Here is a 451,385-nt window from a genome sequence, read left to right as displayed (position 1 = left end):
GCCCGAGCAACGGCGCCACACACACCCCGAGCCCCGCCGCAACCAGCCCCAACTGCGTATGCGTCTCCGCCGCCCGATGCCCGATCTGCGGCTCGACCCCCTTCGCCCGCAACGTGAGCATCAGCCACTCGTGGCAGAACTCCCCCTGCCCCCACGTGATCCACTCGTCGTCGGCGAACTCCTCGAGCCCGACCTCGTCCCGCCCCGCCAGCGGATGCCCCACCGGCATCGCGATATCGGCCGGATCGTCGAGGATGCTCGCCTTGACCAGCCCGTCGGGCATCGGCATCGGCTTGTTGTACCAGTCGAGCACGACGGCGAGGTCGAGGTCCCCACGGATCACCGCGGCCACCGCCGTCTCGGGCTCCAACTCCTGCGAGCGCACCCGCAGTTGCGGATGCTGTTCCCGCAACGCACGCAGCGCCCCCGGGAACAGCCCCCGCGCCGCCGTGGGAAACGCGGAGATCCGCAACTCCCCCACGACCTGCCCCCGCTGCGCCTCCAGATCGGACTGCGCCAGCTCGACCTGCGAGAGGATGCGCGCCGCGTGCTCGGCGAGCAGCCGCCCCGCGTCGGTGAGCCGCACCCCGCGCCCGTGCTTGGCGAGCAGCCGCTGCCCGGCCTCCCGCTCCAGCTTGGCCATCTGCTGCGAGACGGCGGACGTGGTGACGTGCAGCCCCTCGGCCGCGCCACTGACCGAACCGTGCCGGGCCAGCGCGTCCAGGACCCGTAGGCGCTCCAGGTTCAACATGTAAGCGATGCTAATCGGTATCCGGCAAAGAATCTCGCTTGTGCTACAAGGTCGAGCGGCGCCAATCTGGTCCGCATGAGCACGCCGACCGCACCCCGCACCACACCCGCCGCCACTCCCACCCGGCCCCCGGCCCCCGCCCTCGCGCCGAAGTCGGCCGCCCCGGCCCGCCGCACCTTCGACTGGCGCCTGCGCTTCGGCGTGCTCGCCCTCATCTGGGGCTTCAGCTTTCTGCTCATCAAGGTGGGCACGGAGGGCTTCGCCCCGTTCCAGGTGACGCTCGGCCGCCTGGTGTTCGGCACGGCGGTGCTGGCCGTGGCCATGATCGTGAAGCGTCAGGGGCTGCCCCGCGGGATCCGGACCTGGGGCCACCTGACGGTCGCGGCGTTCTTCCTGAACGCGCTGCCCTTCTCGCTCTTCTCGTTCGCCGAGGAGACGATCCCGTCGACGCTCGCCGGCATCTGCAACGCGACGTCGCCGCTGTGGGGCATGGCCCTGTCCCTGGTCGCGCTCTCCGAGGACCGGCCCACCCGGCGCCGGGTCGCGGGCCTCGGCCTCGGCTTCCTCGGCGTGCTGACCGTCCTCGGCGTGTGGCAGGGCTTCCACGGCCTGGACGTGGCGGGCACGGCGATGGCCCTGCTCGCCTCGGTCAGCTACCCCATCGGCTGGATCTACGTCCGCCGGACGCTGGCGAACACCGGCGAGTCGAACCTGACGATGATCGGCGCCCAACTGCTCCTGGCCACGGTCCAGCTGGCCGTCGTCACCCCGCTCTTCACGTCGTGGCCGACCCGTTTCGCGACGGGTCCGCTGCTCGCGATCGCCGCTCTGGGCGCGCTCGGCACGGGCGTGGCGTTCCTCATCCAGTACGGCCTGGTGGCGGAGGTCGGCCCGACGACCGCGCAGATGGTCACGTACTTCGTGCCGGTCATCGCGACGGCGGCCGGCGTCGCGGTCCTCGGCGAGTCGCTGAGCTGGTCGACACCGGTCGGCGCGGTGATCGTCCTGGCGGGCGCGGCCCTCACCCAGTCCAGGCCGCGAGCGCGGGCGCGGGCGCGGACCCGGACGTAACGAGACGCACCCCACCGGAACCCGGTGGACGCACCCCACCAGAGCCCGGTGCACCGCCCAGCCGCCCCGCCGCCCCGCCGCCCCGCCGCCCACCGGGCCCCACCACATCCCGCCACGAAGACCGCCCACCGCCCACCCCACCGTTCAGTCGTACCGCCGATCCAGCGCCGGCCCGGTCGCCGCCGCCACCGCGTCCGCCACCTCCGCGACCTCGTCGACCCCCAGCCGGGACACGGTGATCCGCACCCCCGGCGCCGCCTCCATCCGGAACCGCGCTCCCGGCGCCACCGCCCACCCGGCGTGCAGCAGCCGCGCCACCGCGCCGGTCTCGTCCGGCACCGGCACCCACACGTTCAGACCGCTGCGCCCGTGCGCCGCCACGCCCCGCTCGGCCAGCGCGGCGACCAGGGCGTCGCGACGCTCCCCGTACGAGGCCGCGACCGCGCGCGCGTCCACCGCGTCGGCCGCCCACAGCCCGGCCACGGCGCGCTGGGTGATGCGACTGACCCAGCCGGGCCCGAGCCGCTGACGCCCGCGCACGCCCTCGATCGTGGTGGCGTCCCCGGTGAGCACGGCGAGCCGCAGGTCCGGCCCGTAGGCCTTGGCGACCGAGCGCACGAACGCCCAGTGGTGCGTGGCCCCGGCGAGCGGGTGCACGGGGAGGTCGACGATGCCGTGGCCGTGGTCGTCCTCGATGAGCAGCACCTCCGGATGCTCGGCGAGGGCCGCCCGCAGCGCCTCGGCGCGGGCCGCGCCCACGGCCGCCCCGGTCGGGTTCTGCGCCCGGTCCGTGACCACGAGCGCCCGTGCCCCCGCCGCCAGCGCCCGCACCACGTCGTCCGGCAGCGGCCCCTCGTCGTCGACCCCGACGGGCACCGTCCGCAGCCCGAGCGCGGGTACGAGGTCGAGCATGCTGCCCCAGCCGGGATCCTCCACCGCGACCGCGTCCCCCGGTCTGAGGTGCACGGCGAGCACCCGCTCGATGGCGTCGAGCGAACCGGACGCCACGGTGACCGGCCCGTCCGGCACCCCGGCCGCGTCGAGGTCGGCCCGCGCGCGGCGCACGAGGTCCGGCTCCAGCGCCTCGTCCCCGTACAGCACGGGCTCCTTGTCGGCGGCGGTCGCGGCCGCGGTGAACGCCTCGACGAGCGAGGGCAGCAGCGCTGGATCGGGGTTGCCGTCCGACACGTTCCGCACCCCCTCCGGCACGTCCACGCGGATGGCGTCGCGCGCGGTGATGGCCGGCTTCGCCCGCACCCGGCTGCCGCGCCGCCCGGCGGTCTCGATGACCCCGCGCTCGCGCAGCGACCGGTACGCGGCCGCGACCGTGTTCGGATTCACCCCGAGCCGCTCGGCCAACTCCCGCATGGGCGGCAGCAGTTGCCCCGGTTCGAGGTCACCCGCGATGACCGCACGCTCGACGCTCGCGCGAATCTCTGCTGCGCGACGTCCACTGATCGGATACTCTCCTAGCACAAACAGCATTTTGCACTAGTGCAATGGAGTTCGCAACATGAGCGTCGCCCAGGACCAGCAGGCCGCCACCTACGCGCCCACGGAGCGCACGGTCCCGACCCGCGCCAAGGAACGCGCGGCGTACGACCACGACCTGGTGCACTCGATACTCGACGAGACCTACCTCTGCCATCTCGGCTTCGTCCGCGACGACGCCCCCGTCGTGCTGCCCACGCTGTACGCCCGGGTCGGCCAGCGGCTCTACGTCCACGGCTCCACCGGCTCGCGGCCGTTGCGCATGGCGGGACAGCGGGACCCCGGCCTCCGGGTCTGCCTGACCGTGACCCACGTCGACGGACTGGTGCTCGCCCGCTCCGCCTTCCACCACTCGATCAACTACCGCTCCGTGGTGGTGCACGGCACGGCGCACCAGGTCACCGACGCCGAGGAGAAGCGGCTCGCCCTGGACGCGATCGTCGACCACGTGGTGGCGGGCCGCGCCGCCGACTCGCGGGCGGCGAACGCCAAGGAGCTCGCGGCGACGGCCGTGCTCCGCATCGACCTCGCCGAGGTCTCGGCGAAGGTCCGCGCGGGCGGGCCGAACGACGAGCCCGAGGACATGGACCTGCCGCACTGGGCGGGCGTGGTCCCGGTCCAGCGCGGCTACGGCGAGCTGATCCCCTCGGACGACCTCGCCGACGGCATCGAGACCCCGGCGTACCTCAAGGGGCTGTGATGCTGATCCACCCCTGGGACGCGGCGCGCGACACCGCCGAGTGGCAGCGGTGGCTGGCCACGCACGACTTCGGCCAGCTCGCGGTCAACGGACTGGACGGCGAACCCCCGTGGGTCCAGCCGATGCACTTCGCCTACGACCCCCGGGGCGCGGGCGAGTACGGCGAGGCCGTCGCGCACCTCGCCCGGCCCAACCCCCTGTGGCCGGCGCTGGAAGCCAATCCTGAGGTGCTGCTGAGCGTCGTCGACGACTACGCGTTCGTGCCGGGCCCCTGGCAGGCACCGCCCGACGTACCACCGGAGCACGGCACGCCCACGAGCGTCTACGCGGCTGTCCAACTGCGCTGCACCGCGCGCGTGGTGGACGACCCGGAGGAGAAGGCGGCGCTCCTGAACCGTCAGGTGGGGCACTTCCAGGAGCCCGGCACGTCGGTTCCGGTGGCCGCGGGCGAGGCCCCGTACGGGCGGATGCTGCCGGGGATCCGGGTCCTGCTGCTCGACGTGACGGACGTCCGGGCCAAGTTCAAGTACGCGGGCCACAAGCCCGAGGAGGTGCAGGACCGGATAGCCGCGGGCCTCGCCGAGCGCGGCGACCCGCGCGACACCGCCGCCCTCGCCACACAGCGTCGACGGCGTCACCAACCCGCGTAGAAGCGCAGGCGAACAGGCACAAGGGAGAGCACTCACCGTTCACGGCACGCGCGCGCGGAAGGCCCGCCCGGTCCGCGACCCCGAACCAGCCCTAAACCGCCCCACCGGACCGCGACAGCACGCTCTCCGGCGCCGCGTCGGACGCCGAGGGCGGCGTCGCCCGCGGCTTCGACGACTGCGCGATGAGCGCCCCGACCAGGACCATCGCCCCGCCGAACAGCTGGGGCGCCGACAGATGCTCCCCGAGCAGCACCCAGGCGAGCACGGTCGCCACGACCGCTTCCAGGCAGGCCACGACACCGGCCACCTGCGGCGAGAGGCGCCGCACCGACACCACCCCGGTGACGTACGCGACGACCGTGGCGAGCAGCACGATCCAGCACAGCAGCAGCCACGCCGGCACGGACGTGCCGTTCATGGGGGCGCTGCCCGCGAGCACCGACCAGTCCATGCCCCAGGGGCGGGCGATGACCGTGAGGAGCGCGGCGCCGATCAGGAGCCCGTAGGCGATCACCCCGAGAGGGTCGGGGACCTCGGCGCCGGACTCGGCGGCGTCACCGCCGTGGTCGGAGAGCACGAAGTAGCCGACCTGACAGCAGGCCGCACCGAGCGCGAGGAGCAGACCGAGGGCGTCGAAGCCGAGCCCCGACCACACCTCGACAACGCAGGCGAGACCGGCCACGGCGATCACGACGCCGATCGCGGCGGCGCGCGTCACCGGCTTGCGCTGGACGAAGCGCACCCAGCCCAGCACGAGCGCGGGCGCCAAGTACTCGATGAGCAGGGCCACCCCGACCGGAATGCGGGAGATCGCGGCGAAATAGCAGGCCTGGACGCCTGCGACCGCGAGCAGCCCGAACCCTGCGAGCAGCGCGGGCCTGCGCAGCACGAGCGCGCGGTGCCGCCAGGCGACCGGCAGCATGACGAGGGCGCCGCCCGCGACGCGCAGCCACACCACGTGGAGCGGGTCGAGCCCCGCCTCGATCAGCGGTTTGGCCGCGACCCCGGAACCGCCGAACGCGAGCGCGGAGAGCAGGGCGAGACCCAGTCCCATGCTGCGCGCGCTGCTTCCCGTCCGACCCTGGCTTCCCGTGGACCCCTTTGTCTCCTGCACCGGCACATCATGACAGGGCGGGTCAGGAGCGTCACCCCCGTTGACCCCTGTCTCACGGGATGGACGCACGGGTCGGCCGCGGACCGAGCTCACCACAGGACCCGGCCGGTCGCGCCCAGCCGGTCAGTTGAGCCGCTGCCGCAGCTGCTCCACGTCCACCCCGGCCCGGCCGAGCACCTCGACCGCCCGGCACTCCACGTCCGAGGCGAGCGCGGCGAGTACGTCGACGCCGCGCGCCAACTCGTCCCCGCGCGAGGCGGCACGCTCCACGCCCGCCTCCATCGCGGCCGCCGCCACGGGCGACCAGCCGGGAGCCGAGGTGACGACGGGTACGGCTCCGGAGTCCTCCACCGAGCCCTGCCACCGCAGCCCGTACCCGATGCTGCGCTGCACGAGATAGCCCAGAAGCCGCGCCACCTGCTCACCCTCGGGGAACGCGGCGCGCACGTCGGGGTCCGCCTCCAGGAGGGAGTGCAACAGGTGTGCCGTGTCGACCTGCCGGTCCCCGTCCCGGACCGCACGCCGCCGCGCCCCCGCGACGACCGCCGCGAGCTCGTCGCTGAGCTGGGCGTCTACGGGCTCTTCACTGGTGGGGCCGATCGCACCGGAGTCGGACGGGGTTGAACTATGCACACCCTCCACCCCACCAGCGCGGCCTCTTCGGGGCATCCACGGCGAGGAGCATCTTCGTGTCCGACACAGGTTGGGCACTGATCATGAACATCTCCTCCTTACGGATGAGATCGAGCCACCTTCCCCCGAGGGGATCCGGACGCGGACAACCCAGAACTGACGGTTCATCAGTATTGAATGTTCGAGGTCACACGGCTACTTTGCGCGACGACGCGACATCGGGGCCCGGCAGGGCTCCCGACGCTCTCGACTCAAAGGGGTGGCCACATGGCCGAAGTCAGCGCGGAAGCACGCATGGAAGCACCCGCGGAGAAGGTCTGGGCGCAGCTCACCGACTTCTCCTCGTACGGGGAGTGGAACGCCACCCACACCGACTTCCCGAAGGGCGGCCCCGCCTCGCTCGAAGTGGGCGGCCAGTTCGAGGAGAACATGAAGCTGATGGGCTTCCCCGCCGAGGTCACGTGGACGATCGAGGAGCTGGAGACCGCCCGCACCTTCGCCATCCGCGGCAAGGGTCCGATGGGCGTGAACCTCTTCATGCACTACTCGCTGACCCCGGCCGGCGACGCGACCACGGCCCGCATCCGGGGCGAGTTCACGGGCGCCGCGGTCTCGCTGATGGCGGGCAAGCTCAAGGACTCGGCGACGGCCGCGCTGGACGAGTCGCTGCGCAAGCTGAACGGCCTCGTGGCCTGACCCTCGTACGTACACGAAGAGGCGCCCCGCACTGTGCGTACGGGGCGCCTCTTCCGCGCTCTGTGAGGGCGACCTGTTCCGGCCCGCACGGGGCTCAGTCCTCGTCGGCGAGGATCAGGTACAGCTTCTTGCGCGCGTCGTTGATGACGGAGATGGCCTTGTCGCGCTGGTCCTTGCTGCCGGTCTTCCAGACCTGGCCGAAGGCCTCCATGAGTCCGAAGCTCGCCGTCCGGATCTCGTTCATGGCCTCCCAGTCGACGCCGCGGCCGGCCTCCTCCCAAGGAGCCTCGGGCCCCTCTTCGGCGGCGGTGCGGCCGTCGTCGGTGAGCGAGAAGAGCTTCTTGCCGCCCTCGCTCGCGCTGGCGATCAGACCCTCGTCCTCGAGCAGCTGAAGCGTCGGGTAGACCGAGCCGGGGCTCGGCTTCCACGCGCCGCCGCTGCGCTCGGCGATCTCCTGGATCATCTCGTAGCCGTGCATCGGGCGGTCCTTCAGCAGGGCCAGGATCGAGGCGCGCACGTCACCGCGCCGCGCCCGCCCCCGGGGCCCGCCGCCGCGACCGCCGCGGCCACCCCAGGGTCCGGGTCCGCCGGGCCCGCCGAAGCCGGGGCCGAAGGGCCCGAACGCCGCTCGCCGGCCTTCGAATCCGCCCCGCTCGAATCCGCCCCTGCCGGGGCCGCCGAAACCGGGGCCGAAGTGTTCATGTCCGTGGTTGTTTCCGTGGTTACGCATGGGAATCAGCCCTTTCGTAACTGATCGATGGTTTCTTTGCCGCGATCTTCAACCGATCGCGATGCCTCAACGATATATCGGAACTGTTCGGCTGGCAACCCACCGAAAGAGGCCGGACGCGCCGGATTGGCCATGGGCGGGCGCGCGAGAGCTCAATTACCGTCGCTGACATGCGTATTCGTATCGTCGATGCCTTCACCGACCGGCCCTTCGCCGGCAACCCCGCCGGAGTCTTGCTCCTGGACGCCTTCCCGGACGACGCCTGGCTCCAGAACGTCGCCCTGGAGGTCAATCACGCCGAGACCGCCTTCGCGCACCCGCTGCCCGACGGCGGCGAGGCCGACTGGGCACTGCGCTGGTTCACGCCCGCCACCGAGGTCGACATGTGCGGGCACGCGACCCTGGCCACCGCCCACGTACTGCACACCACCGGGACCACGCGGGGCCCGGTCCGGTTCGCGACCCGCAGCGGTGTGCTCGTGGCGACGCCCGGCGAGGACGGCTCGCTCACCCTGGACTTCCCGACCGCCCCGCTCACCGAGGAGACCGCCCCCGCGGGGCTCGCCGCGGCCCTCGGCGCCGAGCCGCTCTCCGTGCACGACACGGGCCCCTCGGTCGGTGACCTGGTCGTGGAGCTCGCCGACGAGAAGACCGTGCGGGGCCTGTCACCCGACCACAAGGCGCTCGTCGGCCTGTCCGAGCGCGGCATCATCGCCACCGCCCGCGCCGCGGACCCCACCGGGGACTACGACTTCGTGTCGCGCTGCTTCTTCCCGAACGTCGGCGTCGACGAGGACCCGGTGACCGGCAGCGCGCACACCGCGCTCGCCCCGTTCTGGGCCGCCCGCCTGGGCCGCGACGAACTGACCGGCCTCCAGGCCTCCGCCCGCGGCGGCCTGGTCCGCGTGGCGCTGCGCGGCGAGCGCACCCTCCTGACCGGCAAGGCCGTCACCACCATCGAGGGCGAGCTGAACGTGTGACCAGGGGCGCTGCCCCGGCGCACCGCGGGCTACGCCGTGGGCAGCCAGCCCACCTTCCCCGCGAGCAGCGCGTATCCGACGAACGCCCCGATGTCCAACAGGGAATGGGCCACCACCAGTGGCCCGACCCTGCCCCACCGCCGGTACAGATAGGCGAAGACGACGCCCATCGCGAGGTTCCCGAAGAACCCGCCGATGCCCTGGTAGAGGTGGTACGAGCCGCGGAGCACCGACGACGCGACGAGCGCGCTGCCCGGCAACCACCCCAACTGGCCGAGCCTACGCAGCAGATACCCGACGACGATGACCTCCTCCACCACGGAGTTCTGCACCGCCGACAGGATCAGCACCGGGAACTTCCACCACACGTCGGGCAGCGCCTCCGGCACCACCGTCAGGTTGAAGCCGAGGGCGCGGGCGGCGAGGTAGAAGGCGATGCCCGTGCTGCCGATGACGGCGGCGAGCGCGGCCCCGCGCCCCGCGTCGAACCACGGCCGTTTCCGGTCGAAGCCGATGGTGCGCATCCCCGCGCCCTCCCTCAGCAGGAAGTGCGCGACGAGCGCCACCGGCACGAGCGCGCTCGCGATGCCGAACAGCTGCCAGGCGAGATCCAGCCACGGACGGCCGGGCGCCGCCGAGGCGTTGAGGGTGGCCGCCTGGTCCTTGAGACCGCCCGGTTTCGTGACGGAGCCGACGAAGCTGATGAGCGCGGACACACCGCTCGCACCGAGCGAAAGCCCCAGAACGAGCAGCGTCTCGTCCCGCAAAAAGCGCCGTGAAAGACGCCCTTCGGGAGAAGAACCGGGCATCGGTTCCGCCTCCACCTGCACACCTGCCTCCAGTTGGTCAATACCGCCACTTGCGTCACAACGCCCCGCTAGGGTCTCGAATGCAGGTACGAAGATCGCGTGCGACAGGCCGGGGGGACCGGGACGCCGCAATTCGGCGCACCGCTTCCCCTCTCATGCTTCACCGCTTATACCGCAACTGCCTTTGTGGCTCAGGGAGGGGCTCCACCGCCATGGGACGTCACAGCAGCATGCCCGACGAGTACGGGACGGCCGTCGCCGAACCCCGTCCCCGCTCGCGCGGCCGCACCGTGGCCATCGCGACCGCCCTGGTCCTGGTCGTCGCGGCGGGGACGGCGGCGGTGTTCCGCCCCGATCTGCTCGGCCTCGGCGACGCGTGCGGGGCCGAGGTCCACCTCGACGTGGTCGCCTCCCCCGACATGGCCCCGGCGCTGCGCGACGCGGCCGGGTACGCCCGCCGCGAGAAGCTCACCTCCGACGGCAACTGCCTGGACGTCGCCGTCACCGCCCGCGACGCGTACAAGGTCGCCGACACCCTGCACGCGGGCAAGGGCGCGGCGGACTTCCAGGTGTGGGTCCCGGACTCCGACGTCTGGGTGCAGCGGGTCTCCGCCGACTCCGCCGCCACCCGGATCACCCCGGCCGGCAACGTCGCCTCGTCACCGGTGGGCGTGGGCATGGTGCCGACCGCGGCGAAGTCGTTCGGCTAGCCGCGCAAGACGTACACCTGGGCGCAGCTGACGGGCGCGGCGATGCAGAGCGACGACCTGCGCCTCGGCGCCGCCGACCCGGCCCGCAGCGCCACCGGGCTGCTCGCGCTGTCCATGCTGACCGCCACCTCCAAGAAGGACGACGGCACCCAGGCCGCCGCGATGGCGAAGGCCCTGTCGCAGCGCACGTCCGACAGCGACGCGCAGCTGATGGAGACGGTGCCGCGCGACAACTCCGGCACGGAGCAGGGCAATCCGCGGCGCAACGAGGCGCTCATCCTGTCCGAGCAGGCCGCGTACGCGCACAACGAGGAGGCGGGCGCGGCGGGTTCGCTCGACCTCTTCTACCCGAAGGACGGCTCGCCCGCCCTCGACTATCCGTTCTCGCTGGTCGGCGAGGACACCCTGACCACCGACGAGAGCCGGGCCGCCGTCCGCTTCATGACGCTGCTGGACTCCCCCGAGGGCCGCGCGCTCCTGGAACGGCACGGCTTCCGCACGGACAGCGGCCGGTCCCCCGAGACCGTCGCGTCACGGGCGGGCGGCCGCTCCCCGCAGCCGTACGCGCGCGTGACGGCCGCGGCGCCCACGGAGGAGCAGCTCGCGGAGACCCTCGGCATGTGGACGATCACCGTGCAGAGCGCCCGTATCCATGCGGTCGTCGACGCGTCGGCCTCGATGGGCAATGTCGTGCCGAACCGCGGCGAGTCCCGCATGGAGGTGACGAAGGCGTCGATGCTGGCGGCGCTCTCCACGTTCACGCCGGAGGACGAGATCGGGCTGTGGGAGTTCGCCACGTTCCTGGACCGGAACCGCGACTACAAGAAGCTGGTGCCGACCGAACGCCTCGGCGACCGCACCGGCTCCGGCACCCAGCGCGACCGGCTGTCCGCCGCGTTCACCGCGCTGAAGCCGGTACCGGGCGGGGCGACGGGCCTGTACGACACGACGCTCGCGGCCTACGAGGCGGCCACGTCCTCGTACGAGAAAGGCATGTTCAACGCCGTCGTGGTGGTGACCGACGGCGTCAATCAGGACGAGGGGTCGATCTCCCGCTCCCGCCTCGTCGAGCAACTCGGGGAGCTGACCGACCACGAGCGTCCCGTCCCGCTGATCGTCATCGCCGTCGGGCCCGACACCGACCGGGACGAGGTCGAGCAGATCGCCGAGGCGACGGGCGGCTCGGGTCACCAGGTCACGGACCCCGCGGACATCCAGAAGGTGATCCTCACGGCCATCATCGCGGCGGGCGCCAAGGCCAACTGAGCCCGCCGCCCCGGGCCTGTCCTTCGGATCAGGCCCTAGCCGAGCGGAACCGCCGGCTCCGGCAGCCCCACCGGCCAGCTGTGCACCGGCTCGCCGATGTGCATCAGCTCGCAGTACCGCCGGGTGGTCGCCGCGAGCGCCGCGTCCCGCGCCAGCCCGCTCTCCAGCGCCCGGTGGTACGTCGCCGACTGCCACGCCGCCCCGTTGGTCCGCAGCCGGCACCGCTCCTCGATCACGCCCAGGTACAGGTCCCGGTCGGCCGGCTCCACGCCCCACGCGTCGAGCCCGGCCGCCGCGAGCGGCAGCAGCTCGTCCCGGACGAGGTTCACCGCCGGCACCCGCTCCGTGCCGCCGAACCGGCCCCGGCGCGGCCACTCCAGGCGCGCGTCGATGCCGTAGCGGCAGGCGGCGTCGAAGTTGCGGGCCGCCGCGTCGAAGGGGAGCCGCGACCACACGGGGCGGGACTCCTCGGCCAGCGCGCGTACGACGCCGTAGTAGAACGCCGAGTTGGCGACGACGTCGATGACGGTCGGCCCCGCGGGCAGCACCCGGTTCTCGACGCGCAGATGGGGAACGCCGTCCGCGACGCCGTACACGGGGCGGTTCCAGCGGTAGACCGTGCCGTTGTGCAGGACGAGTTCGGCGAGGCTCGGGGTGTCGCCCTTGGCGATGACGTCGAGCGGCTGCTCGTCGTCGAGGATCGGCAGCAGCGGCGGGAAGTACCGCAGATTCTCCTCGAAGAGGTCGCGCGCGGAATCGATCCAGCGCTCCCCGAACCAGGTGCGCGGCCGCACCCCCTGGGCCACCAGCTCCGGCGGCCGGGTGTCGGTGGACTGCTGGAACAGCGGCGGCCGCGACTCGCGCCACAGCTCGTGGCCGAACAGGAACGGCGAGTTGGCGCCGAGCGCGATCTGCGGGGCGGCCACCGCCTGCGCCGCGTTCCACACGTCGGCGAAGCGGCCCGGTGTCACCTGGAGGTGCAACTGCACGGAGGTGCACGCGGCTTCGGGCGCGATCGACGAGGACGTGCAGGTCAGACGCTCCACACCGGCGATGTCGAGCTGGAAGTCCTCGCCGCGGGCGGCCGTGATCTGGTCGTTCAGGAGGGTGTAGCGGTCGACGTCCGACAGGTTCGCGGAGACCAGGTCCTGGGCGCTGAGCGTCGGCAGAATTCCGATCATCACGATGCCCGCGTCGACCTCGTTGGCCTTCCGGTGCGCATATCCGAGCCCGGTGCGCAGCTCCTCGGCGAGCTGGTCGAGAACGCGGCCGCCGAGCCGGTGCGGGGCAATGTTCACTTCGAGATTGAACATCGCGAGTTCGGTCTGGAAATCCCGGCTCGCGATGCGCTCCAGCACTTCCGCATTCATCATTCTCGGCAGCCCGTCGGGCCCGGCGAGATTCAGTTCGATCTCGAGACCCATGAGATTCTGCGGACGGTCGAAGCGCTTCTCGTCCAGGAGTCGCCCGAGTCCCTCCAAGCACTCTTGGAGCTTCTCCCGATAGCGCCGCGGAGCGGCCAGGTCGACCGCCTCCGCAACGACCTTCTCCCCCATGGAAGCGTCCCTTCTCGCACGGGCGGCCCGGCAGGAACCCGTCCCGGCCGCGTGTCACGGTGGATGATGCCCAGGCAATGTGATCGATAACGCCCCGTGGGGTGCCACGGAGCAGTACGCTCAAGTCAGTTACCCCGGGGCACATTCCTTAGGCATGCGGCCTCCCGCAGATTCGTTCGCGGACGGCCCTGGTGAAAAACGCCGACAAGAACAGGCCGACCGCTCGACGGCAAGATACCGAGGTCACGCGCGGCCACCCCTTCGGAAATGGGAAGAATACCCGCAAACCCCTTGGGCAACCCCGCCCGAATAGCACCTTGCGTAATCCGGCGGACCTGCTAGTGGAAACAAGCCGCGAACATACGTCGTATAAACTCCGCTGGCGAGACAGAGATGTGGCGCCCGCGGGCCGGGCCAGGACCGGACCCCCGCCGCCTCTGCCCCGTCCGTGTACCCGTGTACACCCGCAGCAGACAGCGCCGTCCGCTCGTCCCGCACCGCCCTCGCATCACGTGTCACGTGCCTGTCGAATGAGAGGCGACCCACCATGCCGCTGCACGTCCCACCGGCTCCCGCGCCTGCCCTGCGCAGCGTCCTCACGGCCCTCGGTTCCCCCACCGCCGTCCGCGAGGCACGCACCCCTTCCCTGCGCGCCGCACAGGGACCCGCCACCCCCGAACTCCCTTTGCCACTCCATGTGTTGGACCACATCACCGAGACCACCGGACCGTCCAGGGCCCGCCTCACCGGCTGGCGCTTCCTGATCCGCTGCGGGGACCGCGCGGTGGCCGCGGCCGACACCATGCTCACGCCGGACGGCTGGGCCTTCTCGCACTTCTTCGAGGGCCCCTACATCCGTTCCACCGAGCGGGCCCTGCGCCACGCCGAGTCACTGCCCAAGGCCTACCAGCCGCGGCTGCTCTCGGTGCCCGAGCTCTACATGCTGACGCTGTGGCTGCACGGCGACCGTACCGCCGACCCGACGAGCGGCCATCCGGCGGCCGACGACATCCTCGTCCCGCTGGCACCCGCCCCGCCGGGCATCGCCCCGCACCGCCCGCACTCGGTGGCCGAGCTCCTCCCGGTCCTCACCCACCGCCTGACCCCGGCCCCCGCCGCCCTGCTCGCCTGAACCCGACCGGGGGCCGCCGACGGCTCCGGTCGCTCACACCTGTGCCCCGCACCGTCCGCCGTCCGGTCGCGGGGCACAGCCCTGTCCGAGTGGACTAGCCCGTACCGACCACTCCGAACCACCCGAAGGGAGAGTCCAGTTGGACTGAACCGTCCGCATGGGTGATGCGTCTCCAATCCATAAGGACCGCTGCTACGAAATCCCTGCGGAACGACGTCCACAGGGCAACACTGGGTTCCAGAACTCACGACAACGGGGGGCGGCCATGAACAAGTCTTCAAGCCGCGGCACGACGAGCAGGACCAGCACCGCCCAAGTCATCGAGATAACTTCGCAGCGAAAGATCCCATCCATGTGCCAGCACCAGCCACTCTGCCCGACAGCGGAATCCGAGGACCGGGAAGCCGCGCTTCCCGTCGCTCACCACCCCGAGCAGGGATGGAGCCTCCTCTGCAACGGCGTCCTGCTCTTCGAGGACACCGGCGAGCTGCTGCCCAACGGCACGATCATCGCCCCGCACCGGCCACTGGGCCGTGTGGTGACGGCGGCGTAGGGATCCGCTGAGCGGGGCCGCGCGACCGTCGGTCGCGCGGCCCCGAAGCGATCAGCCCTCGTAGGCGTCGAGGGGCGGGCAGGAACACACCAGGTTCCGGTCGCCGAACGCCTGGTCGATACGGCGCACCGGCGGCCAGTACTTGTCCGCCGCCACCACACCGGCCGGGAAGACGCCTTCCTCCCGGCTGTACGCGTGCTCCCACTCACCGCCGAGCATTCCGGCCGTGTGCGGAGCGTTCCGCAGCGGGTTGTCGTCCGCCGGCCACTCGCCGGAGGCGACCCGCTCGATCTCGCCGCGAATCGCGATCATCGCGTCGCAGAACCGGTCGAGCTCGTCGATGTCCTCGCTCTCGGTCGGCTCGATCATCAGCGTCCCGGCGACCGGGAACGACATGGTCGGCGCGTGGAAGCCGTAGTCGATGAGCCGCTTGGCGACGTCGTCGATGCTCACACCCGTCGCCTTGCTGATCGGGCGCAGGTCCACGATGCACTCGTGCGCGACGAGCCCGCCGGGTCCGGTGTAGAGCACCGGGAAGTGCGGCTCCAGGCGCTTGGCGATGTAGTTCGCCGACAGCACCGCCACCTGCGTGGCCCGCTTCAGCCCCTCGCCGCCCATGAGACGCACGTACGCCCACGAGATCGGCAGGATCCCGGCGGAACCCCACGGCGCGGCGGAGATCGGGCCGACGCCCGTCTCCGGACCGGCGGCCGGCTGCAACGGGTGGTTGGGCAGGTACGGCGCGAGGTGCTCGCGGACGCCGACCGGACCGACGCCCGGACCGCCGCCGCCGTGCGGGATGCAGAACGTCTTGTGCAGGTTCAGGTGCGAGACGTCGCCGCCGAAGCGGCCCGGCTTGGCGAGGCCCACCAGCGCGTTGAGGTTGGCGCCGTCGACGTAGACCTGGCCGCCCGCGTCGTGCACGGCGGCGCAGATGTCGGCGACGTGCTCCTCGAAGACACCGTGCGTCGACGGGTACGTGATCATCAGCACGGCGAGCTGCTCGGCGTACTGCTCGATCTTGGCGCGGAGGTCCTCGATGTCGACCTCGCCGTCGTCGGCGGTCTTCACGACGACGACCTTCATGCCGGCCATCACGGCGCTCGCGGCGTTGGTGCCGTGCGCGGAGGACGGGATGAGGCAGATGGTGCGCTGCTCGTCGCCGTTGGCCCGGTGGTAGCCGCGGACCGCGAGCAGACCGGCGAGCTCGCCCTGCGAACCGGCGTTGGGCTGCAACGAGACCTTGTCGTAGCCGGTGACCTCGGCGAGCCGCTCCTCCAGCTCGCGGATGAGCGTCAGATAGCCCTGCGCCTGCTCGCCCGGGACGAAGGGGTGCAGCTGGCCGAACTCGGGCCAGGTGACCGGCTCCATCTCCGTCGTCGCGTTGAGCTTCATCGTGCAGGAGCCCAGCGGGATCATGCCGCGGTCCAGCGCGTAGTCCCGGTCGGCGAGCTTGCGCAGGTAGCGCAGCATCGCGGTCTCGGAGCGGTACTGGTGGAAGACGGGGTGCGTCAGGTACTCGTCGTCGCGCAGCAGCGCGTCCGGCAGCGTGTCCGCGACCTCGGCGTCCAGCGCCTCGATGTCCGCGTCGACGCCGAACGCGCTCCACACGGAGCCGAGTTGGGCCCGCGTGGTGGTCTCGTCGCAGGCGAGGGAGACGTGGTCGGCGTCCACGAGGTGCAGGTTGACCCCGGCCTCGCGCGCGGCGGAGACGATCCCGGCGGCCTTGCCCGGCACCCGCACGGTGAGGGTGTCGAAGTAGGCGCCGTGCACGACCTCGACGCCGCCCGCCGTCAGACCGGCCGCGAGCACGGTGGCGTAGCGGTGGGTGCGCCGCGCGATGGACTTGAGGCCCTCGGGCCCGTGGTACACGGCGTACATGCCGGCCATCACGGCGAGCAGCACCTGCGCAGTACAGATGTTGCTGGTCGCCTTCTCGCGGCGGATGTGCTGCTCACGGGTCTGAAGGGCGAGGCGGTACGCCTTGTTGCCGTCGGCGTCGACGGAGACGCCGACGAGGCGGCCCGGCAGCGAACGCGCGAACTTCTCGCGCACCGCCATGTAACCGGCGTGCGGCCCACCGAAGCCCATCGGGACGCCGAAGCGCTGCGTCGTACCGACGGCGATGTCGGCGCCCAGCTCTCCGGGCGAGGTCAGCAGCGTCAGAGCAAGAAGATCAGCGGCAACGGTGACAATGGCGCCCAGCTCGTGCGCCTGGTCGATCACGGGCTTGATGTCCCGCACGGCACCCGAGGCGCCGGGGTACTGCACGAGCACGCCGACGACACCGCGCTCGGCGACCTCGGCGGGGATGCCCTCGCTCAGATCGGCGACGACGATCTCGACGCCGGTCGGCTCGGCCCGCGTCTGGATCACGGCGATGGTCTGCGGCAGGGCGTCGGCGTCGACGACGTACACACCGTTCTTGACCTTGCCGACGCGGCGCGAGAGGGCCATCGCCTCGGCGGCGGCGGTGCCCTCGTCGAGCAGCGACGAGCCCGAGGTGGGCAGGCCGGTCAGCTCGGCGACCATCGTCTGGAAGTTGAGCAGCGCCTCAAGGCGGCCCTGCGAGATCTCCGGCTGGTACGGCGTGTACGCCGTGTACCAGGACGGGTTCTCCATGACGTTGCGCAGGATGACGGGCGGCGTGAACGTCCCGTAGTAGCCGAGGCCGATCATCGAGCCGAGCACCTGGTTGCGCTCGGCGAGCGACTTCAGCTCGGCGAGCACCTCGGCCTCGCTGCGGGCGGCCGGAAGGTCGAGCGCCTCGGCGCTCTTGATCACATCGGGCACCGCGGCCGCGGTCAGCTCGTCCAGCGAGCCGTAGCCGACCTGCGCGAGCATCTTGGCCTGAGCGGCGTCGTCGGGACCGATGTGCCGCTGCTCGAAGGGGATTCCCCGCTCCAGTTGGGAGAGCGGAATACGGTTGGCGGTCATTGCGGAGGCCTCCTGGTCATTGCGACCTGCGAGGGGCACCACGGCGCGGGTACCCGGACGGCCTCCCCCTCTGTCATCTCAACCTGAGAGCTTCACCGGCCCACCCCGCGAGAACACGGAACACACCGGCTTGCACCGTCGGTGAGAGCGGAAACCGTGCACCCCGCCCTGCTTTCCAGAGTGACCTCGTCCGTGCGGTACAGGGGCCTGAGAGATTCCGGGGAGGATTTGCTCCTTCGGCGCCCCCGACTGTCGTCGGAAGACTCTCCCGCACGGGTTCAACAGCCATTCGCCAGCCTACCAGCGGCTACGCGCCCCGAGCCCTCGAGTGGCCGCCTTCCGCAATGTGCTCTTTCGTAGTGCTTACACAGCAGTTGCGATCATCGCGATCAGTTGGAGGGCCCGTGCAGACCGATGTCGATCCGCGCAATCTGATCGGCCGCAAGGCGTTCGACCGCAACGGAGCAAAGGTCGGCACCATCGACGAGGTCTACCTCGACGACGCCACCGGCGTCCCCGAGTGGGCGGCGATACGCACCGGGCTGTTCAGCCGCGACGCCTTCGTGCCGCTCGAGCCCAGCGAATTCGTGGACGGCACGCTGCGCGTCCCCTTCGAGCGCGCCCTGATCAAGGACGCCCCCGACTTCGGCGTCGGCCGCCACCTCTCCCCCGAGCAGGAACTCCAGCTCTACCACCACTACGGCCTGGACATCACGGCCCCGCAGTCCCCCGATCTCTCCTTCGGTCACGTGGCGGGCGCGGAGGACGAGCCGACCTGATCACCGGCCGCCTCCGTGGTCTCCTCCACGAGCGGCAACGGCTCGGCCGCCTCCAGCTCCGGATCGTCGACACGAAACGTCCGCACGCGCCCCGGCACCTCCGCGTAGGGCGTCTCGAACCGCACGGTCACGCGCCCGAGCCCGCTCCCCTGCACCCACCCGGGACCGAACTCGGCGTGCCGCACATCGTGCCCGGCGAGCCACTTCCGCTCCTCGGGCTCCGGCTCGGGCACGGCAGGCGCCTCGGCCGCCTCCACGGCCTGCGCCGGCGCCCCGTCCCCCTCCGGCCCGCCGCCGGCCGCGGCCTCCTCCGCGGCGGCGAACTGCGCGAACAGGTCCTCCTGCGTGAAGTCGGCGAGCCCACTGACGCCGACGCCAAGCAACCGCACGCCGCCCGTCGTGTCCACGGACTCCAGCAACCGCGCGGCGGCCTCCCGCACCACCCCGGGGTCGTCCGTCGGCCCGCGCAGCGTCTCGGACCGCGTCAGCGTCGAGAAGTCGTAGCGGCGCACCTTGAGCACCACGGTCCGCCCCGACCGCTCGGCGGCCCGCAACCGCTCCACGCACCGGTCGGCGAGTCTGCGCACCTCCATCCGGACCCGCACCCGGTCGTGGATGTCCACGTCGTAGGTGTCCTCCACCGACACCGACTTGGAATCCCGCTCGGCGACCACCGGCCGCTCGTCGCGCGCCAGCGCCATCTCGTACAGGTGACTCCCCTGCGCCTTCCCCAGCAGCCGCACCAGCTCGTCCGCGCCGGCCTCTGCGATCTCCTCCACCGTGAGGATCCCGGCCCGCCGCAGATGGTCCCCGGTCGCCGGCCCCACGCCCGGCAGGATCCGCACGGACCGCGGGCCGAGCAGCGCGCGCTCGGTGCCGGGACGTATGAGCACCAGCCCGTCGGGCTTGGCCTCCTCCGAGGCGATCTTCGCGAGCATCTTGGACGCGGCGAGCCCCACGGACCCGGTCAGCCCGGTCACGCGCCGGATGTCGGCCCGCAGCCGCCGCCCCACGGCCTCGGCGGACTCGGCGTCCCAGGCCGCCTCACCGGCCTCCAGATCCACGAACGCCTCGTCCAGGCTCAGCGGCTCCACCAGCGGCGAGAGCGCGCCCAGGAGCGCCATCACCTGCTCGCTGATCGCCCGGTACAGCCGGAAGCGCGGCACCAGGTACGCGGCATGCGGGGCGAGCCTGCGCGCCTGCCCCATCGGCATCGCCGAGTGCACCCCGAACTTCCGCGCCTCGTACGACGCCGTGGCCACCACGCCGCGCGGGCCGAGCCCGCCCACGACGACCGCTTTCCCGCGCAGGCTCGGCTTGGCCGCCTGCTCCGCCGAGGCGTAGAAGGCATCCATGTCGAGATGCAGGATCGTGGGCGCGGTTCTCACACGTCCGATGCTGCCCTACGCCACTGACAATGCTGCCCCACGGCCCTCACACGGCGCGGTTGCGCCGCCTGGCGAGCTCGTCCGTGGGGTTCGGCGGCGTGATCGTCTCGCCGGTGTCCACCCGCTCGCCGTGCAGCTGCGAGAGCGCGGCCTCGACGTCCCGCCAGACCACGCCCACGGCGATCCCGAAGACGCCCTGGCCGCCCTGGAGCAGGTCGTGCACCTCGTCCGGCGACGTGCACTCGTACACGGTCGCGCCGTCGCTCATGAGCGTCATGCGCTCCAGGTCCCGGAAGCCGCTCTCGCGCAGGTGCTGCACGGCGGTCCGGATGTTCTGCAGTGAGACGCCCGTGTCCAGGAAACGCTTGACGACCTTGAGGACGACGACGTCCCCGAAGCTGTAGAGCCGCTGCGTCCCCGACCCGTAGGCCGATCGCACGCTGGGTTCGACCAGGCCGGTCCTGGCCCAGTAGTCGAGCTGTCGGTAGGTGATACCGGCCGCCGCGCACGCGGTCGGACCCCGGTAACCCACCTGCTCGGTCGCCGCCGCACCGCTCTCCCCCGCCACCACAGGCACGGCCTGCGGGCGCTGCGGAGTGTGATCGGCCGCGCTGCCGTGAAACAAGTACGGACCGCCCGTCGCCGTACCGTCGCCGCTGCTTCTCACGCCGACCTCCTCTTTGACCTGCCTCATCGACGGTAGGCAGTCACAGGGGGTGCGTCAACGAACGCCACACTAGGCACGCCGAGTGATAATCACCCTAAGAGTGGTTTCCCGTGTCCCACCGCGGGGAAAGGCTAGCCGAATGTCCCGAGGCCACCGGCCGACCGGTCACTGGCTGTTGGTGCCGAAGTCCTCGGGAGAGATCTGGTCGAGGAACTCGCGGAACTTCTCCACCTCGTCCTCCTGCTCGTCGGGGATCGCGATCCCCGCATCATCGAGGACCCCGTCACTGCCGTAGATCGGCGTTCCGGTGCGCAGGGCCAGGGCTATGGCGTCCGACGGGCGGGCACTGACCTCGACCCCGCTCGCGAACACCAGTTCCGCGTAGAAGACGCCTTCGCGGAGGTCCGTGATGCGCACTTCCGTGAGCTCCTGGCCGACCGCTTCAAGGACGTCCTTGAAAAGGTCGTGCGTCAGCGGACGCGCGGGCGCCATGCCCTGCTGGGCAAAGGCGATCGCGGTCGCCTCCCCCGGTCCGATCCAGATGGGGAGGTACCGGTCGCCTCCCACTTCACGCAGGAGCACGATCGGCTGGTTGGAGGGCATTTCGACCCGGACACCTACGACGTCGAGCTCGTTCACACAGCAACCCTAGGACGTGCCCGGCCGGTTTGGGTAGTCGGGCATGCGCCGAGGGCCGGGCCTGCGGCGCTCACCCGCGGCTGCGATCAGGGCAGACGGACCCCGAGCGCGGACTGCACAAGTGCCGAGTGCAGCTTCACGGTAAGGCCTGCCAGCTCCTTGGCACGCGCTTCGGCGTGCGCCCGCGTCTGCGGATTGCGGTGCACCTTCAGCGGCGCGACCACCTGGTCCACCAGGCCCGCCTCGCGGTCGGCGGCCGCCCGCATGACCCGCAGGTGGCGCGGGCCGATGCCGAACCGGCCCAGTTCGCCGACGAGCTCGGCGACCAGCACGGCCGAGGCGTCGTAGCCGCCGTCGGGCAGCGGCGTGAGAAGCCCGTACGACTCCCATTCGTCGAGCTCGTGCTCCTCGACGCCGACGGCTGCCAGCAATTCGTCCCGGCCGACCCGGGCGGCCGTCGGCACCTCGATGCCGTCCTCCGCGTCCCCGGGGCGTCCCGGCGCGGGCACGGGCAGCGTCTCGCCCGGCTCCAGGGCGTCGAGCTGCTCCTTGATCACCTTCAGCGGCAGGTAGTGATCCCGCTGCATGCGCAGCACATGGGCGAGCCGCTCCATGTCGTCCGGGCTGAACTTCCGGTAGCCCGAGGGCGTACGCCGCGGCTCGACGAGGCCCTCGGACTCCAGGAACCGGATCTTCGAAATGGTGACTTCGGGAAATTCTTCTCGGAGCACGTTCAGTACGGTGCCGATGCTCATCAGCCGACTGTCCGTGGTGGCGGTGCCTCCTGAGGCACCGCCCCTCGTCGTGTGCAGCATGGACCTTCCTGAAGGATCGCGGACGGGTCAGATACCGCGCTGGCTCGCGTAGAACACCAGCCGGTACTTGCCGATCTGCACCTCGTCCCCGTTGTTCAGCGTCACCGAGTCGATGCGCTCACGGTTCACATACGTGCCGTTGAGGCTGCCGACGTCGGCGACGGTGAACGAGCCGTCCTGAAGGCGACGGAACTCCACGTGGCGGCGCGACACGGTCACGTCGTCCAGGAAGATGTCGCTCTGCGGGTGGCGCCCCGCGGTGGTCAGCTCGCCGTCCAGGAGGAAACGGCTGCCCGAGTTCGGGCCGCGCCGCACCACCAGGAGCGCCGAGCCGAGCGGCAACGCGTCCACGGCGGCCTGGGCCTCCGGGGACAGGGCAGGGAGCTGCGTCTGGCCGGTCGCCTCCGGGTCGTAGGACTCCAGACCCGAGATCGAGATCGTGGACGTCGTCTCCGACGGCCCCTCCGGCGCCGCGCCGCCGCGCAGCGGCGCACCGCAGTTGGAGCAGAACCGGCTGTTCTCCCCGTTCCGGTTTCCGCACCTCGTACACACCAGGGCCGACATGGACGGATCCTCCTGCCGCGGCTGCCCCGCGGGGGCGTGGGACGCGTACGGGTCGGGGGCAAACCCTCCACCCGTACTTGAGGTTGACGGTTCTCCGAAACCTATGCGGCCGGAACCGGCAGGGTCAACAGACGACGCGCCCTGTCCGCCCGAATTGTCTCCACCGACCTGGTCGCGGAACAGCGGGCGCTCGCCCACCTGCGTCTCCGGCATGTCTCCTTGGCGCGGCGCACGATGACGGTTGTCCTCACGTGCGCTCTTGCCGAACAACTTCGCAAACAACTTCACGGGCGATTCCCCTTGACCGAAACAGACCCGCCCGTGGGGCAGGACGAACCCTGACTGCACACATCGGCGTACATCGCGTACATCATTGACACGGACACCCTCACAACGTCCGTATCCGCCAAACAGTTTCCACCACGCACCCCACCCTTGCTGCGGCGACCCCCCGCAACCTCATGCCCTCGCACGGTATCCACCATGCACCCCCGCCTCACTCCGAGGACGACCGAGCGTAATCAGGCCGTTGCGCCGATCGCAAGGCATCTACGACGATCTTGTTCGAGCGGCTCACGGTCGTCGTGGCCTGCTCCTTCTCCAGCGTCTGCACCACACCTCCGGGAATGTTCAGGGCCGGCTCGAGGTCCTGCGGCTTGCCGATGACCTTGAAGCGGTACGGCTGGCTGATCTCGCGCCCGTCCACACTGACCCCCTTCCCGCCTTCTCCATCCGTCAGGTACGTGTTGGCCACGATGCGGACATCATTCACCTGGATCGCCTCCGCGCCGGCGGCACGGAGTTCCTGGACCGCGTCGAGCAGCATGTCCGCCTCCACGGCCCCCTTCGTGTCGGTGACGGTCATCGTGATCCCGGGGCCCTGCGCGGCGACGGTGCCCGCCAGAATGCCGAGTTGCCGCTGCTTCTCGGCCGTCTGCTTGCGGGCCTCGTTCGCCTGGTCCGAACTGTTCTCCAGCTCGGTGCGCTGATCCTCGAGACCTTGCTTCTCATCCTCAAGACGCTGAGTTCGATCGTCCAGTTCATCGAGAATGCGAACGAGATCTTCCTGACGCGCACCGCGCAGGGCGCTGTTGTCACTGGTGGACCGCACCTGGATGGCCAGACCGAGCCCCAGGACGAACAGCAGCACAGCCATGATCAGCTGGGCGCGCGACGCGCGCGGCGGCCACAGACCCTTCACGAGCCGCTGACGTCCGGTCAGCTCGGGCTCCCCTGCTTCCGGTTCGTCCCGCGCCGGCCCGGCGGCCCCGGGCTCGGCCTCCCGCACCGGTTCCACCGCCTCCGGCTCCGCGGCACCGGGGCCGGGCGGCACCTCGGCGGGCAGTTCCTTGCGCAACTGCTCGGCCCTGTCGTCCGGTTGCACGTTCCTGCGGCTCTCCGAGCTCGCGGCGTGCTCTGCGTTCTCTGCGTTCTCGTCGCGGTTCATCGGCCTCACGCCCGGAAGACGTGCCGCCGGATCGCGGCCGCGTTGGAGAAGATACGGATGCCGAGCACCACGACGACACCGGTCGACAGCTGAGCGCCGACGCCCAGCTTGTCACCGAGGAAGACGATGAGCGCGGCCACGACCACGTTCGACAGGAACGACACGACGAACACCTTGTCGTCGAAGATCCCGTCCAGCATGGCGCGCAGCCCGCCGAACACCGCGTCGAGCGCCGCGACGACGGCGATCGGAAGGTAAGGCTCGACCACCGCCGGAACCTCGGGCCGGACGAAAAGCCCGACCACGACTCCCACGACGAGTCCCAGTACGGCGATCACGATGTGCCCTTCTGCTCTTCTCTCGGCTGTGCTGTACGTACGATCACGCTGGGCGCGGCAGGAAGCTTGATGTCGTCCTGGGCCGAAATGCTGGTCCTGATCCCGAAGTTCTCCTGCAGCGCGTGCAGATACAGACCGTCGGGGCTGTTCTGGAACCGTGTGCTCAGCCGTTGCCCGTCCCCCACCGCGAGCACCGTGTACGGCGGCACCAGCGGCTTGTTGTCGACCAGTATCGCGTCACCCGCGGCCCTGATCGCGGACAGCGACGTGAGGCGCTGCCCGTTGATGCTGATGGCCTCGGCGCCGGACTGCCACAGGCCGTTCATGACCCGCTGCATGTCCCGGTCGCGGACGCGACCGGTGTCGGAGAATCCGTTGCTCTCGCGCGGACCGCTGCCGTCGCCCGTGGTGGCGGACTTGGCGTCGTCGACGACGAGCTTCACGCCGGGGCCGTGCACGGCGACGGCGCCGGACAGCACGCCCGCCAACTCCCCCTGCTCGCCCCCGTGCTTCTTCAGCGCCTCCCGCTGCATCTCCCCCACGTGGCCCCGCAGCGAGTCGACCTGCCCCTCCAGCGTGTCGGCGGACTCGGTCTCCTGGTCGATGCGGTCGATGAGCTCCTCGCGCTCCTTGGCCACGACGGGCGCCGCGATCCGCGCCTGCGCCGCGCCGACCGTCACGACCAGCGCGGCCAGCACCAGGCCGGCCGCGAGCCCCAGCTTCGCGCGCAGCGTCTTCGGCAGACCGCTCTGCCCCAACGCCTCTTTGCGCGCCGCCGCTTCCGCATACCCGTCGTCCAGGCTGTGGTCCATGACGTTGTTCAGCAGCGACATGGAGGCGTCGGGGCGCGGGGGGCGCTCTGGGGTGCTCCGTTTGGGGGGCTGCTGCGGCATGCCGCACATCGTCGCACGTCGCGGCCGCTACCTCCCAATGACCCCACGGCCTCGCCGCCCGACGCCCGAAATGGACGTCGAGCGGCGGGGATCCGGGTCAGCGACCGGCGCTGTCCACGACGGCCGACCACTCGTCGAGCAGCTGCTGGGCGGACGCGTCGTCCGGGCCCTCGGCCCACAGATGGGTGACCGCCTCGGCCGGGTCGGGCAGCACCATCACCCACCGCCCGTCGGCCTCCACGACCCGCACACCGTCGGTGGTGTCCACGGACCGCTCGCCGGCCGCCTCCACGACGCGGCGCATGACGAGGCCCTTGACGGCCCACGGCGTCGCCAGATCGCGCTTGAGGACGTGCGCCCGCGGGATCCGCGCGTCGATCTGGCTGAGGGTCAACTGCGTACGGGCGACGAGCCCGATGAGCCGCACGAAGGCCGCGGCGCCGTCGAACACGCTGCTGAACTCGGGAATGATGAACCCGGCCCGCCCGTCGCCGCCGAAGATGGTCCCGTCCTCGCGCCCGACCCGCGTCAGATCGTCGGGCGACGTCGTCGTCCACTCGACCTGCGTCCCGTGGTACGCGGCGACCTGCTCGGCGATACGCGTCGTCGTCACGGGCAGCGCGACCCGCCCGCTCCGCCGCTCCGCGGCCACCAGGTCGAGCATGACGAGCAGTGCCCGGTCGTCCTCGACGATCCGTCCCTTCTCGTCGACGAGCGACAGCCGCTCCCCGACCGGGTCGAACCGCACCCCGAACGCGGCCCGCGCCGAGGCGACGATCTCCCCGAGCCGTACGAGCCCGGACCTGCGGGTGTCCGCGGTCTCCGTGGGCCGCGACTCGTCGAGTCCGGGGTTGATGGTCAGCGAGTCGACACCGAGCCGCCCGAGAAGACTGGGCAGCACAAGGCCGGCACTGCCGTTCGACGCGTCGACGACCACCTTCAGCCCTGCCTCGGCGATCCCCGTCGTATCGACGTTCCGCAGCAGGGACCCCGTGTACGAGTCGAAGACACTCGACGGGAAGTGCAGGTCACCGATCTCCCCGGGGAACGCCCTGCGGTACTCCTGCCGCGCGTACACCCGGTCCAGCTTCCGCTGACTGCCCTGCGAAAGGTCGGCTCCGCGCTCGTCGAAGAACATGATGTCGACGGAGTCCGGAACCCCGGGCGTCGTACGGATCATGATTCCACCGGCACTGCCGCGCGCCGTCTGCTGCCGCGCCACGGGCAGCGGCACGTTCTCCAGGTCCCGTACGTCGATGGCGCTGGCCTGCAAGGCGGAGATCACGGCCCGCTTGAGCGCGCGCGCACCACGGGAGTGGTCACGCGCGGTCGTGACGGTCGACCCCTTCTTCAGCGTCGTCGCGTACGCTCCCGCGAGCCGCACCGCCAGCTCCGGCGTGATCTCGACGTTCAGGATCCCGGAGACACCCCTGGCCCCGAACAGATGCGCCTGCCCACGGGACTCCCAGATCACCGACGTATTGACGAAGGCACCGGCCTCGACGGTCTTGAACGGATAGACCCGTACGTTGCCCTGGACAATCGATTCCTCACCGACCAGGCACTCGTCGCCGATGACGGCGCCGTCCTCGATCCGCGCGGCCCGCATGATGTCGGTGTTCTTGCCTACGACACAGCCCCGCAGATTGCAGTGCTGGCCGATGTAGACGTTGTCGTGCACCACGGACTTGTGCAGGAACGCCCCGCTCTTCACGACGACGTTCGAACCGACGACCGTGTGCTCGCGGATCTCGACGTCCGCTTCGACCTTGGCGTAGTCACCGATGTAGAGCGGCCCGCGGAGCACGGCGTCCGGGTGCACCTCGGCGCCCTCGGCCACCCATACGCCGGGCGAGATCTCGAATCCGTCGAGCTCGACGTCGACCTTGCCTTCGAGCACGTCGGCCTGGGCCTTCACATAGCTCTCGTGCGTGCCGACGTCCTCCCAGTAGCCCTCGGCGACATAGCCGTAGATGGGCTTGCCTTCCTTCATCAGCTGCGGGAAGACATCACCGGACCAGTCGACCGGTACATCGGCCTCGACGTAGTCGAAGACTTCGGGCTCCATCACATAGATGCCCGTGTTCACCGTGTCCGAGAAGACCTGCCCCCAGGTCGGCTTCTCCAGGAAGCGCTCGACCTTTCCTTCCTCGTCGACGATGGTGATACCGAATTCCAGCGGATTGGGCACGCGCGTCAGACAGACGGTGACGAGCGCGCCTTTTTCCTTGTGGAATTCGATGAGCTCGGTGAGGTCGAAATCGGTGAGGGCGTCACCGGAGATCACGAGGAAAGAATCGTCCTTCAGCGCTTCCTCAGCGTTCTTCACGCTGCCGGCAGTGCCGAGTGGCTTCTCCTCATTGGCATAGGTGAGTTCCATGCCCAACTCTTCGCCGTCCCCGAAGTAGTTCTTGACGAGTGACGCCAAGAACTGCACGGTGACTACGGTCTCGCTGAGCCCATGCCGCTTGAGCAGCCTGAGCACATGCTCCATGATCGGCCGGTTGGCCACCGGCAGGAGCGGCTTGGGCATACTTGAGGTCATGGGGCGAAGGCGTGTGCCTTCGCCTCCGGCCATCACGACGGCCTTCATGTCGGAAGCGTCCTCCTTGAAGAGACGACGGTCTAGCCGACTTCGCCCGTCCGGAATGGCCCGCTGTTGTCACGGCGGGCCGCCCGGCCTCTGCCAAGACGTATTGGCGAGCTCAATCGGCCATGGAGTCCGCCTTGACAAGGCGGCGGACCTGAACCACGTACAGGATCCCTGCCCACCAATACAGAGTCGTACCCCATCCAGCGAACGCCCATCCGAAAATAGCAGCGAGTTCGTGGATCCACCCCGTTCCGTCGCTGAGCAGCAGCAAGGGGAACGCGTACATCAGGTTGAAGGTGGCAGCCTTCCCGAGGAAGTTCACCTGCGGCGGCGGATAGCCGTGTCGCCTGAGGATCCCCACCATCACCAGAAGAACCAGTTCGCGCGCCAAAAGTACGGCGGTCAACCAGATGGGCAGGATGTCGCGCCAGGTCAAACCGACCAAGGTGGACAAAATATAGAGCCGGTCAGCAGCCGGATCGAGAAGTCGACCGAGGCTGCTGATCTGATTCCAGCGCCGCGCGAGCTTGCCGTCGAGATAGTCGCTGACGCCGCTCAGAGCGAGCACGAGCAGCGCCCAGCCGTCACTCTTGGGGCCCCCGAACTCAGGGCGCAGGATGAGCCACAGGAAGAGGGGCACGCCGACGAGACGCGCCATGCTGAGGATGTTCGGGATGGTGAGGACCCTGTCCGTCTGAACACGGGTCTCCTGGACCTCCACCCGGGGGCCTCCTGTGGGGAACGAACCAACGATGCCCCCTGACTTTACCCTCCGTGTCAGCCGGCGAGAGCGAGGGGGGCGGTGTACCGCCACAACGCAGAAAAGCCCGGACCGTATCCCGGTCCGGGCTTTCCCATCTAAAAATAGTTCGGCGGCGTCCTACTCTCCCACAGGGTCCCCCCTGCAGTACCATCGGCGCTGTGAGGCTTAGCTTCCGGGTTCGGAATGTAACCGGGCGTTTCCCTCACGCTATGACCACCGAAACACTATGAAACTGACAACCGGAGTCGTGGCCCATGACTACGACGGTTGTTCGTGGTTTCAGAACCAACACAGTGGACGCGAGCAACTGAGGACAAGCCCTCGGCCTATTAGTACCAGTCACCTCCACCCGTTACCGGGCTTCCAGATCTGGCCTATCAACCCAGTCGTCTACTGGGAGCCTTACCCCATCAAGTGGGTGGGAATACTCATCTCGAAGCAGGCTTCCCGCTTAGATGCTTTCAGCGGTTATCCCTCCCGAACGTAGCCAACCAGCCATGCCCTTGGCAGAACAACTGGCACACCAGAGGTTCGTCCGTCCCGGTCCTCTCGTACTAGGGACAGCCCTTCTCAATATTCCTGCGCGCACAGAGGATAGGGACCGAACTGTCTCACGACGTTCTAAACCCAGCTCGCGTACCGCTTTAATGGGCGAACAGCCCAACCCTTGGGACCGACTCCAGCCCCAGGATGCGACGAGCCGACATCGAGGTGCCAAACCATCCCGTCGATATGGACTCTTGGGGAAGATCAGCCTGTTATCCCCGGGGTACCTTTTATCCGTTGAGCGACGGCGCTTCCACAAGCCACCGCCGGATCACTAGTCCCGACTTTCGTCCCTGCTCGACCCGTCGGTCTCACAGTCAAGCTCCCTTGTGCACTTACACTCAACACCTGATTACCAACCAGGCTGAGGGAACCTTTGGGCGCCTCCGTTACCCTTTGGGAGGCAACCGCCCCAGTTAAACTACCCATCAGACACTGTCCCTGATCCGGATCACGGACCCAGGTTAGACATCCAGCACGACCAGAGTGGTATTTCAACGACGACTCCACAACCACTGGCGTGGCCGCTTCACAGTCTCCCACCTATCCTACACAAGCCGAACCGAACACCAATATCAAACTGTAGTAAAGGTCCCGGGGTCTTTCCGTCCTTCTGCGCGAAACGAGCATCTTTACTCGTAGTGCAATTTCACCGGGCCTATGGTTGAGACAGTCGAGAAGTCGTTACGCCATTCGTGCAGGTCGGAACTTACCCGACAAGGAATTTCGCTACCTTAGGATGGTTATAGTTACCACCGCCGTTTACTGGCGCTTAAGTTCTCAGCTTCGCCACACCGAAATGTGACTAACCGGTCCCCTTAACGTTCCAGCACCGGGCAGGCGTCAGTCCGTATACATCGCCTTACGGCTTCGCACGGACCTGTGTTTTTAGTAAACAGTCGCTTCTCGCTGGTCTCTGCGGCCACCCCCAGCTCAGAGTGCAAGACTCATCACCAGACGTGGCCCCCCTTCTCCCGAAGTTACGGGGGCATTTTGCCGAGTTCCTTAACCATAGTTCACCCGAACGCCTCGGTATTCTCTACCTGACCACCTGAGTCGGTTTAGGGTACGGGCCGCCATGAAACTCGCTAGAGGCTTTTCTCGACAGCATAGGATCATCCACTTCACCACAATCGGCTCGGCATCAGGTCTCAGGCACAAGCTGTCCGGATTTACCTAGACAGCGCCCTACACCCTTACCCCGGGACAACCACCGCCCGGGCTGGACTACCTTCCTGCGTCACCCCATCGCTCACCTACTACCAGCTTGGGCCGGCGGCTCCACCACTCCGAACCACGTCAAAGACGAGGACGGCGGTTTCACGGCCTTAGCATCACTGGATTCGATGTCTTTCGCGTCACAGCGGGTACCGGAATATCAACCGGTTATCCATCGACTACGCCTGTCGGCCTCGCCTTAGGTCCCGACTTACCCTGGGCAGATCAGCTTGACCCAGGAACCCTTAGTCAATCGGCGCACACGTTTCTCACGTGTGAATCGCTACTCATGCCTGCATTCTCACTCGTGAACCGTCCACAACTACCTTCCGGTGCTGCTTCACCCGGCACACGACGCTCCCCTACCCATCACAGCCTCCGTTGGGAGTATTGCTGCAATGACACGACTTCGGCGGTACGCTTGAGCCCCGCTACATTGTCGGCGCGGAATCACTTGACCAGTGAGCTATTACGCACTCTTTCAAGGGTGGCTGCTTCTAAGCCAACCTCCTGGTTGTCTCTGCGACTCCACATCCTTTCCCACTTAGCGTACGCTTAGGGGCCTTAGTCGATGCTCTGGGCTGTTTCCCTCTCGACCATGGAGCTTATCCCCCACAGTCTCACTGCCGCGCTCTCACTTACCGGCATTCGGAGTTTGGCTAAGGTCAGTAACCCGGTAGGGCCCATCGCCTATCCAGTGCTCTACCTCCGGCAAGAAACACACGACGCTGCACCTAAATGCATTTCGGGGAGAACCAGCTATCACGGAGTTTGATTGGCCTTTCACCCCTAACCACAGGTCATCCCCCAGGTTTTCAACCCTGGTGGGTTCGGTCCTCCACGAAGTCTTACCTCCGCTTCAACCTGCCCATGGCTAGATCACTCCGCTTCGGGTCTTGAGCGCGCTACTATACCGCCCTATTCGGACTCGCTTTCGCTACGGCTTCCCCACACGGGTTAACCTCGCAACACACCGCAAACTCGCAGGCTCATTCTTCAAAAGGCACGCAGTCACGAGAACCAAGCAAGCTTGGTTCCGACGCTCCCACGGCTTGTAGGCACACGGTTTCAGGTACTATTTCACTCCGCTCCCGCGGTACTTTTCACCATTCCCTCACGGTACTATCCGCTATCGGTCACCAGGGAATATTTAGGCTTAACGGGTGGTCCCGCCAGATTCACACAGGATTTCTCGGGCCCCGTGCTACTTGGGTGTCTCTCAAACGAGCCGCTGACGTTTCAGCTACGGGGGTCTTACCCTCTACGCCGGACCTTTCGCATGTCCTTCGCCTACATCAACGGTTTCTTACTCGTCCCATCGCCGGCAGACGATGGAAGAGAGATCCCACAACCCCGCACACGCAACCCCTGCCGGGTCTCACACGTATACGGTTTGGCCTCATCCAGTTTCGCTCGCCACTACTCCCGGAATCACGGTTGTTTTCTCTTCCTGCGGGTACTGAGATGTTTCACTTCCCCGCGTTCCCTCCACACTGCCTATATATTCAGCAGCGGGTGACAGCCCATGACGACTGCCGGGTTTCCCCATTCGGAAACCCCCGGATCAAAGCCTGGTTGACGACTCCCCGGGGACTATCGTGGCCTCCCACGTCCTTCATCGGTTCCTGGTGCCAAGGCATCCACCGTGCGCCCTTAAAAACTTGGCCACAGATGCTCGCGTCCACTGTGCAGTTCTCAAACAACGACCAACCACCCATCACCCCGAACCTTCCGGTTCGAGTGCACTGGGGCCGGCATCGAGGATCGGGACAAGCCCGTGCCCTCAGACACCCAACAGCGTGCCCGACACCCTCGCCCCTCCATCTCGCTTTCCACGCCGAAGCAGTACTCGCGACCAGAGCAGGTCAAGTGTGCCGAATAATCAACGTTCCACCCATGAGCAACCACCGTCGAACATTTGCCGACGTAGTGGCCTCTGAACCAAGCAAGCTTGGCTTAGAAGTGCTCCTTAGAAAGGAGGTGATCCAGCCGCACCTTCCGGTACGGCTACCTTGTTACGACTTCGTCCCAATCGCCGGTCCCACCTTCGACAGCTCCCTCCCACAAGGGGTTGGGCCACCGGCTTCGGGTGTTACCGACTTTCGTGACGTGACGGGCGGTGTGTACAAGGCCCGGGAACGTATTCACCGCAGCAATGCTGATCTGCGATTACTAGCAACTCCAACTTCATGGGGTCGAGTTGCAGACCCCAATCCGAACTGAGACCGACTTTTTGAGATTCGCTCCACCTTGCGGTATCGCAGCTCATTGTATCGGCCATTGTAGCACGTGTGCAGCCCAAGACATAAGGGGCATGATGACTTGACGTCGTCCCCACCTTCCTCCGAGTTGACCCCGGCGGTCTCCTGTGAGTCCCCATCACCCCGAAGGGCATGCTGGCAACACAGAACAAGGGTTGCGCTCGTTGCGGGACTTAACCCAACATCTCACGACACGAGCTGACGACAGCCATGCACCACCTGTACACCGACCACAAGGGGGCGCCCATCTCTGGACGTTTCCGGTGTATGTCAAGCCTTGGTAAGGTTCTTCGCGTTGCGTCGAATTAAGCCACATGCTCCGCTGCTTGTGCGGGCCCCCGTCAATTCCTTTGAGTTTTAGCCTTGCGGCCGTACTCCCCAGGCGGGGCACTTAATGCGTTAGCTGCGGCGCGGACAACGTGGAATGTTGCCCACACCTAGTGCCCACCGTTTACGGCGTGGACTACCAGGGTATCTAATCCTGTTCGCTCCCCACGCTTTCGCTCCTCAGCGTCAGTAATGGCCCAGAGATCCGCCTTCGCCACCGGTGTTCCTCCTGATATCTGCGCATTTCACCGCTACACCAGGAATTCCGATCTCCCCTACCACACTCTAGCTAGCCCGTATCGACTGCAGACTCGGGGTTAAGCCCCGAGCTTTCACAATCGACGTGACAAGCCGCCTACGAGCTCTTTACGCCCAATAATTCCGGACAACGCTTGCGCCCTACGTATTACCGCGGCTGCTGGCACGTAGTTAGCCGGCGCTTCTTCTGCAGGTACCGTCACTTTCGCTTCTTCCCTGCTGAAAGAGGTTTACAACCCGAAGGCCGTCATCCCTCACGCGGCGTCGCTGCATCAGGCTTTCGCCCATTGTGCAATATTCCCCACTGCTGCCTCCCGTAGGAGTCTGGGCCGTGTCTCAGTCCCAGTGTGGCCGGTCGCCCTCTCAGGCCGGCTACCCGTCGTCGCCTTGGTGAGCCATTACCTCACCAACAAGCTGATAGGCCGCGGGCTCATCCTTCACCGCCGGAGCTTTTAACCCACCCCCAGGAGGAGGAGAGTGTTATCCGGTATTAGACCTCGTTTCCAAGGCTTGTCCCAGAGTGAAGGGCAGATTGCCCACGTGTTACTCACCCGTTCGCCACTAATCCACCCCGAAGGGCTTCATCGTTCGACTTGCATGTGTTAAGCACGCCGCCAGCGTTCGTCCTGAGCCAGGATCAAACTCTCCGTGAATGTTTCCCCGTAATCGGGGTGACACCACGAGAGCGGAACAGTCGGAGGAATAATCCGACCGTTCACAGCGTCCTCGCTGTGTTTTACAAAGGAACCTCGTCTCAGAGAGACGGGGTATCAACATATCTGGCGTTGATTTTTGGCACGCTGTTGAGTTCTCAAGGAACGGACGCTTCCTTTGTACTCACCCTCTCGGGCTTTCCTCCGGGCGCTTCCCTTCGGTCTTGCTGTTGTGCGTTTCCGACTCTATCAGACCGTTTAACCGGTCGATTTTCTCGGTTTCACACTGCCTCTGAATTACCGCTTTCGCGTTCCTCTTCGGCGAGATCAAACTCTATCAGTCTTTTTTCGGCCCGCTCTCCACACATCTGCAGGCATGCAGAAATACGGATCGCATTGCTTCTAGGACTTGATAGATGCCGCCGAGGTGATGGACGCTCGTTGGCGTCGCCTCACCGTCAGGCAGGGGTACGACAGTACATCCGGCCCGAGCTACGACGCAAATCGTTTGCCTGCGGCCTCTACGTCCGCCAACCGGGACCTCTCGTAGGGAACCGGGACTTTTTATGACTTACGCTTCTGAACAGTGCGCCGTCCAGGACAGGCAGTGACGGCCATCCTGAATCTCCGCCCCCTGGGAGGCTTGCCATGACCAGTGTGACGTCCCCGCTCGCCGGACGCGCCATCGGGCTCTCCGCCGTTCCTGACCCGGTGTTCTCCGGTGCGATGGTCGGCCCCGGAACTGCCATTGACCCCGCGCGCGAGGCGTCCGACGCGGTCGCCCCCGTCGACGGCATCGTGGTGTCCCTGCACCCGCACGCCTTTGTCGTCGTCGACGACCAGGGCCACGGCGTGCTGACGCACCTGGGTATCGACACCGTCCAGCTCAACGGCGAGGGCTTCGAGCTTCTCGTCAACAAGGGCGACACCGTGCAGCGCGGGCAGTCCGTGGTCCGTTGGGACCCGGCCGCCGTCGAGGCCGCCGGCAAGTCGCCGATCTGCCCGGTCGTCGCCCTCGAGGCCACGGCCGAGTCCCTCTCCGACGTCGTCGAGAGCGGGGAGCTCAAGGCCGGCGACGCGCTCTTCGGCTGGCAGTGACACGCTCCGTCACTGACGGTCTGCAGGACAACCAACGCGGCGGCTGCACCCGCCGCACTATCGGAGACGGTGAGATGGAGACAACGCTGCGAGGCGTCGGCGTGAGCCACGGTGTGGCGATCGGCGAGGTTCGGCACATGGGAACGGCGGTTCTGGAGCCGCCGGCCAAGCAGATTCCGGCGGAGGAGGCCGAGCGCGAGCAGGGGCGCGCCCGCCAGGCCGTCGAAGCTGTCGCGGCCGACCTGATGGCGCGCGGCAATCTTGCCGGTGGCGAGGCCCAGGCCGTGCTCGAGGCTCAGGCCATGATCGCTCAGGACCCTGAGCTGATCGCCGATGTCGACCGGCGTATCGCCGTCGGGAGCACGGCCGAGCGCGGGATCTACGACGCGTTCTCGCACTATCGCGAGCTGCTGGCCGGTGCCGGCGAGTACATGGCGGGACGTGTCGCGGACCTCGACGACGTGCGCAACCGCATCGTGGCCCGGCTCCTGGGCGTGCCGATGCCCGGCGTGCCGGACAGCGACAAGCCGTACGTGCTGATCGCCCGCGATCTCGCGCCCGCGGACACCGCGCTGCTCGACCCCGCGCTCGTGCTCGGCTTCATCACCGAGGAGGGCGGGCCGACCAGCCACAGCGCGATCCTGGCCCGCGCCCTGGGCGTGCCGGCTGTGGTGGCGCTTCCCGGCGCCGGTGAGCTCGCCGAAGGCACCGTGGTCGCCGTCGACGGCAGCACCGGTGAGATCTTCGTGGACCCCAGTGCGGAGAAGCGTTCCGCCATGGAGGCCGCGGCTGCCGAGCGCAAGGCGGCGCTCAACGCCGCGACCGGTCCCGGTGCCACGTCCGACGGCCACAAGGTGCCCCTGCTCGCCAACATCGGCGGCCCGGCGGACGTGCCCGCCGCTGTCGAGGCGGGTGCCGAGGGTGTCGGTCTCTTCCGCACGGAGTTCCTCTTCCTGGACGACAGCAAGAAGGCTCCGTCCGAGGAGAAGCAGGTCGAGGCCTACCGGCAGGTGCTCGAGGCCTTCCCCGAGGGCCGTGTCGTGGTGCGTGTCCTCGACGCGGGCGCCGACAAGCCCCTGGACTTCCTGACGCCCGGCGATGAGCCCAACCCGGCTCTGGGCGTGCGAGGCCTGCGGTCGCTGCTCGACCACCCGGAGGTGCTGCGGACGCAGTTGACCGCGCTGGCGAAGGCCTCGGAAGGGCTTCCCGTCTACCTCGAGGTCATGGCGCCGATGGTGGCCGACCGAGCCGACGCCAAGGCATTCGCGGACGCCTGCCGTGAGGCCGGTCTGCAGGCGAAGTTCGGCGCGATGGTGGAGATCCCCTCCGCCGCGCTGCGTGCCCGGTCGGTGTTGCAGGAGGTCGAGTTCCTGTCGCTCGGCACCAACGACCTGGCTCAGTACACGTTCGCCGCGGACCGTCAGGTGGGCGCGGTGTCGCGTCTTCAGGACCCGTGGCAGCCCGCGCTGCTCGACCTGGTCTCGCTGTCCGCCGAGGCGGCGAAGGCCGAGGGCAAGAGCTGTGGCGTCTGCGGTGAGGCCGCGTCCGACCCGCTGCTCGCGTGCGTGCTGACCGGTCTCGGTGTCACCTCCCTTTCCATGGGTGCCGCTTCGATTCCGTACGTGCGGGCGACGCTCGCCAAGTACACGCTCGCCCAGTGCGAGCGCGCTGCCGCCGCGGCGCGTGCCGCCGAGTCGGCCGAGGAGGCGCGCAACGCCGCGCAGGCCGTGCTGTCCGGCGAGTAGCCGAGCGCGATCGGTGCTTTCGGAGGGCGCTCCGCCTTTGGGCGGGGCGCCCTTCGCGCTTGCTCGCGGGAGTCAGTTGCGGGCAGGCGTCAGTGGAGATGCCTCCCTTCCGGCCTGGTGTCGTCCACTTCTGGTGCGGTGCAGTAGTCCACGCCGGGTTCCGGAGCGGAGAGCTCGCCGGAGTCGGCGTCGGTGCAGTAGGCGTCGAAGACCCGTCCGGCGGGGATCGGCCGGAGCCCTTCCTCCTTCACGTGCCAGCCGTAGACGCGGTCCTCCTGTCCTGCGACCGCGCTGCGCACGATGACCGCGCAGGCGCGCCTGGTGACGATCGCCAGAGCCAGGACGGCGCTGACCTCCATGGCCGCGGACTCGTCGACCTTCACCGTTCCGGGTTCGTCGGCGTCGATGTGGAGTACGGCGTGCAGGGACTCCTTGTCGGTGAGCACGCTGCAGACCCAGTGGTGGGCGCCTTTGCCGATCGCGTCGATCACCCGGGCGACCAGGTGCGAGGCCCTGGAGAAGGCCATACGCCCGATGTCCTGTCCGCACGTGGCGCAGGGCCCTTTTCGGGACAGGACGGATGTGGCGTACTCCCATGTCGCCTGGCGGACGGCTTCTTCGACCAGCACGGGGACGAGGTCGTCGAGGGGCTGTCCTTCGTAGGCGATCCCGGGTCCGGTCGCGGCGAGTTCCGCGGTGAAGCGGGAGCGGCTGGTCGGGTCGTCGGGGTCCATGCCCTCCGCCCGGCAGAATTCGGCGAACTCGTCCGGGTCGAAGAGGGTGACCGTGGTGTGGCTCCCGGCCGCGGCCAGGGTCTTGAGCAGGGCTTCCACCTGGCGCAGGTAGGTCGTGTGGTCGTCGAAGGTGAAGCTGCGGTAGTGCCGCATCGCCGCGAAGTCCTGCTCGTCGGCCAGCAGGCCGATGGTGCCCGCCACTTCGCGGCGCAGGGCTTGCCGCATGCTGGTCGTCCGGCCGTTGTGCGTGTGTCCCATGATTCCCCCTGAGTGCATTCGATCGATGCTCACTCAGAGTAATCGGGGGCACTGACAACGCCACGTTCGGTGATGGCGCCGGCCGGACGCTGCCGGTCGGTCAGCCTCGTTTGCGGGCGATCTCCTCGTAGAACTTGAGGAGTTCGAGGTTGTCGATGGAGCCGGGGTTGACCGCCTTCTCCAGCGGGGTTCCCTGGAGCAGGCGCTTCACGGGAACCTCGATCCGCTTGCCGGTGAGGGTGTGCGGGACGCCGGGGGCTTCGATGATCTCGTCGGGGACGTGGCGCGGGGAGAGCTGTTCGCGGATGACCTGCTTGATGCGGGAGCGGAGCGCGTCGTCGAGTGCCGCGCCCGGTGCGAGGTGCACGAAGAGGGGCATCCAGTAGCCGCCGTCGGGCTGTTCCAGGCCGATGACGAGTGACTCGCGGATCTCGGGGAGGCGCTCCACGGCTTCGTAGATGTCGGCCGAGCCCATCCGGACGCCCTGGCGGTTGAGGGTGGAGTCGGAACGGCCGTGGATGACGACGGAGCCGCGCGAGGTCAGGGTGATCCAGTCCCCGTGGCGCCAGACTCCGGGGTAGGTGTCGAAGTAGCTGTCGTGGTAGCGGCTGCCGTCGGGGTCGTTCCAGAAGCGGATCGGCATGGACGGCATGGGGTTGGTGACCACGAGTTCGCCGACCTCGTCGGTGAGCGGTTCACCCGCGGGGTCCCATGCCTGGAGGTCCGTGCCGAGTGCGGGGGCCTGGAGTTCGCCGATGTGCACGGGGAGGGTGGGCACGGCTCCGGCGAAGCAGGAGCAGACGTCGGTGCCACCGCTGACGGAGGCGATCCACAGGTCGTCGCGCACTTCGTCGTGGAGCCAGCGGAATCCGTCCGGCGGGAGCGGGGAGCCCGTGGTGGCGACGCATTTGACGCGGGAGAGGTCGTGGTCGCGGGCGGGGTGCACGTCGGCCTTGCGGCAGGCCATGACGTACGCCGCCGAGGTGCCGAAGAGGGTTGCGCCGGTGCGCTCGGCGATCGCCCACTGGGCGCCGGTCTCTGGGTATCCGGGGCTGCCGTCGTAGGTGACGATCGTCGTGCCGGTGAGCAGGCCGGAGGCGAGGAAGTTCCACATCATCCAGCCCGTGGACGTGTACCAGAAGAAGCGGTCGTCCGGGCCGAGGTCGCAGTGCAGGCCGAGCTGTTTGAGGTGTTCGACGAGGATGCCGCCCTGGGACTGCACGATGGCCTTCGGCAGTCCCGTGGTGCCCGAGGAGTACAGCACCCACAGGGGATGGTCGAAGGGCACCTCCTCGTAGACGGGCGTGACGTCGGCCGCGGTGAGCGCCGACCATTCCAGGGCGCCGTCGGGGGCCTGGGTGCCCAGGAGCGGGATGTGCACCACCGCGCGCAGGGAGGGCAGTTCGTCGCGGAGTTCCTGGACGGTGTCGCGGCGGTCGTGCTCCTTGCCGCCGTAGCGGTAGCCGTCGACGGTGAACAGGACGACGGGCTCGACCTGCTGGAAGCGGTCCAGGACGCTGCGTGCGCCGAAGTCGGGTGCGCAGGAGGTCCAGACGGCTCCGACGGCGGCCGTGGCGAGGAGGGCGGCGACGGCCTCGGGGATGTTGGGCAGGTAGCCGCTGACGCGGTCGCCGGGGCGGACGCCGAGGGCGCGCAGTTCCGCGGCCAGGGAGCCGACCTGACGGCGCAGCTCGGACCAGGTGACGGGGCGGGGTTCGTGGCTCTCGTCGACGTGGAGGATCGCGGGGGTGCCCGCGCGCGCGGGGTCCTCCGCGGCGCGCAGGGCGTGCTCGGCGTAGTTGAGTGTCGCTCCGGGGAACCATTCGGCGCCCGGCATGGCGCGGCTGCCGAGCACGCGCGCGTAGGGGTGCGTGAAGCGCACGTCGAACCACTCGGTGACGGCCTTCCAGAAGGCTTCGAGTTCGGTCACCGACCAGCGGTGCAGTGCCTCGTAGCCACCGTCGGCGGGTGCGCCGTGCCGCTCGGCCGCCCAGGCCTGGAACCGTGTGATCTGGGCGTCGGCGATCTGCTGCCGGTCGGGCTGCCAGAGCGGTGACGGGTTCGCGGTGGACATCATGCGGCTCCAGGAAGTACGCGGCGTGTGCGTCCTCGGCGCGCACGGCGGAGTGTGCGCCTGACGCGGCTCACAGGACGATGCCACGTGATCGACTTCGGCACCAGGGTGTACCCCACATAGTCGGCCTCGCGAAGATGTGCTGGCACCACGGGTGAACGGCAGTTGAACGCGGCACGCACGCGTGCGTGTCGGTGGCAGGGTGAGCAGCATGGATGGTCGTGACCTGGTGCGCTTGGCGAAGTCGGTCTCTTCGGTGGGGTCGGCCCAAGGCCTGCGTGCCGTCCGGGCTTCGTGGCGGCACCGTCGTGCGGACGCTGCGGGGCCGGCCCGGCGGGGGCCGGTGCGGGCCCGGGTCCCCGGCTCAGTGGTCGGTGCGACCCCCGAGCCGGGTGGCGGTCTGGTGCGGTTCACGCGGTCCCGGCTGCGCATCACGGTCACGGTGAGCGGTGCTCTCTTCTGGGGGTGGGACGGTGCCGAGCCGGAGCCCTCCTACGCGCTCGCGGGGGTCTGCCCGGAGGCGGACCCGCGCGCGGTGCTGGAGCCGGACAAGGACGGCGGCTGGCGGGTGGTGTCCGAGCGGGTGACCGTCGTGGTCTCCCGGTACGGCGCCCTGGAGGTGCGTACGCCGGGCGGGGTGCTGCTGCGGCGTGATCTGCCGCCCCGGTGGTGGGAGTCCGAGGGCGGCGGTGAGGCGTGCTGGGCGCAGCGCAGCGAGGTGTCCGCCGACGCGCGCTTCTTCGGCCTGGGAGGACGTGTGTCGGGCCCGCGGCTGCGTGACGCGACGTACCGGCTGTGGAACACGGATCCGGGTGGCTCGGCGGGTCCTGAGGGCGATCCGGCCTCGCTGACGATGCCGGTGCAGATGGTGGTGGCGGACGCCGGGACGCATCTTGTGTTCCACGACAACACCTGGGACGGCACGGTGCGTCTCCGGGAGGGCCACGAGGGGGCTGGTTCCGGGCACGACTGTGCCGGGGCGTCGGAGCTGCGCATGGAGGGCGGCCCGTTGCGCTGTTGGGTGGTGGTGGGCACGCCCGCGCGCGTGCTGCACGTCTGGTCCCAGTTGACCGGTGCTCCGGCCGTGCCCCCGGGGTGGGCGCTGGGGCACCAGCACGCGCGTCGGGGCTTCGGGAGCGAGCAGGAGGTGCGGGGTGTCGTGGCCGAGCACCAGGAGCGTGCGTGGCCGTTGGAGGCCGTGCATCTGGACGTCGGTCACTTCGCGGCGCGCCAGGACTTCGCCGTCGACGACGGTGCGCGGTTTGCTTCACTCCCCCGGTTGGCCGAGCGGTTGCGCGGCGAAGGTGTGCGGCTGGTGTCGCTCGTCGATCCGGCGGTCAGGGCGCGGGAGGGCGACGCCCTGTACGACGGTGGGCGGGCGATAGACGCCTTCGTGCGGGATGCGGCGGGGCGGCCCGTGCGCGGGGTCCTGCGGCCCGGTGAGGCGATGTATCCGGACTTCACCGCGGAGCGGGTGCGCAAGTGGTGGGGCGGCCTGTACGAGGAGCGCTTGGCGCAGGGTTTCTCGGGCTTCTTGCATGGCGTGCGGGAGCCGGTGTCGTGCTCCCCGTTCGTCGGGCCGCCGCTCCCCCGCTCGTCCCGGCACGCGGTGGAGGGCCGCGGCGGGGACCATCGGGAGGCGCACAACGTCTATGCGCTGTGCATGGCGCGGGCCGGTTACGAGGGGCTGCGGGAACTGCGGCCGCGGGAGCGGCCGTTCCTGTTCTCGCGGTCGGGGTGGGTGGGCCTGCAGCGGTACGGGGGTTCGTGGTCCGGTGATGTGGCCGCCGGGTGGGAGGGCCTGCGCGCCTCGCTCTCGCTGGTGGTGGGCCTCGGGCTGTGCGGGGTGCCGTACGCGGGCACTGATGTGGGCGGCTTCGACGCGCACGGGTCGGCGGAGTTGTTCGTGCGCCGGATGCAACTGGGCGCCTATGTGCCGCTGTTCCGTACGCACTCGGCCGTGCGCGCGGGGCGGCACGAGCCCTGGGGGTTCGGCGAGGAGACGCTCGGCCACGCGCGCGTGGCGTTGCAGGAGCGGCGTCGCCTTCTTCCGTACTTCATGACCCTCGCTCATCTGGCCCGGCGTACGGGGGCTCCTTATGTGCGCCCTGTGTGGTGGGGCTTTCCTGAGGACCGGGCGTTGCGGGACTGCGGGGACGCCTTCTTGTTGGGCGACTGTCTGTTGGTGGCGCCCGTCCTGGAGCAGGGTGTCGAGCGCCGCACCGTGCGACTGCCGCCGGGGCGTTGGTACGACACGGCGACCGGTGCCGCCTTCGAAGGGCCCGGACAGGTCACGGTGGCGGCGCCTTTGTCGCGCATTCCGGTCCTCGCGCGGGGCGGGTCGGTGATTCCGGTGCGCGAGCCGGACGGAGGTGTCGCGTTGGAGGCGTGGGCGCCGGCTCCCGCGCGCACGGGCGGTGGCCTGCTGGCACCGGATGCCGGGGACGGATGGGAGGAGCCGGAGTTCGAGCGGTTCCGGGTGCGCTGGAGCCAGGGGCGTCCGGTCGTGGAGGCGGACCGGGACGACGGTCCGGTGCAGCCGCCGTACCCGGTGCGCATGCGCGGCCTGTGAGCGCGCCCCGGGCATCGGGGTCATGGCGCGCTCACCGGCCCGGGGCCTACAGGTAGCGGCCCTCGAACCAGGCCTTCACCGCCAATGTGTGGAGCGGGAAGGCGAGTTCGGTCGGGCGGCGCAGGAGGTGCCAGCCGTCGGTCTCGTCGGTGGGGGCGCTGGCGGGCAGGAAGCCGGCGGGGCGTTCGGGCAGCAGGCCGAAGAGCAGGAGGTGGCCGTCCGGGGCGCTCATGGCGTCCACGAGCCGGACGTCGCGTGCCGGGGCGACGATGCCGGTCTCCTCCTGGAGTTCGCGGACCACGGCCCGCCGCCAGTCCTCCCGGTCGTCGATGAAGCCTCCGGGCAGCGCGGGCTCCCCGCGCGCGGGGGCGATGGTCCGGGTGATCGCGACGAGGGCCGTGCCCCCCGTGTCGTACACGGGTTGCAGGGCGACGGCCACGGGGAGCGGGTTGCGGTAGGCGACGGAGTCGCAGGCTCGGCAGGTGCGGGGCCAGCCGTGCACTTCTGCCCCGTAGGCGGCTCCACAGGTCGAACAGTGGGAATCCGGAACGGGGTTGAGCGTGGGGTGGGTTGATGCGGACACGGCGCGGACTGTATCCGATCACCATGTGCCGGTCTTCCCCGACCGGCCCGGATGCTGATAGACGCTGATCCATGACTCGAGCCTCCACCGCTCTGCGGAAACTCGCCGTCCTGACCGCCGCCGCGCTGCTCGGTGTCGCGGCCGCCCCGTCGGCGGCGCACGCGGCACCCGATCCGAAGGCGCCCAAGGATTTCGTGGCCCTCCACGACGTCGATCCCACGATCATCCAGGAGATGCGCTACTACACGGAGCACGACTTCGTGGGTGAGCCGATCGACGGCTACAAGAAGCCGATGTGCATCCTCACGAGACCGGCCGCGCGGGCTCTCCACGCAGCACAGGTCGGTCTTCTGAGGGAGGGCTACTCCCTGAAGGTGTACGACTGTTACCGGCCGCAGCGGGCCGTCGACCACTTCGTCCGCTGGGCGGAGGACCTCGGCGATCAGAGGATGAAAGCGGAGTTCTATCCGCGCGTCGACAAGGCCCGCCTGTTCGCGGACGGTTACATCGCGGAGAAGTCGGGTCACAGTCGCGGCTCCACGGTCGATCTGACCGTGGTGAAGCTGCCTGCCAGGCCCACGCGCCCCTATGTGCCGGGTGAGGAGCTGACGCCCTGCTACGGCCCTCAGGCGGAGCGCTTCCCGGACAACTCGCTGGACATGGGCACGGGGTTCGACTGCTTCGACACGCTCGCCCACACGGACGATCCGCGCATCAAGGGCGCACAGCGCGCCAACCGGGACCTGTTGCGCGACGCGCTCGGTGCGCAGGGCTTCGTCAATCTGCCGGAAGAGTGGTGGCACTACACGTTCAAGCCCGAGCTCTACCCGGACACCTACTTCGACTTCCCCGTGTCCAGGCGCTCCCTCACGGGTCGGTGACACGGAGGGCGTGACCGGAAGCACCCCCGTGGTTTCCGGTCACGCCCTCATCGATACACGGACGCCGGTAGGGCGCGGACGGTTCTGCGGGACCCCTGATGTCATTCGGTTTCCCGTGGCACACTTCTGACGTTCCGTCAGATCCACTGCCCGGGGAGGCGCTGTGGCGCGTACGCGTACACCTGTCGTGGCCGACTGGTTCGCCGGAGAGGGGGACGAGTTCCGCCTGCTGGGGACGCGCTGCTCCGCGTGTGCCTCGGTGTTCTTCCCCCGCGAGGACAACGCGTGCCGCAATCCCGCGTGCGCGGGCGGCGAGCTGGTCGAGCTGCCGTTGTCGCGGCGGGGGCGCGTGTGGTCGTACACGGACGCCCGGTACCGGCCACCGGAACCGTATGTGTCGGACCGGGAACTTCCGTGGGAGCCCTACGCGTTGATCGCTGTGGAGCTTGCAGCCGAGCGATTGGTGGTGCTCGGCCAGGGGGCTCCGGGGGTGTCCGTGGCCGATCTCGCGGTCGGCATGGAGGTGGAGGTCGTACCGGGCGTGCTGAACGAGGAGGGGGACGACGAGTCCGGGACGGCGTGGACGACGTGGCACTGGCGGCCGACGGGGGTGGCGGCATGACGGGGGACGTGGCGGTTCTGGGCGCGGGCATGCACCCGTGGGGCAAGTGGGGTCGCGGCTTCGTCGAGTACGGGGTGGCGGCGGCGCGGGCCGCGCTGGCCGATGCCGGGGTCGACTGGCGCGACGTGGGCTCGATCGTCGGCGCCGACACCGTGCGCGGCGGCTATCCCGGCTACGTGGCGGGGGCGACGTTCGCGAAGGCCCTCGGGTGGCAGGGTGCGCGCGTGGCCAGCGTGTACGCGGCCTGCGCGTCGGGGGCGCAGGCGATCAACACGGCGCGGGCGCAGATCCTCGCGGGGCTCGCGGATGCAGTGCTCGTGGTGGGGGCCGACGCGGCGCCCAAGGGGTTCTTCAAGCCCGCGGGCGGCGACCGCCCGGACGACCCCGACTGGCTGCGCTTCCGCGCGCTCGGGGCGACCAACCCGACGTACTTCGGTCTGTACGCGCGCCGGCGGATGGCGGTGCACGGGGACACGCTCGAGGACTTCGCCCAGGTCAAGGTGAAGAACGCGGCGTCCGGCGCGTTGAATCCGAACGCGCGCTACCGCAAGAGGGTGACGGCCGAGGAGGTCGCCGCCTCCGCCGTGGTCGCCGATCCGCTGCGCCTGCTCGACATCTGCGCCACGTCGGACGGCGGTGCGGCGCTGGTGCTGTCCAGCATGGAGTTCGCGCGGCGTCACGGCGCCGCGGACGCCGTGCGCATACGCGCCGTGTCGACGGTGACCCCGACGTATCCGAACACCGTGCTCGACCTGCCGGACATCGCCACGGACTCGGCCGCCGGAGTGGAGCCCGAAGGTCCCGCGTTCCGGGCCTCGATCGCTCACGCCGCCTACGAGGAGGCGGGGATCGGCCCCGAGGACGTGTCCTTGGCGGAGGTGTACGACCTGTCCACGGCCCTGGAGTTGCAGTGGTACGAGGACCTGGGGCTGTGCGGCGAGGGCGAGGGCGCCAAGCTGCTGCGCGAGGGCGTGACCGCGCCCGGGGGCCGCATACCGGTGAACAGCAGCGGCGGGCTCGCGTCCTTCGGGGAGGCGGTTCCGGCGCAGGCGATCGCCCAGGTCTGCGAGCTGACGTGGCAGCTGCGCGGCGCCGCGGGCGAGCGGCAGGTGTCCGGGGCCCGGGTCGGGATCACGGCCAACCAGGGGCTTTTCGGGCACGGTTCGTCGGTCGTGGCGGTGCGCTGAAGCGCCGTGAGCCGACCGCAGGGCGCAGCGCGCCCCGCGCGTACGCTGCGTGGCCGTGCGGGAATGCTGCGTGAACAGCGTGTGAATCGGGCCTGGTGGTGGTCGTGCGGCGCCATCATGCTGCCGTGCGCATCTGGTCGGACAGCCTCCGCTTCGCCTTCCAGCCCGTGGTCAACCTGGCCACGGGTTCGGCGGCGGCCCTGGAGATACTCGCCCGCCCCGAGTCGGGCGATGTCCTCGCGAGGGCCCATCGCGAGCCCGATCTCGACGGCGATCTCGCGGCTCTGGCAGTCCGGGACGCCGCGCGTCGGGAGACGCTGCTGCCGCTGCACGTGAACGTGTTCGCGGGCACGCTCGCCGACCTGGGCGGTCTGGACGCGCTGCGCCGCGCCGTGCAGGACGTGGGCCGGCTGCCGTGGGAGGTGACCGTCGACGTGGGGCCGCCGTTCACGCACGTGCCGCACCGCGCGCTCCTGGAGGGCATCGACGTGCTGCGCAAGGAGGGCTTCCGGGTCTGCGCGGACGGCGTGGGAGACGGCGACGTACCGCTGCGGCTGCTCGACGACATGGCGCCCGACCTGATCAAGCTCGACGCCTCGCTGCTGTCGCGCGGGGCGACGGTGCGGGCCATGCGGACGCTGTGCGAGGAGATCGGCGCGCTGCTCGCCGTCGAGGGCGTGGAGACCGAGGGCCAGTGCGCCGCGGCCAGGGACGCCGGGGCGCAGTTGGCGCAGGGCGACCTGTTCGCGCCCGCGGCCCGGTTGCCGATCTCCGACGTGTACGTGCCCGAACTGCCGCCGAGCAGCACCGCGTTGCGGGCGACCGGGCCGTCGGTGCGGGACTTCGTTCGGCCCGCGGCGCTGCTTCCGCAGTCGGCGTCCGCCGAGCAGGTGCGGCGGCTGCTGACCGGAGCCGCCGAAGTGTCCGGTGTGCTGCTCGTGGACGCCGCGGGGGTACCGGTGCGATCGGTGCAGCGGGACCGCTTCCTGCTGTCGCTGTCCACGCGCTACGGGCATGCGCTGTACGCCGACCGGCCCGCCGCGCGGCTCGGCGACCGGCCGCGCACGGTGGGCGTCACTGCGACCGCCTGGGAGGTCCTCGACGTGGTGGCGGACGGCGAGCACGCCCGTACCGCCGACGACGTCGCCGTGGTGGACGACGCGGGGCGCTGCGTGGGCGTCGTACGCCTCACCGATCTCGTACGGGCGCTCGCGGAGAGCCGGGTCGAGGAGGCCGCCGGGCTCAATCCGCTGACGCGGCTGCCGGGTTCGGACGCCGTGACCGGCGAGTTGGACCGCTGGGTGGCACAGGGCCGTGGCTTCGCCCTGAGCTGGCTGGACATCGACGGGTTCAAGCAGGTCAACGACGGAGCGGGGTTCGCGGCCGGTGACGAGTTGATCCGTTCGGTGGGGCGGGTCCTCGCGCGTACGGAGTCGGAGGCCGTGCGGGTGGGGCACATCGGGGGCGACGACTTCCTGGTCCTGGCCGATCCGGAGCGGCTCGGTCCGTTGGCGGCCGAGGTGCTCGACGCCCCCTGGTCGGCCGGCGGCAGGCCGGTGACGCTGTCGCTGGCCACCGTCGTGTGTCCGCCGGGCAGCGTGCCGGACCACCGGCAGGCAGCCGCACTGCTGGCACCTCTCAAGAAGGCGGCGAAGGCGCTCACCGGGGCGAGTTGGGTGTGCGGGCAGGCGGGGCGCGAGGGCTTCGACGTGCGCCGTGGGGCACGTACTGCGGCCTCCGCGCCCCCGCGCAGGGGAGCGTCCACCGCCGGTTAACCGTTGCCGTCCGCGACCTTGACGCTCCAGTACGGCCGGTGAACACTTCCGGGTGTCAGTCGGCATCGCCGCACATCGGCCCACCGCTGCTCGGGGTCGTACCTGCCCCTGGACTGCTCGCCTGCCGGGATGTGGCAGGTCGGGGTCGCTCCCCCACGCGTGGTTCCGGCTGCGCGGGCACGCTCGTCACGGACGCCGGGCGGGGCGCTGTACTCCCCTGCCTCCGGCTGCCGCAGTTCAGCACCAGCCATGGGAAACGCACCCTGCACGGAGGACCGGGGAGCACTGCCCCCGGGCGAGGGCCTAGGAGCCGCCATGAGCAACGGAGACATCTTCATCGGTGAGGTCATCGGCACCGCCATCCTGATCCTTCTCGGCGCGGGAGTCTGCGCCGCCGTCACCCTGAAACACTCCAAGGCGAAGGCCTCCGGATGGGTCGTCATCGCGTTCGGCTGGGGCTTCGGCGTGCTGGCCGGCGCGTACACGGCCGCACCGCTGTCGGGCGGCCACCTGAACCCCGCGGTCACCATCGGCATCGCCGTCGACACCGGCAAGTGGGACAAGGTCTGGGTCTACATCCTCGGCCAGATGGTCGGCGCGATGCTGGGCGCCGTCCTCGCCTACCTGGTGTATCTCGCGCAGTTCAACGCCAATGTCGGCTCGGGCGACCAGGCGGTGGAGGACGGGCCGACGCCCACGCTCGGCATCTTCTCGACGATTCCCGAGATCCGGAACGTGGTCGCGAACCTGATCACCGAGGTCATCGCGACGATGTGCCTGGTCCTGCCGATCCTCGCGTTCGGCCTCACCAAGGGGCTCGGCGAATCCGGCACCCAGGTGCTGGTCGTGGCGCTGCTCGTGGTCGGCATCGGCCTGTCCCTGGGCGGGCCGACGGGCTACGCGATCAACCCCGCGCGCGACCTGGGGCCGCGCATCGTGCACCAGTTCCTGCCGATCCCCAACAAGGGGACGTCCGACTGGGGTTACGCGCTCGTGCCGGTCGTCGGGCCGCTCGTCGGCGGACTGCTGGCGGGGCTCGTGTACAACGCAGCGTTCTGAAGCGCCAAAGCACTCCCGATCGTCTTCTCACGAAGGGGTAGCCATGCCCGACACTTCCGTGAAGTACGTCGCCGCCATCGATCAGGGCACCACCTCGAGCCGCTGCATCATCTTCAACCAGGACGGCGAGATCGTCGCCGTCGACCAGCGTGAACATCGCCAGATCTTCCCGAAGCCGGGCTGGGTCGAGCACGACGCCACCGAGATCTGGTCCAAGGTCCAGGCCGTCGTGGCGGGCGCGATCGCCAAGGCGGGGCTGCGCGCGGACCAGCTCAGCGCCCTGGGCATCACCAACCAGCGCGAGACGACGCTCCTGTGGGACAGGGCCACGGGCAAGCCCGTGCACAACGCGATCGTGTGGCAGGACACGCGGACGTCGGCGCTGTGCAACGAGTTGGGCGGCGCCGACGGGCAGGACCGTTTCCGCGAGGCGACGGGCCTGCCACTGGCCAGCTACTTCTCGGGGCCCAAGGCGGCCTGGCTGCTCGACAACGTCCCGGGCCTGCGGGCCCGTGCCGAGCGCGGCGAACTCGCCTTCGGGACCATCGACTCGTGGCTGATCTGGAACCTCACCGGCGGCACCGACGGCGGCGTGCACGTCACCGACGTCACCAACGCCGGGCGCACCATGCTGATGAACCTGGAGACCCTCCAGTGGGACCCGTCGATCCTGTCGGCGATGAACGTCCCTCAGTCGCTGCTGCCCGAGATCCGGTCGTCCGCCGAGGTGTACGGGACGGCCGTAGGGCAGCTGGCCGGGGTACCGGTGGCGTCGGCGCTCGGCGACCAGCAGGCGGCCGTGTTCGGGCAGGCCTGCTACGACACCGGCACCGCGAAGAACACCTACGGGACGGGCAGCTTCCTGCTGCTCAACACCGGCAACCGGCCGGTGCCCTCGAAGAACGGCCTGCTGACCACCATGGGGTACAAGATCGGCTCCGAGGCGCCCGTGTACTGCCTCGAAGGGTCGATCGCGATCACCGGCGCCCTGGTGCAGTGGTTCCGCGACCAGCTCGGCATCATCAAGTCCGCCGACGAGATCGAGACCCTCGCGGCGAGCGTGGACGACAACGGCGGCGCCTACATCGTGCCCGCGTTCTCCGGCCTGTTCGCGCCCTACTGGCGCTCCGACGCGCGCGGTGTCGTCACCGGTCTCACCCGGTACGTCACCAAGGGGCACCTGGCGCGCGCCGTGCTGGAGGCGACGAGCTGGCAGACCCGTGAGGTCGTGGATGCCATGTACCAGGACTCCGGGGTGCAGATCACGACCCTGAAGGTCGACGGCGGCATGACCAAGAACAACCTGCTCATGCAGCACCAGGCCGACGTCCTCGGGGTGCCCGTGATCCGGCCCAGGGTCTCCGAGACGACGTGCCTGGGCGCCGCGTACGCCGCCGGGCTCGCGACGGGCGTCTGGAACGACCTGGACGAGCTGAAGGCGCACTGGCAGCGCGACGCGGAGTGGACTCCCGCCATGGACGCGGGCGTTCGGGACCGCGAGTACCACAACTGGCGCAAGGCCGTGGAGAAGAGCTTCGGCTGGCACGAGGACGGCGCGTAGCACTCGACTACGCGCGCGTGGGCGGCGGTCCGGGTCCCGGTCGGCGGGGGTGCGGGCCGCCGCCGCACGTTCTCAGGTGGCCGCGGGCTGCCGGCTCTCGGCGGCCCGTGCGGCATGTTCGACGACGCCGACCAGGACGTCCTTCACGGACTCCTTGTCGCGCGCGTCGCACAGGATCACGGGCACGTCGGGGTCCAGGTCGAGCGCCTGACGGACCGCGTCGACCGGGTGGCGGGCCGCGCCGTCGAAGCAGTTGACGCCGACGATGAACGGTATGGAGCGCCTCTCGAAGTAGTCGACGGCGGCGAAGCAGTCCTCCAGGCGCCGGGTGTCCGCGAGGACGACGGCCCCCAGCGCCCCGGTCGCCAACTCGTCCCACAGGAACCAGAAACGGTTCTGGCCGGGTGTGCCGAAGAGGTAGAGCACGAGGTCGTCGCGGAGGGTGATCCGCCCGAAGTCCATCGCCACCGTGGTGGTGCTCTTGCGCTCGACTCCCTGGAGGTCGTCGACGGGGCGGCCCGCCTCGGTCAGGACTTCCTCCGTGCGCAGCGGCCGGATCTCGCTGACCGCGCCCACCAGGGTCGTCTTGCCCACACCGAAGCCGCCCGCCACCAGGATCTTGAGCGTCATCGGCTCCACGGGAGCCTTGCGGCGCTCAGAACGCCCGAAGATCATGGCTTGTCTCTCCTGCCTCGCTGTTGTCGCTGTCTCGGGTACTGCTGTGTCCCTCGGGCGGCCCGTAGCCGCCCCCTCCGGGCGTCTCGACGACGAGCACGTCGCCGGGGGCCACGTCGGCCGTGTCGCTGCCGTCGAGCCGGGTGACGGTGCCGTCCGCGCGCTCCACGGAGTTGGCGCCGAGGGCGCCGGGGGCGCCGCCCGCCATCCCGTAGGGCGGCACCCTGCGGTGCTGGGACAGCGTGGAGACGGTCATCGGCTCGCGGAAGCGGATCCGCCGCACAGCACCGTCCCCGCCCCGCCAGCGGCCGTCTCCGCCGCTGCCGCGCCGCACCGTGAACTCCTCGAGGAGGACGGGCAGGCGCCATTCGAGGACCTCGGGGTCGGTGAGGCGCGAGTTGGTCATGTGAGTCTGGACGACGGGCGCGCCGGGGAAGCCGTCGCCCGCGCCGGACCCGGAGGCCACCGTCTCGTAGTACTGGTGCCGCGCGTTGCCGAAGGTGACGTTGTTCATCGTGCCGGAACCCTCGGCCTGCACGCCCAGCGCTCCGTAGAGGGCTCCGGTGATGGCCTGTGACGTCTCCACGTTGCCCGCGACGACCGCGGCGGGCGGTCGCGGCGAGAGGAAGGACCCGGGCGGGACGACGATGTTCAGGGGGCGCAGGCAGCCGTCGTTGAGGGGAATGTCGTCGTCCACGAGCGTCCTGAAGACGTACAGGACCGCGGCGTTGACGACGGCGAACGGGGCGTTGAAGTTCGTGGGGAGCTGCGCGGAGGTGCCGGTGAAGTCGATGGTGGCGCCGCGCCGCGCGCGGTCGACCTCGACGCGGACGCGGATGACCGCGCCGGAGTCGGTCTCGTAGGCGTACTCGCCGTCCTCCAGCGTGTCGAGGACGCGCCGTACGGATTCCTCGGCGTTGTCCTGTACGTGCTTCATGTAGGCGAGCACGACGTCCAGGCCGAAGTTCTCGATCATGCGGGCGACTTCGTCGACGCCCTTCTGGTTCGCGGCGATCTGGGCGCGCAGGTCGGCGAGGTTCGTGCGCGGGTTGCGCGAGGGGTGGGTCGCCCCGGTGAGCAGGCGCAGCGTCTCCTCCTCGCGGAAGCGGCCGGCCTCCACGAGCAGCCAGTTGTCGAAGAGCACGCCTTCCTCGTCGATGGTGCGGCTGTTGGCGGGCATGGAGCCGGGCGCGATGCCGCCGATCTCGGCGTGGTGGCCGCGCGAGGCGACGTAGAACAGGATCCGGTCACCGTCCGTGTCGAAGACCGGGGTGATCACGGTGAGGTCGGGCAGGTGGGTGCCGCCGTGGTACGGGTCGTTGACGGCGTAGGTGTCGCCGGGCCGCATGCGCGTGCCGCGACGGCGGACGACCTCCTTGACGCTGGTGCCCATGGAGCCCAAGTGCACGGGGATGTGCGGGGCGTTGGCGACCAGGCCCCCGTCGGGGTCGAAGAGGGCGCACGAGAAGTCGAGGCGTTCCTTGATGTTGACGGACTGCGAGGTCGATTCGAGCCGCGCGCCCATCTGTTCCGCGATCGACATGAAGAGGTTGTTGAAGACCTCCAGCAGAACCGGATCGATTTCCGTGCCGAGATCGGAACTCTCCGTAATCGCCGAGCGTTCCATGATCAGGTGGCCGTCGTCCGCGAGGGCCGCCCGCCATCCGTCGTCGACGACGGTCGTCGCGCCGTCCTCGGCGATGACCGCCGGCCCCTGGACCGGTTCGCCGGGCGGGAGTTCGGCCCGGTGGTGCAGGGGTGCGTCGCGCCAGGTCCCGCCGGTGTGCAGGCGGACGGCGGCGGGGGCGGCCGGGGTGGTGGCGCGGGGTGCGAGGTGCGAGAGATCGGGGGGATCGGTCAGTCCGGTGGCTTCCACGGAGAGTGATTCGACGACGAGCGGTCGGTCCAGGGTGAAGGAATAGTGAGCGCGATGGCGTTCTTCGAAGGCGCGGGTCATGGCCCCGGGTTCGGCGAGTTCCACGGTGAGCGCGGTGTCCGTGCCGTCATAGCGGAGCTGGGCCCTGCGTACGGTCCGGATGCGCTCCTCCGGGACGTTCTCGGCCAGCAGTTCCTCGCGCGCCGCGCTCTCCAGGTCGTCGGCGGTCTTCAGGATGTGGGGCATCGAGGAGGCGTCGACCCCGGCCTCGATGGACTGCTCCCGCATGGCCGTCGTGTCGGCGAGCCCGATGCCGAGCGCCGACAGGACGCCTGCCATGGGCGGGACGAGGACCGTACGGATGCCGAGTTCGTCCGCGACCTTGCACGCGTGCTGGCCGCCCGCACCGCCGAAGGTGGTGAGGGCGTAGCGGGTGATGTCGTGGCCCTTCTGTACGGAGATGCGCTTCACGGCGTTGGCGATGTTCGCGACGGCGACCTGGAGGTAGCCCTCGGCGACCTGCTCCGGGGTGCGCTCGTCGCCGGTGCGTTCGCGGATGCCGGCGGCGAGGGCGGCGAAGCGTTCGCGGACGAGTCCGTCGTCGAGCGGCTGATCGCCCTCGGGGCCGAACACGCGCGGGAAGTGGGCCGGTTGGACGTGCCCGAGGGCGACGTTGGCATCGGTGACCGTGAGGGGGCCGCCGCCCCGGTAGCAGGCCGGGCCGGGGACGGCGCCCGCGGAGTCGGGGCCCACGCGGTAGCGGCTGCCGTCGAAGTGCAGTACGGAGCCGCCGCCCGCGGCGACCGTGTGGATGTCGAGCATGGGCGCGCGCAGCCGGACCCCGGCGATCCGCATGGTGAGGACGCGCTCGTACTCGCCCGCGAAGTGCGAGACGTCCGTGGAGGTGCCGCCCATGTCGAAGCCGATGACCCGGTCGAAGCCCGCGCGGCCCGACATCCGGGCCATGCCCACGATGCCGCCCGCGGGCCCGGACAGGACGGCGTCCTTGCCGCGGAACTGCCCGGCCTCCGCGAGCCCTCCGTTGGACTGCATGAACATCAGTCGCACGTCGGGGAGTTGGTCGGCGATCTGGCGCACGTAGCGGCGCAGTACGGGCGACAGGTAGGCGTCGACCACGGCGGTGTCGCCGCGCGGCACCACCTTCATGAGAGGGCTGACCTCGCTGGACAGCGAGACCTGCGGGAATCCGATGCGCTCGGCGAGGGCACCGATCGCGCGCTCGTGCTCCGGGTGGAGGTGGCTGTGCAGGCAGACGACGGCGACGGCGCGGATGCCGTCCGCGTAGGTCGCGCGCAGCGCCGTCCCGAGGGAGTCCAGGTCGAGCGGGGTGATCACTTCGCCCTGGGCGTCGACGCGTTCGTCCACTTCGATGATGCGCTCGTGGAGCAGTTCGGGCAGTTCGATGCGGCGGGCGAAGATACGGGGCCGGTTCTGGTAGGCGATCCGCAGGGCGTCGCGGAAGCCGCGTGTGATCACGAGCGCGGTCGGCTCTCCGCGCCGCTCCAGGAGGGCGTTGGTGGCGACGGTGGTGCCCATGCGCACGGAGTCGATGAGCGCACCCACCGCGGCCGGGGACGTCGGCCCGGCCTCCTCGTCGAGGAGTTCGCGGATCGCGGAGACGGCCGGGTCCTCGTGGCGCGCCGGGTTGTCGGAGAGCAGCTTGTGCGTGAGCAGACGGCCGTCGGGCCGCCGGGCGACGACATCCGTGAAGGTGCCGCCTCGGTCGATCCAGAACTGCCAGCCTGCCACGCGTGTCTCCCGCCGTCCGCCCCGTTCCCGTGCCCCACCGGCTCCGCTGTCGGATCAGAGCGCTCTGAGGCCGTCGATCACGTCGCGGAGAATACTCGCGTCGGGCAGTTCCGCCGGTGGGACGGGCCGGGTCACATGGACCAGGTCGTCGTCGACGAGATCGCCGATGAGGACGCGGACCACCCCGATCGGAAGGTCGAGTTCCGCGGCGAGTTCGGCCACGGACTGCGGGCAGTCCTGGCAGAGTTCGACGATGTCGACGTGTTCCGGCGACAGCGTCTGGTCCGCCACGACGTCGCCTCCCCGCTGCTCGGCGACGACGACCGCGATGAGATCGAGGCGGTGCTGGCCCGCGCTGGTCGTGCGGCCGCGCGTCATGGCGTACGGGCGCACGACGGGCCCCGCGTCGTCGTCGAACCAGTGATGCGTCTCGTGACCGTCTGGTCTCATGCCAACCCACTACCCTCCGGCGGGCAGATCCGTGCGCCGGGCCGTCCCCAGATGTGCTCCGACCCGCTTGACCAGCAGGGTCATCTCGTAGGCGACGAGCCCGACGTCGGAGTCCGCGTCGGACAGGACCGCGAGGCAGCTGCCGTCGCCCGCGGCGGTGACGAAGAGGAAGGCGTCGTCGAGTTCGACGACCGTCTGCCGGACCCCGCCCGCCTCGAAGTGCCGGCCCACGCCCTTGGCGAGGCTGTGGAATCCGGAGGCGACGGCGGCGAGGTGCTCGCTGTCCTCACGGCTGAGCCCCTCGGAGACGCCCGTCGGCAGTCCGTCACCGGAGAGCACCATCGCCTTGCGGATGCTGGCGACCCGCTCGACCAGGTCGTCCAGGAGCCAGTTCAGCTCCCCGGTCGCACCACTCGTGGTCCCCGCATTGGCCTTCGGCGCGGTCATCGACCGTCCCCCTCAGAGTTCGTTCCTTGTGCTGTACCGTCGGCGCGTTCATCGCCCGCGGCGTTCTCCTCGCGGCCGCGCCGCCAGCCGCGCTGGAGCGATGCCATACGGCTGCGCACCTCGTCGGCGTCCCGGTCGGCGGGCCGTACGGAGAGAGTCTGGTCGTCGGCCGGTGCCGCGGTGTCGCCGCGCAGGTCCGGGCCGTCCTTCAACTGCGGTGCCAGATTGGCCTGTCGGACGCGGCGGGGCAGGCCACCGGGTGTGGTGGCGGGCGCGGCGCCGGACGGCCGGGCCTCGACCGCGGGCTCCGGGGTCTCGCGCGGGGCCGGGGTCTCGGTGGCGCGGGTACGGCGCCTGGGGAGACCGGCGGGGGTGTCGCGCGGTGGGTCGCCGTCGCCCCGGTCGTGTCGCGCGCCCGGTTCGGGCGTGCCGCCGCGTTCGTTCTCGCCGGGCCGACTGTGGGTGACGGGTCGGCCGTGCGAGCTGACGAGCTTGGGCACGCGCCGACGCGGCAGCGGCAGCGGACCGTCCACGTGGTCGTCCGGCTCCTGGCCGCCGCGGCCTCCCGCGTCCCGTTCCCACCCGTCGACGTCGCCGGGGCGGCGCGGGCCGCCCGTGCGGCGGAAGGCGTCCGGGCGGTCGGCTCCGGCGCCGTCGTCCTCGGCCTGCTGGTGCTGCTCCCCCGGCGGCCCGGTGAGGGCACGGCGGGGGCGGAACAGGCCGCCGCGTTCGCTGTCCTCGTCGCCGATCGCGCCGGGGAACTCGGTCATGTCGGAGGTCGTCAGCGGGGCCTCCAGCTCGACGGGTCCGTCGAGCACGGAGGCCGGGAGCCCCGGCAGCCCGGCCCTGCCGCCCGTCTTCGGACCGGTCCCCGGCGCGGCCGCGCGGCGGGTCGCGTGGGGCCGGTCCAGACGGAAGCCGGCGCCCTCGGTGTCGGGGGCGTCCGTGAGCAGGGAGTCCGGAATGAAGACGACCGCGGTGGTGCCGCCGTAGGGCGAGGGCTGGAGGGAGACGCGGATGTTCTGCCGCTGGGCGAGGCGGCTGACGACGAACAGGCCGAGCCGGTCGGTGTCGGAGAGTTCGAACTCCGGGGTCTCGGCCAGCCGCAGGTTGGCGTCGAGGAGCGCGTCGGGGGCCATGCCGAGGCCCCGGTCGTGGATCTCCAGCGTGAACCCGTTCGCGACGCGCTCGCCGACCACCTGGACGGCGGTGTGCGGCGGTGAGAACACCGTGGCGTTCTCCAGGAGTTCGGCGACGAGGTGGGTGAGGTCCGCGACGGCGGGGCCCGTCACGGCGATCCGCGGCAGCCGCCGTACCTCGATGCGCTCGTAGTCCTCCACCTCGGCGACGGCGGCCCGCACGATGTCCATGAGCTGGACGGGTCTGCGCCACTGCCGGGACGGAGCGGCGCCGGAGAGGATCACCAGGCCCTCGGCGTGGCGGCGCATCCGGGTGGTGAGGTGGTCGAGGCGGAACAGGTCGGCGAGTTCGTCGGTGTCCTCGGTCCTGCGCTCCATGGAGTCGAGGAGGGTGAGCTGCTTGTGCAGGAGGACCTGGCTGCGCCGGGCGAGGTTGACGAAGACCTCGGAGACGCCGCGGCGCAACTCGGCCTGTTTGACGGCGGCTTCGACGGCGGAGCGCTGGAGGGTGTTGAGCGCCTGGCCGACCTGCCCGATCTCGTCCCGGTCGTAGACGAGGCGCGGCGACTCGGTCTCCACGTCGACGTGGTCGCCCGCGGCGAGGCGGCGCATCACACCGGGCAGCCGCACCCCCGAGGCCTCATGCGCCTCCAGACGGAGCCGGCGCAGGTCGCGGACGAGTCCGCGGCCGATGCGTACGGACAGGTACAGGGAGAAGAGCAGGGCCAGCAGGCCCAGTACTCCGGCGACTCCGGCGCGCAGCAGCACGTCGACGGCTGCGGGGCGGGCCCGGTCCTGGTAGCGCTCGGTCGCGGCGGTGTCCCGGTCGACGAGTTCGTCCAGCACCGGCTTGCTCGCCCGGTCCCAGCTCCGCGCGGTGACGCCCTTCGGCGTACCCGGGGAGCCGGTGACGACCGCTTCCTCCGCGGTGCGCAGCGGGTTGGTGTCGGGGCTCTTCCAGTACCGCTGGTAGCGGGAGCGTTCGGAGTCGGGCAGCAGTGCGAGGTTGCTCTCGTAGAGCAGGGAGCGCTGGGCGACGAGGTCGGAGACCTGCCGCAGTTCCTGCTGGGTGAACCGGCGGGCGACGAGGCCCGAGCCGACCAGGGCGTCCTCCTGGGAGAGGAGTTCGCGTGCCTTGAGCACGCCGACGAGGGCGCGTGCCTCGCGTTCCACCTTGGCGTCGTCGAGGGCCGAGAGGTCGAGCAGGAAGGCGTACGTCGGTGCGATCAGGCGGTTGTAGAAGTCGAGGGCCTGGGCGCGGGTCACGGTGCCCTCGTCGACGTTGCGGCGCAGCGACTCGATGCCTTCCAGTCCCTCGACGGCGGCGTCGAGGGAGCCTCGCGCGTCGGCGTCCAGGTCGTCGCGGAGGTCGCCGTCGCGCACCTTCTCCTTGATGCGGGTGATCGACTCGTCGGCCGTGGTCCGCTTGGCCCGCAGCGCCGACTCGGCGTCGGAGGCGCGGGGGTCGGCGAGATAGACGAGCGTCTGGCGGCGTTCCGCCTGGAGGGTGCGGCTGGTGGCGACCAGCGGATAGGCGACCGCGTCGATCGTTCGGCCCGCCGTGATCAGCTGGACGGCGGCGCGGCCCGTGATCACCGTGGCGAAGGCCCAGATGGCCGTCAGGGACAGCAACGGCACCAGGAGCAACGCCACGATCTTCCGGCGGATGGACTTCCCGCGAAAGCGCATGGCCTCCCCCAGATCGACCCCTCAGCCTTCAGGGGCACACATGTGCGTCAACAAACGGCGCGAGCCTACTACTGAGACAGGAGCAACTCGAAGACCTGTCCGGATGATGTCCGGACGAACTACGGTGCCGACATCACGAGTTGTCCGGCATGGCGGGAGATTCCCGCCAGTCCGGATGGGTCCTGCCCGCGGCCATTCCCGGCCTGCCGTCCGACGAGTTGGCCGGAACTCTGCGCGTGTCCCGTTCGAACCAGCTGAGTTCGGCGGAACGGGAATCCTCACGGCCCGTCGAACGTCTTCCCTACAGGGCTTCACCACAGGACGCGCATCACGTACCGCGTGGCGCAGGCAAGGGAAGATCCCGGTTGACGGCGTAAAGCACGGCAATTCGGGCAGTCACTGTGATGTGCCGGTGCGGGGGCACCGGCGTGAGGGCCGTGGAAGGCCTCGGTAGCGGTGGGGAGTGACGTGGCAATGGGCACGGCGGAGCAGAACGGACTGTGGGTCGAGGAGCCGGCGAGGCGGCGCCGGATGCCCGATCCGGTGCGGACGGCCGCGGTGCGCGCCGTCCTGATAGTCGCGCTCACCATGATCCAGGCCATGATCGCCGTCCTGTGCACGCTGGCCGACTCCTGGCTGGCGTTTCCCATGGTGCTGAGCAGCGTGGGGAGCACGGTGGTGGCGACGTGGGGCGTCCTGGACGTCTGGGTGACGCGCCAGGTGTGGAACCAGCGGGCCGGGGTCGTCTCCGTCCCGGCCAGCACCGCCCGGCAGTTGCGCAAGGAGCGCCGTCAGGCCCGTCGCGCGGCCAGGTCGCGCCGCGGCGTCGCGCGGCCCGACTCGGTCAACATACGCGGACGCGGCAGGCAGCTCACCCACTCCTGAGCCGCCCCGCCGCGCCCCGCGCGTTACGCGTCGACCGGCCGCTTGTACATCCGCGTGGCCGTGATCTCGCCGTGCACCGTCTCGCCCTCGGGATCCTGCTGCGGCAGCCCCGGACGCAGATGCTCCTCCACGCTGATGTACTTCAGGCCCGCCCTGAGGTCCGCGTCGTTGCGCATGCGGATCACGAGGGGGAACTCGGCGAGCGCCGTCGTGTCGAACAGGCCGGTGGTGTACAGGAGTTGGACGCCGAGCGCGTCGGACACCGCGCGCTGGAGTTCCAGCAGGTACGTGGCGTTGGCGCGGCCGATCGGGTTGTCGAGGAACAGCGTGCCCGCGTGGCGGTGCTTGTCGCGGCCCCGGTCGTTGGAGCGCAGCGCGGCCATCGTGCAGTACAGGGCGATGGCCGCGGTGAGCAGCTGACCGCCGGAGAACACGTCGCCCATCTGCCCCACCGGGACGCGCTCGGCGCGCAGCACCGCGTCCGGCTTGAGGATCTCGACGGCGACGCCCTTGGGCTGGAGCGCGGCGCTGACACCGCGCAGCAGCAGGGACATGCCGTCGCGGCGCAGGTCGGAGTTCTTCTTCACGGCCGCGCGGGTCGCCTCGTCGATGACCTCGCCGAGCCGCTCGGTCAGCGTCGCCTGGTCGGGCTCGTCGAAGCGGATGCGCAGGAACTCCTGCCCGGACCACTCGCCGAGTCCTTCGGGCAGCCGGGACAGCCGCTGGGCGGAGCGGAGGGTGGCCAGTGAGGACTCCACGAGGCCGCGCAGCCGGTCCACGATCGAGTCGCGGTTGCGCTCCAGCTGCGCCAACTCGTCGGTGAGGACGCGCAGCCGGGGCGCGAACGCGTCGGCCCACTTCTGCGCGTGCTCCGGCAGCGCGGACGCGGGCAGTTCCCGGATCTGCTGACGCGCGGGCGTGCGCACCTGCTCGTAGCGCGTGGAGTTGGCGTGTCGTACGAGGATGTCGCTGGCCTCGCGGACGGCGGCCTCGGCCGCGGACAGGTCGCCCGCGCAGCCGCGCAGCGAGCGCCGGGTCTCGCCCGCCGTCCGGCGGGCCTCCTCCAGGGTGCCGGGGTAGGGCTCGGGCTCGTCCTGTTCGTCGGCCGGGTCCGCGTGGTCGCGCAGCAGGTCGCGCAGGAGCGCCGCGGTCTCGTCGAAGCCGCCGGCTCCGTCCTCGGCGGCGCGGTGCGACTGCAGCAGCTCGGCGTGGGCGGCGCGGGCGGTGCTCAACGCCTCGGTGCGGGCCGCGAGTTCGGTGGTGGCGGTGCGCAGCAGGGTGCCCGCGTGCTCGGTGTCGGACGGGACGAGGTCCTCGGGCAGCTCGGTGTGCGCGTCGCCGTCCTCGGGCGCGTGCCGCTCGGCCTCGCCGCGCAGGCGGCCGAGCTGCTCGCTGGCGGTGGAGGCGCGGGTCTCCAGGAGCTGGACGAGTTCCTCGGCGCGGGCGGCCGCGGCCTGCCGGGAGGGCCCGTCGGCGCCCTCGGAGGTCTCCAGAAGGGCGGCGGCGCGGGTGCGCACCTTGTTGCTGAGCCGGTCCAGCTCGGCGAGCGCCGCGGACTCGTCGGACTCGGCGCGCGCCTGCTCGGCCCTGAGGTCGGCGCCGACGCCCACCTTCTCGTAGACCTGGGAGGCGGCGCGGTAGGCCTCGCGCAGCGCCGGGAGGGACGCCTTGGGGGCCTCCCCTTCCGGTACGTCGTCGGGGGCGCCGGCGATCTCGGCGCGCTCGGCGCGCAGCGTGCGGGCGGTGCGGCGGGCGTCGTCGGCGGAGCGCTGGGCGGCGCGGCGGTCCTCGTCGGCGGAGCGGGCGTGCTCCAGGCACGTCTGGGCGCGGGCCTCCGACTCGACGGCCTCGTCGGCCAGTTCGCGGACCTTGGCCTGCCAGCCGGCGCGCTCGCGCAGTCGGAACGCGAGGCCGGCCAGCGCGTCGGCGGCGCGGCGGGCCTTCTGCGCCGCCTCCTGCCGCTCGTCGCGCACCCGGGTCGCCTCCGCGGCGGACTCGTCGGCCTCGGCGCGCACCGTGCGGGCCTCGGCGAGCTCGGCCTCGGCCTCCTCGGCGAACGTCCGGGCTTCCTCGGCGGCCGTGGCGAGCTCGGCCAGGCGGCCCGCGGGGCAGCCGGAGCGCCAGGAGGTGAGGCGCGCGGCCAGTTCACGGTCCTTGGCGAGGCGTCCGGCGAGCGCCCGGATGTCCTCGTCGCGCCGGGCCGCGCGCTCGCGCAGCGCCTGCCGCTCCTCGTCGGCGGCGTGCTCGTCGTGCATGGCCGGGTTGGGCGGGACGAGGAAGACGTGCTCGTCGGACGCGTTCTCGGCCGGGGTCGGGGCGAGCAGCGCGGCGGCGGTGCCGACGGCGACGGCGGAGCGCGGCAGCAAGGCGGCCCCGGCGAGGGCCTCCCGGGCGCGCCCGTGGGCGGCGTCGTCGGTGATGACGACGCCGTCGACCAGCTCGGGCCGGGCGGCGAGCACGCGCGCGTGGTCGGCCGGGTCGACGGACTGGGCGAGGTAGCGCCAGCCGGGCAGGGCCGGGATGCCGTGCTCGCCGAGGAACTCGACGGTGGCCAGCACGTCCGGGCCCGGCGGGAGCAGTCCGCCGTCACCGAGAGCTCCGAGGATCCGGGAGTCGTCCGCGGCGGCCGTGCGGAGTTCGAACAGCTGGCGCTCCGCGGAGGTCACGGAGTCGTCGAGCAGCGTCTTCAGGTCGTCGGCGGCGCGGTCGAGGTCCTCGGCGGTGAGGGCGCCAAGGGAGGCGTCGAAGGCCTCGTCGTCGGCGGTCGCGTCTCCCCCGGTCGTCCCGGCGGACTGCCCGCCCACACCGAGCAGTTCGGCGAGCCGCTCCTCACCCGCGAGGGCGGCGGCCGCCCGGTCCTCGGCGCGGTGGGCCTGCTCCGCGGCGTTCGCGGCGTCGGCGGCGCGGGCCGCCGTCAGCTCGGCGCGCGCCTCGGTGGCAGCGGCCTCGCGCGCGTGCTCGGTGGCCCTGCGGGCGGCTTCGCGCGCGGTGTCCCACGCGGCGACGGTGGTCTTCTCCGCGTCGGCGGCGGCCAGCGCGGCGCGGGCCGGGTCGGCGTCGGGGGTGCTGTCGTCGATCCATCCGGCGCGGACGGCCTCGGTGGTCTCCTGCTCGACCTCGGTCAACCGCTGGCGCAGGTGCCCGAGTTCACTGCGGGCGCGCTGCGCCTCGGTGGCGGCGACGGTCGCGTCGTGGTGCGCCCGCTCGCCCGCCTCCTGGAGGACGGCGGAGCGCTCCTCCTCCTCGTTGGCGTGGTTCTCGGCCTGCTCGGCGGCGCCGTGCAGGGCCCGGACGAGTTCCGACGCGGCCTTGGCGCGGGCCGCGAGCGCGGGGGCGGCGTCGCGCTCGGCCTCGCGGATGGCGACGGCCACGCGCGCGGAGCGGTCCGCCGCGGCCCGGTGCCGCAGGACGGCCTCGGCGGCCTGCCAGGCGGAGTACAGGTTGCGGGCGTCGGCCAGTTCGCGCTTCTGCGCGGCGGCGGCCTTCTCGGCGCCGGCGAGCGCCAAGGAGGCGTGCCGGTAGGCGAGTTCAGCGGCGATCAGCGAGCTGCGCTCACGCGCCGACTCGGCTTCGGTGACGGTGTGCGCGGCCCCGGTGACCTGCTGGGCGAGGTCTCCGGCGCGGCCGCGCTCGACAGCGGCGCGGGCGGACAGGCGGCGGACGAGCGTGCGCGTGCGGCGCTCGGCGGCGGCGTGGATGTCCCGCGCGCGTGCCCGCGTGTCGGCGGCCTCGACGATACGGGTGAGCAGGTCCACGGAGCCCGCGGTGAAGTCGCGCTCGGCGATCAGCTCGTCGCGGCGCCCCAGCTTGTTGCCGAACCCGCTCACCAGGTCGGCGAGCCCGTCCGTGTCGCGTGTGTCGGTGACGGCGCGCAGCAGCAGGTCGGTGAAGTCGGAGTCCTTCTTCACGGCGAAGAGGCCGGCGGCCTCGCCCTCGTCCGCGTTCATCTCCCGCTGGTAGCGGAAGAGTTCGGGGTCGAGGCCCAGGTCACCGAGGTGCTCGTTCCACCGGTCGTGGATCTCCTCCCAGTGCACCTCCAGGTGCGGGTACGCCTTGCCCGCCTCCGTCAGGGCGTCGCGGAAGCCCTTCATGGTGCGGCGCCGTCCCTGCGCGCCCGAGGCGCCCTCGGCGGCAGGACGTACGGCGCTGGACTCGGCGACCGGCAGCGAGTCGAGGCTCATGCCGGGGCCGGGCCGGAACGAGTACCAGGCCTCGGCGAACTTGCGCGGGTCGTTGGAGACCTGCCGCCCGCGCCACTCGCTGACCTTGCCGACGATCACGCACTCGCCGGTGAGCGTGTGCTGCCACTCCAGGGCGACGTGCCCGCAGTCGTCGGCGAGGAGGAACTTGCGCAGCACACCGGAGCTGGCACCGCCCAGCGTGTTCCGGTGGCCGGGCAGCATCACCGAGAAGATCAGCTTGAGCAGGACCGACTTGCCGCCGCCGTTCTCCAGGAAGAGCACACCGGCGGGCGCGGGGCGGCGCGGCGGGCCGACGGGCTCGTCCTCGAAGAACTCCGCCTGGGTGGGCGCGGGGTCGGGTACGGGCTCGCCGACACCTCGCAGGTCGAGCACGGTGTCGGCGTAGCGCGCACCGGCGGGCCCGATGGAGTAGAGGCGAATCCGGGACAGCTCGTACATGGCGGACTCTCGTGGTAGGTACGGAAGTTCAGAAGGTCAGGAGTGGAACGGCAGGCCCGCGTCGGCGACGAGCTCGGACGCGTCCTCGTCCATCGGCGGCACCAGGCTCGCGGACCCGTCGGTGACGGGAACGACGCCCAGCTCCAGCAGTTCGGCCATCGCGGCCGTGCCGGCCATGTCGCGGACCTGGAGCTGGTAGCGGGCGGTGGTGCGGTAGGTGCCGCCGGAGTCGTCGCCGGTTCTCTGGAGGAAGCCGGAGTCGGTGAGGAAGGCGACGGCCTTGCCGACGATGCCGGTGGTCGAACTGGCGAGGCGGCGCGTGTCCTTGGTGGCTCCCGTGGAGCTGCGGCGCGCCCAGATCCGCCAGGCCGCTTCGAGGCCGGGGGCCTCGGTCGCCGGGTCGGTGTTCTCGCCGGTCTCCTCGGCCCGCTCCTCCAGCTTCCGGCAGGCCTGCCGGACGAACGCGTCCACGCCGTTGACACTCACGCGGCCGATGTAGCCGTCGTCGGCGAGGTCCTCGGGGCGCGGGAAGGCGAGCGCGGCGACCGCGAGGTGGGCGAGGCCGTGCAGGAAACGGTCGGTGGAGTCGGCGGCGGCCTTGCGCGCGTAGTCGCCCATGCGCACGGCGAACACGGAGTCCTCGGCGGCGGTCACGGCCATCCCCGCGCGCGGGGACACCTCCAGGACGACGAGGCCGAGCCCGGTGGCGACGGCGTCGGCGAGCCGCGCGAAGGGCGGGTCCTCCCGGTAGCGGCGCAGCAGTTCGCCGTACTCCTGGTCGCGTGAGGGCTGCAGCTTCGGCTGGAGACCGAAGGAGACCAGGCGTGCGGCGTCGGCGGCGTCGGCCGGGGTGACGGGCGCCTGGGCCCTGGCCGAGCCCGAAGCGTCGGGCTCGCCCCATTCGGCGTGCTCTTCGGCGTACTCGGTCACGGGTGGTGCTCCTTCATGGGTTCTGCGTGTTCTACGGGGACGTGGGTCGGCATCACGCGGCCTCCGTCCGGTCCGTGGCCATCCCGACCGCGTCGAGCAGGGCGGTGCCCACGATGAGGTCGGCGCCGCCGAACTCCGGGTCGTCGAGTTCGGTGCCGTCGTCCACGGCGAACAGCAGCTTCTCCTCGCCCTGGCGGTAGGCGGTGCCCACCGGCGGGCTCGCGGCGTGGACCGCCAGGAGGGCGACGAGGTACGGCAGTTCGGGATCGCGCCTGCGGGCGTCGGCGAGCAGGCCGGACAGCCGGCGCGGCGCGTCCGCGGGCAGGTCGAGCAGTTCCGTGGCGCTCGCGAGCTGTTCCTCGCTGAACCGGCTGTCGTCCGGCGTCGCGATGAGGTCCGGCTCGGGCATCTCGGCGCCGAGGTGCTCACGCTCCATCGGCGGCGTGAGCAGTATGTCGACCAGGTCGGCGACGCGTACGGACACGGGGGTGCGCAGTCCGGTGCCGCGCGCGAAGAACGCGTCGGTCGCCTTGGTGGCGCTCTCCACCGGCAGCGGCAGCAGCGGCGCGAGGAGCTGCCCGTACAGGTCGAGGCCCGCGCGCGCGGAGGGCGTCGCGAAGGCCTGCCGGTCCTGCTCGGCGCGGAACAGCGGGCCGGCCTCCAACAGGCGCGACTGCAACTGCGTGTGGCGGCGGATGCAGTCCTTGACGATGTCGACGAGCTCGGCGGCGCGGCGCTTCTGCTCCGGGTCCTCCGACTCGTCGCGCGCCTTGCGGATGTTCGTCAGGATCGCGTTCTCGTGCCGGTAGCGGTCCGCCACGTGGTCGAGCGCCTCGGCGATCATGTCGGGGACGGCCTGGAGCCAGTCGACGGCCCGGACGTTGCGCCGGGTCGCGTCGAGCGCCTTGCGCAGCGTCTCCGAGTACTGCACGGTCCGGTACCTGGCCTGCTCGGCGGCGAGCTGCGCGTCCGCGAGACGGCCGCGGCTGATCAGCACCTCCAGCTTGACCTCGGCGGCGATCTGCGCGCTGGTGACGTCGGTGTCGAGGGCGCCCACCAGTACGTTCACGGCCTCGTCGGTCGTGCGGAGGTAGACGCTGCCTCCGTGGCCGGGGACTTCCTCGATCAGCTTGAAGTCGTAGTCGCGCCGCACGTAGGTGCCGTCCGGCCCGAACGTGCCGTACACCGCGCGGAAGCCGCGGTCCACGCTGCCGACGTTGATCAGGTTCTCCAGGACCCAGCGCGCCACCCGCTCGTGCTCGGCGGCGGGCCGCCGCGGGGCCTGGGCGGCGATGCGGGGCACGAGCCTGGCCACTATCTGCTCGTGGTCGGCGCCCGTGTCGAAGTCCATGTTCAGTGTGACGAGATCGATGGCGGAGAGCGCCACCTCCGCCATCCCGTACGTCGAGTACTCGCCCGCGAGGTTGGCCTTGCGCACGTCCAGGTCGTGCAGCGGCGCGGTGCAGGCGAGCGCGCGGAGCCGCCGCGCGAGCCCCTCGTCGGCGGCCGGGCCCGGGGCGGGGCGCGGCCCCGCGCTGAGCTGGGGCGGAACGGATTCCGTGCTGGCAGGCGAAGTCACGGAGCACAGGTTATGCGCTGGGTCTGACAACGGTCGAAACGGCGCAGATGCGACGGCTTCCCGCGAGGGCCGCCGAGCACCCTATCCGTCCTTCGGCATCCGCTGCCGGTACGCCTCCACGAGTCCGTCGCGGGAGTCGTCGAGGTACGCGCCGAGCAGTGTCTCGGCCTCGTCCCTGCGCCCCGCCCGCAGCGCTTCCACGAGCTCCAGATTGCGCGCCAGGTACGGCTCGTGGAGGCGCTGGGGGTCGTCCACGACGTGGAAGGCCAGTCGCAGTTCGGCGAGGACGCTGCGCATCAGTTCGTCGGTGCGTTCGCTGCGCGCGAGCGCGACGAGCTCGCGGTGGAAGGCGATGTTGGCGGTCGAGACGCCCTTCCACTCGCGCCGCTCCGCCGCCCGGTGCCCGTCGGTGACGGCCTCGGCGACCCGGTCGAGGGCGTACGGCGGCTCGCCGAGGGACCGGACGACGGCGCACTCGACCATGCGCCGCGTCCGGTAGATGTCCTCGACGTCATGGACGCTGAGGACGCGCACGAACACCCCGCGGTTCAGCCGGTGTTCGAGCAACCGCTCGTGCGTGAGCAGCCGGAACGACTCCCGGAGCGTGTTGCGCGAGACCCCGAGGGCGCTGCCGATGCTGTCCTCGGACAGGCGGGTGCCGGGCGGGAAGTAGCCTCCCGCGATCCGGCTGCGCAGGATGTCCGCGACGCGCTCCGCGGTGCTGGTGCGTCCCAGCAGCGCGCGGTCGTCCGCGAGAGCGTTCAGTTCGTCCATGGCCACGGCCGCATTCAAGCGCAGTTCCGGGAACGAGACAACGTTGGTATCGACGGATCGTTCAACGACCCTGGGTGAGCGTCTCCAGGGCCGTGAGCAGCCGTTCCACGTCCTCCCTGCTGCTGTAGGGCGCGAGGCCGACGCGGACGCCGCCCGTGTCGCCGAGCCCGAGCCGCCGCGAGGCCTCCAGCGCGTAGAAGGAACCGGCGGGTGCGTCGATGCCGTGGTCGGCGAGGTGCCGGGAGACCTCCGCCGGGCTGTGGCCCTCGACGGTGAACAGGAGCGTCGGGGTGCGCAGCTCCGCGCGCGCGTACTGCGTGATGCCCCCGAGGGCGGCGAGGCCCTCCTCCATGCGCTGCCGCAGCGCGTTCTCGTGCTCCTCCAGGGCCGCGAACGAGGCGATCAGGCGCTCCCTGCGGCTGCCGCGCGCCTCGGTGTCCAGGGCGGCGAGGAAGTCGACCGCGGCGCGCGCGCCGGCCAGCAACTCGTAGGGCAGGGTGCCCATTTCGAAGCGCTCGGGGACCGCGTCGCTGGACGGCAGCAGCTTGTCGGGGCGCAGCGACTCCAGCAGCTCGGCGCGGCCGGTGAGCACACCCAGGTGCGGGCCGAGGAACTTGTACGGGGAGCAGACCAGGGTGTCCGCGCCGAGCGCCGCCAGGTCGACGGCGGCGTGCGAGGCGTAGTGCACCGCGTCCACGTGGAACAGCGCACCGGCCTCGTGGGCCAGGGCGGCGAGCGCGGGCAGGTCCGGGCGGGTGCCGACGAGGTTGGAGGCGGCGGTGACGGCGACCAGGCGGGTGCGTTCCGACAGCACCGCCTTGAGGTGCTCGGGCCGCAGCTCGCCCGTACCGGGGTCGAAGTCGGCCCACCGTACGGTCGCGCCCGCCGCCTCGGCCGCCTGGATCCACGGGCGGATGTTGGAGTCGTGGTCGAGTCGCGTCACGACCACCTCGTCGCCCGGCCCCCAGGTCTTGGCGAGCATCCGCGAGAGGTCGTAGACGAGCTGGGTGGCGCTGCGCCCGAACACGACGGTTCCGGGCGTGGTGCCGAGCAGATCGGCCAGCGCCGCGCGGGACTCGGCGACGATCCGGTCGGCGTTGCGCTCGCCCTCCGTGGTCTGCCCGCGGTTGGCCAGCGGCGCGGACAGCGCGGCGGCGACGGCGTCGACGACCGGGCCGGGCGTCTGGGTGCCGCCGGGGGCGTCGAAGCGGGCCGTGCCGGACTTCAGGGCGGGTATCTGCGCGCGGACGGCGGCGATGTCGAGGGCCATGACTCAACTCCAGGTGTGCGTGGGCGGGTGGCGGCCGGCCGTTCAGAGGCAGACCTCGCACGGCCGGCTCGTGCCCGGAGCCGCTCCCGCGGCTCCGACCCCATGATCGCAACCGCGCAGCGCCGTCTCCAGGCCCGGTACCGAGGCCAGCGCGGCCGCGATCCCCGCCGATGCCCGCAGGTCGAGCCGCGCCGCGGTGCCGCGCATCCCGTGCCGCACCTCGTCCGCGGCGAGCGCCAGGAGCTGCGGCAGCAGGTCGGCGCAGCGGCGCGCGACCCAGCCGGTGCCCGCGGTGGCGAGCCACCACAGGGCCGCGGCGCGGGTCGGCGCGGGCCGCTCCGGCTCGACGTCGGGCGCCGGGCCGAGCGCCTGGCCCGCGTCGGCGAGCACGGCGTGGAAGCGGGCGGCGAACTGGCGGTGGCCCCGCTCGGCCGGGTGCAGCCGGTCGGCGCTGCGCAGGGCCCGGTCGACGGCCCAGTCGGCCTCGGCGGCGTGCAGGTGGACCGCTCCGTGGCGTGCGGACAGGGCGTGGACCACGGAGTTGACCGCGCGCTGCCGACGCGCGAGAGGGCGCGCCAGGACGCCGGGCAGGCCCAGCAGCGCGCCCGGGTCGGGCAGGCACGCGGTGAGCAGGACGGCGTGCCGCTCCGTGAGCGCCCCGTACACGGTGTCCAGGCGGGCGGTCACGGCGTGGAGGTCGAAGGTGGCGCGCAGGGTGTCGTTGACGCCGACCAGGACGGAGACGAGGTCGGGGGCGAAGGCCAGCGCGCCCGGCAACTGCCGCGCGAGCACGTCGGAGGTCTGCGCCCCGCTGGCGGCGAAGTTGCGGAAGACCACGGGCACTTCGGCGGGGGTCAGGCCGTCGGCGAGCAGTGCGGCCCAGCCCCGCCAACCGCCGCTGACGGGGTCGCCGACGCCCTCGGTGAGCGAGTCGCCGAGTGCGGCGAACCTGAGGGGAGCCGTGGGCGGCCTCATGCCGTTGCCCGGCGCGGGTGGGCGAGAGACTCAGGCTCCCGGGACGACGGCACGAGAGACTCGGGCTCCCGGGGCGGGTGGGCGAGAGACTCCGGCTCCCGGCACAACGGCACCAGAGACTCGGGCTCCCGGGGCGGGTGCGCGAGAGACTCCGACTCCCGGCACAACGGCACCAGAGACTCCGGCTCCCGGCACAACGGCACCAGAGAGTCCGGCACCCGGGACGGCACATCGTGCGCCGCCAAGAAGGCCGCCACCGCCGTGTCCCAGCCGAAACCCTCGGCCCGCGCGCGTGCGCTCGCCCGGCGTGGCCCTTGCGGCCGTCCGAGCACCTCCCGGACGGCGGCCGCGAACGCCGCGCCGCTGTCCTCGGCGACGGCTCCGGCCGAGCCGATCACCTCCGGCAGCGCCGAGGAAGCGCTGACGACGACCGGGGTGCCGCAGGCCAGCGCTTCGAGGGCGGCGAGCCCGAACGTCTCGGCGGGCCCCGGGGCCAGGCACACGTCGGCCGTGGCCTGGAGGGCGGTGAGCGCGGTCGGGTCGGCGACGTGTCCCAGGAAGGCGACCGGCAGGCCGCGGGCACGCGCGCGTTGTTCGAGCCGCGCCCGCAGCGGCCCCTCCCCGGCGACGACGAGCCGCGCGGGCACCCCGGAGCGGCGCAGCTCCGCCACCGTGTCGAGGCCGATGCCCGGCCGTTTCTCCACGGAGAGCCGCGTGCACATGAGGAGCAGGACCTCGTCCTCGCGCGCGTGCCGCAGACGCACCTCCTGGTTGTGCGCCTCGGGCCGGCACCGCACGAGGTCGACGCCGAGCGGCGCCCGCACCACGTTGCGCGCCCCGATCCGCAGGAACTCCCGCTCGGCCCACTCGGTGGTGCACACCACGCGCGCGTAGGCGTGCGCCGTACGGATGTTGAGCACGTCGGCGGCCCGGCGCGCGGCGCGCTCGGGCAGGCCCCAGGTGCGCAGCACTCCGTGGGCGGTCTCGTGGGAGACCATCACGGCGGGCACCCGCGCGCGGCGTGCCCACTCGCCGGTCCAGCGCAGCGTCGTCCGGTCCGACACCTCCAGCCGGTCCGGGCGCAGCGCGGCCAACAGCCGCGCGAGGCGCTGCCGTTCGGTCAGCACGCGGTAGCCGCCGCTCGCCGGGAGCGGCGCCCCCGGCAACGTGATGACACGCCCTTGGGGTGTATCGGTGTCCGCGGCGCGCTCCCCCGGAACGATCAGCACCGGTTCGTGTCCGGCCGCGCGGTACCCCGCCCCCAACTCCCGCAGCGCCGTGCGCAGTCCGCCGGAGGCGGGGGCGACGAAGTTGGCGAGGCGCACGATCCGCAGTCCCCCGCTCATGCCGCCACCGCCCCCGCCGACCGCGCGTGCAGCACCTGCGCGTAGTGCTCGACCAGGAGGTCGCCGACGGCCTCCCAGCTGCGCCCGGCCACCGCGGCGCGTCCGGCGCTCCCGTAGGCGGCGCGCAGCCCTGGATCGGCGGCGAGCGACCACACCGCGTCGCGCATCGCGTCCGGGTCGCCGGGCGATACGAGCAGCCCGGTCCTGCCGTGGGCGACCAGGTCGAGGGGACCGCCGGCGGCGGGGGCGATCACCGGTACCCCGCTCGCCATGGCCTCCTGGACGGTCTGGCAGAACGTTTCGTAGGGGCCGGTGTGCGCGAACACGTCCAAGGAGGCGAAGATCCGGGCGAGTTCGTCGCCGGTGCGCCGCCCCAGGAAGACCGCGCCGGGCAGCACGCCCCGCAGGGAGCCCTCGCTGGGCCCGTCGCCCACCACGACGACCCGTACGCCGTCGAGCCCGCACACCCGCGCCAGGAGCTCCACGTGCTTCTCCGGCGCGAGCCGCCCCACGTACCCGACCAGCAGCTCGCCGCGCGGCGCCAGTTCGGCCCTGAGCAGCTCGCAGCGCCGCTCGGGGCGGAACCGCACGGCATCGACGCCGCGCGGCCACAGCCGCACCCTCGGCACCCCGTGCGCCTCCAGGTCGCGCTGGGCGGCGGTGGAGGGCGCGAGCGTCCGGTCGGCGGCGCTGTGCACGGCGCGGATCCGCCGCCAGGCCGCGCTCTCACCGGCCCCCATGTAGATGCGCGCGTAGCCCGCCAGGTCGGTCTGGTAGACGGCCACGGCGGGCACCCGCAGTCGGGCCGCGGCCGCCATGCCGCGCATGCCGAGCACGAACGGCCCGGCCAGGTGGACGAGTTCGGCCCGGTGCGCGGCCACGGTCTGCGCGAGGCGGCGCCCCGGCAGCGCGACGCGGACCTGCGGATAGCCGGGCAGCGGCAGGGACGGCACGCGGACGACCGGACAGGGCGCCGCCGCGTCCGCCTCCGGCCCCGCGGGGGTGGCGGGGGCGACGACGAGGGGGTCGTGGCCGCGGGCCACGAGGTGCCGCGCGGTCTGGAGGGCGCAGTGCGCCACGCCGTTGATGTCGGGAGGGAAGGACTCGGTCACGATGACGACACGCATACGGGAGTTGTCGCCGCGCCGGACGTGCTCACGTCAACGTGGATCTTTCCTGGCGAGGAACGGTCCGTGAGCTTCAGCCGCCCCGGGAATGCCCGGGAAACACCAGGAGGCGGCCCCGTCCCACGCGGGCCGCCTCCTGTACGTCAGCGCGTCACATGGCCGTCGCGTCCGGCCCGATGCGGCTGCGGACGGCGGTCTGCACCTCGTCCTCCTCGGCCGGATCGGCGGCGAGGCGGCGCAGCTGGTCGACGACGCGGGCGTCGCCGGTCTCGGCGTGCCGCGCGGCGACCTCGCGCGTGGATTCCTCGCAGTCCCACAGGCACTCCACGGCGAAGCCCGCGGCGAAGGACGGATCGGTGGCGGCGAGGGCGCGGGCGGCGCGGCCGCGCAGGTGCGAGGACGCGGTCTCGCGGTAGATGTGCCGCAGTACGGGGGCGGCGCAGACGATGCCGAGTCGTCCCGCCCCGTCGACGAGCGGCCAGAGGGCGGGGTCGTCGGGCCCGTCGCCGCGTACGGCCTCCCGCAGGCAGGCGAGGACGAGTTCGCTGTCCTTCGTGCCGCCCCGGCAGGCGAGCATCCGGCCCGCGGCGGCACCCAGCGCGTCGGGGCGGAGCGCCCAGCGTCGGGCCCGCTCCACGACGGCGACGCTGCGCATCCGCTCGAAGGCGTCTAGCGCGGCGTCCACGACCACGCGGGAAGGGGCCTCGACGGCGGCCTCGATGAGGTCGAGCACCGCCGGATCGTGGGCGTCGGCGAGGTAGCGCAGGGCGGTGCAGCGCGCCCCGTCACTGCCGTCCTGGGCGGCGCGCACGATCTCGGCGTGGTCCTCGGGGCCCGCCACGGCGGTCAGGCAGCGGGCGGCGGGCACGTACAGCACGGCGCCCCGCTCGAAGCCCTCCTGCGCCCAGTCGAACACGGCCTGCACGCTCCACTCGGGGCGCGGGCCCGCCGGCCGCATCTGCCGCTGCCAGCGGTCGAAGGAACCGGCTTCCTGCGCGGCACGCACGCGTGCCCCCACATGGGGCCGCGGGTCCTCGGCCCACAGCCGCCAGGGGCGCGGCTCGAAGGCGTCGCGCACGGCGGCGGCGAGCTCGGCCCCGGCGTCGGCCGGGAAGCGGGCGAGGACGGGCTCGGCGAGGGCGCGCAGCGCCGCGTCGTCGTCGCGCAGGGCCAGCTCGTCGAGCGCCCAGGCCCAGTTGCCGCCGAAGGCGGCGTACCTGCGCAGCAGCTCCAAGGCGTCCTGCCTGCCGTAGGAGGCGAGGTGGCCGAGGACCGCGAGCGCGAGTCCCGTCCGTGACTCCTCGGTGTCGAGGAGGTCCTCGGGGTCGAAGAGGTGCCGCTCGATCTCCTCGAGCTCGCCGTGGAGGTCGAGGTACAGGCGGGCGTAGTAGAGCGAGCGGTTCTCCACCTGCCAGTCGTGGCGGGGGTCGCTCAGCACACAGTGATTGAGAGCCGCGAGCGCCTCGTGCCGCGGCGCCGTCAGCGCGTGCAGCGTGCCGTCGCCGCGGCCCCGCTGCAGCAGGCCGAGCAGCGTACCGCTGGGCGCTATGACCGGTTCGAACATGGGAAACAGCCTCACATCAAGCGTCGACGCAACCGGGGGATGCTCACCTACCTGGCCACGCGACAACACGTCGGAGAGCCCGCCGTCTTCTGCTTGCTGCTGCCCATTTCTCTGCCTCTCGTCCAAGGCCCGGAACCGGGCCAATCACGGCCCGCTCTGCGCGTGGGCACCACCTGCCCCGGCATCGCGTCCGTAAATCACGCCGTCATCATGACCCAGCGGCTCCGGCCACCGCGACCACATTTCCCGCACCCCCGTTTCGCCTGGTCAGAGCCGGTGCGTCAGGAAGCACCGAAGAGCTCGACGAGCTCCGCCTTGCCGAACATGCGGGCCGTGTCGACGGCCGACGGGGTTCCGGCGGCCGGATCGGCGCCCCCGTCGAGCAGCGCCCCGATCACGTCGTCGGCGCCCTTGAAGACGGCGCCCGCGAGCGGGGTCTGGCCCTTGTCGTTGGCACGGTTGGCATCGGCGCCGCGCGCCAGGAGGGCCCGCACCGCCTCGGCGTGCCCGTGGTACGCGGCGAGCATGACGAGCGTGTCGCCGCGGTCGTTCGTGAGGTTGGCCGGCACTCCGGCGTCCACGTAGCCCACGAGTGCCTCCGTCTCGCCGCGTCGCGCGAGGTCGAAGATCTTGGTGGCCAGCTCCACGACCTCCGGGTCGGGGGCTTCGCTCATCGGCCGGACCGCCTTTCTCCTACGTGCTGGTACGACCCTGCGGCCGTACGAGTGAATCGTCAGGGTACTGCCCGGTCGGGCACATGAGCCGAACCCGCCGAGGCAAAGATCACGAGGAGTCCGGACGACCGTCCGGCGGCACGCTCGAGCGGCTCACCAGCGACGCGCGATCGGGTGAAACCAATTAATTTCCACCCATTTGCACCTTTTGTCGTATAGATACATGCTGTGAGCCTGGAAGAACTCATGGTGACTGTCCCCATCAACCAGGAGAACCCTCATGATCCTGTCCATCTCGGGCGTCGTGCTGCTCGGCATCATCGTCTTCCTGTTCTTCCGCAAGGACGGCCTGAAGGCCTCGCACGCACTGGTCTGCGCCCTCTTCGGCTTCTACTTGGCGGGCACGGCCATCGCCCCGAGCATCAAGGCGGGCGGTGCGAGCCTCGCCAGCCTGCTCGGCGGGATCAAGTTCTGACGGCACACCCACCCGCACACACCTTCAGGAGACCGAAGTGGCCAGGCGCCCTCTCCCCCGCATTCTGAGCAATGGCAGCGCCTCGATCGCCCGGAGCCGGGACATGGCACGGACGGCAGCCGACAGCGCCACCGACGTTCTTCACCCCCTCATCACGATCACTCGTGGCCTGCGTCGTCTGGCGGCCGCCGGACGACGCAAGTGGGCGGACACCCCCAAGGAGAAGCGCGGACCGCTGCTCTTCCTGGTGGCCGCCGTGGTCCTCGTCGTGGTGTTCATTCCGTACGGGCCGCTGCTGGCGTTCATCACCCTGATGGCGGCGGCCGCGTGGAAGGGGCGCGATCCGAAGCCGCCGGAGCAGACCGGCCCCGACGCATCGCAGGTCGAGCGCCTCTCGTCGCTCTACGAGGCGCTCGTTCCGTACTTCTCCGTCGCCGAGGACCCCAACCCGCTGTACGCGCACGGGGGCGACTGGGAGAAGGCCTTCAAGACGTTCGACTTCGACGGCGACGGCCGGGTCGACCGGATCGACATCCGCTACCCCGCCTACTTCACGGACGGGGAGTCGGACTCCCGGGCCCGGATCGAGCAGCTGCTGCACGCCAAGCTCGGCCGGGGCCGCGAGTACCACTTCTCGTGGGACGAGGAGGGCAACCACCTCACGGTGAACGTGCTCGACCCGCTGCCCACGGACATCGCCGCCCAGCCCTTCGTGACCTCGCCCGGTGAGACCGTGCTCGGCTTCACCGACGGGACCGGCGTCCAGCGCACGCTGCCGGTACGGGCGGGCGACGAGGAGCGGGACGCGCCGCCCGTCGTGTGGCGCACCGGCGTCCGTTCCACCGAACCGCACCTGCTGGTCGCGGGTCAGCCGGGCAGCGGCACCACCTCGCTGCTGCGCTCCGTCGCGCTCCAGGCCCTGCGCCACGGCGACGTGCTGATCATCGAGGGCAGCGGCACGGGCGACTACGCGTCCCTGGTGGGCCGGTCCGGGGTGCTCGCCGTGGAGTGCGGGCTCGCCGGGGCGCTGACCAGCCTCGAATGGGCCGCACACGAGACGGAGCGGCGGTTGATCGCCGCGAATCGGGCGCGGCAGGCCGGGCACCCCACCCCGGACGACATCAAGCGCCCGCTGTGGATCCTCCTCGACCGTCCCGGCGCCCTGGGCCACCTCGCCGCCGCGGACGGGCGCAAGGATCCGCAGACGCTGCTCCAGGTGCCGCTGCGGCACGGCCGTGCGGCCGGTGTCACGGTGGTCGTGGCCGAGCAGTTCGACAGCCTCGACGCCCTGATCGAACCGGTCAGGCAGCACACCCGCGCGCGCGTGGTGCTCGGTCCGGCCTCCCCGGAGGAGCTGGCGGACGTCCTCGGCGCACTGCCGCAGACGACGCCCACCGCCGACATCCCGGCGGGCCGCGGATACGCCCGCCTGGGCACGGGACCGATCCACCGCCTCCAGGTGCCCGCCACCCCGGACCCGTACGACGACGCGACCAGCGAGGCGCACCGGCAGGCGGTCTCGGCGCTCCTTCCGGAGCGCAACACTCCCGCGGACGCGTCCCTGGAGAAGCCGGCCGAAGCGGTGCACGACGAGGCCGAGGCGATGGCCGAGCGCTGAGACCAGCCCTCCCACGGCTGGCGAAACAGCTCTCCTATAAGAGGTCCTATAAGAAGAAGGCGGCTCCCGCGCGGGAGCCGCCTTCTTCTTATAGGAGAGCTGTTGCCTGCCGGGCGGAAAGCCGTCTACGCGATCAGCGTGCGCGGCACGTCCCCTCCCGTGCCCTGCCCCTCCCGGACCAGGCGCGCCGCCGCCGCGAGCCGCTGCGCCGCCTCGTCCGCCACGGCGCCGCCCACGGTGAAGGGCAGCCGTACGTATCCCTCGAAGGCGCCGTCGACGCCGAAGCGGGGGCCCGAGGGGACCCGCACCCCGACCCGCTCGCCCAGCTCGGCCAGGCGCGAGCCCGACAGGCCGCCGGCCTTCACCCACAGCGTGAGGCCGCCGCGCGGCACGTCAAACTCCCAGTCGGGCAGCTCCCGTCGCACCGCGGTCACCAGCGCGTCCCGGTTCTCGCGCGCCTGCCCGCGCCGCAGCGCCACCGCCTCTTCCCAACCTCCGGTGTTCAACAGCCAGTTCACCGCCAGCTGCTCCAGCACCGGGGTGCCGAGGTCCGCGTACGCGCGCGCGGCGACGAGGCTGCGGATGACGTCGGGCGCGGCGCGCACCCAGCCGATGCGCATGCCCGCCCAGAACGCCTTGCTCGCCGAACCGACCGTGACGACGGTGGAGCCCGAGGGGTCGAACGCGCAGACCCGGCGCGGCATGTCGACGTCCGGGTCGATGTACAGCTCGGTCATCGTCTCGTCGACCACGAGCACGGTGCCCGCCGCGCGCGCGGAGTCGACCAGCGAGCGGCGCTGCTCCTCGTCGGCGAGCGCCCCGGTCGGGTTGTGGAAGTCGGCGACCACGTAGGCGAGCCGGGGCGCGGCCTCGCGCAGCACCTGACGCCAGCGGTCGAGGTCCCACCCCCGCAGGCCGTCGGCCATCGAGACGGGCACCAGCCGCAGCCCCGCCTCGCGCATCAGCTGAAGGATGTTCGCGTACGAGGGCGACTCCACGGCCACCCGCTCGCCGCGACCGGCGAAGAGGTGGCAGATCGCGTCGATGGCGCCCATCGCGCCGGTGGTGACCATGATCTGCTCGGGCATGGTCGGGATGCCGTGCGCGGTGTACCGCTCGGCGATCATCGTGCGCAGCGCGGGCAGGCCCGCCGGGTAGTCGCCGTGGGTGTGGGCGTACGGCGGCAGCTCCTCCAGGGCACCCTGGACGGCGCGGGTCAGCCACGGCTCGGGGGCGGGCAGGGCCGCGGTGCCGAGGTCGATCATGGAGCCGAGGGCCTCGGGCGGGAGGGGTTCGAGGCCGCGCGCGGGCAGCGGGTTCCCGGCCGGCACGGCGGTCCAACTGCCCGCTCCCCTGCGGGACTCCAGGAATCCCTCGCCGCGCAGCGCCTCGTAGGCGGCCGCGACCGTGGTGCGGCTCACCGAGAGCGACTGGGCGAGTTCGCGCTCGGCGGGCAGGCGCGTGGCCACCGAGACGCGGCCCTCCAGGACCAGCAGCCGGATCCCGTCGGCGAGCGCGCGGTACGCGGGCGGCCGGCGGGCGCCGGTGCCCGCGGGGCGTGCCTGCTGCGAGGTGAGCAGCCGCGCGAGTTGTGTCGAGCCGATCGCCGAGGTCCACTCCGCCATCCGAACCAGTCCACCTTCCCCGAATTGGCCATGGTTGGCATCCGATCCCACGCCACAGAGTGTCACGGGTCAGGCCACTACCACCACAAGGGGTTCATCTTGTCCGCGTCACCGTCCTCGCCGCCGCCCGCCGGACGGCTCCCCCGCCGTCTCGTGCAGCTCTATGTGGGCCTCGCACTGTACGGCGCCAGTTCGGCGCTCCTCGTGGAGGCGGGACTCGGCCTGGAGCCCTGGAACGTGCTGCACCAGGGGCTTGCCGAGCTGACGGGCATCTCCATCGGCGCGGTGTCGATCGTCGTGGGCGCGATCGTGCTGCTCCTGTGGATCCCGCTGCGGCAGCGCCCGGGGCTCGGCACGGTGTCGAACGTCTTCGTGGTCGGTCTCGCGATGGACGGCACGCTCGCCCTGGTCCCGGACCCGCACTCCTACGGGGTGCGCATCCCGCTGATGCTCGCCGCCATCGTGCTCAACGGGGCCGCGACCGGTCTCTACATCGCGGCGCGGTTCGGCCCCGGGCCGCGCGACGGCCTCATGACCGGGCTGCATCAGCGCACCGGCCGCTCGATCCGCCTGATGCGCACGGTCGTGGAGGTCGCCGTCGTGGTGACCGGCTTCGCGCTGGGCGGCACGATCGGCGTGGGCACGGTGCTGTACGCCCTGGCGATCGGCCCGCTGGCCCAGGTCTTCCTGCGCGTGTTCGCCGCCTCCGCGTCGCCCGCCGGTTCCACGGTGGTCGCCGGGGCCACCGGGCGGCGGGCCATACTGCGACGGTGACCTCGCGCGTACGCCACCCCTACCTCGACCATCCGGGGCCCCTGCCGCTCGCCCACCGGGGCGGGGCGGCGGACGGCCTGGAGAACACCGTCGCCGCGTTCCGCCGCGCCGTGGACCTCGGCTACCGGTACATCGAGACCGATGTGCACGCGACGAGGGACGGCCGGCTCGTCGCCTTCCACGACACGACGCTCGACCGGGTCACGGACGGCAGCGGCCGGATCGCCGACCTGCCGTGGCAGGCCGTGAAGGACGCGCGCGTGGCGGGCACGGAACCGGTGCCGCTCTTCGAGGAGCTGCTGGAGTCGTTCCCGGACGTGCGCTGGAACGTGGACGTGAAGGCGGAGCCCGCGCTCGTCCCGCTCCTCGACCTGCTGCGCCGCACGCGCGCGTGGGACCGCGTCTGCGTCGGCTCCTTCTCCGAGGCGCGCGTCGCCCGCGCCCAGGCCCTCGCGGGCCCCCGCCTGGCGACGTCGTACGGCACCAGGGGCGTCCTCGGCCTGCGGCTGCGCTCGTACGGGATTCCGGCGACGCTGCGGCGGTCGGCGGTCTGCGCGCAGGTGCCGGTGGCGCACGGGCGGGTCCGGGTGGTCGACCACCGCTTCGTGCGGGCCGCCCACGCGCGCGGGTTGCAGGTGCACGTGTGGACCGTGAACGACGAGAAGGAGATGCGGCGTCTTCTCGACCTCGGGGTCGATGGCATAGTTTCCGATCACATCGAAACGCTGCGGGACGTCCTCAAGGACCGGGGGACCTGGGTCTGAGGCCCGGCCCCGCGACGCCGGACGACGGGGACTGCAAGGGGACACGGGTGGGCACGGAGACCGCGCCAGAAGCGGTGACGGGGGCGTCCGCGCTCGCCGAGCGCAAGCGCGAGCAACGCGGCTGGTACTTCTACGACTGGGCGTGCTCGGTCTACTCGACCAGCGTTCTGACGGTGTTCCTGGGGCCGTATCTGACCTCGGTCGCGAAGGCGGCGGCGGACGCGGACGGCTTCGTGCACCCACTGGGGATCCCGGTGCGCGCGGGCTCGTTCTTCGCGTACTCGGTGTCCCTTTCGGTGCTCCTGTCGATCTTCGTGATGCCGCTCGCGGGCGCGGCGGCGGACCGCTCGGGGCGCAAGAAGCCGCTGCTCGCGGCCGCCGCGTACACCGGCGCGGCGGCGACGGCCGGGATGTTCTTCCTGGACGGCGACCGCTATCTGCTCGGCGGCCTGCTCCTCGTCGTGGCGAACTCCTCGCTCGCCGTGTCGATGGTGCTCTACAACTCGTACCTGCCGCAGATCGCTCCCCCGGAGGAGCGCGACGCCGTCTCCTCGCGCGGCTGGGCCTTCGGATACGCCTCGGGCGCCCTGGTCCTGCTGGCGAACCTGGTGCTGTACACGGCACACGACACCTTCGGCGTCTCGGAGTCGACTGCGGTGCGCATCTGCCTGGCGTCGGCGGGCGTGTGGTGGGGCGCGTTCACCGTGGTGCCGCTACGCCGACTGCGCGACCGGCGCACCGCGGCCGCGCCGGGTGGTACGGCGCCCGGCGTGCGGCAGCTGGTGGCCACGGTGAAGGACATGCGCCGCCATCCGCTGACGCTCTCGTTCCTCCTCGCCTACCTCGTCTACAACGACGGCGTGCAGACGGTGATCTCGCAGGCGTCCGTCTACGGGTCCGAGGAGCTCGGTCTCGGCCAGTCGACGCTCATCGTGGCGGTGCTCCTGGTGCAGCTGCTCGCGGTGGCCGGGGCCCTCGCGATGGGCCGCCTCTCGCGCGCGTACGGCGCCAAGCGCACCATCCTCGGTTCTCTCGTGGCGTGGACGGTGACGATCGGGGCCGGCTACTTCCTGCCCGCCGGGGCTCCGGCGTGGTTCTTCGTGCTCGCCGCCGGGATCGGGCTCGTCCTGGGCGGCACGCAGGCGCTCTCCCGCTCGCTCTTCTCGCATCTCGTGCCCGCGGGCAAGGAGGCCGAGTACTTCTCCGCGTACGAGATGAGCGACCGCGGGATGAGCTGGGTGGGGCCCCTGGTGTTCGGGCTCGCGTACCAGCTGACCGGGAGTTATCGCGACGCGATCCTGTCCCTTGTCGCCTTCTTCGTGATCGGTTTTGCCCTGCTCGCGAGGGTTCCGGTCCGCCAGGCGGTGCGCGACGCGGGAAATTCCGTACCCGCGAGGATTTAGCACCTGAAGGCAAAGACCGGTAGTGTACGCGGTTGGCCTGCCAGGCGTACCGTTACTGCACGTCTAGATCGCAAAACGCTCGGTGATATCCGGCGTGAGATGTGACAAACCGGGCACGGGTGGGTACAACAAGGGGCGGCTACGACGGCGACGCATGACCCGGAAACCGGGAATCTTTACCGCCGACCGGACGTTGACCGGATGACGACGACAGCGACACCTGTCCTGTGGGCGACAAGCCCGGGAGGCACGATTCATGAGTGAGCGAGCTCTTCGCGGCACACGCCTCGTAGTGACCAGCTACGAGACGGACCGCGGCATCGACCTGGCTCCGCGCCAGGCCGTGGAGTACGCATGCGAGAAGGGGCACCGTTTCGAGATGCCCTTCTCGGTGGAGGCCGAGATTCCGCCGGAGTGGGAGTGCAAGGTCTGCGGGGCCCAGGCACTTCTCGTCGACGGGGACGGCCCTGAGGAAAAGAAGGGCAAGCCGGCTCGTACGCATTGGGACATGCTGATGGAGCGGCGCACCCGTGAGGAGCTCGAAGAGGTCCTCGAGGAGCGTCTGGCAGTGCTGCGTTCCGGCGCGATGAACATCGCGGTGCACCCGCGGGACAGCCGCAAGTCGGCCTGATCCACGGGCCCGCACCGGGCAACACATACGGCCGGGGGCCGGACACACACCGTGTGTCCGGCCCCCGGCCGTATCCCGTGCGGGCCCGTCAGGGCGTGAGCGGCGGCCGCGGGTCCGTGTCGTCACGGCGCGGACCGGGGCGCTCGTCGTCCCTGATCACCTCGCCCTGGATCACGGTGCCGCCGGACTGCCGCATCCGGGCCTGCTGGAACGCGTCCCCGAACGTGCTCCGGGACGTCGCCGCGCCCATCCTCCGCTCGACCGTGCGCTCCGTGTAGCGGCTCAGCGCCGTGCGCAGCGGCGGCACGAGCAGCAGCAGGCCGAGAACGTCCGAGACGAGGCCGGGGATCATCAGCAGGAGCCCGGCGAGCATCAGCAGCCCGTTGCCCTGCGAGCGCTTCTCGGTGGCCTTGGCGGGGTCCTGGGCGCCGCTCTGCTGGCGCTGGAGCGTCTCGGTGAGGTTCTGGAACGCCCGCCGGCCCGCGGACTTCATCACCACGGCGCCGAGCACGATCCCGGCCACCAGCAGGATGCCCAGTGTGAAGCCGCCGATCGCGCCCGCCACCACCGTGAGCAGCCAGATCTCCAGGACCAGCCAGGCGGCGACGCCGAGCGGCAGGAATCTGCGGACCCGGGAGCGCCGGGCCCCGGTGGACGGGTTGCGGGGCGGAGTGCCTGTGGTCATTCCCCCAGTCTGCCTGGGCCCGGGTGCGAATGGCGTAAGCGGGGGATGAAGATCGCTCTCAGCGGGTGTCCGGCTTGCGGCCGAGGACCTTGTCGACCCGCGCCCCCACGCCCCACGTGGTGACCCGCCAGAGCGCCTCGACGACGATGTCCTTGCTCATCTTGGAGTCGCCGCGCTCACGCTCGACGAACGTGATGGGGACCTCGACCACGTGGTAGCCCTCCCGCACCGCGCGCCGGGCCAGGTCGACCTGGAAGCAGTAGCCCTGCGAGGCGACCTCTTCGAGGCCGAGCCCCTCCAGGGTCTCGCGGCGGAAGGCGCGGAAGCCGCCGGTGACGTCGCGGATCGGGACGTCCAGCAGGAGCCGGGAGTACGTGGAGCCGCCGCGGGAGATGAACTGGCGGTGCTTGGGCCAGTTGACGATGCGGCCGCCGGGCACCCAGCGCGAACCCAGGACCAGGTCGGCGCCCTTGAGCGCGGTCAGCAGCCGGGGCAGTTCCTCCGGCTGGTGGGAGCCGTCGGCGTCCATCTCGACGAGAACCCCGTACCCGTTCTCCATCCCCCAGGCGAAGCCCGCGAGGTAGGCGGCGCCCAGGCCCTCCTTGCCGGTGCGGTGCAGCACGTGCACCTGCTCGTCGTCGGCGGCCAGCTCGTCGGCGAGCTTCCCGGTGCCGTCGGGGCTGTTGTCGTCGGCGATCAGGACGTGTGCCGCGGGCACGGACTCCCGCACGCGGCCCACGACGGGCTTGATGTTCTCCGCCTCGTTGTAGGTCGGGATGATCACCAAGGTCGTGCCCAGAGGGCCGAACTTCCGCCCACCGCCGTCGTTCACATCTTCCCCTTAAAACTTCCGTCCACAGGGGGACCACCATAGCGAGCACCCCAGTTCACGCCGATAAGGCGCCCTGGGTGAGCTGAGGTGAGCCGGAGACGAGGCGGGTCGTGGCGGGTCTCCGTACGCCGCGGAGACTGCGCGGGTACTGCGGATCGGGGCCGGGCGTCCTTCGGGCCGACCTGGGGCCCGCTGGCTGCGGGTCGACCTAAAGCCGTTGTCTACTGAACGCCCGGGCCCCACCCGGGTCGCACCTGGCCGACCGGCCGGAACGTTCCAGCGCCCCGTGGCGCGGGCGCTGGGCCTGGCTCCCAGTAGTGGTACGCCGGTGCGGCGCACCACCCTCTGACCCAGCTGCGTCCTACGACTGCCTGGACTTCCCCGGTCGTGCCTGGAGGTGGTGGACTCGGCCGAACCTACCCGTCGACCTCCGCGCTTTGTCAACAGCCGTTCGACCTGCGCCTCTGCGTGAACTCCCCTGGTCAGGGCGGAGGATTCGCAGGTCGCACGGGACCGTGCGGGGCCAGGATCGAGGTCGCGGCGCCCCGGTAATCACTCGTCCGGCCGTACGAAGACCGTCTGTCCGAAGACCACCGTCCGCAGGCAGACGGGGAGTTGGGCTCCCGGGGAGAGGTCCGGCAGGCCGGGCGTGCCGGAGCGGGGGTCGGTCGACCAGCGGGCCACGCGGTCGTCCGGGGCCTGCACGATCAGCTCGTCCGTGCGCCACACGGCGTAGTCGGCGGGGGCGCCGGGGACGAGGATGCCCGCGTCGTCGCGGCCGACCGCGCGCCAGCCGCCGCGGGTGTGGGCGGTGAAGGCGGCCCGTACGGAGACCCGGTGTTCGGGCGTCCGGTGGAAGGCGGCGGCGCGGATCGTGCCCCAGGGGTCGAGCGGGGTGACCGGGCTGTCCGAGCCGAACGCGAGCGGCACGCCGGCCTTCAGCAGGGCCGCGTACGGATTGAGGGTGCGGGCCCGCTCGGCGCCGAGGCGGTCGGCGTACATGCCGTCCTCGCCACCCCACAGCGCGTCGAAGGCGGGCTGCACGGAGGCGGTGAGGCCGAACTCCGCGAAGGCGGCGACGGTTTCGGGGGTGAGCATCTCGGCGTGCTCGACGCGGTGGCGTGCCGCGCGTACGCGCGCGAGGCCCAGCTTTTCGGCGGCGGCGCGCATGCCGTCGACGACGGCGGTGACGGCGGCGTCGCCGATGGCGTGGAAGCCGGCCTGGAGGCCGGACTCCGTGCAGGCGACCACGTGGGCGGCGATGTCCTCGGCCGACAGGTAGGCGGCGCCGTGGTGCGGTTCGTCCGCGTACGGCTCGTGCAGGCAGGCCGTGTGGGAGCCGAGCGAGCCGTCGACGAACAGGTCGCCCGCGGCGCCCAGTGCGCCGAGCGCGCGGGCGCGCTGGATGTCGCGGTCCGCCCAGTAGCCCGCGACGCGGGGGCCCGGCTCGGAGCGGGCGAGGTCGAGCAGGCCGGTGAAGTCGTCCTCGGAGGAGATGTCGGGACCCGCGCACTCGTGCACCGAGCCGACGCCGAGGGAGGCGGCGTGCCGGAGCGCGGCGCGCTGGGCCTCGTTACGTTGCTGGGGGCCCACGGCGGCGAACGCGGCGGCGCGCACGGCGTGGTGGGCGTCGCGGGTCAGGGGACCCTCCGGGTCGAAGCCGGGGCGGCCCGTGACGCCGGGGACCATGTCGAGGAGGGCGGTGCTGACGACGGCCGAGTGCACGTCGATACGGGTGAGGTAGACAGGGCGTCCGGCGGTGGCCTCGTCGAGTTCCGCGCGGGTGAGGGGGGCGCGGTCGGGCCAGCGGGCGGCATCCCAGCCGTGGCCGAGCAGGACGCGGTCGGTGGGGTTGGCCGCGGCGTGTTCCCGTACGAGCGTCAGGGCTTCGGTGCGGGTGCGGGCGGCCGTGAGGTCGAGGCCGGTCAGGGCGAGGCCGGTCGACGTGGTGTGGACGTGGGCGTCGGTGAACGCGGGGGTGACCAGGGCGCCGTCGAGGTGGACGACCTCGTCCACGCCGTCCGCGAACGCGTCCGCCGCGCCTTCCGAACCGACCCAGGCGACGTGGCCGGCCTCCACGACCATGGCGGTGGCGAACGGGTCGGCCGCGCTGTGGATCTCACCTTGGCGCAGGAGGACGGTGCGGGGGCTGGGGGGCGTGCTCATACCGGCATTTTCCCGCGCCCGCGGGGTGGGGGTGCGGCGGGGTCGGCTTTGTGCGCCGTGGGGCGATGAAGGAGCGGGCCCATCCAGCCCCTCCGGCGTTTGAGGAGCGGGGTCCGGGGCGGAGCCCCGTGGCGTAAGGCCGGGGCCGGGGCCGGGCGGAGGCAGCGCGCGGCGGTGCGCGTCAGATGCGCGGAGGGCGGGCCTCGTACGGGGTGGAGAGGACGACCGTCGTCCGGGTGGAGACACCCGCGAGGGAACGGACCCGGGCCAGGAGGTTCTCCAGCTCGTGCGGGGTCTCGACCCGCACCTTGAGGATGTAGTTCTCGTCGCCCGCCACGCTGTGGCACGCCTCGATCTCCGGCACCCCCGCAAGGCGCTCCGCGATGTCGTCGGGCGCACTCGGATCGAACGGTTTCACCGAGATGAACGCGGTGAGCGGCAGCCCGACGGCCTCCGGGTCGACCACCGCGGCGTATCCCCGGATCACGCCGCGCTGTTCGAGGCGGCGCACCCGCTGGTGCACCGCGGACGTGGACAGGCCCGTGGCCTTGCCCAGGTCCGTGTAGCTCATCCGCCCGTCCTTGACGAGCAGCTGCACAATCTGTCGGTCGAGCTCCTCCATGCCGCTGAACCTACCCGCCCCTTGATCCTCCCGGATACCGGAAGGATCGAGATGGGCGATACGTCTACCGCCGGACGGGCAAGCGCATTCGACATGTGACGAACGCCACAGGCCTCAGGCCGTGTCCACCGGCATGCCGCGATTACCTGGACGACCTTGCGGGAAATGCTTGCTGTGGTCGAGGCCGCCACCCATGGACATCAGCGGCCGGCCCACCCGAGGGGGAGAATCCCATGCAGAGTGTGAAGCGTTCCGGACGTGTCGGCGCGCGCGGTCGTCAGCAGGCGATCACCGAGCCCCAGCCGGAGGGCGTCGAATCCGACGTCTTCGACGGCTACGGGGAGGACGGCGAGGGGTACGAGACGTTCGAGATGTACCGGGTGGCCTGCCCGGACTGCGGCAAGGCCATCGCCCTCCTCGCGGAGGAGGACGTGCTTCCGGAGCACGCGCATGTGACGTCCGCGTGGAATCCGTTCGGGCTCACCGTCTGCGCCGGCTCCGGCCGGACCGTCTCCGAGGCGCTGCCCACCGGCGACCCGACGGGCGCTCAGGAGCAGGACGCCGCCATCCTTTTGACGCTCCCTCAGGGGCTGGACTGGCGCACTCAGCCGTTCTCGCACGTGGGCGGTCCCGGTTCGCGCCCGTTCCGGGTGCCCGAGCAGCCCCGGCGCAGCGCGGCGGCCGCCTGAACGCCTCAGGCCCCGCTCTCCCAGTACCTGCCCTGCACCATGGCCCGCAGGCTGTCGTGGTGCAGGATCAGTGTGTCCGGGTCCGCCGGCACGGTGGCCTCACCGAAGTGGATCTGCCGGTAGGCGACGCGGAGCATGACGACGGCGTGCCGCAGCGCCGCGTAGAGCGTGTAGAAGTCCATGTCGCGCGGGGTGTGGCCGGTCAGCCGCGCGTAGCGGGCCTCCACGCGGTCGCGGCGCAGGAATCCGGGCAGGCCGTCCTGGCCGAAGCTCTCGGTCAGATCCTGGAAGAAGCGGTGCAGATACACCGTCCAGCCGAGGTCGACCTCGCGCGGGGCGAGCGCCGCCATCTCCCAGTCGAGGACGGCGGCGGGCTCGAACCCGTCGGCCGTGTAGATGATGTTGCCGATGCGGGCGTCGCCCCAGTTGAGGACGGCGGGCCCCTCGTGCCGCGGCCACAGCTCCTCCAGGCGCCCGAAGGCGCTCTCGATCAGCGGTGACGAGGCGCGCCCCTCCACCACCCAGGCGTAGTACGCCCGTTGGGACTCCACGTGGCGGCGCAGCGGGCTGCCCTCGCCCGGCAGTGCCAGGAAGTCCGCCTCGGCCGCCGGCACTCCGTCGTGCAGCCGCGCCAGCACCTCGACGCTCGTCTCCTCCAGCCGCTCCCGCTCGTCGTCGCTCGCCTCGTGCAGCCAATTCCCCTCGTACGTATAGGGCATGACGTCCGGCGGTACGCGTCCCGCCACCCGTTCCATGACGAAGAAGGGGGCGCCGAGCGGGCCCGCGTCCTCCTCCAGCCACAGCACGCGCGGCACCGGAAGTCCGGTGCGTTCGGCCGCGAGGCGCATCGTCCGGTACTGGCGCGGCATGTCGTACACCGGGAAGATCGTGTACGCCGACGGGTCCGCCGCCAGTCGCAACGCGCAGGCGCGGACGGGCGGTTCGGGGTGTTCGATGTCGAAGAGCAGCGTTTCGCTCGACATGCCGTTGGACTCGGGGACGGTGACGTTCACCGCCTTCGCCCCCGGCAGCAGCCGCCCCAGCCAGGCGGTGAGACGTCGGGCCACCTCCTCCGGTTCACGCGTGGACGTGCGGGGCCTGGGCTGCCGAGGGGTTGCCGCCATCGCCGAACTCCCTTGTCCTGGAGGGTGGTTACGACCTGGGGTGCCGGGTGTTCACGGGCGCCGCGGGGCCACCGAGTCGAAGCCCGTGAAGCCGCTCGGATCGTGGCGGCCGAAGCTGCCGTGCTCGAAGATGCCGTACCCGACCTGCCCGTCGAGGGTGAAGCGGGCCGCGTGGTCGACGACCCCGAACGCGGCGCGGGGGTGGGCCGCCGGGTCCCCGAGGTCGTAGGTCCGCCGGTCGCACCAGTCGCGCCCGCGCCAGGTGCCGTGCTGCCAGTCCTCGGCCGGCGGGTAGCCCGCGCCGACGGCGAGCGGCGAGGAGGCGAGGATCTCGACGCCCACGTCGAGGGGTTTGCGGTCGGCCGGGTCCACGAGGTGGATGACGGCGCGCTCGGGGTGGCGGGTGCCGGGGCGGTAGGTGATGTCGGTGTGCGGCCAGCCCAGTTGGCGGTCGCGGTGGCCCGCGCGGACCACGGTGGCGTCGTTGAGGGTGCGGTGGCCGTCGGCGTCCTCCTGTGTGATCACCATGAGGAAGCGGTCGTCGAAGCGGATCGGCGCCCAGATCCAGTGGAAGCCCTCGGTGGGATGGTCCTGCGCGAGCCTGCCGCCCTCCTCCCCCGGCACCGGCCGTACGCCCCAGCTCCGGTCACGGGTACCGGTCCAGCCGTCCAGCCGGATCTCCCGGCCCCCGATCCGCAGCCACCCGTCGCACCGCCCGGCCTGCACGAACCGCTTGCCCTCCAGGGTGAGCCGCGCCCCCTTGCGCTGAGTGTGGTGCGGCTCCCAGAGCGCGTCGAAGTCCGCGCTCCAATTGATCTCGTACGAGAGTCCGTCGGGGTCGTCCGGGTCGGCGGCGCAGGACAGGACGAAGTCCTTGAGGGGACGCTCGACGACGATCCGCAGCGGGCCGACGCGCAGGTTCATCCGCGTGTCGTCGCCCAGGGCGTCCGAGGCGCGGACCGCGTGCAGGGTGTCGCCGACGCGCAGGGTGGCGTAGGCGTCGATCACGCCCAGGTTCGGGTAGACGCCGAGGCCGAGGATGAGCAGGTGGCGGCCCTCGGGGTCGAAGAGGTGGAAGATGCAGCGGTCGTAGGCGTTGCGGTCGCCGGTGGCGACGTGCTTCATCGACAGCGGCACCTGGTGGACGGGCCACTCGTCGAGAGCGACGGGGCGGTCGTCATCGGCCACGGCAAACCTCCCTGGGCGCACGGTGGTTGACGTCGCCCGGAAGGGGTGCGGCCTGCCCGGCGGCGGAGTTGACGGTACGTCAGCCGTGCCCGACTGGCCAGACGTTCGACGGCCGGGCGCCACGCGTACGGGCATGTCGTGAACTGACGCTCGAATTCGTCAACCAGTGACCCCGCTCATCCCTCTTTCGTTGAGCGGGCATGACCTCGACGCAGACCTCGGCACCTGCGCCCACGGGACGACGCAGGCGCATCCTCGTACCGGTTACCGCAGAATCGGTTCATCAGACGCAACAGGCACATCAGACTCATCAGTCGCACCAACCCCAGCTACCGCAGCCCTCGCAGCAGCCGCCACAGGCCCGGCCGCCGCACCCGCAGCCGCCCCAGACCCGCCCCCACAATCCACCGATCTACCAGGCGATGATCACGGCCTGGTCCGAGCGCGGGCGGACGCTGCCGGGGTGCGAGGACCCGGAGTGGGCGCGGCTCGTCGCGCCCACCGTGCGCCCCGGGCAGTTCAGCGCGATTCAGGACCGGCGAGGTGACGGGCGATGACCATGCGCTGGATCTGATTGGTGCCCTCGACGATCTGGAGCACCTTGGCCTCGCGCATCAGGCGCTCCACCGGGAAGTCCGCCGTGTAGCCGTACCCCCCGAGGACCTGCACCGCGTCCGTGGTGACCTTCATCGCGGCGTCCGTGCACAGCAGCTTCGCCATGGCGGCCTGCTTGGAGAAGGGCCGGCCGCCGTCCCGCAGCCGGGCCGCCGACAGATACAGGGCGCGGCCCGCCTCGATCTGCGTCGCCATGTCCGCCAGCATGAAGCGCAGCCCCTGGAAGTCGGCGATGGGCCGGCCGAACTGGGCGCGCCCCTTCGCATAGTCCACCGCCGCGTCGAGCGCGGCCTGCGCGACGCCGACCGCGCAGGCCGCGATGCCGAGCCGCCCCGAGTCGAGCGCCGACAGGGCGATCTGGAAGCCCTGCCCCTCGTCCCCGAGACGGCGCGCGTCGCTCACCCGCACGCCGTCGAAGTGCACCTGCGCGGTGGGTGAGCCCTTCATGCCCATCTTCTTCTCGGGCACCGCCGCGCTCAGCCCCTCCGCGTCGCCGGGGACCAGGAACGCCGTGATGCCGTGGGCGCCCTCGCCGCCGGTGCGGGCCAGCACCGTATAGAAGTCCGCGATGCCGCCGTGCGTGATCCAGGCCTTCGTCCCCGTGAGCACCCAGTCGTCGCCGTCGCGCACCGCCCGCGTACGCAGGGACGCCGCGTCGGACCCGGAAGCCGGCTCGGAGAGGCAGTACGCGCCGAGCAGGCCACCGCCGAGCATGTCGGGCAGGTGCTCGGCGCGCTGCTGCTTGGTGCCGAAATTGGCCAGCGCGTGGCAGGCCAGCGAGTGCACGCTGACGCCGAGGCCGACCGTGAGACGGGCGGCCGCGAGCTCTTCGAGGACCTGGAGGTAGACCTCGTACGGCTGCTCGCCGCCGCCGAACTCCGCGTCGTACGGCAACCCGAGCAGTCCCGCGTCCGAGAGGAGCCCGAAGGTCTCGCGCGGGAAGCGGCCCGCCTCCTCGTCCTCGGCCGCGTGCGGGGCGATCTCCCGCTGCGCGATGTCGCGGACGAGCCGCAGCAGATCCTGAGCTTCGTCCGTCGGCAGCTGACGCTCGATTCCTGGCTCCGGCATGGCGACGCTCTCCTCACTGGGCGGGCACTGCGGCGACGGACGCCGGATGAGCGGGCGCCACCGGGTGGTCACTGCCGAGCCGGCGCCGGCCTCCCGGATCACGGAAAGCGCAGACCACACGGCTGCGGCGTGTTGAGTATTCCCGATCCGGAGGCACTCGTCACTAGTTAACGACCGCTTACTCCAAGTTTTTCGCGGAGCCCAAAATTGGTTCGGACCATTGACCTCACTGGTCTAGTCCTTCTAATGTGCGGCGCGCAGGTCCACGGCACCACCCCCCACGCTCCCCTCCCCCACGAGGAGACACGATGCTCAGACCGCACCTCCCCCGCAGGGGCCTCAAGGCCCTCCTCTCCACCGCGTGTTGCGCCGTCCTCGGCGCGGGACTGCTCGCCGGAGCGGGCAGCGCCGCCGCGCAACAACCCCTGGACGCCGAGCCGAAGGCGGCCGGTTCGAAGGTCGTCGGATACTTCACGGAGTGGGGTGTCTACGACCGGAACTACCACGTGAAGAACATCGAGACCTCCGGCTCCGCGGACCGGCTCACGCACATCAACTACTCGTTCGGCAACGTCCAGGGCGGCAAGTGCGCGATGGGCGACTCCTACGCCGCGACCGACAAGGCGTACACCGCGGACCAGTCCGTGGACGGCGTCGCCGACACCTGGGACCAGCCGCTGCGCGGCAACTTCAACCAACTCCTGAAGCTGAAGAAGAAGCACCCGGACCTCAAGATCCTCTGGTCCTTCGGCGGCTGGACCTGGTCCGGCGGGTTCACCGACGCGGCCAAGGACCCGGCCGCGTTCGCCCAGTCCTGCTACGACCTGGTCGAGAACTCCAAGTGGGCCGATGTCTTCGACGGCATCGACATCGACTGGGAGTACCCGAACGCCTGCGGCCTCACCTGCGACACCAGCGGGCGCGACGCCTACAAGAACCTGATGTCGGCGCTGCGCTCGAAGTTCGGCGGCGACTACCTCATCACCTCCGCCATCCCGGCCGACGCCACCGAGGGCGGCAAACTGGACGCCGCCGACTACGCGGGCGCCGCGCAGTACGTCGACTGGTACAACCCGATGACGTACGACTTCTTCGGCGCCTGGGACGCGCAGGGGCCGACCGCGCCGCACTCGCCGCTGACCTCCTACGACGGCATCCCGAAGGCCGGCTGGGACACCTCGGCCACCATCGCGAAGCTCAAGGCGATGGGCGTGCCCGCGTCCAAGCTGCTGCTCGGGATCGGGTTCTACGGGCGCGGCTGGACGGGCGTCACGCAGGACGCGCCCGGTGGCACGGCGACCGGGCCCGCGGTCGGCAAGTACGAGCAGGGCATCGACGACTACAAGGAGCTCAAGAGCAAGTGCCCGGCCACCGGCACCGTCGGCGGGACCGCGTACGCGCACTGCGGGAACGACTGGTGGAGCTACGACACCCCGGGCACCATCGCCGGGAAGATGGACTACAAGAACCAGCAGGGCCTGGGCGGCACCTTCTTCTGGGAGCTGTCCGGCGACACGTCCGACGGTGAGCTGATCAAGGCGATCAACTAGCCGGACAAGCACGCCACTTGCGCTCCTCTGCCCGTACACGCGCGTACGGTCAGGGGAGCACCGGCGCGGGGTACGAGGGTTCGAACTCCTCGATCACCCGCAGGGTTTCGCCGAGGGTGCGGACCAACAGGGCGCGCAGGGTGTCCCGTTCGAGCTCGCGGTGGCCGATCCAGTCGAGCGTGATGCCCTCGACGCCGCACAGCCACCCGAGCAGGGCCGTCCGCGCGAGCCGCGGCACCGTCGGCGTCCCGTACACGGCACGGGCGATGGTGGCGATCAGATCGTCGCGCACCCCGTCCCGGACGGTCTGCACCTGGGCGTCGAAGCCCACGCCGCCGGTGACGATCGTGCGGAACGCCGCCTGGTTCCGCTCCGCGTAGCGCAGATAGCCGTCCACCGTGCGGTGCACCCGCTCGACGGGGGCCAGGTCACCGACGGTGCTCGCGCGGTCCACGAGGTCACCGACGGACTCCTCGATGATCGCCAGGTAGTAGCCGCGCTTGGACTGGAAGTAGTAGTAGATCAGCCCCTTCGCGACGCCCGCGTGCTGCGCGATGTCGTCCATGGACAGCGCGTCGTAGGACGTGTCGGCGAACAACTTCCGCCCGATGGCGATGAGTTCGGCGCGGCGGGCGGCGGACCGGTCGGTGCCGCGCGCCCGCTGTTGGCTGGTGTTCAATTCCCGCCCTGGTCTCGGACTCCTTGCGAAGGCCGCAGTATGGCAGCTTTCACATCCAGCCGAGCTGTGTGACGAGCATCGCGAGGACCACGACGAACGTCCATCCCAGGACGTGTTCGAGAATCTTGGGCCCGTTGTCCTCGGGGCCGCCGGTGCGGGCGCGGGCGGCTGCGGTGGAAGCGGTGGCGGAGCTTGCGGTCATGGTGTCTCGCTCGGGTCGCGGTGCTGGTCCTGGCTCCCCCGGCGGCGCCCCGTGTCCCCTCCGGCGCCCCCTCCACCTTGCCATCGGATCGCGTCCGCGCGGCCGAGAGGTTGGTCACGTACAACCGGCCCCGGGCGTGGCGCGTCCCTTAGAAAGACGCGTTCCGTCCGACCGGAAGGTTCTCGATGAGTACGTACCGGACACCACGCCGCAGAACCCGTCTCGCCCTCGCCGCGGCGATCACCGTCACCGCGGCGCTGACCGGCCCGACGGCCGTCTCCCGCGCGGCCGCCGAACCCGCGAGGCCGGGCGCCGCGGGCCTCGGCGACCCGATGTTCCCGCTCGACGGCAACGGCGGCTACACCGTGCGCCACTACACGCTCGACTTCGACTGGCAGGCGCCCAGGACCCCGTTCGCCGCCGCCACCACGATCAGGGCGACGGCCACCCACGCGCTGTCCCGCTTCGACCTCGACTTCGCGGGGAACACCCTGCGGACGGTGACCGTGAACGGGAGCGCGGCGGCCACCCGGCGCGACGGCGACGAGCTGGTCGTCACGCCCAAGTCGCCGATACCCAAGGGAAGTTCCTTCACCGTGCGGGTCGGCTACACCGCCGACCCGACGCAGCTGCGGCACCGCGACGACGCGATCGAGGACTACGGCTGGATCCCGACGCCGGACGGCACGGTGCTGTACCCGCAGCCCAACGGCGCCAAGATGATCTTCCCGTCGAACGACCACCCCAGTCAGCGCGCGCCACTCACCTTCCGCGTGACGACCCCGCCGGGCCTGACGGCCGTGGCGAACGGGCGCCTGGTCGACCGCGCCGAGCAGCGCGACGGGCGGGTCCGCTGGACGTACGACTCCGAGCAGCCGGTCGCCGCGCAGCTGGTCCAGCTGGCCATCGGCAGGTTCCGGCTGATCGAGAGCGAGGGTCCGGGCGGGCTGCCGCTGCGCGACGTCGTCCCGGACGAGCTGGTCGCGCCCACGAAGCAGTACCGCGACCTCACCGGCGAGCATCTGGCCTGGCTGCGGGAGAAGCTGGGCCCGTACCCCTTCAACCGGTACGGAGTCCTCGTCGGCGACACGGACCTCGGCGTCGCCCTGGAGACGCAGACACTGTCGCTCGTGCCGAAGGCGGATCTGCTCGGCACGCGGGTCGACGCCGAACGCGACCTCGTGCACGAGCTGGCCCACCAGTGGATCGGCGACAGCGTCGGCATCGCCTCCTGGTCCGATCTGTGGTTCAGCGAGGGGCACGCCCGCTTCTACGAGCGCTGGTACTCCGAGGAGCACGGCGGCGACAGCTTCGAGGCCGCGATGCGGACGGCGTACGAGAACCACGACCAGTGGCGCCACGACTACGGGGCCCCCGCGGAGCCCACCGAGCCGAACCTCTTCAAGAGGATGCGCTACGACGGCTCGGCGCTCGTCCTGTACGCGCTGCGCGAGCAGGTCGGCGCGGAGACCTTCGCGCGGATCGAGCGGGCGTGGGTCGCGCAGTACCGGGGGAAGACGGCGTCGACGGCCGACTTCGTGCGGCTGGCCTCGACGGTCGCGGGTCACGACCTGACGGACTTCCTGCACCCGTGGCTGTACGGGTCCCGGACGCCGCCGATGCCGGGCCACCCCGACTGGGTGGTGAACCCGGTGGTCACGGGCTGACACGCGCCCCCTCGGGCAGCCACGCGCGCGTGGACCGGTGGTCCGGCCCCACGCGCGCGTGGGTGAGGTCTCAGCGCACGCCCACCGCCGCGAGCGCCTTGCGCTGCTTCGCGGTCGGCCGGGCCGGGAAGTACAGGTAGCAGACCCCGCCGGTACCGGAGACGACCTTGTTGTCGGCGTTGTAGCGCTTGGTGCGCAGCCAGATGTTCTCCCACTCCCGCCTCTTGTAGACCCGGCGGACCGCCTGGTTGCTCGACGAGGCGGGGTCGTTGGCGATCACGTCGCCGTCGGCGGTGAAGCCGATGACCGTCATCAGGTGGCCGGAGGTGCCGTAGCCCGCGCCCGTCAGCTCCTCCTTGAGGAACGACTGGGACGTTATGGCCGGGATGCCGGCCGCGATCAGCGTCTCCAGGTCCTTCAGGGACGACAGCCGCGTGACGACGCCCTGGAGATCCTTGTACGTCGCCGCGTACGCCGCGTTGAACGGCCAGTTGCCGCAGCCCTCGTACTGGTAGTCATACGTATAACGGGCCGCATGGCAGACCTGCGGGTCGGCGTACGAGGGGTCCACCCAGGCCAGTTGCTCGGGCGTCGGCTTCCGGCCCCAGTACTCGATGATCATCTGCGAGGACGTGGGGCTGCACCACGCCTCGCCGCCGTTGTCGTACTCGGGGTACTGGCCGACGTGGATGTTCTGTGAGTACCGCGGGACCTTCAGCTCCTTGGCGAGGCCGGGCCTGGACGCGGGGACCGTGAAGCGGTCCGGGACGTCCGAGCCCATCGCGCCGAGCCGCCACACCGTGGGCGCCGCGTCGGAGCCCACCGCGCGCAGCAGCGTCAGCCGCAGCCGGTACGAGACCAGGCGCAGCCCGGACGCCGTGTCGTCGATGGAGAACGTGTCCGTCCAGATGCTCGACTTGCCGTCGGTCTGGTCGTCCACCGAGGTGCGGCGGATGTCGGCGCCGTCGTCGTCCCCGGAGGTCCAGCGGCCCATCACGTACCAGGGCGTCTCGGCGCCGTCCGTGTACGTGCCCTGGAGTTCGATCTGGATCCAGGTGCCCTTCGGGGTGCGCGCGTTCCAGGACGCGATCACCTCCGTGGCGGGTACGGAGAGCGCATGGACCGGGGAGAGCCACTCGGCGTACTCCCACTCGGCCTTCTTGTTCAGATGCGGATCGGTGTACGTCCGCGTGCCCGCGGGCGCGTCGATGGTGACGCCGGGGCGCTCGCCGTCGACCGCGCGCGTGCCGTTCGCGGTGCCGGTGAGCCAGTCGGTGTACGTCGTCCAGGTGCGGTTGTCCACGAGGCGGGGTGCGGCTCCCTTCCGTGCGGGCCGGCCGGAGGCGGCGTGGGCGGGGCCCACGGCCGCGGTCGTGGCGAGCGCGGCGCCGGCGGCCGCCGCGATCAGGGTTCTCCGGGAGAGGGGGGCGGCGCTTTCGGGTCGGGTCATCGGCTGATCCCTCGGTCGACGGGTCGTGACGGACGTGACGGAGTGCGCCAACTATGGCCGCCGGGGCGGGATTTCCACCAGCGTTTCGAGGCCGCCCACTGGCACCAATATTGGTCCTTACCACTGGCATGACCTGCGGTGGCGCGCGCGAAACCGATCCGGGCCGCGTCGTACCCTTGCGGCCGTGAACCCTCACCGTGTGCCCCTCGCCGACCTCGCCGACCGGATCCGCCGCCTGCCGCCGTCCTGCGGTCCCGTGCGGCTCGTGGGCGTCGACGGGCACGCGGGGTCCGGGAAGTCGACCTTCACCGCGCGGCTCGCGGAGGCGCTCGGCGGGGCCCCGGTGCTGCGGCTCGACGACATCGCGAGCCACGACGCCCTCTTCGCCTGGACCGACCGGCTGCGTACGCAGGTGCTCGCCCCGCTCTCCCGCGGCGAGAGCGCGCGCTACGAGACGTACGACTGGAACGCGCGCCGTCACACCGCCGGGGGCGCGCTGTCGGCCGCGGACGTCGTCCTGATCGAGGGCGTGGGGGCGGGGCGGCGCGAACTCCGTCCGGAGCTGGCGTTGTTGCTGTGGCTCGACATGCCGCGCGAGACGGCCTGGGCGCGCGGGCGGGCGCGGGACGGGGAGGCGCAGCGGGAGTTCTGGGACGGCTGGATCCCAGCGGAACGACAGCACTTCGAAGAGAACCCGTCGTTCCCCTTCGCGCATCAATTGGTGCGCGAGTGTCCGGAGGGATACGAGGTGCGCGAAGGGCCCGGTGGACCCCCGCGCACGACGGGGCCCGTCACTCACCGTGACGGACCGCCAGCGGTGCGCTGAACCTTCGGAAAGCGCCTTCCGCCACTTTTCACGAGAGCCTCAACTCTGCTTGACCGAGGGGCCGTACAGGACTTACGTTCTCAATGTGCGGCCTTTCGGGGCCGCCCGAAGTCGCGAAGCCCCCGGTTGTTCCCCCGTGATCGGGGGCTTCGTTCTGCCCTCAATGCCCTTTCCCGAGCGCCCCGAGGGGCGGTTCGCTCACCCTGGGTCACCACCCGGCACCGCGCTCACCTGCGCCGTATCCCCCGGACGCGCCTCGATCCGACCGCCCCGCGCCCTACGGCCCGGCTCGCCCCCGCAGGTACGATGCCCTCGGTGCGGTCTACGGACGGCTCGCTGTCCGCATCGTGACAACTCCCGTCCATGACAGAGCGGTTCATCGGGGGCACGGTTTGTGGGGGACGTGATGGACTTCGGCACCGGTGCACAGGCCGGCCCGGCCGACCTCGCCTGGCTGCGAGGCGTCGACGCCTACACCATGGGCGCCTATCCGCAGGCGGAGGAGGAATTCCGCGCGGCGGTACGGATGGACCCGGGGATGGCCGACGGCTGGCTCGGGCTGCACGCCCTGCGCGTCGACACGACGACGGCGCTGCTGCGCATGTTCCGGCACCGCGAGCGGTTCGGCGAGCAGCGCACCCGGCACCGCCGCACACTCAACTCCTGGTACTGGCTGGGCTGGTGGGTGCAGCCGGTCCTGGAGCACCCGCGCGACCTGCTGCTCGCGCACGCCTCGCACTGGCTCGACGGCCGCCACGTCCCGGACCTGGACCGGGCCCTGGCGACGCTGCCGCCGGTCGACGCGGACACCCAGGTGCGGTTCCTGCACGCCTGCCGCTCGTACCTCGTGAAGGATTGGGAGCAACTGGTCCGGCACACCGACCCGTTGACCGACGACCCGATGCTCGGCATCGAGGCCGGGCTGTTCGGCGGCATGGCGCGGGTACGCCTGGAGATGTACGGGCAGGCCGAACCCCTGCTGTCCTCGGCCCTGATGCGCTGTCGCAGCGAGCAGCCGCAGCGCAAGGAGCTGCGCTACTGGCTGGCCAGGGCCCACGAGGGCACCGGGCGGTCGGCCGCCGCGCTCCCCCTGTACCGGGCGGTGCACCGGGTCGACCCCGCGTTCATGGACACCTCCGCGCGGCTCGCGGCGATCGCCGAGGGGGACGGGTACGGGGACTTCGGGGACGGCTCGGACCTCACGACGCTGACGATGACGGGGTACCCGGACGGGCTCGACCAGGACGCGGGCGATCCGCTGTACGAGAGCGACGGGCGCGGCCTGAAGGTCTCCGACCCCGATCTGCCGCCTCCGCCGGGCGGTTCGGCCGCGTCCGCCGACGACACCGGCATGGTGCGGGAGAAGGCCGTGGTGCCGGTGCCCGCGCCGCCGCCGGCCGCCTCCACGGACCCGGTGCTGCTGGAGGAGGCGCTGACCGAGCTGGAGCGGATGGTGGGCCTGGAGCCCGTGAAGCGCCAGGTCAAGGCGTTGTCCGCGCAGTTGAACATGGCGCGGCTGCGGGCCGGGCAGGGGCTTCCGGTCCAGCCCCCGAAGCGGCACTTCGTGTTCTCCGGCCCGTCGGGGACGGGCAAGACGACCGTCGCGCGGATCCTCGGCCGGGTCTTCTACGCGCTCGGGCTGCTCGGCGGGGACCACCTCGTGGAGGCGCAGCGGGCGGACCTCGTGGGCGAGTACCTGGGACAGACCGCGGTCAAGGCCAACGAGCTGATCGACTCCGCGCTGGGCGGCGTACTGTTCGTCGACGAGGCGTACGCGCTGTCCAACTCCGGGTACGGCAAGGGCGACGCGTACGGGGACGAGGCGCTTCAGGTGCTGCTGAAGCGCGCCGAGGACAACCGGGACCATCTCGTGGTGATCCTCGCCGGGTACCCGGAGGGCATGGACCGGCTGCTCGCCGCCAACCCCGGTCTTTCGTCGCGGTTCACGTCGCGCGTCGACTTCCCGTCGTACCGGCCGCTCGAACTCACGTCGATCGGCGAGGTGCTGGCCGGGGAGAACGGGGACGTGTGGGACGAGGAGGCGCTCGACGAGCTGCGCTCCATCGCGGGACACGTGGTGGACCAGGGCTGGATCGACGAGCTGGGCAACGGGCGGTTCCTGCGGACGCTGTACGAGAAGTCGTGCGCGTACCGGGACCTGCGGCTGACCGGGTTCGCGGTCGAGCCCACACGGGACGATCTGGCGACGCTGCGGCTGCCCGATCTCATGCAGGCGTACGGCGAGGTGCTCTCGGGGCGGGGGCCGTCGACCGGCCAGTGAGCCTGTGCGGGGGCCGGGGTCAGGCGGGGTCGACGACCTTCCTGCGCATGTGGCCGTAGACCACGGACGTGCGGACGTCGGCGAGTTCGGGGCGCTTCGTCAGCTTGTCCAGGACCACGGCGTGCAGATGGTCGGTGTCGCGAACGGCGACGTGCACGAGGAAGTCGTCGTCGCCCGTGAGCACGAACAGCGAGACGACCTCCGGCATCGCCTCCAGGAACGCCTGGAAGGACTCGATCGCCGATCGGGTCGGCGGGCGGATCCGCACCGCGATCACCGCCTGGAGCCCTCGGTCGATCGAGGCGAGGTCGACCTCCGCGTGGAATCCGGTCAGGACCCCGCTCTTGCGCAGTGCCCTGATGCGCTCCAGGCAGGTCGACGGCGCGATGCCCAACTCCTGGGCCATGTCGCGATTGGTGCGCCGACCATCTTCCTGGAGCATCCGCACCAGCGCCGAATCTAGTTCGTCCACGGTTCCTCCTCTCCTTCCGATTCCGAAGATAATTCGGACGTTTCGCATCATCTTCGTTGATGTTGTTAGCCTCCAGCCTAATTCACTGATGTTTGTTCGGAGAGGGGCGGCTGGAGATGCGGGACCGAGGGACGACCGCGGGGGCGGTGTGCGCGGTCATGGTGGCAGCGCTGCTGTGGAGCAGCTCGTACGCCGTGACCAAACAGATTCTCGCCGATGTCGGCCCGCTCACCATCGGCGCCGTCCGGTTCACGCTCGCGGCGCTCCTGCTCGGCCTCCTGGTGCGGGTGCAGCGGCGCCGCGGCGTCGGCAGCCCGCGGCCGGACTCCCGGCAGCGGCGCCGACTCCACGTGAGCGGGCTGCTCGGCATCACCGTGTACTTCGTGCTGGAGAACGTCGGCGTCGATCTGTCCACGGCCTCCGACGCCTCGCTGATCGTGGCCACCTACCCGCTGATGACGATGCTGCTGGAGCGGGTCGCCCTCGGTGCCAGGATGCCGCCGCAGCGGGTGGCGGGGGTGGTCCTGGCCACGGTCGGCGCCTTCCTCGTCGTCCGCAACGGGGCCGCGGCGGGCGGCGCCGAACGCTGGTGGGGCGACATCCTGCTGCTGCTCGGCGGTCTGGCCTGGGCCGGCTACAACGTCCTCGGCAAGCGGGCCGCCCGGGGGCAGGACGCCGCGAGCGTCACCTACCACCAGACCCTCGCGGGCGCGGTCGGCTTCCTGCTGGCCTCGCTGCTGGAGGCCGGCGACTGGCGGCTGCCGGGGCCGTCCGCCTCGCTGCTCCTGGTGTACCTGGCCGTCGCCTGCTCGGTCGGCGCGTTCCTGCTCTACAACTACGGGCTGCACCGCATGCCGTCGAGCGTCGCGGTGAACATCCTCAACCTCGTCCCCGTCTTCGGCGTCGTCGGCGCCGTGGTGATCAACGGGGAGTCGGTGGGGCTCGTCCAGGTGGCCGGCGGAGTGATCATCGTCGCCGGAGTCGCGCTCGGCATGGTCCAGCGGCGGCCCGCGCCCCTGCCGGCGCCGCGGACGCCGCCGACCCCGACGCGGGTGCGCGAGGGGGCCGGCGAGCGGTGACGGGAGGGGCTGGCTAGGCCATGGCCTCCTGGCGGCGGGCCCCCGGCACCCGGGGGCCGTCCGGCTCCCGGTGGGCCGGGTCCTTGACCTCACCCACCAGCAGTTCCAGTACGTCCTCCAGGGCCACCAGGCCGAGTACGCGGCCGGAGGCGTCCGCCACCTGGGCCAGGTGCGTGGCCGCGCGGCGCATCACCGTCAGGGCGTCGTCCAGCGGGAGTTCGGACCGCAGCGTGGCCATGGGGCGCCAGACCTGCTGCGGCACCGCGCGGTCCGCGTCGGGGCCGTCGATCAGGTCGAGGACGTCCTTGACGTGCAGGTAGCCCATGAAGGCGCCGTCGTCCGAGCAGAGCGGGAAGCGGGAGTAGCCCGTGCGGCCCGTGAGCCCGATGATCTCCGCCGGGGTGACCGATGGGCCCACCGTCACCAGGGAGCCCCGGTCGATGAGGACGTCCGTGACCGGGCGCGAACCCAGTTCCAGCGCGTCCTCCAGGCGCTCCTGCTCCTCGGGCGCGAGCAGGCCCGCCTGCCCCGAGTCCTCCACGAGACGGCCCAGCTGGACGCTGGTGAAGACCGCCTCCACCTCGTCCTTCGGCTCGACGCGGAAGAGCTTGAGGATCAGCCGGGCGCAGGCGCCGAGTGCGACGGTGACCGGCTTGCAGAGGCGGGCGAAGGCGACGAGGCCGGGGCTGAACCACAGCGCGGTCTTCTCCGGCGCCGCCATGGCCAGGTTCTTCGGGACCATCTCGCCGATGACGAGGTGGAAGAAGACCACGGCCGCGAGCGCGATCACGTACCCGAGCGGGTGGATCATGCCGTGCGGGACGTGGGCCGCCTCGAAGACGGGTTCCAGGAGGTGGGCCACCGTCGGCTCGGCCACCGCGCCGAGCGTCAGCGAGCAGACGGTGATGCCGAACTGGGCCGCCGCCATCATCTGCGGCAGGTGTTCGAGCCCGTACAGGACCTGCTTGGCCCGTTTGCCGGGGATCGGTTCGATCTGGCTGCGGCGGACCGAGACCAGGGCGAACTCCGCGCCGACGAAGAAGCCGTTCGCCAGGACGAGCAGGGCGGCGAAGACGAGTTGCAGCGCGCTCATCGGGCCGCCTCCAGCACGGGTCGCGGGGCGTCCGCGAGCCGGACGATGCGGACGCGCTCGGCCCGGTAGTGGTCGACGGCGCGCACGGACAGACGCCAGCCGGGCAGTTCGGCGCGGTCGCCGGGGGCGGGGATGCGGCCCAGGAGGTCGGCGACGAGCCCCGCCACCGTCTCGTAGGGGCCCTCGGGGACGTCCAGGCCGATGCGGCGCAGGATGTCGACGCGGCAGCCGCCGTCGGCGTCCCAGGCGGGGCGGCCGTCCTCGGGCGGGGCGACGGCGAGTTCCGGCCGTTCGTCGAGCACGTCGTCGTGCTCGTCGCGGACCTCGCCGACGAGTTCCTCCACGATGTCCTCCAGCGTGACGACCCCGGCCGTGCCGCCGTACTCGTCGACGACGACGGCTATCGGCTGCTCGCTGCGGAGGCGAGCGAGGAGGGGTTGTACGGGGAGGGTCTCCGGGACGAGCAGCGGGGGTTGCGCGATGCGGCCGACCGGCGTGCGCAGCCGTTCGTGCGCGGGCATCGCGAGGGCGTCCTTGAGGTGGACCATGCCGATGATCTCGTCGATCCGCTCCCGGTAGACGGGGAAGCGGGACAGACCGGTGGCGCGGGTCAGGTTGACCACGTCCTCGGCGGTCGCGGACGCCTGGAGCGCGCTGACCTTCACGCGGGGCGTCATGACGTGCTGCGCGGTCAGCTCGGCGAGGGAGAGGGTGCGCACGAACAGGTCGGCCGTGTCCTGTTCCAGGGCGCCCGCCTGCGCGGAGTGCCGGGCCAGGGAGACGAGTTCGCCGGGGGTGCGGGCCGAGGCGAGTTCCTCGGCGGGCTCGACGCCGAGGGCGCGCACCAGCCGGTTCGCGACGGCGTTGAGCAGCGCGATCACCGGCCGGAACAGGCGGGAGAAGGCGTGCTGCGGGCCGGCCACGAAACGGGCCACCTGGAGCGGCTTCGACACCGCCCAGTTCTTCGGCACGAGTTCGCCGACCACCATCTGCACGGCGGAGGCGAGCAGCATGCCGACGACCACCGAGACGCCGCTGACCGCGCCGTCCGGGATGCCGATCGCGGTGAACGGCGCGTTCAGGAGTTGGGCCAGGGCCGGTTCGGCGAGCATGCCGACGACCAGGGAGGTGATGGTGATGCCGAGCTGGGTGCCGGAGAGCTGGAAGGACAGCTGCTTCAGGGCGTGTACGACGGTGCGGGCGCGCTTGTCGCCGGCGGCCGCGGCCTTCTCGGCGTCGGGGCGCTCGACGGTGACGAGGCCGAATTCGGCCGCGACGAAGAAGCCGTTGGCGAGGATCAGGAGGAAGGCGGCCGCAAGGAGCAGCAACGGGATGGTCATGCCGCCGCCTCCGGGGACGTGTGCGCCTCGGGGGCGCTGTGTCGGGAGGGGGCGGCGCAGGTACTACCGGACGATCCGTCCATCGCTGGAGGGAGTCACTCCTCGGTTAGCAGGAGCCCCGTGGCTCCGCCGGGTGGGCGGGGTCGGGGCGGGGCGGCGTCTTGGGCGCGCCCCGGAACCAGATTAATCAAGCCGGGGGCGGATGTGGCAGGGGCTACGCCCGCTGGGGTCGGTGGTGCCGGGGGCGCGGTCGCGGGGCGCTGCCCCGGACCCCGCTCCTCAATCGCCGGAGGGGCTTGATTTACCCGCCGGACCGGACCTCGACGTTCAGTCGCCGGAAGGGCTTGAGGTGCCTACCCGTGCTTCGGCCAGGGCGCGGAGGGCCTTGGCGTCGCGGATGGCGGATTCCTTGGCGATGCCAGGCTGGATGCCCATGGCGGCGAGGCTGGTGCCGTCCGTGAGGTTGAGGAAGGCCCAGGGGTCGCCGGGGCGGAGGTTGACCTGGACGATCTCCGCCCAGGACAGGCGGCGGCTGCGCGCGACGTTGACCACCGTGACGCCCTCGGCGTCGGCGACGACCTTCGGCCGGGCGAGCAGCCACAGCACGCCCCAGAACAGCGCCCCGGTGAAGACGAAGCTGGCCTGCTCCCCCGGGCTGAGGCCGTCGAGCAGCAGCGCGACGACCGTGATCACCACGAAGGAGACGGCGCCGAGCCCGTGCAGGATGGCGCGGGTGCGGCCCGGCCGGAAGGTGACGGGAAGGTCAGGGGTGTCCGACATCGCTGATTCCTCGGAGAGCTCAGAGGCGGCAGGCGTGGATGGCCGTGGTGAGGATGGCCCGCGCGCCGAGGGCGTACAGGTCGTCCATGATGCGCTGCGCGTCCTTGGCCGGGACCATGGCGCGGACCGCGACCCAGCCCTCGTTGTGCAGCGGCGAGACGGTCGGCGACTCCAGGCCGGGGGTGAGGGCGACCGCCTTCTCCAGGTGCTCGGCGCGGCAGTCGTAGTCCATCATCACGTACGTCCGGGCGACGAGGACGCCCTGGAGGCGGCGCAGGAACTGCTGCACCTTGGGCTCCTCCGTGGAGTCGCCCTTGCGGCGGATGACGCAGGCCTCGGAGCGCATGATCGGCTCGCCGAAGACTTCGAGGCCGGCGTTGCGCAGCGACGTGCCGGTCTCGACGACGTCCGCGATGGCCTCGGCGACGCCGAGCTCGATGGCGGTCTCGACGGCACCGTCGAGGTGCACGACGTTGGCGTCGACGCCGCGCTCGGCGAGGTACTTGCCGACGATGCCCTCGTAGGAGGTCGCGATCGTCTTGCCTGCCAGGTCGGCGACGTCCTGCACGGCGCCCGGACGCGACGCGAAGCGGAAGGTGGAGCGGGCGAAGCCGAGCGGCAGGATCGTCTCGGCCTGGGCGCCGGAGTCGATCAGCAGGTCCTCGCCGGTGATGCCGATGTCGAGCTTGCCCGAGGACACGTAGATCGCGATGTCCTTGGGGCGCAGGTAGAAGAACTCGACCTCGTTGTCCGGGTCGACCGTGACGAGTTCCTTGGACTCCTTGCGCTGCCGGTATCCGGCCTCATGCAGCATGTCCGACGCAGGTCCTGAGAGTGAACCCTTGTTGGGGACGGCGATGCGCAGCATGAGGTCGGATTCCTTTGCGTAAGGGGGGAGTTGTGGATGGGACAGGTACGCGGGCTTAAAGGTGCGCGTACACGTCGTCGAGGGAGATGCCGCGGGCGACCATCATCACCTGGACGTGGTAGAGGAGCTGCGAGATCTCCTCGGCGGCGGCGTCCTTGCCCTCGTACTCGGCGGCCATCCAGACTTCGGCGGCCTCCTCGACGACCTTCTTGCCGATGGCATGGACGCCCTTGCCGACCAGTTCAGCGGTGCGGGAAGTGGCGGGGTCGCCGGTGGCTGCCTTGTGCTGGAGCTCGGTGAAGAGCTCCTCGAACGTCTTATTGGACATGGTGGCGTCTACTTTACGCGTCCCGCGCCGGCCGTTAACGCCAGGGCTCGGCGATCGTACGCAGCGTGGTCGCGGTCGCCACGGCAGCGGTCACGGCCTCGTGCCCCTTGTCCTCGGTGGAGCCCTCGATTCCGGCGCGGTCCAGGGCCTGCTGCTCGGTGTCGCAGGTCAGCACGCCGAAGCCGACGGGGACGCCGGTGTCGACGGAGACCTGGGTGAGGCCGTTGGTCACGCCCTGGCACACGTAGTCGAAGTGCGGGGTGCCGCCGCGGATGACGACGCCGAGCGCGACGATCGCGTCGTAGCCGCGGCCCGCGAGGACCTTGGCGACGACCGGCAGCTCGAAGCTGCCGGGGACGCGCAGGACGGTGGGCTCGCTGATGCCCAGCTCGTTCAGGGCGCGCAGGGCGCCGTTCACGAGTCCGTCCATGACCTGCTCGTGCCACTGGGCCGCGATGACGGCCACGCGCAGGTCGCCGCAGTTCTTCACGCTCAGTTCGGGTGCACCCTTGCCGCTCACGCGCTTCTCCTCGTACGTACGTATCTGAAAACGGTTGGCTTACTGGTTGTTGCAGGCGGACGTCCTGGGGGCGTCCAGCCACGGCAGGTCGTGGCCCATGCGGTCGCGCTTGGTGCGCAGGTAGCGCAGGTTGTGCTCGCCCGCGGTGACGGGCATCGGCTCGCGCTCGGTGACCTTGAGGCCGTGCCGGGTGAGGGCGTCGGTCTTGTCGGGGTTGTTGGTCATCAGGCGCAGGCTGCGGACGCCGAGGTCGCCGAGGATCTGGGCGCCCGCCGCGTAGTCGCGGGCGTCGGCGGGCAGGCCGAGTTCCAGGTTGGCGTCGAGGGTGTCGCGGCCCTGCTCCTGAAGCTCGTACGCGCGCAGCTTGGAGACGAGGCCGATGCCGCGGCCCTCGTGTCCGCGCAGGTAGACGACGACGCCGCGGCCCTCCTCGACGATGCGGCGCATGGATTCCTCCAGCTGGGGGCCGCAGTCGCAGCGCAGCGAGTGGAACACGTCGCCGGTCAGGCACTCGGAGTGGATCCGGGCGAGGACCTCCTCGCCGTCGCCGAGCTCGCCGTGGACGAGAGCGACGTGCTCGACGCCGTCGACCGTGGAGCGGTAGCCGTAGGCCGTGAACTCGCCGAAGGCGGTGGGGAGCTGGACGGTCGCCTCGCGCTTGACCGTGGGCTCGGAGGTGCGGCGGTAGTCGATCAGGTCCGCGATGGAGATGATCGTCAGGCCGTGCCTGCGGGCGAACGGGACGAGTTCGGGCAGTCGCAGCATGACGCCGTCCTCGCCCGCGATCTCGACGATGGCGCCGGCGGGGCGCAGGCCCGCGAGCCGGGCGAGGTCGACGGCGGCCTCGGTGTGGCCGTCGCGGACCAGGACGCCGCCCGCCTTGGCGCGCAGCGGGAAGATGTGGCCGGGGCGCACGAAGTCGCCGGCCGCCGCGGTGCCGGAGGCGAGCATGCGCAGGGTCTTGGCGCGGTCGGCCGCGGAGATGCCGGTGGTCACGCCGTGCGCGCCGGAGGCGTCGACGGAGACGGTGAACGCGGTCTGCATCGACTCGGTGTTGTCGCCGACCATCTGCGGCAGTTCGAGCCGGTCGAGCTCGGCGCCCTCCATGGGGGCGCAGATCAGGCCGCGGCACTCGCTCATCATGAAGGCGACGATCTCGGGCGTGATCTTCTCGGCGGCGACGACGAGGTCGCCCTCGTTCTCCCGGTCCTCGTCGTCGACGACCACGACGGGGCGTCCGGCGGCGATGTCGCGGATCGCCATCTCGACCGGGTCGAGCGACAGGTCCTCGACCTCGTAGAGGTTCGCATCAGACGGGGTGGCGCGCAGCGCCTTCCTTGGAAGGGCGGGGGTGGGAGACGGGCGGGCGCTCATGCGCGGGCTCCTTCCATGGCCGGGGTGGCGGGGGTGGCGGCGGCGCGGGAGCGCAGCCACCAGTCGCGCATGCCCCACAGGACGAGCGCGCCGTAGATGACGTAGACGAAGCCGGAGAAGGCGAAGCCGTTGGCGAAGTTCAGGGGGACGCCGACGAGGTCGACGAGCAGCCAGGCGAACCAGAACTCGACCATGCCGCGGGCCTGCGCGTACATGGCGACGACGGTGCCGACGAAGATGTACGCGTCCGGCCACGGGTCCCAGGACAGCGTCGGGAACGCGGTGAACAGGCCGCCCACGGCGAGCGTGCCGACGGCGGCGGCGCCGATCAGCCAGCCGCGCTCGCGCCAGGTGGCGAAGCGGACGGCGATGGAGCCGTCCTGCGCCTGGCCCGTGCCGCGGTTCCACTGCCACCAGCCGTACAGGGCGACGACGATGACGACGAGCTGCTTGCCCGCGCTGCCGGAGAGGTGCGCGGTGGCGAAGGCGGTCAGGAGGATCGCGCCGGAGACCAGCTGGGCGGGCCAGGTCCATATGGAGCGGCGCCAGCCGAGCGCGAGGGCGATCAGGCCGACGGTGTTGCCGATCATGTCGGTCCACAGGATGTGCTGGCCGAAGATCGTGAAGGCCTCGGTGTTGAGCCAGTTCACTTGGTGCCCCCGTCGGAACCGATGCGGTCGCCGAGCATCCGCTCGACGTACTTCGCGATGACGTCGACCTCAAGGTTCACCGGGTCCCCGGCCTGCTTCACGCCGAGCGTGGTCAGGGCGAGGGTGGTCGGGATGAGGCTGATGGTGAAGTAGTCGTCGGCGGCCTCGACGACGGTGAGGCTGACGCCGTCGACCGTGATCGAGCCCTTCTCGACGACGTACTTGGACAGCTCGGCCGGCAGCGAGACCTTGACGATCTCCCAGTGCTCGGACGGGGTGCGCTCGACGATCGTGCCCGTGCCGTCGACGTGGCCCTGCACGACGTGTCCGCCGAAGCGGCCGTCGGCGACCATCGGTCGTTCGAGGTTGACGCGGGAGCCGGTGGCGAGCGCGCCGAGGCTGGAGCGCTTGAGGGTCTCTGCCATGACGTCGGCGGTGAACTCGTCGTTCTCGTGCTCGACGACGGTCAGGCACACACCGTTGACGGCGATGGAGTCCCCGTGCTTGGCGCCCTCGGTGACGACGGGCCCGCGGACACGGAAGCGACAGGCGTCATCGAGATTCTCGACGGCGGTGATCTCGCCCAGCTCTTCGACGATTCCGGTGAACACTTCCCGGGTCCTCCCTCTACGGGCCTGGACTCCGGGGCACTGTCGTACGACGACGACAGAACGTACGGACTGCGACACCTGGGGCGACGCCGCGTTCGACACCGGTCCCTCGGGGGACCGCTGAAACAGCCGGCGACGCGCACTCACGTGCCCGCCCGCCGCGCACTGCCTCCCATCCGGACTTTAACCGTCGGTCCAGGAATTTCACCTGGTCAACCGGTCACTGGACGTGACCGGGTCGCGGACTGTAACCGCCGGTTCGGACTTTCACCGACCCCGGAGTGCGCTGCTTCTGGTACGCGTCCAGTCTGCCACGTCCCGTCCACCTGCATGCGGGCGATTGCTGTGGGCTGACTCACAGGCCGTGTGGCTGGTTTCCGTCCGCCGCCGGGAATAGGGCGTCGCCGCGCGGGCTCCAAAGGCTGGGGCTCCGCCCCATACCCCGCTCCTCAATCGCCGGAGGGGCTTGATCGCGCCCACTCCCCGCACGCGCCTCCCCCGCTCTTGAGTGCCTCGCTCTTGAGCCCATCCGGCGACGCTTAAGCCCCTCCGGCGATTGAGGAGCGGGGGCCCGGGGGTCAGGTGGTGGTGGGGTAGAGGGTGGAGTGGGCGGCGTCGCGGGCCGTGAGGAGCGCGCCGCGCAGCACCGCCGACCCACCCAGCTCACCCGCCCGCACCTCCGTCGCCAACGGCGACATCCGAGCCAACCGCTCCCCCACCCGCCCGGCCAAGGCATCCCCGCCGGCCCTCCCGACCTCCCCCGCGAGCACCACGCACCCGGGGTCAAGGACCGCCACCACCGCGGCGGCGCCCAGCACCACGCGGTCCGCGAGCGCGTCGAGGAAGGCGGGGCTGCCATGCCGTACCACATCCGCGGCACGCTCCAGCGGCTCCCCGGGGCCCACGAGCCCGTGCTCCGCGGCCAGTTCGAGGATCGCCGAGGAACCGGCCAGCGAGTGGAACCCCCCGTCGCACCCGGACGCGGACGGCAGTCCCCCCGTGCCCGGCACCGGCAGGAAGCCGACCTCCCCGGTGCCGCCCGACGCCCCGCGCCGCAGCTTCCCGTCGAGGACGACGGCCGCGCCGATGCCGAGCCCGAGCCACAGCAGCACGAACGTGTCCCGGTCGCACGCGACGCCGTCGCGCCGCTCGGCGAGGGCGGCGAGGTTGGTCTCGTTCTCCACCAGCACCCGCGCGGGCAGGCGCTCCTGGAGGGCCGCGACCAGGAGGCGGTGCCATCGCGGCAGGCCGGAGGAGTCGCGCAGTTCGCCGGTCGCGGGGTCGATGAGCCCGGGGGCCCCGACGCCGACCGTGTGCAGCCGCTCCGCGCCCGCCTCCTTCGCCGTGCGCTCCAGCGTCGCGACGGTGCGCTCGACAGCACCAAAGGCGTCCGCCTCGACCGGCACCGACGCCTCGGCGAGCACCGTCCCGAGGAGGTCGGCGACGACGAGGCGGACACCTTCGGTGCGCACGTCGAGCGCGGCGAGGTGCGCGCGGTCGGCGACGATCCCGTAGAGCCGGGCGTTCGGGCCGCGCCGCTGGGCACCCGCCTCCCCGACGACCGTGATGAGGCCGGACGCCGTGAGCCGTTCGACGAGGTCGGCGACCGTGGGCCGGGACAGGCCCGTGCGTTCCTTCAACTGCCCTGCGGTGAGCGGGCCTTCGTCCTGGAGAAGGCGCAGCGCGAGCCGGTCGTTGATGGCTCGGGCGGTTCTCGGCGATGCGGGCATGGCGGGATCCTACGCGGATATTGCCCTAACTATCAGGCAGGGTTCCTGATAGTTTACGGCCGCACGCACGTACGGGGAGATCCGGGGAGGGCCTGCCGCATGGCAGAAGTGACGTACGGAATCAGGGAGTTGAGGCGGGCGCGGTACGCCGTGGCCGCCGTCTTCTGCATCCACGGCTCGGTGACGGGGTCGTTCGCGACACGGGTGCCGTGGATCCAGGAGCACGCGGGTGTCAGCGCCGGACAGTTGGGGCTCGCGCTCGCCTTCCCCGCGATCGGCGCCTCGCTGGCGATGCCGCTGGCGGGCAGCGTCAGCCACCGCTTCGGCGCCCGCACGGCGCTGCGCGGACTGCTCGCGCTGTGGACGCTCGCCCTGATCCTCCCCTCGCTCGCGCCGAACCTGCTCACGCTCTGCGCCGCGCTGCTCGTCTACGGGGCGACGGCCGGCATGTCGGACGTCGCCATGAACGCGCTGGGCGTCGAGATCGAGACCCGGCTCGACAAGTCGATCATGTCGGGCCTGCACGGGCTGTGGAGCGTGGGCGCCCTGATCGGCTCGCTCGGCGGCACCCTCGCCGCGCACCTGGGCGCGGACGCGCGTCTGCACCACGCGCTGGCCGCGCTCGTCCTGACCGTCGCGGGCCTCGTCGTCTGCCAGTGGGTGCTGGATCTGCGGCCGACGGAGGAAGAGGAGGCGCCGCCGCGCTTCGCGCTGCCGCCCAAGTCGGCGCTGCTGATCGGCGCGGTCGGTTTCTGCGCGGTCTTCGCGGAGGGCGCGAGCCTGGACTGGTCGGCGGTGTACCTGCGGGACGTGCTCGACACCTCGGCCGGGCTCGCGGCGGCCTGCACGACGGCGTTCACGCTGACGATGGCGGTGGCCCGGATCGCGGGCGACGCGGTGGTGGACCGGTTCGGCGCGGTGCGCACGGTGCGGCTGAGCGGCCTCGTGGCGACGCTCGGCGCGCTGCTCGTGGTGGTCGCGCCGAGCCCGGCGGTGGCGATGGCCGGATTCGGCCTGCTGGGCATCGGCATCGCGGTGGTGGTCCCGCTGTGCTTCGCGGCCGCCGGGCGCAGCGGCCCGAACCCGAGCCTGGCCATCGCGGGCGTCGCCACCATCACGTACACCTCGGGGCTGATCGCGCCGAGCCTGATCGGCGGGGTCGCGCAGGCGACGAGCCTGGTCGTGTCGTTCTGCGTGGTCACCCTGCTGGCGAGCGGCCTCGTGGTGTTCGCGCGGGTGCTGCGCGCGGGCGACCGGGCGCCGACGGGTTCGGCGGAGCCGAGCACGGCGCGGGCGGTGGACCCGGCCCCGTAGGTCCGCGCGCTCCCGCCCCGGGGTCCGGGTGGGTGGCGGCGGCTCGGTACGAACTCGCACTTACGTCGCATTAACATGAAGCGATCATTCCGAGCCACACAGGCACCACCCACCTCACGGCCCCCACAGAAGGCGGAATCACTCATGGACCTCGGCGTGCGCTGGAAACTGCACGGCGACGGGCGCACGCCGGCCCCCGGCGCCGTCGTCCGCCCCGACGAACGCCTGTCCTGGCCGCGCACGGTCGGGCTCGGCGCACAGCACGTGGTGGCGATGTTCGGCGCGTCCTTCGTGGCGCCCGTCCTGATGGGCCTCGATCCGAACCTCGCCATCATGATGTCCGGCGTCGCGACGATCATCTTCCTGCTCGCCACGCGCGGCCGGGTCCCCAGTTACCTGGGCTGTTCGCTCTCCTTCGTGGGGGTCGCGGCGGTCATCCGGGCCCAGGGCGGCTCCAGCGCCACGGTCACGGGCGCGGTCTTCGTCGTGGGCGCGGTGCTGTTCCTCGTCGGTCTCGCGGTGCGGAAGTTCGGGGCGCGGATCATCCACGCGACGATGCCGCCGGTGGTGACCGGTGCGGTCGTGATGCTGATCGGCTTCAACCTGGCCCCGGTCACGGCCTCCACGTACTGGCCGACGGACCAGTGGACGGCCCTGCTGGTGATGCTGTTCACCGGTTTGGCCGTGGTGTGCCTGCGCGGTTTCTGGTCGCGCATCGCGATCTTCCTCGGCCTGGTCTTCGGCTACGCGCTCTCCTGGGTCCTCGACCAGGTCTTCGGCAAGATCAACTCGCCGAACAGCGGCGGCAAGGCCGTCGACCACTGGCGCCTGGACCTGTCCGGCGTCGGCCAGGCCGACTGGTTCGGTCTGCCGTCCTTCCACGCCCCGTCGTTCCAGTGGTCGGCGATCCTCGTGGCGCTCCCGGTCGTGATCGCGCTCATCGCGGAGAACGCCGGGCACGTCAAGGCGGTCGGCGAGATGACCGGCGACAACCTCGACGGCAAGCTCGGCACGGCCATCTCGGCGGACGGCGTCGGCTCGATGCTCTCCACCGCCGTCGGCGGCCCGCCCAACACCACGTACTCCGAGAACATCGGCGTCATGGCCGCGACCCGCGTCTACTCGACGGCGGCGTACTGGGCGGCGGCCGGGTTCGCCCTGCTGTTCGGCCTGTGCCCGAAGTTCGGCGCGATCGTCGCGGCGATCCCGGGCGGCGTCCTCGGCGGCATCACGGTCATCCTCTACGGCATGATCGGCCTGCTCGGCGCGCAGATCTGGATCAACGCGGGTGTGGACCTGCGCAACCCGCTGAACCTGGTGCCGACGGCCGCGGGCATCATCATCGGCATCGGTGACGTCTCCCTGAAGTTCACCGACACCTTCTCCCTGAGCGGCATCGCCCTCGGCACCATCGTCGTCATCACCGGCTACCACGCGCTGCGCGCGATGGCCCCCGCCCACCTCAAGACGCAGGAGCCGCTGCTCGACGAGGGCACGTCGTCGTACGACAAGGACGCGGCGGAGAAGTAGCGGAACGGGACCGGGGCGGTCAGTCCGCCAGTTCGTACGCGTAGTCCGGGGTGAACGTCCCCGGCTCCCCCTTGCACCCGTCCGACTCCCCCGGCAGCTTCACCCACAGGTACGCGTCGATCCGGGCCTGCCCCGTGCGCAGCGTCGGGGCCCGGCCCAGCTTGCGGCCGTCGGGGTCGCACCACTCGCCGTCCGCGGGGGCGCCGTTGCCGTTGCGGCTGGTGTCGACGACGGCGCCCAGGCCGCTCGGGCCGCCCAGCGCGGCGAGCACCCGGCGGGCGTAGGCGATCTCGTCCGAGGTGCGGTGGAAGTTGGACACGTTGGTGAAGACGCCGTCGGAGGAGGCGGCCGAGGCCGCGCCCGCCGCCCGCAGCCGGGCCGCCTGGGTGCCGGGCGCGTTCCACGCCGAGTGTCCGCCGTCGTAGTAGACGCGGGCGCGGGGGTTCGCGGCCTTCAGCGTCCGGCCCGCGCGCGCCAGCGCCGCGTACCGGTCGGCCTGTTCGCCCGGGGAGAGGCACTCCGTCTGGGACAGCGCGTCGGGCTCCAGGATCACGACGACCTCGCGGGAGCCGAGCCCGGCCGCGAACCTCTCGATCCAGCCGCCGTACGCGTCCAGGTCGGGCGCCCCGCCGTCCGAGTGCCCGCCGCAGTCGCGGTCCGGGATCGTGTACGGCACGACCACCGGCACCTGCCCGGCGCGCGCCCCCGCCGAGGTGACCGCACGGACCCTTGCCGTGATGGTGGCGGGCGCGTAGTCGGCGAACCAGACGGCGGCCGGGCGGCTCGCTATCCGGGACTCGATGAGGGGGCGCCGCGGGTCGGAGCGGTTGGCCCGCACCCAGTCGAGCACCTGGGAGTCGCCGTAGCGGTACAGGCCGCTCGCGGCGACCGCCGGTCGCGTCTTCCTCGGGGTGGGCGACGGTGTCGTCCTCTTCGGCGTGGGCGCGGAACTCCGCGACGGCGAGGGCGAGTTGCTCGGGGCCCGGGAGGTGGGCACCGCGGGCCGCGGGTTCGGGCTCGGGCTCGCGCTGACCGTCGGGCGCGCCTCGTCGGCCCTGTCCCGGCCGTCGTCGAGGGCGGAGACCAGGCCGACGACGGTGCCGGTCGCCACCACGGCCGAGGCCGCCGTGGCGAGTACGGCGCGGACGGCTCCGCGCCGTCGCTCGGCTCGCCGCTCGGCTCGTCGTCGCGCGTGTAAGCCCGACACCACGCCCTCCTCCTGGTCCGCCGTTCCCTCGTTCTGGGGAAGCCCCCGGCCTGCCGACGCCCGCGTCAGCCTACGGCTGGGACGCTGCGTGCATGGCGCAGTTGGAGCGGTTCGCACAGGCCCGGGTCCCCGCTCAGGGGGTCGACACGGTGATCGCGCGGATGCGCGCGCTCGGCGCGGAGCTGCCACCGCGGGACGGGGTGGCCGTCTTCAACGGGGTCTATCTCGCCGTCACGGAGGCGGTCGACCGGGCGATCGACGCGGGGCCCGCGGGGGCGTTCCCCGACCGGGAAGCGGCGATCACGCTGGACGTGCTGTTCGCCGAGCGCTTCCTCGCGGCGGTCGACGCGGCGGCCCACGGCGGGCGGCCGCCCGCGTGCTGGCGGCCCCTGTTCCAGTTCCGCCGGCATCCCGGCGTACGCCCGTTGCAGTTCGCGCTGGCGGGCATCAATGCGCACATCGGGCACGATCTGGCGCTCGCCGTCGTGGACGCCTGTCGGACGCTCGACTGCGCACCGGACGCCTTGGAGGACGAGTTCGAGCGCGTGGGCGATGTCCTCGTCGCGCTGGAGGAGCGCATCCGTGAAGAGCTGATGCCGGGCCCCGATATGCTCCAGGTCGCCGATCCGCTGACCCATCTGCTGGGCGCGTGGAGTCTGGAGCGGGCCCGCGACGGGGCGTGGGGAGCAGCCCGCGCGCTGTGGGCGCTGCGCGAACTGCCGTCGGTGGCGGCCGGGTTCACGCACCGCCTCGACACGTCGGTGGGTCTGGTGGGGCGGATGCTGCTCACACCGCTGCCCGACTGACCCGGGCGCCGCGTCGGGAACATCCGTACCACCGCGGGACGTTGACCCATGGATCCGCGCTGTCGAGCAGAGGAGCACGACCATGGCGACGACCACCCGACTCGGACTCGGACTGCCCCAGATGAAGCAGTACGACCTCGGCAGGGACGTCCCGGACGTGGCGCGCGCGGCGGAGGCCGTCGGCTACGACAGCCTGTGGGTGTTCGAGCGCGCCCTGTTCCCCGAGCCCGCACGGCAGGGCCTGTACGGGATCCCGGGCCTGCCCTGGCCGGACCAGTACCGCTCGGTCGCCGACCCGCTCGTCGCGCTCACCCTGGCGGCGTCCGCCACGTCCCGCGCCCGGCTCGGCACCAGCGTGCTCGTGGCGCCGCTGCACATCCCCTTCCAACTCGCGCGCTCCCTGTCCTCGTTGGACGCGGCGAGCGGCGGGCGCGTCGTCGCCGGGCTCGGCACGGGCTGGTCGCACGACGAGTACGCGGCGGCCGGGGTGGCCCCCTTCGAGCGGCGCGGCAAGGTGCTCGACGAGCTGATCGACGTGTGCCGGGCGGTGTGGGGCCCGGACCCGGTGTCGTACGAGGGCGAGTGGACGACCGTCGTGCCGTCCGTGGTCGGCCCCAAGCCGGCCGGGCCGCTGCCGATCCTGCTCCCGGCGAACAGCCCGAGGTCCGCCCGCCGCCTGGTCGACAAGGGGGACGGCTGGATGCCCGCGGCGACGGGCGCGGAGGCGCTGAAGAAGCAGTGGGCCGATCTCCAGGCCCTCGCCGAGGAGCGCGGCCGCACCGCTCCGCTCCAGACGGTGCTGCGCGCCAACACCGTCCACACCCGCGAGCCGTACACGGGGGACGACCGCAAGCCGTTCCAGGGCAGCGTCGACCAGATCGTGGAGGACCTGGTGGCGCACGACGAGGTGGGCCTCGACGAGATCCTGGTCGAGCTCCAGGGGCAGGCCCGCGACGCCGAGGAGCTGAAGGACGTCGCGGCGGAGGTGTACGAGAAGGCGCGGGCGGCGGGGATCTAGAACAACAGGCCCTAGTCCTCGGGGAGTTCGACCGGGGCGATCGCGTCGAAGACGTCTCCCGGGCCGGGGTTGGAGGCGTCCGTGGCGCCGCCGAGGTGGTGCATGACGCCCCACACCGCGTTGAGCGCGGTCTGTACGGCGCCCTCGGCCCATCCGGCGGTCCACGAGATGTCGTCGCCCGCGAGGAAGATGCCGCGCCGGTCCGCGGGCAGCGTCTCCTGCATGAAGTGCGTGAACAGGCGGCGCTGGTAGCGGTAGTGGCCGGGCAGGTTCGCCTTGAACGCGCCCATGAAGTACGGCTCGTTCTCCCAGGACACGGTGACCGGGTTGCCGATGATGTGCTTGCGGATGTCGACCTTCGGATAGATCTCGCCGAGGGACTTCAGCATCACGTCGAGCCGCTCGTTCGCGGACAGCGGCAGCCACTTCAGGCTGTCGTCGCACCACGTGTACGAGAGGCAGATCGTGGCGGGCTTGTCCGGCCCGTCGTCGAGCAGGTAGGTGCCGCGGGTCATGCGGTCGGTGAGCGTCATCGACATGACGTCACGGCCCGTCTCCTCGTCCTTGTCGAGCCAGAACGGCCGGTCCACCGGCACGAACAGCTTGCTGGACTCCATGTAGTGCGTACGCTCGATCGCCGTCCAGTGGTCGATCGGGAACAGCGCGTCGTCGCAGTCCACCTTGGACAGCAGCATCCACGACTGGGCGGTGAAGATCGCCGCCTTGTACGTGCGGATGTCGCCGTCGGCGTCCGTGACGGTGATGTGGTTCCCGGCGGTGCGGGACAGCCGGGTCACGGCGGGGCGGGGCGCGCCGTCGGCGTGCAGCGTGCTCAGCGACGTACCGGGCGCCCAGTGCACGATCTTCCCCGGTTCCCGCTCCCACAGCCGCAGCGGCAGCTGCTGCGAGCCGCCGACGATGCCACGGTGGTGGTCGTCGGCCTCGGTGTAGACGACGCGCAGGATCTCCAGAATGGAGTTGGGGAAGTCGGTGTCCCAGCCGCCGGTGCCGAAGCCGACCTGGCCGAAGATCTCGCGGTGCCGGAAGGACTTGAACGCCTCGGACTCGCAGAGGAACCCGTAGAAGGTCTGGTTGTCGAGCTTCTCGACGAGCCTGCCCCAGATCTCGCGGATGCGGGGCACGTCGCGCTCGCGCATCGCCTGGTTCATGTCGGAGAAGTCGGCGCCCTCGTCGAGGCACTTGTTCCACGCCTCGGCGACGTCCCGGTAGACCTGCGGCAGGTCGTCGATCGTCTCGGCGTAGTGGGACTCGCCCTTGAGGTCGACGACGGTCGAGGGCGTGGCCTCCGACAGCGGGTTGGGGAACGCCCTGGTCTCCAGGCCCACCATGTCGATGTAGTGCTGAAGCGCCGTGGACGACGGCGGGAACCGCATCGCGCCCATCTCCGCGGTCAAGCCGGAGGCCCCCGCCGGGGTGCCCTCGAAGCCGACCGTGCGCAGTCGGCCGCCGATCCGGTCCGCCTCGTACACGACGGGCTTGAGGCCCATCTTCATCAGCTCGTACGCGGCGACGATGCCGGAGAGGCCGCCGCCGATGACCGCGACCTCGGTGCCGTGCTCGGTCGCGGGTATCTGGCCGAGGCCCGCGGGGTGGGCGAGGAAGTCGTCGTACGCGTACGGGAAGTCCGGCCCGAACATCGTGATGGGCGGCTGGCCCTCGGTGTGCTGGGCGGCGGTGGGCACCGTGGACGTCATGGGGTGCGGACTCCTTGCGGGTACTGAAGTGCTGGGCAGGAAGCGGGAGGGGAGGCGGCCGCGGCCGGGCCTCAGGAGGTGAGCGAGCCGTACAGACCCGGACGGCGGTCGTCGAGGTACGGGTTGGCCTTGCGGGAGGCGGCGAGGAGACCGGGGTCGGCGTCGGCGAGCACCAGCTCCTCGCCGCGGCCCGCGCGGGCCTTGGCCACGCCGTCGGGACCGGCGAGCGTGGAGAGCCCGACGAACTCGAACTCGCCCTCGGCGCCGACCCGGTTGACGTACGCGACGTACATCTGGTTCTCGAAGGCGCGCACCGGCACGACCGATTCGGCGACGAACTGGAAGGGGTGCATCTGCGCCGTCGGCACGAGCAGCAGGTCGGTGCCGGCGAGGGCGTGCGCCCGGACGTTCTCCGGGAACTCGACGTCGTAGCAGATCATCAGGCCGACCCGCAGACCGTTCAGCTCGGCCTGCACGACCGGCTGCTCCCCCGGTGTGAACTGCTCGCGCTCGAAGCAGCCGAACAGGTGGGTCTTGCGGTAGTTGGCGAGGCGGGTGCCGTCGGCGGAGATCAGCTGTACGGAGTTGAAGACGGCGTCGCCGTCGCGCTCCGGGTAGCCGTAGGCGACGGCGAGGCCGTGCCGGTGGGCCAGCTCGGCGATCGCGTCGGCGGCGTCCCCGTCGGCGGGCTCGGCCAGCCGGGCGACGTCGTCGCCGATCGCGTACCCGGTGAGGAACATCTCCGGCGCCACGAGGAGCCCGGCGCCCGCGGCGGCGGCCCGGCCGGCGGCCGCGTCGAGAACCTCGAGGTTCGCGGCGGTCGAGCCGGGGTGTCCTGAGCTCTGGAGCAGGGCGGTGCGCATGGGTGTCCTCAACCGTTCACGGGATGGGGTTCGGGGTCACCAAAAAGCTACGGCCGCCCGCGACGGCGGACAAGAAGCACCTGTTGCGCGTCGATGCGCTGTTTGTTGCGTCGTCGGGCCCGCGGGCGGCGTTTCGTTGCGCGGCGCCCGCGGGTTCCGCGTTACGCGGGCGAACCGGAGGTGAAGCGCCTCATCAGGGGCGACAGCACGAGCACGGACTTGGTCCGTTCGACGAACGGCTCGCCCGCGATCCGCTCCAGGACCCGCTCGAAGTGCCGCATGTCGGAGGCGAAGACCTGGACGATCGCGTCGGCCTCACCGGTGACGGTGGAGGCGGACGCGACCTCGGGGTAGCGCTCCAGGCCCCGCCGGATCGCCTCCGGCGAGGTGTTGGAGCGGCAGTAGATCTCGATGAAGCCCTCGGTCTCCCAGCCGAGCGCCGCCGGGTCGACGCGCACCGTGAATCCGGTGATCGCGCCGGTGGCCCGCAGCCGGTCCACGCGGCGCTTCACGGCGGGCGCGGACAGGCCGACGAGCTGGCCGATGTCGGCGTAGGAGCGGCGGGCGTCCTCGGCGAGGGCGTGCACGATGCGTTCGTCGAGATCGTTCAGCAAGGCGGGAGCTTCACTTCTGGGCGGCTGGGGCTGCGAGACGGGAGCGGCGCATCCCGTAGCTGAAGTAGAACACGAGACCGACGGCCATCCAGACACCGAAGACGATCCAGGTGATAGCGGACAGGCTGCCCATCATCCACACGCAGAATCCGAAACCGACGAGCGGCAGGACCGGCGCCAGCGGCACCCGGAAGCTGCGCTTCATGTCGGGGCGGGTGCGGCGCAGCACGATCACGGCGATGTTGACCAGGGCGAAGGCGAAGAGCGTGCCGATGCTGGTGGCGTCGGCGAGCTGGCCGAGCGGGATGGCCGCCGCGAGGACGCCGCAGAACAGGGACACGATGACCGTGTTGGCGCGCGGCGCCCCGGTCTTCGGGTGGACCTTCGCGAACACCTTGGGCACGAGCCCGTCGCGGGACATCGCGAACAGCACGCGGGTCTGCCCGTAGAGCACGGTCAGCACGACGGACGCGATGGCGATGACGGCTCCGGCGGCGAGCACCGTGCCCCAGAACGGCTGTCCCGTGACGTCCTTCATGATCGCGGCGAGCGTCGCCTCGGAGTCGGTGAAGCCGGTCCAGGGGCGGGCGCCGACGGCGACGGCGGCCACGAGGACGTACAGCGCGGTGACGATGATCAGCGACAGCATGATGGCGCGCGGCAGGTCACGCTGCGGGTTCTTCGCCTCCTCGCCGGCGGTGGAGGCGGCGTCGAAGCCGATGTACGAGAAGAAGAGGGTGGCGCCTGCGGCGCTCACGCCCGCCATGCCGAGCGGCATGAAGTCCTCGTAGTTGCCGGACTTGAAGCCCATGAAGCCGATGACGCAGAACAGCAGCAGGGCCGCGATCTTCACGGCGACCATGACCGTGTTGGCGCGCGCGGACTCCTTGGCGCCGCCGAGCAGGAACACCATGGCGAGCAGGACGACGATCAGCGCGGGCAGGTTGAAGATCCCGCCGTCGCCGGGCGGCGCGGACAGGGCGTCCGGGATGGTGACGCCTATCGTGCCGTCGAGCAGCTCGTTCAGGTATTCGCCCCAGCCGACGGCGACGGCGGCCACCGAGACCCCGTACTCCAGGACCAGGCACCAGCCGCAGACCCAGGCGAGAAGTTCGCCCATCGTTGCGTATGCGTACGAGTACGAGGATCCTGCGACCGGGATGGTGCCGGCCAGCTCGGCGTAGGAGAGGGCCGAGAAGAGCGCGGTGAGACCGGCGATCACGAAGGACAGCGTGACGGCGGGACCGGCCTTCGGGACGGCCTCGCCGAGCACGACGAAGATGCCCGTGCCGAGGGTGGCACCGATGCTGATCATCGTCAGCTGCCACATGCCGAGGGAGCGCCGCAGCGAGCCGCCCTCACCCTGGCCGCCCTCCACGACCAGCTGTTCCACCGGCTTGCGCCGCATGAGGCGGGCGCCGAGGCCGGGGGACGGGGGTGCGGCTTGCGGGGTGCGCGGGGGTGCGCCGTGGTCGAGCACGGGCTGGCTCCTTGATCGCTGCCGGTCGGATGGGCCGCGGCGAGGAGGCGCGGCGGAGCACACCCGAAGCCGGGGCCCGCCGAGCAGGCAGAACCCCCGCCACGCAACGTACAGCGGATGACTCTAAAGGACGCGGCTTCCCAGCTGTAATGCAGCAACCTTGCGTGGGGCCGGACGATCATTGCGCGTATCCGCGGTCCTCAGGTGTTCATTGCGGCGTCCGTTTCGTCTGTTGCGTCGGACGTGTCACAGCTCACACCCTCCGCGCGTGCATGAGGCGGCCGAACAGGGGTAACCGCAAAGGCTGCCTCTGTCGTTGATCCATGGGGGACGATCAGTCGTCAACCTGGAATACGGCGGGGGCACTTGAAGGTGTGCATGATGTGCGGGACGCACACACATGCGAATCGGCGTGAGAGGGGCTTGTGAGTACCAGCGAGACCGACATTCGAAATCTGCTGCTGGAGACGTTGCGGAACCAGGAGCAGCAGATCGCTGCCAGCTGGACCACGCTCCAGCTGGACCAGGCCGCCCTCGGCACCGACATGAGCGAGAGCGAGCTGCGCGAGGAGGCGCTGCTGCTCGTCGACGCGCTCACCGAGGCACTGGCCAGCGACACCCCGGTGGCGCGCCTGGTGACGTCGCACCACAACCTGCGCACCACGGTCACCGAGCTGTCGCTGCGCCGGGTGCGCGCGGGCGCCACGCCCACCGACACCTCGCTGGCGGTGCTCTCCCTCAAGGAGGCGCTGCTGGCGGCCGTCCAGCACACCACCCGCGACATGGGCGAGCTGTTCGCCGCGGCCAACTTCATCAACCGGATGCTCGACGCGGCGGGCGCGCTCTCCTTCGAGACGTACGTCGAGGGGCGCGAGGAGATCATCCAGCGCCAGAGCCGTCAGCTGATGGAACTCTCCACGCCCGTCGTACGGCTGTGGAAGCACGTCCTGGCCGTGCCGCTCATCGGCACCCTGGACACGGCCCGCACCCAGATCGTCATGGAGTCGCTGCTCCAGGCGATCCAGGACGACGAGGCCAAGGTCGCCATCATCGACATCACCGGGGTGCTGACCGTCGACACGGCGGTCGCCCAGCACCTCATGCACACCGTCAACGCGGTCCGGCTGATGGGCGCCGACTGTGTCATCAGCGGCATCCGTCCGCCCATCGCCCAGACCATCGCCCAGTTGGGGATCGACCTGTCCACCATCCTGACCCGCGCCACGCTGGCCGACGCGCTCGCCGCCTCGGTCAAGCTCACGGACCAGCCCGCCGTCGGTTTCGCCGTCGCAGGGTCGGCACCGCGGTGAACTCCCCTCGCCCGATGGGCGTTCCCATTCTGCGGTTCGGCGATGTCCTGGTGACGGGGCTGCTGGCCGAGCTGGACGACCGGTCCGCGCTGGCCTTCACGGACGAGCTGACCGAGCGGATCACGTCGGACCACGCCCGGGGTGTCCTCATCGACATCTCCCGGCTCGAACTGATCGACTCGTTCGTCGCCCGCACGCTCATGGAACTGACCAACATGGCACGGCTGTTGGGGGCCCGGGTGATCGTCGCCGGGATGCGGCCGGCCGTGGCGATCACCCTGGTCGAGCTGGGCATCCAGCTGACCGGAGTGGAGACCGCGCTCAACGCCGAGCAGGGCCTGACGGCGCTCGGCTGGCGGCGCACCATGGAGGCCCCGGGCCATGACCATGTCGGATGAGCGCGCCCCGAGCCCGCCGCACCTCGTCAACGCCGAGGTGACCATCCGCCGCGCCTACGACGTACGGTCGGACGACGACCTGCTGACGGTCCGGCACGCCGTGCGCGCCGCCACCGTCGAGTGCGGCTTCGGGCTCGTGGACCAGACCCGCGTGGTCACCGCGGCCAGCGAACTCGCGCGCAACGCGTTCGTCCACGGCGAGGGCGGCACCCTCGTCGTGGAACTGCTGACGAAGAGAGGAGCCAGCGGTATCCGACTGGTGATACAGGACGAAGGCCCCGGCATCCCGGACCTCGGCGCGGCCCTGACGGACGGCTGGACCACGGGCAACGGACTGGGCCACGGCCTGGGCGGCGCCCGCCGCCTGATGGACGACTTCCACGTCGACACCGCCGCCGGACGCGGCACCACGGTGACCGCCGTGCGCTGGACGAACCGATGAAACACGCCACCGACCCCGCGGTCACCGCGCACGTCGTCGTCGACCACGCCAGCGCGGTGCACCACGCCGCCGCGCTGGCCCGCGAGACGGCGGCGGCCGGCGGCCTGGACGGCACGGCGGCCGAGCGCGCCGCCGTGCTGACCAGCGAACTCGCCGGGAACCTGCTGCGGCACGCGGTCGGCGGGGCGATCTACGTACAGCGCCACCCCACGGGGCACGGCATCGACGTGGTCGCGGTCGACCGGGGCCCGGGGATGGCACAGCCCGACCGGGCGATGGTCGACGGGTTCAGCACCACCGGCTCGCTGGGCTCCGGCATGGGGGCGGCGCGGCGCCTGGCGGACGCCCTGACGCTGCGCACGCTGCCCGGTGTCGGCACGCTGATCTGCGCCCGGTTCCGCGCGCCCGGCTCGGGTCCCGTCCGGTCCGACGTGGGCCTGCTCTGCCTTCCGCTGCGGGGCGAGGAGCGGTGCGGGGACAGCGCGGCCGTCGTCGACGCGCCGGGCGGACGCACCGTGCTCGTCGTCGACGGCCTCGGTCACGGCGCGGAGGCCGCCGAGATGAGCGCCGCCGCCGTGGCCGTGTTCCACGAGGCGGCCGAACGCCCGCTGCCCGAACTGCTCTCGTCGATGGACCGGGCGCTGCGCGGCGGCCGGGGCGCCGCGGTGGGCCTGGTCCGGCTGCGGCCCGGCACGGTCGAGCACTGCGGCATCGGCAACGTCCGCCTCCTGCTCACCTCGCACGACGGGGTGCACTCCCGGGAGGTGGGCCGGCCCGGCGTGGTCGGCTGGAACATGCCGCGCCCGCAGGCCCGCTCGATACCGCTGCCGGAGGGGTGCTCGGTGGTCGTCCACACGGACGGCATCCAGGCCCGGTGGGCGGACACCGCGACCCCGTTCCTGCTGGGGCTGCCGCCCCGGCTGCTCGCCCCCGCCCTGGGGCACGGCCACCGAAGCGCCCGCGACGACGCGACCGTCCTGGTCTCCGCGGCACCAAGGAGGAACACATGACCGACCAGGAGGCGGCGGCGTCCCCTGGCACGTCCTATCGCTCCCTGCCCGAACTCCGTACGGCCGTACGGGTGTTGGCGGCCGGGTTCCGGCTGCCCGCCGAACTGCGCACCCGGCTGACCCTGTCGGTCGCCCGGGTCGCCGAACCGGAGCTGCGGGCCGGGCGTCTCGTCACCCTGGAGGCCGAGCCCGGCCCCGTCCGCGCCCGCCGGGAGCTGACGGTGCGGCTGCGGTGTCCGTTCGCCCCGTGGCCGACGCCCGTCGAAGGACTTCCGCTGCGCGCCCAGCGGGACGCGGACACGACGGTGTGGCGGGTGCCGCTGCCCGAGGTGCCGCACCAGGGCGGACCCGGCGCGCACTCCCCCGTCGAACTCCTGGAGGAGGAGCTGCAGGCCGCGCTCGCCCGAGCCGAGTCCCTGGAGGCCGACCGCCGCAGCCTCACCCACGAACTGGACGAGACCAACAGCGGGGTCCTCGCCCTGTACGTGCAGTTGGAGGAGCGCGACGAGCAACTGCGGCGCGCCCACGGGCAGATGCTGCGCGAGCTGGAGGACGCGCTGCGCCCCGGCCCCATGAAGGTGGACGGCCTCGACCTCGCCATCCACTACGCGCCCGCGGGCACGGACGCCCCCACCGGCGGCGACCTGTACGACTGGTTCCAGCTGCCCGACGGCACCGTGCACATCACCGTCGTCGACGCCCTCGGCCACGGCCTCACCAGTACCCGCAGCGCCCTCAACGTGACCCACGCCGTGCGCACCCTCACCCTGGAGGGCCACCCGCTGGAGACGGTGATCGCACGCACCGACGAGATCCTCCTCCCCTACGACCGGGAGCTGATGGCCACCGTCCAGCTCGCCCGCATCGACCCGGTCTCCGGCCGCCTCACCCTCGCCAACGGCAGCCATCCGCCGCCCCTGTTGGTGAGCGAGGACGGCAGCGCCCGTTTCCTCGAAGTACGCGGACGGGGCATCGGTTACCCGCTCGCGGGCAGTGAAGGACTGTGGCACGAGAAGATGGCACCCGGTGATCTGCTCGTGCTCTACACGGACGGCCTCACCGAGAGCCGCCGCGACCCCTACGAGGGCGAGCGTCGGCTCACGTCGGCGGCCGTCCGGCACCGACACCGCCCGACCGAAGAAATCCCCGGCGCCCTCGCGAAGGAGATGCACACCGTGATCCTGCACCCGGACGACACGCTCGCCCTGACCGTGAGGAGAAGCCGTTGACGGCCGCGGACCCCGGAGCGATACCCGAGGACCCGTCCACGTCCGAGGCCCCGCGCGCGGTGCTCTCGCTGGCCACGTCGGCGGGCCCGGACGGCCCGCTGGTCACCCTCACCGGCGACCTCGACTACGAGACGGCGCCGCTGCTCCTGGAGTGCGTGGGCGAGCTCGACGTCCCGGCGGACACCACCGTGACCCTCGACCTGTCGGGCGTGGCCTTCTTCGACTCGGGCGGCATCAACGGGCTGCTGCGGGCCCGGACCACCCTGCTCGCCCGGGACGCGCGGCTCACGGTGCGCCGCCTCTCCCCGGTCGTCGAGCGGATCTTCCGGATCACCGGCCTCGACACGGTTCTCGTCCCGGAGGGTTCCGGTGGCGGTGAAGATCCGACGGCGGGGTAGTCGATACCCCATGGAGATCGTGGTGGACGGTCCGCTGACAGGGGCCCAGGCACGGCACGCCGCCGCCGGCTTCCTGGCGGAGCACTGCCCGTGGGCCGACAAGGACGCGGTGCTGCTCGTCGTGTCGGAGCTGGTCGGCAACGCGGCCCGGCACGCCGGCGCCCTGGCCAGGCTGCGGCTGCGCGCCGATCCGGCCGGGCTCGCGGTGTCGGTGGAGGACGACGACCCGCGGGCCCCGCAGGCGCGCGCCCCCGACCTGGGCGGCGGGGGCGGCTTCGGCTGGCACGTGGTGGAGCGGCTCGCGGAGCGCATCGCGGTGCGGCCCGCGCAGGGCGGCAAGTGCGTCGAGGCGGCGTGGACCGCGCCCGCGGCCATGGCCCACGCCGTACCCGACTGAAATCGCCCGGGGGGGGCGGAAGGCCGGACGGCCTTCCGCGGTCCGGCTACTGGTTCCAGCTGGCGTGCAGCGGCTTGCCCTCGGCGTAGCCGGCCGCGGACTGGATGCCGACGGTGGCGCGCTCCTCGAACTCGGCGAGCGAGTTGGCACCCGCGTAGGTGCAGGAGGAGCGGACACCGGCGATGACGGAGTCGATCAGGTCCTCGACGCCGGGGCGCTGCGGGTCGAGGAACATCCGCGAGGTCGAGATGCCCTCCTCGAACAGCGCCTTGCGGGCGCGGTCGTAGGCGGACTCCTCGCTCGTGCGGTTCTTCACGGCACGCGCGGACGCCATGCCGAAGGACTCCTTGTAGGCACGGCCCTGGGCGTCGTGCTGGAGGTCGCCCGGCGACTCGTACGTACCGGCGAACCACGAGCCGATCATGACGTTGGACGCACCGGCGGCGAGCGCCATGGCGACGTCGCGCGGGTGCCGCACGCCACCGTCGGCCCACACGTGCTTGCCGTACTTCTTGGCCTCGGCGGCGCACTCCAGGACGGCGGAGAACTGCGGGCGGCCGACGCCGGTCATCATGCGCGTGGTGCACATGGCGCCGGGTCCGACACCGACCTTGATGATGTCGGCGCCGGCCTCGATGAGGTCCTTGACGCCCTCGGCGGCGACGATGTTGCCCGCGACGATCGGGACCTGCGGGTCGAGGGCCCGCACGGCCTTGATCGCGGAGATCATCGACTCCTGGTGGCCGTGCGCGGTGTCCACGACGAGCGTGTCGACGCCCGCGTCGAGCAGCTGCTTGGCCTTGCCCGCCACATCGCCGTTGATGCCGACGGCGGCGGCGATGCGCAGCTTGCCGTCGGCGTCGGTGGCCGGGGTGTAGAGAGTCGCGCGCAGCGCACCGGTACGGGTCAGGATGCCCGCCAGCTTCCCGTCCTTGTCCACGGCCGGGGCGTAGCGGCGGTTGGCGCCGTCCAGCTTGTTGAAGGCGTCGCGCGGGTCGATGTCCGCGTCGAGCAGCAGCAGGTCCTTGGCCATGACCTCGGACAGCTGCGTGAAGCGGTCGACGCCGGACAGGTCCTGGTCGGTGACGACACCGACGGGCCGCTGCTCGTCGTCCACGACGACACCGGCGTTGTGCGCGCGCTTGGGCAGCAGCGACAGCGCGTCGGCGACGGTCTGCGTCGGAGCGAGGACGATCGGGGTGTCGAGCACCAGGTGGCGGGTCTTGACCCAGGAGATGACCTCGGTGACGACCTCGATCGGGATGTCCTGCGGAATGACGACCAGGCCGCCCCGGCGGGCCACCGTCTCGGCCATGCGACGCCCGGCGATCGCGGTCATGTTGGCGACGACCAGCGGGATCGTGGTGCCCGTACCGTCCGGCGAGGACAGGTCGACGGCCTGCCGGGAGCCGACGGCGCTCCGGCTCGGCACCATGAAGACGTCGTCGTACGTCAGGTCGTACGCGGGCTTGATGTCATTGAGGAAACGCACGTGCGGACATCCCAGTCGGTAGAAGGGGGCCCCTGGAAGTCTGCTCCCGGGGGCACAAAGCACGTACTTCATTTTCCCATGCCGCCCGAAGTCACGTCTCCGGGCCGAACATCCCAAGGTCAGCGATGTTCCTTGGATGATCCTCCGAGCGCGAGCAGCACCTGTGCGGCGGAAGCTTGTGCGAACACCTCACAGGCGATGTCCCACTGCTCCGGCTGCCGCTCCTTGAACTCCGCCCACCCGGACACGACGACCACGACCGCCCCGCCCGGGTCCGCCTCCGGCAGCTGCCCGGGATCGCTCAGCGCATCGGCGAGCGCGTCCCAGTTCCCCCCGAACCACGCGGGCAGCTCCAGCGCGGAGGCACACCGCTCCATGAACCCGCCCTTGTCGACCACCCCACCGAGCTCCAGCTGACGCACGACCCACAGCTCGGAAGACCCAGGCACCCCACTCACCACACCCTCACCTCCAAAGCACTGCGGCGTATCAAGCCCCTCCGGGGACGTGAAGCAGACCCATTCCAAGTCTCTCCGGGGACGTAGAGCGGGCCCACTTCAAGCCCCTCCGGGGACGCGGAGCCGGCCCATTTCAAGCCCCTCCGGCGATTGAGGAGCGGGGCCCGGGGCAGAGCCCCGCAACCGCAACCCCGCTCCCGCCCTCACACCCCGTCAGGATCCGCCCGCTGCAACGCCGGCTTCGGCGCCGCCCCCGCCGCAAGCAGGAAATCGGCCGCCGCCGTATCCGTCACCAGACTGGTCACGAGCCCCGACCGCAACACCGCGTCAATGGCCCCCGCCTTCCGCTGCCCACCGGCGATCGCCACCACCTCCGGTATCCGCCGCAACCGATCCGCCTCAACGGTGATGCACCGCTCCCCGAGATCCCGCCCGACCCGACGCCCCTGCGCATCGAACAGATGCGCGGACATCTCCGCGGCGACACCCAGCGACGCGTAATGCGCCCGCTCCTCGTCGCTCAGCATGTCGTGCACGGTGGAGATCCCCGGCTCCCACGAGCCGATCGACACACACGCCACGGTGACCTTGTCGAAGTACTCGAAGGCCCGCGCGATCCCCGTCTGGTTGCGCAGCGCCGCCGCCGTGGCCGCGTCCGGCAGCAGCATGGGCGCGTAGATCGGGTGCGCGTCGCCGCCCGAGACCTGCGCGGCCCGCCGCACGGCCTCCACCGAGCCGCGCTCCGCGGTCCCCGCGTCGTACACACCGGTCAGCTGCACCACGGTGCACGGCGGCAGCCGGTCGAGGGCCGCGGCCATGTGGATCGTGGAGCGCCCCCACGCGAGACCGAGCACGTCGCCCTCGGTGACCAGCTCGCCGAGCAGATCCGCCGCGACCTCCCCCAGGTTCTCGGGGTCGGACGACTCGTCGATCTCGGCGGGCGACTCGACGACGACCGCGTGCCGCAGCCCGTAGCGGGCACGCAGCGCGTCCGACCGCTCCGCGTCCAGCTCGGCAGGGACCCGGATCTCGATCCGTACGAGATCCCGCTCGAGGGCGGTCTCGAGGACCCGCGCCACCTTGAAGCGGCTCACGCCGAACTCCTCGGCGATCTGGATCTTTGACTTGCCCTCGAGGTAGAAGCGACGGGCCATGGCCGCCGCCTGCACCAGCTCCGCGGGTCCCATCCGCAGGGCCGCCCGTCCCGCCGATGATGCGGACACGGCGTTCTCCTCACTTCTCTTCAGTCACGACATGTTGCTCAGGCCACGACTTCAATCGGTCTACGGTCACTCGGTCTACGCTCACGACGCGACTGCTGCCGCTCACAGCGGTTCACAACCTCGATACGCCGTTCATCCTTGCAGATCCGACGCGGTTGATCAGCCCCGATGAACGCCGTTCACGTGCCTGTGGCTCAGTGGTCGCACGCCCAGCCCGCGGCCGCCGTGGCGCCCTCCGCCTGCGTGCGCAATGCACGTACCGCGTCCGCCGGGTCCTTCGCCCCGTACACCGCCGAACCGGCGACGAAGACGTCGGCTCCCGCCTCCGCGCACCGCTCGATCGTCGCGGCGGAGACCCCGCCGTCGACCTGGAGCCACAGCTCCAGACCGTGCTTCCCGATCAGCTCACGGGTGCGGCGGATCTTCGGCAACATGATGTCCAGGAAGGCCTGCCCGCCGAAGCCCGGCTCAACCGTCATGATCAGCAGCATGTCCAGCTCGGGCAGCAGATCCTCGTACGGCTCGATCGGCGTCGCCGGCTTGAGGGCCATCGAGGCGCGGGCGCCCTTGGCGCGGATCTCGCGCGCGAGGCGGACGGGCGCGGCGGCGGCCTCCGCGTGGAAGGTGACGGACCCGGCACCCGCTTCGACGTACTGAGGAGCCCAGCGATCGGGGTCCTCGATCATCAGATGGCAGTCCAACGGGGTGTCCGTCGCACGCGCCAACGACTCTACGACCGGAACCCCCAGGGTCAGATTCGGTACGAAGTGGTTGTCCATGACGTCGACATGGAGCCAGTCGGCGCCTTCGACGGCCTGTGCCTCGTCGGCAAGGCGGGCGAAGTCCGCGGACAGGATGCTGGGGTTGATCTGCACGGCCATGCCCCAAGCGTGCCATGCCCGGCGCTCCCCCTCCGCCTCGGTCCAGACCAAGACGCGAGACCGATACCGAGCCGTGCCCACCCGTGCCATATTTGGCGGCTCGCAGCGGGGCCGGCGGTCGGCCCCCGGGGAGTACCGCGCACGACGCAGCGGGGGACGCCATGGCGGACGAGCAGAGCACCACGAGGACGGTGTCCGGGCGCCGGGGCGTCGCGTGGCTGGTGTGCGGGCGGCGCAGCAAGTGGCTGGTGCTGCTGCTGTGGCTGGTGGTCATCGTCGGCACGGCGCCGCTCGCCCAGAAGCTCACCGACGCGCAGGACAACGACGCGCAGTCCTGGCTGCCGGGCTCCGCCGAGTCCACCCAAGTCCTCGACATCTCCAAGGACTTCAGGCCGGAGACCATCCCGGCCGTGGTGATCTACGCGCGCGAGGGCGGGCTCACCGTCGGGGACCGGGCCCGGATCGCCAAGGACATCGCCCAGATCAAGCAGCTGAGCGCGCACGGGGTACGCGGCACCGAGACCCGCGGCCCGGTCCTCGACGAGCGGCCTGACGCGTCGGCGGCGCAGGTCTACGTCCCGATCACGATGGACGAGAAGGGCTGGGAGCGGATCAGCCCCGCCGTGGAATCCATCCGCGACCGGACCGGCACGACGACGGACGGCCTTCAGGTCCACATCACCGGGCCGGGCGGCACCTCGGCGGACTTCTCGGAGGCGTTCGAGGGCATTGACTCGACCCTGCTGTTCTCGGCGCTCGGCATCGTGATCGTGATCCTGCTGTTCACGTACCGCAGTCCGTCGCTACTGCTCGTGCCGGTCCTGAGCGTGGTGGCGGCACTGTTCACGGCGCAGGCGCTGATCTACCTCCTCGCGCAGCACGCGGGCCTCACCGTGAACGGCCAGAGCGCGGGCATCCTCACGGTGCTCGTGTTCGGCGCGGGAACGGACTACGCCCTGCTCCTGGTCGCCCGCTACCGGGAGGAGCTGCGCCGCCACGAGGACCGGCACGAGGCGATGGCGCTGGCCCTGCACCGGGCGGGCCCGGCCGTGCTCGCGTCCGGCGCCACCGTCGTCCTCAGCATGCTGGTCCTGCTGACCGCCGAGATGAACTCGACGCGGGGCCTCGGCCCGGTCGCCGCGATCGGCGTGGCGGTGGCCCTGCTCGCGATGCTGACGCTGTTCCCCGCGCTTTTGGTCATCTTCGGCCGCTGGCTGTTCTGGCCGGTGATCCCGCACCTCGGCTCCCCGGAGCCCACCGAACGCGGGCTGTGGGCGCGCATCGGCCGCCGGATCGCCGTCCGTCCGCGCCTCATCTGGATCGCGACGGCGGTGGCGCTCGCGCTGCTCTCCCTCGGCCTCATCCAGCTGAAGGCGGAGGGCATCAGCAACGCCGACTCGTTCACCGACAAACCCGACTCGATCGTGGGCCAGGAGGTTTCGGCGGAGTACTTCCCCGCCGGGACCGGCGACCCGCTCGTCGTCGTCGCGAACGAGGAGCAGCGGGCGCGGGTGGTCCGGGCGGTCGCCACGACCGACGGAGTGGTGCGGCAGAGCATCGGCGTACCGCCCAACACGAAACCCCAGGCAGAAGGCCGGATCCTCTTCGAGGCGACGACGACCGACCCTTCCGACAGCCAGGCCGCCAAGGACACGGTGGACCGGGTGCGGGCCGCGGTGCACGACGTGGAGGGCGCGGAGGCGAAGGTCGGCGGCGGCACGGCGGCCCTTCTGGACATGGACCGCGCCACAGCGCACGACAACAAACTGGTGATCCCGCTGGTCCTGGTGGTCGTCCTGCTGATCCTGGGCCTGCTCCTACGGGCCCTGGTGGCGCCGCTGCTGCTGATCGCCACGGTCGTCCTGTCGTTCGCCGCGGCCCTCGGCATCAGCGCGCTGGCCTTCCGCCACCTGTTCGACTACGCGGGCGAGTCGACGGACTTCCCGCTCTTCGTCTTCGTGTTCCTGGTGGCGCTCGGCATCGACTACAACATCTTCCTCACGACCCGCATCCGTGAGGAGGCCGCCCGCCAGGGCACCCGTCAGGGCGTCCTCACGGGCCTGGCCGCGACCGGCGCGGTGATCACCTCGGCGGGCCTGGTCCTGGCCGGCACGTTCGCCGCGCTCGGCACGCTCCCCATGGTCGCCTTCGCCGAAATCGGCTTCGCGGTGGCGGTCGGCGTCCTCCTCGACACCTTCATCGTCCGCTCGGTCCTGGTCACATCCCTGTTCCTGGACGCCGACGAAAAGGTCTGGTGGCCGATCCCCCCGACCAAGTAGTCCCTTCTGAGCCCCACCCGCCGCTCAAGGCCCCAACCCCTTGCCCCTGCGGGGCACTCGAGGCAGCAGCCCCATTCAAGCCCCTGCGGCCCTCGACGCAGCAGCCCCATTCAAGCCCCTGCGGCGATTGAGCAGCGGGGCCCGGGGCAGAGCCCCGCGACCGCAACCCCGCCCCACCGCACCCCGACCTACGCGGTACGCCGAATCAACGCCAGATACATCGCATCGGTACCGTGCAAATGCGGCCACAACTGCACATCCGGCCCCTCCCCCAGCCCCGGCACCCCGTCCATCAACGGCCGCGCGTCAACCAACTCCGCCGCACCGAACTGCTTCAGCACGTCGTCCACGACCGCCCGCGTCTCCGCGAGATGCGGCGAACACGTCGCGTACCCCACGACACCCCCCACCCGCACCGCCTCGAGCGCCTGCCGCAGCAACCCCCGCTGGAGCGGCCCGAACCCCTCCAGGTCCTCCGGCCGCCGCCGCCACCGCGCCTCCGGCCGCCGCCGCAACGCCCCGAGTCCCGTACACGGAACGTCCATCAGCACCCGGTCGAACGACCCCGGCCGCCACGGCGGCCGCGTACCGTCCGCGGCGATGACCTGATACGGCCCCGGGTTCCCCGCCAGCGCCTTCCCGACGAGCCCCGCCCGATGCGGCTGCTTCTCCGACGCGAGGAGCATCGCGCCCCGCTCACTGGCGAGCCCCGCCAGCATCGCCGCCTTGCCACCGGGCCCCGCGCACCCGTCGAGCCACCGCTCGTCCCGCCCCTCGACCGGAGCGTTCGCGAGCGCAAGGGCGACCAGCTGGCTGCCCTCGTCCTGCACCCCGGCCCGGCCGGACCGCACGACGTCGAACGACCCCGGCTCACCGCCCTCGGCGAGCCGCACGGCGTACGGCGACCAGCGCCCGGGAAGCCCGGACTCCTCGCCGACCTCGGCAAGAACCGCCTCGGCCGTGGTCCGTCCGGGCCGCGCCACGAGCGTCACCTCGGGCCGCTCGTTGTCGGCCTCCAGCAGATCCTCGATCCCGGCGCGTCCCCCGCCCAGCGAGTCCCACAACGCGGAGACGACCCATCGCGGATGCGAATGGACAACCGACAGGTGGTCCTCGGGATCCTCGTCGTACGGCGGCGCGACCCGCTCCACCCACGCGTCGAGATCGTTCTGCGAGACCTTCCGCAGCACGGCGTTGACGAACTTGGCCCGCCCGTCGCCGAGCACGACACGCGCCAGCTCCACCGACGCGGACACGGCGGCGTGCGTCGGAATCCGCGTCCCGAGCAGCTGATGCACACCGAGGTTGAGCACATCGAGGACCGGCGGGTCGACTTCCCTGAGCGGCCGGTCGATACAGGCCGCCACGATCGCGTCGTACGTCCCCTGCCTGCGCAGCGTCCCGTACACGAGCTCGGTCGCGAGCGCGGCGTCCCGCCCGTCGAAGTCCCCCTTCGCGCGGGCCTTGCGCAGCAGCGGCGGCAGCACGAGGTTCGCGTACGCGTCCCGCTCGTCGACCGCGCGCAGCACCTCGAAGGCGAGCATGCGCACGGGGTCCTTCTTCGGACGGCGGTGGGGCTTGCCGGGCTTACGAGGGGGCCGGCCGGGCTGGTCGCTCAAAGGTGCTCCGCTGCTGGGATCGTACGGGCGCTACGCACGGGTCGTACGCCGGGATGAACCCTCCCAGCGTACGTCGCGCCCGCCCGCCGGACCCCCGCGGGCCCCGGCCCTTCGGCCCGCCCGGGGCTCAGCCGAGCCGCTCCCCCTCGGCGATCCGCGTACCCCGCGCCCAGTCCGCCGCGGCCATCGGCTTCTTGCCCTGCGCCTGCACCCACAGCAGTTCGACGGCGTGCGAACCGGTGCCCACGTAGAGGTTCTTCTTGCCCGCGCTGATCTCCCCCGGCGCCAGGTCCGTCCGGTCCGGCGCGAGGACGGCCGTACGCACCTTGAGGCGCTCCCCGCGGAACTCCGTCCACGCCCCCGGCGCGGGCGTGCAGCCGCGCACCACGCGGTCGACGCGCAGGGCGGGCGCGTTCCAGTCGATCCGGGCGTCCTCGACGGTGATCTTCGGAGCGAGCGAGATCCCGTCGACGGGCTGCGGCACCGCCTGCACCGAACCGTCCTCGATGCCGTCCATCGTCGCGGCGAGCAGCCCGGCGCCCGCGAACGCGAGCCGGGTCAGCAGGTCACCGCTGGTGTCGGTGGCCCGCACGGCCTCGGTCACGGTCCCGTACACGGGCCCGGAGTCGAGCCCCTCCTCGATCAGGAACGTCGACGCGCCCGTGATCTCGTCGCCCGCCATGACCGCGTGCTGCACGGGCGCCGCGCCCCGCCACGCGGGCAGCAGCGAGAAGTGCAGATTGACCCAGCCGCGCGCGGGCACGTCGAGCGCGATCTTCGGCAGCAGCGCACCGTAGGCCACGACCGGACAGCAGTCGGGCCCGATCTCCCGAAGCCGCGCCAGGAACTCCTCGTCACGCGGCTTGACGGGCTTGAGCACCTCGATCCCGGCCTCCTCGGCCCGCTCGGCGACCGGGCTCGCGACCAGACGACGGCCGCGCCCCGCCGGGGCGTCGGGCCGGGTGACGACGGCGGCCACCTCGTGCCGGTCGGAGGCGATCAGGGCGTCCAGGGCGGGAACGGCGACCTCGGGGGTGCCTGCGAAGACGAGCTTCATCGGTGGCTTACGGCCTCTCGGGGCAGGGTCACGGGCAGCGCACCAGTCTATGGGCGCCGCGCGACGGGCGCGTACGGGGCGCACGCCGCACTGTGCGCCCCCCGCATATGCGGATACGCCCGAACAGCGTGACCCCTCACCGTATGACGCGTTGGTCAAGGAAGAGTTGACCAGTCAAAGGGCCACCGATCGATGTCGCGCGACGCGAACGTGGCCCGATCCTTTTACATCGCCGGTTCGAGAGGCTTGTTCATGGCCGACCACGCAACCCACGACGCCCAGGCAAGGGCCAGCCTGCATCTCCTTGTGCGGGACATCGAGCGGGTCCGCCGCCAGGTGGACGCGCTGCGCACCCTCACCGCACAGCTGGGCAATGTCTACCGACCGCGTCGTTCGGGCCCCTCCGCGGGCTTCGTCGTCTACGGCAGGGCGCCCGCCCCCACCGTCCGTCTCGCCCAGGAACTGCGCGACAGCGTCGAGACGTTGGTCACCGCGGCCGTGGACTTCGACCGTTCGCTGGGCTTCTCGTGGGACGCGGTGGGCTCCGCGCTCGGCGTCACCAAGCAGGCGGTCCACCGCAGGTACGGGGCGCGCAGGGCGGCCACCCAGGCGGCGGCCGAGGCCGAGCGCGGCACCGAGACCCCGGCGCCCACGCCCGCCGCGCGTCCCACGGTGCCGCTGGGAGCGGGCCCGCTGTCCCCGCAGGTCCCCGCCGCCCGCGCGATGCCCACCCAGCCGACCGCCGGCAGCACCGGCCTCCGCGACGAACCCCGCCCCGGCATCTTCCCGGGCCCCCGCCACGGCTGACCCACCCCACGCGCCGCTGCCTCCCCGTACCTGTACGGGGAGGCAGCGCCGTATCCAGCCCCGAACCCCACCCCATCCACTGCGCCACGAAGGCCAGCCACCCCCACCGACCTCCACCCACCTCGCCCCGCCTTGGGCTCTCCGCCACCGCCACCCCCGCCCCGCGCCCGCCTTGGGCTCTCCGCCACCGCCACCCCCGCCCCGCGCCCGCCTTGGGCTCTCCGCCACCGCCAACCCCGCCCCACCCCCGCCTTGGGCAATCTGCCGCCAGGGGCGGCAGGGTGGGCAAGGCGGCACTCCGGCGCGGGCAGCGCCTTCGACAGGCCCCCACCCCGGTACCGGCCGGCCGCCGCGCCACCCCGCCGCAGCCAGCACCCACGGCGACGCCCACACCACCCCACCCCACCTCACCCCACCTCACCCGATGTCAACCGGATCCACCCGCACACGCACCACCTCCCCCACCCCCTTCGCCATCCTCGCCGCCTGCGCCCTCTTCAAGGCACGCGCCAACACCGCCCCACTCCCCGGCGGCACCCGCACCAACACCCGCTCCCACTCCTCCCCGGCCCCCGGCCGCCCCCGCCTCGCCGACGGCCCCGATCCCGACCCCGACCCCGGCCCAGCCACCGGCACGGGAACCGGCACCGGCCCCAACACCTCCGCGTCCCCCGGCAACTCGACGGCCGCCATGAACCCGGCGACGGCCTCCGCCACCCCGGTGACCGACGCCATCCGCGACACCGGCGGAAACCCGAGCTCCGCCCGATCCGCCAGCTCCCGCACTGCATGCCCCACGGGATCCCACCGCACCAACGCCTGCACGGGCCGCAACGACGGCTCGGCCACCACGACCACCACTCCCCCCGCCTCCTGCCCCCGCACCAGCGAGGACGCCGCGACCCACCGCCGCAACGCCTCCTCCCCGGCCCGCAGATCGGCCCGCCCCAACATCGCCCACCCGTCGAGCAGCAACGCCGCCGCGTACCCCCCTTCGGCCACCGGCTCCGCCCCGGGCGTACTCACGACCAGCGCGGGCTCCCCGGACACCGTGTCCAGCACCTGCTCCCGCCCGGACGTCCGCACCGGCACCGCGGCGAACGCCCGCCCGAGCTCCTCGGCGGTACGCCGCGCCCCGACCACCTGCGCCCGCAACCGGGTCCCCCCGCACTCGGCGCACTGCCAGCGCTCCTCCTCACGCCCGCACCACCCGCACGCGAGCCCCCCGGTCGCCTCCCGCGCCTCCAACGGCCCGGCGCACTGCCGACACCGCGCCGGCTCCCGGCACCGCTGACACGCGAGCCGCGGCACGTACCCCCGCCGAGGCACCTGCACCAGCACCGGCCCCTCACGCAACGCCGCCCGCACCACCTCCCACGCCAGACTCGGCAACCGCGCGGCCCGCGCCGCCTCGTCCCGCGCCACCTCCCGATCGCCCACGGTCCGTACGAGCGGAGCAACCCGCCGTACGACGTCCCGGGGCGCCCCGACGGCAGCGGCCCACCCACTGCGTACGAGCTGAGCGGCCTCGACGGTGCAACTCCAACTGCCCAACAGGAAAGCGCACTTGTCCCGCGTGGCCCGCAGCTCCAGCACCTCCCGCACATGCGGAAACGGCGCATGGTCGTCGCTGTGGTGCTGGTCCCCGTCCTCCCACACCACCACGAGCCCGAGATCCCGCACGGGCGCGAACATGGCGGCCCGGGTCCCGACGACAGCCCGCACGGCCCCCCGCCGCACGGCGAGCCACTCGCTGTACCGCCGCTGCTGCCCGGCCTCGGCGGTGAGCAGCGCATGCTGCCCCTCCCCCAACTCCTCGCGCAGCGCGGCATCAACCCTCGCCGCCAAGCGCACGGTGGGCACGACGACCAACGCACCCCGCCCTGACGCCAACGTCGCCCGCACGGCCCGAGCGATCTCCCCGGCCCACTCGGGCCCCGGCAGCGCGGTCCACACGGCCCTCGGCGCCCCGCCCGCGGCCAGCGACCCGACGAAGTCGGCCCCCCGCTCATACCGCGCCCACGACCCGGGCTCGGGAACGGACGGCGGCGCGGGCGGCGCCGGAAACTCCCTGGCCTCGGCCTTCGCGTGCCGCGGCGGAATGGCGAGCTGCAACACGTCGGCCAGGCTCCCCGCATACCGATCGGCGACAGCCCTGGTGAGCCCGAGCAACTCCGCGTCGAGCACCGGCTCCGGCGACACGACCTGCGCCAACGCGGCAAGCGGCCCCTGGTACTCCGCCTCGGCCACCCGCTCGATCAGGAACCCGTCGATCAAGCCACCCCCTTCCCGCCGCCCGTCCCGCACATGGCGGTTCCCCGCCCCGAACCGCACCCGCACCCGCACCCCCGGCTGCGCGGCGGCATCCAACTCCTTGGGCACCGCGTACTCGAAGTACCGGTCGAGATGCAGCACCCCCTTGTCCACCAGCACCCGCGCCACCGGCAACTCCTCCGCCAACGGCGCCCCCCGCCACGTCCGCGGCTTCGCCTTCGGCACCTTCGCAGCCCGCACACTCTCCCGAATGAACGCAAGCTGCTCCGGCTCGCCACCCCCACCCTCGCGATTCCTACCGTTCTCGCTGCTCACACGTGCATTCCTACCAGAGGCGACCGACACCGGCCGGACCCGTGGAAACCGCGGGAAACCAGGGAACGCCGAAGGGCCCGGCCCTCCCCAAGGAGAGCCGGGCCCCGCGAGCCGTTCAGCGTGCCAGGACTAGAGCCCCGCGGCCTTCCGCAGCGCCTCCACCCGGTCCGTCCGCTCCCACGTGAAGTCGGGCAGCGCGCGCCCGAAGTGGCCGTAGGCGGCCGTCTGGGAGTAGATCGGGCGGAGGAGGTCGAGGTCGCGGATGATCGCGGCGGGGCGGAGGTCGAAGACCTCGGAGATGGCCGCCTCGATCTTGTCCGTGTCGACCGTCGCCGTACCGAAGGTCTCCACGAAGAGACCGACCGGCTCGGCCTTGCCGATGGCGTACGCGACCTGGACCTCGCAGCGGGCGGCGAGACCCGCGGCCACGACGTTCTTGGCGACCCAGCGCATCGCGTACGCGGCGGAACGGTCGACCTTGGACGGGTCCTTGCCCGAGAAGGCGCCGCCGCCGTGGCGGGCGTAGCCGCCGTACGTGTCGATGATGATCTTGCGGCCGGTGAGCCCGGCGTCGCCCATCGGGCCGCCGATCTCGAAGCGGCCCGTCGGGTTCACCAGGAGGCGGTAGCCCTCGGTCTCCAGCTTGATGCCGTCGTCGAGGAGGGCCTTCAGCTCGGGCTCGACCACGAACTCGCGGATGTCGGGCGCGAGGAGCGAGTCCAGGTCGATGTCCGAGGCGTGCTGCGACGAGACGACGACCGTGTCGAGACGGACGGCCTTGTCGCCGTCGTACTCGATGGTGACCTGGGTCTTGCCGTCGGGACGGAGGTAGGGGATCGTCCCGTTCTTGCGGACCTCGGAGAGGCGGCGCGAGAGGCGGTGCGCGAGGTGGATCGGGAGCGGCATGAGCTCCGGCGTCTCGTCGCACGCGTAGCCGAACATCAGGCCCTGGTCGCCCGCGCCCTGCCGGTCGAGCTCGTCCTCGTCGCCCTCGACGCGGTTCTCGTACGCGGTGTCGACGCCCTGCGCGATGTCGGGCGACTGCGAGCCGATGGAGACCGAGACGCCGCAGGACGCGCCGTCGAAGCCCTTCTTCGACGAGTCGTAGCCGATCTCGAGGATCTTGTCGCGCACGAGCTGCGCGATCGGCGCGTACGCCTTCGTGGTCACCTCGCCGGCCACGTGCACGAGGCCGGTGGTGATCAGCGTCTCGACGGCGACGCGGGACGTGGGGTCCTCGCGCAGCAGCGCGTCGAGAATGGTGTCGCTGATCTGGTCAGCGATCTTGTCGGGGTGACCCTCGGTCACGGACTCCGAGGTGAACAGGCGACGGGACACAACGCTCCCTGTGGTTGCAGCGGCTGCTGGCTGATCATTTGACGGACGGTACGGGGGGCTGCGCCCGGCACGTCCGGGAACAGTTTATCGGTCGTGCTCGACCGCCGGGCCACGTGTCTCGCCCACTGGGAGCGCTGTGACCTGCGACACCGCATTCTGCGATACGACGATCGGTCTTCGGAAGACTACTGCTCGCCCGAAATTAGCGTGTTTCCGGGGGTTCGATGCCCCCGAAGCGACGAATGTGAACTTCGTGCACAGATGTACTTCGGCGCGTGTTCGCCGAGTGTTCAGCCCGCCGCGGACGGCGTGAGGCGCTGGGCCACCTCGTCCCAGACGCGGTCGGCGAGCGCTTCCTTCGGCCCGTACGGGACGGGCGTCTCGCCGCCGTCGGCGCCCAGGATCACGGCCTCGTTCTCCTCGGCGCCGAAGGTCTTGCGCTCCCCCACCTCGTTGACGACGAGCAGGTCGCAGCCCTTGCGGGTGAGCTTGGCGCGGCCGTTGGCGAGCACGTCGTCGGTCTCGGCGGCGAACCCGACCACGACCTGGCCGGGGCGGGGGCGGTCGACCGAGAGCTCGGCGAGGATGTCCGGGTTGCGGACGAGCGCGATCGGCGCGGGCTCCTCGCCGTCCTTCTTCTTGATCTTGCCGGTGGCGTACGTCTCCGGCCGGAAGTCGGCCACGGCCGCCGCCATGACCACCGCGTCGGCGTCGGCGGCCGCCTCGAGCGCCGCCTCGCGCAGCTGCACGGCGGTGCCCACGTGGACGACGTCGACGCCCGCCGGGTCGGGGAGCGCCGCGTTCGCGGACAGCAGCGTGACGCGGGCGCCGCGGGCCGCCGCCGTGCGGGCGAGGGCGTAGCCCTGCTTGCCGGAGGAGCGGTTGCCGAGGAAGCGGACCGGGTCGAGGGGCTCGCGGGTGCCGCCCGCCGAGACGACGACGTGGCGGCCGGCGAGGTCCTGCGGGGCGTCGCCGCGGGCGAGCACCCGGCGCGCGTACTCGAAGATCTCCACGGGGTCGGGGAAGCGGCCCTTGCCGGTGTCGACGCCGGTCAGGCGGCCGACGGCGGGCTCGATGACGAGGGCGCCGCGGCGGCGCAGCGTGGCGACGTTCTCCTGGGTGGCGGGGTGCTCCCACATCTCGGTGTGCATCGCGGGGGCGAAGACGACCGGACAGCGGGCGGTGAGCAGCGTGTTCGTGAGGAGGTCGTCGGCGAGGCCGTGGGCCGCCTTGGCGAGCATGTCGGCGGTGGCCGGGGCGACGATCACGAGGTCGGCGTGCTGTCCGATACGGACGTGCGGCACCTCGTGGACGGAGTCCCAGACCTCCGTGGAGACGGGGTTGCCGGAGAGCGCGGACCAGGTCGCGGCGCCGACGAAGTGCAGCGCGGAGTCGGTCGGCACGACGCGGACGTCATGACCGGACTCGGTGAGGCGACGCAGCAGCTCACACGCCTTGTAGGCGGCGATACCACCGCTGACCCCCAGTACGACCTTCGGCTTCGACGACACCGGCTCACCCCTGACTTCGAAAAACGTACGACTCCATGACACACCACAGGCCCGACAGCTGCGCTGCCGGGCCTGAAGTACCGAAACTTCGAGCGTTGCGTGCGTTACTGAACCGGGCCCTCGATGGCCTCGGACGTCAGCAGACCCGCGTTGATCTCACGAAGGGCGATCGAGAGCGGCTTCTCGTGGACGTGCGTGTCCACCAGCGGGCCGACGTACTCGAGCAGGCCCTCACCGAGCTGCGAGTAGTACGCGTTGATCTGACGCGCGCGCTTGGCGGCGTAGATGACCAGGCTGTACTTCGAGTCGGTGGCCTCGAGGAGCTCATCAATCGGCGGGTTGATGATGCCCTCGGGCGCGGTGATGGAAGAGGACACTCTCTGCCTTCCGATCGGTTGATGACTACGAAGAGTCAAAGAACTTTCATCAAGGCTAGCAGCTCAGCGGCCACACCCTCGACGGAGGTATTGACAAGCGTGGTGTCGAACTCCGACTCGGCGGCGAGCTCCACCTTGGCGGCCCCGAGACGTCGCTCGATGACCTCCGGCGCCTCCGTGCCGCGCCCGGTGAGCCGGCGGACCAGCTCGTCCCAGCTCGGCGGGGCCAGGAAGACCAGCTGCGCCTCGGGCATCGACTCCCGGACCAGACGGGCACCCTGGAGGTCGATCTCGAGCAGCACCGGCTCCCCCGCCTCCAGGCGGTCGAGCACGGCACGGCGCGGGGTGCCGTAGCGGTTCCCCGCGAACTCTGCCCACTCGAGGAGCTCACCGTTGGCGATCAGCTTGTCCATCTCCTCGTCGGTGACGAAGAAGTACTGGACACCGTGCTGCTCGCCGGGGCGCGGCTTGCGGGTCGTCGCCGACACCGAGAGCCAGACCTCGGGGTGTTCCTTGCGCATATGGGCGACGACCGTGCTCTTGCCGACCCCCGAGGGGCCGGAGAGCACGGTCAGCCGCGGACGTTCACTCATGCAGCGATTATTCCAGTTGTTCCGGAGTGGCCGGACCAGCCCCGGGGGCTACCCCGGGGCGATCTCGGTCACTCAGGCGCCGGTGCTGCCGAACTCGCGCTCCAGGGAGGCGATCTGGTTGGAACCGAGACCGCGCACCCGGCGGGATTCGGAGATCCCGAGACGCTCCATGATCTGCTTGGCGCGGACCTTGCCCACGCCGGGGAGGGACTCGAGGAGGGCGGAGACCTTCATCTTGCCGATGACGTCGTTCTCCTGGCCCTGCTTGATGACCTCGTGCAGAGAGGCGCCGGAGTGCTTGAGTCGATTCTTGACCTCGGCCCGCTCCCGGCGAGCCGCGGCGGCCTTTTCGAGCGCGGCTGCGCGCTGTTCAGGGGTAAGGGGCGGAAGAGCCACGCCTACGTCACCTCGGATGTCGAACTGTCGGATACGGACCGGTGAGGAACCTAGTCGCCCCACACCTGGGGAGCAACGAACAACCTGCTGGCGTGCAGTTGACCGTTGACTCTCGACGGAGACTAGCGGCCATGGCCCTCGGAGTCAGCGAGAACGAACGAAAAGTCCTGGTCAGCCTCTGTCGAGCCGTACATTTTGGACAAATAGACCAAGAATCTGGACAGGTTTCGGACGCAAAACCCAAGGTCGGCACGGAGTGCCACCCCTAAACCTCTCGCGTCAGGCCCCCGCGACGGCCTCGCGCACCTCGTCCGCGAACCGCACGGAGGCGTCCCGCAGGGCCGCGACGGAGGGTCCCGCCCTCAGGACGCCACGGCTGACATTCGGTACGACGTTGCGCACGGCGGAGCCGAACACGGCCGGCAGATCGGCGGCCGTGGCACCCTGCGCCCCGATGCCGGGGGCGAGCAGCGGACCGTTGATGTCGAGCTCGTACGAGGACAGGTCGCCGAGCGTCGCGCCGACCACCGCGCCGAAGGAGCCCATCGGCACCTCGCCCGCGTTCTCCTCGGCGAGGTGCCCGAGCATCGTCGCGCCCACGTCGCGCCCGTCGGCCCGCACCGCGTGCTGCACCTCGCCGCCCTCGGGGTTCGAGGTGAGCGCCAGGACGAAGAGTCCGGCGCCGGACTCGCGGGCGAGGTCGACGGCGGGCTTCAGGGAGCCGTAGCCGAGGTACGGCGAGACGGTCAGGGCGTCCGAGAACAGCGGGGAGTCCTTGCGCAGGTACGTCTCCGCGTACGCGGCCATGGTGGAGCCGATGTCGCCGCGCTTGGCGTCCATGACGACGAGGGTCCCGGCCTCCCGCAGGTCGGCGACGGCCCGCTCCAGGACCGCCACGCCGCGCGAGCCGAACCGCTCGAAGAAGGCCATCTGCGGCTTGACCACGGCGACCGTGTCGGCCATGGCCTCGACGCACGCGCGCGTGAAGGCCTCCAGGCCCGCGATGTCGTCGTTCAGGCCCCAGGAGGAGAGCAGCGCGGCGTGCGGGTCGATGCCGACGCAGAGCGGGCCGCGTTCGTCCATGACGCGGCGCAGGCGGGCGCCGAAGGGCTCCATGACGGTCATGCGGAAACCTTCTTCACATCGGCGCCGACCGCGTCGGCGAGCGTGGCGTGCGGGGAGTTGCGCAGGCGGGCGGCGAGGCCCTTGTGGATGGCGCGGGCGTAGCAGGGGCCCTCGTAGATGAAGGCCGAGTAGCCCTGGACGAGCGTGGCACCGGCGAGGATGCGCTGCCAGGCGTCCTCGGCGTTCTCGATGCCGCCGACGCCCACGAGCGTGATCCGGTCGCCCACGCGCGCGTAGAGGCGCCTCAGGACCTCCAGGGAGCGCTCCTTGAGCGGGGCGCCGGACAGGCCGCCGGTCTCGTTCACGACGTCGCCCGTGGTCTTCAGTCCCTCGCGGGAGATCGTCGTGTTCGTCGCGATGACGCCGTCCAGGCCGAGTTCGACGGCGAGGTCGGCGACGGCGTCGATGTCCTCGTCGGCGAGGTCCGGCGCGATCTTCACCAGGAGCGGGACGCGGCGCGACGTCACCGTACGGTCGGCCGCCTCGCGCACGGCGCTCAGGAGCGGGCGCAGCGCCTCGGTGGCCTGGAGGTTGCGCAGGCCCGGCGTGTTCGGCGAGGAGACGTTCACGACGAGGTAGTCGGCGAACGCGGCGAGCCGCTCGGTGGACTTCACGTAGTCGGCGGCGGCGTCGGCCTCCGGCACGACCTTGGTCTTGCCGATGTTCACGCCGACCGTGGTCTTGAAGACCGGGTTGCGGGAGGCCAGGCGGGCCGCCACGGCGAGGGAGCCCTCGTTGTTGAAGCCCATGCGGTTGACGAGCGCGCGGTCCTGCACGAGGCGGAAGAGGCGCTTCTTGGGGTTGCCGGGCTGGGCCTCCCCCGTGACGGTGCCGATCTCGACGTGGTCGAAGCCGAGCATCGACATGCCGTCGATCGCGATGGCGTTCTTGTCGAAGCCGGCGGCGAGGCCGAAGGGGCCGTGCATGCGCAGGCCCAGGGCCTCCGTACGCAGCTCCTTGTGGCGCGGCGCGAGGTAGGCGGCCACGAAGGTGCGCAGAACGGGCGTGCGGGCCGCCAGGCGGATCCAGCGGAAGGCCAGGTAGTGGGCCTTCTCGGGGTCCATGCGCTTGAAGACGAGGTTGAAGAACAGCTTGTACATGCTGGAAGTCCTCTGGGTCCTCATGGGGCGGTGGCCCCATGAAGAGGGGGACACCGGTGTGGTGTCCCCCTCCTGGGCTGCTACTGGATCCTTAGTCGCGGGCCGCGGTCAGGTGCTCCGCGTGCTCCTGCAAGGAGCGGACGCCCACGTCGCCGTGGCCCAGCGCCTCGATGCCCTGGACGGCCGCGGCGAGCGCCTGGACCGTGGTCAGGCACGGCACGGAGCGGGAGACCGCCGCCGTGCGGATGTCGTAGCCGTCGAGGCGGCCACCGGTGCCGTACGGGGTGTTGACGATGAGGTCGACGTCGCCGGAGTGGATCAGCTGGACGATCGTCTTCTCGCCGTTGGGGCCCTCGCCCTCGGACTGCTTGCGCACGACCGTGGCGTTGATGCCGTTGCGCTTGAGGACCTCGGCCGTGCCGGAGGTGGCGAGCAGCTCGAAGCCGTGGGCGACCAGCTCGCGCGCCGGGAAGATCATCGAGCGCTTGTCGCGGTTGGCGACGGAGATGAACGCCCGGCCCTTCGTCGGCAGCGGGCCGTACGCGCCGGCCTGCGACTTGGCGTACGCCGTGCCGAAGACGGAGTCGATGCCCATGACCTCGCCGGTGGAGCGCATCTCCGGGCCGAGGACCGTGTCGACGCCGCGGCCGTGGATGTCGCGGAAGCGCGACCACGGCATGACGGCCTCCTTGACGGAGATCGGCGCGTCCATCGGGAGCGTGCCGCCGTCGCCGGTCTTCGGGAGCAGGCCCTCGGCGCGCAGCTCGGCGACGGTGGCGCCCAGCGAGATGCGGGCGGCGGCCTTCGCGAGCGGCACCGCGGTCGCCTTCGAGGTGAAGGGGACCGTGCGGGAGGCGCGCGGGTTGGCCTCCAGGACGTAGAGGATGTCCCCGGCCAGCGCGAACTGGATGTTGATCAGGCCGCGCACGCCGACGCCCTTGGCGATGCCCTCGGTGGAGGCGCGCAGGCGCTTGATGTCGTAGCCGCCGAGCGTGATCGGGGGCAGGGCGCACGCCGAGTCGCCGGAGTGGATGCCGGCCTCCTCGATGTGCTCCATGACGCCGCCGAGGTAGAGCTCCTCGCCGTCGTAGAGCGCGTCGACGTCGATCTCGATCGCGTCGTCCAGGAAGCGGTCGACGAGGACCGGACGCGACGGGCTGATCTCCGTCGACTCCTCGATGTAAGCGGACAGGCGGGTCTCGTCGTAGACGATCTCCATGCCGCGGCCACCGAGCACGTAGGACGGGCGGACGAGGACCGGGTAGCCGATCTCGTCGGCGATCGCCTTCGCCTCCGCGAACGTGGTGGCGGTGCCGTGCTTCGGGGCCGGGAGCCCGGCCTCGGCGAGCACGCGGCCGAAGGCGCCGCGGTCCTCGGCGGCGTGGATCGCCTCCGGGGACGTACCGACGACGGGCACGCCGTTGTCCTTGAGCGCCTGGGCGAGGCCCAGCGGGGTCTGGCCGCCGAGCTGGACGACGACGCCCGCGATCGGGCCCGCGAGGGACTCGGCGTGGACGATCTCCAGCACGTCTTCCAGCGTCAGCGGCTCGAAGTACAGGCGGTCGGAGGTGTCGTAGTCGGTGGAGACGGTCTCCGGGTTGCAGTTGACCATCACGGTCTCGTAGCCCGCGTCGCTGAGCGCGAAGGAGGCGTGGACGCAGGAGTAGTCGAACTCGATGCCCTGGCCGATGCGGTTCGGGCCCGAGCCGAGGATGATCACGGCGGGCTTCTCGCGCGGCGCGACCTCGGTCTCCTCGTCGTACGAGGAGTAGAAGTACGGCGTCTTGGCGGCGAACTCGGCGGCGCAGGTGTCGACCGTCTTGTAGACCGGGCGGACGCCGAGGGCGTGCCGGACCTCGCGGACGACGTCCTGGCGCAGGCCGCGGATCTCGCCGATCTGGGAGTCCGAGAAGCCGTGCCGCTTGGCCTCGGCGATCAGGTCCTTGGTCAGCTCGGGGGCGGCGGCGAGCTCGTCCGCGATCTCCTTGATGAGGAAGAGCTGGTCGACGAACCACGGGTCGATCTTCGTGTAGTCGAAGACCTCCTGCGGGGTCGCACCGGCGCGGATCGCGTCCATGACGGTGTTGATCCGGCCGTCGGTCGGACGGACCGCGGCCTCCAGGAGCTCCTTCTTGTCGCCGACCTCGCCGACGAAGGAGAACTGCGAGCCCTTCTTCTCCAGCGAGCGCAGCGCCTTCTGGAACGCCTCGGTGAAGTTGCGGCCGATGGCCATGGCCTCGCCGACCGACTTCATGGTCGTGGTCAGCGTGGAGTCGGCGCTCGGGAACTTCTCGAAGGCGAAACGCGGGGCCTTCACGACGACGTAGTCGAGCGTCGGCTCGAAGGAGGCCGGCGTCTTCTCGGTGATGTCGTTCGGGATCTCGTCGAGCGTGTAGCCGACGGCCAGCTTGGCGGCGATCTTCGCGATCGGGAAGCCCGTGGCCTTGGAGGCGAGCGCGGAGGAGCGCGAGACGCGCGGGTTCATCTCGATGACGATCACGCGACCGTCCTCGGGGTTGATCGCGAACTGGATGTTGCAGCCGCCGGTGTCGACGCCGACCTCGCGGATGATCGCGATGCCGACGTCCCGCAGGCGCTGGTACTCGCGGTCGGTCAGCGTCATCGACGGGGCGACGGTGATCGAGTCGCCGGTGTGCACGCCCATCGGGTCGAAGTTCTCGATGGAGCAGACGACCACGACGTTGTCGTTCTTGTCGCGCATCAGCTCCAGCTCGTACTCCTTCCAGCCGAGGATGGACTCCTCCAGGAGCACCTCGGTGGTCGGCGAGAGCGTGAGGCCCTGACCGGCGATGCGGCGCAGCTCCTCCTCGTCGTGCGCGAAGCCGGAACCGGCGCCGCCCATGGTGAAGGAGGGGCGGACGACCACGGGGTAGCCGCCGAGCTCCTCGACGCCCTTCATGACGTCGTCCATGGAGTGGCAGATGTACGAGCGGGCGGACTCGCCGTGGCCGATCTTCTTGCGGACCTCTTCCACGACGTCCTTGAAGAGGTCGCGGTCCTCGCCCTTGTTGATCGCCTCGACGTTGGCGCCGATCAGCTCGACGCCGTACTTCTCGAGGACGCCCTGGTCGTGCATCGAGATCGCGGTGTTGAGCGCGGTCTGGCCACCGAGGGTGGGCAGGAGCGCGTCGGGGCGCTCCTTGGCGATGATCTTCTCGACGAACTCGGGGGTGATCGGCTCGACGTACGTGGCGTCGGCGATCTCCGGGTCGGTCATGATCGTCGCGGGGTTCGAGTTGACCAGGATGACCCGCAGGCCCTCCTGCTTCAGGACCCGGCAGGCCTGGGTGCCGGAGTAGTCGAACTCCGCGGCCTGACCGATGACGATCGGGCCCGAGCCGATGACGAGGACGGACTTCAGGTCGTTGCGCTTAGGCACGGGCGGACTCCATCAGGGACACGAAGCGGTCGAAGAGGTACGCGGCGTCGTGCGGACCGGCCGCCGCTTCGGGGTGGTACTGGACGGAGAAGCCCGGCTGGTCGAGCAGCTGGAGCCCCTCCACGACGTTGTCGTTGAGGCACACGTGGGAGACCTCGGCGCGGCCGAACCTGGTGTCGCTCACCTTGTCGAGCGGCGCGTCCACGGCGAAACCGTGGTTGTGGGCGGTGACCTCGACCTTGCCGGTCGTGCGGTCCTGCACCGGCTGGTTGATGCCGCGGTGGCCGTACTTCAGCTTGAAGGTGCCGAAGCCGAGGGCGCGGCCGAGGATCTGGTTGCCGAAGCAGATGCCGAACAGCGGCGTCTTCTTCTCCAGGACGGCGGTCATCAGCGCGACCGGGCCCTCGGCGGTGGCCGGGTCGCCCGGACCGTTGGAGAAGAACACTCCGTCGGGGTCGACGGCGTACACGTCGTCGGGGGACGCGGTGGCGGGCAGCACGTGCACCTCGATGCCGCGCTCGGCCATGCGGTGCGGGGTCATGCCCTTGATGCCGAGGTCGATGGCGGCGACGGTGAACTTCTTCTCACCGATGGCCGGGACGACGTAGGCCTCCTTGGTGGCGACCTCCTCGTAGAGGGAGGCACCCTTCATCTGGGGCTGCGCCTGGACCTTCGCGACCAGCTCGGCGTCCGTGGCGAGGGACGCGCCGGAGAAGATGCCGGAGCGCATGGAGCCGCGCTCGCGCAGGTGGCGGGTGAGGGCGCGGGTGTCGATGCCGCTGATCCCGACGATCTCCTGGGCGACCAGCTCGTCGTCGAGCGAACGCTTCGCGCGCCAGTTGGAGGGGATGCGGGCGGGGTCGCGGACCACGTAGCCCGAGACCCAGATGCGCTTGGACTCGTCGTCCTCGTCGTTCCAGCCCGTGTTGCCGATCTGCGGGGCGGTCGCGACCACGATCTGGCGGTCGTACGACGGGTCGGTGAGGGTCTCCTGGTAGCCGGTCATGCCGGTGGAGAACACGGCCTCGCCGAAGGTCTCCCCCACGGCCCCGTAGGCGCGGCCGCGGAACACCCGGCCGTCCTCCAGGACGAGTACGGCGGGAGTCTTCTCGGCTCCCCTGGTGGAGGTGGTCATCGTGCGGTGCCTTCCGTCGTGAGCGGGTGCGTCTTCGGTTCGATCATGTTGTTGATTGCGGTGACCCACTCCGCCTGCTCGGTGGCGTGGTCGGAGCGGAATCCGGAGTCGATCAGCTTGTCGCCGTGCTCCCAGGTGACGATCAGCAGACCGCCCTCCGTGAGGACCTTGCCCGCGATGCCCTTGTCGAGCCGGGCCTCGCGCAGCGCGGCCGCCGGGACGAAGAAGTCGTTCGCTCCGGGGCGTACGACGTTCAGTCCCTCGTCGGTCAGGCTCAGCTCGACGCGGCTGCGGGTGCCGAGCCCGTGCGCCACGATGCGGTCGAGCCACTGCCCGGCGGTGGTGGAGCCGTGGTACCGGCCGCTCAGCTCAAGTTTCACCGGACCGGGCTCGGTCGGCGCGGCGGGCAGCTCCGGCAGTTCGCCCTGGAGGGTGCCGCGCCACTTCCAGCCCTGGCGCATCAGCCAGTAGACGAGCGCGATGAAGAGCAGCAGACCGACGATCCAGCCGATCCGGTTCGGCCAGTCGGTCACCTCCGCCGACTTCTGTTCGGCGGCGAGGACGGCGAGTGGTTGCAGAGGTGTCACGCGAGCTTCCCGTCGGCGAGGGTGGCCTTGCCCCGCAGCCAGGTGTGGGTGACGCGCCCCGGCAGCTCACGGCCCTCGTAGGGGGTGTTGCGGCTGCGGGACGCGAAGCCCGCGGGGTCCACGTCTCCACGGTAGTCGGCGTCGACGAGGACGAGGTTGGCGGGCTCACCTGCCGAGACGGGACGGCCGTGGCCCTTGGCCTGTCCGATCTGCGCGGGCTTGACCGACATCCGGTCGGCGACGCCGGCCCAGTCGAGCAGCCCGGTCTCGACCATGGTCTGCTGCACGACGCTGAGCGCCGTCTCCAGGCCGACCATGCCCATGGCGGCGGCGGCCCACTCGCAGTCCTTGTCCTCGTGCGGGTGCGGGGCGTGGTCGGTGGCGACGATGTCGATCGTGCCGTCGGCCAGCGCCTCGCGCAGCGCCATGACGTCCTTCTCGGTACGCAGCGGCGGGTTGACCTTGTAGACCGGGTTGTACGTGCGGACCAGCTCGTCGGTGAGCAGCAGGTGGTGCGGGGTGACCTCGGCGGTGACGTCGATGCCGCGGGACTTGGCCCAGCGGACGATCTCGACGGAGCCGGCGGTCGACAGGTGGCAGATGTGGACGCGGGAGCCGACGTGCTCGGCGAGCAGGACATCCCGGGCGATGATCGATTCTTCGGCCACCGCGGGCCAGCCGCCGAGGCCGAGCTCGGCGGAGACGGTGCCCTCGTTCATCTGGGCGCCCTCGGTGAGGCGGGGCTCCTGCGCGTGCTGGGCGACGACGCCGCCGAAGGCCTTCACGTACTCCAGGGCGCGGCGCATGATCACGGCGTCGTGGACGCACTTGCCGTCGTCGGAGAAGACGGTGACGCCGGCGGCGGACTCGTGCATGGCGCCGAGCTCGGCGAGCTTGACGCCCTCCAGGCCGACGGTGACGGCGCCGATGGGCTGCACGTCGCAGTAGCCGTGCTCCTGGCCGAGCCGGTAGACCTGCTCGACGACGCCCGCGGTGTCGGCGACGGGGAACGTGTTGGCCATGGCGAACACGTTCGTGTAGCCGCCGGAGGCGGCGGCCCGCGTGCCGGTGAGGACGGTCTCGGAGTCCTCGCGGCCCGGCTCGCGCAGGTGGGTGTGGAGGTCGACGAGGCCCGGCAGAAGGATCTTGCCCTCGGCCTCGACGACCTCGGCGCCCTCCGCGCTCAGACCGGTGCCGACCTCGGCGATGACCGCGCCGTCGATCAGGACGTCCTGCGCCTCGCCACCGAGCACCTTCGCACCACGGATCAGGATCTTGCTCATGTCGTTCAGTTCCCCTCGGTACGGGTGTGGGTGACGGCGGGCTCGTTGCCGCCGAGCAGCAGGTAGAGGACGGCCATGCGGGTGTGCACGCCGTTGGCGACCTGTTCGATGACCGTGCAGCGGTCGGAGTCGGCGACCTCGGCGGTGATCTCCATGCCGCGGACCATCGGGCCGGGGTGCATCACGATGGCGTGCTCGGGCATCTTCGCCATGCGGTCGCCGTCGAGGCCGTAGCGGCGGCTGTACTCGCGCTCGGTCGGGAAGAAGGCGGCGTTCATGCGCTCGCGCTGGACGCGCAGCATCATCACGGCGTCGGACTTGGTGAGCGTGGAGTCCAGGTCGTACGAGATGTCGCACGGCCAGGTCTCGACGCCGACGGGCACCAGGGTGGGCGGCGCGACGAGCGTGACCTCGGCACCGAGCGTGTGCAGCAGGTCGACGTTGGAGCGGGCGACGCGGCTGTGCAGCACGTCGCCGACGATCGTGACGCGCTTGCCGTCGAGGCCCTGGCCGATCCCGGCATCCGGTCCGACGAGGCGGCGGCGCATCGTGAAGGCGTCGAGCAGCGCCTGCGTGGGGTGCTGGTGGGTGCCGTCACCGGCGTTGATGACGGGGGCGTCGATCCAGCCGGAGGTGGCGAGCCGGTACGGGGCGCCGGACGCGCCGTGCCGGATGACGACGGCGTCGACGCCCATGGCTTCGAGGGTCTGGGCGGTGTCCTTGAGGGACTCGCCCTTCGAGACGCTCGACCCCTTGGCGGCGAAGTTGATGACGTCGGCGGACAGCCGCTTCTCGGCGGCCTCGAAGGAGATCCGGGTCCGCGTGGAGTCCTCGAAGAACAGGTTGCAGATCGTGCGGCCGCGCAGGGCGGGCAGCTTCTTGATGGGCCGGTCGGCGACGCGGGCCATCTCCTCGGCGGTGTCGAGGATGAGCACGGCATCGTCGCGGGAGAGGTCGGCGGCCGAGATGAGGTGTCGCATCATCTGGGGTGCTCCGTAAGGCAGTTCAGGAGATTCAGGGCATACGGGCGCGCGAGGGCACACCTGTCGGGCCGTACGCGCGCACGCGCACGGCGGGAAGGGGTGCTACTGCTCGGCCGCCTTGGCGTCCGGCTTGGCACCGAGCAGCACGGCGTCGCGGCCGTCCTCCTCGGCGAGCTGGACCTTGACCGTCTCCCGCAGCGACGTGGGGAGGTTCTTGCCGACGTAGTCGGCACGGATGGGGAGTTCGCGGTGGCCGCGGTCGACGAGGACCGCGAGCTGCACGGCGCGCGGGCGCCCGATGTCGTTCAGGGCGTCGAGAGCGGCGCGGATGGTGCGGCCGGAGAAGAGCACGTCGTCGACGAGGACGACGAGGCGGCCGTCGATGCCGTCCCCGGGGATCTCGGTGCGGGCGAGCGCGCGCGGCGGGTGCATGCGCAGGTCGTCGCGGTACATCGTGATGTCGAGCGAGCCGACGGGGATGACGCGGCCGGTGATCTCTTCGAGCTTCTCGGCCAGCCGGCGGGCGAGGAAGACGCCTCGCGTGGGAATGCCCAGGAGAACCACGTCCTCGGCGCCCTTGGCGCGCTCGACGATCTCGTGGGCGATGCGGGTCAGTACCCGCGCGATGTCAGGGCCTTCGAGTACCGGCCGAGCATCGGAGTGCTGCGTGTCCATAAGAAACGGACCTCCTTCTCCGCCTCACGGGACGGACCTTAAAGGACGTCGGATTTTGCGCCGTCAACATTACCAGCCCCACAACATCGCTGATCACCCGCCTGGAGGTGCGAGAACCCCGAATTCACGAGAAGGTCGGTACGGACCATTCGGCTTGACGCGGCAGAGTAACGCTGCGTAACCTCACAGTGAGTTACCAGCCACGCGGCGCAGCCGCTTAGTGATGCAGTGTCCGGGGAGCTATATGTCCAGCGAATACGCCAAGCAGCTCGGGGCCAAACTCCGCGCGATCCGTACCCAGCAGGGCCTTTCCCTTCACGGTGTCGAGGAGAAGTCCCAGGGACGCTGGAAGGCGGTCGTGGTGGGTTCGTACGAGCGCGGCGACCGTGCCGTGACCGTGCAGCGCCTCGCCGAACTGGCGGACTTCTACGGCGTGCCGGTGCAGGAACTGCTGCCGGGCACCACCCCGGGCGGCGCCGCCGAGCCGCCGCCGAAGCTGCGCCTCGACCTGGAGCGTCTGGCCCACGTGCCGCCGGAGAAGGCGGGCCCGCTCCAGCGCTACGCGGCCACGATCCAGTCGCAGCGCGGTGACTACAACGGCAAGGTGCTGTCGATCCGCCAGGACGACCTGCGCACCCTCGCCGTCATCTACGACCAGTCGCCCTCGGTGCTGACCGAGCAGCTGATCAGCTGGGGCGTCCTGGACGCGGACGCGCGTCGCGCCGTGGCGCACGACGACGTCTGATCCGGGCGCACAGAGAAGAAACGTCACAGCCCTGAGGGGGCGGAGCGCTTGGGCTCCGCCCCCTCAGGCATGTCCGGGGCCGGGCCCGCGCGGCTCCCGGGCCTCAGGTCCGGTACAGCCGGCCGATGACCTCGGGCAGGAGGCGGGCGCTGAGCTGCGGCGGGAGCGACTGGAGCACCGCGAGCACGGGGGCCATCCGTTCGGGGAGCCGGCCGCCGTCCCCGACCCCGGCGAGCGCCAGCGCGATCTCGACCTCCTCCGAGGTCAGCGCCTCCGGATCGAGGGTGTCCGCGGCCTCCACGACCTCCGGATCCACCCGAATGGGCCCCACCTCGCGCGCTCGTTCCACCGCCTTCTCCAGTTCCGCAAGGAGCAGCCGGGGCGTCTCCTCGTGCGCCACCGCCGCGGTCACCGTCAGATGCAGGGTGGCCGGCGAGGCGCCGAACGCGGGTTGCGGTTGCAGATACCAGCCGCTCCCCCGAAGCTCGTCCGCCACGACGAACACATCGACGTCCGGGTCGTCGGAGGCCACGGCGATCAGGGACGCCTCCGGCCGCGCGGCGAGGCGCAGTCCGCCGATCCTTTCGACACCGTCAGCGAGCGCGCGGGTCGTCCGGTGTACGCGCGTCGACAGCACCGCGTAACCTTCCGCGCCGACGCGCTCCGTCACGGCCCAGGCCGCGGCGAGGGGCCCGGCGGACTTGGTGCCCTGGAGCGTGGAGTTGACGACGGGGTAGCCGGGCCAGGCGGCGTGCGCGAACCAGCCGTGGCGGCGCATCCCGGCGTCGCGGAAGAGCAGCAGCGAGGCGCCCTTCGCCGTGTACGCGTATTTGTGCAGGTCGACGGAGAGCGACGTCACTCCGGGCACGGTCAGGTCGAACTCGGGTACGTCCGGGACGTCCTGCTCGCCCAGACCGCCCCGCTCACCCTCGCCGTCCCTCAGCTCCTTCGCCGCGATCCGCAGATGCCCGAGGTACCAGCCGCCGATGCACGCGTCGACGTGGCACGGCACGCCCCGCCGCAGCGCCTCCCCCGCCACGTCGGCGACCGGGTCGATCACACCGTGCGCGTACGAGGGCGCGGAGACGACGACCAGGGCGGTGCGGTCGGTGATCGCGGCGGCGACGTCGGCGGGGCGCACCGTGAAGGTGTCCGGGTCGACGGGGACGCTCACGACGCGCAGGCCGAAGAGTTCGGCGGCCTTGTGGAAGGCGGCGTGCGCGGTGTCCGGGAGGACGAGTTCGGGCTCGGTGACGCCGCGTTCCTTGCGGGCGTACTGACGCGCGGTGAGGACGGCGAGCAGGCAGCTCTCGGTGCCGCCGCTGGTGAACGTGCCGGCGCTGCCGCCGAGCAGCGCGGTGGCCCGCCGCACCAGGTCGTTCTCCAGCTCCACGACGCTCGGGAACGCGGTCATGTCGAGGCCGTTGACCCCGGCGAAGGCGGCCTGCGCGGCGTTCGCCAGCTCCTCCAGGCCGTCCAGCCCGGAGTCGTAGACGTACGCCATGGTGCGGCCGCCGTGCACCGGCAGGTCGCCCGCGCGCAGGGCGGTGAGACGCGCCAGGATCTCGTCGTCGGTCGTCATGCGGACTCCTCGTCTCGCTGGGTGGGAGCTTCGGTGGCGGTGGTCGCGTCGAAGTCGGTGCGCAGACGGACCAGTTCGGCCTCGGTGAGGCGGTAGCGGGCCAGCAGCGGAAGGCTCAGCAGGAGCAGCAGCGCGGGCAGTGCGCCGAAACCGACGACGATGGCGGTCAGCGCCGAGTCGGGCTGCGCGACGCGGTCGGTGGCATCGGAGGAGACGAACCCGCCGAGCGCGAGCACGAGCCCGAACAGGCCGGGGCCCAGGGCGAGTCCGAGTGTCTCACCCGCGGTCCACAGCCCGGTGAAGACTCCGGCCCGGCGCCGCCCGCTGGTGTAGGTGTCGGCGGCGATCGCGTCGCCCAGCATCGCGAGCGGCAGCATCTGCATGCCCGCGTACCCGATGCCGGCCACGGCCACGGCGACGTAGACGAGCGCCGTCGGCAGCTCCCGCCCCGCGGCGGCGCCGAGCGCCCCGAGCAGGAAGCAGACCGACGCCCCGAGCGCCGCGTTCCGCTTGCCCGTCCGGCGTCCCACGCCCAGCCACAGCGGCATCGCGAGGAGCGACGGCACGATGAGGCAGGCGAACAGGACGGTGGTGGCGCCCGGCCGGTCGAGGATGTACGTGGCGAAGTACTGCGTCCCGGCGAGCATCAGGCCCGTCGCGGCGGCCTGCACGACCAAGGCGCCGAACAGCCATCCGAAGGGTGCGTTGCCGCGGGCGGCGCGCACCTGGGCGAACAGGCTCGGCTCGGCGGTGGTCCGTACGACGCCGCCCGCACCAGCCCCTGCGCGCGTACCGGTACCCGCCGTGGCGATCACCGCGGCCAGCATCCCGAGGGCGAGCAGCGCGGCGATCACCACGCCCATCAGCCGGTAGCCGCCCGCGCTCCCCCGGTCGTCGCCGGTGGCGCCCGCGAGGACCGGCGCGACGGCGCCCGAGAGCAGGATCGCCACGGCGAGGAAGGCGACGCGCCACGCCATGACGCGGGCCCGCTCGTCCGGGTCCCCGGTGAGTTCGGCGGGCAGCGCCACGTACGGGACCTGGAAGCAGGCGTACGCGGAGGCGCTGAGCAGGAACAGGACGGCGACCCAGGCGGCGGCGGGTCCGCCTTCGAGGCCGGCGGGCGCCGCGAACATGCCCGCGAAGCAGACCGGCAGGGTGAGCGCGCCGAGCAGCATCCAGGAACGGCGCGGACCGAAGCGCGAGCGGGTGCTGCGGTCGGAGCGGGCGCCGACCCACGGGTTGAACAGCACGTCCCACGCCTTGGGCAGGAAGACGAGCAGCCCCGCGAGGCCGGCGGCGACGTTCAGGACGTCGGTGAGGTAGTAGAGCAGCAGCAGGCCGGGGACGGTGCCGAAGGTGCCGGTGGCGAGGGAGCCGAGGCCGTAGCCGAGGCGCACCCGCGCGGGGAGGGGGTGCGGCCTTGTCGGTGACATGGCCAGAACCTAGTGAAGATCCCCTGGAACGCACCAGGCCCGGAGCAGAACATTGTTCATGTTCTGCTCCGGGCCTGGTCAGCGGTGCTGTGCGCGGGCGGGGCTCAGGCCTCGTCGCGGCGCAGGGTGGGCTTCAGGTCCTTGAAGCGGCCCAGAAGTCCGTTGATGAACGCCGGAGACTCGTCGGTGGAGAACTCCTTGGCCAACTGCACGGCCTCGTCGAGCACCACGGCGTCCGGGGTCCCGTCGACCCAGACCAGCTCATAGGCGCCGAGCCGCACGATGTTGCGGTCGACGACCGGCATCCGGTCCAGGGTCCACCCGACGGCGTACTGCGAGATGAGCTCGTCGATCCGGGTCGCGTGCTTCGCGTACCCCTCGACCAGCTCCATCGTGTACTCGCTGACCGGGGGCTGCCGCGTGTCACTGCGGGAGTGCCGGATCCAGTCCGCGAGAACCGTCAGGACGTCGGCGCCGCGCTGGTCGGCCTCGAAGAGGATCTGAAAGGCGCGCTTGCGGGCCGTATTACGGGCAGCCACGGTTAGCTGTTCACCCGGCCGAGGTAGTCGCTGGAGCGGGTGTCGACCTTGATCTTCTCGCCCGTGGTGACGAAGAGCGGCACCTGGATCTGGTGGCCGGTCTCCAGGATGGCGGGCTTGGTGCCACCGGTGGAGCGGTCGCCCTGGACGCCCGGCTCGGTCTCCTTGATGACCAGCTCGACGGCGGCCGGCAGCTCGACGAAGAGCACCTCGCCCTCGTGCTGGGCGACCGTGGCCTCGAAGCCCTCGATCAGGAAGTTGGCGGCGTCGCCGACGGCCTTCTTGTCGACGTGCAGCTGGTCGTACGTCTGCATGTCCATGAAGACGAAGTAGTCGCCGTCCATGTACGAGAACTGCATGTCGCGCTTGTCGATGGTGGCCGTGTCGACCTTGACGCCGGCGTTGAACGTCTTGTCGACGACCTTGCCGGAGAGCACGTTCTTGAGCTTGGTGCGCACGAAGGCAGGGCCCTTGCCGGGCTTGACGTGCTGGAACTCGACGACGGACCAGAGCTGGCCCCCGTCGAGCTTGAGCACCAGGCCGTTCTTGAGGTCGTTCGTGGAAGCCACGGTTGCGGAATCTCCTGGACTGACGTGGACGACCGAGGGGCGCACGAGCAGCCCTGCGGGCTACAGCGCGAGCAGCTCCTTGGTCGTGATGGTGAGTAGCTCGGGTCCGCCGTCCGCCTCGGGGCGGACGACGAGCGTGTCATCGATCCGGACGCCGCCCCGACCCGGGAGGTGGACCCCCGGTTCGACGGTGACCGGCACACAAGTGTCCAGTTTACCCATGGCTGCGGGGGCCAACTGCGGGTCCTCGTCGATTTCGAGACCCACCCCGTGTCCGGTCAGCGGCGCGAGCCCGTCACCATACCCTGCCGCGTCCAGGACGTGGCGGGCGGCCCGGTCCGCCTCGCGGCACTCGACGCCGGGGGCGAGGCTCTCGCGGCCGGCCCGCTGCGCTGCGAAAACGAGCTCGTACAGCTCGATCTGCCAGTCGGCGGGCGAGGTCCCGATGACGAACGTACGTCCGATCTCGCACCGGTATCCGCGGTACGTCGCGCCCAGGCACACCGAGAGGAAGTCGCCCTCCTCGACGCGGCGGTCGGTGGGCCGGTGGGACATGCGGCCGGAGTTCGGGCCGGTGCCCACGGAGGTGGGGAAGGCGGGTCCGTCGGCGCCGTGATCGACAAGTCGACGTTCCAGTTCGAGGGCGAGGTGCCGCTCCGTGCGTCCCACGAGGATCGATTCGAGCAGTTCGCCGAGGGCCTGGTCGGCGATCTCGGCGGCGATCCGCAAGCAGGAGATCTCGTCCTCGTCCTTGACGAGGCGCAACTGTTCGACACCGCTGTTGAGGTCGGTGAGGCGCAGGCGTGGTGCCACGGAGCCGAGGGCGCGGTGCCGGGCCACGGTGAGGTGGTGCTCCTCGACGGCGAGCGAGTCGGCTCCGCGGGCCGCGGCGACGTCGGCGGCGGCCACGGCGGGGTCGCCCGCGGGGGCGTCCAGGATCTGGACCCGCAGCGCCTCGTCGACCCGGCCGTCGACGGGTTCACCGCTCGGCGCTCGCGCGCAGAGCAACAGGTCGTCCTCGCCGCCGGTCTCCCGGCCCAGGAGGAGGACGGCGCCGTGCGGTGCCGTTCCCGCCAGGTACCGGACGTTGGCGGGCCGCGAGACGAGGGTGGCCGCGCTGCCGCCCGCCGTCGCGCACTCTCTGAGCCGGTCCCGTCGGGCCGCGTACACCTCTGCCATGCCGCGAGCGTACGAGCGCCGAAGCACCCCGGCCGCCCCAACGCGTCCGGACGGGTCCCTCCGCCTACCCCATCCGAGCGGACCCCCCATCCCGGCCCCACCGAGCGCCCCATTCGCGCCCCTCCGGGCGGCCCATTCAAGCCCCTCCGGCGATTGAGGAGCGGGGTCCGGGGCGGAGCCCCGTGGCGTGGGGCACGGTGACCCCGCGTGGACGGAGGCCGCAACCCGCAACCCGCAACCCGCGCTACGCCACCCTCACCACTGCGGCGGACTCGTAATCGCCCGCCCCAGGACCTCGTCCAGAACCCGCGCCGTCCCGGCCACGTCCAACTGCGAGTTGTCGATGATCGGAAGCCCGGACCCGTACCACCCGGCCATCCGGCCGTGAATCCGCGCGACCTCCTCGTCGGTCAACCGCCGGTTCCCCGTCCGCCGCGCATTGCGCTCCAGCACGATCTCCAGCCCCGGCAACAGCACCACCGGCAACAAGCCCGGCCCCACATGCCGCTTCCACCCACCCAGCCCCACCACGGGCCGGTCCGGGAACACCGCGTCGTCGAGGATGCAGGAGATTCCGTTCGCCAGGAAGTTCCGCGCGGCGAACCCGCAGGTCCGGCGCGCCAGCCGGTACTGCGCCTCACTGTTGTCGTTCCACCCCGACTGCGGGTCGGCGAACCCCGAGCGCACCCATTCCCGTACGTCGTCGAGGCTGATGTGGGCCGTCGGAACGCGCCGGCTCTCCGCCCAGTACTTGGCGACACTCGTCTTGCCCGCACCGGCGGGGCCGATGAGCAGCACGGCGAGCGTGGTCGACGCCGGATCGGCGGGCGCCTGCGCGGGCGGCGGGCTCGGCACGGCGACGGGACCGCCGGGCGGCAGCGGAACGTGACCGGTGGTCTCGCGGCGCGGCGGCTGCGGATGCGCGGCCTGCGGAGGCGGCGGCGGAACGGGCGCGGGCGCCTGCGGCGCGTGAATGTGCGGCGGCACCGGCGGATGCTGCGGCGGCGCCCCGGTGAAGCCCGGCATGCCGGGCGGCTGCGGCGCGTGGCTCGCCTGCGGCGAGGGGCCGACCTGACCGTACGCCGGCCGATGGGGCGGCGACAGCGGAGACCCCCCTGCTTGCTGCATCCGGTGCCACTCCATCTCGTACGACGGTTACTCGGGCGCCGGCGAACGGGGCGCTACCGAAAGGTACCGTCCCCGGCCGCCGTTGTGTGAACGGCCGGGGAGGTCACGACGTGCCCGAACGTGAACGGACCTTGCTATTCCGCCACTTCGCCGTAGGCGGCGAGCAGGACGGCGGGGTCCGGGCCCTCCAGGACGGTGGGCCGGCCGAGGCCGTCGAGGACGATGAAGCGCAGCAGATCGCCGCGCGACTTCTTGTCGACCTTCATTGTTTCCAGGAGCTTGGGCCACTGGTCGTAGCGGTACGTCAGCGGCAGCCCGACGGACTGAAGGACCGTGCGGTGCCGGTCGGCCGTCGCGTCGTCCAACCGCCCTGCCAGGCGGCCGAGTTCGGCGGCGAAGAGCATGCCGACGGAGACGGCCGCGCCGTGCCGCCACTTGTAGCGCTCGTTCTTCTCGATGGCGTGCGCGAGGGTGTGCCCGTAGTTGAGGATCTCGCGCAGGCCCGACTCCTTGAGGTCGGAGGAGACGACCTCGGCCTTGACCCGGATGGCTCGCTCGATCAGCTCGGCGGTGTGCTTGCCGGTGGGCGTGCGGGCCGACTGCGGGTCCTCCTCGACGAGTTCGAGGATCTTCTCGTCGGCGATGAACCCGGCCTTGATGACCTCGGCGAGCCCGGACACGAAGTCGTTGACCGGCAGCGAGTCGAGGGCGGCCAGGTCGCACAGCACACCGGCCGGCGGGTGGAAGGCGCCCACCAGGTTCTTGCCCTCGGCGGTGTTGATGCCGGTCTTGCCGCCGACCGCCGCGTCCACCATGGCGAGCACGGTGGTCGGGATGGCGATCCAGCGCACGCCGCGCAGCCACGTCGCGGCCACGAACCCGGCGAGGTCGGTGGTCGCTCCGCCGCCGACGCCGACGACGACGTCGGAGCGCGTGAAGTTGGACTGCCCGAGCGCCTTCCAGCAGTAGGCGGCGACCTCGGCGGTCTTGGCCTCCTCGGCGTTGGGCACCTGGATGGCGACGGCCTCGTACCCCTGGTCGGCGAGGTCGCCGCGCAGCGCCTCACCGGTCTCGGCGAGCGCCTCGGGGTGGATGACGGCGACCCGCTTGACCCGGTCACCGATCAACGAGCCCAGCTCGCCCAGGAGTTGACGCCCCACCAGGACCTCGTACGGGTCCGTGCCGGCGGTCCCGCCGACGTGGATCCGGGTGACCTGCTCCGGCTGCTCGTTCATGCCTGCTTCAACTCCAAGGCGTCGAGGACCGCTTCGGCGACCTCTTCGGGGGTGCGGCCGTCGGTGGCGACGACCACCCGGGCGACCTCGGTGTACAGATGCCGGCGCGCCTCCATCAACTCCCGCCACTGCTTACGGGGGTTGACGGCGAGCAGCGGCCGCGCCGCGTTCAGCCCGGTCCGCTTGGCCGCCTCCTCGACGTCCATCGAGAGGTAGACGACGGTGGGGTGGGCGGCGAGCAGCGCGCGGGTGTCGGCGTCGAGGATCGCGCCGCCGCCGAGCGCGAGGACGCCCTCGTGGTCGGCGAGCGCGGTGGCCACGGACGCCTTCTCCAGCGCGCGGAAGTGCGCCTCGCCCTCGTCGACGAAGATGTCGGCGATGGCGCGGCCCTGCGCGGTCACGATGTCGTCGTCGGTGTCCCGGTAGGCGCAGCCGAGCCGCTCGGCGAGCAGCGCGCCCACCGTCGACTTGCCGACGCCCATCGGACCGACGAGGACGACCTGCGGGCCGCTCACCGGATCTGGAGGTTGTCGAGGTACGACTCGACGTTGCGCCGGGTCTCCGGCACGCTGTCGCCGCCGAACTTCTCGGCCACCGCGTCCGCGAGGACCAGGGCGACCATGGCCTCGGCGACGATGCCGGCGGCCGGCACCGCGGAGACGTCGGAGCGCTGGTGGTGGGCCTGCGTGGCCTCGCCGGTCGCGACGTCGACGGTCTGCAGGGCGCGCGGCACGGTCGCGATCGGCTTCATCGCGGCGCGCACCCGCAGCAGCTCACCGGTGGTGAGGCCGCCCTCGGTGCCGCCCGCGCGGCCGGACACGCGGCGGATGCCCTCGTCCGTCTTGACGATCTCGTCGTGCGCCTTGGAACCGGGCACGCGCGCGAGGTCGAAGCCGTCGCCGATCTCGACGCCCTTGATGGCCTGGATGCCCATGAGCGCACCGGCGAGGCGGGCGTCGAGCTTGCGGTCCCAGTGCACGTGCGAGCCGAGGCCCACCGGCACGTCGTAGGCGAGGACCTCGACGACGCCGCCGAGCGTGTCGCCGTCCTTGTGGGCCTGGTCGACCTCGGCCACCATCTGCTTCGACGCCACGGCGTCCAGGCAGCGCAGCGGGTCGGCGTCCAGCTTCTCCACGTCGGCCGGGGTCGGGTAGACGCCCTGCGGCGCCTTGACCGAGCACAGCTCGACGACGTGGGAGACGATCTCGATCCCGGCCGTCTCCTTGAGGTAGGACCGGGCGACCGCGCCGAGCGCCACCCGGGCGGCGGTCTCGCGGGCGGAGGCGCGCTCCAGGATCGGGCGGGCCTCGTCGAAGCCGTACTTCTGCATGCCGGCGAGGTCGGCGTGGCCGGGGCGGGGGCGGGTCAGCGGCGCGTTGCGCGCGAGGCCCGCCAGCACCTCCGGGTCGACCGGGTCGCCGGACATGACCTGCTCCCACTTGGGCCACTCGGTGTTGCCCACCATGATCGCGACCGGGGAGCCGAGGGTGAGTCCGTGCCGGACACCGCCCAGGAACGTGACCTCGTCACGCTCGAATTTCATCCGGGCTCCGCGGCCATAGCCGAGGCGACGCCGTGCCAGGTGGTCCGCCACCATCTCCGTGGTGATCGGAACGCCGGCGGGAAGTCCCTCCAGCGTCGCGACGAGTGCGGGGCCGTGCGACTCCCCCGCGGTCAGCCAGCGCAACCTGCTCAACGGTGCTCCTCATGCTCGCGCTCTGTGTATGGGAACGATCCTCCCACGTCCGCGGAGCCCGACGTTTCCGGTGTCCGGGGTACGGACGGCACATGAGACACGTGCCACAGGCGCGGGGGTCAGCCGAGCGCCTCGACCCCGGCCGCGCGCATCGCGGCCAGTACCGGGCGGGTGTCCCCGGTGAACTGTTCGAACTGGAAGACCGCCTGGTGCACGAGCAGGTCCAGCCCGCTGAGCACCGGCCCGCCCCGCCGCTCCCAGGCGGCGGCCAGCGCCGTGGGCCACGGGTCGTACAGCACGTCGAAGAGCGTGCCTACACGGTCCGGTACGGCCTCGACCAGGTGGTCCGTGCCGCCCTTCGGTGTGGTGGCGATCACCAGCGGCGCGTCGAAGGCCCGTGCCGCGTCGGCCCAGTCGGCGGTACGCACCCGCACCCCGAGCCGCTCGCCCCAGCCGCGCATCTCGGCGGCGCGCTGTTCGCTGCGTACGTAGGTGACGACCTCGCCGGTGCAGATCCGGGAGAGCGCGGCGAGCGCGGAGGACGCGGTGGCGCCCGCGCCGAGGATCGCCGCCGACTCGACCTTCTCGACGCCGCGCTCGTGCAGCGCCGCGACGAGCCCGGGGATGTCGGTGTTGTCGCCGACCTTCCGGCCGTCGGCGCCCAGCACCACCGTGTTCACGGCCTCGACGGACCGCGCGGTCTCGGTGATCTCGTCGAGCAGCGGGATCACCGCCCGCTTCAGCGGCATCGTCAGCGAGAGCCCGGCCCACTCCGGCCCGAGCCCGGCGAGGAAGCCCGGCAGCGCCGCCTCGTCGGTCTCGAACCGGTCGTACGTCCACCGGTCGCCGATCCCCAGCGCCTCGTACGCCGCGAGGTGCAGCTGCGGCGACAGGGAGTGGGCGATGGGCGACCCGAGAACCGCCGCCCGGCGTACGTCAGTTGCTCTGGCTTGCATTGAACTTTTCCTTGAGCCTGTTGAACTCGGCGCCGGTCTTCGCGAACTCGGTCTTGTGCATGCCGTCCGTCGCCACGAAGTAGATCCAGCCGTCGTCCGTCGGGTTCAGCGTCGCGGCGAGGGCCACGTCGCCGGGGTTGCTGATCGGACCGGGCGGGAGGCCCTTGCGCGTGTAGGTGTTGTACGGGTCCTTGTTGCTGTTGATCTCGGACTCGCTGATGTTGATGTTGCTCTGCTTGTTCAGGTAGTTGAAGGTCGAGTCGAACTGGAGGAGCTGGTTGGTCTCCGTGTTCGTCGGCTTGAGGCGGTTGTAGACGACCTCGGCCATCTTGCGGAAGTCGTCGTGCGTCTTGCCCTCGGCCTGCACGAGGCTCGCGACGGTGAGCACCTGCCACGGGTTGTCGAGCTTGAGCTTCTCGGCCTCGCCCTCGAGGTCGAGCTTCGCGTACGCGTCGTCGGCCCGCGAGACCATGTCCTTCAGGACCTCCTCGGGCTTCATGCCCTTGGCGGCCGCGTAGCTCGACGGGTAGAGGAAGCCCTCCAGCGGGTCCTTGACGCTGGGGCGGTTCAGCGCCCAGTCGGGCAGGCCGAGTTCCTTGTAGTCCTGCTTCGCGACCTTGGCCGTGGTGCCCTTGTCGACCTTGAGCTTCTTGTCGATCAGCTCGTAGACGGCCGCGTTGCGGGCGCCTTCGGGGATCGTCAGGTTGGCGCGGGCCGTCGGGCTGAGCAGCATGTCGACCGCGCTCGCGGCGGACATCTGTTTCTCCATGACGTACGCGCCGTCCTGGATCGACTTGCCCTTCGGGTCGGCCGACTGGGCGGCGACGAACGCGTCGACGCTCTGGACGACACCGGCGTCCTTGAGCTTCTGTCCGATGGTGTAGCCGCCGGAGCCCTTCGGGATGACGACGGTGACCTGTTCGCCGTTGCCGTCGCCCGCGTAGTCCGGGGCCGCGCCGAAACGATCCTGGTAGAACTGGTAGCCGAAGTAGCCGACGCCGCCGACACCGGCCGCGAAGATCACGACGAGGACGAGGCAGGCACAGCCGCTGCGCCGCTTCTTCGGCTTCTTGCCGCCCCGGCCGCGGCGCCCGCCACGGCCCTCGTCGTAGTCGTTCTCGTCGTCCCCGCCGCCGTTGAAGAACGCTTCCTCGCCCTGGTCGGGGCCCGCGTCCCAGCCGGTGTCGGGCTCCGGCGGACGGCGCCGGCCCGGCGGCTCGGGCGGCGGGTAGGCGCCGGGGTTGTTGTAGTAGTCCGGCTCTTCGTTGGGGTACGCGGCGTGCTGGCCGGTGCCGTACGGATCGGCGGGGTCCACTCCGTACGGGGGCTGCGGCTGCCCGTGCGCGCCGGTGTTGTCCCAGCCGCCCTGGCCCTGGCCCTGCCCGCCGCCGTACGCCTGCTGCCCGTAACCGGGGTCCTGGCCGTAGCCGTAACCCTGCTGACCGGTGTCCCAGTCACCGCCGTAGCCCTGCTGGGGGTCGTACTGCCCCTGGCCGCCGTAGGCCGCCTGGCCGTGTCCGGCCTGCTGACCCCATCCCTGGTCCCCGTACAGCGGGTCCGCGGGATGCCACGGTTCGGAGCCTTGGCCCCGGCCATACTCAGTCATCGGTCCCCTACAAGCCGCGAGGCGGTGTGGGCCGCTGTCCGGTCCGGGGGCCCGATGAGGGAGTCCCGACCAGGAAGGGCAACCGTTCCGCCTCTTGATGCTGTGCGGCGGCTATTCGAACACCGCCGGTCGCGCGGAACGTTACCGTATCGCGATCAGACAACCACTTCGACGCCCTCGCCAGGAGCGGTTCCTGACGCCCGTTCGGACTCCAGAGCCTGCTGGAGGATGATGACGGCGGCCGCCTGGTCGATGACAGAGCGGCCCTTTTTGGACTTAACACCGCTGGCGCGCAGTCCCTGACTGGCCGTCACTGTGGTCATCCTCTCGTCGAGAAGTCTCACCGGAACGGGTGCCACGCCACGGGCGAGTTCCTGCGCGAAGCCGCGGACCTTGGCGGCCGCCGGACCCTCGCCCCCCTTGAGGGAGCGAGGGAGGCCGACGACGATCTCGATCGGCTCGTACTCCTCGACGATCTGCTTGAGGCGCCGGTGAGCGGCCGGGACGTCGCGTCCCGGCACGGTCTCCACCGGCGTCGCGAGGATCCCGTCGGGGTCGCAGGACGCGACCCCGATCCGGGCGTCGCCGACGTCGATCGCCAGCCGGCGGCCCCTGCGCATCAGTGGGCCGTCTCTCCGACGAGACGCTCGACCGCGTCGATGGCGTCGCCGATCGCGGCCGGGTTCTGGCCGCCGCCCTGCGCCACGTCCGGCTTGCCGCCGCCACCGCCGCCGAGGGTCTTCGCGGCCGTACGGACCAGGTCGCCGGCCTTGAGGCCGCGGTCACGGGCGGCGTCGTTGGTGGCGATGACCGTGAGCGGCTTGCCATTGGCCGTCGTGAAGAGCGCGACGACCGCGGGGCGGCCGCCCTGGATGCGGCCGCGCACGTCGAGGACCAGCTTGCGCAGGTCGTCGGCGGAGGTGCCGTCCGGGACCTGACCGGTGACGACGGCGACACCGCGGACGTCCTTGGCGGAGTCGGCGAGACCGGCGGCGGCCTGGAGGACCTTCTCCGCGCGGAACTTCTCGATCTCCTTCTCGGCGTCCTTGAGCTTGCCGAGCATCGCGGAGATCTTCTCCGGCAGCTCCTCGGAGCGGCCCTTGACCAGTTCCTGGAGCTGGGCGACGACCGTGTGCTCCTTGGCCAGGAAGTTGTACGCGTCGACGCCGACCAGGGCCTCGATACGGCGCACACCGGAACCGATGGAGGACTCGCCGAGCAGCTTCACCAGGCCGAGCTGGGCGGTGTTGTGCACGTGCGTGCCGCCGCACAGCTCCTTGGAGAAGTCGCCGATGGTGACGACGCGGACGCGCTCGCCGTACTTCTCGCCGAACTCGGCGATGGCACCCTGCTTCTTCGCCTCCTCGATGCCCATGACCTCGGCCTGGACGTCGAGCTCGCGGGCCAGGACCTCGTTGATCTTCTGCTCGACGTCGGTCATCACGGCCGTCGGAACGGCGGACGGGGAACCGAAGTCGAAGCGGAAGCGGCCCGGCTGGTTCTCGGAACCGGCCTGCGCGGCCGTCGGGCCGAGCGCGTCGCGCAGCGCCTGGTGGGTCAGGTGCGTGGCGGAGTGGGCGCGGGCGATGGCGCGGCGGCGGGTGACGTCGATGACCGCCTGGGCCGGAGCGCCGACGGTCACCTCGCCGACCTGCACGACGCCCTTGTGGACGTAGACGCCGGGGACCGGCTTCTGGCAGTCGCGGACCTCGATCACCGCGCCGTTGTCCAGCTTGATGCGGCCGGTGTCGCCGATCTGGCCGCCGCCCTCGGCGTAGAACGGGGTGCGGTCGAGGACGACCTCGACCTCGTCGCCCTCGGTGGCGGCCGGCGAGGAGACGCCGTTGACGAGCAGGCCGACGACGGTCGACTCGCTGTCCGTCGACGAGTAGCCGATGAAGTCGGTGGCCCCCGCGGCGTCCGCGATCTCGCGGTAAGCGCCGACGTTGGCGTGGCCCGTCTTCTTGGCCTGGGCGTCCGCCTTGGCGCGCTCCCGCTGCTCCTTCATCAGGCGCCGGAAGCCGTCCTCGTCCACGGACAGGCCCTGCTCGGCGGCCATCTCGAGGGTGAGGTCGATCGGGAAGCCCCACGTGTCGTGGAGCAGGAACGCCTTGTCGCCGGCGAGGACCGACTTGCCGGCGGCCTTCGTCTCGGTGACGGCGGTGTCCAGGATGTTCGTGCCGCCCTTGAGGGCCTTGAGGAACGCGGCCTCCTCGGCGAGCGCGACCTGCTCGATGCGCTTGCGGTCGGTGATCAGCTCCGGGTACTGCTGCCCCATCGTGTTGATCACGACGTCGAGCAGCTCCTGCACGACGGGACCGGTGGCGCCGAGGATGCGCATGTTACGGATGGCGCGGCGCATGATGCGGCGCAGCACGTAGCCGCGGCCCTCGTTGCCCGGCGTGACGCCGTCGCCGATGAGCATCGTCGACGTCCGCATGTGGTCGGCGACGACACGGAGCGAGACGTCCGACTCGTGCTGGGCGCCGTAGGCGACGCCGGTCAGCTCGGTGGCCTTGTCGATGATGACGCGCAGGGTGTCCGTCTCGTACATGTTCTGTACGCCCTGGAGGATCATCGCGAGGCGCTCGAGGCCGAGACCCGTGTCGATGTTCTGCGACGGCAGGTCACCGAGGATCTCGAAGTCCTCCTTCGACGTGCCGGCGCCGCGCTCGTACTGCATGAAGACCAGGTTCCAGATCTCCACGTAGCGCTCGTCGTTGACGATCGGGCCGCCCTCTTCGCCGAACTCGGGGCCGCGGTCGTAGTTGATCTCGGAGCACGGGCCGCAGGGGCCGGGGACGCCCATGGACCAGAAGTTGTCCTTCTTGCCCAGGCGCTGGATGCGCTCCTTCGGCACGCCGACGACCTCGTGCCAGATGCGCTCGGCCTCGTCGTCGTCGAGGTAGACGGTGATCCAGAGCTTCTCGGGCTCCAGACCGTAGCCACCGTCCGCCACGGAGCTGGTGAGCAGCTCCCAGGCGTACGTGATGGCGCCTTCCTTGAAGTAGTCGCCGAAGGAGAAGTTGCCGCACATCTGGAAGAACGTGCCGTGGCGGGTCGTCTTGCCGACCTCTTCGATGTCCGGCGTGCGCACGCACTTCTGGACGGAGGTGGCGCGCGGCGCCGGCGGCTTGACCTCACCCAGGAAGTAGGGCTTGAACGGGACCATGCCCGCGGGGACGAGCAGCAGAGTCGGGTCGTCCGCGATGAGCGACGCCGAGGGCACGACCTTGTGGCCACGCTCCTCGAAGAAGCTCAGCCAGCGGCGACGGATTTCAGCCGACTCCATCAGTGGTCCTCATTCCGGTTGTTGATCGAGTACCTGGTGTTCTCGAGGTACTTGGGTTGCTTGGTGTTCTGGATGACCGCGAAGCGGCTCCGCGGCAGCTCGGCGGGGTCCGGCTGCTCGTTGATGCCCAGGGCCTCACCGAGTTCGGCCTCGCGCTCCACCATGTTGTCGCGGACGTCGAGCGCGAAGTCCTTGAGCTTGTGGCCCGCTTCGACCGCCTTGTTGGCGGCCTGCGCGGCGAGCGACTCGGGAGTCAGCTGCTTGAGCTTGCGGTTGACCTTCGTGGTGGCCCATACGCCGGCGGCTGCGCCCGCGGTGAACCAGAACGTACGGCGGAACATGTATGCGGTCAGTCCCTCTTGTTCCGGTTGGCCCGCTTGGCTCGCCGCGCCTCGGGGAGCGGGCGCCCCACGATCACGGTACGGCGCGATTCCTTGGCGGGCGCGTCCTTGCCCCGGCCGCCGATGGCCCGGCGCACTCCGTAGCCGAACGCCGCCACCTTGACCAGCGGGCCACCGAAGGTGGAGGCCACGGTGGAGGAGAGCGCCGACGCGTTCGAGGTGACTTCCTGGACGTCCGTGGCGATCGAGTCGACCCGGTCGATCTGGGTCTGCGCGGAGCGCACCGCGGCGGAGGCGTCGGCCAGCAGCGGAACGGCCTGTTCGGTCACGTCCTCGACCAGCTTGGTGGTCGCCCTGAGCGTCTGGGCCAGCCTCACGAGCGCGACCGCGAGGAAGGAGACCAGGATCGCCCAGAAGACAGCCACCAGAATCCCGGCAACCTCTCCACCGGACACTTGGCACCGCTCCCTAGCCGAACATCGAAAAGTCGTCCCCCGAGCCTATCGCGCCCGACCCCGCGGTCCGTACCGCATTCCTCTGCGCAGCGCAGGGGATTCCGGGGAGCGATTGTACGGACCGCGCACGCCTGAGTACGCTCTGTACCCCATGCGACGCACTTCGCGCCCCACAGATGTTCCCGCCGGTCCCCCACGACCCGGCAACCTTCCGCACGAACTGAACCGGTTCGTCGGCCGCACCGCCGAACTCGCGGCGCTGGCCGCGGCTCTGGAGGCGGGGCGTCTGGTCACGGTCACCGGCGTCGGTGGTGTCGGCAAGTCCCGCTTCGCCGCCCGCGCCGTCGCCGGAGTGCCGCGGGCGTCGTGTCCCGACGGGGTGTGGCGGGTGGAGCTCGCGACGGTGCGGCAGCCGGAGCTCGTCGAGTACACGCTGGCCGAGACCCTCGGGCTCACCGACCACACCACGCGCCCGCCGCGCCAGGTCCTGGTCGACCATCTCGCCGAGCGCCGGCTCGTCCTGGTGCTCGACGGTTTCGAGCACCTCGTCGACGCGTGCGCCTCGTTGGTACGGGATCTGCTGCGCGCCGCGCCGGGGCTGCGGGTGGTCGCGGTGGGCCGCAGGCCGCTCGCCGTGGACGGTGAGCAGTTGTTCCCGCTGGCGCCGCTGACGCCCGCGGACGCGGCGGAGCTGTTCGCGGACCGGGCGGGGGCGCTGCTGCCCGAGTTCCAGCTGGACGGGCGCGCGCTGGTCGACGTCCTGGAGCTGTGCCGCCGCCTGGACTGCCTGCCGCTGGCCGTGGAGCTCGCGGCGGGGCGGTTGCGGGTGCTGTCGCCGCCGCAGCTGATGGAGCGGCTCGACGACCGGTTCCGGCTGCTGCGGGGCGGCGGGCGGGACGCGCTGCCGCGCCATCAGACGCTGCGGACGACGATCGGCTGGAGCCACGAACTGTGCACGCCGCGGGAGCGGTTGCTGTGGGCGCGCCTGTCGGTCTTCTCCGGCTCGTTCGACCTGGAGGCGGCGGAGTACGTGTGCGGGGGCGAGGGCCTGTCCGCCGACGAGGTGCTCGACGTCCTCGACGAACTCCTCGCGCAGTCCGTGGTGGTGCGCGAGGAGGAGCGCGGCGAGGTCCGCTACCGGATGCTCGACACGGTCCGCGCGTACGGCGCGGAGTGGCTGGACGGCCTGGGCGACGGCCGGCGGATGCGGCGCAGGCACCGCGACTGGTACATGGGCCTGGCGACCTGGTGCGAGCTCGACTGGTTCTCGCCGCGGCAGAGCGAGGTGGCCGCCCGGGTCGAGGGCGAGCTGCCGAATCTGCGGGCGGCCCTCGAGTACTGCCTGACCGAGCCGGGCGAGACGCATCTGGGCCAGTACCTGGCGGGCACCCTGTGGTTCTACTGGGCAGGCTGCGGGCGGCTCTCCGAGGGGCGGCACTGGCTGGACCGCAGCGTCGGCCTCGACATCGCCTTCGACGACGCGGGCCTCGACGAGGAGGCACTCGCGTTCGGAGCCGCGCGCCTCAAGGCGCTGTGGGTGCTCGGCTACGTGGCGATCCTCCAGGGCGACACCGTGCCCGCGCTCGCCGCGCTCCAGGAGTGCCGCGAGGAGGCCGACCGCAGCGGGGACGCCACGGCGCTCGCGTACGCGGTGCATCGCACGGGGTGTCTGGCCCTGGTCACGGACGACCTGCCGCGCGCCGCGCAGCTGCTGCGCTCGGCGCTGGCGAGCTACCGGGAGATCGGCGAGCTGAACAGCAACGTGCTGATGGGCCAGGTCGAGCTGTCGATGGCGCTCGCCTTCCAGGGCGAACTGGCGGAGGCCGTCACGCTGTGCGAGGACGTGCGGCAGGTGTGCGAGGACCACGGGGAGCGCTGGACGCTCGCGTACGCGCTCTATGTGCTGGCGTACGCGCGGTGGGCGGAGGGCGACTTCGCGCGGGCGCGCGACATGCTCGACGAGAGCCTGGCCATCGGGCACGAGTTCCACGACCTGCTCGGCACGGTCCTGGCGATGGAGATGCTCGCCCTGGTCACCCTTGAGGAGGGCGACGCCGCCGAGGCCGCGGTGCTCCAGGGTGCGGCGGGGCGGATGTGGTCGGCGGTGGGGCTGCCGCTGTTCGGTTCGGTGTACTACAACGCTCCGCACGAGCTGTGCGAGGCGCGGGCCCGGGAGTCGCTGGGCCCCGCCCGTTTCGCGGAACTCGCGCGCACGGGCGAGCGGTTGGGCCACGACGAGGCGGTGGCGCGGGCCCGGAGCCGGGTCCGTCCGCAGCACCCGGCGAGCGCGGTGCCGCATCCGGCCCGCCCCGCGGAACCGGTCCTGGGCAAACGAGAACCCGCCGCCTCGCACACCTGGAAGGGTGGCGAGACGGCGGGCTGAAACGCAGGTGAGACTACGTCCGCCGGTCGGTCAGCGGGCGTAGTACTCGACGACGAGCTGCTCGTCGCAGATCACGGGGATCTCCTTGCGGTTCGGGTCACGGTCCAGGCGGAAGGCCAGGGCCTTCAGGTTGACCTGGAGGTAACGCGGGGTCTCGCCCTCGGGGGCGAAGCCACCCTCACGCGCGACCTGGAACAGCGGCTTGTTGCGGCTGCGCTCGCGCACCATCACGACGTCGTCGGGACGGACACGGAACGAGGGCTTGTCGACCTTCTGGCCGTTGACCTCGATGTGGCCGTGCACGACCATCTGACGGGCCTGGTAGATCGTGCGGGCGATGCCCGAACGCAGGACCAGGGCGTCGAGACGACGCTCGAGCTCGATGACGAGCGCCTCACCCGTCTTGCCCTCGACCTTCTTGGCGCGGTCGTAGGCGCGGGCGATCTGCTTCTCGCTCAGGTCGTACTGGGCGCGCAGACGCTGCTTCTCGAGCAGACGGACCTTGTAGTCCGAGTTCTGCTTGCGGCCGCGGCCGTGCTCGCCCGGCGGGTAGGGGCGGGCCTCGAAGTACTTGACGGCCTTCGGGGTCAGCGCGATGCCGAGGGCACGCGACTTCTTGACCTTGGGGCGGGACTGGTTCGCCATGAACCAAACACCTCATGTTTCGATTTCGAATACGGCTTCACCAGGGTTCGGGGAGGTCGCATCCGCAGCCCGGGAAACCCTGCTCACCGAGGTGAGCCGGGCAGCCGCTCCCAGGTCTGGGCACATACGTGCAGCACGCGAGTGGCCCACCGACCGCGTCCTGGACCCTTGCGGGCCGGGCTGGTGGTGGGCTGCCCGCGACACCTTCGAAGGTGCGCGACGCTCCTGGATCTCCTGTGCCGTGCGGCGTCGAGGCCTTGCGGTTCGAGCCCTACGGTTCGGGGGATCCGGCTTGATGTCCCGCTCTGGTGGTGTCGGTCGCCCTTTCGGGATCCCGGACACGGGACACAGCACTTCGCAGAAGTCTACCGGATCAGTCGGAGCCCTCGCTCCCGGGTCCCTGGAGCCGCTCGCGGACCCGCTCCGCCACGTCGGCGTACCGGGCCTCCGCCCCGTAGCGCGTCGGCTGGTAGTAGCGGCGGCCCGCGATCGCGTCCGGCGCGTACTGCTGGGCCGCGATGCCGCCGGGGACGTCGTGCGGATACACGTACCCCTGCGCGTGGCCGAGCTTGGCGGCGCCCTTGTAGTGGCCGTCGCGCAGGTGGGTCGGCACCGGGCCCGCGAGGCCCCTGCGGACGTCCTCCATGGCGGCGCCGATCGCCGTCGTCGCCGCGTTGGACTTCGGGGCGAGGGCGAGGGCGATCGTCGCGTGGCTCAGAGTGAGGGCCGCCTCCGGGAAGCCGATCATGGCGACGGCCTGGGCGGCGGCGACGGCGGTCGGCAGGGCGGTCGGGTCGGCCAGGCCGATGTCCTCGCTGGCGGAGATCATCAGGCGGCGGGCGATGAAGCGGGGGTCCTCGCCGGCCTCGATCATGCGCGCCAGGTAGTGCAGCGCCGCGTCCACGTCCGAGCCGCGGATGGACTTGATGAGGGCGCTCGCCACGTCGTAGTGCTGGTCGCCGTCCTTGTCGTACTTCACCGCCGCGCGGTTGACCGACTCCTCGACGCTTTCGAGGGTGACGCTCTCCTCGCCCTTGGCGAGGGCCGCTCCGGCGGCCGCCTCCAGGGCGGTGAGCGCGCGCCGGGCGTCGCCTCCGGCCACCCGCAGGATGTGCTCCTCGGCGTCCTCGGCGAGCGTGAGCGCGCTGTCGAGGCCGCGCTCCTCGGTGAGCGCGCGGGCGAGCAGTCCGCGCAGGTCGTCGTCGGTGAGCGGTTCGAGGGTGAGGAGCAGGGAGCGGGAGAGCAGCGGGGAGATCACCGAGAAGTACGGGTTCTCCGTGGTTGCCGCGATCAGTGTCACCCAGCGGTTCTCGACGGCGGGCAGCAGCGAGTCCTGCTGGGCCTTGCTGAAGCGGTGGATCTCGTCGAGGAAGAGGACGGTCTCCTTGCCGTGTCCGCCCATGGCGCGGCGGGCGCCCTCGATGACGGCGCGGACCTCCTTGACTCCGGAGGTGATCGCGGACAGCTCCACGAACCGCTTGTTCGTCGCCTTGGAGACGACGTACGCGAGCGTCGTCTTGCCGATGCCGGGCGGGCCCCAGAGGATCACCGAGGAGGCGCCCGCGGGGCCCGAGCCGCCCTCTCCGACGAGTCGGCGCAGCGGCGAGCCCCGCTTCAGCAGGTGCTGCTGGCCGACGACCTCGTCGAGGGTGCGCGGGCGCATCCGGACGGCCAGGGGGCTCGCGGTCGGGTCCTTCTCCTGGCGGTCTTCGGCTGCGGCGGTGAAGAGGTCGGGTTCCACGGTCAAAACCCTAAGTCACGCCACTGACAATGCCCGCGGCGCCCGTCAGGCCCAGAGCGCGGAGCCCCAGCGCGTGAAGATCAGCACGATGATGAGGCCGATGTGCAGCACCGGCACGGCCCAGGTGAAGTCCTCGAAGAAGGTCCGGACGGGCCGCGGCGCGGGCAGGAAGCCGTTGCGGACGTTGAACGACGTGACGTACCAGAACATCAGGATCGTGGCGACCCAGGCCAGGCAGCACCACAGGCACAGCGCGTTGATCCGGTACAGGGACTGGAACTGCAGCCAGGTCACGAAGCCCACGCCGAAAAGGCAGCCGGCGTTGAAGGTCAGCCAGTACCAGCGCGGGAACGAGGCGCGGGCCAGCAGGCTCATGCCGACGCAGATCACGATGCCGTACGCGACGAGGCCCAGCATGGGGTTCGGGAAGCCGAAGACCGACGCCTGGTCGCTCTTCATGATGTTGCCGCAGGAGATGACCGGGTTCAGGGAGCAGCCCGGCGTGAAGTTCGGGTCCTCGAGCAGCTTGAACTTGTCGAGGGTGATGATCCACGCGGCGAGCACACCGGCGGCCCCGGTGATCACCAGCAGCAGCCCGAAGGCTCGGCTTCCCCCGACGGAACGCGGGGCGGGCTCGGCACCGGTGTCGCGGGAGACGGTGTCGCTTGCAGGGGTCGTCTTGCTCATCACGCCGATCCGTAAGTGAGTACGCGAGAGGTGGTCATCTCCGGGCATGCTCATTGTGCCGCACGGGCCCCTTGGTCCACTGTTCGATGGACATAAGCGTGTACGCCCGCGGGACCCGAAACGTTCGAGGCCCCGGGGCGGAACCCCGGGGCCTCGTCCGACGTCGGCGGAACTACTTCAGCTTGGCGGTGAGGACGTTCACGATCTCGTCGACCGCGACGGCTTCCTGCTCGCCGGACTCCATGTCCTTGAGCTGCACGACGCCCTCGGCGAGGTCCCGCTCACCGGCGACGAGCGTGAACCGCGCGCCCGACCGGTTGGCGTTCTTCATGGCGCCCTTGAGGCCCTTGCCGCCGAAGGAGAAGTCCGCGGAGACGCCGGCCTTGCGCAGCTCCGTCACCTTGGCGAACAGCACGCGCCGCGCCTCGTCGCCGAGCGGCACCGCGAACACGCTGGTGGTGGCGGGCAGTTCGAGCGCGACGCCCTCCGCCTGGAGCGCCAGGACCGTGCGGTCCACGCCGAGCGCCCAGCCGACCGAGGGCAGCGAGGGGCCGCCGATCATCTCGGACAGGCCGTCGTAGCGGCCGCCGCCACCGACCGCGGACTGCGAGCCCAGGCCGTCGTGGACGAACTCGAAGGTGGTGCGCGTGTAGTAGTCCAGGCCGCGGACCAGCTTCGCGTCGTCCTCGAAGGCGACGCCCTCGGCGGTGATCAGCTCGCGCACCTGCTCGTGGTACGCCTTGCAGGCGTCGCACAGGTAGTCGCGCAGGAGCGGCGCGTTCGTGAGCTGCTTCTGCACGTCGGGCCGCTTGTCGTCGAGGACGCGCAGCGGGTTGATGTCCGCGCGACGCAGCGTCTCCTCGTCGAGGTCGAGCCCGCGCAGGAACTCCTGGAGCGCGGCCCGGTAGACGGGGCGGCACTCCTTGTCGCCCAGCGAGTTCAGCAGGATGCGGAAGTTCCGCAGGCCCAGCGAGCGGTACGCCTGGTCGGCCAGGATGATCAGCTCGGCGTCGAGGGCCGGGTCCTCGGCGCCGATCGCCTCGGCGCCCACCTGGGAGAAGTGCCGGTAGCGGCCCTTCTGGGGGCGCTCGTAGCGGTAGTACGAGCCCGAGTACCAGAGCTTGACCGGGAGGTTGCCCGCCTTGTGGAGGTTGGCCTCCAGGGCGGCGCGCAGCACGGACGCGGTGCCCTCGGGGCGCAGCGCCAGCTTGTCGCCGCCCTTGGTCTCGAAGGCGTACATCTCCTTGGTGACGATGTCGGTGGACTCGCCGACACCGCGCGCGAAGAGCTCGACGTTCTCGAAGCCGGGGGTCTCGATGTAGCCGTAGCCGGAGTTCCGCAGCGGGGCGGAGATCGCCTCGCGGACCGCGAGATACGTCGCGGAGTCCGGCGGAAGCAGGTCGTAGGTGCCCTTGGGGGCCTGGAAGGTACTCACGGGAGGTTTCTCGTCACATTCCTCGTCGGGGAGCCCCGGTGGAGGGTCCCTGGCCGGCGGCCACCTGCCGCAGATACGGGTTGGTGGCGCGCTCCTGGCCGATGGTCGTCTGGGAGCCGTGTCCGGACAGCACCACGGTCGAGTCGTCGAGCGGCAGGCACACGCGGGCCAGCGATTCGAGCATGTCGTCCATGGAGCCACCGGGAAGGTCGGTGCGTCCGATGGAGCCGGCGAAGAGCAGATCGCCCGAGAAGAAGACGGACGGGATGTCCGCCGCCTCGGGCATCTGGAAGGTCACCGACCCCTTGGTATGGCCCGGCGCGTGCGCGACGGTGAAGTCGAGCCCGGCGAGCTTCAGCTGCGTGCCGTCGGACAGCTCCCGCACGTCGTCCGGCTCCCCCACGGTCAGCTCGCCCATCAGCGGCATGCCGATGGAGCGGCCGATCCCCTTCTCCGGATCGCTCATCATGTAGCGGTCGTCGGGGTGGATCCAGGCCGGGACGTCGTGCGCCCCGCAGACCGGGACGACCGAGGCGACATGGTCGATGTGCCCGTGCGTGAGGACGACCGCCACCGGCTTGAGGCGGTGCTTCCTGAGCGCTTCCTCGACTCCCTCGGCGGCCTGGTGGCCGGGGTCGATGATGACGCACTCCTCACCCGCGGCGGGGGCAACCAGATAACAGTTGGTGCCCCAGGCCCCGGCGGGGAACCCGGCAATCAGCACGTTCGTCCTTCGTATGTCGTCGAAACGGAATGCGGCCGATGGAAGCCTACCGGCGCGGTCGATTCCACAGCGAACCCATATACGGTACGGGGCACTATCAGGGGCCCCAAGAAGGTCACGAGACGTACTGAGGAGAAGACCCGGTGGTCAGCAAGGATCAGCGGCAGCGTCAGCTCGCCCGGGAGAAGTTCCTGCGCCAGCAGCAGCGGCGCGAGGCCGCGCGACGCAAGGCGCGCACCCGCAACACCGTGATCGCCTCCGTGCTCGCGGTGGCCGTCCTCGGCACGGGCGGCGCCTACGCCGCCGGGGCCTTCAGCGGTGACGGCAAGAAGGACACCGCGGGCTCGGAGGCCAGCCCCTCCCCTTCGGCGAGCACGTCGAAGGAGCCCAAGATGACGATCGACAAGAAGGCCACGTACGACATGGCCCTCAAGACCGGCGTCGGCGACATCACCATCGCCATGGACGCGGCGAAGACCCCGCACACGGTGAACTCGTTCAAGCACCTCGCCGACAAGGGCTTCTTCGACGGGACGAAGTGCCACCGCCTCACCACCAAGGGCATCTACGTCCTGCAGTGCGGCGACCCCGAGGGCACCGGCGCGGGCGGCCCCGGCTACACGATCCCCGACGAGAACCTGGACGGGCTCGGCAAGCCGGCCAAGGACGGCTCGGTGACGTACAAGGCGGGCACGGTGGCGATGGCCAACACGGGGCAGCCGGACTCCGGCGGCAGCCAGTTCTTCCTCGTCTACAAGGACAGCAAGCTGACGCCGACGTACACGCCGGTCGGCACGATGGACGCGGAGGGCCTGAAGGTCGTCAAGGACGTCGCCGCGAAGGGCGTCGCCGGTGGCGCGGAGGACGGCGCTCCGAAGAAGGCCGTCAAGATCGAGAAGGCCACCGTCGACAAGAAGTGAGGCCACCGGCCCGCCCCACGCGCGCGTGGGCGAGGAATTGAGCCGCGCTGAGTGCGGACAGTGGGGCGGCCGGTCGCCTAGATTGGCTTCGTACAGCGCGGATTCGAGCCGCGTTGTGGAGGGCGGGCCGGGCCCGCCGGGAAACTGTGGACGATGCCGGGGGCGGGACGCCCCGCGCAGGCATCATGTGGAGGAGGCGCTGTGAGCAGCGACCCGTGGGGCCGCGTCGACGAGACGGGGACCGTGTACGTGCGTTCGGCCGACGGCAGCGAGCGCGAAGTCGGTTCGTGGAAGGCGGGCTCGCCCGACGAGGCACTGGCCTACTTCAAGCGCAAGTACGACGGCCTGGTCGTCGAGATCGGGCTCCTCGAACGCCGGGTGCAGACGACCGATCTGTCGGCCAAGGACGCCATGACGGCGATCGAGCACCTGCGGGAGCAGGTCACGGACGCGCACGCGATCGGTGACCTGGACGCGCTCGGCAAGCGGCTCGACAAGCTCGTGGCGAGCGTCGAGGCCCGGCGCGAGGAGCGCAAGGCCCAGAAGGCCAAGCAGTCCGACGAGGCGCGGCACGCCAAGGAGGCGCTGGTCGTCGAGGCGGAGGAGCTGGCCCAGTCCGAGCAGTGGCGGGCGGCCGGCGAGCGGCTGCGCGCGCTGGTGGACACGTGGAAGGGCCTGCCGCGTCTCGACCGCAAGTCCGACGACGAGCTGTGGCACCGCTTCTCGCACGCCCGGTCGGCGTTCTCCAAGCGTCGTAAGGCCCACTTCGCGTCGCTCGACGCGCAGCGCGAGGAGGCCCGCAAGACCAAGGAGAAGCTGGTCGCCGAGGCCGAGTCGCTGTCGAACTCGACGGACTGGGGCGCCACGGCGGCCCGGTACCGCGACCTGATGACGGACTGGAAGGCCGCGGGCCGCGCCCAGCGCGAGCACGAGGACGACCTGTGGAACCGCTTCCGGGGCGCCCAGGACGTCTTCTTCGCGGCGCGCAGCGCGGTGTTCGCCGAGCGTGACGCGGAGCAGGGCGAGAACCTCAAGCTCAAGGAGGCGCTGGCCGACGAGGCGGAGCAGCTCCTGCCGATCCAGGACCTCAAGTCGGCGCGGGCCGCGTTCCGCTCGATCAACGAGCGCTGGGAGGCCATCGGTCACGTCCCGCGGGACGCGCGGCCGAAGGTCGAGGGCCGGATGCACGCCGTGGAGCGGGCCATCCAGGAGTCCGAGGAAGCCGAGTGGCGCCGGACGAACCCGGAGGCGCGGGCCCGTGCGGAGGGCCTCACCGGCCAGTTGCAGGCGGCGGTCGACAAGCTCGCGGGGCAGGTCGAGCAGGCGCGGGCGCAGGGCAACAACGCGAAGGCGGACAAGCTCCAGAAGGAGCTCGACGGGCGTCAGGCGCTTCTTGACCAGGCGTTGAAGGGGTTGCACGAGTTCGGCGGCTGAGCCTCCGGCTGGAACGTGGGAACGGCCCCCGAGCACTGTGCTCGGGGGCCGTTCCCATGCCACGGGGCTCCGCCCCGGACCCCGCTGCTCAATCGCCGCAGAGGCTTGAAAGGCCCGAACCGGCGAGCGTCATGGCCGCCGCGCCGACGTCACCCTGTACACGTCGTACACGCCCTCCACGCCGCGTACGGCCTTCAGGACGTGGCCGAGGTGCTTGGGGTCGCCCATTTCGAAGGTGAAGCGGGACGTGGCGACCCGGTCGCGGGAGGTCTGGACCGCCGCCGACAGGATGTTGACGTGCTGGTCCGACAGGACGCGCGTGACGTCCGACAGGAGCCGCGAGCGGTCCAGGGCCTCGACCTGGATCGCCACCAGGAAGACGGACGACTGCGTGGGCGCCCACTCGACCTCAAGGATCCGCTCCGGCTCACGCGAGAGCGAGTCCACGTTGACGCAGTCGCTGCGGTGAACCGATACGCCGCTGCCGCGCGTGACGAACCCGATGATCGGGTCCCCCGGCACCGGCGTGCAGCAGCGCGCCAGCTTCACCCAGACGTCGTCGACGCCCTTGACCACGACACCCGGGTCCGCGTTCGAACGGCGCTTGGAGCGGCCGCGCGAGGGCGGTGCGCTCTCGGCGATGTCCTCGTTGGCCGCCTCCTCGCCACCGAGCGCCTGCACGAGCTTCTGCACGACGGACTGCGCCGTGACATGGCCTTCGCCGATCGCGGCGTACAGCGACGAGATGTCGGGGTAGCGCATCTCGTGGGCGAGCGTCACCAGGGAGTCGCCGGTCAGGATGCGCTGGATCGGCAGGTTCTGCTTGCGCATGGCGCGCGCGATGGCGTCCTTGCCCTGCTCGATCGCCTCCTCGCGGCGCTCCTTGGAGAACCACGCCCGGATCTTGTTGCGCGCCCGCGGCGACTTGACGAAGCCGAGCCAGTCGCGGGACGGGCCCGCTCCTTGCGCCTTGGAGGTGAAGACCTCCACCAGGTCGCCGTTGTCGAGGGTCGATTCGAGCGGGACCAGGCGTCCGTTGACGCGTGCTCCTATGGTCCGGTGGCCGACCTCCGTGTGGACCGCGTAACTGAAGTCCACCGGCGTCGCCCCGGCCGGGAGCGCTATGACGTCGCCCTTCGGCGTGAAGACGAAGACCTCGTTGCGGGAGAGGTCGAAGCGGAGCGACTCCAGGAACTCCCCGGGGTCCTCCGTCTCCTTCTGCCAGTCGAGGAGCTGGCGCAGCCACGCCATGTCGTTGAGGTGGTCGTCCTTGCCCTTGCCGGACGACTTCGGCGCGTCGGTGCGCACCTTGGAGGCGCCGGCGACGGCCTCCTGCTTGTACTTCCAGTGCGCGGCGATGCCGTACTCGGCGCGGCGGTGCATGTCGAACGTACGGATCTGGAGCTCGACGGGCTTGCCGTTGGGGCCGATCACCGTGGTGTGCAGCGACTGGTACATGTTGAACTTGGGCATCGCGATGTAGTCCTTGAACCGCCCCGGAACCGGGTTCCAGCGGGCGTGGACGGTGCCCAGTGCCGCGTAGCAGTCGCGGACCGTGTCGACGAGGACGCGGATGCCCACCAGGTCGTAGATCTCCGCGAAGTCCCGGCCGCGGACGATCATCTTCTGGTAGACGCTGTAGTAGTGCTTCGGGCGTCCGGTGACGGTGGCCTTGATGCGGGCCGAGCGCAGGTCGGACTGCACCTCGTCGGTCACTATGGCCAGGTACTCGTCGCGCTTGGGCGCGCGCTCGGCCACGAGCCGCACGATCTCGTCGTACATCTTGGGGTAGAGGATCGCGAAGGCGAGGTCCTCCAGCTCCCACTTGATGGTGTTCATGCCCAGGCGGTGCGCCAGCGGAGCGTAGATCTCCAGCGTCTCGCGGGCCTTCTTCTCCTGCTTCTCGCGCTTGAGGTAGCGCATGGTGCGCATGTTGTGCAGGCGGTCGGCGAGCTTGATGACCAGGACGCGCGGGTCCTTGGCCATGGCAACGACCATCTTGCGCACGGTCTCGGCCTGCGCGGCCTCGCCGAACTTGACCTTGTCCAGCTTGGTGACACCGTCGACGAGCAGGGCGACCTGGTCGCCGAAGTCGCGCTTGAGGGTGTCCAGGCCGTACTCGGTGTCCTCGACGGTGTCGTGCAGCAGCCCGGCCATCAGCGTCGCCGGGTCCATGCCCAGCTCAGCGAGGATCGTCGTCACCGCGAGCGGGTGCGTGATGTACGGGTCGCCGCTCTTGCGCTTCTGACCGCGGTGCCAGCGCTCGGCGACCTGGTAGGCGCGCTCGACCTGGCGCAGCGTGGACGTCTCGATCTTCGGGTCGTTGCTGCGCACTATCCGCAGCAGCGGCTCCAGGACCGGGTTGTACGGGTTCGAGCGCTGCACGCCGAGGCGGGCCAGGCGGGCGCGGACGCGGTTGGAGGAGCCGGAGCGCGCGGCGGGCTGGTTGGCGGCCGCGCGGATCGCGGGCGGAGGCGTGGCGCGCCGGGCATCGGCGGGGGGCTTGGGACGTGCCTGCCCTGCCGCCGTCGCGCTCGGCGGGGCGGGCTTGGCGGTCTTCGCGTCCTGCGAGGGCGCGGCGGACGGCGCCGCGGACCGATCGGCCTGCTGGTCCTGCGCGGCGGCGGTGAGTGGCTTGGCCTCGTCTGGCAACGGCGCTCCTCGTGCGCGACGGGTCCCCCGTTCAGGTCCCGGAGAGCCCATGGTATCGATCCGGCGTCCTCGGCTCGCCCTGGGCCGGTGTGACGGTTCCGTATTCATGAAACACCGGAGGCGGGCGCCGGATTCCTCCGGGCCCGCCTCGTCCGCCGCGAACGGCCTGCTCAGCTGGTCACAGGGCTGCGCTCAGGGCGTCAGCGCCACTTGAAGAGCGCGGCGCCCTTCACCTTGATCGCCTTGTTGGCCGCCACATTTCCCCACGGCACGTTCTTGAGGAACCCGGACTTTCCGCAGCCCGCGTCGTACCACTTCTCGCGGCCGTTCTTGAAGCCCTTCACCTTGATGCACGGCTTTCCGCGCTCGGCGGTCCACTGGTAGTTCGCCTTGTACCGGGGATTTCCGAAGATTCCGCACGAGGAGTCCTCGACCTTGGACCAGCGACCGGGCACCCCGACCGCGTTCTTCCAGCTGTTCGAGCAGGCGATCGAGGACCGGCTGCTGTCGCGGAACTCCGAAGAGGCGCTCACCGACGAAGAGGCACTCACCGACGAAGAGGCACTCACCGACGAAGCGGCGGCCATCGAGGTGGCCACCGCCGACACCAGGGCCAGGATCGCAACACTGGTTCTGCGCGAAATCGACACGCATTTCCTCCGTTTTTCGCGCCCCCTTGAAGGGGCGGGTCACAACGGAGCGTGTCACAAAGGGACGGGTACTCCGGCATATCGGAGCACCCGTCATGACGCGTGTCGTCATTCCCCTCAGACGAGGATCAGGGCCTCGAGGGAAAGCTCGGGAAACGCGGTCTCCAGCCGGGCGCGGCCGCCCAGGAATCCCAGCTCCATGAGCATCGCGGCACCGGCCACCTGGGCACCACTGCGGTTCACCAGCTGCATGGCGGCCTCCGCCGTGCCCCCCGTGGCGAGAACGTCGTCGATGATCACGACGCGGTCGCCCTCGACCAGGTCCTCGGCGTGCACCTCGATCTCCGCGGAGCCGTACTCCAGGTCGTACGCCTGCGAGAGCGTCGCCCCGGGCAGCTTGCCCGCCTTGCGGACGGGGATGAAGCCGAGACCGGCACGGACCGCGACGGGGGCGCCGAGAATGAAGCCGCGCGCCTCCAGGCCGACCACCTTGGTGGCGTCGTGCCGGATGCAGAACTCCGCCAGGGCCTCGGTGAGAGCGGTGAAGGCGGCGGGGTCGGCGAGCAGCGGGGTGATGTCCTTGAAGACGACGCCCGGCTCCGGGTAGTCCTGCACGTCGCGGATGCGGCTGAGGAGCAGCTCCTGGATGTCGGTCATTTCTGCACCTCAGCGAGTGTCTGTGGGGATTTTCTGCGGCTTTGCGCGACCGCCAACCTTAGCAGTCGCCCCTGACGGCGAACGACAAGGGCGCCAGGGCCTCGACGGCTCCTGGCGCCCTTGTGGCGACCGGTTCGGTCCGGGTCAGCGGCGCTTGCCCGAGGGGCGGCCACGACCGCGGTTGCGGGCCGGCTGGTTGCGCGGACCCGAGGTGGCGGGGCCGGCGCCCGCGGGGGCGGCGTCCCGCGGCTCGTCGTCCTCGTCCTCCCGGATGCCGTCGGCCTGGTGGCCCACGACGGCCGTCTCGGCCTTCGCCGCGGCGGAGGCGCGCTTGGCGAGCACCCGCTTCTTGAGCGCCTTCATCTTCGGGTCGCGCTCCTTGAGGTCGGCGACCAGCGGAGTGGCGATGAAGATCGACGAGTACGCACCGGCGGCGAGACCCACGAAGAGCGACAGCGAGATGTCGTTCAGCATGCCCGCGCCGAGGAAGCCGCCGCCGATGAACAGCAGACCGCCGACCGGCAGGAGCGCCACGACCGTGGTGTTGATCGAGCGGACCAGGGTGCTGTTGATCGACCGGTTGGCGACCTCGCTGTAGGTGAAGCGGGTCTGCTTCTCCAGGCCCTTCGTCTGTTCCTTGAGCGAGTCGAAGACGACGACCGTGTCGTACAGCGAATAACCGAGGATGGTCAGCAGACCGATCACGGTGCCCTGCGTGACCTCGAAGCCCACGAGGGCGTAGATCCCGACGGTGATCGTGATGTCGTGGATGAGCGCGATGAGGGCCGCGAGCGCCATCCGCCACTCGAAGGCGATCGCCAGATAGATCACGACCAGGACCATGAAGACGGCCAGGCCCTGCCATGCCTTGTTGGCGATCGAGGCGCCCCAACTGGGGCCCACCAGGTCGGCGTTGATGTCGTCGGCCTTGATGTCCATGTCCTGGGACAGCTCGGCCTTGATCTGGTCCGACTTGGCGGTGTCGACGCCCGCGACCTGGATGCGCAGGCCGCCCGAGCCGAGCTCCTGCACGATCGCGGGGTGTCCGGAGGCCTCGGCCGCGTACTCCTCCGCCTTCTGGGCCGAGACGCTGGTCTTGGGCGTCGTGAAGATCGCGCCGCCCTCGAACTCGATGCCCATGTTCAGGCCGCGCACCCCGAGGCCGACGATGGCCGTGATGGTGATGAGGATCGAGACGCCGTACCAGATCATGCGCTTGCCGATGAAGTCGTAACCGACCTCACCGCGATACAGCTTGGCGCCGAGATTGCCCAGCTTCGACATCTCACGCCTCCTTCGGGTCGACAGGGCGGGCGGCGCGGCGGGTGCGACGCAACGGGGGCTGTACGCCGAGGCGCTTGGGGTCGAGGCCGGACCACTTGTGGCCGCTCGTGAAGAACTTCGTGCGGGCCAGGACCGTCATCAGCGGCTTGGTGAAGAGGAAGACCACGACGATGTCGAGCAGGGTGGTCAGGCCCAGCGTGAACGCGAAGCCCTGCACCTTGCCGACGGTCACGATGTACAGCACCGCGGCCGCGAGGAAGGACACGAAGTCGGAGACCAGGATGGTGCGCCGGGCCCGGGGCCAGGCGCGCTCCACCGCGGGGCGCACCGAGCGCCCCTCTCTGACTTCGTCCCGGATCCGTTCGAAGTACACGATGAACGAGTCCGCGGTGATACCGATGGCCACGATGGCACCACAGACGGCCGGCAGGTTCAGCGCGAAGCCGATGGCCGGGCCGAGCAGGGTCATCAGGGTGTACGTGAGGATGCCGGAGGCCAGCAGCGAGGCGAGCGCGATGAGCGACAGGCCGCGGTAGTAGACCACCAGGTAGATGACGACCAGGGCGAGGCCGATGGCGCCGGCGATCAGACCGGCGTGCAGCTGCTCACCGCCGAGCGCGGCGGTCACCGAGGTGACGCTCTGCTCGTGGAAGGTCAGCGGCAGGGCGCCGTAGGACAGCACGTTGGCGAGGTCCTGGGCGGACTCCTGGGTGAAACTGCCGGAGATCTGGGCGTTGGAGCTGAGCGTGGTGCTCACGCTGGGGGCCGAGGAGACCTCGCCGTCGAGCACGATGCCGAACTGGTTCATCGGCGACTGCTGGGACTTCAGCTTGCTGGTGGTCTTCGCGAACTTCTTGGCGCCGGCGTTGTTGAACTCCATGTTCACGACCCACTGGCCGGTGCGCTCGTCGATGACGGCCTGAGCCTTGTCGACGTCCTTGCCCTCGACCTCGGACGGACCCAGGATGTACTTCTCCCACTGGCCCGCCGAGTTCTGGCCGCAGGCGACGATCGTGTCGGTCGACTTCGCGCCCTCGTTGACCTTGGTGCGCGCCACCCGGTCCGTGCAGTCGAGCTGCGTGAACTTCTTCTCCAGCGCGCTGGTCGCCGCGTCGGCACTGGCGCTCGGGCTGGCCTTCGCGTCGTCGCCGCTCTTCGCGGAGGCGCTCGGCGTCGCGTCGGCCTTCAGGCTGTCGGTGACGGCGCGGCCCTGCGTCGTGGCGCCGGCGGACGGCGTGGCGGAGGCGGAGCCGTCGGTCGCCTTGTCCGAGCCGGTGGCCTTGTCGGTCGCCTTCCCGCTGGACGAGGCGCTCGGGGACGGGCTGGCCGACTTGTCGCCGGTCGGCGCGCCGGAGGCCACCGTGAGAACCGGACGGAAGTACAGCTGAGCGGTCGTGCCGACCTGCTCGCGCGCCTGCTTCTCGTTCGTCCCTCGCGGGATGTTGACGATGATGTTGCTCTTGCCCTGCGTCTGGACCTCGGCCTCGGAGACACCCATGCCGTTGACGCGGCGGTTGATGATGTCCGCCGCCGTGTCCATGTTGGTCTTGTTGATCGCGTTGGGCTTGCCCGGCTCGTTCTTGGCCTCCAGCGTGATGCTGGTGCCGCCCGCGAGGTCGATTCCAAGGCGCGGGGTGAACGTGCCGGAGGCGAACATCCCCCCGACGAGCGCGATCATGATGATCACGATCAGGGCCAGGGCGCGGCCCGGCTTCGACTGGGCACCTGCCCCTCGGCTCTTGCTAGGTGTGGCCACCTTCTCGTACTCCCTCTCCATCCGTCCGGCATCGGGGTTGGGTGCCAGGACGGCCATGAAATGGTCGAGAGTCCGCGCGCATCACGCACGAACGGGAACCGCGGGGCACATCGAGCGGACGCCCCACGGTTCCGGTCGTACTACTTCGCGTCGGACTCGCCGTCGGTCTTCTTCACCTCGGCGTCGTCGGCCTTCTCGGCCTTCTCGGCCTCGGCGGGCTCGTCCTTCTTGCCGAGGTCGATGCGCGAGTCGTCGGCGGCGGTCTCGTCGGTCCCGGTGAGGGAGGAGGCGTCGTCCGGCACAACGGCGTCGTTGGTCAGCTCGTCATCGGCGACGACTTCCTCGCCGTGGACGATGCGGTTGTACTCGTCATCGGAGAGCACGGCGCCGATGGCGTTCTTCGCGAACATGAGGTGGACGCCGGGGCCGGCGTCGAGGAGCACGGCGTCGTCGTGAACCTCCTTGACCGTGGCGTACATGCCCCCGATCGTGCGGACGCCGGATCCGGGCTGCATCTCATTGCGCATCTGTGCGGCCTGCTGCTGCTTCTTCTTGGCAGACCGGGTCATCAGGAACATGGCCCCGATGAGCACGATGAACGGGAGGAGGGTCACGAGACTCACGGGTAGGAACTTCCTTCATTCGGCCGCGTCGGGATGCGGCCGTGTCGATGATGGGGTATTGCGCCGCCGTAAAGGCGACGTCGGCGGAGTCTAAGCGAGTCCGCACGGTGGGAACAACGCTCAGCATGGCACCGGGGTTCCAGCCCCGGCGAGTACCAATGCCGTCACGCCCCGAAGAGGTCCTGCTGGCCGCCCGCCCCAGGTCTCCCTTGGGGTGCGGCGAGTCCCAGATGGGCCCACGCGGCGGGAGTCGCGACGCGGCCCCGGGGGGTGCGCGCCAGGAGCCCCTCTCGTACGAGGAAGGGCTCGGCGACCTCTTCCACCGTCTCACGCTCCTCCCCCACGGCGACAGCGAGCGTCGAAAGTCCTACCGGTCCGCCGGCGAACAGCTTGAGCAGCGCTTCGAGCACGGCGCGGTCCAGGCGGTCGAGGCCACGGCCGTCCACCTCGTAGACGCCGAGCGCCGCGGACGCGATGTCCCTGTCGATCCGTCCGTCGGCCTTGACCTGCGCGTAGTCGCGGACGCGGCGCAGCAGCCGGTTGGCGATACGGGGGGTGCCGCGGGAGCGGCCGGCGATCTCGGCGGCGCCCGCCGTGTCGATCTCGACGTCGAGCAGCGTCGCCGAGCGGTGGATCACGCGCTCCAGCTCGCTCGGCCCGTAGAACTCCATGTGCGCGGTGAAGCCGAAGCGGTCGCGCAGCGGCGGCGGGAGCAGCCCCGCGCGCGTGGTGGCGCCGACGAGGGTGAAGGGCGGCAGCTCCAGCGGGATGGCGGTGGCGCCGGGACCCTTGCCGACGATGACGTCGACGCGGAAGTCCTCCATCGCCATGTAGAGCATCTCCTCGGCGGGCCGCGACATCCGGTGGATCTCGTCGAGGAAGAGGACCTCGCCCTCCTGGAGGGACGAGAGGATCGCGGCGAGGTCGCCGGCGTGCTGGATCGCGGGCCCCGAGGTGATCCGGATCGGGGCGCCCATCTCGGCCGCGATGATCATGGAGAGGGTGGTCTTGCCGAGGCCGGGGGCGCCGGAGAGCAGCACGTGGTCCGCGGTGGCTCCGCGCGCGCGGGCGGCGCGCAGGACGAGGTCGAGCTGCTCCCTGACCTTCTCCTGGCCGATGAACTCGCCCAGGTCCTTGGGGCGCAGGGCCGCCTCTACGGCCTGGTCCTCCGTGTCGGCGACGGAGTCCACCAGCCGCTCCGCGGCGGGCCCGACGAGCCGGTCGGCCTGCGGCGTCGCGGCGTCGTCGGCGGTCTCGTCCCAGTTCATGTGTGGTGCCTCGCGTTACGGGTGGGGGCGGGTGGTGGGGCCGGTCGGCTAGCGGGTGCGGTTGAGTGTCTGCAGAGCCGCCTTGAGGAGCTGGCCCACCTGCGGGGTGCCTTCCATGGCCTCGGCCTGCGGGGCGACCGCGGACACCGCCTCGTCGGCCTCGCGGGTGGCGTAGCCGAGGCCGATCAGGGCGGCGTGCAGCTGCTCGCGCCAGCCGCTGGTGACCGACGTGCCGATGGCGGGGCCGCCCGTGCCGACGGGCTCGCCGAGGCGGTCCTTCAGCTCCAGGAGCAGCTTCTGGGCGCCCTTCTTGCCGATGCCGGGGACGGCGGTGAGCGACTTCTCGTCGCCGGTGGAGACGGCTCTGCGCAGTGCGTCGGGGCTGTGCACGGCGAGCATCGCCTGGGCCAGGCGCGGGCCGACGCCGCTCGCGGTCTGGAGCAGCTCGAAGGTCTGCTTCTCGTCGTCGTCCGCGAAGCCGTACAGCGTGAGCGAGTCCTCGCGTACGACGAGGGAGGTGGCGAGCTTGGCCTGCTGGCCGATGCGGAGCGTGGACAGCGTGTTCGGCGTGCACTGGAGGGCCATGCCGACACCGCCCACCTCGACCACCGCGGCGTCGGGGGCGAGGGCGGCGACGGGGCCGCTGACGAAGGCGATCATGCGGTACGGCCTTTCGATGCGTGTGCGGGCTGTGCTGCCTTGGCCGCGTGCTGGGCCACGGCCTGTTGCAGTCTGTTCTGCGCGGGGGCGCGCCAGATGTGGCAGATGGCGAGGGCGAGGGCGTCGGCCGCGTCGGCCGGTTTCGGTGGCGCGTCGAGCCGCAGCAGGCGCGTCACCATGGCGCCGACCTGCGCCTTGTCGGCGCGGCCCGAGCCGGTGACGGCGGCCTTGACCTCGCTGGGCGTGTGCAGCGCCACGGGGATGCCGCGGCGCGAGGCGCACAGCATGGCGACGGCGCTGGCCTGGGCGGTGCCCATCACCGTACTCACGTTGTGCTGGCTGAACACCCGCTCCACGGCGAGGACTTCGGGGCGGTGTTCGTCCAGCCACTGCTCGATGCCCTGCTCGATGGCGACGAGGCGGTGGCCCAACTCGGCGTCCGCGGGCGTCCGTACGACCCCGACGCCGCGCATCGTCAGGGGCCGCCCCGCGACCCCCTCGACAACGCCGACACCGCACCGGGTCAGCCCCGGGTCCACGCCCAGTACGCGCACGCCTCGCCCCCTGCTTCGACTACCTGTTCGTGCAGGCTATCGGGTGGCACTGACAAAGCGGCGGGCCGACGGGGTGTGTCCCGTCGGCCCGCCGCTGATGTCGCGTCAGGCGTCGACCTTCTCCATGACCTCGTCGGAGACGTCGAAGTTGGCGAAGACGTTCTGCACGTCGTCGCTGTCCTCCAGCGCGTCGATCAGCTTGAAGATCTTGCGCGCGCCCTCCTCGTCCAGCTCGACCTGCATGGTCGGGACGAAGTTGGCGTCCGCCGAGTCGTAGTCGATGCCGGCGTCCACGAGCGCGGTGCGGACCGCGACCAGGTCGGTGGCCTCGGAGAGCACCTCGAAGGACTCGCCCAGGTCGTTGACCTCCTCGGCGCCCGCGTCGAGGACGGCGCCCAGGACGTCGTCCTCGGACAGCTCGCCCTTGGGGACGACCACGACGCCCTTGCGGTTGAAGAGGTACGAGACCGAGCCCGGGTCGGCCATCGAGCCGCCGTTGCGGGTCATGGCGACGCGCACGTCGGAGGCGGCGCGGTTGCGGTTGTCGGTGAGGCACTCGATGAGCACCGCGACACCGTTCGGCCCGTAGCCCTCGTACATGATCGTCTCGTAGTCGGCGCCGCCGGCCTCGAGGCCGCCGCCGCGCTTGACCGCGGAGTCGATGTTCTTGTTGGGCACCGACTGCTTCTTCGCCTTCTGGATGGCGTCGTACAGCGTCGGGTTGCCCTCGATGTCGGTGCCGCCCATGCGCGCGGCGACCTCGATGTTCTTGATCAGCTTCGCGAAGAGCTTGCCGCGCTTGGCATCGATCACGGCCTTCTTGTGCTTCGTCGTAGCCCATTTAGAGTGGCCGGACATCTGCCTGTCTCCTTCGCGTAACCAATTTACGAACGCCAGAGATCCTACAAGGAACCCGAAGCGTCCTTCGCCCGCACCATCTCCACGAACAGGGCGTGGATCCGGTGGTCCCCGGTGAGCTCGGGGTGGAAGGACGTCGCCAGGGCATCGCCCTGCCGGACCGCGACGATGTGCCCCTCGTGCTCGGCGAGCACCTCCACCTCGGCGCCCACGGACTCCACCCAGGGAGCCCGGATGAAGACGCCCTCTACAGGATCGCCCCCGACGCCCCGTACGTCGACCGCCGCTTCGAAGGATTCGTTCTGACGTCCGAAGGCGTTGCGCCGCACGATCATGTCGATGCCGCCGATGGTCTCCTGGCCCGAGCGCGGGTCGAGGATCTTGTCGGCGAGCATGATCAGGCCGGCGCAGGTCCCGTAGACGGGCAGTCCGGCGCGCACGCGCGCGCGAAGCGGCTCCATCACGCCGAAGAGATGGGCCAGCTTGGAGATGGTGGTCGACTCGCCGCCGGGGATGACGAGGCCGTCGATCTCGGACAGTTCTTCGGGGCGCCGCACCGGCCTGGCCACGGCGTCGGCCGCGGCCAGGGCGGTGAGGTGCTCCCGTACGTCGCCCTGAAGTGCCAGGACGCCGATGACGGGGGTGCTCATGAGTGCTTACCAGCCTCGGTTCGCGTAGCGCTCGCCCTCGGGGAGCGTGTCGCAGTTGATGCCGACCATGGCCTCGCCGAGGTTGCGGGAGGCCTCGGCAACGATCTTCGGGTCGTCGAAGAAGGTCGTGGCCTTCACGATCGCGGCGGCGCGCTTGGCCGGGTCGCCGGACTTGAAGATGCCGGAGCCGACGAAGACGCCCTCGGCGCCGAGCTGGCGCATCAGCGCGGCGTCGGCGGGGGTGGCGACACCACCGGCGGAGAAGAGCACGACGGGCAGCTTGCCGAGCTCGGCGACCTCCTTGACCAGCTCGTAGGGGGCGCGCAGGTCCTTGGCGGCGGCGTACAGCTCGTTGTTGTCGAAGCCGCGCAGGCGGGCGATCTCGTTCTTGATCTGGCGCATGTGGCGGACCGCCTCGACGACGTTGCCCGTGCCGGCCTCGCCCTTGGAGCGGATCATGGCGGCGCCCTCGGCGATGCGGCGCAGGGCCTCGCCCAGGTTGGTGGCGCCACAGACGAACGGGGTCGTGAAGGCGAACTTGTCGCTGTGGTTGACCTCGTCGGCCGGGGTGAGCACCTCGGACTCGTCGATGTAGTCGACACCGAGCGACTGAAGCACCTGGGCCTCGACGAAGTGGCCGATGCGGGACTTGGCCATCACCGGGATCGAGACGGCGTCGATGATGCCCTCGATCATGTCCGGGTCGGACATCCGGGCCACGCCGCCGTCCTTGCGGATGTCGGCCGGAACGCGCTCCAGGGCCATGACGGCGACGGCGCCGGCGTCCTCGGCGATCTTCGCCTGCTCGGGCGTGACGACGTCCATGATGACGCCGCCCTTGAGCTGCTCGGCCATGCCGCGCTTGACGCGGGCGGTGCCGGTGGCGGTGTTCTCGGCGGATTCGGAGATGGACACGGGTGACCTCACTCGGTGAAGAAGGCTCTTGCAGCACCGAGGAAACCTCTGGGGAGCAGGCCACAACAAGGGCCAATGAGCAGGCGGTGGCTCCTTTTGGCCTGTGATCCGGTGGTACGGACTACGTGGTGGCGCGGTCGGCGAGCGCGGCCGGCGGCTCGTCGTCCATCTCGAAGGCCAGCGGGAACGGGGCGTGTCCGGCGAGCCGGAACCAGCGGACCTTGCGGTGACGGCGCAGCGCGCGGGCGGCGCGGACGGCGTCGTTGTGGAAGCGGCGGGCCATGGGGACGCGGCGGACCGCCTGGGCGAGCTCCTCCGCGGCCTCCTCGCCGCCGAGGGCCTCACGGACCACCTCGACCTGGTCGGGCTCGTTGAAGATGGCCCTGAGCGCCTGGCTGAGCTCGCTCTCCGCGACCTCGCGCTGCTCCTCCTCGGCTTGGCGTGCGGCGTGCGCGGCCTCGTACAGGACGATCGACGCGGCCGGGTCGAGGACGCCGGACGTGGCCAGCTCCTGGGCCACCGAGGCGCGGCGCAGGAGCTGGGCGTCGAGGGCGGCGCGGGCCGCGTCGATACGGGCGTGCAGACGGTCGAGCCGCCCGGCGGTCCAGCTCAGGTAGAGCCCGATCGCGAAGAGGGCTACGGCGATCCAGATGAGGGTGACGGTCACGGGCGGCAAGGCTACCGGGGCCGCCGCGGAGGTCAGTCCCGCGCCAGACCGAACCTGGCGCGCAGCCCCGTCCGCTCGTCCGTCGCCACCGCCGCCGCGCCCTGGGTCACCGTCTCGTACACCGAGAGGATGTCCGCGCCGACCGTGGACCAGTCGAAGCGGCGGACGTGCCTGCTGCCACGCGCGCGCAGTTCGGCGCGGCGCTCCGGGTCGCCCAGGAGGCGCAGGGCCGCGACGGCGAGCGTGTCGGCGTCCTCGTTGGTGAACAGTTCGCCGGCCGCGCCCTGGTCGAGTACCTGGGCGAAGGCGTCCAGGTCGGAGGCGAGGACCGGGGCCCCCGCGGACATGGCCTCCACCAGGATGATGCCGAAGCTCTCGCCGCCGGTGTTGGGCGCCACGTAGACGTCGACGCTCGCCAGGAGGCGCGCCTTGTCCTCGTCGCTGACCATGCCGAGGAACTCGACGCGGTCGCGCATCTCCTTGGGCAGGGAGGCCACGGCCTCCTCCTCGTCGCCGCGCCCCGCCACCAGAAGGCGGGTCGCCGGGCGCTCCGCCAGGATCTTCGGCAGCGCCTTCATGAGCACCGGCAGGCCCTTGCGGGGCTCGTCGATGCGGCCGATGAAGCCGATGGTGTCCCCCTGCCACTCGGCCTTGGGTTCGGCCCGCGCGAAGAAGTCGACGTCGACGCCGTTGGGGATGACGACCGCGTCGCCGCCCAGGTGCTCGACCAGGGTCCGGCGCGCGTACTCGCTCACCGCGATGCGTGCGCTGATCTTCTCCAGGGCGGGCTGGAGGATCGGGTACGCGGCGATCATGGCGCGCGAGCGGGGGTTCGACGTGTGGAAGGTCGCGACGATGGGGCCCTGGGCCGCCCAGCAGGTGAGCAGGCCGAGCGAGGGCGACGCCGGTTCGTGGATGTGGATCACGTCGAACGTGCCGTCGTGCAGCCATCTGCGTACGCGCGCCGCGCTCAGGAAGCCGAAGTTGAGGCGCGCCACCGAGCCGTTGTACGGCACGGGAACCGCGCGCCCCGCCGACACCACGTACGGCGGCAGCGGGGTCTCGTCGTCCGCGGGGGCGAGGACGGACACCTCGTGCCCGAGGGCGATGAGGTGCTCCGCCAGATCGCGGATGTGGAACTGGACGCCGCCCGGCACGTCCCAGGAGTAGGGGCAGACGATTCCGATCCTCACGCCGGCCGCTCCTCAAAGGTCTCCAGGTCGGAGAGCCACAAGCGCTGCAGCATGTGCCAGTCCTCCGGATGGTCCGCGATCCCCGTGGCGAAGGCATCGGCCAGCGCCTGCGTCATGACAGACGTCTTCTCGGCCCGCGTACCTGTCTCCGGCACGTCGATGGGCGGATGGACGCGTCCGCGCATGACGGGTGAGCCGTCGTACCAGAGGGTCACGGGAAGAAGCAACGCACCGGTCTGCTGCGCGAGCATCGCGGGCCCCGCCGGCATCCGTGTCGTCTCGCCGAAGAACTTGACCTCCACCCCGGAGGACGACAGATCGCGGTCGGCGACCAGACAGACCAGGCCGCCCGCGCGCAGCCGCCGCGCGAGCGTCCCGAAGGCGGCGCCGCCCGTGTGCGGCAGCACCTCCATGCCGAGGCCCTCGCGGTAGGCGACGAACCGGTCGTACAGGGTCTCCGGCTTGAGCCGCTCGGCGACGGTGGTGAACGGCGTGTCCAGCTTGGTGGTGACCCAGGCGCCGGCCAGGTCGTAGTTGCCCATGTGGGGCAGCGCGAGGACGACGCCCTTGCCGGCGTCGAGGCCCTCGGTCAGGTAGTGCAGGTCCGTGGGCGTGAAGCCTTCCTTGATGCGCTCCTTGCTCCACGCGGGGAGCCGGAAGGACTCCATCCAGTAGCGCAGGTAGGAGCGCATGCACGCCTTGGAGAGCTGTTGCAGCCGCTGCGGCGTGGCGTCGGGCACCACGCGCGCGAGGTTGGCCTCCAGGCGCTGCACGCCCTTGCCGCGCTTCTTCCAGGCGACGTCGGCGATGATCCGGCCGAGGCGGCGCGCCACCGGCTCGGGAAGCTTCTTGACGCCCGCCCAGCCGAGCCCGTACAGCGCGTCCGTGACGCGCTCCTGTGCCCCGCTCACGAGGTGGCCCCCTCCTGGGCGGCAGCCGCCGCGTCGGCCTCGGCGGACTCCCGGCGCACCGTGACCACGCGCTGGATCAGCGTGACGAGGCTGCCCACGGCGACGATCCACAGGGCGACCGGGAGCAGGTACTGGATGCCGGGCACGCCGAACTTGTGCAGCCCGGCGAAGCCCGCGGCGACGAGCGAGATGACGAGGCGTTCGGCGCGCTCCACGAGCCCGTTCACGGCGACCGGCAGGCCGATCGATTCGCCACGTGCCTTCGTGTAGGACACGACCTGGCCGCTGGCGAGGCAGAAGATCGAGACGGCGCACAGCGCGTTGTCGTTGCCTCCGCCCGCGTACCAGAGGGCGAGTCCGCCGAAGATGGCGCTGTCGGCGACACGGTCGAGCGTGGAGTCCAGGAAGGCGCCCCAGCGGCTGGAGCGGCCCAGCTGGCGCGCCATGTTGCCGTCGACGAGGTCGCTGAAGACGAACAGCGTGATGACGACGGTTCCCCAGAAGAACTCGCCGCGCGGATAGAAGACCAGCGCACCGGCCACCACTCCGGCGGTGCCCAGGAGCGTGACAGCGTCGGGGCTCACTCCGCGGCGGATGAGAAACGCGGCGAACGGTGTGAGGACACGCGTGAAGAATGCACGCGCGTACTTGTTCAGCATGGCCTTCCCGAGGGTCGGTGGCCGCGCGGCCCCTCTGGCCACCGGCTGGCCCATCGTAGCCACGCACACGTGCGAACCGCCGACGGGCCGCACGCGTGGGCGTGCGATCCCGTACGACGTATGGACGCACAGTGACCCGAGTGGAAAGCTCGGAGGCACCGCGGGCGTCGCCGAAGCCGCCTCCGCACGCGGATTCGCGTGTCCGCGCCCTTCAGGACCTCACCGAGCAGTAAACCGGGAGGCAAGGCATGGGCGACAAGACCAACGGACACCCCGGAGCCGCCGGCAGGGCAGCGACGGCCGACCATCCCGCGTCCGTACGGAATGTGGTGCTGGTCGGCCACAGCGGATCGGGCAAGACGACCCTGGTGGAGGCCCTCGCGCTGACCGCGGGGGCGGTGAACCGGGCCGGGCGCGTCGAGGACGGCACCAGCGTCTCCGACTACGACGAGATCGAGCACCGCCAGCAGCGCTCCGTGCAGCTCTCGCTCGTCCCGCTGGAGTGGGACGGCTTCAAGATCAATATCCTGGACACCCCCGGCTACGCGGATTTCGTCGGGGAGCTGAGGGCCGGTCTGCGGGCTGCGGACGCGGCCCTTTTCGTCGTCTCGGCGGCCGACGGGCCCGAGACGATGGCCGGCGCCACGCGCATGGTGTGGGAGGAGTGCGCGGCGGTCGGCATGCCGCGGGCCATCGTGATCACGCACCTGGAGGCGGCTCGGGCCGACTTCGAGGAGATGACGCGGATCTGCGCGGAGGTCTTCGGCGGCGACGACCCGGACGCGGTGCTCCCGCTCTACCTGCCGCTGCGCGGCGAACCCGCGCCGGACGGGCACGCGCCCGTGACGGGCCTGATCGGGCTGCTCTCGCAGCGGCTCTTCGACTACGCGTCGGGCGAACGCAAGGAGTCGGAACCGGCCGAGGAGCAGGCCTCGCTGATCGAGGAGGCCCGCAACCGGCTGATCGAGGGAATCATCGCCGAGAGCGAGGACGAGACCCTCATGGACCGCTACCTGGGCGGCGAGGACCTCGACGTCAAGACACTCGTCGACGACCTGGAGCGGGCCGTCGCGCGCGGCGTCTTCCACCCGGTCCTCGCGGCCGCCCCCGCCGCGGAGGGCGCCCGGCAGGGCATCGGCACCGTGGAACTGCTCGAACTGATCACCGGAGGATTTCCGACGCCCCTGGAGCGCGCGGCCCCCGGTGTGCGCAAGCGCGACGGGAAGGAACTCGACATCGGGGCCTGCGACCCCGACGGGCCGCTGGTCGCGGAGGTCGTGAAGACCGCCTCGGACCCGTACGTGGGCCGGGTCTCGCTCGTCCGCGTCTTCTCCGGCACCCTGCGCCCCGACGAGACGGTGCACGTGTCGGGGCACGGTCTGACCGACCACGGCCACGAGACCCGCGCCCTGCACGAGGCGGACGAACGGATCGGGGCCCTGTCGGCCCCCTTCGGCAAGCAGCAGCGCACCCTGACGCACTGCATCGCGGGCGATCTGGCGTGCGTGGCGAAACTCAGCCGCGCGGAGACCGGGGACACCCTCTCGGCGAAGGACGACCCGCTGCTGATGTCGCCGTGGGAGATGCCCGACCCGCTGCTCCCGCTGGCGATCCAGGCGCACAGCAAGGCCGACGAGGACAAGCTCTCCCAGGGGCTTTCGCGTCTCGTCGCCGAGGATCCGACGATGCGCCTCGAACAGAACCAGGACACCCACCAGGTGGTGCTCTGGTGTCTCGGTGAGGCGCACGCGGACGTGGCCCTGGAACGGCTGCGCAGCCGGTACGGCGTACAGGTCGACGTCGTCCCGCACAAGGTCTCCCTCCGGGAGACGTTCGCCGGCAAGTCGGGCGGGCGCGGCCGGCACGTGAAGCAGTCCGGCGGGCACGGCCAGTACGCGATCTGCGAGATCGAGGTGGAGCCGCTGCCCGGCGGCTCGGGCATCGAGTTCGTGGACAAGGTCGTCGGCGGTGCGGTGCCCCGGCAGTTCATCCCGTCCGTGGAGAAGGGCGTGCGGGCGCAGGCGGCGAAGGGCGTCGCGGCCGGGTATCCGCTGATCGACGTGCGGGTCACGCTGCTCGACGGCAAGGCGCACTCGGTGGACTCCTCCGACGCGGCGTTCCAGACGGCGGGGGCGCTCGCCCTGCGGGAGGCGGCGTCCGACGTGCGGATCCATCTGCTGGAGCCGGTGGCCGAGGTCGAGGTGCTCGTCGGCGACGACTACGTGGGCACCGTGATGAGCGATCTGTCCGGGCGGCGCGGCCGCGTCGTCGGTACGGAACAGGCTCCGGGCGGGCGGACGTTGGTGCGGGCCGAGGTGCCGGAGATCGAGATCGGCCGGTACGCGGTCGACCTGCGCTCGCTCTCGCACGGCACGGCGCGCTTCAGCCGCACGTACGCCCGGCACGAGCCGATGCCGCCCCAGTTGAGCGAGCGGATCCGCGAACAGGCCCAGGACACCCCGTAGTCCGCCCTGGAACCGGCACCGAACCGGCCCCGACCACCGGCTTTCCGTTCCGCGGGGCCGGTGTCGGTGGCGGCCGCTACGCTGGTCGATGATCAGCCGGATCGGGCCGACACCGCGTTCAACAGGTGTGCGGGGCCGGGAAGTCGGGAAAAGCCGCAGCGACGGCGTGCGTGATGGGGGTGGCAGTGGCGGACACGATCAAGCCGGCTTCGGCCGACAGCGTTTTCGACTTCCGGCCGGGCGCGCAGATCCCGTTGCAGGGGTCGGCGGGCCAGACCGCCGCGACGTTCGCCATCGCCTCGGCCGCGTACCGCGACGATCCGGTCACGAAGATCGAGGACGCCAACAACGAGTGGCACAAGTCCGAGGTGAAGAAGGGGATTTGGTCGCTGTTCGCGCCGAATCTCGGTGAGGCCTTCTCGCGCGCGGTGCAGGTGCGGATGCTGGGCGGCGCCCGCAAGCCGCTCATCCAGTCGTTCGGCACGGAGCCGCAGGTCGTCGTGGAGCACTGCCTCGCGGCCAACCGGATCCGGCGCCAGCGCGACAGCCTGCTGACCCTGGTGACCGTGGTGTTCGGCTTCCTGTTCCTGCCCGGTTTCCTGATATGGGTGACCGCGTTCGAGATCCGCCGCAGGAACAACATCCGGGTGGCTCTCGCGGAGAAGGAGGTCAAGGAGGCCGAGGGCAAGGGCACCAAGGAGAAGCGCGAGGCCAAGAAGCGCGAGCGCGAGGCGCGCGGCCGGGCCGCGCTCACCATGGCGCTGATGGCCATCGTGTTCGTGGCCATCGTCGTCGTCCTCGTGCGGCTTCCCTCCGACAGCGGCTGGACCTGGTACCTGAGGGCCGCGTTCGTCGCGCCCGTGATCGGCGGCCTCTGGGCACGGCGGATCTGCGAGAGCACGGCGAAGGACCTGCGGGACCGGTGGGCCGGGCTGCTGTCCGGCGGCGGGATCGGCGCGAAGATCCCCGAGGCCGTCCCCGGCAGCCCCGGCGAGACCGCCGCGGAGCAACTGCGTCAGAATCTCGCCAAGTTGTCCGCCGAGCAGCAGTCGAACTCGGTGTTCTACGCGGGCCCCAAGGGCATCCTGGGCATGGGGACGCGCTGGGGCAGCTGGCAGCTGGCCGAGGACCTGGTGTCGAAGGAGCCGGGCAAGGACATCCACCCGTTCCGCAGCTGGGACGTCATACGCGCGATCCACGACCAGCTCCGCCTCCTGGAGCGCAAGCCGATCCACACGGGCGGCTTCCCGACGCCGCAGGTCAAGCACTGGATCGTCTCGCCGATCGGGGAGAACGCGAAGAGCGTGTCGCGTCCCACGGGCGTGAACGTGGAGGCGTTCGAGACGCGGCAGCACGAGATAGAGCGGATCTGCAACGAGCAGCAGTTCGGCGGCGGCAACCGGCACTACCTGGGCGTTCAGTTCACGCTCTGGGACGGCCAGTTGGTGATCACGATGCTGATCACGGTGACGGTGCTGCACCAGACGCTGCGCATCGAGGTGACCGGGCACGCGCTCGGTCCGGTGCACTCGCTGTTCACCTCGAAGCCGGAGGCGAAGACGAAGGAGGTCTCCAAGTCCGTGCGGTTCTGGGAGACCACGACGAAGACGCTGCCGCTGATCACCCCGGACGAGGCCGTACGGATCGCGGTCCGCGCCCCCTTCACCTGGTACCCGCCGCTGCTGGACTACCTCGGCGGCAAGCTGGCGCTGCCCGAGCCGTTCGGTCTGCGGCACGCCTGGGCGGACCAGCCGTGGCGCCACCGCTTCATGGCGGACGACGCGCTGCGCACGGCGACGCCGGTGCTGCGCGTGGTGCACTCGGCGGCCATCAAGATGCTGGCCGAGCACGGCGTGGACACCGAGAAGTTCGGTGCCCGCTCGGGTGTGCTCAGCGGCGCGATCCAGGACCCGTCACCGGGGAAGGCGGACGAGTACAACGCGTAGGACACGCGTCCGTACGGCCCGCCCGGCCCCGGCTCACGAGCACGACGTCAGTTGCCCGGCCAGGTCTTGGCCAGCGCCGTGCGGGTGTCGGCGAGCATCTGCGGCAGCACCTTGGTGTGGCCGACGACCGGCATGAAGTTCGTGTCGCCGCCCCAGCGCGGAACGATGTGCTGGTGCAGATGAGCCGCGATGCCGGCGCCGGCCACCGCGCCCTGGTTCATGCCGATGTTGAAGCCGTGCGCCCCCGAGGCGGCGCGCAGCGCGCTCATGGCCCGCTTGGTGAAGTCGGCGAGCTCGGCGGTCTCGGCCAGGTCGAGGTCGGTGTAGTCGGCGACGTGCCGGTAGGGCAGCACCATCATGTGCCCGCCGTTGTACGGGTACAGGTTGAGGATCGCGAAGACGTGTTCGCCGCGCGCCACGATCAGCGCGTCCTCGTCGGACTTGCCGGGAGCGGTGCAGAAGGGACAGCCGTCGTCGGCTCCGGGGCCCGTCGGTTTGCCCTCGCCCTGGATGTACGCGATGCGGTGCGGGGTCCACAGACGCCCGAATCCGTCCGGCTCACCCACTGGACCGACCTGCTGCTCCGGCTCACTCGTCATGCAATGCAGCATATTGCGTCACCTGCGGGACGCGTGTCGCCGGGTACCGGCCCAGGTCGGCGCGGGTGATGCTGTCGGGATGACCGACACCCCGCTCGACCGCTGGGAGCGGCGCAACGGCGTCGTCCTCGCGGTGGCGTCCCTCGTCTTCCTCGCCGCGTACGCGGTCCAGGTACTCGGCCACGGCCTGCCCCAGGGCATCCGGACGTTGTGCCTGGCGCTCGCGCTCGCCGCCTGGGCGGTGTTCCTCGTGGACTACGTGGTGCGCCACCACCTCAGCGGGCAGCGCTGGCCGCGCTTCGTACGGACGCACTGGCTGGACACGCTGGTCCTGCTGCTTCCGCTGCTGCGTCCGGTACGGATCGTGCAGACCTACGAGTCCGTGCAGCACCGGCACGACGAGCCGCGCCTGTCGCTGCACGCGCGCGTGATCGCGTACGCGGGCGTCTCGGTGACGCTGCTCGGCTTCGCCGGTTCCCTCGCCCTGTACCAGCAGGAGCGCACGGCGCCCGGCGCGGACATCGTCACGTACGGCGACGCGGTGTGGTTCACCTGCACGACGCTGTCGACCGTGGGTTACGGCGACCTGGCGCCGGTCACCCCGCTCGGCCGGCTGGTCGCGGTGGCCGTGATGGCCTGCGGGCTCGCGCTGCTCGGCGCGGTCACGGGCTCGTTCTCGTCGTGGCTGTTGCAGGTGTTCGCGCGGGAAGGGGAGAGGCCCCCGGAGCACGCTCCGGAGGCCTCTCGACGCGATACCGACTGACGGGACAGGTGGTCAGACCTGCGCCCGCTCCTCCACGACCTTCGCGATCTTCGCGATGGCCTCGTCGACCGGGATGCCGTTCTCCTGCGAGCCGTCGCGGTAGCGGAAGGACACCGAACCGGCGTTCATGTCCTCGTCGCCCGCGATGACCATGAAGGGCACCTTGGCCTTCTGCTGGTTGCGGATCTTCTTCTGCATGCGGTCCGAGGACTTGTCGACCTCGACGCGCAGGCCCTGGGCGCGCGCCTTCTCGGCGAACTCCTCCAGGTACGCCACGTGCCCGTCGCCGATCGGGATGCCGACGGCCTGCACCGGGGCGAGCCACGCCGGGAAGGCACCCGCGTAGTGCTCCAGGAGGACGCCGAAGAACCGCTCGATGGAGCCGAACAGGGCGCGGTGCAGCATGACGGGCTGCTGGCGCGAGCCGTCCGCCGCGGTGTACTCCAGGCCGAACCGCTTGGGCTGGTTGAAGTCGACCTGGAGGGTCGACATCTGCCAGGAGCGGCCGATGGCGTCCTTGGCCTGCACCGAGATCTTCGGGCCGTAGTACGCGGCGCCGCCCGGGTCGGGCACGAGGGGCAGGCCCTGCTTCTCGGCGGCGGAGCGCAGCGCCTCGGTGGCCTCCGCCCAGTCCTCGTCCGTGCCGATGAACTTGTCGGAGTCGTCGCGGGTGGACAGCTCCAGCTCGAACTCGGTCAAGCCGTAGTCGCGCAGCAGGTCGAGGACGAAGGTGAGGAGCTTGTCGAGCTCCTCCGCCATCTGCTCCTTGGTGCAGTAGATGTGCGAGTCGTCCTGCGTGAAGCCGCGCGAGCGGGTCAGGCCGTGCACGACGCCCGACTTCTCGTAGCGGTAGACGGTGCCGAACTCGAAGAGCCGCAGCGGCAGTTCACGGTAGGAACGGCCGCGGGACTTGAAGATCAGGTTGTGCATCGGGCAGTTCATCGCCTTGAGGCGGTAGTTCTGCTCGTCGAACTGGATGGGCGGGAACATGCCCTCCGCGTAGTGCGGCAGGTGGCCCGAGGTCTCGAAGAGGTGCTCCTTCGAGATGTGCGGGGTGTTCACGAACTCGTAGCCGGACGCCTCGTGGCGGCGCCGCGAGTAGTCCTCCATGACCTTGCGGATCACGCCGCCCTTGGGGTGGAAGACCGCGAGGCCGGGGCCCAGCTCGTCCGGGAAGGAGAACAGGTCCAGCTCGGCGCCGAGCTTGCGGTGGTCGCGCTTCTCGGCCTCGGCGAGGAACTCCAGGTACGCCTTCAGCTCGTCCTTCGACGGCCACGCGGTGCCGTAGATGCGCTGGAGCTGCGGGTTCTTCTCGCTGCCGCGCCAGTAGGCGGCGGCCGAGCGCATCAGCTTGAACGCGGGGATGACACGGGTGGTGGGCAGGTGCGGACCCCGGCAGAGGTCCTTCCAGCACAGGTCGCCGGTCTTGGCGTCGAGGTTGTCGTAGATGGTCAGCTCGCCGCCGCCCACCTCGGCGTCCGCGCCGTCCGCGGCCTGCGCCGCGTTGCCCTTCAGGCCGATGAGCTCCAGCTTGTACGGCTCGTCGGCGAGCTCGACGGCGGCGTCCTCGTCGCTGGTGACACGCCGGGAGAACTTCTGGCCCCGCTTCTGGATCTCCTGCATCTTCTTCTCGATGCGCTTGAGGTCCTCGGGGGTGAAGGGCTCCTTGACGTCGAAGTCGTAGTAGAAGCCGTCCTTGATGGGCGGGCCGATGCCGAGCTTGGCCTCCGGGAAGATTTCCTGCACGGCCTGCGCCATGACGTGCGCGGTCGAGTGCCGCAGGATGTTCAGGCCGTCCTCGGAGGAGATCTCCACGGGCTCGACGGTCTCGCCGTCGGCGACCTCGTACGCGAGGTCCTTCAGCTCACCGGCCACGCGGGCCGCGACGATGGTGCGCTCACCGGCGAAGAGCTCGGCGGCCGTAGTGCCCGTCGTCACCACGCGCTCTTCCCGCTCGGAATCGCGTTGGACGGTCACACGGACATCAGACACCGGACTTCTCCTACCTGAAGATGGAACGCCGCGCCATTACCCGTGACGCGCGCAGCAACGATCGTACCGAGTCACCGGGGCCGCTCGCGAAACGGTTAACCGGGGCGGTTGTCCGCGGGCCGGGCGGCTGTCGGTGCCGGGCTCTAGCGTGAGACGTATGACACTCGACTGGCACACGCTCCTCGCCGAGCAGCTCGACTGGCACTGGCGCCATCAGCTCCGCGACCGCCTGGCGGGGCTCTCCGACGACGAGTACTTCTGGGAGCCGGTGGCGGACTGCTGGAGCGTGCGGCCGCGCGGCACCGGCACCGCTCCCGTGCAGGCGGGCTCCGGCGACTTCACGATCGACTTCGCGTACCCCGAGCCGGTCCCCGCGCCGGTCACGACGATCGCCTGGCGCCTGGGCCACATCCTGGTCGGCGTACTCGGCGCCCGCAACGCCGGGCATTTCGGGGCGGAACCGGTGGACTACATGACGTACGACTATCCCGGCACGGCCGCCGAGGCGCTGGAGCGCCTGGACGCCGCGTACGCGACGTGGATCGCGGGCGTGCGCGGCCTGGACGAGGCGGCGCTGGCGCGGCCGTGCGGCCCGGCCGAGGCGCCGTACGACAAGGAGCTGATGGCGACGCTCGTGCTGCACATCAACCGCGAGACGATCCACCACTGCGCGGAGATCGCCCTGCTCAGGGACCTGTACGCGCGCCAGTAGGGCTCACGGCTCCTCCCCCGAGCACGCCTCCTCGAAGAAGTCCAGGTTCTCCTGGAGCGACTTCAGCAGCCGGTCCCGCTCCGCCTCCTCCACCTGCACGGGTACGACGCCGCTCGCACCGGTCAGGCGGCGGAAGCCGCCCCGGCTCTCCAGGTGGCCGTGCACCCGGATCGGCAGTCCCACCAGGTGCGCGTGGCCCGCGATCCGGTACGACTCCTCGTCCAGCGTCATCCGTACGTGCGGCACCTCGACGCCGGCGATGACCCGCAGCCGCACCGAGCCGGGGCCGCGCGGTCCGGCCCTGCGCATGCGGACGACGGCGCCGGTGACGCGGACGGAGACGGCCGGTTCGGCGTGCTGGTAGCGGGCGCCCGCCTCGCGCAGCACGTCGAGGTCGCCGGGTGAGAACTCGACGGGGGCGTCGCCGTCCGTGCACTCGAGCGGCACCCCGGCGGCGGGCGCCCAGGCCACGCCGACGCGCGCGCCCTCCGTGCCGCGCACCAGCGCGACGAGCGCCTCGGTCAGTTCCCGGCTGACACCGGCCTCGACCGCGCCGTCGAAGGCGTCCATGCCGCCGGTGGCCCGCCGGTAGTCGATGGCCTCGCGCGCCGCGTACAGCGCCTGGTGCAGCCGCACGGCGAGGACACGGCCGGTGGCGACGGGCACGAACGCGGTGAGCCGGCGACCGCCGGACGCCGACTGCACGAGGACGTCCTCCAGGGCCGCGGCGGCGGGCCGCCGGTGCCGGGCCCCGTAGTACCCGGCGCGGCCGCGCGCGGCGAGGGCGCCCGCGAGCAGCATCTGCCGTGCCGCGCCCCGTAGTTGCTCCTCCGCGGTCCATGAGGAGGCGCCCGCGGGTCCGGCCGGGACGTCGCGCGTCCAGCGGATCTCGTCGCTGGGCACGGCGAGCGAGACCAGTACCTCGCGCGCGGACGGCGTCCCGCTGCGCTCCAGGGCGACGAGCGCCTCCCCGAGCAGTTCCTCGCTGTCCGGGAAGGCCCGGCTCTCCGGCACGAGCAGGCTGGTGCGCGCCCCGGCCCCCGGCAGCGTCCAGCGCGCGTACCGCCCGGCGGCCCCGCCGCGCCGCTGCCAGCCGTGCCGGTCGAGGAGGGCGCTGAGGACCGCGGGGTCGACCTGAGCGGGTTCGGGTCCTGCGAGTTCCACGGGGTGGCCGCGGCCCACGCCGAGGGGACGCAGTGGTTCGTCGATCGGACGATGCCGCATCGCACAACTCCGTTCTGCCCCGGCCTGATCGGGCCGCGTGGGCCGTCAGGGCCGTCCGCCCGCCCCCACCCTGGTCATGATGTCGCAGAGCGCGCGGTCGTCGAAGATCCGCGCCGTCGGAACGCGCACGGTGGTCCTGCGCCGGCCGGTGGCCCGCCGGCCGGCGAGGTTGATCCAGTAGCAGCAGTGCCTCAGGTCGAGCCGGTCGTGGCCGGCGCGCAGCCAGTCGTCCTGGGAGCGCGGCACGAGCATCACGACCAGGATCTTGTGCACCGACACCGGGGTGCGGGCCAGCTTCTCCAGGTGCGCGTTGTCGAGCGTGAACGCGAAGGTCGAGCCCGGCGGGTTCGGTGCCACCTGGTAGGTCGCCTTGAGCTGCACTTTGATGGTGACCTCGTCGTCGATCGCGTGCCCCGGCGAGCTGTGGCTGACGTGCCAGTCGATGCCGTTGTCCGGGAAGGGCTGCGAGAGCGAGCACCCCGCGGCGGCGGTGACGGCATGCAGATAGCCCACCTGCAAGGTCTCCATGCAGGCGGTGGTGGCGAGGGTGCCGCGCGGCGGTGCGATCCGCTCGGGCAGCAGCCCGCCTGATTCGGGCCGCGCGAGCGCCATGGGCCGGTTGACCTTCCAGGAATGCGGGTTCATGCCGATGGCACCCCGCTGAACTGCCATGACTCGTACCTGTGTTGTGACCGGTCGGCGTACGACGCAAACAGCGCGGGTATCACCGCTTGGGCAGGGACGGCATGTCGACGGGACGTCATCTGCCGCGGGTGAACCGGGAGTTGAGTAATCATGACGTGCTGGTACGAGGGGCCTTTGGCTGCCTTCGACACGGAAACAACGGGCGTGGACGTGGAGAACGATCGCATCGTCTCCGCGGCGATCGTGGTGCAGGACGCGGCGGGCACCCGACCGCGGGTGTTCCGCTGGCTGGTGAATCCCGGCGTGCCGGTGCCGGCCGGCGCGACCGAGGTGCACGGTCTGACCGACGAGCATCTCCAGCGCAACGGACGGTGGCCGGCGCCGGTGATGGAGGAGGTCGGGCGGGCGCTCGCCGAGCAGGCCGCGGCGGGGCGTCCGCTCGTGGTGATGAACGCGCCGTTCGATCTGACGCTTCTGGACCGGGAGTTGAAGCGGCACCGCGCCTCTTCGCTCGCGCGCTACCTGGAGACGTCGTCCCTGTGCGTGATCGACCCGCGGGTCCTGGACAAGCACCTGGACCGCTACCGCAAGGGCCGCCGCACCCTGACCGATCTGTGCGCGCACTACGAGGTGGAGCTCTCGGAGGCGCACGACGCGGCGGCGGACGCGCAGGCGTCGCTGGATCTGGTGCGGGCGGTGGGCCGTCGTTTCGCGTCCCGCCTGGAGCGCCTGTCCGCCGCCGAGCTGCACACGTTGCAGGCGGTCTGGCACGCGGCGCAGGCCCGCGGTCTCCAGGCCTGGTTCGCGCGCAGCGGCAACCCGGAGACGGTGGACCCGGCCTGGCCCCTGCGCCCGGAACTTCCGGCGGCGGCCTGATCGTTCCCCCGCCGGGGTTCTGATGCGCAGAAACGAAAAACCGGCCCGTCGTATGTGACGGACCGGTCATTCTCCGGGTGGGCGATACTGGGTTCGAACCAGTGACCTCTTCGGTGTGAACGAAGCGCTCTCCCACTGAGCTAATCGCCCGGGAACGCGTTGAACAATACAGGTCGCGGCGCCCAGTGTTCAAACCGGTTGCATGTACGCGGCCAGCCCGCGCCGCCCGCCGCGCATCATCCACGCGTGGTTGGCGAGGAACACCGGACGCCCCGGTACCGCGAACCGGCGCATCAGCGGCTTGCCCACCTCGACCTCCTGGTCGTAGACGGCGCGCGTGCCGCCGCCGGGCCGCGGCCGCAGCGTCCAGCGCGCCCACCCCTCCAGGTCCCCGGTCATCCGGACCTCAAGGACCCGCGCGGCCGGGTCACGGCGCCGCTCGGACGCCGTGACGTGCAGCTCGTACGGGAGGAAGGACCGGAAGACGGCGACGCCGCTGGTGGAGCTTCCGTCCAGCGGTGTCACCGAGCGGACCTGGGGCCACCAGCGCGGGTACTCCTCGGCCCGTTCGAGCACCGCGTACACGGTGCCCGGCGGGGCGGGCAGATCCCACACGCTGCGGAAGCGGTAGTGGTTCCAGTCCATGGACCGAGTCTGCCCGCGGACCGGGGCCTTCCGGCGGAGGTCAGGGCATCTTGTCGCCGACGAGCGCCAGGTTCTCGATGGCGGCGAGGCCGTAGAGGGCAGTGTCGTTGGTGTAGACCCAGTTGGCCTCGGTGCCCGCGACGAGCGTGACGGGCCCCTCGACCTTCTCGGTCTTCCAGGGCGCGGACTCCTTGTAGCCGTCGGAGTTGTAGAACTTGTCCCAGGCCCGCTTGGCCAGCTTGTCGTCGCCGGTGCGCACGGCGGCGTAGGCGTCGAGCCGGGAGTGGCCCTGGAAGAGGATCAGCGAGCCGAAATTGGACCCGTACCGCGCGGCCTGTTCCGTCTTCGAGGCGTTGAAGTAGCGGCAGTAGTCGTAGTACGCCTCCTCGAACTTCGGCATGTCGACGATGTCGATGAGTTCGGCGCACAGTTCGTTGAGGCCGAAGACGGCCGACAGGTGGGAGACGCCGACGACGGGCTCGTCGGCGATGGCGAACTTGCCGGTGTCGAGGTCGTAGAGGCCGCTGCCCTGCACGAAGCCGTTGGGCTGCGCGGCGATGGTCTCCATGGTCGACAGGACGCGGGCCTTGGCCTTCTCCCACTTGGGCCCGCGCCGCTCCCACTCGGTGAGCCAGGCGGAGACGAGGCCGCTCCAGTCGGTGCCGAAGCCGATGGACAGGGCGTGCGGGTCGGGCTTGTAGTCGGGGTCGGGGCGGACCTTGCGCTGCGGGTCGAGGACGAGGAACGTCTCGTCGGAGTCGACGTTGGCGTGCATGAGGTCGCCGACGCGTTCGTCGCCGGTGAGGAAGTAGTAGTAGCGGCGGTACGTGGTGTTGGCGATGCGCTGCTGCTTGGCGGAGTCGGCGTAGTGCTGGACGCCGTGCCGGGTGCCGAGGCCGGCCCACTTGCCGAGGTGGTAGACGTCGACCTCGCCGGTGTGCCGGGTCATGGCCTCGGCGAAGCGGAAGATGTCGGCGCGGCCGGAGCGCAGGTACGCGAACCAGAGCCACAGGTCGGGCGAGAGCTCCGAGTTGTCCCAGGCGTAGCCGCCGACGTCGTAGCGCCACTGGTGGCGGACCGGGTCGTAGGAGTGCATCACATCGCCGTAGTCCCAGAAGCCGTACCAACGGCGCATCTCCACCTGGTCCTTGTAGTAGGTGAAGAGGAAGTCGAGGTGGTCCTCGATCTTGGCCTTGGCGGGGGTGGAGCGGTCGGGCTCGGAGTAGAGGCCGGGGCCGAAGACACGCGCCTTGATGAGCTGCTTCGGCGGCGCGGCGAGCTGCGGCAGCACGCGCACGGCCTCGACCTGCTCGGCGAAGGCCGTGGGCTTGGGCGTGGAGTCGTTCGCCCAGAACATCAGCTCGCTGGTGCGGGCGATGCCGTAGGGGGTGCCGAACTCGGGCTCGTAGTCCTCGTACGTGATGTTGAGGCCTTCGAGCTGCTCGGCGAAGGTGTCCTGGCCCATGCCGTCGTGGTAGAAGCGCAGGTCCATGGGTTGCGCCTCGGGCGACCAGAGCCAGAGGGTGACCTCGGCCTCGTCGGTGTGGGCGTCGCGGATGTCGAGGCCCGCCGGGTGCTTCTCCCAGAAGTCGCGCAGGCCGAAGGAGAGTCCGCCGCTGGGGCCGCCGACGTAGCCGAATCCGCTGGCGCGGCGGCCGCCTCCGGCGCCGATCCAGCCGTGGCCCTTCTTGGTGCGCTTCTTCAGCGTGAAGCCGTCCGCCGACAGCTGCGAGAGCGTGTAGTCGCCCCACTCGGGGATGTACTTCAGGCGGGTGGTGACGCGCTGGTCCCAGGTGGCGGGGTCGGGCAGCTTCTCGCCGGCGAACTGGGCCTCCTGCACGGCCGCGCCCGGGTCGCGGCGCAGGCCCGTGATGCCCTGGACGGCCTCGCGGAGCATGCCGGTGCCCTCGCCGCCGATTCGGATGTGCCGGTCGTAGGCCTTGTCGCGCATGGGGACGGTGAAGCGGACGCCGAGCCCGCGGATGAAGTCTCCGGACGCCTTGCCGGGCTCCTGGGTGCCGTCGAACGTGATGGTGTGCACCATGCGGAACGACTCGGCGCCCGCGTAGAAGTACAAGCGGATGGAGAAGGGCAGCCAGCTCCGGTTGCCCTTGCGGTGCTTGCCGTCGATGCGGACGACGGCGCGGACCGGCCCGTCCTGCTCGACCTTCGTCTCCTCGATGACCGACTCGAACCGCTCGTACTTCTGGGTGCCCTGGTCGCCGTCCTCGATCTCGCCCTGGCGCAGCAGCACGAGGCGGCCGTCCTTGACGATCTCCGTGGAGCCGCGGGTGACGGACTTGACCAGGCTCGATCCGCTCTTGCCGAGCTTGGCGACGACGACGCCGGTGTCGACGGTGACGACGCCGCCGCTCTCCTTGACGCTCACCTTCTTCTCGGGGGCGGCGGCGGTTCCGGCGGCGAGTCTCAGCTTGCCCGCGCCGACGCCGGGGCCGACGGCGTGCGCGGTCCACTTCAGGGAGCCGTCGGGCCACTGGGCGAGCGGCCAGGTCTGGACGGGGACCTGCTTGCCGTCCTCGGTGGTGAGGGCGAACTCCTGCCCCTTGTCGTACGCGCCCTTGGGCCAGGGCACGCCGACGGTGGAGCCGGGGGCCGCGCCGAGCCCGCCGTCCTCCAGCCAGCCGAGCGTGACGGGCTCGGCCTCGGCGGGCGCGGCGGCCGGTGCGGCCTGCGCCTCCTTGTTGCCGAGCGCCCAGCTGAACTGCGCGGCGGCGCCGGCGACCGCGGCGGCCTTGAGGAGGGACCTGCGGGGAATGGGGGACATCGTCATTCCTTTCCGTGCATGCCAAAGGTGCTGTACGAGAAGGGGGTTGAGGGAGGTTCGTGGGGGTGGTGCGGGTCAGCGGCCCGCGCCGCGCTCCTCCACCGCGACCGCCGCGGCGGCGAGGATGCCGAGGACCGGGATCGCGAGCGGCGTGAGGAACTCGGCGCTGAGCACCACGAGCGCGAGTCCGCAGACCAGGAGCAGGGAGCCGCCCGGGGTCCGTGCCGTGCGCCGGGCGGCGTCGCGGAGCAGCGCCCGCCAGGAGCGGTCCGGCTGCCACACGGCGGCGGCCCGGAGCACGACGACGGCGGCACCGATGAGCGCGAAGATGCCGACGGCCGCCGCGAGTTGGCCGCCGGGCAGCCCGGCGCGCGCGACCCGGACGTCGACCACGACGGCGAACCCGGCGGCCGCGCCGGCCAGGCCGACGAGCCACCCGCGCCGGGCGGCGGCGCGGACGTCGGCGACGAACTCCCGCCAGCCGCCAGCCTGTTGGGTCAGGTGGCGGCGCAGGTGCCGGGCCCCGGCCGCGAAGGCGGCCGGAGCGGTGACCAGCGGGACGGACGCGAGCGCGATCCACACCCCGGTGAGCAGGCACTCGGCGAAGACCGTGAACCCGATCCGCCGACGCGACTCGACGGCGGGCCGACGCTTGGTCCGGTCCGCCCGCGCCGCCGCTCTCACTTGAGCCCCGAGGTGGCCATGCCGTCGATCAGGTACCGCTGGAAGGCCATGAAGAAGGCGATGACCGGGATGAGCGCCATCATCGCCATGGCGATCTGACCGCCGTAGTCGGAGATGCCCTGCTGGTCGCGGAACATCATCAGGCCGAGCGAGACGGTGTACTTGGAGGGCTCGTTGAGGTAGATCAGCGGGCCCATGAAGTCGTTCCAGGCGTTGATGAACGTGAAGATCGCGCTGGTGATCAGGGCGGGCCGGCACAGCGGCAGCACGATCGACCAGTAGATCCGCAGGTGTCCGCAGCCGTCGAGCCGGGCCGCCTCGTCCAGCTCGCGCGGCAGTCCGCGCATGAACTGCACCATGAGGAAGACGAAGAACGCCTCGGTGGCGAGGAACTTGCCCGCGAGCAGCGGCACGTACGTGTTGATGAGTTCCAGCTTCTGGAACATCACGTACTGCGGGATGAGCAGCACGTGGTAGGGCAGCAGCAGCGTGCCGATCATCAGCGCGAAGAGCAGGTTGCGCCCCTTGAAGGAGATCTTCGCGAAGGCGTACGCGGTGAGCGAGCTGGAGATGACGACGCCGACGACCGCGAGCCCCGCGTAGAACAGCGAGTTGGTGAAGAACGTGCTGATGGAGATGCCGGCGATGCCGTCGGCGAGGCCCTTGACGTTGTCGAGGATCGGCTCGGCCGGGAAGAGGTCGAGGGAGCCGACGATCTGCTTGCCGGGCTTGAAGGCGGCGCCGATGACCCAGACGACCGGGTAGAGGACGACGCAGAGCACGGCGAGCGCGAAGAGGTGCCACACGAGGGATCCGGCGCGCTTGCGCGGGTTCGCTGCGGGCGACAACTCGGTGGTCGCGGTGGTCACTTGGCGTCCTCCTCGTAGTGCACCCACTTCTTCTGGGACCAGAACAGGACGGCGGTGACGAGCGCGACGGCGAGCAGCAGCATCCAGGCCATCGCGGACGCGAAGCCCATTTGGGACTGCTGGAAGCCCTTTTGGTACAGGTAACAGGTGTAGACGAGGGTGGCGTCGGCCGGTCCGCAGAACGTGTTGGAGACGACGTACGCCGAGCCGAAGATCTGGAAGGAGTGGATCGACTCCAGCAGGACGTTGAAGAAGAGCACCGGGGAGATCATCGGCAGGGTGATGTTCCAGAACCGGCGCAGCGGTCCCGCCCCGTCCACGGCGGCGGCCTCGTACAGTTCCTTCGGCACCTGCTTGAGCCCGGCCAGGAAGATGACCATGGGCGCGCCGAACTGCCAGACGGTGAGGGCGACGAGCGAGTACAGGATGAGATCGGGGTCGCCGATCCAGCCGCCGAGATCGATGCCGAGCGAGCCGAGTCCCTTGTCGACAACGGCGTTGTCGGAGAAGATCGCCCGCCAGACGAAGCCGACGGAGACGCTCGCGCCGATCAGCGACGGCGCGTAGAACGCGGCCCGGTACAGGCCCTGGCCGCGGCGGCTCTGGTTGAGCAGCAGCGCGACACCGAGCGCGAGCAGCAGCTTGAGCGGGGTGCCGATGACCACGTACTTGAGTGTGACCTGCACCGACTTCTGCCAGCGCGGGTCGTCGAACATGGCCGTGAAGTTGTCGAGGCCGATCCACTTGGGCGCCGCGAACAGGTTGTAGTCCGTGAACGCGTAGTAGAGCGAGGCGATCATCGGCCCCGCCGTGAGCAGCAGGAACCCCGCGAGCCACGGCGACATGAACAGATAGCCGGCGAGGTTGTCCCGTCGTCCCCGCCGCTTTTGCGCGACGGGTCGAACGTCGTTCCTCGCTTCGGCCAGGACTGTGGCGTCCTTGACGAGCGACATGGTGCTGTTTCCCCTCGGAAACGTAGGGGCTGTCAGGCCTGGAAGGCGGCCTCGGCCTCGCTGAAGAACTGCTTCACGGCGGCCGGCACCTTCTGCTTGGAGTTGGCGACGTCACCGGCGATGCGCAGGAAGGCGGCCTCGACGACGTCGGCGCCCGACGGGTGCGGCGTGATCTTGCCGAGCACTCCGGCCTTCTCGACCTCGGTCTCGTACGCGCCGATGCCCTTGTTGGCCTCGGCGACCGCCTTGTCGGTCTCCGCGCCCGGCTTGTACGCGTCGAACTGCTCCTGGGTCGCGAGCACACCCATGTCGTAGCCCATGATCTTGCCGACCTCGGGGTCGTGGACCATGAAGTCGATGAACTTCGCGGCCTGCGCCTGGGCCTTGCACTTGGTGGAGATCGACAGCATCAGCGAGCCGAGGTACTGGCCGGTGCCCTTCCCGTCGCTGGTCGGGATCGGCGCGAGCCCGTAGTCGGAGTCGCCCTCCCCCTCGTAGCGCACCGAGAAGTTGTCCCAGGTGAACTCGCCGGCCGCGAGCCCGGCGGAGAGCCCGGACTTGGGCTTGACCTGCTCGATCTTCTTCGGGTCGGCGACGAGGCCGGACTTCACGCGCTTGTAGTAGTCGGTCCACCACTGCGTCAGATCGTCCTCGGTGAAGCCGAGTTTGCCGTCCTTGAAGAACGCCTTGCCGTTCTGCCGCAGGTACGGGTCGTAGAGGTACATGATGCCGCCGTAGCCGGTGTCACCCGCGATCTTCAGCTTGTCCTGGATGGTCTGGAGGGACTTGAAGTACTCGTCCCAGGTCCAGCCGAACTTCGGCTCCACGCCCGCCTTAGCCCACGCCTTCTTGTCGATGACGAACGACATGGTGTTGGCGCCGACCGGAACCGCGACCTGCTTGCCGCCTTCGAGCTGACCGGCCGCCTCGACGCCGCCGCGGAAGTTCTTCAGGCTCAGATTTCCCGCGTCCACCTGGGACTTGAGGTCGAGCAGAACTCCGCGCTTGTCGTACTTCGCAAGGAAGGCAACGGAGTTGAGGAATACATCCGGAGGATTACCGCCCGAGGCCTGCGTCTGGAACTTCTCCCAGAATGCCTGGTAATCAGTGAATTCGGGCTTGATCTTGATCTTCGGATTCTTCTTCTCGAAGAGCGCGATCGCCTTCTTCATTTTCACGGCACGCGGCTCGCCGCCCCACCAGGCGAACCGCAGGGTCGCCGGACCGTCCGCGTTCCCCGCGTCGCCCGACCCGCCGTCGCCCCCGCACCCGGCCGCCGTCAGGCCGACCGCCGCGACCGACGCCCCCGTGACCTTCAGCAGGCCACGTCGATCAAGATCCCTGTTCATAGGCACAGCCAGCCCCTCCACATGCGCATTGAATCGTTTTAGGTAAGCGCTTGCCGAGCAAAAGTAGAGACGGGTGGGGGGTGCGTCAACAGTTCGGACAAAGATTTGCGTCGCGGGGGCACGAACCCGCAGGCCAGACGCGAAAAACGCCGAGGGCCCCGGAGACTCGACGTCTCCGGGGCCCTCGATCCGGGGTGGGCGATACTGGGTTCGAACCAGTGACCTCTTCGGTGTGAACGAAGCGCTCTCCCACTGAGCTAATCGCCCGGGCGCAGGAAGAACATTACCCCATGTCAGGGGGTGCCTGGGACCATCCCGCGTCCCCCTCGGTCACTGCTTGATGTTCCACGGCATCTCGAGCCCGAACTTCCACAAGTAGATGCCCGCGAGCACCGCGATGATCACCAGTCCGACCGTGGTCAGGATGATGTTCCGCCGCCGCACCTTCGGGTCGAGGGCGCGCTGCGTCGCCTCCGTGACCTTGCGCTTCGTCCAGCGCAGCACCAGCTGCGCCCAGACGAACTCGGTCGCCCAGATCGCCATGCCGCCGAAGATCACGAGCCAGCCGGGCCCCGGCAGCGGCAGCATGATCACGCCGCCGACCACGACCGCGAGCCCCACCACGAAGACGCCGACCTGCCAGCTCAGGTGCAGCGTCCTGCGGGCCTGGATGAACTCCGGGGCCCGCGACCCCAGCGGCTTCGCCCCCGACTCCTCGCCGTCCCGGCCGTCCCCGGCGGACGCGTCGGCGCTGTCGGACACCTCGGGCCCCTTGGCCCCCTTGTCACTCCCCGTATTCATGGGCTCAAACCTACCCGAACGTTTCGCGTCACCGGAATGGGCGTTCCTCCATAAGAAAGACTCGGCCGTACGAGCTACGTAAAGACGCTCAAAACCCTCAGAGGGGTTTACAACGGCACCGTAGGTGGCATGTCGATTTCGCCGACGTGCGAATCCCCGAGCGCACACTGAGCGAAAGGCCCTGGCGCTTATGAACACCACGGTCAGCTGCGAGCTGCACCTGCGCCTCGTTGTGTCGAGCGAGTCCTCACTGCCCGTTCCCGCAGGTCTGCGGTATGACACGGCCGATCCCTATGCCGTGCACGCCACCTTCCACACCGGAGCCGAGGAGACCGTCGAATGGGTGTTTGCCCGCGACCTCCTCGCCGAAGGCCTTCACCGGCCGACCGGCACCGGAGACGTCCGAGTCTGGCCGTCCCGTAGCCACGGTCAGGGCGTTGTCTGCATCGCCCTGAGCTCTCCCGAGGGCGAGGCTCTGCTCGAGGCCCCGGCGCGGGCCCTGGAGTCCTTCCTGAAGCGGACGGACGCCGCCGTGCCCCCGGGCACGGAGCACCGCCATTTCGACCTCGACCAGGAGCTCTCGCACATCCTCGCGGAAAGCTAGCGCCGCAGGACGAGGAGGCTCGCGCCGACAGCCAGTCGGCGTGCGCGGCACGAGAGCGTGCCGTGCCGTCCACTCGGGGAGACGGCACGGCCTTCGGTCGGGACAACCGCATACGGCATACACCGGCGCCGCCGCCGTGGGAGTGAGTTTCCACGGAGGCGGCGCAGGTGCGTTCCACGAGGCCCGCAGGGACTAGGCTCGGTCGGCATCGGCGGGCAGCAGCCCTACCCCAGGCCAGGGAGCGAATCGTGCTGATCACCCACGACACCCGGTGTGCGCTCGACACCGTGGTCGATCTGGTGAACACGACACCGGACGGCGAGGAGGCGCAGGACGGGCTCGCCACGCTGGCCGCGCTGACGGATTTCGTACGAAGGAACGATGTCAGCGACGTCGGTGCGCTCAGTGAGGACGATCTTCGCGCGGTGCGCACGGTGCGTGAGCGGTTCGCCGCCGTGTTCGCGGCGAGTGACCAGCGCGGGGCGGCCGCGGTGATCAACGAACTGGTCGCCGAGGCGGGCACCACGCCCCGCCTCACCGACCACGACGGCTACGACTGGCACATGCACTACTTCGCGCCCGGCGCCTCCGTCGCCGACCACCTGGCGGCCGACTGCGGGATGGCGCTGGCGTTCTTCGTGGTCGCCGGGGAGCAGGAGCGGCTGCGCCGCTGCGAGGCCCCCGACTGCCGGCACGCGTTCGTGGACCTGTCCCGCAACCGCTCCCGCCGCTACTGCGACAGCCGCACGTGCGGGAACCGGCTGCACGTCGCGGCCTATCGGGCACGCCGCAAGGAAGCCGCGGGCTGAATCCGTTCACGACGGCAGGCCGCGCGCGGCGGTCACAGCAGCAGGAGGTCGTGCAGCGCGGCCATCAGGAGCAGACAGCCGATCACCCCCAGGAAGATCATCAGCGGGGGTTGGGAGAGCGCGAAGAGGCAGCCGCGCTGACTCGCGGTCGGCGGCTTCGTCGGTACGGGCATGGGCGGCGCGGTCTCACTGAGAGGCGCCTGCCCCTGGTCGGCGTCCAGCTGGTCGGGCAGCTGCGGTGTGTCCAGCATCTCGCCGCGATGATGACGCACTTGGCGGCCGCCGGTCGCTCAACGCACCACTTTCGGGGGGCAGTTGGCCGGAACCCGTGACAGCGCGCCCCCCGCGCCCGTTGACGTCGGATGCCGTGCTCAGATCCCGTGCTTCTTGAGGATCGCCTCGATGTCGCTGAAGTCCTCGCCGGGTTCGGCCTTCGCCTTCTTCGGCGGAGGCGTCGTCGCGGCCCGCTGGCTCTGGCCGAGGGAGGGCGCCGAGGCCGTCGGGGCGACGGCCCCGCGCTCCTTGGCGGGGCGCGTGGCGCGGCGCCGCTCGACGGCCCGCGTCCCCATGAACAGCAGCCAGGCGCCGCCGAGCACGCCGAAGCCGGCCCAGGCGGTCGGGCTGAACGCCGTGTCCACCGCCCACTCGACCGCGCCCGTCATCACCAGGCCCAGCGGCACGAGCGCGTAGGCGGCGGTACGGGCGGCCTTCAGGAACCGCTTGCGGAAGGCGAGAACCCCGGCGATGCCCAGGCCCGCCACGGCGACGGCGGAACACACGGTCTCGGCAATCATCCGGTCCTCCCGAGTTCGGACGCTGTACGGACATCGACGCCGTACGGAGCCGTACGGACATCAACAGGGCGATCAGGGGCGCTTCGCCCCTTCCATCCTGCACCGCCCGGGGGTCCGCGGGCCACGCCCAGGGCCCGCCTCCGTCGGATCTGGGGGACATCTCGGGGTCGTGGCTCCTCCGCAGGTCCAGGTTGGGACGCGCGGGGCGGTCCTGGGAGACTTGATCCCATGAACGCCCCGAAGCCCCTTCTTGACGTGTGGTGCGAGCTGCAGTGCCCCGACTGCCGCTCGGCCCTGGACGACCTCCGCGCGCTGCGCGAGCGCTACGGCGACCGCATCGAGCTGCGGCTGCGGCACTTCCCGCTGGACAAGCACAAGCACTCCTTCGCGGGCGCGCAGGCCGCCGAGGAGGCGTTCGAGCAGGGCAAGGGGTGGCCGTACGTGGAGGCCGTGCTCGGGTGCGTCGAGGAGTTCGACCGCGAGGGCGAGAAGTTCCTCGTCGAGGTGGCGGGCGAACTCGGCCTGGACGCCGAGGAGTTCGACACCGCACTGATCGACGGCCGGCACATCCTGATCGTCGACGCCGACCAGGCCGAGGGCAAGGTCATCGGCGTGACCGGCACGCCCACGTACGAGATCGGCGGCGAGATCCTGCACGGCGGGAAGAGCCAGGAAGGGCTGCGCGCGCGGATCGAGGAGATCGCGGACCGGCTCCTCGCGGAGGCCGGGCAGGGCTGACGGGCCCAGGGTCAGAGCAGCTGCTTGTAGAGGTAGTAGCTGGTCGGCTCGTAGCCGAGCGAGTCGTACAGGCACTGCGCGGTCGCGTTCCGCGCGAAGACGTTCAGGCCGATCCGGGTGGCGCCCGCGGCGATCGAGTCGGCCTCGGCGAGCAGCATCAGCGAGCGCCCGTGGCCGCGCCCCCGGTGGTCGGGCGACACCTCGACGTCGAAGACGAACGCGCCTTCGGGACGCTGCGCCACCCAGAGCGTGCCGACGCGCTCCCCGTCGTGCTCCAGCACGCTGAGCAGCACGTCCGGGGTGGCGACGCCGTCCGGCAGGAGCGCCGCGTGGTCCCGCTCCGCCTTCTGCCGCGCCTCCTCCTGGGTGGCGCCGCGCTCGACCCAGGTCCGGGCGTACGCCGCCTTGGTGTGCGCGAGCCACGGCCCGTACTCGGCCTCCGTCATGCGCCGCCCCACGCTGCCTGCGGGCAGGGCGGGCGGCGCCGCGGGCAGGGCCTTCGCCATGTTCCGGTTGCGTTCCACGTAGCCGAGGGCGCCCGCGAGGCGGAGCAGGCCCTGCTGGTCGGCGGGTACGGCCAGCTCGACGCGGCGGCAGTTCCAGGACCGGGCCACCTCCTCCGCGGCGAGCGCGGCGACGGTGGCCCGCCCGCGCCCCCGGTCCTTCTCGTCGATGCGCAGATCCAGGACCTGGGCGACGGACGGCCCGAAGGCCGGGTGCGTGGCGAGGTGCAGGGTGCCGACGGGCCGGCTGTTGACGCACACCGCGTAGTGGCGCGAACGCGAGCCGTCGGGGGTGCGCTGGAGCGGCTCGGTCGGCCGCAGAGTCGTCGTCATCAGGGGTGTTCTACCCGCCCGTACCCCTGACGCGACAACGGATTTACGGGTCGAGGCGGTCTGCTGCCCACCCGTCCCGGCCGCTCCGGGTGGGCTGTTGTTCCGGCTGGGGGTTCGGGGGTCGCCCCCCGAGAGAAATCAGCACGGGTCGAGGCGGTCTGCTGCCCGCTCGTCCCACACGCGCATCGCCTTCGCCGTGACCGGGCCCGGGGCGTCGCTCAGGTCGCGGTCGTCGACGCGGTGCACGGCCTGGATGTCGCGCAGCGTCGACGTCAGGAAGACCTCGTCGGCCTCGGCGAGGACGGACAGCGGCAGGTCGGTCTCCTGGGCGCCCGTCCACTCGACGGCGAGGGCGCGCGTGATGCCGGCGAGCGGGCCCGCGGTCAGCGGCGGGGTGTGGATCTCGCCGTCGAGGACGACGAAGACGTTCGACCCCGTGCCCTCGCACAGCTGCCCCACCGTGTTCGCGAACAGGGCCTCCGAGGCGCCGTGTTCGTGGGCGCGCGCCAGGGCGACGACGTTCTCCGCGTACGAGGTGGTCTTCAGGCCCGCGAGGGCGCCGCGCTCGTTGCGGGTCCACGGGACGGTGATGACGGCCGTGGTGTCGGGGCGCCGCTGGGTCTCGCCGAGGGCGACGACGAGCGTGGCGCCGTGGTCGCCGCGGTCGGAGCCGAGGGGCGAGAGGCCGCCGGTGTAGGTGATGCGCAGGCGGCCGAGCGGCATCGGGTTGGCCTCCAGGACGGCGTCGCAGGCGCGGCGCACCTCGTGGAGGTCGGGCTCGGGCAGTCCGAGCCCGCGGGCCGAGCGGGCGAGCCGGTCCAGGTGGCGGGTGAGCGCGAACGGCTTGCCCTCGACGGCCTTGACCGTCTCGAAGATGCCGTCGCCCACGGTGAGCCCGTGGTCGAAGACGGAGACGCGCGCCGCCTCGGAGTCCTGAAGCCGTCCGTCGAGCCAGATCTTCACGGTTCCTGCCTTCTACGCTTCCATGTACGTTCCCGACGCTACCCCCAGGAGCCGCGCCGCCTTCAGCTCGGTCTCCCGCCACTCCCGCTCGGGGTCGGAGCCCCAGGTGATGCCGGCGCCGGTGCCGAACCGCAGGACGTCGCCGTCCTCGCCGCGGTCGATCCAGAACGTGCGGATCCCGACGGCCAGTTCACCTCTCCCCCGGTCGGCGTCCACCCAGCCGATGCCCCCGCAGTAGGGGCCGCGCGGCGCCGTCTCCAGCTCGTCGATGATCCGCAGGGCGCTGGACTTCGGGGCGCCGGTGACGGAGCCGGGCGGGAAGGCTGCGGCGAGCAGCTCGGGCCAGCCGGCCGTTTCGGGCAGCTCCCCGCGCACGGTCGAGACGAGGTGCACGAGTCCGGGGTGCTTCTCGACCACGCAGAGTTCGGGGACGCTCACGCTGCCGGTGGCGCAGACGACGCCCAGGTCGTTGCGGACCAGGTCGACGATCATCACGTTCTCTGCGTGGTCCTTGTCGAGGAGGTCCGCCTCGGTGCGGCCGGTGCCCTTGATCGGCCCGGATTCGACGACCCTGCCGTTCCGGCGCAGGAACAGCTCGGGCGAGGCCGTCGCGATCTCCACCCCGTGCCCGGGGATCCGCACGGTGCCCGCGTACGGGGCCGGGTTCCCGCGCGCGAGGAGAGCGGTGAGGGCGTCCACGTCGGCGTCCGGGGCGATGGGCGCGGAGAGCACGCGGCAGAGGTTGGCCTGGTAGACCTCGCCGGTCGCGATGTACGCGCGTATGCGCCGCACGCCCTCCGTGTACGCGGCGTGGTCGAGCGACGACGTCCAGTGCGCCGGCGCCGGTCCGTGCCACGCGCCGGGACGCGGGGCGGGGACCGGCTCCTTGCGCACGTCGGCGAAGCGGGCGCAGACGAGCCGGCCCTCGAAATCGGCGCAGACCGCCCAGAAGCCCTGGGAGTCGAGGGCCGCGGGATCGCTGGTGACGTCGCGCAGATCGGTCGCGACGAGCTCGCCGAAACGGGCGAGAGCAGGGAGGTCGTGCACGCATCCGAGTCTAGGACGGGTGACGGGCACCCACCTGAACAGGACCTTCGCCGGTCGCACCGCAGCACGCTGCGCAAACGCGTTTTTGTACTGGCCCAGGAATCCGCTAGAGTTCAACACGTCGCCGGGACGCGCAAGCGGACCGGAAAGACACGCGAACGTAGCTCAGTTGGTAGAGCGCAACCTTGCCAAGGTTGAGGTCGCCGGTTCGAACCCGGTCGTTCGCTCAGGATGTGGGGGATCTTCCCGAACCCCTACGCTCCTGGTGGAGTGGCCGAGAGGCGAGGCAACGGCCTGCAAAGCCGTCTACACGGGTTCAAATCCCGTCTCCACCTCCAAGCGCGATTAGCTCAGCGGGAGAGCGCTTCCCTGACACGGAAGAGGTCACTGGTTCAATCCCAGTATCGCGCACTGGAGCCGCAAGGCTTCCATCCCGGACGATTAGCTCAGCGGGAGAGCGCTTCCCTGACACGGAAGAGGTCACTGGTTCAATCCCAGTATCGTCCACTGATCCGCAAGGGTCCCCGCGCGATTAGCTCAGCGGGAGAGCGCTTCCCTGACACGGAAGAGGTCACTGGTTCAATCCCAGTATCGCGCACCGCCAAGAAGCCCCCCAGTCCTTCCGACTGGGGGGCTTCTTCGTGTTCCCGGACGCTCAGGAGGAGAACAGCATCCGGCCGAAGCCGCGGTTGTGGTGACCGTGGTGGCCGTGGTGACCGCCGTGGTGCGGGGCACCCCACGCCGGGGCGGCCGGGGCCGGGTAGCCCTGCGGGGCGGGCGGGGGCGGCGGGGCCTGCTGGCTCCACTGCGCCTCCAGGCGGGTCAGCGACTCCAGCTCGCCGTAGTCCAGGAATATCCCGCGGCAACCGCTGCACTGCTCGATCTGGACGCCATTGCGGTTGTACGTGTGCATCGGTGCGCGACACTTGGGACACTGCATGCTCGGCTCAACTCCTCGCCGTTCGGTGCTGCTTCGCCGGAACACTTCCCGGCTTCCGTCCCTCGCACCCTACTTGGCCAGTTACTTCTCCAACTGCAAAGGGACCGAAGCCATTCGGGCGCAGGCGTCCACGACCGCCTCCTCCACCTCGTCGAGCGCGCGGCCCGCGTCGGTGGCCTTGGCGACGGCGAGCGCGGCGGTCTGCGCGGTGAGGGCGCGGGCCGGGACGTCCAGGGCGGGCCAGGGGTCGGGCACGCTCAGTTCCTTCGCGCCGCCGGTGCGCTGGTAGGCGGTGAGGAAGCGGGTCCAGTCCGCGGGCGCCAGCAGGCCGCAGGCGAACCAGGCGGCGGGGCGGGCCAAGTCCCAGGCGGGATCGCCGATTCCGAGGTCGTCGACGTCGATCAGCGTCCAGGTGTCGGAGTCGGCGGGGTGCCGGACCAGCTGGCCGAGGTGCAGGTCGCCGTGGCACAGGGCGCTCGCGTGCGAGTACGGGGCCTCGGCGCGGGCCCAGGGCGGCAGGGCGCGCCAGGCGGCGAGGATGGCGCGGGCGGCGGGGTGGCCGGGGGCCGAGGCGCGGAGGCGGGCGACGGCGCGGGCCGCCTTGTGGGGGCCGCGCATCGGCGGGAGCGCGGGCGGCAGGTGGTGCGCCGGGGTGGTGTGGAGGCGGGCGAGGAGGGTGGCGGCGGCCTCCCAGGGAGCGAGCTCCGGGTGGTCCGGGTCCACGGGGGTGCCGTGCGGCCAGAACGTGACGAGGCGGTCGTGCAGGTCCGCGGCCGTCGGGTGCAGGGGGCGCAGCAGGACGCCGGCGAGGGCCGAGTGGGCGGCCACGGCCAGGCGCAGGTCCAGCTCGGCCGGGTCGGTGTCGGGGGCGTGCGCCTTGGCGACGGTGTCGCCGTGCCGGACCACGGTGGCGTCGGCGCGGTCGGCGAGGGTGGTGGCGCCGCAGACGCAGGCGATCCCCGAAGGGTGGGCCGCGCCGCGGGCCTCGGCCCTGAGCGCGGGAAGGATGTGCGTGGTCACGGGCCGCAGCCTACGGGTGGCCCTCCCCCGCCGGGCACCGGGCGAAGGAATGCGGCAGGCAAAGGAATGGGCCGGGCGGGAGGAGAGACGGGCGGGTCCGCAGGCAGGAATCGGGCGGGTTCGCGGGCAAGAACCGGCCGGGTTCGCGGGCAAAAATAATGCTGCGCGCAGCTCCCCAGCTGCGCGCAGCATTTGTGCCGTCCGCCGCACCCCCGTCCCCACGGGGTTTCATGGCCGGATGTCCCCGCCCGGACCGCTCTTCCGGGCCTGGGAGCGCCGCTCAGCGCCCCAGCATCACGCCCACGGACGACGCCTGTGTGACCACCGCGTCCCAGCCGCCGAACACGACGACGAGCAGGGCCGCGAGAGGGAGAACCATGGCCGTGGCCACCAGCGGGTGCCGGCGGCCGGTCGCGGGGGCGCCGAAAAGGCCGGCCCTGCGGGCCGCGGTGCGGAACGCTGTCGTCCGCGATGCCGTGTCCGCCATGGTCCTCTCCCGGTCTAATTCTTGAGTTCTTCTGTCACCTTGCGTTCTTGCGTCTTGGCAAGCGGCGAGTGCCTGACCTCGGGGGACGAGTGCTGCACCCGCCGCTTGAGCACAAATCTATGAGTACCGGGCGCTCAGGACGTCATGCCCTCGTACCGATTGCCGGGCCTCCCCGAGGATGACCGTGTGCGCCCCATGTACTCCCCTGGGTGGAGACGGAGACCTAGGCCTCGGGGTCTTCCCCGAGGGGACGGCCGACGCGGGCCTCCCGCTCGGCGGGCTCCTCGCGCGGGACCGGGTGCTCCACCAGGGCGAGCACCCTGGTCGCCATGAAGCGGGCGGTGCGCACCACGGATCCGGAGCGGGTGACTTCGCTCACTTCCACCACCCCCCTGCGTACCGCCGTCTCCACCCTGCGGCCCGCCCTGCTCGCCGTCACCTCGTACGTACGCGTCGTGTCCCCGGCGTCCACCACTATCTCGACCCGGTCACCCTTCATGGGTCCAATCCCCCTTCAGCGCCGCCTTGTTGAGTTCGGGGCGCAGGCCAAGCCGCCCCGCCCTCGCGCTCCCTGACCGTTCTTCAAGTTTCCCACCGGGCACTGACAATCGAATCCGGGCCGAGGGCGCGGCCTCTGAGCGCCGCCGAGCGCGAAAACGTAAGCTGTGGCTCGTCAGACGGACCGGGCAGCAGCGGGGATGGACATGGCGATGATGCGCCTGAGGCGCGAGGACCCGCGCGTCGTCGGCTCGTTCAGGCTTCACAGACGCCTCGGGGCCGGCGGGATGGGCGTGGTCTATCTCGGGTCCGACCGGCGCGGCCAGCGGGTCGCGCTCAAGGTGATCAGGCCGGATCTGGCGGAGGATCAGGAGTTCAGGTCGCGCTTCGCGCGCGAGGTGTCCGCCGCGCGGCGGATCCGCGGGGGCTGCACGGCCCGGCTGGTGGCCGCCGATCTGGACGCGGAGCGGCCGTGGTTCGCGACGCAGTACGTGCCGGGCCCCTCGCTGCACGACAAGGTCGCCGAGGAGGGCCCGCTGGCCGCGTCCGACGTGGCCGCCGTGGGGGCCGCGCTGTCGGAAGGGCTCGTCGCCGTCCATGAGGCGGGGGTCGTGCACCGCGACCTCAAGCCGTCCAACATCCTGCTGTCCCCGAAGGGGCCGCGGATCATCGATTTCGGCATCGCGTGGGCGACCGGCGCCTCCACGCTGACCCATGTGGGCACCGCCGTCGGCTCGCCCGGCTTCCTCGCGCCCGAGCAGGTGCGGGGCGCCGCCGTGACCCCGGCGACCGACGTGTTCGCCCTCGGGGCGACGCTCGCGTACACGGCGATGGGCGACTCGCCCTTCGGGCACGGCAGTTCCGAGGTCATGCTCTACCGCGTCGTGCACGAGGAGGCGCAGCTGACCGGGGTGCCGGACGCGCTCGCCCCGCTGCTGCGGGCCTGCCTCGCGAAGGATCCGGAGGAGCGGCCCAGCACGCTACAACTGTCGCTGCGGCTCAAGGAGATCGCGGCCCGCGAGGCCCAGGGCATCGTCACGGAGGCCCGCCCACCCGCGCCGCGCTCCGCCGAGCAGGACCGGCCGACGGGCCGCCTCTCCGACACGTACGAGGGTCAGCGCACCCAGCGGCGTACGCAGCCGGGGACGCCCGCGCCGCGTCCCAGCAACGGCAGGAGCAACGGGTCGGGGCCCGCCCGGAACACCAACAGCCGCTCCGGCAGCAACGGCAGGTCCGGGCCGCGCAGCGGTGCGGGGCGCCCGGCGCCGCGGACGAACGGGACGGGCGGCGGCAAGAAGCTACGGCCCGCGAACCCGCGGCTGCTGCGGCAGCGGCTCACCGTGTTCGTCGTCGTGACGCTGCTGGTGGCGCTGGCCATCGCGGCGGCGCAGGGCTGCCAGGGGCCGACGCGTGGCCTCGGTGACAACGGCGTACAGAAGACGACCGCGTCCTCCGCGCGGGCGCTGCCGCCCGCGGAGAACCCGCGGGAAGCCTGACCGTCAGAGTTCGGGGCGGCCCGTGGCCACCGCGTAGAACGCGACGGCGGCCGCCGCGCCCACGTTGAGCGAGTCGACTCCGTGGGCCATCGGGATGCGGACCCATTCGTCCGCGGCCATCAGGGCCTTCGTCGACAGGCCGTCGCCCTCGGCGCCGAGCATCAGCGCGACCCGGTCCATGCGGTGCGGGGCCACCTCGTCGAGCGACTTGGCCTGCTCGGCCGGGGTGAGTGCGAGGAGCTGGAAACCGGCGTCGCGCACCGTCTCCAGGGACTTCGGCCAGGCCTCCAGACGTGCGTACGGCACCGAGAAGACGGCGCCCATGGAGACCTTCACCGAGCGGCGGTAGAGCGGGTCGGCGCAGTCGGGCGAGAGCAGGACCGCGTCCATGCCGAGCGCGGCGGCGCTGCGGAAGATCGCGCCGATGTTGGTGTGGTCGTTGACCGACTCCATGACGACGACGCGGCGGGCGGTGGTGAGGAGCTGGTCGGCCGTCGGCAGCGGCTTGCGCTGCATGGAGGCGAGGGCGCCGCGGTGCACGTGGTAGCCCGTGACCTGTTCGGCCAGGTCGGGGGCGACCGCGTAGACCGGGGCGGGGACCTCGTCGATGACGTCGCGCATGACGTCGACCCACTTGGCGGAGAGCAGCATCGACCGCATCTCGTACCCGGCGAGCTTGGCGCGCCGGATGACCTTCTCGCCCTCGGCGATGAACAGGCCCTCGGCCGGTTCACGTTTGCGACGCAGTTCGACGTCGGTCAGGCCCGTGTAGTCGGACAGGCGCGGGTCGTCGGGGTCGTCGATGGTGATGAGACCTTGAGGTTCAGCCACGGGTCGATACTGCCTTGTTCTGGTAGTGGTGCCAACGGCTCGGAACGAGTTGTGTTACCGCTGGTTACTTCCGTTACTTCTGCGGGTTCTCGTTCACTACGTCGCCGATCACGATGACGGCCGGGGGCCTGACGCCCTCGGCGACGACCGTCTCGGCGACCGTCGCGAGGGTGGCGTCGACGCGGCGCTGGGCGGCCGTCGTGCCCTCCTGGACCAGGGCGACCGGCGTCTCGGGGCTCTTGCCGTACGAGACCAGGGCCTCGGCGATCTTCCCGATCTTGTCGACTCCCATGAGGATCACGAGGGTGCCGGTCAGCTTCGCCATCGCCGCCCAGTCGACCAGGGAGCGCTCGTCGTCCGGCGCCACGTGACCGCTGACGACGGTGAACTCGTGGGCGACGCCGCGGTGCGTGACCGGGATGCCGGCCGCGCCGGGGACGGAGATCGAGCTGGAGATGCCGGGGACGATCGTGACCGGGATGCCCTCGGCGGCGAGCGCCTGGGCCTCCTCCATGCCGCGGCCGAAGACGAACGGGTCGCCGCCCTTGAGCCGGACCACGGCCTTGCCCTGCTTGGCGTGGTCGATCAGCGCCTGGTTGATGGCCTCCTGGACCATCTGGCGGCCGTACGGGATCTTCGCGGCGTCTATCACCTCGACGTGCGGCGGGAGCTCGTCGAGGAGGTCGCGGGGACCGAGGCGGTCGGCGATCACGACGTCGGCCTCGGCGAGGAGGCGGCGGCCGCGCACGGTGATCAGATCCGGGTCGCCGGGGCCGCCGCCGACGAGGGCGACGCCGGGCTTGTGGTCGCGCTGCACGGTGACGGTGCCGTCGTGGAGGGCCTCGACGATCGCGTCGCGGATCGCGGCGGTGCGGCGGGGGTCGCGGTCCGCGGCGGTCGTCGTCAGGACGGCCACGGTCACGCCGTCCGCGCGGCCCGTCGCCGGGGTCCAGGCGGTCGCCTCGTCGGCGTCGTCGGCGCGGACGCACCAGGTGCGGGTGCGCTCCGCTTCGGCGGAGGCGGCGTCGTTGGTGGCGCGGTCGCTGGTGGCCACCAGGGCGTACCAGGTGTCGGTGAGGTCGCCCGGCTCGTAGCGGCGTTGTATCCAATGCAGCTCGCCCGCGGTCGCCATGGCCTCCACGGAGGGGGTCGCGGAGGGGGAGATCAGGGTGATGTCCGCGCCTGCGGCGATCAGGGCGGGGAGCCTGCGCTGGGCTACCTGGCCGCCGCCCAGGACGACGACTCGGCGGCCGGTCAGGCGGAGTCCTACGGGGTAGGCGGGGTGGTCGGCGGCGGGCATGCGGTGTCCTCTGGCGTGCGGGTGTCTGTGGGGTGAGCGTACGTCGTGGGCATGACGAGCATGTTTCCGCCCGCCCCTCCCCTCCCCGCAAGTCCCGCCGGACGGGCCTCCTCAAGCGCCGGAGGGGCTTGATGTGCCTGGCCTTGCCGGCGGGCCTCCTCAAGCGCCGGAGGGGCTTGATTGGCGCAGCCCTGCCGGGCGGGCCTCCTCAAACGCCGGAGGGGCTTGGGTGCCGGGCCGGGCTCCTTCAGCGCCGAGAGCTTGAGCGGCGCGGTCCTGCCGGACGGGCCTCCTCAATCGCCGGAGGGGCTCTATAGAGCCCCTCCGGCGATTGAGGAGTTTCGGGAAGGGGTGGGGTGGGGGCTACTTTTCCGTTACGCCCGCCGAGTCGAAGGTCGCGACCTCGTGCATCGCACGCGCCGCGCTCTGCACGATCGGGAGCGCCAGGAGGGCACCCGTGCCCTCACCGAGGCGCAGGTCCAGGTCGACGAGCGGGCGCAGGCCCAGCTTGTTCAGGGCGGCGACGTGGCCGGGTTCGGCGCTGCGGTGCCCCGCGATGCACGCCGCCAGGACCTCAGGGGCGATCGCACGGGCCACCAGCGCGGCGGCACCGGCACTGACGCCGTCCAGGATCACCGGCGTACGCAGGGACGCGCCGCCAAGGAGCAGACCCACCATCGCGGCGTGCTCCAGACCGCCGACCGCCGAGAGGACACCGATCGGGTCCGCCGGATCGGGCTTGTGCACGTCGAGGGCGCGGCGCACGACCTCGACCTTGCGGGCGTGCGTCTCGTCGTTGATACCGGTACCGCGCCCGGTCACCTCGGCCGGGTCGACCTCGGTGTAGACGGAGATGAGGGCCGCGGACGCCGTCGTGTTCGCGATGCCCATCTCACCGGTCAGCAGCGCCTTGTTGCCCGCCGCCACGAGGTCCCGGGCCGTCTCGATGCCGACCTCGATGGCCTCCTTGACCTCTTCGCGGGTCAGGGCGGGCCCGGTCGTCATGTCGGCGGTGCCGGCCCGGACCTTGCGGGGCAGCAGGCCGGGTGTGGACGGCAGTTCGCTCGCCACGCCCACGTCGATGACGCAGACCTCCGCGCCGACCTGGTTCGCGAACGCGTTGCAGACCGCTCCGCCGCCCAGGAAGTTCGCGACCATCTGGCCGGTCACCTCTTGCGGCCACGGCGTGACGCCCTGCGCGTGGACCCCGTGGTCGCCCGCGAAGATCGCGACGGCGGCCGGTTCCGGGATCGGCGGCGGGCACACGCGGGACAGGCCGGACAGCTGGGCCGAGATGATCTCCAGCATGCCGAGCGCGCCCGCGGGCTTCGTCATCCGCTTCTGCCGCTCCCACGCCTCGCCGAGCGCCTTCGCGTCCAGCGGGCGGATGTTGGAGACGGTCTCCGCGAGCAGGTCGTGCGGGTCCTCGCCGGGCAGGGCGCGGCGGCCGTACGTCTCCTCGTGCACGACCCACGACAGCGGCCGGCGCTTGGACCAGCCGGCCTGCATCAGCTCCGGCTCCTCCGGGAACTCGTCGACGTAGCCGACGCAGAGGTACGCGACCACTTCGAGGTGCTCGGGCAGGCCGAGGGAGCGGACCATCTCGCGCTCGTCGAAGAAGCTGACCCAGCCGACGCCGAGGCCCTCGGCGCGGGCCGCGAGCCACAGGTTCTCCACCGCGAGCGCGGACGAGTACGGGGCCATCTGCGGCTGCGTGTGACGGCCCAGCGTGTGGCGGCCGCCGCGGGTCGGGTCGGCGGTGACCACGATGTTCACCGGGGTGTCGAGGATGGCCTCGATCTTCAGTTCCTTGAACTGCTTGGCGCGGCCCTTGGGGAGCGACTTCGCGTACGCGTCCTTCTGGCGCATGGCCAGTTCGTGCATCGCGCGGCGGGTGTCCGCGGACCGGATGACCACGAAGTCCCAGGGCTGCGAGTGGCCCACGGACGGCGCCGTGTGGGCCGCTTCGAGCACGCGGAGCAGGACCTCGTGCGGGATCGGGTCGCTGCGGAAGCCGTTGCGGATGTCGCGGCGCTCGCGCATCACGCGCAGGACCGCCTCGCGCTCGGCGTCGTCGTACGCGGGGGCGGCGGCGCCCGCGGCGGGGTGCGTGGCGTCGGCGGGCTCGGGGGCCAGGTGCTCGGGCTCGCCCGTCAGCTCGGCGGGGGCCAGGGTCTGCTCCGCGGGTTCGGCCTCGGTCAGCGGGACCGCGCCGGAGTCGCTTTCGCGCGGGGCGGGCACCGCCGCGGCCTCGTCCACCGGGGTGTCGGTGGCGGCGACGTGCTCGTTGCCCTCGGGCTGCTGCGCGGGGGCGGCGTTCGGATCGGCCGGGGCCGTCGGGACCGTCACGGCGTGCTCGCCGGTGGCGTCCGTCCGACCGTCGGTCGTCGCGGGCCATCCCGCGGCCTCCGGCTGCGCGGGCGCGGGCTGGGGGGCGTCCGCGCCGAGCGGGGCGGCGGCGAGGGGCTGCTGTTCGAGGGCGGCGGCCTGGTCGGCGGGGGCCTGGCCTGCGGGGGCCTGCTCCGCCGCGTCGGCCACGACCTGGGGCTGCTCGGCGGCGCCGGGCTCGGCGGCCTGCTCTGCGGGGGCCTGCTCACCGGCGACGGGCTGCTGCGGGTCGGCCACGATCTGCTCAGCGGCGACGGGCTGACCGGGAGCGGCCGGGTGACCGGCCGTGTCCTGCTGGCCGAGGGCCACCTGGGGCCCAGCCGCCTCCTGCTCACCGGCGGCGACCTGCTGGTCGGGCATCTGCTGGTCGACCACCGGCTGGTCGGCGACCGGCTGCTCCGCCGCGTCCTGCCCGGCCGGCACCTCCGCGCCCGCGACGCCCTGGCCGTCCGTGGCCGGCTGCTGGCCGGCGACGGGCTGCCCAGCGGCATCCGCACCGTACTGGTCGGCCGCGTCCTGCTCACCGGCGACGCCCGGCTGACCGGGAACCGCCTGCGGTCCGGCCGCCGCCTGCTCACCGGGAGCGACCTGCTGGTCGGCCACCGGCTGCTCCCCCGTGCCCTGCTGGGCCGGGATCGCCGGACCGGGGGCGGACTGCTCGTCCGTCGCCACCGGCCGGCCGGGGAAGGCCTGCTGCTCGCTACCGGGCTGGTGCGCCACGGCGCCGTTCTGATCTGTCACGCTCTGCTGCCCAACGACGTTCTGCTGACCGGCAACAGCCTGCTGGTCAGCCGCTGCGAACTGCTCCGCAGCGCCTTGCTGATCGATCCCACCCGGCTGGTCCGCCGCGGCGTACTGCTCGGCCGCCCCGGCTCCGGCCTCGTCACCGACGGCGCCCTGGTGGTCCGCCGCGTCGTACCGCGCGGCGGCGTCCTGCTCCTCGGCGACCGCCTGCGCGGCCACCTCCTGAGGCTCGGCCCCGGCGTGCTGCCCGGCGGCGCCCGCCTCACCGCCGACCGCCTGCGGGGGCACGACACCCTGCGGGTCGGCCGCGCCCTCGCCCACCGGGAGCTGGTCCTCCGGGAGGGGCGGGACGGTCATCGCCTGCGGCGGCGTGGGGGCGAGGTGGGGGGTGGTCGGGACGACGCCCTCGACCGGGACGAACTGGCCGAGGGTCTGGTCCGCGTAGGCGTGCGCCACGTAGTCGGACTGCGCCTGCTGCTGCGCGTACTCGCCCTGCTCCTGCGTGCCGTACGCATACGCGCCGACCTGCGCGAACTCCTGCCCGTGCGGCGGCGTCGCCACCTGCGCGTGCTGATCGGCGTACTGCGGAGCGACCGTTTCTGCGCCGGTCGTCGGCTGCGTCGCCCGAGCGGGTTGCCAGGGCGCCGCGCCCTGCGGCGGGATGTCCAGGTACTCGGGGCCGGTGGTGGGCGGGCCCGACTGGCGGGCCGGCATCTGCGCGGGGCCGCGGTCGGCGAGCGAGCGGACGGGGCTGCCGTGGGTGTCCGGGACGGCGGGGCCCAGGTGCAGCGGGCGCCGGGGCTGGCTCTGGGGCTGCGCCTGTGGCTGCGGCTGGGCCTGCGCGTACGGCTGGCCCTGGCCCTGGCTGTGGTCCGCGGCCTGCTGGCCCCACGCGCCCTGCGAGCCGGGCATCAGGAGGAGCTCGTCCTCCTCGCCCGTGGCGTCGGCGGGGTCGAGGTAGGTGTACGCGCCGGGCGCGGCAACGCCCGGCTGGTCCACCGCGCCTGCGTTCTCCGGCAGCCCTTCGCCGCCCGGAACCTGACCGGTGTCGGTCATGCCTACCCCTCGCCCATCGAATGAGAACTTCCTGGCCGCCCCCGGCCGTCCGCCGGAACTGCGAGCACCTTCACGCTTCACTGCTTCGCTGCCCGGAGCGACACGTCGACCGCCCGTCAGGAACAACGAGCGCGCGCGCCGCGCGGCACGAACCGCCCCGGACAACAGGCATTGTCCCGGTCGGAGCGCGGCCACGGAACGTAGTTCGACCATGGCCTTCTGTGGACTGCGCCACGTTGCGCGTCCTCCGGTCGCTGCCGTACCACACGCACCTCAAAAGTGGTGCGTTTTCGGGACATTGGCGTACGAAGAAGCGAACGTCCCGGTGCGGTACAACGATCGGCCAGCCTACCGCGCGCGCCGTGCCGCCAGGGTCACGGGTGGCGTACGGGCAGACGCCCGGAGAGCAGGAACCCCACGGTCCGCTCCTTCTCCGTCCAGGCACGTGTGTCCAGTTCGACGGATTGCAGGAGGGCGCACTCGACGTCGTATCCGTGCTCCGTCAGGTCCCTGCCGATGAGTTCGGCGTCGTCGCGTGTCGCGGCGTGCGTGACGATGCGCGCGGGGCGCCGGTCGGCGACGGCCGAGACGACGGCCGCTCCCCCGCCCCCGACGCGTACGACGTCGGGTTCCGGGAGGTCTTCGAGGGCGTGCGGCGCGGTGCCGTGGACGATCTGGACCTGGACGCCGAAGCGCCGGGCGACGGCGAGGGTGCGGGCGCAGGCGTCGGCGTCCCGGTCGACGGCGATGACGGCGGCGCCGAACCGGCCGGCCTCCGCGGTGAAGGCGCCGCTGCCGCAGCCGATGTCCCACACGAGATCGCCCACCCGCGGGCCGAGGCGGGCGAGTTGGGCGGAGCGCAGCTGCTCGGTCTCGCCCTCGCCGAAGGGGCCCGCGTACTCGCCGGCGGGCAGCGCCCAGCCGCGCGGACCGACGTCGGGGTCGCCGCCCGCCAGCCAGTTCCCGTCCTCCGGGGCGCCGGTGACGGGGCCGCCGATGACGATGACGACGTTGGGGTCGCGCCAGGCGTGGTCGGCGGCCTTGTCGGAGGTGACGACGGTGACCTGTTCGCGGTCGGTGCCGAGTTCCTCGCAGATGACGAAGGTGCGGTGGACGCCTTCGAGGAGCAGGCCGAGTTCGGCGGGGCCGGCGCCGGGTGAGGTGAGGACGGCGACCTTGGTGTGGGCGCGGCACACATTCACCGCGCGTCGCAGCGTGCGGCGGTGTGCGACGACCACCTGCGCGTCGTCCCACGGCATCCCCGCGCGGGCGAAGGCCTGGGCGACGGAGGAGACGGCGGGCACGACCTCGACCTCCAGCCCGTACTGGGGCGCGCGCAGGATGCGTACGACGCCGAAGAAGCCGGGGTCGCCGTCCGCGATGACGACGGCCGTGCCGCGGTGGCCGGCGATGCGGCGGGCGGCGAGGGCCACGCTGCCGAGGCGGATGCGCTCGGCGCGCTCGGGCACCTCGGGGAGCGCCAGGTGGTGCGCGGCGCCCGCCACGAGCGTGGCCGCGCCGAGTGCTGAGCGGGCCGCCGCGGTGAGCGGGGAGCCGTCCCATCCGATCACCGTGACCCGGTCGGCCATCGTCGTCAGTCTCCTGGGGGTACTCGGGTACGTACGTGCCCATGGGGCACGGAGGTCGGGGGCGCCGCCGGGGTCGGGGCACCGAGAGCGTACCTGCCCGGACTGTCGACCGCCCGAGAGGTCAGTTCCAGTCGGAGAACGCCGTGAAACCCCCGGCCTCCGCCAATTGCTCGGTGACGCCCTCCAGGTCCTCCGGCAGCAGGCTCCACACGATGAAGTCGGTGCGGGCCTCGGCGAGGCCGCCGTCCTCGGTGCGGGTACGCGCTATGCAGGCGTTGCGCAGCACGCCCTCGCTGATGCAGCCGATCTTCTGGGCGACCTGCTGGGCGGCGGTGTTGTCGGCGGCGGTGCGCAGCTCGATGCGCTCCATGCGCTGGTCGCGGAAGAGCCACTGGGCCGTGGCGAGCGCGGCCTCCGACGCGTAGCCCTCGCCGCGCGCCCAGGGGGCGACGATGTACGAGAGCTCGGTGGAGCGCACGTGCCAGTCGGTCTCGGTGAGGCGGATGGTGCCGACGAGCCGCTGGGTGAGGAACTCGGTGACGGCGAGGTCGAGTCCGGCGCCGCCGCGCCGTCGCCTCGGCACGGCTTCGGAGATCCAGCGGCGGGCACCCTCCTCGGTGAACGGCTGCGGCACCGAGGTCCAGGCGGTGACGAGCTCGTCGTTCATCATCTCCGTGAGCGCGGGTACGTCGTCCTCGTCGAGCGGACGCAGCACCAGGCGCTCCGTACTGATGGAGACCTCGGGGAAGGTGTTCGTCATGCGCCGCTCTCCGTAACCTTCGGTGACCTTCGTAGGCCTTCTACCTTCGCGTCGGGCCGTGTGGACTGCCCAGCATGCAGCATGAAGGCACGTAACTGCACATGGGGGCCGCCCCTGTTGCCGGGAGCGGCCCCCACGAAAGGGCACAGGACGGACTCCTCAGACGGGGAGCACCGAGCCCTTGTACGTGTCCTCGATGAACTTCTTGACCTCGGGTGAAGTCAGCAGCTTCGCCAGCTTCTCGATCCGCGGGTCGTCCTCGTCGCCCTTCTTGACGGCGAGGATGTTGTTGTACGGGTTGTCCTTGACGGACTCCAGGAGGACGGCGTCCTTCCGGGGGTTCAACCCGGCGTCCAACGCGAAGTTGTTGTTGACGGCCGCGGCGTCGACGTCGTCCAGCGAGCGCGGCAGCTGGGCCGCTTCGAGCTCCTTGAACTTCAGCCCCTTGGGGTTCTTCGCGACGTCCTTGGGCGTCGCGTTCAGACCGGCGCCCTTCTTGAGGCCGATCACGCCCTGGGAGGCGAGGAGTTCGAGCGCCCTGCCCTCGTTGGTGATGTCGTTCGGCAGCGCGACGGTCGCCCCGTCGCGCAGCTCGGTGACGTCCTTCGTCTTCTTCGAGTAGAAGCCGAGCGGCGGCAGGTAGACCTGCGTGACCGGCGCGAGCGTCGTGCCCTTGGACGTGTTGAAGTCCTTCAGGTACGGCGTGTGCTGGAACAGGTTGGCGTCGAGCTCGCCCTGCTGGAGCGCGGTGTTCGGCAGGACGTAGTCCGTGAACTCCTTGATCTCCAGGTCGAGTCCGGCCTTCTTCGCCAGGTTCTTCTGTACGTACGCGAGGACTTCGCCGGCCGGGGTCGGGGTGGCCCCGACGACCAGCTTCTCGCTCGCGTCCGCCGTGCCGGAGCCGCAGGCCGTGAGGCCGAGGACGAGCGCCCCGGCGGTCACGGCGGCGGGAATCGTGGACTTCAGGGGAATCGTCATCAGAAGGAGGGGAGCACCGAGCCCTTGTACTTGTCCTCGATGAACTTCTTGACCTCGGGCGAGGTGAGGAGCTTGGCGAGCTTCTTCACGCGCGGGTCGTCCTGGTTGCCGTCCTTGATGGCGAGCACGTTGTTGTACTCGTTGTTCTCGGTGGACTCCAGGGCGAGCGCGTCCTTGGCCGGGTTGAGGTCGGCACCGATGGCGTAGTTGCCGTTGATCACCGCGGCGTCGACGTCCTTGAGGGAACGCGGCGTCTGGGCGGCCTCGACCTCCTTGAACTGGAGGTTCTTCGGGTTCTTCGCGATGTCCTGCGGCGTCGCGGTGGCCTCGGAGCCCTTCTTGAGGGTGATGAGGTCGTTGGCGGCGAGGAAGCGCAGGGCGCGGCTCTCGTTGTCGGCGTCGTTCGGGAGGGCGACGGTGCCGCCCTTCTTGATGCCGTCGAGCTTCGTGGCCTTCTGCGAGTACAGGCCGAGCGGCTCCAGGTGGACGGTGGCGACCGACTTGAGGTGCGTGCCGTTCTTCTTGTTGAAGTCTTCCAGGTAGGGCGTGGTCTGGAAGTAGTTGGCGCCGACCGAACCGTCCTCGGTCGCGTTGTTCGGCGTGACGTAGTCGGTGAACTCCTTGACCTCGAGGTTGAGGCCTTCCTTCTTCGCGAGGTCCTTCTTGATGAAGTTGAGGATCTCGGCGTGCGGGACGGGAGTCGCGGCGACGACCAGCGGGTCGGAGGCCTTGGCCTTGGTGTCGGCCTTGTCGGAGCCGCAGGCGGTCAGACCCAGGGTGAGGGCGCCGGTGGCGAGGACAGCTGCGGTGATCTTGGTGGTGTTACGCACGAAAAGTGCCTTTCCATCAGTGGTGCAACCCGTCGGGTGGGACGGGGAGTTCGGGATTCAGCCGGACTTGGTAGCGGTGACGGCCGTACGTCCGGCGAAGAGGTTGAAGCGGATCGGGTCGCCGCCCTTGCCCGCGCGGCGGTGCAGGACGCGCGCGCCGCTGTCGCCGGCGAACTGGATGAGCGAGATGACGACGGCGAGGATCGCCACCGTGATCCACATCAGGTTCGCCTCGAAGCGCTGGTAGCCGTAGCGGATCGCGATGTCGCCGAGGCCGCCCGCGCCGACCGTGCCGGCCATGGCGGAGTAGCCGATGAGCGCGACGATCGTCGTGGTGGTCGCCGAGATCAGCGAGGGCAGCGACTCGGGCACGAGGACCTTGCGCACGACGGTCCAGGTGTTGCCGCCCATCGACTGCACGGCCTCGATCAGGCCGCCGTCGACCTCGCGCACGGACGTCTCGACGAGGCGCGCGAAGAACGGGATGGCGCCGATGGCGAGCGGCACGATGGCGGCCTCGCGGCCGATGGTGGTGCCGACGATCGCCCGCGTGAAGCCCATGAGGGCGACCATCAGGATGATGAAGGGCATCGAGCGGACGATGTTCACGATCTGCCCGATGACCTTGTTGACGAACGCGTTCTGCAGGAGTCCGCCGCGGTCCGTGAGGACGAGCAGGACGCCGAGCGGCAGTCCGAAGACGATCGCGATGACCGTGGACCAGCCGACCATGTAGAGGGTGTCCCAACATGCCTGGGACAGCAGCGGCTGCATCTCCGACCAGGTCACTTGGTGACACCTTCCTTCAGCAGAGCGGCGGGCTCGGCGCCCTGGATGTCGACCTGGAGGCCCTGCTCGCGCAGGAAGCCGATGGGCACGACGTTGTCGTCGTAGCGGCCGGGCAGCTCGATCCGCATGCGGCCGACCTGCTTGCCCGCGACGGTGTCCATCGCGGCGCCGAGGATCGAGATGTCGACGTTGTAGGTGCGGGAGAGCTGCGAGATGACCGGCTGGGTCGTCGACTCGCCGTGGAAGGTGACGTCGATGACGGTGCGGTCGGCGCCGGAGGCCTCGCCGCTGACCGGGAAGAGCGCGGAGGCCAGCTCGGAGCCGGGCGTCGCGAGGAGCTCGCTGACGGTGCCGGACTCGACGATCCGCCCGCTCTCCATGAGGGCGGCGGAGTCGCAGACGGTCTTGACGACGTCCATCTCGTGCGTGATGAGCAGGACGGTCAGGCCGAGCTGCCGGTTGAGGTCGCGCAGGAGCTGGAGGATGGAGCGGGTGGTCTCCGGGTCGAGGGCGGACGTCGCCTCGTCGGAGAGCAGCACCTTCGGGTCGCCGGCGAGCGCGCGGGCGATGCCGACGCGCTGCTTCTGGCCGCCGGAGAGCTGGGCCGGGTAGGACTTGGCCTTGTCGGCGAGGCCGACCAGGTCGAGCAGCTCCAGCGCCTTGGTGGAACGTTCCTTCCCCGACGTGCCGAGGATTTCGAGCGGCAGCTCGATGTTGTCCTGCACGGTGCGCGAGGACAGCAGGTTGAAGTGCTGGAAGACCATGCCGATGCGGCTGCGCGCCTCGCGCAGCTCCTTGCCGGCGCGCGAGCCGCGGCCGGCGAGGGCGGTGAGGTCCTGTCCGGCGACGGTCACGGTGCCGGAGGTCGGACGCTCCAGCAGGTTCACGCAGCGGATCAGCGAGGACTTGCCGGCGCCGGACTGTCCGATGACGCCGTACACCTCGCCTTCGCGCACGTGCAGATCGACGCCGTCGAGGGCGGTGACCTCTCGGCCGCGCGAGCGGTAGACCTTGGTGAGGCCCTGGGTGGTGATCACGTGGGTTTCCGTAGCTGTCGAGTGCGCGGCGCGGGTGGCGCCGGGCACGGGGCATTCGGTCGGGAACTCGGCTTGAGTCTCCGGGCGCGCGACAGGTCTCGCAGAGGTGGATGAACCCGTGAGGAGAAGCTGTGCGCGGGGCAGGCCGGGTCACGTAGGCGGACGGTTTCTCCCTGCGGAGTCACTCCCTACGACAACAGGGCGCGCGGGTCTCGCTTCGGGGCGCGAGATCAGGCGTGGTGGGGGCCCTCAGAAGGCGCACATTCGACACATACAAGCAGCACCGGGCGTCATGGTCGCCTCGGTCGCAAGGGTGCGGCTGCTCGTCGTGGTCATGTCGGCAAGTAAAGCAGACGTGAGGACGCGCACGGCCCCCGTTGTCCGCTATTCGGACAGCGGGGGCCGGGGTTCCACTTGGCCTCAGGGGACGGCCGTGATCTCCACGCCCGCCTCCGTGACCTGCGCGGACACGGCCGAGAGGTCCTTCACGACGACGTCGGCGGAGAGCTCGTGCGCCTCGTGCGTTGTGGTCAACGCCACGGTCCTCATGCCGCCGGTACGGCCCGCGGTGAGACCGGCCGGAGCGTCCTCGAAGACGACGCAGCGCTCCGGGGCCACGCCCAGCTTCCCGGCGGCGAGCAGGAACGGCTCGGGGTTGGGCTTGCCGTGCGTGATGTCGTCCGCGGCGATCAGCAGCGGCGTCCTGATCCCGACGGCGGCGAGCCGGGCCTCGGCGAGACGGCGGGTTGCGGAGGTGACGACGGCCCAGTTCTCGTCGGGCAGCGAGGTGAGCAGGTCGAGCGTGCCGGGCAGGACGTGCGTGCCGCCGTTGGGCACGTCCTCGACCTCCAGCTCCTCGATGCGGGCGACGGCGCCCGGCACCTTCTCGGCGGGCAGCAGGTCGGCGGCGATCTCGGCGGCGGGGCGGCCGTGCAGTTCCACGGCGGCGAAGGCCTCGGCGGTGATCCCGTACTCCTCGGCCCAGCGGGTCCAGCAGCGGTACACCGACTCCATGGACGAGAGCAGGGTTCCGTCGTTGTCGAACAGCAGGGCGTCAGCGGTGATCTTCATGTTTCCCAAGGCTAAACGTCACCCCGGGGTCGAGCGCATCGGGTCTTTTGGCCCGTAATAGGCTCACGGCCATGCTTGATGTCCTGACCCTGGTGACGGGTCTCGCCGCGCTCGCGCTCGCGGCCTGGTGCGGTTACGCCGCGTATCGCGACCAGCCGACCAAGGACTGGCACTTCATCGGCATGGCCGTGGTGTCGGTGCTCGCGCTGGCGCAGCTGGTGGTCGGGATCGTGCAGCTCGCGCGGGGCGAGAAGCCGGACCAGGGCACGACGATCTTCGTCGCGTATCTGATCGGGGCGTTCGCGTGCGTGCCGGCGGCGGGCTTCATGTCGCTGGCCGAGCGCACCCGCTGGGGTTCGATCACGGTCGCCGCCGGTGGCGTCGTGCTGGCCGTGCTCGAGGTGCGGCTCTATGACATCTGGGGAGGCTGAGGTGGCTGTGACCGCTGAAGACAAGAACGCCTCGAAGGCCGCCGCGAAGGCCGAGAAGAAGCGGGGCCGCCTGATCGGCGGACCGGGCCTGCTGCTGGTGTGGCTGTACGGCGTGATGGTCGTCGGCGCCGTGTCGCGTTCGGCCGTGCAGATCTCCACCGAGTTCGACAAGGCGCCGCTCGCGTACTCGCTGTCGGCGGTGGCGGGGCTCGTGTACGCCTTCATCACGTACTCGCTGGTGCGCGGCGGGGACACGGCGCGGCGGGCCGCTTTCGTGTGCTGCGCCCTGGAACTCGCGGGCGTGCTGATCGTCGGGACGTGGACGCTCGTGGAGCCGTCCGCGTTCCCGGACGCGACCGTGTGGTCGGACTTCGGGGTCGGCTATCTGCTCATCCCGATCCTGCTGCCGCTGAGCGCGATGTACTGGCTGCGCAAGGGTGTGCCGCAGCGGCAGCAGTCGGAGGCCTGATCCTCAGGCGCTCGCCGCGAAGGCGTTCGCCTCGGTGTCCTTGGCGAGCGTCACCACGGTGAGCCGCTCGTCGACGCGCTCGGTCGACACGGGCTCGTAGCCGTGCTGGCGGTACAGGCGCAGGTTGTGGTCGCTGCGGTGGCCGGTGAACAGCTGGAAGCGCTTGGCCGTGCCGACCGCGCCCAGTCGCGTCTCCACCGCGGCGAGCAGCCGGCCGCCGAGGCCGTGGCGCTGCATGCGCGGGTGCACGATCAGCTTGTTGATGTGCGCCGTGCCGTCGGCGTCGATCGTGCCGCGCACGGACGCCACCACCTCGTCGCCGAGACGGGCCACGAGCACGGTGCCGCTGTCGAGTTCGGCCCTGATCGAGTCCAGGGTCTGCGTGAGCGGCTCGATGGAGTAGTCGCCGTAGAGCTGTGCCTCGCTCTGGTAGCAGAGGTACTGCAACTTCAGGATCTGTTCGGCATCCGCTTCGGTCGCCGCAGAGATGGTCACGCTCATGCCCATGTGTGCATGCCTCCCGCTCACCTGTTCGCCAGTTGTCATTCAGGCTTTCCCCGGCGGGCCGTGAGCGCAACCTCGGAGGGCAGGATTCTGCGCAGGCAACCGAGACATCTGGAACGTTCCGGCCCAAGACTGCCCTGTGAGATACCCAACTCGCCTGCGATCTCCCGGTACGTGAGGTCCTGCGGGGACAGCAGCGCGCCGATGAGGCGCGGGCAGCGGCCGGGCAGCCGCCGCACGGCCCGGCGCAGCGCCCGGTCGCGCTCGCGGGCGAGCACGCGGTGCTCGGGGTCGGCGGTGGCCGGGTCGGCGGCGGGTTCGAGCGCGTAGGGCTGTTCGCGCAGTGCCGTACGCCGTTGGAGGCGGGCCTCGGCGCGGACCGCCTCGCGGAGCCAGTCGGCGGGGTCGGTGGGCGGCCCCTGGGTGCGCAGGTGCTCCAGGAGGCGGACCCATACGGCCTGTTCGAGGTCGCCCGGGTCGACGTCGGCGCCCGCCGCGCCGGGCAGTTCGGCACGGACCTCGGCGGCGAGGAGGGGGCGCAGGGGCTCGATCACGGTGTCGTACGTCATGTACGGCGGGACGGGGCCGCCCCGGCGGCCGGTTGCCGGGGCGGCCCCGTCTCACCCCAACCGGGGTACTCGGGTCACCCGTTGACGAAGTCCTCGCGGGCGAGGAGGCCCGTGTCGCAGTTGTCCGTGAAGATGCCGTCGATGCCGGTCTCGTAGTACCTCTGGAAGGCACCGAAGGCGTCGCCGTACGCGTTCGGGTCCGTGCCCTTCTTGAAGTCGGCGGGCAGGAAGGTGTTCTCGTTGCGCATCGTGTACGGGTGCAGGATCAGGCCCGCCGCGTGCGCGTCCTTGACCAGCGTCGTGGGCTGGAGCAGCTTGCCGTTCGCGTCCTTCGGGATGATCAGGTCGAGGGTCGGCCCGATGCCGTTCGCGTAGCGCGCGATCTCCGCGAGCCCCTTCGGCGTGATGAGGTCGGCGACGGTGCGCGGGTCGCCGGTGTCCACGAAGTCGTAGGGGCGGGACTTCGCCGTGGAGAGCAGGACCGCGAGCGGGTTGTCGACCAGCTTGTTCATGCGCTGGATGCTCGTCGGCTCGAAGGACTGGATGATGACGGGCGAGTTCCGCCGGTCGAGCCGGTGGGCGCGCAGCACCTTGGCGATGCGCTCCTCCAGGCCGAGGCCCAGCTTGCGGAAGTACGTGGGGTGCTTGAGCTCCGGGTAGATCCACACCTCGCGGCCGAGCTTCCTGCTCTGCTCGGCGCGCCACCGCAGGACCTCCTCGAAGGTGGGGACCTCCCAGCGGCCGTCGTAGATCGTGTTGTGCTGGCGGGTGCCGGGGATGCGCTCCTTGGCGCGCAGCGTCTTCAGCTCGGCGAGCGTGAAGTCCTCGGTGAACCAGCCGGTGGTGGCGACCCCGTCGAGGCTCTTGGTGGTCCTGCGGTCGGCGAACTCGGGGTGGTCGGCGACGTTGGTCGTGCCGCCGATTTCCGGTTCGTGACGGCATACGAGATGCCCGTCCTTCGTCGGACAGAGGTCGCCGGCCTCGATGACGTGCGCGCCCATGTCGAGCGCCAGCTGGTACGAGCCGAGGGTGTGCTCCGGCCGGTAGCCACTGGCGCCGCGGTGCGCGATGACCGTGGGCACGGGGAGGCCCGCGAGGCCCTTGTTCATGTTATTCGCGCCACTTTCCCTCTCGGCGGCTCTCGCCGTTCCGGCCGCCCCGAGGGCCGTCGCACCCGCGCCGAGGACCGCCGCCCCGAGCAGCGAGCGCCGGGCGACCGCCCCCACGGTCCGCGGCTGCCGAGCCCCCTGTGCGGCCTGTGACTTCTCGTTCCCCTGGTTCCCCATCACGCACTCCTCCCGCCAAGCACTGCCCTGCACCTGTCAAAGCGAGACCGATCGTAGGGGTGGGAAAGTGACGAGTGGGAGACCTCGGACGGAACGTCAGGGTGATGCGGCGTGGCGTCCGGGCGTTGCCGGGACATCAACGAGGCGCGTACTTCGGTCAACTCCGCGTATCCAGTCCGTGAACCCGATGTGCGAGGGGTACTCGTGCGCGAGTATCGTCCTCACCTGCACAGATTCTCAGTCCCTTTCTTCGACTCATTCCTTGACATCGGAGGGCTCGTTGTCCCGCTTCGCGCTCATCAAGGCAGTGCTCGGTCCGATCATGCGCCTGATGTTCCGCCTACGTGTGGAAGGCGCAGAGAAGATTCCGGGGAACGGTCCCGTCATTCTGGCGGGCAACCACCTGACGTTCATCGACTCCATGCTGCTGCCGCTCGTCTGTGACCGGCAGGTCTTCTTCATCGGCAAGGACGAGTACGTCACCGGCACGTCCCTCAAGGGCCGCCTCATGGCGTGGTTCTTCACCGGGGTCGGCATGATCCCGGTCGACCGCGACGGGGCCAATGGCGGTGTGGCCGCGCTGATGACCGGCCGCCGGGTCCTTGAGGAAGGCAAGATCTTCGGCATCTACCCGGAGGGGACGCGCTCCCCCGACGGCCGCCTGTACCGGGGCCGGACCGGGATCGCACGGCTGACCCTGATGACGGGTGCGCCCGTCGTCCCCTTCGCCATGATCGGCACGGACAAGCTGCAGCCCGGGGGTGCGGGGATGCCGCGTCCGGGCAAGGTGACCGTGCGGTTCGGCGAGCCGATGGAGTTCTCCCGCTACGACGGGATGGGGCGCGACCGGTACGTGCTGCGGGCGGTGACCGACTCCGTGATGGCGGAGGTCATGCGGCTGTCCGGGCAGGAGTACGTGGACATGTACGCCTCCAAGGCGAAGGCGGCGTAGCCGCCGGCCGCTGCTCTACGAGGGCGTGGGCCCGGTCGACCGGACGTTTCCGGTCGACCGGGCCTTTCGCGTGGGACTGATAGAGCCCCTCCGGCGATTGAGGAGCGGGGTACGGGGCGGAGCCCCGGGTCCTGAACCGCACCGCGGCGCGGGCCGGTCACTGCTCCAGGCGCTGGCCCCGCAGCAGGAACCACGCCGCGACGGACGTCGCGAGCAGCACCACCGCCCCGATCCCCGCCGCCCACTGCAACCCGTCCACGAACGCCGCCTGCGCCCCGGCGAGCAACGCCTCCGCCTGCCCGGCCGGCAGGCCACCCGCCGCCTCGACCGCCCCGCCGAGCGAATCGTGCGCCGCCACCGCGACCCCCTCCGGCGTCCCCGCCGGCACCGTGAACCCCGCGTAGACGCCGGTCACGATCGACCCGAGCAGCGCGATACCGAGCGCCGTACCGAGCTCGTACGCCGTCTCGGACACCGCCGACGCCGCCCCCGCCTGCTCCTTCGGCACGCTGGACAGGATCACGTCCGCCGTCACCGTGAACGAGAAGCCCGCGCCGACGCCGACGACGAGCAGCACCGCGCCGAGCATCGGATACCCGGTCGACGGGCTCAGCGTGGTGAGCGCGGCCAGCGCCAGGCCGACCGCCGCGAGCCCGCCCGCGACCACGGACCGCACGGAGAAGCGCCGCGCCACCGTTCCGGCGACGAGCCCCGCCGCCACCGCTCCGACCGCGGCCGGGAGTTCGGCGAGCCCCGCCTCGAACGGCCGCCGCCCCTGGACCAGTTGCAGGAACTGGGAGAGGAAGAAGACCAGACCGGCGAGGCCCAGAATCGTCAGCAGGTCCGCCAGGACCGCCCCCGAGAAGCCGCGGTTGCGGAACAGCCGCATGTCCAGCAGCGGCGCTTCGAGCGTCAGCTGGCGCCGGACGAACCACGCGAGTCCCGCCGCGCCGACCACCGCCGACGCCGCGACCCCCGCACCGAAACCGTGCGCCGCCGCCTCCTTCACCGCGTAGACGACGCCGATCATGCCGACCAGCGACAGGACGACGCTGACGAGGTCCCACGGGCCCCGCACCGGGTTCTTCGACTCGGGGATCAGCTTCGCGCCGACGACCACGAGGATCGCCATCACCGGCAGGTTGATCAGGAAGACCGAACCCCACCAGAAGTGCTCAAGCAGGAACCCGCCGACCACCGGCCCGACCGCGGCACCCGCCGACGCCATGGCGCCCCAGATGCCGACGGCCAGGGACCGTTCGCGCGGATCGTGGAAGATGTTGCGGATCAGCGCCAGCGTCGACGGCATCAGCGTCGCGCCCGCGACACCGAGCAGGGCGCGCGCCAGGATCATCAGCTCCGGCGTCGTGGCGTACGCGTTGAGCACCGACACCGCGCCGAACGCGACCGCGCCCGTCAGCAGCAGCTTCTTGCGGCCGATCCGGTCACCGAGGCTGCCCATCGAGACCAGCAGTCCGGCGATGACGAACGAGTAGACGTCACCGATCCAGAGCAGCTGGGTGCCCGAGGGCTTCAGGTCCTCGCTGATGTACGGGGTCGCCAGGCCGAGGACGGTCGCGTCCACGGCGACGAGCAGCACGGCCAGCACGAGGACGGAGAGCGCGAGCCACCGCCCGGGGCGGGACTCCAACACCTCCGTCGCAGGGGTGCGCTGTTGTGTGCTGGTCATGGTTCCACTCTCCGTATGGCGCCGCCGAGCAGCAGCTCGACGATCATGAATTGGAAGTCCTTGGCCGCGACGCGGCCGTCCTGCACCGCCCAGGCGGCGCTGCCGATGAGGCCGTAGAGCGCCTCGGTCAGCCAGGTGGGCGTCAGATCGATGCGGAACTCGCCCGTCTCCTGCCCGCGCCGGAACAGGGCCTCGATACGGGAGTCCAGGCGGGCCCAGCCCTCGTTCTGCTGCTCGCCCTCGAAGAGCTGGTTCTCGGTGACGAGGAAGGCGAGGAGCGGCGCCGCCGGTTCGAGCTCGCGGATGAGCCGGCGCACCGCGTCCGCGGCCGGGCCCTCGTCGAGCCCGGCCCGGTCGAGCGCCGTCTCGCACTCGGCGATGCCGAGCTCCTCCAGCGCGCGGACCAGCGCGTCCCGGCCCGCGAACTGGCGGTGCAGGGTCGCCCGGCTGATACCGGCGGCCCGCGCGACCTCGTCCATGGTGGCCGTGGATTTGCGGGTGAGCAGCGCGGCGGCGCTGTGCAGCACCTGGGAGCGATCGACTGACATGAGACGAGAGTACCTCGTGTGAGACATGGATGTCTCATGGGAGGCGTGACCGTCTCACCGTGGTTCGGGGATCGTCTGCGGTGGCCGGGGCTGTCACGCGGTGTTACGACTGTCGGGACGTCCGACTCTCGGGAGGTACCGGCATGGGGTGCTGCATCTTCGCGGCGATGGCGGCCATCGGGCCGCGCGTGGCGCTGATCATCACGTGGCTCTTCACCAACCTGGTGGACCGCGCCTTCAACGGCGTACTCCTGCCGCTGATCGGCCTGCTCCTGCTGCCGTGGACGACGCTGGGCTACGTCCTCGCGTACGCGCCCGTGGTCGGCGTCCGGGGGATCGGCTGGATCGTGATCCTCTTCGGGCTGCTGCTGGACCTGTCGAGCTACGGGGGCGGGGCGCGGGCCCGCCGCTGACTCCCTGGGTGCGTGTACGCCGCAGGGCCCGGCCCGTCCACGGATGGACGAGCCGGGCCCTGCGCGGTACCGAGGGGGCTACTTCTTCGCGTCGGCCCAGGCCCGCTGGACCGTCAGGTCCTGCTTGACCTCGGCGAGCTGGACGGCGACCGCGCTCGGCGCCGTGCCACCGCGGCCGGAGCGGGAGGCCAGGGCGCCGGGGACGTTCAGCACCGAGCGGACCTCGGGCTTGAGGTGCTCGGAGATCTTGGCGAACTGGTCGTCGGTGAGGTCGTCGAGCTCCTTGCCCTCGGACTCGGCGACCTTGACGCACTCGCCCGCGACATCGTGCGCGACACGGAACGGCACGCCCTGCTTCACCAGCCACTCGGCGATGTCCGTGGCGAGCGAGAAACCGGCCGGGGCCAGCTCCTCCATGCGCTCCCGGTTGACCGTGAGCGTGGCCATCATGCCGGTGAACGCCGGGAGCAGCAGCCGCAGCTGGTCGCAGGAGTCGAAGACGGGCTCCTTGTCCTCCTGGAGGTCGCGGTTGTACGCGAGCGGCAGCGCCTTCAGCGTCGCCATCAGGCCCGTCAGGTTGCCGATGAGGCGGCCCGACTTGCCGCGCGCCAGCTCCGCGATGTCCGGGTTCTTCTTCTGCGGCATGATCGACGAGCCGGTGGAGAAGGCGTCGTGGAGCGTGACGAAGGAGAACTCCTTCGTGTTCCACAGGATGATCTCCTCGGCGATCCGGGAGATGTTCACGCCGATCATCGCGGTGATGAAGCTGAACTCGGCGACGAAGTCGCGGGACGCCGTGCCGTCGATGGAGTTAGCGGAGCTGCCGTGCTCGAAACCGAGGTCCCGCGCCACCGCCTCCGGGTCCAGGCCGAGGCTGCTGCCCGCGAGGGCGCCCGAACCGTACGGCGAAACGGCCGTGCGCTCGTCCCACTGCCGCAGCCGCTCCGCGTCCCGGGACAGGGACTGGACGTGCGCCAGGACGTGGTGGGCGAAGAGCACCGGCTGGGCGTGCTGGAGGTGCGTACGCCCCGGCATCGCGACGTCGGGGTGCGCCTCGGCGAGGCCGACGAGGGCCTCCTGGAGGTCGGCGACCAGGCCGCCGATGACCCGGGCCTCGTCGCGCAGGTACATCCGGAACAACGTCGCCACCTGGTCGTTCCGCGACCGGCCCGCGCGGAGCTTGCCGCCGAGGTCCGGGCCGAGGCGCTCGAGGAGGCCGCGCTCCAGGGCGGTGTGCACGTCCTCGTCGGCGATCGTGCCGGTGAAGGTGCCGGCCGCGACGTCCTGCTCCAGCTGGTCGAGACCGGCGATCATGCGGGTCAGCTCGTCCTCGGTGAGCAGCCCCGCCTTGTGCAGCACGCGCGCGTGGGCACGGGAGCCCGCGATGTCGTACGGGGCCAGGCGCCAGTCGAAGTGGACGGAGGCGGAGAGTTTCGCCAGGGCCTCGGCCGGACCGTCGGCGAACCGGCCGCCCCAGAGGCGGACATCGCCGGTGTTGCTGCTCACGTGCTCTGCTCCTCAAGCCGGTGGGTGTGCGTGCCGGTGGACTTACCGCTGTGCATGATTATGCGGGACTCTGCATGATTCGTCAATCGCGCGGAGGGGGCGATGGTACGGGCCCGCCCAGCGGGAGCCCTCCCGAGACGAGGGGCGAAGCGGGCATGATCCTGGCATGGGAAAAAGTCATGAGCGCATAGACGGGCGGCTGCGTGCCTTCATCGAGGAGCAGCCGATCTTCTTCACCGCCACCGCGCCGCTGTCCGGCGACGGCACGGTGAACCTCTCCCCCAAGGGCCTCAAGGGCTCGCTCGCCGTCGTCGACGAACTGACCGTCGCGTACCTGGACTTCGCCGGGTCGAACGCGGAGACCGTCGCCCACCTCCGCGAGAACGGCCGGATCACCCTGATGTGGTGCGCGTTCCAGGGCCCGCCGAACATCGTCCGGGTGCACGGTCGCGGCGAGCCCGTCTTCCGCGACGACCCGCGCTTCGCCGAGTTGCTCGGCCACTTCCCCGACATCGACCCGAGCCGCAACGGGCTGCGCGCGATCATCGTCGTCCGGGCCGAGCACATCCGCGACACCTGCGGTTTCGCCGTGCCCTTCATGACGTACGACGAGGAGCGGGCGCTGCACGGCGACTACTTCGCGCGCAAGGACGACGACGAGCTCGCCGCGTACTTCGAGAAGAAGGAGTACATCGGGACGAGCCTGGACGGACTCCCCGGGCTGCCGCTTCCGCTGCCACCCGCTACGTTCTGACCCATGCGTCCGCTACGAGCAGGTATCGCCCTCGCCGTCGTCGCCAGTGCCGCCCTCGGCGCCGCGCCGTCCGCCTCCGCCGCCACCCCGCTGCCCGCCCGGATGGCGGACACGGGCGGCGGCCGTCAGCTGATCACGGCCGAGGCGCCCCGCGCGTCCTCGACCACCGGGACCGTCACCTGGTGGGACCGGAAGGCGAACGGCCGGTGGGTGAAGGCCGGTTCCGCGTCCGCGCGGTTCGGGGCGAAGGGGCTCGTGGCGGGCGGGAAGCGCACACAGGGCACCAACACCACCCCGGCCGGCCTCTACGACCTGCCGTTCGCGTTCGGCATCAAGGCCGCGCCGGGCGGGACCACGGCGACGTACCGCCGCGTGCACCGCGACTCCTGGTGGTGCCAGGACAACGACTCCCGCTCGTACAACCGCTGGGCCGAACCCCGTCCCCGCGACTGCCGCGCCGCCGAGTCCGAGCGGCTCGCCGACTACGGCACGCAGTACGCGCACGCGCTCGTGGTCGGCTTCAACTACCACCGTCCGGTGCGCGGCCGCGGCGCCGGGATCTTCCTGCACGTCAACGGGCGAGGCGCGACGGCGGGTTGCGTGTCGGTGCCCGCGGACTCCATGCGGCGGATCCTGGCCTGGGTGCGGCCCGAGCGGGCGCCGCACATCGCGATCGGGACGGCGGGCGGGGCCACCGCGATCACGAAGTACTAAGCCGGACACCGGCACGCGTGTAGGGACCACATAACGAGACGGGGTTGCGCGCGCTTGCCGCACGGGCGTTGCATCGCCCGGTGCACAGCGAATCCGAACAGACGTCCCCCACTTCCCCCACGGCGTCCTCCTCCACGACCTCCTCCGCGGGTTCCCCCACGGGCTCTGCTCCCGCGGCGGAGGCTCCGGAGCGGGCCCCCTCGTCGAGCGGCTCCGCGGACCGTGCGGCGCGGCTCGCCGTCACCGTCTTCCCGGTGCTCGTCCTCGTGGCGGGCGCCTGGGGTCTCGCCTCCCCCGGCACCTTCGCCGGATGGGGCACGAACGTGCCCTATCTCCTCGGCGTCGTGATGTTCTGCATGGGTCTCACCATGACGCTCGACGACTTCAAGGGCGTCGCGCGGCGCCCCTGGGCCGTCGGTCTCGGGCTCGTCGCGCACTACGTGATCATGCCGGGGCTGGGCTGGGCCATCGCCCACGCGCTCGGTCTGTCCCCGCAGTTGGCGGCCGGTGTCATCCTCGTGGGCTGCGCGCCCAGTGGTACGGCGTCGAACGTCGTGACCTACCTGGCGCGCGGCGACGTCGCCCTGTCGGTGTCCGTCGCGACCGTCTCGACGGTGCTGGCTCCGCTGATCACGCCGCCACTGACGTTGCTGCTCGCGGGCGCGTACCTGCCGGTGGACGCCGGGTCGATGATGACGGACATCCTCAAGACCGTGCTGCTTCCGGTGCTCGCCGGTCTGGTGGTGCGGCTCGTGCTCGGCCGGTTCGTGGACCGGTTGCTCACGGTTCTGCCGTGGTTGTCGGCGTTGACGATCGCCGTGATCGTGGCGGTCGTGGTGGCGGGCAGTGCGGATGCCATCAAGTCGGCGGCGGCGCTCGTCATGGTCGCGGTGGTGCTGCACAACGGTCTTGGGCTCGCGCTCGGCTATGGCGCGGGCAAGCTGGGGCGGCTCGGGAAGCCGGCGTCGCGGGCGATGGCGTTCGAGGTCGGGATGCAGAACTCGGGGCTTGCGGCGTCTTTGGCGACGGCTCACTTCAGTCCGCTGGCCGCGCTGCCTGCCGCCGTCTTCTCGGTGTGGCACAACGTGTCGGGGGCGTTGGTCGCGGCGTGGATGTCGTATCGGGCGCGGCGGGTGGGGTGACGCGGTCCGCTGTACGTGGGAGGGGGCGGGGTCCGGGTTTCGGCCGGGCCGCGTCCTCTTCTTGTTGGCTGGGCCGTGGCCCGGGTCTCGTCGCTGGATCGCCGCGCCGGCTCCAAAGATCGGGGCTCCGCCCCGTACCCCGCTGCTCAAACGCCGCAGGGGCTTGAGGTGCCCACCCGCTGCGGGGGCCTCAGATACTCGCCCGCCGCAGCAACGTGACATGGTCGCCCCGGGGCGAGGGCTTGATGGGGCCTCCCGTTGTGGAGGCCCCCGTCGTTCAGTGGTCGTTCTGCGCCAGGCGGAGCATGTGGTCGGCCAGGGCTTGGCCGCCGGCGGGGTCGCGGCTGATCAGCATGACCGTGTCGTCGCCCGCGATGGTGCCGAGGATGACGTGGAGTTCGGCCTGGTCGATCGCCGAGGCGAGGAACTGGGCCGCTCCCGGAGGCGTGCGCAGGACCACCAGGTTCGCCGAGGCCTCCGCCGAGATGAGCAGTTCGCCGGCCAGGCGGCGCATGCGCTCCTCCTTGGCCGATTCGCCGAGGGGGGCCTGCGGGGTGCGGAAGCCGCCCTCGCTGGGCACGGCGTAGATCAGCTCACCACCGGTGTTGCGGATCTTGACCGCGCCCAGCTCGTCGAGGTCGCGGGAGAGCGTGGCCTGCGTGACCGTGAGGCCGTCGTCGGACAGCAGCTTCGCCAACTGGCTCTGGGAGCGGACCGGTTGGCGGTTGAGGATGTCCACTATCCGGCGGTGCCGCGCGGCACGCGTCTGCGGCACCGCCGCCGCGTGCGCGAGGTTCGTGGCCGCGGATACGTCTCTCTCCGCTTTGCTGCTCATCGTCGTCGTCCCATTCCTCAGGATCGTCCTTCGTCGTCCGCTGCCGCGTCCAGTACGGCGGGCAGTGCCGCGAGGAACGCGTCCGCCTCGGCGTCGCTCAGGTTCAGCGGGGGCATGAGCCGGACGACGTCGGGTGCGGGCGCGTTCACCAGGAGGCCCGCGTCCTGGGCCGCCTGCTGCACCTGCGGTGCGCGGGGCCCGGTGAGCACGATACCCAGCAGCAGGCCCTCACCCCGGACATGGCTGACCAGCGGGTGGCCGAGAGCCTCGACCCCGGCCTTGAGGCGCTCGCCGATCGCCTTGGTGTTCTCCAGGAGGCCGTCGCCCGCGATGGTGTCGAGGACCGCGAGGCCCGCCGCGCAGGCCACCGGGTTGCCGCCGAAGGTCGTGCCGTGGTGGCCGGGCTTCAGCAGCTTCGCCGTCTCGCCGAAGGCGATGGTGGCGCCGAGCGGGAGGCCGCCGCCGAGCCCCTTGGCGAGCGTGACGACGTCGGGCTCGACGCCCTCCTCCGCCTGGTACGCGAACCAGTGCCCGGTCCGGCCGACGCCGGTCTGCACCTCGTCGAGCACGAGCAGGGTGCCGGTGGCACGGGTGATCTCGCGGGCCGCCTTGAGGTATCCGGCGGGCGGGACGACGACGCCGTTCTCCCCCTGGATGGGTTCGAGGATGACGAAGGCCGTGTCCTGCGTGACCGCCGCCTTGAGGGCTTCCACATCGCCGTACGGGACGTGCGTGACGTCGCCGGGCAGCGGGGTGAAACCGTCCTGCTTGCCGGGCTGGCCGGTCAGCGCGAGGGAGCCCATGGTGCGGCCGTGGAAGCCGCCGGTCGTGGCGACCATGTGCGTGCGGCCGGTGAGGCGGCCGATCTTGAACGCGCCCTCGTTGGCCTCGGCGCCCGAGTTGCAGAAGAAGACCGCGCCGTCCCGGCCGAAGAGCTGGAGCAGGCGCTCGGCGAGGGCCACGGGCGGTTCGGCGACGAAGAGGTTGGAGACGTGGCCGAGGGAGGCGATCTGCGTGGAGACGGCCTCGACGATCGCCGGGTGGGCGTGGCCCAGCGCGTTGACCGCGATGCCGCCGACGAAGTCCAGGTACTCCTTGCCGTCGGCGTCCCACAGCTTGGCGCCCGCGCCCTTGACGAGGGGCAGCCTGGGCGTGCCGTAGTTGTTCATCAGGGCGCCCTGCCAGCGCGCCGTCAGCTCCTGGTTGGCGGTCATGCGGGGCCCTCCCCCTCTTGGTCGGCGATGACCATCGTGCCGATGCCTTCGTCGGTGAAGATCTCCAGCAGGATCGAGTGCTGGACGCGGCCGTCGATGACGCGGGCGGTGTGCACGCCGTTGCGCACGGCGTGCAGGCAGCCCTCCATCTTCGGGACCATGCCGCTCGCCAGCTCCGGGAGCAGCTTTTCGAGCTCGGTGGCGGTGAGCCGGCTGATGACCTCGTCGGAGTTGGGCCAGTCCTCGTAGAGGCCCTCGACGTCGGTCAGGACCATCAGCGTCTCGGCGTCCAGCGCAGCAGCGAGTGCCGCAGCCGCCGTATCAGCATTGACGTTGTAGACATGGGAGTCGTCCTGGGAGCGGGCGATCGAGGAGACGACCGGGATGCGGCCGTCGGCGAGCAGGGCCTCGATGGCGCCGGTGTCGATCTCGGTGATCTCGCCGACCCGGCCGATGTCGACCAACTCGCCCTCGATGCGGGGCTGGTGCTTGGTGGCGGTGATGGTGTGCGCGTCCTCGCCGGTGATGCCGACGGCGAGCGGTCCGTGCTGGTTGAGCAGGCCGACCAGCTCGCGCTGCACCTGTCCGGCGAGCACCATCCGTACGACGTCCATGGCGTCCTCGGTGGTGACGCGCAGGCCCGCCTTGAACTCGCTGACGATGCCGTGCCGGTCGAGCGCCCTGCTGATCTGCGGGCCGCCGCCGTGCACGACGACCGGCTTGAGTCCGGCGTGGTGCAGGAAGACGACGTCCTGCGCGAACGCGGCCTTCAGCTCCTCGTCGACCATGGCGTTGCCGCCGAATTTGATGACGACGGTCTTGCCGTGGTGCCGGGTCAGCCAGGGCAGCGCCTCGATGAGCGTCTGGGCCTTCGGGAGCGCGGTGTGCTTCCGCGCGGTGGGCTGGTTCATGACGAGTACGCGCTGTTCTCGTGGACGTAGTCGGCGGTCAGGTCGTTGGTCCAGATCGTGGCGGTCTCGGTGCCCGCGGCGAGGTCGGCGGTGACGACGACCTCCCGGTAGCGCATGTCCACCTTGTCCCGGTCCTCGCCGACGCCGCCGTTCTTGCAGACCCACACGCCGTTGATCGCGACGTTCAGCTCGTCCGGCTCGAAGGCGGCCTTCGTGGTGCCGATGGCGGACAGGACGCGGCCCCAGTTGGGGTCCTCGCCGTGGATGGCGCACTTGAGGAGGTTGTTCCGCGCGATGGAGCGGCCCACCTCGACGGCGTCGTCCTCGCTCGCGGCGTTGATCACCTCGACCTTGATGTCCTTGCTGGCGCCCTCGGCGTCGCCGATGAGCTGGCGGCCGAGATCGTCGCAGACGAGGCGGACGGCCTGCGCGAACTCCTCGTACTCCGGGGTGACTTCGGAGGCGCCGGAGGCGAGCAGCAGCACCGTGTCGTTCGTCGACATGCAGCCGTCGGAGTCGACCCGGTCGAAGGTGACGCGGGTGGCGTCGCGGAGCGCCTTGTCGAGGGTCTCGGTGTCGAGGTCGGCGTCCGTGGTGAGGACGACCAGCATGGTGGCGAGGCCGGGGGCGAGCATGCCCGCGCCCTTGGCCATGCCGCCGACGGTCCAGCCCTCGCCCTCGTGGACCGCCGTCTTGTGCACGGTGTCGGTGGTCTTGATGGCGATGGCGGCCTTCTCGCCGCCGTGCTCGGAGAGCTGCGACGCGGCCTTCTCGACGCCGGGCAGCACCTTGTCCATGGGGAGCAGCTCGCCGATGAGGCCGGTCGACGCGACGGCGATTTCCCCGGCGTTCAGCTCCAGCACCTCGGCGGCCTTCTCGGCCGTCGCGTGCGTGTCCTGGAAGCCCTTCGGGCCCGTGCAGGCGTTGGCGCCGCCGGAGTTGAGGACGACGGCGGAGACGAGTCCGCCCTTGAGGACCTGCTCGGACCAGAGGACCGGGGCGGCCTTGACGCGGTTGGAGGTGAACACGCCCGCGGCCGCCAGGCGGGGGCCGCGGTTGACCACGAGGGCCAGGTCCGCGTTCCCGCTGTTCTTGATTCCGGCGGCGATGCCCGCGGCCTGGAATCCCTTGGCTGCCGTCACACTCACGGCGCGACTCCGATCGTCGAGAGCCCGGTGGTCTCGTCGAGACCGAGGGCGATGTTCATGGATTGGACGGCACCGCCGGCGGTGCCCTTGGTCAGGTTGTCGATCGCGCTGATGACGATGACGCGACCCGTTGCAGAAGCCGTCTCGTCGTACGCGACCTGGATCTGCGCGGCGTTCGAGCCGTACACCGCCGCCGTCTGGGGCCACTGGCCCTCGGGCAGCAGGTTGACGAACGGCTCGTCGCCGTACGCCTTCTCGTACGCGGTGCGCACCTGGTCGGCGGTGACGCCGGGCTTCGCCTTGGCGCTGCACGTGGCGAGGATGCCGCGGGGCATCGGCGCGAGCGTCGGTGTGAAGGAGACGGAGACCCGCTCCCCCGCCGCGGCGCTGAAGTTCTGGATCATCTCGGGGGTGTGCCGGTGGCCGCCGCCCACCCCGTACGGCGACATGTTCCCCATGACCTCGCTGCCGAGCAGGTGCGGCTTGGCCGCCTTGCCCGCGCCGGAGGTGCCGGAGGAGGCGACGATCACGGCCTCGCTCTCCACGAGCCCCGCGGCGTACGCGGGGACGAGGGCGAGCGAGACGGCCGTCGGGTAGCAACCGGGCACCGCGATGCGCTTGGACCCCTCCAGCGCGGCGCGGCCACCCGGCAGTTCAGGAAGGCCGTAGGGCCACGTGCCGGCGTGCGGGGAGCCGTAGAACTTCTCCCAGTCGCCCGCGTCCTTCAGCCGGAAGTCGGCCCCCATGTCGACCACGAGGACGTCCGGGCCGAGCTGCTCGGCGACGGCGGCGGACTGCCCGTGCGGCAGCGCCAGGAAGACGACGTCGTGTCCGCAGAGCACGTCGGCCGTGGTCTCCTGGAGGACTCGGTCGGCGAGCGGGTGGAGGTGCGGCTGGAGCGCGCCCAGGCGCTGCCCCGCGTTCGAGTTGCCCGTCAGGGCGCCGATCTCCACCTCGGGGTGCGAGAGAAGCAGGCGCAGCACTTCGCCGCCCGCGTATCCGCTCGCTCCCGCCACTGCTGCGCGTACCGCCATGGAACCCTCCTCTTGGATGGCATGACTATACGTCGCTGTGCACGTTTATGCAATCAGTTCGTGGTCGGCACCGAGTCCCGGCGGGCGGCATGATCGGATCGGTTCGCAACGGTCGGGCGCGGCCGGGGCGCCCGCCGCCAGGGTGGAAGCCGAAAGGGAGGCCTCATGATCTCGGCACTCAACCAGCTCGTCGACCTCGTCGAGGAGCACCTCACCGAGGACCTCGACGTCCCCGGACTGGCCGGAACGCTCGGCACGACGGAGTACCACCTGCGCCGGATGTTCTCGTCCCTGGCGGGGATGCCGTTGTCGGAGTACGTGCGTCGGCGCCGTATGACGGTGGCCGCCGGGGACGTCGTCCGGGGCGACGAGGACCTGCTGGGCATCGCCGTCCGGTACGGCTACGGCTCCGGTGAGGCGTTCGGACGCGCGTTCCGGTCGGTGCACGGCGCCGGTCCCGGCGAGGTGCGCCGCGACGGAGGCCCCCTTCGTACACAACCGCAGCTCAGGTTCCGCCTGACCGTCGAAGGGAGCTCACCCATGGACACCCGTCTTGTCGACCGCCCCGCGTTCCGCCTGGCCGGACACGCCACCCGGGTCCCGCTCATCCACGTGGGCGTCAATCCGCACATCCAGCAGCACATCGCCGCGCTGCCGCAGGAGGAGCACCAGCGCCTGAAGGAACTGGGCGACACCGATCCGGCGGGCCTGCTCCAGGTCTGCGACGACGTCGACCCCGACGGCCGGGAGGGCACCGAGCTGACGTATCTGCACGGTGTCGCCCTCGACCGGGGCACGTCCGTCCCCGACGACCTCGACGCCATCGAGGTGTCGGCGGGGCGCTGGGCGGTCTTCCGCACCAGTGGCCCGTACCCGCAGACGCTTCAGTCGGCGTGGGCGGCGACCGCGACCGAGTGGTTCCCGTCGAACCCGTGGCGGCTGCGGCCGGGTCCCTCGATCGTCGCCGTCCTGGAGCGCGCGGCCGACTTCAGCACCGCGACCTGCGAGCTGTGGCTCCCCGTCGAACCGGAGTGACCCGGCGACCGACCGGCGGGCACCGTGCCGTCCGCCGGTCAGTCCCCGCGTTCGAGACGTACGACGACGGGCGCGCCGAACGGGTCGCCGCTCTGCATGACCTCCACCTTTCCGGCGCCGATCCACTCGTCGGTGCCGGGCACGCGGTGGATCTCCTTCAGCCAGAGCTGCTGGTTCGAGGTCGTGCGCGCGCCGGTCGACCGCGGCAGCCGCTGACGTGCGATCTTCACGCAGCGGTCGTCGTCGGTCAGGTACCAGTTGCCGTCGAGGAAGAGACCGCCCTTCTCCTGGCCGGTCGGGATGCGCAGGGCGCACTGGCCGGGGGCAGGAGCCTGGTCGACCCACCGGTCGCCGTCCCAGCGCAGGCGGATGTACTGGTCCTCCGGTTCGGGTTCGACCTCGCCGTGGTTGAAGGAGTTGGTGCCGTACGCGCGCACCTCGCCGCCCTCCAGGGCGACGACCCGGCCGAGGCCCGCGCTGGGCTCGGGCGGGATGGGCTCCTCGAAGCGGGCCCCGGGCGTGTCCACGGCCTTCCAGGACGTGCCGTCCCAGTGCGCGGAGGCGGGCTGGGCGTAGGCCTCGCCGTGCACCGTCTCCGTGCCGGGCCCGGTGGAGCGGGAGCCGACGGCCCAGACGTCGTCGGGTCCCGCGACGGCCAGGTCGCCCACCTTGTAGGGGAGCCGGGTCGTGGTCCAGCGGGCGCCGTCGAAGTGGGCGGCGGTCTGCTCGTCGGCGAGCGTCCAGATGTCGTCGGGGGACGTGGCCTCCAGGTCTCCGGCGCCGCCGGGCGGCGGGTTCGGCAGAGCGGTCCAGGCCGTGCCGTCCCATTGGGCCCACTCGGCGGGCGCGGCGGCTCCCTCGCGGGGCATCGAGCGCATCCACAGGGCCTTGTCACCGACCTCTTCGAGCATCGGCGGGTAGCCCTCCCCGGCGCCGAAGGCGTCCGGGAGGGCCTCGCGGGTCCACCGTTCGCCGTCGTAGTGCAGGAGCAGCGGTGAAGCGCCGCCGTCGTTCTCGGCCCCGGCCGCCCAGATGTCGTCCTCGGCGAGGACCGCGACGTCGGTGAGCTCGCCGTCGAAGGCGGCGATGTGCTCGAACTTCCAGGAGAGCGCGGCCTTTTGGGGCTTCGGCGAGGCGCTCCCCTTGGCGCCGCTCCCCGCTGCCCCGCCACCGGTACCGCACCCCGAGGCGATGAGCGCGCAGGCCACGAGGGTGGCGCACGCCCCCGCCCGGCCGCTCCGGTTCCGCCCTGCGTTCATGACCGCTCCCCCTCCTCGCGCTCCGGCGTGCCCGGCGCGCGGGCAGCGTACCCGGCGCTCGAACACTTGCCTTGAAGTGCACTTCAGGTCATACGGTCGACCACGTACCGCTACGGCATCACCACAGGAGGCCGCACACCCATGTCGAACCTTCCCGCTCGCCGTCTGGGCTCGCTGACCGTCTCCGCGCAGGGCCTGGGCTGCATGGGCATGAGCCACGGCTTCGGCCCGTCCGACGACGAGCAGTCGATCGGCACGATCCACCGGGCGCTCGATCTCGGCGTCACCCTGCTCGACACCTCGGACTTCTACGGCGCCGGGCACAACGAGGAGCTGATCGGCCGCGCCCTCGCCGCGCCGGGCCGCCGTGAACAGGCGGTGCTGGCAACGAAGTTCGGCTTCGCCAACAAGTTCGGCGACCCCGTCGAGATCCGCGGCGACGCCGCCTACGTCCGCCAGGCCTGCGAGGCCTCGCTGCGCCGGCTCGGCGTCGATCACATCGACCTGTACTACCTGCACCGCGTCGACCGGGACGTGCCCATCGAGGAGACCGTGGGCGCCATGGCCGAGTTGGTGGAGGAGGGCAAGGTCCGCCATCTCGGCCTCTCGGAGGCCGGTGCCGACACCCTGCGCAGGGCGCACGCGACGCATCCCGTGGCGGCACTCCAGAGCGAGTACTCGCTGTGGACGCGCGACCTGGAGGCGGACATCCTGCCGGTGTGCCGGGAGTTGGGCATCGGCCTCGTCCCGTTCTCACCGCTGGGGCGCGGCTTCCTCACTGGCGCCTACACGTCGACGGAGCAGTTCAAGGAGGGCGATCTGCGCCGCAGCCAGCCGCGTTTCACCGACGGGAACCTGGAGCGCAATCTCGCGATCGTCGAGCGCCTGGAGGAGCTGGCGGCCAAGAGGGGCGTCACCGCGGGCCAGTTGGCGCTCGCCTGGGTGCAGCACCAGGGCGACGACGTGGTGCCGATCCCCGGCACCCGCCGCCAGAAGTACCTGGAGGAGAATCTCGCGGCCGCCACCCTTGAGCTGTCGGCGGACGACCTGGCCGCCATCGACGCGGCGGCCCCGGCCGGCGAGGTGGCCGGGGACCGCTACGACGCGGGCAGCATGCGGTTCGTGAACGGCTGAGCGCACGCGGCGCGCCGTACGGCGAGTGCGGCGCGCGCGGCACGGGGTGTCCCGGCCGCTCCCCACCTGGTGGCCGGGGGCCGCGCGCGCCAACTCACCTGCGGGTCAAGGGGGTTCAGTCCTTCTTGATCCTCAGGAAGGTCACCGAGTTCCCCGGGAACGTGTACGTGAACCTGTCGGAGACGCCGTCGAAGGTCGACGTCACCGGTTTCACGGGCCGTTCGGTCGCCGTGTTCTCGGCCTCGGGCGCCGCGGTCAGGGTCGTCACGGCCGCCGAGCCGGCGACGTCCGTGCCGCCGAGGTCGATCTTCGTACGGGCCGCGGAGTCCTGGGCGTTGACGACCTTGACGATCAGGTCGCCGGTCTTCTTGTCCGTGGTGACGACCTGGCGGAACGGCTCGGCCGGCTTGTCGTCCTTGAAGGAGCCCCACTCCTGGCCGTCGAGGTACAGCGTCACCTGGCGGCCGCGCACCGTGATGTCGATGTCGTAGGCGCGGCCCGTCTCGATCGAGCCCGCCTTGGAGAGAAGCGTCGACTTGCCGCCGTTCACGGCCTGTTCGACGGCCGACGACGTGTTGTTCCAGCCACCGAGGTTCCACCAGTAGTAGTTGCCGGTGTCCTTGACGCCGAAGGCGACGAGGAAGCCCTCCTTGCCGGACTTCTTGGTGGCCTTCACGTGCAGGTCGTAGTTCCGCCAGCTCGGGTCGCCCGCGGTGACCAGGGTGTTCTCGGCGGCCGCGTCCGACTGCACGTACTGCCCGTCCTGGACGCTCCAGCTCCCCGTGCCGGAGCCGGTCCACTGCGCGGCGTCGCCGCTGAAGTCGTCGCTCAGCAGCGTCTTCCCGTCGGCGTCCGTGACCTTCACGTCGTCGTACGCGGCGCTGGTCGCCCAGGTGGACAGGCCGACGGCGCCGGTGATCGGCTCCAGGGTCGACGGGGTGGCGGTGGCCGTCGAGGGGACGACCCGGTCGCCGACGTTGCGCATGAAGAGCTTCTGCACCTCGTAGTCGGCCGAGCCCCACGACTTCTGGTCGTCGAACCAGATCATGTCGGGCTTCCACTGCACGGTGTCGGTGCGCGCGAACAGCGGCGCGTACGAGGCGAGTTCGACGACGTCCGCGTTGCGTTCGAGACCCGTCATGTAGGCGGCCTCGGCCATGGCGTTGGTCCACTGGTTGCCGAGCGAGGCGTACTCGCCGAGGAAGACCTTGGGGCCCTGCCGGTCGTAGGAGTCGTAGCGCTCGTTGTTCTGGAGGAACCACTGCGGGCTGTTGTAGTAGTGCTCGTCGACCATGTCGACGCCTTCCGCCCTGTTGAGCTTCCAGGCCGTGTCGAAGGTCGTACCGCTGTCGTCGGGGCCGGAGTTGGAGATGACGGTGACGTCCGGGTACTTCGCCTCGATGGCGGCGCGGAACTGCTTGAAGCGCGCCATGTACTCGTTCGGCAGGTTCTCCTCGTTGCCGACCGCGAGGTGCGTGAGGCGGAACGGCTTCGGGTGGCCCATCCGCGCGCGGAGCTTGCCCCACGTGCTGCTCGTCGGGCCGTTGGCGAACTCGATCAGGTCGAGGGTGTCCTGGATGTGCCGCTTCAGGAGCGCGTCGTCGTCGGTGGCCCTGTTCTGGCCGCAGCCGGTGACGAGGGCGGGCACGACGGGCAGCGGCATCGCGCCGATGTCCTCGGAGAACTGGAAGTACTCGTAGTAGCCGAGGCCGTAACTCTGGTTGTAGCCCCAGAAGTTGGCGTTGGTGGCGCGCTCCTCGACCGGGCCGACGGTGTCCTTCCACTGGTACGCACGCTTGCGCTCGTAGCCGGAGGCCTCGTCGTAGCCCTCCATGGAGCCGGTGTTGACGAGGCAGCCGCCCGGGAAGCGCACGAAGCCGGGATCGAGGTCGGCGACCTTCTGCGCGAGGTCCTTGCGCAGGCCGTTCTCGCGGCCCTTGTAGGTGTCGCGCGGGAACAGCGACACCATGTCGAGCGCGGCGTCCCGCGAGGTGGCGACGGCGAGCCGGCCGGTCGTGGTGTCCTGCCTCGGCGTGAACGTCGCTCTGTACTGCGCCCAGCCGCCGCGCGTACGGACCGTGCGGGGCGCGGCGAGCGCGCCGTCGGCGTCGCCGAGGGTCACGGTCAGCGCGGAACCGCCGCGCGCCCAGACCGAGAAGTCGTACGTCTCGCCCTTCTTGAGGGTGTAGCCGGTGCCGTAGCCGGAGTTCGTGGCGCTCGAACCGGCGCTCAGGGAAAGGTAGTTGCGGTTGCGGGCGTTGAGTCTGCCGTCGCCGTCGACGACCTTCGCGGCGCCGCTGGTCGTCCAGGCGGTGAGCGGGGTGTACGAGGCGTTGTCGGCGGTGGAGTACTCGAAGGACCTGTTCTGTACGAGTTCGGCGTAGAGGCCGCCGTCGGCGGCGCGGTTGATGTCCTCGAAGAAGACGCCGTACATCGTGTCGTCGATGGCCGCGCCCGCGCGGGTGGGGTCGACGGTGACGGTGTAGTCGGTGGCGTTCTCGTCCGCGGTGGCCGAGGGGGGCACGGCGGCCGTCCCGGCGAGCAGGGCTCCGATCGCGGCTCCGAGCCCGATACCCCGGCGTCTGCGTCGTCCACGCGTCATGCGGCACTCCCACTCGTTGTTCGTCGTTCGACATTTCGTACGGCGTCCTAAACTGCGAACGGCAAGATAGGAAGCAGCGATACGCGCGTCAACGGTTCGCGCAGAGGTGAGCGGGAGTGGAGCAGGTGACGGGTGAACTCTGGCCGGTTTCCGATGTGTTGGCGTTCTTGGCGGGGCGCTGGCGCGTGGAGCGGACGGTGCGGGACCTCGCCGAGGATCTGACCGGGGTGTTCCGTGGGACGACGGTGTTCACCGCGGACGGCGGGGGGCTGGTCCACTTCGAGTCCGGGACGTTCGAGTGGCGGGGTGTGGTGCGGCCGGCCGAGCGCACGCTCCTGTACGGGCCCGGGGAGGAGGCGGGGACCGCGGTGGTGCGGTTCGCGGACGGGCGGTTCTTTCATGGGCTGGATCTGCGGGCGGGGCGGCATGTGGCCGACCATCCGTGTTCGGCGGATCTGTACCGGGGGGAGTTCACCGTGTACGGCGATGATCGGTGGCGGAGTGTGTGGCGGGTGAAGGGGCCCGCGAAGGATCTGGTGCTCACCACGGACTACCGCGCCGACCGGTCGGCCGACGGGTAGCCGGGGGTGCGGCCGCGGGGCTCCGCCCCGGACCCCGCTGCTCAATCGCCGCAGGGGCTCCAATTGCCGGAGCCGTCGCTCGGACACCCCAAGGGCTTGATGTGCCGGAGCCGTCGTCCGGCCGCCCCAAGGGCTTTATTGCCGGAGGGCTACTGGGGGAAGTACAGGGCCATCCACTGGTCCGGGTGTTCCAGAGGGTTGAAGCCCACCTGTCGGTAGACGCCGTGGGCGTCCTGGGTGGCCAGGAGGATGCGGCGGATGCCGAGGGGCTGGAGGTGGTCGCGGACGGACGTCACCATCGCCCCGCCGATGCCCTTGCCGCGCACGGAGCGGTCGACGTAGACGTCGCAGAGCCAGGCGAACGTGGCCCCGTCCGTGATGACACGGGCGTAGGCGACCTGTTCGGTGGACGCGGTGTCGTAGACGCCGAAGTTGAGGGAGCCGGCGACGGCCTTGTCCTGCTGGTCGCGGGGGCGGCCGAGCGCCCAGTACGCGTCCTCGGAGAGCCACCCGTGGACGCGGGCGGCGTCGAGGCGGGCGGGGTCGGTGGAGATCTCGTACCCGTCGGGCAGTGAGCTGGTCATGCCGGGATCCTCACAGGTCGGACACGGGCACGTCGAACGGTTTGGCGACCGGCGCCTGCGCGCACGCCTGCCGCAGGCGGCGCACGCCCTCCGTGATCTCCCCCGTCGTCGCGACACCCACGAAGCTGAGCCGGATGTGCGGCGCCGGAGGTTCCGCCGAGAAGTACGGACGGCCGGGGGCGACCGCGACGCCCGCCCGCAGCGCGCCGGAGACGAGGGCCGCCTCGTCGCGGCCGTCGGGCAGCCGCAGCCACAGGTGGTAGCCGCCGGCGGGGATGTGCGTGAGGTCGAGGTCCCGGAGCTCCGTGGTGACGGCCGCCGCCAGGATGTCGCGGCGCGTCCTCAACTCGCCCGCCAGCGACCGCAGATGACGGGACCAGGACGGGGACCCGACGAGTTCGAGCGTGGCCTCCTGGAGGGGGCGCGGCACGAAGAGGTGGTCGACGACCTGGATCGCGCGCAGCCGTTCGAGGACGGGGCCGCGGGCGGCGAGGCAGCCGATGCGCAGGCTCGGCGACGTCGCCTTGGTGAGCGAGCAGACGTGGACGACCACGCCGTCGGGATCGTCGCTCGCCAGCGGCCTCGGCAGCGGTCCGGCGTCGTCGTGCACGAGGCGGCGCACGAAATCGTCCTCGATCACGAACGCCCCGGCCTCCCGGGCGATCCGCAGCACTTCGGGGCGGCGCTCGGCGGAGAGCACCGCCCCCGTCGGGTTCTGGAACAGCGGCTGGCACACGAAGAGCCGGGCGCCGGTCGCCTTGAATGCCTGCGCGAGGAGTTCGGGGCGCACCCCGTCCCGGTCCACCGGCACCGGCACGGGCCGCAGCCCGGCGGCCCGCGCGATCGCCAGCATGCCCGGGTACGTGGGCGATTCGACGAGGACGGGGGCGCCCGGCGGGGCGAGCGCGCGCAGGGCCGTGGTGAGCGCCGACTGACCGCCGAACGTGATCAGTACGTCCGACGCGGAGATCGCCCCGCCGATGCCGCGGGCGAACCATTCGCGCAGTTCGGGCAGGCCGTCGACCGGCGGTTTCGCCCAGGCGCCGGGGCGTCGCCCGGCCCGCGCGAGAGCGGCGGACAGGGCGGCGCCCGGTTGCAGCACGGGGTGCAGATAGCCGGTGTTGAGCTCGATCACGCCGGGCGGCGGCGACGAGAGCGTCACCAGGACGCCCGCCGCGTCGACCGCGCGCGGCACGACCTCGGTCGCGGCGTCGGCGCTCAGCGCGACCTCCTGCCAGGAGGTGTCGCCGACCGGACCCGCCACGGGACGCCGCTCGGCCCGGAAGGCGCCGGCTCCGGGGCGGGTGACGACGAGCCCCTCGGCGGCGAGCTGGGCGAGCGCCCGCGACACCGTCACGGGGCTGACCTTGAAGCGCTCGACGAGGCTCCGGCTCGACGGCAGCTTCTCTCCAGGTGAGTAGCGGTCAAGCTCGCTCCGCAGCTGTTTCGCCAGTTCGCCCACACTGCTACCTTGTTGCATGAGAGCACAGAATAGCGCTATCGCGCAGGATCGGATAGCAGTGGCCGCGCGGCCGGAGTCGCCCCCGTTGCCGCGGACCGGGCCGGGGAAGGCCGCCGGGACCCTGCTCGCCGCGCTCGGCGTCACGTCCTTCTCGCTCACCTTCCCCGCGACCGCCTGGGGCCTGGAAGGCTTCGGCCCCTACTCGCTGATCAGCGTCCGCTGCCTGCTGGCCGGGCTCGTCGCGGGCGGCTGTCTGCTGGCGCTGCGCGTCCGCGTTCCGGGTCGGCGGCACTGGGCGGGGCTCGCCGTCGTCGCGGCCGGGGTGGTGGTCGGGTTCCCGCTGCTCACCACGCTGGCCCTGGAGACGGCGACGACCGCGCACTCGGCGGTCGTGGTGGGCCTGCTGCCGCTGACCACGGCCGTGCTGTCCTCGCTGCGCACCGGCGCCCGGCCCTCGCGCACGTTCTGGGTGGCGGCGTGCGGGGGCGCGGCGGCGGTCATCGCGTTCACGGTGCAGCAGAGCGGCGGCGCCCTCACCCGGGCCGACCTGTTCCTCTTCGCGGCGCTGCTGATCTGCGCGGCGGGCTACACCGAGGGCGGCCGGCTCGCGTCCGTGCTGCCGGGCTGGCAGGTCATCGCGTGGGCGCTCGTGCTCTGTCTGCCGTTGGCCGCGGCGGGGGCCGCGATCTCACTGCCGTACGAGCCCGTGCACCTGACCGGGCACGCGGTGGCGGGGCTGGCGTGGGTGGCGGTCGGCTCGCAGTTCCTCGGTCTCGTCGTCTGGTACCGGGGCATGGCGCTGATCGGCATTCCGAAGGCGAGTCAACTCCAGCTCGCACAGCCGCTGTTGACCCTCGTGTGGTCGGTCGCCCTGCTCGGCGAGGCGCTGCCGGTGGCAGCGCCGCTCACCGCGGTGGCGGTCCTGCTGTGCATCGCGGTCACGCAGCGCGCACGCGGCTGAGACGGGTCCAACTGCCGTGCGCGGCCGTACACTTGCCGCAAACGTCGGCACGTACGGCACGTCGAGGAGGTCACTCCTGATGCGCGCAACCGTAGGCGACCAGCTCCTGGTGCACGGCAGGACCGTCGGGCAGCACGACCGGGTGGCGCAGATCATCGAAGTGCTCGGCGCGGACGGCGATCCGCCGTTCCGCGTCCGGTACGAGGACGGCCACGAGGCCATCATGTCGCCGGGCCCCGACGCGGTCGTCCGGCACATCAACGTCAAGAAGCGCTGAGCCCGACCAGCGCCGCCCGGTTCAAGCGTAGTGGTCCGCGACCACGCGGGCCATCGCGCCGATCCGGTCCTGCCCGACCTCCTTGGCCGAGAAGAACACGTGCCCGCGCACCTCGGGGAAGCCGTCCGCGAACGTGAGGTGCCGGGACAGCTCGGCCGGGTCCTGCCAGGCGGCGGGCTGCGCGGGGTCACCCGCCTTGTAAAGGGCCTCACCGATGTGCAGGCGCACCCCCGTGCCGCGCACGACGTCGGCCCACCACGGCACGAGCTTGGCGTAGTCGGCGGCCGTGAACCCGATGTTCCAGTAGACCTGGGGCACCACGTAGTCGATCCACCGCTCGCGCACCCACTTACGGGTGTCCGCGTGCAGGTTGTCGTAGGTCTGCACGCCCGCCGTGGTGTCGGAGCCGAGCGGATCGGTCGCCCTGTTGCGCCACACGCCGAAGGGGCTGATGCCGAACGTGGTGCGCGGCCGGGTCTTCTTGATGCGGGCCGCCGTCTCCCGGATCAGCCGGTCGATGTTGTCGCGCCGCCAGGCCGCCCGGTCCGGGAAGCCGCCGCCGTGCTCCGCGTAGGCCGCGTCGTCGTCGAAGACCTGGCCGACGACCGGGTACGGATAGAAGTAGTCGTCGAAGTGCACGGCGTCCACGGGGTACTTGGCGACCGCGTCCAGCATCGCCTTCACGACGAACCGGCGGACCTCCGGCAGCCCGGGGTTGTAGTAGAGCTTCCCGCCGTACGGGACGACCCACTCGGGGTGCAGCCGGGCCGGATGCGTCGGGGTCAGCCGGGTCACGTCGGTGTGGTTGGCGATCCGGTACGGGTTGCACCAGGCGTGCAGCTCCAGGCCCCGCAGGTGCGCCTCGGTGACCGCCGTGCCCAGCGGGTCCCAGCCGGGGTCCTGGCCCTGGGTGCCGGTGAGGACCGCGGACCACGGCTCGTGCGGGGACGGCCACAGCGCGTCGGCGGTCGGCCGGATCTGGAAGATCACCGTGTTGAGGCGTCGGGCCACGGCCGTGTCCAGGTGCGCGAGCAGTTCGGCGCGCTGATCGGCGGCGCTCAGGCCGGCCCGCGAGGGCCAGTCCCGGTTCGCCACCGTGGCCAGCCACATGCCCCGCAGCTCCCCCCGCACCGGCACCGAGGCGACGGCGTCCCCCGCCGTGGTCGCGGCCAGCGCGAGGGCGGCGCCGAGCGCGAAACCGCGCCGGGAAAGACGTGAGATATGTCCCATGGGTTCCCCCCAACCTCGTGCGACACGGTGCCGGCCGCATGAACAGCCGTTAACCCGGGCTCCACTCCTCCCATGTCTACGGGGTAACGTGCGGATCCGGAAGCCCCCGGGGGCGACACCGTGCCGCTGGCGCGGGTGGCCCCGGACGAAGAGCGAGAGGCACGAGGTGACGGACCCCTTGAGTGACATCCAACGCGTCGGCGTAGTGGGCTGCGGCCAGATGGGCGCCGGGATCGCGGAGGTCTGCGCCCGTGCGGGACTCGACGTGAAGGTGGCCGAGACCACCGGCGAGGCCCTGGAGTACGGCCGTACCCGACTGCTCAGCTCCCTCGCGAAGGCTGCCTCGCGCGGCAAGATCACCGAGGAGGAGCTGGCGGAGACCCAGGAGCGGCTCACCTTCACCACGGACCTCGGCGAGTTCTCCGACCGGGACCTCGTCATCGAGGCCGTCGTCGAGAACGAGCAGGTGAAGACGGAGATCTTCCAGGTCCTCGACCAGGTCGTGACGCGGTCCGACGCGATCCTCGCGTCGAACACCTCGTCCATCCCGCTGGTGAAGCTGGCCGTGGCGACGTCCCGCCCGGACCACGTGGTCGGCATCCACTTCTTCAACCCGGCCCCGGTGCAGAAGCTCGTCGAGCTGATCCCGGCGCTCACCACGTCCGAGGGCACCATCAGCCGCGCCCAGGCCCTGGTGGAGAAGATCCTCGGCAAGCACGCGATCCGCGCCCAGGACCGCTCCGGCTTCGTCGTGAACGCGCTGCTGGTGCCGTACCTGCTCTCCTCGATCCGGATGTTCGAGTCCGGCATCGCGAGCCGCGAGGACATCGACAACGGCATGGAGCTGGGCTGCGCCCACCCGATGGGCCCGCTGAAGCTGTCGGACCTGATCGGCCTCGACACCATCGTCTCCATCGCGGACTCGATGTACGAGGAGTACAAGGAGCCGCTGTACGCCGCTCCCCCGCTGTTGCAGCGCATGGTCGACGCGGGCCGGCTCGGCCGGAAGTCCGGCTCGGGCTTCTACACCTACGGCTGACCACGCAACGTAGTCCGCTCGTGGGCCCGGTGTTCTTCGGAGCACCGGGCCCACTGCGTTCGCACGGGGAGTGCGCGGCTGACTCGCATATGCCTGTCGCACACGCTCCCGCCGCGCCCACCAGGCGAGTTGACTTCCGGTGCGTCATCAGAGCGATGACAGGACTTCACGTCCCGAGCACGGAAGGAGCGGTTTCGTGACCACCGACCCGGAGCATCCAGTGGTCCCCGAAGAACTCGCAGAGTTACGAAGGGTCTTCGAGGTCCGGCTGGCCCGCATCGACGGTCAAATGGCCCTGCTCACCCACCGCGACGACCAGACCGCCAAGGATCAGGACGATCTGAGCAACCGGATCAGCGCTCTTGAGCACAACCGCTGGCCGTTGCCCGCGGTCGCCGCGCTGACCTCGGTCGCCGCTGTGATCGTCACGGTGTGGCAGGCACTCGGGCACTAGCCCACGGGGCGGGCTAGCCGAGATTGAGGTGGTGCAGGAGAAGCAGTGCGGCCGCCATGTTGGCGGCCGGGACCTCTCCGCGAGCGATCATGTCGGGGACGAGTTTGAGCGGGACCCATTCCCTGCGGTCCGACTCGAAGTCGTCCTGGGGGTGGCCGATGTACGTTCCTTCGTCGGTCCAGTAGATGTGGTGTCGGGCGTCCGTCAGGCCGTTGGACGGTTCGACGCTCATCAGGTGCCGCAGCGGTCCCGGCCGCCAGCCGGTCTCCTCCTCCAGTTCCCTCGCCGCCGCGTACGCGATGTCCTCGCCGTCCTCGACGACACCCGCGGCCAGTTCCCAGCCCCAGCTGTCGGTGATGAAACGGTGCCGCCACAGCAGGAGCACCTCGTGTGCCTCGTTGACGATCGTGGCGACGGCCACGGGGCGCAGCCGTATCACGAAGTGGTCGAGGTGCCGGCCGTCCGGCAGAGCCACGTCTGCCAGGTTGACGCTGAACCATCGGTTTGCATACACAGTTTGTTCGTTCTGTTTCGTCCACTGCACGGTTCTGCCACCTTCCGCCGAGTTGCTGGCAATATCGCAGCAGTGGCGGTCGCGGGCTCCCCGCGTAAAGGCTCACAGCGGCACGCGCAGGGCCCCGTCGATGAGTTCGGCGGCCTCGGCCGTGCCGGCGCAGCCGCTGCGCACGAGATGTTCGCGGACGGCACGGAGTCTGTCGCGCAGGCGCTGCGACTCCATGCCCCGAGCGGTCTCGGCCATTTCCACGGCGGTGGCCACGGCCTGTTCCGCGTTCCCCTGTCTGAGCTGGATCTGGCTCAGTACCGCGAGCCGGTGCACACGCCCCCGATCGTGCGCCGGGGTGTGCACCGCTTCCTGCGCGTGCTCCTTGGCGGCGGCGTAGTCCCCGAGACTCAACAGGGCCTCCGCCACCTGTACGTTGACGAATCCCGGCTGCACGTAACCCGTCTCGTCCGGCTCGTGCCCGCGCCGGATGCGATCGGCGGCCGACTCGGCACGGCGGATGCACTCCAGGGCGCTCGTGCCGTCCCCGAGGTGCGCGTACGCCTTAGCCTGCATCGCGTACAGGTCCGACGCGAGCGCCGGGGAGATGTGCCGGCCCGCGGCGCGCAGCGCCGCCTCCGCGAAGGCGACCGCCTGCCGGTACTCCCGCATGTGCAGCGACTGGTTGACGAGCAGCGCGATGACGTAGGCGCCGAGCCCCCGGTCCCCACTGGCCTTCGCGAGCCGCAGCGCCTGATGGAAGTAGCGCTGCGCGAGCCCGTGCGCGTCGGAGTCGTACGCGCAGATGCCCGCGATGGCCACCAACCCGCCCGTGGCGCGGTGCAGTTGGCGCCCGGTGTCGTCGGTGTAGCTGCCGCGCAGCAGCGGCGCCGCCTCGGTGTTGAGGAAGCCGACGATGCGGCTGCGCGTGGCGATGCCGCCCGCCTTGCGGTACATCTGCTCGTAGTGGGCGCGGGCCGAGCGCATCATCTCCAGGTCGGCGACGCTGACCGGGTGGCGGCCGCCGCGCGAGACGTCGTTGTCCTCCGGCGGGTTCTCCCACTCCCACACCGGCATCACGGCCGGGGTGCCGGTCACCGCGGGCGCGTCCAGGATGTGCCGGCGCTGCTGCTGGTCGGAGCGCCACAGCGCGGTGGCGCGCTCCACGAAGCCGGACAGCGTGGTGACGTGCGCGGCGACCGGCTCGCAGGAGATGCCGAGGCCGATGTCGTCGAGGGTGACGTGCCGCTGGAGCCGCGCCGCGAGCACCTCGCAGATCAGGTCCGGCACCTGGCCGCGCGGCCGCTGGCCCTTCAACCAGCGCGCCACCGCGGTGTGTTCGTAGCGCAGGGCCAGGCCGCGCGCCTTGCCCACCTGGTTGACGTGGGCCGCGAGTCCCGCGTGGGAGATCCCGGCCTCGTCGAGGATCGCGTCGAGCAGGGTGTTGGGCTGCATCGGAAGCCTCCGTTGCCCTCCGTTGGCTCGGTGTGCGCCAGCCTAGTCGAGGCGGGTTCACACGGGGTGTGATCGGAATGCCCAACTCCGTGGCCCGTGCGCGCTGTTGTGGCAGGTAGTGGCCCGGTTGACTGAACTGCCTCGCAAGAGGCCGGCCGGGCCGCCGGCTCCCCCTCGTACAGCGCGGCGGCCCGTTCCCGCGTCGTCCGCCCGTTCGCCTGCCCGACACACTCAGCGGCGGGCGGACGACGCGCCCCGGTGCCGCGCCCCCGGAGGGCGACGCGCGGCGTGGACCGTCAGAGCACCTTGTGGGCGGCGCGCACCACGGGTTCGCCGTGCTGGGCGGGCACCCTGCTCCGGTCGTTGCGCAGCACCAGCAGCGCCGCGTCGTCGGCGAGCCGCCCGCCGACGTGGCACAGCAGCGAGGTGTAGACCGCGTGGATGACGGCCTGTGGGGTGATCGGTCCGCGGCGCATGGTGGCGGTGAGCGTGGAGCGCAGCGGGAAGAACCGGCCTCGCGCGTCGCGGGCGTCCTCGATGCCGTCAGTGTGCAGCAGCATCCCCTCCCCCGGCCTGATCCGCCCGCAGCGCACCGACGGCAGCTCGGCGGGCAGCGGGAACGGGCCGAGCGGCGGCATCGGATCGCCTCCGCTCATCGGCTCCACGGCGCGCGCGGAGCCGGGCCGCAGCAGATACGGCCACGGGTGGCCGCAGTTGAGGGCGTGCACCACCCCGTCCCGGCGGATCTCCAGGAGCAGCAGCGTCACGAACTCCTCCGCGATCGGGCTCTCCGGCTCACCGCCTCCGGACGACGGGTGCTCGTCGCGGGCGCGCTGGCGCAGGTGCCGGGCGTGCGCCCGCTCCAACCTCCGCATCAGCGGCCCGAGTTCGTCCTCGTCGTACGCCGCCTCGCGGAAGCTGCCGAGGACCGCACCGACCGTGCCGAGCGCGGCGATGCCGTGCCCTCGTACGTCGCCCATGACCACGCGGACGCCGTGGTCGGTGGCGACGACGTCGTACAGGTCGCCGCCGATGCTGGCGCCGCGGTCGGCGGAGCGCTGGTCCGCGGCGAGCGCCAGACCGTCGATCCGGTGCGGCAGCGGGCGCAGCAGCACGGACTGCGCGGCGGTCGCGACGGCCTGCGCGTCCTTCAACTCCCGCATCAGGCTGTTGCGTACGCGCAGTATCAGCCCGGTGCCGACGGCGAAGAAGACGGCGCTGGTCGTGATGCGCGCGGCGATCCCCTCCAGCTGCGCGAGCGGACAGACGAGCTTGTACGTCATGGCGACCGCACCCCACACGGTCGGCAGGCCCAGCATCAACGTGCGCCGGACACGCCGGGGTTCGGTGCGGGTGGGCTCCGTTGCCTTGGTACGGATCATGCCGACGGCCCCCTCGGCCCAGTACAGCGCGCACCGGGTCGGCCCGGCGGCCGCAACGATTCTGTCGAGCGCCTGCCCCGTCAGGAACGGATCATGGACAATCCTCACTCGAACGAGTGAGGGGCGTACCCGGTGTCCCGGATACGCCCCTCAGGTGCGGCTTCGCGCGCGGTTACGCGCCGCGCAGCACCGCCCCGGTGCTCTCGGCGGCGCGGGCGACCGCCGCGTCACGCGCGGCACTGGCCTCCTCGACCGTCAGCGTGCGGTCGCCGGCCCGGAAGCGCAGCGCGTACGCGAGGGACTTCTTGGCCTCGCCGAGCTGCTCCGCGTTCTCGTACACGTCGAACAGCCGGAGGTCCTCCAGGAGTTCACCGGCTCCGGCGCGCAGGGCGTCCTCGACGGTGGCGGCCGGGACGCCCTTGTCGACGACGAGCGCGACGTCCTGGGTGGCCACCGGGAACGTGGAGATCCGCGGCGCCTGGAGGGCGCCGTCGTTCGCCTGCTCCAGGAGGTCCAGGTCGAGCTCCATGGCGCTGGTCCGGGCGGGCACGCCGAGCGCCTTGACGACGCGCGGGTGCAGTTCACCGGCGTGACCGACCAGCTGGTCGCCCGCGTACAGGGCGGCGCAGCGGCCCGGGTGCCACGGCTCGTGCCGGTCGGCGCGGACCGTCAGCTCGACACCGGCCTCGCGGGCCACGACGCGCGCGGCCTCGATGGCGTCCGCCCAGCTCGACGGGGTGCCCTTGCCCCACCAGCCGGCCTGCTCGCGGGCGCCCGCGAGGACGACGGCGACGCGGCGCGGCTGCGCGGGCAGCGCGGTGGTGAGCTCGGCGATCTCCTCGTCGGTGGGACGACGGTCGACGGGCAGGCGCACGGCCTTGTGCTCGTCACCGGTCGGCCGGAAGACGAGGCCCGTCTCGAAGAGCGCCAGGTCGTGGCTGCCCCGGCCGTCGTTGCGCCGCAGCGCGCCGAGCAGGCCCGGCAGCAGCGTCGTACGGAGCGAGGGCTCCTCGTCGGAGAGCGGGTTGACCAGGTCGACGGTGACGCGCCGCGGGTCGTCCTTCTCCAGGCCCAGCTGGTCGAGGACGGCCTGCCCGATGAACGGGTAGTTCAGCGCCTCGACGTAACCGGCACCGGCGAGCGCGCGGCCGACGCGGCGGTGCGTGCGCTGCCGCTCGGTGAGGCCGCGGCCGGCCGGGGGCTTCGGCAGCGTGGAGGGCAGGTTCTCGTAGCCCTCCAGGCGGATGACCTCTTCGGCGAGGTCGTTCGGGTCGGTCAGGTCGGGCCGCCACGACGGGACGGTGACGGTCAGGGCGTCCTGTCCGTAGACGTCGCAGCCCACCTGCTGGAGGCGGCGCACGACGGTCTCGCGGCCGTACGCGACGCCCGCGACCTTGTCCGCGTGGTCGGCCGGGATCGTGATGGTGTGCGGGGCGCCGGGCGAGATGACCTCGGTGACGCCCTCGTCGGCGGTGCCGCCCGCGAGCAGGACGAGCAGGTCGACGACGCGCTGGGCCGCGGCGGACGTGGCCCCCGGGTCGACGCCGCGCTCGAAGCGCTTGGACGCCTCGGAGGTCAGCTTGTGACGGCGCGAGGCGCGGGCGATCGTGATCGCGTCGAAGTGCGCGGCCTCGACGACGATGTCCGTGGTGCCGGACTCGGCGCCGTGGTCGGCGATCTCCGTGTTGGCGCCGCCCATGACACCGGCGAGGCCGATCGGGCCGCGCTCGTCGGTGATGACCAGGTCCTCGGCGTCGAGCGTGCGCTTGGTGCCGTCGAGGGTGGTGAGCTTCTCGCCCTGCTCGGCGCGGCGCACGCCGATGGTGCCCTGGACGAGGGAGCGGTCGTACGCGTGCAGCGGCTGACCGAGCTCCAGCATCACGTAGTTCGTGACGTCGACGGCGAGCGAGATCGGGCGCATGCCGGCCTTCTGGAGGCGGCGCTGGAGCCAGATCGGCGAGCGGGCCTCGGGGCTCAGACCGGTGACGGTGCGTGCAGTGAAGCGGTCGCAGCCGATCGGGTCGGCGACCTTGACCGGGTAGCCGTTCGCGTTCGGCGCGGGCACGTCGAGCAGCGCCGGGTCGCGCAGCGGCAGGCCGTACGCGATGGCGGTCTCGCGGGCGATGCCGCGCATCGACAGGCAGTAGCCGCGGTCCGGCGTGACGGCGATGTCGAGCACCTCGTCGACGAGCTCCAGGAGCTCGATCGCGTTGGTGCCGGCCTCGTGCTCGGGCGGCAGCACGATGATGCCGTGCGTGCCGTCGTCGCCCATGCCGAGCTCGTCGGTGGAGCAGATCATGCCGTGCGAGGTCTTGCCGTACGTCTTGCGCGCGGCGATGGCGAAGCCGCCGGGCAGTTCGGCGCCGGGCAGCACGACGACGACCTTGTCGCCGACAGCGAAGTTCCGGGCGCCGCAGACGATCTCCTGCGGCTCACCGGTGCCGTTGGCCTGGCCGACGTCGACGGTGCAGAACCGGATCGGCTTCTTGAAGCCCTCCAGCTCCTCGATCGTCAGCACCTGGCCGACGACCAGCGGACCCTTGAGGTCGGCGCCGAGCTGCTCGACGGTCTCGACCTCAAGTCCTACGCCGACGAGCTTGGCCTGCACGTCGCGGCCGGTCTCAGTGGCGGGGAGGTCGACGTACTCCCGCAGCCAGGAAAGCGGGACCCGCATCAGATCTCCATCCCGAAAGGCCGGGTGAACCGGACGTCACCCTCGACCATGTCTCGCATGTCTTCGACGTTGTGGCGGAACATCAGCATCCGCTCGATACCGAACCCGAAGGCGAATCCGCTGTACTTCTCGGGGTCGACGCCGCACGCGGTCAGCACGCGCGGGTTGACCATGCCGCAGCCGCCCAGCTCGATCCAGCCCTCGCTGCCGCAGGTGCGGCACGGCCGGTCCGGGTTGCCGACGGACTCGCCGCGGCACACGTAGCAGACCATGTCCATCTCGGCGGACGGCTCGGTGAACGGGAAGTAGTTGGGACGCAGCCGCGTCTTCATGTCGTCGCCGAAGAGCGCCTTGACCATGTGGTCCAGGGTGCCCTTCAGGTCGGCCATGGTCAGGCCCTCGTCCACGGCGAGCAGCTCGATCTGGTGGAAGACCGGGGTGTGCGTGGCGTCCAGCTCGTCGGTGCGGTACACGCGGCCGGGGCAGACGACGTAGACCGGCGGCTCCCGGTCGAGGAGCGAGCGGGCCTGCACGGGGGACGTGTGGGTGCGCAGTACGACACCGGACTCGTCGCCGACCGTCTTCTCGCGGCCCTCGGGACCGGCGACGAAGAACGTGTCCTGCATCTGCCGGGCCGGGTGGTCCGGCGTGAAGTTCAGGGCGTCGAAGTTGAACCACTCCGCCTCGACCTCGGGGCCCTCCGCGATCTCGTATCCCATGGACACGAAGACGTCCGCGACGCGCTCCATCATGGTCGTCAGCGGGTGGCGGGCACCGGCCGGCGTGCGGTCGTAGGGCAGCGTGACGTCCACGGCCTCCTCGACCAGGACACGCGCGTCCCGCTCGGCCTCCAGTTCGGCCTGGCGGGCGGCGAGGCCCCGGCCGACGGCGGCGCGGGCCTGGCCCACGAGCTTGCCCGCGGCGGCCTTGGCCTGCGGCGGCAGCGCGCCGATCTCGCGGTTGGCGAGCGCCAGCGGCGACGTGCCGCCGGTGTGCGCGACCTTGGCCTCCTGAAGCGCCTCGAGCGAGTCCGCGGCGGCGAAGGCGGCGAGCGCCTCTCCCTGGACGCGCTCGATCTCTTCCGGTTTCAGTGCCTCGACCTCGACAGGGTCGTACGACTTGTTCGGTGCCGACATCTCTTCCCGTGCTTCCGATTGGCTGGCTGAGGGTCCCGCAGACGCGTCGACGGCCGTCGAGTGTGCTGGACGCAAACGTGCCAAAGGACGAGTCTAACGGGGGTGAGGTGTGCGAATGCGCCCGTGGTGCGGCCTGCGCTCAGCTGGTGAGATACGCCGGCGTCGCCACGGGCAACGTAAATCGGAACTCCGCGCCGCCTCCGGGCGCCCGTCCCACGGTGATCGTTCCGCCGTGCGCTTCGACGATCCCCTTGACGATGTAGAGGCCGAGGCCCGTCCCGCCGCGCTTGCTGCCCCGCCAGAAGCGGGTGAAGACGCGGTTCATGGACTCCTCCGGGATGCCGGGGCCCTCGTCGGACACAGTGACCGAGGTGCCGGTGGGCGTGGTGGGCTCTACGTCAATGGTGACGGTTCCCTCGCCGTGGCGCACGGCGTTTTCCAGCAGATTGCTCAGGACCTGGTCGACCTTGTCCGGGTCGGCCCACGGGTCGGGCAGCGGATGCTTGACGCGCAGCAGGAACCGGTCGGCGGCCTGGCCCGCGGCGACGTGCGCCTGTATGTGCCGGGAGACGGCGGCCGCGACGTCGACGGGCTGGCGGCGCAGTTCGAGCCGGCCGGAGTCGATGCGGGAGATGTCGAGGAGTTCGGCGATCAGGCGCGTGACCCGGTTCGCGTCGGCGTCGACGGTCTCCAGCATGAGGCGCTTCTGCTCGTCGGTGAACCGCTCCCACTTGGCGAGCAGCGTCGCGGTGAAGCCCTTGACCGAGGTCAGGGGGGAGCGCAGCTCGTGGGCGACGGTGGCTATCAGCTCGGCGTGGCTGCGCTCGGTGCGGCGCCGGGCCTCGGTGTCGCGGATGGAGACGACGACGCGGCGCACGGGGCCGGTCGGCCGGGTGCGCACGTAACGCGCGGTGACGAGGACCTCGCGGCCGCCGGGCAGCAGCAGGTTCCGCTCGGGCTGTCCGGCCCGGATGGCGAGTCCCCGGTACGGGTCGGTGAGCTGCCACCAGCGCCGGCCTTCGAGGTCCTCCAGCGGGAGGGCGCTTTCGAGCGGGGCGCCGAGGGCGGCGGCCGCGCGGACGGCGGTGATGCGCTCCGCGGCGGCGTTGAAGCAGATGACGCGGCCGCTCCCGTCCGCGACGACGAGTCCGTCGGGCAGGTCGTCGGGGTGGATGCCGAGGTCCCCGAGCTCCTCGGGGCCGGACGCGTCGGAACCGGCGAGGCCGCGCGCATCGCTGCCGTTGACGACGCTCATCTCCCGCGCTCCCCCTTCCGGCGGTCGATCCGGAAGAGTCACCCTACTAGCCGGGAGTGACGGAGCGGCACCCTCCGGGGGCACGCTGCGCACGCGCGGAGGCGTACAGGCAGACGGCCGCGGCCGTCGCGAGGTTGAGGCTCTCGGCCTTGCCGTGGATGGGCACGCGGACGACGGCGTCGGCGAGCGCGCGGGTCTCCTCGGGCAGGCCCCAGGCCTCGTTGCCGAACACCCAGGCGGTGGCGGCGCCCATGGTGCCCTGGTCCAGCTCGGCGTCGAGGTCGTCCTCGCCCGCTCCGTCGGCGGCGAGGATCCGCACGCCCGCCCCCTTGAGCCCGGCGACGGCCTCCTCGACGGGTACGCCGACGGCGACGGGCAGGTGGAACAGCGAACCGACGGAGGCCCGTACGGCCTTCGGGTTGTAGAGGTCCACGGAGGCGTCGGTCAGCACGACGGCCTCGGCGCCCGCGGCGTCGGCGCACCGCAGCACGGTTCCGGCGTTCCCGGGGTCGCGGACATGCGCGAGGACGGCGACGAGCTTGGGCCGCGCGGCGAGGACCTCGGCGAACGGGGTGTCGAGGAACCGGCACACGCCGACGAGCCCCTGCGGGGTGACGGTCGTCGAGATGTCGGCGATGACGGCCTCGTCGGCGAGGTGGACCCGGGCCCCGGCGTCGCGGGCCTCGCCCACGATGTCGGCGTACCGCTCGGCCGCCTCGACGGTGGCGAACATCTCGACGAGCCCGCCGTGCGCGGCGGCCTCCCGCACGGCCTGCGGCCCCTCGGCGAGGAAGAGCCGTTCCTTCCCCCGGAAGTTCCGCTTGCCGAGCCGTCTCGCGGCGGACACGCGGGACGACTTGGGGGAGATCAACTCGGGCGTTGCGACCATGCGCCTGACTTTCGGGAGGGGTGACGAAACGGTTGCGCGGCACCGCACGGGGCTCCGCCCCGGACCCCACGGGGGGGCTTGATCTATCAAGCCCCGCCGGCGATTGAGGCGCGGGGTCCGGGGCGGAGCCCCGTGCGGTGCGGCATGCGGTGACGGGGGCCCGGAACAACGTGGGACCCGCAAGCCACACGGCTTGCGGGTCCCACGTCACATGCGGCTCAGCGGAGCGTTCACGCAGCCTTCGGCGCGTTCACGTCGGCCGGAAGCGCCTTCTGAGCGACCTCGACGAGCGCGGCGAACGCGTTGGTGTCGTTCACGGCCAGCTCGGCCAGCATCTTGCGGTCCACCTCGATGTTGGCGGCCTTCAGACCCTGGATGAGGCGGTTGTACGTCATGCCGTTCTGGCGGGCAGCGGCGTTGATGCGCTGGATCCACAGCTGACGGAAGTCGCCCTTGCGCTTCTTGCGGTCGTTGTAGTTGTAGACGAGGGAGTGGGTGACCTGCTCCTTCGCCTTGCGGTACAGACGCGAACGCTGACCGCGGTAGCCGCTGGCCTGCTCGAGGATCGCCCGACGCTTCTTGTGCGCGTTCACCGCGCGCTTGACGCGTGCCACTGTTAACTCCTTGTAGCGGGGCCGGGGTTGTCTTCACCCGACCCGAATTCGTATGGGTCCCGGTCTAGCCGACGTACAGGGCGTGGAAACGCCCGTACATCACTTGCCGAGAAGCTTCTTGATCTTCGCGGCGTCGCCCGGGGCCATCTCGGCGTTGCCGGTGAGGCGACGCGTCACGCGGGACGACTTGTGCTCGAGCAGGTGGCGCTTGCCGGCGCGCTCACGGAGCACCTTGCCGGAGCCGGTGACCTTGAAGCGCTTGCTGGCACCGCTGTGCGACTTGTTCTTCGGCATGGCGCCGTTCTCTCCTCGTCAGTGGCGTTCCCGGCCGGTCCGTGCGTGGCGCGAACCGGCCGTGGTGGAACGTCAGTTGTGTCAGTTGGTATCCGTGGCGCACGGGCTGTGCGCCGCACGGATCATGCCTCGGCCGGAGCCTCGGCGGGGGCCTCGTCGGCCTGCTCCTCGGCGGCGTTCTGCGAACGTCCCGGGTTGGCCTTCGCGTCGGCCTTGCGGGCGGCCTGGGCCTCACGGGCCTCGGCCATCGCCTCGGTCTTCTTCTTGTGCGGACCGAGGACCATGATCATGTTTCGGCCGTCCTGCTTCGGGTTCGACTCGATGAACCCGAGGTCCTGGACGTCGTTCGCGAGACGCTGCAGCAGCCGGAAGCCGAGCTCCGGACGGGACTGCTCGCGACCACGGAACATGATCGTGATCTTGACCTTGTCGCCCTGCTTGAGGAACCGGACGACGTGACCCTTCTTGGTGTCATAGTCGTGCGGGTCGATCTTCGGCCGGAGCTTCATCTCCTTGATGACCGTGTGCGCCTGGTTCTTGCGCGCCTCACGGGCCTTCATGGCCGACTCGTACTTGAACTTCCCGTAGTCCATGAGCTTGCATACGGGCGGACGGGCGTTCGCCGCCACCTCGACCAGGTCGAGGTCGTACTCCTGAGCAAGCTCAAGGGCCTTGGCAAGCGGAACAATCCCGACCTGCTCGCCGCTGGGACCGACAAGTCGCACTTCGGGAACGCGAATCCGGTCGTTGATGCGGGGCTCGGCGCTGATGGATCCTCCTCGGTAGCACCACACGACGGCCTGGCGGACCGCCGCGTACGTTTTGACGTAAGTACCAACCGCGCCGAAACACAGAAAATGCCCCGGACGGTACACAGGCAGGGCTCCAAGAAATACCGGAGCACCGCCACGGTGGACCGCGGGGCGCAGACTCGGACGGTTCCGTCGTCCGTACGGAACGACGGTGACCGTCTGACCGGTGACCCACCGCCCTGGTCGGGCGGTCAGGTGGGAGATCGGAGCCTCCACTTGTGGGCCGGTCACCTGTCCAAGAGGACGTGCGTCCGGCCGGTCGTTACACAAGGTTAGCAGGACTTGGGGGGTGCGCCCAATCGGGTGCGCGCGGCATATCGTGGGGCCCATGAGTGACGCGACCCCCGCAACCGAAAACCCCGACTACGACGCGCTGACCCGCGACATCGCTGAGGTGCCCGCCGTCGAGGTCATCGTGACGGTCGCGGTGAACCTGATGAGCGCCGCCGCGGTGAAGCTCGGCCTCACCGAGGAGGGCGACGCCCACAAGGACCTCGACGAGGCCCGCAAGCTGATCCACGCCCTGGCAGGTCTGCTCGACGGCAGCGCGACGGAGATCAGCTCCTTCCACGCCGCTCCCCTGCGGGACGGCCTGAAGTCGCTCCAGCTCGCCTTCCGCGAGGCCTCGGTCGTACCGGACGAGCCGGGCCAGGGCCCCGGCGAGAAGTACACGGGCGCCGTCTACGGCTGACGGACGCCCGTCCGCATCACCCGCGTACGTACAAGGGCTCGCCCGGTGGCGTCGCCCCGGTCGGCAGGAGTGCCAGATCGAGGCCGCGCACCAGGCGGGCCCTCAGTGTTTCGTCGGCGGCGATCCGGGTGGCGAGCGACTGGGCGGTGGCCTGGACGTCGGCGCCCGCGTCGAGGACCAGCGCCAGCGTGCCGTCCGCCTGGCCGGGGCCCAGATGGGCGCGGGCCACGGCCGGCTCGGCGGCGACCGCGGCGCGCGCGGCCTCCCGGACGGCCGGGTCGGCGAGCGGGTCGGTGTCGGTGCGGCCCTCGGCGACCGCGTACAGGGCCGGGCCCGACAGCTCGTACGGGACGGGGCCCGCGACATCGAGGACGACGGTGTCGGCCTGCTCGTGGGCGGCGGCCTGGAGCGCCTGGTGCAGGGGGACGGCGACCGGGCGGGCCTCGGGGTCCCACAGGGCGAGCGACGCGGTCGAGGTGAAGGCGGGCAGCGCCTTGCGGCCCGCCGCCTTCAGGGTCGGGACCGCCATGTCGGACGTCTTCTCGCGGCGCAAGCCGTTCTCGTCCTCCTCGACCTCGCCGAGCACGGCGACGACGGGGACGAGCAGGCGGGTGCCCTTGAGCGCCTCCAGGACCGGGCCGTGGGCCGTGCGGTCCCGGGACCACGCGGCCAGCGCCTCGGTCAGGCGCGGGTCGGCCGTGCCGTCGTCGTCGGAGAAGCCGGAGTCGGGAATGTTCTTGTTCGCCACGTTCACCGACCCTACCGAGCGGCCGGGAGCGGAGCGTCGCCGGACCGGATTCTCAGCCGGCCCCGAGGTGCGGCTCATGGAGCACACAGCGCGGCGGCCGAGCATCGCGGTATGTCCCCGCACGCCAAGAAGTCTCCCCGTGTCCGCGTCTGCGCCGCCGTGACCTCGGTGGTACTCGCCGCCGCGGTCGGCGGCACTACCGTCTACGCGAAGACGCAGCCGCACACCGCGACCGCCCTCGTCTCGCACACCGCGGCGTCGGCCTCCGAAGGGAGCACATCCGTGGCCGTGGACCATGACGCCGAGCTGGCCGAGGCCGTGGCGGCCGCCGCGAAGGGGCACGACGGCGAGGTCTCCGTCGCCGTCCTGAACGAGGCGGACGGGACCAGCGCCTCGTACGCGTCGGGGGACGGCACCTACGACACGGCGAGCATCGTGAAGGTCGACGTGCTCGCCGCGCTGCTCCTCCAGGCGCAGGACGCCGGGCGGACGCTGACCGCGCAGGAGCGGACGTACGCGACCGCGATGATCGAGCGGAGCGACAACGCCGCGACGACCGCGCTGTGGGACGGGATCGGCGGGGCCGAAGGGCTCGACGCGGCGAACCGGCGGCTCGGGCTCACCGGGACCACCGGCGGCGACGGCGCGCTGTGGGGGCTGACGCAGACCACCGCCGCCGATCAACTCACCCTGCTCCAGCAGGTGTTCGGGGTCGGCGACGGCGACTTCGCGCTGAGCGCGGACGCGCGGGCGTACGTCCGGGAACTGATGGGCAACGTCGAGAGCGACCAGGCGTGGGGGGTGTCGGCGGCGGCCGGGGGCGGCGCGTCGTCCGCGTTCGCGCTGAAGAACGGGTGGTTGCAGCGCAGCACGACGGGGCTGTGGGACATCAACAGCGTCGGCGAGGTCACCGTCGACGGGCGGAAGTACCTGGTGGCCGTGGTCTCCAACGGGAGCGCCACCAAGGACGCGGGCGTCGGCCTCGTCGAGGACGTGGCGAAGGCCGCGGTGCCGGTGGTCAGCGGCGCCGCGTGAGGCGGTGGCCGCGCCACAGGTAGCCGCCGGTGCCGAGCAGCAGCACGCCCAGGGCGGCGGCGAGCGCGCCCGCCCAGGTGGCGAGGCCGTCGTCGGAGGCGTCGTCGGGGCCGGGACCGAAGTACTTCTCGCCGTACGCGGCCGGGGTCAGGTGTGCGGGCTTCAGCTTCGCGCCCGCGCGGATCGCGGCGGCCGGGTCGACGAGGCCGTAGCCGCGCGAGTCGTCGCGGCCGCCGGAGGGCGGGTCCTCGGCCGTGTCCTCCAGGAGCTTCTTGATCTGCGCGGGGCTCAGTCCCGGGTGGGCGGCGCGGACGAGGGCGACGGCGCCGGAGACGAACGCGGACGCGGCGCTGGTCCCCCACGCCGAGTAGTACTTGCGGTCGGGGTCGGCGGTGACGATGCCCCGTCCGGGGGCGGCCACGGTGGCGTACCAGCGGCGGGTGGAGAACGAGGCGCGGGTGCCGGCCGAGTCGACGGCGGTGGCGGTGATGACGCCGGGGTACGCGGCGGGGTAGGAGACGTGGTCGCCCTGCTCGCCGCCGTTGCCCGCGGAGGCGACGACGGAGACGCCCTTCTTCAGCGCGTACTGGACGGCCGCGTCCTCGCCGGCCTCGGGGTGGGCGGTGTCGGAGTCGTCGCCGAGGGAGAGGTTGATGACGTCGGCGCCGTGGTCGGCGGCCCAGCGGATGCCGTCGGCGAGCGCGTTGCCGCGGGTCTCGCGGGCCTTGGAGCGGGACGGATCGCCGTCCTCCAGGATCACCCGGACCGGCAGGATCTTCGCCTCCGGGGCCACGCCCATGACGCCGTCGCCGTCGTCCTTGCCGTGTCCGTGGCCCGCGATGATGCCCGCTATGGCGGTGCCGTGCCGGGCCCAGGGGCGGTCGCCGCGCTGGGCGCCGAAGCCGACGAGATCCTTGCCCTCCAGGACGTTGCCCGCCAGGTCGGGGTGTTCGTCGTCGACGCCGGTGTCCAGGACGGCGACCGTGACGCCCTTGCCGCGCGTCGTCTTCCACACCTCGTCGGTGTGCAGCGCGGTGAGGCCCCACTGCTGGGCGCGGACCGTGTCGGCGTGGGCGGCGGCGGTGGGCAGCAGGGTGAGGACGGCCGCGGTGGCGAGGACGGCGAGGGGGTGCTGACGCTTCATGACTGCTACTGCTCCGTGTCCCGGTCCGCGGTCTTCTTGACCGTCTTGCGCAGGTCGCGTTCGATCCGGTCGGCGATGCCCTGCGCGTCGTGGCCGAGGCCCGCCTGGGCGGGGGAGCTGGTGGCGCCGGACTTCATGGCGTCGGCGGCGGGCTGGGGTTCGCTGACGGTACGGCCGTCGGCGAAGCCGGAGACCGCGTACACGACGACCGGGGCGTCGGTCAGGATGTTGATCGTCCACGACGCGCGCTGCCGGTCGCCGAAGCCCTCGGCGAGGGTGCCCTTGGCGGCGTAGGGCCGGGGCATGAGGTCGTCGCGCCGCTCCAGGCCCTGCTCCATGAAACGGGAGCGCAGCGCCTGCGTGGCCTGGGCGTCGGCCTTGGTGAACATCAGGCCGACGGTGGTGACGCTGCTCTGCGTCGCGTCGGTGTACGTGGCGCGCAGCAGGCGCAGACAGCCGGCCGAGCGCAGCGCCTTGTGCAGCAGCGGGTCGAAGGCGTGGGCGCAGGTGCTGTCGGGGGCGACGGCGATCCGGGTCCAGGTGCGGTCGGCCCGGCCGGGGCCCGCGCCCTCGCCCTTGAGCGTGCGCGGGAAGAGCTGGTCGACGGGGACGCCGTGCCAGAGCTGGCCCGCCTCGCGGTAGGCGGTCTGCACGGACGGGGTGCCGTTGGCGTCGCCGGTGAGGAGGGTGCCGGTGGTGGCGCCGCCGATCAGGCCGAGGCCGAGCACGAGGCAGGCCGCGGCGGCCGCGGCGCGGGGCTTGAGGCGGGCGCCGATGGGGCGCAGACGCGTGGTGCGGTCGTCGTAGTTCTCCGGCGGCGCGAACCGCACGAAGGGCCGTCCGGCGGTTCCCGGGCGCGGCGTCAGGTCGACCGCGCCGACGGCCCGCCGCGGCGGCTGCGAGGGCGGCGGGGGTATGGGCGGCACCACGGGCGCGGGCGGCACGGGCCGTAGCCGCCTGGTGGACTCGGCGGGCGTTTCGGGCCCGGGGACGGTGCGGGGGCGCGGGGAGGGGGGCGGCGGGGCGCTCTTCGCGGGCGCCGGGCCGGGCGGGTTCTCGGGCGGCAGCGGGGCGCTGGGCGTCCGAGGGGGCACGGGCGGGCGGCCGGGCGTACCGGTCGGCGCGCCGGCGGGCGCAGGCGTACCGCCCGGCGGGTTCGCGGGCGGCAAAGGGGTGCCGGAACTGAGGGCGGGCGCGACCGGTTCGCGGTCGTCCGTGGTGCGCGCCGATCCCCTCGACGGGTCCCCCGCGCTGCCCCGCGGCGCCCCGTCGGGCAGCCGGGACGACGAGACGGGGGGCGGCGGGGGCGGCGAGGCCGGGAGGGGCGGGGTCTCGGAAGGAGGCAACGGTGGGGCCGTGGGGGGAAGTTGGGTGGGGTGGGGCGGAGTCGTGGGGCGCGGCGGGACGCGTCGGGCTTCCGTGCTCATGCCTCCCCGTTTCCTCAGCCTGCGTGCGCGTCACTCTAACGGGCCCGGCCAGGTCACGGCCCACTCCGCACACGGGATCGACCGATCCATCACCATCCGTCCCCCTACCCTGCGGTAATCCTGTCTGGCAGGCTTCGGCCATGACACCGCGCGCCGCCGATCGGGCCCGGTACGACCGGGCCACCGCTCATCTCGACGCCCCCTTGGCGATCGTCGACCTCGACGCGTTCGACGCGAACGCCGACGACCTGGTGCGCCGGGCCGCCGGCAAGCCGATCCGCGTCGCCAGCAAGTCCGTGCGCTGCCGCGCCCTGTTGGAGCGGGTGCTGGCGAGGCCGGGCTTCGCCGGGATCATGTCGTTCACCCTCGCCGAGTCGCTGTGGCTCGCCCGCTCCGGCTTCGACGACGTGCTGCTCGCCTACCCGTCCGCCGACCGCTCCGCCTTCGCCGAGCTGGCCCACGATCCGAAGCTCGCGGCGGCGGTGACCGTGATGGTCGACGACCCGGCGCAGCTCCGGCTGATCGAGGGCGCGCGGGACGGGGGCCGCGAGGAGATCCGGGTCTGCCTGGAGCTGGACACCTCGTGGCGGACGCTCGGCGGCCGCGTCAGGATCGGCGCGCTGCGCTCCCCGGTGCGCACCCCGGCCCAACTCGCCGACCTGGCCCGCGTCGTGACGAGCCGTCCCGGCTTCCGGCTGGTGGGGATCATGGCGTACGAGGGTCATGTCGCGGGTGTCGGCGATTCGCTGGCCGGGCGGCCGGTGCGGTCGCGGGCGATCCGGCTGATGCAGGCGGCGGCGCGCAAGGAGCTGGCGGTGCGGCGGGCCGAGGTGGTCGGCGCGGTGCGGGCCGTGGCGCCGGACCTGGAGTTCGTCAACGGCGGCGGGACGGGCAGCGTGCAGCACACGGCGGCGGAGGCGGCCGTGACGGAGATCGCGGCGGGCTCGGGGCTCTACGTACCGCGGCTGTTCGACAACTACACGTCGTTCACGGGCCGTCCGGCCGCGCTGTTCGCGCAGCCGGTGGTGCGCAGGCCGGGTGTCGGTGTGGTCACCGTGCTCGGCGGCGGGTATCCGGCCTCGGGCGCGCCGGGCCCGGACCGGCTGCCGGTGCCGTATCTGCCGGAGGGGCTGCGCTACGACGGGCAGGAGGGCCCCGGCGAGGTGCAGACGCCGCTGCTCGGCTCCGCCGCGGACGACCTGCTCATCGGCGACAAGGTGTGGTTCCGGCACGCGAAGGCCGGGGAGCTGTGCGAGCGGTTCGAGACGCTGCGGCTGGTGTCGGGCGACCGGGTCGTGGAGACGGTGCCGACCTACCGGGGCGAGGGCTACACGTTCCTGTAGCTCCCCGCCCCGTCCGCGCTCTGCTTATCCGTGGATGGCGTCGACCTGGTCGGGGACGACCGAGCCGTCGTCCCTGAGCAGCGGTCCGAAGCCGCCCTCCGGCTTGTTGTAACCGGCCGTGGAGCACGGGTACGTGCCCGTCTTCCGCGGCAGCGGCTCGATGAACATCGGGTTGGCGACCCAGCGTCCGTCGGCGTTGTCGTAGGCGCGGCACATGATCTCGGGCTTGTTGCGGTTGAGGACGAGGTGCGCGCCGGTGGCGTCGCCGACGAAGGTCACGTCGGTGTCGGCGTCACCGCCGCCGAGCGCGATCCGCTTGCTCCACCGCTGCTTCTCCCAGGCCGACTTCCCCTTGACGCGGAAGATGTCCTGGTTGATCCAGCACCGCTTGCCGTCGATGTACGGGATGGCCTCGCCCTGGTTCGTGCCGACGCCGCCGCAGCCCTCGTTGTACGTGGTGATGCGGCCCTCGCGGTCCAGGACGGAGCGGATGGCGATGGTGTGCGCGCGGTCGATGCCGACACCCTTCGACCACACCTCGGTCACCGGCTCGGACCCGGCGGACACGATGTAGACGTCGAAGCCGGCCTTCTGGAGCGTCCGGATGAGGTCGCGCTGCTGCTCGTAGTAGCGGACGTAGCCGGGGATGGTGTGCGTGCCCAGCGTCTGGGTCGCGCCGACGGGGGCGGCGAGGGCCTCCTTGCGCGCGGCGGCCGCGTACGACTCCAGCTCGGGGACCGTGTGGCCGGCGAAGAGCTGCGGCACCCAGGCGTACTGGGGGACGGTGCGGCGGTGGTTCCACTCGCCGGCGAAGGCGGCGGCTCCGCTCATGGTCTTGCCGGACTCACGGATGTTGAAGATCTCGTCCGTGCAGTCGGTGTCGGTGGAGGTGGGCAGCGGGGCGCCCACGGGGACGTCGGTGCCGCAGGCGGCGGTGAGCGCCTTGTCGGCGTCGTCGGTCATCCACTTGCTGGTCTTCTTCCAGCTCGCGGGCCGCAGGATCTTGTCGTGCTTGAGCGACCAGGCGATGGTCGCGTCGGTGACGTCGTTCTTGCTGACGGTGTTGTCCCAGTCGAACGCGGCGACGGGACGCGGGCCCTTGAATCCGCCGCAGCTCCCCCGCTGGTCGATCATGCGCTGGAGCTTGGCCCGGTTCTGGCCGTACCAGGGCAGCTTCGTCGACAGCTGGGGGCACTTGGCGGCGGTGGGTCGTGCGGACGTGGCGGCGGCCGCGGGTGTGGTGAGGCTCGCGGCCGCCAGCAGGGCGGCGGCCGCGACCGAGGTCCACGCGGCAACATGTCTGTTACGCATGTGAGTGGACCGTACACGCGTCAGCGCGCCGCTCCCAGGGTTCTCACACCGGTGTCACGTACGCGCCGGAGATCCCGCCGTCGACGAGGAAGTCGGTGGCGTTCACGAACGCCGCGTCGTCGCTGGCGAGGAAGGCGACGGCCGCCGCGATCTCCGTCGCCTCGGCGAACCGGCCGACCGGAATGTGCACGAGGCGACGCGCGGCCCGCTCCGGGTCCTTGGCGAACAGCTCCTGGAGCAGCGGGGTGTTGACGGGGCCGGGACACAGGGCGTTCACGCGGATGCCCTCCCGCGCGAACTGCACGCCCAGCTCGCGCGACATGGCGAGGACACCGCCCTTGGACGCGGTGTACGAGATCTGCGAGGTGGCGGCGCCCATCCGGGCCACGAACGACGCCGTGTTGATGATGGAACCCCTGCCCTGGCGCCGCATGTACGGGAGGGCCGCCTTGCAGCACAGGTAGACGGAGGTCAGGTTGACCTCCTGGACCCGCTTCCACGCCTCCAGGCCGGTGTCGAGGATCGAGTCGTCGTCGGGCGGCGAGATGCCCGCGTTGTTGAAGGCGATGTCGACGCTGCCGTAGGTGTCGTACGCGGTCCTGAACAGCGCCTCGACCTGCTCGGCGTCGGTGACGTCGACCTGGACGAAGGTGCCGCCGACGTCCTCGGCCGCCTTCTTTCCCGCGCTCGCGTCGATGTCGCCGCAGACGACGTGCGCGCCCTCGGAGGCGAGGCGGCGCGCGGTGGCGAGGCCGATGCCGCTGCCGGCGCCGGTGATGACGGCGGTGCGGCCGACGAGGCGGCGGCAGATGATCTCTTCGCTCATGGGTGCTTCAGGCCTCCGTGCTTTCCGTGCTTTCCGTACTGATGAAGACGTTCTTGGTCTCGGTGAACGCGGTGAGCGCGTCGGGGCCCAGCTCGCGGCCGAACCCGGACTGCTGATAGCCGCCGAACGGGGTCCAATAGCGCACGCTGGCATGCGAGTTGACGGACAGGTTGCCCGCGCGGACGGCCTGGGAGACGCGCAGGGCGCGGCCCACGTCGCGGGTCCAGATGGAGCCGGACAGGCCGTACGCGGTGTCGTTGGCGAGGCGTACGGCGTCGGCCTCGTCGGTGAAGGGCAGCAGCACGGCGACCGGCCCGAAGATCTCCTCCCGGACGGCCCGCGAGTCGGGGGCCTCGCCGGTGAGCACGGTCGGCGGGAACCAGAAGCCGGGCCCGGCGGGGGCCACACCACGGATCGCGGCGGCGTCCTCGGGCACCAGTTCCCGCACCCGATCCAGCTGTTGGCGTGAGATGAGCGGGCCCATCTGCGTCTTCTCGTCGGCCGGGTCGCCCACGACGACGGCGCGCACGCGGTCGGCGAGCAGGTCGGCGTACTCCTCGTAGGCCGACTCCTGGACGAGGATCCGGGAGCGGGCGCAGCAGTCCTGGCCGGAGTTGTCGAGGAACGCGAAGGGGTCGGCGGCGGCTTCGAGGTCGGCGTCGGCGAAGACGACGTTGGGGCTCTTGCCGCCGAGTTCGAGGGTCACGCGCTTCACGCGGTCCGCGCACGTGGCCATGATCTGCTTGCCGACGCGGGTGGAGCCGGTGAACACGATCTTGGCGACGCCGGGGTGCTCGACGAGGGCGTCCCCCGTGACCGGCCCCTCTCCGGGGAGCACCTGGAAGAGGCCCTCGGGCAGTCCGGCCTCCAGGGCGAGTTCGGCGAGCCGCAGGGCGGTGAGCGGGGTCGTCTCGGCGGGCTTGAGGAGGACGGCGTTGCCCGCCGCGAGGGCCGGGGCGGTCCCCCAGGCGGCGATGGGCATCGGGAAGTTCCACGGTGCGATGACGCCGACGACGCCGAGCGGTTCGAGGATCGTGACGTCGAGGCCGCCGGCCACCGGGATCTGACGGCCATTCAGCCGCTCGACTCCCCCGGCGGCGTACTCCAGCAGGTCGCGTACGTTACCGGCCTCCCAGCGGGCGTTGCCGATGAGGTGGCCGGCCTCGGTGACCTCCAACTGGGCCAGTTCCTCCAGGTGTTGGTCGACCGTGCCCGCGAAGCGGCGCAGCAGGCGGGCCCGGTCGGCGGGGGCGGCGGCCGCCCAGGCGCGCTGGGCGCCGGTGGCGCGGACGACGGCGGTGTCGACGTCTTCGCGGGTGGCGGGCGGGACGGTGGCCACGAGTTCTTCCGTGGCCGGGTTCAGTACGTGCAGCAAGGTGGTCCCTTTCACAGCCTCTCGAATCCCCGGCGGAGTTCCCAGTCGGTGACGGCGGCGTCGTACGCGTCGAGTTCGACGCGTGCCATGTTGCGGTAGTGGGCGACGACCTCGTCCCCGAAGGCGGCCTTGGCGACGGGGCTGTTCTCCCAGAGGTCGGCGGCCTCGCGCAGGGTGGTGGGGACGTGTTCGTAATCGGCGGTGTAGGCGTTCCCGGCGCAGGCCTCGGGGAGCCGCAGCTCGTTCTCCACCCCGTACAGACCCGCCGCCACCAGACCGGCCACCGCCAGGTACGGGTTGACGTCACCGCCGGGGAGCCGGTTCTCGAAGCGGGTCGAGGGGCCGTGGCCGACGACGCGCAGCGAGCAGGTCCGGTTGTCGTGGCCCCAGGCGACGGCGGTCGGGGCGAAGGAGCCCGGCTGGAACCGCTTGTAGGAGTTGATGTTGGGGGCGTACAGCAGGGAGAAGTCGCGCAGCGCGGCGAGCTGGCCCGCGAGGAACTGCCGCATGAGCTCGGACATGCCGTCGCCGCCGGGCCCGGCCATGACGTTCGTGCCGTCGGCGTCGGCGAGCGAGAGGTGGATGTGGCAGGAGTTGCCCTCGCGCTCGTTGTACTTCGCCATGAAGGTGAGCGAGCAGCCCTCCTGCGCGGCGATCTCCTTGGCGCCGGTCTTGTAGACGGCGTGCTGGTCGCAGGTGACGAGGGCGTCGTCGTAGCGGAAGGCGATCTCGTGCTGGCCGGGGTTGCACTCCCCCTTGGCGGACTCGACGGTCAGGCCCGCGCCGGCCATCTCGTTGCGGATGCGGCGCAGCAGCGGCTCGATGCGGCCGGTCCCGAGCACGGAGTAGTCGATGTTGTACTGGTTGGCGGGGGTCAGCCCCCGGTAGTCGGCGTTCCAGGCCTGCTCGTACGTGTCCTTGAAGACGATGAACTCGAGTTCGGTGCCGACCTGGGCGGTGAGGCCCCGTTCGGCGAGCCGGTCGAGCTGGCGGCGCAGGATCTGCCGGGGCGCGGCGACGACCGGGGAGCCGTCGTTCCAGGCGAGGTCGGCGGTGAGCATGGCGGTGCCCGCGTTCCAGGGCACGCGGCGCAGGGTGGTCAGGTCGGGGTGCATGGCGAAGTCGCCGTAGCCGCGCTCCCATGAGGACATGGCGTAGCCGTCGACGGTGTTCATGTCGGTGTCGACGGCGAGCAGATAGTTGCAGCCCTCCGTGCCGTGGTGGAGCACCTCGTCGAGGAAGAAGCGGGCCGCGAAGCGCTTGCCCTGGAGCCGGCCCTGCATGTCGGGGAACGCGAGGACGACGGTGTCGATCTCTCCGCTCGCGACGAGGGCGTGCAGCTCCTCCACGGTCAGCGGGGATGTGCGGTCTGCCACGGGAAGGTCCTCCTCAGGTCAACCGGAAGCCACAACGTAATCGCCCGGCCGTCGGCAGGGAAGGAGCCACGGGGCGTTCGGCGGGGCGCCTGCCCGCATGCTGAACGCCCCGGTGACACGCGCCGTGATCTCGTACGCTCGGGGGCTGGGCTCGGCACGTACGGCATTCGGGGAGCGCGACACCATGGTGAGCAGGCCGCTGATCGGCATCAGCACCTACCTGGAGAGCAGGGCCAGTTGGGGCATCTGGGAGCTGCCCGCCGCGCTGCTGCCGATCGGCTACCCGCGGCTCGTGCAGGAGTCCGGCGGTCTCGCCGCGATGACACCCCCGGACGACCCGAAGCACGCGCCGTCCGTGGTGGCCCGGCTCGACGGGGTGATCGTCGCGGGTGGTCCGGACGTGGATCCGGGGCAGTACGGCGCGCAGCGCGATCCGCACACCGGGCCGGCGGCCACGGAGCGGGACGCGTGGGAACTCGCGCTGATCCGGGCCGCGTTGACGTCGGGGACGCCGCTACTGGGGATCTGCCGCGGCATGCAGCTCCTGAACGTCGCCCTCGGTGGCACGCTCGCGCAGCACATCGAGGGCCATGTGAAGGCGACGGGCGTCTTCGGCCGCCACACGGTCACCCCGGTGCCCGGCACCCGCTACGGCGACCTCGTCCCCGAGCCCACCGACGTGCCGACCTACCACCACCAGGCGGTGGACCGGCTCGGCAAGGGCCTGGTCGTCTCGGCCCACGCGGACGACGGCACCGTCGAGGCGGTCGAGCTGCCGGGCATGTCGTGGGTGATGGGCGTGCAGTGGCATCCGGAGATGGGCGAGGACGCGCGGGTCACGGAAGGTCTGGTACGAGCCGCGGGTACGCCGCACGGTTTCTGAGCCGGGTCCGCAGCCAGGCGAGGGCGGCGGCGCCCTGCGCGCGCTGGAACGCCCGGATCGTGGGCAGGCCCGGCGGGGCGGGGAGCGCGCCGTGTTCCAGGAAGAACCCGGTCAGCCGGGCGACGGCGCGCGTGACGCCTTCCGGGTCCGCCTCGCGGCCCAACGGGTTCGCGGTGAACAGTACTTCGGGGTCGGGGCCGCCCTGCACCCGGATGCACGGCAGCATCAGGAGCAGGTCGTACCACGGTGCGGCGCGTACGGCGTGCGGCCAGTCGACGAAGACGACGTCGTCCCGGGTGAGCAGGATGTTGTCGGCCCGCAGGTCGGCGTGGACGAGCGTGTCGCCGGTGGCGAACTCGGCCCAGGGGTCGGCCAGTTCGGCCAGCGCGCGGGCGTTGCGGACGGCCCACGGGTCGACTCCGTCGAGCGTCTCCGGGTCCGCCGCGGCGAGCCGCCACCAGCTGCCCTTGCCCGGCCTGCTCTTCCCGCCGAGCCGCGGCGCGTCGATCGGGGCGGGGCTGAGCGTCCGCGCGAGCCGCTCGACGGCGTCGAGCACGCGATGCAACTCGTCCTCCCGCCAGGGCACATGAGGCTGTCGCCCGTCCACGTCCTCGAACGCGAGCGCCACCCAGGTCCCGTCGTCGTACACCCCCAGCAGCCGTGGCGCCGGGACGTCGTCCGGCAACGCGGCGGCGTTGCGCGCCTCGGCGCGGTGGAACTCGGGGCTCTGCGCGTTGGCCTCCGCGCTGACGGCCTTCACGAACGCGCGTCGGCCGTCCCCGAGCACGACCCGCGACGCGACCCCGGGGGAGAACCCCCCGGGCTGCGTCACGGCCTCGACGACGGCCGCCCCGAGCGCCTCCTCGACTCCGTCGCGAACCCGTCGAGGCAGCGCCCTCCAAGGCGTCCGCACCCCCACCGCATCCGGCCCCATCCCCCGATACTCCCACCCCGGCACGCCAAAACCCCGGGGCTCCGCCCCGCACCCCGCTCCTCAATCGCCGGAGGGGCTCAATATCCCACCGGCACCATTCAAGCCCCTGCGGCGCTTGAGCAGCAGGGTCCGGCACGACGCCCCCCCCACCTATAGCCCCTGCGACGCTTGAGCAGCAGGGTTCGGCGCGGCGCCCCCACCTATATCCCCTGCGGCGCCTGAGCAGCAGAGTTCGACACGACGCCCCGCACTTATAGCCTCTGCGGCGCTTGAGCAGCGGGGTCCGGGGCAGCGCCCCGGCATTTACGGCCCCGCGCCACGAGAGCCACGAGACCTGAGGCAGCCCCCACCTATAGCCCCTGCGGCGCTTGAGCAGCGGGGTCCGGGGCGGAGCCCCGTGGGGGCGGCCACGGGGTGGCGTCACCCGGAACGGGTCAGCGACAGCAGGTCTCGCGCGGGACCCACCGGCAAATGCCCCGTCGTCCACACCGCCCGCAACTCCCTCTCCAACCGCACCCCCTCCAACGGCACCTCCACCAACCGCCGCCCCCCGAGCTCCTCCCCCACCGCCAGCTCACTCAGCACGGACGGCCCCGCCCCACCCACCGCCGCCGACTTCACCGCGGTCGTCGACGACAGCTCGATGAGTGGCCGCGCGAGCCCGCCCAGCGCCGCCTCCAGCACCTGCCGCGTCCCCGACCCCTCCTCCCGCAGAATGAGCGGCGTCGCCGCCAACTCCCCCGCCGCCAACGGCTTCCGCCGCCGCGACCACGGATGTCCGGGCGCCACCACCACGATCAGCCGGTCGTGCGCGATGACCGCGGAGTCGAGCCCCGCGGGCACCGTGACCCCCTCCACGAACCCGAGATCCGCCTCGCCCCCGAGCAACCGCTCCGCCACCACCGTCGAGTTCCCCGCGAGCAGCGACACCGCCGTGTCCGGCCGCTCGGCCCGCAACGCGATCAGCCACCGCGGCAGCAGATACTCGGCGATCGTCATGCTCGCCGCCACCCGCAGCCGCGAATCGCGCCGGTCCCGCAGCGCCGACGCCCCCGCGTCGAACTGCTCGGCGGCCTCCACGATGGGCCGCGCCCAGTCCGTGACGAGCGCCCCGCCGTCGGTGAGCCGGGAGCCGCGCGGTGAACGGTCGACGAGGGCGAGCCCGAGCTGCCGCTCCATCGACCGGATCCGGCTGCTCGCGGCGGGCTGCGTGATGCCGAGGGAACGCGCGGCCGCGCCGAGACTGCCGAGCCGGGCCACCGCGAGCAGCAGTTGCAGCGCGCCCAGCTCCGGCACCCGGTGCGCGAGCCCGGCGTCCGGCACCTGCTCGGCGCCCCCGGCCTCCGTCTGGCCGGCCCCGCTCGCCGCGTTCGCCGTCCGGTCCTCACGCGCCTCGCGCCCTGCCCCGTGCCCCGCCTCGCTCATAAATCCAGCTTATGCCCTCATAGCGAGAACGTCCCTGGTGGGGGCCGCCCGTCGGCGGGACCGTAGGACCATGGTCACCGCCGCCCAGCCCGCATCCCGCCCCCTGCCCCGTCCCACCACCGGCGTCCGCGCCGCCGTCCGCCAGCTCGGACCGAACTGGTACGCCGCCGTGATGGGCACCGCGATCATCGCCAACGCGGGCGCCACCCTCCCCGTGCGGCTCCCGGGCCTGCGCAGCGCCTGCACCCTGCTGTGGGCCCTGTCCTTCGTCCTGCTCCTCGCGCTGCTCGGCGCCCGCGCGCTGCACTGGACGCACCACCGGGACCGGGCCAGGGAGCAGCTGCTCGACCCGACGGCGGCCCCGTTCTACGGCTGCCTCTCGATGGCGCTCCTCGCCGTCGGCGCGGCGACGGTCCTCGTGGGCCGGGACTGGATCGGCCTCCACGCGGCGCTGGCCGTGGACGTCGTCCTGTTCGTGGCGGGCACGGCCATCGGTCTGGTCGCGGCGGTCGCGATCCCGTACCTGATGGTGGTCCGGCACCGCATCGCCGCGCAGGACGCCTCACCGGTGTGGCTGCTCCCGGTCGTCGCGCCGATGGTGTCGGCGGCCGTGGGCCCGCTGCTGGTGCCGCATCTGGCGGAGGGGCAGGCGCGACAGACGCTGCTGCTCGCCTGTTACGCGATGTTCGGCCTGAGCCTGCTGGCGACGCTGGTCATGCTGCCGGCCGTGTTCACGCGACTGGTGACGGCGGGCCCGCTGCCGCTGGCGCTGACCCCGACGCTGTTCCTCGTGCTCGGTCCGCTCGGCCAGTCGACGACCGCCGCGAACAAGTTCGCCGACGTCGCGGGCGGCGTCCTCCCCGACGCGTACGCGCACGGTTTCACCGCGTTCGCCGTCCTGTACGGGGTGCCGGTGCTGGGTTTCGCCCTGATGTGGCTGGCGCTCGCCCTCGCGATGGTGGTGCGGGCGCGCCGCCGGGGCATGGGCTTCGCGATGACGTGGTGGGCGTTCACCTTCCCCGTCGGCACGTGCGTGACGGGCGCGGAGGGCCTCGGCAAGCACACGGGCCTCGTGGTCTTCGACGTCCTGGCCGTCGTGCTCTACGCGGGGCTGGTGGCGATCTGGGCCGTGGCGGCGGTTCACACGGCGCGCGGCCTGCTCAGCGGCCGACTGCTCGCGACGCCGGAACCGAGGACCGCCCCGTTGAGCTCGGCGAGCAGGCCGTCGGGGCACAGTTCGTAGAAGTCACCCCACCGCTCCCCCGCCCGCACTATGCCCCCGCGCCCCGCCGCAACGCCTCCCCCAGGACGCGCGGCGCGGTCGCCAACGACGGGCCGTACCAGGTGAGATGGCGCCCGCTGACCAGGGCCGCGGGCGTCTCGAAGGCCTCGGGGCCGTCGTCGCGGGTGAAACGGTACGGCTCGTCGGGCAGTACCACCAGGTCGATCCCTGCGGCCCGCAGTTCGTCGAGCGGGACGCGCGGATAGCGTTCGGCGTGCCCCGCGTAGACGTTGTCCACGCCGAGCCGCGCCAGCAGATCCCCCGCGAAGGTGTCGCGGCCGAGCACCATCCACGGACGCCGCCAGATCGGCACGGCGGCCCGCAACCGGCCCTCCGGTGCCGGGAGTTCGGCCCAGGCGGCCTCCGCGGCGTCCAGCCACCCGGGCCGCGCCGTCGCCCCGCAGGCGCGCAGCACCCGGTCCAATTCCCGTATGGCGTCCGGCAGTTCACGTACCTCGGTGACCAGGACCTCGATGCCGCAGGCGCGCAGCTCGGCCAGGTCCGCCGCCCGGTTCTCCTCCTCGTTGGCCACGACGAGGTCCGGGCGCAGCGCGACGACCGCGCGGACGTCGGGGTTCTTGGTGCCGCCGATCCGGGCCGCGTCCAGGCCCTCGGGGTGGGTGCACCAGTCGGTGACGCCGACCAGCACGCCGGGCAGTGTCACGGCGACCGCCTCCGTGAGGGACGGCACGAGCGAGACGACGCGCACGGTAGCGGGGCCTACTTCGGGCCCGGCTCGTCGACCGCGTCGATGTGCTCGGCGACCGCCACCACGAGCACCCGCGCGTCCGGCACGGTCGCCCGCCAGCGGTGCCGCACACCACCGGTCAGATACAGGGTGTCGCCGCGGACCAGGTGGTGGGCGCGGCCCTCCGCCTCGACCTCGACGGCGCCCTCGGTGACATGCATCAACACGTCGTTGCGCAGCTGGAACTCGCGGCCCGGGTCGTGGTCGCCGACGAACTCCTGGGCGTGCATCTGGTGGTGGCCGCGGACCAGGGACCGTACGACGAAGTCCGCCCCGTCGACGGCCTCCTCGACGTCGCCGTCGTCCGCCCGCACGAGATCCACGGTGCGGGCCGGGTCGGCGGCGGCGAGCAGCTCGACGGCGGTGGTGCCGAGCGCGTCGGCCACCTTCTCCAGGGAGCGGCGGCTGGGCCGCGCCCGCTCGTTCTCCACCTGGCTGAGGAACGGCACCGACAGGCCACTGCGCTCGGCGACCGCCGACAGGGTCAGTTCGAGGGAGCGGCGGCGCCGTCGGACGGCCGCGCCCACGCGCAGTGATTCCTTGTGTTCGTCCATGGCCCGCGCTCCCTTCCGCCGATTGCCCTGTTCGTTTGAATGCACCCTACGCAGTTTCGTCCCGCTGTTTCATGTGAGCGAGAGAAAGCGGTGGGTCACGATCGGGCCCGCGCGCCCTCGCGGGAGAGGAACAGGCATACCAGGCGCGCCGGTGGACCGCCAGGGTGAACCCGGCGCTCCGGCGCACGCGTGAGGGGCGGGCCCCCTCTCGGGAGCCCGCCCCTCACGGCCGGTGCGACGTCAGCGGGTCAGGAAGCAGTCATCCGCTTCTCGACGTCCTGGTGCGTCTTGAGCCACGTGGCGACCGCGTCCTCCTCGTGACCCTGGCCCTGCTTCGTGATCTCGGACTCCAGGCTCGCCAGCTCGTCCTCGCTCAGCTTGAAGTTCTTGAACCACTTCGTGAGCTGCGGGTACTTGTTGGGGAAGTCCTTGTGGGCGATCGTGCGGATCTTGTCGCCCGGACCCCAGGCCTTCTTCGAGTCCTTGAGCTTGGTCAGCTTGTAGTCGTTGTACGCCCAGTGCGGCGACCAGAGCACGACCGCGATCGGCTCCTTCTTGGCGTACGCGCGCTTCAGCTGCGCCAGCATCGCCGGCGTGGAGCCGTCGACGACCTTGTACTCCTTGTCCAGGCCGTAGGCCGGCAGGACGTCCTTCTTCAGGAGGTTCATCTCGCCGGTACCGGCCTCGATGCCGATGATCTTCCCGTCGAAGAGCTTGGACTTGCCCTTCAGGTCCTCGTAGGACTTGACGCCCTTCACGTAGGACGGGACGGAGACCTCAAGGGAGGTCGGGCTGTACCAGCTGCCCAGGTCGGCGAGGTTGTCCTTGTGCTTGTTCCAGTAGTTGGACTGGGCGTGCGGCAGCCAGGCGTCGAAGTTGACGTCGAGGTCACCGCTGGCGAGGCCGGTGTAGACCGGGCCCACGTCCATCTGCTTGAGGTTCAGCTTGTAGCCGCGCTTCTCCAGAACGTTCTTCCAGAGGTACGTGACGGCGATGTCCTCGTCCCAGGGGAACCAGGCGACGTTCACCGGGCGCTTGGCCTCGGCCGGGGTCGACTGCTTCTTCACGGGGGCCAGCTTGTCGACGAGGCCCGGGTTCTGCTTGAGCCACGTCTTGACGGCGTCCTGCTGCTTGCCCTTGCCGGCCTTGTTGATCTCGGCCTCAAGGCTGGTGAGCTGCTTCTCGGTCAGCTTGAAGTCCTTGACCCACTTGTTGACCTCGGGGAAGTCCTTGCCGAAGCCCTTGCGGGCCAGCGAGTGGATGCCGTCACCCTTGCCCCAGGCACCCTTCGGGTCCTTGAGCTTCGTCAGCTTGTAGTCGTTGTACGCCCAGTGCGGCGACCACAGCGTGGTGACGATCGGTTCCTTCTTGGCGTACGCGCGCTTCAGCTCGGCCAGCATCGCCGGCGTGGAGCTGTCGACGACCTTGTACTCCTTGTCGAGGCCGTACTCCTTGAGGACCTTGCTCTTGAGCAGGGCCATCTCGCCGGCGCTCGCCTCGATGCCGGTGATCTTGCCGCCGAACTTGTCGGCCTGACCCTTCAGGTCCTCCATCGACGTGATGTCCTTCATGTACGAAGGCACCGCGAGTTCGAGGGAGGTGGGCCCGTACCAGGAACCGAGGTCCTCCAGGTCCTTGCCGTACTTCTTCCAGTACTCGGCGTGCGTGACCGGCAGCCACGAGTCGGTCTGGAAGTCGACGGAGCCCTGGGAGAGCGAGGTGTAGAGCGGTCCGGCGTCGAACTGCTTGGTCTCGACCTGGAAACCGCGCTGCTCCAGGATCTCCTTCCACAGGAACGTGGAGGCGACGCCCTCGTCCCAGGGGATGTAGCCGATGGAGATCTTCTTGCCCTGGCCCACGTTGGTGGAGGAGGCGGTCGGAGCGGCGCCGCCGCTGCTCTGGCCGAACATGCCCATGCCGCCCGCGACGAGCGCGAGGACGACGACACCGACGACGGCGACGGCCGGACGGGGACGGTAGGACCAGATCTTCAGACCCTGCGTGACCCGCAGCTTGTTCAGCGCACGGCGGCCCAGCGGGGAGACCTGCTGGCCCAGCGAGCTGGTCATGCGGTCCAGGTAGATCGCCAGGATCACGATCGAGATGCCGGACTCGGCGCCGAGGCCGACGTTGAGCTGGCCGATGGCCTCGTTGACCGCGCCACCGAGACCGCCGGTGCCGACCATGCCCGCGATGGCGGCCATGGACAGGCCCAGCATGATGACCTGGTTGACACCCGCCATGATCGTCGGCAGGGCCAGCGGCAGCTGCACGCGGAAGAGGGTGTTGCGCGGCGTCGTACCGAACGCCTCGGCCGCCTCGACCAGTTCCTTGTCGACCTGGCGGATGCCCAGCTCGGTCATGCGCACACCCGGCGGCACCGCGAAGATCAGCGTCGCGACGATACCGGCGGGGGCGCCCGAGCCGAAGAACAGGATCGCGGGGATCAGGTAGACCATCGCCGGCAGCGTCTGCATCAGGTCGAGGACCGGCCTGAACAGATTGCTGATCCGGTTGGAGCGGGCCGCCCAGATACCCAGCGGCACACCGATGATCAACGCGATGAGTGTGGAGACCAGGACGAGAGACAGGGTCTCCATCGCCTTGGTCCACAGTTCGAGGTTCTGGATGAACCAGAACCCGATGAAGGTGAGGACCGCGCCGAGTGTGCCGCGCAGCCAGAACGCGATGACGGCGAAGATGCCGGCGAGGATCAGCGGCTCGGGGGCCGTCAGGACGTTCGTGATGCCGTCGTAGACACCGCTGAAGACGCTCTCGAAGAAGTCGAAGAGCCAGGCCATGTGGTCGAGCATCCAGTCGACCACATCGTTGACCCAGTCACCGAAGGGAATCCTAGGCACCGGCGTTCACCTTCTCCGCCGACTCGTCGCCTTCGCCACGCGGCGACGGGACGGCGTCGTTCTTGTCCTCGGTGGGGCTCGCGGCCGCACCGTCCGTACCGTCCTCGACGGTCTTCATGGGTTCGCCGAGCACGGCCAGCAACCGCTCACGCGGCACCACACCCTGCAAAGCGCCCTCGTCGTCGACGACGGCCACGGGTATCCCACTCGTCGAGCACGGCGTGAACAGATCCACGATCGGCGCGTCCTGATGCACCTTCGCCGGCGCCGCCGCCAGGTCGTAACCCGCCTCCGGCTCCGCCATGATCGCCCGCGCACTCAACACCCGGGAACGGTCCACGTCCTGCGTGAACGACGCCACGTAATCATTGGCCGGCGTCACCAGAATGTCCTCGGCCGAACCGATCTGCACGATCCGCCCATCACGCATCACCGCGATGTTGTCACCCAGCCGCATCGCCTCGTTCAGATCGTGCGTGATGAACACGATCGTCTTCTTCAGCGTCTTCTGCAGCTCCAGCAACTGATCCTGCATGTCCCGCCGGATCAACGGGTCCAGCGCACTGAACGACTCGTCCATCAACAACAGATCCGCATCCGTGGCCAGCGCCCGCGCCAGCCCCACACGCTGCTGCATACCGCCCGACAGCTCGTCCGGGAAGGACTTCTCCCACCCCTCCAGACCCGCCAGACGCAGCGCCTCCACCGCCCGCTCCTCACGCTCCGCACGCGCCACGCCCTGAACCTCCAGGCCGTACGCCGCGTTCTCCATCACCGACCGGTGCGGAAACAGCGCGAAATGCTGGAACACCATGCTGATCTTGTGCGAACGAACCTGCCGCAGCTCCTTGGGAGCCAGCGCCGTCAGATCCTGCCCGTCGAAACGCACATGCCCCGCGGTCGGCTCCAACAGCCCGTTCAGCATCCGCAGAAGCGTGGACTTGCCGGAACCCGACAGACCCATGACGACGAAGATCTGGCCGGACTCGACCGTGAACGACGCATCGATCACAGCGGCGGTGGTTCCCTCGGCACGCAGATCCTCACGGTCCGCGCCACTGCGGAGCTTCTCCACAGCCTCATCGGGTCGTCTGCCGAACACCTTGTACAGGTGCTCGGCTTCAAGCCTGGACACATACACCTCTCGGGTCGAACCAAGACGGCCCGCCTCCCCCGCCGGCGGGCCGTAGAGCGTCGCGGATCCTTCCGCTTGACCGGCCGTCCCTTCAATAGTTGAAGTACGGACCGGCTCCGCTCCGAGACGGCGCCTGCCCTCGTTTATGTGAATCAAACGAAGGAGTTACCCAGTTCACAGCACTTCACTCACACTGTTCGCATCATCACAGCCGGTGACTGTCAGTGGGGTGCGGCATGATGCGAACGTGACCCAGACGACATCCACGGCAGGATCGGCGGAGCGCCGCCTGATGCTGCTCGACACCGCATCCCTGTACTTCCGCGCCTACTTCGGAGTGCCGGACTCGGTGAAGGCCCCGGACGGCACGCCGGTGAACGCGGTGCGCGGCCTGCTCGAGTTCATCACCCGCCTCGTCCACGACCACCGCCCCACCCACCTGGTGGCCTGCATGGACGCGGACTGGCGCCCCCAGTGGCGCGTCGACCTCATCCCCTCGTACAAGGCGCACCGCGTCGCCGAGGAGACGGCGGCCGGGACGCCGGACGAGGAGGAGATCCCGGACACCCTCTCCCCGCAGGTCCCGGTCATCGAGGCCGTGCTCGACGCGCTGGGCATCGCGCGCGTGGGCGTGGCGGGCTACGAGGCGGACGACGTGATCGGCACGTTCACGGGGCGGGCCGAGGACCCGGTCGACATCGTGACCGGCGACCGCGACCTGTTCCAGCTGGTCGACGACAAGCTGGGGCGCCGCGTCCTGTACCCGCTCAAGGGGGTCGGCACCCTCCAGGTGACGGACGAGGACCTGCTCCGCGAGAAGTACGGGGTGGACGGGGCCGGTTACGCGGACATGGCGCTGCTGCGCGGCGACCCGAGCGACGGACTGCCGGGCGTACCGGGCGTCGGCGAGAAGACCGCGGCGAAGCTGCTCGCGCAGTACGGGGACCTGGCCGGGATCATGGCGGCCGTCGACGACCCGAAGTCCAAGCTGACGCCGACGCAGCGCAAGCGGCTCGACGAGGCGCGCCCGTACCTGGCGGTGGCGCCGACGGTGGTGCGCGTCGCGGGCGACGTACCGCTGCCCGCGGTGGACACGGCGCTGCCGCGGGAGCCGCGGGACCCCGCGGCGCTCGAGGAGCTGGCGGCCCGCTGGGGCTTGGGAGGTTCTTTGCAGCGCCTCCTCACCACGCTCTCAGAATGAGGTGTTAGCTTAGGTATACCTAACTAATAGTGGATCGAGGGAGACCGCCCCATGGCCGAGCGCCCCGCACGCCCGCCCCGCAAGGCTCGCTCCGCGCAGGTCGTGCGCGCCGAGAGCATCACGCCCCACATGCGACGGGTGGTGCTCGGCGGGGAAGGTCTCGCGGACTTCCCGCAGGAGCTCGAACACACCGACCACTACGTGAAGTTGCTCTTCCCGCCGGCCGGGGTGACCTACGACGAGCCGTTCGACATGGCGCGGATCCGCGAGGAACTGCCCCGCGACCAGTGGCCCGTGACGCGCACGTACACGGTGCGCGCGTGGGACCCGACCGCGCTGGAGCTCACCATCGACTTCGTGGTGCACGGCGACGAGGGCCTGGCCGGCCCTTGGGCGGCGGCGGCCCGGGGCGGCGAGACCATCCGCCTGATGGGCCCCGGCGGCGCCTACCACCCGGACACCTCGGCCGACTGGCACCTCATCGCCGGTGACGAGAGCGCCCTGCCGGCGATCGCCGCCTCGCTGGAGGCGCTGCCCGAGGGGACGCGGGCGCACGTCTTCGTCGAGGTGGAGGGGCCCGAGGAGGAGCAGAAGATCGACTCCCCGGTGGACGTCACCTATCTGCACCGCGCGGGCCGCCCGGTCGGCCAGGCGCTGATCGCCGCGGTCACCGGCCTCGACTTCCCCGAGGGCCGGGTCCACGCGTTCGTCCACGGCGAGGCCGGCTTCGTCAAGGAACTCCGCCGCCACCTGCGCATCGACCGCCAGATCCCCCGCGAGGACCTCTCCATCTCCGGCTACTGGCGCCTCGGCCACAACGAAGACGGCTGGCAAGCCTCCAAGCGCGACTGGAACGCCCAAGTCGAAGCCGAACAAGAGGCGTAACCCGGGGGCTCCCCCCTTTCAAGCCCCTGCGGCGCTTGAGCAGCGGGGTCCGGGGCGGAGCCCGGATCTTTCAGCCGCTGGGGCGCCACTCCAGCCCCTCCGGCGCTTGAGGAGCGGGGTCCGGGGCGGAGCCCCGCTTCCTTGAAGCCCCTGCGACGCTTGAGCAGCCGACCCGGGGACGGAACCCCGATCCCTTGAAGCCCCTCCGGCGATTGAGGAGCGGGGTCCGGGGCAGAGCCCCGTGAGCGAGGGCACGGTACCGGTGACACAACCCCCCGCAAAACACCACCCCGTACTGTGACCCCCCGTGAGACGAAAGCGCCCCACCCCACCCCCCGCCCCCCTCCCCCAACGCTCCGGCATCGACCCCGTCCACGTACGCCTCCCGGCCGAAACCCACTGGCCCACCATCCGGGACCACCTCGTCGCCCGCCTCACCGCCCCACCCACCACCATCGACCGCATGATCACGCAACAGGCGATCGTCACGGCCGACGGCACCCCGATCACCCGCGAGACCCCGTACACCCCCCACACCCACGTGTGGTTCCACCGCGACCTCGCCCCGGAACCCCCCGTCCCGTACCCCATCGAGGTCGTCCACCAGGACGAGCACATCGTGGTCGCGGACAAGCCGCACTTCCTCGCCACCACCCCCCGCGGCAGCCACATCACCGAAACGGCCCTCGCCCGCCTCCGCCGCGACCTGAACCTCGAACGGCTGAGCCCCGCCCACCGCCTGGACCGCCTCACCGCCGGCCTCGTCCTGTTCGTGGTCCGCCCGGAGGAACGCGGCCGGTACCAGACCCTGTTCAGCGAGCGCCAGGTCACGAAGGCGTACGAGGCGGTCGCCGCGTACACCCCGGACGTGTCGCTCCCCGTCACCGTACGCAGCCACATCGAGAAGGAACGCGGACGGCTCGCTGCGTACGAGGTCCCGGACGCCGAGCCGAACGCCGTCAGCCACGTCGAACTGGCCGACCACAAGCGGGACCTGGGCCTGTACCGCCTCACCCCTCACACCGGCCGCACCCACCAACTGCGCGTCCACATGAACCGCTTGGGCCTGCCGATCCTCGGCGACCCGCTCTACCCGGCCGTCCTCGACGCGGCCCGGCCGGACGATTTCCGCCGCCCCCTCCAACTCCTCGCCCGCACCCTGGAGTTCAGGGATCCGGTGACCGGCCGCGAGCACCGCTTCGTGAGCCGAAGGGAACTCGCGGCCTGGTCCTCGTACGAGCAGTGGGCCGAGGGCCCGGCCTGACGGACCGGTTCACTCACCGCGCCACCAGCGCAGGAACCGCTGCCAGCGTCCGAGCCGCACCGGAGCCGCCGGCTCGGGAGCCGAGGCCGGACCCGGCACCGCGGAAGGCACAGGCACAGAAGCGGGCGCAGACGCAGGCGCGGGCGCGGGCGCAGCAGGCCGCCCCGCCGCAGCCGCGGCCAGCGGCGCCGCAACGGACCCCGCCGAGACCTTCCATTCGGGAACCCGCTGCCCCCCGATGCTCGGCAGCGAGGTGACATCCTGCTGCGGACGCGGCGTGAACTCGACGGGCAGCGCCACGAGATGCCGCGACAGGATCGTCGAGGTCCAGCTCAACTCCGCCTCGGACACGGAGAGTTCCGCGTCGGGAAGCCGCATCAGGAACGCGTCGACACCGATCTCGGCGACGGCACGGCCGATGTCCTGCCCCGGGCACTCGTGCGGCCCGCCGCCGAACGCCAGGTGCGAGCGGTTGCCCTGCATGTGGGCGCCAGGCTCGGGCCGGATGACCGGGCACGCGTTGCCCGGCTGGATGCCGAAGAGCAGTCCGTCGCCCGCCCTGATGTGCTGCCCGCCGAGCTCGGTGTCCGTCTTGGCGAAGTAGCCGCACATCGCGCTGAAGGGGGGCTCGTCCCACAGCGACTGCTCGACCGCCTCCGGCACCGTCATCTGCCCGCCGTTGAGCCGCGCGCGGAAGCGCGGGTCGGTGAGCACGACGCGCAGCACGTTGGCGATGAGGTTGGCCGTCGCCTCGTACGCGGCGATCAGGATGAGCCGCAGATGTCCGCCCACCTCGTCGTCGGTGAGGGCCGCGGGGTGGGTGAGGAGGTGACTGGTGAGGTCTTCGCGGGGGTCGTTCCTGCGGCGCCGGGTGAGTTCCATCAGGACGCCCATGATGAACTCGTTGCTGGCGATGGCCGTTTCCGTGCCCTTGATCATGTCGCGGGCCGCCTGCACGAAACGTTCGCTGTAGGCGTCGGGGGCACCGATGATGTCCAGCATCACCATCATCGGCAGATGCTCGGCGAACTCCCTGACGACCTCGCAGTGGCCGCGCTCGGAGAACCGGTTGATGATCTCCTGGGTGGCCCTGTTGATGGAACGGCGCAGATCGCGATGGTTGATCGTCTCCACGGCGCTGTCGACCGCGTCGCGCAGCCGCCGGTGCGCCTCACCCTCGTTGAAGGAGGTGATGGGCTGCCAGGAGAAGACCGGGGCGAGCGGATGCTTCGGCTTGACGTTGCCGTTCAGCAGCTCGTTCCAGTTGCGGGCGTCGCGGTTGAACAGGCTGGTGGAGGTCACCATGTGCAGGTTCTCGCTGTGTCCGAGCACCGCCCACATGCGCACGTCGTCGTGGATCAGCACCGGGGCGACCTGGCCGTGCTCGGCGCGCAGCTTCTCGTACACGCCGGCGATGTCCGCCTCGGCCTCGGGGCCGTACAGCCGGCGCAGTCCGCCGGGGCCGAGGGCGTCGTGCGCGGGGCAGCCGGGCGGTGGCGCGAGCGAGGGGTCTCCGAAGGCGTCGTGTCCGGCGGGTGACTCAGAGGGCTGGAAGGGTGACGTCACGGGAACGCTCCGGTCGGTGTGGTCAACGGACGTTGGTGGGGTGTGCGAGCGCACGTCAGGCGTGGTGCAGCGCCATCTCGTGCAGGAACCGCATCAGCGTGAGCAGCACCTCGCGGCTCGACGCCCTGCGCCGCACGTCGCAGTCGACGATGGGGACGTGCGGGTCCAGGTCGAGGGCCGAGCGCAGTTCCTCGGTGGGGTAGCGCGGCCCGTCGGGGAAGGTGTTGTTGGCGATGACGAACGGCACTCCGCGCTCTTCGAGGCGTCCTATGACGTCGAAGCTGACTTCGAGGCGGCGTGTGTCGACGAGCACCACGGCGCCGAGCGCGCCTTCGAACAGGCCGTTCCACAGGAACCAGAACCGCTCCTGCCCCGGCGTGCCGAAGAGGTACAGGACGAGTTCCTCGGTGATGCCGATGCGGCCGAAGTCCATGGCCACGGTGGTGGCGGTCTTGGTCTCCGAGCCGTAGTTGTCGTCGACGCCGATGCCCGCCTGCGTCATCGTCTCTTCGGTGGTGAGCGGGCGGATCTCGCTGACGGAGCCGACCATGGTGGTCTTGCCGACGCCGAAGCCGCCCACGATGACGATCTTGACGGCCGAGGACACCGTGTCGGGCATCCGCTCCTCGGCCCGTGGGCCGGGAATGTGCAGGCTCGTCGCGGTGTCGGTCCCGGCCGCGCTGTCAGAGCTTCTGTAGTCCATGCATCACCGCTTCGAGAAGGGAACGGTCCGCGACCGCGCCTCGGATCACCGGCGCGCGTGCCTGCACGAGTTCGGCCGCGAGGAGTTCGCCGAGCAGCACGGTGACCACGCTGAACGGCAGTTGGAGGTAGGCCGAGATCTCAGCCGTCGACAGGGGCGTCCTGCACAGGCGTATGACGGCGGCCTGCTCGGGGGGCGCCGAGGGCGGCGGTTCGCCGCGCGCCACGATCAGGGTCACCAGATCGAGGGGCGCGCGGTCGCTGCCTTCGGTTCCTCCCGTGATCACGTAGAGGCGCTCGGGGTCGGGCTTGCCGTCGCCCTGCTGCGCCCGGCGCTCGCGTTGGGGCGGGGGCTCCCTGAACGGGGGTTCGGGTGGGCGGTGCGTCATACGGTCTGGCCGTTGTGCCGGGGCGGGCTCGTCAGATGGGCGCCGATCCGGATGACGAGATCGCGCATCTGGTGGCTGACGAGGCCCGCGTCGACGAACTGGTCGGCGAGCACGGCGAGGTAGGCGCCCTTGCCCGCGGCCATCAGATAGAAGAAGCCTCCGTCGACCTCGATGATGACCATGTTCATCTGGCCGCTGCTCTCCGGGATCTCCGTGGCGACGGCGGAGGCCAGCGACTGGAGTCCCGCGCAGGCCGCGGCGATCCGGTCGGCGGCGTCGGGGTCACCCCCGTAGCGGGCGATGCGCAGGCCGTCGGAGGAGAGCACCACCACCTGCTTGACGTTGTGCACGCATTCGGCAAGCTCCTTGAGCATCCAGTCGAAATTGGCACGTTGCTGGATCACTGATGGTCTCCCTCGTCGACCTGCTGGTTGTAGGCGTCGTCATGCGGCTTGGCCGACCCCTCCGGGCCGTGGGCGGTCTCCCCCACCGCACCGGCCCCCTCGGCCTGGCCCCCCTCGGGCTTCAGTCCGTTCATGAACGCCTCGACCCACAGACCGGGTTCGGGCATGTCCGGCCCGCTGTGCTGGTCGGGCTCCCCGGGCGATCCGGGGGCCGGTGCTCCGTACGCAGCCGGAGCGGGACCCGCCGCGGGCGGCGGCATCGAGAGGTCCGGGTTGCGGGGCGTCACGATGATCTGGTCCTCGATGACCTTCGTGTCGTACTTCCTGCGCCGCTGGGGCAGGCCGTTGGCCCGCCATTCCGTGACCACGGGAACGTCGTCCTCCATCGCGACCAGCGGGGCGGAGGGGCGCGGGCCCGTGGTGGGGCGGCGCGTCTTCTTCAGCCGCGGCTCTTCCTTGACCGGTACGCCGTTGTGGTCGACGCGGGGCACGGCGGTGGCGCCGATGCCGTGGGCGAGGCCGGGGGCGGGCTGGGTGCTCATCATGTCGCGCGGCACGACGAGGACCGCGCGGACGCCGCCGTACGCGGACTGGCGCAGCGAGATCTGCATCTTGTACATCGCGCACAGCCGGCCGACGATCGCGAGGCCGAGACGCGGGCTCTCGCCGAGGTCGTTGAGGTCGTAGCCGGACTGAGCCCGCTCCAGCATGCGCTCGGTCTTGCGGCGCTGTTCCTCGCTGAGGCTGACGCCGCCGTCCTCGATCTCGATGGCGACACCGGTCTGCACCTCGACCGCGGTGACGTGCACGCGGGTGGTCGGCGGCGAGTAGCGGGTGGCGTTGTCGAGGAGTTCGGCGCAGGCGTGGATGACGGGCTCGACGGAGACGCCCCTGATGGCGACGTCGCAGATGGCGTGCAGGTCGATGCGCGGGTATTCGAGGATGCGCGACATGGCGCCGCGCAGCACGCTGTAGAGCTTGACGGGCTTGGGCCACTGGCGTCCCGGGCGAGCGCCGCCGAGGACGGTGACGGAGTCGGCGAGCCGGCCGATCAGGGCCGTGCCGTGGTCGATGCGCAGCAGGTCGTCGAAGACCTCGGGGTTGCGGCCGTGGTCCTCCTCCATCTCGCGGAGTTCCTCGGCCTGCTTGTGCACGATGGCCTGGACGCGGCGGGCGACGGAGACGAACGCGCGCTGCGCGGCGTCCCGCATCGTGATCTCGGTGTCGACCGCCTTGAGCGCCGCGGTCATCAACTCGCGCTCACCCGCGGTGACATCGTGGAACGCGGGCTCGCCGTCGCAGGTGTTGCGGACGGCGTCGTAGGGCCGGTCGCCGCAGTGCATCCGGTACATGGCCTGCGGGAAGACGTCCCTGGCCACCCTCATGGTCCGGTGTTCCTGGGCGGCGATGTGCGCTTCCAGCTCGGCCACGCGCTGCGTGTAGTGCGCGCGCTGCGCCCGGTTCACGCGGCCGCGGCGGACCGCCTCGGCGGAGACGGCCAGCACGAGGAGCGCGCCGAACGCGCCGCACAGGGAGACCGCGAGCCGGGCGGGCTCCGCGACCAGGGCGGCGGCCGCTCCGGTGGCGGCCGCCATGACCATGGCGGGCAGCAACAGCACGCGCAGATAGGGGACTTCTCGGCCACCGGGAGGCGATTGAACACTCACCATGTATGCCCTCTGAACGGTCGGGTCGGGGAAATTCGAGACGGTTCGCCGCGCTTGGCCGCACTTGGAAAGTGCCGCATCGTGGTTCTATCGGCACAGAAGGGAACAAGCGGCCGAATCCATCTCAACTCGGTGCGCTGCGAGCGAGCTTAGTCCGACCGGATCAACCCCGAGTCATATTCAGCAAGGCCCTGAAATCACCCTCGGACAGGAATACACTCGCTCCCATTTGCACGCTCGGTGGCTGTTCGCATACATGGAGCAATGGCGTCCGCGCGCCCGAACACCCCCTGGAACGCAGTAAGCGGGCCCACCTGAACACCAGGTGGGCCCGCCGATGGATCTCCCTCTTGCGCTCCGGGTCCGGCTATCCGACCGAGGAGTAGGCGACGACTCCTCGCCGCACCGCGTCAACCGCCTTCCGCGCATTGCGCCCGACCGAGGAACCCTCGGGAGCGGCCGCCGCGACCTGTCCGAGCACATCGATCACCTGCTTGCACCAGCGCACGAAGTCGCCCGCGGGCATCTCGGCCTCGCGCAGCACCTCGTCGAGCCCCTTCCCGGAGGCCCACTGGTACGCGACCCAGGCGAAGCCGAGATCGGGCTCGCGCTGACCGACGCCCTCGGCCTGGTTGATCCGGAACTCCTCCTCCAGGGCGTCGAGCCGGCCCCAGATCCGCACCATCTCGCCGAGCGCCGCCTTCGCCCGGCCCGAGGGCAGCTTGGGCGCCATCGCGTCGTCGGAGGCCCGCGCCTCGAACACCAACGCCGAGACGCACGCCGCGAGTTCGGCCGGGTCCAGGCCCTCCCAGACGCCGTCCCGCAGGCACTCACTGGCGAGCAGGTCGAGCTCGCCGTAGAGCCGGGCGAGCCGCTTGCCGTGCTCGGTGACCTCGTCGCCGCGCAGGTAGTCCATCTCCGTGAGGAGCTTGACGATCCGGTCGAAGGTCCGCGCGATCGTGTTCGTACGCCCCTCGATGCGCCGCTCCAGCTGCCCGGTGTCCCGCTTGAGCCGGTGGTAGCGCTCGGCCCACCGCGCGTGGTCCTCGCGGTCGGAGCAGCCGTGGCACGGGTGGGCCCGCAACTCGGCCCGCAGCCGCGAGATCTCCCGGTCGTCGGCGGCCACCGAGCGGGCCTTCTTGTGCCGGTCCGGCACGATGTGCCCGGCCTTGGTGCGCAGCGCGGACGCGAGGTCGCGCCGGGACTGCGGCGAGCGCGGGTTGAAGGACTTCGGGATCCGCATCCGCTCCAGGGCTTCCACGGGAACCGGGAAGTCGATGGAGGCGAGCCGCTTGACCTGCCGCTCGGCGGTCAGCACCAGCGGGCGCGGCCCGTCGTGGTGTTCGAAGCCGCGGTGCCCGTTGGACCGGCCCGCGGCCAGGCCCGGGTCGAGGACCAGTGCGAGACCGGCGAACTTGCCGGTCGGCACGTGGATGACGTCACCCGGCTTGAGCTTCTCCAGGGCGGCCGCCGCCTGCGCGCGCCGCTGCGCCGCGCCCTGCTTGGCCAACTCCGTCTCGCGGTCCTTGAGTTGGCGCCGCAGCCGCGCGTACTCGTCGAAGTCGCCGAGGTGGCAGGTCATGGACTCCTTGTAGCCCTCGAGACCCTCCTCGTTCTTCTGCACCTGCCGCGAGATCCCCACGACCGAGCGGTCCGCCTGGAACTGGGCGAAGGACGTCTCGAGCAGCTCCCTGGAGCGGTGCCGGCCGAACTGCTCGACCAGGTTGACCGCCATGTTGTACGACGGCTTGAAGCTCGACCGGAGCGGGTACGTGCGCGTACCGGCGAGGCCCGCCAGGTACTCGGGGCTGAAGCCGCGCTGCCACAGCACCACGGCGTGGCCCTCGACGTCGATGCCGCGTCGGCCGGCGCGGCCGGTCAGCTGGGTGTACTCGCCGGGCGTGATGTCGGCGTGCTGCTCGCCGTTCCACTTGACGAGCTTCTCCAGCACCACGGATCTCGCGGGCATGTTGATGCCGAGCGCGAGCGTCTCCGTGGCGAAGACCGCCTTCACGAGGCCGCGGACGAACAGCTCCTCGACGACCTCCTTGAAGGTCGGCAGCATGCCCGCGTGGTGCGCCGCGATACCGCGCTCCAGGCCTTCGAGCCACTCGAAGTAGCCGAGGACGTGCAGGTCCTCGTCGGGAATCGCCGCGGTGCGCTCCTCGACTATGGCGCGCACCGTGGCCCGCGCCTCCTCGTCGTTGAGCCTGAGGCCCGCGTACAGGCACTGCTGGACCGCGGCCTCGCAGGCGGCGCGGCTGAAGATGAACGTGATGGCGGGCAGCAGGCCCTCGGAGTCGAGCCGCTCGATGACCTCGGGCCGGCCCGGCGTCCAGATCCGGGAGCGCTGTCTGCGCTCCCGCTCGCGGTCGGCCTCGCGCATGTGCCGCCCGCGTCTGCGGTCCTGGTACGAGGGGCGGCTGGCCTCCATCCGCGCCATCCGCGTGAGGTCGGGGTTGACGGCCTTCTTGCTGCCCTCGCCCTCCTCGAAGAGGTCGTACATCCGGCGCCCGGCGAGCACGTGCTGGAACAGCGGCACGGGACGGTGCTCGGAGACGATCACCTCGGTGTCGCCGCGCACGGTGTCGAGCCAGTCGCCGAACTCCTCGGCGTTCGACACCGTCGCCGACAGGGAGACGAGCGTGACGGACTCCTGGAGGTGGATGATCACCTCTTCCCAGACGGCGCCGCGGAAGCGGTCGGAGAGGTAGTGCACCTCGTCCATGACCACGTAACCGAGGTTGACCAGCGCCTGCGACCCCGCGTACAGCATGTTCCGCAGCACCTCGGTGGTCATCACGACCACCGGCGCGTCGCTGTTCACACTGTTGTCGCCGGTGAGCAGTCCGACCTTGTCGGCGCCGTAGCGCTTCGCGAGGTCCTGGTACTTCTGGTTCGACAGCGCCTTGATCGGCGTCGTGTAGAAACACTTCTTGCCCTGCTGGAGGGCGAGGTGGACGGCGAACTCGCCGACGATCGTTTTCCCGGAGCCGGTGGGCGCCGCGACCAGGACGCCCTTGCCCGCCTCCAGCGCCTGGCACGCCTCGATCTGGAAGGGGTCGAGGCCGAAGTCGTACATCTCGCGGAAGGACGCGAGTGCGGTGGCCTGCTCGGCGGCCCGCTTACGGGCTGCCGCATACCGCTCGGCCGGTGAGAGGTCCTCTGTCATCGTGCTTTCCAGCCTACCGACGACCACTGACATCGGACGATCATTATCCGGTACGGCCTCCGGTGAGGATCCGCACCGCCCCGGGCACGCACTCCGCGACCAGCGGCAACGCGCCGACCGGCTCCCCGTCCGCGTATCCGGTGATGTCCTCGGCGGCCAGCTCGACGCGCGCGGCGCGGTGGACACTCACCGCCGGATGGTCGAGATGGGTCCCCTTGTAGACCCGCGGGAACACCCGCAGCAGCGTCGCCCGGGAGCAGTCCCCGACCACGGTCACGTCGAAGAGTCCGTCGCTCAGGTCGGCGTCCGCGCAGATCCGCATGCCTCCGCCGTACGAGGTGCCGTTGCCGACGGCGATCAGGGTAGCGGGGACCTCGCGCACGGAGCCGTCGTCGAGGGTGAGCCGGAACGGCACGGCCTTGAAGGTGGCCAGTTCCCGTGCGATCGCCAGGTCGTACTTGAAGCGGCCGAGCGGCAGCCGCATCCGGTTGCCGCGGTCGTTGACGCGGGAGTCGAAGCCGGAGGCGAGCACGGTGCCGAACCAGTGGTCGCCGATCCGGCCGAGGTCGACCTCGCGGACGAGGGCGCCCTTCAGCGCGTCGGCGACGAGTCTCCCGGCCGCGGCCGGGTCGCGTATCGGCAGCCCGAGGGCGCGGGCGAAGTCGTTGCCGGTGCCGACGGCGACGATCCCGAGCGGGGTGTCGGTCCCGGCGACGGCCTGGAGCGCGAGGTTCACGAGGCCGTCCCCGCCGACGGCCACCAGCGCCCCGGTGCCCTCGGCCACCGCGGCACGCGCGCGTGCGAGAGCGTCGGCGGCGTCCTCGCCGACGACGGTGCGCACCTGGAAACCGGCCGCCCGCAAAGCGGAAGCGGCCGGCTGCGCAGCCTGTGCGCCCCGGCCGCGCCCCGCGGTGGGATTGACGAAGAGGGTGATCTCACTGCTCACGGGCGGACCCTAACAAGTGGCCCGCCGTGAGCTGGAGTTACCTCAGGTCACATCGTCGTAACCGTTGATCCGCTCGGTCCGGGTCGCCCCGTCGGAGTTGGCCTGCTCGGGCAGCGCCCGGCTCGCGGAGACGGGCTCGATCTCGCCGACGGCCTCGGGCGTCAGATCGAGCTCGGAGGCCTCGTCGTCGGCGGGCCCGCTCGCCTCGACCAGCCGCCTGCGCCGGTCGTTGAGCAGCGAGAACACCACCGCTCCGAAGTAGAGGACCCAGATCGGGCCGGCGAGCGCCAGCATGGTCAGCGGGTCCGTGCTCGGCGTCGCGACGGCGGCGAACACGGTGATGCCCATGATCATCGCGCGCCACCAGCCGAGCATCCGCTTGCCGGTGATCGCCCCGATCAGGTTGAGGAAGATGAGCAGCAGCGGCAGCTCGAAGGAGAGGCCGAAGACGAGCACCATGCGCAGCACGAGGTCGAGCAGGTCGTCCAGCGGCAGCAGGTTCTGCGCGTTGCCCGGAGTGAACTCGATGAGGACCTTCGCCGTCGTCGGCAGCACGGAGTAGGCGAAGTAGGCGCCGGCCACGAAGAGCGGGGCACCCGTGCCCACGAACGCGTACGCGTACTTCTTCTCGTGCTTGTGCAGTCCGGGGGCCACGAAGCCCCAGAGCTGGTACAGCCAGACCGGCGAGGCGGCCACGACACCGGCCATCAACGACACCTTCAGCGCCAGCGTGAAGGGGGTCAGCAGACCGTTGAGGGTGATCTGGGCGCAGGGCTTGTCCGACGTGGACTTGGCCAGCTCCGAGAACGACTGCTCACAGCCGACCGAGTCGAGGATCGGCCGGGTGATCAGGTTGATGATGTCGTTGTAGAAGAACGCGGCGACGACCGTGATCGCGACGATGGCCAGGAGCGCCTTCGCGAGCCGGTTGCGGAGCTCACGCAGGTGCTCCGCGAGCGGCATCCGCCCCTCGGGATCCTTCTCCTGTTTGCGGGCAGACTTGAGCAACCCACGTCCTCATCTCGTGCGGCAGGCCGCCGTGCAGGGGCGGCCTTCGATCAGCTCTTGGTCGTCTGGTTCGTCTGCTCGTTCACGGGGCGCGAGCTCGTCACGTCGCCGGGGGCCGCCTGGATGGTGCGCGGGGCCTGGCCGTCCTGCTGCGGCGGGTCGGAGGGCGCGGCGGACTTGTCGCCGCCCTCGCTCTTCATGGCCTTGGCCTCGCTCTTGAGGATGCGGGCCGACTTGCCCAGCGAGCGCGCCATGTCGGGAAGCTTCTTCGCGCCGAACAGCAGAATGACCACTACGAGGATCAGGATGATCTCGGGTGCACCGAGCCTTCCGAACATATCCGTTTACCTTCTCACTGAGGCGGCAGGGGGCGGGGCTGCCGGTACCGATCGGACTCGGACTGTTGTCCGACCACCGTGCTGGCAGCGATCGTATCCCGTGGGGGTAAACACGAGGCAATGCCCGTGCATACACCCAATTGCGACCCGCGCCTCACTACTGGGTCGCGTAAGGGAGGGTACCCGCCGAGTCCGTGAAGCGGACAGACCACGGAAGTAAAGCGCTTTCCATCCTGTCCGCGCAGCGGTCCACGGAGCGTCAGACGACGTCGCCGCCTGCCTTCGCGACCCCCACCGCGGCCCGCTCGAGATCCTCGGCCGCGCGGTTGATCCGCTGTGTGGTGTCGGCGACTTGACGTCCGAGGCGCTGCGCCTCGACGAAGACCCGCGCCGCGAGGACCGCCAGCACGGCGAGCCCCACGAATCCCACAGCAACCGCCAGCATCGCCCAGAACATGCGCCGAGCCTAGACGGTCTGGTGCAGGCGCAGGGTGCTGACCCCGCCCCCGGTGAGGAGTTCGACGATGCGCTCACCGGCGGGCTTGCGCACCGACGTGCCGCACTCGGGGCAGGTGAACGAGTAGAACGTGGTGCGGTGACTGGCACCGATCGCCAACCGGATCGCGGACGCGGCCAGTTCGAAGCGGGCGCGGCAGTCGGGGCAGGCGGCCTTGAAGACAACGGGCACCGCGGCGGTCGCCCCGGCGATCTCAGTGAAACCGGCCACACCGGTCATGTCGCACACCTCACACCTTTTGTCTGTTCTGCACCGTACGTCGTGATGGTTCGCCGGGACTCCGGAGCGGCGTCCAACTCCCTCACGCCGCCCCGTCGTACGCCGCCAGCGCCTCGCGCGCCGCGTCCCGCGCGCTGCTCGCCAGCTCGGCGGGCGCCACGATGTGCCCGTCCCGGCCGAGCCGCAGCGCGAGCCTGCGCAGTGAGGACGGGTCCGGCGTACGCAGCGTGATGCGCAGCCCACCGTCCGGCAGTTCCTCGGCGCTGTCGTGCGGGTAGTACTCGGCCACCCAGCGCCCGCCCGGACCCACCTCGACGACCACTTCGGGGTCCTCGGCGGCGGGCTGCACGAGCCCTTCGGACAGGTCCCGCAGTTCGACCTCCGGCGGCGCCGACGGCTCGTCCAGGACCTTGATCTCGGCGACCCGGTCGAGCCGGAACGTCCGCCGCGCCTCCGACCGGCGGCACCACGCCTCCACGTAGGTGTGGCCGACGGAGACGAGCCGGATCGGGTCGATCTCCCGCTCGGTCACCTCGTCGCGCGCGGGCGAGTAGTACCGGATCCACAGCCGGCGCCGCTCCGAGATCGCCCGGTCGACGTCCGCGAAGACGCCGCCCTCCGACTCGAAGGTGACGCTCAGGCGCGCGCTGGCCCCGGCCACCTCACCGGCCGCCGCCTCCAGCTTCGCGGTCGCCCGCAGCAGCGCCAGCCGGTCGCTCTCGCGCAGCCCCGGCAGCGTGGCCACCGCGCGCGCGGCGACCAGCAGCGCGGTCGCCTCGTCGGCCGCGATCCGCAGCGGCTCGGCGACGTCGTCCGGGTTGTGCCACCAGATGCGGTCGCCGTCGGTGTCGATGTCGAGCAGGTCGCCGCCGCGGAAGCTCGTCCCGCACAGCGGCAGCACGTCGAGGTCGGAGATCAGCTCGTCCTGCGTGATGCCGAAGGCCCGCGCGACGTCCTCCACGCGCGCGCCGGGGCGCTCGCGCAGATACGTCACCAGGGACAGCATCCGCCGGGTCTGGTCAATGGCGTTGGCAGCCATGTGTGTACGTACTCCCCCTCAGCCCTTGGCCACCGCGCGCAGCCGGTCCACGACGTCCGCCCGCAGCTCGGCGGGCTCCAGCACCACCACGTCCGGGCCGAACTCCACGAGCCAGGCGTCGAGCCCGTGCCCGTACGGGATCTCCACCTCGTCCCAGCCGTCGCCCAGCTCGCGCACGGAGGCGGCCTTGGCGCGCAGCGGATAGCCGGCACCCGCCCGCAGCTTGATCAACGCGGACCGGTCGGCGGTCTCCCCCGCCCAGCCCGCCACGGTCTCCCGCACCGTCACCACGTCCGGCACGGGCGCCTTGAACTGTCCGGCGCGCGAGCGCACCTTGCCGGTGATCCGGGACAGCCGGAACACCCGCTCGGCCTGCCGGTCGCGGTCGAAGCCCGCGAGGTACCAGTGGCCGCGCCAGCACTCCAGGGCCCACGGCTCCACGTGCCGCTGCTCGGGGCGGGCCGCCGTGGCCTTGCGGTAGTCGAAGACGACGGGGCGCCGGTCGCGGCAGGCCAGCATCAGCGGCTCGAACGACGCCTCGTGCGCGGGAATCCGCGGCTCCAGCGCGCCATGACTCCCGTACGGGTCCACGTCCTCGGGCATCCCGGCGGCGCGCAGCTTCTGGAGCGCGCCGGACGCGGCGCCGGCGAGGCGGGCCTGCTGCCAGACCTTCGCGGCGAGGCCGAGGGCGGCGGCCTCCTCGGCGTCGAGGGTGACGGGCGGCAGGCGGTTGCTGTCGCGGCGGGCCAGATAGCCGACCTCGCCGTCCAGGTTCTCCACGGTCTCGATGACCAGGCCGAGTTCGCGCAGGTCGTCCTTGTCGCGCTCGAACATCCGGTTGAAGGAGTCGTCGCTGCCCGCTTCGAGGTAGGCCTCAATGGAACCGCGCAGCTCGCGCTTGCTCAGCGGACGTCGCGTTCCCAGCAGACACAGCGCCAGATTCATCAGCCGCTCGGCCTTGGCAATCGCCATCGACGCCCTTTCCTCATATGACTCCCGACGGACGACCGTACCGCTCGGGCGTGTCCTGGCAAAAGCCGAAGGCCCATGCCAGACGGCATGGGCCTTCGGTTGACCGCTCGCGGTCGGAGTGTGACTGGCTCAGACGCCCATCAGGTCACACACGAAGATCAGCGTCTCACCGGGGGCGATGCGGCCGCCACCGGCGCCCTTGTCGCCGTACGCGAGGTGCGCCGGGATGGTCAGCTCGCGACGGCCGCCGACCTTCATGCCCTGCACGCCCTGGTCCCAGCCGGAGATGACCTGACCGGCACCGAGCTGGAACTCCAGCGGCTTGCCCCGGTTCCAGGAGGCGTCGAACTCCTCGCCCGTGGAGAAGGAGACGCCCACGTAGTGGACCTTCACGAAGTCGCCGGCCTTGGCCTCGGCGCCGTCGCCCTCCCAGAGGTCCTTGATCTGAAGGTCCGCCGGCGGGTCACCGATCGGGAAGTCGACCTCGGGCTTGTCAATGCTCACGTGAAGTGCTCCTGCTTACTTGACTGCTCTGCAACCGGGACAGTCTGCCATCTTCCGCAGCTCGGTGCCGGACGGCTCAGTGCGCGGCGAGGATGTCCACCGTGAAGACCAGCGTCGAGTTGGCCGGCAGCGTCTTGCCCTGGGCCTTCTTGCCGTACGCCTGGTCCGGCGGGATCACCAGCAGGACGCGGTCACCGACGTGCTTGCCGATGAGCCCGTTGTCCCAGCCCTTGATGACGGCGCCCGCGCCGATCTGCGTCGTGAACGGCTGACCGCTCTTCCAGGACGAGTCGAACAGCTCGGCCTTCTTCTTGCCCTCGTTGATCTTCCAGGCGGCACCGCTGTACTGCATGGTGACCGTCTGGCCCTTCTTGACCTCGTCGCCCTTGCCCTGGATCAGGACCTTGTCGACCAGCTCCTTCGGCGGGTCGCTCTTCGGGATCGAGATCGTCGCCGGCTCCTCCTTGTCGGCCTGGATCTGCGGCAGGTCCGACGGGATGGAGGCCTGGTCGCCCTCGGCCTTCTTCGGGATGACCTCGCCGACGTCCACGGCGAAGACGAGCGTGTCCGTGCCCTTGATGCCGACCTGCTGGTTGCCCTGGCTGCCGAAGCCCGCGGCCGGGGGCGCCACGACGAGGACCCGGCTGCCCTCCTTCTGCCCGAGCACCGCCTGCGCGAACGCCGGGAGCTGGCCCTCCGCGCCGGCCGTCACCATCTGGTCGCCGCCGCCCTGGGAGCCGTACGTGGAACCGAGGTCCTTGGCGCCCTTCCAAACCTTGCCGGTGAAGTTCATCGACACCAGGTCGTTCTTCTTCACCGTCGCGCCGTCGCCCTCGGACACCGTGTGCACGACGAACTTGTCGCTCGGGTCGCCCTTGGGCAGGGAGATCTTCGCCTGCTTTCCGTACGCGCCCGAGACCTTCGGCATCGGATCGGCGGTGTCGACCGCCTTCGGCACCGCGGCCGCCTTCGGCGAGGAGGACGAGGAGTCCGCCTTGTCAGCCGAATCCTTCTTGCCGTCGTCGCTGCCGCAGGCGGTCGCGGTCAGCGCCAGTGCCGGCACGATCAGTAGAGCTGCAAGTCGGCGTCGCACAATGGTCCTCAAGTCGCTCGAATACGGTCCGGCCACTCTAGGCCCTCGCTCGACTTTTCCAAGGGACAGCCAGGGGCCTCGTACGAATGATTCGTACGAGGCCCCTGCCCGGATTGCTCACCGTGTCCGGCCGCATACCGGCCCTTACATACCGGCGATCAACTTCTCCACCCGGTCGTCAACGCTGCGGAACGGGTCCTTGCACAGCACCGTGCGCTGCGCCTGGTCGTTCAGCTTCAGATGCACCCAGTCGACCGTGAAGTCACGGCGCTGTTCCTGGGCCCGGCGGATGAAGTCGCCGCGCAGCCTCGCGCGCGTGGTCTGCGGCGGCACCGATTTGCCCTCGAAGATCTTCAGGTCGTTGCAGATCCGGGCGGCCTGTCCCTTCTTCTCCAGGAGGTAGTAGAGACCGCGCTGCCGGTGGATGTCGTGGTACGCGAGGTCTATCTGCGCGACCCTCGGGTGCGACATCGTCATGTTGTGCTTCGCGCGGTAACGCTCGATGAGCTTGTACTTCATGACCCAGTCGATCTCGGTGCCGACCCGGTCGAGGTCCTCGCTCTCGATGGCGTCGAGCGTGCGGCCCCACAGCTCCAGGACCTGCTCGACGGTGCCGGTGCGGATGCCGCGGCGCTCGCAGAAGTCCACGGCCTTCTCGTAGTACTCGCGCTGCACCTCGAGGGCCGAGGCCTCCCGGCCACTGGCCAGGCGCACCTTGCGGCGGCCCGTGATGTCGTGGCTCACCTCGCGGATCGCCCGGATCGGGTTCTCCAGGGTGAGGTCGCGCATCACCGTGCCCGCCTCGATCATGCGCAGCACCAGATCGGTGGCGCCGACCTTCAGGAGCATCGTCGTCTCGGACATGTTCGAGTCGCCGACGATGACGTGCAGACGCCGGTAGCGCTCCGCGTCCGCGTGCGGCTCGTCCCTGGTGTTGATGATCGGCCGGGAACGCGTCGTCGCGGAGCTGACGCCCTCCCAGATGTGCTCGGCCCGCTGGCTCACGCAGTACACGGCACCGCGCGGGGTCTGCAGCACCTTGCCCGCACCGCACAGCAACTGCCTGGTGACCAGGAAGGGGATGAGAATGTCCGCGAGCCGGGAGAACTCCCCGTGCCGCGCCACCAAGTAGTTCTCATGGCAGCCGTAGGAGTTTCCAGCCGAGTCGGTGTTGTTCTTGAACAGGTATACGTCGCCTGCGATTCCCTCCTCGTGCAGGCGGCGTTCGGCGTCGACGAGCAGGCCTTCCAGAATGCGCTCGCCTGCCTTGTCGTGCGTGACCAGCTCGGTCACGTTGTCGCATTCGGGAGTTGCGTATTCCGGATGCGACCCGACATCGAGGTAAAGGCGGGCGCCGTTCCGCAGAAAGACATTGCTGCTGCGGCCCCATGACACGACACGGCGGAAGAGGTACCGCGCCACCTCGTCAGGAGACAGGCGGCGCTGTCCCCTGAACGTGCATGTGACGCCGTACTCGTTCTCCAGCCCGAAAATGCGGCGGTCCATGACTGAACATTACGCCCGATCCCCCGAGCTGAAACGGGGTTCGGCAGCACGGTTTGGATCATTTTCCGACGAGCGCGCGACACGCCCGGACGTGCGCGGCTCTCCCAGGACCCGACCCGTTGAAACCAGCACGACCAGCGCGACCGCTCCGCTGACGGCCGGCACGGTGAATCCCCACCGCGTGCCGGCCCACTCGACGACCGGCCCCGCCACCGCCGTTCCCACGCTGGAGCCGACCATGAACGTCGTCACGAGCCACGAGAACGCCTCCGTCACCGTGCCGCGCGGCGCGTGCCGGTCCACCACGATGAACGCGCACGCGATGGACGGCGCCAGGAACACCCCGGCCACCACCGTCAGCGCCACCATCGCCACCGGCCCCGGCATCAGCGTCAACGGCACGTAGAACAGGGCCAGAAGAGCGACCAGCCACCGAAGACGCGTCTCCGGCGCGCCACTCCACTGCCGCGCCCCGTAGACCCCGCCGCCCACCAGCGCGCCCAGCCCGATCGCCGCCATCAGCCAGCCGTACACGGCGTCCCCGCCCCGGCCTTCCGCGTACGACATCGCCGCCACCGTGATCGAACCCAGCGCGATCCCGATGAACAGGAACGCGGCCAGCAGGGCCAGCAGCCCCGGCGAACGCAGCGCGCCCAGCCAGTGCGCCTCGCGCGGCGCCGAGCGCCACGCGCGCGAAGGCTTCGACAGGACCACCGAGAGCGCGCCGAGCACCCCGATCACGTTCAGCACCACGAGCGCCGCCTGCGGCGACCACAGCGCCACGCACAACGTCACCAGCAACGGCCCGACGGTGAACATGACTTCCTGCGCGATCGCGTCCATCGCATACGCCGTGTGCACCTGCTCCTCGCGCGGCAGCACACTCGGCCACAGCGCCCGCAGCCCGCCCTCCAGCGGCGGCGTGAACAGACCGGCCAGCGCCATCGCCGCGTACGCCACCGGCAGCGAATCCGTGCCGACGAGGGCGAAGACCGTCATGGCCAGCGCCGACAGGACCGCCGCGGGCAGCTGCACCTTCGGCTGCCCGCGCAGATCGACCAGCCGCCCGAGCACCGGCTGCCCGATCGCGTTCGCCACCCCGTAGACCGCCGCGAGCGCGCCCGCGAGGCTGTACGTGCCGCCCTCGGCGCGGATGAACAGCACGACGGCGATCGGAGCGGTGGCATTGGGCAGCCGCCCCACCAGCGTCCCGGTCAGCAGCCGCATCGCGTGCCGCGCCCTGAGGATCTCCGCATAGCCCGCCGCCATGGACCCGCCCCCGCCCTGAAGTTTTACGTATAACGTCGAGGCGTTATACGTACCACGTGCCCGGCCGACAGAGCCACCCGATAACGTCGAACACCTTGGCACCACACCCACGGAGGCACCAGTGACCAGCGGCCCGGACGGCACCACCACCGCCCGCCCCACCAGCAGGGACGTCGCCCGCGCGGCCGGCGTCTCGCAGGCCGCCGTCTCCCTCGTCATGGGCGACAAATGGCGCGGACGCGTCTCCGAACCCACCGCCGAGCGCGTCCGCACCGCGGCCCGGCGCCTCGGCTACCGGCCCAACCTCGCCGCCCGCAACCTGCGCACCGGCCGCACCCGCACCGCCCTCCTCGTCGTCCCCGCACTCACCAACGAGTTCTTCGCCGGCGTCTACACCGGAGCCGCCCGCGTCGCCGCCCAGCACGACTTCGGCGTCGTCCTCTACCCCTCACCCGACGGCATCGGCCCCGCCCGCGACCCCTTCCCCTCCGCGCGCGCCGCCCTCGACGGCATCCTCGCCTCCTCCATGGCCGCCGACGCCCTCACCGCCCTGCGCGGCGATGACGACCTCCCCCTCGTCATGCTCGACAGCGACCCCACCGGCAGCCCCGGCGCCACCACCGTCAACCTCGACCTCGCCGACGGCATCCGGCAGATCACCGACCACCTGCTCCGCCTCGGCCACCGCGACTTCCTGCACCTCGCCTCCGCCGTCCCCTCCTGGACCTTCGACGTCCGCGCCCGCGAACTCGCCGCCCGCACCGCCCGACACCCCGGCACCACCGTGCGCACCGTCCGCTCCGCCCTCACGATCGAGGACGCCGTCGCCGCCACCGAACGCGCCCTGCGCACCTCCGGCCTCACCGAACCCACCGCCATCGTCTGCGACGACGACAAACTCGCCGCAGGCGCCTACAAGGCCGCCCGCCGCATGGGCCTGCGCATCCCCGACCACCTCTCCGTCACCGGCTTCGACGACCTCTCCCTCGCCACCGCCGTCGAACCCGAACTCACCACCGTGCGCCTGCCGGCCGAGGACTTCGGCGAGCACGGGATGCGCGCCCTCCTCGCCGTCCTCGACGGCCGGGCGCCCGAAACCGCCCCGCTGCCCGTCCGGTTCATCGTCCGCGGCTCCACCGGGCCCGCGACGCCCCGCTCCTGACACACGTGTGCCCCGGCCGGTCGGTGGACCGGTCGGGGCACACACACCTCGAACCGCGCGCTACTTGTCCTCGGACGGGCCCTCGTCGTCGGACACCGCCTCCGACTCGGCCTCCGTCGTCGCCGCGGCACCCTCGGCCGTGAGCAGCCGCGACAGCTGCCGCCCCGCGATCCGCTTGAACTTCCGCTGCTGCGGCCGCGTACGGTCCAGGACCGCCACCTCCAGGCGCTCCGCGGGAATCTCCCGCTCACCCCCATTGGTGTCCCGCGACAGCGCCGTCACGGCCAGCTTCAGCGCCTCGGACAGCGTCATACCGTCCTGGTGCCGCTGGTCGAGATAGCTGCTGATCTGCTCCGCGTTGCCACCGACCGCCACCGAGCCGTGCTCGTCGACGATCGAACCGTCGTGCGGCAGCCGATAGATCTGGTCGCCCTCGGCCGACTGACCGACCTCGGCGACCACCAGCTCCACCTCGTACGGCTTCTCCCCAGCGCTCGAGAAGATCGTGCCCAGCGTCTGCGCGTACACGTTCGCCAGCCCACGAGCCGTCACATCGTCACGGTCGTACGTGTATCCGCGCAGATCCGCGTAGCGCACACCGCCGATCCGCAGGTTCTCGTACTCGTTGTACTTGCCGGCGGCCGCGAAGCCGATCCGGTCGTAGATCTCGCTGAACTTGTGCAGGGCACGGGACGGGTTCTCGCCGACGAACACGATGCCGTCGGCGTACTGCAGCACCACAAGGCTGCGACCGCGAGCGATGCCCTTGCGCGCGTACTCCGCGCGGTCGGCCATCGCCTGCTGGGGTGAGACATAGAACGGCGTCGACACCGGCTATCCGTCCCTTTCTGTCAGTGGCTCGATGAGTAGGCAACAGGGAGTCGGGCGACTCAGAGCAGAGCGGCCCGCGGACCGTCCGGCTGCTGCAGACGCCGCTCCAGGATCGCGCGGGCGATCTCCGACGACTCGTCGTCCGACAGCCGGCGGAAGCCGTCCTCCGTGATCACCGTGACGATCGGGAAGATCCGCCGCGCCATGTCGGGACCACCCGTCGCCGAGTCGTCGTCCGCCGCGTCGTACAGCGCCTGCACGACCAGCGTCGTCGCCTGCTCCTCCGACAGATCGTCGCGGTAGAGCTTCTTCATCGCTCCCCGCGCGAACACCGAACCGGAACCCGTGGCGGCGAAGCCGTGCTCCTCGCTGCGGCCACCCGTGACGTCGTACGAGAAGATCCGGCCCTTCTCGCGATCCACGTCGTAGCCCGCGAACAGCGGCACCACGGCCAGTCCCTGCATGGCCATCCCCAGATTCGACCGGATCATGGTCGACAACCGGTTCGCCTTGCCCTCCAGCGACAGCTGCGCACCCTCGACCTTCTCGAAGTGCTCCAGCTCCAACTGGAAGAGCTTCACCATCTCGACGGCCAGACCGGCGGTGCCGGCGATGCCGACGGCCGAGTACTCGTCCGCCGGGAAGACCTTCTCGATGTCGCGCTGCGCGATCACATTGCCCATGGTCGCCCGCCGGTCACCGGCGAGGACGACTCCGCCGGGGAACGTGGTGGCCACGATGGTCGTGCCGTGCGGGGCCTCGACCACGCCCTGCGTCGGCGGCAACTGCCGGTTCCCCGGCAGGATTTCGGGCTGATGCTCGGACAGGAAGTCCATGAACGAGGACGATCCAGGCGTCAGGAAGGCAGCCGGTAGACGCCCGGTGCTACGAGGGTTGGCTTCCACGCGTTTCCTTCCACGTATGCTGCGGCCCGCCGTATGGCATCAGGCCGGTCCTTGAACTGCCCCAGGGCTGCATTGCAGCTGAAGCACAGTACGCCACGGACCCTACCCGTCTCGTGGCAGTGATCCACATGTTCGGCCGGAGCATCCAGACAGATACAGCAAACACCCTGCTGCTCCTGGATCAACTCGTCCAACTCCGTGGGCGTGAGGCCGTACTTACGCTTGAAGTAGCCGACCCGATTGCGTTCGGCCCGGCAGTTTCGGCAGTAGCTCGACCAACCGTCCGAGGATGACCTGTTGCGCTCCCACTCGGCGTGAGGCTTTACAGCCTCGCACTGAGGGCACCGCTTATGGCCGGGCGGCACCGCGACTTTCACGCGCACTTTCTTGCCCTTGGCCTCCTGACGCTGCCGGTAGTACTCGGCGGAGCACTCCCGGCAGTACGCCTGAAGACCATCGGGCATGGCCTTGTTACTGGCGAACGCGGTGCGCGGCAACGGTTCCTTGCATCGCGAACAGCGTCTCAGCTCCGAGGCTTCCACGGTTCTCGCTCGACCTTCGATTCGAAGGAAAAAGCGGCCTACTGGCCACCTTTCTGCACGAAGGACCTCACGAAATCCTCAGCATTCTCTTCGAGCACATCATCGATCTCGTCCAGAACCGAGTCGACGTCGTCGCTCAGCTTCTCCTGGCGCTCCTTGAGGTCCTCGGTCGACTGCTCGTCGACCGACTGCTCCTCGACCTCCTCGGTGGAGCGCGTCGCCTTCTGCTGTCCGCCGCCGGTGTCCTTGGTTGCCATGTCCAGCTCACCCCGCTCGGTTCGAGATAAACAGCTCGTTCGTGATCAGAACCCTACGCGTCGGCTCTGACATCGGCCCCGCACTTTGTGCAACGTGCGGGGCCCACCTCTGTGATTCCCCTGCCGCCGGCTTTTCAGCCCCGGATCGGTGACCGATCAGCCGCGGATCAGTTGCCGGAGAGCACCCTGACCAGATCCTCCGCCGTACGGCACCTGTCCAGGAGCTCCTTCACGTGGTTGCGCGTTCCGCGAAGGGGCTCCAGGGTGGGCACGCGCTGGAGCGAGTCCCGGCCGGGGAGGTCGAAGATGACCGAGTCCCAGGAGGCCGCCGCGACGTCGTCCGCGTACTGCTCCAGGCAGCGCCCGCGGAAGTACGCGCGGGTGTCCTCAGGCGGCTTGGTACGGGCGTTCTCGACCTCGGTCTCGTCCAGGAGGCGCTTCATCTTCCCGCGGGCCGTCAGACGGTTGTAGAGGCCCTTCTCGGCCCGTACGTCGGCGTACTGGAGGTCGAGGAGGTGGAGCTTCGCGGCGTCCCATTCGAGGTTGTCACGGCGCCGGTAGCCCTCCATGAGTTCACGCTTGGTGACCCAGTCGAGTTCCCCGGACAGGCTCATGGGGTCGGACTCCAGGCGGCCGAGCACGTCCTCCCAGCGGCTGAGCACGTCCTTGGTCTGGTCGTCCGCGTCGGCGCCGAAGCGCTCCTCCACGTACTTCCTGGCGAGTTCGAAGTACTCCATCTGGAGCTGTACCGCCGTGAGCGTGCGGCCGCTGCGGAGGGTGATCAGATGCTGGAGCGACGGGTCGTGGGAGACCTGGTGGAGGGTGCGGACGGGCTGGTCCACGGCCAGGTCGACCGCGATGAAACCATCTTCGATCATGGACAGGACGAGTGACGTGGTGCCGAGCTTGAGGTAGGTCGAGATCTCGGAGAGGTTCGCGTCACCGATGATCACGTGCAGCCGGCGGTACTTCTCGGCGTCCGCGTGGGGCTCGTCGCGCGTGTTGATGATCGGGCGCTTGAGCGTCGTCTCGAGGCCCACCTCGACCTCGAAGTAGTCGGCGCGCTGGCTGAGCTGGAAGCCGTGCTCGTGGCCGTCCTGGCCGATGCCGACGCGGCCGGCTCCGGTGACGACCTGGCGCGAGACGAAGAACGGGGTCAGGTGGCGCACGATGTCCGAGAAGGGGGTCTCCCGCTTCATCAGGTAGTTCTCGTGCGTGCCGTAGGAGGCGCCCTTGTTGTCGGTGTTGTTCTTGTAGAGGTGGATGGGCTGGGCGCCGGGCAGCTGGGCCGCCCGCTCCGCGGCCTCGGCCATGATGCGCTCGCCGGCCTTGTCCCAGAGCACGGCGTCGCGAGGGTTGGTGACCTCCGGGGCGCTGTACTCGGGGTGTGCGTGGTCGACGTAGAGGCGCGCTCCGTTGGTGAGGATGACATTGGCCAGGCCGATGTCCTCGTCGGTGAGCTGGCTGGAGTCGGCGGCCTCGCGTGCGAGGTCGAAGCCTCGCGCGTCGCGCAGCGGGTTCTCTTCCTCGAAGTCCCAGCGGGCCCTGCGAGCCCGGTGCATCGCCGCGGCGTAGGCATTGACGATCTGGGACGAGGTGAGCATGGCATTGGCGTTGGGGTGGCCGGGGACGGAGATTCCGTACTCCGTCTCGATGCCCATTACTCGCCGTACGGTCATGCGGCCCTCCTTGCCCGGCAGCGCCCTCGGTCGGGGGCGTCGCTCAAGTACCGCTGGTTCTCCGGTGCGTGTGCGGTGCCCGTCCCCGCACTGCGCGACTCGGCGGCATGGAAGAGCCTAGAACGCCTTTGCGCTGGTGGGGAGATCATTTGCGTCATTGGATTCGCTCCGCTTTCGAGCGGTTGCTCACGTGGTCGGTTCCTGTGGTGGTGCCGCAAAACAGTCGGCTGCGGGTACCCGCTTCGGGCACCCGCAGCCACCCTGTCTTTTACAGGTACTGACCGGTGTTCGCCACCGTGTCGATGGAGCGTCCGGTGTCCGCGCCCTGCTTTCCGGTGACAAGGGTGCGGATGTAGACGATCCGCTCGCCCTTCTTGCCGGAGATTCGGGCCCAGTCGTCGGGGTTGGTGGTGTTGGGCAGGTCCTCGTTCTCCTTGAACTCGTCGATGCAAGCCTGGAGGAGGTGGGAGACCCTGAGGCCCTTCTGGTTCTGGTCGAGGAAGGCCTTGATGGCCATCTTCTTGGCGCGGCCGACGATGTTCTCGATCATTGCGCCGGAGTTGAAGTCCTTGAAGTACAGGACTTCCTTGTCGCCATTCGCGTACGTCACCTCAAGGAAGCGGTTCTCCTCGGATTCGGCGTACATGTGCTCCACGGCCGTCTGGATCATGGCGTGGACGGTGGCGGACTTGTCGTTGCTGTGCTCGTCGAGGTCGTCGAGGTGCAGCGGCAGGCGCTCGGTGAGGTACTTGCCGAAGATGTCCTTGGCGGCTTCGGCGTCCGGGCGCTCGATCTTGATCTTCACGTCGAGCCGGCCGGGGCGCAGGATGGCGGGGTCGATCATGTCCTCGCGGTTGGAGGCACCGATCACCACCACGTTCTGCAGGCCTTCGACGCCGTCGATCTCGGCGAGCAGCTGCGGGACGATGGTGTTCTCCACGTCCGAGCTGACGCCGGAGCCGCGGGTGCGGAAGAGGGATTCCATCTCGTCGAAGAAGACGATGACGGGGGTGCCCTCGCTGGCCTTCTCGCGGGCGCGCTGGAAGACGAGGCGGATCTGCCGCTCGGTCTCACCGACGTACTTGTTGAGAAGTTCCGGGCCCTTGATGTTCAGGAAGTAGCTCTTGCCCTGGGCCACTCCGGTCACTTCCGCGACCTTCTTGGCGAGGGAGTTGGCCACTGCCTTGGCGATCAGGGTCTTACCGCATCCGGGGGGCCCGTAGAGCAGGACGCCCTTGGGCGGCCGCAGTTCGTGCTCCCTGTAGAGGTCCGGGTAGAGGTAGGGCAGTTCGACCGCGTCGCGGATCAGCTCGATCTGGTTGCCCAGGCCGCCGATCTGCTCGTAGCCGATGTCCGGGACCTCTTCGAGGACGAGTTCTTCTACTTCGCTCTTCGGTACGACTTCGTAGACATAGCCGGATCGGGGTTCGAGCAGGAGGGCGTCGCCGGGGCGGATGGTGACGTCCAGCAGCGGCTCGGCGAGCCGTACCACCCGTTCCTCGTCGGTGTGCCCGACCACGAGGGCTCGATCGCCGTCCTCGAGGATTTCCTTGAGGGTGACGATGTCGCCGACGCTCTCGAACTCCATGGCTTCGACCACGTTGAGCGCTTCGTTGAGCATGAGTTCCTGGCCGCGTCGGAGCTCTTCGAGTTCGACGCTTGGGCTCACGTTCACACGGAGTTTGCGGCCGCCTGTGAAGATGTCTGCGGTGCCGTCCTCATTCGCCGAGAGGAAGACACCGAAGCCGGCCGGTGGTTGTGCGAGTCGGTCGACTTCTTCCTTGAGGGCCACGATTTGGTCGCGGGCCTCTCGGAGTGTGTTGGCGAGCCGCTCGTTCTGCGCGGACACGCCGGCCAGGTTGGTCTGCAACTCGACGATCCGCTCTTCGAGAATCCTCGTATGACGCGGAGAGTCGGCGAGCTTGCGCCGCAGGACGGCGATTTCCTGCTCGAGATAGGCAACCTGCCCGGCCGGGTCCTCGGACCCTCGTCCCGGGCGGATGCCGCGGTTGATGTCGTCGTCGTGGGCTGCCACGGTCCTCACCTCCTCCAAGGGGAGCTGGACGCTTCCAGACCCTACCTGGGCGGGTGTCGATTGAAACCCCTAGATCAAAAAGACGATGGGGGTGTGTCCGATCTTCACCCTTGCGCTCTCCCTCACGCCAGGGGAATACCCACCCAACAACATCGGAAAGCGGCCGGTTGTAGGGTCGAAGCGTTCAACACCCGTCAGGCTTGGCCCGACTTGCTCCTTTGAAGGGGCCTTTCGGGGGCCGCGACGCAGGAAACGGCAGGAGACATGACCGTGCAGCAAGAGGCCGGATCCGGCACCGCGAACAGCGTTCCGCTGGAGGTGTGGATCGACCAGGATCTGTGCACCGGGGACGGGATCTGCGCGCAGTACGCTCCCGAGGTCTTCGAGCTGGACATCGACGGTCTGGCGTATGTGAAGAGCGCGGACGACGAGCTGCTTCAGGACGTGGGTGCGTCAACGCCCGTTCCGCTTCCGCTTCTCACCGATGTGGTGGCTTCGGCGAAGGAGTGTCCGGGCGACTGCATCCATGTGCGTCGGGTTTCGGACAGGGTCGAGGTGTACGGGCCGGACGCGGAGTGAAAATTTCGTGACACAGAGCGCTCGGCGGTGACTGAGCGTGTGCGATCGGGCCCCGTTCGCCGGTTCTCCGGCGGGCGGGGCCCGATGTCGTACGGGTCAGGCGGCGCGGGCCTCGGAGGGGGTGGAGCGGACGAACGCCCCGTTCCGCCACTGCCATTTGGCCTTCTCGTGCACGTCCGGGCGGTAGCGCGGGACGGAGTCCGAGGAGTAGCCCTCGAGGCCGGCGAGGACGGCCCCGTCCTGTATGGCGAGGGTGGTCGCGGAGTAGTTGTCCTTGGGGGCGACGAGGGTGGCCACGACCCGGGGCTCGGCGCCGGCGGGCTGCGTGACCACGTAGATGCCGCTGGGCGGGGTGCCGACGCCGGCGTCGCAGCGGACGACGGCGACCGTCTCGGGGCGCCCGTCCCCGTCCAGGTCCCCGGCCGCCTTCTTCATGACGACGGCCTTGACCGGCCCGCAGTCGAGCGGGAAGCGGACGTCGGCCGGGTCGGGCGGGGCGACGGCCGCGGGTTTGCCCGCGGGCGCCTTGGCGTGGACCTGCGCCGCGGTGGCGGAGTCCGGCTGGAGGAAGCCGGAGGCCGCGACGACGGCGGCGAGGGCGGCCGCGGTGGCCAGCCAGTGGACGGGCCGGGTGGTGGCGTGCGCCAGTTCCGGGATCGTCTGCCGGGGGGGCTGCTGCACGAGGAGCGTCTCCTGTGAGGGCTGTGCCGGTGGGGGTGGCCAGCATCGTGCCATACGTCACAGTGCGCGGGAACGGTGGGGCCCGTTCTTTCTCAGCTGGTACTTGGTCCTGGTGCTGCCGCTTCGTCAACGAACGGGCGCCGCCGTCGAGTTCCCGTAGGTGCGGGGGAACTCGACGGCGGCGCCGTCACGTTGTTCGGTGCTGCGGGCGGGTGGCCTCAGCGGCCGCGGTTGCCGCCGTCGGCGTTGGGGCCGTCGTAGTCCTCGCCGTAGGCGCCCTTGGCGGGGCGGCGGCGGCGCATGGGCGGCTCGACGCCGTCCGCGAGGCGGCGGGCGGTGAGCAGGAAGCCGGTGTGGCCGATCATCCGGTGGTCGGGGCGGACGGCGAGGCCCTCCACGTGCCAGTTGCGGATCATCGACTCCCAGGAGGTCGGCTCGTTGAAGCAGCCGATCTCGCGGATGGACTCGACGGTACGGGCGAGCTGCGTGGTGGTGGCCACGTAGCAGCACAGGATGCCGCCGGGGACGAGCGCCTTCTTGACGACGTCCAGGCACTCCCAGGGGGCGAGCATGTCGAGGATGACGCGGTCGACGTCGGTGTCCACCAGGTTGTCCTGGAGGTCGCCGACGGTGAGCTGCCAGGCGGGGTGGGGGCCGCCGAAGTAGCGCTCCACGTTGCCCTTGGCGATCTCGGCGAAGTCCTCGCGGCGCTCGTAGGAGTGCAGCATGCCCTCGTCGCCGATGGCGCGCAGCAGGAAGCTGCTCAGGGAGCCGGAGCCCACGCCCGCCTCCACGACGCGGGCGCCGGGGAAGATGTCGGCGAAGGCCAGGATCTGCCCCGCGTCCTTGGGGTAGACCACGGCGGCGCCGCGGGGCATGGACAGGACGTAGTCGGGGAGCAGGGGGCGCAGCGCGAGGTAGGCGACGTTTCCGGTGGTGCGGACAACGCTGCCCTCGGGTGCGCCGATCAGCTCGTCGTGCGGGAAGGAACCCTTGTGGGTGTGGAAGTTCTTTCCCTCTTCGAGCGTGAACGTGTAGTGGCGGCCCTTGGGGTCGGTCAGCTGAACCTGGTCCCCGACCTTGAAGGGCCCGCGCCTGCGGGCGGCACCGGTCGGTTCGGACATGTGAACAGCGTACCGGGCCCGGCGCGGGCCGCCGACCACGGTGCCGCTACGAGGGGCGGGCCATGGCCTTGACGAAGGCGCGCTCCACGTCGGCGGCGGAGAGGACTCCGTAGATGGCGCCGTTCTCCTCGACGACGAGGTATTCGGTGGCGGGGGTCGCGCGGAGGGTGTCGAGCAGTTCCTCGCCCGCGAGCTCGGCGGAGACGCGCATGCCGTCGGTGAGGTCCTGGGCGAGGCCGCTGACGGGGACCCAGGGGCGGCGGTGCTCGGGGACGCCGACGATGGCGGCCTCGCGTACGAGGGAGTGCGGTTCGCCGTCGGGGTCGACGACGACGAGGGCGCGGGCGCCCGCCTCGTTGGCCCGGCGCAGGGCTTCGGAGAGCGGGGTGTCGGGTTCGACGGGGACGGCGCGGCGGGTGAGGGTGCGGGCGCGCAGCTCCGGGAGGTGTTCGCGCAGTCGTGCCATGCGCAGGCTGTTGCCGGCGCCGGTCCAGATGATCGCGGCGAGGATGGCGGCGAGCAGGGCGTCCATGACGGTGTCCATGCCGCCGGTCTCTTCGGCGCCTTCGCCGAGGGCGCCGGACTGGGTGAGCAGGGGCAGGCCGATGAGGACGCTGATGGCGAGGGCGCGGCCGACCCAGGCGGCGGCGATGGTGCCGCTCATGGGCTTGCCGGTGATCTTCCAGACGACGGCGCGGAGCATGCGGCCGCCGTCGAGCGGGAGGCCGGGCAGGAGGTTGAACGCGGCGACGATCAGGTTGGAGATCATCAGGCCGGCGAGGAGCACGCCGGGGACGGTGCCCGGTTCGACGGCGCGCATGGCGACGTAGAAGACGCCGGACAGGACGAGGGAGAGCAGCGGGCCCACGAAGGCGAGCACGAACTCGCGGCCGGGGGTCTCGGACTCCTTCTCGATCTCGGAGACGCCGCCGAAGAACTGCAGCTGGATGCGGCGCACCGGCAGCTTGTAGCGCAGTGCGACGACGGTGTGGGCGAGTTCGTGGACGAGTACGGAGGCGTAGAAGGCGACCGCGAAGAAGAGGGAGACGAGGTAGCGGGCGGCGCCGAGTTCGGGCAGGACGCGGTCGAGCTGGCCGCCGAACACCCAGGTGATGAGTGCGGCGACGAGGAACCAGCTGGGCGCGACGTACACGGGGACGCCGAAGGGCCGCCCCATGAGGAGTCCGCCGCGCGGTTCGGGCCGCTTGGTGGGGCCCTTGCGGTTGCCGGAGGAGGCGGCGGCGCGCTCGGGGTGGCGGTCGTAGGGGTGCGCGGGCGGCACGTCGCGCGGCCCGGGGTCGCCCGGGGCGGGTCCGGTGTCCGGGGTGCCGGGCGGCTCCTGCTCGGAGCCGGGGCCGCTCGGGTCGGCACCCGCGTGCTTGCGCGGGTCCGGAGGCTGCTCGGCCCCCGGCTCGGGGCGGGTCTCCCCGGCCCGCGGTTGCGGCGTGCCACCCGGTTCGCGTGCTGCTTCCGGGGTGCCCGGCTCGTGGGCCTCACTGGTGTCGCGGGCTTGGGTCGCGTCCGGCTCGGCCGGGGCCGGCGGCCGGGGCGGCGTCGCCTCGCCGGTGCCGGAGTGCGGCTGCCCGCTCTCGTCCACGGTGATCCCTCGGTCCCCTCGTTCGAAGCGTCTCCCGCCGCCCGGCGGGACGTTCTGGCGTCGATGGTATGCGGACGGTGTCGGCCGACCCCCGTCGACTCCCCCGCGCCACGCTACGCAAGACGCCGGGGTGCGTGCAGCTGCCTGACTGTCAGTGCGGGCCCGTATCGTCGTACGGCATGGAGACCAGCACCGAAAAACCCGTCGCCGCGCCGCCGGCGTCGCTCTCGCCGTCGCGCGCGAGCGATTTCATGCAGTGTCCGCTGCTGTACCGGTTCCGGGTGATCGACAAGCTGCCGGAGAAGCCGAGTGAAGCGGCTACCCGGGGCACGCTGGTCCATGCCGTTCTCGAGAGACTGTTCGACGCGCCGGCGGCGGAGCGGACGGCGCCGCGTGCCGCGTCGCTGATCCCCGGGCAGTGGGATCGGCTGCGGGAGGCGCGGCCCGAGCTGGGCGAGCTGTTCGCGGATGCGGACGAGGCGGCCGCGGGCGAGCGGATGACGCGCTGGCTGGGCGACGTGGAGCGGCTGGTGGAGCGCTGGTTCACGCTGGAGGATCCGACGCGTCTGGAGCCCGTCGAGCGGGAGCTGTTCGTGGAGGCCGAGCTGGACTCCGGTCTGAAGCTGCGCGGGATCATCGACCGGGTGGACGTGGCGCCGACGGGCGAGGTGCGCATCGTCGACTACAAGACGGGCAAGGCGCCGCGTCCCGAGTACGCCGAGGGCGCGCTGTTCCAGATGAAGTTCTACGCGCTGGTGGTGTGGCGTCTGAAGGGGGTCGTGCCGCGCCGTCTTCAGCTGGTGTACCTGGGCAGTGGTGACGTGGTGACGTACGACCCGGTGGTCGCGGACCTGGAGCGGGTGGAGCGGAAGCTGCACGCGTTGTGGGAGGCGATTCAGCAGGCGACGGTGAGTGGGGAGTGGCGGCCGAGGCCGACGAAGCTGTGTGGGTGGTGCGACCACCAGGCGGTGTGTCCGGAGTTCGGGGGGACTCCCCCGCCGTATCCGTTGCAGGTGACCGGGTCGGAGGCACCGTAGCGGCGGAAGGATCGGGGCTCCGCCCCTGAACCCCGCTCCTCAATCGCCGGAGGGGCTTGATAGTTCGGCGGACGGGGCTTGATAGCCGGCTGGAAGGGGCGGGCACGGGGTGGTGGCGTCGGGCAGGGCAGAATGGGGCGCCCGGTCTATCGAAGGAGAGTTTCGTGGCCATCCGCGTCCTACTGGTCGACGACCAGCCGCTGCTGCGTACGGGCTTCCGCATGATCCTCGAGGCCGAGCAGGACATCGCGGTCGTCGGCGAGGCCGGGGACGGCCTGCAGGCGCTGGACCAGGTGCGCGCCCTGCAACCCGACGTGGTCCTGATGGACATCCGCATGCCGCGGATGGACGGCGTGGAGGCGACCCGGCAGATCACCGGTCCCGGCAAGGACGGCCCGGCGAAGGTCCTGGTGCTGACCACGTTCGACCTGGACGAGTACGTGGTGGAGGCGTTGAAGGCAGGGGCCAGCGGCTTCCTGCTGAAGGACGCGCCCGCGGGCGAGCTGGTGCAGGCGATCCGGGTGGTCGCGGCGGGCGAGGCGATGCTGGCGCCCAGCATCACGCGCCGGCTGCTCGACAAGTACGCGGACCATCTGCCGTCGGGCGAGGAGCCCGTCCCGGACACGCTGGGCACGCTCACGGAGCGGGAGGTCGAGGTGCTGAAGCTGGTCGCGCGCGGCCTGTCGAACGCCGAGATCGCCGCCGACCTCTTCGTCAGCGAGACGACCGTGAAGACGCATGTCGGCCATGTGCTGACGAAGCTGGGCCTGCGCGACCGGGTGCAGGCGGCCGTGTACGCGTACGAGAGCGGACTGGTCCGCCCCGGCGCGCAGTGACAGCCGCCTGTCCGTCACTCAGCCCTTGCTGATCTCCCAGAAGCGGAACACGGTGGAGGCGTCGAGGCAGTTCTCCAGGCCGTACACGTCGGCGTTGGCGACGGCGTACTGCTTGGCCTGCCAGATCGGCAGGATCGGCAGCTGGTCGGCGACGATGTTCTGCAGCTGTTCGTAGCGCGGCGTCGCCGCGGAGCGGTCGCTCTGGGCGCCGGTCTCCGGGATGATCTTGCCGCTGATGGTGCTGTTCTCGTACCGGTTGTCGAGGACGTTGCCCTCGCCGAAGAACGGCTGGGTGAAGTTGTCGGGGTCCGGGTAGTCGGGCACCCAGCCCTTGACGTAGACGCCGTACTTGCCGGACTTGATGTCCCGCTCGTACTGCGCGAACTCGACGGACTTGACGTCGGCGTCGAACAGGCCGCTGGCGTTGAGCTGCTTGGCGATGGTCTTCAGCTCGGCGTCCGTGGCGGGCCCGTAGCGCGCGGGCGTGGACCACAGCGTGAGCTTGACCGGGGTGCTGATGCCGTCGGCGCGCAGCGCGGCCGCCGCCTTCGCCTTCGAGGGGCGGGACCCGTACGTGTCGAAGAAGGCGGTGTTGTGGCCGCTGATGCCCGCCGGGATGATCGAGTACAGCGACGTGGCGGTCTGGTCGTACACGTCGTCGATGAGGGCGTCGCGATCGACGAGGTACGCCATCGCCCTGCGGACGGCGAGCTTGCCGACGACCGGGTCGTCCATGTTGAAGACGAGGTGCTGGACCTCGGCGCTGGTGCCCTCGACGACGTCCAGGTCCGAGGAGCCGGACTGCTGGATGTCGGCGACGTCCTTGGCGGCGAGACCGCGGTAGGCGAGGTCGACGTTCCCGCCGACCAGCGCCTTCTTCAGGCCCGCCTGGTCGCCGTGGAAGAACTTCATGGAGACGCCGGAGTTCTTGACCTTGGCGGTGCCCTGGTACGAGGTGTTGACCGAGAAGTCGGCCTGCTTCTTGCCGAAGGAGTCCAGCTTGTACGGGCCCGAGCCGATGGCCTTGCCGTCCGTGCGGAGCTTGTCGGCGGGGTACTCGGTGTGGTCGACGATCGATCCGGCGCCCGAGGCGATCTTGCTGGGGAAGGTCGCGTCGGCGGACTTGAGCCGGAAGGTGACGGTCTTGGCGTCGGGGGTCTCGACCTTGTCCAGCATCGGGAACATGATCGCGGGGCCCGCGTCGTCATTGATCTTCATCATGCGGTCGAAGGAGAACTTGACGTCCTTCGACGTGAGCGCGTTGCCGTTGCTGAACTTCAGGCCGGAGCGCAGCGTGCAGGTGTAGACCTTGGTGGCGCTGTCGCTGAAGTGGCACTCCTTGGCGGCTTCGGGCTGCGGCTCGGTGCCTCCGTTGGGGAAGCTGAGCAGCGACTGGAAGACGTTGTTGAACAGCAGCCACGAGCCGGGGTCGTAGCCGGAGGCCGGGTCGGTGGCCTGGATGTCGTCGGACATTCCCATGACCACGGCGTCGCCGTCCGCCGCCGAGGTGCTCTCCTCGGAGCCGCAGCCGGTCAGGAGTGCCGCGGCGAGTCCCGCGCCGAGGGGCATGACCAGCCACTGGTTGGGCTTTCTCACGTACGTGCCTTGTCTTCGGTCGAGCAGAAGGGGGTGGGGGCCGGGCCCGACGGGGCCGGCCCCCGGTGGACTCAGCCGCTGACGCCGCGGCCCAGCTCCCACAGCTGAAGGATCGAGGAGGCGGACAGCGCCCATTCCACCCCGGTGATGTCGTCGCGCGAGGCCACGTACTGCTTGCCCTGCCACAGCGGGAGGACGGGCACGTCGTCGGCGACGATGTTCTGGATCTGCTGGATGCTCTTGGAGGCGGTGAGCCGGTCGGCCTCGCGGCGCTCGGCCGGGAGCAGGCTGCCGCGGATGCTCGCGTTGGCGTACGGGGACGCCAGGAAGTTGTCCTTGTCGAGGAACGGCGCGAGGAAGTTGTCGGCGTCCGGGAAGTCGGGGAACCAGCCCATGCCGTAGACGTCGTACTGGCCCTTGAGCTGGGCGTCGCGGTAGCTGTCCCAGACGTCGCCCTTGATGTCGACGTCGAAGAGGCCGCTGGAGTTGAGCTGCTTCTGGAGGAGCTCGAACTCCTTCTTCGTGGCCGGTCCGTAGTGGTCGCTCGTGTAGTGCAGGGTGAGCTTGACCGGCGTGGAGATGTTGGCCTGCTGGAGGATCGACGCGGCCTTGGCCTTGCTGGGGTCGCCGTACTTGTTGAAGAACGAGTTCTGGTGGCCGGTGATGCCGCTGGGCACGAGCGAGTACAGCGGCTCGGCGCTGGTGCCGTACACGTCGCCGGCTATCTCGCCGCGGTCGACGAGCTGCGCCATGGCCTGCCGGACGGCCTTGTCCTTGACGGTGGGCGCCTTGGTGTCGAAGCCGAGGTAGCGGATCTCCATGCCCGGCATCTCGACGAGGTTCACGTTCTTCGGCGGGTTCGCCGAGTACTTCCTGATCTGCTCGGGCGACATGGTGCGGGTCATCATGTCGATGTCGCCCTTCTCCAGGGCCTGGCCCATGGAGTCGGCGCTCGTGTACGAGACCAGCTCGACCTTGTCGTTCTTCGGCTTCAACTGCCCCTTGTAGTGGGGGTTCTTGGTGAAGACGGTCTTGACGACGGCGTCGTTCTTGACCTGGGCCTTGAGCGTGTACGGGCCGGAGCTGTTCACCTTGAAGCCGGTGCGCAGCTTGTTCTTCGCGTAGTCGTCGGGGTCGACGATGCCGGCGGTGGGCGTGGCCAGCTTGTACGGGAACGTGGCGTCCGGGGACTTGAGGTGGAAGATCACGTCGCGGTCGCCCTGGGTCTCGATCGTGTCGATCGAGGAGAGCAGGCCGTAGGAGCCGCTGTCGCTCTTGATGGTGCGGACCCGGTCGATGGAGTACTTCACATCGGCGGCGGTGATCGGCGTACCGTCGGCGAACTTGAGGTCCTTGCGGAGCTTGCACGCGTAGCGCTCGCTGCCGCTGTCGGAGAATATGCAGCTCTGGGCGGCCTCGGGCACGGGGTCGCCGCTGCCGTTGCGCGGCATCGCCATGAGCGTCTGCACGGTCTGGCGCAGCACGTTCCAGGAGCCGGTGTCGTAGGCGTACGCGGGGTCGAACGGCGCGGGCACCTTGCCGGAGGCGATGAACCGGTCCGTGGTGCCCACCTTGATCGCGTCGCCGCCCGCGCCTCCGCTGTCGGACCCGCCGCACGCGGCGAGCACGGGGGCCAGCAGGCCGATCACGGCCGGCAGCACCAAAGTCTTGCGGTTCATGCTCGAAGTTCTCCAGAGCTGTTGAACCCGTCGGCCCGGCGTGAGGGGTGGGACGCGTGGGCGGCGGGAGGGGTACGGCGATGTTCTCGCGACGAGATTAATGCGCGTGCCGCCGGGGTTCGCGGGCGCGGGAGAGGGCCGCCCATCACGCTGTGGAATCAGGCGTGGACGCACCGAAAACACCTCAGGAGGAAGGTTCCTCTCAGGGGGTGGCCAATCGGGACACAAGGTCACTGCACGACGCACGGAAAGCGGTCACCGAGCATGCGCCCGACGGCCTGTCGACCCTCGGGAACGTGGGAAAGGTCACAGCGTCAACCGTGTGGGCGGGCGCACCGATTCAGCCACCCCCGCAGGCTTCAGGACGTCATGAGCCCTTGGAGGAAAGGCACGTTGACGTGTTCCAGGGAGTGGACGACGGTGCGGCGCGGCGCGGGCTCGATGGGGGCGACGGAGGGCACGGCGACGACGTGGCAGCCCGCCGCCTCCGCCGAGGTGACGCCGGTGGCGGTGTCCTCGATGACGGCGCAGCGGGCGGGTTCGGCGCCGAGGCCGGCGGCGGCGAGGAGGTACGGGTCGGGGTGCGGCTTGGTGCGGGACACCTCGTCGCCGGCGACGGTGAGCCGGAAGTGGTGCGTGCCGATCGAGTCGAGGACGCGGTCGATGATGCGGCGGTGGGAGGCGGAGACGAGGGCCGCGGGCACGCCGTGCGCGGCGAGTTCGGCGAGGAGTCTCGCGGCACCGGGCATCAGCGGCAGCGACCGGCTGATGCGCTTCTCGAAGCCGTCGTTGAGCAGCACGGTCAGCTCGGGCAGCGTGATGTCGGCGCCGGTGGCCTCGATGAGGAAGCCGGCGCTGCGGGTCATGGGCCCGCCGACGACGATGTGGCGCCAGGCCTCGTCGAGGGTGTGGCCGAGTTCGGCGAAGACGGCCTTCTCGGCGTCCCACCAGAAGCCCTCGGTGTCGACGAGTGTGCCGTCCATGTCCAGGAGCACGGCCTGGAGCGTGGAACCGTCGGCCGTTCGGGTGCCGAGTGCGGGGACCGTACTGGTCATCCGTACACCTCCATGAGGGACGAAGAGGCCGGTTGCCCCCTTTCGAGCTCAAGGGCAACCGGCCTGCGCTGGACCGACAAGTGTACGACTCGGAGGAACTACCGCATTACCGAGCGTTGAAGTACTTCGCCTCGGGGTGGTGGATGACGATGGCGTCGGTGGACTGCTCGGGGTGGAGCTGGAACTCCTCGCTGAGCTGGACGCCGATCCGCTCCGGCTCCAGGAGGTCGGCGATCTTCGCGCGGTCCTCCAGGTTCGGGCAGGCGCCGTAGCCGAGGGAGAAGCGGGCGCCCCGGTACTTCAGGGCGAACATGTCCTCCATCTCCGCCGGGTCCTCGCCGGAGAAGCCCAGCTCGGAGCGGACGCGGGCGTGCCAGTACTCGGCGAGCGCCTCGGCCAACTGCACGGACAGTCCGTGCAGTTCGAGGTAGTCGCGGTAGGAGTCGGACGCGAACAGCTTCGCCGTCTCCTCGCCGATCCGCGAGCCGACGGTGACGACCTGGAGGCCGACCACGTCGGTCTCGCCGGACTCCTCGGGCCGGAAGAAGTCCGCGAGGCACAGGCGGCGGCCGCGGCGCTGGCGCGGGAACGTGAACCGGGTCCGCTCGTTGCCCGCGTCGTCCAGGATGATCAGGTCGTCGCCCTTGGACACGCACGGGAAGTAGCCGTGCACGACGGCCGCTTCGAGCATGTTGTCGGTGTGCAGCTTGTCGAGCCAGCCGCGCAGCCGCGGACGGCCCTCGGACTCCACCAGCTCCTCGTACGAGGGCCCGTCGCCGGTGCGGGCCTGGCGCAGGCCCCACTGGCCCTTGAAGAGGGCGCCCTCGTCGAGCCAGGACGCGTACTCCTTGAGCTGGATGCCCTTGATGACGCGGGTGCCCCAGAACGGCGGCTCGGGCACGGGGTTGTCGATGGCGACGTCGGAGCGCACGGGGCCCTCGTCGGGCGTCTCCTCGACCACGACGTCGCGCTTCGGGACCCGGCGCTGCTTCAGTTCCGGGAGGGTGGCGCCGGGAACGCCGCGCTTGACCGCGATCAGGGCGTCCATCAGGCGCAGGCCCTCGAACGCGTCCCGGGCGTAGCGGACTTCGCCCTCGTAGATCTCGTGCAGGTCCTGCTCGACGTAGGCGCGGGTGAGGGCGGCGCCGCCGAGGATGACGGGGAAGTCGGCGGCCATCTTGCGCTGGTTGAGCTCCTCCAGGTTCTCCTTCATGATCACCGTGGACTTCACCAGCAGCCCCGACATGCCGATCACGTCCGCGCGGTGCTCGGCAGCGGCGTCCAGGATCGCCGAGACCGGCTGCTTGATGCCCAGATTGACCACGTTGTAGCCGTTGTTCGACAGGATGATGTCGACGAGGTTCTTGCCGATGTCGTGGACATCGCCGCGCACCGTGGCCAGCACGATGGTGCCCTTGCCCTCGGAGTCGGACTTCTCCATGTGCGGCTCCAGGTAGGCCACCGCGTTCTTCATCACCTCGGCGGACTGGAGGACGAACGGCAGCTGCATCTGGCCGGAACCGAACAGCTCACCGACGACCTTCATGCCCTCCAGGAGGGTGTCGTTGACGATGTCCAGCGCGGGCCGGTCCGCCAGCGCGTCGTCGAGATCCTGTTCGAGACCGTTCTTCTCGCCGTCGATGATGCGCCGCTGAAGACGCTCCTCCAGCGGCAGCGCCGCCAACTCCTCGGCCTTGCCCGCCTTGAGGGACTTCGCGGTGGCGCCCTCGAACAGGGCCATCAGCTTCTGCAGCGGGTCGTAGCCCTCGGCGCGCCGGTCGTAGATCAGGTCCAGGGCGGTGGTGACCTGCTCCTCGTCGAACCGGGCGATCGGCAGGATCTTCGAGGCGTGCACGATCGCCGAGTCCAGTCCTGCCTTCACGCACTCGTCCAGGAAGACCGAGTTCAGCACGATGCGGGCGGCCGGGTTGAGGCCGAACGAGATGTTCGACAGGCCCAGCGTCGTCTGCACATCCGGGTGGCGCCGCTTCAGCTCCCCGATCGCCTCAATCGTCGCGATACCGTCCTTGCGGGACTCCTCCTGGCCCGTGCAGATCGTGAACGTCAGGCAGTCGATGAGGATGTCCGACTCCCGGATCCCCCAGTTCCCCGTCAGGTCCTCGATCAGCCGCTCGGCGATGGCGACCTTGTGCTCCGGGGTGCGGGCCTGGCCCTCCTCGTCGATGGTCAGCGCGATCAGCGCGGCGCCGTGCTCCTGCGCCAGCCGCGTCACCTTCGCGAACCGGGACTCCGGGCCGTCGCCGTCCTCGTAGTTGACCGAGTTGATGACCGCACGCCCGCCCAGCTTCTCCAACCCGGCCTGGATGACATCGACCTCGGTCGAGTCCAGCACGATCGGCAGCGTCGAGGCGGTGGCGAAACGCCCCGCCAGCTCCTGCATGTCGGCGACGCCGTCCCGGCCCACGTAGTCCACGCACAGGTCCAGCATGTGCGCGCCCTCGCGGATCTGGTCGCGCGCCATCTCCACGCAGTCGTCCCAGCGCGCCTCCAGCATGGCCTCGCGGAACTTCTTCGACCCGTTGGCATTCGTGCGCTCACCGATCGCCATGTACGCGGTGTCCTGGCGGAACGGCACCGTCTGGTACAGCGACGCGGCGCCCGGCTCGGGCTGCGGGGTGCGGGGCGTGGGCTCGGTGCCGCGGACGCGCTCGACGACCTGGCGCAGGTGCTCGGGCGTGGAGCCGCAGCAGCCGCCGATGAGCTGGAGGCCGAAGTCGCGGACGAACGTCTCGTGGGCGTCGGCCATCTCCGGCGGCGTGAGCGGGAAGTGCGCGCCGTCGCTGGTGAGGACGGGCAGGCCGGCGTTGGGCATGCACATCAGCGGCGTCTGCGAGTGGCGGGCGAGGTAGCGCAGGTGCTCGCTCATCTCGGCCGGGCCCGTGGAGCAGTTGAGACCGATGAGGTCGATGCCGAGCGGTTCGAGGGCGGTGAGCGCGGCGCCGATCTCGGAGCCCAGCAGCATGACGCCGGTGGTCTCGAAGGCCAGCGAACACACCAGCGGAACCGAGACACCGAGGGCGTCCATGGCGCGGCGGGCGCCGATGAGGCTGGACTTCGTCTGGAGGAGGTCCTGCGTGGTCTCGACGATCAGTGCGTCGGCGCCGCCCGCGAGCAGCCCTTCGGCGTTCTGCTGGTAGCCGTCGCGGATCGTGGCGTAGTCGATGTGGCCGAGGGAGGGCAGCTTGGTGCCGGGTCCGATCGAGCCGAGGACCCAGCGGGTGCGGCCGTCCTTGGCGGCGAACTCGTCGGCGACCTCGCGGGCGATGCGGGCACCCGATTCGGACAGTTCGTGGATCCGGTGGGCGATGTCGTACTCGCTGGCGGCCGTGTGGTTCGCGCCGAACGTGTTCGTCTCGACGCAGTCCACGCCCACGGCGTAGTACTCCTCGTGCACGGAGCGCACGATGTCGGGCCGGGTGAGGTTGAGGATCTCGTTGCAGCCCTCGAGGTTCTCGAAGTCCTCAAGGGTGGGGTCCTGCGCCTGGAGCATGGTGCCCATCGCCCCGTCGGCCACCACGACGCGGGTGGCGAGGGCTTCTCGGAGGGCGTCCACGCGGGCGCGGGAATCGGTTGCGGGCGTAGGCAACGAGGCCATGAAAGAGCTCCCTGGGTGCGACGGCTGTCGGCTTTGCGGCTCCTCTTGCCGGAGGCGCACCCGGTCAGGGTAACGGGGACGATGGTCCCGTCGTGAGGACGTCCACGGGCCGGAACGCCGCGCGCGTGTCGTGGCCGAAAGTGTGCGAAGGAAATAATGGCGCACGCCGCGCTCGCAGGAGGTCGGCAACGACCGATACTGTTCAGCATTGCCGAACGTCGCACGGTGACCCCAGCCGGTGAGCCAGTCAGCGAGAAGAACCGAGGGAGGAAGGGACCGCGATGGCACGCAACATCCAGTCGCTCGAACGGGCCGCGGCCATGCTCCGGTTGCTGGCGGGCGGCGAGCGACGCCTTGGCCTCTCGGACATCGCCGCCGCTCTCGGCCTCGCCAAGGGCACGGCGCACGGCATCCTGCGCACCTTGCAGGCCGAGGGCTTCGTGGAGCAGGACTCCGCCTCGGGCCGCTACCAGCTGGGCGCCGAGCTGCTGCGTCTGGGCAACAGCTACCTGGACGTGCACGAGCTGCGGGCCCGCGCGCTGGTGTGGACGGACGACCTGGCCCGTTCCAGCGGCGAGGCGGTCTACCTGGGCGTGCTGCACCAGGGCGGCGTGCTGATCGTGCACCACGTCTTCCGGCCCGACGACAGCCGGCAGGTCCTGGAGGTCGGCGCGATGCAGCCGCTGCACTCCACGGCCCTGGGCAAGGTGCTGTCCGCGTACGACCCCGTGGCGCACAGCGAGGTACTGGAGGCCGAGCGCAAGGACTTCACGGCGCGGACGGTGTGCGACACCGGCGACCTGGAGGCGATGTTCGACCTCACCCGCGCGCGCGGGTACGCCGCCGACGTCGAGGAGACCTGGGAGGGCGTCGCCTCCGTCGCGGCGCCGATCCACGACCGGCACCGGATGCCGGTGGGCGCCGTCGGCATCACCGGCGCCGTGGAGCGCGTGTGCCGGGACGCCGAGGACGGGACGCCGGTGGGCCTGCGGCCCGAGCTGATCGCGGCGGTGCGCGACTGCGCCCGTGCCGTCTCCCGCGACCTGGGCGCCAGCCGCTTCTGAAGCGCGGCCGCGAGGCCTCGAGGTGCAGGGTGCACCGATCCGAGTGACCATCGTTGAACGCCCCACGGTCTGCGCCCCACCTGGGCAGGCCGACCACCGCAAGCGATCAATAACGATCGCGCATTCGACAAGAGATCCCTTGACGAGCCGGGAACCGCAGAGCGAGACTCGCGTCCATCGGTCGGCATTGTCGAACACCTACCGGCAATACGCGTTAGAGTGTCAGCAGGCCAGACCGGACCCGACCCTCGCCTGAGGGTCTCGGACCACCGGAGAGGGACCCGGGAGGTTCGTTACTCGGGTTATCCCCTGGACGAAGGACAAAGGAGTCGCGGGTGTCCAGCCACGACATCTTCCTCGGCGAGACCATCGGTACCGCCATATTGGTTCTGTTGGGCGGTGGCGTGTGCGCCGCCGTCACCTTCAAGCGCTCGAAGGCGTTCAACGCCGGATGGGTCGCCATCGCGTTCGGCTGGGGCTTCGCGGTCATGACCGCCGCCTACATGACGGGGGCCGTCTCCGGCGCCCACCTGAACCCCGCGGTCACCGTCGGCCTCGCCATCGAGGGCGGCACCAAATGGAGCGACGTACCGCTCTACCTGGTCTCGCAGCTCTTCGGCGCCATGATCGGCGCGGCTCTCGTCTGGCTCGCGTACTACGGGCAGTTCCAGGCCCACCTCACCGACCCCGAGGTGCTCGCCGCGCACAACGGCCCCGACGGCGACGAGGGTCTCGTCGACCCGAAGGCCGCGCCCGAGGCGGGCCCCGTGCTCGGCATCTTCTCCACCGGTCCGGAGATCCGGATCCCCTGGCAGAACCTCCTCACGGAGATCATCGCCACGATCGTGCTGGTCCTGGCCATCCTCACGCAGGGCCTGAACGCGGACGGCAACGGCCTCGGCGTCCTCGGCGCCCTCATCACCGCGTTCGTCGTCGTCAGCATCGGTCTCTCCCTCGGCGGCCCCACGGGCTACGCCATCAACCCGGTCCGTGACCTCGGCCCGCGCATCGTCCACGCGCTGCTCCCGTTGCCCAACAAGGGCGGCTCGGACTGGTCGTACGCCTGGATCCCGGTGGTCGGCCCGCTCATCGGCGGTGCCCTCGCCGGCTTCCTCTACAAGCTGTTCTGAGCGACGCCACCGAGACCGACCCCTTCCGTAACGACGAGGAGCACACCCCGTGACCGACGCACACACCACCGGCCCCTTCATCGCGGCGATCGACCAGGGCACCACGTCCAGCCGCTGCATCGTGTTCGACAAGGACGGCCGGATCGTCTCCGTCGACCAGAAGGAGCACGAGCAGATCTTCCCGAAGCCGGGCTGGGTCGAGCACGACGCGAACGAGATCTGGGCCAACGTCCAGGAGGTCGTCGCCGGAGCCGTCACCAAGGCCGGCATCACCCGCGACGACATCAAGGCCATCGGCATCACCAACCAGCGCGAGACGACGCTGCTCTGGGACAAGAACACCGGTGAGCCCGTCCACAACGCCATCGTCTGGCAGGACACCCGCACCGACGCCCTGTGCAAGGAGCTCGGCCGCAACGTCGGCCAGGACCGCTTCCGCCGCGAGACGGGCCTGCCACTCGCGTCGTACTTCGCCGGTCCGAAGGCCCGCTGGCTGCTCGACAACGTCGAGGGCCTGCGCGAGCGCGCCGAGCGCGGCGACATCCTGTTCGGCACGATGGACACCTGGGTCATCTGGAACCTGACGGGCGGTGTCAACGGCGGCAAGCACTACACCGACGTCACCAACGCCTCCCGCACGCTCCTGATGAACCTGCACGAGATGAAGTGGGACGAGCGCATCTGCCACTCCATCGGCGTCCCGATGGAGATGCTGCCGGAGATCCACTCCTCCGCCGAGGTCTACGGCGAGGTCACCGGCGGCAAGCTCGGCGACCTGCTCGGCGGCATCCCGGTCGCCTCGGCACTCGGTGACCAGCAGGCGGCCCTGTTCGGCCAGACCTGTTTCGCCGAGGGCGAGGCCAAGTCCACGTACGGCACCGGCACGTTCATGCTGATGAACACCGCCGACAAGGCCATCAACTCGTACTCGGGCCTGCTGACCACGGTCGGCTACCAGATCGGTGACCAGAAGCCGGTCTACGCGCTCGAGGGCTCGATCGCCGTCACGGGCTCTCTGGTGCAGTGGATGCGCGACCAGATGGGCCTGATCAAGTCGGCCGCCGAGATCGAGACGCTGGCGTCCTCGGTCGAGGACAACGGCGGCGCGTACTTCGTGCCCGCCTTCTCCGGCCTGTTCGCCCCGTACTGGCGCTCCGACGCGCGCGGTGTCATCGCGGGCCTCACCCGCTACGTCACCAAGGCGCACCTCGCGCGCGCCGTGCTGGAAGCCACCGCCTGGCAGACCCGCGAGATCACGGACGCCATGACGAAGGACTCCGGCGTCGAGCTGACCGCGCTGAAGGTCGACGGCGGCATGACCTCCAACAACCTGCTGATGCAGACCCTCTCGGACTTCCTGGACGCGCCCGTGGTGCGTCCGATGGTCGCCGAGACGACCTGCCTCGGCGCCGCCTACGCCGCCGGTCTCGCCGTCGGCTTCTGGTCCAACACCGACGAACTGCGCGCCAACTGGCGCCGGGCCGCCGAGTGGACCCCCCGCATGGACGCGGCCACCCGCGACCGTGAGTACAAGAACTGGCTCAAGGCCGTGCAGCGGTCCATGAGCTGGCTCGAAGACAGCTCTGTCGAGGAGTAACACCCCACCATGAGTACCCAGTCCACCCTGAAGACCGTGCCTGCCCTCGGAACGCACCCGGTCGCCGGCTCCAACCCGAGCCGCGCCGAGACCCGCGAGCAGCTTTCCAAGGCGACGTACGACCTCCTGGTCATCGGCGGCGGCATCCTGGGCATCTCCACTGCCTGGCATGCGGCGCAGTCCGGTCTCAGGGTGGCCCTGGTCGACGCCGGCGACTTCGCCGGCGCCACGTCCTCCGCGTCCTCGAAGCTGCTCCACGGAGGCCTGCGCTACCTCCAGACCGGTGCGGTGAAGCTGGTCGCGGAGAACCACTTCGAGCGGCGCGCGGTGTCCCGCAACGTGGCCCCGCACCTCGCCAACCCCCTCACCTTCTACCTGCCCGTCTACAAGGGCGGCCCGCACGGCGCGGCCAAGCTGGGCGCGGGTGTCTTCGCGTACTCGGCGCTGTCCGCGTTCGGCGACGGCGTCGGGCACCTGCTGTCCCCCGCGAAGGCGCAGCAGGACGTGCCGGAGCTGCGGACCGAGGGCCTCAAGGCCGTCGCCGTGTACGGCGACGACCAGATGAACGACGCGCGGATGGCGCTGATGACCGTGCGCGCGGCCGTCGACGCGGGCGCCGTCGTTCTCAACCACTCCGAGGTCACGGGACTTCGGTTCACCAACGGCCGGGTCACCGGCGCGGAGTTGAAGGACCGGACGAGCGGTGACGAGTTCGGCGTCAACGCCCGCCTCGTGCTGAACGCGACCGGCCCGTGGGTCGACCACCTGCGCAAGATGGAGGACCCGAACTCGGCGCCGTCCATCCGCCTGTCCAAGGGCGCGCACCTGGTCATGAAGCGGACCTCGCCGTGGAAGGCCGCGCTCGCGACCCCGATCGACAAGTACCGCATCACCTTCGCCCTCCCCTGGGAGGACATGCTGCTGCTCGGCACGACCGACGAGGAGTACGAGGGCGACCCGGCCGATGTCTCGGTCACCGAGAAGGACATCGACCAGATCCTCGACGAGGCGGCGTTCTCGGTACGGGACCAGCAGCTCAAGCGGGAGCTGATGACGTACTCGTTCGCCGGTCTGCGGGTGCTGCCGGGTGGTCCCGGTGACACGTCGAAGGCGAAGCGGGAGACGGTCGTCACCGAGGGCCGCGGCGGCATGCTGTCGGTGTCGGGCGGCAAGTGGACGACGTTCCGGCACATCGGCCGTACGGTGATGAAGAAGCTGGAGTCGCTGCCGGGGCACCCGCTGGGTGACGACTACGAGCCGATCAGCTCGCTGCCGAGCAAGCTGCCGCTGCCGGGCATCGCCAATCCGCGGGCCGTCGCGCACCGGCTGCTCGTGGACAGCCCGGCGCCGGGGCCGCGGATGGGTGCGGACACGGCGAAGCACCTGGCGACGCATTACGGGTCGCTGTCCTTCGACATCGCGCGGCTCGCGAACGAGAACCCGGAGCTCGGCGAGCGGGTGCACCCCGATGCGCCGGAGATCTGGGCGCAGGTCGTGTACGCGCGGGACCACGAGTGGGCGGAGACGCAGGACGACGTGTTGCGGCGGCGGACGACGTTGACGATTCGCGGTCTGGACACGGATGAGGTGCGGTCCAAGGTGCAGGATCTGCTCGACAAGAAGTAGTCCTGCGGACAGAGAGGGGCGGCTCCCACGGGGGAGCCGCCCCTTTCGTTGTCACCTGTGCCGGGGTTGCGGTCTCGGGGCTCTGCCCCGGACCCCGCGCCTCAATCGCCGGCGAGGCTTGAAGGGTCGTCCGACTCCAGGATGGAGTGTTCCAACTTGCCCAGGAGGCGGGCCAGTTGGCGGCGTTCGGCCGGGGAGATGCCGGCGAGCATGCGTTCCTCGTTGGCGAGGTGGTCGGCGAAGACCTCGTCGACCTTGGCGAGGCCCTCGTCGGTGAGGCGGGAGTAGACGACGCGGCGGTCCTCGGCGTCGCGTTCGCGGACGATCAGGCCGTCCTTCTCCAGGCGGTCCATGCGCAGCGTGACACCGGCCGACGAGACGAGGCCCGAGTCGGCGAGCTGCCCGGCGGTGAGCCGGTAGGGCTTGCCGGCGCGGCGCAGCGCGGTCAGCACGTCGAAGCCGGCGACGGACAGACCGTGCCGCTCGATCGAGGCGTTGAGCTTGGTGTTGTAGCGCAGGAACGAGCGGTGCAGACGGGCCAGGACCTCAAGGGGGCCGGTGTCGAGTTCGGGCCGCTCGCGCGCCCAGTCCGCCACGATCTGTGTCACGGCGTCCTGCCGCTTCCCCTTGCGCTCGGCCATCCCGTCCCCTCGCCTCACATCGCATGCCTCATGGGCGGGCGTGAAGTGTTACGCCCCTGAAAATTCTACCCCTGAAGCGATCTCGGACGACCGTCAGCAGTATCACCGCCGCGAGGGCGGCGGCGGCCGGAACGGCGGCCTTCTTGAGGAGTACGGGGAGCGCGGCGGCGCCCAGGTCGACGGCTTCCGGCTCCGCGGGCGTCGCGGGGGCGGCGGGCGTCGCTTCGGGGGCCGTCATCAACGCGGCCAGCCGGTCGGCGAATTGGCCGACGATGCGGTCGCCGACCTCGGTCATGATGCCGCGCCCGAACTGGGCGGGGCGGCCCGTGATGTCGAGGTCGGTGCGGACGCGGACGCGGGTGCCCGCGGGGTCGGCGACGAGTTCCGCGGTGACGGTCGCGGAGGCGGTGCCCGCGCCGCGGGTCTCGCTCCCGCTGAGGTCGAGCCGCATGCTGCGGGCGGCCTCGTCGCGGGTCACGGTGCCTTCGCCCCGGTAACTCATCTGCACCGCGCCGACCTTGACCTTCACGCGGCCGGTGAAGGTGTCCCCGTCGAGGGTGTCGAGGGCCGCGCCCGGCATGCAGGGAGCGACCCGGTGGAGGTCGTGGAAGAGCTTCCAGGCGTCGTCCGGCGCGGCCGGGACGGTGAAGGTGTGGTCGAGTCGCATGCTGTCGAGGTCTTCCGTTCGTGGGTCAGTGGGCGGGGGCGGGGGCGTCGCGCAGCAGGTCGCGGATGCGGCTGGGCGAGAGGGGGCCGCGGCGGACGACGACGCCGAAGGGGCGCAGGGCGTCCTCGACGGCGTTCGCGAGGACGGCCTGCGGGGCGATGGCGCCGCCTTCGCCGAGGCCCTTCACGCCGAGGTCGTTCATGGGGCTCGGCGAGTGGATCTCGTCCATGTCGAGGTCGGGGATCTCGGAGGAGGTGGGGACGAGGTAGTCCATGTAGGTGCCCGTGCGGGGCTGCCCGTCGGGGCCGTAGATCATCTCCTCGTAGAGGGCGCCGCCGATGCCCTGGGCGATGCCGCCGGTGACCTGGCCCTCGGCGATGAGCGGGTTGACGATGACGCCCGCGTCGTGGACGACGACGTACTGGAGGATCTGCAACTCGCCCGTGTGTTCGTCGACTTCGACGACCGCGGCGTGTGCTCCGCTGGCGACGGCGAAGCCGGGCGGGCGGAAGTGGACGGTCTCGCTGAGTTCGGTGCCGTGCCGGCCGTCGGTGGGTTCGGGGGTGCCGGGGAGCGGGGCGCGGCCCGCGAGTTCGGCGAGGGTGAGGGTGGGCCCTTCGGGGGCCTTGGTGGTGAACACGCCGTCGGTGAGGGTGAGTTCGGCGGCGGGCACGTCGAGGCGGCGGGCGGCGAGGGCGAGGGCCTTCTCGCGGACCAGCTTGCCCGCGCGATGGGTGGCGTTGCCCGCGTTGACGAGGGCGCGGCTGGCGATGGTGCCGACGCCGAAGGGGGTCGCGGAGGTGTCGCCGCCGACCACGTCGACGACGTCGAGCGGGACGCCGAGCGCGTCGGCGGCGATCTGCGCCATCGAGGTGCGGTGACCTTGGCCCTGCGAGGGCGTACCGATGGCGAGCTTCACGCGGCCGCTGGGCGCGATGTCGATGCGGGCGGTCTCGAAGGGGCCGAGGCCGGTGGCCTCGATGTACAGGGCGTAGCCGACGCCGATGTGCTTGCCGTCGCGCTTCTCCGTGGGCACGGAGACCTTGGCGCGGGCGCGCCGCAGCAGCTCGGGGAAGTCCCCGGAGTCGTACGACTGGGGGTTGCCGGAGCGGTCGACGAGGCCGGTCGTGTACGGCATGTCGTCCGGGCCGATCAGGTTGCGCGCCCTCAACTCGGCCGGGTCGAGATCCAGTTGCGCCGCGAGCCGGTCCATCGCCCGCTCCATCGCGAACACCGTCTCGGGGCGTCCCGCGCCCCGGTACGGCGTGGCGAAGGCGGTGTTGGTGAGGACGCCGACGACGTCGATGTCGACGTTCGGGATGCGGTACGGGCCGAGGAGGTGGCACAGGGAGTTGTACGGGACGACCAGGCCGGTCATGTTGTACGCGCCGAAGTTGACGGTGATGCGGTCGCGGACGGCGAGGATCGTGCCGTCGGCGTCGGCGGCGAGCTCGATGCGGTGCAGCTGCTCGCGGGCGTGCGAGGCGGCGGTGAGGTTCTCGTTGCGGTCCTCGCGCCACACCACGGGGCGGCCCAACTCGGCTGCCGCGTACGGGATCAGCATCTCCTCGACGTAGAGGATGCCCTTCTGGCCGAAGCCGCCGCCGACGTCGGTGGCGATGACGCGGACGGCCTCGCTGTCGAGGCCGAGGGTGGTGGCGAGGGACTCGCGGACGCGGTGCGGGGTCTGGGTGTTGGACCAGACGGTGAGTTCGCCGCTGTAGGGGTCGGTGCGGGCGGCGACGGCGCGGGTCTCGATGGGCGAGGCGACGTAGCGGTGGGCCTGGAACTCCTCGCTGATCACGGTGTGCGCGGCGGCGAACGCGGCTTCGGGGTCCCCGACTTGGGTGGCGACGGCGACCGCCGTGTTGTCCGGCAGGTCGCCGTGGAGCAGCGGGGCGTCGTCGTCGAGGGCGCGGTCGGGGTCGACGAGGACGGGCAGCGGCGCGTAGCGCACGTCGACGAGTTCGAGGGCGTCCTCGGCGAGGTAGCGGCTGTCGGCGAACACGATGGCGACGGGCTGGCCGACGTACAGCACCTTGTCGGTGGCGAGCAGCGGCATCGGGGTCGTGGCCACGCGCGGGTCGAGGAGTTCGGCGAGGCGGGGCGGGGTGCGCAGCTCCTCCTTGTTCAGGAGCGGCGCGAGGTGGGCGACGTCGGCGCCGGTCCAGACGGCGAGGACGCCGGGGGCTTCGAGGGCGGCGGTGACGTCGACGGACTCGATGCGGGCGTGGGCGTGCGGGCTGCGCAGGACGGCGGCCTCGGCGGCGCCGGGCAGGTCGATGTCGTCGACGTAGCGGCCGTTGCCGCGCAGCAGGCGGTCGTCCTCGACGCGCGGGACGGGGCGGCCGATCCAGGTGGTGGCGGTCATGCGGGTCACTCCCCTCGCCCGGCGTCGGCGGCCGGTCCGTACGTCTCGTCGAGGGCCCGGGTGAGCGCGCGGCGGATGCCCCGGTAGCCGGTGCAGCGGCACAGGTGGCCGCTGAGGGCGTCGGCGACCTCGGTGTCGCCCGGCCGTCCGTCCTGTTCGGTCAGGGCGGTGGCGGTCATGAGGAAACCGGGTGTGCAGAAGCCGCACTGCATGCCGTGGCAGGTGTGGAACGCCTCCTGCACCGGGGTGAGCGGCGCGTCCGGGCCGGCGAGACCCTCGACGGTGCGCAGTGCGGCGCCCTCGCACTGGACGGCGAGCGTGAGGCAGGAGCGGACGGGCGTGCCGTCGACGAGGACGGTGCAGGCTCCGCACACGCCGTGCTCGCAGCCGACGTGGGTGCCGGTGAGGCGGAGCCGGTCGCGCAGGAAGTCACTGAGCAGCAGCCGGGACTCGACCTGGGCGGTGACGGGTTCGCCGTTGACGGTGAGGCGGATCTCGTGCCAGCCGGAGGGCTCGGCGAGCGGTGGCGTCCGTACGGTGGCGGGGCTCGGCTTCGTGGTCATCGGGTGCGCTCCCAGGCGGTCGTGCAGGCGCGGACGAGGAGGTGGGCGGCGGCCTCTCGGCGGTACGCGGCCGTGGCGTGGACGTCGTCGGACGGGTCGAGGTGGGCGAGGGCGGCGTCCCGCGCGGCGGCGAGGGCGGCCGGGCCCGCGTCGGTGCCGGTCAGCGCCTCCTCGGCGGCGGGGAGGCGGACGGGGGCGGGGCCGACGCCGCAGAAGACGACGCGGGCCGCGCTCACGGCGGCGCCCGCGCGTTCGAGGAGGACGGCGACGCCGACCGTGGCGAAGTCGCCGTGCCTGCGGGCGAGTTCCTCGAAGGCCCAGCCGCCGTCGCGGGGCGGGACGACGACCTCGGTGAGGAGTTCGTCCGGTTCCACGGCCGTCTGGAAGGTGGCGACGAAGAAGTCCTCGGCCGGGACCGTGCGCTCCCCCGCCGGGCCCGCGATCACGAACCGGGCGTCCAACGCCACCGCGGCCGTGGGCAGTTCGGCGGCCGGGTCGTGGTGGACGAGGCTGCCGCACACGGTGCCGCGGGCACGGATCTGCGGGTGCCCGATGTGGCGGATCGCGGCGGCGAGCAGCGGCCAGCCCTCGCGGAGCCGGGGATCGGCCGCGGCGCGGGCCTGCCGGACGGCGGCGCCGATGCGCAGGGCTCCCGTCGCGTCGACGGAGAGCGCGTCGAGGCCGGGGATGCGGGTGATGTCGACGAGGAGGCCGGAGCGGGCGAGCCGCATGCTCAGCATCGGGATCAGCGACTGGCCACCGGCGACCACCTTGGGATCACGGTCCTCGTCGGCGAGCAGGGCGAGCGCCTCCGGGACGGAGCGGGGGGCGCTGTAGTCGAAGGGTGTGGGTTTCAAACCGTCTGCCACCAGGCCTCTCGTAGCGAGCGGGCGGGTGCGCACAGGGCGCGCATGCCTAAGGCCTGAAATGATTGATGCTGAACTACCTTCTTGGCAAGGGGTGGCAGCACACCGACTTCGAGCAGTTCCCAGAGGGAACTTCATTTTGAACGACTGTGCAGAAATCGGGGCGCCGCCGCCCTCGACTACTGTTGCGCCGTGAACGAGGGACAGCACGACAGGCGGCGCGGACGCTCGCACGATCCCGAGGGGAACCGCAGAGCCGTGCTCGAAGCGGCCCGGCGGCTGTTCGCGGCGCACGGCTACCAGGGAGCCGGCATCCGGGCCATCGCCACCGAGGCCGGAGTGACCCCCGGCCTCGTCATGTCCTACTTCGGGTCCAAGGACGGGCTCTTCCGCGCCGTCGTCGGTGAGGGGACCGGCGTCACGGCCCGGCTGCTCGACGAGGCCGGCAACGATCCGGCCGGTCTGCCGGGCGCCCTCGCCCACTCCTACCTCGACCGCTGGGACCGGCTCTCCACCGAGGATCCCCTCGCCGCGCTGATCCGCTCGGCGCTCAACCACCCGCCCAGCGCGGAGCAGTTGAGCGAGCTGCTGGAACGCCTCGTGACCGAGCCGCTGTTGGGCGTCCTCGGCGACACCGACGACTCCCGGGCCCGGATCGGCATGATCCGCAGCATCCTGTTCGGCGTCATCATGGAGCGCTACCTCTTCGCGCACGAGCCGGCCCGTTCGGTGCCGACCGCCGACCTGGAGCCACTGCTCACCGACGTGCTGGCGACAGCGGTCGGGGCGGCCGCGCACCCCGCCGAGCCGCGCCCCGGGCACTCCCCCGCCACCGACGCCGACACCCGGGTCTTCGCCGCCCTCACGGACTGCGCCGACCGCTACCGCGCCGTCATCGGCGGTGTCGTCAAACGGCACGGCATCGGCCTCGCCGCGTATCAGCTGCTCGCCGAGCTGCGCCGCGCCCCCGCCCCGCACCGCCGCACCGTCGGCGAGCTGGCGGCGGCCGGAGCGGTCCGCGCGGGTGGGGTCACACAGCACGCGGACCGTCTGGAGCGGGCGGGGCTGGTCGAGCGGGAGCGGGACGACCGGGACCGGCGCGTGGTGCACCTGCGGCTCAGCGAGGCGGGGCGGGAGCTGGTCGACCGGGTCACCGAGGAGCGCAGGGCCGGTGAGCGGGAGGTGCTGGACGGGCTGCGGCCCCAGGAGCGGCGGGAGCTGCGGGCGCTGCTGGGGACGCTGGGCGCGTCGCTCACGGACCGGGGACGGCCCTCGTAGCGCTACGGAAGCGCGGTACGAGTGCGGCACCCGTGCGGCGCCCCGACACACCGACGGCGCCGGACCCCTCAGGACCCGGCGCCGCGACACCCCCCCCAACCGAGACCGCGATCGCTACGAGTTCAGCTCCTCCAGCGTCTTCCCCTTCGTCTCCACCGCGAACAGCGCGATCACCGCGCCCACCGCCGCCACGGCCGCCAGCTGCGCGAAGACGAGGCCGAGGCTGCCGCCCGCGCCGAGGATCGCGCCGACCGTGATCGGGCCGAGGATGACGCCGAGCCGGTTCCACAGGCCGCCGAAGGCCGCGCCGGTCGCCCGGTTGCGCGTCGGGTACAGCTCCGGCGAGTAGAGGTAGAGGCCCGCGTTGATCGCGTAGACGAAGAACGTCGTACAGGACGCGAACAGCGCGACCTGGATCCCCGACGTGACCCCGACCAGGGACAGGATGCCGAGGGCGAGCGCCGTGCCGCCGAGCGCGGCGACCAGCGCCGGGCGCCGCCCGATCCGGTCGATGACGAGCGCGACGCAGAACGTGCCGACCAGGCCGGTGAGGTTGCTGAGCAGCGTGTAGACCAGCGCCGTCGTCAGATCGAGGCCGAAGTTCTTGGTGTAGAGCGAGGGCAGCCACGTCGAGATGCCGTGGTTGACGTAGTACGCCACGAACCAGAGCCCGGACAGGATGGCGGTGCGCCGCAGATAGCGTCCGGCGAACAGATCGCGGAGCCGGCCGCGCCCGGTCTCCTGCACGGGCGCGGGGCCCGGCTGCGGCAGCGGTTCGCCGACGGCCCGCTCGACCTCGGTCTCGATCCGCTCGATGACCCGCTCGGCCTCCTCGGTGCGCCCCTGCGAGAGCAGCCAGCGCGGCGACTCGGCGACGTGCTTGGGCAGCGCCAGGGCGATCAGCACGGGCAGCCCGCCGAGCACGAACATCGCGCGCCAGCCCAGGTTGGGCACGACCCAGACCGCGACGAGGCTGGCGGCCGCGAGCCCCGCCGGGAAGATCATCTCGTAGAGCAGCACGAAGCGGCCGCGCTTGTCCGAGCGGGAGATCTCGTTGATGTACGTGGCCGCGACCGGGACCACGCCGCCGATGCCGAGGCCCTGGACGAACCGGAAGAGCGAGAACAGCTCGATCCCGTTCGCGAGGGCGACGGCGAGGCTGGCCACGCCCGTGACCGCGACACCCAGGGCCACGGTGCGCACCCGGCCGATCCGGTCCCCGAGCCACCCGGCGAACAGCGCGCCCAGCAGCATGCCGATGGATCCGGCGGTGACCGCGAAGGTGGCCTGGCCCGTGCTGAGGTGCCAGTCCTTGATGAGGACGGGCAGCGCGGAGGCGGCGAGGAGCTGGTCGAAGGCCTCGAAGAACGTCACGGCGCCGATGAGGAAGCGCACCTTGACGTGCCAGCGGGAGTGCGGCAGCCGTTCGAGTCTGGCGGCGATCGAGCCGCGGGCCTGTTGACCGGCCACAGTCGTCATGGGAGGGGTCCTTCCGCAAGGTGGATGCGGCGACAGTAGAAGCCAACTCCTAAGCGGTCAATGGTTAGGCGCTTAGGTATACGAACAACGGTGGAGTAACACCGGAACGAACAGAACCCCTTGCGGAGAAACATTTAAGCGCTTAGATTTCTAGCGCCTGAGCAACCCCACCCCCAACCCGCCGGAGGTCCCGCCGTGCCTCAACTCCCCACCGAGATCCTCGTCGCGGGTCAGTGGCGGCGCGGAGCGGGCGCCCCGCTCGACACCGTCGACCCGGCCACGGGGAAGGTGATCGCGACCGTGGGCACCGCCTCCGCGGAGGAGGTCGACGAGGCCGCGCGGGCAGCGGCGGAGGCCGTCGCCGATCCGGCCTGGCGGGACCTGCTCCCCCACCAGCGGGCCCGACTCCTGCACCGCATAGCCGAGTTGACCGAGAGCGCCGCCGACGAACTCGCCGCGACGCAGACCGCCGACACCGGCAAGACCCTCACCGAGACGAAGGCGCTCGCCCTCAGCGCGGCCGGCACGTTCCGGTACATGGCGGCCGCCCTGGAGACCGCCGAGGAGGCGATCACCCCCTCGCGCGGCCCGTACGTGACGATGAGCGTGCACGAGCCGATCGGCGTGGTCGGGGCCATCAACCCGTGGAACTCGCCGGTCGCGAGCGACGCGCAGAAGATCGCGCCCGCCCTCGCCGCCGGGAACGCGGTACTGCTCAAGCCCGCCGCCTGGACCCCGCTCGTCTCCCTCGCGCTGGGCCGGATCATCACCCGAGCGCTCACCGAACTCGGCCTGCCCACCGCCCTGTTGTCCGTACTGCCGGGCAGCGGCAGAGTGGTCGGCGACGCCGTCGTCAAGCATCCGCTCGTCGGCCGCATCGGGTTCACCGGCGGCACGGAGACCGGCCGCTCCATCGCCGCGATCGCCGCCGGGAAGCTGATCCCCGCCTCCCTCGAACTGGGCGGCAAGTCGCCGACCATCGTGCGGGCGGACGCGGACGTCGAACAGGCCCTGGCGGGCGTGATGTTCGGGATCTTCTCGTCCAGCGGGCAGTCCTGCATCGCCGGTTCACGCCTGTTCGTCCACGCGTCGCTGTACGAGTCGTTCGTCGGCGAACTCGTCTCGCGGGTGCGGAAGTTGCGGGTCGGGCCCGGCACGGATCCCGACACGCAGGTCGGCCCGCTCGTGCACGCGGGGCACCGCGACTCCGTCGCCGCCTACGTCGACCTCGCCCGCTCCGAGGGCGCCGAGGTGCTGTGCGGCGGCGCCGCGCCCGAGGGCCCGGAGTACGCGCACGGGGCGTACTACCTGCCGACCGTCCTCGCCGGCCTCGCGAACGACTCCCGCACCTGCCAGGAGGAGATCTTCGGCCCGGTCCTCGTGGTCCTCCCCTACGACGACGAGGACGACCTGGTCGAGCAGGCCAACGACTCCGTGTACGGCCTGGCCTGCGGGATCTGGACCCGCGACCACCGCGCCGCCTGGAACCTGGCCCGCCGCATCGACGCGGGCACCGTGTGGATCAACACGTACAAGCAGTTCAGCGCGTCCACCCCGTTCAGCGGGATGAAGGACAGCGGCCTCGGCACGGAGAAGGGACGTGACGCCATCCGCGCCTACCAACGCCAGAAGTCCCTGTACTGGGGCACGTCCGAAGCCCCGCTCCCCTGGGCCAACTGACCACCCCCGCAACGGAGTTCTCATGCCCCATCCCCCGATCGCACGGCTGCGCGCGCTGCGCTCCGTCGAGCTGCTGACGCCCTCGTTCGCCGAGGCCACCGACTTCTACGAGGAGGCGTGGGGCCTGGAGGTCGTCGAGGCCGAGCACAGCGCCAGCTGGCTGCGCGGCACCGGCGAGCAGCACCACGCCCTCCAGCTCACCCGCTCCGACCGCACGGGGCTCGGCCGTCTCGTGTTCGCGGTCGCCACCCCCGCCGAGATCGACGAGGCGGCGCGCCGCCTGGAGGCCCGCGGCATCGTCCCGCTCGCCGGGCCGGGCCCCCTCGACCAGGTCGGCGGCGGCTACGGCCTGCGCTTCCACGACCACGAGGGCCGGCTGATCGAGCTGTCCGCCGACACGTGGGCGGTCGCCCCGCGCGGCCGGGACGCGGCCGTGCCGGTCGGTGTCACCCACACCGTCCTCAACACCCCCGACATCGACGCGGCCGTCGCCTTCTACTGCGACGTGCTCGGTCTGCGCGTCTCCGACTGGTCCGAGCACCAGATGGCGTTCCTGCGCTGCAACGCCGACCACCACTGCATCGCGTTCAATCAGGCCGAGTGGGTGTCCCTCAACCACGTGGCGTACGAGATGAGTTCGGTCGACCACTTCATGCGCGGGCTCGGCCGGCTCCGTCACCACGGGATCGTCCCGCAGTGGGGCCCGGGGCGGCACGGGCCCGGCAACAACACCTTCTCCTACTTCACCGACCCGACCGGGCTCGTCTGCGAGTACACGTCCGAGGTCGCGCAGGTCGTCGAGGACCGGTGGATCGCCAAGGTGTGGCGGCGGATCCCGGAGCTCTCCGACCTGTGGGGGACGGCGGGACCGCCGTCGAAGGAGATCCGCTGTCACATGGCCGGTTCGCCGGAGTCCCCGGCCGCCTTCGAAGGAGTACGGAAATGAGCACGCTGAAGGTCGGACTCGTCGGCTGGGGCGCCATCGGCCGCGTCGTCGGCACGGCGCTCGCCCAAGGGGACGTCCAGGGCGCCGAGTTGACGTGCGTCGTCGACAACCGGCCGCTCGGCGAGGCGGCGCCCGCCCCGCAGGTCGCCTTCGAGGAGGCCGTCGAGCGCTGCGACCTGATCGTGGAGGCGGCGGGCCAGGGTGTCGTACGGGAGTGGGGCGAGCGCGTCCTCAACCACGGCACCGACCTGCTCGTGGCCTCGACGGGGGCGCTGACCGACGACGAGCTGACGAAGCGGCTGCTCGCGGCCGGGCCCGGCCGGGTGTACTTCACCGGCGGCGCCGTCGGCGGCCTCGACCTGCTCCAGGCCGTGCGGGCCCTGGGGCCGATCGAGGACGTCCGCCTGACGACGACGAAGCTGCCGTCCACGCTGGAACAGCCCTGGATGGACGAGGAGCTGCTCGGCCGGATGCGCTCGGCAACGGGCCCGGTCGAGGTCATGTCGGGCACGGCGCGGGACGTGCCGGTGAAGTTCCCCAAGTCGACGAACGTGGCCGCCTCGGTCGCCCTCGCCGTCGGCGACCTGGACGCTGTGCGGGTCGAGGTCGTCGCCGATCCGGGGGCCGTGCGCACCCGGCACGTCATCGAGGCGTCCGGGGAGCACGGCGCGTACCGCTTCGAGGTCGCGCACCGGCCGGACCCGGGCAACCCCGCGACCAGCCAGGTCGTGCCGTACGCGGTGCTGCGCTCGGTGGCCGCGCTGGCCGGCCGCTCGGGGCAGATCCTGTGACGGCCGTCCATGTGGAAGAGGCGGGCGGCGAAGGACCGCTGCTGGTGTGCCTGCACGGCATCGGCTCCTCGTCGGCCGCGTTCGCCCCGCAGCTCGAAGGGCTCGCGCCGTACGCCCGGGTCGTCGCCTGGGACGCGCCCGGCTACGCCAAGTCCGCCGACCCGGACGGCCCGTTGGACCTGGACGGCTTCGCGGACGCCGCGGCGGACCTGATCCGCTCGTACGGCCCGTCGGCGCACGTCCTCGGTGTCTCGTGGGGCGGCGTGATCGCGCTGCGGCTCGCCGCCCGGCACCCGGACCTCGTGGACTCGCTGATCGTCGCCGACTCCAGCGCCGGGTCCGGCACCGACCCGGAGAAGGCCGCGGGCATGCGGGCCCGCGTCACCGACCTGGAGGAGCACGGACCGCGCGCGTTCGCCGAGCGGCGCGGCCCCCGTCTCGTGTCGGACCTCGCGCCCGCCGAACTCGTCGAGCGGGTCGTCGACACCATGGCCGCCTCCGTGCGGCTGCCCGGCTACGGGTACGCCGCCGCCTCCATGGCCGGCGCCGACCTGCGCCCCGAACTGTCCGGCATCGCCGCGCCGACGCTCGTCGTCTGCGGCGACCGGGACACGGTCACCGGCGTCGAGGCCTCCCAGGTCCTCGCCGGCGGCCTGCACAAGACGGCCTACGTGATCGTCAAGGACGCCGGTCACCTGGCCAACCAGGAACAGCCCGAGCGGTTCAACGCCTGGGTCCTGTCCCACCTGCACATCGTCACCGCCTAGCCAAGGACGGAAAACCATGCCTCTGACCACCACCGAGTACGACAACGGCGGCGACCTCGCCACGTACACCGACTCGCTGATCGCCTCCAGGGAATCGCGCGTCGCCGACTTCGACACGCTCTCCTTCCAGGAGAAGGCCGGCAAGCAGTACCGCCGCGGCCAGATCCGCTACGTCGGCTCCGGCGCCACCGGCAACCACGAGAGCGACAGCCGCATCATCCCCTCCGGCGGATTCACGTTCTCCAACATGCTGCTGCCGCCCGGCGCCGAGGGCCCGGCCCACACCCACCACGACGTGGAGGAGGCCTTCTTCGTCCTGGAGGGCGAGGTGCGCGTGGGCGTGCACCGCGGCCCGGACGAGGTCGAGTACCGCACCCTCGGCTACCGCGACATGATCGTGGTGCCCGCCGGGGTGACCCGCTCGCTGAAGAACGAGGGCGACACCGACGCCCTGTTCTGCGTCGTCATCGGCACGCAGAAGCCGCAGGTGCCGTCGTACCCCGAGTACTCGCCGATGCACGGCGTCACCCGTGACTGACCCGGGTCACGTGCGCACGGTCGTCGTGACGGGGGCGGGCCGTGGCCTGGGACTGGCCATGGCCCGCCGGGCCGCCGAGGACGGCTTCCGGGTCGTCCTCGCCGAGGTGGACGCCGATCGCGGCGAGCGGGCGGCCGAGGAGCTGCGGGGCGAGGGCCACGACGCGCACTTCGCCCGCTGCGACGTGGCGGACCCGGCCTCCGTCGAGGAACTGGGAACCTTCGTGGAGGACTTGGGCGGGCTCTACGGACTCGTCAACAACGCCGCGCTCGCCAACGGTGTCGGCGGCAAGGAGTTCCAGGACATCGACATCGAGGTCTGGGACCGCCTGATGACGGTGAACGCCCGCGGCCCCTGGCTGGTGTCCAAGGCGCTGCACCCGCTGTTCGGTCCGACCGGACGCATCGTCAACATCGCCTCCGACGCCGCCCTTTACGGCTCGCCGCGACTCGCGCACTACATCACGTCGAAGGGCGCGGTCATCGCCCTCACCCGCGCCATGGCACGGGAGCTGGGCGAGCGCGGCATCACCGTGAACGCGCTCGCGCCGGGCCTCACCGAGTGCGAGGCGACCGAGACGGTCCCGCAGGAGCGGCACGGGCTGTACGCGGCGAACCGGGCGATCTCCCGGCCGCAAGCGCCCGACGACCTCACCGGGCTCGCCTCCTTCCTCCTCTCCGAGGAGTCCCGCTATCTGACCGGACAGGTGATCGCCGTCAACGGCGGCTTCACCATGAACTGAGCGACTGGAGACTTGAGTTATGGATCTGGGCCTCGCCGACCGGACCTACGTGGTCACCGGAGGCAGCTCGGGCGTCGGCCTGGCCACGGTCCGCGCCCTGCTCGACGAAGGCGCGAACGTCGCCACCTGCGGGCGCGACGCCGACCGCCTGAAGAAGCTCGGCACGCACGACCGCCTCTTCACCGCGACGTGCGACGTGCGCGAGGCCGACGCCGTGCGCGACTTCGTGCGCGCCTCGGCGCACGCGTTCGGCGGCGACCGCGTCGACGGCCTCGTCAACAACGCCGGGCAGTCCCGCATGAAGCGTCTCGACGACACGACCGGGGACGACTGGCGCGACGAGCTGGAGCTGAAGTTCGCGGGCGTGCTCAACCCGCTGCACGCGGCACGCCCGTGGCTGCGCGTCTCCGACGCGGCCTCGGTCGTCAACGTCAACGCCGTGCTCGCCAAGCAGCCCGAGCCGCGCCTGATCACGACGAGCGCCGCCCGCGCGGGCATCCTCAACCTCTCGAAGTCCCTGTCCCAGGAGCTGGCCGCGGACGGCATCCGGGTCAACTCGGTCTGCCTCGGCCTCATCGACACCGGCCAGTGGACGCGCCGGCACGCCGCCGCGGACTCCGGCCTGTCGTACGAGGACTGGCAGGCGGAGCTGGCCGCCGACCGGGGTGTCTCGCTGGGGCGGCTCGGCCGCGCCGAGGAGGTCGCCTACGCGATCGTCGCGCTGCTCTCGCCGCGCGCCTCGTACATCACCGGCACCGCCATCGACGTCTGCGGCGGCGTGGGCCGCGGCATCCTCTGAGGAGTTCTCATGCAGTACACCAACGGCGGTGACCTCCTCGTCGCCGTCCTGAAGGAACTCGGCGTCGACACGGTCTTCGGGATCGTGTCCGTGCACAATCTTCCGCTGGTCGAGGCCGTCGACCGGGAGCTGCGTTTCGTACCGGTGCGCCACGAGGCGAGCGCCGTGAACGCCGCCGACGCGTACGGCCGGGCCCGCGGCGGCATCGGCTGCGCGCTCACCTCGACGGGGACCGGAGCGGGCAACGCGGCGGGGTCGCTGATCGAGGCGCTGGCCTCCGGTACGTCCGTGCTGCACGTCACCGGGCAGGTCGAGACCGAGTTCCTGGGCAGTGGCCGCGGGTTCATCCACGAGACGAAGGACCAGCTCGGCATGCTGGACGCCGTCTCGGTACACGCCGCCACCGTCCGGTCGGCCGAGGAGGCGGGCTCCGTGCTGCGCGCCGCCGCCCGCGCCGCGCTCGCCTCCCCGGGCGGCCCGGCGAGCGTGGAGTGGCCGATCGACCTCCAGTACGCGCCGCAGACGGACGCGCCCGCGAAGGCCCCGGCGGCCGACAGGCCCACCGCCGACGCCGGTCAAGTAGCTACCGCGGCAACCCTGTTGGCGTCCGCCGAGCGCCCTCTCGTCTGGGCCGGCGGGGGCGCCACCCGGGCCGGCGCCGAGCTGACCGCGCTCGTCGAGGCGACCGGCGCCGGGCTGCTCACCTCCAACTCCGGGCGCGGCGCCGTGCCCGAGGACCACCCGCAGGTCATCGGCAACTTCGCGACCACCCCCGCCGGGCGGGCGCTGCTGGCCGACGCGGACGTGCTGGTGACCGTCGGCACGCACTTCCGGTCCAACGAGACCGCCGACTACGGGCTCGAACTGCCGGACGCGGCACGGCACATCCAGATCGACGTCGACGCCGCGGCGCTCGGCCGGGTCTACGCCACCGGCCACGCCCTGCACGCGGACGCGGCGGACGCACTCACCGCGCTCCTCCCCCACGCCCGTCCCGCGGACCCGGCGTGGACGCGTCGGATCAAGGACGTACGCGCCGAGGTCCGCGCCACCCTGCACGACAACATCGGCCCGCAGGCGGCCATCTGCGACGCGCTGCGCGCCGTGCTGCCGCGCGACGCCGTCGTGGCCCGTGACGTCACCATCCCGTCCAGCAGCTGGGGCAACCGGCTCCTGGAGATGTACGACCCGCGCTCCAACGTCTTCCCGCGCGGCGGCGGCATCGGTCAGGGCCTCGGCATGGGCATCGGCGCCGCGCTCGCCGACCCCGGGCGGCCCACCGTCGTCATCGCGGGCGACGGCGGCCTCGCCGTCCACCTCGGCGAGCTGCTCACCGTCGCCCAGGAGCGCCCCCGCCTGACCGTCCTGGTCTTCAACGACGGTGGCTACGGCGTGCTGCGCAACATGCAGGACCGCTACAGCGAGCGCCGCTCCGGCGTCGACCTCGCCACGCCCGACTTCGAACTCCTGGCGCGCGCCTGCGGGTTGCCGTACCTGCGCATCGCCGACGCCGAGCACGCGCGGCCCGTCGTCGAGCAGGCCGTCGCCTCCGACGGGCCGACGCTCGTCGAGGTCGACCTGGCCTCGCTCGGCCCGATGAAGAACCCGTTCACCCCGCCCGTGAAGATCCCCGGCGCGTAAGGAGACCACCATGACCGACGACCGTCTCCTGGACCTGCTGGTCCGGCGGATGACCTGGGAGGCCGACGGCGTCCTGTCCGTCGAGCTGACCCACCCCGACCACAAGCCGCTCCCCGCCTGGGCGCCCGGCGCCCACCTCGACGTGCACGTCGGCGGGCAGGTCCGCCAGTACAGCCTGTGCGGCGACCCGGCCGACAGCGGCACGTACCGCATCGGTGTCCTCAACGAGCCTTCCTCGCGCGGCGGTTCGCGCCACGTGCACACCACGCTGCGCCCCGGCCAGCGGGTCACCGTCTCCGAGCCGCGCAACCACTTCGCCCTGGAGGACGCCCCCGCGTACGTGTTCATCGCGGGCGGCATCGGTGTCACGCCGATCCTCGCGATGGCCCGGGAGGCCGCGCGGCGCGGCGCCGAGTGGCGGATGGTGTACGGCGGCCGGGGGCGCGCCTCGATGGCGTTCACCGAGGAGCTGGCCGCGCTCGGCGGGGACCTGACCCTCGTGCCGCAGGACGAGCAGGGTCACATCGACCTCGACGCGACGCTCGCCGGGCTGCCCGAGGGGGCGCTCGTCTACTCCTGCGGGCCCGAGCCCCTGCTCGCCGCCGTCGAGGAGCGCTGCCCCGCCGACCGGCTGCGCCTGGAGCGGTTCGCCGCGCCAGTCGTCGAACGGTCCGCGGACGACGGCGCGTTCGAGGTCGAGTGCCGCACCTCCGGGCAGACCCTCATGGTCGGCGCCGACACCTCGATCCTGGAGGCCGCCGAGTCCGCGGGCCTCGACGTCACCAGCTCCTGCCGCGACGGGATCTGCGGCTCCTGCGAGACCCGCGTCCTCGAAGGCACCCCCGAACACCGCGACTTCCTCCTGTCGGAGGCCGAGCACGCCGCGAGCGCCTCGATGATGATCTGCGTCTCGCGCTGCGCCGCCGGCTCCCGCCTCGTACTGGACCTCTAGCCCCTCCTGAAGACGTAGGAGACAGACACCCATGAGCAGCACCACCGAGACCGCCGACTGGCCGTACCTGGAGATCCACCAGTCCCGCGACCACGAGCCGAGCCCGTACGAGTACAAGCTCGCGGCCACCCTCGAAGAGGTCTTCACCAAGGTCGGTCACGAACTCACCGACGTGGTGAGCGGGTTGAACGACCGTCAGGTCCACGCCCCCGACGGGCAGCCGTGGACCGAGGAATCCTTCCGCGCCGAGATGCACCGACTGGGAGCGTGACCCACCATGGCTCTGACCGCCGACAAGATCTACGCGACCGGCCTGCGCAACCAGTGGCACCCGGTCGTCCCCTCCTCCTTCGTCGCGCCCGGCGCGATGCGCAAGGTCACCGTCCTCGGCGAGCAGTGGCTGCTGTTCCGCCGCTCCGACGGCACCCTGAGCATGCTCGCCGACCGCTGTCCGCACCGCGGCGCCCCGCTCTCCCTCGGTAAACACCTGGGCGACCGGGTGGCCTGCTGGTACCACGGCGTCGAGGTCGAGACCGACGGCACCGTCTCCTCCGTGCCGGGTCTGCCCGGCTGCAACCTGGAGGGCAAGAAGCTCGTCACGTCGCTGCCCGTGCGCGAGGTGTCCGGCGCCGTCCTCGCCTACTTCGACGACGAGCAGCACCCGGAACCGGCCGAGCTGACGCTGCCCGAGCCGCTCACCGATCCCGACACCGACGCCATCCTGTGCTACGCCGAGTGGGACGTGCCGTGGCGCTTCGGCGTCGAGAACCTGCTCGACCCGATGCACGGCCAGTTCCTGCACCACGACTCCCACACGATGTTCGACGGTGACACCACCGCCAAGTTCCGCATCCGCGAGACCGACCGCGGCTACTTCTTCGAGAAGACCGACCAGCGGGGCGTGAACTTCGACTGGGTGGAGCTGTGCCGCACGGGCGTGGACTGGGTCGACCTGTCGATCCCGTACCCGCCGTCCGCGGGACCCGGCGGGCCGTTCGGCATCGTCGGCATGGTCCGGCCGGTCGACGAGGGGCGCTGCGCCGTCTTCTTCTGGCGCTACCGCACGGTCCAGGGCTGGCAGCGCGACACGTGGCGGTTCCTCTACAAGACGCTCATCGAGAAGCGGCACTGGGAGGTCCTGGAGCAGGACCGCGTGATGCTGGAGGCCATGCCGGCCGACGCCGACCAGCAGGAGAACCTGTACCAGCACGACCTGGGCGTGGTCCGGCTGCGCCGCATGTACCGCTCGGCCGCGGAGGCCCAGGCCGCCACGTGACCGCCCCGGGGACGTGATGCGCCTCGCGCGGACGTAAAGCCCGCCCCACGGGTGGAGTGGACCACTCCACCACGGGGCAGTGTTGGGGGCAGTCCGCGCCCGCAAGGGGGCTGCGGAGGGCCCCCGCCGACGCCGTAAGGTGGGCAGGTACGCGAGGGCACGTCGGAAGGAGGCGCTGGGTGATCGAGCTCGAGGGGGTTCCCGAGCTGGTCGACCCGGTCATGGTGGCCGCGTTCGAGGGCTGGAACGATGCCGGCGACGCCGCTTCCACCGCGGTCGCGCATCTCGACAAGGAGTGGAAGGGCGAAGTGTTCGCGGCCCTCGACGCCGAGGACTACTACGACTTCCAGGTCAACCGCCCGACCGTCTTCCTGGAGGACGGCGTGCGCAAGATCACATGGCCCACGACGCGGCTCTCGGTGGTCCGGGTCGGCGGGGAGAAGCCGCGCGACCTGGTGCTCGTCCGCGGCATCGAGCCGTCCATGCGCTGGCGCTCGTTCTGCAACGAACTGCTCGGCTTCGCGCACGAGCTCGGTGTCGAGCTCGTCGTGGTGCTCGGCGCGCTGCTCGGCGACACCCCGCACACCCGCCCGGTGCCGGTCAGCGGCGTCACCTCCGACGCGGACCTGGCCACGCGGATGAACCTGGAGGAGACCAAGTACGAGGGCCCGACGGGCATCGTCGGCATCCTCCAGGAGGCCTGCACGCACGCCGGCGTCCCCGCGGTCTCGCTGTGGGCGGCCGTCCCGCACTACGTGTCGCAGCCGCCGAACCCGAAGGCGACGATGGCCCTCCTCAACCGTCTGGAGGACCTGATCGACCTGCGGATCCCGCTGGGCGAGCTGCCCGAGGACGCCCGCGCGTGGCAGCTCGGGGTGGACCAGCTGGCCGCCGAGGACAGCGAGGTCGCCGAGTACGTGCAGTCCCTGGAGGAGGCCCGCGACACCGCGGAGCTCCCCGAGGCCTCCGGCGAGGCCATCGCCCGCGAGTTCGAGCGCTACTTGCAGCGCCGCGACCCGGAAGCGGGGCCCGGCGGCCACGCGACGGACGGCGGCGACGGCTCCTCGCACCTGCGGGACAACCAGAGCGGCCGCACCAGGCCGCCGAAGCCGCCGCGCCCGGACAGCGACGACGGCGACGAGTAGCCGGACGGACACCCGGACGGAGACGAGCACGAGGAAGGGCGGGACGCCGGTCGTCCCGCCCTTCCTCGTGCTCGTCTCCGTGTCCCGACTCTGGCCGGTTTGGGGCGTGACAGTGTTTTCCGGCCGGATTGGCGGCAGTTGCAGGGGGTTCCCGCTTCAACTTGTTCTCAAACACCGGTGCGGAACGGGGTCTGGACGGCCGGGCGTCGGCGTAGCAGGGTGACCCCCGACGAGAAGCACGGCACGGCAGAGTTGAACACGGCACAAGCAGACCCGTACGACCGGATGTGGCGAGGGGAGCTGTGGACCGATGACCGATCAGCACGGGGGCCCGACGCACGGGCCGGGAGCGGCGGGTCCGGGGCCGGAGGGCTCCGGTTTCACCTATCGCGGGGCCGAGGAGGAACTGATCGTCGTGGCGCGCCCGGAGGCCCGGCTGCGCGCCCAGGAGGACGGCGTGCGCTCCGCCGCCGGCGCCGATGTGTCGGCGCTGAACATGTTCCTCGGCGACGAACAGCTCGCCCTTGAACCGCTGTTCGGCAGCGAGGAGCGGCTCCGGGGAGAAAGCGGGGCACCGGGCGCCGACGTCCCCGACCTGACGCTGTTCTACCGGGTGCGCGGCACGGCCGACCGCGCGCAGGAGCTGCGCTCGCGGATCGCGGCGCTTCCGGAGATCGACACCGCGTACGTGAAGCCTGGCGCGGTGCCCGCGGCGGTGTCGTCGACGCCGGAGGACTTCGAGGAGGCGCGGCGGCTGAAGGAGAAGACGGCCGCGACGCCCGACTACACGGGCCGCCAGGGCTACCTGGGCCCCGCGCCCGCCGGCATCGACGCGCAGTGGGCGTGGCGGCGGCTCGGCGGCAGCGGCGAGGGTGTCACCGTCATCGACGTGGAGGGCGCCTGGCAGCTGGGGCACGAGGACCTGTCGGCGAAGCTCGCGGGCATCGTGGTCGGCACCCCCGTCGCGGACGTGGCGTGGCGCAACCACGGCACGGCCGTCCTCGGTGTGATCGGCGGCGACCGCAACGAGCGCGGCATCACCGGCATCGTGCCGGAGGCGATGACCGCGGCGGCCTCGTTCCAGGGTGTGGGCACGGCGGCGGCGATCCACGCGGCGGCCGAGCGGCTGCACCCCGGCGACGTGATCCTGATCGAACTGCACCGGCCGGGGCCGCGGTTCGACTTCGAACCGCGCGACGACCAGCGCGGCTACATCGCCCTGGAGTGGTGGCCCGACGACTTCGCGGCCATCGCGCACGCGACGGCGAAGGGCATCGTGGTCGTCGGCGCGGCGGGCAACGGCGCGGAGTCCCTCGACGACGCGGTGTACGAGCAGCGGCCCGACGGGTTCCCGGCGTGGTGGCACAACCCGTTCAACCCGTCGAACCGCTCCTCCGACGCGGTCCTCGTCGGCGCGGGCGCCCCGCCTCCCGGCACGCACGGCCGCGACCACGGCCCGGACCGCTCGCGCCTCGCGTTCTCCAACTACGGCGCCCGCGTGGACGCCCAGGGCTGGGGCCGCGAGGTCACCACCACCGGCGGCTCCTGGAACAAGCCCGGCGATCTTCAGGGCGGCGTCGAGGAGATCGCCTGGTACACGGACACCTTCTCCGGCACCTCGTCCGCCTCCCCGGTGGTCGTCGGCGCGCTGGCCGCCCTCCAGGGCATGCTGAAGGCGGGTGGCCAGCGCCCGATGACGTCACGGCGGGCCCGCGAGGTGCTCCGGGCGACCGGCTCACCGCAGCAGGACGCCCCCGGCCGGCCCGCGTCCCAACGGATCGGCAACCGACCCGACATCAAGGGTGCGGTCACCCACCTCCTGCCCTCCACGGTCGGTTCGGGCCAGGCCGAGCGGTACTGGGACGAGCTGATCCCGTACCCGCCCGAACTCCCGCCCCGGCTCCGCCTGTTCGTGGCGGGCTCCTGGCGCAATCTCAACCATCCGTCCCCCGAGACCCGGCAGGCGGTGCACGCCGCGTTCGCGGGCGGACGGCCCGACGTACGCGTGTGGTTCTCGGACGACGAGGTCGTGGGCCTGGTCGTCACGGGCTGAGGCAACGCAACCAACCATTCACGGAAGGTGGCACCCGCATGAGCATCACCCCCCAGATGGGCCAGGGACAGCAGGGGCAGCAGGGCCAGCAGCAGTTCCCGAGCACCTCGCCCTACCAGCAGCAGGGCATGGGCATGGGCCAGCAGATGCAACAGCCCTTCGGCCAGCAGCCCTTCGGTCAGGAGCAGCTCCAGCAGCAGTTGCAGCAGCTCGGCCAGCAGCAGCCGTACCAGCAACTGCTCCAGCAACTCGGCGGCCACCAACAGGGCATGGGCCAACAGGGCATGGGTCAGCAGGGCATGGGTCAGCAGGGCATGGGCCAACAACAGCAGTACGGCCAGCAGGGCACGGGCCAACAGGACCAGCAGGCTCAGCAGATGGAGCAGCAGGCGCAGCAGCTGCTCCAGCAGATCCAGCGGACCGCGGTCCAGGAGTCCCACCAGCAGGTGCAGCAGCAGGCCCTGGCCTCCGGCATCGCGGACGGCTACATCGACATCGTGCAGCCGCTGCCGGGCCAGCCGAGCCAGATCTTCCTGCGCATCAACAACCAGTTCCGGGTCCTCACCAACCCGACCCCGCAGGCCCACGACGAGATCCAGGAGGCCTTCGCCTTCGGCCACCAGGTCGTCGGCGTGTGGGACTCGGGTTCGCCGACGATCCTGCGCAGCGTACGGGTGCAGCGCGTCTGAGCACGCGCGGAACGTGAGGAGGGCTCCTCCCCGCGCGGGGAGGAGCCCTCGTGGCTCAAGCGGTGGCGGGACGTTACAGCGCCACACCCAGCAGGGCGTCCACGGCACGCGACACGACGCCGGGGGCGCCCTCGTCCGTGCCGCCCTCGGTGGCCTGGGTCTCGGCCCAGCGGTCGACGGCGGCCAGCGCGGCGGGCGCGTCCAGGTCGTTGGCGAGCGCCTCGCGGATCTCCTCGACCAGCGCCTCGGCGGACGGTCCGTCGGGGCGGGAGACGGCGGCGCGCCAGCGGTCGAGACGGGCCACGGCGTCGGCGAGCACCTGGTCGGTCCACTCCCAGTCGGAGCGGTAGTGGTGCGCGAGCAGCGCGAGCCGGACGGCGGCGGGGTCGACGCCGTCGCGCCGCAGCTGGGACACGAACACGAGATTGCCCTTGGACTTGGACATCTTCTCGCCGTCCAGGCCGACCATGCCGGCGTGCACGTACGCCTTGGCCATCGGGAACTCGCCGGTGAGGGCCTGCGCGTGCGAGGCACCCATCTCGTGGTGCGGGAAGGCGAGGTCCGAGCCCCCGCCCTGGACGTCGAAGCCCATGCCGAGGTGGTCGAGGGCGATGGCGACACACTCGATGTGCCAGCCGGGCCGCCCCTGGCCGAGCGAGCCGCCGTCCCAGCTGGGCTCGCCGTCGCGGGCGGCCATCCACAGCATCGGGTCGAGCGGGTTCTTCTTGCCGGGGCGCTCGGGGTCGCCGCCGCGCTCGGCGGAGAGCAGCCGCATCGCCTCGGCGTCGAGGTTCGAGACGGACCCGAAGTGCGGGTCGGCCTCGACGGAGAAGTAGATGTCGCCGTCGAGCTCGTAGGCGGCACCGGAGTCACGCAGTCGTTCGACGAGCGGCACGATGCCGGGTATCGCCTCGACGGCGCCTATGTAGTGCTGCGGCGGCAGCATCCGCAGGGCGGTCATGTCCTCGCGGAACAGGGCGGTCTCGCGCTCGGCGAGCCCCTCCCAGTCGATGCCGTCACGCACGGCCCGCTCCAGCAGAGGGTCATCGACGTCCGTCACGTTCTGGACGTAGTGAACCTGCCGCTTGGTGTCGAGCCACACGCGCTGCACGAGGTCGAACGCGTTGTAGGTCGCCGCGTGACCCATGTGGGTCGCGTCGTACGGCGTGATGCCGCAGACATAGATACGGGCGACGGGACCGGGGTCGAGGGTGACGAGCCCACCGGTCGCGGTGTCGTGGATCCGGAGGTCGCGGCCCTTGCCGGGCAGGGCGGGGACCTCAGAAGCGGGCCAGGCATGCATGCATTGAGCCTAACCGGACGCAGCGTCCGCATACGAACCGGACCAGGCCCAATGGCCGAACGGCCCCTCTTGCGCAATCACATTCCCTCTGCACCCATCAAGCCCCTGCGGCGATTGAGCCCATCCAGCCCCTGCGGCGATTGAGCAGCGGGGCCCGGGGCAGAGCCCCGCGACCGCAACCACGGCACCGACCGCACACCTACACGGGCGGCCAGGGAATCGCCGGCCACTCCCCACCCGGCTCCCGATGCCGCCCACTCTTCAACAACCCCGCAACCCGCTCCCGCACCGCCTCCACCTCCACCGAGGTGATCAGCTCCCCGAGCCGCACGGAAAGCGGCTCCCCGCCCCCGAGGGCCACCCGCAACCGCTCCAGCGCCCCCACGGCCTCCTCCGTGAGCGACTCCCCCGCCCACCCCCACAACAACGTCCGCAACTTGTCCTCGACGTTGAACGTCACCCCGTGATCGATCCCGTACAGCCGCCCCTCCGCGTCGACGAGCAGATGCCCACCCTTGCGGTCCCCGTTGTTGATCACCGCGTCGAGCACGGAGAGCCTCCGCAGACGGGCGTCGTCCGCGTGCACCAGCAGCGCCGTACGCCCCTCCCCGACCTCGGCGAACCCGATGGCCTTCCAGCCCTCCCCGGGCTCCTCACGGTCGACGAGGGCCAGCAGCCCGTCGCCGTCCGCCGGCTCCTCGGGGGTGTCGATCCACAGCTGGACCATCCCCTCGCCGTACGGCCCGTCCCGCAGCACCGTCGGCGGCACCAGGCCCCAGCCGAGCGCCTCCGAGACCTCGTACGCGGCGACCTCGCGCTGCGCCAGGGTCCCGTCGGGGAAGTCCCACAGGGGGCGCTCGCCGCGTACCGGCTTGTAGACGCACCGCGCCTCGCGGCCCTCGTGGGTCACGGTGCACAGCAGCACCGCGTTCGAGGCCTCGCGGATCTGTCCTTCGACGTGCAGCTCACCGAGGGCGAGCAGGTCCCGGTCGTCGCTCACGCGTCGCGCCGGTATCCGTTCTGGCGCGGACATACGTGTCCCTCCGGGTCGAGCGGCAGGCTGCACAGCGGGCACGGCGGGCGGCCCGCGTTCACGACGTCCAGGGCCCGCTTGGCGAAGGCACGGGCCTGGATCCCGGTGAGGCGGACCCGCAGCATCGGCGGGCCGTTCTCGTCGTCCTGAAGGAGCCTTTCCTCGGCCTCGGCGAGGTCTTCCTCGGACTCGGCGTCCAGCTCGACGAGGGCCTGCGCCTCGACGATCATGCGCTGCTCGTCGCCGTCCCACGCGAGAGCCATGGTGCCGACGCGGAACTCCTCCTCCACGGGCGCCTCGAGAGGGCCGGTGTCGGAGATCTCGGTGGGGGCGACGGCGGGCACCGGGGCGTTGCCCCCGCTGCGCCGCACGACCTCGTCGAGGAGCTCGTCCATGCGCTCGGCGAGCGCGGCCACCTGGGTCTTCTCCAAGGCCACGCTGGTGACCCGGGCTCCTGCCGTGGCCTGCAGGAAGAAGGTGCGGCGCCCGGGGAGTCCGACCGTACCGGCCACGAACCGCTCCGGAGGGTCGTAGAGGAACACCTGACGGGACACGTCCTGTCTCCATGGGATCGGGATCGACTGTCTTGAACCGGTCATGGCCGACCGGGCCGAATGTGCTTACGGCTGCTTCACCCTACTGCGGCCGACGATCACGGTGCGCCCGCGCCGCCCCCGACCGGCGCATCGGCCTCCTGCGGCTGCTCGCGCGGCGCGAGGGACGCGAAGTCACCGGTGTCCCCGAGGCGTACGAGGAAGGGGCGCAAGCGGGTGTAACGGATCGCTGTGATGGAACACGGCTCTACGGAGATCCGTTGAAAGAGGTCCAGATGAAGCCCGATGGCGTCCGCGACAAGGGACTTGATGATGTCGCCGTGCGAACACATCACATAGGCGGCGTCCTCGCCGTGCTCGCGCTCCACGCGCGCGTTCCACTCCCGCACCGCCTCCGCGGCCCGGTGCTGCATCTCCCGCATCGACTCGCCGCCGGGGAACGCGGCGGCCGTCGGGTGCTGCTGCACGACCTTCATGAGCGGCTCGTCGGACAGCTCGGCGAGCTTGCGGCCGGACCAGTCCCCGTAGTCGCACTCGCTGATGCGCTCGTCGGTGCGCAGGGTCAGTTCCGGACGGGCGGCGAGCAGCGGCGCGAGGGTCTCCCGGCAGCGCTGGAGCGGGCTGGAGACGATCTCGGCGAGGGGCAGCTCCGCCAGCCGCTCGGGCAGTCGCGCGGCCTGCTCGGCCCCGCGCTCGTCGAGCGCCACACCGGGCGTCCGCCCGGCGAGCACACCCGCGGTGTTGGCGGTGGAACGTCCGTGCCGGACGAGGATCAGCGTGGGCATGTGCCCCACCCTAGGCATACGACGACGTGCGGCAGTGCCGGGTCCTGGGAAGAATTCACCTCGTGATCGTCGACTGCGCCATCTACCGGGAAGGGCGCCGCATCGAGCGGCCCGCCGACTTCTCCGATGCCCTCGACGAGGCGCGGGCCGCGGGCGACGCGTTCGTCTGGATCGGGCTGCACGAGGCGAGCGAGGAGGAGTTCGACCGGGTCACCGAGGAGTTCGGGCTGCACCCGCTGGCCGTGGAGGACGCCCTGAAGGCCCACCAGCGGCCCAAACTGGAGGTCTACGACGACTCCCTGTTCGTGGTCCTCAAGCCGGTCGTGTACGAGCCGGAGAGCGACAAGGTGTCCACGGGCGAGCTGATGCTGTTCCTGGGCGACTCGTTCGTCGTGACGGTGCGGCACGGCGAGGGCGCTCCCCTGAAGGCCGTACGGCAGCGTCTGGAGGCCGAGCCGGAGTTTTTGAAGCAGGGGCCGACGGCGGTCCTGTACTCGGTCGCGGACGCCACGGTGGACCACTACCTGGAGGTCGCCACGGAACTCCAGACCGACCTGGAGGAGCTGGAGACGGAGGTCTTCTCCCCGGAGGGCGGCGGCACCCGCGACACCGCGTCGCGGATCTACACGTTCAAGCGCCAGATCCTGGAGTTCCGCCGCGCCACGGGTCCCCTGGCGATGCCGATGGCCCGCCTGGCCGGGGTCGGTCCGTGGGGCCTGGCCGCCGTCCCGTTCGTGCACGAGGAGGCCCGCCCGTTCTTCCGCGACGTCAACGACCACCTGACGCGGGTCAACGAGTCCGTGGACGGCCTGGACCGCCTCGTCTCGGACATCCTGTCGGCGCACCTGGCCCAGATGAGCGTGCGCCAGAACGACGACATGCGGAAGATCTCGGCGTGGGCGGCGATGGCCGCGGTCCCGACCATGATCGCGGGCATCTACGGCATGAACTTCGAACACATGCCGGAACTCCACTGGGTGTGGGCGTACCCCGCGGTCATCGCCCTGATGGCCGTCCTCGAACTCCTCCTCTTCCGCCTCTTCAAACGCCGCGGCTGGCTGTAACGCCACGGAAAGCCCCTCCGGCGATTGAGGAGCGGGGTCGGGGGCAATTCAAACCCCTCCGGCGCCTTCGAAACGAGACCGGGGCAATTCAAGCCCCTCCGGCGATTGAGGAGCGGGGTCCGGGGCGGAGCCCCGCGTCCGCACCGCCGTGGGGGCCTCAGGCGAACTCGACCGACGTCGTGGCGGGCCCGCCCAACGCATCGCGCCGCTCCGGCATCTCCAACGACACCATCCGCCGCCACCCCCCGGCCCGCTCATACGCGTACACCCCCCGGATCCCCGCGGCCAGCACCTCCCCCTTCACCCTCGACCACCCCAGAATCCGCCCCATGTGCCCCATGACCGCGAGACTGACGTCCCGGTACACGGCGATCTCCGCCATCGCGCACTCCCGCAGAGCACGCTGAATGACCCGCCCGTGCCCCGCGTACGCGAACCGCAGCAACTCCTCGTGACAGTAGGCGAGATGGTTGTCCTCGTCGTTGGAGATCATCTTGACCGCACGGCCGATGTCGGGATGCCCCGCGAAGTGCTTGCGGAGCAGCACCATCTGCTCGGACGCCCGCTGCTCGGTGACCCGGCTGTGCGCCAGGTACGTGACGACGTCCCGCACGGACAGCCGCTCGTCGCGCCGCAACTGCTCGTGCGCGAGACCGATGCCGTGCTTCTCCAGCAGCATCGTGTAGTCGGTGTCCTCCGGTACGGGCACCGGTTCGAGACCGCGCTTCTTCATCAGCGCGTGGAAGATCCGCCCGTGCTTGTCCTCGTCCGCCCCGTGCCGCGCGATCTTCGGGGCGAGGGCGCGCTCGGACTCCGGGACCAGCGCGGCGATCCGCCCGTTCTCCCAGCCGCCCTGGGACTCGCCGCTGGCGGCGATGGAGCAGAACAGCCGGAACGACTCGTCGTTGTCGATGATCTCCTGAAACAGGCTCTTGGCCGACAGCATCTGCTACCTCCATGTCTCCGCGCGGGCGCGCCGGACTCCGCAGTTCTGCAAAGTCCGAGTCAAATGCGGGACATGAGGCAGGGCAACAGCTATGCGGGTCAACTCCTCCGAAAGGAGGACCCCGGGCGCGGTACGGAGCCGTAACCAGCCCTGTGGTGACGCGTTGAGCTACGTGTCGGCCGTGGCGGGGAAGACCCCCCGAGCCCCCACCACGGCCGCAGAAACCTCTCGCTGGAATCGCCGACCGGACCGCTTACGCGAGACCGGCGCGCTCCAGGGCCTCGGTGCCGGCGCGCAGCGAGGCAAGCCGGTCGTCGAGCGTGAGCCCGGCCGGGTTGATGGTCAGCGTGGTGACCCCGGCCTCGACGTAGGCGCGCATCCGGTCGGCGATCCGGTCCACCGAACCGAGCAGCGTCGTGGAGTCGATCAGCTGCTGCGGGATGGCCGCGGCGGCGCCCTCCTTGTCGCCGGCCAGGTACTTGTCCTGGATCTCGGCGGCCTCCTTCTCGTAGCCCATGCGCTGCGCGAGCTGGTTGTAGAAGTTCTGCTTGCGGCTGCCCATGCCGCCCACGTAGAGGGCGGTGTACGGCCGGAACATGTCGGCGAGCGTGCTGACGTCCTTGTCGTCACCGAGCGCGAGCGGCACCGTCGGGCAGACGTCGAAGCCCTCCATGGTCTTGCCGATCTTCTCGCGGCCCGCGCGGATGTGCTGGAGCGCGGTCTCCTCCAGGTGCTCGGCCGCCGGGAAGATCAGCAGGGCGCCGTCGGCGATCTCGCCGGTCTGCTCCAGGTTCTTCGGGCCGATCGCGGCGATGTAGAGCGGGATCCGCTCGCGCTCCGGGTGCACGATCAGCTTGAGCGGCTTGCCGGGGCCGTCGGGCAGCGGCAGCGTCCAGTGCGCGCCTTCGTGCGACACGCGCTCCCGGCTCATCGCCTTGCGGATGATGTCGACGTACTCGCGCGTGCGCGCCAGCGGCTTGTCGAACTTGACGCCGTACCAGCCCTCGGAGACCTGCGGGCCGGAGACGCCGAGCCCGAGGCGGAAGCGGCCCCCGGACAGCGAGTCGAGGGTCGCCGCCGTCATCGCCGTCATCGTGGGCTGGCGGGCCGGGATCTGGAAGATCGCCGAGCCGACGTCGATCCGCTCCGTCTGCGCGGCGACGAACGCGAGCACCGTGGCGGCGTCGGAGCCGTAGGCCTCCGCGGCCCAGCACACCGCGTAACCGAGCCGGTCGGCCTCCTTCGCGACGGCCAGGTTGTCCGCGTCCATCCCCGCGCCCCAATAGCCGAGGTTGATGCCGAGCTTCATTGACCACATCCCCTTAACGCCGTGCCGTATCCGGTGAATTACCCATGGGTAATGATCCTCGCCCGGCACCCTAACCCGGCGACCCCGACGACAGATATCCACAGGCCCCCCGTTCTTGACCTTCGGCCAGTAATCTCAGCGCCCATGGAGCAGAGGCATCTCGGCCGTACCGGCCTGCGTGTGTCCCGGATCGGGCTCGGCACCCTCATGTGGGGCCGGGACACGGACGAGCACGACGCCGCGGACCTCATGAAGACGTTCTGGGAGGCGGGCGGCTCGCTCGTCGACACGGCGGACGTGTACGGGGACGGGGAGTCGGAGTACCTGCTCGGCAGGCTGATCGACGGCCTCGTGCCGCGCCGCGACCTGGTGATCTCCACGAAGGCGGGGAGCGTGCCCGACCCGGACCGACGTTTCGACGGTTCGCGCGGCCACCTGCTCTCCGCGCTCGACGCGTCGCTCGCCCGCCTCGGCACGGACTACGTCGATCTGTGGCAGGTGCACGCGTACGACGCCGGTACCCCCGTCGAGGAGACGCTCCAGGCCCTCGACATCGCTGTCAGCAGCGGGCGGGCGCGGTACGCGGGCGTCTCGAACTTCTGCGGCTGGCAGCTGGCGAAGGCGGCCACGTGGCAGTTGGCCGCGCCCGGGGTGCGCACGCGGCTCGCGAGCACGCAGATGGAGTACTCGCTGCTGCAACGGGGAGTGGAGCGCGAGGTGCTGCCGGCGGCGCTGGACCTGGGCATCGGCCTGCTGCCGTCGTCCCCGCTGGGCCGGGGCGTGCTCACGGGCAAGTACCGCACGGGCACGCCCGCCGACTCGCGCGGCGGCTCGGACCACATGGCGCCGTTCGTCGCGCCGTATCTCGACGAGGCGGCGGCGCACATCGTGGACGCGGTCTCCATAGCGGCGGACGGCCTCGCCGTGACGCCGTTGCAGGTCGCTCTCGCCTGGGTCAGGGACCGGCCCGGGGTGGCCGCGCCGATCATCGGCGCGCGGACGGCGCAGCAGCTCACGGCGGCATTGTCAGTGGAGGCGCTTAGTCTTCCTGACGAGATCTGCCAGGCGCTCGACGATGTGTCGGCGCCCGTGCACCGCTATCCCGATCAGGACTGGAGCACGTTGTGAGTACGGAGTCCGCTGCCGCGGAGAACGAGTCAGGGCCCCACCCCGACGCGGGGCCGGACACGGAGCACCTCACAGGTGCGTCCACCCCGACCACTTCCGAGGGCGACGTCGAGACGACCGAGGCCGGGGACACGGAGGCGACCGGCAATGGCGCGGCGAGCGCGACCGAGGAGGCCGAAGGCGAGGAGGCCGCGGGCGACGGGGCCGGAGCCGAGGCGAAGGGGGCCGATGCCGATGGGGCGGAGGTTTCCGAGGCCGAGGCGGAGTTGGCGGCGCAGCGGGAGCTGCGGGAGCGGATCGCTCAGCGGAAGGCCGCCAAGGACGGGCCGATCGACGCCGGGGGGAAGCTGAGCGGCACCGCGGCCGACCTGCTGGCCGCCGTACGCGCGGTGGAGAGCGGCGAGAAGCCGGTCGCCGCCCCCGTACTCGCACGGCCGGAGCCCGCCCCCGAGCCGCGCCGCGAGGCCCCCGCCGAGCCCGTGCGCAGGCCGGGGCCCTCCGTCGCGGCCGGGCCCGGCGCCGAAGCCGTCGACGCGGTGCGGGCCGTGCTCGTCGAGGGCGGCGCGCCCGAGACGCTCGCCGCCGCGACCGCCGCGGCCCTGGGCGAGGGCGCCGAGGAGCAGCTGCGCGAGGACCCGTGGCAGTTGCTGCGGGTGAGCGGAGTGCGCCCCGAGCAGGCCGACGGTTTCGCGCGGGCGCTGCTCGGCGAGGAGTGCGGCCCCGAGGACGAGCGGCGGGGCCGCGCCGTCACCGTATGGCTGCTGGAGCAGGCCGCGGACGCCGGGCACACGGCCCTCGACCTGCCGGTGCTCGCGGAGGCGCTCGGCAAGCGCGGCGTGCCCGACCCGGAGGAAGCCGTGCAGAGCGCCGTCGCGGAAGGCGACGCGCTGATCTTCCAGGACCCGCTCGACGAGGCCCCCGCGCCCGCAGCCGAGGCGGACGGCGCCGAGGAGGACGAGGAGGCGGAGCGCCCCGTACGCGTCCTGGTCGGGCTCGAACGGTACGCGCTCGCCGAGGAGAGCCTCGCCGACGGCCTCGCCCGACTGATCAACGCCGCGCCCAAGGAGCCGGGTCCCGCCGACACCGCCCTGGAGGAGGCCGCGGGCTCCGCGCGCGGTACGACGGCCGAGCTGATCCGGGCGATCGCCGCGCACCGCCTCGTGCTGCACACCGGCGGCGAGGCGGCCCGCGCCGAGCCGCTCGACGCGGCGGCGGCAGCGGGCCGCCTGGGGCTGCGGGTGTGCGTCGCGGCGCACAGCGTGGACGGCCGGCGCCGCGCCGCCGAGCACCTCGGCCCGGACGCGCCGGACAGCGCCACGGCGACCGTCGCGGGGCTGCTCGCGCAGGCGGAGGGCCCGGGGCGGGACCAGGACGGGGCGTTCGCCCTCGACCTCCTGGTGGTGCTGGACGCGCCGCAGCTGGATGTCGCCGACGCCGCGATGCTCGTGGAGCTGCTCGCGGACGGGACGTGTCTGGTGCTCAGCGGTGACCCGGGGACGCTGTGGTCGGCGGGGCCCGGACGGGTGTTCGCGGATGTCGCGGCGGCCGGGATCTGCCCGCGGATCGCCTCCCGCACGCCGGACTTCGGGCCGATCGGCGAGCTGGTCTCCGGTATCGGGATCGGTGAGCTGAACCAGGTGGAGGCCCCCGGCAAGGAGGTCGTGATCGTTCCGGTGCGGGACCCGGCGGAAGCGATCCACCGCACCGTGCAGCTCGTGGCGGACTCGGTGCCGCGGGCGATCGGGGTGCCGTCGGAGCAGACGCAGGTGATCACGCCGGGGCACGGGGGCGCGGCGGGGACGCGGGCGCTGAACGCGGCGCTGAAGGAGCGGCTCAATCCGGGGCCGGGCCGGTTCGCGGGGTTCGACCCCGGGGACCGCGTGGTGTACGTGGCCGGGCGCGGGCGGATCCGGTCCGGCACGGTGGTCGGGGCCGACGAGGAGGGCTTGCGCCTCGAATGCGACGGGGAGCCCGTCCACGTGCCGAAGGACCAGGTGGAGCGGGGAGCGCTGCGCCACGGGTGGGCGGTCACCGGGCATCAGGCCGTCGGAGTGCGGTGGCCTGCCGCCGTGGTGGTGCTGCCGGGTGACGCGACGCAGGCGCTGAGCCGTCCCTGGGTCTACACGGCCTTCGGGCGGGGCGAGCGTCACCTCTCGGTGGTGCACGGCGCGGACACCGCGCTGCCGCGAGCCGTCTCCGACATCGCCGCGAAACCCCGCACCACCCGCCTCCGCCCCCTCCTCCGCTCCCAAATCCCCACGACCTGACCCGCCCGGCGCCCAAGGAGCGGCGGCCGCATCAAGCCCCTCCGGCGTTTGAGGAGCGGGGCCCGGGGCGGAGCCCCGTGACGTAGGTGGAGTGGGGCGAGGCAGAACGGCTCACCCCGCCCCACTCCACCCCACGCACCCGCACACACACGCACACGCCCCTACCGGTCCACGTCCTCCAACGACCCCTCCGAACCGGCGGAGCCCCCCTCCTCGAACTCGTCATCATCAAAAACCGCACTCACGTCAAACCGACACACCACCCGCTGCGGATCGACCTGCTCGAAGGGCGCCTCCAGCCACTCCCCCGCCTCCGCCGGCTCGTCCGCCGCCGTGACCCAGAGCGTGGAGTCGCCCTCCTCCAGCCCGAACTCCTTGTGCCGGGAGGCGATCTCGTCGGGCTCGAACTCGCCGAAGAGCACACCGAGCGCGGCGTGCACACTGCTGCCCGCCCCGTTCCCGCCCTCCGCGTCCGCCGCCACGTCCTCGTCGAGATCGGCCACCCGCCCGGCCTGCGCGAGCAGCCGCTGGGGCTCCACCACCGCGTAGTCCCGTCGAATCAGCACGCTCAGCGCGTTCGGCTCCTCGGGCCCCGCGTACGGCGGCAGCGAGTCCTCACCGCTGGGGATCTCGAAGGGGGTGACCTCGTCGTACCGGTCGTACAGGAGCTCGTCGTACTCCTCGGCCGCGGCGGCGAGTTCGTTGAACGCTTCATAGACGGCCGGGTCGTCTTCTCCCGACCGGCGCTCGACGGCCGCCAAGTGGGCGTCGAGCGCAGCCTTGACCGCCTCGGCGGCGGCGCGTACCTCGGCAGCGGTGGGCTGCGCAGCATCAGACATAGTGCAGACGCTATCCGTACCGGGCCGCTGCCCGCACAATAGATGCGATGCCGGAATACGAATTTGTCGACGTGTACGTACCTCGCGGGGTCTCCCGCAAGGAGGCGACGCGTCTGCTGACGGACCATGCCGAGTACGGACACTGGGAGTTGGACCGATTGAGCCTGCGCCGCGACGGCAGTCGCCGCGTGCGGCTGCGTCGACGGATCATCCGCCAGGTGCGGGCCACATGGTGACCTGAGAGCAAGGCGAACGAATGCGGAGCGGGCCCCCTCACAGCGCGGGGCCCGCTCCGATTCGTACCGCTGACGTCACGCCGCCGCGTTCGCCCGCCGGTACAGCAGCGCGCCCGCGAGCAGCGCGCCCCCGGCGAGCGGGAGTGCCGCACCGAGCGGCACCGAGTTGCCGGTCTCCGCGAGTTCGCCGGTCTCGGCGAGCTGGGACTTGCCCTCGGGCATGGCGACGATCTGCGTCCCCGGCTCGTTGGGCGAGCCCGCGCGGGGGCCGCTCGGCTGCGAGGGGTCACCGGGCTGGTGCTCTCCGCCGCGCGTGGGCGGGCTGTGCGGGTCCGACGGCTGGTCGGTGCCCGGCGGCGTGGTGGTGCCGCCACCGCCGCCCTCCTCCGAGCAGCCGTTGCCGGTGACGGCGTTGCCGATCGAACCGAGGCCGACGGAGTTGCCGCAGACGTTCACCGGCACGTTCACCGGAACCGACACATGGTTGCCGGAGCCGACGCCCGGCGAGTCGCTGGTGCCGCCGGACGCCTCCGCGCCGTAGCCGTCGTCGGCATACCCGCCGTCGTCGTCCGAACCGGAGTCGCATCCGTTGCCCGAAGCGGGGTTGAGCAGTCCGACGACGTTGACGGTGTTGCCGCAGACGTTGACCGGTACGTCCACGGGTGCCTCGACGGAGTTGCCGGACAGCACGCCCGGTGAGTCCGACGAGCTGCCGTCCGCGCCGGAGTCCGCGTGCGCGTAGCCGCCGGTCACGGCGAGTACGCCGGACGCGGCTGCCACGGTGATCAGGCCCTTGCGCATGACCTGTCGCATAGGATTCCCTGCCTTGCCTTGTAAATGTTGCCCTGGAACCTTGCGCAACCCGTCGGCCCCGGAGTGCATGGCGCGCACTCCGGGGCCGGGGGCTCAAACCCTCAAGGGGTGAGGCACAGCAACGTCAGTCGTTGACGCAGGTGTTGCCGAAGGCGGGGTTCAGCAGCCCGATCACGGAGACCGTGTTGCCGCACACGTTCACCGGGACGTGAATCGGCGCCTGAATGACGTTGCCCGAAACGACGCCCGGGGACTGCGTGGCAGCACCCTGCGCGCCGGAGTCGGCGACGGCCAGACCCGCACCCGCGAGAACCAGACCACCGGTGGCGGCCGCAGCAGCGACGACCTTCTTGATCATTATTCCTCCTAGTTGGCAATGCAGTCCCAGCCGCGGACTGCATCACCTGTAACGAGGAGAAAGTGAGGGGGCTACGAGCGGGTGGTTCCTTTCACTCTTTCCGGTCAAGTGCGCACGTGCGGACGATTCCGGCCGTACACGGTGTTGACGCGGTCAGGACGCGTCGATGAAGCGGTCCAGGACCCGCACACCGAACTTGAGGCCGTCCACCGGCACCCGCTCGTCGACACCGTGGAACATTCCGGCGAAGTCCAGCTCGGGCGGCAGCTGGAGCGGCGCGAAGCCGAAGTTGCGGATGCCGAGCTCCACGAAGGACTTGGCGTCGGTGCCGCCGGAGAGCATGTACGGGATGGCCTTGCCGATCGGGTCCTCGGCCTCGATCGAGGTCTTCATCGCCTCGACGATCGCCCCGTCGAAGGTGGTCTCGACGGCCTTGTCTGCGTGCACGTCCTCGCGCCTGACCCTCGGGCCGAGGATCCGGTCGAGGTCGGCGAGGAACTCGTCCTCGTGTCCGGGCAGGAAGCGGCCGTCGACGTGGGCGGTGGCCTCGCCGGGGATCACGTTGACCTTGTAACCGGCGCCCAGCTGCGTGGGGTTCGCGGTGTTGGAGAGGGTGGCGCCGATCAGCTTGGCGATGCCGCCGAGCTTGGCGATCGTCTCCTCCATGTTCTCCGGGTCGAGCTCGGTGCCGAGCGCGTCGCCGAGTTCGTCGAGGAAGGCGCGCGTCGTCTTGGTGACGCGGACCGGGAACCGGTGGCGGCCGAGGCGGCCGACGGCCTCGGACAGCTCGGTGATCGCGTTGTCCCGGTGGATCATCGAACCGTGCCCGGCGGTGCCGGCCACGGTCAGCTTCATCCAGTGCATGCCCTTCTCGGCGGTCTCCACGAGGTAGAGCCTGCGCTGCTCGTTCACGGTGAAGGAGAAGCCGCCGACCTCGCTGATCGCCTCGGTGACGCCCTCGAACAGGTCGGGATGGTTGCGCACCAGGTGGCGGGCGCCGAACACGCCGCCGGCCTCCTCGTCGGCGAGGAAGGCGAGGACGATGTCGCGCGGGGGCTTGCGCCCGGTGCGCAGCCGGTCGCGGACGACCGCCAGGGTCATCGCGTCCATGTCCTTCATGTCGACGGCGCCGCGGCCCCAGACGCAGCCATCGGCGATCTCGCCGGAGAACGGGTGGTGCGTCCAGTCCGCCGCGTTGGCGGGGACGACGTCGGTGTGGCCGTGGATGAGGAGGGCGGGCCGCGAAGGGTCCTCGCCCTCGATGCGGGCGACCGTGGAGGCGCGGCCGGGGTGGGACTCGAAGATCTTCGGTTCGAGGCCGACCTCGGCGAGCTTCTCCGCCGTCCACTCGGCGGCCTTGCGCTCGCCCGGCCCTGAGTGGTCGCCGTAGTTGCTGGTGTCGATCTGGATCAGTTCGCGGCAGAGGTCGACGACCTCGTCCTGCCCGGAGATCGCCCTGCCCGTGCTCGGCTCGCTCACGCTGGTTCCTCTCTTGCTGTGGATGCCTCTCATCCTCTCTCCACGGGTGGCCGCGCCCAAGACGGGGCGCCCGTCGTCACGTGCTGTTCACAGGGCGGGGCCGCAGGCGGGGGGTGCGATCGGGCACCCCCGAATCCCTGGTAATGTTCTCTGTGTCGCCGCGGGAAACACCCCGCACACAGGCGGCAGACACCTTGTCCGGGTGGCGGAATGGCAGACGCGCTAGCTTGAGGTGCTAGTGCCCTTTATCGGGCGTGGGGGTTCAAGTCCCCCCTCGGACACAGAGAAAGACCCCAGATGCTTCTGGGGTCTTTTGCGTTGCCCCGGCACACCGCCCGACGAGGTGCCGTACGTCACGTGATGCAATGGCCCCTCGACGCAACCTGGGGATGCAGCGCTACGTGTGCGCGCGCCGTCGCGGTGAAGGTGATCAGACCCGAGCTCGCCGAGGATCCCGAGTTCCGCCGCAGATTCCGTACGGAGGTGGCCGCGGCCGGGAAGGTGCACGGGCTGTACACGGCGCCGGTCGTCGACAGCGACACGGAGAGCCCGGTGCCGTGGTGCGCGAGCACGGGCCGTTGCCCGTGGACACGGTGCTGCGGATGACGGCCGGGATCGCCGAGGCGTTGCAGGCGGTGCACGACGCCGGGATCGTGCACCGCGACCTGAAGCCGTCGAACGTGCTGCTGGCCTCCGACGGTCCGCGGGTCATCGACTTCGGGGTGGCGCGGGCCGCGGACGCGACGTCCGTGACGCGCAGCGGGGCGGCCGTGGGCACGGTCGCGTACATGGCCCCCGAGCAGGTGCTCGGTGGCTCGTCGAGCGGGTCCGCGGACGTGTTCGCGCTCGGCCAGACGGCGTTGTTCGCCGCGACCGGTGGCACGGCGTACGGGGAGGGCGACCCGCATGCGGTGCTCTACCGGGTCGTGCACGAGGAGCCGGACCTGTCCGGGGTCCCGGCCCCGCTGCGGGAGCTGATAGCCGGCTGTCTCAGCAGGGCCCCCGAGGACCGGCCGACGGTGCGGGAGGTCATCGATTCGGTTCGGGTGATCCGTGAGGCGCAGCCCGGTGGGGCGGGGCCGGTGACGGACGCGTGGCTGCCCGGGGAGGTGGCCGAGGGGATCGCGGCGCGCGCCGAGGGGGCGCGGGTGGCCGGGGCGGAGCCGACGGGGCGCGCGACGACGCCGCCGCCGCGGGTCGCCGGCGGTCAGGAGTCGGGGGTGGTCAGCAGGTTCAGGTGTCCCCCGCGTCGGGCGGGTCCGGCGTCGTGGGGGCCGAGACCGCGGCCGTGGGTGCGGAGCCGGTGCGCAAGCGGGGGCGTGGGTGGCTGCTCGCGGCGGTCGGGGTGGCGCTCGTCGCGTGCGGGGCGGGGGCGACGTTGTGGCTGGTGCCGAGTGGGGGTTCGGGTGATGCGCGGGCGGCCGGGCCCGCGGCCACGGGTCGTTCCGAGGTGACGCGGTCGGCGTCGGCGTCGGCGTCGCCGGTTCGGTCCACGTGCGCGGGGATCGTGATGACGGATCGGCACGATCTGGGTCTGTCGGACGATCCGCTGCGGCCGCGGGCGGACGACGGGCAGTCGAACGAGGACCTCACGTATGCCGTGTACCGCGACGGGGCGGTACTGGCGCCGGGGTCGGCGTCGGGTGGTTCGGGGGACGTGGGGTTGTTGACGTTGCGGGGGAAGACGGAGGGGAAGGATGTGACGTTGGACGTGAAGGTGTGGCGGGGCGGGGGGCGGTAGCGGGTTCCGTCCCGGGCGCACACCAACCGTGGCCCTCACCAGGACGTCCTGGTGAGGGCCACGGTTGGTGTGCGCCTCGGGGCTCCGCCCCGGACCCCGCTCCTCAATCGCCGGAGGGGCTTCAATTGCCCGCACCGGCTTGTGAGCGTCGGCCCGGAGGGGCTTGAATTGCCCCCCCCGGGCGAGGTGGGGTTGTTACTTGGCCGATTCGACCGCGTGGCCGCCGAACTGGTTGCGGAGGGCCGCGATCATCTTCATCTGGGGCGAGTCCTCCTGGCGGGAGGAGAAGCGGGCGAAGAGGGAGGCCGTGATCGCGGGGAGCGGGACGGCGTTGTCGATGGCCGCTTCCACGGTCCAGCGGCCCTCGCCGGAGTCCGCCGCGAAACCGCGGAGCTTGTCGAGGTGGGTGTCCTCGTCGAGCGCGTTGACGGCGAGGTCGAGCAGCCAGGAGCGGATGACCGTGCCCTCCTGCCAGGAGCGGAAGACCTCGCGGACGTTGTCCACGGAGTCGACCTTCTCCAGGAGCTCCCAGCCCTCGGCGTAGGCCTGCATCATGGCGTACTCGATGCCGTTGTGGACCATCTTGGAGAAGTGGCCCGCGCCGACCTTGCCCGCGTGGACGTAGCCGAAGTCGCCCTCGGGCTTGAGGGCGTCGAAGACGGGCTTGACCTTCGCGACGTTCTCCTCGGAGCCGCCGACCATGAGCGCGTAGCCGTTCTCCAGGCCCCACACGCCGCCGGAGACGCCCGCGTCGACGAAGCCGATGCCCTTGGCGGCGAGCTCCTCGGCGTGCTTCTCGTCGTCCGTCCAGCGGGAGTTGCCGCCGTCGACGACGATGTCGCCCTCGGAGAGCAGGCCGCCGAGCTCGTCGACGGTCGACTGGGTGGCGGCGCCGGCCGGCACCATCACCCAGACCACGCGCGGGCCTTCGAGCTTCTCGACGAGTTCGGCGAGGGAGGCAACGTCCGAGACCTCGGGGTTGCGGTCGTAGCCGATGACCTCGTGGCCCGCGCGGCGGATGCGCTCGCGCATGTTGCCGCCCATCTTGCCGAGACCGATGAGACCGAGCTGCATTTCAGTTCACTACTTTCCGTACGAGTTACGGGTGACGGGTGACGGATTACGCGTTGCGGCCGCGCAGCGCGCGGTACGTGCTGACCAGGGACTGCGTCGACGCGTCGAGGCCGGGGACCTCCGCGCCTTCGGTCAGGGCCGGCTCCACGCGCTTGGCGAGGACCTTGCCCAGTTCGACGCCCCACTGGTCGAAGGAGTCGATGTTCCAGACGGCGCCCTGGACGAAGACCTTCTGCTCGTAGAGGGCGATGAGCTGGCCGAGGACCGACGGGGTGAGTTCCTTCGCGAGGATCGTCGTCGTCGGGTGGTTGCCCTTGAACGTCTTGTGCGGGACCAGGTCCTCCGCCACGCCTTCGGCGCGCACCTCGTCCGGCGTCTTGCCGAAGGCGAGGGCCTGGCCCTGCGCGAACAGGTTGGCCATCAGCAGGTCGTGCTGGCCCGCGAGGGTGTCGGACAGCTCGTCGACCGGGTTCGCGAAGCCGATGAGGTCCGCCGGGATCAGCTTCGTGCCCTGGTGGATGAGCTGGTAGTAGGCGTGCTGGCCGTTGGTGCCGGGGGTGCCCCAGACGACCGGGCCGGTCTGCCACTCGACGCCGCGGCCCTGGCGGTCCACGGACTTGCCGTTGGACTCCATGTCGAGCTGCTGGAGGTACGCCGTGAACTTGGACAGGTAGTGGCTGTACGGGAGCACCGCGTGCGACTGCGCGCCGTGGAAGTTGCCGTACCAGATGCCGAGCAGGCCGAGCAGCAGCGGCGCGTTGGCCTCCGCCGGGGCGGTGCGGAAGTGGTCGTCGACCAGGCGGAAGCCGTCGAGCAGCTCGCGGAAGTGGTCCGGGCCGATCGCGATCATCAGCGAGAGGCCGATGGCCGAGTCGAAGGAGTAGCGGCCGCCGACCCAGTCCCAGAACTCGAACATGTTGGCCGTGTCGATGCCGAACTCGGAGACCTTCTCGGCGTTGGTCGACAGGGCGACGAAGTGCTTCGCGACCGCCGTGTCGTCGCCGCCGAGCCCGTCGAGGAGCCAGGAGCGCGCCGCCTTGGCGTTGGTGATCGTCTCGATCGTCGTGAAGGTCTTCGACGCGATGATGAACAGCGTCTCGGCCGGGTCGAGGTCGCGGACGGCCTCGTGCAGGTCGGCGCCGTCGACGTTGGAGACGAAGCGGAACGTCAGGTCGCGGGCGGTGAACGGGCGCAGGGCCTCGTACGCCATCGCCGGGCCGAGGTCCGAGCCGCCGATGCCGACGTTGACGACGTTCTTGATGCGCTTGCCGGTGTGGCCGGTCCACTCGCCGGAGCGGATCCTGTCGGCGAAGACGGCCATCGTGTCGAGGACGGCGTGCACCTTGGGCACGACGTTCTCGCCGTCGACCTCGATCACGGCGTCGGCCGGGGCGCGCAGCGCGGTGTGCAGCACGGCGCGGTCCTCGGTCGTGTTGATCTTCTCGCCGCGGAACATGGCGTCGCGCTGCCCGAACACGTCGGTGGCGGTGGCGAGTTCCTGGAGCAGGGCGAGGGTCTCGTCCGTGATCAGGTGCTTGGAGTAGTCGATGTGCAGGTCACCGACGGCCACGGTGTAGCGCTCGGCGCGGGCCGGGTCCTTCGCGAACAGCTCGCGCAGGTGCGTGCCGTTGAACTTGGCGCGGTGGTCCTCCAGGGCGGTCCACTGCGGGCGCCGGGTGAGGAGGGGGGTGCTGTCAGGCATGTTGAACGGACTCCTTGGTGACTTTGCCGGGGACGGCCGCCTGCAGGGCCACGGCGTACATCTCGTCGGCGTCGAGCCGGCGCAGTTCCTCCGCGATCAGCTCGGCGGTGGAGCGGACCTTGAGGGCGAGGGTGCGCTCGGGCTGGCCCGGCAGGGTCAGCTTGGCGAGCGGTCCTTCGGGGCGGTCGATGCGGATCTCGCCGTTCGCCGTGCCGAGGCGGACCGCGGTGACCACCGGTCCTTCGGTCGTCACGCGCTCGACCTGGACGCCGAGGCGGGCGCCGAGCCAGCGGGCGAGCAGTTCGGCGCTGGGGTTGTCGGCCTCGGACTCGACGGCCGCGGAGACGATGTCGGCGCGGGCCTGGTCGAGGGCGGCGGCCAGCATGGAGCGCCACGGCGTGAGGCGGGTCCAGGCGAGGTCGGTGTCACCGGGGGCGTAGGACGTGGAGCGCTGGGCGAGGGCCGCGACCGGGTCCTCGACGGCGTACGCGTCGGTGATGCGGCGCTGGGCGAGCGCGCCGAGCGGGTCCTTGGCGGGGTTCTCCGGGGCGTCCACCGGCCACCACACGACGACCGGGGCGTCGGGCAGCAGCAGCGGCAGGACGACGGAGTCGGCGTGCTGGCCGGTCTCGCCGTACAGGCGCAGGATCACGGTCTCGCCGGTGCCGGCCTCGGAGCCGACCCGGACCTCGGCGTCGAGCCGGTTGCCGTGGCGGTCGCGGGGCAGCCGCTTGGTGCGCCGGATGACGACGAGGGTGCGCGAGGGGTGCTCGCGGGACGCCTCCTGGGCGGCCTTCGTCGCGTCGTAGGCGTTCTCCTCGTCCGTGACGATGACCATCGTCAGGACCATGCCCACGGCGGGCGTCCCGATGGCCCGGCGCCCTTCGACGAGCGCCTTGTTGATCTTGCTTGCCGTGGTGTCGGTCAGGTCGATCCTCATGGCCTGCGCCAGCTCCGTCCGTCTCGTGCGAGCATCTCGTCCGCTTCCCTCGGGCCCCAGCTGCCCGAGGCGTACTGGGCGGGCCTGCCGACCTCGTCCCAGTGCGTCTCGACGGGGTCGAGGATGCGCCAGGACTCCTCGACCTCCTCCGTGCGCGGGAAGAGGTTGGCGTCGCCCAGCAGCACGTCCAGGATCAGCCGCTCGTACGCTTCCGGGCTGGACTCGGTGAACGACTCGCCGTAGGCGAAGTCCATGGACACGTCGCGGATCTCCATCGACGTACCCGGCACCTTGGATCCGAAGCGCACCGTCATGCCTTCGTCCGGCTGCACGCGGATGACCACGGCGTTCTGGCCGAGTTCCTCCGTGGCGGTGGAGTCGAAGGGCGAGTGCGGGGCGCGCTGGAAGACGACGGCGATCTCGGTGACGCGGCGGCCGAGGCGCTTGCCGGTGCGCAGGTAGAACGGGACGCCCGCCCAGCGGCGGTTGTCGATCTCCAGCTTCACGGCGGCGTAGGTGTCGGTCTTCGACTTGGGGTCGATGCCGTCTTCCTGGAGGTAGCCGCGGACCTTCTCGCCGCCCTGCCAGCCGGCCGCGTACTGCGCGCGGACCGTGGACTTCTCCAGGTCGGCGGGGAGGCGTACGGACTTGAGGACCTTGAGCTTCTCGTTGACCAGCGACTCGGCGTCGAACGCGGCCGGCTCCTCCATCGCCGTGAGGGCGAGGAGCTGGAGCAGGTGGTTCTGGATGACGTCGCGGGCGGCGCCGATGCCGTCGTAGTAGCCGGCGCGGCCGCCGATGCCGATGTCCTCGGCCATCGTGATCTGCACGTGGTCGACGTAGGACCGGTTCCAGATGGGTTCGTACATCTGGTTGGCGAAGCGGAGCGCCAGGATGTTCTGGACGGTCTCCTTGCCGAGGTAGTGGTCGATGCGGAAGACCTGCTCGGGCGAGAACACGTCGTGCACGATGCGGTTCAGCTCGCGGGCCGACTCGCTGTCGTGGCCGAACGGCTTCTCGATGACGGCGCGTCGCCAGGAGCCCTCGGGGGCGTCGGCGAGGCCGTGCTTCTTGAGCTGCTGGACGACCTTGGGGAAGAACTTCGGCGGTACGGAGAGGTAGAACGCGTAGTTGCCGCTGGTGCCGCGCTTCTCGTCGAGTTCGTCGACGGCGCTGCGCAGTTGCGAGAACGCGGTGTCGTCGTCGAAGTCGCCGGGGATGAAGCGCATGCCGTCGGCGAGCTGCTGCCAGACCTCCTCGCGGAAGGGGGTGCGGGCGTGCTCCTTGACGGAGTCGTGGACGACCTGCGCGAAGTCCTGGTCCTCCCACTCGCGGCGGGCGAAGCCGAGGAGCGAGAAGCCCGGCGGCAGCAGGCCGCGGTTGGCGAGGTCGTAGACGGCCGGCATCAGCTTCTTGCGGGACAGGTCGCCGGTGACGCCGAAGATGACGAGCCCGGAGGGGCCCGCGACGCGCGGGAGGCGGCGGTCGCGGGGGTCCCTCAGCGGGTTCTGCCAGTCCTGAGCGGTGACGCTCACTTGGCCTCAGCCTCCGTCAGGCGGGAGGAGACGGTGGCGAGCAGGTCGTTCCAGGCGATCTCGAACTTGGCGACGGCCTCGTCCTCGAGCTGCTGGGTGACCTCGGCGAGCGAGATGCCGAGCGCGTCGACAGCCCCCAGCTCGGCGCGGGCCTGCTCGTAGCGGCCGGTGATGGTGTCGCCGGTGATCTCGCCGTGGTCGCCGGTGGCCTTCAGGGTGCCCTCGGGCATGGTGTTGACGGTGCCGGGGGCGACCAGCTCGTCGACGTACAGGGTGTCCTTGTACGCGGGGTCCTTGACGCCGGTGGAGGCCCACAGGGGGCGCTGCTTGTTGGCGCCTGCGGCCTCCAGCGTGGTGGCGCGCTCGGTGGCGAAGACCTGCTCGTACGCCTCGTAGGCGAGACGGGCGTTGGCGAGGGCGGCCTTGCCCTTCGCCGAGGCGGCCTCGTCGGTGCCGATCTTGTCGAGGCGCTTGTCGATCTCGGCGTCGACGCGCGAGACGAAGAACGAGGCGACCGAGTGGATCTCGGAGAGGTCGAGGCCGCGCTCGTGGGCCTTCTCCAGACCGGCCAGGTAGGCGTCCATGACGGCCTGGTAGCGCTCCAGGGAGAAGATCAGCGTGACGTTGACGGAGATGCCGAGGCCGATGACCTCGGTGATCGCCGGGAGGCCCGCGAGGGTCGCCGGGATCTTGATCATCACGTTGGGGCGGTCGACGAGCCAGGCGAGCTGCTTGGCCTCGGCGATGGTGGCCTCGGTGTTGTGGGCCAGGCGCGGGTCGACCTCGATGGAGACGCGGCCGTCCCGGCCGTTCGTGGCGTCGTACACCGGGCGCAGGATGTCGGCGGCGGCGCGCACGTCCTGCGTGGTCATCATGCGCACGGCCTCGTCGACGGTGACCTTGCGGACGGCCAGGTCGGCGAGCTGCTCCTCGTAGCCCTCGCCCTTGCCGATGGCGGCCTGGAAGATCGAGGGGTTCGTCGTGACGCCCACGACGTGGCTGTCCGCGATGAGCTCGGCGAGGTTGCCGGACTCGATGCGGGTGCGGGACAGGTCGTCCAGCCAGATGGAAACGCCTTCGTCGGACAACGACTTGAGGGGTGCGACGGCGTTGCTCATGTTCTGCTTCATCTTCTTTCGTACGTACTTGCTGACGCGTACTTGCTTACGTGGAGGTCAGGCGCGGGCGGCGGCGAGGGACTCCTTGGCCTTCGCGGCGACGTTCTCGGCGGTGAAGCCGAACTCGGCGAAGAGGGTGCCGGCGTCGGCGGAGGCGCCGAAGTGCTCCAGGGAGACGATGCGGCCGGCGTCACCGACGTAGCGGTACCAGGTCAGGCCGATGCCGGCCTCGACCGCCACGCGGGCCTTCACCGACGGCGGCAGGACGGCGTCCTTGTAGGACTGCTCCTGCTCCTCGAACCACTCGACGGACGGCATCGACACGACGCGGGTGGCGACGCCCTCGGCCTCCAGCTGCTCGCGGGCGGCGACGGCGACCTCGACCTCGGAGCCGGTGGCGATGAGGACGACGTCCGGGGTCTCCTTGGAGGCCTCGGCGAGGACGTAACCGCCCTTGGCAGCGTCCTCGTTGGCCTCGTAGGTCGGCAGGCCCTGGCGGGAGAGGGCCAGGCCGTGCGGGGCCGGCTTCTCGCTGCCGCGCTTGAGGATCTCGCGCCAGGCGATGGCGGTCTCGTTGGCGTCGGCCGGGCGGACGATGTTCAGGCCGGGGATGGCGCGCAGCGCGGCGAGGTGCTCGACGGGCTGGTGGGTCGGGCCGTCCTCACCGAGGCCGATGGAGTCGTGGGTCCACACGTAGGTGACCGGGAGCTGCATGAGGGCCGACATGCGGACGGCGTTGCGCATGTAGTCGGAGAACACCAGGAAGGTGCCGCCGTAGATGCGGGTGTTGCCGTGCAGCGCGATGCCGTTCATCTCGGCGGCCATCGAGAACTCGCGGATGCCGAAGTGGACGGTGCGGCCGTACGGGTCGGCCTCCGGGAGCGGGTTGCCCTTCGGGAGGAAGGACGACGTCTTGTCGATGGTGGTGTTGTTCGAGCCGGCGAGGTCGGCGGAGCCGCCCCACAGCTCGGGGACGACCGGGCCGAGCGCCTGGAGGACCTTGCCGGACGCGGCGCGCGTGGCGATCTTGGTGCCGGTCTCGAAGGACGGCAGGGCGTCCTCCCAGCCCTCGGGGAGACGGCCGGCGAGCACGCGGTCGAGGGTCGCGGAGCGCTCGGGGTTGGCGCCGCGCCACTCGGCGAGCTTCTTGTCCCAGGCGGCGTGCGCCTCGGCGCCGCGGTCGAGGGCCTTGTGCGTGTGGGCGATGACCTCGTCCTCGACGATGAAGGACTGCTCGGGGTCGAAGCCGAGGACCTTCTTCGTGGCGGCGACCTCCTCGGCGCCGAGCGCCGAGCCGTGGGAGGCCTCGGTGTTCTGCGCGGTCGGGGCGGGCCAGGCGATGATCGTGCGCATCGCGATGATGGAGGGCTTGTCGGTGACGGCCTTCGCGGCGGCAAGCGCCTCGTACAGGGCCTTCGGGTCGACGTCGCCGCTCTCGGTGGGCTCGATGCGCTGCACGTGCCAGCCGTAGGACTCGTAGCGCTTCAGCACGTCCTCGGAGAACGCGGTCGCGGTGTCGCCCTCGATGGAGATGTGGTTGTCGTCGTAGACGAAGACGAGGTTGCCGAGCTTCTGGTGGCCGGCGAGGGAGCTGGCCTCGGCGGAGACGCCCTCCTCCAGGTCGCCGTCGGAGACGATCGCCCAGATGGTGTGGTCGAAGGGGCTGGTGCCCTCGGGGGCCTCGGGGTCGAACAGGCCGCGCTCGTAGCGGGCGGCCATGGCCATGCCCACGGCGTTGGCGACACCCTGGCCGAGCGGGCCGGTGGTGGTCTCGACACCGGCGGTGTGGCCGTACTCGGGGTGGCCCGGCGTCTTCGAACCCTGCGTGCGGAACGCCTTCAGGTCGTCGAGCTCCAGCTCGTAGCCGGAGAGGAAGAGCTGGGTGTAGAGGGTGAGGCTGGTGTGGCCGGGCGAGAGGACGAAGCGGTCGCGGCCGGTCCACTCCGGGTCGGCCGGGTCGTGCCGCATGGCCTTCTGGAAGATCGTGTACGCGGCCGGGGCGAGGCTCATGGCGGTGCCCGGGTGACCGTTGCCGACCTTCTGCACGGCGTCCGCCGCCAGGAGGCGCGCGGTGTCGACGGCACGCTGGTCGCTTTCGGTCCACTCGAAGGGGTTCTCGAAGGGGTCGAGTCCGTCCGGTGTCTGCGTGCTCATCTGTACAGCTTCCTTCGCATCCGTTGTCCTGCCGAGGTGCCCAAAGGCACCGCTCGACCGGGACCAAAGTCCCAGGTCGAACCACCTACGAATGTAAAGGTCATACTTTTCGCTCGACAGGTGCCCCCGTGCCAGCGTTCGGTGAAAATGGGACACGCACACCGGGCCGAGCCAAGGACAGTGGATGACGGAGCAGGACCCCTCACAGACGAGCGCACATCTGGGATCGGGGGCGCACATCCGCACGTATCCGTTCGACCCCAGCGCGAGCCTTTCGGGCGTCGGGATCCAGGTCGGACCGATGGGTTCGGAGGGTCCGTGGGCGGGCGGCGTCGGCCTGTCGCGGCGCGTGCACCGCATCGACTTCCACGTCCTGCTGTTCTTCCGGGCGGGCCCGGTCCGCCACATGATCGACTTCACGGAGTACGAGGTGGGGGCCGGGGACGTGCTGTGGATCCGGCCGGGGCAGGTGCACGGCTTCTCCACACGGGACGCGTACGTGGGAACGGCGCTGACGATGCAGCCGGGGTTCCTGCCGCGGGCCATCGTGGAGGCGACCGGGCTCTACCGCTACGACCGGCCGCCGCTGCTGCACCCCGAGGCGGCACAACTCGCCGCGCTGGAAGCCTCGTTGGAGCAGTTGCGCCGCGAGTACCTGGACACGTCGACGCTGCCGCTGAGCCTGCACACCGCGGTGCTGCGGCACACCCTGACGGCGCTGATGCTGCGGGTGGCGCACGTGTCGACGCAGGCCGCGGCGGAGGACGACGGCACGCCGCAGCAGGACACCACCTTCACCCGGTTCCGCACGGCGGTCGAGCAGGGCTTCACGACCAACCACAGCGTCAGCGCGTACGCCGACGAACTCGGCTACTCGCGGCGCACGCTGGTCCGCGCGGTGCGCGCCGCGACGGGCCTCACCCCGAAGGCGTTCATCGACCGGCGGGTGGTCCTGGAGGCGAAGCGGATGCTGGCGCACACGGAGTTGCCCGTGGGGCGGATCGGGGTGGCGGTCGGCTTCGCGGACTCGGCCAACTTCTCGAAGTTCTTCCAGCAGCACGTGGGGGTGTCGCCCGCGGGGTTCAGGGCGGAGCAGGCGTGATCCACCCTGTTGGCACAATGAGCCCATGTCACGCACCTCCCCCGCCTGCCCCTGCGGGCTCCCCGCCTCGTACGAGGACTGCTGCGGGCGCTACCACTCCGGCGCCGCCGCCCCCACCGCCGAAGCCCTGATGCGGTCCCGGTACGCCGCGTTCGTGCGGCAGGACGGGCCGTACCTGCTGCGGACCTGGCACCCGGACACCCGGCCGCCCGGCATCGACTTCGCGGATTCTCCGCGGTGGACGGGGCTGGAGATCGTGGAGGCCGTCGACGGGTCGGCGTTCCACCAGCGGGGCACCGTCACCTTCCGCGCGCACTACGCGGGCGGCACGCTGCACGAGCGCAGCCGGTTCTCGCGGGTGGCCGGGGCGTGGGTGTACGTCGACGGGGAGTTCATCGAGTAGGCGGACTCAAGTCCCTTTGGCCGCAGGGATGTTCAGGGCGCCAGGATGTCCAACTCGTGGAGGGCGCCCACCGCGATCTCGCGGGTGAGTTCCTCCGCGCGGTCCGCGTCCCGCTCCCGTACCGCCTCCGCCACCTGGACGTGGAGGGTGACCGCCGCCGGGTCCGGGTCCTCGAACATGACCTGGTGGTGGGTGCGGCCCGCCAGGACCTCGGCCACCAGGTCGCCGAGGTGCGCGAACATCTCGTTGCCCGACGCGTTGAGGACGATGCGGTGGAACTCGACGTCGTGGCGGAGGTAGGCCTCCAGCTGCTGGCCCCGTGACGTCGCCACCATGCCGAGCGCGCACTCGGTCAGCGCCGCGCACTGGCGGGCGTCCGCGTTGCGCGCCGCGAGACCCGCGGCCACCGGCTCGACCGCCGAGCGAAGGACCGTGAGGGAGCGCAGTTGACGCGGGCGGTCGGCGCCCGCGAGGCGCCAGCGGATGACCTGCGGGTCGTAGACGTTCCACTCCTCGGCGGGCCGCACCGTCACGCCGACGCGGCGGCGCGAGGCCACGAGGTGCATCGACTCCAGCACCCGGACCGCTTCCCGCATGACCGAACGCGAGACCTCGTACGTCTGCGCGAGCTCGTCCGTGCGCAACACGCTGCCCGCCGGGTACTCGCCCGCAGTGATCGCGGGGCCGAGGCTGTCCAGTACTCGGGCGTGCAGGCCCCGGCCCTCTGTGGTCATGGGACAACCCTAGCCCCGACCCCAATGGTCTGACTTATATGTCACACCCCCTTGAATTAATCTGACCTATTGGGTTTCAGTGTGGTGACACAGCGATGTCGACGAAGACAGCGAGGCAGTACCCGATGAGCAACCCCCACGTCGTCGTGGTGATGGGCGTCGCAGGAACCGGCAAGACCACGATCGGTCCCCTGCTCGCCGAGCGGCTCGGCGTTCCCTACGCCGAGGGCGACGACTTCCACCCCGAGGCCAACATCGAGAAGATGACGGCCGGCACCCCCCTGACGGACGAGGACCGCTGGCCCTGGCTCGACGCCATCGGCCGCTGGGCACACGGCCGGGCAGGACTCGGCGGGGTGGTCTCCAGCTCCGCGCTCAAGCGCAGTTACCGCGACCGGCTGCGAGCCGAGGCTCCCGACGCGGTCTTCGTCCACCTCACCGGCTCGCGCGAACTGATCGCCGACCGGATGGGGCATCGCGAGGGGCACTTCATGCCCACCTCGCTGCTCGACTCCCAGTTCGCCACGCTCCAGCCGCTCGCGGCGGACGAGGCGGGCGTGGCCGTCGACGTCGCGGGGTCCCCCGAGGAGATCGCGGACCGGGCAGTCCAGGCCCTGGCCGAGCTCGACTCCCCCCTCGCGAACAGCTAGCCCCGCACACCTGCCCCACTCCCCCCACTCGTACAAGGGATAAGACCGTGACCAGACTCAGCGTCGAGATGCTGGCAGCGGACACCGTCGAGCCGATCACGTCCGCGGGCCATGCCCAGCTCGGGATCGCCGTGCTCGCGGGCATCGCCGTCATCGTCCTGCTCATCACCAAGTTCAAGCTGCACGCCTTCCTGGCGCTGACCATCGGCTCGCTCGCGCTCGGCGCGTTCGCCGGGGCGCCGCTCGACAAGGTGATCACCAGCTTCTCCGGCGGCCTCGGTGACACCGTCGCCGGTGTCGGCGTCCTGATCGCGCTCGGCGCGATCCTCGGCAAGCTGCTCGCCGACTCCGGCGGCGCCGACCAGATCGTCGACACGATCCTCGCCAAGGCCGGCAAGTCCGGTGGCAAGGCGATGCCGTGGGCCATGGTGCTCATCGCGGCCGTGATCGGCCTTCCGCTCTTCTTCGAGGTCGGCATCGTCCTGCTGATCCCCGTCGTCCTGATGGTCGCCAAGCGCGGCAACTACTCGTTGATGCGGATCGGCATCCCGGCCCTCGCCGGTCTGTCCGTCATGCACGGCCTGATCCCGCCGCACCCCGGCCCGCTCGTCGCGATCGACGCGGTGGACGCCAACCTCGGCATCACGCTCGCGCTCGGCCTCCTCGTCGCGATCCCGACCGTGATCATCGCCGGTCCGGTCTTCTCGCGGTACGCCGCGAAGTGGGTCGACGTGCCCGCGCCGGAGAAGATGATCCCGGCCCGTGCCTCCGACGACCTGGAGAAGCGGCCCAGCTTCGGCGCCGCGGTGGTGACCATCCTGCTGCCCGTCGTGATGATGCTGGCCAAGGCGCTGGTCGACATCATCGTGGACGACCCGGAGACCACGGTTCAGCGTGTCTTCGACGTCATCGGCAACCCGCTGACCGCGCTCCTCGTGGCCGTGATCGTCGGCATGTTCACCCTCGGCCGTCCGGCCGGCTTCACCAAGGGCCGGCTCCAGGAGACCACCGAGAAGTCGCTCGCCCCGATCGCGGGTGTGCTGCTCATCGTCGGTGCCGGCGGTGGCTTCAAGCAGACGCTGATCGACTCGGGCGTCGGGCAGATGGTGCTGGAGATCTCCAAGGACTGGGGGCTGCCGACGCTGCTGCTGGCGTGGCTGATCGCGGTCGTCATCCGTCTCGCCACGGGCTCGGCGACGGTCGCCACGGTGTCCGCGGCGGGTCTCGTCGCGCCCCTCGCGGCCGACATGACCGATGCGCACACGGCGCTGCTGGTCCTCGCGATCGGCGCGGGTTCGCTGTTCTTCAGTCACGTCAACGACGCCGGTTTCTGGCTCGTCAAGGAGTACTTCGGGCTCAGCGTCGGCCAGACCGTGAAGACCTGGTCGGTCATGGAGACCATCATCTCCGTGGTCGCGGGCGCCTTGGTGCTGCTGCTGTCCCTGGTGCTCTGACGACCTTCCCGGTACACCGTCCACGAGGGCGCCCCACCTGCCGGTGGGGCGCCCTCGTCGTGGCCGTGGGCCGCACGCGTCAGGGAGCGTCCAGCCACTCGCCGTGCTCCCGCGCCGCCCAGGCCCGGTCAACGAAGCCCGTACGCAGGCCCTTGCGCGCCTCGGGGTCGGCGACCGCCATGCCGATGTGCCCGGCGAGCACGACACCGAGGGCCAGCGCCAGCCAGTCGTGCACGAAGGTGCTGCCGGTGCGCACCGCGAGCGGGGCGAGCTGCGGGAACCACAGGGTCAGGCCCGTGCCGAGCATCACCAGGACGGCTCCGGCGAGCCAGTTCGCCCACACCTTCTGCCCGCCGTTGAACTTGCCCGCGGGGCGGGGGCCGGGGCGCCGGCGCAGGGCGGCGCCGAGCCATGCCCTGTCGTGCGGGTCGAACCGGTTCAGGCGGCTCAGGTCGGCGCGGAACGCACGCGAGGCGAGACCCACCAGGTACGGGGCGGGCAGCAGCAGGCCCGACCACTCGTGGACCGTCACCACGAGGGCGCGGCGGCCGACGAGTTGGGCGAGCGGAGAGAGATAGAGACAGGCGGCCGTCGCGACGCACAGGCCCATGAGGGCGGCGGTGGCGCGGTGCACCCAGCGTTCGGCGGGCGTGAATCGGCGTACGGCCGCCGGGAGTTCAGACGGTGGGTTCATCGTCGCGTCCGTTCGAGCGGCCGACCCAGGCGTCGATGTCGTAGCCGCGCTCCTCCCAGTACCCGGGCCGCACGTCGTCGGTGACGGTGATGCCGGAGAGCCACTTGGCCGATTTGTAGAAGTACATGGGCGCCACGTAGAGGCGCGCCGGGCCGCCGTGCTCGTGGCCGATGTCCTTGTCCTGCATGCGCAGCGCCACCAGGACGTCGGCGCGACGCGCCTGTTGCAGGGTGAGGCTCTCGGTGTACGCGCCGTCGAAGCAGGTCAGACGGATGGCTCGGGCGGTGGGGCGCACTCCGGCGGCGTCCAGGATCCGCGAGAGCCTGACGCCTTCGAAGGGCGTGCCCGGCACCCGCCAGCCCGTGACGCACTGGACGTCGCGCACGAGTCTGGTCTGGGGCAGCGCCCGCAGCTCGGGGAGCGTGTACGTGGTCGGGTGGTCGACCAGGCCGTCCACCGTGAGGCGGTACGTCTCGGTGGTCCTGCGGGGGACGGAGGCGGTGACCGAGTAGTAGCGGAAGCCGCCGCCGCCCGGGAGTGCGCCCGTGAGGCCGGTGGGGTCCTTCGCCGCGACGGACTCGATGGCGCGTTGGAGTGCGGGGGCCGCGGCCACGGTGAGCGTGCCAGCGCCCAGCATGCCCAGGATGATGCGGCGGCCCACCGGGGTGCCGTTGTTCGGTGTCACCGTTTGATTCGAGCAGCCCCCCGGGGGTTCTGGCCAGGGGATCGCGGTCGACGTCAGCGTTTCGTCACCTTGTGCCCACGCCACGGGGCTCCGCCCCGGACCCCGCTCCTCAATCGCCGGAGGGGCTCGAAATGGCCCGCTTGTTCAGTTGGAAGGCCTCGTTGCCCAGGCCGATGCGGGCGTGTGCCCGGGGGTTCTTCGCGTGGAGGTGGCGGCCGTGGGCGGCGCCGGCCAGGGCCGCCAGGGCGATGACGCCGGGGAGGACCCAGTTGAGGGCGGAGTCGGGGCCCGAGCCGACCAGGACGTGGAAGTCCTTGACCGTGTAGAAGGCGATCACCAGGAGGGCCAGGCCCGCCACGGCGGAGGCCGTGAGCCGCCGCGCCTGGGCGCGCGCCGAGCCGCGGCGGGCGAAGAAGACGATGACGGCGAGGGACGCCGTGGCCATGAGGAGGATGACGCCGAGCGCGCCCACGTTGCCGCCCCACGTGAACAGGTGCAGGACCGGCGCCGTGGGGTCGCCGAACGGGCCGTCGTCGGCGAGGGCGAAGCCGATGACGGCCACGAGCGAGATCGCCGACTGGAGCAGGGAGCCCGTGCCCGGCGCCCCGCTCACCCTGTTCGTGCGGCCGAACGCGGCGGGCAGCAGTCCCTCGCGGCCCATCGCGAACGCGTACCGCGCGACCACGTTGTGGAAGCTGAGCAGCGCCGCGAACATGCCCGTCACGAACAGGACGTGGACGACGTCGGTGAACGCGCCGCCGAGCCGGTCCTCGGTGAGGCCGAACAGGAGGCCCGCCGACTGCTCGCGGGCCGCGCCGACGATGCCGGAGGGCCCCGTCGCCACCGTCATCGCCCAGGAGCTGAACGCGAAGAACAGGGCGACGCCGCCGACCGCGAGGAACATCACGCGCGGGACGAGGACGTGCGGCCTGCTGGTCTCCTCCGCGTACACCGGGGCCTGCTCGAAGCCGGTGAACGCGGCGATGCAGAAGCACAGGGCCGTGCCGAGGCCGACGCCGGAGAGCGTCTCGGGGTTGAAGGCGTGCAGGGACAGGCCCTGGGGGCCGGGGTCGCCGAGGGCCGCGATGTCGAAGACGACCACGACGGCCACCTCGATGAGCAGCAGCACGCCGAGCACCTTCGCGTTCACGTCGATCTTCAGCAGGCCGAGCGCGGCGACGGCGAGGACCGCCAGCAACGCCGGTATCCACCAGGCGAGTTCGAGATTCAGATACTGCTCGGCGAGGCCCGCGACCTCGTAACCGAACAGGCCGAAGATACCGACCTGGAGCACGCTGTAGGCGACGAGCGCGACGAAGGCCGCCGCGGCGCCCGCGGTCGGGCCGAGGCCGCGGGCGATGTACGCGTAGAAGGCGCCCGCGTTGTGCACGTGGCGGCTCAACTCGGCGTAGCCGACGCTGAAGAGGGCGAGCACGACGCCGAGGAGGAGGAAGAGGAGCGGCTGGCCGACCACTCCCATCACTGCGAACGTCGTCGGCATCACGCCCGCGACGACGAGCAGCGGGCCGGTCGCGGCGAGCACGGACAGCAGCAGCCCGGCCGTGCCGAGCCGCCCGGCGCGCAGCGCGCTCGCCTCGCCGAGGTAGGTGTGGATGGCCGGGTCGGCCGCGCCGGTCGCCTCGGGTGATCTCTCGCTCGCGCTCATGGCGGGGTGGTCCCTTCGTGAAGTGAGGGGGTGAGGGGGTGAGGGGTGCGGCTGGTCGGGGGTCATGCCGAGCCGAGCGCGGCGGCGCGCGCGGCCCGGAACGCTTCGTGCGCGTCCCGGTCGGGGTACGACCAGGGGTGCGGGGTGCTGTGCCGGCCGATGCGGTGGAACAGGGCGGCCGCTTCGGCGGGGCGGCCCTCGCAGTACTTCGCGTGCGCGAGGTAGTTGAGGTCGATGCGGCCGCGCGGGTGGGTGGCGCCGGGCCGTTCGCGGGTGCCGCCCCACTCCAGCCACCAGTCGAACGCGGCCTTGAGGACGAGCCGGGCGCGCCGTCCCGACCAGTGGCCCGACAGTCTGGCGTCGTCCGGCAGCACGCCCGCCCGCGCGAGCACCCGGTAGCGCTCGGCGTGCGCGACGACGGGGAGCAGCGCCAACGGCGAGTCGGGCGGGGCCTGTTCGGCCGCCCAGGACGCGAAGTCGTAGACCTCGTGCAGCGGGTCCTGGCCGACGTCGGCGCGCCGCTCGGCGAGCCGCGCGACCATCAGGTGGTGGGCGTGGTGGTGGCCGGGGTGGCGCAGCCGCACCTCGTCGAAGAGCCGCACGACGTCCTCTTCGAGGCCCAACTCCCGTTCCAGGAGCAGCCGTCCGAGCCAGGGCGTCGGATCGTCGGGCACGAGTTCCGCGGCCTCGTCGCAGGCCGCGCGCACGCGGTCGGGGCGGCCGCGGCCGGCGACGGCGCGCAGCACCCCCGCGCAGGCGAGCAGCACGGCGGCGTCGGCGGAGTCGGGTTCGGCGAGCAGCCAGTCACGGGCCCAGGCGCGGGCCGTGGGTTCGGCCGCGAGGCCCATGACGCGATGGCCGCGCAGATCCCAGTCGGCGCCGGTGGCGGCCAGCAGGGCGCGGGCGGCGGTCCAGCGGCCCTGGGCGAGGGCGGTGCGGGCCGTGCCGAGTTCGGTGTCGTCGAGCGCGGGGTCGAAGGAGTGCGCGGGCTTCTTGCGGGGGCGCCCGAGCGGAGGCGGAGGTGGGGTCACCGCGGCGGGGTCCTTACGACTTTTCAGATGTGGGTGAGAGGAAGGTGTACGAGAGAGGCGGATGAGGTGGATGGGGCGGGCAATGATCACCGACAGCAAACCGGCCCGACGCCTTCCGCGTCAAGGCCGGGCGGTGACGCACGTCACCAACTTGCCGAACAACCAGGTGAGTTCGGCCATGCGGGGAACGGGGGCGGCCGCTCGCGCGCGGGGCGTCGCACGGGCCGCTATCGTCGTCAGGGTGTCGGTTGTCGTCCTCGTTCTCTCCGTGAGCGCGGCGTTCTGTCTGGGCACCGGTTTCGTCCTCCAGCAGAACGCGGCGGTGCGCGCCCCGCTCGGTGACTTCCTCTCGCCCCGGCTGCTGTTGGACCTGATGCGGGTGCCGCGCTGGCTCGGCGGGATCGGCCTGATGGTGTGCGGCATGGTGCTCGGCGCCATAGCGCTCGGCCAGGGCGAGGTGACGCTCGTCGAACCGCTGCTGGCGACGAATCTGCTGTTCGCGCTGCTGCTCTCCCGCCGCCAGACGCGGCAGCCGCTCGGCCGGCAGGGCTGGGCGGGGCTGCTGCTGCTCGCGGGCGGTGTCACCGCGTTCATCGTGGCCGGTCAGCCGCGCGGCGGCAGCGCGGTGACGGATCCGCTGCGGCACTGGCTGATCATCGGGGCGATGGTCGGCGGGGCGCTGTTCCTCGCGGCTCTCGCGAAGCGTTCCCGGCTGAGCGCGGGCCCCGCGCTGCTCGCGGTGGCGGCGGGTCTGCTGTACGGGGTGCAGGACGCGTTGACGCGGGTGAGCGGTCAGCGGTTCGCCGCCGGCGGATGGCCGGAACTGTTCTCCGGCTGGCAGCCGTACGCCGTGCTGGCGCTCGGGGTCACGGGGCTCGTGCTGGTGCAGAGCGCGTTCGAGACGGCGCCGCTGCGGATGTCGCTGCCCGCGCTGACGGCGGCGCAGCCGCTGGCCGGGATCGCCTGCGGCGTCGGCTTCCTGGGCGACCGGCTGCGGATGGACGCGGGGGCGCTGGCGTGGGAGGCGGTGGGGCTGGCCGGGATCGTGGTGGGGGTCGTACTGCTCGGGCTGCATCCCGCGATGCCGGGGGCCGCGGCGACCGGGCGGGACCGGGTGGAGGCTCCGCTGTAGCGGTCCGTCTAGCCTGCGGTGCATGAACCCCGCTGAAGAGATCCTCGACATCGTCGACGAGCAGGACCGGGTGGTCGGGCAGGCGCCGCGCGGCGAGGCCTACGCGAAGAACCTGCGGCACCGGTGCGCCTTCATCCTCGCCAGGAACCCGGCGGGCGAGGTCTTCGTGCACCGCCGCACCCCCACCAAGCTCGTCTTCCCCTCCCACTACGACATGTTCGTCGGCGGGGTCGTCGGCGCCGGGGAGTCGTACGACGAGGCGGCGCTGCGGGAGGCGGAGGAGGAGCTGGGCGTGAGCGGACTGCCCCGGCCGACCCCGCTGTTCAAGTTCCTCTACGAGGGCGACGCGGGGCAGTCCTGGTGGTCGTACGTGTACGAGGTCACCTTCGACCTGCCGGTGCGTCCGCAGGCGGAGGAGATCGACTGGTACGCCTTCCTGAGCCCGGACGAGCTGGCGCGGCGGATCGGCGAGTGGGACTGGACGCCCGACGGGCTCGCCGCGTACGAGCGGTGGACGGCGCACCGCTGACCGCAGGGCGCCGGGAGACCCACGGGTAATGTGCCGCGGGTGATCGAATTTGTACGCAGTATCCGTCTCTGGTTCGCGCCGGAGCGGATCAGGGACGAGGGCGACACCCCCGACTACCGGTTCTCCCTCGCCAATGAGCGCACCTTCCTGGCCTGGGTGCGCACGGCGCTCGCGCTGATCGGTGGCGGTTTCGCCGTGGACCAGTTCCTGCCGGACCTGCGCTGGGGCTGGCGCGTCGGGCTCGCGCTGGCGCTGCTCGGGGCGGGCGCGCTGTGCGCGCTGCGGGCCGTGGGGCACTGGGTGCGCTGCGAGCTGGCGATGCGGCGCGGCGAGGACCTGCCGGTGTCGCGGTTCCCGGCGGTGCTGGGTGTGGTGGTGGCGCTGGTGTCGGTGGCCATGGTCGTCATCGTGTTCGTGGGGTGGGAGGGGTGAGCGGGACGGGCGGCGCCGTGCGCGACCCCGGTCTCCAGCCCGCCCGGACGCGGCTCGCGTGGCGGCGTACGACGCTGTCGGGCACGGTCGTCGCGGTGCTCGCGCTGAAGGCGACGGTGCAGAGCGACACCGGTGCGGTGCGGTTCGGGGCGACGGCGCTGTGCCTGCTGCTGTGGCTGGGGTTCGTGGCGGTCGCGCACCAGCGGATCACCGGCCTCGCCCGCGACGAGGCCGCGCCGCCCGTCATGACGCGCAGGCAGGCGGCGGCCGCCGCGCTGTGCACGGTGGCGATCACGCTGTGCGCGGCGGCGCTCATCACGTGAGGCGCGTGAGGGCGCGGGGTCACTCGCCCCAGTCGACCGTGACCACCACTTTCCCGCGGGTGCGGCCCGCCTCGCTCAGTTCGTGGGCGCGCGCCGCCTCCTCCAGCGGGAGCGCCTCGTCGACGTGCACCGTGATCACGTCGGCCTCCGCCAGCTCGGAGAGGCGGGTGAGGTCGGCGGCGTCGGGGCGGACCCAGCAGTAGCGGCCGCCGAGCCCGACGACGTCGCCGTCGGCGATGGAGGCGAGCCGCCCGCCGGGGGCAAGCAGCTCCGCGGAGACCCGCAGCGTCTCGCCGCCCACCGTGTCGAACGCCGCGTCGACGCCCTCCGGCGCCAGGGCCCGGACCCGGTCGGCGAGACCGTCCCCGTAGGTGACCGGTTCGCCGCCGAGTTCCCGTACGTAGTCGTGGTTGCGCTCGCTGGCGGTGCCGATGACGCGGGCGCCGAAGTGCCGGGCGAGCTGCACGGCGAACGAGCCGACGCCGCCGGCGGCCGCGTGTACCAGGACGACGTCGCCCTCCCGGACCTCCAGGCCCCGGGTCAGCGTCTGGTACGCGGTGAGCCCGGCGAGCGGCAGGCCCGCGGCCTCCTCGAAGGTGAGGTTGCGGGGCTTGCGGGCGAGGGTGCGCACGGGCGCGGCCACGTACTCGGCGAAGGTGCCGCGGGAGAGGAAGTCCTCGCGTACGTAGCCGATGACCTCGTCGCCCGGCGCGAACTCGGTGACGGCGACGCCGGGCTGCACCACCACGCCCGACACGTCCCAGCCGGGGACCACCGGGAAGACGGGGTCGAGCAGTGCGTCCAGGTGCCCGGCGCGGCAGTGCCGGTCCACCGGGTTGACGGCGGCGGCGCGCACCTTCACCAGGACCGAGTCGGGCCCGACCTTGGGGTCGCGGACCTCGCCGTACTCGAGGACTTCGGGGCCGCCGTACGAGCGGTAGCTGATCGCCTTCATGGACGGGACGCTTCCATACCGGAAAAGGCGGGGCATTCCGGACTAGCCTGGGAGGGTCAGCCCGACCGTCGGCCACCGAAGGTGAGCGTCATGACCACCCTCCACCAGGAACACCCCGCCCACGGGCACACGCACGGCCCGGCCTGCGGCCACCGGGAGGTGCCGCACGGGGACCACGTCGACTACGCGCACGACGGGCACCTGCACGCCCAGCACGGCGGGCACTGGGACGAGTGCGAACCGGCGGGGCACGTCGCGCACGAGGGGCACGCGCACGAGCACGGGGCGGACTGCGGGCACGAGGCGGTCCCGCACGGCGACCATGTCGACTACGTCCACGACGGGCACCGGCACGCGGCGCACGAAGGGCACTGGGACGACCACTGATCGCGTGCGCGCGGGAGCGGGAGCGAGGGGCCCGGCGGCCGTCGCCGGGCCCTTCCCCTTGGGGGCACGGCGGCGCATCGTAAGAACGATCACGTTTCCGGGAGGCTCTGGACGCCATACCGACTGGTCGGCATGATGGCAGCCACTGTTGCCCGGAAACTGCCCGGATTCTCGGAGGACCGCGATGAGTCACCCCCCTGGCCTCGACCTCGATCAGCTGCGCGCCCACCTCGACCGGGAGCGGCCCGGCCTGGTGGCGGGGACGCTGTCCGGGCGGCTCATCGAGGGTGGGCGCTCCAACCTCACGTACCAGGTGAGCGACGGTGCCACGAAGTGGGTGGTGCGCAGGCCGCCGCTCGGGCACGTGCTCGCCACCGCGCACGACATGAAGCGCGAGCACCGGGTGATCGCGGGGCTGCACCCGACGAACGTGCCGGTGCCCGAGCCGGTGCTGCTGTGCGAGGACGAAAACGTGATCGGGGCGCCGTTCTACGTCATGGAGTTCGTGGACGGCACGCCGTACCGGACCTCCGACCAGCTCGCCCCGCTCGGCGCCGAGCGCACGCGCGCCGCGGTGCTCGGGCTCGTGGACACGCTCGTCGATCTGCACGCGGTGGACCCCGCGGCCGTGGGGCTCGGGGACTTCGGGCGGCCGGAGGGCTTCCTCGACCGGCAGCTGCGGCGCTGGGGCAAGCAGCTGGACGCGTCCCGCAACCGTGAGCTGGCCGGGATCGACGAGTTGCAGGCGGCGCTCGGGCGCGCGCTGCCGACGTCGCCGGCCGCGACGATCGTGCACGGGGACTACCGGCTGGACAACGTGCTCGTACGGCAGGATCCCGACGGGGTCGACCGGAACAAGGCGATCCTCGACTGGGAGATGTCGACGCTCGGCGATCCGCTCACGGACGTGGGGCTGCTCGCGATGTACAGCGCGAAGCTGGACATGCCGAACTCGCCCATCTCCACGACCTCCTCGGCGCCGGGACACCCCTCCCCCGCGGAGCTGATCGAGCGGTACGCGGAGCGGTCGGGGCGCGATGTCTCGGCGGTCTCCTGGTACACGGCCTTCGCGTGGTTCAAGCTCGCGGTGATCCTGGAGGGGATCCACTACCGCTTCACGCTGGGGCAGACCGTGGGGGCGGGCTTCGACCGGATCGGTGAGCTGGTCCCGGTCTTCATCGACCACGGGCTCCGCACGCTCAAGGAGGGGTGAGCCCCGCGCGGGGCCTGGTCAGGGCCGCAGCGCCCGCAGCAGCAGGTCGGCCAGTTGGTCGGCCAGTTGCTGCGGGGTCAGGGGGCCGTTCGGGCGGTACCACGTGGACAGGTGGTGGATCGAGCCGAAGTGGTAGTCCACCACCAGGTCGGCGGGGGTCTCCGTCGAGAAGACGCCCGCCTTCTGCCCCTCCTCGATGAGCGCACGGAAGCGCTCGTGGTAGCGCCTGCGCTCCGCCCGCACCTGCTTGTTCTTCTCCGGGCCGAGGTGGTGCATGGAACGGAAGAAGATCGACGCGTCGTCGAGGTTGTCGATGGTCGTGACGACGACGTCCGCCGCCGCCTCCCGAAGGCGCTTCTCCACCGGCTCGTCCCGGTCCGCGAACGCGTCGAGCCGCTCCTGCTGGAGGCGCAGCACCCGCGCGTACACCTCGTGCAGGAGATCGTCCTTCGAGCCGAAGTAGTGGTAGAGGGCGCCCTTCGTGACGCCCGCCGCCTCCACGATCTCCTGCACCGACGTGCGGTCGTAGCCACGGTCGGCGAACAGCCGGGTGGCGGCCGCGAGGAGTCGTTGCGGGACGGGCGTGCCGTCGCCGTCGGTCGTCCTGGGCACTGCCGCCACCTGCCTTTCCGTAGTTCTCAGCCTTGTCCTGACGGGGAACGCAGTTCCCGCCGGAGGATCTTCCCACTTGCCGTCTTCGGCAGGTCGACGAGCACCTCCACCTCACGGGGGTACTTGTACGCCGCGAGGCGTTCCTTGCAGTACGCCGACAGGTCCTCGGGGCTCGCCTCGGCGCCGGGCCGCAGGCTCACGAACGCCTTCACGCTCTCGCCGCGGTACGCGTCGGGGATGCCGACGACCGCCGCCTCGCGGACGGCGGGGTGGCCGTAGAGGACGTCCTCGACCTCGCGCGGCCACACCTTGAAGCCGGACGCGTTGATCATGTCCTTCTTGCGGTCGACGACGTACAGCCAGCCCTTCTCGTCCATGAAGCCGATGTCGCCCGTGCGCAGCTCCCCGCCGGGGAAGCCCTCCTCGGTGGCCTCGGGGCGGCGCCAGTAGCCGGGCACGACCTGCGGGCCGCGCACCGCGATCTCGCCCTGCTCCCCGAAGGGCACGTCGTTCCCGAGGTCGTCGACGATCCGGACCACCGTGTCCGGCCCCGGCACGCCCACCGCGAGCGTCCCCGACGCCGGGTCGACCGGCGCCTCGACGCCCGGCGGCACGGACGCGCAGGGCGCCGTGCACTCGGTCAGCCCGTAACCGTTGTGGATGTACGGGCCGAAGGAGGCGCGGAACTTCTCCACCAGGGCCGGCGGCACCGGCGCGCCGCCCGACGAGATCGACGAGAACGACGCGAAGTGCTCGCGGGTGGCCTGCGGCTGCGCGCCGAGCGCCATGAACGCGGTCGACGGGCCGACCGTGTACGCGGGCCGGTGCTCGGCGAACGCGTCGAGGACGACGCCCGGTTCGAAGCGGTAGGCGAGCGCGAGGGTGCCCGCGTTGGCGAAGGAGGCGACGAGTTCGCAGACCATGCCGGTGATGTGGAAGAGCGGCGCGAGCGCGAAGTAGACGGCGCCTTCCGGCAGCCCGAGGCCGGTGCGCTGGCGCTCCGCGTTGTACGTGATGTTGCGGTGCAGGTTGGTGGCGCCCTTCGGGGTGCCGCTGGTGCCGGACGTGTAGCTGATCAACGCGATGTCGTCGCCGGTGAGTTCGCGGCCCGCGGGGGCCTTGTGGCCGGCGTGGGCGACGGTGACGAGGTCGTCGGCGTCGGTGGCCGCCGGGCTCACCCGCTCGAAGTTCAGGACCCGGTCGTCGCCGCGTGTCTGGAGGTCCAGCTCGCAGGCGGTGAGGGCGATGCGGACGGGCGAGTCGGCCGCCGTGTCGCGCAGGTACGTCTCCCAGGCGCGGTCCGAGCAGACGATGCCGGTCACCTCGGCGTCGTGCAGGACGTGCCGCACCTCCCCCGCCTTGTACATCGGGTTGACCGGGACCACGACCGCGCCCGCCTTGAACGCGCCGAGCAGGGCGAGCACGAAGTGCGGCGAGTTCTGGAGCATGATCGCGACACGGTCGCCGCGCTCCAGGCCGCGCGCGGCGAGGTGACCGGCGACGGAGTCGGAGAGGGCGTCCACGTCGGCGTAGGAGAGACGGCCGTCGAAGTAGGCGAGGGCCGTGCGGTCGGGGGCGCGGCGGACGGCGTCGGCGAAGGCGTGCACGACGGTGGCGGCCGGGTCGACCGGGGCCTTCTGGGCGTCGTTGAGCACGGCGAGCCAGGGCTTGGCGTCGTAGCCGGACCCCTGAGGAACGTCGGTCACCGGGTGGCCTCCCACTTCTGCTGGATGTGATTCATGGTGGTGAGCCAGCGCTCCGGCTCGGTGGCGCGGGCCGCGTAGTACTCGGCGGCCTCGGGGTGCGGCAGGATCAGGAAGCGGTCCTGCGCGATGCCCGTGAACAGGGCGTCGGCGACGTCCGCCGGTTCGATGGCGGTCGGGGCGAGCACCAGGTCACCGGCGGTTCCGGAGCCCTTGAGCATGTCGGTGCGCACGCCCTGCGGGCAGATCGCGTGCACCTTGACGCCGCGGTGCCGGTACGTCAGCGAGAGCCATTCGGCGAAGGCGTACGCGCCGTGCTTGGTGACGCTGTACGGGGCGGCGCCGATCATGGTGAGCAGCCCGGCGGCGGAGACCGTGGAGACGAAGCGGCCCGCGCCGCGCTCCAGCCAGTCGGGCAGCAGGGCGTGCGCGGCGCGGACGTGCGCCATCACGTTGACGTCCCAGGACAGCGCCCACTGCGCCTCGTCGAGGGCCTCGGCGCCGCCGCAGGCGACGCCCGCGTTGGCGCAGTAGACGTCGACGGTGCCGCCGAGCGCCTCGCGTGCCTCGTCGACGATCGCGGAGGCGTCGCCGGGGACGGCCGTCGCGCCGATCTCGTCGGCGACCGCCTTCGCCTTCGCGGCGTCCAGGTCGTTGACGACGACGCGGGCCCCCTCGGCGGCGAAGCGGCGGGCGATGGCGGCCCCGATGCCGCCGCCCGCCCCGGTGACGACGACTGACTGGCCCTGCGGACTGTGCACCATCGGTCTCCTTCGAAAGCTCCGGCTGCCGGGCAGACTAACCAGTCGGTATGTCGCCGGGAAAGGGCTTCGTGGTGTCGGTTCGTTCCGCACGGGGGATTCCGCGACTAGCGTGCAGGGCCAAGCCGGTCCGAAGATCACGGAGGTTCACGCATGAACGTGTCGAGACGAGGGCTGCTCGCGGCGGGAGCGGGCGTCGCGGGTGGCCTGAGCGCCGGCGGCGGGGCGGCGAGCGCCGCGCCCGGCGTCGGCGGTCCCCGGTTGCGCACCGGCTTCGAGCGCCTGGTGGACAGCGGTTACGCGGTCCTGGCGGGCCAGAAGGTCGGCATGGTCACCAATCCGACCGGGGTCACCCGCGACGTGCGGCACATCGTGGACGTGATGCACGCCGACGAACGGGTCGACCTGAAGGCGGTGTTCGGCCCGGAGCACGGCTTCCGCGGGACCGCGCAGGCGGGCGGCTCCGAGGGCAGGAGCGAGGACCCGGCGACCGGACTGCCCGTCTACGACACGTACTTGAAGAGCGGTCAGGCGCTCGCCGACATCTTCACGCAGTCCGGCGTCGACACGGTCGTCTTCGACATCCAGGACGTGGGCGCGCGCTTCTACACGTACATCTGGACGCTGTACGACTGCATGGAGGCGGCGCAGCTCGCGGGCAAGCGGTTCGTGGTGCTCGACCGGCCGAACCCGGTGACGGGCCGGAACGCCTACGGGCCCGTCCTGGACCGGAAGTTCGCGAGCTTCGTGGGCCGCCGCGAGATCGCTCAGGCGCACGGCATGACGGTCACCGAGCTGGCCCGCCTCTTCAACGGCGAGTACCTGGAGCACCCCGTCGAGCTGGAGACGGTCCTGATGAGCGGCTGGAAGCGCCGCGACTTCTACGACGCGTACGGGCTGCCGTGGGTGCCGCCGAGCCCCAACATGCCGACGCCGGACACGGCGCTCGTCTACTCCGGCACCTGCATGTTCGAGGGCACGCTGCTCTCCGAGGGCCGCGGCACCACCCGCCCCTTCGAACTCCTCGGCGCCGAGGGCATCGACGCGGGCTGGGCGGCGGCCGCCAACGGACTCGGCCTGCCGGGAGTGCACTTCAGGGAGGCGTACTTCGCGCCGACGTTCTCCAAGTTCCAGGGCAAGACGATCGGCGGCGTCCAGGTCCACGTCGACGACCGCGAGGTCTTCGAGCCGGTGCGCACCGGCATCGGCCTGCTGGTGACGGCCAAGAAGACGTGGAAGGACTTCGGCTGGCGCCCGGACAACGCGATCGACCGGCTCACCGGGTCCACGCGGGTGCGCACGATGGTCGACGCGGGCGCGGACACCGACGAGATCGTGGGGGCGTGGCAGGAGGAGCTGGCCGCGTTCCGGCGGGTGCGGCGCCAGTACCTCGTGTACAAGTGACCGGTTCCTGAGGGCGTCTCGGGATCCGGGACGCCCGTCCCGGCATATTGACTGGGCAGTACACGGACAATCAGAGTCTGCTCGTGCTCAAAGACGAATCGACCAGCGAAGAGGTCGCCGAGGCCGCACCGGCGCGGGACCGGCAGGAGAGCCTGCGCCGGGTGGCCGTGGCCAGCTTCATCGGCACGGCCATCGAGTTCTACGACTTCTACGTCTACGGAACGGCCGCCGCGCTCGTCCTCAACGCCGCGTTCTTCCCGAACCTCACCCCGATCAACGCGACCCTCGCCTCGTTCTCGACGTACGCCGTCGCCTTCGCGGCCCGCCCGATCGGCTCGCTGGTCTTCGGCCACTTCGGCGACCGGATCGGCCGCAAGTCGGTGCTGGTGGCCTCGCTGCTCCTGATGGGCCTGTCGACGGCGTGCGTCGGCCTGCTGCCCGGGTACGACACCCTGGGCCTGTGGGCGCCGATCCTGCTGGTGCTGCTGCGCTTCCTCCAGGGCGTCGGGCTCGGCGGCGAGTGGGGCGGGGCGGCGCTGCTCGCCGTGGAGCACGCGCCGCGCGGCAAGCGCGGACTGTTCGCCGCGTTCCCCCAACTCGGCCCCTCCGTCGGCTTCTTCGCCGCCACCGGCATCTTCTGGCTGCTCTCGGAGTCGCTCTCGGACGACGCGTTCACGTCGTGGGGCTGGCGCATCCCGTTCCTGCTGTCGTTCCTCCTGGTGGCGGTCGGTCTGTTCGTCCGCCTGAAGATCAGCGAGACGCCGGTGTTCGCCAAGGTGATGGCGGAGCAGGAGGCCAGCAGGGCGCCGGCCCTCGAGGTCTTCAAGCGGCACCCGAAGGAGATCCTGCTCGGCGCCGGCGGCATGATCGTCGCGTACGGGCTCTTCTACACGGCCACAACGTACTGCCTCGCCTACGGCACGACGACGCTCGGCGTGCCGCGCTCCACGATGCTCGCGGTGTCGCTGGTGGCCTGTCTGTTCCTCGCGGCCGGCACGTGGCTCGCGGCGACGCGCTCCGACGCGGGCGGGCGGCGCAAGGTCGTACTGGCCGGGACGGGGCTTGCGATCGTGTGGGGCCTGGTCCTGTTCCCGCTGATGGACACCGAGAAGCCGGTGCTCATCGCGCTGGCGCTCGGCGGCGCCCTGTTCTGCATGGGCGTCGTGTACGGCCCGATGGGCGCGTACCTCCCGGAGCTGTTCGGGGCGCGGGTGCGCTACTCGGGCGCCTCCTTCGCGTACAACCTGGGCGGCGTCCTCGGCGGCGCGGTCTCCCCGCTGATCGCGACGCGTCTGCAGAGCGCGCTCGGCTCCTCGTCGGTGGGCTGGTACGTGAGCGCGATGGCGGTCGTGTCACTGCTGTGCGTCCTGGCGCTCCCGGAGACCCGCGAGCGTCAACTCGGTTGATCCGTACGTCAATTGACGGCGGAACCTCTGGCCAACCCCCGGATGCGGCGGGACGATGCGCGGCACGCGTTGTCGTCCGACGCCTGTCACGGGGGTTTCGCCATGTCCGCTTCCCAAGCACCTGAAGTCCACGTCCGGCCCTACTGGGAGCTGCGGTTCGACGCCGACGGCGATCCGGACTCCGGGCAGCTCGCCCATCTTCTCCGCGCGGCGCACCGGGTGCGCGACCTGGTGGTCTTCGCGCACGGCTGGAACAACGACCGCGCGATGGCGACCCGGCTGTACGACCGCTTCTTCGCGCCGTTCCCCGCGCTGGCGCCCGACGCCGGCCTCGGCTACGTGGGCGTGTACTGGCCGTCCATGCGGTTCACGGACGAGCCGTTCCCCGACTTCGACCCCGCGGCGGCCCCCGTGGTGCCGCGCACCACGCTCGACAAGGGGACCCGGCGGGCGCTCACCGAGGTCTTCCCGCGCAGCGAACCGGTCGTCGACCTGCTCGCCCGGCGCCTGGAGGAGCAGCCGGACGCGGCGTCGGCCTTCGACGAGTTCGGCGGCCTGGTACGGCAGTTGATCGGCGTCGGGCCCTCGGTGTCGGGCGCCGACATCTCGGAGGACGGCGGGCAGCACAGCACTCCGGCGATGCTGCACGAGGACACCCGCGGCGTGTGCCTGGAGTTCGCCGCCGCCCTGGAGACGGCGGCGGGGCCGGGCGCCGCGGCGGAGTTCAAGCTGCCCGGCGGGCTCGCGAAGGCGTGGAAGGGCGCGCACGAACTGCTGCGGCAGGCCACGTACTTCGCGATGAAGCGGCGGGCCGGGAAGGTCGGGCAGGCCGGGCTCGGGCCCGCGCTCGGCCGCCTCGCCGAGGAGGCGCCGGGGGTGCGGGTGCACCTGGTCGGGCACAGCTTCGGGGCGCGGCTCGTGTCCTTCGCGCTGGCCGGGATGCCGAAGCCGGCCCGCAACGTGAAGTCGGTGACGCTGCTTCAGGGGGCGTTCTCGCACTACGCGTTCGCCCGCCGGGGCGCGCTGAACGGGCGGCAGGCGCGGATCGACGGGCCGCTGGTGGCGTGCTTCTCGCGGCACGACACCGCGCTGAGGGTGATGTACCCGCTGGCCTCCCGGCTGGCGGGCGACGACCGGGCGCTCGGTGATCCGGGCGAGCGGTGGGGCGCGCTCGGCCACGACGGCTTCAAGGACGTCGAGGGCGCGGTGCGGTTCACGCTGGCGGACGTGTTGCGGGCCGGGGTGCCGGGTGCGGGCTGTGTGAGCGTGGACGCGGCGCAGGTGGTGCGCCATGGGCCCCCGCCTTCGGGGGCCCACAGCGACATCTGCCACGAGGAGCTGGCACGGGTGGTGCTCGGGGCGGGGCGCGTCACCGCCCGCGCGGGGCGGTGACGCGGAACCCTGGTGCGGCCGGACCGCCTCAGCGGTGCGCCGGGAACTCCACGACCTGCTGGTAGGTGGGCCGGTTCTGCCACTGGATGTTCCGGTGCGTGATGCCGCCGACGGCGCGGTGCGCGATGCTGTCCGCGCACCACTGGTCGCCCGCCTTGCAGGTGTCGTCGCCGGGGTACACCTCGGTGACGGGCTTGGCGGCGGCCTCGGTCAGCGTGGCGAGCAGGACGTCACGGCAGGCCGACAGGTCCCCGGAGCCGCAGTACGTGGCGCCCAGCGTGCCCTTGACGGGTTCGCCGAGCACGGACCTGAGGTCCTTGTCGGCATAGCCCCACCAGCCGTACTGGAAGGCCGATCCGGCGTGCGCGCCGGTCGGACCGTGTCCGGCGGACGGCGCCTCGTCGACGGTGAGCTGCGCGGTCAGGGACGCGTACAGCTCGTCGCCGAGGCCGGGCTTGAACTCGGCCTCGACCATCAGCGGCCACCACGCGTCCATGAGGCGGACGGCGTCGGGGTGCGCGTACGTCTTCGACCCGGCGGAGGTCTGGTTGCGCTGGGCTCCGGCCTTCTCCCAGGCCTCCAACTGCTGCACCGCCTTCTTCAGTTGCGGGTTGTCGCCGAGCGGTTCGCTGCGGATCACCTTCAGCATCTCGGGCAGCACCTGCTCGCCGCGCAGGTCGGTGACGGCGGCCTCCTCCATGGCCCGGGTGAGGGAGGCGCGGGTGACGCCGCCGCGCTCGGTGAGCTTCTTGACGCGGTCGTCCAGCAGGTCGGCCCGGTGCACCGCGCCCATGCTGAAGTTGGGCGAGGAGAACCCCTTGGCCTGTTTGTTGTTCCAGGAGACGTAGTAGTCCTGGCCGACGGAGTTCGGGTGCTGCGACGGGGGTGTCTCGGCGGACGTGTTGTCGGCCGGGTCGAAGTCCTTCCACTCGTAGGCCCGTTCGCCGCGCACCGGCAGCGACATGTCGACGTCCTCGGCGCGCACCGGGTTCGTCCCGCTGTTGTAGTAGGCGATGTCGCGGGAGTCGGCGTAGAACCAGTTGAAGGCGTAGTTGATGTGCTGCGCCGCCTTCTGGAACGTCGCGGCGTCCTTGACGTAGCCCGGGTCGTTCAGCATCTGGAAGCCGATGATCGAGTCGGCCTCGTGGCGGTACGTGGAGCGCAGTGCCGTGTAGGCGACGGGTTTTCCGTCGACCTCCGCGCGGTGGGTGACGATCCCGTACTTCGTGCGGAAGACCTGCATCCGGTAGGAGCCGGCGGCCGTGGAGTCGGCGATCGTCGGCTTCCAGGCGTTCTTGCGCTCCATCTTCTCCATCGGCGTGCAGGTGCCCCGGTAGAGGTAGGAGGTGGACTGCCGGGTGGGCGCGGAGCCGTCGGGCTCGCATAGCTGGACGGCGTACGTGTCGGTGATGTCCTGGGTCGCGGACGTCGCGGACCACGCGTAGTCCTGGCCGCGGCCGAGCTGGACGTACATGCCGACGCCCGCGAAGGAGACGCCGCGCGCGCTGATGCCGGGGCCCTGGAGCTCCTGCATCATCAGCAGCTGTGGCGCGAAGTAGCCGGTCTGCGGGCCGAACACGGCGACCGGGTTGCCGGACGCGGTGTGCTCGCCGGAGACGAGCAGGGCGTTCGACATGCCCTTCTTGGACGCCGAGCGCGTGAACAGGTCGGAGGGCAGGACCCCGTCGTCGTACATGCCCTGGAGCGGCTTGAGCCTGGCGGGCGCCTTCACGGGGTCCTTGGCCGCCGATTTCGCGCCCGTCGCCGCCGAGCCCTCCCGGTCGTACACGAGGGGCTCCTTCTCCACCGAGCCCTTGTCGGGGAGCGCCTGCCCGCGCGCGTCCTTCGGCTTCTCGCCGTACGGGAAACGGGTGCCGTCGTGGATGGTGGTGACGGTCTCCGGGTCGTCGCGCCCGCGGAAGGACTCCCAGACCTCGGTGCCCTTCTCGACGCCGTACTTCTCCTGCGCCTTGAGCAGCGAGAGCGCCGCGTCGACCTCTCCGCCGCCGCCGTTGCCGAAGAGTCCGCCGACCACGGAGGCGAGCGCGATCATGTCGGTCACCTTGAACGGCTGGATCTCGCCCACGTTCGTGATCGCGTCGACCTTGCCGGTGAGCACGTACTCGCCGGGGAAGTAGCGGCCCTTCTTCGACTTCTCCCGATAGGCGTTGAGGCCGTCGATATAGGCCTGCGCGTCCTCCATGGCCTGTGCGCCGCGGGCGCCTCCGGTCTTCTTGATGTACTCGACCTGCTGTTCCAGGTCCTTTTCCGTGTACGGGGCCTGCGGCCAGAACTCCTGCTCCAGGCCCTGGTTCGCGAGGGCGCCGCCGGCGAACGAGGTCAATTCGCCGCGCCCGATGTGGCGGAACAGGTCGATCAGCCAGAGACGGTCCTGACCTGCGGCGTAACCGGCGCCGAATTCTGTTCCGTAGCGCGAGGAACCTTTGATGTGGGGTACGCCGTTCTTCTTGTCACGGGTGATCGTGACGTCCTCGCGGGGACGGGTGACGGAGCCGACCTGATCGTCCGCGACACCGAAGGAGGAGTCGTTGAAGAAATTCGTGAGTGTGTCGTCGGTGAGTGCGGGATATCCGGACGACAGGGCGTCATAAGGACCGAGTTGATCGTCGGCGTGCGGGGGCTGGGTTCCCAGCAGCTTGTTGCCGAGGATCTGGGCGAGCGTGGCGCTGCCGTTCGCGCCGGGCGGCAGTATGTCCGCGCACTGCCCCTCGCAGTAATCGGTGGCCGGTGCGGGATCGTCGGCCACGGCCGAGACGGGAGAGAGCAGTCCGGCGGTGAGCACAAGTGCCGCGACGGCCGTAACTCTCTTCGTAAGGCTTTTGTGCAGGGTGGTGCGGGGTATGCGTCGTCGCATGCCTGATCCTCCCGACGATGGTGAGCCGGAGGTTACCGACGGTTAGCCGCGGACAGAAGATGAACATGCGTCACGTTTTCGGAATCAGCACAGGGACCACTCAGGTACTCCCACACCTCAGAAGGTGACCCTGATGGGCCCCATCGGAAATCGGATGGGACCCGGTGGCCTTCGAGGGGATCCGAATCGCGTGTCGATACGTCTACTCGGCGAAGTCGCTTCATGGCTGCGGCGACGATGCCGACGTACGTGTGACGGAGGTGCAGGGCGATGGCCGGATTCCGAAGTCTGGCGAGACAGGTGCGCGATCCGCTGAGCGATCTGGCACTGCGGCGTTATTCACTGCGCAAGTGCCTGGAGAGATTTGCCCCTTACGGGCACCGAGCGACCTGGGACCACCTCTGTTCCCGGGCGGGGTTCGACCCCGAGGACCGCTCCCCCGACCCGGCCCGGCTGGTCGCGGCGCTGGAGGAGCTGGAGGAGGCGCGGGCCGTCTGGCTCGCGTACGAAGTCGCCTTCGCGGAGCGCAGGCGCAAGGAGAAGCACGACGGGCTGCGCCGCCCGGGGAGCGTGGACGACTGGCACCGGCTGACCTGGGGCGGCTTCGGCGTCGCCTGGTGCGACGACCCGTCGGTGCATCCCACGGAGCCGCTGGCCGAAGTGCTGCGCAGGCTCATCACGGCACTGGAGCGCGATCCGGGCGCGTCCTGCCCCGTGTGCACGGACACCCGCCTCGTCTGGCAGCACGATCTGGCGCACGAACCCTCCTCGGGCCCCGTGTGCACCCACTGCGGCATCGTCGTGCCGCGGCCCGTCCTCACACCCAACGCGCTGGCCGAGGCCCGGCTGGCGCGCCTGCTCGTCTCCGCGTAGCGCAGGTGGCGTACAGCGCGACGGGGGTGCGGCCCCGAGTTCGGCGCACCCCCGGATTTCGGCCCGGTCAGGAGTTCTGCTCCGGCGCGACCTCCAGGCGCTGCCGGTTGAGCAGGTACTTCGGCAGGTACGGCAGGTCGGTGCGGACCGGGAAGTCCATGTCGTGGGCGAGGCAGGCGAGCCCGAGCGGGCCGAGGGCCACGCGGGCGCGCGGCGCGGTCGACGCGCCCCAGTAACCGGCGTGCTGCACCAGGGCTTCCGCGAGCGCCTCGCCGAAGGCCTCGTGGTCGTGCGTGAGCAGCCGGTGGAAGAGGGCGACCGGCTGGTAGTCGACCAGGTTGAGGAAGTCCTTCGGCGCGAGCGTCGCCGTGTCCGGGTGCGAGGCCCTGATGGTGGTGACGAGCAGGTCCACGACGTCGTCGACGGGACGGCGCAGCCAGTGGCTCTGCACCGCGTCGATCCAGTGCAGCACGTAGTCGTCCACGGGTGCGCTGCCGCGCAGTGAGTCGAGCGGCACCTGGCACAGGCGGGTGGTGCGCTCGCGGTCGCGGGTGACGAGGGTGAGGTAGAAGGCGTCGAGCCAGGCACGGGCGGGGTCGGCGCCCGCGTCCCCCTCGCCCACCGGGGGTTCGCCGTCCTTGCCGCGCGCGAACAGGGACGTGCCGAGGCGGTGCGCCGCGAGCCAGGCGTCCCAGGTCTCGGTGCGGGCCGCGTCGGGGTCGGTGGCCGCGTGGCCGAGCGCCTCGGCGAGCGCGGTGGCGAAGCGGCCCTCGGGCTGGGCCGCCCTGGCGGAGGCGAGGCGGCCCGAGGCGTCGAGCGCGGTCAACGCCGCGATCACGTCGAGGAGTTCGTCCGGCGGTCGCAGTTCCCCGGCGCCGAGCGACGTGAGGCGCCCGTCGTGCCACCAGTAGACGTGCGGCGAGAGCGGTCCGGGGCCCTCTGCGTGCGCGCGTTCGGCGTACGAGGCGAGGTCGGCCGCGGCGTCGGTGGCGCTGCCGTCGACGATCGGGTGGAAGGCGAGCGCCTGCCGGGTGGGCACGGCGACGAGCGCGCCCGCCTCCGGCATCCGGCGCCCGGTGACTTCCGCGACCACCTCGGGCAGCACCACCGCCTTGCTCGCCACGAAGTGCGTGTCCCCGTAGACGGAGTAGAGCACCGGGTGGCCGTCGAGCCGGACCTCCTCGTGCCGCATGGACTGCCGGGTGAGGGCCTGGCGCGCCGCGCCCCACAGTTCGTCGGCGCCGGCCCGCGCCACGTCCTCGTCGGTCAGCAGCCGTACGGAGTCGGTCCCGTCGAGCGCGAGGGCGAGCCGCAGCCCCTCGGCGACCTCGCGCGGGTAGGCGAAGCCCAACTCGTCGGCGGTGTCCGTGGGCACGAGCCGCAGACAGCTGTTGGCGAGGAGTTCCGAGGCGTCCTCGCCGCCGCGCGAGGCGTCGGCGAGGGCCGCGAAGTGCGCGTCGACGAGCCCGGCCCAGTCGTCCTCGGGCGCCTCGGCGCACCGCCGCGCCAGGCCCGCCAGCGGGAACAGTTCGCCGCCGCGCCGTACCGCGTCGCCGTCGGGCACGAAGCCCTGCTCCGCCCCGAAGCGCGCGCGCACGCTCTCGGCCACGAGCGCCCGCAGCCGGTCGGCCCGGGGCGCGGTGAGCATGGGCAGTTGGGGATCCGGAGCCTCGTTCTCAATCACGGTGGCGACTCTACGAGGCGGACGCCCCTTGTGGCGGACGAGCCGGAAAACCACCGCTCGACCGTGTCAGGGCCTGATCACATCCGTATGGATCGCCATCTTGAACTCCGCAAGGGTGATCGGCACCTTCAGCGGACTGGCGCTCGTCCGGGCCGAGACCTTGAAGCCGACCGGAGTGCCGGGGTGCACGAACATCTGCCAGGTGTACGAGCGGAACTGGCCGCCGCCCGTGGGCGAGATGTCGGTCGTGGCGGTGGAGTCGTAGCCGGTGCCGATGCCCAGCGGGTCGCGCACGAAGCGGGCGCGGTACTCGGTCGCTCGGGTGTCCGCGCCCCAGAAGAGCAGCGCCGACAGGGTGGCCCAGCCGTCGTGGCTGGGCCAGATCAGCCCCGAGCGCGCGTCGGGATACTTCGACGTACCGCCGCCGCCCGCCGGGTCGTGCATCTTCCACGGGTCGTACGACTCCTCGGTGCTCTCGTACGGGAAGCGCACCAGGTGGTAGCCGTCGTCGTCGTAGACCACGGACTGCGGGCCCGAGCGGGTGGGCTCGTACTTGAGTGAACAGACCGCTACTGCCATGCCGTTCGACCTCCCCCGTCGATGAATGGTGCGACGCATGGTCGCGCCAACTCTACGCGCCGACAAGGGGATTGACGGACTACGGTGCGGCGACTCCCACGAGGAGGACGCGCGTGCCGGGTTCCAGGGGGCGCCAGCGGTGCGGGAGTTCGGCGGCGCAGTAGAGGGTGTCGCCGCGTTCGAGGCGGTAGCTGACACCGTCCGCCTCCACCTCGGCCGAGCCGTCGGCGACGTAGAGGATCTCGTCGCCGCGGTGGCGGAACTCGCGGCCCCAGTCGTGGTCGCCGGTGAACTCCAGCGCGTGCAGCCGCTGTTGGCCGCGGACCAGCGGGCGGGCACCGTCGGCCGTCGCGGCGCCGTCGGCGGCCCGTACGACATCGACCGGGCGCGGTTCCTGCGCCGCGGCGAGGATCTCGACGGCCGTGGTGTCGAGCGCGTCGGCGATCCGTTGCAGCGAGCCCATGCTGGGGCGCGACCGCCCGTTCTCGACCTGGCTGAGGAAGGGGACGGAGACCTGGGCCCGCCGGGCCACCTCGGCGAGCGTCAGCTCCAGGGCACGGCGCCTGCGCCGGATGCCGGGTCCCACGTTCATGAACTTGTAACGCCCTTTCGCTGCCGTCCCTGTTCCTGGGCACCTTACCGTCATGGTTAACTCTTTCACTGTCACTTAAAAAAGTTAACTACTGATCGACGACGGAGGCCTTCATGGCTCGTGTGGACCAGAACCAGCGCCGCCGCCGCGGCACCGGACTCATCGCCCTGGACGAGGACGCCTCGTACGGCGGCTACACGCTGTTCGCGCCGCTGACCGGCTCCGGCGAGGTCTACCTGATCGACATCCGCGGCGAGGTCGTCCACCGCTGGGACCTGCCGAACCGCCCCGGCCGGCACGCGCGGATCCTGGAGAACGGGAACCTCGCCTACAACGGCGTCCTGCCCGACGAGCCCGCCCTGTTCCCCATGTGGCACAAGTACCGCGGCGGCCTGATGCAGGAGATCACCCCGGACGGGACGGTCGTCCGCGAGCACCGCGACCCGCTCCAGCACCACGACGCCCACCACTACGGCGACGGCCGGATCCTCTACACCGCCCTCGAAGCGCTGACCGGGGAGGCGGCGAAGGCCGTGCGCGGCGGTGTACCGGGGTCGGAGGCCGGCGGCACCACGGTGTGGGCGGACACGATCGTCGAGGTCGACGCCGAGGGGAACACGACCTGGGAGTGGAAGGTCTCCGAGCGTCTCGGCCGCGAGGACTTCCCGCTGCACCCGGACTACGCCCGCGAGCACTACCCGCTGATCAACAGCGTGCTGCCGCTCGCCGACGGCAACATCCTCGCGAGCTTCCGCTCCGTGTCGGCCGTCGTCGTCATCGAGCGCGCGACCGGCGACATCATCTGGCGCTCCGAGCCGGGCGTCGTCTCCCAGCAGCACTGCCCGACCGAGCTGGAGAACGGCAACTTCCTCGTCTTCGACAACGGCGTCTTCCGGCCGCGCTGGGACGTGCCGTTCAGCCGCGTCATCGAGATCGAGCGCTCCAGCGGCACGATCGCCTGGGAGTACCACGACCCGGCGCGCGAGTCGTTCTTCGCGCCGTTCATGGGCAGCGCCCAGCGCCTGCCGAACGGCAACACGCTGGTCACCGACTCCCCCGCGGGCCGCCTCTTCGAGGTGACCGAGGACGGCTACCTCTGCTGGGAGTACATCGTCCCCTTCTTCGGCGGCTACACCGAGGAAGAGGTCCGCAAGCTCTTCCCCTCCGAGCCCAACGCCGTGTTCCGCTCGTACCGCTACGCGGCCGCCGAGCTTCCCTGGCTGGGCAAGTGACCACCGCCGTCGCGGAGCGCGCCGTCGAACCGGTCGACGAGCGGCTGCCCCTCAAGCGCCTCGTCCCCCTCGCCTGCCAGCACCTGCTGGCGGGCGTCGCCGCGCCCGTCTCCTCCGTCATCCTCATCGCGACGACGCTGAAGCTGTCGACGGCGCAGACGGCCTCCCTGCTCAGCGCGACGCTGGTGCTGTGCGGGGTGGGCGCGCTGCTCCAGTCCCTGGGGGTGCGGGCGCTGCGGGTGGGCGCGCGGCTGCCGTTCCTGATGCTGCCGGGCGGCGCCGCGGTCGCGATCTTCCTCCAGATCGCCCAGGAGTACGGTCCGGCGACGGCCTCGGGCTCGGTGCTCGTGGCGGCGGCGTTCCTGCTGTGCGTCCTGCCGTTCTACGGCCGTCTGGTGCGGCTCTTCCCGCCGCTGGTGATGGGCACGACGGTCGTCCTCATCGGCATCAACATGATCAAGGTGACCGCGCCGATGGTCGCCTCCGATCCGGGCCTCGGCTTCGCGACGCTCGGCGTGATCGCGGCGTTCTTCCTGGTCCTGCGCGGGGTGTGGCGGCAGATGGCGGTGCTGCTCGGCCTGGTCTGCGGCACGCTGATCGCCGTGCTCCTCGGCACCGACCTGGAGGTGGCGCACGGCGGCGCGTTCGCGCTGCCCGACCCGTTCCCGTACGGCGCCCCGCACTTCGACCTGCTGGCCGCGATCCCGCTCCTGGTCTTCGCCCTCGCCTCGCTCGCCGAGGCCACGGGGCAGACGGTCCTCAACAGCGAGGCCGTGGGCCGCACCCCCGACGCGGGCCGCGACGTGCCGCGCATCGCCCGCGCCGACGCGCTCGTCTCGCTGTTCTCCGGCGTCTTCGGTACGTCGCTGATGGTGACCAGCGCCGAGAACATCGGCATCGTGCAACTGACGCGCGTGCGCAGCCGGTTCGTGACGGCGGCGGCCGGGGTGCTGCTGATCGTGTGCGGCCTCATCACACCGCTGACCCGGGTCCTCGCGGCGATCCCGGAACCGGTGGTGGGCGCCGCGGGCCTGGTCATCTACGCCGTCATCGCGGTCATGGGCTTCGGCATGCTCTCCCGTACGGACCTCACGCACGGCACGGACAGCGTCGTCATCGCCCTGGCGCTGGTGATCGGCATGCTGCCGATCGTGTCCCCGGAGATGTACGCGGAGCTGCCGACGTGGGCCCGCACCCTCTTCGGCAGCGGGGTCGCGGCCGGGGCGATCGCGGCGGTGGTGCTCAGCGCGGTGTTCCGCACCTGCGGGCCGCGGCTCGCGCCTACGACGCCGGACGCTCCCGCCGCTCCCCCATCAGACGGGAGCCCGTGAGGCGCTCGCCGAACACGTCGTCCGGGTTGGACAGCACGCACGTCTCCAGGGACAGGCAGCCGCAGCCGATGCAGTCCGTGAGGTGGTCGCGCAGCCGCCCCAACTGGTTGATCCGCTCGTCCAGTTCGGACCGCCAGACCTCCGAGAGGCGCGCCCAGTCGTCCCGGTTCGGGGTGCGCTCCTCGGGGAGTTCGGCGAGGGCGTCCCGGATCGTGGCGAGCGGAATGCCCACGCGCTGCGCGGCACGGATGAACGCGACGCGGCGCAGCGTGTCACGGCTGTAGCGGCGCTGGTTGCCTGCGGTGCGGCGGCTGGTGATCAGGCCCTTGGACTCGTAGAAGTGCAGCGCGGACACGGCGGCGCCGCTGCGCGCGGACACCTGGCCGACGGTGAGCTCGTGAACCTTCTCCGGAATCTGTGGCACCTGGCCGAGCCTAGGGCCATTCCGACGGATCCTGCTGGAGTCGCGGGCCCTGGCACGCACATCTGCCGCGTTGTCGTCGGTTGCCAACGCTCCGCGTTGTCGCCCTCCTCCGCCTTGCATCTGCACGCACCAGACCCCGCTCGCGGAGCCGAACGATGCGGCCTCCCGGGCCCAGCCTGATCCGTCGGAAGGGCCCTGGTCGGCGCGCCCTCGCGTTGTTAGCATGCCCAGTGGTCTGAGCAAGCGCTTAGGCAAGTCTTCTGGGAGGTCAGGGAACATGGCGGAGCCGCGCGTTTTCAAGGACGTCGACGACCTGAAGGGCGCCGTGGGCGAGCAGCTCGGGTACAGCGACTGGGTCGAGATCGAGCAGAGCCGTATCGACACGTTCGCCGACGCCACGGGCGACCACCAGTGGATCCACGTCGACCCGGAGCGCGCGAAGGAGGGTCCGTTCAAGACGACCATCGCGCACGGCTACCTCACCCTGTCGCTGCTGCCCCTCTTCGGCCCGCAGCTGATGAAGGTCGAGGGCATGAAGATGGGCGTCAACTACGGCACCAACAAGGTGCGCTTCCCCGCCCCCGTCCCGGTCGGCTCGCGGCTGCGCGCCACGGCGAAGGTGACGAACGTGGAGGACGTGGCCGGCGGCGTGCAGGTCACCGTGGCGTTCAGCGTGGAGCGCGAGGGCGGCGACAAGCCGGTGTGCGTCGCGGAGTCGGTGTCCCGGTACTACCTGTAGGTCCCGCCTACTGCTTGCGGGCAGCCACCATGCGCAGCACGAGGTCGGCGTAGAGCGCGCCGACCTCGTCGGGTGTGCGCTTGCCCTCGGTGTTGAACCAGCGGGCCACGTCGATGCAGAGCGAGAGCACGGCGACCGTGGTGCCGGGGACGTCGGGGACGTCGAACTCGCCCGCCTTCACGCCGTCGTTGATGATCTCCCGGACCGAGGCGTCGCTCTCGCGGCGCAGCGCGACGATCGCGGGCCGGTTCTCCTCGCCGAGCGAGTCCAGCTCGTACTGGACCACGCGCGCGGTCATGTGGTGCCCGGCGTGCCAGCGGACGAAGGAGCGGACGGCCTCAGCGAGGCGGTCGGCGGCGGTGCCCTCGCTCGCGACCGCCTGGCGCAGGATGTTCAGCGCCTTCTCGTGGCCGATCCGGCTGATCCTGAGGAGCAGCTCTTCCTTGGTCTTGTAGTGGATGTAGAGCGCGGCGGGGCTCATGCCGGCGCGGCTCGCGATGTCACGGGTCGTGGTCGCGTGGTAGCCGCGCTCGGCGAACGCCTCCACCGCGGCGACGAGCAGGCGCCGGGCCGCGTCGGGCGTGACGTCGGCCCAGGGCATCTCGTCCGTGACCTCGGTGTCACCGCGTTCGTCCTGCGTCATCGCTGCGCTCGCTTCCTCCCGTGGGGTGGTGACACCATACCCTTCGGGGTGAGCGGGCGCTTAGGGGCGGTTTCCGGCTCTCAAGCCCGTCCGGCGATTGAGGACGTCTTCCGCGACGTTGCGGCGTGCCGTTTCAAGCCCGTCCGGCGATTGAGGACGCCTTTCCGGGGCGTTGACGCCTCCCGGGGCGGAGGATGCCCTCAATCGCCGGGCGGGCTTGAGGGGGCCGGGCGGGCTTGAGTGGGTCACGCCACCGGCTTGAAAGGATCGTGTTCCGCGAGGATCTTCTCGAGGCGGGCCTGGTCGACGCGGCTGTAGATCTGGCCGGCCTCCTGGCGGTCACGGATGACCTTGGCCAGGGTGAAGGCGGAGGTCGTCAGGTAGAGGACCGAGATGCCGAGGAAGGCGCGGATCCAGCCGCTGGCATCGAGGCTGTAGATGCCGATGGCGACCGCGAGGAGCGCGATCGCGAACGAGGCGACCGCCTGGCCGTAGAAGGCCACCGTGTTCTGCTGCTTGACCGGTGTGTCACTGCTCATGCCGTACAGCATCGGGCGGATGGGGCCGCGGCCCCATCCGCCCGCGTACTCAGGTACGTACTCAGAACGCCGAGACGCCCGTCAGCGCGCGGCCGATGATGAGCTTCTGGATCTGGCTGGTGCCCTCGTAGAGGGTCATGACGCGGGCGTCGCGGAGCAGCTTGCCGACGGGGTACTCGTCGATGTAGCCGTAACCGCCGAAGACCTGGAGGGAGTTGTTCGCCGCGCGCACCGCCGCCTCGGAGGCGAACAGCTTCGCCTTGGAGGCCGCCGTCGCGAAGTCCTCGCCGCGGTCGATGAGGTCGGCGACGCGCCAGGTCAGCAGGCGGGCCGCGTCCACGTCGACGGAGATGTCCGAGATCAGCTCCTGCACCAGCTGGTACGAGGCGATGGGCTTGCCGAACTGCTCGCGCTCGCCCGCGTATCCGACGGCCGCGTCGAGGGCGGCCTGGGCTATGCCCACGCATCCGGCGGCGACCGACATCCGGCCCTTGGCGAGCGCGGACATGGCGATGGAGAAGCCCTTGCCCTCCGGGCCCATCATCGCGGAGGCCGGTACGCGGACGTCCTCCAGGACCAGTTCGGCGGTGGCCTGGCCGCGCAGGCCGAGCTTGCCGTGGATGGTGTTGCGGGTCAGACCGGGGGTGTCGGTGGGCACCAGGAAGGCGGAGATGCCCTTGTGGCCGGGGGTGTCGTTGGTGCGGGCGAAGAGGAGGACGACGTCGGCCCAGGTGCCGTTGGTGATGAAGACCTTGGTGCCGTTGATCACGTAGTCGTCGCCGTCGCGCACCGCGCGGGTCTGGAGGTCGGCCGGGTTCGAGCCGTGGCCGGGCTCGGTGAGGCCGAAGCAGCCGAGGGCCTCGCCCGCCGTCAGCTTCGGGATCCAGTGCCGCTTCTGCTCCTCGTTCGCCCACTGCTGGATCGGCTTCGTGACCAGGCCGAGGGAGACGGAGACGATGCCGCGCACCGACGAGTCGCCACGCCCCAGCTCCTCCGTGACCAGCACGTACGAGAGGTGATCGCCGCCCGAGCCGCCGTACTCCTCGTCGATCGTCAGCCCCAGGAAGCCGACCTCGCCGAGCTTCTTGACGATGCCCTTGTCGACTTCCTCGGCCCGGTCCCACGCCACCACGTTGGGCGCGAGCTCGCGGTCCACGAAGTCCTTGGCGAGCCGGCGCACCGCCTCCTGCTCCTCGCTCAGCTCCAGGTTCATGGCCACTCCCGCGTGAATCGAATCGTCAAGCAGTTAATTAGCACTGCTAGTTTTTGGCTTGCAGCCCTACTATGTGCCGCATGGCCCGACCGCGCAAGCCCCTCCTGAGCAGAGATCGCATCGTCGACGCGGCCCGCATCCTCGTAGACACCGAGGGCCTGGCGGCCGTCTCGACGCGGCGGCTCGCCGCCGAGCTCGGGGTGAGCGGGCCCTCGCTCTACAACCACTTCCGCACGAAGGACCAGATCCTGGAGGCGGTCGCCGACTCGGTGAGCGCGCGGGTCGACCTGTCGATGTTCGACGCCGACGACGGCCGGGACTGGCGCACCGCGCTGCACGACTGGGCCGTCTCCTACCGGGCGGCGCTGCGCGCGCACCCGAACATCGTCCCGGTGCTCGCGCGGGGCCCCGGGCACCGCCCGGCGGGTCTGCGGCTCGCCGACGCCGTGTTCGGCGCGATGGTCGACGCCGGGTGGCCGCCGCCGCAGGCCACGTCCATCGGCGCGCTCATGCGGTACTTCGTGACGGGCTCCGCGCTCGGCTCGTTCGCGGGCGGCTTCCCCGACGACGAGGCGGCGTACGACCCGGCCGACTATCCGCACCTCGGGCAGGCGCACCTGCTCGCCGAGCGGCAGGACGAGGTGGACGACCGGGCCTTCGAGACCGGCCTCGCGGCGCTGCTCGACGGGCTCGCCGTGCAGTACGCGCAGGTGACGGCGGGCACGCGCTGACGCTTCGGCGGACGCCGAACCGTGCCGGGGGCATGCTGGACGCATGGCCGCTTCGAAGGAACCCGGCGCTCCGCGCGTCGCCGCGCTCGCCTCGCTGATCGCCGACGAGACGCGGGCCGCCTGCCTGCTCGCCCTGCTCGACGGACGGGCCTGGACCGCGGGCGAGCTGGCGCGGCACGCGGGGGTCGCGGCGTCGACCGCCAGCGAACATCTCGGCAAGCTCGTCGCGGGTGGGCTGCTCGCCGAGGAGCGCCAGGGGCGGCACCGGTATCTGCGGCTCGCCGACGCACGGGTGGCGCAGCTCCTGGAGGGCCTCGCCGGGTACGCCGTGCCGGACGGCGGGGAGCGGCCGCCCACGCTGCGGGCGGCGTCGGCGCGGACCGCGATGGCCCGCGGCCGGACCTGCTACGACCACCTCGCGGGCCGGCTCGGGATCGCGGTCACCGACGCGATGGTCGAGCGGGGACTGCTGACCTCGGGCGCCGATGCCTCGGCCTTCGCGCTCACCGACGCCGGGTTCGGCTGGTTCCGCGGGCTCGGGACGCCGCTGGAGCCCGGTGCACGCCGCCCGCTCGCGCGCGGCTGCCTCGACTGGACGGAGCGCCGCCTGCACCTGGCCGGGCGGGCGGGCGCCGCGCTGTGCGCGCACGCGTTCGCGGCGGGGTGGGTCGAGCGGGTCGGGTCCGAGCGGGCGGTGCGGGTGACCGGGGACGGGGAGCGGGCGCTACGGGTGGAGTTGGGCGTGACGTTGGCGCCGTGAGGGCGTGGCGCGATCCCGCCCCCGAGCGCCGTCCTCCCAGGAAGTAGCTGTAACGTACATCCGCCGGACCGGGAAACATCCTCGTAACACGGGAGCGGCGCATGGCGCAGACGGCGGATGCCGCGATTCACCAGGAAATCGGGCAGAGTTGGGCGACCGACTGTAGACAGTTCGCGCTGCGCGTGCTGCGCGGGATCGGTCAGGTGACCTTCCTGCCGCGCGCCCTCACGGGCGCCCTGTTCGCCGCCGCGCTGTTCACCGCCGGGTGGGAGTACGGGCTCTACGGGATCGGGGGCGCGGCCGTCGGAACGGTGGTCGCTGCGCTGCTCGGCGTGGACAAGGAGCGGCTCGCGCTCGGCATGGAGGGGTTCAACTCCTGCCTCGTGGGCGTCGCTTGCGCGGTGTTCCTGAACCCCGACCGGCTGTCGTCCGTCCTCGTCGCGCTGCTCGGGTGCGCGGCGGCGACCGTGGCGACCGCCGCGGCGGGGCGGGCCCTCGGGGCGCGGGGGCTGCCCGCGCTGACCCTGCCGTTCTGCCTCGTGGCGAGCGTGATCACGATGGCCGCGCCCGGGTTCGCGCGGGTGTGGACCGGCGGGGGTGGCATCGCGGCGTTTCCGCGGGCGGCGTCCGGGGAGCGGACGGGGCTGGGGTTCGAGGACGCGGTGCGGGGATTCCTCGCCGGATTCGGCCAGATCTTCCTGATGCCTCAGTGGTACGCGGGGGCGCTGGTGCTCGCGGGGCTCGTGGTGGCCGGGGCGCGGGTGGCGGGGGTGGCGTGCCTCGGGAACGCGGCGGGGATGGCGACCGCGTGGGCGCTCGGGGAGCCGGCGGCGCAGCTGGCGGACGGTACGGCGGCGTACAACGCGGTGCTGGTCGCGCTCGCGCTGTGCGGGGTGTTTCTTGCGGGTGGGTGGCGGACGGTCTGGTACGCGGTTGCGGGGGCGGTGGCGGCGACCGTCTGTGCGCCGGCGATCGGGGCGGTGGCGGCGCCGGTGGGCGGCCACATGTTCACGTGGCCGTTCGTCGTGACGACGCTGCTCTTCCTCGTCGCGGCGAGGTCGTTCCCTCGGCTGACCCCACCAAGCCCCTGCGGCGATTGAGCAGCAGGGTATGGGGCGGAGCCCCAATCCTTTGAGCCCCTGCGGCGATTGAGCAGGCGGCTCCGTGGCCGACGCCGCGGGGCTCCGCCCCGGACCCCGCTGCTCAAACGCCGCAGGGGCTGAAATTGCTCGACCACCGCAGGGGCTCAAGGGCCCACACGCCACAAAGGCTTGCGGGCCCGAGCGCCGCAGGGGCTAAAGGGCCCGAGCGCCCAGAGAATGGAACGGGCCGGAACCGGGGTCGGCCGATCCCGGAGGGTTAGGCGGATTCGAGGGTGGCGACGTCCAGTTTGTGCATCTTCATCATCGCCGCCATCACCCGCCCCGCCCGCTCCTTGTCCGGGTCGGCGAGCAGCTCGACGAGCCGCCGCGGCACGATCTGCCAGGAGAGCCCGAACCGGTCCTTGCACCAGCCGCACGGCCCCGGCTCCCCGCCGTCCGCGGTGATGCGCTCCCAGAGCCGGTCCACCTCCGCCTGGTCGGCGCAGTCGACGGAGAAGGAGACCGCCTCGTTGAACGTGAACTCGGCGCCCCCGTTCAGCGCCTGGTACTCCGTACCCGCGAGACGGAACTCGATGGTGAGGACGGAGCCGGGCTCGCCGGGACCGTCCTCGCCCCAGCGCGAGACCTCCAGGATCTTGGAATCGGAGTCGGGGAACAGCGACAGGTAGAAGTCGACGGCCTCCTCGGCCTTGCCGTCGAACCACAGACAGGGGCGGATCTTCTGGGTGGTGGCGGGCATGGGGTGCCTCCTGGGTCCCGGTCCGGCACGGTGCCGGTCTGTTTCAGGCTTCTCCTTCTTCAGACCGGCCGCCAGGCGGGAACTCATCGCGGGGAACCCCCATCGGCGGGGAATTCCTAGAACACGACGAGTGCGCGGCCTCCCTTGCCCGCCACCATGTTGTCGAACGCCGCCGGGATCCCGTCCAGGGCGATCCGCTCGGTCACCAGCGCGCTCAGGTCGAAGCGGCCCGCGCGGATGTGGTCGGCGAGGACGGGGAGGTCCTCGGCGGGGTTGGCGTTGCCGTAGACGCAGCCGGACAGGGTGCGGCCCCAGTGGAAGATCTCCAGGGCGTTGAAGGTGACCTGCTGGTCCTTGCCGCCGATGCCGACGACCGTGGTGCGGCCGCCGCGGCGCGTGGACTCCCAGGCCGTACGGATCGTCACCGCGCGGCCCACGCACTCCACCGCCACGTCGACGCCCTGCTTGCCGGTCAGGCCGCGGATCTCGCGGGCCGTGTTCTCCGACGCGACCACGTAGTCCGTGGCGCCCGCGGCGCGCGCCAGCGCCTCCTTCTCCGGGGACACGTCGACCGCGATGATCTTCGAGGCGCCCGCGATGCGCGCGGCCTGGAGCGTGGCGAGGCCGACGCCGCCGACGCCGTACACCGCGACCGTCTCCCCCTCGCGCACGCGCGCCGAGTGGTGCACCGCGCCGTACCCGGTGAGCACCGCGCAGCCGAGCAGCGCCGCGTCGGTGAGCGGGACGCCGTCCGGGGCCGGCAGGACGCAGTTCGCGGCGACGACCGTCTCCTCGGCGAACGCGGCGACGTTCAGGCCGGGGTGCAGGTCGGTGCCGTCGGAGGCGCGCTTGGCGTGGATGTTGCCCGCACCCGCGAGGGCGTTGGCGCACAGCCACACCTCGCCGAGCGCGCAGGCATGGCAATTGCCGCAGGAGGGCGCCCAGTTGAGGACGACGCCGTCGCCGGGGGCCACGTGCGTGACGCCCTCGCCGACGGAGACGACGGTGCCGGCGCCCTCGTGGCCGAGGACCGCGGGGACGGGGACCCGCATCGTGCCGTTGGTCAGGGACAGGTCGGAGTGGCAGACCCCGGCGGCGGCGAGCTCGACGCGGACCTGGCCGGGGCCGGGCTCGGGCAGGTCGATGTCGGCGATCTCCAGCGGGGAGCCGACGGCGGGCAGTACAGCGGCGCGGACCATGAAAGTGCCAACTTTCCTAGAACTGCGGGGGCTTCAGAACTGCGGAGGCTTCAGAACTGGAGGGACTTCGTCTGGAGGTACTCGGCCAGGCCGTGCGCCCCCAGCTCGCGCCCGACGCCCGACTGCTTGTAACCGCCGAACGGGGCGAGCGGGTTGAAGCGCCCGCCGTTGATGTCGACCTGGCCGGTGTCCAGGCGCCGTGCGAAGGCGACCGCCTCCTCCTCGGTGCCCGCCCAGACCGCGCCCGCGAGCCCGTACACGGTGCCGTTGGCGATGCGCAGGGCGTCCTCCTCGTCCTCGTAGCGCAGGATCGACAGGACCGGGCCGAAGATCTCCTCCTGGGCGATCGTCATGGTGGGCGTGACGTCGGCGAAGACGGTGGGCGCCACGAAGTAGCCCTTGTCGTGCGGGGTTTCGGTGCCGCCTGCGACGAGGCGCGCGCCCTCCTCCACGCCCTTGTCGATGTAGCCGCGCACGCGCGCCTGCTGCTTGGCGTTGACGAGCGGGCCGATGCGGTCGCCGTACTTGGCGGCGGCAGCGGCGGCCAGCTCCACGGCCTCGTCGTACTGGGACGTGTGGACCAACATGCGGGTCCAGGCGCTGCACGTCTGGCCGGAGTTGCCCATGACGTTGGCGACGCCCACGTTGACGGCCTTGGCGAGGTCGGCGGAGGGGAGGATGACGTTCGCGGACTTGCCGCCCAGTTCCAGGGCGACGCGCTTGACGGCCGCGCCCGCGGTGGCGCCGATGCGGCGGCCGACCGCCGTGGAGCCGGTGAAGGAGACGAGGTCGACGTCGGCGTGCTCGGCGAGCGCCTGTCCGGCGACCGGGCCGAGGCCGGTGACCAGGTTGAAGACACCGGCCGGGAGGCCCGCCTCGTCGACCGCCTCCGCGAACAGCTGGGCGGTGAGCGGGGTGTCCTCGGCGGGCTTGAGGACGACGGTGCAGCCCGCGGCGAGGGCGGGGGCGACCTTCGCGACGATCTGGTGCAGCGGGTAGTTCCAGGGCGTGATGGCGCCGACGACACCGACCGGCTCGGAGTGGACCGTGGAGTTGCCGACCTTCTCCTCGAAGGGGTGGGTGGCGGCGAGTTCGGCGTACGAGCCCGCGACCAGGAGCGGTACGCCCGCGTGCACCATCTGCGAGAACGGCAGGGGCGAGCCCAGCTCGGCGGTGACGGTCTCGGCGATCTCGTCCTTGCGGGCCGCGAGCACGTCCCGCAGCGCCCCGATGCGCTTCGCCCGCTCGACGGGCGGGGTGGCGGCCCAGGCCGGGAACGCGGCGCGGGCGGCGCGCACCGCCGCGTCCACGTCCTCGGCGGTGCCCGCGGGGACGTGGCCGATGACCTGCTCGTCCGTCGGGTCGACGACCGCGATGGTGTCGCCGCCGGCGGCCGCGCGCCAGGCGCCGCCGATGTACATCCCGTCGTGGGCCTTCATGGCACTCCCTCAGCCGCAGATACGTCCTGGCGCCCCAAACTAGCGCCGCTAGTTTCCGGGGTCCAGGGGGTGCCTCCTCAGTGCCGCTGGTGATCTTTGTCGCGTTGCCGGGTCCCCGGCACCCGTGCCCGCTCCTTCCCGGTGTCCCCGCCCTTCCTGGCGCCGCCCCGGAGGCCGAGCCCGGCGGCCACGAACAGCAGCCCGCCCAGCATCACGAAGGGCGCCGCCGTCCCCGCCACCCCCGCGATCAGGCCCGCCGAGGCGGGCGCCGCGACCTGCCCGAGCCGGTTCCCGGTCAGCCGGAGGGCGAGCGCGGTGGAGCGCGCCTCGGTGGGGGCGGCCTGCACGACCGTGCTCATGGACAGCGGCTGGCCCACGCCGAGGCAGAAGCCGAGGACGACCAGCATCACGCCGAGCGCCCACACCGGCGCGGGCAGCGCGATGCCCGCGCACAGCACCGCCGCCAGCAGGCACGTGGTGGCGATCAGGGCGGTCCTGCCGAGCCAGTTGATGAGCGGGGTCATGACCAGGCGGCAGGCGACCGTGGCGCCCGCGCGCAGGCTGAGCAGCACGCCGACCACGGACGGCGCGATGCCCCGGTGCTCGCCGACGACCGGCAGATACGCGGTGAGGATGTCGGTGGCCGACAGGACGGCGAGGCTGATGAAGATGCCGCCGGGCACGCCACGGGTGCGCAGGATGCGGTGCACGGGGACCTTGGCGCCCTGCTTGGCCCGCGCCCCCTCCCCCGTACGACGGGACTCGATGCGCCACAGCGAGGTCACGGCCATCGCGCAGACGCCCGCCGCGACGAGCAGCGCGAGCGCGCTGGTGCCCGCCATGTCGTGGCCGTCGATGAGGAAGCCGGCGGCGATCGGCCCGACGAGCTGGCCGAGGGAGGCGCCGATGGTGAAGTGGCCGAAGTTGCGGTCCTGTTCGGCGGGCGCGGACTGCCGGGCCACGATCGACTGGGCGCCGATCACGAAGCAGAGGTGCCCGAGGCCCATGACACCGCTCCAAGCGGCCATCGCGACCAGGGAGTTCGCGAGACCGCTCAGCGCGCAGCCGCCCGCGATGAGCACGACGCCGACGGGGAGCAGCGGCGCGCACCGCCCGTGGTCCGTGCGGCGGCCGAGCGGCACGGCGGCGAACAGCGGGAGCAGCGCGTAGACCCCCGCGATGACGCCGACGGCACGCTCGTCGGCGCCGAGCGCGAGGGCCCGGTAGGAGACCGCGGGCCGCGCCATCGACACCGCCCCCTGCGCGAAGCTGAAGGCGATGACGAGGCGGAGCAGCCAGGCACGGCTCATGAGGTCACGTGATTCATCGGGTCACACAATTCCGAACAGCAGACCGGCGCCGAGGACGACCAGCGCGGTCAACGCCGCCCATTTCACGGTGAACTTGGTGTGGTCGCCGAACTCGACCTTAGCCATGCCCACGAGCACGTACACCGCCGGGACCAGGGGGCTCGACATGTGCAGCGGCTGACCGGCGAGCGAGGCGCGGGCGATCTCCAGGGTCGAGACGCCGTGCGCGTTCCCGGCCTCGGCGAGCACCGGCAGGATGCCGAAGTAGAAGCCGTCGTTGGACATGAAATACGTGAACGGGATGGACAGCACGCCCGTGACGAGCGCCATGTGCGGGCCCATCCAGTCGGGGATCCCGCCGACGACCCACTCGGCCATGTGGTCGACCATGCCGGTGCCCTGGAGCACGCCGGTGAAGACGGCCGCGGCGAAGACCATGCCCGCGACGTTGAGGACGTTCTCGGCGTGCGCGCCGATCCGGGCCTTCTGGTCGGTCATGTTCGGGTAGTTGACCGAGAGGGCGAGCGCGGCGCCGAGCATGAACAGCACCGGGATCGGCAGCAGTTCCATGATCATGGCGGTCAGCAGGGCGACCGTGAGCAGCGCGTTGAACCAGTAGAGCTTCGGCCGCAGGGTGGCCCGGTTCGGGTCGAGCCCGGAGAAGGTCTCGCCGTCCTCGTTCTCGTACGAGGGCGCGGCCGCGGAGCCGCCACCGACGCCGGCACCGGAGGTGCCCTTGCCGCCGCTCCCGGCCCCGACGAGCACCTTCTCGTCGGCGGTCTCGGTGACCTTGAGCTCCTCGTCCAGGGACAGGTAGCCGAGCCGCTTGCGCTCGCGGCGCCCGAGGACGTACGAGAGGGCGAACACGAAGAGCAGGCCGACGGCGAGCGCCGGGATCATCGGTACGAAGATGTCGCTGGCGTCCACCTTGAGCGCGGTGGCCGCGCGGGCGGTCGGGCCGCCCCAGGGCAGCGTGTTCATCACGCCGTTGGCGGTCGCGGCGACACCGGTCATCACGACGAGGCTCATCTTCAGGCGCTTGTACAGCGGGTACATCGCCGAGACGGTGATCATGAAGGTGGTGGAGCCGTCGCCGTCGAGCGAGACGATCGCGGCGAGCACGGCGGTGCCGACGACGATCCGGACGGGGTCGGCCTTCGCGAACTTCAGGATGCCGCGCACGATCGGGTCGAAGAGGCCGACGTCGATCATCACGCCGAAGTAGACGATGGCGAACATCAGCATGGCGGCGGTCGGCGCGAGATCGCCCACGCCGTCGAGGACGTAGTCGCCGAGGTGCGCGCCCTTGCCCACCAGGACGCAGAACAGCGCCGGTATGAGCACGAGCGCCGCGATGGGCGACACCTTCTTCATCATGATCAGCACCAGGAAGGTGGCGATCATCCCGAATCCGAGGATGGTCAGCATGGGGAGGGCCCTCTCACGTCTACGTTCGCCTTCGAACAGCCGCCGTGGGGGGAGGCAGCCAGCGAGACGCTAGGTGGGCCGAACCCGCGTTAACAAGATGTTGACGCGTGAGCAATAAGCGCAGAACTCCAGGTCACGGCGGTGTGACGGGGACGGAGGGGGCCGGCCGGTCCAGCACCCGCGCCAGATACGCCCGCAGCAGCTCCCGCACCTCCGCGATGATCGCCGCGTCCCCCCGCACCGGGTCGACGCGGAACGCGAGGCGCACCAGCGCGTCGGCGGACTCCACCGCCACCAGGAACGTGCGGCGCAGGGCCGCGTCGGGGGCGCGGTCGAGGTGCGGGGCGAGGAGGTCCGTGAGGGTGTCGGCGACGCGGTGGTTGGGGTCGGAGTCCGGTGCGCCCACCGGGAGCTGGGTGCCGAAGTCGACCAGGGAGAAGCCCGGCGCCGTGCGTTTCATCGCGAGGTACTCGTCGAGGACGGCGTCCATCGCGGCCCGCCAGTCGCCGGTGGGGACGGCCGAGAGCCGGGCCGTGACCCGCCGCACGTACCGTTCCAGGTTCCGGTCGGCCAGCGCGTCGACCAGCGCCCTCTTGTTGCCGAAGAAGCGGTAGACCGAGCCGATGGGGACCTCGGCGCGCTGCGCTACGGCGCGGGTGCTCAGCTCGTCGTAGCCCGTCTCGTCGAGGAGTTCGGCGCAGGCGTCGAGGATCCTGGTCAGGCGTTCGGCGCTGCGTCGCTGAACGGGCGTGCGGCGCAGGGACGTTGGGCGGTCCATGCGGGTCAGCCTACGGGGAGGCGGTCACGTCGGCCGTCGCCTCCACCGGGTCTTCAGCGACCGCCCACACCGTGTGGTCGTCGGCGTACAGGCGGGCGGTGAGCTGGTGGGTGCCGCGGCGCAGCGCGGCGCCGGGCAGGTGGTGGTCGACGGTGCGCAGGCGGGCCAGACGGCGGCCGTCGAGGTAGAGCTGCGCGTAGCCGCGGCCGTGGACGGCGCGGGCCGGGGTGCCCGCGGGGCTGAGGCGGAAGCGGCGCACCTGGATCCGTACGTCCCAGCCGCCTCCGGGGCCGCTGCGCGGCTTCACGATCAGGCCGATCTCCGGCGCGCCCTTCTCGGGTATCCGGCGCAGGTGGTGCCCTTCGCCGTCGGTGCGGTCCAGGACCTCGCCGACCCGCCGCGGCCCGCTGTCCGGGTCGCCGCAGCCGCCGACGCCCGCGAGAAGCGCGCAGGTCAGCAGGGTCGCGGCGACCGCGCGCGGCGGCAGGACTGTGGGCATGGGACGGACGGTAGAGGACCGTCGGCGTCCGCGGATCCCCCGCGGGGAGGACGGTCGCGGGCCGCGCGTCGGCCGTCCGGCGGACGGAACGGTGTCTTGCGCCGCCCTCCCCCGAATCCTACGGTGAACCATAGGAATCATTGACGAGGGAGCGATGATGAGCGGGGACGTACGCAAGACCGCGGCGGCGCTGGGCTATCTGTCCGGTTTCGGCAACGAGCACAGTTCCGAGGCCGTGCCGGGCGCCCTGCCCGAGGGGCGCAACTCACCGCAGCGCGCGCCGCTCGGCCTGTACGCGGAGCAGCTCAGCGGCGCCGCGTTCACCGAGCCGCGGGCGCACAACCGCCGCTCGTGGCTGTACCGGATCCGCCCGTCGGCGGCGCATCCGGAGTTCACCCGGGTCGACAACGGGTCGGTGCGCACGGCCCCGTTCGCCGAGACCGTCCCCGACCCCAACCGCCGCCGCTGGGACCCGCTGCCCGAGCCGGCGCCCGGCACGGACTGGCTGGCGGGCCTGTGGACGCTGGGCGGCAACGGGGACGCGACGCAGCGCGGCGGTATGGCCGTGCACCTCTACCACGCCAACTCCCCCATGACGGGGCGGGTGTTCAGCGACTCCGACGGCGAGCTGCTGATCGTGCCCGAGCGCGGCGGGCTGCTGCTGCGCACCGAGTTCGGGCTGCTCGCCGCCGCGCCGGGCGAGGTCGCGCTGATCCCGCGCGGTGTCCGCTTCCGCGTGGAGCTGCTCGACGAGTCGGCCCGCGGGTACGTGTGCGAGAACTACGGCGCGCCCTTCCGCCTCCCCGACCTCGGCCCGATCGGCGCCAACGGCCTGGCGAACGCGCGGGACTTCAGGGCGCCGGTCGCCGCGTACGAGGACACCGACGGGCCGGTCGAGGTGGTGAACAAGTTCTGCGGCAACCTCTGGACGGCCCACTACGACCACTCCCCGCTCGACGTCGTCGCCTGGCACGGCAACCACGTCCCGTACGTGTACGATCTGCGCCGCTTCAACGTCATCGGCTCGATCTCGTACGACCACCCGGACCCGTCGATCTTCACGGTGCTGACGTCACCCACGGACACGCCCGGCCTCGCGGGTGTGGACTTCGTCGTCTTCGCGCCGCGCTGGCTGGTGGGCGAGGACACGTTCCGGCCGCCGTACTTCCACCGGAACGTGATGAGCGAGTACATGGGGCTCATCGAGGGCGCGTACGACGCGAAGACCGCCGGGAAGGGAGGCTTCGTGCCGGGCGGCGGCTCGCTGCACAACATGATGTCGGCGCACGGGCCCGACCGGGAGACGTTCGACAGGGCGAGCGCCGCCGAGCTGAAGCCGCAGAAGGTGGACGACGGACTGGCCTTCATGTTCGAGACGCGCTGGCCCGTCACCCTGGCCCCGCAGGCCGCGACGGCCGGGCATCTTCAGCGCGGGTACGACGACGTGTGGCGCGGCCTGGAGCGCCATTTCCGCGGCTAGCCGCAGGCCCCCGGCGGACGCCGCATTGCACCACCGCCCCCACGACCGGTACGGATAACCCGTGACGCCATTCGCCCCGGACTCGATCGTCCTGAACCGCAAATTGCCGCTCTGGTATCAGGTGTCGCAGTCCCTGCGCGCCTCGATACTCGGGAGGTCGCCGCAGGACCCGTTGCGCCTGCCCACCGAGGAGCAGCTCGCGGGCCACTACGGGGTCTCGGTCCTCACCATGCGTCAGGCGCTGAAGGAACTGGAGGACGAAGGGCTCATCACGCGGCACCGGCGGCGCGGGACCTTCATCGAGCCGGATGCCCAACAGGGCTCCCCGGTCCGGCTGTTGGGTTCGGTCGACGCGATCGTGGCGCAGCAGTCCGGCATGACGACGCGGCTGCTCGACCACGGCACGGTGCCGGTGCCGGTGGCCTTCGCCGAGCACTTTCCGGGGGTGTCGGCCGTTCCCGCGTACCACCGGTTGCGCTCCGACGAGAAGACCGGCGAGCCGACGAACCACGCCCGCAACTACCTCCGGCCGGACCTGGGGGCGCGGGTCGACCTCGCGGATCTGGAGCGGTGGCCGATGACGAAGGTGCTGCGGGACGTGGTCGGCGTCCGCATCAGCCGCATCACGGACTCGGTGCAGGCGAGGTTGGCGGATCCGGAGACGGCGAGGTTGCTGGAGGTGCCGTTGCTCAGTCCGATCCTGCACTACACGGGGGTCACGTACGACGAGGACGGCCGCGTCCTCGACGTCGCGGTCATCCACTACCGCGGCGACCGCTTCTCCTTCACGATGACCCTCGACGCCGACTGACCCCACCCCCGGGGCTCCGCCCCGAACCCCGCTGCTCAATCGCCGCAGGGGCTAAGGGCTTGAAGAGCCTGCTCGATCGCCGCAGAGGCTCGAAAGGCCTGCTCAATCGCCGCAGGGGCTTGAGGTGCGCCTACTCGATCGGCGGCGAAGGAGGCAATTCAAGCCTCGCCGGCGTTTGAGGCGCGGGGGCCGGGGCGGAGCCCCGAGGCGTCGGGCACGGGAGCCGCCTGCTCAATCGCCGCAGGGGCTCCAGGGTTTCAGCCCCGCCGGCGTTTGAGGCGCGGGGTTCGGGGCGGAGCCCCGAGGCGTTGGGCACGGGAGCCGTCTGCTCAATCGCCGCGGGGGCTTGAGAAGCCTGCTCGATCGGCGGCGAGGGAGAGAGAGTTACAGCCTCGCCGGCGTTTGAGGCGCGGGGTTCGGGGCAGAGCCCCGGGGCCGGAACCCGTCGTGACCGGCGCGGAAACGGAGGGCCGTAGCATGCCGGGCGTGACGAACGACCCGCTCGGTGGCGCGGCGCGCCTCATGGACCTGATGCCGTGGTCCACCGCCCCCCTCCGCCCGGGCCGCCCCTGGCCCATCGCCCCGGACGCCGCAACCCTGAAGTCCCGCTGGGACACCCTCATGCGCGCCGACGAACCCACCCGCACCACCCTCCTCGAACCCTCCCGCACCCGCACCCTGCACACCGCCACCGCCCAACTCCCCGGCCAGCCCACCGGCACGGAGCCCCTCGCCCACGCCACCGGCCCCTGCCCGCCCCCCGTGCCCCTGCTGCACGGCCCGTTCGACGAGCAGTGGCTCATCCCGGACCAGCGGCTGCTGGACGCGGCGCGGCCGGAACTGTGGCGGGTCGCGGACGCGCGGCAACTGTTCCTCGTCGAGCAGGGGTACGTGTCCGGCGCCACCGGCCCCGCCCTCCTCGCGTCGGCCGTCCTCCCCGAGGGCCGCTCCCCCGCGGGCCGCCCCGGCCGCATCCGCCCGCTGTACCGCCGCCCCGGCGGCGCCGAGCCGAACGTGGCGCCTGGCCTGCTCACGCACCTCTCCGGCCTGTACGACACGGAGGTGCCGGCCGCCGACCTGTTCGCGTGGATCCTCGCGGTGGGCACCCGCGCCGGCTCCCCCGACGTCCTCGTGCCGCTGCCGGACGACGCCGACGTCTGGGCGCGCGGCGTCGAACTGGGGCGCCGCGTCCTGTGGCTGGAGCGGCGCGGCGCGGACGGCGAGCGCCCCAGACTGCCCGGCGGCCGCCGCCCCTACGTGCGGGCCCCGCTGCCGGACCGCCCCACGGCAATCCTCTACGACCGCGAGGAGGAGGCCCTCCTCATCGGCGACGGCCGCATCTCCCCGGTCCCGGCGGCGGCCTGGGACTTCCACGTGAGCGGCGTCGGGGTCCTGGAGCAGTGGTTCGCGCGCCGCACCGCGCCCGCGGAACCCGGCACGCTGGCGGCCGTGCGCCCGAGCACCTGGCCGCAGGCGTGGACGTCCCAGCTCCTGGAACTGGTCACGGTGCTGACCCTGCTGGCCGACCTCGGCCCGCTCCAGGACGAGGTCCGCGAGGCGGCCCTCGCCGACCCGCTGACCGCGCGGGACCTGGAACGGGCCCGCGTCCTGCCGGTGCCGGACGCGGCCCGCCGCCCGGCGTCGGTCCTGGACCACCAGGAGGAGGGGCCGGGCGGCCAGTTCGCGATCCTGTGACACGGCCCGCCCCCCGCCACCCGGCTCACACCGCCGCGAACCCCTCCAGCGTCCGCCGCAGCGCCCGCTCGAACACCGCCTCCAGGTCGATGGGCCCCGCGTCCTCGGCGAACGACGCCGCGAGCCGCGGGTAGCGGCCCGAGGCCAGCTGCCCGCCCAAGTAGGCGATCCGGACGGCCTGTTCCTGTTCGGCGGACCACGGCAGGGAGCGGGTGCGCTCGGCGGTCGCGATCTCGTTGGCGACGTACGTCGTGACCACGCTCGTCACCGCCGCGATCAGCTCCATCTTCGTGCCAAAGGGCAGGTCGAGCGGGTCGAGGCAGGCCAGGCAGTACTCCAGGTACCGGAGCGCGTTCGGGCTGAAGCCGTAGACCGGCGACATCAGGCGGGGCAGCCACGGGTGGCGGTGCATCAGCGTCCGCGCCTGCCGGGCGAGCCCCATCAGATCCGCGCGCCAGTCGCCGCTCGGCTCCGGGAACGCGTACTCGGCGCTGACGGCGTCGACCATCAGCTCGTACAGGTCCTCCTTGCGCGGCACGTAGTTGTACAGCGACATCGTGCCCATGCCCAGCTCACCGGCGATCTTCCGCATGGACACCGCGTCGATGCCCTCGGCGTCGGCGACGCGGACCGCCGTCGCCGCGATGTCGGCCCTGCTGTGCGCGGGCCTGGGCCCCCGCCCGGCGCGCTCGGGGCGCGCCCAGATCACTTCGGGTTCGGCCGCTCGGCCCGCCATTGATCATCACCTCGCGCACCATCCTAGTTACGTACACCGTACGTAGTGCGCTACGGTGGGGCCATGACTTCTACGTACGCTGTACTTAGTGAGGGTCTGGAGAAGCGCTTCGGCAGCGGACCGAAGGCCGTGCACGCCGTACGCGGACTGGATCTCGCGGTCCGCGAGGGCACGGTCTGCGGTCTGCTCGGGCCCAACGGCGCGGGCAAGACGACCGCCGTCCGGCTGCTCACGACGCTGCTCAGGCCCGACGCCGGCACCGCGCGTGTCGCGGGGCACGACCTCACCGCCGACCCGGGGTCCGTCCGCCGCCGCATCGGCGTCACCGGCCAGTACGCCTCGGTCGACGGCGATCTCACGGGACGGGAGAACCTGCGCCTGTTCGCGCGCCTGCTGCGCGCGCCGCGCGCCCGTTCCCGCGCCGACGAGCTGATCGAGCGCTTCGAGCTGACGGACGCCGCCGACCGGCCGGCCCGTACGTACTCCGGAGGCATGCGCCGCCGCCTCGACCTGGCGGCGAGCCTCATCACCCGGCCCGCCGTGCTCTTCCTCGACGAGCCGACGACAGGCCTCGACCCGCACAGCAGGAACGGCATCTGGGAGGCCGTGCGCGAGCTGTCCCGCGAGGGCACGACCGTCGTGCTGACCACGCAGTACCTGGAGGAGGCCGACCAGCTCGCCGACGACATCGTGCTGATCGACGAGGGCCGCGCCGCCCACACGGGCACGCCCGCCGCCCTCAAGGCGCAGATCGGCCACTACGCGGAGGTCGTCGTGGCGCGGGACGCGGGCGAGCGGGCGCTGCACGCCGCCGCCGTCGTCCTCGACCAGCTCACCGGCGCCCGGCCCCACGTGGACGCCGAGCGCCGCACCGTCGGCGCGGTCGTCCTCGACCCGGCGGTCACGCTCCCCCGCGTGGTCCGCGAACTCGACGCCTCCGGTGTCCCGTTGCTCGACGCGACACTGCGCCCGCCCACCCTCGACGAGGTGTTCCTGCGCCTCACCGCCACCGGTTCCACCGCGCCCCAGGAGGCCGCCGCATGAGCACCGCGATCCTGTACGACGGCACGGCCATGCTCGGCCGCCACCTCCAGCGCGTCCGGCACGCCCCGGCGATCCTGATCCTGACGCAGACGATGCCGATCGTGTTCCTGCTGTTCTTCGGCTACGTCTTCGGCTCCGCGCTCGCCATGCCCGGCAGCGACTACCGGGCCTTCCTGGTGCCGGGCATGCTCGTCGCGACGGCGGCGGGCGGCATCATGACGGGCATGTTCGGCGCCGCCCAGGACGCGCACCGGGGCGTGATGGACCGCTTCCGTACGCTGCCGATGAGCCGGGCCGCGGTGCCGCTCGGGCAGGCGGTCGCCGATCTGCTGACGACGGCGGCCGGGCTCGTGCCGCTGGTGCTCGTGGGGCTCGCGATGGGGTGGCGGATCGAGGGCGGACTGCCGGGCGCGCTCGGCGCGTTCGGGCTGCTGCTGCTCTTCCGGTTCGCGACGACCTGGGTCGGCATCCTGCTGGGGCTCGCCTCGCAGAGCGAGGAGGCGGCGGGCCAGCTGGGCAGCGCCACGTTCATGCTGCCGCTGCTGTCCAACGCGTACATCCCCACCGACGGGATGCCGGGCTGGGTGCGCACGGTCGCCGAGTGGAACCCGATCAGCGCCGTCGCCACGGCCGTGCGCGACCTGTTCGGCAACGCGCCGGTGCCGCACGGCGCGGCCTGGCCGGTGACGCATCCGGTGGCGGGCTCGCTGGTGTGGTGCGCGGTGCTGCTCGCGGTGTGCGTGCCGCTCGCCGTCCGCCGCTACGCGCGCGGCGGACGGTGAACGGGCCGTGCGCGACGGCTACTTCTGCGGTGCGAGCGCCGGACCGAGCGAGGAGAACTTCTCCTGGGACACGATCCGCTTCGGCGGCCACGTGATGTTGTTCGGCGGCCACTTCTGCCCGGTCTTCTTCAGGAACCAGGCCGGCGGCTCGTACATGGGCGGCTCATAGCCCTCGGGGATCGCCGTCTTCCACTCGACGTCCTTCGTGCGCTCCTCGAACTCGTCCTTGATCGCCTTCAGCCGCTCCGGCTGGGTGATCAGGTCGACCGCCGTGGCGGCGAGGTACTTGGCGGCGGCCAGCACCGCGGCCTGGCCGGGCGCCGCGGCGGCGCAGGCGGCCGTGGACCAGGTGTGCATCTTCGTGCCGATCGGCGCGAGCGCGGAGCCCATCGACACCGTCGGCACGTTCCAGCTGATGTCCGCGACGTCGGTGGAGCCGCCCCCGAGGAACACCGGGTCCGGCGGCTTGAGTTCGGCGACCTCGTCGTGCATGCCGGACTCGGGAAGGCCGAGGGACTTCTGGAGGTCCTTGGCCAGCTCGTGGGCCTCGTCGGAGAATTTCGGCGGGCCGATCCGCCGCATGTTGTCGTGGAGCAGTTCCGCGAAGGACTTGGACGGCAGCTGGTTCCAGCAGGCCGAGGTGATGCGGTGCTGGACCTTCGTCTGCGAGGCCTTGGCGGCGGCCTCGGAGATGGCGATGACCTTGTCGAGCAGCACCTGGACGCGGGCGGTGCTGCCCTCGCGCACGTAGTAACTGATCTCGGCGATCTCCGGAGTGACGTTCGGGATGTCGCCGCCATTGTTGATCACCCAGTGGAGCCGGGCGCTCGGCGCCATGTTCTCCTCGCGCAGGAACTCCGACATCGTCGCCATCATCACGGCGGCGTCGAGCGCCGACTTGTTGCCGAGCGGGGTGCCGCCGTGTCCGGCCACGCCGAGGAACGTGAAGGTCACGGCGGTCATGGCGTTGGTGGTGCCCCAGCCGGTGGCGTTGGCGGTGGAGGGGTGCCAGTCGAGGAAGGCGTCGAGCCCCTCGTACACGCCCTTGCTCACCGCGTACGTCTTGCCGATCAGGGTCTCCTCGGCGGTGGAGCCGAAGAACTTCACGGTGACGGGCAGCTTGTGCTTCTTCGCGGCCTGGGCGACCGCGGCGGCTGCGGCGGCGGCCGCCGTGCCGAGCGCGCTGTGTCCGCAGCCGTGGCCCGGCCCGTAGCCCGGGGCGAAGGGGTCGTGGACGTACTCGCGGGGGTCGTGGTGGCCGACGCCCTTGTGCTGGGAGAGGCCGGGCAGCGCGTCGTACTCGCCGCTGAAGCCGAGGGCCGGGCCACCGCTGCCGTACGTGTAGGTCGCGGTGAACGCGGTCGGGAAGCCGGCCGTGCCGAACTTCACGTCGAATCCGGCCCGTTCGAGGAAACCGGCCTCGGCGAGCGAGGAGTTCCACTCGCGCAGCGAGAGCTCGGCGTGCTCCCAGATCTCCTCGTTCAGGCCCGTGATGCGGGAGCTGTTGGCGCCGATCCAGTCCAGGGCCGAGGACTTGGCCGCGCTGTCCTTCGCGAGACCTTCGGGGGCTTTGTATGCGGCGCCGTCGGCGGGCACCTCGTCCGCCGCGGCGGCCATCGCCGGGTCGGCCTGGGCCGTCATCGCGGCCGTGGTCACTCCGGCCGCGCCGAGCATCTGCATGATCCGGCGTCTGCTGATCTGCGGTCCGGACGCGAGCTGGGGCATCTCGTGCTCGTGGTGGTCGTGCAGGTCACACACGCGTACCTCCGGGGGTGAGGTGGGTGTAGCTGTAACGGGCAACGATGATCACGCGCCACACTGACCCCTGGAGGTTGCCCCGTCAACATCCGTGCGTGACAAGGGCGTTACGAGACGTTCGCAGACGGGGGCACGACAAAGGCCCGCATCGCCCTCCGTGCCGGAGCGTCCGCCGCATGCCGTGGGGATGACGGTCGCTGTGGTGCATAGCGGAACGCCGGACGGCGCGGAGGGGCGATACGGGCCCTGCCTTTTTTCTTGGACGACGACCTTGCTAGTGGCCGCCGAACAGCGAGCGACGAAGCCGTCGCAGAGGCGCGAAGAGAGAGACCCTCCGCACTCGCGCGCGACTGCCGCTGCGCTCGTGCGCCGAGTCCCGCGTGGTCAGCTCGCGCATCAACGTCGTCGCCTCCACCGTCTCGCGCTGCGGTACGGCAGGGCCGCCGAGCACCGAGAGATGGCGGTCGAGACGCGAACTCGTCGCGCTGCTCCCGCAGGTGATCGCAGGCACACGCGGCCTGCTGCGCACTGTTATCTGTTCCATGTCACTCCCCACCCGTACGAGGGCACTCAGCCCGGGCAGGTTAACCCTATCGCCCCATCCCGGCACTCGTGTATCCCGGTGGCGGCATTCACGTCCCCCATAAGGGGGTTGACGGTTCGAATCCGCTCACTCTCCGAATCCGACGGATTCCAGGGCGAGTTGGACAACTGGGACGGTTGTGGGCCGCTTCGAGCCGCCCTGCGGTTCCGTCGTCACAGCGAGTGACGAGGCGTCCGGAGTCAAGCCGGTGGCCACCACCGGCGTGTCGGAGCCGTCGTCGGGCAGCACGGCGAGGGAGCGCGGCGGCTGCGACGGCTCCATCAGCCACAGTTGGTGCGCCCGTCCCGCGGGGGGCGGTTCCAGGCCTGTGACAGTGATCACCGCGCTGCCCCGCTCCGGGGACGCGACGACGCCCAGCCCGTCCGCACGCACGGCCTGCGCGTCCGGCGCCGCGAGCACCCGCGTCACCTCCCGCGCCACGGCCCGCTGTTCGTCGAGCCGGTCGGACGTGCGCTCCAGCTGCACGGCGAAGAGCGCGGCGACGACGAGCGCGCCCGCCCCCGTGGCGACGCCGAGCGGGATCAGCAGCCCCCGCGCGCGTGGAGCGGCGCGTGGCCGGTCCACCGCCCCGGCCGCCCCGCGCTCCCCCGTCCCCGTATCCGTCTGCGCCGCCGGGACCTGCGCGGTGAGCCGGGCCGCGGTCAGGACCCGCTCGCGCAGCGCGGCGGGCGGCTGCACGGCGGCCGAGCAGGCGAGCCGCACGGAGCTCTCCGTCAGGGCGCGCACCTCGTCGGCGCACTCCTCGCAGTGCTTCAAGTGCCGCTCGAAGCGGGCGTGTTCGCCGCGCTCCAGCGCGTTGAGGGCGTAGGGCGCGGTGAGGGAGTGGACGCGGCGGCCGGGCCCAAGGCGGTGGCGCAGCGGGGTCCGGCGGTTCACGCGGCGTCCCCCAGGCAGGCGCGCAGCCGGGAGAGCCCGTCGCGCATCCGCGTCTTGACCGTGCCGAGCGGCACCGAGAGGCGCTGCGCGACCTCCCGGTAGGTGTAGCCCTCGTAATAGGCGAGCGTCACGGAGCTGCGCTGGAGGTCGGTGAGCGCTTCGAGGCAGCGGCGCACCCACTCGCGGTCCAGGTTCGTCTCGACCTGCTCGGCGACCTCGTCGAAGGCGGTGCCGTGCCAGCGGCTCGCGGCCCGCTGCTCGCGCTCCCTGGCGGCGCGCGCCTGCCGCACCCGGTCGACCGCTCTGCGGTGGGCGTGGGTGAGCACCCACGCCATGGCGGTGCCGCGGCGGGGGTCGAAGCGGGCGGCGTCCCGCCACAGTTCGAGGAACACCTCCTGGGTGACCTCCTCGGACTGGGCGGGGTCCCGCAGGACGCGGAGCACCAGCCCGTACACCGCGCCCGACACCGTTTCGTACAGCTCCTCGTACGCCCGCACGTCGCCCTGCCCGACCAGCGGCAGCAGTTTGTCCACCCGCATCGGTTCCCCTCCCGTCGGCGGCGCGGCCCGGTGCCGCGCCGCCCCCACTGGGTCGTTCGCGGCCGGGCCCGGTCCGGATCGGGGGCGGCGCGAACTTTCGCCGAGAGGTACGGGCGGGCGGGGGCGCGGCGTCCAATGCGCGCCGGACCAATCCGCCCGGCGACGCGGACCGAATGGCTTGGCGTCAACCGCACTTCGTGCACGGACCGCGTGAGGACGTAAGCCATGACCTCTCTGTCAGCGAAGCCACCGGAAGCGTCGGCTTCGGCAAGCCACGAACCGGCGCGCGGAAGGCCGGCCGGGCCCGTCCGCGCGCGCATGCGTCGCCGGGGGCTCGCGCTCCTGGTCTGCGGCGGCCTGGCCGCGGGCGGTCTCGCGGCCGTGGGCGCCACGGGCGTCGGCCCGCAGCGGGCGGACGCCTCCAGTCACCGGGAGGCCCCGCTGATCTCGGGGCAGCCCCAGTACGACAACACGGACGTGTACGCGTTCGTGAGCCCCGACAGGCCGGACACCACGACCCTGGTCGCCAACTGGACGCCCTTCGAGGAACCGGCGGGCGGACCGAACTTCTACCCGTTCCCCGAGGACGCCCAGTACGACGTACACATCGACAGCGACGGCGACGCGCAGGGCGACCTGCTGTACCGGTGGACGTTCCACACGCAGACGAAGAACGGCAACACGTTCCTCTACAACACCGGTCCCGTGGAGAGCCTCGACGACCCGGACCTGAACGTCACGCAGACGTACGACATCGACCTGCTGCGTCTGAAGGACCAGAAGGTCGTGTCGAAGTCGAAGATCGCCGACGACGCCCCGGTGGCGCCGTCGAACGTCGGCAAGGCGTCGATGCCCGACTACAAGAAGCTGCGCGACCAGGCGGTGAAGAAGGTCGGCGGCGGCGTCACCTCGTACGTGGGCCAGGCCGACGACCCGTTCTTCCTCGACCTGCGCGTCTTCGACCTGCTGTACGGCGGGGACCTCTCGGAGGTCGGCCGGGACACCCTCAAGGGCTACAACGTCAACACCGTCGCCCTCCAGGTGCCCACCGCGTTCCTGACGGAGTCGAAGGACCAGCCGGTCATCGGCGTGTGGTCGACGACGCAGCGCAAGGACGCCCAGGGCCACTGGAAGCAGGTGTCGCGGCTCGGCAGCCCGCTGGTCAACGAGGTCGTGAACCCGCAGAAGGTCAAGGACCGCTTCAACGCGTCCTCGCCGTGGAACGACAGCCAGTTCCTGCCGTTCGTGACGGAGCCCGAGCTGCCGAAGCTGATGGAGTCGATCTACAAGATCAAGGCTCCGAAGACGCCGCGCAACGACCTGGTGGACGTCTTCCTCAAGGGTGTGAAGGGCCTCAACCAGCCGCCGGGCGTGCGCCCGTCGGAGATGCTGCGGCTCAACACGTCGATACCGCCGACGAGTTCCCCGAAGCGGCTGGGTGTCCTCGACGGCGACAAGGCGGGCTTCCCGAACGGGCGCCGGCTGAGCGACGACATCGTGGACGCCGAACTCCAGGTCGTCGAGGGCGAACTCCTCGGCAAGAAGAACGACCTGGGCGACGCCGTCGACGCCAACGACAAGAAGTTCGAGTCGTCGTTCCCGTACGTGGCGCTGCCCACGGAGGGCTCGCGCGGTCCGCTCGCCAAGAGCAAGTCGCAGTCCGACACCGAGGTCCGCGACCAGCTGACCGGCAGCTCGGTGCCCTCGGACTCCGGTGACGACAACACGCTCGTGACGGCGTCCATCGCCGTGGCGGGCGCCGGGTTCCTGCTGCTGGCCACCGGGCTCCTGTGGTGGCGCGGCCGCAGCCGGCGCCGCTCGGGCTTCGGCCCGCCGCCGCCGTTCTCCGGCTGAAGCCCGGCACCTGAAGCAGTCCACAGACCGGCGCGGCCCGCGTGCCAGATCCTCCCCACCGCGGGCCGCGCCCACCACACGTCCAAGGAGCGCGCAATGCAGGTCTTGTCCGGCAAGGGCGGCGGGGCGACGGGGTTCGGGCGGCTGCTCGCGCTCGGCGCCTCGCTCGCCCTCGCCCTCACCGCGGGGGCCCTGGTCGCCGAGGACGACGCCCCGCCGAGGGCCGCGACGACGCGGACCGCCGTGAACCCGGCGCCGGCCCGGCTCGCCTCCGGCGATCTCGACGAGGGCGTCAAGGCGCTGCAACGGCACCTGAAGGCCCAGCCGAGGGACCACTCGTCGTGGGCCTCGCTCGGCACCGCGTACATCGAGCAGGCGCGGGTGAGCGCGGACCCGTCGCGCTACCCGCAGGCCGAGCGCGCCCTGGCCCGCTCCCTGAAGCTGCGCCCCGGCAACGACCCGGCGCTCGCCGGACGGGCCGCCCTCGCGGCGGCCCGCCACGACTTCCACGCGGCCCTGCGCCTGTCCCGCGAGGCCCTCGCCGTGAACCCCTACAGCGAGGCGGCGCTGGCCCTGCGCGTCGACGCCCTCGTCGAACTCGGCGACTACAAGCGCGCGTCGACGGCGGCCAAGGCGGCGGACGCGCGCCGCCCCGGCATCCCGAGCTTCACCCGCTTCGCATACGTTCACGAACTGCGCGGCGACGCCACGACCGCCCGCACGGTCCTCACCCGCGCCCTGTCCAGCGCCACCGCCCCCGGCGACGTCTCGTACGTGGCCACCGCCCTCGGGCAACTCGCCTGGCGGCAGGGCGCGTACAAGGCCGCCCTGCGCCACTACGCGACGGCGCTGCGCGCGGACCCGGACGCCGTCGCCGCCCTGGAGGGGCGGGGCCGGGCACGGGCCGCGAGCGGCGACACGGCGGGCGCGATCCGCGACCTGAGGGCGGTCGTGGCGCGCGCCCCGCTGCCGACGGCGCTGGTGGAGCTGGGCGAGCTGTACGAAGCGCGCGGCGACCGGGCGGCGGCGAAGCGGCAGTACGCCCTGGTCGGCACGTGGCTGCGGCTCGCGCGCGCGGGCGGCGTGGACGTCGACCTGGACACGGCGATCGCGTCGACCGAGCACGGCGACCCCGTCGCGGCCCTCAAGGCGGCGCGCGCCGAGTGGGGGCGCCGGCACACCGTGCACACGGCGGACGCGCTCGCCTGGGCGCTGCACGTCAACGGCCGCGACAAGGAAGCGCTGCCGTACGCCCGCGAGGCCACCCGCACCGGCTACGACGAGGCCGCGTTCCTCTACCACCGGGGCGTGCTCGAACTCTCCGTGGGTGACCGCTCCGAGGGCCGCGACCTGCTGCGCGAGGCCCTGGACCGCAACCCCGCCTTCTCCCCGCTGGGCGCGAAGGCGGCCCGCGCGGCCCTCGCGGCGTCCGCCGACGGCACCGGGGGCGGGCGATGAGGTCACGCGAGGAGGTGTGGCGGTACGTCCGCGTACGGCTGTGGCGGCGGTACGTGGTGCTCCCCGTGGTGGCGGGCGCGGCCGCCGTGGGGCTGCTGCTCGTGTCCGCGCCGGGGGCCGCCGCGCACCCGCTCGGGAACTTCACCGTCAACCACTACGACGGGCTGCTCGTGCGGCCCGATGTCCTGCGCGTCGACCACGTGGAGGACCTGGCGGAGATCCCGGCGCAGCAGGTGCGGCCCGAGGTCGAGGCGCGAGGGCGGGCCCGGTGGGCGAAGGAGCGGTGCGCGGACGCCGCGCGCCGGACCGACGTCACGGTCGACGGGCGCCGCACCGCGCTGACGGCGGGCGCGGCCCGCGCCGACGTGCGGCCCGGCCAGGCGGGGCTCACCACGCTGCGCGTGGAGTGCGCCTTCACCGCGCCGCTGCCGCGCGGCGAGCGGGTGCGCGTCGAACTGCGCACCGGCGCGGCCAAGGGGCCGGGGTGGCGCGAGATCACGGCGCGCGGCGACCGGACGACGCTCACCGCGTCGAACGTGCCCACCACGTCCAACTCGGCGCGCCTGACCCGGTATCCGAAGGATCTGCTGTCCTCGCCGCCCGACCGGACCGCCGCCGCGGTGACGGCCGCGCCCGGCGGTCCGGCGGCGTCGGCCCCGGGCGCGGACAAGGCGACCGGGTCCGAGGTGCTCCCGCGCGGCGCCGACCGCTGGACGGAGGCGCTCACCGGTCTGGTGTCGCGCCACGAACTGACGCCCGGATTCGCCGCGTTGGCCCTCGGTATCGCCCTCGTCCTCGGCGCGCTGCACGCCCTCGCGCCCGGCCACGGCAAGACCCTGATGGCGGCGGCCGCCGCGGCCCGCACCCGGGCCCGGATGCGCGACGTACTGCCGCTCGCGGCCTCCGTCACCGTCACCCACACCCTCGGCGTGATCGCCCTGGGCATCCTCGTCACGGCGGGCTCCGCGGCCGCGCCCTCCGTGATCGCCTGGCTGGGCCTGGCGAGCGGCCTGCTGGTGACGGCGGCCGGGGTGGGCCTGCTGCGCAGGGCGTGGCGGTACCGGAGGGCCACGCACGGCCATACGCACGGCCACGGCCACGGGCACGGCCATGGGCACCCACACGGACACGGACACGGACACGAGCACGACCATGCGCACGGCCACGACCACGCCCACCCGCACCCGCACCCGCACCCGCACCCGCACCCGCACACCCATCCCATGCCACAACCCACACTCCGCGGCACCCTGTTCCTCGGGTTCGCCGGAGGGCTCGTGCCCAGCCCGTCCGCCGTGGTCGTGCTCGTGGGCGCGGCGGCGCTCGGCAAGGCGTGGTTCGGGCTGCTGCTGGTGTTCGGCTACGGTGCCGGGCTCGCGCTCACCCTCACGGTGGTGGGTCTCGCGGTGGTGCGGATCGGCGGCCGGATCACGCGGGCGCTGGCCGGACTGCCGCGCCCCGGAGGGGGTCCGCTCGCCGCGCTCGCGCGCCGCGGGCTGAGCCGCGCGGTGCCGTTCGGATCGGCGTTCGTCGTGGTGGTGCTCGGCTGCGGATTGGTGTTCAGGGGGGCGGCAACGGCACTGGGCTGAGCTACTTTTGTTCGTACTTGTCGTGCCGCGCATGCTTGTCTTGCCGCGAAGGGGGCGCCCGTGGTGGAGCGTGTGGTCGCCGGACGGTACCGGCTGCTCGATCCGCTCGGGGAGGGCGGCATGGGCACCGTGTGGCGGGCCCGCGACGAGGTGCTCGGGCGCGAGGTCGCGGTGAAGGAGGTGCGCGCGCCCCACGGCCTCCCGGACGCCGACGTGCAGCGGATGTACGCGCGCCTGGAGCGGGAGGCGTGGGCCTCGGCGCGGGTCACGCACCGCAACGTGGTGACGGTGTACGACGTGGCCACCGAGGAGGAACGGCCGTGGGTGGTCATGGAGTTGATCCGTGGCGTCTCCCTCGCCGAGCAGCTCGACGCGGAGGGCCCGGTGCCCCCGGCGCGCGCCGCGCACATCGGCGCCGAGGTGCTCGCCGCGCTGCGCGCCGCCCACGAGGTGGGCGTGCTGCACCGCGACGTGAAGCCCG

The 451,385-nt window shown here is 71.3% G+C and carries 404 protein-coding genes, 8 tRNA genes, 3 rRNA genes, 2 pseudogenes and 2 riboswitches (2 of these 419 running past the window's edge); of the genes and pseudogenes, 143 read left to right on the top strand and 274 right to left on the bottom strand.

All coding sequences use genetic code 11. The features are described 5' to 3' along the window. Positions 1-751, bottom strand: the 5' portion of a protein-coding gene (locus ACYBSK_RS12135; RefSeq protein ID WP_460246036.1) for a LysR family transcriptional regulator. The gene continues 161 nt to the left of window position 1, outside the view; only the first 751 of its 912 coding nucleotides appear in the window; the start codon lies at positions 749-751; its stop codon lies off the left edge, out of view. Positions 752-826: 75 nt separating this feature from the next. On the opposite strand from ACYBSK_RS12135, the gene ACYBSK_RS12130 reads away from it, so the two are divergent. After that, positions 827-1,822, top strand: a complete 996-nt coding sequence (locus tag ACYBSK_RS12130; protein WP_460246035.1) for a DMT family transporter — start codon at positions 827-829, stop codon at positions 1,820-1,822. A gap of 144 nt (positions 1,823-1,966) precedes the next feature. On the opposite strand, the gene ACYBSK_RS12125 is transcribed toward ACYBSK_RS12130, so the two are convergent. Further along, entirely contained in the window at positions 1,967-3,298 is a 1,332-nt protein-coding gene (locus ACYBSK_RS12125) for an aminotransferase class I/II-fold pyridoxal phosphate-dependent enzyme (RefSeq protein WP_460246034.1), read from the bottom strand. 37 nt (positions 3,299-3,335) lie between these two features. Here ACYBSK_RS12125 and ACYBSK_RS12120 point away from each other — a divergent pair, with 37 nt between their 5' ends. Together ACYBSK_RS12120 and ACYBSK_RS12115 are read left to right on the top strand one after the other, a co-directional pair. After that, a complete protein-coding gene (locus ACYBSK_RS12120; protein ID WP_460246033.1) occupies positions 3,336-4,013 on the top strand; it encodes a pyridoxamine 5'-phosphate oxidase family protein in 678 nt (225 codons plus the stop codon). Beyond that, positions 4,013-4,663: an FMN-binding negative transcriptional regulator gene (locus ACYBSK_RS12115; protein ID WP_460246032.1), complete on the top strand. Its 651-nt coding sequence runs from the start codon at positions 4,013-4,015 to the stop codon at positions 4,661-4,663. The genes ACYBSK_RS12120 and ACYBSK_RS12115 overlap by 1 nt, the downstream gene beginning before the upstream one ends. Positions 4,664-4,754: 91 nt before the next feature. On the opposite strand, the gene ACYBSK_RS12110 is transcribed toward ACYBSK_RS12115, so the two are convergent. After that, a complete protein-coding gene (locus ACYBSK_RS12110) occupies positions 4,755-5,717 on the bottom strand; it encodes an EamA family transporter (RefSeq protein ID WP_457476910.1) in 963 nt (320 codons plus the stop codon). Positions 5,718-5,900: 183 nt separating this feature from the next. Then, entirely contained in the window at positions 5,901-6,410 is a 510-nt protein-coding gene (locus tag ACYBSK_RS12105) for a Clp protease N-terminal domain-containing protein (RefSeq protein WP_457476909.1), read from the bottom strand. Between the two features lie 267 nt (positions 6,411-6,677). Here ACYBSK_RS12105 and ACYBSK_RS12100 point away from each other — a divergent pair, with 267 nt between their 5' ends. Next, positions 6,678-7,106 carry a type II toxin-antitoxin system Rv0910 family toxin gene (locus ACYBSK_RS12100; protein WP_460246031.1) on the top strand — a complete coding sequence of 143 codons (429 nt, stop codon included), beginning with the start codon at positions 6,678-6,680 and terminating at the stop codon, positions 7,104-7,106. A gap of 94 nt (positions 7,107-7,200) precedes the next feature. On the opposite strand, the gene ACYBSK_RS12095 is transcribed toward ACYBSK_RS12100, so the two are convergent. After that, positions 7,201-7,836 carry a PadR family transcriptional regulator gene (locus tag ACYBSK_RS12095; RefSeq protein ID WP_457476907.1) on the bottom strand — a complete coding sequence of 212 codons (636 nt, stop codon included), beginning with the start codon at positions 7,834-7,836 and terminating at the stop codon, positions 7,201-7,203. A gap of 170 nt (positions 7,837-8,006) precedes the next feature. Between ACYBSK_RS12095 and ACYBSK_RS12090 the strand changes: the two genes are divergently transcribed. After that, positions 8,007-8,816, top strand: coding sequence for a PhzF family phenazine biosynthesis protein (locus ACYBSK_RS12090; protein WP_457476906.1), 810 nt, complete (start codon positions 8,007-8,009; stop codon positions 8,814-8,816). 29 nt (positions 8,817-8,845) lie between these two features. Here ACYBSK_RS12090 and ACYBSK_RS12085 read toward each other — a convergent pair whose 3' ends face one another. Next, positions 8,846-9,625, bottom strand: coding sequence for a CPBP family intramembrane glutamic endopeptidase (locus tag ACYBSK_RS12085; RefSeq protein ID WP_460246030.1), 780 nt, complete (start codon positions 9,623-9,625; stop codon positions 8,846-8,848). A gap of 212 nt (positions 9,626-9,837) precedes the next feature. Here ACYBSK_RS12085 and ACYBSK_RS12080 point away from each other — a divergent pair. After that, positions 9,838-11,601 (top strand): annotated as a pseudogene (locus tag ACYBSK_RS12080) (substrate-binding and VWA domain-containing protein). Between the two features lie 35 nt (positions 11,602-11,636). Here the strand turns inward: ACYBSK_RS12080 and ACYBSK_RS12075 are convergent. Next, a complete protein-coding gene (locus ACYBSK_RS12075) occupies positions 11,637-13,157 on the bottom strand; it encodes a glutamate-cysteine ligase family protein (RefSeq protein WP_457476903.1) in 1,521 nt (506 codons plus the stop codon). 547 nt (positions 13,158-13,704) lie between these two features. Here ACYBSK_RS12075 and ACYBSK_RS12070 point away from each other — a divergent pair. Continuing rightward, the gene (locus ACYBSK_RS12070; RefSeq protein WP_457476902.1) at positions 13,705-14,289 is read left to right on the top strand and encodes a hypothetical protein; all 585 of its coding nucleotides are present in this window, start codon (positions 13,705-13,707) and stop codon (positions 14,287-14,289) included. A 352-nt stretch (positions 14,290-14,641) separates the two neighbouring features. After that, on the top strand, positions 14,642-14,842 hold the full coding sequence (locus tag ACYBSK_RS12065) for a DUF5999 family protein (protein WP_457476901.1): 201 nt from the start codon (positions 14,642-14,644) through the stop codon (positions 14,840-14,842). A gap of 51 nt (positions 14,843-14,893) precedes the next feature. Here the strand turns inward: ACYBSK_RS12065 and gcvP are convergent, their stop codons facing one another. Beyond that, positions 14,894-17,779, bottom strand: a complete 2,886-nt coding sequence (gcvP, locus tag ACYBSK_RS12060) for an aminomethyl-transferring glycine dehydrogenase (protein ID WP_457476900.1) — start codon at positions 17,777-17,779, stop codon at positions 14,894-14,896. Positions 17,780-17,964: 185 nt separating this feature from the next. Next, positions 17,965-18,060, bottom strand: a riboswitch (glycine riboswitch). A gap of 123 nt (positions 18,061-18,183) precedes the next feature. Between gcvP and ACYBSK_RS12055 the strand changes: the two genes are divergently transcribed. Continuing rightward, the gene (locus ACYBSK_RS12055; RefSeq protein WP_457476899.1) at positions 18,184-18,558 is read left to right on the top strand and encodes a PRC-barrel domain-containing protein; all 375 of its coding nucleotides are present in this window, start codon (positions 18,184-18,186) and stop codon (positions 18,556-18,558) included. Here the strand turns inward: ACYBSK_RS12055 and ACYBSK_RS12050 are convergent. The 13 genes from ACYBSK_RS12050 to ACYBSK_RS11990 form a co-directional block, all read right to left on the bottom strand. Continuing rightward, complete coding sequence (locus ACYBSK_RS12050) at positions 18,525-19,946, bottom strand: DNA polymerase IV (RefSeq protein ID WP_460246029.1); 1,422 nt, start codon at positions 19,944-19,946, stop codon at positions 18,525-18,527. The two genes, ACYBSK_RS12055 and ACYBSK_RS12050, sit on opposite strands and share 34 nt — an antisense overlap. Positions 19,947-19,992: 46 nt before the next feature. Continuing rightward, positions 19,993-20,613, bottom strand: a complete 621-nt coding sequence (locus ACYBSK_RS12045) for a MerR family transcriptional regulator (RefSeq protein WP_460246028.1) — start codon at positions 20,611-20,613, stop codon at positions 19,993-19,995. 165 nt (positions 20,614-20,778) lie between these two features. Further along, positions 20,779-21,252, bottom strand: coding sequence for a bifunctional nuclease family protein (locus ACYBSK_RS12040; RefSeq protein ID WP_006123076.1), 474 nt, complete (start codon positions 21,250-21,252; stop codon positions 20,779-20,781). Positions 21,253-21,338: 86 nt separating this feature from the next. Further along, positions 21,339-22,067 (bottom strand): transcriptional regulator FtsR, encoded by a 729-nt coding sequence (gene ftsR / locus ACYBSK_RS12035; protein WP_460246027.1) that lies wholly within the window; start codon positions 22,065-22,067, stop codon positions 21,339-21,341. Between the two features lie 27 nt (positions 22,068-22,094). Then, a complete protein-coding gene (locus ACYBSK_RS12030; RefSeq protein WP_460247007.1) occupies positions 22,095-23,045 on the bottom strand; it encodes an FHA domain-containing protein in 951 nt (316 codons plus the stop codon). An 82-nt stretch (positions 23,046-23,127) separates the two neighbouring features. After that, on the bottom strand, positions 23,128-24,078 hold the full coding sequence (locus tag ACYBSK_RS12025) for a DUF881 domain-containing protein (protein WP_460246026.1): 951 nt from the start codon (positions 24,076-24,078) through the stop codon (positions 23,128-23,130). Between the two features lie 5 nt (positions 24,079-24,083). Further along, a complete protein-coding gene (locus ACYBSK_RS12020; RefSeq protein WP_008749169.1) occupies positions 24,084-24,416 on the bottom strand; it encodes a small basic family protein in 333 nt (110 codons plus the stop codon). Continuing rightward, entirely contained in the window at positions 24,413-25,318 is a 906-nt protein-coding gene (locus ACYBSK_RS12015; protein ID WP_457476894.1) for a DUF881 domain-containing protein, read from the bottom strand. Before ACYBSK_RS12015 ends, ACYBSK_RS12020 begins: the two co-directional genes overlap by 4 nt. A gap of 88 nt (positions 25,319-25,406) precedes the next feature. Beyond that, the gene (locus tag ACYBSK_RS12010) at positions 25,407-27,902 is read right to left on the bottom strand and encodes a sugar phosphate nucleotidyltransferase (protein WP_457476893.1); all 2,496 of its coding nucleotides are present in this window, start codon (positions 27,900-27,902) and stop codon (positions 25,407-25,409) included. 112 nt (positions 27,903-28,014) lie between these two features. Then, a complete protein-coding gene (locus ACYBSK_RS12005) occupies positions 28,015-28,623 on the bottom strand; it encodes a CDP-alcohol phosphatidyltransferase family protein (RefSeq protein WP_457476892.1) in 609 nt (202 codons plus the stop codon). A gap of 146 nt (positions 28,624-28,769) precedes the next feature. Then, positions 28,770-28,886, bottom strand: a 5S ribosomal RNA gene (gene rrf / locus ACYBSK_RS12000). 88 nt (positions 28,887-28,974) lie between these two features. Continuing rightward, positions 28,975-32,096 (bottom strand): 23S ribosomal RNA (locus ACYBSK_RS11995). Between the two features lie 306 nt (positions 32,097-32,402). Next, a 16S ribosomal RNA gene (locus ACYBSK_RS11990) occupies positions 32,403-33,928 on the bottom strand. Together the 16S, 23S and 5S rRNA genes form the textbook arrangement of a ribosomal RNA operon. A gap of 648 nt (positions 33,929-34,576) precedes the next feature. Here ACYBSK_RS11990 and ACYBSK_RS11985 point away from each other — a divergent pair. Further along, positions 34,577-35,026, top strand: coding sequence for a PTS sugar transporter subunit IIA (locus ACYBSK_RS11985; protein ID WP_460246025.1), 450 nt, complete (start codon positions 34,577-34,579; stop codon positions 35,024-35,026). Positions 35,027-35,100: 74 nt separating this feature from the next. Beyond that, a complete protein-coding gene (gene ptsP / locus ACYBSK_RS11980; protein ID WP_457476890.1) occupies positions 35,101-36,771 on the top strand; it encodes a phosphoenolpyruvate--protein phosphotransferase in 1,671 nt (556 codons plus the stop codon). A gap of 89 nt (positions 36,772-36,860) precedes the next feature. Here ptsP and ACYBSK_RS11975 read toward each other — a convergent pair whose 3' ends face one another. Both ACYBSK_RS11975 and ACYBSK_RS11970 read right to left on the bottom strand, forming a co-directional pair. Next, positions 36,861-37,763 carry a hypothetical protein gene (locus tag ACYBSK_RS11975; protein ID WP_460246024.1) on the bottom strand — a complete coding sequence of 301 codons (903 nt, stop codon included), beginning with the start codon at positions 37,761-37,763 and terminating at the stop codon, positions 36,861-36,863. A gap of 100 nt (positions 37,764-37,863) precedes the next feature. Further along, positions 37,864-39,837: an acetoacetate--CoA ligase gene (locus ACYBSK_RS11970; RefSeq protein ID WP_460246023.1), complete on the bottom strand. Its 1,974-nt coding sequence runs from the start codon at positions 39,835-39,837 to the stop codon at positions 37,864-37,866. A gap of 211 nt (positions 39,838-40,048) precedes the next feature. Between ACYBSK_RS11970 and ACYBSK_RS11965 the strand changes: the two genes are divergently transcribed. Beyond that, a complete protein-coding gene (locus tag ACYBSK_RS11965) occupies positions 40,049-42,409 on the top strand; it encodes a glycoside hydrolase family 31 protein (RefSeq protein WP_460246022.1) in 2,361 nt (786 codons plus the stop codon). Between the two features lie 46 nt (positions 42,410-42,455). Here ACYBSK_RS11965 and ACYBSK_RS11960 read toward each other — a convergent pair whose 3' ends face one another. After that, positions 42,456-42,992: an NUDIX domain-containing protein gene (locus tag ACYBSK_RS11960; RefSeq protein WP_460246021.1), complete on the bottom strand. Its 537-nt coding sequence runs from the start codon at positions 42,990-42,992 to the stop codon at positions 42,456-42,458. A gap of 71 nt (positions 42,993-43,063) precedes the next feature. Between ACYBSK_RS11960 and ACYBSK_RS11955 the strand changes: the two genes are divergently transcribed. The 6 genes from ACYBSK_RS11955 (at position 43,064) to glpK (ACYBSK_RS11930) (ending at position 50,077) form a co-directional block, all read left to right on the top strand. After that, a complete protein-coding gene (locus tag ACYBSK_RS11955; RefSeq protein WP_460246020.1) occupies positions 43,064-43,873 on the top strand; it encodes a M15 family metallopeptidase in 810 nt (269 codons plus the stop codon). A 163-nt stretch (positions 43,874-44,036) separates the two neighbouring features. Continuing rightward, the gene (locus ACYBSK_RS11950) at positions 44,037-44,495 is read left to right on the top strand and encodes a Zn-ribbon domain-containing OB-fold protein (RefSeq protein ID WP_457476884.1); all 459 of its coding nucleotides are present in this window, start codon (positions 44,037-44,039) and stop codon (positions 44,493-44,495) included. Next, the gene (locus tag ACYBSK_RS11945) at positions 44,492-45,682 is read left to right on the top strand and encodes a lipid-transfer protein (RefSeq protein ID WP_460247006.1); all 1,191 of its coding nucleotides are present in this window, start codon (positions 44,492-44,494) and stop codon (positions 45,680-45,682) included. The genes ACYBSK_RS11950 and ACYBSK_RS11945 overlap by 4 nt, the downstream gene beginning before the upstream one ends. A gap of 125 nt (positions 45,683-45,807) precedes the next feature. Continuing rightward, a complete protein-coding gene (locus tag ACYBSK_RS11940; RefSeq protein WP_460246019.1) occupies positions 45,808-47,457 on the top strand; it encodes an EAL domain-containing protein in 1,650 nt (549 codons plus the stop codon). A 315-nt stretch (positions 47,458-47,772) separates the two neighbouring features. Next, on the top strand, positions 47,773-48,516 hold the full coding sequence (locus tag ACYBSK_RS11935) for an MIP/aquaporin family protein (protein ID WP_460246018.1): 744 nt from the start codon (positions 47,773-47,775) through the stop codon (positions 48,514-48,516). A gap of 43 nt (positions 48,517-48,559) precedes the next feature. Further along, positions 48,560-50,077: a glycerol kinase GlpK gene (gene glpK, locus ACYBSK_RS11930; protein ID WP_460246017.1), complete on the top strand. Its 1,518-nt coding sequence runs from the start codon at positions 48,560-48,562 to the stop codon at positions 50,075-50,077. Positions 50,078-50,149: 72 nt separating this feature from the next. On the opposite strand, the gene ACYBSK_RS11925 is transcribed toward glpK (ACYBSK_RS11930), so the two are convergent. From ACYBSK_RS11925 to ACYBSK_RS11905, 5 genes are read right to left on the bottom strand one after another with little or no spacing between them, the layout of a single operon-like run. Beyond that, positions 50,150-50,752, bottom strand: a complete 603-nt coding sequence (locus ACYBSK_RS11925; protein ID WP_460246016.1) for a GTP-binding protein — start codon at positions 50,750-50,752, stop codon at positions 50,150-50,152. Further along, the gene (locus ACYBSK_RS11920) at positions 50,733-54,398 is read right to left on the bottom strand and encodes a hydantoinase B/oxoprolinase family protein (protein WP_460246015.1); all 3,666 of its coding nucleotides are present in this window, start codon (positions 54,396-54,398) and stop codon (positions 50,733-50,735) included. Before ACYBSK_RS11920 ends, ACYBSK_RS11925 begins: the two co-directional genes overlap by 20 nt. A 54-nt stretch (positions 54,399-54,452) precedes the next feature. Next, positions 54,453-54,848 (bottom strand): DUF742 domain-containing protein, encoded by a 396-nt coding sequence (locus ACYBSK_RS11915; protein ID WP_460246014.1) that lies wholly within the window; start codon positions 54,846-54,848, stop codon positions 54,453-54,455. Between the two features lie 9 nt (positions 54,849-54,857). After that, positions 54,858-55,295, bottom strand: a complete 438-nt coding sequence (locus ACYBSK_RS11910) for a roadblock/LC7 domain-containing protein (protein ID WP_457476878.1) — start codon at positions 55,293-55,295, stop codon at positions 54,858-54,860. Continuing rightward, the gene (locus ACYBSK_RS11905) at positions 55,292-58,123 is read right to left on the bottom strand and encodes a nitrate- and nitrite sensing domain-containing protein (RefSeq protein WP_460246013.1); all 2,832 of its coding nucleotides are present in this window, start codon (positions 58,121-58,123) and stop codon (positions 55,292-55,294) included. Before ACYBSK_RS11905 ends, ACYBSK_RS11910 begins: the two co-directional genes overlap by 4 nt. Positions 58,124-58,579: 456 nt before the next feature. Here ACYBSK_RS11905 and ACYBSK_RS11900 point away from each other — a divergent pair, with 456 nt between their 5' ends. Beyond that, complete coding sequence (locus ACYBSK_RS11900) at positions 58,580-59,008, top strand: hypothetical protein (RefSeq protein ID WP_457476876.1); 429 nt, start codon at positions 58,580-58,582, stop codon at positions 59,006-59,008. 23 nt (positions 59,009-59,031) lie between these two features. On the opposite strand, the gene ACYBSK_RS11895 is transcribed toward ACYBSK_RS11900, so the two are convergent. The 10 genes and pseudogenes from ACYBSK_RS11895 to ACYBSK_RS11850 form a co-directional block, all read right to left on the bottom strand. Next, positions 59,032-63,648 (bottom strand): coiled-coil domain-containing protein, encoded by a 4,617-nt coding sequence (locus tag ACYBSK_RS11895; protein ID WP_460246012.1) that lies wholly within the window; start codon positions 63,646-63,648, stop codon positions 59,032-59,034. A gap of 36 nt (positions 63,649-63,684) precedes the next feature. Beyond that, on the bottom strand, positions 63,685-64,578 hold the full coding sequence (locus ACYBSK_RS11890; protein WP_460246011.1) for a hypothetical protein: 894 nt from the start codon (positions 64,576-64,578) through the stop codon (positions 63,685-63,687). A 52-nt stretch (positions 64,579-64,630) separates the two neighbouring features. Further along, the gene (locus ACYBSK_RS11885) at positions 64,631-66,157 is read right to left on the bottom strand and encodes a hypothetical protein (RefSeq protein ID WP_457476873.1); all 1,527 of its coding nucleotides are present in this window, start codon (positions 66,155-66,157) and stop codon (positions 64,631-64,633) included. An 81-nt stretch (positions 66,158-66,238) separates the two neighbouring features. Then, positions 66,239-66,931 carry a GntR family transcriptional regulator gene (locus ACYBSK_RS11880; RefSeq protein WP_457481717.1) on the bottom strand — a complete coding sequence of 231 codons (693 nt, stop codon included), beginning with the start codon at positions 66,929-66,931 and terminating at the stop codon, positions 66,239-66,241. 61 nt (positions 66,932-66,992) lie between these two features. Further along, positions 66,993-68,201, bottom strand: coding sequence for a cysteine desulfurase-like protein (locus tag ACYBSK_RS11875; RefSeq protein ID WP_460246010.1), 1,209 nt, complete (start codon positions 68,199-68,201; stop codon positions 66,993-66,995). 42 nt (positions 68,202-68,243) lie between these two features. Then, positions 68,244-69,176 (bottom strand): SGNH/GDSL hydrolase family protein, encoded by a 933-nt coding sequence (locus ACYBSK_RS11870; protein ID WP_460246009.1) that lies wholly within the window; start codon positions 69,174-69,176, stop codon positions 68,244-68,246. A gap of 215 nt (positions 69,177-69,391) precedes the next feature. Beyond that, positions 69,392-70,522: pseudogene (locus tag ACYBSK_RS11865) on the bottom strand (glycosyltransferase); the annotation flags it as partial. Further along, complete coding sequence (locus tag ACYBSK_RS11860; RefSeq protein ID WP_460246008.1) at positions 70,519-71,649, bottom strand: glycosyltransferase family 4 protein; 1,131 nt, start codon at positions 71,647-71,649, stop codon at positions 70,519-70,521. The gene ACYBSK_RS11860 and the pseudogene ACYBSK_RS11865, both read right to left, overlap by 4 nt. 151 nt (positions 71,650-71,800) lie before the next feature. Next, the gene (locus tag ACYBSK_RS11855) at positions 71,801-73,213 is read right to left on the bottom strand and encodes a HEAT repeat domain-containing protein (protein ID WP_457476868.1); all 1,413 of its coding nucleotides are present in this window, start codon (positions 73,211-73,213) and stop codon (positions 71,801-71,803) included. A 281-nt stretch (positions 73,214-73,494) separates the two neighbouring features. After that, positions 73,495-73,887 (bottom strand): ankyrin repeat domain-containing protein, encoded by a 393-nt coding sequence (locus tag ACYBSK_RS11850; protein WP_457476867.1) that lies wholly within the window; start codon positions 73,885-73,887, stop codon positions 73,495-73,497. A 280-nt stretch (positions 73,888-74,167) separates the two neighbouring features. On the opposite strand from ACYBSK_RS11850, the gene ACYBSK_RS11845 reads away from it, so the two are divergent. Both ACYBSK_RS11845 and ACYBSK_RS11840 read left to right on the top strand, forming a co-directional pair. Further along, positions 74,168-74,362, top strand: a complete 195-nt coding sequence (locus ACYBSK_RS11845; RefSeq protein ID WP_018534760.1) for a hypothetical protein — start codon at positions 74,168-74,170, stop codon at positions 74,360-74,362. Between the two features lie 37 nt (positions 74,363-74,399). Next, on the top strand, positions 74,400-75,980 hold the full coding sequence (locus ACYBSK_RS11840) for an EF-hand domain-containing protein (protein WP_460246007.1): 1,581 nt from the start codon (positions 74,400-74,402) through the stop codon (positions 75,978-75,980). Between the two features lie 125 nt (positions 75,981-76,105). Here ACYBSK_RS11840 and ACYBSK_RS11835 read toward each other — a convergent pair whose 3' ends face one another. Next, complete coding sequence (locus ACYBSK_RS11835; RefSeq protein ID WP_460246006.1) at positions 76,106-77,605, bottom strand: SCO1417 family PLP biosynthesis transcription factor; 1,500 nt, start codon at positions 77,603-77,605, stop codon at positions 76,106-76,108. 99 nt (positions 77,606-77,704) lie between these two features. Between ACYBSK_RS11835 and yczE the strand changes: the two genes are divergently transcribed. From yczE to ACYBSK_RS11815, 4 genes are all read left to right on the top strand, one after another. Continuing rightward, entirely contained in the window at positions 77,705-78,379 is a 675-nt protein-coding gene (gene yczE, locus ACYBSK_RS11830) for a membrane protein YczE (protein ID WP_460246005.1), read from the top strand. Continuing rightward, positions 78,376-79,143 carry a glycerophosphodiester phosphodiesterase gene (locus ACYBSK_RS11825; RefSeq protein WP_460246004.1) on the top strand — a complete coding sequence of 256 codons (768 nt, stop codon included), beginning with the start codon at positions 78,376-78,378 and terminating at the stop codon, positions 79,141-79,143. The genes yczE and ACYBSK_RS11825 overlap by 4 nt, the downstream gene beginning before the upstream one ends. A 47-nt stretch (positions 79,144-79,190) precedes the next feature. Beyond that, positions 79,191-80,546, top strand: coding sequence for an MFS transporter (locus ACYBSK_RS11820; RefSeq protein ID WP_457476862.1), 1,356 nt, complete (start codon positions 79,191-79,193; stop codon positions 80,544-80,546). A 256-nt stretch (positions 80,547-80,802) separates the two neighbouring features. Beyond that, positions 80,803-81,177: an RNA polymerase-binding protein RbpA gene (locus ACYBSK_RS11815; protein WP_109379407.1), complete on the top strand. Its 375-nt coding sequence runs from the start codon at positions 80,803-80,805 to the stop codon at positions 81,175-81,177. Between the two features lie 88 nt (positions 81,178-81,265). Here the strand turns inward: ACYBSK_RS11815 and fxsA are convergent, their stop codons facing one another. From fxsA to ACYBSK_RS11795, 4 genes are all read right to left on the bottom strand, one after another. Next, the gene (fxsA, locus tag ACYBSK_RS11810; RefSeq protein WP_457476861.1) at positions 81,266-81,862 is read right to left on the bottom strand and encodes an FxsA family membrane protein; all 597 of its coding nucleotides are present in this window, start codon (positions 81,860-81,862) and stop codon (positions 81,266-81,268) included. Between the two features lie 58 nt (positions 81,863-81,920). Beyond that, positions 81,921-82,694: a polyprenol monophosphomannose synthase gene (locus ACYBSK_RS11805; protein WP_457476860.1), complete on the bottom strand. Its 774-nt coding sequence runs from the start codon at positions 82,692-82,694 to the stop codon at positions 81,921-81,923. 552 nt (positions 82,695-83,246) lie between these two features. Then, positions 83,247-84,860, bottom strand: a complete 1,614-nt coding sequence (locus ACYBSK_RS11800) for an amidohydrolase (RefSeq protein WP_460246003.1) — start codon at positions 84,858-84,860, stop codon at positions 83,247-83,249. A 181-nt stretch (positions 84,861-85,041) separates the two neighbouring features. Beyond that, complete coding sequence (locus ACYBSK_RS11795) at positions 85,042-85,482, bottom strand: Lrp/AsnC family transcriptional regulator (RefSeq protein WP_018534770.1); 441 nt, start codon at positions 85,480-85,482, stop codon at positions 85,042-85,044. A gap of 233 nt (positions 85,483-85,715) precedes the next feature. Between ACYBSK_RS11795 and ACYBSK_RS11790 the strand changes: the two genes are divergently transcribed. Then, entirely contained in the window at positions 85,716-86,171 is a 456-nt protein-coding gene (locus ACYBSK_RS11790) for a hypothetical protein (protein ID WP_457476858.1), read from the top strand. Between the two features lie 5 nt (positions 86,172-86,176). Here the strand turns inward: ACYBSK_RS11790 and ACYBSK_RS11785 are convergent, their stop codons facing one another. The 3 genes from ACYBSK_RS11785 to ACYBSK_RS11775 all read right to left on the bottom strand — a co-directional run bounded on the left by ACYBSK_RS11785 (position 86,177) and on the right by ACYBSK_RS11775 (position 90,166). Then, positions 86,177-87,295: a phosphotransferase family protein gene (locus tag ACYBSK_RS11785; protein ID WP_460246002.1), complete on the bottom strand. Its 1,119-nt coding sequence runs from the start codon at positions 87,293-87,295 to the stop codon at positions 86,177-86,179. A gap of 51 nt (positions 87,296-87,346) precedes the next feature. Then, entirely contained in the window at positions 87,347-88,420 is a 1,074-nt protein-coding gene (locus ACYBSK_RS11780; protein WP_460247005.1) for a hypothetical protein, read from the bottom strand. A gap of 582 nt (positions 88,421-89,002) precedes the next feature. Continuing rightward, positions 89,003-90,166 (bottom strand): acyl-CoA dehydrogenase, encoded by a 1,164-nt coding sequence (locus ACYBSK_RS11775; protein ID WP_460246001.1) that lies wholly within the window; start codon positions 90,164-90,166, stop codon positions 89,003-89,005. Positions 90,167-90,474: 308 nt separating this feature from the next. On the opposite strand from ACYBSK_RS11775, the gene ACYBSK_RS11770 reads away from it, so the two are divergent. Further along, complete coding sequence (locus ACYBSK_RS11770; RefSeq protein WP_460246000.1) at positions 90,475-91,716, top strand: glycoside hydrolase family 18 protein; 1,242 nt, start codon at positions 90,475-90,477, stop codon at positions 91,714-91,716. Between the two features lie 49 nt (positions 91,717-91,765). Here ACYBSK_RS11770 and ACYBSK_RS11765 read toward each other — a convergent pair whose 3' ends face one another. Together ACYBSK_RS11765 and ACYBSK_RS11760 are read right to left on the bottom strand one after the other, a co-directional pair. Beyond that, entirely contained in the window at positions 91,766-92,395 is a 630-nt protein-coding gene (locus ACYBSK_RS11765; protein WP_457476854.1) for a TetR/AcrR family transcriptional regulator, read from the bottom strand. A gap of 49 nt (positions 92,396-92,444) precedes the next feature. Beyond that, positions 92,445-92,597: an SCO1431 family membrane protein gene (locus tag ACYBSK_RS11760; protein WP_457476853.1), complete on the bottom strand. Its 153-nt coding sequence runs from the start codon at positions 92,595-92,597 to the stop codon at positions 92,445-92,447. 185 nt (positions 92,598-92,782) lie between these two features. On the opposite strand from ACYBSK_RS11760, the gene ACYBSK_RS11755 reads away from it, so the two are divergent. Further along, positions 92,783-94,264, top strand: coding sequence for a M1 family metallopeptidase (locus ACYBSK_RS11755; protein WP_460245999.1), 1,482 nt, complete (start codon positions 92,783-92,785; stop codon positions 94,262-94,264). Between the two features lie 70 nt (positions 94,265-94,334). Here the strand turns inward: ACYBSK_RS11755 and ACYBSK_RS11750 are convergent, their stop codons facing one another. After that, the gene (locus ACYBSK_RS11750; protein WP_460245998.1) at positions 94,335-95,714 is read right to left on the bottom strand and encodes a peptidase C39 family protein; all 1,380 of its coding nucleotides are present in this window, start codon (positions 95,712-95,714) and stop codon (positions 94,335-94,337) included. 184 nt (positions 95,715-95,898) lie between these two features. Between ACYBSK_RS11750 and ACYBSK_RS11745 the strand changes: the two genes are divergently transcribed. Beyond that, positions 95,899-96,540 (top strand): uridine kinase family protein, encoded by a 642-nt coding sequence (locus ACYBSK_RS11745; RefSeq protein ID WP_460245997.1) that lies wholly within the window; start codon positions 95,899-95,901, stop codon positions 96,538-96,540. 406 nt (positions 96,541-96,946) lie between these two features. Then, positions 96,947-98,821, top strand: coding sequence for an AAA family ATPase (locus ACYBSK_RS11740; protein ID WP_460245996.1), 1,875 nt, complete (start codon positions 96,947-96,949; stop codon positions 98,819-98,821). Between the two features lie 19 nt (positions 98,822-98,840). Here ACYBSK_RS11740 and ACYBSK_RS11735 read toward each other — a convergent pair whose 3' ends face one another. Continuing rightward, a complete protein-coding gene (locus ACYBSK_RS11735) occupies positions 98,841-99,293 on the bottom strand; it encodes an Lrp/AsnC family transcriptional regulator (RefSeq protein ID WP_457476848.1) in 453 nt (150 codons plus the stop codon). Positions 99,294-99,409: 116 nt separating this feature from the next. Between ACYBSK_RS11735 and ACYBSK_RS11730 the strand changes: the two genes are divergently transcribed. Next, positions 99,410-100,372, top strand: a complete 963-nt coding sequence (locus tag ACYBSK_RS11730; protein WP_460245995.1) for a DMT family transporter — start codon at positions 99,410-99,412, stop codon at positions 100,370-100,372. Between the two features lie 13 nt (positions 100,373-100,385). Here the strand turns inward: ACYBSK_RS11730 and ACYBSK_RS11725 are convergent, their stop codons facing one another. The 10 genes from ACYBSK_RS11725 to ACYBSK_RS11680 form a co-directional block, all read right to left on the bottom strand. Then, complete coding sequence (locus ACYBSK_RS11725; protein ID WP_460245994.1) at positions 100,386-101,465, bottom strand: hemolysin family protein; 1,080 nt, start codon at positions 101,463-101,465, stop codon at positions 100,386-100,388. After that, entirely contained in the window at positions 101,462-102,805 is a 1,344-nt protein-coding gene (locus ACYBSK_RS11720) for a hemolysin family protein (RefSeq protein ID WP_460245993.1), read from the bottom strand. The genes ACYBSK_RS11725 and ACYBSK_RS11720 overlap by 4 nt, the downstream gene beginning before the upstream one ends. A 327-nt stretch (positions 102,806-103,132) precedes the next feature. Continuing rightward, positions 103,133-103,585: a PH domain-containing protein gene (locus tag ACYBSK_RS11715; RefSeq protein WP_457476844.1), complete on the bottom strand. Its 453-nt coding sequence runs from the start codon at positions 103,583-103,585 to the stop codon at positions 103,133-103,135. 19 nt (positions 103,586-103,604) lie between these two features. Then, positions 103,605-104,453 carry an ATP phosphoribosyltransferase gene (hisG, locus tag ACYBSK_RS11710; protein WP_457476843.1) on the bottom strand — a complete coding sequence of 283 codons (849 nt, stop codon included), beginning with the start codon at positions 104,451-104,453 and terminating at the stop codon, positions 103,605-103,607. Between the two features lie 55 nt (positions 104,454-104,508). After that, a complete protein-coding gene (locus tag ACYBSK_RS11705; protein WP_030038616.1) occupies positions 104,509-104,781 on the bottom strand; it encodes a phosphoribosyl-ATP diphosphatase in 273 nt (90 codons plus the stop codon). Positions 104,782-104,815: 34 nt separating this feature from the next. After that, a complete protein-coding gene (gene ribH, locus ACYBSK_RS11700) occupies positions 104,816-105,301 on the bottom strand; it encodes a 6,7-dimethyl-8-ribityllumazine synthase (RefSeq protein ID WP_457476842.1) in 486 nt (161 codons plus the stop codon). Between the two features lie 39 nt (positions 105,302-105,340). Beyond that, on the bottom strand, positions 105,341-106,564 hold the full coding sequence (locus tag ACYBSK_RS11695; RefSeq protein WP_460247004.1) for a bifunctional 3,4-dihydroxy-2-butanone-4-phosphate synthase/GTP cyclohydrolase II: 1,224 nt from the start codon (positions 106,562-106,564) through the stop codon (positions 105,341-105,343). Between the two features lie 107 nt (positions 106,565-106,671). After that, positions 106,672-107,325, bottom strand: coding sequence for a nicotinamide mononucleotide transporter family protein (locus ACYBSK_RS11690; RefSeq protein ID WP_457476840.1), 654 nt, complete (start codon positions 107,323-107,325; stop codon positions 106,672-106,674). Further along, on the bottom strand, positions 107,322-107,936 hold the full coding sequence (locus ACYBSK_RS11685; protein ID WP_457476839.1) for a riboflavin synthase: 615 nt from the start codon (positions 107,934-107,936) through the stop codon (positions 107,322-107,324). The genes ACYBSK_RS11690 and ACYBSK_RS11685 overlap by 4 nt, the downstream gene beginning before the upstream one ends. A gap of 158 nt (positions 107,937-108,094) precedes the next feature. Then, a riboswitch (FMN riboswitch) is annotated at positions 108,095-108,225 on the bottom strand. A gap of 289 nt (positions 108,226-108,514) precedes the next feature. Further along, on the bottom strand, positions 108,515-109,666 hold the full coding sequence (locus ACYBSK_RS11680; protein WP_460245992.1) for an ROK family transcriptional regulator: 1,152 nt from the start codon (positions 109,664-109,666) through the stop codon (positions 108,515-108,517). Positions 109,667-109,765: 99 nt separating this feature from the next. Between ACYBSK_RS11680 and ACYBSK_RS11675 the strand changes: the two genes are divergently transcribed. Beyond that, positions 109,766-110,980 carry an MFS transporter gene (locus ACYBSK_RS11675; protein ID WP_460245990.1) on the top strand — a complete coding sequence of 405 codons (1,215 nt, stop codon included), beginning with the start codon at positions 109,766-109,768 and terminating at the stop codon, positions 110,978-110,980. Positions 110,981-111,124: 144 nt separating this feature from the next. Beyond that, a complete protein-coding gene (locus ACYBSK_RS11670) occupies positions 111,125-112,510 on the top strand; it encodes a uracil-xanthine permease family protein (protein ID WP_457476836.1) in 1,386 nt (461 codons plus the stop codon). 19 nt (positions 112,511-112,529) lie between these two features. On the opposite strand, the gene ACYBSK_RS11665 is transcribed toward ACYBSK_RS11670, so the two are convergent. Then, a complete protein-coding gene (locus ACYBSK_RS11665; protein WP_460245989.1) occupies positions 112,530-113,717 on the bottom strand; it encodes a glycoside hydrolase family 6 protein in 1,188 nt (395 codons plus the stop codon). A 92-nt stretch (positions 113,718-113,809) separates the two neighbouring features. Between ACYBSK_RS11665 and ACYBSK_RS11660 the strand changes: the two genes are divergently transcribed. Further along, on the top strand, positions 113,810-114,523 hold the full coding sequence (locus ACYBSK_RS11660) for a DUF5995 family protein (protein ID WP_460245988.1): 714 nt from the start codon (positions 113,810-113,812) through the stop codon (positions 114,521-114,523). 82 nt (positions 114,524-114,605) lie between these two features. Continuing rightward, positions 114,606-115,541 carry an LLM class F420-dependent oxidoreductase gene (locus tag ACYBSK_RS11655; RefSeq protein WP_460245987.1) on the top strand — a complete coding sequence of 312 codons (936 nt, stop codon included), beginning with the start codon at positions 114,606-114,608 and terminating at the stop codon, positions 115,539-115,541. 11 nt (positions 115,542-115,552) lie between these two features. Here ACYBSK_RS11655 and ACYBSK_RS11650 read toward each other — a convergent pair whose 3' ends face one another. The 4 genes from ACYBSK_RS11650 to ACYBSK_RS11635 all read right to left on the bottom strand — a co-directional run bounded on the left by ACYBSK_RS11650 (position 115,553) and on the right by ACYBSK_RS11635 (position 120,213). Next, a complete protein-coding gene (locus ACYBSK_RS11650) occupies positions 115,553-117,256 on the bottom strand; it encodes a flavin monoamine oxidase family protein (RefSeq protein ID WP_457476832.1) in 1,704 nt (567 codons plus the stop codon). 71 nt (positions 117,257-117,327) lie between these two features. Continuing rightward, positions 117,328-118,119, bottom strand: a complete 792-nt coding sequence (locus ACYBSK_RS11645; protein WP_460245986.1) for a carbon-nitrogen hydrolase family protein — start codon at positions 118,117-118,119, stop codon at positions 117,328-117,330. 161 nt (positions 118,120-118,280) lie between these two features. Further along, complete coding sequence (locus ACYBSK_RS11640) at positions 118,281-118,733, bottom strand: Lrp/AsnC family transcriptional regulator (protein ID WP_457476830.1); 453 nt, start codon at positions 118,731-118,733, stop codon at positions 118,281-118,283. Between the two features lie 10 nt (positions 118,734-118,743). Further along, entirely contained in the window at positions 118,744-120,213 is a 1,470-nt protein-coding gene (locus ACYBSK_RS11635; protein WP_460245985.1) for an amino acid permease, read from the bottom strand. 425 nt (positions 120,214-120,638) lie between these two features. Between ACYBSK_RS11635 and ACYBSK_RS11630 the strand changes: the two genes are divergently transcribed. From ACYBSK_RS11630 to ACYBSK_RS11600, 7 genes are read left to right on the top strand one after another with little or no spacing between them, the layout of a single operon-like run. Beyond that, positions 120,639-121,523, top strand: a complete 885-nt coding sequence (locus ACYBSK_RS11630; protein ID WP_457476828.1) for an STAS domain-containing protein — start codon at positions 120,639-120,641, stop codon at positions 121,521-121,523. Positions 121,524-121,537: 14 nt separating this feature from the next. Next, positions 121,538-121,921 (top strand): STAS domain-containing protein, encoded by a 384-nt coding sequence (locus ACYBSK_RS11625; protein ID WP_457476827.1) that lies wholly within the window; start codon positions 121,538-121,540, stop codon positions 121,919-121,921. Further along, a complete protein-coding gene (locus tag ACYBSK_RS11620) occupies positions 121,905-122,363 on the top strand; it encodes an ATP-binding protein (protein WP_457476826.1) in 459 nt (152 codons plus the stop codon). The genes ACYBSK_RS11625 and ACYBSK_RS11620 overlap by 17 nt, the downstream gene beginning before the upstream one ends. After that, positions 122,360-123,373 carry a SpoIIE family protein phosphatase gene (locus tag ACYBSK_RS11615; protein WP_460245984.1) on the top strand — a complete coding sequence of 338 codons (1,014 nt, stop codon included), beginning with the start codon at positions 122,360-122,362 and terminating at the stop codon, positions 123,371-123,373. Before ACYBSK_RS11620 ends, ACYBSK_RS11615 begins: the two co-directional genes overlap by 4 nt. Then, positions 123,370-124,602, top strand: coding sequence for a PP2C family protein-serine/threonine phosphatase (locus ACYBSK_RS11610; RefSeq protein ID WP_460245983.1), 1,233 nt, complete (start codon positions 123,370-123,372; stop codon positions 124,600-124,602). The genes ACYBSK_RS11615 and ACYBSK_RS11610 overlap by 4 nt, the downstream gene beginning before the upstream one ends. Then, the gene (locus tag ACYBSK_RS11605; RefSeq protein ID WP_457476823.1) at positions 124,599-125,000 is read left to right on the top strand and encodes an STAS domain-containing protein; all 402 of its coding nucleotides are present in this window, start codon (positions 124,599-124,601) and stop codon (positions 124,998-125,000) included. The genes ACYBSK_RS11610 and ACYBSK_RS11605 overlap by 4 nt, the downstream gene beginning before the upstream one ends. Before the next feature lie 10 nt (positions 125,001-125,010). Further along, positions 125,011-125,397 carry an ATP-binding protein gene (locus ACYBSK_RS11600; RefSeq protein ID WP_457476822.1) on the top strand — a complete coding sequence of 129 codons (387 nt, stop codon included), beginning with the start codon at positions 125,011-125,013 and terminating at the stop codon, positions 125,395-125,397. A 46-nt stretch (positions 125,398-125,443) separates the two neighbouring features. Here the strand turns inward: ACYBSK_RS11600 and ACYBSK_RS11595 are convergent, their stop codons facing one another. The 4 genes from ACYBSK_RS11595 to rpe all read right to left on the bottom strand — a co-directional run bounded on the left by ACYBSK_RS11595 (position 125,444) and on the right by rpe (position 129,451). After that, complete coding sequence (locus ACYBSK_RS11595; protein ID WP_457476821.1) at positions 125,444-126,889, bottom strand: GuaB1 family IMP dehydrogenase-related protein; 1,446 nt, start codon at positions 126,887-126,889, stop codon at positions 125,444-125,446. Positions 126,890-127,008: 119 nt separating this feature from the next. Then, on the bottom strand, positions 127,009-127,338 hold the full coding sequence (locus ACYBSK_RS11590; protein ID WP_460245982.1) for a barstar family protein: 330 nt from the start codon (positions 127,336-127,338) through the stop codon (positions 127,009-127,011). Positions 127,339-127,550: 212 nt separating this feature from the next. Next, entirely contained in the window at positions 127,551-128,594 is a 1,044-nt protein-coding gene (locus tag ACYBSK_RS11585) for a sugar-binding transcriptional regulator (protein ID WP_457481715.1), read from the bottom strand. A gap of 170 nt (positions 128,595-128,764) precedes the next feature. Next, a complete protein-coding gene (gene rpe, locus ACYBSK_RS11580; protein WP_457476819.1) occupies positions 128,765-129,451 on the bottom strand; it encodes a ribulose-phosphate 3-epimerase in 687 nt (228 codons plus the stop codon). A gap of 161 nt (positions 129,452-129,612) precedes the next feature. Here rpe and ACYBSK_RS11575 point away from each other — a divergent pair, with 161 nt between their 5' ends. Continuing rightward, positions 129,613-131,730: an MMPL family transporter gene (locus tag ACYBSK_RS11575; RefSeq protein ID WP_460245981.1), complete on the top strand. Its 2,118-nt coding sequence runs from the start codon at positions 129,613-129,615 to the stop codon at positions 131,728-131,730. A 188-nt stretch (positions 131,731-131,918) separates the two neighbouring features. On the opposite strand, the gene ACYBSK_RS11570 is transcribed toward ACYBSK_RS11575, so the two are convergent. Then, positions 131,919-133,349: an RsmB/NOP family class I SAM-dependent RNA methyltransferase gene (locus ACYBSK_RS11570; RefSeq protein WP_460245980.1), complete on the bottom strand. Its 1,431-nt coding sequence runs from the start codon at positions 133,347-133,349 to the stop codon at positions 131,919-131,921. A gap of 127 nt (positions 133,350-133,476) precedes the next feature. Then, positions 133,477-134,406, bottom strand: coding sequence for a methionyl-tRNA formyltransferase (gene fmt / locus ACYBSK_RS11565; protein WP_457476816.1), 930 nt, complete (start codon positions 134,404-134,406; stop codon positions 133,477-133,479). A 252-nt stretch (positions 134,407-134,658) separates the two neighbouring features. Here fmt and ACYBSK_RS11560 point away from each other — a divergent pair, with 252 nt between their 5' ends. Then, positions 134,659-135,213 carry a hypothetical protein gene (locus ACYBSK_RS11560; protein ID WP_457476815.1) on the top strand — a complete coding sequence of 185 codons (555 nt, stop codon included), beginning with the start codon at positions 134,659-134,661 and terminating at the stop codon, positions 135,211-135,213. Positions 135,214-135,630: 417 nt separating this feature from the next. Here the strand turns inward: ACYBSK_RS11560 and ACYBSK_RS11555 are convergent, their stop codons facing one another. From ACYBSK_RS11555 to pyrR, 14 genes are all read right to left on the bottom strand, one after another. Next, positions 135,631-137,802: a primosomal protein N' gene (locus tag ACYBSK_RS11555; RefSeq protein ID WP_460245979.1), complete on the bottom strand. Its 2,172-nt coding sequence runs from the start codon at positions 137,800-137,802 to the stop codon at positions 135,631-135,633. A gap of 129 nt (positions 137,803-137,931) precedes the next feature. Further along, entirely contained in the window at positions 137,932-139,140 is a 1,209-nt protein-coding gene (metK, locus tag ACYBSK_RS11550) for a methionine adenosyltransferase (RefSeq protein WP_460245978.1), read from the bottom strand. A 290-nt stretch (positions 139,141-139,430) separates the two neighbouring features. Beyond that, positions 139,431-140,651 (bottom strand): bifunctional phosphopantothenoylcysteine decarboxylase/phosphopantothenate--cysteine ligase CoaBC, encoded by a 1,221-nt coding sequence (gene coaBC / locus ACYBSK_RS11545; RefSeq protein WP_460245977.1) that lies wholly within the window; start codon positions 140,649-140,651, stop codon positions 139,431-139,433. A gap of 104 nt (positions 140,652-140,755) precedes the next feature. Continuing rightward, complete coding sequence (rpoZ, locus tag ACYBSK_RS11540) at positions 140,756-141,028, bottom strand: DNA-directed RNA polymerase subunit omega (RefSeq protein WP_030810584.1); 273 nt, start codon at positions 141,026-141,028, stop codon at positions 140,756-140,758. A gap of 35 nt (positions 141,029-141,063) precedes the next feature. After that, the gene (gene gmk, locus ACYBSK_RS11535; protein WP_351335567.1) at positions 141,064-141,621 is read right to left on the bottom strand and encodes a guanylate kinase; all 558 of its coding nucleotides are present in this window, start codon (positions 141,619-141,621) and stop codon (positions 141,064-141,066) included. 72 nt (positions 141,622-141,693) lie between these two features. Beyond that, complete coding sequence (locus ACYBSK_RS11530; protein ID WP_026246651.1) at positions 141,694-142,017, bottom strand: integration host factor; 324 nt, start codon at positions 142,015-142,017, stop codon at positions 141,694-141,696. 279 nt (positions 142,018-142,296) lie between these two features. Beyond that, positions 142,297-143,142, bottom strand: a complete 846-nt coding sequence (pyrF, locus tag ACYBSK_RS11525) for an orotidine-5'-phosphate decarboxylase (protein ID WP_457476807.1) — start codon at positions 143,140-143,142, stop codon at positions 142,297-142,299. Continuing rightward, a complete protein-coding gene (locus ACYBSK_RS11520) occupies positions 143,139-144,242 on the bottom strand; it encodes a quinone-dependent dihydroorotate dehydrogenase (protein ID WP_457476806.1) in 1,104 nt (367 codons plus the stop codon). Before ACYBSK_RS11520 ends, pyrF begins: the two co-directional genes overlap by 4 nt. A gap of 91 nt (positions 144,243-144,333) precedes the next feature. Beyond that, entirely contained in the window at positions 144,334-147,642 is a 3,309-nt protein-coding gene (gene carB, locus ACYBSK_RS11515; protein WP_457476805.1) for a carbamoyl-phosphate synthase large subunit, read from the bottom strand. Further along, positions 147,635-148,777 carry a glutamine-hydrolyzing carbamoyl-phosphate synthase small subunit gene (carA, locus tag ACYBSK_RS11510; RefSeq protein ID WP_457476804.1) on the bottom strand — a complete coding sequence of 381 codons (1,143 nt, stop codon included), beginning with the start codon at positions 148,775-148,777 and terminating at the stop codon, positions 147,635-147,637. Before carA ends, carB begins: the two co-directional genes overlap by 8 nt. After that, complete coding sequence (locus ACYBSK_RS11505) at positions 148,774-149,364, bottom strand: PH-like domain-containing protein (RefSeq protein WP_460245976.1); 591 nt, start codon at positions 149,362-149,364, stop codon at positions 148,774-148,776. The genes carA and ACYBSK_RS11505 overlap by 4 nt, the downstream gene beginning before the upstream one ends. Continuing rightward, the gene (locus tag ACYBSK_RS11500) at positions 149,361-150,647 is read right to left on the bottom strand and encodes a dihydroorotase (protein ID WP_460245975.1); all 1,287 of its coding nucleotides are present in this window, start codon (positions 150,645-150,647) and stop codon (positions 149,361-149,363) included. The genes ACYBSK_RS11505 and ACYBSK_RS11500 overlap by 4 nt, the downstream gene beginning before the upstream one ends. Positions 150,648-150,652: 5 nt before the next feature. Beyond that, complete coding sequence (locus ACYBSK_RS11495; protein ID WP_457476801.1) at positions 150,653-151,630, bottom strand: aspartate carbamoyltransferase catalytic subunit; 978 nt, start codon at positions 151,628-151,630, stop codon at positions 150,653-150,655. 102 nt (positions 151,631-151,732) lie between these two features. Next, entirely contained in the window at positions 151,733-152,305 is a 573-nt protein-coding gene (gene pyrR / locus ACYBSK_RS11490; protein WP_457476800.1) for a bifunctional pyr operon transcriptional regulator/uracil phosphoribosyltransferase PyrR, read from the bottom strand. Positions 152,306-152,549: 244 nt separating this feature from the next. Between pyrR and bldD the strand changes: the two genes are divergently transcribed. Continuing rightward, a complete protein-coding gene (bldD, locus tag ACYBSK_RS11485) occupies positions 152,550-153,050 on the top strand; it encodes a transcriptional regulator BldD (RefSeq protein WP_266721805.1) in 501 nt (166 codons plus the stop codon). Between the two features lie 103 nt (positions 153,051-153,153). Here bldD and ACYBSK_RS11480 read toward each other — a convergent pair whose 3' ends face one another. The 15 genes from ACYBSK_RS11480 to ACYBSK_RS11410 form a co-directional block, all read right to left on the bottom strand. Continuing rightward, positions 153,154-154,632, bottom strand: coding sequence for a pyridoxal phosphate-dependent decarboxylase family protein (locus ACYBSK_RS11480; RefSeq protein ID WP_460245974.1), 1,479 nt, complete (start codon positions 154,630-154,632; stop codon positions 153,154-153,156). Beyond that, on the bottom strand, positions 154,629-156,065 hold the full coding sequence (locus tag ACYBSK_RS11475; RefSeq protein ID WP_460245973.1) for an MFS transporter: 1,437 nt from the start codon (positions 156,063-156,065) through the stop codon (positions 154,629-154,631). Before ACYBSK_RS11475 ends, ACYBSK_RS11480 begins: the two co-directional genes overlap by 4 nt. Positions 156,066-156,169: 104 nt before the next feature. Then, a complete protein-coding gene (gene nusB, locus ACYBSK_RS11470; protein ID WP_457476797.1) occupies positions 156,170-156,604 on the bottom strand; it encodes a transcription antitermination factor NusB in 435 nt (144 codons plus the stop codon). Positions 156,605-156,606: 2 nt separating this feature from the next. Next, entirely contained in the window at positions 156,607-157,173 is a 567-nt protein-coding gene (gene efp, locus ACYBSK_RS11465) for an elongation factor P (RefSeq protein ID WP_457476796.1), read from the bottom strand. Positions 157,174-157,233: 60 nt separating this feature from the next. Next, positions 157,234-158,352 carry an aminopeptidase P family protein gene (locus ACYBSK_RS11460; protein ID WP_457476795.1) on the bottom strand — a complete coding sequence of 373 codons (1,119 nt, stop codon included), beginning with the start codon at positions 158,350-158,352 and terminating at the stop codon, positions 157,234-157,236. A 255-nt stretch (positions 158,353-158,607) separates the two neighbouring features. Next, positions 158,608-159,480 carry a Pro-rich N-terminal domain-containing protein gene (locus ACYBSK_RS11455; RefSeq protein WP_460245972.1) on the bottom strand — a complete coding sequence of 291 codons (873 nt, stop codon included), beginning with the start codon at positions 159,478-159,480 and terminating at the stop codon, positions 158,608-158,610. 134 nt (positions 159,481-159,614) lie between these two features. After that, entirely contained in the window at positions 159,615-160,715 is a 1,101-nt protein-coding gene (aroB, locus tag ACYBSK_RS11450) for a 3-dehydroquinate synthase (RefSeq protein WP_457476793.1), read from the bottom strand. Continuing rightward, a complete protein-coding gene (locus tag ACYBSK_RS11445; protein WP_457476792.1) occupies positions 160,712-161,230 on the bottom strand; it encodes a shikimate kinase in 519 nt (172 codons plus the stop codon). Before ACYBSK_RS11445 ends, aroB begins: the two co-directional genes overlap by 4 nt. Beyond that, positions 161,227-162,411, bottom strand: coding sequence for a chorismate synthase (gene aroC / locus ACYBSK_RS11440; RefSeq protein ID WP_457476791.1), 1,185 nt, complete (start codon positions 162,409-162,411; stop codon positions 161,227-161,229). Before aroC ends, ACYBSK_RS11445 begins: the two co-directional genes overlap by 4 nt. Positions 162,412-162,530: 119 nt before the next feature. Continuing rightward, a complete protein-coding gene (locus ACYBSK_RS11435; RefSeq protein WP_460245971.1) occupies positions 162,531-163,367 on the bottom strand; it encodes a shikimate dehydrogenase in 837 nt (278 codons plus the stop codon). Further along, positions 163,348-164,973, bottom strand: coding sequence for an endolytic transglycosylase MltG (mltG, locus tag ACYBSK_RS11430; RefSeq protein ID WP_460245970.1), 1,626 nt, complete (start codon positions 164,971-164,973; stop codon positions 163,348-163,350). Before mltG ends, ACYBSK_RS11435 begins: the two co-directional genes overlap by 20 nt. Before the next feature lie 155 nt (positions 164,974-165,128). Further along, entirely contained in the window at positions 165,129-165,593 is a 465-nt protein-coding gene (ruvX, locus tag ACYBSK_RS11425) for a Holliday junction resolvase RuvX (RefSeq protein ID WP_326014249.1), read from the bottom strand. Continuing rightward, the gene (gene alaS, locus ACYBSK_RS11420) at positions 165,593-168,265 is read right to left on the bottom strand and encodes an alanine--tRNA ligase (protein WP_457476788.1); all 2,673 of its coding nucleotides are present in this window, start codon (positions 168,263-168,265) and stop codon (positions 165,593-165,595) included. The genes ruvX and alaS overlap by 1 nt, the downstream gene beginning before the upstream one ends. Next, positions 168,265-168,606, bottom strand: coding sequence for a DUF6167 family protein (locus tag ACYBSK_RS11415; protein ID WP_457476787.1), 342 nt, complete (start codon positions 168,604-168,606; stop codon positions 168,265-168,267). Before ACYBSK_RS11415 ends, alaS begins: the two co-directional genes overlap by 1 nt. Before the next feature lie 8 nt (positions 168,607-168,614). Next, complete coding sequence (locus ACYBSK_RS11410; RefSeq protein WP_457476786.1) at positions 168,615-169,061, bottom strand: DUF948 domain-containing protein; 447 nt, start codon at positions 169,059-169,061, stop codon at positions 168,615-168,617. Positions 169,062-169,212: 151 nt separating this feature from the next. On the opposite strand from ACYBSK_RS11410, the gene ACYBSK_RS11405 reads away from it, so the two are divergent. Continuing rightward, the gene (locus ACYBSK_RS11405) at positions 169,213-171,444 is read left to right on the top strand and encodes an ATP-binding protein (protein ID WP_460245969.1); all 2,232 of its coding nucleotides are present in this window, start codon (positions 169,213-169,215) and stop codon (positions 171,442-171,444) included. A 30-nt stretch (positions 171,445-171,474) separates the two neighbouring features. Here ACYBSK_RS11405 and rpsD read toward each other — a convergent pair whose 3' ends face one another. The 5 genes from rpsD to ACYBSK_RS11380 all read right to left on the bottom strand — a co-directional run bounded on the left by rpsD (position 171,475) and on the right by ACYBSK_RS11380 (position 176,676). Then, positions 171,475-172,089 carry a 30S ribosomal protein S4 gene (rpsD, locus tag ACYBSK_RS11400; protein WP_457476784.1) on the bottom strand — a complete coding sequence of 205 codons (615 nt, stop codon included), beginning with the start codon at positions 172,087-172,089 and terminating at the stop codon, positions 171,475-171,477. A gap of 373 nt (positions 172,090-172,462) precedes the next feature. After that, positions 172,463-173,830 (bottom strand): replication-associated recombination protein A, encoded by a 1,368-nt coding sequence (locus tag ACYBSK_RS11395; RefSeq protein WP_460245968.1) that lies wholly within the window; start codon positions 173,828-173,830, stop codon positions 172,463-172,465. Positions 173,831-173,875: 45 nt separating this feature from the next. After that, positions 173,876-174,517, bottom strand: coding sequence for a vitamin K epoxide reductase family protein (locus ACYBSK_RS11390; protein WP_457476782.1), 642 nt, complete (start codon positions 174,515-174,517; stop codon positions 173,876-173,878). A 172-nt stretch (positions 174,518-174,689) separates the two neighbouring features. Further along, entirely contained in the window at positions 174,690-175,952 is a 1,263-nt protein-coding gene (hisS, locus tag ACYBSK_RS11385) for a histidine--tRNA ligase (RefSeq protein WP_457476781.1), read from the bottom strand. A gap of 13 nt (positions 175,953-175,965) precedes the next feature. Next, positions 175,966-176,676: an MBL fold metallo-hydrolase gene (locus ACYBSK_RS11380; RefSeq protein WP_457476780.1), complete on the bottom strand. Its 711-nt coding sequence runs from the start codon at positions 176,674-176,676 to the stop codon at positions 175,966-175,968. A gap of 143 nt (positions 176,677-176,819) precedes the next feature. Between ACYBSK_RS11380 and ACYBSK_RS11375 the strand changes: the two genes are divergently transcribed. Together ACYBSK_RS11375 and ACYBSK_RS11370 are read left to right on the top strand one after the other, a co-directional pair. Then, positions 176,820-177,596: a peptidylprolyl isomerase gene (locus ACYBSK_RS11375; RefSeq protein WP_460245967.1), complete on the top strand. Its 777-nt coding sequence runs from the start codon at positions 176,820-176,822 to the stop codon at positions 177,594-177,596. 201 nt (positions 177,597-177,797) lie between these two features. Then, the gene (locus ACYBSK_RS11370) at positions 177,798-179,030 is read left to right on the top strand and encodes a DUF349 domain-containing protein (RefSeq protein ID WP_457476778.1); all 1,233 of its coding nucleotides are present in this window, start codon (positions 177,798-177,800) and stop codon (positions 179,028-179,030) included. A gap of 129 nt (positions 179,031-179,159) precedes the next feature. Here the strand turns inward: ACYBSK_RS11370 and ACYBSK_RS11365 are convergent, their stop codons facing one another. The 16 genes from ACYBSK_RS11365 to pgsA form a co-directional block, all read right to left on the bottom strand. Then, on the bottom strand, positions 179,160-181,682 hold the full coding sequence (locus tag ACYBSK_RS11365) for a RelA/SpoT family protein (protein ID WP_457476777.1): 2,523 nt from the start codon (positions 181,680-181,682) through the stop codon (positions 179,160-179,162). 200 nt (positions 181,683-181,882) lie between these two features. After that, positions 181,883-182,215, bottom strand: coding sequence for a hypothetical protein (locus ACYBSK_RS11360; protein WP_460245966.1), 333 nt, complete (start codon positions 182,213-182,215; stop codon positions 181,883-181,885). 234 nt (positions 182,216-182,449) lie between these two features. Next, on the bottom strand, positions 182,450-182,989 hold the full coding sequence (locus tag ACYBSK_RS11355) for an adenine phosphoribosyltransferase (RefSeq protein WP_460245965.1): 540 nt from the start codon (positions 182,987-182,989) through the stop codon (positions 182,450-182,452). Positions 182,990-183,133: 144 nt separating this feature from the next. Further along, the gene (secF, locus tag ACYBSK_RS11350) at positions 183,134-184,273 is read right to left on the bottom strand and encodes a protein translocase subunit SecF (RefSeq protein WP_457476774.1); all 1,140 of its coding nucleotides are present in this window, start codon (positions 184,271-184,273) and stop codon (positions 183,134-183,136) included. 1 nt (position 184,274) lies between these two features. Next, positions 184,275-186,029 carry a protein translocase subunit SecD gene (gene secD / locus ACYBSK_RS11345; protein WP_457481714.1) on the bottom strand — a complete coding sequence of 585 codons (1,755 nt, stop codon included), beginning with the start codon at positions 186,027-186,029 and terminating at the stop codon, positions 184,275-184,277. Between the two features lie 140 nt (positions 186,030-186,169). Then, positions 186,170-186,652 carry a preprotein translocase subunit YajC gene (yajC, locus tag ACYBSK_RS11340; protein WP_457476773.1) on the bottom strand — a complete coding sequence of 161 codons (483 nt, stop codon included), beginning with the start codon at positions 186,650-186,652 and terminating at the stop codon, positions 186,170-186,172. 164 nt (positions 186,653-186,816) lie between these two features. Continuing rightward, positions 186,817-187,920 carry a Holliday junction branch migration DNA helicase RuvB gene (gene ruvB / locus ACYBSK_RS11335; RefSeq protein ID WP_457476772.1) on the bottom strand — a complete coding sequence of 368 codons (1,104 nt, stop codon included), beginning with the start codon at positions 187,918-187,920 and terminating at the stop codon, positions 186,817-186,819. A gap of 48 nt (positions 187,921-187,968) precedes the next feature. After that, positions 187,969-188,580: a Holliday junction branch migration protein RuvA gene (ruvA, locus tag ACYBSK_RS11330; RefSeq protein WP_460245964.1), complete on the bottom strand. Its 612-nt coding sequence runs from the start codon at positions 188,578-188,580 to the stop codon at positions 187,969-187,971. Then, positions 188,577-189,134, bottom strand: a complete 558-nt coding sequence (ruvC, locus tag ACYBSK_RS11325) for a crossover junction endodeoxyribonuclease RuvC (protein WP_457476770.1) — start codon at positions 189,132-189,134, stop codon at positions 188,577-188,579. Before ruvC ends, ruvA begins: the two co-directional genes overlap by 4 nt. Before the next feature lie 105 nt (positions 189,135-189,239). Then, positions 189,240-189,992, bottom strand: a complete 753-nt coding sequence (locus ACYBSK_RS11320; RefSeq protein ID WP_457476769.1) for a YebC/PmpR family DNA-binding transcriptional regulator — start codon at positions 189,990-189,992, stop codon at positions 189,240-189,242. A gap of 44 nt (positions 189,993-190,036) precedes the next feature. Then, on the bottom strand, positions 190,037-190,642 hold the full coding sequence (gene pdxT, locus ACYBSK_RS11315; protein ID WP_457476768.1) for a pyridoxal 5'-phosphate synthase glutaminase subunit PdxT: 606 nt from the start codon (positions 190,640-190,642) through the stop codon (positions 190,037-190,039). A gap of 6 nt (positions 190,643-190,648) precedes the next feature. Further along, positions 190,649-191,497 (bottom strand): pyridoxal 5'-phosphate synthase lyase subunit PdxS, encoded by an 849-nt coding sequence (gene pdxS, locus ACYBSK_RS11310; protein ID WP_460247003.1) that lies wholly within the window; start codon positions 191,495-191,497, stop codon positions 190,649-190,651. Between the two features lie 181 nt (positions 191,498-191,678). Next, positions 191,679-192,224: a LemA family protein gene (locus tag ACYBSK_RS11305; protein ID WP_460245963.1), complete on the bottom strand. Its 546-nt coding sequence runs from the start codon at positions 192,222-192,224 to the stop codon at positions 191,679-191,681. Between the two features lie 32 nt (positions 192,225-192,256). Then, positions 192,257-193,417, bottom strand: a complete 1,161-nt coding sequence (locus ACYBSK_RS11300) for a glycosyltransferase family 4 protein (RefSeq protein WP_457476765.1) — start codon at positions 193,415-193,417, stop codon at positions 192,257-192,259. Then, positions 193,414-194,328: a phosphatidylinositol mannoside acyltransferase gene (locus ACYBSK_RS11295; protein WP_457476764.1), complete on the bottom strand. Its 915-nt coding sequence runs from the start codon at positions 194,326-194,328 to the stop codon at positions 193,414-193,416. The genes ACYBSK_RS11300 and ACYBSK_RS11295 overlap by 4 nt, the downstream gene beginning before the upstream one ends. Then, entirely contained in the window at positions 194,325-195,041 is a 717-nt protein-coding gene (pgsA, locus tag ACYBSK_RS11290; RefSeq protein ID WP_457481713.1) for a phosphatidylinositol phosphate synthase, read from the bottom strand. The genes ACYBSK_RS11295 and pgsA overlap by 4 nt, the downstream gene beginning before the upstream one ends. Before the next feature lie 194 nt (positions 195,042-195,235). On the opposite strand from pgsA, the gene ACYBSK_RS11285 reads away from it, so the two are divergent. Next, complete coding sequence (locus ACYBSK_RS11285; protein WP_460245962.1) at positions 195,236-197,452, top strand: elongation factor G-like protein EF-G2; 2,217 nt, start codon at positions 195,236-195,238, stop codon at positions 197,450-197,452. Positions 197,453-197,649: 197 nt separating this feature from the next. After that, entirely contained in the window at positions 197,650-199,398 is a 1,749-nt protein-coding gene (locus tag ACYBSK_RS11280) for a hypothetical protein (RefSeq protein ID WP_460247002.1), read from the top strand. A 47-nt stretch (positions 199,399-199,445) separates the two neighbouring features. Here the strand turns inward: ACYBSK_RS11280 and ACYBSK_RS11275 are convergent, their stop codons facing one another. Then, positions 199,446-200,009, bottom strand: coding sequence for an HIT family protein (locus ACYBSK_RS11275; protein ID WP_457476762.1), 564 nt, complete (start codon positions 200,007-200,009; stop codon positions 199,446-199,448). A 67-nt stretch (positions 200,010-200,076) separates the two neighbouring features. Here ACYBSK_RS11275 and ACYBSK_RS11270 point away from each other — a divergent pair, with 67 nt between their 5' ends. Beyond that, a complete protein-coding gene (locus ACYBSK_RS11270) occupies positions 200,077-200,760 on the top strand; it encodes a potassium channel family protein (RefSeq protein ID WP_457476761.1) in 684 nt (227 codons plus the stop codon). 12 nt (positions 200,761-200,772) lie between these two features. Here ACYBSK_RS11270 and thrS read toward each other — a convergent pair whose 3' ends face one another. After that, complete coding sequence (thrS, locus tag ACYBSK_RS11265) at positions 200,773-202,752, bottom strand: threonine--tRNA ligase (RefSeq protein ID WP_460245961.1); 1,980 nt, start codon at positions 202,750-202,752, stop codon at positions 200,773-200,775. Between the two features lie 157 nt (positions 202,753-202,909). Here thrS and ACYBSK_RS11260 point away from each other — a divergent pair, with 157 nt between their 5' ends. Then, entirely contained in the window at positions 202,910-203,464 is a 555-nt protein-coding gene (locus ACYBSK_RS11260) for a DinB family protein (protein WP_460245960.1), read from the top strand. A gap of 3 nt (positions 203,465-203,467) precedes the next feature. On the opposite strand, the gene ACYBSK_RS11255 is transcribed toward ACYBSK_RS11260, so the two are convergent. Beyond that, on the bottom strand, positions 203,468-204,688 hold the full coding sequence (locus ACYBSK_RS11255) for a hypothetical protein (RefSeq protein ID WP_460245959.1): 1,221 nt from the start codon (positions 204,686-204,688) through the stop codon (positions 203,468-203,470). A gap of 45 nt (positions 204,689-204,733) precedes the next feature. Further along, complete coding sequence (locus ACYBSK_RS11250; protein ID WP_457481711.1) at positions 204,734-205,300, bottom strand: DUF4365 domain-containing protein; 567 nt, start codon at positions 205,298-205,300, stop codon at positions 204,734-204,736. Positions 205,301-205,483: 183 nt separating this feature from the next. Between ACYBSK_RS11250 and ACYBSK_RS11245 the strand changes: the two genes are divergently transcribed. Next, positions 205,484-206,209: a 3'-5' exonuclease gene (locus ACYBSK_RS11245; protein ID WP_457476757.1), complete on the top strand. Its 726-nt coding sequence runs from the start codon at positions 205,484-205,486 to the stop codon at positions 206,207-206,209. Between the two features lie 78 nt (positions 206,210-206,287). On the opposite strand, the gene ACYBSK_RS11240 is transcribed toward ACYBSK_RS11245, so the two are convergent. The 9 genes from ACYBSK_RS11240 to ACYBSK_RS11200 all read right to left on the bottom strand — a co-directional run bounded on the left by ACYBSK_RS11240 (position 206,288) and on the right by ACYBSK_RS11200 (position 214,295). Next, positions 206,288-206,359: transfer RNA gene (locus ACYBSK_RS11240), tRNA-Val, on the bottom strand. 39 nt (positions 206,360-206,398) lie between these two features. Continuing rightward, the gene (locus ACYBSK_RS11235) at positions 206,399-206,854 is read right to left on the bottom strand and encodes an SRPBCC family protein (RefSeq protein ID WP_457476756.1); all 456 of its coding nucleotides are present in this window, start codon (positions 206,852-206,854) and stop codon (positions 206,399-206,401) included. Between the two features lie 40 nt (positions 206,855-206,894). Continuing rightward, positions 206,895-209,639, bottom strand: a complete 2,745-nt coding sequence (locus ACYBSK_RS11230; RefSeq protein ID WP_460245958.1) for an exo-rhamnogalacturonan lyase family protein — start codon at positions 209,637-209,639, stop codon at positions 206,895-206,897. 75 nt (positions 209,640-209,714) lie between these two features. Continuing rightward, positions 209,715-210,323: a hypothetical protein gene (locus ACYBSK_RS11225; protein WP_460245957.1), complete on the bottom strand. Its 609-nt coding sequence runs from the start codon at positions 210,321-210,323 to the stop codon at positions 209,715-209,717. Further along, positions 210,320-211,192 carry a carbohydrate ABC transporter permease gene (locus ACYBSK_RS11220; protein ID WP_460245956.1) on the bottom strand — a complete coding sequence of 291 codons (873 nt, stop codon included), beginning with the start codon at positions 211,190-211,192 and terminating at the stop codon, positions 210,320-210,322. The genes ACYBSK_RS11225 and ACYBSK_RS11220 overlap by 4 nt, the downstream gene beginning before the upstream one ends. Further along, positions 211,189-212,145 carry a carbohydrate ABC transporter permease gene (locus tag ACYBSK_RS11215; protein WP_460245955.1) on the bottom strand — a complete coding sequence of 319 codons (957 nt, stop codon included), beginning with the start codon at positions 212,143-212,145 and terminating at the stop codon, positions 211,189-211,191. The genes ACYBSK_RS11220 and ACYBSK_RS11215 overlap by 4 nt, the downstream gene beginning before the upstream one ends. Before the next feature lie 32 nt (positions 212,146-212,177). Continuing rightward, positions 212,178-213,494, bottom strand: a complete 1,317-nt coding sequence (locus ACYBSK_RS11210; protein ID WP_460245954.1) for an ABC transporter substrate-binding protein — start codon at positions 213,492-213,494, stop codon at positions 212,178-212,180. A 195-nt stretch (positions 213,495-213,689) separates the two neighbouring features. Beyond that, positions 213,690-213,761, bottom strand: a tRNA-Val gene (locus ACYBSK_RS11205). Positions 213,762-213,824: 63 nt separating this feature from the next. Beyond that, positions 213,825-214,295 carry a TIGR02611 family protein gene (locus tag ACYBSK_RS11200; protein ID WP_460245953.1) on the bottom strand — a complete coding sequence of 157 codons (471 nt, stop codon included), beginning with the start codon at positions 214,293-214,295 and terminating at the stop codon, positions 213,825-213,827. Between the two features lie 190 nt (positions 214,296-214,485). On the opposite strand from ACYBSK_RS11200, the gene ACYBSK_RS11195 reads away from it, so the two are divergent. After that, entirely contained in the window at positions 214,486-214,899 is a 414-nt protein-coding gene (locus ACYBSK_RS11195) for an SsgA family sporulation/cell division regulator (RefSeq protein ID WP_004002642.1), read from the top strand. Between the two features lie 248 nt (positions 214,900-215,147). Beyond that, positions 215,148-215,708, top strand: a complete 561-nt coding sequence (locus ACYBSK_RS11190; RefSeq protein ID WP_460245952.1) for a CGNR zinc finger domain-containing protein — start codon at positions 215,148-215,150, stop codon at positions 215,706-215,708. Between the two features lie 32 nt (positions 215,709-215,740). Here ACYBSK_RS11190 and ACYBSK_RS11185 read toward each other — a convergent pair whose 3' ends face one another. Together ACYBSK_RS11185 and ACYBSK_RS11180 are read right to left on the bottom strand one after the other, a co-directional pair. Next, positions 215,741-215,959 carry a hypothetical protein gene (locus tag ACYBSK_RS11185; RefSeq protein WP_457476748.1) on the bottom strand — a complete coding sequence of 73 codons (219 nt, stop codon included), beginning with the start codon at positions 215,957-215,959 and terminating at the stop codon, positions 215,741-215,743. A 120-nt stretch (positions 215,960-216,079) separates the two neighbouring features. Beyond that, the gene (locus ACYBSK_RS11180) at positions 216,080-216,502 is read right to left on the bottom strand and encodes a hypothetical protein (RefSeq protein ID WP_460245951.1); all 423 of its coding nucleotides are present in this window, start codon (positions 216,500-216,502) and stop codon (positions 216,080-216,082) included. Between the two features lie 228 nt (positions 216,503-216,730). Between ACYBSK_RS11180 and ACYBSK_RS11175 the strand changes: the two genes are divergently transcribed. Continuing rightward, positions 216,731-217,240 (top strand): DsbA family protein, encoded by a 510-nt coding sequence (locus tag ACYBSK_RS11175; protein WP_460245950.1) that lies wholly within the window; start codon positions 216,731-216,733, stop codon positions 217,238-217,240. A gap of 11 nt (positions 217,241-217,251) precedes the next feature. Here the strand turns inward: ACYBSK_RS11175 and ACYBSK_RS11170 are convergent, their stop codons facing one another. From ACYBSK_RS11170 to ACYBSK_RS11160, 3 genes are all read right to left on the bottom strand, one after another. Continuing rightward, positions 217,252-218,076, bottom strand: coding sequence for a GNAT family N-acetyltransferase (locus ACYBSK_RS11170; RefSeq protein ID WP_460245949.1), 825 nt, complete (start codon positions 218,074-218,076; stop codon positions 217,252-217,254). Positions 218,077-218,214: 138 nt separating this feature from the next. Continuing rightward, positions 218,215-219,039 carry an aminotransferase class IV gene (locus ACYBSK_RS11165; RefSeq protein WP_460245948.1) on the bottom strand — a complete coding sequence of 275 codons (825 nt, stop codon included), beginning with the start codon at positions 219,037-219,039 and terminating at the stop codon, positions 218,215-218,217. 12 nt (positions 219,040-219,051) lie between these two features. Beyond that, the gene (locus ACYBSK_RS11160) at positions 219,052-220,086 is read right to left on the bottom strand and encodes a chorismate-binding protein (RefSeq protein WP_460245947.1); all 1,035 of its coding nucleotides are present in this window, start codon (positions 220,084-220,086) and stop codon (positions 219,052-219,054) included. Between the two features lie 154 nt (positions 220,087-220,240). On the opposite strand from ACYBSK_RS11160, the gene ACYBSK_RS11155 reads away from it, so the two are divergent. The 5 genes from ACYBSK_RS11155 to ACYBSK_RS11135 all read left to right on the top strand — a co-directional run bounded on the left by ACYBSK_RS11155 (position 220,241) and on the right by ACYBSK_RS11135 (position 220,684). After that, positions 220,241-220,313, top strand: a tRNA-Gly gene (locus ACYBSK_RS11155). Between the two features lie 37 nt (positions 220,314-220,350). Beyond that, positions 220,351-220,424, top strand: a tRNA-Cys gene (locus tag ACYBSK_RS11150). 1 nt (position 220,425) lies between these two features. Further along, positions 220,426-220,497, top strand: a tRNA-Val gene (locus ACYBSK_RS11145). A gap of 24 nt (positions 220,498-220,521) precedes the next feature. After that, positions 220,522-220,593, top strand: a tRNA-Val gene (locus ACYBSK_RS11140). Positions 220,594-220,612: 19 nt separating this feature from the next. Further along, positions 220,613-220,684, top strand: a tRNA-Val gene (locus ACYBSK_RS11135). Positions 220,685-220,741: 57 nt separating this feature from the next. On the opposite strand, the gene ACYBSK_RS11130 is transcribed toward ACYBSK_RS11135, so the two are convergent. From ACYBSK_RS11130 to ACYBSK_RS11115, 4 genes are all read right to left on the bottom strand, one after another. Then, positions 220,742-221,026 carry a TFIIB-type zinc ribbon-containing protein gene (locus ACYBSK_RS11130; RefSeq protein ID WP_457476742.1) on the bottom strand — a complete coding sequence of 95 codons (285 nt, stop codon included), beginning with the start codon at positions 221,024-221,026 and terminating at the stop codon, positions 220,742-220,744. A gap of 81 nt (positions 221,027-221,107) precedes the next feature. Next, a complete protein-coding gene (locus ACYBSK_RS11125) occupies positions 221,108-222,046 on the bottom strand; it encodes a phosphotransferase family protein (RefSeq protein ID WP_460245946.1) in 939 nt (312 codons plus the stop codon). A 280-nt stretch (positions 222,047-222,326) separates the two neighbouring features. After that, on the bottom strand, positions 222,327-222,533 hold the full coding sequence (locus tag ACYBSK_RS11120; protein ID WP_457476740.1) for a hypothetical protein: 207 nt from the start codon (positions 222,531-222,533) through the stop codon (positions 222,327-222,329). 223 nt (positions 222,534-222,756) lie between these two features. Continuing rightward, a complete protein-coding gene (locus tag ACYBSK_RS11115; protein WP_457476739.1) occupies positions 222,757-223,032 on the bottom strand; it encodes a hypothetical protein in 276 nt (91 codons plus the stop codon). A gap of 199 nt (positions 223,033-223,231) precedes the next feature. On the opposite strand from ACYBSK_RS11115, the gene ACYBSK_RS11110 reads away from it, so the two are divergent. Further along, on the top strand, positions 223,232-224,527 hold the full coding sequence (locus tag ACYBSK_RS11110; protein ID WP_460247001.1) for a serine/threonine-protein kinase: 1,296 nt from the start codon (positions 223,232-223,234) through the stop codon (positions 224,525-224,527). A gap of 3 nt (positions 224,528-224,530) precedes the next feature. On the opposite strand, the gene ACYBSK_RS11105 is transcribed toward ACYBSK_RS11110, so the two are convergent. The 10 genes from ACYBSK_RS11105 to ACYBSK_RS11060 all read right to left on the bottom strand — a co-directional run bounded on the left by ACYBSK_RS11105 (position 224,531) and on the right by ACYBSK_RS11060 (position 237,900). Next, positions 224,531-225,358 carry a TrmH family RNA methyltransferase gene (locus tag ACYBSK_RS11105; RefSeq protein WP_457476738.1) on the bottom strand — a complete coding sequence of 276 codons (828 nt, stop codon included), beginning with the start codon at positions 225,356-225,358 and terminating at the stop codon, positions 224,531-224,533. Positions 225,359-225,431: 73 nt separating this feature from the next. Beyond that, the gene (gene cobA, locus ACYBSK_RS11100) at positions 225,432-226,658 is read right to left on the bottom strand and encodes a uroporphyrinogen-III C-methyltransferase (RefSeq protein WP_460245945.1); all 1,227 of its coding nucleotides are present in this window, start codon (positions 226,656-226,658) and stop codon (positions 225,432-225,434) included. A gap of 363 nt (positions 226,659-227,021) precedes the next feature. Next, the gene (gene cobT, locus ACYBSK_RS11095; protein ID WP_460245944.1) at positions 227,022-230,846 is read right to left on the bottom strand and encodes a nicotinate-nucleotide--dimethylbenzimidazole phosphoribosyltransferase; all 3,825 of its coding nucleotides are present in this window, start codon (positions 230,844-230,846) and stop codon (positions 227,022-227,024) included. Between the two features lie 374 nt (positions 230,847-231,220). Then, positions 231,221-232,435, bottom strand: a complete 1,215-nt coding sequence (gene cbiE / locus ACYBSK_RS11090) for a precorrin-6y C5,15-methyltransferase (decarboxylating) subunit CbiE (protein WP_460245943.1) — start codon at positions 232,433-232,435, stop codon at positions 231,221-231,223. Between the two features lie 121 nt (positions 232,436-232,556). Beyond that, the gene (locus tag ACYBSK_RS11085; RefSeq protein WP_457476734.1) at positions 232,557-233,195 is read right to left on the bottom strand and encodes a GNAT family N-acetyltransferase; all 639 of its coding nucleotides are present in this window, start codon (positions 233,193-233,195) and stop codon (positions 232,557-232,559) included. 159 nt (positions 233,196-233,354) lie between these two features. Then, entirely contained in the window at positions 233,355-234,173 is an 819-nt protein-coding gene (locus ACYBSK_RS11080) for a MetQ/NlpA family ABC transporter substrate-binding protein (protein WP_460245942.1), read from the bottom strand. Continuing rightward, the gene (locus ACYBSK_RS11075) at positions 234,173-235,003 is read right to left on the bottom strand and encodes a MetQ/NlpA family ABC transporter substrate-binding protein (RefSeq protein WP_460245941.1); all 831 of its coding nucleotides are present in this window, start codon (positions 235,001-235,003) and stop codon (positions 234,173-234,175) included. Before ACYBSK_RS11075 ends, ACYBSK_RS11080 begins: the two co-directional genes overlap by 1 nt. 57 nt (positions 235,004-235,060) lie before the next feature. Beyond that, complete coding sequence (locus ACYBSK_RS11070) at positions 235,061-235,792, bottom strand: methionine ABC transporter permease (protein WP_457476731.1); 732 nt, start codon at positions 235,790-235,792, stop codon at positions 235,061-235,063. Beyond that, positions 235,789-236,829, bottom strand: coding sequence for a methionine ABC transporter ATP-binding protein (locus ACYBSK_RS11065; RefSeq protein WP_457476730.1), 1,041 nt, complete (start codon positions 236,827-236,829; stop codon positions 235,789-235,791). Before ACYBSK_RS11065 ends, ACYBSK_RS11070 begins: the two co-directional genes overlap by 4 nt. Before the next feature lie 420 nt (positions 236,830-237,249). Next, positions 237,250-237,900, bottom strand: a complete 651-nt coding sequence (locus ACYBSK_RS11060; RefSeq protein WP_460245940.1) for an HAD-IA family hydrolase — start codon at positions 237,898-237,900, stop codon at positions 237,250-237,252. A gap of 71 nt (positions 237,901-237,971) precedes the next feature. Here ACYBSK_RS11060 and ACYBSK_RS11055 point away from each other — a divergent pair, with 71 nt between their 5' ends. Together ACYBSK_RS11055 and ACYBSK_RS11050 are read left to right on the top strand one after the other, a co-directional pair. Further along, positions 237,972-238,331, top strand: coding sequence for a hypothetical protein (locus ACYBSK_RS11055; protein WP_460245939.1), 360 nt, complete (start codon positions 237,972-237,974; stop codon positions 238,329-238,331). Further along, a complete protein-coding gene (locus ACYBSK_RS11050; protein ID WP_460245938.1) occupies positions 238,312-238,800 on the top strand; it encodes a hypothetical protein in 489 nt (162 codons plus the stop codon). Before ACYBSK_RS11055 ends, ACYBSK_RS11050 begins: the two co-directional genes overlap by 20 nt. Positions 238,801-238,803: 3 nt before the next feature. Here the strand turns inward: ACYBSK_RS11050 and ACYBSK_RS11045 are convergent, their stop codons facing one another. The 3 genes from ACYBSK_RS11045 to ACYBSK_RS11035 form a co-directional block, all read right to left on the bottom strand. Beyond that, positions 238,804-239,307 carry a GNAT family N-acetyltransferase gene (locus tag ACYBSK_RS11045; RefSeq protein ID WP_457476726.1) on the bottom strand — a complete coding sequence of 168 codons (504 nt, stop codon included), beginning with the start codon at positions 239,305-239,307 and terminating at the stop codon, positions 238,804-238,806. A 35-nt stretch (positions 239,308-239,342) separates the two neighbouring features. Further along, on the bottom strand, positions 239,343-239,873 hold the full coding sequence (locus tag ACYBSK_RS11040; protein WP_460245937.1) for an RNA polymerase sigma factor: 531 nt from the start codon (positions 239,871-239,873) through the stop codon (positions 239,343-239,345). A 74-nt stretch (positions 239,874-239,947) separates the two neighbouring features. Next, complete coding sequence (locus ACYBSK_RS11035) at positions 239,948-241,159, bottom strand: glycerophosphodiester phosphodiesterase (RefSeq protein WP_460245936.1); 1,212 nt, start codon at positions 241,157-241,159, stop codon at positions 239,948-239,950. A 262-nt stretch (positions 241,160-241,421) separates the two neighbouring features. Here ACYBSK_RS11035 and ACYBSK_RS11030 point away from each other — a divergent pair, with 262 nt between their 5' ends. After that, a complete protein-coding gene (locus ACYBSK_RS11030) occupies positions 241,422-242,111 on the top strand; it encodes a lysophospholipid acyltransferase family protein (protein ID WP_460245935.1) in 690 nt (229 codons plus the stop codon). Between the two features lie 157 nt (positions 242,112-242,268). On the opposite strand, the gene ACYBSK_RS11025 is transcribed toward ACYBSK_RS11030, so the two are convergent. Both ACYBSK_RS11025 and ACYBSK_RS11020 read right to left on the bottom strand, forming a co-directional pair. Further along, the gene (locus ACYBSK_RS11025; RefSeq protein WP_457476722.1) at positions 242,269-243,801 is read right to left on the bottom strand and encodes an MFS transporter; all 1,533 of its coding nucleotides are present in this window, start codon (positions 243,799-243,801) and stop codon (positions 242,269-242,271) included. Beyond that, positions 243,798-244,349 carry a TetR/AcrR family transcriptional regulator gene (locus tag ACYBSK_RS11020; RefSeq protein WP_457476721.1) on the bottom strand — a complete coding sequence of 184 codons (552 nt, stop codon included), beginning with the start codon at positions 244,347-244,349 and terminating at the stop codon, positions 243,798-243,800. The genes ACYBSK_RS11025 and ACYBSK_RS11020 overlap by 4 nt, the downstream gene beginning before the upstream one ends. A gap of 143 nt (positions 244,350-244,492) precedes the next feature. Between ACYBSK_RS11020 and ACYBSK_RS11015 the strand changes: the two genes are divergently transcribed. Further along, positions 244,493-244,762, top strand: coding sequence for a hypothetical protein (locus tag ACYBSK_RS11015; RefSeq protein WP_457476720.1), 270 nt, complete (start codon positions 244,493-244,495; stop codon positions 244,760-244,762). A 78-nt stretch (positions 244,763-244,840) separates the two neighbouring features. Here the strand turns inward: ACYBSK_RS11015 and argH are convergent, their stop codons facing one another. Further along, a complete protein-coding gene (gene argH, locus ACYBSK_RS11010; protein WP_460245934.1) occupies positions 244,841-246,268 on the bottom strand; it encodes an argininosuccinate lyase in 1,428 nt (475 codons plus the stop codon). 166 nt (positions 246,269-246,434) lie between these two features. Here argH and ACYBSK_RS11005 point away from each other — a divergent pair, with 166 nt between their 5' ends. The 3 genes from ACYBSK_RS11005 to ACYBSK_RS10995 all read left to right on the top strand — a co-directional run bounded on the left by ACYBSK_RS11005 (position 246,435) and on the right by ACYBSK_RS10995 (position 248,878). Further along, positions 246,435-247,022, top strand: coding sequence for a pyridoxamine 5'-phosphate oxidase family protein (locus ACYBSK_RS11005; RefSeq protein ID WP_460245933.1), 588 nt, complete (start codon positions 246,435-246,437; stop codon positions 247,020-247,022). Between the two features lie 3 nt (positions 247,023-247,025). Beyond that, positions 247,026-247,736 carry a L,D-transpeptidase family protein gene (locus ACYBSK_RS11000; RefSeq protein WP_457476717.1) on the top strand — a complete coding sequence of 237 codons (711 nt, stop codon included), beginning with the start codon at positions 247,026-247,028 and terminating at the stop codon, positions 247,734-247,736. Positions 247,737-247,816: 80 nt separating this feature from the next. Further along, positions 247,817-248,878 carry a bile acid:sodium symporter family protein gene (locus tag ACYBSK_RS10995; RefSeq protein ID WP_460245932.1) on the top strand — a complete coding sequence of 354 codons (1,062 nt, stop codon included), beginning with the start codon at positions 247,817-247,819 and terminating at the stop codon, positions 248,876-248,878. A 277-nt stretch (positions 248,879-249,155) separates the two neighbouring features. On the opposite strand, the gene ACYBSK_RS10990 is transcribed toward ACYBSK_RS10995, so the two are convergent. Genes ACYBSK_RS10990 through argC form a run of 5 tightly spaced genes read right to left on the bottom strand, consistent with a single transcriptional unit; the run spans position 249,156 to position 254,020 of the window. Beyond that, complete coding sequence (locus tag ACYBSK_RS10990; protein ID WP_457476715.1) at positions 249,156-249,713, bottom strand: arginine repressor; 558 nt, start codon at positions 249,711-249,713, stop codon at positions 249,156-249,158. A gap of 17 nt (positions 249,714-249,730) precedes the next feature. Continuing rightward, positions 249,731-250,927: an acetylornithine transaminase gene (locus ACYBSK_RS10985; RefSeq protein ID WP_457476714.1), complete on the bottom strand. Its 1,197-nt coding sequence runs from the start codon at positions 250,925-250,927 to the stop codon at positions 249,731-249,733. Beyond that, a complete protein-coding gene (argB, locus tag ACYBSK_RS10980) occupies positions 250,924-251,838 on the bottom strand; it encodes an acetylglutamate kinase (protein WP_457476713.1) in 915 nt (304 codons plus the stop codon). The genes ACYBSK_RS10985 and argB overlap by 4 nt, the downstream gene beginning before the upstream one ends. After that, positions 251,835-252,986 (bottom strand): bifunctional glutamate N-acetyltransferase/amino-acid acetyltransferase ArgJ, encoded by a 1,152-nt coding sequence (gene argJ, locus ACYBSK_RS10975; RefSeq protein ID WP_457476712.1) that lies wholly within the window; start codon positions 252,984-252,986, stop codon positions 251,835-251,837. The genes argB and argJ overlap by 4 nt, the downstream gene beginning before the upstream one ends. After that, positions 252,983-254,020 (bottom strand): N-acetyl-gamma-glutamyl-phosphate reductase, encoded by a 1,038-nt coding sequence (argC, locus tag ACYBSK_RS10970; RefSeq protein WP_460245931.1) that lies wholly within the window; start codon positions 254,018-254,020, stop codon positions 252,983-252,985. The genes argJ and argC overlap by 4 nt, the downstream gene beginning before the upstream one ends. 165 nt (positions 254,021-254,185) lie before the next feature. On the opposite strand from argC, the gene ACYBSK_RS10965 reads away from it, so the two are divergent. Next, the gene (locus ACYBSK_RS10965) at positions 254,186-255,055 is read left to right on the top strand and encodes an AraC family transcriptional regulator (RefSeq protein ID WP_460245930.1); all 870 of its coding nucleotides are present in this window, start codon (positions 254,186-254,188) and stop codon (positions 255,053-255,055) included. A 38-nt stretch (positions 255,056-255,093) separates the two neighbouring features. Here the strand turns inward: ACYBSK_RS10965 and ACYBSK_RS10960 are convergent, their stop codons facing one another. After that, positions 255,094-256,314, bottom strand: coding sequence for a hypothetical protein (locus ACYBSK_RS10960; protein WP_460245929.1), 1,221 nt, complete (start codon positions 256,312-256,314; stop codon positions 255,094-255,096). Positions 256,315-256,455: 141 nt separating this feature from the next. Here ACYBSK_RS10960 and ACYBSK_RS10955 point away from each other — a divergent pair, with 141 nt between their 5' ends. Beyond that, entirely contained in the window at positions 256,456-257,448 is a 993-nt protein-coding gene (locus ACYBSK_RS10955) for an aldo/keto reductase (protein WP_460245928.1), read from the top strand. Between the two features lie 115 nt (positions 257,449-257,563). Here the strand turns inward: ACYBSK_RS10955 and ACYBSK_RS10950 are convergent, their stop codons facing one another. Continuing rightward, the gene (locus ACYBSK_RS10950) at positions 257,564-260,050 is read right to left on the bottom strand and encodes an alpha-L-arabinofuranosidase C-terminal domain-containing protein (protein ID WP_460245927.1); all 2,487 of its coding nucleotides are present in this window, start codon (positions 260,048-260,050) and stop codon (positions 257,564-257,566) included. Between the two features lie 125 nt (positions 260,051-260,175). Between ACYBSK_RS10950 and ACYBSK_RS10945 the strand changes: the two genes are divergently transcribed. Then, positions 260,176-260,631, top strand: coding sequence for a DUF6314 family protein (locus ACYBSK_RS10945; RefSeq protein WP_460247000.1), 456 nt, complete (start codon positions 260,176-260,178; stop codon positions 260,629-260,631). A gap of 149 nt (positions 260,632-260,780) precedes the next feature. Here ACYBSK_RS10945 and ACYBSK_RS10940 read toward each other — a convergent pair whose 3' ends face one another. Both ACYBSK_RS10940 and ACYBSK_RS10935 read right to left on the bottom strand, forming a co-directional pair. Beyond that, positions 260,781-261,215 carry a GNAT family N-acetyltransferase gene (locus ACYBSK_RS10940; RefSeq protein WP_457476706.1) on the bottom strand — a complete coding sequence of 145 codons (435 nt, stop codon included), beginning with the start codon at positions 261,213-261,215 and terminating at the stop codon, positions 260,781-260,783. Between the two features lie 10 nt (positions 261,216-261,225). Continuing rightward, complete coding sequence (locus tag ACYBSK_RS10935; RefSeq protein ID WP_460245926.1) at positions 261,226-262,695, bottom strand: aminotransferase-like domain-containing protein; 1,470 nt, start codon at positions 262,693-262,695, stop codon at positions 261,226-261,228. On the opposite strand from ACYBSK_RS10935, the gene ACYBSK_RS10930 reads away from it, so the two are divergent. Further along, positions 262,694-263,638, top strand: coding sequence for a DMT family transporter (locus ACYBSK_RS10930; protein WP_460245925.1), 945 nt, complete (start codon positions 262,694-262,696; stop codon positions 263,636-263,638). The two genes, ACYBSK_RS10935 and ACYBSK_RS10930, sit on opposite strands and share 2 nt — an antisense overlap. A gap of 79 nt (positions 263,639-263,717) precedes the next feature. Next, positions 263,718-263,915 (top strand): DUF1918 domain-containing protein, encoded by a 198-nt coding sequence (locus tag ACYBSK_RS10925; RefSeq protein ID WP_457476703.1) that lies wholly within the window; start codon positions 263,718-263,720, stop codon positions 263,913-263,915. 21 nt (positions 263,916-263,936) lie between these two features. Here the strand turns inward: ACYBSK_RS10925 and ACYBSK_RS10920 are convergent, their stop codons facing one another. Then, entirely contained in the window at positions 263,937-265,145 is a 1,209-nt protein-coding gene (locus ACYBSK_RS10920) for a glycoside hydrolase family 10 protein (RefSeq protein ID WP_460245924.1), read from the bottom strand. A 178-nt stretch (positions 265,146-265,323) separates the two neighbouring features. On the opposite strand from ACYBSK_RS10920, the gene ACYBSK_RS10915 reads away from it, so the two are divergent. Then, entirely contained in the window at positions 265,324-266,184 is an 861-nt protein-coding gene (locus ACYBSK_RS10915; RefSeq protein WP_457476701.1) for a 3-hydroxybutyryl-CoA dehydrogenase, read from the top strand. 196 nt (positions 266,185-266,380) lie between these two features. After that, on the top strand, positions 266,381-266,638 hold the full coding sequence (locus ACYBSK_RS10910) for a hypothetical protein (RefSeq protein WP_457476700.1): 258 nt from the start codon (positions 266,381-266,383) through the stop codon (positions 266,636-266,638). A gap of 13 nt (positions 266,639-266,651) precedes the next feature. On the opposite strand, the gene ACYBSK_RS10905 is transcribed toward ACYBSK_RS10910, so the two are convergent. The 10 genes from ACYBSK_RS10905 to infC form a co-directional block, all read right to left on the bottom strand. After that, positions 266,652-267,182, bottom strand: a complete 531-nt coding sequence (locus tag ACYBSK_RS10905) for an NUDIX hydrolase (protein WP_356385990.1) — start codon at positions 267,180-267,182, stop codon at positions 266,652-266,654. A 72-nt stretch (positions 267,183-267,254) separates the two neighbouring features. Beyond that, positions 267,255-268,595 (bottom strand): tetratricopeptide repeat protein, encoded by a 1,341-nt coding sequence (locus tag ACYBSK_RS10900; RefSeq protein WP_457476699.1) that lies wholly within the window; start codon positions 268,593-268,595, stop codon positions 267,255-267,257. Positions 268,596-268,891: 296 nt separating this feature from the next. Continuing rightward, entirely contained in the window at positions 268,892-269,977 is a 1,086-nt protein-coding gene (locus ACYBSK_RS10895) for a PP2C family protein-serine/threonine phosphatase (protein WP_460245923.1), read from the bottom strand. A 172-nt stretch (positions 269,978-270,149) separates the two neighbouring features. Beyond that, on the bottom strand, positions 270,150-272,651 hold the full coding sequence (gene pheT, locus ACYBSK_RS10890) for a phenylalanine--tRNA ligase subunit beta (RefSeq protein WP_460245922.1): 2,502 nt from the start codon (positions 272,649-272,651) through the stop codon (positions 270,150-270,152). Continuing rightward, the gene (gene pheS / locus ACYBSK_RS10885; RefSeq protein WP_457476696.1) at positions 272,651-273,787 is read right to left on the bottom strand and encodes a phenylalanine--tRNA ligase subunit alpha; all 1,137 of its coding nucleotides are present in this window, start codon (positions 273,785-273,787) and stop codon (positions 272,651-272,653) included. The genes pheT and pheS overlap by 1 nt, the downstream gene beginning before the upstream one ends. Before the next feature lie 139 nt (positions 273,788-273,926). Further along, entirely contained in the window at positions 273,927-275,042 is a 1,116-nt protein-coding gene (locus ACYBSK_RS10880) for a sensor histidine kinase (protein WP_460245921.1), read from the bottom strand. Between the two features lie 46 nt (positions 275,043-275,088). Further along, positions 275,089-275,931 (bottom strand): TrmH family RNA methyltransferase, encoded by an 843-nt coding sequence (locus ACYBSK_RS10875; RefSeq protein WP_460245920.1) that lies wholly within the window; start codon positions 275,929-275,931, stop codon positions 275,089-275,091. 230 nt (positions 275,932-276,161) lie between these two features. Continuing rightward, positions 276,162-276,545: a 50S ribosomal protein L20 gene (gene rplT / locus ACYBSK_RS10870; protein ID WP_457476693.1), complete on the bottom strand. Its 384-nt coding sequence runs from the start codon at positions 276,543-276,545 to the stop codon at positions 276,162-276,164. 99 nt (positions 276,546-276,644) lie between these two features. Beyond that, on the bottom strand, positions 276,645-276,839 hold the full coding sequence (gene rpmI, locus ACYBSK_RS10865) for a 50S ribosomal protein L35 (RefSeq protein ID WP_004933563.1): 195 nt from the start codon (positions 276,837-276,839) through the stop codon (positions 276,645-276,647). Between the two features lie 122 nt (positions 276,840-276,961). Next, positions 276,962-277,633, bottom strand: coding sequence for a translation initiation factor IF-3 (gene infC / locus ACYBSK_RS10860; RefSeq protein WP_457481708.1), 672 nt, complete (start codon positions 277,631-277,633; stop codon positions 276,962-276,964). Positions 277,634-277,979: 346 nt separating this feature from the next. Between infC and ACYBSK_RS10855 the strand changes: the two genes are divergently transcribed. Then, complete coding sequence (locus tag ACYBSK_RS10855) at positions 277,980-278,342, top strand: DUF1844 domain-containing protein (RefSeq protein ID WP_457476692.1); 363 nt, start codon at positions 277,980-277,982, stop codon at positions 278,340-278,342. 16 nt (positions 278,343-278,358) lie between these two features. Here the strand turns inward: ACYBSK_RS10855 and ACYBSK_RS10850 are convergent, their stop codons facing one another. Beyond that, positions 278,359-279,090, bottom strand: a complete 732-nt coding sequence (locus ACYBSK_RS10850; protein ID WP_460245919.1) for an SseB family protein — start codon at positions 279,088-279,090, stop codon at positions 278,359-278,361. A gap of 111 nt (positions 279,091-279,201) precedes the next feature. On the opposite strand from ACYBSK_RS10850, the gene ACYBSK_RS10845 reads away from it, so the two are divergent. After that, the gene (locus ACYBSK_RS10845) at positions 279,202-280,125 is read left to right on the top strand and encodes a serine hydrolase (protein WP_460245918.1); all 924 of its coding nucleotides are present in this window, start codon (positions 279,202-279,204) and stop codon (positions 280,123-280,125) included. Here ACYBSK_RS10845 and mycP read toward each other — a convergent pair. Together mycP and ACYBSK_RS10835 are read right to left on the bottom strand one after the other, a co-directional pair. After that, entirely contained in the window at positions 280,109-281,269 is a 1,161-nt protein-coding gene (gene mycP, locus ACYBSK_RS10840) for a type VII secretion-associated serine protease mycosin (RefSeq protein WP_460245917.1), read from the bottom strand. The genes ACYBSK_RS10845 and mycP overlap by 17 nt on opposite strands. A 5-nt stretch (positions 281,270-281,274) precedes the next feature. Then, positions 281,275-282,213 carry a hypothetical protein gene (locus ACYBSK_RS10835; protein WP_460245916.1) on the bottom strand — a complete coding sequence of 313 codons (939 nt, stop codon included), beginning with the start codon at positions 282,211-282,213 and terminating at the stop codon, positions 281,275-281,277. A gap of 623 nt (positions 282,214-282,836) precedes the next feature. Between ACYBSK_RS10835 and ACYBSK_RS10830 the strand changes: the two genes are divergently transcribed. Beyond that, positions 282,837-284,039, top strand: coding sequence for an amino acid deaminase/aldolase (locus ACYBSK_RS10830; RefSeq protein ID WP_460245915.1), 1,203 nt, complete (start codon positions 282,837-282,839; stop codon positions 284,037-284,039). A gap of 24 nt (positions 284,040-284,063) precedes the next feature. Here ACYBSK_RS10830 and ACYBSK_RS10825 read toward each other — a convergent pair whose 3' ends face one another. Genes ACYBSK_RS10825 through ACYBSK_RS10810 form a run of 4 tightly spaced genes read right to left on the bottom strand, consistent with a single transcriptional unit; the run spans position 284,064 to position 288,927 of the window. Continuing rightward, positions 284,064-285,350 (bottom strand): HAD family hydrolase, encoded by a 1,287-nt coding sequence (locus ACYBSK_RS10825; RefSeq protein ID WP_460245914.1) that lies wholly within the window; start codon positions 285,348-285,350, stop codon positions 284,064-284,066. A gap of 43 nt (positions 285,351-285,393) precedes the next feature. Then, the gene (locus ACYBSK_RS10820) at positions 285,394-286,176 is read right to left on the bottom strand and encodes a 3-oxoacyl-ACP reductase (protein ID WP_457476685.1); all 783 of its coding nucleotides are present in this window, start codon (positions 286,174-286,176) and stop codon (positions 285,394-285,396) included. Positions 286,177-286,183: 7 nt separating this feature from the next. Continuing rightward, positions 286,184-287,551 carry an aldehyde dehydrogenase family protein gene (locus tag ACYBSK_RS10815; protein WP_460245913.1) on the bottom strand — a complete coding sequence of 456 codons (1,368 nt, stop codon included), beginning with the start codon at positions 287,549-287,551 and terminating at the stop codon, positions 286,184-286,186. 11 nt (positions 287,552-287,562) lie between these two features. Then, on the bottom strand, positions 287,563-288,927 hold the full coding sequence (locus tag ACYBSK_RS10810; RefSeq protein WP_457476683.1) for a glutamine synthetase family protein: 1,365 nt from the start codon (positions 288,925-288,927) through the stop codon (positions 287,563-287,565). Positions 288,928-289,114: 187 nt separating this feature from the next. Here ACYBSK_RS10810 and ACYBSK_RS10805 point away from each other — a divergent pair, with 187 nt between their 5' ends. Further along, entirely contained in the window at positions 289,115-289,810 is a 696-nt protein-coding gene (locus ACYBSK_RS10805; protein ID WP_457481707.1) for a gamma-glutamyl-gamma-aminobutyrate hydrolase family protein, read from the top strand. Here ACYBSK_RS10805 and ACYBSK_RS10800 read toward each other — a convergent pair. Both ACYBSK_RS10800 and ACYBSK_RS10795 read right to left on the bottom strand, forming a co-directional pair. Further along, complete coding sequence (locus ACYBSK_RS10800; protein ID WP_460245912.1) at positions 289,764-290,744, bottom strand: aminoglycoside phosphotransferase family protein; 981 nt, start codon at positions 290,742-290,744, stop codon at positions 289,764-289,766. The two genes, ACYBSK_RS10805 and ACYBSK_RS10800, sit on opposite strands and share 47 nt — an antisense overlap. Positions 290,745-291,164: 420 nt before the next feature. Then, a complete protein-coding gene (locus tag ACYBSK_RS10795; RefSeq protein ID WP_460245911.1) occupies positions 291,165-292,169 on the bottom strand; it encodes a LysR family transcriptional regulator in 1,005 nt (334 codons plus the stop codon). A 70-nt stretch (positions 292,170-292,239) separates the two neighbouring features. Here ACYBSK_RS10795 and ACYBSK_RS10790 point away from each other — a divergent pair, with 70 nt between their 5' ends. Continuing rightward, positions 292,240-293,412, top strand: coding sequence for a TDT family transporter (locus ACYBSK_RS10790; RefSeq protein WP_460245910.1), 1,173 nt, complete (start codon positions 292,240-292,242; stop codon positions 293,410-293,412). Positions 293,413-293,440: 28 nt separating this feature from the next. Here ACYBSK_RS10790 and ACYBSK_RS10785 read toward each other — a convergent pair whose 3' ends face one another. The 4 genes from ACYBSK_RS10785 to ACYBSK_RS10770 all read right to left on the bottom strand — a co-directional run bounded on the left by ACYBSK_RS10785 (position 293,441) and on the right by ACYBSK_RS10770 (position 298,749). Next, positions 293,441-294,160, bottom strand: coding sequence for a helical backbone metal receptor (locus ACYBSK_RS10785; protein WP_460245909.1), 720 nt, complete (start codon positions 294,158-294,160; stop codon positions 293,441-293,443). A gap of 11 nt (positions 294,161-294,171) precedes the next feature. Next, positions 294,172-294,753 (bottom strand): helix-turn-helix domain-containing protein, encoded by a 582-nt coding sequence (locus tag ACYBSK_RS10780; RefSeq protein WP_457476678.1) that lies wholly within the window; start codon positions 294,751-294,753, stop codon positions 294,172-294,174. Between the two features lie 248 nt (positions 294,754-295,001). Next, complete coding sequence (locus ACYBSK_RS10775) at positions 295,002-297,614, bottom strand: ABC transporter permease/substrate binding protein (protein WP_460245908.1); 2,613 nt, start codon at positions 297,612-297,614, stop codon at positions 295,002-295,004. Beyond that, complete coding sequence (locus tag ACYBSK_RS10770; RefSeq protein ID WP_460245907.1) at positions 297,607-298,749, bottom strand: quaternary amine ABC transporter ATP-binding protein; 1,143 nt, start codon at positions 298,747-298,749, stop codon at positions 297,607-297,609. The genes ACYBSK_RS10775 and ACYBSK_RS10770 overlap by 8 nt, the downstream gene beginning before the upstream one ends. A gap of 292 nt (positions 298,750-299,041) precedes the next feature. Between ACYBSK_RS10770 and ACYBSK_RS10765 the strand changes: the two genes are divergently transcribed. From ACYBSK_RS10765 to ACYBSK_RS10755, 3 genes are all read left to right on the top strand, one after another. Next, a complete protein-coding gene (locus ACYBSK_RS10765) occupies positions 299,042-299,950 on the top strand; it encodes a 5'-3' exonuclease (protein ID WP_460246999.1) in 909 nt (302 codons plus the stop codon). Positions 299,951-300,001: 51 nt separating this feature from the next. Continuing rightward, a complete protein-coding gene (locus ACYBSK_RS10760; protein WP_457476675.1) occupies positions 300,002-300,835 on the top strand; it encodes a siderophore-interacting protein in 834 nt (277 codons plus the stop codon). A 307-nt stretch (positions 300,836-301,142) separates the two neighbouring features. Next, entirely contained in the window at positions 301,143-302,099 is a 957-nt protein-coding gene (locus ACYBSK_RS10755) for a pseudouridine synthase (RefSeq protein WP_457476674.1), read from the top strand. 9 nt (positions 302,100-302,108) lie between these two features. On the opposite strand, the gene ACYBSK_RS10750 is transcribed toward ACYBSK_RS10755, so the two are convergent. From ACYBSK_RS10750 to ACYBSK_RS10670, 17 genes are all read right to left on the bottom strand, one after another. Further along, positions 302,109-303,665, bottom strand: coding sequence for a cytochrome P450 (locus ACYBSK_RS10750; RefSeq protein ID WP_460245906.1), 1,557 nt, complete (start codon positions 303,663-303,665; stop codon positions 302,109-302,111). Between the two features lie 55 nt (positions 303,666-303,720). Next, entirely contained in the window at positions 303,721-304,368 is a 648-nt protein-coding gene (locus ACYBSK_RS10745; RefSeq protein WP_457476672.1) for a GTP-binding protein, read from the bottom strand. Then, entirely contained in the window at positions 304,349-304,756 is a 408-nt protein-coding gene (locus ACYBSK_RS10740) for a DUF742 domain-containing protein (RefSeq protein WP_457476671.1), read from the bottom strand. The genes ACYBSK_RS10745 and ACYBSK_RS10740 overlap by 20 nt, the downstream gene beginning before the upstream one ends. After that, positions 304,753-305,160: a roadblock/LC7 domain-containing protein gene (locus ACYBSK_RS10735; RefSeq protein ID WP_457476670.1), complete on the bottom strand. Its 408-nt coding sequence runs from the start codon at positions 305,158-305,160 to the stop codon at positions 304,753-304,755. Before ACYBSK_RS10735 ends, ACYBSK_RS10740 begins: the two co-directional genes overlap by 4 nt. Then, the gene (locus ACYBSK_RS10730; RefSeq protein ID WP_457476669.1) at positions 305,157-306,830 is read right to left on the bottom strand and encodes an ATP-binding protein; all 1,674 of its coding nucleotides are present in this window, start codon (positions 306,828-306,830) and stop codon (positions 305,157-305,159) included. Before ACYBSK_RS10730 ends, ACYBSK_RS10735 begins: the two co-directional genes overlap by 4 nt. 364 nt (positions 306,831-307,194) lie before the next feature. Further along, entirely contained in the window at positions 307,195-309,999 is a 2,805-nt protein-coding gene (locus ACYBSK_RS10725) for a DEAD/DEAH box helicase (RefSeq protein WP_457476668.1), read from the bottom strand. 43 nt (positions 310,000-310,042) lie between these two features. Further along, positions 310,043-310,945, bottom strand: coding sequence for a diacylglycerol kinase (locus ACYBSK_RS10720; RefSeq protein WP_460245905.1), 903 nt, complete (start codon positions 310,943-310,945; stop codon positions 310,043-310,045). A 42-nt stretch (positions 310,946-310,987) separates the two neighbouring features. Then, a complete protein-coding gene (gene tatC, locus ACYBSK_RS10715; protein ID WP_460245904.1) occupies positions 310,988-311,953 on the bottom strand; it encodes a twin-arginine translocase subunit TatC in 966 nt (321 codons plus the stop codon). A 50-nt stretch (positions 311,954-312,003) separates the two neighbouring features. Continuing rightward, positions 312,004-312,291 (bottom strand): Sec-independent protein translocase subunit TatA, encoded by a 288-nt coding sequence (gene tatA, locus ACYBSK_RS10710; RefSeq protein WP_457476665.1) that lies wholly within the window; start codon positions 312,289-312,291, stop codon positions 312,004-312,006. A gap of 259 nt (positions 312,292-312,550) precedes the next feature. Next, on the bottom strand, positions 312,551-312,748 hold the full coding sequence (locus ACYBSK_RS10705; protein WP_326019370.1) for a G protein-coupled receptor family protein: 198 nt from the start codon (positions 312,746-312,748) through the stop codon (positions 312,551-312,553). A gap of 9 nt (positions 312,749-312,757) precedes the next feature. Next, positions 312,758-313,027, bottom strand: a complete 270-nt coding sequence (locus ACYBSK_RS10700; protein WP_457476664.1) for a hypothetical protein — start codon at positions 313,025-313,027, stop codon at positions 312,758-312,760. 82 nt (positions 313,028-313,109) lie between these two features. After that, positions 313,110-314,066, bottom strand: a complete 957-nt coding sequence (locus ACYBSK_RS10695) for a helix-turn-helix transcriptional regulator (protein ID WP_460245903.1) — start codon at positions 314,064-314,066, stop codon at positions 313,110-313,112. 18 nt (positions 314,067-314,084) lie between these two features. After that, complete coding sequence (locus ACYBSK_RS10690; protein WP_457476662.1) at positions 314,085-315,038, bottom strand: helix-turn-helix transcriptional regulator; 954 nt, start codon at positions 315,036-315,038, stop codon at positions 314,085-314,087. Positions 315,039-315,167: 129 nt separating this feature from the next. Next, entirely contained in the window at positions 315,168-315,542 is a 375-nt protein-coding gene (locus ACYBSK_RS10685) for an FKBP-type peptidyl-prolyl cis-trans isomerase (protein WP_457476661.1), read from the bottom strand. A gap of 76 nt (positions 315,543-315,618) precedes the next feature. Beyond that, positions 315,619-316,635, bottom strand: coding sequence for an FKBP-type peptidyl-prolyl cis-trans isomerase (locus ACYBSK_RS10680; RefSeq protein ID WP_457476660.1), 1,017 nt, complete (start codon positions 316,633-316,635; stop codon positions 315,619-315,621). Between the two features lie 144 nt (positions 316,636-316,779). Next, complete coding sequence (gene pafA / locus ACYBSK_RS10675; protein ID WP_457476659.1) at positions 316,780-318,141, bottom strand: Pup--protein ligase; 1,362 nt, start codon at positions 318,139-318,141, stop codon at positions 316,780-316,782. Positions 318,142-318,150: 9 nt separating this feature from the next. Next, positions 318,151-319,410 (bottom strand): MFS transporter, encoded by a 1,260-nt coding sequence (locus ACYBSK_RS10670; RefSeq protein ID WP_460245902.1) that lies wholly within the window; start codon positions 319,408-319,410, stop codon positions 318,151-318,153. A 121-nt stretch (positions 319,411-319,531) separates the two neighbouring features. Here ACYBSK_RS10670 and ACYBSK_RS10665 point away from each other — a divergent pair, with 121 nt between their 5' ends. After that, complete coding sequence (locus tag ACYBSK_RS10665; RefSeq protein ID WP_457476657.1) at positions 319,532-320,572, top strand: LacI family DNA-binding transcriptional regulator; 1,041 nt, start codon at positions 319,532-319,534, stop codon at positions 320,570-320,572. A 60-nt stretch (positions 320,573-320,632) separates the two neighbouring features. Here the strand turns inward: ACYBSK_RS10665 and prcA are convergent, their stop codons facing one another. The 6 genes from prcA to arc all read right to left on the bottom strand — a co-directional run bounded on the left by prcA (position 320,633) and on the right by arc (position 326,821). Continuing rightward, complete coding sequence (gene prcA / locus ACYBSK_RS10660) at positions 320,633-321,403, bottom strand: proteasome subunit alpha (RefSeq protein ID WP_457476656.1); 771 nt, start codon at positions 321,401-321,403, stop codon at positions 320,633-320,635. A 59-nt stretch (positions 321,404-321,462) separates the two neighbouring features. Continuing rightward, on the bottom strand, positions 321,463-322,308 hold the full coding sequence (gene prcB, locus ACYBSK_RS10655; protein WP_460245901.1) for a proteasome subunit beta: 846 nt from the start codon (positions 322,306-322,308) through the stop codon (positions 321,463-321,465). Further along, entirely contained in the window at positions 322,260-322,772 is a 513-nt protein-coding gene (locus ACYBSK_RS10650; RefSeq protein WP_460246998.1) for an endonuclease VII domain-containing protein, read from the bottom strand. Before ACYBSK_RS10650 ends, prcB begins: the two co-directional genes overlap by 49 nt. 116 nt (positions 322,773-322,888) lie before the next feature. Beyond that, complete coding sequence (locus ACYBSK_RS10645; protein ID WP_457476653.1) at positions 322,889-323,107, bottom strand: ubiquitin-like protein Pup; 219 nt, start codon at positions 323,105-323,107, stop codon at positions 322,889-322,891. Positions 323,108-323,274: 167 nt separating this feature from the next. Further along, positions 323,275-324,786, bottom strand: coding sequence for a depupylase/deamidase Dop (gene dop, locus ACYBSK_RS10640; protein WP_457476652.1), 1,512 nt, complete (start codon positions 324,784-324,786; stop codon positions 323,275-323,277). Between the two features lie 268 nt (positions 324,787-325,054). Beyond that, a complete protein-coding gene (gene arc / locus ACYBSK_RS10635) occupies positions 325,055-326,821 on the bottom strand; it encodes a proteasome ATPase (RefSeq protein ID WP_457476651.1) in 1,767 nt (588 codons plus the stop codon). A gap of 264 nt (positions 326,822-327,085) precedes the next feature. Between arc and ACYBSK_RS10630 the strand changes: the two genes are divergently transcribed. Next, positions 327,086-327,400, top strand: a complete 315-nt coding sequence (locus ACYBSK_RS10630; RefSeq protein ID WP_457476650.1) for a ferredoxin — start codon at positions 327,086-327,088, stop codon at positions 327,398-327,400. A gap of 96 nt (positions 327,401-327,496) precedes the next feature. On the opposite strand, the gene ACYBSK_RS10625 is transcribed toward ACYBSK_RS10630, so the two are convergent. The 3 genes from ACYBSK_RS10625 to ACYBSK_RS10615 form a co-directional block, all read right to left on the bottom strand. Continuing rightward, on the bottom strand, positions 327,497-328,081 hold the full coding sequence (locus tag ACYBSK_RS10625; RefSeq protein ID WP_460245900.1) for a hypothetical protein: 585 nt from the start codon (positions 328,079-328,081) through the stop codon (positions 327,497-327,499). Between the two features lie 218 nt (positions 328,082-328,299). Continuing rightward, positions 328,300-329,205, bottom strand: coding sequence for a tRNA (adenine-N1)-methyltransferase (locus tag ACYBSK_RS10620; protein WP_457476648.1), 906 nt, complete (start codon positions 329,203-329,205; stop codon positions 328,300-328,302). A 46-nt stretch (positions 329,206-329,251) separates the two neighbouring features. Continuing rightward, positions 329,252-330,802 carry a site-2 protease family protein gene (locus ACYBSK_RS10615; protein WP_460245899.1) on the bottom strand — a complete coding sequence of 517 codons (1,551 nt, stop codon included), beginning with the start codon at positions 330,800-330,802 and terminating at the stop codon, positions 329,252-329,254. A gap of 179 nt (positions 330,803-330,981) precedes the next feature. Here ACYBSK_RS10615 and ACYBSK_RS10610 point away from each other — a divergent pair, with 179 nt between their 5' ends. Continuing rightward, entirely contained in the window at positions 330,982-331,839 is an 858-nt protein-coding gene (locus ACYBSK_RS10610) for a RecB family exonuclease (RefSeq protein ID WP_457476646.1), read from the top strand. 164 nt (positions 331,840-332,003) lie between these two features. After that, positions 332,004-332,675, top strand: coding sequence for a response regulator (locus ACYBSK_RS10605; protein ID WP_457476645.1), 672 nt, complete (start codon positions 332,004-332,006; stop codon positions 332,673-332,675). 18 nt (positions 332,676-332,693) lie between these two features. Here ACYBSK_RS10605 and ACYBSK_RS10600 read toward each other — a convergent pair whose 3' ends face one another. From ACYBSK_RS10600 to metH, 4 genes are all read right to left on the bottom strand, one after another. Then, a complete protein-coding gene (locus ACYBSK_RS10600) occupies positions 332,694-334,244 on the bottom strand; it encodes an ABC transporter substrate-binding protein (RefSeq protein ID WP_457481705.1) in 1,551 nt (516 codons plus the stop codon). Between the two features lie 98 nt (positions 334,245-334,342). Continuing rightward, a complete protein-coding gene (locus ACYBSK_RS10595) occupies positions 334,343-335,950 on the bottom strand; it encodes an ABC transporter substrate-binding protein (protein ID WP_460245898.1) in 1,608 nt (535 codons plus the stop codon). A 359-nt stretch (positions 335,951-336,309) separates the two neighbouring features. Then, positions 336,310-337,005, bottom strand: coding sequence for an HAD family hydrolase (locus tag ACYBSK_RS10590; RefSeq protein ID WP_457476643.1), 696 nt, complete (start codon positions 337,003-337,005; stop codon positions 336,310-336,312). A 106-nt stretch (positions 337,006-337,111) separates the two neighbouring features. Beyond that, entirely contained in the window at positions 337,112-340,621 is a 3,510-nt protein-coding gene (gene metH, locus ACYBSK_RS10585; RefSeq protein ID WP_460245897.1) for a methionine synthase, read from the bottom strand. Positions 340,622-340,902: 281 nt separating this feature from the next. On the opposite strand from metH, the gene ACYBSK_RS10580 reads away from it, so the two are divergent. From ACYBSK_RS10580 to ACYBSK_RS10565, 4 genes are all read left to right on the top strand, one after another. After that, complete coding sequence (locus tag ACYBSK_RS10580; protein ID WP_457476641.1) at positions 340,903-341,685, top strand: IclR family transcriptional regulator; 783 nt, start codon at positions 340,903-340,905, stop codon at positions 341,683-341,685. Positions 341,686-342,020: 335 nt separating this feature from the next. Continuing rightward, positions 342,021-342,815, top strand: a complete 795-nt coding sequence (locus ACYBSK_RS10575) for an MIP/aquaporin family protein (RefSeq protein ID WP_457476640.1) — start codon at positions 342,021-342,023, stop codon at positions 342,813-342,815. A gap of 49 nt (positions 342,816-342,864) precedes the next feature. After that, complete coding sequence (glpK, locus tag ACYBSK_RS10570; protein ID WP_457476639.1) at positions 342,865-344,412, top strand: glycerol kinase GlpK; 1,548 nt, start codon at positions 342,865-342,867, stop codon at positions 344,410-344,412. Between the two features lie 9 nt (positions 344,413-344,421). Next, positions 344,422-346,038 carry a glycerol-3-phosphate dehydrogenase/oxidase gene (locus ACYBSK_RS10565; protein WP_460245896.1) on the top strand — a complete coding sequence of 539 codons (1,617 nt, stop codon included), beginning with the start codon at positions 344,422-344,424 and terminating at the stop codon, positions 346,036-346,038. A 101-nt stretch (positions 346,039-346,139) separates the two neighbouring features. On the opposite strand, the gene ACYBSK_RS10560 is transcribed toward ACYBSK_RS10565, so the two are convergent. Genes ACYBSK_RS10560 through ACYBSK_RS10540 form a run of 5 tightly spaced genes read right to left on the bottom strand, consistent with a single transcriptional unit; the run spans position 346,140 to position 351,137 of the window. After that, positions 346,140-346,679, bottom strand: a complete 540-nt coding sequence (locus ACYBSK_RS10560) for a MarR family winged helix-turn-helix transcriptional regulator (RefSeq protein WP_460245895.1) — start codon at positions 346,677-346,679, stop codon at positions 346,140-346,142. Positions 346,680-346,707: 28 nt separating this feature from the next. After that, on the bottom strand, positions 346,708-347,346 hold the full coding sequence (locus ACYBSK_RS10555) for an SRPBCC family protein (protein WP_460245894.1): 639 nt from the start codon (positions 347,344-347,346) through the stop codon (positions 346,708-346,710). A gap of 25 nt (positions 347,347-347,371) precedes the next feature. After that, positions 347,372-349,717 (bottom strand): xanthine dehydrogenase family protein molybdopterin-binding subunit, encoded by a 2,346-nt coding sequence (locus ACYBSK_RS10550; protein WP_460245893.1) that lies wholly within the window; start codon positions 349,715-349,717, stop codon positions 347,372-347,374. A 5-nt stretch (positions 349,718-349,722) separates the two neighbouring features. Then, positions 349,723-350,280, bottom strand: coding sequence for a (2Fe-2S)-binding protein (locus ACYBSK_RS10545; protein WP_460245892.1), 558 nt, complete (start codon positions 350,278-350,280; stop codon positions 349,723-349,725). After that, positions 350,277-351,137 (bottom strand): FAD binding domain-containing protein, encoded by an 861-nt coding sequence (locus ACYBSK_RS10540; RefSeq protein WP_460245891.1) that lies wholly within the window; start codon positions 351,135-351,137, stop codon positions 350,277-350,279. Before ACYBSK_RS10540 ends, ACYBSK_RS10545 begins: the two co-directional genes overlap by 4 nt. A gap of 201 nt (positions 351,138-351,338) precedes the next feature. Between ACYBSK_RS10540 and ACYBSK_RS10535 the strand changes: the two genes are divergently transcribed. Next, the gene (locus ACYBSK_RS10535) at positions 351,339-352,424 is read left to right on the top strand and encodes a TetR/AcrR family transcriptional regulator (RefSeq protein ID WP_460245890.1); all 1,086 of its coding nucleotides are present in this window, start codon (positions 351,339-351,341) and stop codon (positions 352,422-352,424) included. A gap of 114 nt (positions 352,425-352,538) precedes the next feature. Here the strand turns inward: ACYBSK_RS10535 and ACYBSK_RS10530 are convergent, their stop codons facing one another. Next, positions 352,539-353,903, bottom strand: a complete 1,365-nt coding sequence (locus ACYBSK_RS10530) for an MFS transporter (protein ID WP_460245889.1) — start codon at positions 353,901-353,903, stop codon at positions 352,539-352,541. A gap of 195 nt (positions 353,904-354,098) precedes the next feature. Between ACYBSK_RS10530 and ACYBSK_RS10525 the strand changes: the two genes are divergently transcribed. From ACYBSK_RS10525 to ACYBSK_RS10460, 14 genes are all read left to right on the top strand, one after another. Next, positions 354,099-355,583, top strand: a complete 1,485-nt coding sequence (locus ACYBSK_RS10525; protein WP_460245888.1) for an aldehyde dehydrogenase family protein — start codon at positions 354,099-354,101, stop codon at positions 355,581-355,583. A 22-nt stretch (positions 355,584-355,605) separates the two neighbouring features. Continuing rightward, complete coding sequence (locus tag ACYBSK_RS10520; RefSeq protein WP_457476629.1) at positions 355,606-356,529, top strand: VOC family protein; 924 nt, start codon at positions 355,606-355,608, stop codon at positions 356,527-356,529. Further along, entirely contained in the window at positions 356,526-357,320 is a 795-nt protein-coding gene (locus ACYBSK_RS10515) for an aspartate dehydrogenase domain-containing protein (RefSeq protein ID WP_460245887.1), read from the top strand. The genes ACYBSK_RS10520 and ACYBSK_RS10515 overlap by 4 nt, the downstream gene beginning before the upstream one ends. Further along, complete coding sequence (locus ACYBSK_RS10510) at positions 357,317-358,087, top strand: alpha/beta fold hydrolase (protein ID WP_460245886.1); 771 nt, start codon at positions 357,317-357,319, stop codon at positions 358,085-358,087. The genes ACYBSK_RS10515 and ACYBSK_RS10510 overlap by 4 nt, the downstream gene beginning before the upstream one ends. 16 nt (positions 358,088-358,103) lie before the next feature. Next, positions 358,104-358,625, top strand: a complete 522-nt coding sequence (locus tag ACYBSK_RS10505) for a cupin domain-containing protein (RefSeq protein WP_460245885.1) — start codon at positions 358,104-358,106, stop codon at positions 358,623-358,625. A gap of 58 nt (positions 358,626-358,683) precedes the next feature. Next, a complete protein-coding gene (locus tag ACYBSK_RS10500; RefSeq protein WP_460246997.1) occupies positions 358,684-359,367 on the top strand; it encodes an SDR family oxidoreductase in 684 nt (227 codons plus the stop codon). A gap of 19 nt (positions 359,368-359,386) precedes the next feature. Next, positions 359,387-360,166, top strand: coding sequence for an SDR family oxidoreductase (locus tag ACYBSK_RS10495; RefSeq protein WP_460245884.1), 780 nt, complete (start codon positions 359,387-359,389; stop codon positions 360,164-360,166). Between the two features lie 9 nt (positions 360,167-360,175). Next, positions 360,176-361,807: a thiamine pyrophosphate-binding protein gene (locus ACYBSK_RS10490; protein WP_460245883.1), complete on the top strand. Its 1,632-nt coding sequence runs from the start codon at positions 360,176-360,178 to the stop codon at positions 361,805-361,807. Between the two features lie 10 nt (positions 361,808-361,817). Then, positions 361,818-362,759, top strand: coding sequence for a PDR/VanB family oxidoreductase (locus tag ACYBSK_RS10485; protein ID WP_460245882.1), 942 nt, complete (start codon positions 361,818-361,820; stop codon positions 362,757-362,759). A 31-nt stretch (positions 362,760-362,790) separates the two neighbouring features. Beyond that, positions 362,791-363,030, top strand: a complete 240-nt coding sequence (locus ACYBSK_RS10480) for a recombinase-like helix-turn-helix domain-containing protein (RefSeq protein ID WP_457476621.1) — start codon at positions 362,791-362,793, stop codon at positions 363,028-363,030. Between the two features lie 6 nt (positions 363,031-363,036). Continuing rightward, a complete protein-coding gene (locus ACYBSK_RS10475; RefSeq protein WP_460245881.1) occupies positions 363,037-364,035 on the top strand; it encodes a Rieske 2Fe-2S domain-containing protein in 999 nt (332 codons plus the stop codon). A 179-nt stretch (positions 364,036-364,214) separates the two neighbouring features. After that, positions 364,215-365,180 carry a PAC2 family protein gene (locus ACYBSK_RS10470; RefSeq protein ID WP_457476619.1) on the top strand — a complete coding sequence of 322 codons (966 nt, stop codon included), beginning with the start codon at positions 364,215-364,217 and terminating at the stop codon, positions 365,178-365,180. 310 nt (positions 365,181-365,490) lie between these two features. Beyond that, entirely contained in the window at positions 365,491-367,233 is a 1,743-nt protein-coding gene (locus tag ACYBSK_RS10465) for a S8 family peptidase (protein WP_457476618.1), read from the top strand. Positions 367,234-367,271: 38 nt separating this feature from the next. Beyond that, a complete protein-coding gene (locus tag ACYBSK_RS10460) occupies positions 367,272-367,922 on the top strand; it encodes a hypothetical protein (RefSeq protein WP_460245880.1) in 651 nt (216 codons plus the stop codon). Between the two features lie 73 nt (positions 367,923-367,995). On the opposite strand, the gene mshC is transcribed toward ACYBSK_RS10460, so the two are convergent. The 4 genes from mshC to ACYBSK_RS10440 all read right to left on the bottom strand — a co-directional run bounded on the left by mshC (position 367,996) and on the right by ACYBSK_RS10440 (position 371,597). Next, complete coding sequence (mshC, locus tag ACYBSK_RS10455) at positions 367,996-369,225, bottom strand: cysteine--1-D-myo-inosityl 2-amino-2-deoxy-alpha-D-glucopyranoside ligase (protein WP_457476616.1); 1,230 nt, start codon at positions 369,223-369,225, stop codon at positions 367,996-367,998. Between the two features lie 199 nt (positions 369,226-369,424). Then, positions 369,425-370,258 (bottom strand): SCO1664 family protein, encoded by an 834-nt coding sequence (locus ACYBSK_RS10450; RefSeq protein WP_457476615.1) that lies wholly within the window; start codon positions 370,256-370,258, stop codon positions 369,425-369,427. Then, a complete protein-coding gene (locus ACYBSK_RS10445; RefSeq protein ID WP_457476614.1) occupies positions 370,222-370,812 on the bottom strand; it encodes a DUF3090 domain-containing protein in 591 nt (196 codons plus the stop codon). Before ACYBSK_RS10445 ends, ACYBSK_RS10450 begins: the two co-directional genes overlap by 37 nt. 98 nt (positions 370,813-370,910) lie before the next feature. Next, a complete protein-coding gene (locus ACYBSK_RS10440) occupies positions 370,911-371,597 on the bottom strand; it encodes a histidine phosphatase family protein (RefSeq protein WP_457476613.1) in 687 nt (228 codons plus the stop codon). Between the two features lie 62 nt (positions 371,598-371,659). Here ACYBSK_RS10440 and corA point away from each other — a divergent pair, with 62 nt between their 5' ends. Beyond that, complete coding sequence (corA, locus tag ACYBSK_RS10435) at positions 371,660-372,661, top strand: magnesium/cobalt transporter CorA (protein WP_457476612.1); 1,002 nt, start codon at positions 371,660-371,662, stop codon at positions 372,659-372,661. A gap of 157 nt (positions 372,662-372,818) precedes the next feature. Here the strand turns inward: corA and ACYBSK_RS10430 are convergent, their stop codons facing one another. Together ACYBSK_RS10430 and ACYBSK_RS10425 are read right to left on the bottom strand one after the other, a co-directional pair. Then, on the bottom strand, positions 372,819-373,607 hold the full coding sequence (locus ACYBSK_RS10430; RefSeq protein ID WP_460245879.1) for a ferritin-like domain-containing protein: 789 nt from the start codon (positions 373,605-373,607) through the stop codon (positions 372,819-372,821). A 253-nt stretch (positions 373,608-373,860) separates the two neighbouring features. Further along, a complete protein-coding gene (locus tag ACYBSK_RS10425) occupies positions 373,861-374,916 on the bottom strand; it encodes an LLM class F420-dependent oxidoreductase (RefSeq protein ID WP_460245878.1) in 1,056 nt (351 codons plus the stop codon). A gap of 144 nt (positions 374,917-375,060) precedes the next feature. Here ACYBSK_RS10425 and ACYBSK_RS10420 point away from each other — a divergent pair, with 144 nt between their 5' ends. After that, positions 375,061-376,044 (top strand): aldo/keto reductase, encoded by a 984-nt coding sequence (locus ACYBSK_RS10420; RefSeq protein WP_460245877.1) that lies wholly within the window; start codon positions 375,061-375,063, stop codon positions 376,042-376,044. After that, entirely contained in the window at positions 376,041-378,311 is a 2,271-nt protein-coding gene (locus ACYBSK_RS10415; RefSeq protein WP_460245876.1) for a helix-hairpin-helix domain-containing protein, read from the top strand. Before ACYBSK_RS10420 ends, ACYBSK_RS10415 begins: the two co-directional genes overlap by 4 nt. Positions 378,312-378,472: 161 nt before the next feature. On the opposite strand, the gene ACYBSK_RS10410 is transcribed toward ACYBSK_RS10415, so the two are convergent. Beyond that, positions 378,473-379,150, bottom strand: a complete 678-nt coding sequence (locus tag ACYBSK_RS10410; protein ID WP_457476607.1) for a hypothetical protein — start codon at positions 379,148-379,150, stop codon at positions 378,473-378,475. Positions 379,151-379,197: 47 nt separating this feature from the next. Between ACYBSK_RS10410 and ACYBSK_RS10405 the strand changes: the two genes are divergently transcribed. Next, positions 379,198-379,386 carry a DUF5703 family protein gene (locus tag ACYBSK_RS10405; protein ID WP_018535088.1) on the top strand — a complete coding sequence of 63 codons (189 nt, stop codon included), beginning with the start codon at positions 379,198-379,200 and terminating at the stop codon, positions 379,384-379,386. Positions 379,387-379,461: 75 nt separating this feature from the next. On the opposite strand, the gene ACYBSK_RS10400 is transcribed toward ACYBSK_RS10405, so the two are convergent. The 3 genes from ACYBSK_RS10400 to ACYBSK_RS10390 all read right to left on the bottom strand — a co-directional run bounded on the left by ACYBSK_RS10400 (position 379,462) and on the right by ACYBSK_RS10390 (position 382,036). After that, positions 379,462-380,199 carry a chaplin family protein gene (locus ACYBSK_RS10400; RefSeq protein WP_460245875.1) on the bottom strand — a complete coding sequence of 246 codons (738 nt, stop codon included), beginning with the start codon at positions 380,197-380,199 and terminating at the stop codon, positions 379,462-379,464. Positions 380,200-380,323: 124 nt separating this feature from the next. Continuing rightward, complete coding sequence (gene chpH, locus ACYBSK_RS10395; RefSeq protein WP_457476605.1) at positions 380,324-380,557, bottom strand: chaplin ChpH; 234 nt, start codon at positions 380,555-380,557, stop codon at positions 380,324-380,326. Positions 380,558-380,710: 153 nt separating this feature from the next. After that, on the bottom strand, positions 380,711-382,036 hold the full coding sequence (locus ACYBSK_RS10390) for a M20/M25/M40 family metallo-hydrolase (RefSeq protein WP_460245874.1): 1,326 nt from the start codon (positions 382,034-382,036) through the stop codon (positions 380,711-380,713). A gap of 196 nt (positions 382,037-382,232) precedes the next feature. Here ACYBSK_RS10390 and ACYBSK_RS10385 point away from each other — a divergent pair. The 3 genes from ACYBSK_RS10385 (at position 382,233) to ACYBSK_RS10375 (ending at position 383,777) form a co-directional block, all read left to right on the top strand. Further along, positions 382,233-382,317, top strand: a tRNA-Leu gene (locus ACYBSK_RS10385). Positions 382,318-382,593: 276 nt separating this feature from the next. Beyond that, positions 382,594-383,490: a serine/threonine-protein kinase gene (locus ACYBSK_RS10380; RefSeq protein ID WP_460245873.1), complete on the top strand. Its 897-nt coding sequence runs from the start codon at positions 382,594-382,596 to the stop codon at positions 383,488-383,490. A gap of 56 nt (positions 383,491-383,546) precedes the next feature. After that, on the top strand, positions 383,547-383,777 hold the full coding sequence (locus ACYBSK_RS10375) for a hypothetical protein (protein WP_460245872.1): 231 nt from the start codon (positions 383,547-383,549) through the stop codon (positions 383,775-383,777). Between the two features lie 195 nt (positions 383,778-383,972). Here ACYBSK_RS10375 and gnd read toward each other — a convergent pair whose 3' ends face one another. Genes gnd through tkt form a run of 6 tightly spaced genes read right to left on the bottom strand, consistent with a single transcriptional unit; the run spans position 383,973 to position 392,300 of the window. Then, the gene (gnd, locus tag ACYBSK_RS10370) at positions 383,973-384,851 is read right to left on the bottom strand and encodes a phosphogluconate dehydrogenase (NAD(+)-dependent, decarboxylating) (RefSeq protein WP_457476603.1); all 879 of its coding nucleotides are present in this window, start codon (positions 384,849-384,851) and stop codon (positions 383,973-383,975) included. A 46-nt stretch (positions 384,852-384,897) separates the two neighbouring features. Further along, entirely contained in the window at positions 384,898-386,553 is a 1,656-nt protein-coding gene (pgi, locus tag ACYBSK_RS10365; RefSeq protein ID WP_460245871.1) for a glucose-6-phosphate isomerase, read from the bottom strand. Next, positions 386,546-387,493 (bottom strand): glucose-6-phosphate dehydrogenase assembly protein OpcA, encoded by a 948-nt coding sequence (gene opcA, locus ACYBSK_RS10360; RefSeq protein ID WP_457476601.1) that lies wholly within the window; start codon positions 387,491-387,493, stop codon positions 386,546-386,548. Before opcA ends, pgi begins: the two co-directional genes overlap by 8 nt. Beyond that, positions 387,490-389,028, bottom strand: coding sequence for a glucose-6-phosphate dehydrogenase (gene zwf, locus ACYBSK_RS10355; RefSeq protein ID WP_457476600.1), 1,539 nt, complete (start codon positions 389,026-389,028; stop codon positions 387,490-387,492). The genes opcA and zwf overlap by 4 nt, the downstream gene beginning before the upstream one ends. Then, positions 389,025-390,146 (bottom strand): transaldolase, encoded by a 1,122-nt coding sequence (gene tal / locus ACYBSK_RS10350; RefSeq protein ID WP_460245870.1) that lies wholly within the window; start codon positions 390,144-390,146, stop codon positions 389,025-389,027. Before tal ends, zwf begins: the two co-directional genes overlap by 4 nt. Before the next feature lie 57 nt (positions 390,147-390,203). After that, entirely contained in the window at positions 390,204-392,300 is a 2,097-nt protein-coding gene (tkt, locus tag ACYBSK_RS10345) for a transketolase (protein ID WP_460245869.1), read from the bottom strand. A 184-nt stretch (positions 392,301-392,484) separates the two neighbouring features. On the opposite strand from tkt, the gene ACYBSK_RS10340 reads away from it, so the two are divergent. Both ACYBSK_RS10340 and ACYBSK_RS10335 read left to right on the top strand, forming a co-directional pair. After that, the gene (locus tag ACYBSK_RS10340) at positions 392,485-393,402 is read left to right on the top strand and encodes a helix-turn-helix domain-containing protein (protein ID WP_460245868.1); all 918 of its coding nucleotides are present in this window, start codon (positions 392,485-392,487) and stop codon (positions 393,400-393,402) included. A 25-nt stretch (positions 393,403-393,427) separates the two neighbouring features. Beyond that, the gene (locus ACYBSK_RS10335; RefSeq protein WP_460245867.1) at positions 393,428-393,805 is read left to right on the top strand and encodes a YchJ family protein; all 378 of its coding nucleotides are present in this window, start codon (positions 393,428-393,430) and stop codon (positions 393,803-393,805) included. Positions 393,806-393,837: 32 nt separating this feature from the next. Here the strand turns inward: ACYBSK_RS10335 and ACYBSK_RS10330 are convergent, their stop codons facing one another. Next, a complete protein-coding gene (locus tag ACYBSK_RS10330; protein ID WP_457476595.1) occupies positions 393,838-394,539 on the bottom strand; it encodes a FadR/GntR family transcriptional regulator in 702 nt (233 codons plus the stop codon). Between the two features lie 125 nt (positions 394,540-394,664). On the opposite strand from ACYBSK_RS10330, the gene ACYBSK_RS10325 reads away from it, so the two are divergent. Both ACYBSK_RS10325 and ACYBSK_RS10320 read left to right on the top strand, forming a co-directional pair. Then, the gene (locus ACYBSK_RS10325) at positions 394,665-395,189 is read left to right on the top strand and encodes a gluconokinase (protein WP_457476594.1); all 525 of its coding nucleotides are present in this window, start codon (positions 394,665-394,667) and stop codon (positions 395,187-395,189) included. Between the two features lie 47 nt (positions 395,190-395,236). Then, positions 395,237-396,643 (top strand): GntT/GntP/DsdX family permease, encoded by a 1,407-nt coding sequence (locus ACYBSK_RS10320; protein ID WP_460245866.1) that lies wholly within the window; start codon positions 395,237-395,239, stop codon positions 396,641-396,643. Between the two features lie 79 nt (positions 396,644-396,722). Here ACYBSK_RS10320 and ACYBSK_RS10315 read toward each other — a convergent pair whose 3' ends face one another. The 4 genes from ACYBSK_RS10315 to ACYBSK_RS10300 all read right to left on the bottom strand — a co-directional run bounded on the left by ACYBSK_RS10315 (position 396,723) and on the right by ACYBSK_RS10300 (position 400,719). Then, a complete protein-coding gene (locus tag ACYBSK_RS10315) occupies positions 396,723-397,337 on the bottom strand; it encodes a cytochrome b/b6 domain-containing protein (RefSeq protein WP_460245865.1) in 615 nt (204 codons plus the stop codon). Beyond that, a complete protein-coding gene (locus ACYBSK_RS10310) occupies positions 397,321-397,974 on the bottom strand; it encodes a molybdopterin-dependent oxidoreductase (protein WP_460246996.1) in 654 nt (217 codons plus the stop codon). The genes ACYBSK_RS10315 and ACYBSK_RS10310 overlap by 17 nt, the downstream gene beginning before the upstream one ends. 157 nt (positions 397,975-398,131) lie before the next feature. Continuing rightward, complete coding sequence (locus ACYBSK_RS10305) at positions 398,132-399,688, bottom strand: APC family permease (RefSeq protein WP_460245864.1); 1,557 nt, start codon at positions 399,686-399,688, stop codon at positions 398,132-398,134. A 62-nt stretch (positions 399,689-399,750) separates the two neighbouring features. Continuing rightward, positions 399,751-400,719 carry a hypothetical protein gene (locus ACYBSK_RS10300; protein ID WP_457476590.1) on the bottom strand — a complete coding sequence of 323 codons (969 nt, stop codon included), beginning with the start codon at positions 400,717-400,719 and terminating at the stop codon, positions 399,751-399,753. A gap of 241 nt (positions 400,720-400,960) precedes the next feature. On the opposite strand from ACYBSK_RS10300, the gene ACYBSK_RS10295 reads away from it, so the two are divergent. From ACYBSK_RS10295 to ACYBSK_RS10280, 4 genes are read left to right on the top strand one after another with little or no spacing between them, the layout of a single operon-like run. Next, on the top strand, positions 400,961-401,851 hold the full coding sequence (locus tag ACYBSK_RS10295; RefSeq protein WP_457476589.1) for a DMT family transporter: 891 nt from the start codon (positions 400,961-400,963) through the stop codon (positions 401,849-401,851). A 22-nt stretch (positions 401,852-401,873) separates the two neighbouring features. Next, positions 401,874-402,380: an NUDIX hydrolase gene (locus tag ACYBSK_RS10290; protein WP_460245863.1), complete on the top strand. Its 507-nt coding sequence runs from the start codon at positions 401,874-401,876 to the stop codon at positions 402,378-402,380. A gap of 39 nt (positions 402,381-402,419) precedes the next feature. Beyond that, positions 402,420-402,812 (top strand): YidH family protein, encoded by a 393-nt coding sequence (locus ACYBSK_RS10285; RefSeq protein ID WP_457476587.1) that lies wholly within the window; start codon positions 402,420-402,422, stop codon positions 402,810-402,812. Next, positions 402,809-403,135 (top strand): DUF202 domain-containing protein, encoded by a 327-nt coding sequence (locus ACYBSK_RS10280; protein WP_457476586.1) that lies wholly within the window; start codon positions 402,809-402,811, stop codon positions 403,133-403,135. The genes ACYBSK_RS10285 and ACYBSK_RS10280 overlap by 4 nt, the downstream gene beginning before the upstream one ends. 19 nt (positions 403,136-403,154) lie before the next feature. On the opposite strand, the gene ACYBSK_RS10275 is transcribed toward ACYBSK_RS10280, so the two are convergent. Further along, positions 403,155-404,090 (bottom strand): NADP-dependent oxidoreductase, encoded by a 936-nt coding sequence (locus ACYBSK_RS10275; protein WP_460245862.1) that lies wholly within the window; start codon positions 404,088-404,090, stop codon positions 403,155-403,157. 90 nt (positions 404,091-404,180) lie between these two features. On the opposite strand from ACYBSK_RS10275, the gene ACYBSK_RS10270 reads away from it, so the two are divergent. Next, on the top strand, positions 404,181-404,477 hold the full coding sequence (locus ACYBSK_RS10270) for a hypothetical protein (protein WP_460245861.1): 297 nt from the start codon (positions 404,181-404,183) through the stop codon (positions 404,475-404,477). Positions 404,478-404,661: 184 nt separating this feature from the next. Further along, complete coding sequence (locus ACYBSK_RS10265; protein WP_460245860.1) at positions 404,662-405,690, top strand: phosphotransferase family protein; 1,029 nt, start codon at positions 404,662-404,664, stop codon at positions 405,688-405,690. Between the two features lie 18 nt (positions 405,691-405,708). Here ACYBSK_RS10265 and ACYBSK_RS10260 read toward each other — a convergent pair whose 3' ends face one another. Genes ACYBSK_RS10260 through ACYBSK_RS10250 form a run of 3 tightly spaced genes read right to left on the bottom strand, consistent with a single transcriptional unit; the run spans position 405,709 to position 408,769 of the window. Continuing rightward, on the bottom strand, positions 405,709-406,302 hold the full coding sequence (locus ACYBSK_RS10260) for a TetR/AcrR family transcriptional regulator (RefSeq protein ID WP_457476582.1): 594 nt from the start codon (positions 406,300-406,302) through the stop codon (positions 405,709-405,711). Between the two features lie 26 nt (positions 406,303-406,328). Continuing rightward, on the bottom strand, positions 406,329-408,008 hold the full coding sequence (locus ACYBSK_RS10255) for a class I adenylate-forming enzyme family protein (protein WP_460245859.1): 1,680 nt from the start codon (positions 408,006-408,008) through the stop codon (positions 406,329-406,331). Beyond that, positions 408,005-408,769 carry an SDR family oxidoreductase gene (locus ACYBSK_RS10250; RefSeq protein ID WP_457476580.1) on the bottom strand — a complete coding sequence of 255 codons (765 nt, stop codon included), beginning with the start codon at positions 408,767-408,769 and terminating at the stop codon, positions 408,005-408,007. Before ACYBSK_RS10250 ends, ACYBSK_RS10255 begins: the two co-directional genes overlap by 4 nt. Before the next feature lie 150 nt (positions 408,770-408,919). On the opposite strand from ACYBSK_RS10250, the gene ACYBSK_RS10245 reads away from it, so the two are divergent. From ACYBSK_RS10245 to ACYBSK_RS10235, 3 genes are all read left to right on the top strand, one after another. Then, entirely contained in the window at positions 408,920-410,170 is a 1,251-nt protein-coding gene (locus ACYBSK_RS10245) for an exo-beta-N-acetylmuramidase NamZ family protein (protein WP_460245858.1), read from the top strand. Between the two features lie 83 nt (positions 410,171-410,253). Then, positions 410,254-411,576, top strand: a complete 1,323-nt coding sequence (locus ACYBSK_RS10240) for an MFS transporter (protein ID WP_460245857.1) — start codon at positions 410,254-410,256, stop codon at positions 411,574-411,576. 102 nt (positions 411,577-411,678) lie between these two features. After that, positions 411,679-412,968: a serine-threonine protein kinase gene (locus tag ACYBSK_RS10235; protein ID WP_457476577.1), complete on the top strand. Its 1,290-nt coding sequence runs from the start codon at positions 411,679-411,681 to the stop codon at positions 412,966-412,968. A 28-nt stretch (positions 412,969-412,996) separates the two neighbouring features. Here ACYBSK_RS10235 and ACYBSK_RS10230 read toward each other — a convergent pair whose 3' ends face one another. After that, entirely contained in the window at positions 412,997-415,843 is a 2,847-nt protein-coding gene (locus ACYBSK_RS10230; RefSeq protein ID WP_460245856.1) for a penicillin acylase family protein, read from the bottom strand. Positions 415,844-416,113: 270 nt separating this feature from the next. Here ACYBSK_RS10230 and ACYBSK_RS10225 point away from each other — a divergent pair, with 270 nt between their 5' ends. Beyond that, the gene (locus ACYBSK_RS10225; protein WP_457476575.1) at positions 416,114-416,716 is read left to right on the top strand and encodes a hypothetical protein; all 603 of its coding nucleotides are present in this window, start codon (positions 416,114-416,116) and stop codon (positions 416,714-416,716) included. 67 nt (positions 416,717-416,783) lie between these two features. On the opposite strand, the gene ACYBSK_RS10220 is transcribed toward ACYBSK_RS10225, so the two are convergent. The 3 genes from ACYBSK_RS10220 to ACYBSK_RS10210 all read right to left on the bottom strand — a co-directional run bounded on the left by ACYBSK_RS10220 (position 416,784) and on the right by ACYBSK_RS10210 (position 419,571). Then, positions 416,784-418,400: an immunity 49 family protein gene (locus ACYBSK_RS10220; RefSeq protein ID WP_460245855.1), complete on the bottom strand. Its 1,617-nt coding sequence runs from the start codon at positions 418,398-418,400 to the stop codon at positions 416,784-416,786. A 66-nt stretch (positions 418,401-418,466) separates the two neighbouring features. Beyond that, positions 418,467-418,979, bottom strand: a complete 513-nt coding sequence (locus ACYBSK_RS10215; RefSeq protein ID WP_457476573.1) for a hypothetical protein — start codon at positions 418,977-418,979, stop codon at positions 418,467-418,469. A gap of 79 nt (positions 418,980-419,058) precedes the next feature. Further along, positions 419,059-419,571, bottom strand: coding sequence for a helix-turn-helix domain-containing protein (locus tag ACYBSK_RS10210; RefSeq protein WP_457476572.1), 513 nt, complete (start codon positions 419,569-419,571; stop codon positions 419,059-419,061). Between the two features lie 113 nt (positions 419,572-419,684). Here ACYBSK_RS10210 and ACYBSK_RS10205 point away from each other — a divergent pair, with 113 nt between their 5' ends. Further along, entirely contained in the window at positions 419,685-420,803 is a 1,119-nt protein-coding gene (locus ACYBSK_RS10205) for an aryl-sulfate sulfotransferase (protein WP_460245854.1), read from the top strand. Further along, positions 420,800-422,134, top strand: a complete 1,335-nt coding sequence (locus ACYBSK_RS10200; protein WP_457476570.1) for a uracil-xanthine permease family protein — start codon at positions 420,800-420,802, stop codon at positions 422,132-422,134. The genes ACYBSK_RS10205 and ACYBSK_RS10200 overlap by 4 nt, the downstream gene beginning before the upstream one ends. On the opposite strand, the gene soxR is transcribed toward ACYBSK_RS10200, so the two are convergent. Next, a complete protein-coding gene (gene soxR / locus ACYBSK_RS10195) occupies positions 422,085-422,558 on the bottom strand; it encodes a redox-sensitive transcriptional activator SoxR (RefSeq protein ID WP_460245853.1) in 474 nt (157 codons plus the stop codon). The genes ACYBSK_RS10200 and soxR overlap by 50 nt on opposite strands. Positions 422,559-422,835: 277 nt before the next feature. Here soxR and ACYBSK_RS10190 point away from each other — a divergent pair, with 277 nt between their 5' ends. Then, entirely contained in the window at positions 422,836-423,297 is a 462-nt protein-coding gene (locus ACYBSK_RS10190) for a MaoC family dehydratase (RefSeq protein ID WP_399231437.1), read from the top strand. Positions 423,298-423,304: 7 nt separating this feature from the next. Here the strand turns inward: ACYBSK_RS10190 and ACYBSK_RS10185 are convergent, their stop codons facing one another. From ACYBSK_RS10185 to ACYBSK_RS10175, 3 genes are all read right to left on the bottom strand, one after another. Continuing rightward, entirely contained in the window at positions 423,305-423,940 is a 636-nt protein-coding gene (locus tag ACYBSK_RS10185; protein WP_460245852.1) for a TetR/AcrR family transcriptional regulator, read from the bottom strand. A 245-nt stretch (positions 423,941-424,185) separates the two neighbouring features. After that, positions 424,186-424,479, bottom strand: a complete 294-nt coding sequence (locus ACYBSK_RS10180) for a YiaA/YiaB family inner membrane protein (protein ID WP_457476566.1) — start codon at positions 424,477-424,479, stop codon at positions 424,186-424,188. A 61-nt stretch (positions 424,480-424,540) separates the two neighbouring features. Next, the gene (locus ACYBSK_RS10175; RefSeq protein ID WP_460245851.1) at positions 424,541-425,692 is read right to left on the bottom strand and encodes an acyl-CoA dehydrogenase family protein; all 1,152 of its coding nucleotides are present in this window, start codon (positions 425,690-425,692) and stop codon (positions 424,541-424,543) included. Between the two features lie 80 nt (positions 425,693-425,772). Here ACYBSK_RS10175 and ACYBSK_RS10170 point away from each other — a divergent pair, with 80 nt between their 5' ends. From ACYBSK_RS10170 to ACYBSK_RS10160, 3 genes are all read left to right on the top strand, one after another. Beyond that, positions 425,773-426,423, top strand: a complete 651-nt coding sequence (locus ACYBSK_RS10170; RefSeq protein ID WP_460245850.1) for a TetR/AcrR family transcriptional regulator — start codon at positions 425,773-425,775, stop codon at positions 426,421-426,423. A gap of 43 nt (positions 426,424-426,466) precedes the next feature. Next, positions 426,467-427,183, top strand: coding sequence for an ArsR/SmtB family transcription factor (locus ACYBSK_RS10165; protein WP_457476563.1), 717 nt, complete (start codon positions 426,467-426,469; stop codon positions 427,181-427,183). 101 nt (positions 427,184-427,284) lie between these two features. After that, a complete protein-coding gene (locus ACYBSK_RS10160) occupies positions 427,285-428,283 on the top strand; it encodes an urea transporter (protein WP_460245849.1) in 999 nt (332 codons plus the stop codon). A 259-nt stretch (positions 428,284-428,542) separates the two neighbouring features. Here ACYBSK_RS10160 and ACYBSK_RS10155 read toward each other — a convergent pair whose 3' ends face one another. From ACYBSK_RS10155 to ACYBSK_RS10125, 7 genes are all read right to left on the bottom strand, one after another. Then, the gene (locus ACYBSK_RS10155; RefSeq protein WP_460245848.1) at positions 428,543-429,025 is read right to left on the bottom strand and encodes a VOC family protein; all 483 of its coding nucleotides are present in this window, start codon (positions 429,023-429,025) and stop codon (positions 428,543-428,545) included. A 116-nt stretch (positions 429,026-429,141) separates the two neighbouring features. Then, positions 429,142-430,224: a Zn-dependent alcohol dehydrogenase gene (locus ACYBSK_RS10150; RefSeq protein ID WP_460245847.1), complete on the bottom strand. Its 1,083-nt coding sequence runs from the start codon at positions 430,222-430,224 to the stop codon at positions 429,142-429,144. Positions 430,225-430,274: 50 nt separating this feature from the next. Next, positions 430,275-431,663, bottom strand: a complete 1,389-nt coding sequence (locus ACYBSK_RS10145; RefSeq protein ID WP_460245846.1) for an aldehyde dehydrogenase family protein — start codon at positions 431,661-431,663, stop codon at positions 430,275-430,277. 77 nt (positions 431,664-431,740) lie between these two features. Then, complete coding sequence (locus ACYBSK_RS10140) at positions 431,741-432,973, bottom strand: MFS transporter (protein ID WP_460245845.1); 1,233 nt, start codon at positions 432,971-432,973, stop codon at positions 431,741-431,743. A gap of 21 nt (positions 432,974-432,994) precedes the next feature. Then, complete coding sequence (locus tag ACYBSK_RS10135; RefSeq protein WP_457476557.1) at positions 432,995-434,401, bottom strand: CitMHS family transporter; 1,407 nt, start codon at positions 434,399-434,401, stop codon at positions 432,995-432,997. Positions 434,402-434,534: 133 nt separating this feature from the next. Next, the gene (locus ACYBSK_RS10130) at positions 434,535-435,179 is read right to left on the bottom strand and encodes a TetR family transcriptional regulator (RefSeq protein WP_460245844.1); all 645 of its coding nucleotides are present in this window, start codon (positions 435,177-435,179) and stop codon (positions 434,535-434,537) included. A gap of 10 nt (positions 435,180-435,189) precedes the next feature. Then, positions 435,190-435,678, bottom strand: coding sequence for a hypothetical protein (locus ACYBSK_RS10125; RefSeq protein ID WP_460245843.1), 489 nt, complete (start codon positions 435,676-435,678; stop codon positions 435,190-435,192). 157 nt (positions 435,679-435,835) lie between these two features. Here ACYBSK_RS10125 and hmgA point away from each other — a divergent pair, with 157 nt between their 5' ends. From hmgA to ACYBSK_RS10110, 3 genes are all read left to right on the top strand, one after another. Then, positions 435,836-437,158 (top strand): homogentisate 1,2-dioxygenase, encoded by a 1,323-nt coding sequence (gene hmgA / locus ACYBSK_RS10120; protein WP_460245842.1) that lies wholly within the window; start codon positions 435,836-435,838, stop codon positions 437,156-437,158. 61 nt (positions 437,159-437,219) lie between these two features. Continuing rightward, on the top strand, positions 437,220-437,969 hold the full coding sequence (locus tag ACYBSK_RS10115; protein ID WP_460245841.1) for a GntR family transcriptional regulator: 750 nt from the start codon (positions 437,220-437,222) through the stop codon (positions 437,967-437,969). Between the two features lie 477 nt (positions 437,970-438,446). Further along, positions 438,447-439,664 carry a type ISP restriction/modification enzyme gene (locus tag ACYBSK_RS10110; RefSeq protein ID WP_460245840.1) on the top strand — a complete coding sequence of 406 codons (1,218 nt, stop codon included), beginning with the start codon at positions 438,447-438,449 and terminating at the stop codon, positions 439,662-439,664. A gap of 25 nt (positions 439,665-439,689) precedes the next feature. Here the strand turns inward: ACYBSK_RS10110 and ACYBSK_RS10105 are convergent, their stop codons facing one another. Beyond that, the gene (locus tag ACYBSK_RS10105) at positions 439,690-440,400 is read right to left on the bottom strand and encodes a TetR/AcrR family transcriptional regulator (protein ID WP_460245839.1); all 711 of its coding nucleotides are present in this window, start codon (positions 440,398-440,400) and stop codon (positions 439,690-439,692) included. 63 nt (positions 440,401-440,463) lie between these two features. Between ACYBSK_RS10105 and ACYBSK_RS10100 the strand changes: the two genes are divergently transcribed. Then, positions 440,464-441,444 (top strand): ATP-binding cassette domain-containing protein, encoded by a 981-nt coding sequence (locus ACYBSK_RS10100; protein WP_460245838.1) that lies wholly within the window; start codon positions 440,464-440,466, stop codon positions 441,442-441,444. Beyond that, the gene (locus tag ACYBSK_RS10095) at positions 441,441-442,226 is read left to right on the top strand and encodes an ABC transporter permease (protein WP_460245837.1); all 786 of its coding nucleotides are present in this window, start codon (positions 441,441-441,443) and stop codon (positions 442,224-442,226) included. Before ACYBSK_RS10100 ends, ACYBSK_RS10095 begins: the two co-directional genes overlap by 4 nt. 18 nt (positions 442,227-442,244) lie before the next feature. Here ACYBSK_RS10095 and ACYBSK_RS10090 read toward each other — a convergent pair whose 3' ends face one another. From ACYBSK_RS10090 to sigK, 4 genes are all read right to left on the bottom strand, one after another. Then, a complete protein-coding gene (locus ACYBSK_RS10090) occupies positions 442,245-443,984 on the bottom strand; it encodes an amidohydrolase (protein ID WP_457476548.1) in 1,740 nt (579 codons plus the stop codon). 274 nt (positions 443,985-444,258) lie between these two features. Beyond that, positions 444,259-444,528 (bottom strand): hypothetical protein, encoded by a 270-nt coding sequence (locus tag ACYBSK_RS10085; protein ID WP_457476547.1) that lies wholly within the window; start codon positions 444,526-444,528, stop codon positions 444,259-444,261. A 126-nt stretch (positions 444,529-444,654) separates the two neighbouring features. Continuing rightward, complete coding sequence (locus ACYBSK_RS10080) at positions 444,655-445,464, bottom strand: anti-sigma factor (protein ID WP_460245836.1); 810 nt, start codon at positions 445,462-445,464, stop codon at positions 444,655-444,657. After that, positions 445,461-446,003, bottom strand: a complete 543-nt coding sequence (sigK, locus tag ACYBSK_RS10075) for an ECF RNA polymerase sigma factor SigK (protein WP_457476545.1) — start codon at positions 446,001-446,003, stop codon at positions 445,461-445,463. Before sigK ends, ACYBSK_RS10080 begins: the two co-directional genes overlap by 4 nt. Positions 446,004-446,321: 318 nt before the next feature. Here sigK and ACYBSK_RS10070 point away from each other — a divergent pair, with 318 nt between their 5' ends. The 4 genes from ACYBSK_RS10070 to ACYBSK_RS10055 form a co-directional block, all read left to right on the top strand. Then, positions 446,322-447,857 (top strand): DUF4331 domain-containing protein, encoded by a 1,536-nt coding sequence (locus tag ACYBSK_RS10070; protein WP_460245835.1) that lies wholly within the window; start codon positions 446,322-446,324, stop codon positions 447,855-447,857. A gap of 96 nt (positions 447,858-447,953) precedes the next feature. After that, positions 447,954-449,315 carry a tetratricopeptide repeat protein gene (locus ACYBSK_RS10065; protein WP_460245834.1) on the top strand — a complete coding sequence of 454 codons (1,362 nt, stop codon included), beginning with the start codon at positions 447,954-447,956 and terminating at the stop codon, positions 449,313-449,315. Further along, on the top strand, positions 449,312-450,904 hold the full coding sequence (locus ACYBSK_RS10060) for a nickel transporter (protein ID WP_460245833.1): 1,593 nt from the start codon (positions 449,312-449,314) through the stop codon (positions 450,902-450,904). Before ACYBSK_RS10065 ends, ACYBSK_RS10060 begins: the two co-directional genes overlap by 4 nt. A 120-nt stretch (positions 450,905-451,024) precedes the next feature. After that, positions 451,025-451,385: the start of a serine/threonine-protein kinase gene (locus ACYBSK_RS10055; protein WP_460246995.1), read on the top strand. Its footprint extends 1,235 nt past the window's final position; 361 of the gene's 1,596 nt are visible here — the first part of the coding sequence; its start codon is at positions 451,025-451,027; its stop codon lies beyond the right edge, outside the window.

Source organism: Streptomyces sp. BYX5S (assembly GCF_054724165.1).
The sequence above is the reverse complement of the archived record's forward strand: the minus strand, read 5'-3'. Positions and strand labels throughout refer to the sequence as shown.

Bases quoted from the DNA above. Each gene is read 5' to 3' on its own strand.
- ACYBSK_RS10310 (WP_460246996.1), bottom strand. From the start codon at position 397,974: ATGCTGGGCGCTGGCACGCTCACCGTGGCCGCGGCCCCCGCACTCCAA.
- ACYBSK_RS11355 (WP_460245965.1), bottom strand. From the start codon at position 182,989: ATGACCGACATCCAGGAGCTGCTCCTCAGCCGCATCCGCGACGTGCAG.
- ACYBSK_RS10230 (WP_460245856.1), bottom strand. From the start codon at position 415,843: ATGCGACGACGCATACCCCGCACCACCCTGCACAAAAGCCTTACGAAG.
- ACYBSK_RS10830 (WP_460245915.1), top strand. From the start codon at position 282,837: ATGACACCGCGCGCCGCCGATCGGGCCCGGTACGACCGGGCCACCGCT.
- ACYBSK_RS11610 (WP_460245983.1), top strand. From the start codon at position 123,370: ATGACCGACCAGGAGGCGGCGGCGTCCCCTGGCACGTCCTATCGCTCC.
- pyrF (WP_457476807.1), bottom strand. From the start codon at position 143,142: ATGACCGTCATGGAGCCCTTCGGCGCCCGCCTGCGCCGCGTCATGGAC.
- ACYBSK_RS10985 (WP_457476714.1), bottom strand. From the start codon at position 250,927: ATGACCGCCAACCAGGAGCTGACGGCGCGCTGGCAGGGCGCCCTGATG.
- ACYBSK_RS10100 (WP_460245838.1), top strand. From the start codon at position 440,464: ATGACTTCTACGTACGCTGTACTTAGTGAGGGTCTGGAGAAGCGCTTC.
- ACYBSK_RS10670 (WP_460245902.1), bottom strand. From the start codon at position 319,410: ATGGCGGCGGGCTATGCGGAGATCCTCAGGGCGCGGCACGCGATGCGG.
- ACYBSK_RS10475 (WP_460245881.1), top strand. From the start codon at position 363,037: ATGGCTCTGACCGCCGACAAGATCTACGCGACCGGCCTGCGCAACCAG.
- mshC (WP_457476616.1), bottom strand. From the start codon at position 369,225: ATGCATGCCTGGCCCGCTTCTGAGGTCCCCGCCCTGCCCGGCAAGGGC.
- ACYBSK_RS11835 (WP_460246006.1), bottom strand. From the start codon at position 77,605: ATGGCGGAGTGGACCTCGGCGATCGGCTCGACACAACTCGCGCGGCTG.
- ACYBSK_RS11760 (WP_457476853.1), bottom strand. From the start codon at position 92,597: ATGACCGCAAGCTCCGCCACCGCTTCCACCGCAGCCGCCCGCGCCCGC.
- ACYBSK_RS11775 (WP_460246001.1), bottom strand. From the start codon at position 90,166: ATGCCGGAGCCAGGAATCGAGCGTCAGCTGCCGACGGACGAAGCTCAG.
- chpH (WP_457476605.1), bottom strand. From the start codon at position 380,557: ATGATCAAGAAGGTCGTCGCTGCTGCGGCCGCCACCGGTGGTCTGGTT.
- ACYBSK_RS11910 (WP_457476878.1), bottom strand. From the start codon at position 55,295: ATGACCGCGCCGAAGGCCAATGCGGGGACCACGAGTGGTGCGACCGGG.
- ACYBSK_RS10800 (WP_460245912.1), bottom strand. From the start codon at position 290,744: ATGGGGCCGGATGCGGTGGGGGTGCGGACGCCTTGGAGGGCGCTGCCT.
- ACYBSK_RS10250 (WP_457476580.1), bottom strand. From the start codon at position 408,769: ATGGTGCACAGTCCGCAGGGCCAGTCAGTCGTCGTCACCGGGGCGGGC.
- ACYBSK_RS10900 (WP_457476699.1), bottom strand. From the start codon at position 268,595: ATGCAGCCCAACACCCTGCTCGACGCGATCCTCGACGAGGCCGGGATC.
- ACYBSK_RS11040 (WP_460245937.1), bottom strand. From the start codon at position 239,873: ATGACGTACGACACCGTGATCGAGCCCCTGCGCCCCCTCCTCGCCGCC.
- ACYBSK_RS11110 (WP_460247001.1), top strand. From the start codon at position 223,232: ATGGACATGGCGATGATGCGCCTGAGGCGCGAGGACCCGCGCGTCGTC.
- ACYBSK_RS10165 (WP_457476563.1), top strand. From the start codon at position 426,467: ATGGCCGCTTCGAAGGAACCCGGCGCTCCGCGCGTCGCCGCGCTCGCC.
- ACYBSK_RS10175 (WP_460245851.1), bottom strand. From the start codon at position 425,692: ATGAACCTGGAGCTGAGCGAGGAGCAGGAGGCGGTGCGCCGGCTCGCC.
- ACYBSK_RS11705 (WP_030038616.1), bottom strand. From the start codon at position 104,781: ATGTCCAATAAGACGTTCGAGGAGCTCTTCACCGAGCTCCAGCACAAG.
- ACYBSK_RS12085 (WP_460246030.1), bottom strand. From the start codon at position 9,625: ATGCCCGGTTCTTCTCCCGAAGGGCGTCTTTCACGGCGCTTTTTGCGG.
- ACYBSK_RS10555 (WP_460245894.1), bottom strand. From the start codon at position 347,346: ATGCGACTCGACCACACCTTCACCGTCCCGGCCGCGCCGGACGACGCC.
- ACYBSK_RS11645 (WP_460245986.1), bottom strand. From the start codon at position 118,119: ATGCGCACCGCCCTGCTCCAGAGCTCAGGACACCCCGGCTCGACCGCC.
- ACYBSK_RS10780 (WP_457476678.1), bottom strand. From the start codon at position 294,753: ATGGACGAACACAAGGAATCACTGCGCGTGGGCGCGGCCGTCCGACGG.
- ACYBSK_RS11695 (WP_460247004.1), bottom strand. From the start codon at position 106,564: ATGGCGATCCGCGACATCGCCGCCGGACGCCCCGTCGTGGTCGTCGAC.
- ACYBSK_RS12110 (WP_457476910.1), bottom strand. From the start codon at position 5,717: ATGGGACTGGGTCTCGCCCTGCTCTCCGCGCTCGCGTTCGGCGGTTCC.
- ACYBSK_RS10185 (WP_460245852.1), bottom strand. From the start codon at position 423,940: ATGACGCAGGACGAACGCGGTGACACCGAGGTCACGGACGAGATGCCC.
- ACYBSK_RS11050 (WP_460245938.1), top strand. From the start codon at position 238,312: ATGACATCTGGGGAGGCTGAGGTGGCTGTGACCGCTGAAGACAAGAAC.
- ACYBSK_RS10105 (WP_460245839.1), bottom strand. From the start codon at position 440,400: ATGGCGGGCCGAGCGGCCGAACCCGAAGTGATCTGGGCGCGCCCCGAG.
- rpe (WP_457476819.1), bottom strand. From the start codon at position 129,451: ATGGCCGTGCAGATCAACCCCAGCATCCTGTCCGCGGACTTCGCCCGC.
- ACYBSK_RS10595 (WP_460245898.1), bottom strand. From the start codon at position 335,950: ATGAACCGCAAGACTTTGGTGCTGCCGGCCGTGATCGGCCTGCTGGCC.
- ACYBSK_RS11080 (WP_460245942.1), bottom strand. From the start codon at position 234,173: ATGACGATTCCCCTGAAGTCCACGATTCCCGCCGCCGTGACCGCCGGG.
- ACYBSK_RS11460 (WP_457476795.1), bottom strand. From the start codon at position 158,352: ATGGCAGAGGTGTACGCGGCCCGACGGGACCGGCTCAGAGAGTGCGCG.
- ACYBSK_RS10765 (WP_460246999.1), top strand. From the start codon at position 299,042: ATGCTGCTCGACACCGCATCCCTGTACTTCCGCGCCTACTTCGGAGTG.
- ACYBSK_RS10205 (WP_460245854.1), top strand. From the start codon at position 419,685: ATGGCTCGTGTGGACCAGAACCAGCGCCGCCGCCGCGGCACCGGACTC.
- ACYBSK_RS10880 (WP_460245921.1), bottom strand. From the start codon at position 275,042: ATGAGCGTCGTCAACGGCAGCGATGCGCGCGGCCTCGCCGGTTCCGAC.
- ACYBSK_RS10500 (WP_460246997.1), top strand. From the start codon at position 358,684: ATGGCCCGCCGGGCCGCCGAGGACGGCTTCCGGGTCGTCCTCGCCGAG.
- ACYBSK_RS10790 (WP_460245910.1), top strand. From the start codon at position 292,240: ATGGTCACCGCCGCCCAGCCCGCATCCCGCCCCCTGCCCCGTCCCACC.
- ACYBSK_RS10465 (WP_457476618.1), top strand. From the start codon at position 365,491: ATGACCGATCAGCACGGGGGCCCGACGCACGGGCCGGGAGCGGCGGGT.
- ACYBSK_RS12010 (WP_457476893.1), bottom strand. From the start codon at position 27,902: ATGAAGGCCGTCGTGATGGCCGGAGGCGAAGGCACACGCCTTCGCCCC.
- hmgA (WP_460245842.1), top strand. From the start codon at position 435,836: ATGAGCGGGGACGTACGCAAGACCGCGGCGGCGCTGGGCTATCTGTCC.
- ACYBSK_RS11730 (WP_460245995.1), top strand. From the start codon at position 99,410: ATGCGGGACCGAGGGACGACCGCGGGGGCGGTGTGCGCGGTCATGGTG.
- ACYBSK_RS11675 (WP_460245990.1), top strand. From the start codon at position 109,766: ATGGCAGAAGTGACGTACGGAATCAGGGAGTTGAGGCGGGCGCGGTAC.
- ACYBSK_RS11975 (WP_460246024.1), bottom strand. From the start codon at position 37,763: ATGGGACACACGCACAACGGCCGGACGACCAGCATGCGGCAAGCCCTG.
- ACYBSK_RS11915 (WP_460246014.1), bottom strand. From the start codon at position 54,848: ATGAGACCAGACGGTCACGAGACGCATCACTGGTTCGACGACGACGCG.
- ACYBSK_RS11260 (WP_460245960.1), top strand. From the start codon at position 202,910: ATGACACTCGACTGGCACACGCTCCTCGCCGAGCAGCTCGACTGGCAC.
- ACYBSK_RS10930 (WP_460245925.1), top strand. From the start codon at position 262,694: ATGAGAGCACAGAATAGCGCTATCGCGCAGGATCGGATAGCAGTGGCC.
- ACYBSK_RS10745 (WP_457476672.1), bottom strand. From the start codon at position 304,368: ATGGACTACAGAAGCTCTGACAGCGCGGCCGGGACCGACACCGCGACG.
- ACYBSK_RS10940 (WP_457476706.1), bottom strand. From the start codon at position 261,215: ATGACCAGCTCACTGCCCGACGGGTACGAGATCTCCACCGACCCCGCC.
- ACYBSK_RS11785 (WP_460246002.1), bottom strand. From the start codon at position 87,295: ATGGCGGCAACCCCTCGGCAGCCCAGGCCCCGCACGTCCACGCGTGAA.
- ACYBSK_RS11800 (WP_460246003.1), bottom strand. From the start codon at position 84,860: ATGAGCACGCCCCCCAGCCCCCGCACCGTCCTCCTGCGCCAAGGTGAG.
- ACYBSK_RS11005 (WP_460245933.1), top strand. From the start codon at position 246,435: ATGGGAAAAAGTCATGAGCGCATAGACGGGCGGCTGCGTGCCTTCATC.
- rpmI (WP_004933563.1), bottom strand. From the start codon at position 276,839: ATGCCGAAGAACAAGTCGCACAGCGGTGCCAGCAAGCGCTTCAAGGTC.
- ACYBSK_RS11615 (WP_460245984.1), top strand. From the start codon at position 122,360: ATGAAACACGCCACCGACCCCGCGGTCACCGCGCACGTCGTCGTCGAC.
- ACYBSK_RS10965 (WP_460245930.1), top strand. From the start codon at position 254,186: ATGATCTCGGCACTCAACCAGCTCGTCGACCTCGTCGAGGAGCACCTC.
- ACYBSK_RS10225 (WP_457476575.1), top strand. From the start codon at position 416,114: ATGGCCGGATTCCGAAGTCTGGCGAGACAGGTGCGCGATCCGCTGAGC.
- ptsP (WP_457476890.1), top strand. From the start codon at position 35,101: ATGGAGACAACGCTGCGAGGCGTCGGCGTGAGCCACGGTGTGGCGATC.
- ruvB (WP_457476772.1), bottom strand. From the start codon at position 187,920: ATGAACTGGGACGAGACCGCCGACGACGCCGCGACGCCGCAGGCCGAC.
- ACYBSK_RS11215 (WP_460245955.1), bottom strand. From the start codon at position 212,145: ATGTCGCTCGTCAAGGACGCCACAGTCCTGGCCGAAGCGAGGAACGAC.
- ACYBSK_RS12095 (WP_457476907.1), bottom strand. From the start codon at position 7,836: ATGCGTAACCACGGAAACAACCACGGACATGAACACTTCGGCCCCGGT.
- ACYBSK_RS10530 (WP_460245889.1), bottom strand. From the start codon at position 353,903: ATGACGACTGTGGCCGGTCAACAGGCCCGCGGCTCGATCGCCGCCAGA.
- ACYBSK_RS11245 (WP_457476757.1), top strand. From the start codon at position 205,484: ATGACGTGCTGGTACGAGGGGCCTTTGGCTGCCTTCGACACGGAAACA.
- ACYBSK_RS11405 (WP_460245969.1), top strand. From the start codon at position 169,213: ATGCGACGCACTTCGCGCCCCACAGATGTTCCCGCCGGTCCCCCACGA.
- tkt (WP_460245869.1), bottom strand. From the start codon at position 392,300: ATGAGCACGCAGACACCGGACGGACTCGACCCCTTCGAGAACCCCTTC.
- ACYBSK_RS10085 (WP_457476547.1), bottom strand. From the start codon at position 444,528: ATGGAACAGATAACAGTGCGCAGCAGGCCGCGTGTGCCTGCGATCACC.
- ACYBSK_RS11650 (WP_457476832.1), bottom strand. From the start codon at position 117,256: ATGACGTCCACGGTGCCCACCGCCGCCCAGCACACCGAGGGCCAGCCG.
- ACYBSK_RS10215 (WP_457476573.1), bottom strand. From the start codon at position 418,979: ATGGCAGTAGCGGTCTGTTCACTCAAGTACGAGCCCACCCGCTCGGGC.
- sigK (WP_457476545.1), bottom strand. From the start codon at position 446,003: ATGCGGGTGGACAAACTGCTGCCGCTGGTCGGGCAGGGCGACGTGCGG.
- ACYBSK_RS12015 (WP_457476894.1), bottom strand. From the start codon at position 25,318: ATGTGCGGCATGCCGCAGCAGCCCCCCAAACGGAGCACCCCAGAGCGC.
- ACYBSK_RS10490 (WP_460245883.1), top strand. From the start codon at position 360,176: ATGCAGTACACCAACGGCGGTGACCTCCTCGTCGCCGTCCTGAAGGAA.
- ACYBSK_RS11435 (WP_460245971.1), bottom strand. From the start codon at position 163,367: ATGCAAGCCAGAGCAACTGACGTACGCCGGGCGGCGGTTCTCGGGTCG.
- ACYBSK_RS10515 (WP_460245887.1), top strand. From the start codon at position 356,526: ATGAGCACGCTGAAGGTCGGACTCGTCGGCTGGGGCGCCATCGGCCGC.
- ACYBSK_RS12075 (WP_457476903.1), bottom strand. From the start codon at position 13,157: ATGGGGGAGAAGGTCGTTGCGGAGGCGGTCGACCTGGCCGCTCCGCGG.
- ACYBSK_RS11740 (WP_460245996.1), top strand. From the start codon at position 96,947: ATGGACTTCGGCACCGGTGCACAGGCCGGCCCGGCCGACCTCGCCTGG.
- ACYBSK_RS11770 (WP_460246000.1), top strand. From the start codon at position 90,475: ATGCTCAGACCGCACCTCCCCCGCAGGGGCCTCAAGGCCCTCCTCTCC.
- ACYBSK_RS10305 (WP_460245864.1), bottom strand. From the start codon at position 399,688: ATGAGCGCGAGCGAGAGATCACCCGAGGCGACCGGCGCGGCCGACCCG.
- ACYBSK_RS10410 (WP_457476607.1), bottom strand. From the start codon at position 379,150: ATGTCTGATGCTGCGCAGCCCACCGCTGCCGAGGTACGCGCCGCCGCC.
- glpK (WP_460246017.1), top strand. From the start codon at position 48,560: ATGCCCGACACTTCCGTGAAGTACGTCGCCGCCATCGATCAGGGCACC.
- gmk (WP_351335567.1), bottom strand. From the start codon at position 141,621: ATGAGTGAACGTCCGCGGCTGACCGTGCTCTCCGGCCCCTCGGGGGTC.
- ACYBSK_RS11055 (WP_460245939.1), top strand. From the start codon at position 237,972: ATGCTTGATGTCCTGACCCTGGTGACGGGTCTCGCCGCGCTCGCGCTC.
- mltG (WP_460245970.1), bottom strand. From the start codon at position 164,973: ATGACTGAGTATGGCCGGGGCCAAGGCTCCGAACCGTGGCATCCCGCG.
- cbiE (WP_460245943.1), bottom strand. From the start codon at position 232,435: ATGGCCGACCGGGTCACGGTGATCGGATGGGACGGCTCCCCGCTCACC.
- ACYBSK_RS11620 (WP_457476826.1), top strand. From the start codon at position 121,905: ATGACCATGTCGGATGAGCGCGCCCCGAGCCCGCCGCACCTCGTCAAC.
- ACYBSK_RS11905 (WP_460246013.1), bottom strand. From the start codon at position 58,123: ATGCGCTTTCGCGGGAAGTCCATCCGCCGGAAGATCGTGGCGTTGCTC.
- ACYBSK_RS11475 (WP_460245973.1), bottom strand. From the start codon at position 156,065: ATGTCACCGACAAGGCCGCACCCCCTCCCCGCGCGGGTGCGCCTCGGC.
- ACYBSK_RS11720 (WP_460245993.1), bottom strand. From the start codon at position 102,805: ATGACCATCCCGTTGCTGCTCCTTGCGGCCGCCTTCCTCCTGATCCTC.
- ACYBSK_RS10895 (WP_460245923.1), bottom strand. From the start codon at position 269,977: ATGATCCGTACCAAGGCAACGGAGCCCACCCGCACCGAACCCCGGCGT.
- pheT (WP_460245922.1), bottom strand. From the start codon at position 272,651: ATGCGGGTCCCGCTTTCCTGGCTGCGGGAGTACGTCGACCTCCCCGCC.
- ACYBSK_RS11130 (WP_457476742.1), bottom strand. From the start codon at position 221,026: ATGCAGTGTCCCAAGTGTCGCGCACCGATGCACACGTACAACCGCAAT.
- ACYBSK_RS11250 (WP_457481711.1), bottom strand. From the start codon at position 205,300: ATGGCGCTCGCGCGGCCCGAATCAGGCGGGCTGCTGCCCGAGCGGATC.
- ACYBSK_RS11715 (WP_457476844.1), bottom strand. From the start codon at position 103,585: ATGTCGGACACCCCTGACCTTCCCGTCACCTTCCGGCCGGGCCGCACC.
- pheS (WP_457476696.1), bottom strand. From the start codon at position 273,787: ATGTCGGCACCGAACAAGTCGTACGACCCTGTCGAGGTCGAGGCACTG.
- ACYBSK_RS11210 (WP_460245954.1), bottom strand. From the start codon at position 213,494: ATGAACAGGGATCTTGATCGACGTGGCCTGCTGAAGGTCACGGGGGCG.
- ACYBSK_RS11180 (WP_460245951.1), bottom strand. From the start codon at position 216,502: ATGATTGCCGAGACCGTGTGTTCCGCCGTCGCCGTGGCGGGCCTGGGC.
- ACYBSK_RS10650 (WP_460246998.1), bottom strand. From the start codon at position 322,772: ATGCCCGATGGTCTTCAGGCGTACTGCCGGGAGTGCTCCGCCGAGTAC.
- ACYBSK_RS11060 (WP_460245940.1), bottom strand. From the start codon at position 237,900: ATGAAGATCACCGCTGACGCCCTGCTGTTCGACAACGACGGAACCCTG.
- tatA (WP_457476665.1), bottom strand. From the start codon at position 312,291: ATGTTCGGAAGGCTCGGTGCACCCGAGATCATCCTGATCCTCGTAGTG.
- ACYBSK_RS11755 (WP_460245999.1), top strand. From the start codon at position 92,783: ATGAGTACGTACCGGACACCACGCCGCAGAACCCGTCTCGCCCTCGCC.
- ACYBSK_RS11175 (WP_460245950.1), top strand. From the start codon at position 216,731: ATGAACGCCCCGAAGCCCCTTCTTGACGTGTGGTGCGAGCTGCAGTGC.
- ACYBSK_RS10950 (WP_460245927.1), bottom strand. From the start codon at position 260,050: ATGACGCGTGGACGACGCAGACGCCGGGGTATCGGGCTCGGAGCCGCG.
- ACYBSK_RS10060 (WP_460245833.1), top strand. From the start codon at position 449,312: ATGAGGTCACGCGAGGAGGTGTGGCGGTACGTCCGCGTACGGCTGTGG.
- ACYBSK_RS10150 (WP_460245847.1), bottom strand. From the start codon at position 430,224: ATGGTCCGCGCCGCTGTACTGCCCGCCGTCGGCTCCCCGCTGGAGATC.
- ACYBSK_RS10245 (WP_460245858.1), top strand. From the start codon at position 408,920: ATGAACGTGTCGAGACGAGGGCTGCTCGCGGCGGGAGCGGGCGTCGCG.
- ACYBSK_RS11045 (WP_457476726.1), bottom strand. From the start codon at position 239,307: ATGGGCATGAGCGTGACCATCTCTGCGGCGACCGAAGCGGATGCCGAA.
- ACYBSK_RS11575 (WP_460245981.1), top strand. From the start codon at position 129,613: ATGGCGGACGAGCAGAGCACCACGAGGACGGTGTCCGGGCGCCGGGGC.
- ACYBSK_RS10925 (WP_457476703.1), top strand. From the start codon at position 263,718: ATGCGCGCAACCGTAGGCGACCAGCTCCTGGTGCACGGCAGGACCGTC.
- ACYBSK_RS10935 (WP_460245926.1), bottom strand. From the start codon at position 262,695: ATGCAACAAGGTAGCAGTGTGGGCGAACTGGCGAAACAGCTGCGGAGC.
- ACYBSK_RS10700 (WP_457476664.1), bottom strand. From the start codon at position 313,027: ATGACCGGTGTGGCCGGTTTCACTGAGATCGCCGGGGCGACCGCCGCG.
- pgi (WP_460245871.1), bottom strand. From the start codon at position 386,553: ATGCCTGACAGCACCCCCCTCCTCACCCGGCGCCCGCAGTGGACCGCC.
- ACYBSK_RS11520 (WP_457476806.1), bottom strand. From the start codon at position 144,242: ATGTACAAGCTGTTCTTCAACCTCGTCTTCAAGCGCATGGACCCCGAG.
- ACYBSK_RS11600 (WP_457476822.1), top strand. From the start codon at position 125,011: ATGGAGATCGTGGTGGACGGTCCGCTGACAGGGGCCCAGGCACGGCAC.
- ACYBSK_RS10485 (WP_460245882.1), top strand. From the start codon at position 361,818: ATGACCGACGACCGTCTCCTGGACCTGCTGGTCCGGCGGATGACCTGG.
- dop (WP_457476652.1), bottom strand. From the start codon at position 324,786: ATGACCGTACGGCGAGTAATGGGCATCGAGACGGAGTACGGAATCTCC.
- ACYBSK_RS11945 (WP_460247006.1), top strand. From the start codon at position 44,492: ATGACGGGGGACGTGGCGGTTCTGGGCGCGGGCATGCACCCGTGGGGC.
- ACYBSK_RS10135 (WP_457476557.1), bottom strand. From the start codon at position 434,401: ATGCTGACCATCCTCGGATTCGGGATGATCGCCACCTTCCTGGTGCTG.
- ACYBSK_RS11480 (WP_460245974.1), bottom strand. From the start codon at position 154,632: ATGACGACCGACGACGAGATCCTGGCGCGTCTCACCGCCCTGCGCGCG.
- ACYBSK_RS11025 (WP_457476722.1), bottom strand. From the start codon at position 243,801: ATGACCAGCACACAACAGCGCACCCCTGCGACGGAGGTGTTGGAGTCC.
- ACYBSK_RS10180 (WP_457476566.1), bottom strand. From the start codon at position 424,479: ATGAGCAGTGACACACCGGTCAAGCAGCAGAACACGGTGGCCTTCTAC.
- alaS (WP_457476788.1), bottom strand. From the start codon at position 168,265: ATGGAGTCGGCTGAAATCCGTCGCCGCTGGCTGAGCTTCTTCGAGGAG.
- ACYBSK_RS11725 (WP_460245994.1), bottom strand. From the start codon at position 101,465: ATGAGCGCGCTGCAACTCGTCTTCGCCGCCCTGCTCGTCCTGGCGAAC.
- ACYBSK_RS10600 (WP_457481705.1), bottom strand. From the start codon at position 334,244: ATGCCCCTCGGCGCGGGACTCGCCGCGGCACTCCTGACCGGCTGCGGC.
- rpsD (WP_457476784.1), bottom strand. From the start codon at position 172,089: ATGGCGAACCAGTCCCGCCCCAAGGTCAAGAAGTCGCGTGCCCTCGGC.
- ACYBSK_RS11500 (WP_460245975.1), bottom strand. From the start codon at position 150,647: ATGAGCAAGATCCTGATCCGTGGTGCGAAGGTGCTCGGTGGCGAGGCG.
- ACYBSK_RS10315 (WP_460245865.1), bottom strand. From the start codon at position 397,337: ATGAACCCACCGTCTGAACTCCCGGCGGCCGTACGCCGATTCACGCCC.
- ACYBSK_RS10190 (WP_399231437.1), top strand. From the start codon at position 422,836: ATGGCGGAGCCGCGCGTTTTCAAGGACGTCGACGACCTGAAGGGCGCC.
- cobT (WP_460245944.1), bottom strand. From the start codon at position 230,846: ATGACCGACACCGGTCAGGTTCCGGGCGGCGAAGGGCTGCCGGAGAAC.
- ACYBSK_RS10125 (WP_460245843.1), bottom strand. From the start codon at position 435,678: ATGCCCACAGTCCTGCCGCCGCGCGCGGTCGCCGCGACCCTGCTGACC.
- ACYBSK_RS12100 (WP_460246031.1), top strand. From the start codon at position 6,678: ATGGCCGAAGTCAGCGCGGAAGCACGCATGGAAGCACCCGCGGAGAAG.
- argC (WP_460245931.1), bottom strand. From the start codon at position 254,020: ATGGCGGTACGCGCAGCAGTGGCGGGAGCGAGCGGATACGCGGGCGGC.
- ACYBSK_RS10825 (WP_460245914.1), bottom strand. From the start codon at position 285,350: ATGCGTAACAGACATGTTGCCGCGTGGACCTCGGTCGCGGCCGCCGCC.
- ACYBSK_RS10495 (WP_460245884.1), top strand. From the start codon at position 359,387: ATGGATCTGGGCCTCGCCGACCGGACCTACGTGGTCACCGGAGGCAGC.
- ACYBSK_RS12090 (WP_457476906.1), top strand. From the start codon at position 8,007: ATGCGTATTCGTATCGTCGATGCCTTCACCGACCGGCCCTTCGCCGGC.
- ACYBSK_RS10170 (WP_460245850.1), top strand. From the start codon at position 425,773: ATGGCCCGACCGCGCAAGCCCCTCCTGAGCAGAGATCGCATCGTCGAC.
- ACYBSK_RS10145 (WP_460245846.1), bottom strand. From the start codon at position 431,663: ATGAAGGCCCACGACGGGATGTACATCGGCGGCGCCTGGCGCGCGGCC.
- ruvX (WP_326014249.1), bottom strand. From the start codon at position 165,593: ATGCGCAGGGGCCGCCGGCTGGCGATCGACGTCGGCGACGCCCGGATC.
- ACYBSK_RS10330 (WP_457476595.1), bottom strand. From the start codon at position 394,539: ATGACCACAGAGGGCCGGGGCCTGCACGCCCGAGTACTGGACAGCCTC.
- ACYBSK_RS10130 (WP_460245844.1), bottom strand. From the start codon at position 435,179: ATGGACCGCCCAACGTCCCTGCGCCGCACGCCCGTTCAGCGACGCAGC.
- pafA (WP_457476659.1), bottom strand. From the start codon at position 318,141: ATGGACCGCCGCATTTTCGGGCTGGAGAACGAGTACGGCGTCACATGC.
- ACYBSK_RS12120 (WP_460246033.1), top strand. From the start codon at position 3,336: ATGAGCGTCGCCCAGGACCAGCAGGCCGCCACCTACGCGCCCACGGAG.
- ACYBSK_RS10960 (WP_460245929.1), bottom strand. From the start codon at position 256,314: ATGAACGCAGGGCGGAACCGGAGCGGCCGGGCGGGGGCGTGCGCCACC.
- ACYBSK_RS11495 (WP_457476801.1), bottom strand. From the start codon at position 151,630: ATGATGCGACACCTCATCTCGGCCGCCGACCTCTCCCGCGACGATGCC.
- ACYBSK_RS10405 (WP_018535088.1), top strand. From the start codon at position 379,198: ATGCCGGAATACGAATTTGTCGACGTGTACGTACCTCGCGGGGTCTCC.
- ACYBSK_RS10845 (WP_460245918.1), top strand. From the start codon at position 279,202: ATGTCCCCGCACGCCAAGAAGTCTCCCCGTGTCCGCGTCTGCGCCGCC.
- ACYBSK_RS10520 (WP_457476629.1), top strand. From the start codon at position 355,606: ATGCCCCATCCCCCGATCGCACGGCTGCGCGCGCTGCGCTCCGTCGAG.
- ACYBSK_RS11255 (WP_460245959.1), bottom strand. From the start codon at position 204,688: ATGCGGCATCGTCCGATCGACGAACCACTGCGTCCCCTCGGCGTGGGC.
- ftsR (WP_460246027.1), bottom strand. From the start codon at position 22,067: ATGCTGCACACGACGAGGGGCGGTGCCTCAGGAGGCACCGCCACCACG.
- ACYBSK_RS11925 (WP_460246016.1), bottom strand. From the start codon at position 50,752: ATGATCTTCGGGCGTTCTGAGCGCCGCAAGGCTCCCGTGGAGCCGATG.
- ACYBSK_RS11680 (WP_460245992.1), bottom strand. From the start codon at position 109,666: ATGCCCGCATCGCCGAGAACCGCCCGAGCCATCAACGACCGGCTCGCG.
- ACYBSK_RS10070 (WP_460245835.1), top strand. From the start codon at position 446,322: ATGCGTCGCCGGGGGCTCGCGCTCCTGGTCTGCGGCGGCCTGGCCGCG.
- ACYBSK_RS10340 (WP_460245868.1), top strand. From the start codon at position 392,485: ATGACGGAGCAGGACCCCTCACAGACGAGCGCACATCTGGGATCGGGG.
- ACYBSK_RS10990 (WP_457476715.1), bottom strand. From the start codon at position 249,713: ATGAGCAGCAAAGCGGAGAGAGACGTATCCGCGGCCACGAACCTCGCG.
- ACYBSK_RS11195 (WP_004002642.1), top strand. From the start codon at position 214,486: ATGAACACCACGGTCAGCTGCGAGCTGCACCTGCGCCTCGTTGTGTCG.
- ACYBSK_RS10335 (WP_460245867.1), top strand. From the start codon at position 393,428: ATGTCACGCACCTCCCCCGCCTGCCCCTGCGGGCTCCCCGCCTCGTAC.
- ACYBSK_RS10210 (WP_457476572.1), bottom strand. From the start codon at position 419,571: ATGAACGTGGGACCCGGCATCCGGCGCAGGCGCCGTGCCCTGGAGCTG.
- ACYBSK_RS11965 (WP_460246022.1), top strand. From the start codon at position 40,049: ATGGATGGTCGTGACCTGGTGCGCTTGGCGAAGTCGGTCTCTTCGGTG.
- pyrR (WP_457476800.1), bottom strand. From the start codon at position 152,305: ATGGACACGCAGCACTCCGATGCTCGGCCGGTACTCGAAGGCCCTGAC.
- ACYBSK_RS11285 (WP_460245962.1), top strand. From the start codon at position 195,236: ATGGGCGACAAGACCAACGGACACCCCGGAGCCGCCGGCAGGGCAGCG.
- ACYBSK_RS10275 (WP_460245862.1), bottom strand. From the start codon at position 404,090: ATGAAGGCGATCAGCTACCGCTCGTACGGCGGCCCCGAAGTCCTCGAG.
- ACYBSK_RS10820 (WP_457476685.1), bottom strand. From the start codon at position 286,176: ATGAGCGAAGAGATCATCTGCCGCCGCCTCGTCGGCCGCACCGCCGTC.
- ACYBSK_RS10450 (WP_457476615.1), bottom strand. From the start codon at position 370,258: ATGTCCGCGCCAGAACGGATACCGGCGCGACGCGTGAGCGACGACCGG.
- ACYBSK_RS11320 (WP_457476769.1), bottom strand. From the start codon at position 189,992: ATGTCCGGCCACTCTAAATGGGCTACGACGAAGCACAAGAAGGCCGTG.
- ACYBSK_RS10920 (WP_460245924.1), bottom strand. From the start codon at position 265,145: ATGGGACATATCTCACGTCTTTCCCGGCGCGGTTTCGCGCTCGGCGCC.
- ACYBSK_RS11275 (WP_457476762.1), bottom strand. From the start codon at position 200,009: ATGCTGCATTGCATGACGAGTGAGCCGGAGCAGCAGGTCGGTCCAGTG.
- ACYBSK_RS10590 (WP_457476643.1), bottom strand. From the start codon at position 337,005: ATGACCAGTACGGTCCCCGCACTCGGCACCCGAACGGCCGACGGTTCC.
- ACYBSK_RS10505 (WP_460245885.1), top strand. From the start codon at position 358,104: ATGCCTCTGACCACCACCGAGTACGACAACGGCGGCGACCTCGCCACG.
- ACYBSK_RS12070 (WP_457476902.1), top strand. From the start codon at position 13,705: ATGCCGCTGCACGTCCCACCGGCTCCCGCGCCTGCCCTGCGCAGCGTC.
- ACYBSK_RS10460 (WP_460245880.1), top strand. From the start codon at position 367,272: ATGAGCATCACCCCCCAGATGGGCCAGGGACAGCAGGGGCAGCAGGGC.
- ACYBSK_RS10325 (WP_457476594.1), top strand. From the start codon at position 394,665: ATGAGCAACCCCCACGTCGTCGTGGTGATGGGCGTCGCAGGAACCGGC.
- ACYBSK_RS10430 (WP_460245879.1), bottom strand. From the start codon at position 373,607: ATGCTGTCGGCCAAGAGCCTGTTTCAGGAGATCATCGACAACGACGAG.
- ACYBSK_RS12025 (WP_460246026.1), bottom strand. From the start codon at position 24,078: ATGAACCGCGACGAGAACGCAGAGAACGCAGAGCACGCCGCGAGCTCG.
- gnd (WP_457476603.1), bottom strand. From the start codon at position 384,851: ATGCAGCTCGGTCTCATCGGTCTCGGCAAGATGGGCGGCAACATGCGC.
- ACYBSK_RS10290 (WP_460245863.1), top strand. From the start codon at position 401,874: ATGAACCCCGCTGAAGAGATCCTCGACATCGTCGACGAGCAGGACCGG.
- ACYBSK_RS10795 (WP_460245911.1), bottom strand. From the start codon at position 292,169: ATGAGCGAGGCGGGGCACGGGGCAGGGCGCGAGGCGCGTGAGGACCGG.
- ACYBSK_RS11035 (WP_460245936.1), bottom strand. From the start codon at position 241,159: ATGGGGAACCAGGGGAACGAGAAGTCACAGGCCGCACAGGGGGCTCGG.
- ACYBSK_RS10695 (WP_460245903.1), bottom strand. From the start codon at position 314,066: ATGGCTGCCAACGCCATTGACCAGACCCGGCGGATGCTGTCCCTGGTG.
- ACYBSK_RS11185 (WP_457476748.1), bottom strand. From the start codon at position 215,959: ATGCTGGACACACCGCAGCTGCCCGACCAGCTGGACGCCGACCAGGGG.
- ACYBSK_RS10645 (WP_457476653.1), bottom strand. From the start codon at position 323,107: ATGGCAACCAAGGACACCGGCGGCGGACAGCAGAAGGCGACGCGCTCC.
- ACYBSK_RS12065 (WP_457476901.1), top strand. From the start codon at position 14,642: ATGTGCCAGCACCAGCCACTCTGCCCGACAGCGGAATCCGAGGACCGG.
- cobA (WP_460245945.1), bottom strand. From the start codon at position 226,658: ATGCCCGCCGCCGACCACCCCGCCTACCCCGTAGGACTCCGCCTGACC.
- ACYBSK_RS10875 (WP_460245920.1), bottom strand. From the start codon at position 275,931: ATGGTCGCAACGCCCGAGTTGATCTCCCCCAAGTCGTCCCGCGTGTCC.
- pdxT (WP_457476768.1), bottom strand. From the start codon at position 190,642: ATGAGCACCCCCGTCATCGGCGTCCTGGCACTTCAGGGCGACGTACGG.
- ACYBSK_RS10955 (WP_460245928.1), top strand. From the start codon at position 256,456: ATGTCGAACCTTCCCGCTCGCCGTCTGGGCTCGCTGACCGTCTCCGCG.
- ACYBSK_RS10480 (WP_457476621.1), top strand. From the start codon at position 362,791: ATGAGCAGCACCACCGAGACCGCCGACTGGCCGTACCTGGAGATCCAC.
- ACYBSK_RS11415 (WP_457476787.1), bottom strand. From the start codon at position 168,606: ATGTTCCGCCGTACGTTCTGGTTCACCGCGGGCGCAGCCGCCGGCGTA.
- ACYBSK_RS10855 (WP_457476692.1), top strand. From the start codon at position 277,980: ATGAGTGACGCGACCCCCGCAACCGAAAACCCCGACTACGACGCGCTG.
- ACYBSK_RS11860 (WP_460246008.1), bottom strand. From the start codon at position 71,649: ATGCGTGTCGTCATCGTGACCGAGTCCTTCCCTCCCGACATCAACGGC.
- ACYBSK_RS10065 (WP_460245834.1), top strand. From the start codon at position 447,954: ATGCAGGTCTTGTCCGGCAAGGGCGGCGGGGCGACGGGGTTCGGGCGG.
- ACYBSK_RS11955 (WP_460246020.1), top strand. From the start codon at position 43,064: ATGACTCGAGCCTCCACCGCTCTGCGGAAACTCGCCGTCCTGACCGCC.
- ACYBSK_RS11845 (WP_018534760.1), top strand. From the start codon at position 74,168: ATGATCCTGTCCATCTCGGGCGTCGTGCTGCTCGGCATCATCGTCTTC.
- ACYBSK_RS10740 (WP_457476671.1), bottom strand. From the start codon at position 304,756: ATGACGCACCGCCCACCCGAACCCCCGTTCAGGGAGCCCCCGCCCCAA.
- ACYBSK_RS11560 (WP_457476815.1), top strand. From the start codon at position 134,659: ATGGCCGACCACGCAACCCACGACGCCCAGGCAAGGGCCAGCCTGCAT.
- ACYBSK_RS10440 (WP_457476613.1), bottom strand. From the start codon at position 371,597: ATGCCCACGCTGATCCTCGTCCGGCACGGACGTTCCACCGCCAACACC.
- ACYBSK_RS11895 (WP_460246012.1), bottom strand. From the start codon at position 63,648: ATGTACGAGCTGTCCCGGATTCGCCTCTACTCCATCGGGCCCGCCGGT.
- ACYBSK_RS10730 (WP_457476669.1), bottom strand. From the start codon at position 306,830: ATGGTGAGTGTTCAATCGCCTCCCGGTGGCCGAGAAGTCCCCTATCTG.
- ACYBSK_RS10155 (WP_460245848.1), bottom strand. From the start codon at position 429,025: ATGCCCGCCACCACCCAGAAGATCCGCCCCTGTCTGTGGTTCGACGGC.
- ACYBSK_RS11455 (WP_460245972.1), bottom strand. From the start codon at position 159,480: ATGCAGCAAGCAGGGGGGTCTCCGCTGTCGCCGCCCCATCGGCCGGCG.
- hisG (WP_457476843.1), bottom strand. From the start codon at position 104,453: ATGCTGCGCATCGCCGTCCCCAACAAGGGTTCACTCTCAGGACCTGCG.
- ACYBSK_RS11270 (WP_457476761.1), top strand. From the start codon at position 200,077: ATGACCGACACCCCGCTCGACCGCTGGGAGCGGCGCAACGGCGTCGTC.
- ACYBSK_RS10630 (WP_457476650.1), top strand. From the start codon at position 327,086: ATGACCGTGCAGCAAGAGGCCGGATCCGGCACCGCGAACAGCGTTCCG.
- secF (WP_457476774.1), bottom strand. From the start codon at position 184,273: ATGTCGAAGCTGGGCAATCTCGGCGCCAAGCTGTATCGCGGTGAGGTC.
- ACYBSK_RS10425 (WP_460245878.1), bottom strand. From the start codon at position 374,916: ATGAAGCTCGGCATCAACCTCGGCTATTGGGGCGCGGGGATGGACGCG.
- ACYBSK_RS11085 (WP_457476734.1), bottom strand. From the start codon at position 233,195: ATGACGAACACCTTCCCCGAGGTCTCCATCAGTACGGAGCGCCTGGTG.
- opcA (WP_457476601.1), bottom strand. From the start codon at position 387,493: ATGAGGATCGACCTGACCGACACCACGGCAAGCAAGATCAACAAGGCG.
- ACYBSK_RS12115 (WP_460246032.1), top strand. From the start codon at position 4,013: ATGCTGATCCACCCCTGGGACGCGGCGCGCGACACCGCCGAGTGGCAG.
- ACYBSK_RS10760 (WP_457476675.1), top strand. From the start codon at position 300,002: ATGGCCGAGCGCCCCGCACGCCCGCCCCGCAAGGCTCGCTCCGCGCAG.
- ACYBSK_RS11815 (WP_109379407.1), top strand. From the start codon at position 80,803: ATGAGTGAGCGAGCTCTTCGCGGCACACGCCTCGTAGTGACCAGCTAC.
- gcvP (WP_457476900.1), bottom strand. From the start codon at position 17,779: ATGACCGCCAACCGTATTCCGCTCTCCCAACTGGAGCGGGGAATCCCC.
- pdxS (WP_460247003.1), bottom strand. From the start codon at position 191,497: ATGGCCGAGCAGCTCAAGGGCGGCGTCATCATGGACGTCGTCACGCCC.
- ruvA (WP_460245964.1), bottom strand. From the start codon at position 188,580: ATGATCGCCTTCGTCAGCGGCCCCGTCGCCGCCCTCGCCCCCGACGCC.
- metH (WP_460245897.1), bottom strand. From the start codon at position 340,621: ATGGCCTCGTTGCCTACGCCCGCAACCGATTCCCGCGCCCGCGTGGAC.
- pgsA (WP_457481713.1), bottom strand. From the start codon at position 195,041: ATGGGCCAGCCGGTGGCCAGAGGGGCCGCGCGGCCACCGACCCTCGGG.
- ACYBSK_RS11985 (WP_460246025.1), top strand. From the start codon at position 34,577: ATGACCAGTGTGACGTCCCCGCTCGCCGGACGCGCCATCGGGCTCTCC.
- ACYBSK_RS10160 (WP_460245849.1), top strand. From the start codon at position 427,285: ATGGCGCAGACGGCGGATGCCGCGATTCACCAGGAAATCGGGCAGAGT.
- ACYBSK_RS11875 (WP_460246010.1), bottom strand. From the start codon at position 68,201: ATGGCCCTCGACATCGCCGCCGTCCGCGCGCAGATACCCGCCCTGAAG.
- ACYBSK_RS11780 (WP_460247005.1), bottom strand. From the start codon at position 88,420: ATGAAGCACGTCGCCACCGGCGACCGCAACGCCTACGACCGCTGCATC.
- ACYBSK_RS10725 (WP_457476668.1), bottom strand. From the start codon at position 309,999: ATGACAGAGGACCTCTCACCGGCCGAGCGGTATGCGGCAGCCCGTAAG.
- ACYBSK_RS10235 (WP_457476577.1), top strand. From the start codon at position 411,679: ATGTCCGCTTCCCAAGCACCTGAAGTCCACGTCCGGCCCTACTGGGAG.
- ACYBSK_RS11670 (WP_457476836.1), top strand. From the start codon at position 111,125: ATGGACCTCGGCGTGCGCTGGAAACTGCACGGCGACGGGCGCACGCCG.
- ACYBSK_RS11935 (WP_460246018.1), top strand. From the start codon at position 47,773: ATGAGCAACGGAGACATCTTCATCGGTGAGGTCATCGGCACCGCCATC.
- ACYBSK_RS10095 (WP_460245837.1), top strand. From the start codon at position 441,441: ATGAGCACCGCGATCCTGTACGACGGCACGGCCATGCTCGGCCGCCAC.
- ACYBSK_RS11015 (WP_457476720.1), top strand. From the start codon at position 244,493: ATGGGGTGCTGCATCTTCGCGGCGATGGCGGCCATCGGGCCGCGCGTG.
- ACYBSK_RS10375 (WP_460245872.1), top strand. From the start codon at position 383,547: ATGACGGATCGGCACGATCTGGGTCTGTCGGACGATCCGCTGCGGCCG.
- ACYBSK_RS11750 (WP_460245998.1), bottom strand. From the start codon at position 95,714: ATGACCCGACCCGAAAGCGCCGCCCCCCTCTCCCGGAGAACCCTGATC.
- ACYBSK_RS12130 (WP_460246035.1), top strand. From the start codon at position 827: ATGAGCACGCCGACCGCACCCCGCACCACACCCGCCGCCACTCCCACC.
- ACYBSK_RS11230 (WP_460245958.1), bottom strand. From the start codon at position 209,639: ATGTCCCCCATTCCCCGCAGGTCCCTCCTCAAGGCCGCCGCGGTCGCC.
- ACYBSK_RS11625 (WP_457476827.1), top strand. From the start codon at position 121,538: ATGGGCGTTCCCATTCTGCGGTTCGGCGATGTCCTGGTGACGGGGCTG.
- ACYBSK_RS11170 (WP_460245949.1), bottom strand. From the start codon at position 218,076: ATGACGACGACTCTGCGGCCGACCGAGCCGCTCCAGCGCACCCCCGAC.
- ACYBSK_RS10270 (WP_460245861.1), top strand. From the start codon at position 404,181: ATGACCACCCTCCACCAGGAACACCCCGCCCACGGGCACACGCACGGC.
- ACYBSK_RS11880 (WP_457481717.1), bottom strand. From the start codon at position 66,931: ATGGACGAACTGAACGCTCTCGCGGACGACCGCGCGCTGCTGGGACGC.
- ACYBSK_RS10545 (WP_460245892.1), bottom strand. From the start codon at position 350,280: ATGACCACGAAGCCGAGCCCCGCCACCGTACGGACGCCACCGCTCGCC.
- ACYBSK_RS11870 (WP_460246009.1), bottom strand. From the start codon at position 69,176: ATGAGGCCGCCCACGGCTCCCCTCAGGTTCGCCGCACTCGGCGACTCG.
- fmt (WP_457476816.1), bottom strand. From the start codon at position 134,406: ATGAAGCTCGTCTTCGCAGGCACCCCCGAGGTCGCCGTTCCCGCCCTG.
- bldD (WP_266721805.1), top strand. From the start codon at position 152,550: ATGTCCAGCGAATACGCCAAGCAGCTCGGGGCCAAACTCCGCGCGATC.
- ACYBSK_RS11200 (WP_460245953.1), bottom strand. From the start codon at position 214,295: ATGAATACGGGGAGTGACAAGGGGGCCAAGGGGCCCGAGGTGTCCGAC.
- ACYBSK_RS11655 (WP_460245987.1), top strand. From the start codon at position 114,606: ATGGCGACGACCACCCGACTCGGACTCGGACTGCCCCAGATGAAGCAG.
- aroB (WP_457476793.1), bottom strand. From the start codon at position 160,715: ATGAACGAGCAGCCGGAGCAGGTCACCCGGATCCACGTCGGCGGGACC.
- ACYBSK_RS11850 (WP_457476867.1), bottom strand. From the start codon at position 73,887: ATGAGCGAAGCCCCCGACCCGGAGGTCGTGGAGCTGGCCACCAAGATC.
- ACYBSK_RS11115 (WP_457476739.1), bottom strand. From the start codon at position 223,032: ATGAAGGGTGACCGGGTCGAGATAGTGGTGGACGCCGGGGACACGACG.
- ACYBSK_RS10265 (WP_460245860.1), top strand. From the start codon at position 404,662: ATGAGTCACCCCCCTGGCCTCGACCTCGATCAGCTGCGCGCCCACCTC.
- ACYBSK_RS11855 (WP_457476868.1), bottom strand. From the start codon at position 73,213: ATGTTCGAACCGGTCATAGCGCCCAGCGGTACGCTGCTCGGCCTGCTG.
- ACYBSK_RS10560 (WP_460245895.1), bottom strand. From the start codon at position 346,679: ATGGCCGAGCGCAAGGGGAAGCGGCAGGACGCCGTGACACAGATCGTG.
- ACYBSK_RS11235 (WP_457476756.1), bottom strand. From the start codon at position 206,854: ATGGACTGGAACCACTACCGCTTCCGCAGCGTGTGGGATCTGCCCGCC.
- ACYBSK_RS10565 (WP_460245896.1), top strand. From the start codon at position 344,422: ATGAGTACCCAGTCCACCCTGAAGACCGTGCCTGCCCTCGGAACGCAC.
- ACYBSK_RS11020 (WP_457476721.1), bottom strand. From the start codon at position 244,349: ATGTCAGTCGATCGCTCCCAGGTGCTGCACAGCGCCGCCGCGCTGCTC.
- ACYBSK_RS10620 (WP_457476648.1), bottom strand. From the start codon at position 329,205: ATGTCCGAACCGACCGGTGCCGCCCGCAGGCGCGGGCCCTTCAAGGTC.
- ACYBSK_RS11795 (WP_018534770.1), bottom strand. From the start codon at position 85,482: ATGGAGGAGCTCGACCGACAGATTGTGCAGCTGCTCGTCAAGGACGGG.
- ACYBSK_RS11120 (WP_457476740.1), bottom strand. From the start codon at position 222,533: ATGGCGGACACGGCATCGCGGACGACAGCGTTCCGCACCGCGGCCCGC.
- ACYBSK_RS10420 (WP_460245877.1), top strand. From the start codon at position 375,061: ATGGAGCAGAGGCATCTCGGCCGTACCGGCCTGCGTGTGTCCCGGATC.
- ACYBSK_RS11790 (WP_457476858.1), top strand. From the start codon at position 85,716: ATGCAGAGTGTGAAGCGTTCCGGACGTGTCGGCGCGCGCGGTCGTCAG.
- ACYBSK_RS10690 (WP_457476662.1), bottom strand. From the start codon at position 315,038: ATGGCGATTGCCAAGGCCGAGCGGCTGATGAATCTGGCGCTGTGTCTG.
- ACYBSK_RS10400 (WP_460245875.1), bottom strand. From the start codon at position 380,199: ATGCGACAGGTCATGCGCAAGGGCCTGATCACCGTGGCAGCCGCGTCC.
- ACYBSK_RS10705 (WP_326019370.1), bottom strand. From the start codon at position 312,748: ATGTTCTGGGCGATGCTGGCGGTTGCTGTGGGATTCGTGGGGCTCGCC.
- ACYBSK_RS11970 (WP_460246023.1), bottom strand. From the start codon at position 39,837: ATGTCCACCGCGAACCCGTCACCGCTCTGGCAGCCCGACCGGCAGCAG.
- ACYBSK_RS11660 (WP_460245988.1), top strand. From the start codon at position 113,810: ATGGCGCAGTTGGAGCGGTTCGCACAGGCCCGGGTCCCCGCTCAGGGG.
- ACYBSK_RS10110 (WP_460245840.1), top strand. From the start codon at position 438,447: ATGCCGGGCGTGACGAACGACCCGCTCGGTGGCGCGGCGCGCCTCATG.
- ACYBSK_RS10580 (WP_457476641.1), top strand. From the start codon at position 340,903: ATGGCACGCAACATCCAGTCGCTCGAACGGGCCGCGGCCATGCTCCGG.
- mycP (WP_460245917.1), bottom strand. From the start codon at position 281,269: ATGAAGCGTCAGCACCCCCTCGCCGTCCTCGCCACCGCGGCCGTCCTC.
- fxsA (WP_457476861.1), bottom strand. From the start codon at position 81,862: ATGACCACAGGCACTCCGCCCCGCAACCCGTCCACCGGGGCCCGGCGC.
- ACYBSK_RS11000 (WP_457476717.1), top strand. From the start codon at position 247,026: ATGCGTCCGCTACGAGCAGGTATCGCCCTCGCCGTCGTCGCCAGTGCC.
- ACYBSK_RS11390 (WP_457476782.1), bottom strand. From the start codon at position 174,517: ATGAGCAAGACGACCCCTGCAAGCGACACCGTCTCCCGCGACACCGGT.
- tal (WP_460245870.1), bottom strand. From the start codon at position 390,146: ATGAGCAACGCCGTCGCACCCCTCAAGTCGTTGTCCGACGAAGGCGTT.
- carA (WP_457476804.1), bottom strand. From the start codon at position 148,777: ATGACCACCTCCACCAGGGGAGCCGAGAAGACTCCCGCCGTACTCGTC.
- ACYBSK_RS10550 (WP_460245893.1), bottom strand. From the start codon at position 349,717: ATGACCGCCACCACCTGGATCGGCCGCCCCGTCCCGCGCGTCGAGGAC.
- argB (WP_457476713.1), bottom strand. From the start codon at position 251,838: ATGAACCAGCCCACCGCGCGGAAGCACACCGCGCTCCCGAAGGCCCAG.
- ACYBSK_RS10140 (WP_460245845.1), bottom strand. From the start codon at position 432,973: ATGAGCCGTGCCTGGCTGCTCCGCCTCGTCATCGCCTTCAGCTTCGCG.
- ACYBSK_RS10610 (WP_457476646.1), top strand. From the start codon at position 330,982: ATGGAGACCAGCACCGAAAAACCCGTCGCCGCGCCGCCGGCGTCGCTC.